Annotated in this window: 407 protein-coding genes, 2 tRNA genes, 4 pseudogenes and 1 riboswitch (2 of these 414 running past the window's edge); of the genes and pseudogenes, 231 read left to right on the top strand and 182 right to left on the bottom strand. The window is 65.4% G+C overall.

The window, feature by feature from the left end:
* The 3 genes in view from edd to zwf are tightly spaced (at most 4 nt apart) and all read right to left on the bottom strand, a layout consistent with a single transcriptional unit that may run on beyond the window.
* Window positions 1-1088 carry the 5' portion of a phosphogluconate dehydratase gene (gene edd / locus J2T07_RS07695; protein ID WP_306848714.1) on the bottom strand. The gene continues 724 nt to the left of window position 1, outside the view, so 1088 of the gene's 1812 nt are visible here — the first part of the coding sequence; the start codon lies at window positions 1086-1088; the stop codon falls past the left edge of the window.
* A 4-nt stretch (window positions 1089-1092) separates the two neighbouring features.
* Window positions 1093-1794 carry a 6-phosphogluconolactonase gene (gene pgl, locus J2T07_RS07690; RefSeq protein WP_306848713.1) on the bottom strand — a complete coding sequence of 234 codons (702 nt, stop codon included), beginning with the start codon at window positions 1792-1794 and terminating at the stop codon, window positions 1093-1095.
* Window positions 1791-3263, bottom strand: a complete 1473-nt coding sequence (zwf, locus tag J2T07_RS07685; RefSeq protein ID WP_306848711.1) for a glucose-6-phosphate dehydrogenase — start codon at window positions 3261-3263, stop codon at window positions 1791-1793. The genes pgl and zwf overlap by 4 nt, the downstream gene beginning before the upstream one ends.
* A gap of 238 nt (window positions 3264-3501) precedes the next feature.
* On the opposite strand from zwf, the gene J2T07_RS07680 reads away from it, so the two are divergent.
* The 3 genes from J2T07_RS07680 to nagA all read left to right on the top strand — a co-directional run bounded on the left by J2T07_RS07680 (window position 3502) and on the right by nagA (window position 6517).
* Window positions 3502-4254 (top strand): GntR family transcriptional regulator, encoded by a 753-nt coding sequence (locus J2T07_RS07680; protein WP_306848709.1) that lies wholly within the window; start codon window positions 3502-3504, stop codon window positions 4252-4254.
* 16 nt (window positions 4255-4270) lie between these two features.
* Window positions 4271-5305: an SIS domain-containing protein gene (locus J2T07_RS07675; RefSeq protein ID WP_306848707.1), complete on the top strand. Its 1035-nt coding sequence runs from the start codon at window positions 4271-4273 to the stop codon at window positions 5303-5305.
* 66 nt (window positions 5306-5371) lie between these two features.
* Window positions 5372-6517: an N-acetylglucosamine-6-phosphate deacetylase gene (gene nagA / locus J2T07_RS07670; protein ID WP_306848705.1), complete on the top strand. Its 1146-nt coding sequence runs from the start codon at window positions 5372-5374 to the stop codon at window positions 6515-6517.
* A gap of 156 nt (window positions 6518-6673) precedes the next feature.
* Here the strand turns inward: nagA and J2T07_RS07665 are convergent, their stop codons facing one another.
* Window positions 6674-9688, bottom strand: a complete 3015-nt coding sequence (locus J2T07_RS07665; protein WP_306848703.1) for a TonB-dependent receptor — start codon at window positions 9686-9688, stop codon at window positions 6674-6676.
* A gap of 243 nt (window positions 9689-9931) precedes the next feature.
* A riboswitch (cobalamin riboswitch) is annotated at window positions 9932-10174 on the top strand.
* Window positions 10175-10319: 145 nt separating this feature from the next.
* On the opposite strand from J2T07_RS07665, the gene J2T07_RS07660 reads away from it, so the two are divergent.
* Together J2T07_RS07660 and J2T07_RS07655 are read left to right on the top strand one after the other, a co-directional pair.
* A complete protein-coding gene (locus tag J2T07_RS07660) occupies window positions 10320-12206 on the top strand; it encodes a TonB-dependent receptor domain-containing protein (protein ID WP_306848700.1) in 1887 nt (628 codons plus the stop codon).
* A gap of 130 nt (window positions 12207-12336) precedes the next feature.
* Window positions 12337-15489, top strand: a complete 3153-nt coding sequence (locus J2T07_RS07655) for an efflux RND transporter permease subunit (RefSeq protein ID WP_306848699.1) — start codon at window positions 12337-12339, stop codon at window positions 15487-15489.
* 240 nt (window positions 15490-15729) lie between these two features.
* Here J2T07_RS07655 and J2T07_RS07650 read toward each other — a convergent pair whose 3' ends face one another.
* Window positions 15730-16290 carry a DUF2239 family protein gene (locus J2T07_RS07650; protein ID WP_306848697.1) on the bottom strand — a complete coding sequence of 187 codons (561 nt, stop codon included), beginning with the start codon at window positions 16288-16290 and terminating at the stop codon, window positions 15730-15732.
* Between the two features lie 76 nt (window positions 16291-16366).
* Entirely contained in the window at window positions 16367-17275 is a 909-nt protein-coding gene (locus J2T07_RS07645) for a LysR family transcriptional regulator (RefSeq protein WP_306848695.1), read from the bottom strand.
* A 107-nt stretch (window positions 17276-17382) separates the two neighbouring features.
* Between J2T07_RS07645 and J2T07_RS07640 the strand changes: the two genes are divergently transcribed.
* Window positions 17383-18159 carry an SDR family oxidoreductase gene (locus J2T07_RS07640; protein WP_306848693.1) on the top strand — a complete coding sequence of 259 codons (777 nt, stop codon included), beginning with the start codon at window positions 17383-17385 and terminating at the stop codon, window positions 18157-18159.
* A gap of 9 nt (window positions 18160-18168) precedes the next feature.
* Here the strand turns inward: J2T07_RS07640 and J2T07_RS07635 are convergent, their stop codons facing one another.
* Both J2T07_RS07635 and J2T07_RS07630 read right to left on the bottom strand, forming a co-directional pair.
* Window positions 18169-18945, bottom strand: coding sequence for a dioxygenase family protein (locus J2T07_RS07635; protein ID WP_306848691.1), 777 nt, complete (start codon window positions 18943-18945; stop codon window positions 18169-18171).
* Window positions 18946-19089: 144 nt separating this feature from the next.
* A complete protein-coding gene (locus J2T07_RS07630; protein WP_306848689.1) occupies window positions 19090-19482 on the bottom strand; it encodes a VOC family protein in 393 nt (130 codons plus the stop codon).
* A 249-nt stretch (window positions 19483-19731) separates the two neighbouring features.
* Here J2T07_RS07630 and J2T07_RS07625 point away from each other — a divergent pair, with 249 nt between their 5' ends.
* Entirely contained in the window at window positions 19732-20265 is a 534-nt protein-coding gene (locus J2T07_RS07625) for an acyloxyacyl hydrolase (protein WP_306848687.1), read from the top strand.
* A 68-nt stretch (window positions 20266-20333) separates the two neighbouring features.
* Here the strand turns inward: J2T07_RS07625 and J2T07_RS07620 are convergent, their stop codons facing one another.
* From J2T07_RS07620 to J2T07_RS07600, 5 genes are all read right to left on the bottom strand, one after another.
* Complete coding sequence (locus tag J2T07_RS07620; RefSeq protein ID WP_306848685.1) at window positions 20334-21860, bottom strand: DHA2 family efflux MFS transporter permease subunit; 1527 nt, start codon at window positions 21858-21860, stop codon at window positions 20334-20336.
* Between the two features lie 10 nt (window positions 21861-21870).
* Window positions 21871-23082, bottom strand: a complete 1212-nt coding sequence (locus J2T07_RS07615) for an efflux RND transporter periplasmic adaptor subunit (RefSeq protein WP_306848683.1) — start codon at window positions 23080-23082, stop codon at window positions 21871-21873.
* Window positions 23083-23106: 24 nt separating this feature from the next.
* Window positions 23107-24567, bottom strand: a complete 1461-nt coding sequence (locus J2T07_RS07610; RefSeq protein WP_306848680.1) for an efflux transporter outer membrane subunit — start codon at window positions 24565-24567, stop codon at window positions 23107-23109.
* A 21-nt stretch (window positions 24568-24588) separates the two neighbouring features.
* Window positions 24589-25047: a MarR family winged helix-turn-helix transcriptional regulator gene (locus J2T07_RS07605; RefSeq protein WP_306848678.1), complete on the bottom strand. Its 459-nt coding sequence runs from the start codon at window positions 25045-25047 to the stop codon at window positions 24589-24591.
* 76 nt (window positions 25048-25123) lie between these two features.
* Window positions 25124-25366: a hypothetical protein gene (locus tag J2T07_RS07600; RefSeq protein WP_306848677.1), complete on the bottom strand. Its 243-nt coding sequence runs from the start codon at window positions 25364-25366 to the stop codon at window positions 25124-25126.
* Window positions 25367-25509: 143 nt separating this feature from the next.
* On the opposite strand from J2T07_RS07600, the gene J2T07_RS07595 reads away from it, so the two are divergent.
* Window positions 25510-26301 (top strand): AraC family transcriptional regulator, encoded by a 792-nt coding sequence (locus tag J2T07_RS07595; RefSeq protein WP_306848675.1) that lies wholly within the window; start codon window positions 25510-25512, stop codon window positions 26299-26301.
* A 308-nt stretch (window positions 26302-26609) separates the two neighbouring features.
* Here J2T07_RS07595 and J2T07_RS07590 read toward each other — a convergent pair whose 3' ends face one another.
* From J2T07_RS07590 to J2T07_RS07575, 4 genes are all read right to left on the bottom strand, one after another.
* Entirely contained in the window at window positions 26610-26963 is a 354-nt protein-coding gene (locus J2T07_RS07590) for a hypothetical protein (RefSeq protein ID WP_306848673.1), read from the bottom strand.
* A gap of 151 nt (window positions 26964-27114) precedes the next feature.
* A complete protein-coding gene (locus tag J2T07_RS07585; protein WP_306848672.1) occupies window positions 27115-27813 on the bottom strand; it encodes a response regulator in 699 nt (232 codons plus the stop codon).
* Window positions 27810-30470 (bottom strand): sensor histidine kinase, encoded by a 2661-nt coding sequence (locus J2T07_RS07580; RefSeq protein ID WP_306848671.1) that lies wholly within the window; start codon window positions 30468-30470, stop codon window positions 27810-27812. Before J2T07_RS07580 ends, J2T07_RS07585 begins: the two co-directional genes overlap by 4 nt.
* 45 nt (window positions 30471-30515) lie before the next feature.
* Window positions 30516-32975 carry a S9 family peptidase gene (locus tag J2T07_RS07575; protein WP_306848669.1) on the bottom strand — a complete coding sequence of 820 codons (2460 nt, stop codon included), beginning with the start codon at window positions 32973-32975 and terminating at the stop codon, window positions 30516-30518.
* 419 nt (window positions 32976-33394) lie between these two features.
* Here J2T07_RS07575 and J2T07_RS07570 point away from each other — a divergent pair, with 419 nt between their 5' ends.
* From J2T07_RS07570 to hemC, 5 genes are all read left to right on the top strand, one after another.
* Window positions 33395-35497, top strand: coding sequence for a prolyl oligopeptidase family serine peptidase (locus J2T07_RS07570; protein ID WP_306848667.1), 2103 nt, complete (start codon window positions 33395-33397; stop codon window positions 35495-35497).
* A 4-nt stretch (window positions 35498-35501) separates the two neighbouring features.
* Window positions 35502-36170 (top strand): alpha/beta hydrolase, encoded by a 669-nt coding sequence (locus J2T07_RS07565; RefSeq protein WP_306848665.1) that lies wholly within the window; start codon window positions 35502-35504, stop codon window positions 36168-36170.
* Window positions 36171-36214: 44 nt separating this feature from the next.
* Window positions 36215-37282, top strand: a complete 1068-nt coding sequence (locus tag J2T07_RS07560; RefSeq protein ID WP_306848663.1) for a sensor histidine kinase — start codon at window positions 36215-36217, stop codon at window positions 37280-37282.
* The gene (locus J2T07_RS07555; RefSeq protein ID WP_306848661.1) at window positions 37260-37973 is read left to right on the top strand and encodes a LytR/AlgR family response regulator transcription factor; all 714 of its coding nucleotides are present in this window, start codon (window positions 37260-37262) and stop codon (window positions 37971-37973) included. Before J2T07_RS07560 ends, J2T07_RS07555 begins: the two co-directional genes overlap by 23 nt.
* 83 nt (window positions 37974-38056) lie before the next feature.
* Entirely contained in the window at window positions 38057-38977 is a 921-nt protein-coding gene (gene hemC / locus J2T07_RS07550) for a hydroxymethylbilane synthase (RefSeq protein ID WP_306848659.1), read from the top strand.
* A gap of 149 nt (window positions 38978-39126) precedes the next feature.
* Here the strand turns inward: hemC and J2T07_RS07545 are convergent, their stop codons facing one another.
* Together J2T07_RS07545 and J2T07_RS07540 are read right to left on the bottom strand one after the other, a co-directional pair.
* Window positions 39127-39984 (bottom strand): DUF481 domain-containing protein, encoded by an 858-nt coding sequence (locus tag J2T07_RS07545; RefSeq protein WP_306848658.1) that lies wholly within the window; start codon window positions 39982-39984, stop codon window positions 39127-39129.
* Between the two features lie 81 nt (window positions 39985-40065).
* Entirely contained in the window at window positions 40066-40992 is a 927-nt protein-coding gene (locus J2T07_RS07540) for a hypothetical protein (RefSeq protein ID WP_306848657.1), read from the bottom strand.
* Between the two features lie 219 nt (window positions 40993-41211).
* Between J2T07_RS07540 and J2T07_RS07535 the strand changes: the two genes are divergently transcribed.
* On the top strand, window positions 41212-42201 hold the full coding sequence (locus J2T07_RS07535) for a helix-turn-helix transcriptional regulator (protein ID WP_306848655.1): 990 nt from the start codon (window positions 41212-41214) through the stop codon (window positions 42199-42201).
* A 9-nt stretch (window positions 42202-42210) separates the two neighbouring features.
* Entirely contained in the window at window positions 42211-43152 is a 942-nt protein-coding gene (locus J2T07_RS07530; RefSeq protein WP_306848652.1) for a patatin-like phospholipase family protein, read from the top strand.
* 205 nt (window positions 43153-43357) lie between these two features.
* Here the strand turns inward: J2T07_RS07530 and J2T07_RS07525 are convergent, their stop codons facing one another.
* From J2T07_RS07525 to J2T07_RS07495, 7 genes are all read right to left on the bottom strand, one after another.
* Window positions 43358-44074, bottom strand: coding sequence for a glycosyltransferase (locus J2T07_RS07525; protein WP_306848650.1), 717 nt, complete (start codon window positions 44072-44074; stop codon window positions 43358-43360).
* Window positions 44075-44154: 80 nt separating this feature from the next.
* Window positions 44155-44889, bottom strand: coding sequence for a DUF3379 family protein (locus J2T07_RS07520; protein ID WP_306848648.1), 735 nt, complete (start codon window positions 44887-44889; stop codon window positions 44155-44157).
* Window positions 44886-45419 carry a sigma-70 family RNA polymerase sigma factor gene (locus J2T07_RS07515; RefSeq protein WP_306848647.1) on the bottom strand — a complete coding sequence of 178 codons (534 nt, stop codon included), beginning with the start codon at window positions 45417-45419 and terminating at the stop codon, window positions 44886-44888. Before J2T07_RS07515 ends, J2T07_RS07520 begins: the two co-directional genes overlap by 4 nt.
* A 23-nt stretch (window positions 45420-45442) precedes the next feature.
* Entirely contained in the window at window positions 45443-46315 is an 873-nt protein-coding gene (locus tag J2T07_RS07510) for a ParB/RepB/Spo0J family partition protein (protein ID WP_306848645.1), read from the bottom strand.
* A 9-nt stretch (window positions 46316-46324) separates the two neighbouring features.
* Complete coding sequence (locus J2T07_RS07505; protein ID WP_306848643.1) at window positions 46325-47173, bottom strand: ParA family protein; 849 nt, start codon at window positions 47171-47173, stop codon at window positions 46325-46327.
* Window positions 47174-47276: 103 nt separating this feature from the next.
* Window positions 47277-47906 carry a 16S rRNA (guanine(527)-N(7))-methyltransferase RsmG gene (gene rsmG / locus J2T07_RS07500; RefSeq protein WP_306848642.1) on the bottom strand — a complete coding sequence of 210 codons (630 nt, stop codon included), beginning with the start codon at window positions 47904-47906 and terminating at the stop codon, window positions 47277-47279.
* Window positions 47907-47974: 68 nt separating this feature from the next.
* Window positions 47975-48409: a hypothetical protein gene (locus tag J2T07_RS07495; RefSeq protein WP_306848640.1), complete on the bottom strand. Its 435-nt coding sequence runs from the start codon at window positions 48407-48409 to the stop codon at window positions 47975-47977.
* A gap of 249 nt (window positions 48410-48658) precedes the next feature.
* On the opposite strand from J2T07_RS07495, the gene J2T07_RS07490 reads away from it, so the two are divergent.
* The 11 genes and pseudogenes from J2T07_RS07490 to J2T07_RS07440 form a co-directional block, all read left to right on the top strand.
* Window positions 48659-48928, top strand: coding sequence for a hypothetical protein (locus J2T07_RS07490; protein WP_306848638.1), 270 nt, complete (start codon window positions 48659-48661; stop codon window positions 48926-48928).
* A complete protein-coding gene (locus J2T07_RS07485) occupies window positions 48928-49191 on the top strand; it encodes a hypothetical protein (protein WP_306848636.1) in 264 nt (87 codons plus the stop codon). Before J2T07_RS07490 ends, J2T07_RS07485 begins: the two co-directional genes overlap by 1 nt.
* 3 nt (window positions 49192-49194) lie before the next feature.
* Window positions 49195-50796: a PepSY-associated TM helix domain-containing protein gene (locus tag J2T07_RS07480; protein WP_306848634.1), complete on the top strand. Its 1602-nt coding sequence runs from the start codon at window positions 49195-49197 to the stop codon at window positions 50794-50796.
* Between the two features lie 326 nt (window positions 50797-51122).
* On the top strand, window positions 51123-52115 hold the full coding sequence (locus J2T07_RS07475) for a LacI family DNA-binding transcriptional regulator (protein ID WP_430539326.1): 993 nt from the start codon (window positions 51123-51125) through the stop codon (window positions 52113-52115).
* 187 nt (window positions 52116-52302) lie between these two features.
* Window positions 52303-55341, top strand: coding sequence for a TonB-dependent receptor (locus J2T07_RS07470; RefSeq protein WP_306848630.1), 3039 nt, complete (start codon window positions 52303-52305; stop codon window positions 55339-55341).
* A gap of 105 nt (window positions 55342-55446) precedes the next feature.
* Window positions 55447-56967 (top strand): tryptophan halogenase family protein, encoded by a 1521-nt coding sequence (locus J2T07_RS07465; protein WP_306848628.1) that lies wholly within the window; start codon window positions 55447-55449, stop codon window positions 56965-56967.
* Between the two features lie 114 nt (window positions 56968-57081).
* A complete protein-coding gene (locus J2T07_RS07460; protein WP_306848627.1) occupies window positions 57082-58569 on the top strand; it encodes a glucoamylase family protein in 1488 nt (495 codons plus the stop codon).
* Window positions 58563-59855 carry a sugar ABC transporter substrate-binding protein gene (locus J2T07_RS07455; RefSeq protein ID WP_306848626.1) on the top strand — a complete coding sequence of 431 codons (1293 nt, stop codon included), beginning with the start codon at window positions 58563-58565 and terminating at the stop codon, window positions 59853-59855. The genes J2T07_RS07460 and J2T07_RS07455 overlap by 7 nt, the downstream gene beginning before the upstream one ends.
* The gene (locus J2T07_RS07450; protein WP_306848625.1) at window positions 59852-60730 is read left to right on the top strand and encodes a carbohydrate ABC transporter permease; all 879 of its coding nucleotides are present in this window, start codon (window positions 59852-59854) and stop codon (window positions 60728-60730) included. Before J2T07_RS07455 ends, J2T07_RS07450 begins: the two co-directional genes overlap by 4 nt.
* Window positions 60727-61548 carry a carbohydrate ABC transporter permease gene (locus tag J2T07_RS07445; RefSeq protein ID WP_306848624.1) on the top strand — a complete coding sequence of 274 codons (822 nt, stop codon included), beginning with the start codon at window positions 60727-60729 and terminating at the stop codon, window positions 61546-61548. Before J2T07_RS07450 ends, J2T07_RS07445 begins: the two co-directional genes overlap by 4 nt.
* Before the next feature lie 101 nt (window positions 61549-61649).
* Window positions 61650-64595, top strand: a pseudogene (locus J2T07_RS07440) (hypothetical protein); the annotation flags it as partial.
* 175 nt (window positions 64596-64770) lie between these two features.
* On the opposite strand, the gene J2T07_RS07435 reads toward J2T07_RS07440, so the two are convergent.
* The 9 genes from J2T07_RS07435 to J2T07_RS07395 form a co-directional block, all read right to left on the bottom strand.
* Window positions 64771-65127 (bottom strand): hypothetical protein, encoded by a 357-nt coding sequence (locus J2T07_RS07435; RefSeq protein WP_306848622.1) that lies wholly within the window; start codon window positions 65125-65127, stop codon window positions 64771-64773.
* A gap of 93 nt (window positions 65128-65220) precedes the next feature.
* On the bottom strand, window positions 65221-65904 hold the full coding sequence (locus J2T07_RS07430; RefSeq protein ID WP_306848621.1) for an HAD family hydrolase: 684 nt from the start codon (window positions 65902-65904) through the stop codon (window positions 65221-65223).
* Between the two features lie 67 nt (window positions 65905-65971).
* Complete coding sequence (locus tag J2T07_RS07425; RefSeq protein WP_306848620.1) at window positions 65972-66802, bottom strand: pirin family protein; 831 nt, start codon at window positions 66800-66802, stop codon at window positions 65972-65974.
* A 91-nt stretch (window positions 66803-66893) separates the two neighbouring features.
* On the bottom strand, window positions 66894-67565 hold the full coding sequence (locus J2T07_RS07420) for a YecA family protein (RefSeq protein WP_306848619.1): 672 nt from the start codon (window positions 67563-67565) through the stop codon (window positions 66894-66896).
* Window positions 67562-68329 carry an exodeoxyribonuclease III gene (gene xth / locus J2T07_RS07415; RefSeq protein WP_306848618.1) on the bottom strand — a complete coding sequence of 256 codons (768 nt, stop codon included), beginning with the start codon at window positions 68327-68329 and terminating at the stop codon, window positions 67562-67564. The genes J2T07_RS07420 and xth overlap by 4 nt, the downstream gene beginning before the upstream one ends.
* Window positions 68330-68386: 57 nt before the next feature.
* Window positions 68387-70432 carry a M3 family metallopeptidase gene (locus J2T07_RS07410; RefSeq protein ID WP_306848617.1) on the bottom strand — a complete coding sequence of 682 codons (2046 nt, stop codon included), beginning with the start codon at window positions 70430-70432 and terminating at the stop codon, window positions 68387-68389.
* Window positions 70433-70525: 93 nt separating this feature from the next.
* Window positions 70526-71059 carry a gamma carbonic anhydrase family protein gene (locus J2T07_RS07405; protein WP_306848616.1) on the bottom strand — a complete coding sequence of 178 codons (534 nt, stop codon included), beginning with the start codon at window positions 71057-71059 and terminating at the stop codon, window positions 70526-70528.
* Between the two features lie 37 nt (window positions 71060-71096).
* The gene (locus J2T07_RS07400) at window positions 71097-71393 is read right to left on the bottom strand and encodes a hypothetical protein (protein ID WP_306848615.1); all 297 of its coding nucleotides are present in this window, start codon (window positions 71391-71393) and stop codon (window positions 71097-71099) included.
* Between the two features lie 64 nt (window positions 71394-71457).
* Window positions 71458-71991 (bottom strand): energy transducer TonB, encoded by a 534-nt coding sequence (locus J2T07_RS07395; protein WP_306848614.1) that lies wholly within the window; start codon window positions 71989-71991, stop codon window positions 71458-71460.
* Window positions 71992-72182: 191 nt separating this feature from the next.
* Here J2T07_RS07395 and J2T07_RS07390 point away from each other — a divergent pair, with 191 nt between their 5' ends.
* A complete protein-coding gene (locus tag J2T07_RS07390; protein ID WP_306848613.1) occupies window positions 72183-72641 on the top strand; it encodes a DUF4126 family protein in 459 nt (152 codons plus the stop codon).
* 4 nt (window positions 72642-72645) lie between these two features.
* On the opposite strand, the gene J2T07_RS07385 is transcribed toward J2T07_RS07390, so the two are convergent.
* Window positions 72646-74955 carry a TonB-dependent receptor gene (locus J2T07_RS07385; RefSeq protein WP_306848612.1) on the bottom strand — a complete coding sequence of 770 codons (2310 nt, stop codon included), beginning with the start codon at window positions 74953-74955 and terminating at the stop codon, window positions 72646-72648.
* A 285-nt stretch (window positions 74956-75240) separates the two neighbouring features.
* Between J2T07_RS07385 and J2T07_RS07380 the strand changes: the two genes are divergently transcribed.
* Complete coding sequence (locus tag J2T07_RS07380) at window positions 75241-75549, top strand: hypothetical protein (protein ID WP_306848611.1); 309 nt, start codon at window positions 75241-75243, stop codon at window positions 75547-75549.
* A 27-nt stretch (window positions 75550-75576) separates the two neighbouring features.
* On the opposite strand, the gene aroE is transcribed toward J2T07_RS07380, so the two are convergent.
* On the bottom strand, window positions 75577-76407 hold the full coding sequence (aroE, locus tag J2T07_RS07375) for a shikimate dehydrogenase (RefSeq protein WP_306848610.1): 831 nt from the start codon (window positions 76405-76407) through the stop codon (window positions 75577-75579).
* Window positions 76408-76543: 136 nt separating this feature from the next.
* Between aroE and J2T07_RS07370 the strand changes: the two genes are divergently transcribed.
* Entirely contained in the window at window positions 76544-76762 is a 219-nt protein-coding gene (locus tag J2T07_RS07370; protein WP_306848609.1) for a hypothetical protein, read from the top strand.
* Between the two features lie 9 nt (window positions 76763-76771).
* Here J2T07_RS07370 and J2T07_RS07365 read toward each other — a convergent pair whose 3' ends face one another.
* Window positions 76772-78256, bottom strand: coding sequence for a RimK family protein (locus tag J2T07_RS07365; protein WP_306848608.1), 1485 nt, complete (start codon window positions 78254-78256; stop codon window positions 76772-76774).
* 237 nt (window positions 78257-78493) lie between these two features.
* On the opposite strand from J2T07_RS07365, the gene J2T07_RS07360 reads away from it, so the two are divergent.
* The 14 genes from J2T07_RS07360 to rbsB all read left to right on the top strand — a co-directional run bounded on the left by J2T07_RS07360 (window position 78494) and on the right by rbsB (window position 89695).
* Window positions 78494-78964: a GNAT family N-acetyltransferase gene (locus J2T07_RS07360; RefSeq protein WP_306848607.1), complete on the top strand. Its 471-nt coding sequence runs from the start codon at window positions 78494-78496 to the stop codon at window positions 78962-78964.
* A gap of 44 nt (window positions 78965-79008) precedes the next feature.
* Window positions 79009-79224, top strand: coding sequence for an LPS translocon maturation chaperone LptM (gene lptM / locus J2T07_RS07355; protein WP_306848606.1), 216 nt, complete (start codon window positions 79009-79011; stop codon window positions 79222-79224).
* A 6-nt stretch (window positions 79225-79230) separates the two neighbouring features.
* Window positions 79231-80058 (top strand): diaminopimelate epimerase, encoded by an 828-nt coding sequence (gene dapF / locus J2T07_RS07350; RefSeq protein WP_306848605.1) that lies wholly within the window; start codon window positions 79231-79233, stop codon window positions 80056-80058.
* A 58-nt stretch (window positions 80059-80116) separates the two neighbouring features.
* On the top strand, window positions 80117-80803 hold the full coding sequence (locus J2T07_RS07345) for a DUF484 family protein (protein ID WP_306848604.1): 687 nt from the start codon (window positions 80117-80119) through the stop codon (window positions 80801-80803).
* Window positions 80800-81711: a tyrosine recombinase XerC gene (locus J2T07_RS07340; protein ID WP_306848603.1), complete on the top strand. Its 912-nt coding sequence runs from the start codon at window positions 80800-80802 to the stop codon at window positions 81709-81711. The genes J2T07_RS07345 and J2T07_RS07340 overlap by 4 nt, the downstream gene beginning before the upstream one ends.
* Window positions 81712-81801: 90 nt before the next feature.
* Window positions 81802-82335: an ATP-dependent protease subunit HslV gene (gene hslV / locus J2T07_RS07335; RefSeq protein ID WP_306848602.1), complete on the top strand. Its 534-nt coding sequence runs from the start codon at window positions 81802-81804 to the stop codon at window positions 82333-82335.
* A gap of 4 nt (window positions 82336-82339) precedes the next feature.
* Window positions 82340-83677, top strand: coding sequence for an ATP-dependent protease ATPase subunit HslU (gene hslU / locus J2T07_RS07330; RefSeq protein ID WP_306848601.1), 1338 nt, complete (start codon window positions 82340-82342; stop codon window positions 83675-83677).
* Between the two features lie 39 nt (window positions 83678-83716).
* Window positions 83717-84334, top strand: coding sequence for a hypothetical protein (locus J2T07_RS07325; RefSeq protein ID WP_306848600.1), 618 nt, complete (start codon window positions 83717-83719; stop codon window positions 84332-84334).
* 217 nt (window positions 84335-84551) lie between these two features.
* Window positions 84552-84905, top strand: a complete 354-nt coding sequence (locus tag J2T07_RS07320; protein WP_306848599.1) for a DUF971 domain-containing protein — start codon at window positions 84552-84554, stop codon at window positions 84903-84905.
* A gap of 115 nt (window positions 84906-85020) precedes the next feature.
* Window positions 85021-85917, top strand: a complete 897-nt coding sequence (rbsK, locus tag J2T07_RS07315) for a ribokinase (protein WP_306848598.1) — start codon at window positions 85021-85023, stop codon at window positions 85915-85917.
* On the top strand, window positions 85914-86312 hold the full coding sequence (rbsD, locus tag J2T07_RS07310; RefSeq protein WP_306848597.1) for a D-ribose pyranase: 399 nt from the start codon (window positions 85914-85916) through the stop codon (window positions 86310-86312). The genes rbsK and rbsD overlap by 4 nt, the downstream gene beginning before the upstream one ends.
* The gene (locus J2T07_RS07305) at window positions 86312-87793 is read left to right on the top strand and encodes a sugar ABC transporter ATP-binding protein (protein ID WP_306848596.1); all 1482 of its coding nucleotides are present in this window, start codon (window positions 86312-86314) and stop codon (window positions 87791-87793) included. The genes rbsD and J2T07_RS07305 overlap by 1 nt, the downstream gene beginning before the upstream one ends.
* 1 nt (window position 87794) lies before the next feature.
* Entirely contained in the window at window positions 87795-88739 is a 945-nt protein-coding gene (locus J2T07_RS07300; protein ID WP_306848595.1) for an ABC transporter permease subunit, read from the top strand.
* A gap of 20 nt (window positions 88740-88759) precedes the next feature.
* On the top strand, window positions 88760-89695 hold the full coding sequence (gene rbsB / locus J2T07_RS07295) for a ribose ABC transporter substrate-binding protein RbsB (RefSeq protein ID WP_306848594.1): 936 nt from the start codon (window positions 88760-88762) through the stop codon (window positions 89693-89695).
* A gap of 78 nt (window positions 89696-89773) precedes the next feature.
* Here rbsB and J2T07_RS07290 read toward each other — a convergent pair whose 3' ends face one another.
* The 4 genes from J2T07_RS07290 to J2T07_RS07275 all read right to left on the bottom strand — a co-directional run bounded on the left by J2T07_RS07290 (window position 89774) and on the right by J2T07_RS07275 (window position 94787).
* On the bottom strand, window positions 89774-90202 hold the full coding sequence (locus tag J2T07_RS07290) for a DUF4279 domain-containing protein (protein ID WP_306848593.1): 429 nt from the start codon (window positions 90200-90202) through the stop codon (window positions 89774-89776).
* Window positions 90183-91061, bottom strand: a complete 879-nt coding sequence (locus J2T07_RS07285) for an RHS repeat-associated core domain-containing protein (protein WP_306848592.1) — start codon at window positions 91059-91061, stop codon at window positions 90183-90185. The genes J2T07_RS07290 and J2T07_RS07285 overlap by 20 nt, the downstream gene beginning before the upstream one ends.
* Before the next feature lie 167 nt (window positions 91062-91228).
* Entirely contained in the window at window positions 91229-93781 is a 2553-nt protein-coding gene (locus J2T07_RS07280) for an FtsK/SpoIIIE family DNA translocase (protein WP_306848591.1), read from the bottom strand.
* Window positions 93782-93992: 211 nt separating this feature from the next.
* Window positions 93993-94787 (bottom strand): SDR family NAD(P)-dependent oxidoreductase, encoded by a 795-nt coding sequence (locus J2T07_RS07275; protein ID WP_306848589.1) that lies wholly within the window; start codon window positions 94785-94787, stop codon window positions 93993-93995.
* An 80-nt stretch (window positions 94788-94867) separates the two neighbouring features.
* Here J2T07_RS07275 and J2T07_RS07270 point away from each other — a divergent pair, with 80 nt between their 5' ends.
* Window positions 94868-95320 (top strand): winged helix-turn-helix transcriptional regulator, encoded by a 453-nt coding sequence (locus J2T07_RS07270; protein WP_306848587.1) that lies wholly within the window; start codon window positions 94868-94870, stop codon window positions 95318-95320.
* 74 nt (window positions 95321-95394) lie between these two features.
* Here the strand turns inward: J2T07_RS07270 and J2T07_RS07265 are convergent, their stop codons facing one another.
* Complete coding sequence (locus tag J2T07_RS07265; protein WP_306848585.1) at window positions 95395-96444, bottom strand: NAD(P)-dependent alcohol dehydrogenase; 1050 nt, start codon at window positions 96442-96444, stop codon at window positions 95395-95397.
* 110 nt (window positions 96445-96554) lie between these two features.
* Between J2T07_RS07265 and J2T07_RS07260 the strand changes: the two genes are divergently transcribed.
* Together J2T07_RS07260 and J2T07_RS07255 are read left to right on the top strand one after the other, a co-directional pair.
* A complete protein-coding gene (locus J2T07_RS07260) occupies window positions 96555-97481 on the top strand; it encodes a LysR family transcriptional regulator (RefSeq protein WP_306848583.1) in 927 nt (308 codons plus the stop codon).
* Between the two features lie 52 nt (window positions 97482-97533).
* Window positions 97534-98757 carry an MFS transporter gene (locus J2T07_RS07255; RefSeq protein ID WP_306848582.1) on the top strand — a complete coding sequence of 408 codons (1224 nt, stop codon included), beginning with the start codon at window positions 97534-97536 and terminating at the stop codon, window positions 98755-98757.
* Window positions 98758-98849: 92 nt separating this feature from the next.
* On the opposite strand, the gene mnmE is transcribed toward J2T07_RS07255, so the two are convergent.
* The 4 genes from mnmE to rpmH form a co-directional block, all read right to left on the bottom strand.
* Window positions 98850-100193: a tRNA uridine-5-carboxymethylaminomethyl(34) synthesis GTPase MnmE gene (gene mnmE, locus J2T07_RS07250; RefSeq protein WP_306848581.1), complete on the bottom strand. Its 1344-nt coding sequence runs from the start codon at window positions 100191-100193 to the stop codon at window positions 98850-98852.
* Window positions 100194-100245: 52 nt separating this feature from the next.
* Window positions 100246-101943: a membrane protein insertase YidC gene (gene yidC, locus J2T07_RS07245; RefSeq protein ID WP_306848580.1), complete on the bottom strand. Its 1698-nt coding sequence runs from the start codon at window positions 101941-101943 to the stop codon at window positions 100246-100248.
* A gap of 64 nt (window positions 101944-102007) precedes the next feature.
* Entirely contained in the window at window positions 102008-102388 is a 381-nt protein-coding gene (gene rnpA / locus J2T07_RS07240) for a ribonuclease P protein component (protein WP_306848579.1), read from the bottom strand.
* 14 nt (window positions 102389-102402) lie between these two features.
* Window positions 102403-102537 carry a 50S ribosomal protein L34 gene (gene rpmH, locus J2T07_RS07235; protein WP_008211413.1) on the bottom strand — a complete coding sequence of 45 codons (135 nt, stop codon included), beginning with the start codon at window positions 102535-102537 and terminating at the stop codon, window positions 102403-102405.
* Window positions 102538-102727: 190 nt separating this feature from the next.
* Between rpmH and dnaA the strand changes: the two genes are divergently transcribed.
* From dnaA to J2T07_RS07190, 9 genes are all read left to right on the top strand, one after another.
* Complete coding sequence (gene dnaA, locus J2T07_RS07230) at window positions 102728-104080, top strand: chromosomal replication initiator protein DnaA (RefSeq protein WP_306848565.1); 1353 nt, start codon at window positions 102728-102730, stop codon at window positions 104078-104080.
* A gap of 213 nt (window positions 104081-104293) precedes the next feature.
* Window positions 104294-105394, top strand: coding sequence for a DNA polymerase III subunit beta (gene dnaN, locus J2T07_RS07225; RefSeq protein WP_306848563.1), 1101 nt, complete (start codon window positions 104294-104296; stop codon window positions 105392-105394).
* An 88-nt stretch (window positions 105395-105482) separates the two neighbouring features.
* A complete protein-coding gene (recF, locus tag J2T07_RS07220) occupies window positions 105483-106565 on the top strand; it encodes a DNA replication/repair protein RecF (RefSeq protein WP_306848561.1) in 1083 nt (360 codons plus the stop codon).
* A gap of 70 nt (window positions 106566-106635) precedes the next feature.
* The gene (gyrB, locus tag J2T07_RS07215) at window positions 106636-109080 is read left to right on the top strand and encodes a DNA topoisomerase (ATP-hydrolyzing) subunit B (RefSeq protein ID WP_306848560.1); all 2445 of its coding nucleotides are present in this window, start codon (window positions 106636-106638) and stop codon (window positions 109078-109080) included.
* A 285-nt stretch (window positions 109081-109365) separates the two neighbouring features.
* Window positions 109366-110667, top strand: coding sequence for a tetratricopeptide repeat protein (locus J2T07_RS07210; RefSeq protein WP_306848558.1), 1302 nt, complete (start codon window positions 109366-109368; stop codon window positions 110665-110667).
* 198 nt (window positions 110668-110865) lie between these two features.
* The gene (locus J2T07_RS07205; protein WP_306848556.1) at window positions 110866-111528 is read left to right on the top strand and encodes an energy transducer TonB; all 663 of its coding nucleotides are present in this window, start codon (window positions 110866-110868) and stop codon (window positions 111526-111528) included.
* A 53-nt stretch (window positions 111529-111581) separates the two neighbouring features.
* Window positions 111582-112352, top strand: a complete 771-nt coding sequence (locus J2T07_RS07200; RefSeq protein WP_306848554.1) for a MotA/TolQ/ExbB proton channel family protein — start codon at window positions 111582-111584, stop codon at window positions 112350-112352.
* A gap of 11 nt (window positions 112353-112363) precedes the next feature.
* Window positions 112364-112777, top strand: a complete 414-nt coding sequence (locus tag J2T07_RS07195) for an ExbD/TolR family protein (RefSeq protein ID WP_090058085.1) — start codon at window positions 112364-112366, stop codon at window positions 112775-112777.
* Between the two features lie 6 nt (window positions 112778-112783).
* A complete protein-coding gene (locus J2T07_RS07190) occupies window positions 112784-113188 on the top strand; it encodes an ExbD/TolR family protein (RefSeq protein ID WP_306848550.1) in 405 nt (134 codons plus the stop codon).
* Window positions 113189-113373: 185 nt separating this feature from the next.
* On the opposite strand, the gene J2T07_RS07185 is transcribed toward J2T07_RS07190, so the two are convergent.
* Together J2T07_RS07185 and J2T07_RS07180 are read right to left on the bottom strand one after the other, a co-directional pair.
* Entirely contained in the window at window positions 113374-114117 is a 744-nt protein-coding gene (locus J2T07_RS07185; protein WP_306848548.1) for a pyridoxine 5'-phosphate synthase, read from the bottom strand.
* A gap of 138 nt (window positions 114118-114255) precedes the next feature.
* A complete protein-coding gene (locus J2T07_RS07180; protein WP_306848546.1) occupies window positions 114256-114885 on the bottom strand; it encodes a 4'-phosphopantetheinyl transferase family protein in 630 nt (209 codons plus the stop codon).
* Window positions 114886-115112: 227 nt separating this feature from the next.
* Here J2T07_RS07180 and J2T07_RS07175 point away from each other — a divergent pair, with 227 nt between their 5' ends.
* Window positions 115113-118598, top strand: a complete 3486-nt coding sequence (locus tag J2T07_RS07175; protein WP_306848544.1) for a hybrid sensor histidine kinase/response regulator — start codon at window positions 115113-115115, stop codon at window positions 118596-118598.
* Window position 118599: 1 nt separating this feature from the next.
* Here the strand turns inward: J2T07_RS07175 and J2T07_RS07170 are convergent, their stop codons facing one another.
* Together J2T07_RS07170 and acs are read right to left on the bottom strand one after the other, a co-directional pair.
* Window positions 118600-119268, bottom strand: a complete 669-nt coding sequence (locus J2T07_RS07170) for a response regulator transcription factor (RefSeq protein ID WP_306848543.1) — start codon at window positions 119266-119268, stop codon at window positions 118600-118602.
* A gap of 3 nt (window positions 119269-119271) precedes the next feature.
* Window positions 119272-121212: an acetate--CoA ligase gene (gene acs / locus J2T07_RS07165; RefSeq protein ID WP_306848542.1), complete on the bottom strand. Its 1941-nt coding sequence runs from the start codon at window positions 121210-121212 to the stop codon at window positions 119272-119274.
* A gap of 169 nt (window positions 121213-121381) precedes the next feature.
* On the opposite strand from acs, the gene J2T07_RS07160 reads away from it, so the two are divergent.
* The gene (locus tag J2T07_RS07160; protein ID WP_306848540.1) at window positions 121382-122854 is read left to right on the top strand and encodes a hypothetical protein; all 1473 of its coding nucleotides are present in this window, start codon (window positions 121382-121384) and stop codon (window positions 122852-122854) included.
* A 12-nt stretch (window positions 122855-122866) separates the two neighbouring features.
* Window positions 122867-124531, top strand: coding sequence for an MFS transporter (locus tag J2T07_RS07155; RefSeq protein ID WP_306848539.1), 1665 nt, complete (start codon window positions 122867-122869; stop codon window positions 124529-124531).
* A gap of 66 nt (window positions 124532-124597) precedes the next feature.
* Here J2T07_RS07155 and J2T07_RS07150 read toward each other — a convergent pair whose 3' ends face one another.
* Window positions 124598-125374, bottom strand: coding sequence for an alpha/beta fold hydrolase (locus J2T07_RS07150; protein WP_306848538.1), 777 nt, complete (start codon window positions 125372-125374; stop codon window positions 124598-124600).
* A 183-nt stretch (window positions 125375-125557) separates the two neighbouring features.
* On the opposite strand from J2T07_RS07150, the gene J2T07_RS07145 reads away from it, so the two are divergent.
* A complete protein-coding gene (locus J2T07_RS07145; RefSeq protein ID WP_306848537.1) occupies window positions 125558-126622 on the top strand; it encodes a PA0069 family radical SAM protein in 1065 nt (354 codons plus the stop codon).
* A 237-nt stretch (window positions 126623-126859) separates the two neighbouring features.
* On the top strand, window positions 126860-128743 hold the full coding sequence (locus tag J2T07_RS07140) for a M61 family metallopeptidase (protein WP_306848536.1): 1884 nt from the start codon (window positions 126860-126862) through the stop codon (window positions 128741-128743).
* A gap of 43 nt (window positions 128744-128786) precedes the next feature.
* Here J2T07_RS07140 and J2T07_RS07135 read toward each other — a convergent pair whose 3' ends face one another.
* From J2T07_RS07135 to J2T07_RS07125, 3 genes are all read right to left on the bottom strand, one after another.
* On the bottom strand, window positions 128787-129371 hold the full coding sequence (locus J2T07_RS07135; RefSeq protein WP_306848535.1) for a methyltransferase family protein: 585 nt from the start codon (window positions 129369-129371) through the stop codon (window positions 128787-128789).
* An 89-nt stretch (window positions 129372-129460) separates the two neighbouring features.
* Window positions 129461-130285, bottom strand: coding sequence for a hypothetical protein (locus J2T07_RS07130; RefSeq protein WP_306848534.1), 825 nt, complete (start codon window positions 130283-130285; stop codon window positions 129461-129463).
* Window positions 130286-130428: 143 nt separating this feature from the next.
* Entirely contained in the window at window positions 130429-131016 is a 588-nt protein-coding gene (locus tag J2T07_RS07125; RefSeq protein WP_306848533.1) for a nucleotidyltransferase family protein, read from the bottom strand.
* 193 nt (window positions 131017-131209) lie between these two features.
* On the opposite strand from J2T07_RS07125, the gene J2T07_RS07120 reads away from it, so the two are divergent.
* The 3 genes from J2T07_RS07120 to J2T07_RS07110 all read left to right on the top strand — a co-directional run bounded on the left by J2T07_RS07120 (window position 131210) and on the right by J2T07_RS07110 (window position 134602).
* Window positions 131210-132073 carry an alpha/beta fold hydrolase gene (locus J2T07_RS07120; RefSeq protein ID WP_306848532.1) on the top strand — a complete coding sequence of 288 codons (864 nt, stop codon included), beginning with the start codon at window positions 131210-131212 and terminating at the stop codon, window positions 132071-132073.
* The gene (locus J2T07_RS07115; RefSeq protein ID WP_306849509.1) at window positions 132073-133011 is read left to right on the top strand and encodes an MBL fold metallo-hydrolase; all 939 of its coding nucleotides are present in this window, start codon (window positions 132073-132075) and stop codon (window positions 133009-133011) included. The genes J2T07_RS07120 and J2T07_RS07115 overlap by 1 nt, the downstream gene beginning before the upstream one ends.
* A gap of 340 nt (window positions 133012-133351) precedes the next feature.
* Window positions 133352-134602 (top strand): polyketide synthase, encoded by a 1251-nt coding sequence (locus J2T07_RS07110; RefSeq protein ID WP_306848531.1) that lies wholly within the window; start codon window positions 133352-133354, stop codon window positions 134600-134602.
* A gap of 117 nt (window positions 134603-134719) precedes the next feature.
* On the opposite strand, the gene J2T07_RS07105 is transcribed toward J2T07_RS07110, so the two are convergent.
* Window positions 134720-135343: a response regulator transcription factor gene (locus tag J2T07_RS07105; protein ID WP_306848529.1), complete on the bottom strand. Its 624-nt coding sequence runs from the start codon at window positions 135341-135343 to the stop codon at window positions 134720-134722.
* A 127-nt stretch (window positions 135344-135470) separates the two neighbouring features.
* Window positions 135471-136709, bottom strand: a complete 1239-nt coding sequence (locus J2T07_RS07100) for a hypothetical protein (protein ID WP_306848528.1) — start codon at window positions 136707-136709, stop codon at window positions 135471-135473.
* A gap of 293 nt (window positions 136710-137002) precedes the next feature.
* Here J2T07_RS07100 and J2T07_RS07095 point away from each other — a divergent pair, with 293 nt between their 5' ends.
* The 7 genes from J2T07_RS07095 (at window position 137003) to paoC (ending at window position 148526) form a co-directional block, all read left to right on the top strand.
* Window positions 137003-137479, top strand: a complete 477-nt coding sequence (locus J2T07_RS07095; RefSeq protein ID WP_306848526.1) for a helix-turn-helix domain-containing protein — start codon at window positions 137003-137005, stop codon at window positions 137477-137479.
* Entirely contained in the window at window positions 137476-137613 is a 138-nt protein-coding gene (locus tag J2T07_RS07090; RefSeq protein WP_306848524.1) for a hypothetical protein, read from the top strand. The genes J2T07_RS07095 and J2T07_RS07090 overlap by 4 nt, the downstream gene beginning before the upstream one ends.
* A gap of 625 nt (window positions 137614-138238) precedes the next feature.
* Entirely contained in the window at window positions 138239-143392 is a 5154-nt protein-coding gene (locus J2T07_RS07085; RefSeq protein WP_306848522.1) for a YadA-like family protein, read from the top strand.
* 11 nt (window positions 143393-143403) lie between these two features.
* A complete protein-coding gene (locus J2T07_RS07080; RefSeq protein WP_306848520.1) occupies window positions 143404-144258 on the top strand; it encodes an OmpA family protein in 855 nt (284 codons plus the stop codon).
* Window positions 144259-144733: 475 nt separating this feature from the next.
* Window positions 144734-145375, top strand: a complete 642-nt coding sequence (gene paoA, locus J2T07_RS07075) for an aldehyde dehydrogenase iron-sulfur subunit PaoA (protein WP_306848518.1) — start codon at window positions 144734-144736, stop codon at window positions 145373-145375.
* Window positions 145372-146331, top strand: coding sequence for an FAD binding domain-containing protein (locus J2T07_RS07070; protein ID WP_306848515.1), 960 nt, complete (start codon window positions 145372-145374; stop codon window positions 146329-146331). The genes paoA and J2T07_RS07070 overlap by 4 nt, the downstream gene beginning before the upstream one ends.
* Window positions 146328-148526 (top strand): aldehyde oxidoreductase molybdenum-binding subunit PaoC, encoded by a 2199-nt coding sequence (gene paoC, locus J2T07_RS07065; protein WP_306848513.1) that lies wholly within the window; start codon window positions 146328-146330, stop codon window positions 148524-148526. Before J2T07_RS07070 ends, paoC begins: the two co-directional genes overlap by 4 nt.
* A 12-nt stretch (window positions 148527-148538) precedes the next feature.
* On the opposite strand, the gene J2T07_RS07060 is transcribed toward paoC, so the two are convergent.
* Complete coding sequence (locus tag J2T07_RS07060) at window positions 148539-150308, bottom strand: FAD-binding protein (protein WP_306848510.1); 1770 nt, start codon at window positions 150306-150308, stop codon at window positions 148539-148541.
* 177 nt (window positions 150309-150485) lie between these two features.
* Between J2T07_RS07060 and J2T07_RS07055 the strand changes: the two genes are divergently transcribed.
* Window positions 150486-151559 (top strand): NAD(P)H-dependent flavin oxidoreductase, encoded by a 1074-nt coding sequence (locus J2T07_RS07055; RefSeq protein ID WP_306848508.1) that lies wholly within the window; start codon window positions 150486-150488, stop codon window positions 151557-151559.
* A gap of 5 nt (window positions 151560-151564) precedes the next feature.
* On the opposite strand, the gene J2T07_RS07050 is transcribed toward J2T07_RS07055, so the two are convergent.
* Window positions 151565-152335: a glycosyltransferase family 2 protein gene (locus J2T07_RS07050; protein WP_306848506.1), complete on the bottom strand. Its 771-nt coding sequence runs from the start codon at window positions 152333-152335 to the stop codon at window positions 151565-151567.
* Window positions 152336-152413: 78 nt separating this feature from the next.
* Here J2T07_RS07050 and J2T07_RS07045 point away from each other — a divergent pair, with 78 nt between their 5' ends.
* From J2T07_RS07045 to J2T07_RS06990, 12 genes are all read left to right on the top strand, one after another.
* Window positions 152414-153445 (top strand): CDP-glycerol glycerophosphotransferase family protein, encoded by a 1032-nt coding sequence (locus J2T07_RS07045; protein ID WP_306849508.1) that lies wholly within the window; start codon window positions 152414-152416, stop codon window positions 153443-153445.
* A 256-nt stretch (window positions 153446-153701) separates the two neighbouring features.
* Complete coding sequence (locus J2T07_RS07040) at window positions 153702-154715, top strand: HlyD family secretion protein (RefSeq protein WP_306848504.1); 1014 nt, start codon at window positions 153702-153704, stop codon at window positions 154713-154715.
* Window positions 154712-156250 carry a DHA2 family efflux MFS transporter permease subunit gene (locus J2T07_RS07035; RefSeq protein WP_306848502.1) on the top strand — a complete coding sequence of 513 codons (1539 nt, stop codon included), beginning with the start codon at window positions 154712-154714 and terminating at the stop codon, window positions 156248-156250. The genes J2T07_RS07040 and J2T07_RS07035 overlap by 4 nt, the downstream gene beginning before the upstream one ends.
* A 28-nt stretch (window positions 156251-156278) precedes the next feature.
* Window positions 156279-156920: a TetR/AcrR family transcriptional regulator gene (locus J2T07_RS07030; RefSeq protein WP_306848500.1), complete on the top strand. Its 642-nt coding sequence runs from the start codon at window positions 156279-156281 to the stop codon at window positions 156918-156920.
* A complete protein-coding gene (locus J2T07_RS07025) occupies window positions 156904-157608 on the top strand; it encodes a M24 family metallopeptidase (RefSeq protein WP_306848499.1) in 705 nt (234 codons plus the stop codon). Before J2T07_RS07030 ends, J2T07_RS07025 begins: the two co-directional genes overlap by 17 nt.
* A gap of 105 nt (window positions 157609-157713) precedes the next feature.
* Complete coding sequence (locus J2T07_RS07020; RefSeq protein WP_306848497.1) at window positions 157714-159999, top strand: CocE/NonD family hydrolase; 2286 nt, start codon at window positions 157714-157716, stop codon at window positions 159997-159999.
* 119 nt (window positions 160000-160118) lie between these two features.
* A complete protein-coding gene (locus J2T07_RS07015) occupies window positions 160119-162218 on the top strand; it encodes a TonB-dependent siderophore receptor (protein WP_306848495.1) in 2100 nt (699 codons plus the stop codon).
* A gap of 70 nt (window positions 162219-162288) precedes the next feature.
* Window positions 162289-163281, top strand: coding sequence for a glycoside hydrolase family 43 protein (locus tag J2T07_RS07010; protein WP_306848493.1), 993 nt, complete (start codon window positions 162289-162291; stop codon window positions 163279-163281).
* A 246-nt stretch (window positions 163282-163527) separates the two neighbouring features.
* Window positions 163528-164022 carry a (2Fe-2S)-binding protein gene (locus J2T07_RS07005; protein WP_306848491.1) on the top strand — a complete coding sequence of 165 codons (495 nt, stop codon included), beginning with the start codon at window positions 163528-163530 and terminating at the stop codon, window positions 164020-164022.
* Window positions 164019-166289, top strand: coding sequence for a xanthine dehydrogenase family protein molybdopterin-binding subunit (locus J2T07_RS07000; protein ID WP_306848489.1), 2271 nt, complete (start codon window positions 164019-164021; stop codon window positions 166287-166289). Before J2T07_RS07005 ends, J2T07_RS07000 begins: the two co-directional genes overlap by 4 nt.
* Window positions 166286-167590, top strand: a complete 1305-nt coding sequence (locus J2T07_RS06995; protein ID WP_306848488.1) for a c-type cytochrome — start codon at window positions 166286-166288, stop codon at window positions 167588-167590. Before J2T07_RS07000 ends, J2T07_RS06995 begins: the two co-directional genes overlap by 4 nt.
* 97 nt (window positions 167591-167687) lie before the next feature.
* Window positions 167688-168272, top strand: coding sequence for a TetR/AcrR family transcriptional regulator (locus tag J2T07_RS06990; protein ID WP_306848487.1), 585 nt, complete (start codon window positions 167688-167690; stop codon window positions 168270-168272).
* Here J2T07_RS06990 and J2T07_RS06985 read toward each other — a convergent pair whose 3' ends face one another.
* Both J2T07_RS06985 and J2T07_RS06980 read right to left on the bottom strand, forming a co-directional pair.
* Entirely contained in the window at window positions 168273-169202 is a 930-nt protein-coding gene (locus J2T07_RS06985) for a patatin-like phospholipase family protein (protein WP_306848486.1), read from the bottom strand.
* A 104-nt stretch (window positions 169203-169306) separates the two neighbouring features.
* Window positions 169307-170332, bottom strand: a complete 1026-nt coding sequence (locus tag J2T07_RS06980; RefSeq protein WP_306848485.1) for a class 1 fructose-bisphosphatase — start codon at window positions 170330-170332, stop codon at window positions 169307-169309.
* 132 nt (window positions 170333-170464) lie between these two features.
* Here J2T07_RS06980 and J2T07_RS06975 point away from each other — a divergent pair, with 132 nt between their 5' ends.
* From J2T07_RS06975 to J2T07_RS06945, 7 genes are all read left to right on the top strand, one after another.
* Window positions 170465-170707, top strand: a complete 243-nt coding sequence (locus J2T07_RS06975; protein WP_306848484.1) for a hypothetical protein — start codon at window positions 170465-170467, stop codon at window positions 170705-170707.
* Window positions 170708-170726: 19 nt separating this feature from the next.
* Window positions 170727-171365 (top strand): glutathione S-transferase family protein, encoded by a 639-nt coding sequence (locus J2T07_RS06970; RefSeq protein ID WP_306848483.1) that lies wholly within the window; start codon window positions 170727-170729, stop codon window positions 171363-171365.
* 69 nt (window positions 171366-171434) lie between these two features.
* The gene (locus J2T07_RS06965) at window positions 171435-172139 is read left to right on the top strand and encodes a helix-turn-helix transcriptional regulator (protein WP_306848482.1); all 705 of its coding nucleotides are present in this window, start codon (window positions 171435-171437) and stop codon (window positions 172137-172139) included.
* 390 nt (window positions 172140-172529) lie between these two features.
* Window positions 172530-174260 carry a DUF885 domain-containing protein gene (locus tag J2T07_RS06960; RefSeq protein WP_306848481.1) on the top strand — a complete coding sequence of 577 codons (1731 nt, stop codon included), beginning with the start codon at window positions 172530-172532 and terminating at the stop codon, window positions 174258-174260.
* Between the two features lie 63 nt (window positions 174261-174323).
* On the top strand, window positions 174324-174725 hold the full coding sequence (locus J2T07_RS06955; RefSeq protein WP_306848480.1) for an MbcA/ParS/Xre antitoxin family protein: 402 nt from the start codon (window positions 174324-174326) through the stop codon (window positions 174723-174725).
* A complete protein-coding gene (locus J2T07_RS06950; protein WP_306848479.1) occupies window positions 174722-175423 on the top strand; it encodes an RES family NAD+ phosphorylase in 702 nt (233 codons plus the stop codon). Before J2T07_RS06955 ends, J2T07_RS06950 begins: the two co-directional genes overlap by 4 nt.
* 18 nt (window positions 175424-175441) lie before the next feature.
* Window positions 175442-176149 (top strand): SGNH/GDSL hydrolase family protein, encoded by a 708-nt coding sequence (locus tag J2T07_RS06945; protein WP_306848478.1) that lies wholly within the window; start codon window positions 175442-175444, stop codon window positions 176147-176149.
* A 165-nt stretch (window positions 176150-176314) separates the two neighbouring features.
* Here the strand turns inward: J2T07_RS06945 and J2T07_RS19130 are convergent, their stop codons facing one another.
* From J2T07_RS19130 to phhA, 3 genes are all read right to left on the bottom strand, one after another.
* A complete protein-coding gene (locus J2T07_RS19130; RefSeq protein ID WP_430539323.1) occupies window positions 176315-176542 on the bottom strand; it encodes a peptidase inhibitor family I36 protein in 228 nt (75 codons plus the stop codon).
* A 99-nt stretch (window positions 176543-176641) separates the two neighbouring features.
* Complete coding sequence (locus tag J2T07_RS06940) at window positions 176642-176890, bottom strand: hypothetical protein (protein ID WP_306848477.1); 249 nt, start codon at window positions 176888-176890, stop codon at window positions 176642-176644.
* Window positions 176891-176959: 69 nt separating this feature from the next.
* The gene (gene phhA / locus J2T07_RS06935) at window positions 176960-177847 is read right to left on the bottom strand and encodes a phenylalanine 4-monooxygenase (protein WP_306848476.1); all 888 of its coding nucleotides are present in this window, start codon (window positions 177845-177847) and stop codon (window positions 176960-176962) included.
* A 132-nt stretch (window positions 177848-177979) separates the two neighbouring features.
* Here phhA and J2T07_RS06930 point away from each other — a divergent pair, with 132 nt between their 5' ends.
* From J2T07_RS06930 to J2T07_RS06885, 10 genes are all read left to right on the top strand, one after another.
* Window positions 177980-178465: an Lrp/AsnC family transcriptional regulator gene (locus J2T07_RS06930; RefSeq protein ID WP_306849507.1), complete on the top strand. Its 486-nt coding sequence runs from the start codon at window positions 177980-177982 to the stop codon at window positions 178463-178465.
* An 83-nt stretch (window positions 178466-178548) separates the two neighbouring features.
* Window positions 178549-179349 carry a lysophospholipid acyltransferase family protein gene (locus tag J2T07_RS06925; RefSeq protein WP_306848475.1) on the top strand — a complete coding sequence of 267 codons (801 nt, stop codon included), beginning with the start codon at window positions 178549-178551 and terminating at the stop codon, window positions 179347-179349.
* Window positions 179346-180347, top strand: coding sequence for a YheT family hydrolase (locus tag J2T07_RS06920; protein WP_306848474.1), 1002 nt, complete (start codon window positions 179346-179348; stop codon window positions 180345-180347). Before J2T07_RS06925 ends, J2T07_RS06920 begins: the two co-directional genes overlap by 4 nt.
* 50 nt (window positions 180348-180397) lie before the next feature.
* Window positions 180398-181492 (top strand): PQQ-dependent sugar dehydrogenase, encoded by a 1095-nt coding sequence (locus tag J2T07_RS06915; protein ID WP_306848473.1) that lies wholly within the window; start codon window positions 180398-180400, stop codon window positions 181490-181492.
* A gap of 11 nt (window positions 181493-181503) precedes the next feature.
* Window positions 181504-182127, top strand: a complete 624-nt coding sequence (locus tag J2T07_RS06910; protein WP_306848472.1) for a YbhB/YbcL family Raf kinase inhibitor-like protein — start codon at window positions 181504-181506, stop codon at window positions 182125-182127.
* Between the two features lie 113 nt (window positions 182128-182240).
* Window positions 182241-182399, top strand: a complete 159-nt coding sequence (locus tag J2T07_RS06905; protein ID WP_306848471.1) for a DUF1328 domain-containing protein — start codon at window positions 182241-182243, stop codon at window positions 182397-182399.
* Between the two features lie 58 nt (window positions 182400-182457).
* The gene (locus J2T07_RS06900; RefSeq protein ID WP_306848470.1) at window positions 182458-182847 is read left to right on the top strand and encodes a DUF883 family protein; all 390 of its coding nucleotides are present in this window, start codon (window positions 182458-182460) and stop codon (window positions 182845-182847) included.
* 25 nt (window positions 182848-182872) lie between these two features.
* Window positions 182873-183355, top strand: a complete 483-nt coding sequence (locus J2T07_RS06895; RefSeq protein ID WP_306848469.1) for an ABC transporter ATP-binding protein — start codon at window positions 182873-182875, stop codon at window positions 183353-183355.
* The gene (locus tag J2T07_RS06890; protein WP_306848468.1) at window positions 183352-183669 is read left to right on the top strand and encodes a hypothetical protein; all 318 of its coding nucleotides are present in this window, start codon (window positions 183352-183354) and stop codon (window positions 183667-183669) included. The genes J2T07_RS06895 and J2T07_RS06890 overlap by 4 nt, the downstream gene beginning before the upstream one ends.
* 119 nt (window positions 183670-183788) lie before the next feature.
* Complete coding sequence (locus tag J2T07_RS06885) at window positions 183789-184829, top strand: AI-2E family transporter (protein ID WP_306848467.1); 1041 nt, start codon at window positions 183789-183791, stop codon at window positions 184827-184829.
* 9 nt (window positions 184830-184838) lie between these two features.
* Here the strand turns inward: J2T07_RS06885 and J2T07_RS06880 are convergent, their stop codons facing one another.
* The gene (locus J2T07_RS06880) at window positions 184839-185861 is read right to left on the bottom strand and encodes a LacI family DNA-binding transcriptional regulator (protein ID WP_306848466.1); all 1023 of its coding nucleotides are present in this window, start codon (window positions 185859-185861) and stop codon (window positions 184839-184841) included.
* A gap of 217 nt (window positions 185862-186078) precedes the next feature.
* Between J2T07_RS06880 and J2T07_RS06875 the strand changes: the two genes are divergently transcribed.
* From J2T07_RS06875 to J2T07_RS06850, 6 genes are read left to right on the top strand one after another with little or no spacing between them, the layout of a single operon-like run.
* Window positions 186079-187653: a sugar ABC transporter ATP-binding protein gene (locus J2T07_RS06875; protein WP_306848465.1), complete on the top strand. Its 1575-nt coding sequence runs from the start codon at window positions 186079-186081 to the stop codon at window positions 187651-187653.
* Entirely contained in the window at window positions 187650-188642 is a 993-nt protein-coding gene (locus tag J2T07_RS06870; protein WP_306848463.1) for an ABC transporter permease, read from the top strand. Before J2T07_RS06875 ends, J2T07_RS06870 begins: the two co-directional genes overlap by 4 nt.
* Window positions 188639-189715 carry an ABC transporter permease gene (locus J2T07_RS06865; protein WP_306848462.1) on the top strand — a complete coding sequence of 359 codons (1077 nt, stop codon included), beginning with the start codon at window positions 188639-188641 and terminating at the stop codon, window positions 189713-189715. Before J2T07_RS06870 ends, J2T07_RS06865 begins: the two co-directional genes overlap by 4 nt.
* Complete coding sequence (locus J2T07_RS06860; protein ID WP_306848461.1) at window positions 189712-190704, top strand: autoinducer 2 ABC transporter substrate-binding protein; 993 nt, start codon at window positions 189712-189714, stop codon at window positions 190702-190704. Before J2T07_RS06865 ends, J2T07_RS06860 begins: the two co-directional genes overlap by 4 nt.
* Window positions 190705-190729: 25 nt before the next feature.
* Entirely contained in the window at window positions 190730-191620 is an 891-nt protein-coding gene (locus J2T07_RS06855) for an NAD-dependent epimerase/dehydratase family protein (RefSeq protein WP_306848460.1), read from the top strand.
* Window positions 191621-191638: 18 nt separating this feature from the next.
* Window positions 191639-192322, top strand: a complete 684-nt coding sequence (locus tag J2T07_RS06850) for an aspartate/glutamate racemase family protein (protein WP_306848459.1) — start codon at window positions 191639-191641, stop codon at window positions 192320-192322.
* Between the two features lies 1 nt (window position 192323).
* On the opposite strand, the gene otnC is transcribed toward J2T07_RS06850, so the two are convergent.
* Entirely contained in the window at window positions 192324-192974 is a 651-nt protein-coding gene (otnC, locus tag J2T07_RS06845) for a 3-oxo-tetronate 4-phosphate decarboxylase (protein WP_306848458.1), read from the bottom strand.
* Between the two features lie 74 nt (window positions 192975-193048).
* Between otnC and ltnD the strand changes: the two genes are divergently transcribed.
* From ltnD to otnK, 3 genes are read left to right on the top strand one after another with little or no spacing between them, the layout of a single operon-like run.
* Window positions 193049-193975, top strand: a complete 927-nt coding sequence (ltnD, locus tag J2T07_RS06840; RefSeq protein ID WP_306848457.1) for an L-threonate dehydrogenase — start codon at window positions 193049-193051, stop codon at window positions 193973-193975.
* A gap of 10 nt (window positions 193976-193985) precedes the next feature.
* The gene (gene otnI / locus J2T07_RS06835) at window positions 193986-194774 is read left to right on the top strand and encodes a 2-oxo-tetronate isomerase (RefSeq protein WP_306848456.1); all 789 of its coding nucleotides are present in this window, start codon (window positions 193986-193988) and stop codon (window positions 194772-194774) included.
* On the top strand, window positions 194771-196039 hold the full coding sequence (gene otnK / locus J2T07_RS06830; RefSeq protein WP_306848455.1) for a 3-oxo-tetronate kinase: 1269 nt from the start codon (window positions 194771-194773) through the stop codon (window positions 196037-196039). Before otnI ends, otnK begins: the two co-directional genes overlap by 4 nt.
* Before the next feature lie 44 nt (window positions 196040-196083).
* Here the strand turns inward: otnK and J2T07_RS06825 are convergent, their stop codons facing one another.
* The 4 genes from J2T07_RS06825 to J2T07_RS06810 are packed head-to-tail and all read right to left on the bottom strand — an operon-like array spanning window position 196084 to window position 202696.
* The gene (locus J2T07_RS06825; RefSeq protein WP_306848454.1) at window positions 196084-196857 is read right to left on the bottom strand and encodes an SDR family NAD(P)-dependent oxidoreductase; all 774 of its coding nucleotides are present in this window, start codon (window positions 196855-196857) and stop codon (window positions 196084-196086) included.
* Window positions 196854-198287, bottom strand: coding sequence for an efflux transporter outer membrane subunit (locus tag J2T07_RS06820; RefSeq protein ID WP_306848453.1), 1434 nt, complete (start codon window positions 198285-198287; stop codon window positions 196854-196856). The genes J2T07_RS06825 and J2T07_RS06820 overlap by 4 nt, the downstream gene beginning before the upstream one ends.
* A gap of 1 nt (window position 198288) precedes the next feature.
* Window positions 198289-201480 carry an efflux RND transporter permease subunit gene (locus J2T07_RS06815; RefSeq protein WP_306848452.1) on the bottom strand — a complete coding sequence of 1064 codons (3192 nt, stop codon included), beginning with the start codon at window positions 201478-201480 and terminating at the stop codon, window positions 198289-198291.
* 7 nt (window positions 201481-201487) lie between these two features.
* Window positions 201488-202696, bottom strand: coding sequence for an efflux RND transporter periplasmic adaptor subunit (locus J2T07_RS06810; protein ID WP_306848451.1), 1209 nt, complete (start codon window positions 202694-202696; stop codon window positions 201488-201490).
* 191 nt (window positions 202697-202887) lie between these two features.
* Here J2T07_RS06810 and J2T07_RS06805 point away from each other — a divergent pair, with 191 nt between their 5' ends.
* Together J2T07_RS06805 and J2T07_RS06800 are read left to right on the top strand one after the other, a co-directional pair.
* Window positions 202888-203871 carry a LysR family transcriptional regulator gene (locus tag J2T07_RS06805; RefSeq protein WP_306848450.1) on the top strand — a complete coding sequence of 328 codons (984 nt, stop codon included), beginning with the start codon at window positions 202888-202890 and terminating at the stop codon, window positions 203869-203871.
* Between the two features lie 94 nt (window positions 203872-203965).
* Window positions 203966-205108 carry a serine hydrolase domain-containing protein gene (locus J2T07_RS06800; protein ID WP_306848449.1) on the top strand — a complete coding sequence of 381 codons (1143 nt, stop codon included), beginning with the start codon at window positions 203966-203968 and terminating at the stop codon, window positions 205106-205108.
* On the opposite strand, the gene J2T07_RS06795 is transcribed toward J2T07_RS06800, so the two are convergent.
* The 3 genes from J2T07_RS06795 to acpA all read right to left on the bottom strand — a co-directional run bounded on the left by J2T07_RS06795 (window position 205105) and on the right by acpA (window position 209381).
* Window positions 205105-206661 (bottom strand): winged helix-turn-helix domain-containing protein, encoded by a 1557-nt coding sequence (locus tag J2T07_RS06795; RefSeq protein ID WP_306848448.1) that lies wholly within the window; start codon window positions 206659-206661, stop codon window positions 205105-205107. The genes J2T07_RS06800 and J2T07_RS06795 overlap by 4 nt on opposite strands.
* Window positions 206662-206681: 20 nt before the next feature.
* Window positions 206682-207476: an undecaprenyl-diphosphate phosphatase gene (locus tag J2T07_RS06790; protein WP_306848447.1), complete on the bottom strand. Its 795-nt coding sequence runs from the start codon at window positions 207474-207476 to the stop codon at window positions 206682-206684.
* A gap of 222 nt (window positions 207477-207698) precedes the next feature.
* Window positions 207699-209381, bottom strand: a complete 1683-nt coding sequence (acpA, locus tag J2T07_RS06785) for an acid phosphatase (protein WP_306848446.1) — start codon at window positions 209379-209381, stop codon at window positions 207699-207701.
* Window positions 209382-209658: 277 nt separating this feature from the next.
* On the opposite strand from acpA, the gene glnA reads away from it, so the two are divergent.
* The 3 genes from glnA to J2T07_RS06770 all read left to right on the top strand — a co-directional run bounded on the left by glnA (window position 209659) and on the right by J2T07_RS06770 (window position 213297).
* Window positions 209659-211071 carry a type I glutamate--ammonia ligase gene (gene glnA, locus J2T07_RS06780; RefSeq protein ID WP_306848445.1) on the top strand — a complete coding sequence of 471 codons (1413 nt, stop codon included), beginning with the start codon at window positions 209659-209661 and terminating at the stop codon, window positions 211069-211071.
* Window positions 211072-211156: 85 nt separating this feature from the next.
* Window positions 211157-211942 carry a glutaminyl-peptide cyclotransferase gene (locus tag J2T07_RS06775; RefSeq protein ID WP_306848444.1) on the top strand — a complete coding sequence of 262 codons (786 nt, stop codon included), beginning with the start codon at window positions 211157-211159 and terminating at the stop codon, window positions 211940-211942.
* A gap of 167 nt (window positions 211943-212109) precedes the next feature.
* Window positions 212110-213297, top strand: coding sequence for an OprO/OprP family phosphate-selective porin (locus tag J2T07_RS06770; RefSeq protein WP_306848443.1), 1188 nt, complete (start codon window positions 212110-212112; stop codon window positions 213295-213297).
* 8 nt (window positions 213298-213305) lie between these two features.
* Here J2T07_RS06770 and J2T07_RS06765 read toward each other — a convergent pair whose 3' ends face one another.
* The 4 genes from J2T07_RS06765 to bglX form a co-directional block, all read right to left on the bottom strand.
* Entirely contained in the window at window positions 213306-214886 is a 1581-nt protein-coding gene (locus tag J2T07_RS06765; protein ID WP_306848442.1) for an alpha/beta fold hydrolase, read from the bottom strand.
* A gap of 212 nt (window positions 214887-215098) precedes the next feature.
* Entirely contained in the window at window positions 215099-215875 is a 777-nt protein-coding gene (locus tag J2T07_RS06760) for a 3-hydroxybutyrate dehydrogenase (protein ID WP_306848441.1), read from the bottom strand.
* 104 nt (window positions 215876-215979) lie between these two features.
* Window positions 215980-217677 carry an alpha/beta hydrolase gene (locus J2T07_RS06755; protein WP_306848440.1) on the bottom strand — a complete coding sequence of 566 codons (1698 nt, stop codon included), beginning with the start codon at window positions 217675-217677 and terminating at the stop codon, window positions 215980-215982.
* Between the two features lie 110 nt (window positions 217678-217787).
* Entirely contained in the window at window positions 217788-219965 is a 2178-nt protein-coding gene (bglX, locus tag J2T07_RS06750; protein WP_306848439.1) for a beta-glucosidase BglX, read from the bottom strand.
* 326 nt (window positions 219966-220291) lie between these two features.
* On the opposite strand from bglX, the gene J2T07_RS06745 reads away from it, so the two are divergent.
* The 6 genes from J2T07_RS06745 to lanKC all read left to right on the top strand — a co-directional run bounded on the left by J2T07_RS06745 (window position 220292) and on the right by lanKC (window position 229228).
* Window positions 220292-221056 carry an ABC transporter ATP-binding protein gene (locus J2T07_RS06745; RefSeq protein ID WP_306848438.1) on the top strand — a complete coding sequence of 255 codons (765 nt, stop codon included), beginning with the start codon at window positions 220292-220294 and terminating at the stop codon, window positions 221054-221056.
* Window positions 221053-223413: an ABC transporter permease gene (locus J2T07_RS06740; protein WP_306848437.1), complete on the top strand. Its 2361-nt coding sequence runs from the start codon at window positions 221053-221055 to the stop codon at window positions 223411-223413. The genes J2T07_RS06745 and J2T07_RS06740 overlap by 4 nt, the downstream gene beginning before the upstream one ends.
* An 11-nt stretch (window positions 223414-223424) precedes the next feature.
* Complete coding sequence (locus tag J2T07_RS06735) at window positions 223425-224798, top strand: sigma-54-dependent transcriptional regulator (RefSeq protein WP_306848436.1); 1374 nt, start codon at window positions 223425-223427, stop codon at window positions 224796-224798.
* A 202-nt stretch (window positions 224799-225000) separates the two neighbouring features.
* The gene (locus J2T07_RS06730) at window positions 225001-226164 is read left to right on the top strand and encodes a sensor histidine kinase (protein WP_306848435.1); all 1164 of its coding nucleotides are present in this window, start codon (window positions 225001-225003) and stop codon (window positions 226162-226164) included.
* A gap of 210 nt (window positions 226165-226374) precedes the next feature.
* Window positions 226375-226503, top strand: coding sequence for a hypothetical protein (locus tag J2T07_RS06725; protein WP_306848434.1), 129 nt, complete (start codon window positions 226375-226377; stop codon window positions 226501-226503).
* 40 nt (window positions 226504-226543) lie between these two features.
* On the top strand, window positions 226544-229228 hold the full coding sequence (gene lanKC, locus J2T07_RS06720; RefSeq protein WP_306848433.1) for a class III lanthionine synthetase LanKC: 2685 nt from the start codon (window positions 226544-226546) through the stop codon (window positions 229226-229228).
* 38 nt (window positions 229229-229266) lie between these two features.
* On the opposite strand, the gene J2T07_RS06715 is transcribed toward lanKC, so the two are convergent.
* The 5 genes from J2T07_RS06715 to J2T07_RS06695 form a co-directional block, all read right to left on the bottom strand.
* The gene (locus J2T07_RS06715) at window positions 229267-231564 is read right to left on the bottom strand and encodes a TonB-dependent receptor (RefSeq protein ID WP_306848432.1); all 2298 of its coding nucleotides are present in this window, start codon (window positions 231562-231564) and stop codon (window positions 229267-229269) included.
* A gap of 46 nt (window positions 231565-231610) precedes the next feature.
* Window positions 231611-231940, bottom strand: a complete 330-nt coding sequence (locus J2T07_RS06710; RefSeq protein WP_306848431.1) for a DUF2946 family protein — start codon at window positions 231938-231940, stop codon at window positions 231611-231613.
* A gap of 141 nt (window positions 231941-232081) precedes the next feature.
* Complete coding sequence (locus tag J2T07_RS06705; protein ID WP_306848430.1) at window positions 232082-233677, bottom strand: MFS transporter; 1596 nt, start codon at window positions 233675-233677, stop codon at window positions 232082-232084.
* A complete protein-coding gene (locus J2T07_RS06700; RefSeq protein ID WP_306848429.1) occupies window positions 233674-235101 on the bottom strand; it encodes an efflux transporter outer membrane subunit in 1428 nt (475 codons plus the stop codon). Before J2T07_RS06700 ends, J2T07_RS06705 begins: the two co-directional genes overlap by 4 nt.
* Window positions 235098-236087, bottom strand: a complete 990-nt coding sequence (locus tag J2T07_RS06695) for an HlyD family secretion protein (RefSeq protein WP_306848428.1) — start codon at window positions 236085-236087, stop codon at window positions 235098-235100. Before J2T07_RS06695 ends, J2T07_RS06700 begins: the two co-directional genes overlap by 4 nt.
* Before the next feature lie 156 nt (window positions 236088-236243).
* On the opposite strand from J2T07_RS06695, the gene modA reads away from it, so the two are divergent.
* Genes modA through J2T07_RS06680 form a run of 3 tightly spaced genes read left to right on the top strand, consistent with a single transcriptional unit; the run spans window position 236244 to window position 238333 of the window.
* Window positions 236244-236993, top strand: coding sequence for a molybdate ABC transporter substrate-binding protein (gene modA, locus J2T07_RS06690; protein WP_306848427.1), 750 nt, complete (start codon window positions 236244-236246; stop codon window positions 236991-236993).
* 6 nt (window positions 236994-236999) lie between these two features.
* Complete coding sequence (gene modB / locus J2T07_RS06685; RefSeq protein WP_306848426.1) at window positions 237000-237674, top strand: molybdate ABC transporter permease subunit; 675 nt, start codon at window positions 237000-237002, stop codon at window positions 237672-237674.
* A complete protein-coding gene (locus J2T07_RS06680; RefSeq protein WP_306848425.1) occupies window positions 237671-238333 on the top strand; it encodes an ATP-binding cassette domain-containing protein in 663 nt (220 codons plus the stop codon). The genes modB and J2T07_RS06680 overlap by 4 nt, the downstream gene beginning before the upstream one ends.
* Before the next feature lie 8 nt (window positions 238334-238341).
* Here J2T07_RS06680 and J2T07_RS06675 read toward each other — a convergent pair whose 3' ends face one another.
* Window positions 238342-239136, bottom strand: a complete 795-nt coding sequence (locus J2T07_RS06675) for a TOBE domain-containing protein (protein WP_306848424.1) — start codon at window positions 239134-239136, stop codon at window positions 238342-238344.
* A 107-nt stretch (window positions 239137-239243) separates the two neighbouring features.
* Between J2T07_RS06675 and J2T07_RS06670 the strand changes: the two genes are divergently transcribed.
* The 3 genes from J2T07_RS06670 (at window position 239244) to J2T07_RS06660 (ending at window position 241932) form a co-directional block, all read left to right on the top strand.
* A complete protein-coding gene (locus J2T07_RS06670) occupies window positions 239244-240188 on the top strand; it encodes a lysylphosphatidylglycerol synthase transmembrane domain-containing protein (RefSeq protein ID WP_306848423.1) in 945 nt (314 codons plus the stop codon).
* Window positions 240185-241378 (top strand): serine hydrolase domain-containing protein, encoded by a 1194-nt coding sequence (locus tag J2T07_RS06665; protein ID WP_306848422.1) that lies wholly within the window; start codon window positions 240185-240187, stop codon window positions 241376-241378. The genes J2T07_RS06670 and J2T07_RS06665 overlap by 4 nt, the downstream gene beginning before the upstream one ends.
* Before the next feature lie 77 nt (window positions 241379-241455).
* Window positions 241456-241932: a T6SS immunity protein Tdi1 domain-containing protein gene (locus tag J2T07_RS06660; RefSeq protein ID WP_306848421.1), complete on the top strand. Its 477-nt coding sequence runs from the start codon at window positions 241456-241458 to the stop codon at window positions 241930-241932.
* Between the two features lie 92 nt (window positions 241933-242024).
* Here the strand turns inward: J2T07_RS06660 and J2T07_RS06655 are convergent, their stop codons facing one another.
* From J2T07_RS06655 to J2T07_RS06635, 5 genes are all read right to left on the bottom strand, one after another.
* A complete protein-coding gene (locus J2T07_RS06655) occupies window positions 242025-243299 on the bottom strand; it encodes an RNA polymerase sigma factor (protein WP_306848420.1) in 1275 nt (424 codons plus the stop codon).
* A gap of 52 nt (window positions 243300-243351) precedes the next feature.
* Complete coding sequence (locus tag J2T07_RS06650) at window positions 243352-244122, bottom strand: YciI family protein (RefSeq protein WP_306848419.1); 771 nt, start codon at window positions 244120-244122, stop codon at window positions 243352-243354.
* 10 nt (window positions 244123-244132) lie between these two features.
* Window positions 244133-244585: a VOC family protein gene (locus J2T07_RS06645; protein ID WP_306848418.1), complete on the bottom strand. Its 453-nt coding sequence runs from the start codon at window positions 244583-244585 to the stop codon at window positions 244133-244135.
* Window positions 244586-244607: 22 nt separating this feature from the next.
* Window positions 244608-245033, bottom strand: coding sequence for a YciI family protein (locus tag J2T07_RS06640; protein ID WP_306848417.1), 426 nt, complete (start codon window positions 245031-245033; stop codon window positions 244608-244610).
* Window positions 245034-245129: 96 nt separating this feature from the next.
* On the bottom strand, window positions 245130-246161 hold the full coding sequence (locus tag J2T07_RS06635; protein ID WP_306848416.1) for a sensor histidine kinase: 1032 nt from the start codon (window positions 246159-246161) through the stop codon (window positions 245130-245132).
* Window positions 246162-246485: 324 nt separating this feature from the next.
* Between J2T07_RS06635 and J2T07_RS06630 the strand changes: the two genes are divergently transcribed.
* The 4 genes and pseudogenes from J2T07_RS06630 (at window position 246486) to J2T07_RS06615 (ending at window position 256615) form a co-directional block, all read left to right on the top strand.
* The gene (locus J2T07_RS06630) at window positions 246486-252464 is read left to right on the top strand and encodes an alpha-2-macroglobulin (RefSeq protein ID WP_306848415.1); all 5979 of its coding nucleotides are present in this window, start codon (window positions 246486-246488) and stop codon (window positions 252462-252464) included.
* Between the two features lie 47 nt (window positions 252465-252511).
* On the top strand, window positions 252512-254830 hold the full coding sequence (pbpC, locus tag J2T07_RS06625) for a penicillin-binding protein 1C (protein ID WP_306848414.1): 2319 nt from the start codon (window positions 252512-252514) through the stop codon (window positions 254828-254830).
* A gap of 336 nt (window positions 254831-255166) precedes the next feature.
* Window positions 255167-255592 (top strand): annotated as a pseudogene (locus J2T07_RS06620) (conjugal transfer protein TrbN); the annotation flags it as partial.
* Between the two features lie 108 nt (window positions 255593-255700).
* Complete coding sequence (locus J2T07_RS06615; RefSeq protein WP_306848412.1) at window positions 255701-256615, top strand: fimbrial protein; 915 nt, start codon at window positions 255701-255703, stop codon at window positions 256613-256615.
* Window positions 256616-256619: 4 nt separating this feature from the next.
* On the opposite strand, the gene J2T07_RS06610 is transcribed toward J2T07_RS06615, so the two are convergent.
* Window positions 256620-259757 (bottom strand): discoidin domain-containing protein, encoded by a 3138-nt coding sequence (locus J2T07_RS06610; RefSeq protein WP_430539322.1) that lies wholly within the window; start codon window positions 259755-259757, stop codon window positions 256620-256622.
* A 76-nt stretch (window positions 259758-259833) separates the two neighbouring features.
* On the opposite strand from J2T07_RS06610, the gene J2T07_RS06605 reads away from it, so the two are divergent.
* Both J2T07_RS06605 and J2T07_RS06600 read left to right on the top strand, forming a co-directional pair.
* Window positions 259834-260379: a DUF2058 domain-containing protein gene (locus tag J2T07_RS06605; protein ID WP_306848409.1), complete on the top strand. Its 546-nt coding sequence runs from the start codon at window positions 259834-259836 to the stop codon at window positions 260377-260379.
* A 13-nt stretch (window positions 260380-260392) separates the two neighbouring features.
* On the top strand, window positions 260393-261379 hold the full coding sequence (locus J2T07_RS06600) for an NAD-dependent epimerase/dehydratase family protein (RefSeq protein WP_306848408.1): 987 nt from the start codon (window positions 260393-260395) through the stop codon (window positions 261377-261379).
* Window positions 261380-261453: 74 nt separating this feature from the next.
* On the opposite strand, the gene J2T07_RS06595 is transcribed toward J2T07_RS06600, so the two are convergent.
* Window positions 261454-262509, bottom strand: coding sequence for a bifunctional transcriptional activator/DNA repair enzyme AdaA (locus J2T07_RS06595; protein ID WP_306848407.1), 1056 nt, complete (start codon window positions 262507-262509; stop codon window positions 261454-261456).
* 75 nt (window positions 262510-262584) lie between these two features.
* On the bottom strand, window positions 262585-263931 hold the full coding sequence (locus tag J2T07_RS06590) for an MFS transporter (RefSeq protein ID WP_306848406.1): 1347 nt from the start codon (window positions 263929-263931) through the stop codon (window positions 262585-262587).
* Between the two features lie 154 nt (window positions 263932-264085).
* Here J2T07_RS06590 and cyoA point away from each other — a divergent pair, with 154 nt between their 5' ends.
* The 6 genes from cyoA (at window position 264086) to J2T07_RS06560 (ending at window position 270162) form a co-directional block, all read left to right on the top strand.
* Entirely contained in the window at window positions 264086-265150 is a 1065-nt protein-coding gene (cyoA, locus tag J2T07_RS06585; RefSeq protein ID WP_306848405.1) for a ubiquinol oxidase subunit II, read from the top strand.
* Window positions 265151-265220: 70 nt separating this feature from the next.
* Window positions 265221-267194 (top strand): cytochrome o ubiquinol oxidase subunit I, encoded by a 1974-nt coding sequence (gene cyoB, locus J2T07_RS06580; protein ID WP_306849506.1) that lies wholly within the window; start codon window positions 265221-265223, stop codon window positions 267192-267194.
* Window positions 267195-267246: 52 nt separating this feature from the next.
* Window positions 267247-267822, top strand: coding sequence for a cytochrome o ubiquinol oxidase subunit III (gene cyoC / locus J2T07_RS06575; protein ID WP_306849505.1), 576 nt, complete (start codon window positions 267247-267249; stop codon window positions 267820-267822).
* On the top strand, window positions 267819-268214 hold the full coding sequence (gene cyoD, locus J2T07_RS06570) for a cytochrome o ubiquinol oxidase subunit IV (protein WP_306848404.1): 396 nt from the start codon (window positions 267819-267821) through the stop codon (window positions 268212-268214). The genes cyoC and cyoD overlap by 4 nt, the downstream gene beginning before the upstream one ends.
* Entirely contained in the window at window positions 268211-269011 is an 801-nt protein-coding gene (locus J2T07_RS06565) for an SURF1 family protein (RefSeq protein ID WP_306848402.1), read from the top strand. Before cyoD ends, J2T07_RS06565 begins: the two co-directional genes overlap by 4 nt.
* 221 nt (window positions 269012-269232) lie before the next feature.
* Window positions 269233-270162, top strand: a complete 930-nt coding sequence (locus tag J2T07_RS06560; RefSeq protein WP_306848400.1) for a DUF535 family protein — start codon at window positions 269233-269235, stop codon at window positions 270160-270162.
* 10 nt (window positions 270163-270172) lie between these two features.
* Here J2T07_RS06560 and J2T07_RS06555 read toward each other — a convergent pair whose 3' ends face one another.
* Genes J2T07_RS06555 through J2T07_RS06545 form a run of 3 tightly spaced genes read right to left on the bottom strand, consistent with a single transcriptional unit; the run spans window position 270173 to window position 274215 of the window.
* Window positions 270173-272629, bottom strand: a complete 2457-nt coding sequence (locus J2T07_RS06555; protein WP_306849504.1) for a TonB-dependent siderophore receptor — start codon at window positions 272627-272629, stop codon at window positions 270173-270175.
* A 30-nt stretch (window positions 272630-272659) separates the two neighbouring features.
* Window positions 272660-273676 (bottom strand): FecR family protein, encoded by a 1017-nt coding sequence (locus J2T07_RS06550; protein WP_306848397.1) that lies wholly within the window; start codon window positions 273674-273676, stop codon window positions 272660-272662.
* On the bottom strand, window positions 273673-274215 hold the full coding sequence (locus tag J2T07_RS06545) for an RNA polymerase sigma factor (RefSeq protein ID WP_306848396.1): 543 nt from the start codon (window positions 274213-274215) through the stop codon (window positions 273673-273675). The genes J2T07_RS06550 and J2T07_RS06545 overlap by 4 nt, the downstream gene beginning before the upstream one ends.
* 205 nt (window positions 274216-274420) lie before the next feature.
* On the opposite strand from J2T07_RS06545, the gene J2T07_RS06540 reads away from it, so the two are divergent.
* Window positions 274421-276130, top strand: coding sequence for an ArnT family glycosyltransferase (locus J2T07_RS06540; protein WP_306848394.1), 1710 nt, complete (start codon window positions 274421-274423; stop codon window positions 276128-276130).
* On the opposite strand, the gene J2T07_RS06535 is transcribed toward J2T07_RS06540, so the two are convergent.
* Window positions 276120-276743, bottom strand: coding sequence for a YrbL family protein (locus J2T07_RS06535; RefSeq protein ID WP_306848392.1), 624 nt, complete (start codon window positions 276741-276743; stop codon window positions 276120-276122). The two genes, J2T07_RS06540 and J2T07_RS06535, sit on opposite strands and share 11 nt — an antisense overlap.
* A gap of 129 nt (window positions 276744-276872) precedes the next feature.
* Between J2T07_RS06535 and J2T07_RS06530 the strand changes: the two genes are divergently transcribed.
* The 5 genes from J2T07_RS06530 (at window position 276873) to J2T07_RS06510 (ending at window position 284272) form a co-directional block, all read left to right on the top strand.
* Window positions 276873-278801 carry an LTA synthase family protein gene (locus tag J2T07_RS06530; protein ID WP_306848390.1) on the top strand — a complete coding sequence of 643 codons (1929 nt, stop codon included), beginning with the start codon at window positions 276873-276875 and terminating at the stop codon, window positions 278799-278801.
* A gap of 109 nt (window positions 278802-278910) precedes the next feature.
* On the top strand, window positions 278911-279318 hold the full coding sequence (locus J2T07_RS06525; protein ID WP_306848387.1) for a GntR family transcriptional regulator: 408 nt from the start codon (window positions 278911-278913) through the stop codon (window positions 279316-279318).
* 19 nt (window positions 279319-279337) lie between these two features.
* On the top strand, window positions 279338-280258 hold the full coding sequence (locus J2T07_RS06520) for an ABC transporter ATP-binding protein (RefSeq protein WP_306848386.1): 921 nt from the start codon (window positions 279338-279340) through the stop codon (window positions 280256-280258).
* A gap of 25 nt (window positions 280259-280283) precedes the next feature.
* Window positions 280284-282128: a hypothetical protein gene (locus tag J2T07_RS06515; protein ID WP_306848384.1), complete on the top strand. Its 1845-nt coding sequence runs from the start codon at window positions 280284-280286 to the stop codon at window positions 282126-282128.
* Between the two features lie 20 nt (window positions 282129-282148).
* Complete coding sequence (locus J2T07_RS06510) at window positions 282149-284272, top strand: prolyl oligopeptidase family serine peptidase (protein ID WP_306848382.1); 2124 nt, start codon at window positions 282149-282151, stop codon at window positions 284270-284272.
* Here the strand turns inward: J2T07_RS06510 and J2T07_RS06505 are convergent.
* The 7 genes from J2T07_RS06505 to J2T07_RS06475 form a co-directional block, all read right to left on the bottom strand.
* Window positions 284220-285833 carry an ATP-binding cassette domain-containing protein gene (locus J2T07_RS06505; RefSeq protein ID WP_306849503.1) on the bottom strand — a complete coding sequence of 538 codons (1614 nt, stop codon included), beginning with the start codon at window positions 285831-285833 and terminating at the stop codon, window positions 284220-284222. The two genes, J2T07_RS06510 and J2T07_RS06505, sit on opposite strands and share 53 nt — an antisense overlap.
* Window positions 285834-285954: 121 nt before the next feature.
* Window positions 285955-287760, bottom strand: a complete 1806-nt coding sequence (locus J2T07_RS06500; protein WP_306848380.1) for a response regulator — start codon at window positions 287758-287760, stop codon at window positions 285955-285957.
* 88 nt (window positions 287761-287848) lie between these two features.
* The gene (locus J2T07_RS06495) at window positions 287849-288721 is read right to left on the bottom strand and encodes a cobalamin-binding protein (protein ID WP_306848378.1); all 873 of its coding nucleotides are present in this window, start codon (window positions 288719-288721) and stop codon (window positions 287849-287851) included.
* Window positions 288718-289506: an ABC transporter ATP-binding protein gene (locus J2T07_RS06490; protein ID WP_306848376.1), complete on the bottom strand. Its 789-nt coding sequence runs from the start codon at window positions 289504-289506 to the stop codon at window positions 288718-288720. The genes J2T07_RS06495 and J2T07_RS06490 overlap by 4 nt, the downstream gene beginning before the upstream one ends.
* Window positions 289503-290528: a FecCD family ABC transporter permease gene (locus tag J2T07_RS06485; protein WP_306848374.1), complete on the bottom strand. Its 1026-nt coding sequence runs from the start codon at window positions 290526-290528 to the stop codon at window positions 289503-289505. The genes J2T07_RS06490 and J2T07_RS06485 overlap by 4 nt, the downstream gene beginning before the upstream one ends.
* Window positions 290521-291687, bottom strand: coding sequence for a Fic family protein (locus J2T07_RS06480; protein WP_306848372.1), 1167 nt, complete (start codon window positions 291685-291687; stop codon window positions 290521-290523). Before J2T07_RS06480 ends, J2T07_RS06485 begins: the two co-directional genes overlap by 8 nt.
* 83 nt (window positions 291688-291770) lie before the next feature.
* Window positions 291771-292313: a cysteine hydrolase family protein gene (locus tag J2T07_RS06475; RefSeq protein ID WP_306848371.1), complete on the bottom strand. Its 543-nt coding sequence runs from the start codon at window positions 292311-292313 to the stop codon at window positions 291771-291773.
* A 106-nt stretch (window positions 292314-292419) separates the two neighbouring features.
* Here J2T07_RS06475 and mgrA point away from each other — a divergent pair, with 106 nt between their 5' ends.
* Entirely contained in the window at window positions 292420-293451 is a 1032-nt protein-coding gene (gene mgrA / locus J2T07_RS06470; RefSeq protein WP_306848369.1) for an L-glyceraldehyde 3-phosphate reductase, read from the top strand.
* Window positions 293452-293722: 271 nt separating this feature from the next.
* Entirely contained in the window at window positions 293723-294970 is a 1248-nt protein-coding gene (locus tag J2T07_RS06465) for an MgtC/SapB family protein (protein ID WP_306848368.1), read from the top strand.
* On the opposite strand, the gene J2T07_RS06460 is transcribed toward J2T07_RS06465, so the two are convergent.
* Both J2T07_RS06460 and J2T07_RS06455 read right to left on the bottom strand, forming a co-directional pair.
* Window positions 294960-295604, bottom strand: coding sequence for a DUF2238 domain-containing protein (locus tag J2T07_RS06460; RefSeq protein WP_306848366.1), 645 nt, complete (start codon window positions 295602-295604; stop codon window positions 294960-294962). The genes J2T07_RS06465 and J2T07_RS06460 overlap by 11 nt on opposite strands.
* On the bottom strand, window positions 295601-295762 hold the full coding sequence (locus J2T07_RS06455) for a hypothetical protein (protein ID WP_306848364.1): 162 nt from the start codon (window positions 295760-295762) through the stop codon (window positions 295601-295603). The genes J2T07_RS06460 and J2T07_RS06455 overlap by 4 nt, the downstream gene beginning before the upstream one ends.
* A gap of 101 nt (window positions 295763-295863) precedes the next feature.
* On the opposite strand from J2T07_RS06455, the gene J2T07_RS06450 reads away from it, so the two are divergent.
* From J2T07_RS06450 to J2T07_RS06425, 6 genes are all read left to right on the top strand, one after another.
* On the top strand, window positions 295864-296562 hold the full coding sequence (locus J2T07_RS06450; RefSeq protein ID WP_430539320.1) for a DUF3348 domain-containing protein: 699 nt from the start codon (window positions 295864-295866) through the stop codon (window positions 296560-296562).
* Window positions 296563-296572: 10 nt separating this feature from the next.
* On the top strand, window positions 296573-298495 hold the full coding sequence (locus tag J2T07_RS06445) for a DUF802 domain-containing protein (RefSeq protein ID WP_306848362.1): 1923 nt from the start codon (window positions 296573-296575) through the stop codon (window positions 298493-298495).
* Window positions 298492-299142, top strand: coding sequence for an OmpA family protein (locus J2T07_RS06440; protein ID WP_306848360.1), 651 nt, complete (start codon window positions 298492-298494; stop codon window positions 299140-299142). The genes J2T07_RS06445 and J2T07_RS06440 overlap by 4 nt, the downstream gene beginning before the upstream one ends.
* Before the next feature lies 1 nt (window position 299143).
* Window positions 299144-299521, top strand: a complete 378-nt coding sequence (locus J2T07_RS06435) for a DUF2894 domain-containing protein (protein WP_306848358.1) — start codon at window positions 299144-299146, stop codon at window positions 299519-299521.
* A gap of 70 nt (window positions 299522-299591) precedes the next feature.
* The gene (locus J2T07_RS06430; RefSeq protein ID WP_306848356.1) at window positions 299592-300035 is read left to right on the top strand and encodes an SRPBCC family protein; all 444 of its coding nucleotides are present in this window, start codon (window positions 299592-299594) and stop codon (window positions 300033-300035) included.
* 17 nt (window positions 300036-300052) lie between these two features.
* Complete coding sequence (locus tag J2T07_RS06425; RefSeq protein ID WP_306848354.1) at window positions 300053-300706, top strand: glutathione S-transferase family protein; 654 nt, start codon at window positions 300053-300055, stop codon at window positions 300704-300706.
* A gap of 1 nt (window position 300707) precedes the next feature.
* On the opposite strand, the gene J2T07_RS06420 is transcribed toward J2T07_RS06425, so the two are convergent.
* On the bottom strand, window positions 300708-301199 hold the full coding sequence (locus J2T07_RS06420) for a MarR family winged helix-turn-helix transcriptional regulator (RefSeq protein WP_306848352.1): 492 nt from the start codon (window positions 301197-301199) through the stop codon (window positions 300708-300710).
* A 250-nt stretch (window positions 301200-301449) separates the two neighbouring features.
* On the opposite strand from J2T07_RS06420, the gene J2T07_RS06415 reads away from it, so the two are divergent.
* From J2T07_RS06415 to J2T07_RS06405, 3 genes are all read left to right on the top strand, one after another.
* Window positions 301450-302679, top strand: a complete 1230-nt coding sequence (locus J2T07_RS06415) for a serine hydrolase domain-containing protein (protein ID WP_306848350.1) — start codon at window positions 301450-301452, stop codon at window positions 302677-302679.
* A gap of 93 nt (window positions 302680-302772) precedes the next feature.
* Window positions 302773-304332 (top strand): glycoside hydrolase family 30 protein, encoded by a 1560-nt coding sequence (locus J2T07_RS06410; RefSeq protein ID WP_306848348.1) that lies wholly within the window; start codon window positions 302773-302775, stop codon window positions 304330-304332.
* Between the two features lie 156 nt (window positions 304333-304488).
* The gene (locus J2T07_RS06405; RefSeq protein ID WP_306848347.1) at window positions 304489-305520 is read left to right on the top strand and encodes a serine hydrolase domain-containing protein; all 1032 of its coding nucleotides are present in this window, start codon (window positions 304489-304491) and stop codon (window positions 305518-305520) included.
* Between the two features lie 245 nt (window positions 305521-305765).
* Here the strand turns inward: J2T07_RS06405 and J2T07_RS06400 are convergent, their stop codons facing one another.
* Entirely contained in the window at window positions 305766-306860 is a 1095-nt protein-coding gene (locus J2T07_RS06400) for a PQQ-dependent sugar dehydrogenase (RefSeq protein WP_306848345.1), read from the bottom strand.
* Between the two features lie 216 nt (window positions 306861-307076).
* Here J2T07_RS06400 and J2T07_RS06395 point away from each other — a divergent pair, with 216 nt between their 5' ends.
* The 3 genes from J2T07_RS06395 (at window position 307077) to J2T07_RS06385 (ending at window position 309639) form a co-directional block, all read left to right on the top strand.
* Window positions 307077-308222 (top strand): sensor histidine kinase, encoded by a 1146-nt coding sequence (locus J2T07_RS06395; protein WP_306848344.1) that lies wholly within the window; start codon window positions 307077-307079, stop codon window positions 308220-308222.
* Window positions 308219-309052 (top strand): LytR/AlgR family response regulator transcription factor, encoded by an 834-nt coding sequence (locus J2T07_RS06390; protein ID WP_306848341.1) that lies wholly within the window; start codon window positions 308219-308221, stop codon window positions 309050-309052. Before J2T07_RS06395 ends, J2T07_RS06390 begins: the two co-directional genes overlap by 4 nt.
* Before the next feature lie 110 nt (window positions 309053-309162).
* Entirely contained in the window at window positions 309163-309639 is a 477-nt protein-coding gene (locus tag J2T07_RS06385; protein WP_306848338.1) for a nuclear transport factor 2 family protein, read from the top strand.
* A gap of 189 nt (window positions 309640-309828) precedes the next feature.
* Here J2T07_RS06385 and J2T07_RS06380 read toward each other — a convergent pair whose 3' ends face one another.
* On the bottom strand, window positions 309829-310401 hold the full coding sequence (locus tag J2T07_RS06380; protein WP_306848337.1) for a TetR/AcrR family transcriptional regulator: 573 nt from the start codon (window positions 310399-310401) through the stop codon (window positions 309829-309831).
* Between the two features lie 75 nt (window positions 310402-310476).
* On the opposite strand from J2T07_RS06380, the gene J2T07_RS06375 reads away from it, so the two are divergent.
* Together J2T07_RS06375 and J2T07_RS06370 are read left to right on the top strand one after the other, a co-directional pair.
* Window positions 310477-311346, top strand: a complete 870-nt coding sequence (locus J2T07_RS06375) for an alpha/beta hydrolase family protein (protein WP_306848335.1) — start codon at window positions 310477-310479, stop codon at window positions 311344-311346.
* Complete coding sequence (locus J2T07_RS06370; RefSeq protein WP_306848333.1) at window positions 311343-311765, top strand: hypothetical protein; 423 nt, start codon at window positions 311343-311345, stop codon at window positions 311763-311765. Before J2T07_RS06375 ends, J2T07_RS06370 begins: the two co-directional genes overlap by 4 nt.
* Here the strand turns inward: J2T07_RS06370 and J2T07_RS06365 are convergent.
* Complete coding sequence (locus J2T07_RS06365) at window positions 311736-312611, bottom strand: AraC family transcriptional regulator (RefSeq protein ID WP_306848331.1); 876 nt, start codon at window positions 312609-312611, stop codon at window positions 311736-311738. The two genes, J2T07_RS06370 and J2T07_RS06365, sit on opposite strands and share 30 nt — an antisense overlap.
* Window positions 312612-312699: 88 nt before the next feature.
* Between J2T07_RS06365 and J2T07_RS19125 the strand changes: the two are divergent.
* The 4 genes and pseudogenes from J2T07_RS19125 to J2T07_RS06340 all read left to right on the top strand — a co-directional run bounded on the left by J2T07_RS19125 (window position 312700) and on the right by J2T07_RS06340 (window position 316114).
* A pseudogene (locus J2T07_RS19125) lies at window positions 312700-313714 on the top strand (aldo/keto reductase).
* A complete protein-coding gene (locus J2T07_RS06350; protein ID WP_306848325.1) occupies window positions 313671-314609 on the top strand; it encodes an aldo/keto reductase in 939 nt (312 codons plus the stop codon). The pseudogene J2T07_RS19125 and the gene J2T07_RS06350 overlap by 44 nt, the downstream one beginning before the upstream one ends.
* Window positions 314610-314666: 57 nt before the next feature.
* Window positions 314667-315392, top strand: a complete 726-nt coding sequence (locus tag J2T07_RS06345) for an NADP-dependent oxidoreductase (RefSeq protein WP_306848323.1) — start codon at window positions 314667-314669, stop codon at window positions 315390-315392.
* Between the two features lie 209 nt (window positions 315393-315601).
* The gene (locus J2T07_RS06340; RefSeq protein WP_306848320.1) at window positions 315602-316114 is read left to right on the top strand and encodes a MarR family winged helix-turn-helix transcriptional regulator; all 513 of its coding nucleotides are present in this window, start codon (window positions 315602-315604) and stop codon (window positions 316112-316114) included.
* A gap of 172 nt (window positions 316115-316286) precedes the next feature.
* Here the strand turns inward: J2T07_RS06340 and J2T07_RS06335 are convergent, their stop codons facing one another.
* Window positions 316287-316487 (bottom strand): hypothetical protein, encoded by a 201-nt coding sequence (locus J2T07_RS06335; RefSeq protein WP_306848318.1) that lies wholly within the window; start codon window positions 316485-316487, stop codon window positions 316287-316289.
* A gap of 46 nt (window positions 316488-316533) precedes the next feature.
* Here J2T07_RS06335 and J2T07_RS06330 point away from each other — a divergent pair, with 46 nt between their 5' ends.
* Both J2T07_RS06330 and J2T07_RS06325 read left to right on the top strand, forming a co-directional pair.
* Window positions 316534-316794 (top strand): nuclear transport factor 2 family protein, encoded by a 261-nt coding sequence (locus tag J2T07_RS06330; RefSeq protein ID WP_306848316.1) that lies wholly within the window; start codon window positions 316534-316536, stop codon window positions 316792-316794.
* Window positions 316791-316892, top strand: coding sequence for a nuclear transport factor 2 family protein (locus J2T07_RS06325; protein WP_306848314.1), 102 nt, complete (start codon window positions 316791-316793; stop codon window positions 316890-316892). The genes J2T07_RS06330 and J2T07_RS06325 overlap by 4 nt, the downstream gene beginning before the upstream one ends.
* Before the next feature lie 61 nt (window positions 316893-316953).
* Here the strand turns inward: J2T07_RS06325 and J2T07_RS19120 are convergent, their stop codons facing one another.
* The 6 genes from J2T07_RS19120 to J2T07_RS06300 form a co-directional block, all read right to left on the bottom strand.
* Window positions 316954-317109, bottom strand: coding sequence for a cytochrome P460 family protein (locus J2T07_RS19120; protein WP_430539340.1), 156 nt, complete (start codon window positions 317107-317109; stop codon window positions 316954-316956).
* A gap of 89 nt (window positions 317110-317198) precedes the next feature.
* The gene (locus J2T07_RS06320; protein WP_306848312.1) at window positions 317199-317432 is read right to left on the bottom strand and encodes an NAD(P)H-dependent oxidoreductase; all 234 of its coding nucleotides are present in this window, start codon (window positions 317430-317432) and stop codon (window positions 317199-317201) included.
* A 5-nt stretch (window positions 317433-317437) separates the two neighbouring features.
* On the bottom strand, window positions 317438-317983 hold the full coding sequence (locus J2T07_RS06315) for a carboxymuconolactone decarboxylase family protein (protein ID WP_306848310.1): 546 nt from the start codon (window positions 317981-317983) through the stop codon (window positions 317438-317440).
* A 37-nt stretch (window positions 317984-318020) separates the two neighbouring features.
* The gene (locus J2T07_RS06310; RefSeq protein ID WP_306848308.1) at window positions 318021-318638 is read right to left on the bottom strand and encodes a nitroreductase family protein; all 618 of its coding nucleotides are present in this window, start codon (window positions 318636-318638) and stop codon (window positions 318021-318023) included.
* Between the two features lie 156 nt (window positions 318639-318794).
* Window positions 318795-319712 carry an NADP-dependent oxidoreductase gene (locus J2T07_RS06305; RefSeq protein ID WP_306848306.1) on the bottom strand — a complete coding sequence of 306 codons (918 nt, stop codon included), beginning with the start codon at window positions 319710-319712 and terminating at the stop codon, window positions 318795-318797.
* Window positions 319713-319828: 116 nt separating this feature from the next.
* On the bottom strand, window positions 319829-320857 hold the full coding sequence (locus J2T07_RS06300; protein WP_306848304.1) for an AraC family transcriptional regulator: 1029 nt from the start codon (window positions 320855-320857) through the stop codon (window positions 319829-319831).
* Window positions 320858-321389: 532 nt separating this feature from the next.
* Here J2T07_RS06300 and J2T07_RS06295 point away from each other — a divergent pair.
* Window positions 321390-321815 (top strand): annotated as a pseudogene (locus J2T07_RS06295) (transposase); the annotation flags it as partial.
* 4 nt (window positions 321816-321819) lie between these two features.
* Here J2T07_RS06295 and J2T07_RS06290 read toward each other — a convergent pair.
* The 5 genes from J2T07_RS06290 to J2T07_RS06270 form a co-directional block, all read right to left on the bottom strand.
* Entirely contained in the window at window positions 321820-322494 is a 675-nt protein-coding gene (locus J2T07_RS06290; protein WP_009403894.1) for a class I SAM-dependent methyltransferase, read from the bottom strand.
* 17 nt (window positions 322495-322511) lie between these two features.
* On the bottom strand, window positions 322512-323414 hold the full coding sequence (locus tag J2T07_RS06285; protein ID WP_306848301.1) for an NAD(P)/FAD-dependent oxidoreductase: 903 nt from the start codon (window positions 323412-323414) through the stop codon (window positions 322512-322514).
* 2 nt (window positions 323415-323416) lie between these two features.
* A complete protein-coding gene (locus J2T07_RS06280) occupies window positions 323417-323860 on the bottom strand; it encodes an Rrf2 family transcriptional regulator (protein ID WP_306849501.1) in 444 nt (147 codons plus the stop codon).
* A 133-nt stretch (window positions 323861-323993) separates the two neighbouring features.
* Window positions 323994-324182, bottom strand: coding sequence for a hypothetical protein (locus tag J2T07_RS06275; RefSeq protein ID WP_306848299.1), 189 nt, complete (start codon window positions 324180-324182; stop codon window positions 323994-323996).
* Complete coding sequence (locus tag J2T07_RS06270; RefSeq protein WP_306848297.1) at window positions 324151-325068, bottom strand: hypothetical protein; 918 nt, start codon at window positions 325066-325068, stop codon at window positions 324151-324153. Before J2T07_RS06270 ends, J2T07_RS06275 begins: the two co-directional genes overlap by 32 nt.
* 196 nt (window positions 325069-325264) lie before the next feature.
* Between J2T07_RS06270 and J2T07_RS06265 the strand changes: the two genes are divergently transcribed.
* Complete coding sequence (locus J2T07_RS06265; protein WP_306848295.1) at window positions 325265-326779, top strand: acetyl-CoA hydrolase/transferase family protein; 1515 nt, start codon at window positions 325265-325267, stop codon at window positions 326777-326779.
* A 128-nt stretch (window positions 326780-326907) separates the two neighbouring features.
* Here J2T07_RS06265 and J2T07_RS06260 read toward each other — a convergent pair.
* The 6 genes from J2T07_RS06260 to dtd form a co-directional block, all read right to left on the bottom strand.
* A tRNA-Ile gene (locus tag J2T07_RS06260) sits at window positions 326908-326983 on the bottom strand.
* A 68-nt stretch (window positions 326984-327051) separates the two neighbouring features.
* Window positions 327052-327300: a hypothetical protein gene (locus tag J2T07_RS06255; RefSeq protein WP_306848293.1), complete on the bottom strand. Its 249-nt coding sequence runs from the start codon at window positions 327298-327300 to the stop codon at window positions 327052-327054.
* Window positions 327301-327331: 31 nt separating this feature from the next.
* Window positions 327332-327835, bottom strand: a complete 504-nt coding sequence (locus J2T07_RS06250) for a nucleotidyl transferase AbiEii/AbiGii toxin family protein (RefSeq protein WP_306848289.1) — start codon at window positions 327833-327835, stop codon at window positions 327332-327334.
* A 52-nt stretch (window positions 327836-327887) separates the two neighbouring features.
* Entirely contained in the window at window positions 327888-328922 is a 1035-nt protein-coding gene (locus J2T07_RS06245) for a type IV toxin-antitoxin system AbiEi family antitoxin (protein WP_306848287.1), read from the bottom strand.
* Window positions 328923-329072: 150 nt separating this feature from the next.
* On the bottom strand, window positions 329073-330935 hold the full coding sequence (rpoD, locus tag J2T07_RS06240) for an RNA polymerase sigma factor RpoD (RefSeq protein ID WP_306848285.1): 1863 nt from the start codon (window positions 330933-330935) through the stop codon (window positions 329073-329075).
* A 182-nt stretch (window positions 330936-331117) separates the two neighbouring features.
* A complete protein-coding gene (gene dtd / locus J2T07_RS06235) occupies window positions 331118-331558 on the bottom strand; it encodes a D-aminoacyl-tRNA deacylase (protein WP_306848283.1) in 441 nt (146 codons plus the stop codon).
* 76 nt (window positions 331559-331634) lie between these two features.
* Between dtd and J2T07_RS06230 the strand changes: the two genes are divergently transcribed.
* Window positions 331635-332540, top strand: a complete 906-nt coding sequence (locus J2T07_RS06230) for a lipid A biosynthesis acyltransferase (RefSeq protein WP_306848281.1) — start codon at window positions 331635-331637, stop codon at window positions 332538-332540.
* Here J2T07_RS06230 and J2T07_RS06225 read toward each other — a convergent pair.
* The 4 genes from J2T07_RS06225 to J2T07_RS06210 form a co-directional block, all read right to left on the bottom strand.
* A complete protein-coding gene (locus J2T07_RS06225) occupies window positions 332515-332838 on the bottom strand; it encodes a tetratricopeptide repeat protein (RefSeq protein WP_306848280.1) in 324 nt (107 codons plus the stop codon). The genes J2T07_RS06230 and J2T07_RS06225 overlap by 26 nt on opposite strands.
* Complete coding sequence (locus J2T07_RS06220) at window positions 332835-334778, bottom strand: ArnT family glycosyltransferase (protein WP_306849498.1); 1944 nt, start codon at window positions 334776-334778, stop codon at window positions 332835-332837. The genes J2T07_RS06225 and J2T07_RS06220 overlap by 4 nt, the downstream gene beginning before the upstream one ends.
* Before the next feature lie 113 nt (window positions 334779-334891).
* Window positions 334892-335890: a glycosyltransferase family 4 protein gene (locus J2T07_RS06215; RefSeq protein WP_306848277.1), complete on the bottom strand. Its 999-nt coding sequence runs from the start codon at window positions 335888-335890 to the stop codon at window positions 334892-334894.
* A gap of 3 nt (window positions 335891-335893) precedes the next feature.
* Window positions 335894-337150 (bottom strand): O-antigen ligase family protein, encoded by a 1257-nt coding sequence (locus J2T07_RS06210; protein ID WP_306848275.1) that lies wholly within the window; start codon window positions 337148-337150, stop codon window positions 335894-335896.
* A 144-nt stretch (window positions 337151-337294) separates the two neighbouring features.
* On the opposite strand from J2T07_RS06210, the gene J2T07_RS06205 reads away from it, so the two are divergent.
* Complete coding sequence (locus J2T07_RS06205) at window positions 337295-338431, top strand: glycosyltransferase (RefSeq protein ID WP_306848273.1); 1137 nt, start codon at window positions 337295-337297, stop codon at window positions 338429-338431.
* Here the strand turns inward: J2T07_RS06205 and rsmB are convergent.
* The 3 genes from rsmB to def are packed head-to-tail and all read right to left on the bottom strand — an operon-like array spanning window position 338392 to window position 341158.
* A complete protein-coding gene (rsmB, locus tag J2T07_RS06200) occupies window positions 338392-339711 on the bottom strand; it encodes a 16S rRNA (cytosine(967)-C(5))-methyltransferase RsmB (RefSeq protein WP_306848272.1) in 1320 nt (439 codons plus the stop codon). The two genes, J2T07_RS06205 and rsmB, sit on opposite strands and share 40 nt — an antisense overlap.
* A complete protein-coding gene (gene fmt / locus J2T07_RS06195) occupies window positions 339708-340652 on the bottom strand; it encodes a methionyl-tRNA formyltransferase (RefSeq protein WP_306848270.1) in 945 nt (314 codons plus the stop codon). Before fmt ends, rsmB begins: the two co-directional genes overlap by 4 nt.
* A gap of 2 nt (window positions 340653-340654) precedes the next feature.
* Complete coding sequence (gene def / locus J2T07_RS06190; protein WP_306849496.1) at window positions 340655-341158, bottom strand: peptide deformylase; 504 nt, start codon at window positions 341156-341158, stop codon at window positions 340655-340657.
* Window positions 341159-341361: 203 nt separating this feature from the next.
* Between def and J2T07_RS06185 the strand changes: the two genes are divergently transcribed.
* The 5 genes from J2T07_RS06185 to J2T07_RS06165 all read left to right on the top strand — a co-directional run bounded on the left by J2T07_RS06185 (window position 341362) and on the right by J2T07_RS06165 (window position 348356).
* On the top strand, window positions 341362-342516 hold the full coding sequence (locus J2T07_RS06185) for a LysM peptidoglycan-binding domain-containing protein (protein WP_306848268.1): 1155 nt from the start codon (window positions 341362-341364) through the stop codon (window positions 342514-342516).
* 109 nt (window positions 342517-342625) lie between these two features.
* The gene (gene dprA, locus J2T07_RS06180; RefSeq protein ID WP_306848266.1) at window positions 342626-343765 is read left to right on the top strand and encodes a DNA-processing protein DprA; all 1140 of its coding nucleotides are present in this window, start codon (window positions 342626-342628) and stop codon (window positions 343763-343765) included.
* Between the two features lie 99 nt (window positions 343766-343864).
* Window positions 343865-346405, top strand: a complete 2541-nt coding sequence (locus tag J2T07_RS06175; RefSeq protein ID WP_306848264.1) for a DNA topoisomerase I — start codon at window positions 343865-343867, stop codon at window positions 346403-346405.
* 1 nt (window position 346406) lies between these two features.
* Complete coding sequence (locus J2T07_RS06170; RefSeq protein ID WP_306848262.1) at window positions 346407-346976, top strand: L-threonylcarbamoyladenylate synthase; 570 nt, start codon at window positions 346407-346409, stop codon at window positions 346974-346976.
* Window positions 346977-346991: 15 nt separating this feature from the next.
* Complete coding sequence (locus J2T07_RS06165) at window positions 346992-348356, top strand: AMP-binding protein (RefSeq protein ID WP_306848260.1); 1365 nt, start codon at window positions 346992-346994, stop codon at window positions 348354-348356.
* Window positions 348357-348363: 7 nt separating this feature from the next.
* On the opposite strand, the gene blaOXA is transcribed toward J2T07_RS06165, so the two are convergent.
* Window positions 348364-349209 (bottom strand): class D beta-lactamase, encoded by an 846-nt coding sequence (blaOXA, locus tag J2T07_RS06160; RefSeq protein ID WP_306848258.1) that lies wholly within the window; start codon window positions 349207-349209, stop codon window positions 348364-348366.
* 135 nt (window positions 349210-349344) lie between these two features.
* On the opposite strand from blaOXA, the gene purD reads away from it, so the two are divergent.
* The gene (purD, locus tag J2T07_RS06155; RefSeq protein ID WP_306848256.1) at window positions 349345-350628 is read left to right on the top strand and encodes a phosphoribosylamine--glycine ligase; all 1284 of its coding nucleotides are present in this window, start codon (window positions 349345-349347) and stop codon (window positions 350626-350628) included.
* A 60-nt stretch (window positions 350629-350688) separates the two neighbouring features.
* Window positions 350689-352563, top strand: coding sequence for an MFS transporter (locus J2T07_RS06150; protein ID WP_306848254.1), 1875 nt, complete (start codon window positions 350689-350691; stop codon window positions 352561-352563).
* 13 nt (window positions 352564-352576) lie between these two features.
* Here J2T07_RS06150 and J2T07_RS06145 read toward each other — a convergent pair whose 3' ends face one another.
* From J2T07_RS06145 to J2T07_RS06110, 8 genes are all read right to left on the bottom strand, one after another.
* Window positions 352577-353443, bottom strand: coding sequence for a beta-lactamase induction protein (locus J2T07_RS06145; RefSeq protein WP_306848252.1), 867 nt, complete (start codon window positions 353441-353443; stop codon window positions 352577-352579).
* A gap of 52 nt (window positions 353444-353495) precedes the next feature.
* Window positions 353496-354482: an NAD(+) diphosphatase gene (gene nudC / locus J2T07_RS06140; RefSeq protein ID WP_306848251.1), complete on the bottom strand. Its 987-nt coding sequence runs from the start codon at window positions 354480-354482 to the stop codon at window positions 353496-353498.
* A gap of 13 nt (window positions 354483-354495) precedes the next feature.
* Window positions 354496-354861 (bottom strand): iron-sulfur cluster insertion protein ErpA, encoded by a 366-nt coding sequence (gene erpA, locus J2T07_RS06135; protein ID WP_306848249.1) that lies wholly within the window; start codon window positions 354859-354861, stop codon window positions 354496-354498.
* Window positions 354862-354910: 49 nt separating this feature from the next.
* Window positions 354911-355345, bottom strand: coding sequence for a bactofilin family protein (locus tag J2T07_RS06130; RefSeq protein ID WP_306848245.1), 435 nt, complete (start codon window positions 355343-355345; stop codon window positions 354911-354913).
* The gene (locus tag J2T07_RS06125) at window positions 355332-356075 is read right to left on the bottom strand and encodes a DUF6776 family protein (protein WP_306848243.1); all 744 of its coding nucleotides are present in this window, start codon (window positions 356073-356075) and stop codon (window positions 355332-355334) included. The genes J2T07_RS06130 and J2T07_RS06125 overlap by 14 nt, the downstream gene beginning before the upstream one ends.
* A 113-nt stretch (window positions 356076-356188) precedes the next feature.
* Window positions 356189-356668, bottom strand: coding sequence for a bacterioferritin (gene bfr / locus J2T07_RS06120; protein WP_306848241.1), 480 nt, complete (start codon window positions 356666-356668; stop codon window positions 356189-356191).
* 106 nt (window positions 356669-356774) lie between these two features.
* Window positions 356775-356987, bottom strand: a complete 213-nt coding sequence (locus tag J2T07_RS06115; protein WP_430539319.1) for a (2Fe-2S)-binding protein — start codon at window positions 356985-356987, stop codon at window positions 356775-356777.
* 67 nt (window positions 356988-357054) lie between these two features.
* Window positions 357055-357597 (bottom strand): RNA pyrophosphohydrolase, encoded by a 543-nt coding sequence (locus J2T07_RS06110; RefSeq protein ID WP_306848238.1) that lies wholly within the window; start codon window positions 357595-357597, stop codon window positions 357055-357057.
* Between the two features lie 170 nt (window positions 357598-357767).
* Between J2T07_RS06110 and J2T07_RS06105 the strand changes: the two genes are divergently transcribed.
* Window positions 357768-357844 (top strand) — tRNA-Met (locus J2T07_RS06105).
* 53 nt (window positions 357845-357897) lie between these two features.
* Here J2T07_RS06105 and J2T07_RS06100 read toward each other — a convergent pair.
* A complete protein-coding gene (locus J2T07_RS06100) occupies window positions 357898-358515 on the bottom strand; it encodes a LuxR C-terminal-related transcriptional regulator (protein ID WP_306848236.1) in 618 nt (205 codons plus the stop codon).
* A 211-nt stretch (window positions 358516-358726) separates the two neighbouring features.
* Between J2T07_RS06100 and queD the strand changes: the two genes are divergently transcribed.
* From queD to glmU, 12 genes are all read left to right on the top strand, one after another.
* Entirely contained in the window at window positions 358727-359080 is a 354-nt protein-coding gene (gene queD / locus J2T07_RS06095) for a 6-carboxytetrahydropterin synthase QueD (RefSeq protein WP_306848235.1), read from the top strand.
* A 388-nt stretch (window positions 359081-359468) separates the two neighbouring features.
* The gene (locus J2T07_RS06090; RefSeq protein WP_306848233.1) at window positions 359469-359834 is read left to right on the top strand and encodes an ATP synthase subunit I; all 366 of its coding nucleotides are present in this window, start codon (window positions 359469-359471) and stop codon (window positions 359832-359834) included.
* Window positions 359835-359837: 3 nt separating this feature from the next.
* Window positions 359838-360677: a F0F1 ATP synthase subunit A gene (atpB, locus tag J2T07_RS06085; protein ID WP_306848230.1), complete on the top strand. Its 840-nt coding sequence runs from the start codon at window positions 359838-359840 to the stop codon at window positions 360675-360677.
* Window positions 360678-360778: 101 nt separating this feature from the next.
* Entirely contained in the window at window positions 360779-361066 is a 288-nt protein-coding gene (gene atpE / locus J2T07_RS06080) for a F0F1 ATP synthase subunit C (protein ID WP_139978979.1), read from the top strand.
* Window positions 361067-361148: 82 nt separating this feature from the next.
* Complete coding sequence (locus J2T07_RS06075) at window positions 361149-361619, top strand: F0F1 ATP synthase subunit B (protein WP_306848226.1); 471 nt, start codon at window positions 361149-361151, stop codon at window positions 361617-361619.
* Window positions 361620-361621: 2 nt separating this feature from the next.
* Complete coding sequence (locus J2T07_RS06070) at window positions 361622-362155, top strand: F0F1 ATP synthase subunit delta (RefSeq protein WP_306848224.1); 534 nt, start codon at window positions 361622-361624, stop codon at window positions 362153-362155.
* A 57-nt stretch (window positions 362156-362212) separates the two neighbouring features.
* Window positions 362213-363763 carry a F0F1 ATP synthase subunit alpha gene (gene atpA, locus J2T07_RS06065; RefSeq protein WP_306848222.1) on the top strand — a complete coding sequence of 517 codons (1551 nt, stop codon included), beginning with the start codon at window positions 362213-362215 and terminating at the stop codon, window positions 363761-363763.
* A gap of 74 nt (window positions 363764-363837) precedes the next feature.
* Window positions 363838-364746 carry a F0F1 ATP synthase subunit gamma gene (gene atpG, locus J2T07_RS06060; protein WP_306848220.1) on the top strand — a complete coding sequence of 303 codons (909 nt, stop codon included), beginning with the start codon at window positions 363838-363840 and terminating at the stop codon, window positions 364744-364746.
* 71 nt (window positions 364747-364817) lie between these two features.
* A complete protein-coding gene (gene atpD / locus J2T07_RS06055) occupies window positions 364818-366230 on the top strand; it encodes a F0F1 ATP synthase subunit beta (RefSeq protein WP_306848218.1) in 1413 nt (470 codons plus the stop codon).
* 39 nt (window positions 366231-366269) lie between these two features.
* Window positions 366270-366695 carry a F0F1 ATP synthase subunit epsilon gene (locus J2T07_RS06050; protein ID WP_306848216.1) on the top strand — a complete coding sequence of 142 codons (426 nt, stop codon included), beginning with the start codon at window positions 366270-366272 and terminating at the stop codon, window positions 366693-366695.
* Window positions 366696-366871: 176 nt separating this feature from the next.
* A complete protein-coding gene (locus J2T07_RS06045; RefSeq protein ID WP_306848214.1) occupies window positions 366872-367948 on the top strand; it encodes a DUF748 domain-containing protein in 1077 nt (358 codons plus the stop codon).
* 67 nt (window positions 367949-368015) lie between these two features.
* A complete protein-coding gene (gene glmU / locus J2T07_RS06040) occupies window positions 368016-369395 on the top strand; it encodes a bifunctional UDP-N-acetylglucosamine diphosphorylase/glucosamine-1-phosphate N-acetyltransferase GlmU (RefSeq protein ID WP_306848212.1) in 1380 nt (459 codons plus the stop codon).
* A gap of 87 nt (window positions 369396-369482) precedes the next feature.
* Here glmU and J2T07_RS06035 read toward each other — a convergent pair whose 3' ends face one another.
* A complete protein-coding gene (locus J2T07_RS06035) occupies window positions 369483-370469 on the bottom strand; it encodes a pteridine-dependent deoxygenase (protein WP_430539318.1) in 987 nt (328 codons plus the stop codon).
* 181 nt (window positions 370470-370650) lie between these two features.
* Here J2T07_RS06035 and J2T07_RS06030 point away from each other — a divergent pair, with 181 nt between their 5' ends.
* The 6 genes from J2T07_RS06030 to J2T07_RS06005 all read left to right on the top strand — a co-directional run bounded on the left by J2T07_RS06030 (window position 370651) and on the right by J2T07_RS06005 (window position 375586).
* A complete protein-coding gene (locus J2T07_RS06030; RefSeq protein WP_306848208.1) occupies window positions 370651-370923 on the top strand; it encodes a phosphopantetheine-binding protein in 273 nt (90 codons plus the stop codon).
* Window positions 370924-371029: 106 nt separating this feature from the next.
* Entirely contained in the window at window positions 371030-371344 is a 315-nt protein-coding gene (locus J2T07_RS06025; protein WP_306848206.1) for a hydroxymyristoyl-ACP dehydratase, read from the top strand.
* Window positions 371341-372288, top strand: coding sequence for an acyltransferase (locus tag J2T07_RS06020; protein ID WP_306848204.1), 948 nt, complete (start codon window positions 371341-371343; stop codon window positions 372286-372288). The genes J2T07_RS06025 and J2T07_RS06020 overlap by 4 nt, the downstream gene beginning before the upstream one ends.
* Window positions 372212-372856 carry a LolA-related protein gene (locus J2T07_RS06015; protein ID WP_306848203.1) on the top strand — a complete coding sequence of 215 codons (645 nt, stop codon included), beginning with the start codon at window positions 372212-372214 and terminating at the stop codon, window positions 372854-372856. The genes J2T07_RS06020 and J2T07_RS06015 overlap by 77 nt, the downstream gene beginning before the upstream one ends.
* On the top strand, window positions 372838-375177 hold the full coding sequence (locus J2T07_RS06010; RefSeq protein ID WP_306848200.1) for an MMPL family transporter: 2340 nt from the start codon (window positions 372838-372840) through the stop codon (window positions 375175-375177). The genes J2T07_RS06015 and J2T07_RS06010 overlap by 19 nt, the downstream gene beginning before the upstream one ends.
* On the top strand, window positions 375152-375586 hold the full coding sequence (locus J2T07_RS06005) for a phosphotransferase (protein WP_306848198.1): 435 nt from the start codon (window positions 375152-375154) through the stop codon (window positions 375584-375586). The genes J2T07_RS06010 and J2T07_RS06005 overlap by 26 nt, the downstream gene beginning before the upstream one ends.
* Window positions 375587-375706: 120 nt before the next feature.
* Here the strand turns inward: J2T07_RS06005 and J2T07_RS06000 are convergent, their stop codons facing one another.
* Genes J2T07_RS06000 through J2T07_RS05985 form a run of 4 tightly spaced genes read right to left on the bottom strand, consistent with a single transcriptional unit; the run spans window position 375707 to window position 380098 of the window.
* Entirely contained in the window at window positions 375707-377302 is a 1596-nt protein-coding gene (locus tag J2T07_RS06000; protein ID WP_306848196.1) for an NAD(P)/FAD-dependent oxidoreductase, read from the bottom strand.
* Between the two features lie 29 nt (window positions 377303-377331).
* Complete coding sequence (locus J2T07_RS05995; protein ID WP_306848194.1) at window positions 377332-378102, bottom strand: glycosyltransferase family 2 protein; 771 nt, start codon at window positions 378100-378102, stop codon at window positions 377332-377334.
* Window positions 378099-378899, bottom strand: a complete 801-nt coding sequence (locus J2T07_RS05990) for a beta-ketoacyl synthase chain length factor (protein WP_306848192.1) — start codon at window positions 378897-378899, stop codon at window positions 378099-378101. Before J2T07_RS05990 ends, J2T07_RS05995 begins: the two co-directional genes overlap by 4 nt.
* On the bottom strand, window positions 378896-380098 hold the full coding sequence (locus J2T07_RS05985; protein WP_306848191.1) for a beta-ketoacyl-[acyl-carrier-protein] synthase family protein: 1203 nt from the start codon (window positions 380096-380098) through the stop codon (window positions 378896-378898). The genes J2T07_RS05990 and J2T07_RS05985 overlap by 4 nt, the downstream gene beginning before the upstream one ends.
* A 114-nt stretch (window positions 380099-380212) precedes the next feature.
* On the opposite strand from J2T07_RS05985, the gene J2T07_RS05980 reads away from it, so the two are divergent.
* Together J2T07_RS05980 and hemF are read left to right on the top strand one after the other, a co-directional pair.
* Complete coding sequence (locus tag J2T07_RS05980; RefSeq protein ID WP_306848188.1) at window positions 380213-380923, top strand: YdcF family protein; 711 nt, start codon at window positions 380213-380215, stop codon at window positions 380921-380923.
* A gap of 96 nt (window positions 380924-381019) precedes the next feature.
* Complete coding sequence (gene hemF / locus J2T07_RS05975; protein ID WP_306848187.1) at window positions 381020-381922, top strand: oxygen-dependent coproporphyrinogen oxidase; 903 nt, start codon at window positions 381020-381022, stop codon at window positions 381920-381922.
* A gap of 3 nt (window positions 381923-381925) precedes the next feature.
* On the opposite strand, the gene J2T07_RS05970 is transcribed toward hemF, so the two are convergent.
* The gene (locus tag J2T07_RS05970; protein WP_306848184.1) at window positions 381926-382576 is read right to left on the bottom strand and encodes a hypothetical protein; all 651 of its coding nucleotides are present in this window, start codon (window positions 382574-382576) and stop codon (window positions 381926-381928) included.
* A gap of 158 nt (window positions 382577-382734) precedes the next feature.
* On the opposite strand from J2T07_RS05970, the gene gpmA reads away from it, so the two are divergent.
* Both gpmA and J2T07_RS05960 read left to right on the top strand, forming a co-directional pair.
* Entirely contained in the window at window positions 382735-383469 is a 735-nt protein-coding gene (gene gpmA / locus J2T07_RS05965) for a 2,3-diphosphoglycerate-dependent phosphoglycerate mutase (RefSeq protein ID WP_306848183.1), read from the top strand.
* Window positions 383470-383594: 125 nt separating this feature from the next.
* Complete coding sequence (locus J2T07_RS05960; RefSeq protein WP_306848182.1) at window positions 383595-384125, top strand: DUF1453 domain-containing protein; 531 nt, start codon at window positions 383595-383597, stop codon at window positions 384123-384125.
* Window positions 384126-384147: 22 nt separating this feature from the next.
* On the opposite strand, the gene glnK is transcribed toward J2T07_RS05960, so the two are convergent.
* Window positions 384148-384486, bottom strand: a complete 339-nt coding sequence (glnK, locus tag J2T07_RS05955; RefSeq protein ID WP_306848181.1) for a P-II family nitrogen regulator — start codon at window positions 384484-384486, stop codon at window positions 384148-384150.
* A gap of 179 nt (window positions 384487-384665) precedes the next feature.
* On the opposite strand from glnK, the gene ubiK reads away from it, so the two are divergent.
* From ubiK to J2T07_RS05940, 3 genes are all read left to right on the top strand, one after another.
* Window positions 384666-384917, top strand: coding sequence for a ubiquinone biosynthesis accessory factor UbiK (gene ubiK, locus J2T07_RS05950; RefSeq protein ID WP_306849494.1), 252 nt, complete (start codon window positions 384666-384668; stop codon window positions 384915-384917).
* Between the two features lie 173 nt (window positions 384918-385090).
* On the top strand, window positions 385091-386590 hold the full coding sequence (locus tag J2T07_RS05945; protein ID WP_306848180.1) for a YifB family Mg chelatase-like AAA ATPase: 1500 nt from the start codon (window positions 385091-385093) through the stop codon (window positions 386588-386590).
* Between the two features lie 254 nt (window positions 386591-386844).
* A complete protein-coding gene (locus J2T07_RS05940) occupies window positions 386845-388338 on the top strand; it encodes an N-acetylmuramoyl-L-alanine amidase family protein (RefSeq protein ID WP_306848179.1) in 1494 nt (497 codons plus the stop codon).
* A gap of 231 nt (window positions 388339-388569) precedes the next feature.
* Here the strand turns inward: J2T07_RS05940 and aceA are convergent, their stop codons facing one another.
* Both aceA and aceB read right to left on the bottom strand, forming a co-directional pair.
* The gene (aceA, locus tag J2T07_RS05935) at window positions 388570-389859 is read right to left on the bottom strand and encodes an isocitrate lyase (RefSeq protein WP_306848178.1); all 1290 of its coding nucleotides are present in this window, start codon (window positions 389857-389859) and stop codon (window positions 388570-388572) included.
* Between the two features lie 25 nt (window positions 389860-389884).
* Window positions 389885-391483, bottom strand: a complete 1599-nt coding sequence (gene aceB / locus J2T07_RS05930; protein ID WP_306848175.1) for a malate synthase A — start codon at window positions 391481-391483, stop codon at window positions 389885-389887.
* Between the two features lie 250 nt (window positions 391484-391733).
* Here aceB and J2T07_RS05925 point away from each other — a divergent pair, with 250 nt between their 5' ends.
* A complete protein-coding gene (locus tag J2T07_RS05925; protein WP_306849492.1) occupies window positions 391734-392651 on the top strand; it encodes a LysR family transcriptional regulator in 918 nt (305 codons plus the stop codon).
* Window positions 392652-392663: 12 nt separating this feature from the next.
* On the opposite strand, the gene J2T07_RS05920 is transcribed toward J2T07_RS05925, so the two are convergent.
* The 8 genes from J2T07_RS05920 to J2T07_RS05885 form a co-directional block, all read right to left on the bottom strand.
* Window positions 392664-393122, bottom strand: coding sequence for a hypothetical protein (locus J2T07_RS05920; protein ID WP_306848173.1), 459 nt, complete (start codon window positions 393120-393122; stop codon window positions 392664-392666).
* Between the two features lie 643 nt (window positions 393123-393765).
* Window positions 393766-394353 carry a 1-acyl-sn-glycerol-3-phosphate acyltransferase gene (locus J2T07_RS05915; RefSeq protein WP_306848172.1) on the bottom strand — a complete coding sequence of 196 codons (588 nt, stop codon included), beginning with the start codon at window positions 394351-394353 and terminating at the stop codon, window positions 393766-393768.
* Window positions 394350-394784 carry an alternative ribosome rescue aminoacyl-tRNA hydrolase ArfB gene (gene arfB / locus J2T07_RS05910; protein ID WP_306849490.1) on the bottom strand — a complete coding sequence of 145 codons (435 nt, stop codon included), beginning with the start codon at window positions 394782-394784 and terminating at the stop codon, window positions 394350-394352. The genes J2T07_RS05915 and arfB overlap by 4 nt, the downstream gene beginning before the upstream one ends.
* Window positions 394760-395545: a pseudouridine synthase gene (locus J2T07_RS05905; RefSeq protein WP_306848170.1), complete on the bottom strand. Its 786-nt coding sequence runs from the start codon at window positions 395543-395545 to the stop codon at window positions 394760-394762. The genes arfB and J2T07_RS05905 overlap by 25 nt, the downstream gene beginning before the upstream one ends.
* 5 nt (window positions 395546-395550) lie before the next feature.
* On the bottom strand, window positions 395551-397200 hold the full coding sequence (gene ubiB / locus J2T07_RS05900) for a ubiquinone biosynthesis regulatory protein kinase UbiB (RefSeq protein WP_306848169.1): 1650 nt from the start codon (window positions 397198-397200) through the stop codon (window positions 395551-395553).
* Window positions 397197-397865, bottom strand: coding sequence for a ubiquinone biosynthesis accessory factor UbiJ (locus J2T07_RS05895; RefSeq protein ID WP_306848167.1), 669 nt, complete (start codon window positions 397863-397865; stop codon window positions 397197-397199). The genes ubiB and J2T07_RS05895 overlap by 4 nt, the downstream gene beginning before the upstream one ends.
* 41 nt (window positions 397866-397906) lie before the next feature.
* Entirely contained in the window at window positions 397907-398374 is a 468-nt protein-coding gene (locus J2T07_RS05890) for a tRNA (cytidine(34)-2'-O)-methyltransferase (RefSeq protein ID WP_306848165.1), read from the bottom strand.
* 7 nt (window positions 398375-398381) lie between these two features.
* Entirely contained in the window at window positions 398382-398576 is a 195-nt protein-coding gene (locus J2T07_RS05885) for a hypothetical protein (protein ID WP_306848163.1), read from the bottom strand.
* Window positions 398577-398962: 386 nt separating this feature from the next.
* Between J2T07_RS05885 and J2T07_RS05880 the strand changes: the two genes are divergently transcribed.
* Complete coding sequence (locus J2T07_RS05880; RefSeq protein WP_306848162.1) at window positions 398963-401872, top strand: M16 family metallopeptidase; 2910 nt, start codon at window positions 398963-398965, stop codon at window positions 401870-401872.
* Between the two features lie 81 nt (window positions 401873-401953).
* Window positions 401954-402358: a DUF4156 domain-containing protein gene (locus tag J2T07_RS05875; RefSeq protein ID WP_306848160.1), complete on the top strand. Its 405-nt coding sequence runs from the start codon at window positions 401954-401956 to the stop codon at window positions 402356-402358.
* Between the two features lie 26 nt (window positions 402359-402384).
* Here J2T07_RS05875 and J2T07_RS05870 read toward each other — a convergent pair whose 3' ends face one another.
* On the bottom strand, window positions 402385-403413 hold the full coding sequence (locus J2T07_RS05870; protein WP_306848157.1) for an alpha/beta fold hydrolase: 1029 nt from the start codon (window positions 403411-403413) through the stop codon (window positions 402385-402387).
* A 134-nt stretch (window positions 403414-403547) separates the two neighbouring features.
* On the opposite strand from J2T07_RS05870, the gene J2T07_RS19115 reads away from it, so the two are divergent.
* The 5 genes from J2T07_RS19115 (at window position 403548) to J2T07_RS05850 (ending at window position 408062) form a co-directional block, all read left to right on the top strand.
* Window positions 403548-403703: a YegP family protein gene (locus J2T07_RS19115; RefSeq protein ID WP_430539317.1), complete on the top strand. Its 156-nt coding sequence runs from the start codon at window positions 403548-403550 to the stop codon at window positions 403701-403703.
* Window positions 403704-404214: 511 nt separating this feature from the next.
* Entirely contained in the window at window positions 404215-404706 is a 492-nt protein-coding gene (locus tag J2T07_RS05865) for a MarR family winged helix-turn-helix transcriptional regulator (RefSeq protein ID WP_306848155.1), read from the top strand.
* 11 nt (window positions 404707-404717) lie between these two features.
* Window positions 404718-406844, top strand: a complete 2127-nt coding sequence (locus J2T07_RS05860; protein ID WP_306848153.1) for an FUSC family protein — start codon at window positions 404718-404720, stop codon at window positions 406842-406844.
* On the top strand, window positions 406834-407031 hold the full coding sequence (locus J2T07_RS05855) for a DUF1656 domain-containing protein (protein ID WP_306848151.1): 198 nt from the start codon (window positions 406834-406836) through the stop codon (window positions 407029-407031). Before J2T07_RS05860 ends, J2T07_RS05855 begins: the two co-directional genes overlap by 11 nt.
* Window positions 407032-407042: 11 nt before the next feature.
* Entirely contained in the window at window positions 407043-408062 is a 1020-nt protein-coding gene (locus J2T07_RS05850) for a biotin/lipoyl-binding protein (RefSeq protein WP_306848149.1), read from the top strand.
* A gap of 15 nt (window positions 408063-408077) precedes the next feature.
* Here the strand turns inward: J2T07_RS05850 and J2T07_RS05845 are convergent, their stop codons facing one another.
* Window positions 408078-408674: a GNAT family N-acetyltransferase gene (locus J2T07_RS05845; protein WP_306848147.1), complete on the bottom strand. Its 597-nt coding sequence runs from the start codon at window positions 408672-408674 to the stop codon at window positions 408078-408080.
* A gap of 7 nt (window positions 408675-408681) precedes the next feature.
* A complete protein-coding gene (locus tag J2T07_RS05840; RefSeq protein WP_306848145.1) occupies window positions 408682-408888 on the bottom strand; it encodes a YdcH family protein in 207 nt (68 codons plus the stop codon).
* A gap of 105 nt (window positions 408889-408993) precedes the next feature.
* On the opposite strand from J2T07_RS05840, the gene ttcA reads away from it, so the two are divergent.
* The 4 genes from ttcA (at window position 408994) to J2T07_RS05820 (ending at window position 412915) form a co-directional block, all read left to right on the top strand.
* Window positions 408994-409866, top strand: a complete 873-nt coding sequence (gene ttcA, locus J2T07_RS05835; protein ID WP_306848143.1) for a tRNA 2-thiocytidine(32) synthetase TtcA — start codon at window positions 408994-408996, stop codon at window positions 409864-409866.
* Between the two features lie 35 nt (window positions 409867-409901).
* Window positions 409902-411089 (top strand): amino acid aminotransferase, encoded by a 1188-nt coding sequence (locus tag J2T07_RS05830; RefSeq protein ID WP_306848141.1) that lies wholly within the window; start codon window positions 409902-409904, stop codon window positions 411087-411089.
* Between the two features lie 77 nt (window positions 411090-411166).
* The gene (locus tag J2T07_RS05825) at window positions 411167-412075 is read left to right on the top strand and encodes a recombination-associated protein RdgC (protein WP_306848138.1); all 909 of its coding nucleotides are present in this window, start codon (window positions 411167-411169) and stop codon (window positions 412073-412075) included.
* A gap of 72 nt (window positions 412076-412147) precedes the next feature.
* A complete protein-coding gene (locus J2T07_RS05820; RefSeq protein WP_306848137.1) occupies window positions 412148-412915 on the top strand; it encodes a M48 family metallopeptidase in 768 nt (255 codons plus the stop codon).
* Window positions 412916-413004: 89 nt separating this feature from the next.
* Here J2T07_RS05820 and J2T07_RS05815 read toward each other — a convergent pair whose 3' ends face one another.
* The 9 genes from J2T07_RS05815 to J2T07_RS05775 form a co-directional block, all read right to left on the bottom strand.
* A complete protein-coding gene (locus tag J2T07_RS05815) occupies window positions 413005-414003 on the bottom strand; it encodes an alpha/beta fold hydrolase (RefSeq protein ID WP_306848136.1) in 999 nt (332 codons plus the stop codon).
* Between the two features lie 97 nt (window positions 414004-414100).
* On the bottom strand, window positions 414101-415951 hold the full coding sequence (locus J2T07_RS05810) for a M1 family metallopeptidase (protein ID WP_306848134.1): 1851 nt from the start codon (window positions 415949-415951) through the stop codon (window positions 414101-414103).
* 84 nt (window positions 415952-416035) lie between these two features.
* Window positions 416036-416785, bottom strand: a complete 750-nt coding sequence (gene ubiE / locus J2T07_RS05805; protein WP_306849487.1) for a bifunctional demethylmenaquinone methyltransferase/2-methoxy-6-polyprenyl-1,4-benzoquinol methylase UbiE — start codon at window positions 416783-416785, stop codon at window positions 416036-416038.
* A 44-nt stretch (window positions 416786-416829) separates the two neighbouring features.
* Complete coding sequence (locus J2T07_RS05800; RefSeq protein WP_306848132.1) at window positions 416830-420087, bottom strand: DUF6543 domain-containing protein; 3258 nt, start codon at window positions 420085-420087, stop codon at window positions 416830-416832.
* Window positions 420088-420111: 24 nt separating this feature from the next.
* Window positions 420112-423762, bottom strand: a complete 3651-nt coding sequence (locus tag J2T07_RS05795) for a dermonecrotic toxin domain-containing protein (protein WP_306848130.1) — start codon at window positions 423760-423762, stop codon at window positions 420112-420114.
* A 243-nt stretch (window positions 423763-424005) separates the two neighbouring features.
* Window positions 424006-426618, bottom strand: coding sequence for a glycerol-3-phosphate 1-O-acyltransferase PlsB (plsB, locus tag J2T07_RS05790; RefSeq protein WP_306848128.1), 2613 nt, complete (start codon window positions 426616-426618; stop codon window positions 424006-424008).
* A gap of 17 nt (window positions 426619-426635) precedes the next feature.
* Window positions 426636-427607, bottom strand: coding sequence for a hypothetical protein (locus J2T07_RS05785; protein WP_306848126.1), 972 nt, complete (start codon window positions 427605-427607; stop codon window positions 426636-426638).
* Window positions 427608-427738: 131 nt separating this feature from the next.
* Window positions 427739-430999 carry a DUF6543 domain-containing protein gene (locus J2T07_RS05780; RefSeq protein WP_306848123.1) on the bottom strand — a complete coding sequence of 1087 codons (3261 nt, stop codon included), beginning with the start codon at window positions 430997-430999 and terminating at the stop codon, window positions 427739-427741.
* A gap of 299 nt (window positions 431000-431298) precedes the next feature.
* The gene (locus tag J2T07_RS05775; RefSeq protein WP_306848121.1) at window positions 431299-432207 is read right to left on the bottom strand and encodes a 5'-nucleotidase, lipoprotein e(P4) family; all 909 of its coding nucleotides are present in this window, start codon (window positions 432205-432207) and stop codon (window positions 431299-431301) included.
* A 143-nt stretch (window positions 432208-432350) separates the two neighbouring features.
* Between J2T07_RS05775 and J2T07_RS05770 the strand changes: the two genes are divergently transcribed.
* Window positions 432351-433370 carry an AI-2E family transporter gene (locus J2T07_RS05770; protein WP_306848119.1) on the top strand — a complete coding sequence of 340 codons (1020 nt, stop codon included), beginning with the start codon at window positions 432351-432353 and terminating at the stop codon, window positions 433368-433370.
* A gap of 51 nt (window positions 433371-433421) precedes the next feature.
* A complete protein-coding gene (locus J2T07_RS05765) occupies window positions 433422-434441 on the top strand; it encodes an AI-2E family transporter (protein WP_306848117.1) in 1020 nt (339 codons plus the stop codon).
* 13 nt (window positions 434442-434454) lie between these two features.
* Here the strand turns inward: J2T07_RS05765 and J2T07_RS05760 are convergent, their stop codons facing one another.
* Window positions 434455-436449: a UvrD-helicase domain-containing protein gene (locus J2T07_RS05760; RefSeq protein ID WP_306848115.1), complete on the bottom strand. Its 1995-nt coding sequence runs from the start codon at window positions 436447-436449 to the stop codon at window positions 434455-434457.
* Between the two features lie 118 nt (window positions 436450-436567).
* Between J2T07_RS05760 and J2T07_RS05755 the strand changes: the two genes are divergently transcribed.
* Together J2T07_RS05755 and J2T07_RS05750 are read left to right on the top strand one after the other, a co-directional pair.
* Complete coding sequence (locus J2T07_RS05755) at window positions 436568-437221, top strand: thymidine kinase (RefSeq protein WP_306848113.1); 654 nt, start codon at window positions 436568-436570, stop codon at window positions 437219-437221.
* A complete protein-coding gene (locus J2T07_RS05750) occupies window positions 437218-437991 on the top strand; it encodes a hypothetical protein (protein WP_306848111.1) in 774 nt (257 codons plus the stop codon). Before J2T07_RS05755 ends, J2T07_RS05750 begins: the two co-directional genes overlap by 4 nt.
* Window positions 437992-437997: 6 nt before the next feature.
* Here J2T07_RS05750 and J2T07_RS05745 read toward each other — a convergent pair whose 3' ends face one another.
* The 6 genes from J2T07_RS05745 to J2T07_RS05720 form a co-directional block, all read right to left on the bottom strand.
* The gene (locus tag J2T07_RS05745) at window positions 437998-438921 is read right to left on the bottom strand and encodes a hypothetical protein (RefSeq protein ID WP_306848108.1); all 924 of its coding nucleotides are present in this window, start codon (window positions 438919-438921) and stop codon (window positions 437998-438000) included.
* A 95-nt stretch (window positions 438922-439016) separates the two neighbouring features.
* Window positions 439017-439829: a bifunctional DNA-formamidopyrimidine glycosylase/DNA-(apurinic or apyrimidinic site) lyase gene (gene mutM / locus J2T07_RS05740; RefSeq protein ID WP_306848105.1), complete on the bottom strand. Its 813-nt coding sequence runs from the start codon at window positions 439827-439829 to the stop codon at window positions 439017-439019.
* 71 nt (window positions 439830-439900) lie between these two features.
* On the bottom strand, window positions 439901-440389 hold the full coding sequence (locus J2T07_RS05735; protein WP_306848103.1) for a hypothetical protein: 489 nt from the start codon (window positions 440387-440389) through the stop codon (window positions 439901-439903).
* Window position 440390: 1 nt separating this feature from the next.
* Entirely contained in the window at window positions 440391-441737 is a 1347-nt protein-coding gene (locus J2T07_RS05730; protein ID WP_306848101.1) for a GldG family protein, read from the bottom strand.
* Window positions 441737-442492, bottom strand: coding sequence for an ABC transporter permease (locus J2T07_RS05725; RefSeq protein ID WP_306848099.1), 756 nt, complete (start codon window positions 442490-442492; stop codon window positions 441737-441739). Before J2T07_RS05725 ends, J2T07_RS05730 begins: the two co-directional genes overlap by 1 nt.
* The gene (locus tag J2T07_RS05720; protein WP_306848098.1) at window positions 442489-443220 is read right to left on the bottom strand and encodes an ABC transporter ATP-binding protein; all 732 of its coding nucleotides are present in this window, start codon (window positions 443218-443220) and stop codon (window positions 442489-442491) included. Before J2T07_RS05720 ends, J2T07_RS05725 begins: the two co-directional genes overlap by 4 nt.
* Window positions 443221-443459: 239 nt before the next feature.
* Here J2T07_RS05720 and J2T07_RS05715 point away from each other — a divergent pair, with 239 nt between their 5' ends.
* Window positions 443460-444653 carry a DesA family fatty acid desaturase gene (locus J2T07_RS05715; RefSeq protein WP_306848097.1) on the top strand — a complete coding sequence of 398 codons (1194 nt, stop codon included), beginning with the start codon at window positions 443460-443462 and terminating at the stop codon, window positions 444651-444653.
* A gap of 402 nt (window positions 444654-445055) precedes the next feature.
* On the opposite strand, the gene rpmG is transcribed toward J2T07_RS05715, so the two are convergent.
* Window positions 445056-445220, bottom strand: coding sequence for a 50S ribosomal protein L33 (gene rpmG, locus J2T07_RS05710; RefSeq protein ID WP_036109728.1), 165 nt, complete (start codon window positions 445218-445220; stop codon window positions 445056-445058).
* Between the two features lie 12 nt (window positions 445221-445232).
* Complete coding sequence (gene rpmB / locus J2T07_RS05705; protein WP_089981369.1) at window positions 445233-445469, bottom strand: 50S ribosomal protein L28; 237 nt, start codon at window positions 445467-445469, stop codon at window positions 445233-445235.
* 301 nt (window positions 445470-445770) lie between these two features.
* Here rpmB and secB point away from each other — a divergent pair, with 301 nt between their 5' ends.
* The 4 genes from secB (at window position 445771) to J2T07_RS05685 (ending at window position 451730) form a co-directional block, all read left to right on the top strand.
* Entirely contained in the window at window positions 445771-446262 is a 492-nt protein-coding gene (secB, locus tag J2T07_RS05700; protein ID WP_306848085.1) for a protein-export chaperone SecB, read from the top strand.
* A gap of 3 nt (window positions 446263-446265) precedes the next feature.
* On the top strand, window positions 446266-447303 hold the full coding sequence (locus tag J2T07_RS05695) for an NAD(P)H-dependent glycerol-3-phosphate dehydrogenase (protein WP_306848083.1): 1038 nt from the start codon (window positions 446266-446268) through the stop codon (window positions 447301-447303).
* A 121-nt stretch (window positions 447304-447424) separates the two neighbouring features.
* Complete coding sequence (locus J2T07_RS05690; RefSeq protein WP_306848081.1) at window positions 447425-450433, top strand: DEAD/DEAH box helicase; 3009 nt, start codon at window positions 447425-447427, stop codon at window positions 450431-450433.
* Window positions 450434-450605: 172 nt separating this feature from the next.
* Complete coding sequence (locus J2T07_RS05685; protein ID WP_306848079.1) at window positions 450606-451730, top strand: hypothetical protein; 1125 nt, start codon at window positions 450606-450608, stop codon at window positions 451728-451730.
* Between the two features lie 60 nt (window positions 451731-451790).
* Here J2T07_RS05685 and glk read toward each other — a convergent pair whose 3' ends face one another.
* Complete coding sequence (gene glk / locus J2T07_RS05680; RefSeq protein ID WP_306848078.1) at window positions 451791-452831, bottom strand: glucokinase; 1041 nt, start codon at window positions 452829-452831, stop codon at window positions 451791-451793.
* A 224-nt stretch (window positions 452832-453055) separates the two neighbouring features.
* Here glk and J2T07_RS05675 point away from each other — a divergent pair, with 224 nt between their 5' ends.
* The 7 genes from J2T07_RS05675 to hemB all read left to right on the top strand — a co-directional run.
* Window positions 453056-454150, top strand: a complete 1095-nt coding sequence (locus J2T07_RS05675; protein WP_306848076.1) for an ABC transporter ATP-binding protein — start codon at window positions 453056-453058, stop codon at window positions 454148-454150.
* Window positions 454151-454287: 137 nt separating this feature from the next.
* Window positions 454288-456594 carry a TonB-dependent hemoglobin/transferrin/lactoferrin family receptor gene (locus J2T07_RS05670; protein ID WP_306848074.1) on the top strand — a complete coding sequence of 769 codons (2307 nt, stop codon included), beginning with the start codon at window positions 454288-454290 and terminating at the stop codon, window positions 456592-456594.
* 10 nt (window positions 456595-456604) lie between these two features.
* Window positions 456605-457678: a hemin-degrading factor gene (locus J2T07_RS05665; protein WP_306848072.1), complete on the top strand. Its 1074-nt coding sequence runs from the start codon at window positions 456605-456607 to the stop codon at window positions 457676-457678.
* Window positions 457675-458535, top strand: coding sequence for a heme/hemin ABC transporter substrate-binding protein (locus J2T07_RS05660; protein ID WP_306848070.1), 861 nt, complete (start codon window positions 457675-457677; stop codon window positions 458533-458535). The genes J2T07_RS05665 and J2T07_RS05660 overlap by 4 nt, the downstream gene beginning before the upstream one ends.
* Window positions 458532-459569: a FecCD family ABC transporter permease gene (locus tag J2T07_RS05655; RefSeq protein WP_306848068.1), complete on the top strand. Its 1038-nt coding sequence runs from the start codon at window positions 458532-458534 to the stop codon at window positions 459567-459569. The genes J2T07_RS05660 and J2T07_RS05655 overlap by 4 nt, the downstream gene beginning before the upstream one ends.
* A complete protein-coding gene (locus J2T07_RS05650; protein WP_306848066.1) occupies window positions 459566-460333 on the top strand; it encodes a heme ABC transporter ATP-binding protein in 768 nt (255 codons plus the stop codon). The genes J2T07_RS05655 and J2T07_RS05650 overlap by 4 nt, the downstream gene beginning before the upstream one ends.
* Window positions 460334-460425: 92 nt before the next feature.
* Window positions 460426-461373, top strand: the 5' portion of a protein-coding gene (hemB, locus tag J2T07_RS05645; protein ID WP_306848064.1) for a porphobilinogen synthase. 42 nt of this gene lie beyond the right edge of the window; the window shows 948 of its 990 coding nt (coding positions 1-948); its start codon is at window positions 460426-460428; its stop codon lies beyond the right edge, outside the window.

The raw sequence follows: 461373 nt of genomic DNA, 5'->3' as shown, positions 1-461373 counted from the left end.
AGCAGCTGGTCGATCAGGAAGCCCATGCCTCCGGCTTCATGGAAGTGGTTCACGTCGGCATAGCCGTTGGGGTACACGCGTGCCAGCAACGGCACCACGGCGGAGAGGGCATCGAAGTCGTCCCAGCGCAACTCCACGCCGGCCGCGCGCGCGATGGCGACGAGATGCAGCAGGTGGTTGGTGGAACCGCCCGTGGCGTGCAGGCCGACCACGCCGTTGACGATGGCGCGCTCGTCGACGATACGACCCAGGGGCAGGTAGTGCTCGCCCAGCGTATCGATGGCCAGCACGCGTTCCACGGTGGCCCGGGTGAGCGCATCGCGCAGCGGCGTGTCCGGTGCCTCGAAGCTCGCGCCAGGCAGGTGCAGGCCCATGATCTCCATCAACATCTGGTTGGAGTTGGCGGTCCCGTAGAAGGTGCACGTACCCGAGCCATGGTACGAGCGCGCTTCGGCTTCGAGCAGTTCGGCACGCGTGGCCTTGCCGGCGGCGAACGCCTGGCGCACCTTCGACTTCTCCTCGTTCGGGATGCCCGAGGGCATCGGACCCGAGGGCACGAAGGCACCGGCAAGGTGGCCGAAGCTCAGTGCACCGATCAGCATGCCCGGCACGATCTTGTCGCAGATGCCCAGGTACAACGCCCCCTCGTACATGTCGTGCGAAAGCGAAACCGCCGTGGCCATGGCGATGAGGTCGCGCGAGAACAGCGACAACTCCATGCCGGGACGGCCCTGGGTCACGCCGTCGCACATCGCCGGCACGCCACCCGCGACCTGCGCGGTGGCACCGAGCGAGCGGGCGGCCTGGCGGATGAGTTCCGGATAGCGCTCATACGGCTGATGCGCCGAAAGCATGTCGTTGTACGAGGTGACGATCGCGATGTTCGCCGCATGACCGTTGCGCAGCGCGTCCTTGTCGGTCTCCGCGCAGGCGGCGAAGCCGTGTGCGAGGTTGCCGCACGACAGGTGGTGGCGCTTGGCACCCTTGCCGCGCGCCCCGTCGATCTTGGCAAGGTAAGCCGCGCGCGAGGTGCGGCTACGCTCGACGATTCGCCGGGTCACCTCGGCGAGGGTGGGATGGATACTCATGGCGTTACGGTGCCCAGTAGACGTCGACCGGCACGCGATCCTGCTTCAGCACGGCGGCAATGGGAAAGTCCGCGCCGGCCAGGGCCTTGCCCAGCAGGTCCTTCTTGTCGTCGCCTTCGATGTGCAGGTACAGCGCGCGCGTATCGAGTACACGCGGCAGGCTGAGCGTGATGCGCGGCTCGCCCGCCCCCTCGGCGCGCATCGACAGCACGGGTTGCTTGCCGGCGAGATCGAGCGCCTCGGCGAGATGATCGCCGCCCGGGAAGAACGACGCGGTATGGCCATCCGGCCCCATGCCGAGCAATACGACGTCGAACGGAGAGCCAAGCGCGTCGACGCGCTTGCCGACATCGGCGAGCGCGGCGTCCACGTCGTCCTTGTGCGCGCGGTCGAACAGCGGCAGGAAGGAAGCGACACGCGCTTCGTGGGTGAGCAGCGTGCTGGAGACCATGCGCGCATTCGAGCGGTCGCTGTCGGTGTCGACCCAGCGCTCGTCGACCAGCGTGACGGTGACCCTGGACCAGTCGATCTCCTGCTCGGCAAGCACGGCGAACATCACCTTCGGCGTGCCGCCGCCCGAAACGGCGATCGTGGCCTTGCCGCGTGCCTTGATCGCAGCGTCGAGCTTCGCGGCGACCTCGCGGGCGAGCTTGTCGGCGAGGGTGAGACGGTCGGCGAATTCGTGTCGGTTCACTTTTGCGTTCATGCGGCGTCCTCGGCCCAGGTGCGGCCATCGCGTTCGATGAGCGCCACGGCGGCGCTCGGACCCCAGGTGCCCGCGGTATACGGCTTCGGCGTGTCGCCGCCGGCCTCCCACGCATCGAGGATGGGACCGGCCCAGTTCCATGCCGCCTCGACCTCGTCGCGGCGCATGAACAGGGTCGGATTGCCACGCACGACATCGAGGATGAGCCGTTCGTACGCGTCGGGCTGCTGCACGCCGAAGGCCGCCGCGAAGCTCATGTCGAGCGGCACGTGGCGCAGGCGCAGGCCACCCGGACCCGGGTGCTTGATGGTCAGCCACAGCTTCACGCCTTCGTCCGGCTGCAAGCGCAGCGTGAGGCGGTTGGGCAACAGCGGACCGCTGGTGGGATCGAAGATGGAGTGTGGCAATGCGCGGAACGTCACCACGATCTCCGATACCCGGCTGGGAAGGCGCTTGCCGGTGCGCAGGTAGAACGGCACGCCGGCCCAGCGCCAGTTACCGATCTCCGCCTTGAGGGCGACGAAGGTTTCGGTTTTCGACTGGTCGCTGCCGAGCTCGTCGAGATAGCCCGGGACGCCTTGACCTTCGGCCGCACCGGCGCGGTACTGGCCACGCACGGTGAGTTGTGCCGCGTTGCTGGCGTCGATCGGGCGCAGCGAACGCAGCACCTTCAGTTTCTCGTCGCGCACGGCGTCCGGCGCCAGCGACGACGGCGGCTCCATGGCAAGCATGCACAGGAGCTGCAGGATGTGGTTCTGGACCATGTCGCGCAGGGCGCCGGCACGGTCGTAATAACCGGCGCGATGGCCGACGCCTACCGTTTCGGCCACGGTGATCTGCACGTGGTCGATGTGCTGGGCGTTCCACAGCGGCTCGAACAGGGCGTTGCCGAAGCGCAACGCCAGCAGGTTCTGCACCGTTTCCTTGCCCAGGTAATGGTCGATGCGATACGTCTGCGACTCGCCGAAGACCCGCGCCACGGCGTCGTTGATCGCGTTGGCGCTGTCGAGGTCGCGGCCGATCGGCTTTTCCAGCACCACGCGCGAACGCTCGCCATTGAGCCCGAGTGAGCCCAGGCGCTGGCAGATGTCGGTGAAGATGTCCGGCGAGGTCGACAGGTAGAACACGCGGATGTGGCTGGGCTCGGCGGCCATCAGGGCGGCGAATTCATCCCAGCCGTCGGCCTTGCGCGCGTCGAGCGAGCGGTAGCCGATCATCTGGATGAAGGCGTCCAGCTGGGCGGGCACGATGTGCGAGACGCCCTTCTCGACCGCGGCGCGCACCTGCTCGCGGTACGCGGCATCATCAAGCCCTTCGCGGGCCACGCCGATGATGCGGCTCTTCGCCTGGATCTGCCCGTCCGCGAAGCGGTGGTACATGGCAGGCAACAACTTGCGGACGGCGAGATCGCCGGTGCCGCCGAAAATGACCAGATCGAACGGTTCGATCGGCAGGAGGGGAGCGCTCACGACAGTGGCCTCTTGAGGGATCGGATGGAATGCCTCCGGATCGTACCAGTGACATACCAGGACGTACCAGCCCCGTACCACTCGCCGCGACGTTTAGTCACCTTTCACCGCCTGATAACCGCTTGGAAACGTTTGCTAGCGCCATTTGGATCGTGCAAACGACCGTTTGAACGGTTGGCTGGTATGCCCCGGCTTGCGCGGTCTTGCCGCAGTGGTCGTGGATTGGTATCTTCGGCGGATGGAAAGTGCCCTCGTCGCCGAATACCAGCGCCTGCAACACGACCCGGCTACCCGGCAGCCGCTGGCGTACATGCGCCTGCGCCGGGCGATCCGCAACGTGATCGAGAACGGCGAGGTCCAGGTGGGCCATGCCTTGCCCAGCGAACGCGATCTCGCCAGGGCCCTCACCCTGTCGCGGGTCACCGTGCGCAAGGCCATCGGTGGGCTGGTCGAGGACGGCCTGCTCACCCAGCGACATGGCGCGGGCACTTTCGTCTCCGAGCGCATCGTGAAGCCACTGTCGCGGATGACCAGCTTCACCGAGGACCTGCGCGCCCGTGGCCTGAATCCCCGCTCCGAGTTTTTCGAGCGTGGCATCGGCGAGGTCACGCCGGAGGAAGCCATGGCGATGAACCTCTCGCCGGGCACGCTCGTGGTGCGCCTGCATCGCCTGCGCTACGCGGGCGACGAACCGCTGGCGATCGAGCGCAGCGCGGTGCCGCTGGACCTCCTGCCCGATCCGAACCTCGTGGAGGATTCGCTCTACGAAGCGCTCGACAAGCTCGGCAACCGCCCGCTGCGCGCGCTGCAACGCCTGCGCGCCGTGGTACTCGGACCCGCGCAGACCCGCCTGCTCCGCCTCGGTGCCGGCAGTGCCGGCCTCAACATCGAACGGCGCAGCTTCCTCGAAGATGGCCGCATCGTCGAATTCACCTGTTCCTGGTACCGCGGCGATATCTACGATTTCGTCGCGGAACTGCAAAGCGACTGAAGAGCCCAACCACGCCATGACGATCCAGCCGCAAGACACCCTGATGTTCCGCGAAGCGCACGAGACCGCCGAGGTCGTCGAGCGGCAACTGGCGCACAACGAAGAAGTGATCGGTGCGCTCGCCGGACGCCTGCGCGCGAACCCGCCGCGCATGGTGATCACCTGCGCGCGCGGCAGCTCCGATCACGCGGCGATGTATGCCAAGTACGTGTTCGAGACCCAACTCGGCGTCGTCACCGCGTCGGCCTCGCCGTCGGTGACGTCCATCTACCACGCCACGCAGCACCTCGACGGCGCGCTCTATGTCGCCGTATCCCAATCGGGCAAGAGCCCCGACCTGGTCCGCAACGCTGACGCGGCGAAGAAAGCCGGCGCCTATGTCGTGGCGCTGGTGAACGTGGTCGATTCGCCGCTCGCCGCCGTCGCCGACGTGGTCGTGCCCCTGCATGCGGGCCCGGAGAAGAGCGTCGCCGCGACGAAGAGCTACCTCGGCGCGTTGTTCGCCATCCTTCACATCGCCGCGCGCTGGAGCGGAAGCGCCGCCATCGGCGACGCGCTCACCGCGTTGCCCGCGCAGCTGCGCGAAGGTTGGGACGCGGACTGGTCGGCACTCACGGATGGCCTCGTCGACGCGCACAACCTCTTCGTGGTCGGCCGTGGCTTCGGCTTCGCCGGGGCCCTCGAAGCGGCGCTGAAGTTCAAGGAAACCTGCGGTCTGCATGCCGAGGCGTTCAGTTCGGCCGAGGTCAAGCACGGACCGATGGCGCTCGTGGGCCCGGACTTCCCGGTGCTGTTCTTCGCACAGAACGACGACACGCTGCCAGGCGTGCTCGACGTCGCCGCCGAATTCCGCAAGCGCGACGCCAAGGTCTGGATCGCCGCGCCAGGCGCGACGGGCGAGGGCGTGCTGCCGCTGGTGGCATCCGCGCCGATCAGCGCGCCGCTGCTCGCCGTACAGAGCTTCTATCGCGCCACCGCGGCGCTTTCCCTGAAGCGCGGTTTCAATCCCGATGTCCCGCCGCACCTGAACAAGGTGACGGAGACGGTCTGACGTCGAGAACACCCTTCGGGTGGAACACCGGCTCCCACGAAAAGTTTCAGATAAAGGAACACGCTAATGACCATCGCCCTCGTCAACGGTCGCGTACTCACCGATAACGGATTCCAGGGCGGCTTCGCCGTGCTGGTCGACGGCGGCACCATCACGGGATTGGCGTTGCCGTCGGATCCGCGTGTGCGCGCCGCGGAACGCCACGACCTCGGCGGCCGCACGCTGCTGCCCGGTTTCATCGATTGCCAGGTCAATGGTGGCGGCGGCGCGCTGTTCAACGACGCACCCACGGTGGAGACCATTCGCACGATCGGCGAAGCGCACGCGAAGTTCGGCACCACCGGTTTCCTGCCCACGCTGATCAGCGACGACGCCGAGGTGATGGCGAAGGCCATCGACGCCGTGAACGCGGCGGTGGAGCAGGGCGTGCCCGGCGTGCTCGGCATCCATCTCGAAGGACCGTTCATCGCACCCGAGCGCAAGGGCGTTCATGACGCCGCCAAGTTCCGCATCGCCGGTGCCGACGACATAGCGATGGTCGCGCGGCGCCATGGCGGCGTCACCCTGCTCACCCTCGCGCCGGAACGCGCGTCGGACGACGTGCTCGAACAACTGGTGTCGCACGGTGTGATCGTCGCCACCGGCCACACCGCCGCCGACTACGAGACCACGCGCGGAGCCCTTGCCAAGGGCGTGCGCGGCTTCACCCACCTGTTCAATGCGATGACGCCGTTCACCAGCCGCGAACCCGGCGTGGTCGGCGCCGCACTGGAGGATGCCGCCAGTTGGTGCGGCCTGATCGTCGACGGCCATCACGTGCACCCTGCGTCGCTGCGCGTAGCCATCGCCGCGAAGGCGCGCGAGAAGATGATGCTGGTGACCGACGCGATGCCGCCGGTCGGCTCCGACAACCCGAGCTTCGTGCTCAAGGGTGAAACCATCACCGTGCGCGACGGCGTCTGCCAGACGGCGGACGGCACGCTCGCGGGCTCCGCGCTGGACATGGCGACGGCGGTACGCAACACGGTCGGCATGGTCGGCGTCGCCTACGACGAAGCCGCGCGCATGGCGTCCACGTACCCAGCCGATTTCCTGGGCCTCGGCGCCAGCCACGGCCACATCGCCGCCGGCTACCGCGCCGACTTCGTGGTGATGGACGACAGCCACCATGTCGCGGAGACGTGGATCGGCGGCACGAAAGTCTTCGGCTGATACCTGTAACCGGGGCAAGCAACCATCGCCGCTGAAGCGGCTCCCACAACAACAGTCCCTACGACAAAAAAGGCCGGCGCTCCGCGCCGGCCAGTTCCAGGGAGATCTCGTCGCGCGCCCGGATACGTCGTCCGGGCGCGCTGCTGTTCCCGCTGCTTAGAGCGAGAAGTCGTAACGCACGCCCAGACGCAGGTAACGCGGGTTCTGGAAAGCAATCGGACGGCGATAGTCGTCGCTGACCACCGGCACGCCGTTCGCCACCGTACCCGTCTCGCCGACGTCGATCTGGCCCACCGGACGCTGGCTGCCGACGACATTGAACACCGTGGCGGTGAATGCCAACGGCTGCCTGTCACCGGCCCACAGCGGACGGTATTCGGCGTTCAGGTCGAGGTTCCAGGTGTAGGGCAGGCGGCCCTTCGAACCGCGCGGCGACGGCTGGAAGCCGCACTCGAAGTACGAGGCGCCGTACTGGATCGCATCGACCGGATCCACGCCGATGCAGTTCTTCGGACGGCCCGTGGCCACCGCGAGGTTGCCGCCGAGCAGCCATTCCTGCGAAGCCTGCCAGTAACCGTACGCCTTCAACTGGTGCGTACGATCGTTGGGCAGCGGACCATTCGCGTACTGCATGATCTCCGGCGCATCCCAGTCCTGGGTCACCGACGGATCGAGCTGGCCGATATCCGACTTCAGCTGGCCTTCCGAGTTGCCGTAGCTGCGCGAGAAGGTGTAATCGACGCGGCCGTACCAATCATCCGCGAAGTGATGCTCGAGGTAGAGATCGAGCGAGTAGTAGCTGCGTTTCAGGTCAGGGAATGCCACACCTTCGGGCGAGGTGAAGTCGTCCTTGCGAAGATTGAACGGAACGTAGTTGCCACCGCCGACGTCGACCAGGAATTCGTTCGACTTGCCCGGATTGAACAAGTAGCAGCCCGGCAACGATGCATTGCTGATGTCGATGTTGTTGCGCGCGGCATACGCTTCGAACGGACGCGAATCGCAGAAGTCGTCGATCGAGCTCTTCAGCTTGCGATACGTAGCCTTCGCGCCGAAGCTCCAGTTCTCGTTGATCGCCTTGTCGAAGCCCAGGATGTACTCGTCCTGGTAATACGCGTCGATACCCTTGGCGGCGACGGTCTTCGGATCGGGTGTGGTGCCGTCCTCGCCGTTGAGGTAAGCGCGGCTACCCAGCTGGGTGAGGCCGGTCGGCTCGCCGTTCGGACCCACGCCACCGTAGGTGTAGTACTCGCTGTAGTAGGTCGACGCGGAGGCTCCGCGAATCGCGACGTTCGACGGAATGGCCAAGTGGTAGCGACCGGCATTCGCGTAGATCTTGAACGTAGAGTCGCCAAAGACGTCCCAGGTGGCGCCCAGGCGAGGCGCGAGCTGGTGGCGTTGCTTGACGTAGGTGGTGCCGTCGCCATTCAAGTTCTTGAACTGCTCGTTGCGAAGGCCGACGTAGATCCTCCAGCGATCAGTGACCTGCCAGTTATCTTCGATGAACTGAGCTTCCTGTTCGGTCTTGACCGTGGCGCCCGTCTCGAAGAGACGCTTTTCAACGACGTACGTGGTGCCCGGCGGCGGAACGATATCCGGGCGACCGGTGACCCGGCCCGCATTGCGATAAACCCAGCGATAGCCACCCTCGTATATCTGGCCCGAGGTCGATTCCAGGGTCTGGTTGTCCAGACCCGCGCGCAGATCGTGGTCGCCCGCGTGGTATTCGACGTCGAGACGCCAGCCGTGGGTCTTGTCCTTCGCGCCTGCGTTCAGCACGGTGCCATTCACCAGGCCGCAACCAGTGATGGGGTTGGCGATGCCGCGCCGGTTATCGGTGATCCACGGACAATTGGCCGAGCCGGAGTATCCGATATCGCGCTCGTGATTGGTCGTGGTGTGACCGTACAGAGCATTAACCGTCAGGTCGTCCGTGATGTAGCCAGTGTATTTTCCGATGTAGACATCGCCGCCGGGGGCCGAACCCGCGCCCGCGTCGAAATTCTTGAGGTTGTCCGTGCCCAGATAGTTACCGCGGCTGCGCGTCGCATAGTTGTAGGCGTAGACGCTACGCTCGGTGTTGGTCTTGTCGCCGATGCCGGTCAATTCGAGCAGGTGGTTATCGGTGATATTCCAGTCGATCTTGCCCAACCACTTCGTCGCCTTCTGCGTCTGATTCGTGCGCTGTGGAGCGAGGATGCTGCTGGTCGTGGTCGTATTGGTACGAGTGAAATCGCCGGCACCGAAGAAGAACAGCTTGTCCTTGATCAACGGACCGCTGATATAGGCGGTGTATTGCGTGTCACTGCGTTCGTTGCCGCCACGGTTCTGGAACAACTGGCCGTTCGTGCGGTAGATGTTGCGCGGCGACTGGCGCGCACCGTTCGGCTGGATGTACATGCCGACGCCACCCTTCCAGGTGTTACCGCCACGCTTGGACACGATGTTGATCACGCCGCCCGTGGAGCGGCCGTATTCCGCGCCGTAGCCGCCGGTGAAGATCTGCTGCTGGTCGATCGCATCGTAAGGCAGGCTCGTGAAGCCGAGGCCGGTAAGCGCGTTCGTGACGGAGTAACCGTTGATGTAGTACTGGTTCTCCGAAGCCGACGAACCACCGAACGAGGCCACGTTACCGTAGCGGCTGTCGCCGGAGATGACGCCCGGCGCGAGCAGTGCGGCGGCGGTGACGTCACGAGCGAGCGGCAGCTTCTGCAGCTGTTCCGAAGTCAGCACCGTGCGCGAGTCCACCTGCGACACGTCGATCGCGGGAAGCACGTTGCCGGTGACCTGCACGCCTTCGAGATTCTGTGCCTCGGCGGTGGTGGTGGAAGCGCCCGCGAAGGACACGTCGACGCCGCCGCCCAGGTTCACCTGGACATTGTCGCGGGTCTCGACGGTCTGGCCGCCGCGCTCCACGGTGACCTTGTAGCGGCCGACCGGCAGCGAGCTGGCGCGGTAGCGGCCATCGGCGTCGACGCCGACGTCGCGGGTCAGGCCGGTATCCAGGTTCTGCAGGTGGATGACGGCGCCTTCAGGCTGCGCGACGCGGCCGAACACGACACCGGAAGCATTGGACTGGGCGAGCACGGCGCCGCTGGCGAAGCAGAGGGCGAGCGCGGTGCAAAGGGTCGATCGGCGCAGTGCGCCGGTACGCTTGGTGGAACGTTGCATGTCTTGTCTCCCCGATAAACAGCAAATAAGCCGGCCACAAGCGGTGGCCGAACTCGTTTCGACGCCGTCTCATGGGCCCCGGTACCCATCCCCCCCGGGATGCGGCCTGGCTGCTCATGCTCCCCGTGCGCAACTTCTTGCGCCCGACGGCTATCGGTTGCGGTTGTAATCGAATTATTTTGCGTTCGTCAAGTGCATGTTAAGAGTTTCGTTAAGTATCCGTGACAGCGGGGACCCCGACGGGTACCATCGACCGGTTCGGGTGTCCCGACCGGCCAAGGCTGGAGAGGATGAAACGGGAAGCCGGTGCGCCACGTCGTGGCAAGGCCGGCACTGCCCCCGCAACGGTAAGCGTCCATCCGGGTAGGTCGTCAGACCTTTCTCATGGAATCGGCTCACGCCACTGCGCAAGCGGGAAGGCACCGATTTCGCCACCCTGCGGTGGCTGGCGCGAGTCCGGAGACCGGCCCGATGAGCGTCCCGCCCCACGTGGCGGGCGTCCCTGTTTCGGTCGATTCGCGGAGGGCGGATCCGGGCAGCCACCGGGTTCCCGCCCGTTCGCCGTTCGTCGCACGTCCTCCTCGAGCGTCCTTCGCACATTGCCGCCCTGTCGGCAGAGGAAGACGGTTCCATGAAGAAGACCCTGCTCGCGACGGCCTTGCTGTCCTCCATCGCCGTGGCCCATGCCGCCGACGAGGGCGCGCCCGACCGGCTCGATCCGGTCGTGGTGACCGCCAATCGCGCCGCCACGCCACTGGACGAGGTACTCGCGCCGGTCACGCTGATCACCCGCGAGGACATCGAGCGCCTGCAGCCGGTGAGCGTGCAGGACCTGCTTGCCGGCCTGCCCGGCGTGACGATCGCCAATGCCGGTGGCATCGGCCAGCAGACCTCGTTGTTCATGCGCGGCACCAATTCGTCGCATACCCTGGTGTTGCTGGACGGCGTCCGCGTGGGCACCGTCGGCGCCGGCCTGCCGGCCTACGAGCAGCTTCCCGTGGAGCAGATCGATCACATCGAGATCGTCCGCGGTCCCCGCTCCGCCCTGTACGGGTCCGATGCCATCGGCGGCGTGATCCAGATCTTCACCCGCCACGGCCAGGCCGGCGAAGCGCCCACGCCGACGCTCTCGGTGACCGGCGGCAGCCATGGCTACGCAGCGGGCCAGGTGGGCGTGTCCGGCGGAAGCCAGCACGGCTGGTACAACGCCAGCCTGGGTGGGCAGTACACGGCCGGCATCAACGCCTGCCGCATCGGCACCGCGGCCGCCTTTGCCGGCTGCTTCACCGACGAACCCGACCACGATGCATCCCGTACCTATAACGGCTCGCTGTCGGGTGGCTATCGCTGGGACGACGGCACGGAGTTGACCGGCAGCTGGCTGCGCAGCAAGGGTGATATCGAATACGACGGCGATTTCCAGAACCTGACCCGGCGCTCGCAACAGGTCGCCGGGGCGAAGCTGGCGTTCGATGTCCTTGGGAACTGGCGCATGTCCCTCGGCCTGGGCCAGAACCAGGACCGTGCCGACAATTACCTCAACGGAGCCGACAAGACCCTCGACTTCGTCCATTACGGCGTGGACAAGGCCCGCGTCGGTTACCTCTATTCGAAGCGCAACCAGGCGTCGTGGCAGAACGACTTCGTCCTGGCCAAGGACCAGACGTTGAGCGCGGGCGTGGATTTCCAACAGGAAAAGCTGAAAAGCGATACGGATTACCTCAAGGACTCACGGAACAATACCGGCGTGTTCGCGCTCTACCAGGGTCTGTTCGGTCCGCACGAGATCCAGTTGTCGGCGCGCCACGACCACAACACCCAGTTCGGCAACCATACGACCGGCTCGGCGGCCTACGGTTTCCGCTTCGACAACGGCATGAAGATCACCGCGTCGTATGGCACGGCCTTCCATGCGCCCACGTTCAACGACGAGTTCTACCCTTACGGCGCGCCGGTGAACCTGAGCCCCGAGACCTCGCGCACGGCCGAGATCGGCCTCTCGGCGCGGCCGGGCGTGTGGAACTGGGCGGTCAACGCCTATCAGACCACGGTCGACGACCTGATCGGCTTCGATGCCAACTTCCTGCCGGTAAACGTGAGCAAGGCGCGCATCCGCGGGCTGGAAGGACAAGTCGGCGCCGACGTCGGCGGCTGGCACGTACGGGCCTATGCCACGCTTCAACAGCCGAAGAACCGGGATTCGGGCGCGCAGGAGGACAACCTGCTGGCGCGCCGTCCCGAGCGCACCGCGCGGGTGGACCTGGACAAGGACCTCGGCCGCTTCACCCTGGGCGGTTCGGTCTACGCGGCCGGCTACAGCTACGACGACGCGGCCAACACCCGCCGGCTTGGCGGCTACGCCACGGCCGACCTCCGCGCGACCTGGCACCTGGACACGGACTGGAGCGTGCAGGGCAGGGTCGCCAACGTCGCCGACAAGCGCTACGAGACGGCGGCGTTCTACAACCAGTTGGGGCGTACATATTATCTGACGTTCCGCTACGCACCCGGGCACTGACGCGCCGCCGCATGAACGGAGCACCCCTGCCTTCCGGCAGGGCCCCCACTAAAGGCACACGCGACGAAACAAGCGGAACGTCATAAAGTTCGCGGGCGCGGGGAGCCTTCCCGCGATCACAGGAAGTGTCGTGAACTTTTTTGCACCATTCATTCGCCGGCCGATCGGTACCTCGTTGCTTGCGGCGGGCCTGACCCTCGCCGGCGCGATCGCATACATGCTGCTGGGCGTCGCCGCGTTGCCTTCGATCGAGGTACCGGCGGTCTTTATCCAGGCGCAGATGCCCGGCGCCAACGCGCAGACGATGGCGTCGACGGTCATCGCGCCGCTGGAGCGCCACCTGGGGCAGATCCCGGGTGTCGACCAGATGTACTCCAACAGCACGGAGAACTCCGGCTTCGTCCGCGTCCGCTTCAACATGGACCGCTCGACCGACGCCGCCGCCCGCGACGTGCAGGCCGCGATCAACGCGGCGGCCGCCGACCTCCCCGCCGGCATGCCCTCGCCACCGCAGTACTTCAAGTTCGACACCGGCCAGATCCCGGTGCTGCTGGTCGCGATGACCTCGAAGACCATGCCGCCCGACAAGCTCTACGACGTGGTGGACACGCTGATCCGCCCCGCGGTGGCACAGATCGACGGCGTGTCGCGTGTACAGGTGTTCGGAGGGACACCCCATGCGGTGCGCATCGAGCTGGACACGAACGCCCTGGCGGCGAAGCAGCTGACCGCGAACGATGTCTCCAACGCCTTGCAGGCCGCCAACGTGAACTCGCCGCAGGGCGTGCTCTCCGACGGCGAGACGCAGATGACGGTGATCGCGAACGACGGGCTGCGCGACCCGAAGGACTTCGCCAATATCCTGATCGCCATGCGCAATGGGGTTCCGGTACGGCTCTCGGACATCGCCAATGTCCACAGCGGGCAGCAGGACCAGTTCCAGGCCGCGTGGTTCCAGGGCGAGCGCTCGGTCACCATGCAGATCAGCAAGCGCCCGGAGGCGAACTCCATCGCCACCGCGGAAGCCATCCGTGCGGCGTTGCCACGGTTCCAGGCGCTGCTGCCGGCGGATGCGAAGGTCACGCCGATCTTCGACCTGACCCAGACCACGCAGTCCGCACTGCACGAGGTCAAGGTCGCGCTGATGATCAGTATCGTCATGGTCATCCTGGTGATGCTGGTGTTCCTGCGCCGTCTGGGGCCGACGATGATCGCCACGCTCAGCGTGCCGCTGTCGCTGGCGGGTGCGTTCGTCGTGATGTGGACGTTGGGCTATACCCTGAACACGATGTCGCTGATGGCACTGGTGCTGTGCATCGGCTTCGTCGTCGATGACGCCATCGTGGTCATCGAGAACATCGTCCGGCACATGGAGAACGGTGCGAAACCCATGGCCGCGGCACTGGAAGGCGTGCGCGAGATCGGTTTCACGGTGATCTCCATCACGCTGTCGCTGGTGGCGGTGTTCGCGCCGCTGCTGTTCGGCAACAACATGATCACCAAGCTGCTCCGCGAGTTCTCGGTGACGCTTGCCGCCGCGGTGTTGATCTCGGCGGTGGTGTCGCTGACCCTCACGCCGGCCTTGTGCGCGCATTACCTCAAGCACGACGCGCCGGACCGCAAGCCGAGCCGCTGGGAACTGGCCCTGGAGCGTTTCGACCGGGGTTTCCTCGGGGTCTACCAGCGTGCGCTCGACTGGGCGATGCGCCATCGCCGCCTGATGCGCTGGCAGCCTTTGATCCTGCTCGCCGCGACGGTCGTGCTGGCCATCGCCGTGGTGAAGACGGCCGGCGGCAATTTCATGCCCGACGAGGACACCGGCATGCTGCAGGCACAGATCAGCGCCGACGCCAACATCTCGCCGGATGAGATGACGCGCCGCCTGAAACGCGTCAGCGAGCTCATGCAGAACGACAGCACGGTGGCCGACGTCACCACGATCCTCGGCGGCGACAACGGTGGCGCCGTGGGCAACCAGGGCCTGATGTTCGTCGACCTCAAGCCCAAGGGCAGCGGTCCCGGCCAGCGCAAGGAATCGATCAAGGAGATCATGGACAGGCTTGGCAAGGAGTACGAGAAGTTTTCCGATGTCCAGGTCTTCATGAACCCCGTGCAGTTCCTCGGCGGTGGTGGCGGCAACAGCAATCGCGGCCAGTACTCGTTCCAATTGATCAGCACCGGCGGCGAGGACCTGCAGCCCTGGGTGCTGAAGCTCGTGCGCCAGATGCGCAACATGAAGGAGTTCCGCGACGTCGGCAGCGACTTCGACATCGTCGGCAAGCAGCAGATGGTGAAGGTCGACCGCGACGCGGCCTCGCGCCTCCAGGTGGGCATGGGCATGATCGACTCGGCCCTGTTCAACGCCTTCGGCCAGCGCCAGGTCTCCATCATCTATTCGGACATCAACCAGTACTGGGTGGTGTTGACGGCCGCGGCCGCGCAGACACTCAGCCCGGATGCCTTGCTCAACACCTACGTGAAGAACAGCGTGGGCACGATGATCCCGTTGTCGGCCGTCGCAAAGATCGCGCCAGTCGCGGTGCCGAGCGCGGTGACCCACCAGAACCAGCTCGAATCGGCGGATATCACCTACAACCTCGCGCCGAAAATCACGGCGGACAAGGGCAACACCCTGGTCGAACAGGCGGTGCATGCGATCAACCTGCCCGAAGGTGTCCGCATGGACTTCACCGGCGCGAACCAGCGCCTGCGTGACGCGCAGTCGAACGGCATGGTGCTGCTGATCGGCGCCATTCTCGCCGTCTACATCGTGCTCGGCATCCTGTACGAGAGCCTGGGCCATCCGCTGACCATCATCTCGACCTTGCCGGCCGCGGGCGCCGGTGCCTTCCTCGCCATGCTGGTCACTCAGACCCAGCTCACCCTCATGGCGATCATCTCGGTGTTGCTGCTGATCGGCATCGTGAAGAAGAACGCGATCCTCATGGTGGACTTCGCCCTGGTCGCACAGCGCGAGCACGGCATGTCACCGGTGGAAGCCATCCGCCAGGCGGCGCTGGTGCGCTTCCGCCCGATCACCATGACCACGCTGGTGGCGATGGGCGCGGCCCTGCCGCTGGCGATCGGCTTCGGCGTGGGTTCGGAGATGCGCCGCCCACTGGGCATCGCCATCGTCGGCGGCCTGCTCGTGTCGCAGTTGCTCACCTTGCTCAGCACGCCCGCGATCTACCTGTGGAACCACGATCGCAAGGAGCGCAAATACCGTCGCAAGCTGAAGCGCCGGTACAAGCGCTGGTTGAAGATCCGCAAGGCTAGAGGCTAGATGACTGCTGGGAGCCGACCCTGTGGGAGCCGACTTCGTCGGCGATCCCGCGGCAGCGGGCCAGATTGACGCAAGCACCCATCGCCGCTGAAGCGGCTCCCACAACAGGGGAACTCGCCACTCTTCACGTTGAGCAGTCCGGGTCGAAGCAGACCTTGTGGGAGCCGACTTCGTCGGCGATCCCGCGGCAGCGGGCCAGGTTGACGCAAGCACCCATCGCCGACAGGGTCGGCTCCCACCTTATCCCTCGCCAATAGCGCGCGACGCCAGCATATGCACGTAGTCGCGCACGTCTTGGGGCCAATCATGGATGAGGGCTTCGAACCGCTCGGTCTCGTGACGATGGAAAGCCCGCGAGGCTTCTTCATACCCGGGCAGGTTGCCGGCGAGCGCCGACATCACCCGGTCCACCGCCTCGCGCGCCTGCCGCACGCGATCGGCTGGCGCTCCATCGCGGCTGGCCGTTTCGACGAGACGGCGCAAGGCGACGGATGCGCCGCCGGGTTGGTTGGCCAACCATTCCCAGTGCCGCGGAAGCAAGGTCACCTCGCGGGCCACGACGCCCAGCTTCGGCCGGCCCGGCCCACGCTTCGCCACCGGGTCGAACCCCGGTAACCGCGCGAGCACATCGTGGACGGTGCCACGGTAGTCGATATCGACGGGCCGGCCGGTGCTGTCGTCGTAGATGATCGGCGTGGCGCCGGGATCGCTGTCGAGCAGCATCTTGCAGCGCTCGGCCACCACGGCGAGCGAGCCAGCCGCGAGGTGTCGATGTTCGAGGAAAGCGGTGTAAGTGGACATGGTGCTGCCGTCGATCTCAAGTTGTCTACATATTACCCGGGTTAAATATAAGGTCAATACCTCCGGGTAAAAATCTCTACAGCCCCGCTGCCTGGGCCGGCAGTTCATCGGCGATCCAGTCCACGAAGGCCCGCAGCCGGGCGTTGTGCCTGCGCTCCGGCGGATAGACGAGATACACCGGCAAAGGAACGGGCTGATATTCCGGCAGCAGGCTAACCAGGCGTCCGCGAGCGACGTGTTCGTTCGTCGTGAACGCCAGGGTTTGCGCCAGCCCCAGGCCTGCCATCACCGCCGCCGTGCGGGCGTTGCTCTCGTTGACCTCGACGGCCGCCTTCACCTCGATCAGGGTCTCGCGCGCGTCCTCGCGAAACCTCAGCGGCTGGGTGCGGCCGCTGCGCGCGGAGAAATAGCCGATCACATCATGGCCCTCACGCAGGATGTCCACCGGAACGGCCGGCGTTCCACGGCGCGCAAGGTAACCGGGCGTGGCACACAACATCCAGGGCAATTCGGCGATTTGCCGGGTCACTAGGTTCGGATCGTCGGCGGTGCTGCGAATGGCGCAGTCGATGCCCTCGCCGATCAGGTCCACGGTCCGGTCGGTCACCCCCAGCTGCACGCGGATACCGGGATAACGCGCGCGGAATTCCGGGAGCCTGGGCAGGATGAGTGCTGCCGCCACCGAACCACCGGTATCCACCCGCAGATTGCCCACGGGGTTGCGGCGGCCACCGGCGAGCGTGGTTTCGAAGTCGTCCAGTTCGGCGAGCCATTGGCGGGTGCGTTCGTAGTAGGCGTCGCCTTCGGCGGTCACCGTCACCCGGCGCGTGGTGCGTTCAAGCAGACGGACGCCCAGTTCCGCCTCGAGCCCCTGGATCAACTTGGTCACCGTGGACTTGGGCATGCGCAATGCGTCGGCCGCGCGCCCAAAGCCCCCGGTCTCGACGAGGCGGCCGAATACCCGCATGGCAAGCAGACGATCCATGGTTGTTCACCCACATGAATAATGAAATCGTGGTTCGATTATTTATCCACGGAGGACGAATAACTAGATTGGACTCATCGGCCACGCGGTGGCCTCGGAGAACTCCCATGCATACCCTCGACACCAGCAACGTCCATACCTCGCGCCACGCCGGCAAGATCGTGCTCGTCACCGGCGGCAGTTCCGGCATCGGCCTGGCCACGGCGGAGCGTTTCGTACGCGAAGGCGCCACGGTCTACATCACCGGTCGCCGACAGGCCGAGCTCGACGCCGCCTCCGCGAAGCTCGGCGTCACCGCGATCCAGGGTGATATCGCCCGGGCCGCCGACCTCGACCGCATCTTCGACACGATCCGCCGTCAAAGCGGACGCCTGGACATCCTGTTTGCCAACGCGGGCGGTGGCGAGTTCGTGGCCCTCGGCCAAGTGACCGAAGCCCAGTTCGACAAATACTTCGGCATCAACGTGAAGGGCACGCTCTTCACCGTGCAGAAGGGGCTCGAACTGATGGGACCGGGATCGGCGATCGTCCTGAACGGATCCATGGTATCGATCAAGGGACCGGCGGCGTTCGGCGTCTATGCGGCCACGAAGGCCGCGCTGCGCTCGTTCGCGCGAACCTGGGCCAGTGACCTCAAGGGCCGCGACATCCGCGTCAACGTGGTGGCCCCGGGCGTCATCGTGACGCCCGGGTACAAGACGGAACTGGGCATGAGCGACGAGCAGATCGCCGAATACACGGCCTACGTGGAAGGCATCACGCCGCTGGGCCGGACCGGAACCCCCGACGAGGTGGCGAAGGCGGTGTCCTTCCTCGCTTCCGACGAGGCGAGCTACATCACCGGCGTGGAACTGTTCGTCGACGGTGGGCAGGCGCAGGTCTGAGGAACGTTCCTACGCGACGCCCCACGCGTAGGAATCCATCGCGAGCACGCCGTAGGTGATGCCGCCATCGATCGCCATCGGCGTGTCGCCACGGGCGGCGCCCACCGCCACCAGCAAGGGAAGGTAATGCTCTTCGGTCGGATGGGCGCGGATGGCGCTCGGGGCAAGGCGGCGATAGTCGACCAGGGCGTCGACGTGGCCCGACAGCACGGCCTCGCGGCTCCACGCCGCGAACGCCTTCGCATAGGCCGCCGATTCGCCCGCACGGCGAACCTCGTGCAGGTTATGGGTGAGACTGCCCGAGCCCACCACCGCGACGCCGCGATCCCGCAACGGCGCCAGCGCCTTGCCGAGTCGAAGGGCGCCGGCGGCATCGAGGTTGTGTGGCATCGAGACCTGGATCACCGGCGTGTCGGCGTCGGGTCGCAGGTAGCGCAAAGGCACCCACGTCCCATGGTCGTAGCCGCGCTCCGCGTCCACCATCGCGGCGAAACCGCTGTCGATAAGCATCGAAGCCGTCTCGGCGGCGAGAGCGGGCAAGCCCGGCGACGGATACGTGAGGCTGTACAGCGGCGGCGGAAAGCCGCCGAAGTCGTGGATCGTTTCCGGCCATGCTGCCCCGGTGACGCGAATGCCGCAGGTTTGCCAATGCGGCGAAACCACAACGATGGCCGTGGCGCTCGCCAACCGTCGACCGAGCTCGGTCAGTCGCGAACCCAGCAGGCCGGGTTCCAGGGCGAAGGTGGGAGCACCATGGGAAACGAAGATCGCGGGGGCGCGGAACATGGAAAGATCACCGGGGACGTGGCGCGATGCCACCTCGCCTCAATGTAGGCACTCCGAGCCACCGGATAAATCGTCCTGCGGCGAACACATTGGCGCCGGGAACGAACGACGGCAGCCGCCACTGAAGAAATTGCCAGGGGCGCCTTACAAGGATTGGTAGAACTGGAGCGAGTTCTGGCCGGGATCACCCACGTGGAACTCGCGGGTGCTCCAGGGCGTTGCCGCCGGTGACGACCAAGGGCCGCCCCGGCCCGTCGCTGCCTCGATACCGCCGCTCGCAAGGAACTCCCGATAGATCGCATCGACGTCACTCACAACGAACCGGTATGCAGGACGGTCCGCCGGGTAAGTCCATTGACTCGGGTCCCCCCATTGAAGGTGCAGTTCGACGTTGTCGCGGATAACGCCAGCATATTTTGGCTCGCCGGGTGAATCCTGGAACGACAGCCTGAAACCGAGAGCGCGGTAGAACCGCACCGACGCGGCCACGTCTTTGGCCATAAGCACCGGGTGGATGGCTTGCAGGATTGCTGTCATGGATGTGCCTCGATGGTCCAAGTGCCACGCAACGATTGAACAGGCTACCCCGTGGGCCCGGTTATACATCCGAATGGCTGGCGCCGATGGCCGATTGAACATCGTGCCTCCCCTTTGGAGGTGGTTCCGACCAAGCCCCCGGAAGCCGCGAATCAAATAATTGCACCTCCCCCCTTTATTCACGCCCACTGGACACTATTTACCGAACGATCCAGTTCACTAACGTCCCATTACAAGGCCTGTTTCCCCATGCGCTCGTCCCGCCTCGCACTCGGCGTCCTCGCCTCCATCTCCCTCGCCGCCGTGACCGTCCCCGCCGCCGCGCAGACCCACCTGGAAGTCCAGGGTGGCCGCAGCTACATGGACAGCCACGGCACCGATGCCTTCTTCGTCGAAGCCGTGTTCGATCCCCGAGCGATGGGGCAGAGCCGCTTCACCTGGTCGCCGGATGTATCGCTCGGCTATATCAGCGGCCGTCACGTCGGCGAGTACCGCGACGCACACCCGGGCGTGACGAACAATGTCTGGGTCGGCGCCGCCGGCGCGCGCTTCCACTACGGCAGCGCCGGTGACTGGTACCAGCCGTTTTTCTTCAGCTTCCAGCTGGCGGGCACGGCGGGCGGCCGCACCCAGGCGCTCTCCAGCGCTTACCAATTCGTCAGCACGCTGGGCTGGCAGTACAAGAACGTGAGCTTCCAGATCCGCCATATCTCCAACGGCAGCTTCAAGGAACCGAACCGTGGCGAGACGATGGCCCTGGTGGGTATCGGCTTCGATATCTGACCGCGTTTCTCACCAACAAAAAAGCCGGCGTTTCGCAACGCCGGCTTTTTTGTTCTTCGGGAACGGCCTCAGTGACCCGAGGCTGCCGGTCCCGCCTTCGCCGCGAAGGGTGGCTTGGCCAGCCATACCACGAAGATCAAGGCCACGAACACATAGCCGAGCAGGTGGAATACCTCGTTGAACGAGATCTGGTAACCCTGCTGGGTGATCATCTGGTTCATCGCCGCCGCCGCGTACTGCGGGTCCCCGTGACCGATCTGGGTGAGCGCCTGTTGCGCCGTGGGGTCGAACGGCGTGATGTGTTCGGCCAACCTTTCGTGATGGACGATCGCGCGGTGATCCCACAGGAAGGTGGTGAGCGATGCCGCGAAGCTGCCACCCAGCGTGCGCAGGAAGGTGGCGAGGCCGGAGCCCGCCGCGATCTCGCGCGGTTGCAGGTCGGACAGCAGGATGCTGAGCACCGGCATGAAGAACAGCGCCACGCCCAGGCCCTGGATCAGCTGCACCATCGCGACGCTGTAGAAGTCGATGTCCAGGAAAAAGTCGGCGCGCATGAAGCACGTCGCACCCATCACGATGAACGCGCCCGAGGCCAGGATGCGCAGGTCGAACTTGTGCGCATAGCGGCCCACGAAGGGCGTGAGTATCACCGGCAGGATACCCAGGGGAGCCGCGGCGAAACCCGCCCAGGTGGACGTATAGCCGACGTTGCGCTGCAACCATTGCGGCACGAGCAGGCCGATGGCGAAAAACGCCGCGTAAGCCAGCACGAGGCACAACGTGCCCATCGCGAAGTTACGGTGGCGGAACAGCTTCAGGTTGACGATCGGGTCCTTGTCGGTGAGTTCCCAGATAAGGAACACGATCAGGCCGATCGCCGCGACGATCGCCGTGATGACGATGAAGGTGGAGGAGAACCAGTCTTCGTCGTTGCCCTTGTCGAGCACGACCTGCAGCGCTCCCACGCCGATGATCAACGTGATGAGGCCCACATAGTCGACCTTGGGTTTCTCGGTGACTTCCGGGCGCCCCTTCATCTGGTTGGCCACGACGAAGCTGGCGAAGATGCCGATCGGTACGTTGATGAAGAAGATCCACGGCCAGGTGTAGTTGTCGGTGATCCAGCCGCCGAGGATCGGACCCGCGATGGGCGCGACGACGGTGACCATCGCCAGCAATGCCAGCGCCATGCCGCGTTTGGCCGGTGGATAGATCGAGATCAACAAGCTCTGCGTGATCGGATACATCGGGCCGGCCACCGCGCCCTGGATGGCGCGGAACAGGATGAGCATGCTCATGCTCTGCGCGATGCCGCACAGGAATGAAGCAAGCGAGAACAACAGCGTCGCCCAGACGAACAGCTTCGTTTCACCGAAACGCCGGGTGAGGAAGCCGGTCAGCGGCAAGGCGATCGCGTTGCTCACCGCGAACGAGGTGATGACCCAGGTGCTCTGGTTGGAGCTGACGCCCAGGTTGCCGGCGATGGTCGGCAGCGAGACGTTCGCGATCGTGGTGTCGAGCACCTGCATGAAGGTCGCGAGCGACAGCCCGACCGTGGACAGCGCCAGGTTCGGCGGTCGAAATTCGGTGCTCATGGCCGCTCCCTTACTTCGGGGCCTGCTGTTGCTCGCCTTCGCCGGCGGAGGCGTTCTCGTGGATCACGCGAGCGATGTCCTTGTCGGCATCGGCGAGCTGCTTGTCGTAGATCGGCGTGGAGAACTCCGGCGCGGTGGGCGCCTGCTTCGCCAGCAGCGGACCACTCTGGTCGTGCAGCGACACCGTGACCTTGGTAGACAGGCCGAGACGCAGCGGCTTTTCTTCCAGCTGCTTGGGATCGGTGAACACGACGCGGACCGGCACGCGCTGCACGATCTTGATCCAGTTGCCCGTGGCGTTCTGCGCCGGCAGGATCGAGAAAGCGCTGCCACTGCCGACGCCGAGGCTGCGAACCCTGGCCTTGTAGACGATGTCGCTGCCGTAGACGTCGGCGGTCACATCGACCGGCTGGCCGATGCGCATGTGGGTCAACTGGGTTTCCTTGAAGTTCGCGTCGATCCATACCTGGTGCAACGGCACCACGGCCATCAGCGCCGCACCCGGCTGCACGCGCTGGCCCACCTGCACGGTGCGCTTGGCGACATAGCCGTCGACGGGAGCGATCAGCGTGGAACGCACGTCGTCGAGGTACGCCGAGCGCAGCTTGGCGGCGGCGGCGCGCACGTCCGGATGCGAGGCGACGACGGTGTCGTCGACCAGGACCTTGCTGCTGCTGTACGCCTGCTTGGCCGAAGACAGGCTGTCCTCGGCGGAGGTCAGCGTATCCAGGGCGTGCGACAGTTCCTCGGCTGAGATCGCGCCAGACTTGGCGAGATCGCGGCGGCGGTTGTAGTCGGCACGGGCACGCGCCACGGCGGTCTGGCGCACGGCCACATCGGCCTGCGCCGAAGCCACGTTGTTGTACAGGCCGCGCACGCGGCGCACGGTATTGGCGAGGTTGGCGCGCGCGCTTTCCAGGGCCACTTCGGCGTCGCTCGGATCGAGCTTCACCAGCACGTCGCCCTGGTGCACCAGGTCGCCGTCGTCCGCACCGATCGAGGTGACGGTGCCGGCGATCTGCGGCGTGATCTGCACGACGTTGCCATTGACGTAGGCGTCGTCGGTGTCCTCGTACCAGCGCCCGTCCACGAAATACCAGACGGTCCAACCGATGGCGGCCAGGACGAGCACCAGGACAAGGAGCTTGAGGAAGAAGCCGCGACGGCTCTTCGGTGCCGGCGCCACGACGGCGCCGGCAGGGGCGGTGGTTTCTTGTGACATCGTTGGGTGCCTCGGGACGTGTTCTTAGTGATGGGCCGGCGTGGCGGCGGCGACAGGCTGGTCGTCCGCCTCGGGACGGAATCCGCCACCCAGCGCCTGGATCAGTTGGACGGAGGTGTCGACCTGCTGTGCGCGGAGCGCGGCCATGCGCTGCTGGGCCTGAAGCAGTTGCTGGCGCACGATGAGCGATTCCAGGTAGCTGCCGACACCGGCCTTGTAGCGCTGCTGTGAAAGGTCGTACGCCTGCTGGGCGGCATCCTCCGCGCGCTGCTGCGCGGCGATCTGCGTACCGAAGGAATCCAGCGCGGAGAGATCGTCGGCGACTTCATTCAGCGCGCCCACCAACGTCTTGTTGTACTGAGCCACGGCAAGGTCGTATTCCGCATCCTTCCCGGCAAGGTTCGCGCGAAGGCGGCCTCCATCGAAGATCGGCAGGCTGAAAGCCGGCAACACCTGCCAGAAGCGGGCACGCGACGCGAACAGGTTTTCCGAACCACCCGCCACCTGCGCGGCGAGGATGCCGAGGCTGACGTTGGGCAGGAATTCCGTCTTCGCCGCGGCGATGTCCTTCGAGGCCGCTTCCACTCGCCAGCGCGCGGCGACGAGGTCGGCGCGATGGCCGAGCAGGTCCGCCGGCAGGTTGGCCGGCACCGCGACGGCCGACGGCGTCAGCACCGCCGGTCGGCCGATGTCGAGCCCACGGTCCGGCCCCTTGCCTAGCAACACGCTCAGCGTGCTGCGGGCCGAATCGATGGCACGTTGGGCCACGGCCATTTCACGCTCGGCCGTGGCGACCTCGGTGTCGGACTGCTTGATCTGGATCTGGTTGTCGACGCCGGCGGCGACGCGCTGACGGGTGAGGTCGCGCGACGCGTGGCTGCGGTCGAGCTCGGCCTGCGCCACGTCCATCTGGGTGAAGGCATAACCGAGCTGCACGTAGGCACGCGCGACATTGGTCGAGATCTCGATGCGCGCGGCGCGGGCGTCGATCTCCGCCGCACGCTGCGAGCCGAGCGCGGCCTCCCACGCGGCGCGCTTGCCGCCCCACAGGTCGAGGTCCCAGTTGAAGTTGCCGTAGCCGTACTTCGTCCAGCTGAAATGGTTACCCAGCGGCGCGGGGAACAACGTGCCGGGAAGATGCGCGCCGGCGACACCGCCGCCGACGCTGAAGGTGGGATCGCGCGAGGCGTCGGCCGCGCCACTCTGCGCCTGGGCCTGACGCACACGCGCATCTGCCGAGGCGAGGTCGGGATTGTCTTTCAGGGCTTCCTCGATGAGCGCGCCGAGCTGGCTGTCGCCCAGACCGGTCCACCAGTCCGCCGCCGGCCAGTTCGCCGGGGAGACCTGCGCCTTGGCCAGGCTTCGGTCGGCGTGAAGGGTGGCCGGATCGGTCAGCTGGCCCTGCGGATCCAGGCCACGGCTGGTCACGCAGCCGGAAAGGATCAACGCGGCCCCGACGGCCGCCACGAGAGTGTGCAGACGCATGAGTTTTGCCTCGACAGTGAATCAGTCTTTTTCGCGGAGCGCGTTGAGCACGCGTCCCAGGTAATCGTGCAGGCGCTCGCGTTCTTCCGCGGAGAGGTCGCGCTGGGCGCGTTCTAGCGTCGCCACGTTGCTTTCGTACAAGTGCCGCCAGAGCGCCTCGCCCGCCTCGGTCAGCTCGATCCTCAACGCGCGCCGGTCTTGCTGGTGCGGTTGGCGGCGCAGGTAGCCCTTGGCTTCCAGCTGGTCGAGCTGACGTGTCATCGCGCCACCGTCCACGTCCACCGCGCGAGCCAGTTCGGTCGCGGACATCGGCCCGAACACCGCCAGGCGCTTGAGCACATGGAACTGGGTGAACTTCAGGTCCGCCCCTTGCGCGGCGAGGGCGGACTCGATCGCTCGCACGATCTCGCTCCGGACCATGCCGATCAGGGAGCCGAGGCTATCCCTGCCGTCGGGGGTGGGGCAGACGCTGTTGTTCATGGCCGCACATTCTATTGCCTAAAATATAGTTGTCAAGGCAAATATGCGTGCGGCAGATATTCCCATTCAAGGGCAGCTAGGCCTCATCCGCCAGCAAGGCGGCCAGGGCGGGGTCGCGTACGTCGAAAAGGTCGAATATCCCGAGGGCGCGCAGGGTCGGCAGTTGGGCCAGAAGGCGCGGCTCCAGCCGCCGGACCTGTTCTTCAGGGGTGCTTGGATCGAGCATGGCGTGGGCACAGGCCACGAAGGTCGCCAGGGCTTCGCCTGCCTCCTGGCCTTCGCCCAGTTCACTGTAGTCGCGGGTGACGAGACGGATCATGGGGACGATCTCCGGCGTCGATGGTCCCTGCGCGTGGCAGGAAACCGCCACGCCGGAACACTTAGTTGGGAGTGCAAATGTTAGCCATGGAAGCTATCGGCCTGATATCGTTATCTGGCCAATTTATGTCGAGAAATGGCCAAATGCTGGATGAAAACCTGCACGCCCTACTGGAAAGCGCCGATGGTCCGCCGCTCATCGCCTACGAGGCGCGCGGCGAAATTCCGCTTGAAGAAACCGACTGGCATAGCCACGTGCGAGGCCAGTTCTTCTATGTGGAACAGGGCTTCGTCATCACGCGGACCGAGCATGGCTCATGGCTGCTGCCACCGCACCGCGCTGGCTGGATGCCGCCGGGCGAGATGCATACGGTCAGCATCGCCGGTCCGAGCCACGCCTGGGGCGTGTTCATCGCGCCGTGCGCCACGGTGGGGCTTCCGGACCGGCCCTGCGTCGTGGGGGTGAACGACCTGTTCCGCGCGATCATCAAGCGTGCCGCCAGTTGGCCCAGGAATGCGGAAAGCGAGCCGGAGAGAGATCGGCTCTTCGCCGTCATGCTCGACGAGATGCGCCGCGCGCCGGTCGAGCAACTGCACCTGCCCATGCCGGTCGACCGGCGCCTGCGGCGCATCGCGATGGCGATGTTCGAACGCCCGGACGACACGCGCGGCATCGAGGAATGGGCCAGCTGGGCAGGTATGTCCGTGCGCACGCTCACACGCCTGTTCCGCCAGGAAACCCAGTGCAGCGTGGCGCAGTGGCGACAGCAGGCGCGGCTTACCCGTGCCCTCGAACGCCTGGCCCACGGCGAACCGGTATCGATCGTGGCCGACGCGCTCGGCTACGCCACGCCGAGCGCGTTCGTGGCGATGTTTCGCAAGGCCTTCGGCGATTCACCCGGACGCTACCTGGCGCGTCAGGCCATGGGTGCCTGACGGTCGCTGATCTTTTTCTAGTTTTTTGGCGCGTTGGGGGGCCTGGCTCGGCTTCGCCCTCGCGTTCGTTGTGTGCGTGGCGGGGGAGCTGCCGGGCGCCACCCTCGGCGCGACGGGCGCGACGGGGCGCAGCCATCGAACATGGCCGCGCAGCGGCATCCCCTCCCGAGCGACGGTGCAACCGGAGCGACGAGGGTGGCGGCCGACGGCTCTGCCCCACCCCAACGCGAGGGCGAAGCCGAGCCGTGCAGGAAACCGGCCCACCGCCGCGAGATCGCCGACAGGGTCGGCTCCCACCAGAGCCATCCTTAGTCGGACGATGGCTTGCACATCCACAACGCCTCGAACGTGTACGCGTCGCCGCTTTGCCGCTCGATCACGTCCACGGCGATACGTCCGTGCCGCCACGGACCGTGCTTGCCCGGCGGCGTCACGTCGTAGCAGGAGCGCTCCTTCTCGTAGTGGCCGTTCTTGTCATCGGTCATCGCCCGCTCTTCCTCGCGGCACTGTGCCAGCGCTTCGTCGTGCGTCGGCAGCGACCGCTCTCCAGCAACGTAGTGTTCGTCGGTGCAATCCACGTCGGTGGCTTGGGATGTGTAGATGATGCCGATGGCGACGGCGGTGGCGACGATCGATACGGCGATAGGTGGCAAACGGTGCACGCGATGCTCCATGCGGGAAGGAACGCGTGAGGCTGCGCGCCCGCGTCGGCGAAGAACATCGGACTAGTCTGAGAAATGGCCCGGAATGCCCGTGCTGTGATGGGGATCACGCGCCTGGCGACGGATATGAAGCTGGCGTGAGGACGAACGGTCAGCTTGCGGGAAAGCGATAGCCGACGCCCGGTTCCGTTTTCAGCCAGCGCGGTGCGGATGGATCGTCGCCCAGCTTCTGCCGCAGCTTACCCATCACGATGCGCAGGTAGTGGGTGTCGTGCGTATGCGTGGGGCCCCACACCTCGCGCAGGATCTGTTGCTGGCTGACCACGCGGCCAGGATGGCGCACGAGCAAGGACAGCACCGCGAACTCCTTGCGCGTGAGGGCCACCGCCTGCCCCTCGAGGATCGCTTCCCGGCGCGCGAGGTCGATCGACAACGTGCCGTCGTCGTAACGCACCGGCGCCTCCGACTGTCCCGCCTTCGCGCCTTGCCGAAGGAGCACCCGCAGGCGCGCCATCAATTCCTGGATGCCGAACGGCTTGGTCACGTAGTCGTTCGCGCCATTGTCCAGCGCCTTCACTTTCTCCGCTTCCGCATCGCGCACCGAGAGCATCAACACCGGCACCTGGCTCCACTGGCGCAACTCGCGCAACACATCGTGGCCCTCGCGGTCGGGCAGGCCGATGTCGAGGATGACCAGGTCGGGCGATTGCGTGACGGCCAGGCCCAGGCCTTCCTCGCCGGTGGCGGCCAGGAACACCTGGTAGCCCTCGGCGCGGAGGCCGATGTCGAGGAAACGGCGGATCTGTGCCTCGTCGTCGATCACCAGCACGCGGGGAGCGGTCGGATTCATGGGCGGTCGTCCGGCGGTGGTGGCAAGGGCAGCGAGATGCGAATGGTCGTGCCACCGCCCGGACTGGGCAAGGCCTCGACACCGCCACCATGCGCGCCAATCATGCCGCGGCAGATCGCGAGGCCCAACCCCGTGCCCTGTCCGCCGCGATCGCCACGCGACACCGAATAGAACATGTCGAAGATCCGCGCCCGCTCGTCCTCGGGAATGCCCGGGCCACGGTCGATCACGTCGACCAGGAGACGCCCGGCCTCGGTCCGGACGATCACGCGGACCGGCTCTTCCGCCGGTGAAAAACGCGCCGCGTTCTCGAGGATGTTGAACAAGGCCTGCTCGATAAGGGCGGGATGCACGTGCAGCAGGACCGTATCCTTCGGCAGGTGAACGTCCACGCGGACATCCGGGAACAGCTTGCGCATGCGACCCACGGCGGCGACCACGATCTCGCCGGCATCCACCCAATCGCGATTGAGCTTCAGCGTGCCGTGACCGAGGCGCGTCATGTCGAGCAGGTTCTGGATGTAGCGATCGAGGCGCTGGCCTTCACCCAGGATGGCTTGCAGCAACTCGAGGCGTTCGTTGTCCGGCAACTGCGTGTCGTAGCTCAGCAGCGTGCCGGCGGCACCGATCATCGAGGCGAGTGGCGAGCGCAGGTCGTGCGAGACCGACGAAAGCAGCGCGTTGCGCAGACGCTCGGTCTCTCCCTGCACGCGTGCGCTCTCCAGTTCCGTGGCGAGCCGCGCACGATCCAGTGCCTGCCCGACGTCCTGGACCATGGCCAGGGCCAGGCCGCGCCGGTCGGCGTCCGGTTCGCGCTGTCCGGAGGGGAAGCGTAGCGCGACGACTCCCGCACGGCGGCCGTCGGTACCCAGCGGCAGCACCCAGCATGCGGCACCGTTGAGCGTATCGGTGTAGCGTCCGGCCGGCTCGGCGTGGGTTTCGCTCCAATCGGCGGCGGCGAGATCCTGTGTCGAAAGCGCGAAGGTATCGGGTACCGACGCGGCGATCGCAAGGTCTCCCGATGCGTCCCGCGCCAGCACCGCCACGTCGATGTCGAGCGTGCGCGCGAGGACGCGCGCGGCGACCGCGCGCACGCCATCGGCATCGGCCGAGGTCGCCAGCTGTTGACCCAGGGCCACCAGCGCCCGGGCGCGCACCTGTGCCGCGCGCAGGGAAGTGACTTGTCCCGCCAGCCGCGTCGCGAGCCGGCTGCAGACCAGCGCGGCGACCAGGAACAACACCACGGCGAGCACGTCGTCCGCGTTGGCGATCACCAGCGTGTAGCGGGGCGGGGCGAAGAAGAAGTTGTAGCCAAGGAAGCAAAGCAGGGCCGTGAAAACCGCCACCGCCATGCGCGTGCGCACCGCGACGAAAAGCACGGCGGTAAGGAAGATCAACGACAGATTGGCGACCGACAGGAAGCGGTCCGCCACGAACGACAGCGCCATCGCCACCGTGGTGGCCGCCGTGGCGAAGGCGTACTCGCGACGCGAACCGTTCCCATCGGCGAAACGCAGGCGGCGGCGCGCCTTGGCGCGTTCCACCGGCGTGGCGACGATCGTGAGCTCCAGGTGCGCGCCCCGGCGAAGCAGCTGCTGGGTCAGCGAATAGCCAAGCCGCCGGGCGATCGGCCGTTCGCGCGTGCGGCCCACGATGATCTGGCCCACGCCCTCCCGGTCGGCCCAGGCCAGCAGTTCGTCGGCGACGGCGTGACCGCGCAGGATCACCGCTTCGCCGCCCAGGCGGCGCGCCACCCGCATCGCCGCATCCACGCGCTCGCGGCGTTCGCCGTCCACGCCACCGCGATCGACGAAGAGCACGCTCCAGGGCGCGCCGCGCCTTTCGGCGATGCGCCGCGTGATGCGCACCAGGTATTCGCTCTGCGCCGCCCCGTCGATCGCCACCATCACGCGGCGCCGCACCGGCATGGCGCCGCCGCGGGCGAGCATGTGTCCGCGCAGGTCGCTTTCCACATGGGCGGCCACGGTCTCCACCGCCAACTCGCGCAAGGCCGCGAGGTTGGTCGGCGAGAAGAAGGCGTCGAGCGCCACGGCCGCGGTCTCCGGCACGTAGACCTTGCCCTGTTGCAAGCGGCCGATGAGTTCGCGCGGTGGCAGGTCCACCAGCACGATGTCGCGCGCGCGATCGAGGAACGCATCTGGCACCGTCTCGCGCACGGCCACGCCGGTGATCCGGCGGACCTGGTCGTTGAGGCTTTCCAGGTGCTGCACGTTGAGCGCCGTGTAGACCTCGATGCCGGCATCGAGCAACTCGGCGATGTCCTGCCAGCGCCGCTCGTGGCGTCCTCCCGGCAGGTTGGTATGGGCCAGTTCGTCGACCAGGAGCACCGCCGGCTTGCGTGCGAGCGCCGCCTCCAGGTCGAACTCGCTGAACTCGCGTCCGGCGTAACGCACGATCCGCGGGGGCAGCACCTCGATGCCTTCGAGCAGGGCCGCCGTGTCGGCGCGGCCATGCGTCTCGACCAGCCCGGCCACCACGTCGATCCCTTGCCGGCGCAGGTCGCGCGCCGCGGACAGCATCGCGAAGGTCTTGCCCACGCCCGGCGCGGCGCCCAGGAAAACCTTCAGGCGCTGACCGTCGCTGTCCTTCATCTCGTTGAGGAGCGCGTCGGCGCGGATATCTCTGGCGTCGGCCATGGGTGTATGCCGTCTGGAAAGGAATACGTTAGCGCGTGTCGAGGCTCAGCGCGACGGGTTTTCCAATGAACCACGGAACAGCTCGTCGATGCGGCGGTACTCGTCGTACCACGAATCGGCGTGCACGAAGCCATGCCGCTCCATGGGATAGAGCGACATCCAGAAGTTCTTCTTGTGCAGTTCGATGAAGCGCTGGTACAGGCGGATCGAGTCGCTGGCCAACACGTTGTCGTCGATCAGGCCATGCTCGATCAATAGCGGATCGGCCAGGGCCTCGGCATACCGGATGGGCGAGCTGGCCGTGTACGCCTCGGGGTCCAGCTGCGGGTCGTTGAGGATGTTCGAGGTGTACTCGTGGTTATAGCTGGTCCAGTCGGTCACCGGCCGGAGCGCGGCGCCCGCGGCGAATTCTCCCGGCGCTCGCAGCAGGGCCATGAGGGTCATGAAGCCACCATAGCTGCCACCGTAGATACCTACCCGCTTCGGGTCCACGCCTTGCCGTTCCACCAGCCAAGCCTTGCCGTCGAGCAGGTCGTCCAGTTCGGGATGGCCCATCCGCCGATAGATCGCGGTGCGCCAGTCGCGGCCGTAGCCCTTGGAGGCGCGATAGTCCATGTCGAGCACCACGTAACCGCGCTGCACCAGCAGGTTGTGGAACATCTGCTCGCGGAAATAGGCTGGATAAGACAGATGTACGTTTTGCAGGTAACCCGCGCCATGGACGAAGATCACCGCCGGGCGGGATGCCGCCGCGGTCGCGTCGGCGGGGCCATAGAACTTCGCCCATATCGTTCCCGCGCCGTGCCGCGAGGGTACCTCGACGATCTTCGGCGCGATCCAGTCACGCGCTGCGTACGCCGGCTTCCGCGTATCGGTGAGCTCGCGTACCGCCGCGCCGTCCACACCGACCACGGCCAGCTGGGATGGCACGTAAGGCGCCGAGTGCAGCACAGCGAGACGGCTGCCATCCGGTGACACGCTGAAATCGTCCAGGCCCTGGAACCGGGTGATCCGGACGAGATCGCCACCCGTCGCCGGCACGCCGTAGATGTCGTAGCTATACGGCGCCACCTTGTTCGCGCGCACGTAGAAGCGCGTGCCGTCGGGGCTGAGCACGGGGTGATCCACTTCGAAACGGCCCGATGTCAGCGCCTTGGCCTTTCCGCCGAGGGGCTTGGTGTAGAGCTGCGCGTAGCCCGATTCCTCACTCAGGTACCATAGGGTGCGGCCATCGCGCAGCCAGCCGAAATCGTTGCCGTCCCAATTGATCCAGGCCTTGTCCGTGAGACGGTGTTGGGCGACGAGCGCATGGCGATCGAAATCCACCGTCGCTATCCAGCGGTCCTTGTTGTCGATGGCGCGCAATTGCACGGCCACTTCGCCGCCATCTTCGCTCCAGACCACGCCGGGGCTGTATTCGCCGTTGACGATGACAGGCCGCTTCTTCGGTGCGGCGAGCGCATCGGCACGGTCGCCCTTGCCATCCTTGCGCAGCGCGGCGATGGTCCTTGCGCGGATGTCCGCCAGGGGGTCGTCGCCGATACCGGGCAGCGTGGCCGTGTCGAGCTCGAACGTGGCGTGCGTCTTCAGGTCGAGCAGTCGCAGGGTTTGTGGCGCGGGATCGTTGCGACCGACATAGGCACGCGTCGCCTCGGTTTCCGCATAGCCCGAATCGGTCACGTAATGGGTGAGGTCGGCGATCTTTCCCGCGTCCGCATCCTTGGCCTGGGTCACCACCAGCATCCAGCGGCCGTCCGGCGACAACGAGGTGTCGGCGATGCTCACGTTCTTGCCGAGCCAGAAGGGCTTCGGTGCCCGGCCTGGATCGGCAGCGGCCAGCGCGTCGGCATCGGCCTTCATCGCCTCTTCATCGGCACGCAGGCCACGCAGCGTCTTGAACAGCGACTGCTGGTCGTCGGCCAGGTCGTCCGGCTTCTTCGCCTTCGGATCGTCCTTCTCTTGCAGGTCCGCCGCCTTCACCACCGGGCCGCCGGCCAAGGCATAGGCAAACCAGTCGTTATCGGCGCGGAAGGTCAGCAGGCGACCGTCGGCGGAGAAGCGTGGATCGCGTTCCTTGACCGCCGTGCGGGTCACTTGCACGGTGGCGCCTGTGGCGAGATCACGCAGGAAGATGTCGCCGTGACGGACGAACGCGGCGTGCCGGCGTCCGCGATCGAATACGGGGGTGCCACCGTCGGCGCTCGCGGCTGCCACCGGGTCCAGCTGTTCCGGCTTGCCGCCGTTCGCCGGCACGCGCCAGAGATCGCGCACCGGGCTGCCGTCGCGCTTGAGCGAGTAATAGACCTGGCTGCCGTCCACGCCCCAGTAGGCATCCTCCACCGGCGGCCCGATCCAGTCCGGATCGGCCATGATCGTTTCCATGTCCAACGGCATCGTAGCCGCGGGCGCAGTGGCGGCCTGCGCGGCGGCGGCGCCCTGTGTAGCGGCGATGGCCGGTGCGGCGGCAAGGACGGTAAGCAGGGCGGCGGCGAGTACACGCATCATGCGGGTTCCGGATCGGCAAATCGGTCGAGCATAACGCGGCCCCTCTTCCGGTGGGAGCCGACCCTGTCGGAGATGGGTGCTCGCCATGACCTGGCCCGCTGCCGCGGGATCGCCGACAAGGTCGGCTCCCACCAAGCAACGCGTCGAACCACCGTGCTCTTGTGGGAGCCGCTTCAGCGACGATGGGTGCTCGCCATGACCTGGCCCGCTGCCGCGGGATCGCCGACAAGGTCGGCTCCCACCAAGCAACGCGTCGAACCACCGTGCTCTTGTGGGAGCCGCTTCAGCGGCGATGGGTGCTTGCCATGACCTGGCCCGCTGACGCGGGATCGCCGACAAGGTCGGCTCCCACGAAGGTCGGCTCCCACCAGAGGTGGCGCGCTTTGCTACGCTCGGCGTTCCTCCCCCGGAGTTCACCCATGCGCGCCATCGTTCCACGCCTGCTTGCCGCCAGCCTTTTCGTCGCCTTCGCCGCGCACGCCGCCACGCCGCAACCGCCGTCCACACCGAAGCGCATGGTGTCGGAAACCCTCGCAGGCCAGCCAGTGAACGATCCGTACCGCTGGCTGGAGAATCCCGGTGCGCCGGACGTGACGAAGTGGATCGAGGCGCAGAACGCCTATACCGAGGCCGCGATCGGCGCCATGCCGCTGGGCAAGACGCTGAGCGCGCGCATACGCGAGTTGTCGATCACGTCCACGACGCGCTCGTCGCCGACGCTGGCGGGCGGCACCTTGTTCTACTTCGAGAACACCCCGCCGCAACCCCAGCCCGTACTCGTGGCGAAGGCCTGGCCCGATGGCGAGACACGCACGCTGGTGGATCTCAACAAGGGTGACGGAAACACGGCCATCACGGCCTACTGGCCGTCGCCGAGCGGCCGCTACCTCGCCTACGGAACGGCCGAAGGCGGGAGCGAACTCACCACCATCCATATCCTCGATACGAAGACAGGCAAGCCGCTCGGTGACGAACTGCCGTTCGCCGGTGGCGGCACCACGCCGCAGGCGCTGGCCTGGGATGCGGACGAAAAAGGCGTGATCTACGCGCGTTTCGACGCGCCGACCGCGAGCAAGCCATTGCGCGAGTTCGACGCCTACCTCGCCCATCACGTCATCGGCGAGCCCGTGGCGAAGGACCGTATCGTTTTCGGCAAGGGCTACTCGCACGTGGCCGAGTACATCCTCATGGAAGGCGAAGGCGGCAAGTCCACCGCGCTGCTCGCCAACGAAGGCGACGGTGGTCCCGCCGAGGTCTACCTGCGCGAAGGCGAAGGCCAGTTCAAGCGCGTTCTGGGGCACGACGCCGACGTACGCTCCGCCAGTTGGATCGGCGACCGCCTCTACGTCGTGACCTTTGCCGGCGCACCGCGCGGCAAGATCGTCGCGATAGGAGCCGATGGCAAGACCGTCGACGTGCTCGCCGAAGGCGAGGGCGCCATCCAGCATGTCACCCCGCTGGGTGATGGCTTCCTCGTCGTGCGCAGTGCCGGTCCCGACTGGTGGGCCGACCAGTACGACGCGAAAGCGGGCTTCGTGCGCCGCGTGCCGCTTCCGGCGACAGGCGTCGCCATCGGCGGCGTGGCGTCGGAAAAAGGCCAGGACAAGGCGTTGATCTCGTATGCGGGCTGGACCACGCCCACGCATTGGGCAGAGTACGACGGTGCCAGTGGTTCGCTGAAGACCATCTTCGAGGTGAAACCGGCCGCCGACTATTCGAAGGTTCGCGTCTCCCGCGTGGAAGGCACCTCGAAGGACGGCAGCAAGATTCCGGTCACCGTGATCGCGATGGACGGCATCACTCCGAATGGCAAGCGTCCCACCATCCTCTACAGCTATGGCGGCTTCGGGATTCCGGTCACCCCGGGGTTCGTCGGCCCGAACCTGGCGTGGCTGGAGCGTGGCGGCGTCCTGGCTTACGCCAACATCCGCGGCGGCAACGAGTTCGGCGAGGCCTGGCACGAGCAGGGCCAGAAGCTGCGCAAGCAGAACGTGTTCGACGACTTCTACGCGGCTTCACAGGCGCTGATCGATACGAAGTGGACCGACACGGGGCACCTGGGCATCCTCGGCGGCAGCAACGGTGGGCTGTTGATGGGCGCGGCACTCACCCAGCATCCGGAGCAATACCGCGCGGTCGTGGGTGCCGTGGGCATCTACGACGTGCCGCGGCATGAAACCGCTTTTGCGAACGGACCGTACAACGTCAGCGAGTACGGCTCGGTCGCGGATCCGGCGATCGCGAAGGCCATGCTGGCGTATTCGCCCCTTCACAACGTGAAGAAGGGCACGAAGTACCCGGCCGTGCTGTTGACCACGGGCGCGAACGATCCGCGCGTGGCGCCCTGGCAGTCGCGCAAGTTCGCCGCCGCCCTGCAGGACGCCAGCACGTCCGGCCAGCCGGTGCTGCTGCTCACGCGCATGAATGCCGGTCACGGCATCGGCGCCCCCTTCAGCCAGCGCGTGGGCAACCAGGCGCTGTCGATGACCTTCTTCGCGACCGAACTCGGATTGGGGGAATAAGCGCATGTCCCTGCCCACCGTCGAACGCGAAACCCGCCCTTCGCCGATCTGGTCGGTGATCTGGCTGCACGGCCTGGGCGCGGACGGCAACGACTTCGCGCCGATCGTGCCCGAGCTGGTCGACCCGGCATGGCCGGGAATACGCTTCGTGTTCCCGCACGCGCCGGTGCGGCCGGTGACGGTGAACAACGGCATGCCGATGCGCGCGTGGTACGACATCAAGGGTCTCGCGATCGCCGACAAACAGGACGTCGAAGGCATCCGCGCCTCGATCGCCGACGTGGAAGCCCTGATCGCACGCGAGGAGGAACGTGGCGTGCCCGCGTCTCGCGTCGTCCTGGCCGGCTTCTCCCAGGGAGGCGCGATGGCGCTTTCGGCCGGTCTCCGTCATCGCGAGTCGCTGGCCGGCATCCTGGTGCTGTCGGCCTACCTGCCACTGCACGAGACGATCGAGGCCGAACGCAGCGGTGCGAATCACGCCACGCCGATCTTCTGGGGGCATGGCAGCGCCGACCCGATCGTGCCCATGGCCCTGGGTGAACAATCGCGCCAGGCCCTGGAAACGCTCGGGCACCGCATCGACTGGCATAGCTATCCCATGGGCCATCAGGTCAGCCTGGCGGAAATCGCGGACGTTCGCGCCTGGCTCACCGAGCGTTTCGCCGACGCGTGATCGACTGCGCGCTGGCGCCGGGGAGCATCCGGCATACTCGCCGCATGCCAGCCGCCCCGCTCGACAGTCCCGCCCATCCGCGCCCGCCGTCGGCGCCGCTGCCCGATTTCTGCAGCCTGCCGGTACTGTTCGCACTGCTGGTGGTCGGTGCGCTCACCGTCACCCTGATGTGGCTCGCGCCGGGTAACGACGGTGACCTGCGCGACTATTGCATCGCCGTGCTGTTCACCAGCTGGTTGTCCATGTTGCTGACGGTGGCGCTGTGCAAGCTGCGCCCCTGGATGCAGCGGTTGCCCTGGCTGTGGCCTTACGCCGCCGTCTGGCTGCTCCTGGTGGTCACGGTGGGACTCAGCGCCACCCTGCTTGGCTGGATCGACCATAACCTCGGCGCGGGCCTCAGCCCGGTTTCGCGATTCCGCTTCGTGCGCGACAGCGTGCTTGCCACCGGCCTCCTCGGCGCGGGGCTGCTGCGCTATTTCTACGTCGTGGCGCAATGGCAGGCACGCGTGGCGGCGGAGGCGCAGGCGCAGGTGGCCGCCTTGCAGGCGCGCATCCGGCCGCATTTCCTGTTCAACAGCATGAACGCCGTGGCCGCGCTGATCCGGGTGGACCCCGACGCCGCCGAGCGCACCGTCGAAAACCTCGCCGAACTGTTCCGCGCCGCCTTGGGCAGCGACCCGTCGTCCGTGGGAACGCTGGGCGAGGAATGGGCGCTGGTGGATCGCTACCTGGAGATCGAGGCGTTGCGCCTGGGCGACCGGTTGCGTGTGGAGCGTGCCATCGACGTGCCGGACGACCTCCCGCTGCCGCGCCTGCTGTTGCAGCCGCTGGTGGAAAACGCGATCCGCCATGGGGTTCAGCCCAGCCGCGCGGGTGGCACGATCCGCCTCGGTGGCCGCCGCGTGCCGGGCGGCGTGGAGATCGTGGTCGACAATCCGCTATCCAACGCGCCGGCCACCCCGGGTAACGGGCATGGCTTGCGCAGCGTCCGTGAACGCGTGCGCTTCCACTTCGGCGAACGCGCCACGGTACGCGCCGAGACCGATGACAACCGTTTCGTCGTGACCCTGTTCCTGCCGGAGTCCGCGCATGCGCGTACTGATCGCCGATGACGAACCGCTGGCGCGGATGCGCCTGCGTACCTTGCTCGCCCGGCGGCAGGACGTCACCGTGGTGGGGGAGGTCGCCGATGGCGACGCCCTGCTGGAGGCTTGCGCCCAGTTGAAGCCCGACCTCGTCCTGCTCGACATCGAAATGCCCGGGCTGACGGGAACGCTCGCGGCGAAGCGGCTCGCCGGGTTATCGGCACCGCCCCAGGTGATCTTCTGTACCGCCTACGAGCAACACGCGCTCAGCGCCTTCGACCTCGGTGCGACGGACTACCTGTTGAAGCCGGTCCGCGCCGAGCGGCTGGACGAGGCGATGGAGCGCGCCATGGCGAGACGCCAGCCTGCCCACGCCGAACGGGGTACCTGGTTGCGTGCCAGGCATGGCGCGGACGAGGTGCGCGTGGCGCTCGACGAGGTGCTCTACCTGCTCGCGGACGAGAAGTACGTGGCCGTGCATCACCGTGGCGGCATGTGGCTGATCGACGAATCGCTGCGCCAGCTGGAGGCCGCGCACGGCGAGCGCCTGGTCCGCCTGCATCGCAATTGCCTCGTCCCGCGCGAGCGGCTGCTGGGACTGAAGACGCTCGCCGACGGACGCGTACTGGCCCGCCTGGCCGGCACCGAGGTCACCCCCGAGGTGAGCCGGCGCAACCTGCCGGCGATCCGCCAGCTGCTCCGCACACCTGGCGCCTGACGCCAGGACGTTCCACCGCGCTGCGCTCGAGGGTGGTTTGCGGGACAATCGTCACCTTTCACGATAGCCCCGTACGGACCGCCATGACCGCACCACTCCGCATCGCCACCCGCAAGAGTGCGCTGGCCCTCTGGCAAGCCGAGCACGTGGCCAGCCTGCTGCGCCAGGCGCATCCCGGGCTGGTCGTCGAGCTGGTACCGCTCTCCACGCGCGGCGACGAGATCCTCGACCGCTCGCTTGCCACGATCGGCGGCAAGGGCCTGTTCCTGAAGGAACTGGAGGTGGCGATGCTGGAGGATCGCGCGGATATCGCCGTGCACTCCCTGAAAGACGTTCCCGCCGAACTGGAGCCGGGCTTCGCCCTTTCCGCCGTCCTGCCGCGGGCCGATGCCGCCGACGCCTTCATCGCCAACGATTACGCGAACCTCGCCGAATTGCCCAACGGTGCCCGCGTCGGCACATCGTCGTTGCGTCGCCAAGCCCAGTTGCGCGCGCTGCGTCCCGACCTGCAATTGCTCGACCTGCGGGGCAACGTGAACACGCGGCTGGCCAAGCTCGACGACGGTCACTACGACGCGATCATCCTCGCGTGCGCGGGCGTGGAGCGGCTGGGCCTCGGCCAGCGCATCCGTACACGGCTGGCCAGCCCTGGCTGGCTGCCGGCACCGGGCCAGGGCGCGATCGCCGTGGAGTCCCGAGCGAACGACTGGCGCGTCAGTGAACTGCTGTCGGCGCTGGAAGACGAGGAAACCCGCATCGCCGTGAACGCGGAGCGGGCGATGAACGAAACGCTCGGCGGCAGTTGCGCGGTGGCCATCGGCGCGTGGTGCGTCGTCGCCGAGCATGGTCTCACCCTGCACGGCATGGTCGGCAACGCCGCCACGGGCGAGCTGTTGCACGCGCAGGCGGACAGCGCGGGCGACACGCCGGTGGCGCTGGGGCAGGAAGTGGCCGCGATGCTGCTGGAGCTGGGCGCCGAGGATTTCCTGAAGCCGCAGCGGTGAGGGGTTCCGGGTAAGAGCATCGCCGACAAGTCGGCTCCCACACGAGGCTCCCACCGGAGCCTGCCTCCGGCGGGAGCCGGCCCTGTTCGACGGTACCGATGCTCTGGTGGGAGCCGACGTGTCGGCGATGCTTTCCCGAAGCCGAACCGTCAGAAGTTGTAGACGAGGTTGGTCGTCATCAGCTTGTCGGTGCTGACCGTGCCCGGCTGCGTGTCGCTGTTGTAGCGGATCTGGTAGCCGACCTTGAGCGCCATCTTCTTCGTCATGCTGACCGAGACGCCGATATCGTTCTGGTAGTACTGGTTCTTCGAGCCCGCTTCCACCAGCAGCGTATCTTCCAGCGCCGTATTGTCGGTGAGGCGGTACTTGCCGTTGATCAGGCCGCGACCGACGACTTCGCTCTCGGCGCTCGGCGTGTAGCTCTCGGAGAGGGCGTTGCCCTCGGCATCGACAGCCGGCGTGCCGTCGGCGTTCAACACCGCGCGGGTCGACTTCGCCGGCTGGTAGCGCTTGAAACCGGGACCGATTTCGAACGAGAGCTCGGCGCGTTCGTTCTTCAGCGCGATGTAACCGTAACCGACCGAGATGATGCCTTGCCACAGGTTGGCGCCGAAATCGTCGTGCTCGTAGCGGGCGGCGGTCACCACGTAGCTGCGCGGATCGAACTTGTAGCCGACCGAGGCGCCCGTGTCGTAGCGGTTCGCGGTGGTGCTGAACTTGTCGATGGTGTTGCCGTCACCGTCGGTGACGGTGACCTCGCCCTTCGAGCGCAATCCGTTGAGGAAGAAGTTGTTCTTCCAGACCTCGTTTTCCTGGCTGAGGCCGAGCTTCGCATTGGCGTTCTCGGAGCGAGAGTTGCCACGGGACGAGGCGAAACCGAATTCGCCCGAACCCGTCCAGCCGCCATTCTGGGACGGGTCCTGGTTCGGATTGGCGTTGGCGTCCTGTGCCGATGCCGTGAACGGCAGCGCGGCGAGGACGAGCGTGGCGATAAGCAGTTTTTTCATCGTCTACCCGGATGTGGATTGGAAAGGGAGTTCTTCGGCCGTCTGGACGGCCAACGGCGCGCCCCCGCGCCATGATCTTGCCTAGCCTGTGACCAGCCGGGCGTATGCGCGGCCATAGAGCCGCTGTTCGAGACATTGACCGACAACGCAGCATAACGCGGCCAGACCGGCGGCCCACGCCTGCGTCGCACCGGTCGGATGGGCGATCAACAGCAAGCAAGGCAATCCGATCGCGAGTGCCGCGACACCGAAGCGACAGCCAAGCAGCGAAACCGCGCTACGCCCGCCCGTGATGCTCGCGGTCTTGCCGCATTCCTCGGCCAGCTGGCGCAACGCGCGCCAGCGCATACCCTCCACCAGGCCCAGGGCGAGCGCCACCCCGAGCAGGGCCAGTCGCCACGGATTGAGCGGGTCGATAGCCGTCTCAACCTGCAATGCGACGCAGAGCCAAAACCACAGGCCGCCGGCGAAGAGGGCGGAGATCGTCCGGCCGAGGGGAAGGGTATTGGCCATCGAGGCCACCGTGCCGCGCAGGCCACGCGAATCGCCGCGTGCCGTATAGACCAAGGTAGCCAGGCTGCAGAGCATGAGCACCGCGCCGGCCAGCCGGGTCGCCCAGAAATCGTTGCCACCGCGCGCCAGGCCGCCCAAGGCCAGCATCGGCAGGAAGGTCGCCATGGCGATCATGCCTTCCGGGGTCGGCATCATCCGCTTCACGGGATTCCAACCGTGCCATTCCGGCGCGAAGGGCAAGCGCAGGCAGGTCGCCACGAGGCCGACGCCCACCAGCACCAGCCCGATCGACAACGGGGCGAGCACGTCGCCGCGACCGTCCGGGTAGAGACCCAGGGCCAGGGCGGTGCCGAGAACCATCCACAGGCCATAGCCCGTGGCGCTGGCCGTCTGCACGACCACGATCGGTAGGGAGAACAGGCTGGAGAGCGCACCGTCGCCATCGGACCGCCCGTGGGCCAGCGCGATGGGGGATGCCTCGTTCGGTTCCGCCATGGTCGGGGGGAGGCCTTCGGCGAATCGCAAAGGCGCATTTTTGCGCCTATCGGTGCCGGGCGCAAACCCGGGACTCCCACAGGTACGGAAATCCTACGGCGCGCGCCGCAGTCATCCCTTGCGGAGCGCACCGCCCGCCGCCATGCTTGGCCTGCGTAGATACGGGCATCACGCCCGCGCGGACACACTTCCCGAAAGCTCCATCTGCCGGCGACACCCATGGACCGCTACGAGCGCATTCTCACCCTGCACCGGCTGCTTAAGTCGGCCCACTATCCGGTGCCCCTGTCGCGGCTGATGGACGAGCTGGAATGCTCGCGCGCCACGCTCTATCGCGATGTGGCCTTCCTGCGCGACGCGCTGGGCGCGCCCGTGCAGAGCGTCGCCGGCGAGCAGGCCTCGTTCCGCTACGAAGCGGGCGAGGGCGACAGCTTCGAACTGCCCGGCCTGTGGCTGACCAGCGACGAGTTGGCCGCCCTGATGGCCCTGAACGAACTGATCGGCCGCTCCGACCCGGGCGTGCTGGCCGGGGCGCTGGCGCCCTTCAAGGCACGCATCGAGCGGCTGCTCTCCGATCATGGCAGCGGCAAGGCCCTGCCCGTGGATCGCATCCGGGTGATCTCCTGGGGCGCACGCAAGATGGACCAACAGGTATTCCGCATGGTCGCCGGCGCCGTGCTCGAACGCCGCCAGCTGAGTTTCCGCTACCGTGCCCGCACCACGAATTCCGATACGAAACGCACCGTGTCGCCGCAACGGCTGACCCATTACCGAGACAACTGGTACCTCGATGTCTGGGACCACGACCGGGAGGCACTGCGCAGCTTCGCGGTGGACCGCATCGCCGAGCCGCAGGCGCTGGATGCGAAGGCGAAAGACGTGGAAGAGGCGGAACTCAACGACCTGCTCGCCTCCAGCTACGGCATTTTCGCCGGCAAGCCGAAAGCCTGGGCCACCATTCGTTTCTCCTCGCACGCCGCGCGCTGGGTGGCCGATGAGCACTGGCATTCCCAACAGAAGGGCGAGTGGTTGCCCGATGGCCGCTACGAATTGAAGGTGCCGTACTCGAACTCGCGCGAGCTGCTGATGGATGTGCTCAAGTACGGTCCGGATGCCGAGATCGTCTCGCCGTTGCCCTTGCGCGAGGAAATGAAGATCCTGCTGCAACTGGCCCTTTCCGGGTACCAGGGCAATGGCAATCGTCACTAAGCAGGTTTCATGAGCGACCTCGACATCGCCGATCCCGGCGCCCTGCCAGCCACCGCCGGCGAGCCGCCCAAACCCCGTGTCGCCCTGGCATTGGGTGCGGGCGCGGCCAAGGGTCTTGCCCACATCGGCGCCATCGAAGAACTCGAGGAACGCGGCTTCGACATCGTCGCCGTCGCCGGCACCTCGATGGGCGCCCTCATCGGCGGCATCTACGCCATGGGCAAGCTCGACATCTACCGCGACTGGGTCTCCACGCTGGCTCGCTTCGACGTCCTGCGCCTGGTGGACTGGAGCTTCTCCGGCGGTGGATTCATCAAGGGCGACCGGATCATGGCCGCCCTGCGCGAGTTGATCGGCGAGGTGAACATCGAGGAGTTGCCGATCACGTACACGGCGGTGGCCACCGACATCGACCGGGAACGCGAGGTATGGCTCACCCGTGGACCGTTGTTCGATGCGATCCGTGCCTCGATCGCGATTCCCACGCTGTTCCGCCCATATACGCACGAGGGCCGGCGCCTGGTCGACGGGGCCCTGCTCAACCCGCTGCCCGTGCTGCCCTTGATGCGCGAGCACGCCGATTACGTCATTGCCGTGAGCGTGGATGGCGCGGCCGAGATGCAGCAGCCACCCGAACGCGACGTGGCCGCCGTGGCCGACACGGGCTATACCGCACGTCTGGGCCGCTTGATCGGGCGCGTGCTGCCGCAAGGCGAAACCAAGGTCAGGGATCCAGGCGCGTTCGACCTGATGACGCAGTCCATGGACCTCATGCAGGCCAATCTTTCGCGGCTGCGCCTCGCCGCCTATCCGCCCGACCTGCTGATCGAGATCCCACGCAACGTATCCACCGTGTACGAGTTCTATCGCGCGCGGGAGTTGATCGAGCTGGGGCGCGAACGGACTGCTCGCGCGCTGGACCACTGGACACCGCGAACAACTTTCCGCTAGCCGGGCCCGGTGGCAGGCCGGAACCTGGTGGGAGCCGACCTTGTCGGCGATGGGTGCTTGCCTCAACCCTGGCCCGCTGCCGCGGGATCGCCGACAAGGTCGGCTCCCACCAGGTTCCGGCTCCCACCAGGTTCCGGCTTCTACCAGGTTTCGGCTTCTACGAGGTTCGGACTCTTACACGGTTCCAGCTCCCGCCCATTCGCGGTCAGACCTCTTCGGTGCGGGTGACCTTGGCGCGGCGCATCAGCCACGCCACGCCGCGCAGGTCGGCAAGGCCGACCCAGAGACGGTCGAGCATGCCGTACTTGGACGTGCCCGCGGTGCGCGGACGATGGCCCACCGGCACGCTCTGGCTGGCGAAGCCGGCGCGCTTGACCAGGGCCGGAAGGTAGCGGTGCATGTGGTCGAAGTAGGGCAGGCGCAGGAAGGTCTCGCGCTCGAACAGCTTCAGGCCGCAGCCGGTGTCGGGCGTGTCGTCCTGGAGCATGCGCGAACGCACCGCGTTGGCGACCTTCGACGAGATGCGCTTGTTGAAGCTGTCGCGCCGGGTGACGCGCCAGCCGGCGAACAGTTTCAGTTCCGGCTTGGCGCCCTCGCGAGCGGCCAGCAACTTGGGGATATCGGCCGGATCGTTCTGGCCGTCGCCGTCGAGCGTGGCTATCCACGGCGCGCGGGCGGCGCGCACGCCATTCCACACGGCGGTGCTCTGTCCGCTGCGGGTGAGGTGGCGGACGATCCGCAGTTCCGGGTACTGCGCGCGGGCGGCGGTGAGCACGGCCACGCTGTCGTCGGTGCTGTCGTCGTCGACGTAGATGATCTCGAAGTCGATCCGTCCGCGCAGGGCCGAAGCGATCTCGGCGAGAAGGGGCGGGATGTTGTCGCGCTCGTTGAAGACGGGCACGACCACGGCGAGGTCGGTCATCGCGGTTCCGGAGGCAGGAGGATTCGGGGCGGCATTATCGCCCAACCCACGCCGGATGGGGCCGCCGGCGTGGCAATCGTTCAGATCCGGCCCACGGCCTGGCCGACCGGGCCCTCGATGGCGGCTCGCCAGCCGCGCTCCACCGTATCCCGCGTCTTCCGGCTCGCGCCCTGCGCCATCACCACCAGGGTGCCGCCACTGAGCGCCACCTGGCGACCGTCCCAGCCATCGCGGTGGAACTCGGTGGTCTTGTCGACCATCTTGCCAGGCATGTACAGGGCGACCACCGGCTCGTCGTCCATCCGGGTGACCACATGCACCGCCGGATACGGACCGACCGTGCAGTCGTGCACGTAGGTGACGCCGGCCGGAGCGGGCCCCTTCAGCCGCGTGGCGCGCCCCACGAAACCGGCCTCGACCTGGGCATCGGTCATTGGCTGGGTAAGGCTCATGGCATCCATTTCCTCCGGCATGTGCGCCACGGCGAGGGCAGGCAGGGAGTTGAGGTCGGCATGGCGCCAGAGCATCCCGACGCCGGCGAAGGCGATCAGGACCGACGCGGCCATCGCCATCCAGGCGCGCCGCCGTCCCACCTGGCGGTGCCGTTCACCGGTGGCCTGGGCCAGCAGGATGCGATCGGCGAGGCCTTCGGGCACCGGCACGGCAAGGGCGGCCTCCAGATCGTCCTCGAAGCGCTGGGCACGCTGCCAGAACGCTGAGCAGCCGTCCTTGCAGCTGTCCCGGTGGGCGAGGATCTCGGGATCGCGCGAGCGTGGCTCGGCGCCGATCCGGCGGCGGAATTCGAGGCAGTTCATTTCCGGCTCCCCTCGGCCACGGCGCGTCCGCCGAGCAGATCCTTCAGGCGCTGGCGGGCCCGGAACAGCTGGGTCATCACCGCGCCGGGCTGCTGGCCCGTGCTCTGGGCGATCTCCTCGCAGCTCATCCCGCCGAGCACCTGCATGGCGAGCGGATCGCGGTATTTGTCCGGCAGCTTCAACATGGCCTCGCGCACCTGCGCGGCGTCACCGCTTCGTTCGGGGCTGGCGAAGGCGGCGTCTTCGGGCACGTTGTCGTCCAGTTCCACGGTGTCCAGGCGCTTGCGTTCGTAGAGGCGGGCGTGCTCGCGGCGCAGGATGGTGATCAGCCAGGGCTTCGCCAGTTCGGCGTCGCGAAGGCTGTCGAGGTTCTTCCACGCGCGCAGGAAGGTCTCCTGGACGAGGTCCTGGGCGACCGTCTCGGAGCGCGACAGCCAGAAGGCGTACCGGTAGAGGTCCGCCGACAGGGCGCGCACCATGGCTTCGTACTGGCGCTGCTTCGGATTCACACCCTCATGGACCGGCGCCATGCGCATTTCCTTACAGGCCGCGCTCAGCGGACCTTGGTGAGGATGCCATCCAGTTCGTCGAGGCTGTGGTAATGAATGACCAGCTTGCCCTTGCCGCCGCGGCCATGGGCGAGTTCGACGCGGGTGGCGAAGCGTTCGGCCAGTTCACGTTCGAGATTGGCGATGTTCGGATCGATGGCCGCCGACTTGGCCTTGCCCTTCGGCGCCAGCTGGGCCTTGCGTGCGGCCTCTTCGAGTTCGCGCACCGTCCAGCCGTTGCGCGCCGCTTCCAGCGCCAGCGGTTCGGCGATGGTGGCCGGCAAGGTGAGCAGGGCACGGGCATGGCCCATCTCCAGCTTGCTTTCGTCGAGCAGCTGCTTGATGGAGGCGGGCAGTTCGATCAGCCGGAGCAGGTTGGAGACCGCCGCGCGCGAGCGACCGACGGCATCGGCGGCCTGCTGGTGGGTGAGGTCGAATTCGTCGATCAGGCGCTGCAAGGCCTGGGCTTCCTCGAGCGGAGTGAGCTCCTGGCGCTGGATGTTCTCGATCAGCGCCATGGCCAGCACGGACTGCTCGGGCACGTCCTTCACCAGGGCGGGAATCTCGCTCATCGAGGCACGCTGGGCCGCGCGCCAACGGCGTTCGCCGGCGATCAGCTCGTAGCTGTTCTTGCCGATCGCGCGGACCACCACGGGCTGGATGAGGCCCTGGGCCTTGATCGAGGCGGCCAGCTCGTCGAGCGCCTCGTCGTTCCAGTGGCGTCGCGGCTGGTACTTGCCTGCCTGGATCTGGTGGATCGGCAACGAGCGCAGTTCGCCTTCCTGCTCGACGATCGAGGGGGCGGCGTCGGGACCCGCGCCGCCGCCGAGCAGGGCGTCGAGGCCACGGCCGAGTCCACGTTTCTTCGCTGCTGCCATGGGTGCTCCTTAAGGGGTCGTCGGGGTCGCGCCGCTGGCATCGGGCGCGGCTTCGTCGAGATCGTTCGTCAGTTCGCCGGCATCATGCGTGCTCATCGCACGCTCGCGGCGGATGATCTCGCCGGCGAGGCCGATATAGGCGATGGCGCCACGCGACCCGCGGTCGTAGAGGTGGATCGGCTGGCCGTGGCTGGGCGCCTCGGCCAGGCGCACGTTGCGCGGGATGATCGAGCGAAGCACCTTGTCGCCGAAGTGCTGGGTGAGTTGCGCCGACACCTCGTTGCCGAGGTTGTTGCGCACGTCGTACATGGTGCGCAGGAGGCCTTCGACTTCCAGCTTCGGATTGAGGCGCTGGCGCACGGCGGAGATCGTGTCGAGCAGGCTCGACAGCCCCTCCAGGGCGAAGTACTCGCACTGCACCGGAATCAGCACGCCGTCTGCCGCGGTCAGCGCATTCAGGGTGAGCAGGTGCAGCGAGGGAGGACAGTCGATCAGGATGGTGTGGTACTTGTCCGATATCTTCGCCAGCTGTTCTTTCAGGCGATGCTCGCGGGCCAGGCCGTCCATCAGCTTGAGTTCGGCGGCGGTGAGGTCGCCATTGCCCGGCAGCAAGTCGAAGCCCGCTTCGGTGCGTACCAGCACGTCGCCGATGGCGGCTTCGTCCAGCAGCACTTCGCAGCCGTTCGGCTTGGCCTCGTGCTTGTCCACGCCCGAGGCCATCGTGGCGTTGCCCTGCGGATCGAGGTCGACAAGCAGCACCTTGCGCTTCGCGGCGGCCAGGGCCGCGGCGAGGTTGACGGAGGTGGTGGTCTTGCCGACGCCGCCCTTCTGGTTGGCGACTGCGAGGATGCGGGCCATGGAGTACCGGTAGCTACCGTGCGCGGAAAGGGCGCTAGCGTAGCATCTTCGGTGGGGCGGGCCTTGGGGTTGGGAGGCGCTCCGGCGGCGATGAACGCTCCGATTACGTCCGGCGGATCACCACGAGGTGCCGCTCCCCCTCGACGCCCGGCACATGCAGCGCGTGGATCGCCTCCACGTGGAATCCCTCCGGTACCCCGTCCAGTTCTTCCTCTGGATGCTTGCCCTTCATCGCCAGCCAGACGCCCTCCGGCGCCAACAGGTGGCCACCCCAGCCGAGCATGTCGGCCAGCGAGGCGAAGGCGCGGGCCGTGATGCACTCGAACGTGCCTTCGACGTCCTCGACGCGGCTCTGCAGGGCCCTTGCGTTGACCAGCTTCAGCGAACGGATCGCCTCGCGCAGGAAGCGGACCTTCTTTCCGTTGGAGTCGACCATGAGCACCTCGCGCGCCGGTTCCGCGATGGCCAACGGAATGCCGGGCAGACCCGGTCCGGTGCCGAGGTCGGCCAAGGTGCGGCCGTGGACATAAGGAAGGATCGCCAGTGAATCGAGCAGGTGGCGGGCGATCATCTCGTCGGCGTTGCGCACCGCGGTGAGGTTATAGGCCGAGTTCCAGCGCTCCAGCAGTTCCCGATAATCGAGCAGGCGGTCGACCGCGCCATCGGGCAGGGTCGCACCCAGGGCGGCGATGCCGCGTTCGAGTTGGGCTTGCAAGGCTTCGCGCGCGGTCATGCGGCACCAGGGTGAGGCGAGGGGCGCAAGAGTATGGAAGCGCCGGCGCGATGGCGCCAGCGCGGGGGTCAGGCGGCGTCGAGTTCGACGCGGGTCACCAGCATGCCGCGAGCCCGGAGCGAGCCGTTCACGGCGTGCTTGAGCTGGGTGCCGACGGCGCGGCGGTCGGCCGGGCGGCCCGTGCCGCTGTCGCGCAGGGCGGCGACGACATTGCTGCGGATCAATTCCGGCGCCTCGTCGATCACTTCGTCGGCGACTTCCGGTTCGAGCACCTGCCAATAAACGGTACCGCCCTCGAAGCGAAGGACCTGGCCGCCGAGGTCGATCTTGTGGAACACGCGGTCGAACACGGGAAGCACGACGTGGGTGCCGGCGGTAAGCAGCGCGGGCGAGCGGCCGAAGCGGCGCACGCTGTAGACCTGGCCTTCGGGAATGCGACGAACCGACGCCGCCGCGAAAGCGAAGGCAATGAGGGTCGTGGCAATGAGGGCGGTGGTCAACATGGCTGCTATATCAATCGGTTAGCCGCTTTTCTTGTCTCATCGCACAGCGAGATGCCGCATCGCGATGATCGTCGGGGTGTTAATTCTAATTTAACAGAGGGGGTTAACGCTAGTTTTACCAATCCCCCCTATTCAGTTAACGGACGGGTTGGTCAAAACTTGAGCAGCGCGTGGTCACTGGCGCACGTTTGACCGGCCAAGGGTAAATGATAATAATTATCAATCAGTCCTTGTCGCCGGTCTCCGTCCATGAATTTCCTCGGCTGCGTGGCAGCTTTCGTCGCCATGGCCCTCGCCTACCTGGCCTCGCGGAACCAGCGGTTGTTGCCGCGGCCGCTCGGGCGCCCTGCCCGTCTCGGCGCCAGCGTGTTCGCCATCGCGGCGCTGGCCGCGTGGATTGCCGGGGAAACCTCTCTACCGGGCATTTTTTCGGCGCTGACGGCACTGATGCTGGGCGCCGTCGCCCTGCCCTACATCACATGGCTGTTTCGCCCGGCCACTGAACGGAAGCCACGCTGATGCTCGCCAAGACCTTCGCTGGCATCGTGCTCGGCTTGCCGCTGTCCATGGCCCTGGTCGCGGTGGCGATCTGGATCTGGCCGCATTCGAGCGAGTCGGTGGTCATCCCGATGATGGTGATCTTCTTCCCGCTGTGGATCGGGATCATGGCCGCGACCTTCCTCTTCCGCAGCGGCGTCCGCGCCTGGGCGTGGCTGGCCGTGGCCAACCTCGCCGCGTTCGCCACGCTGTTCCTCGCCAAGCACACGATGCCGGGGCTGTAACCGATGAAAGCCTCCACGCTGCGTACCTTCACCACGGTCCATACCTGGACCGGCCTGCTTGCCGGCTTCGCCCTGTTCATCGCGTTCTATGCCGGCGCGCTGACCATGTTCCACGAAGAGATCGACGCGTGGGCCGTGCCGAGGACCGAGATGGACCGCGCGGACACCATGGACCGCGCGCACGCCATGCTGGCCGATATCGTGGCGAAGCACCCGGCGGCTCGCGAGCAGATCGGCGTGACGTATCCCGCCGACCATCCCTCGCATGAAGTGGCCGCGTACTGGATGGAAAAGAACGGCGAGTGGCAAACCCAGTCGCTGGGCGAGACCGCGCCGCGCGATTCGGAAGACCACGAACACGGCCTCGCCGACTTCGTCTACGAACTGCATTACGACCTCGGCATTCCCGTCGTCGGCATCTATCTCATGGGCATCGTCAGCGTGATCTACGGACTGGCCTTGCTGACCGGACTGCTGATCCACCTGCCGAACCTCGTGCGCGAGCTGTTCGCGCTGCGTCCCGGGCACAACCTCAAGCGACTGTGGCAAGACGCGCATAACGTCATCGGCATCCTCAGCCTTCCCTTCCATATCATCTTCGCGATCACGGGCGCCTTGCTGTGCCTCACCCTCGTGATGCTGGTCGCGTTCAACACGGCCATCTTCGACGGCAAGCTGATGCCCGCCTTCGAGCGCATGACGAGCGCCTTGCCGGCCACGCAGGACAAGGGCGGCACGGCGGCGATGCTGTCGCCCGCCGAACTGGGCGCGCGCGCGAGGCAGGCAGCGCTCGCCGCCGGTGCCGCGAGCTTCGAACCGGATTACATGCGCTACGTGCACTACGGGCGGCAGGGCGCGGCGGCGGAAGTGCGCGGCACATCCACGAAGACGCTCGGCGAATACGGCATGGTCTCGCTCGATGCCACCGACGGACATGTGCTCGGCATGCAGCTGACCGGCGCTCGCGATACGAACCACGCCACGTACTCGGCGATCTTCGGCCTGCACTTCGGCAGCTTCGGTGGCCTTTCGCTGCGCTGGCTGTATTTCGTCCTCGGCCTCGCCGGCGCCTTCCTGTTCTATTCCGGCAACCTCCTGTACATCGAATCGCGACGCAAGCGGCGCCAGGCCGACCAGCCGTTGAAAGTACGCGCGATGGCCACCGCCACCGTCGGCGTCTGCATCGGTGCGTGCTTCGCGATCTCGACGACCTTCCTCGCGAACCTGTTGGGCCCGCTTTGGGGTGTCTCGCCAACGGCCATCGTCCAGCCCGTGTGCTTCACGGCCTTCTCCGCCGCGATCCTCTGGACCTTCTGGCGTCTTCCCGCCAGGGCGGCGGTGGAGTTGCTCTGGGCCACCGCCTTCGTCAGCGTGGCCGTCGGCGTGCTCGACGCGACGATCCATGGCGACCGCCTGCTCCGCACGCTAGGTGAAGGCCGCTTCGCGGTGCTGGGTGTCGACCTGGTCGCGATCGCGATGGGTGCGGGTTTCGCCTGGCTTGGCTTCGCCACGCGCCGTCGTGCCGTCGAAGGAGACCCGTGCAGCGTATGGTCGTCCCGGCGCGCGGGCAGCGAACAGCCCGCGCGCGAGCTGCGGGAAGCCTGAGCGAATTCGGCAATGCCATGTAACGCGCGTTACGTGGTTGCTGACGCGACAGCTATTTACTTCCGTGAACACTTTGTGTGCGTTCGCTGTTGCATCGCCACAATTTCTTGCGTACCACTCAAATCGCTGACCTGACGCGTATTTTTAACGCGTGTCGGTAAGTGGTATCCCATCTTCGCGCACATCCTACCGCGATGCAGCAAACGGTTGATTTCGCACGCTTTACAAGCTTGTGTGAAAACGTTTACGTTCCGCGCCGTCAGGCCCCGGGAGGGCTGGTCAAGGGCGATAACCAGGTGAGTGTGACGATCAAAGACGTCGCGAGAATGGCCAACGTATCGGTGGCTTCCGTCTCGCGCGCCCTCAACGGCCACGGCGGCGTGACGGCGGAAACCCAGAAGCGTATCCGCGAGGTCGCGGCCCGCCTCCGCTACGTCCCGCATAACGCGGCGCGCAGCCTCATCACCCGCCGCACGCAGACGATCGGCGCCCTGCTGCCCGACCTGCATGGCGCCTTCTTCTCCGAACTGATCCGCGGCATCGACCTCGCTGCCCGTGCGCGTGGCTTGTACATGCTGGTTTCCAGCTCGCATGGCGATGCCACGGAAGCGGCGATCGCCCTGCGCGCGATGCAGGGCCGGGTCGACGGCCTGCTGGTGATGTCACCCCACGCCGACGAGGCCTTCCTCGACGAGAACCTGCCGATCGTGCTGCCGACCGTGCTGATCAACAGCCACGTGCGCTCCGATCGCCATGCCTCGCTCGATGTCGACGATTTCGGCGGCGCCCGCGCGATGACCGAGCACCTGCTGAACCTCGGCCGCAAGCGCATCGTCTTCATCGCGGGTCCGCAGGTGAACCACGATGTGCAGGAACGCGCGCGCGGCTATCGCGAGGCATTGGCGAAGGCCGGTCTCGGCGAGCGCGCCGTGATCCTGCCGGGCGACTTCACCGAGGAGTCCGGCTATCACGCGGGCAAGCAGGCCTTGGCGATGGTGCCGCGCCCCGACGCGATCTTCGCCGCCAACGACATGATGGCGATCGGCTGCCTTTCCGCGCTTTCCGAGGCGAAGGTGCGCACGCCGGACGACATCGCCGTGGTCGGCTACGACGACATTCCCATGGCGCGCTACGTGACGCCACCGCTTACCACCGTCCGCATACGCATCGCCGAGTTGGGCGAAGCGGCGCTGGAACGCCTCGTCAAGATGATCGAGGCACCCGAGGACGCCGCGCCCGAACCGCGCGTCGTCGTCGGCACTGAACTGGTCGTGCGCGCCTCATGTGGCGGCGGCGACACGGTACGACGACGGGCCTGACGCCCCGTCGGAACGCACGGCTTGCCGGGCCGTGGATGGGACTCCCCAGGACGGCGTCAATCTCAGGACTTCGCTCGACGCGAGACACGGGGGCATAACGCTCCGAGAGTGGTTCAACCACCGCGATACGACAGCCATGTCGACTCCGTGGATCACACACATAGAAAACATTTGGGAGAGGGGAACAATGAAAGCCTCGATGCAGTTGAAGAAGAAGATCCTCGCCGGCGTGATCACCGCGACCGTCGCCGCCGCCGTGGTGTCGCCCCCGGCGTTCGCGCAGTCGGCCAACGCGACCCTTCGCGGCAAGGCTTCGCCTGGCGCGAACGTCACCGCGTTCAATCCGCAGACGGGCCTGACGCGCCACGCCAAGGCCGGCGCGGATGGCATGTACATCATCAATGGCCTGCCGCCGGCGACGTACAAGGTCGACGCGGGTCCGGGCACCGAACAGACGGTGACGGTGACCGTCGCGTCGACCGCGACGCTGAACCTCGCCGCCGCGGCTCCCGCCGCCGGCGATGTCACCGCCAACGCGGCGAATGCCGCATCGCTGGAAGGCGTGACGGTGAGCGCCACGACGCTGACCGAGGTGAGGACACCCGAAGTCGCGAAGACGATCTCGCTGCGCCAGATCCAGACCATCCCGCAGGTGTCGCGCAACTTCCTCGAATTCGCCGACACCGTGCCGGGCATGGTGTTCAGCGTCGACGCGCAGGGCCATACCTCGCTGCGCGGCGGTGCGCAGAACAACAGCTCGGTCAACGTCTTCATCGACGGCGTGGGCCAGAAGAGCTACGTGAAGGAAGGTGGCGTCGCCGGCCAGGTCAACAGCCAGGGCAACCCGTTCCCTCAGCTGGCCATCGGTGAGTACAAGGTCATCACCAGCAACTACAAGGCCGAGTACGACCAGGTCTCGTCGGCAGCGATCACGGCGGAGACGAAGTCGGGCACGAACGAATTCCATGGCGAGGTGTTCGATACCTATACCTCGGACAAGTACCGCAGCCGCACCCCCGCCGAAGAAAACGGCGACAAGGCGCGCTCGTTCGAGAAGGAATACGGCTTCGCGCTCGGCGGTCCGATCATCAAGGACAAGATGCACTTCTTCGTGACCTTCGAGCAGAAGAAGTTCGATACGCCGATCACCGTCACGCCGGGCTCCAATGTACCCGCGTCCGCCGTCGGCCTGCTTCCGGCGGCCGCCCAGGCCGCGCTGGGTCCGGCCAACCTGCCGTTCGACGAAAAGCTGTACTTCGGCAAGATCGACTGGGAACTGACCGATCGCGACCGCATCGAGATCAGCACCCAGGTCCGCCGCGAGACCCAGGCCGACAACATCGGTGCGGGCCAGTCGCGCGAGCAATCCATCACCACCGAGAACCACGACACCCGCGGCACCTTCCGCTGGCAGCACAGTGGCGACTGGTTCTTCAACGAGTTCAAGGCCTCGTACGAGAACTCATCGAACGATCCGCTGCCGCTGAACTACGGCAACGGCTATAACTACACCTGGCGCCCGAACAACGACGCGGCCATCATCGGCATCGGCTCGGCCTCGGCACTGGCCACCCAGATCAAGGGCCAGGAAGGTCCGATGATCTCGGACGACTTCACCTTCAACGACCTCACCTGGCACGGCGACCACGTCGTCAAGGTGGGTTACAAGTACAAGGAAGTCACGCTGCACGCGCAGGATGCGCAGAACACCAACCCGCAGTTCTTCTACAACGTCGATGAAAACGGCACGAACGAGCTGCCGTACCGGGCGCAGTTCTCCAATCCGGTGGCGGGTTTGAATTCGATCGCCGAGACCAACAGCAAGCAGTACGGTGCGTACATCCAGGACGACTGGTCGATCAACGACCACCTCATCCTGAACCTCGGCGTACGCTGGGACAAGGAAAAAACCCCGTCCTACCTCGACTACGTCACGCCGCAGAACGTGATCGACGGCTTCAACTCGCTCGATCCGAACGCCCAGGGCCAGTTCCCGGGCCAGACTTATGCGCAGACGCTGGCCAAGGGCGGTATTAACTACCAGGACTACATCAGCAACGGACACAACCGCCACGCGCAGAATCAATGGGCGCCGCGGCTGGGCTTCTCCTACGACCTGTTCGCCGACGAAGAGCACGTGATCCACGGCGGCGCGGGCCGCTCGTACGACCGCAATCTCTACGATTACCTGCAGCTGGAACAGACCAAGTCGGCCCTGCCGTACCAGGAGATCTTCTTCAACATCCCTGGCCGCAGCTGCAACGTCGGTCCGAACACGAACTGCGTGAACTGGGATCCCTCCTACCTCAATGGCCTCGAGAACCTGCAGGCGCTGGTCGCCGGCTCGAACAAGGGCCAGGAGGTCGACATGATGAACAACGACCTGAAGGCTCCGTATTCGGATCAGTTCAGCATCGGCATGTCGAACAAGCTCGGCGACTGGAACACGGATGCGACGATCACGCGCGTGCTCTCGTATGACGGCTTCGCCTTCACGCTGGGCAACCGCTACCCGGACGGCTCGTTCTTCCAGAACGGCAGCCAGCCCTGGAACAACGGCGTGCCCGGCTTCGGCTCGATGATCATCGGTAACAACGGCATCCGCACCCGCACGACCCAGGTACTGCTGTCGGCCGACAAGCCGTATACCCGCGAGTCGGGCTGGAGCGCCAACTTCGCGTACACCTATACGCGCGCCAAGCAGAACCGCGACATCAAGGAACACTATTCGTTCGACGAGGCCACGATCCAGGATTACCCGTTCGTCACCTCGAACGCGGCGTCGAAACATCGCTTCGTGGCGACCGGCTCGCTGGATGGTCCGTGGGGCTTCACCTTCTCGGCGAAGCTGACCCTGGCGACGCCGCTGCCCTGGAATGGCACGTATGGCTACGGCGGGGGATATCTCTTCCCGACAGGCGAGGCCAATCGTCCTGCCGCCTTTACGCCGCCGGGTTCGAAGTTCCTCGTTGGCGGCAAGATCTGGGGTTATCGCGACATCGACTTCCAGGCCACGAAAGACTTCGTGCTCAACGAAAACGACCAGACGAAGTTCTACATCCGCTTCGACATCCTGAACGTCTTCAACTGGAAGAACCTGGTCGACTACAACACGAATTTCGGAACCATCGGCGCTCCGACGGGCACTCCAGTCGTGTTCAACAAGAACGGCAACATCCAGTTCGTGCCGCGTACCGCCCGCTTCACGGCTGGCTTCAAGTTCTAAGCGTTCCAGCGGCGCATCCGGCACGCATGGCCGGGTGCGCCGTACTTGGCGCCCGCGCGTCTCCCCGCGGGCGCATTTCTTAGCCACTGCCGCAGCGGTCCAGCGATGAACAACGGCATCACCCATATCGTCGTCGTCGGTGGAGGCACCGCCGGCTGGATGGCGGCATCCGCACTGATACGCGTGCTCGGCCGGAAGGTGACCGTTCGGCTCGTCGAGTCCGACGAGATCGGAATCGTCGGTGTCGGTGAAGCCACCGTTCCGCACATCAAGCTCTTCAACAACCTGCTGGGATTGAACGAAGCCGACTTCGTCGCCCGCACGCAGGGCACGTTCAAGCTCGGCATCCAGTTCCGCGACTGGGGCAAACTGGGCGACTCCTATATCCACGGTTTCGGCGTGATGGGCCACGACATCGGCCTGACGCCATTCCATCAGTTCTGGCTCAAGGGCCGGCAGGCAGGCTGTGCCGCCGATCTGGGCGACTACTCCGTCAACACCGTTGCGGCCATCCGCGGCAAGTTCATGCCCGCGCCGGTCGACGTACCCGCAAACAATCCTCTCGGCGGCATCGCCTATGCGTATCACTTCGACGCGTCGCTCTATGCCCGCTACCTGCGCGAATATGCGGAAGCGCGTGGGGTCAGGCGCAGCGAAGGCAAGATCCAGGACGTCGAATTGCATCCGGAATCAGGCCATGTCGCCGCGGTGCTGCTCGCCAACGGCGAGCGTATCGAGGGCGACCTCTTCATCGACTGCTCCGGATTTCGCGGGTTGCTCATCGAAGGCGCATTGGCATCCGGTTACGAGGACTGGAGCCACTGGCTTCCATGCGATCGCGCGCTGGCCGTACCATGCGCGCGCGTGGAAGCGCCGACGCCGTATACGCGTTCCACCGCGCGCGAGGCGGGCTGGCAATGGCGCATCCCACTGCAGCATCGCACCGGCAACGGCTACGTGTATTCCAGCCGCCATATCGGCGATGACGAGGCCGCCGCGAAGCTCCTGGCGAACCTCGATGGCGAAGCCCTGGCGGACCCTCGTCCGCTACGCTTCGTCACCGGCATCCGAAAGAAAGCATGGAACCGGAACGTGGTCTCGCTCGGTCTCGCCAGCGGTTTCATGGAGCCGCTGGAATCGACCAGCATTCATATGATCCAGGCAGGTATTTCGAAGTTGCTTCAGCTCTTCCCGTCCGATGGCGTGATGGACCCTGTGCTGGTCGACCGCTACAACTCGCAGACTCGCTTCGAGGCGGAGCGCATCCGCGACTTCCTGATCCTGCATTACAAGGCCACCGCACGCGACGACTCACCTTTCTGGAACGATTGCAGGAACATGTCGATTCCGGCTTCGTTGCAGGAAAACATCGACCTGTTTCGCCACAGCGGCCGCTTCTTCCGTACCGCGGAGGAGATGTTCGCCGTGGTCAGCTGGATCCAGGTGATGATCGGCCAGGGCATCATGCCGAGGGGCTACGATCCGCTGGTCGATCAGATGCCCGATGAGGATATTCCGAGGTTTCTCGCCAGCATTCGCGACGTCGTCTCGAAGAACGTCGACCTGATGCCCACCCACCAGCAGTTCATCGACCGCGAATGCCGCGCACCACAGGTGGTGTCATGACATGCGCGATTGCCAGGGGACCAGCCGGTACGTATGGTTCTCGTTCGACCAAGGCCCTTCGGGGCCTTTCTCCGGCCCTCTGGCGTAAACGTTTACACAGCTAGGATCCGCGTCATGCAAGCCAAAACGACAAAGCGTCTCTCGTTCTTCCTCGCCCTCGGTGTCCTCCTCGCCTTCGCCTCGCCGCTGGCCATGGCGGAAAAGGAGACGCCCAAGCCGACTCACGCCCACGCGGTGGCGATCAAGGACGTCCATCCCGTACCACCGATGGTCGCGGATCTGGAGAAGCGAACCTTCCAGTGGTTCTGGGACAGCGCCAACCCGTCGAACGGCCTCATTCCCGACCACTACCCGACCAACTCCTTCGCCTCGATCGCCTCGGTGGGCTTCGGCCTTACCGCATACGGCGTCGGCGTGGAGCGCGGCTACATCACGCGCGAACAGGCGGTCGACCGCACGCTGGCCACCTTGCGCTTCTTCCACGACGCGCCGCAGAACGATTCCGAAGACGATGCCACCGGCTATCACGGTTTCTTCTATCACTTCCTCAACATGGAAACCGGCAAGCGCCACGATCGCTGGGTGGAGGTGTCCACCGTCGACACGACGTTGTTGCTTGGTGGCGTGCTGTTCGCGCAGAGCTACTACGACCGCGACGATGCGAAGGAAAAGGAAATCCGCGGCCTCGCCGACGACATCTACCGACGCGTGGAGTGGACCTGGGCGCAGAACCACAAGCCGCTGATCAGCATGGGCTGGACGCCGGGCGGCAAGCAGATCCCGCACGACTGGGCCGGTTACAACGAGGGCATGCTCGTCTACATCATGGCGCTCGGCTCACCCACCCATCCGGTGGGCGATGACGCCTGGACCGCCTGGACGAAGACCTACGACAAGACCTGGGGCGCATTCCACGGCCAAACCTTCCTCAACTTCGCACCGCTGTTCGGGCACCAGTACAGCCACACCTGGGTGGACTTCCGCGGCATCCGCGACGCCTGGAGCCGCGCACACAACATCGACTACTTCGAGAACAGCCGCCGTGCCACGTATTCGCAGCAGGCCTACGCCGTAGCCAATCCTGGCGGCTGGACCGGCTACGGCAAGAACGTATGGGGTCTCACCGCCAGCAACGGTCCGGGTGGCTTGATCGTGAAGCAGGGTGACAAGGAGCGCACCTTCGCCGGCTATACCGCTCGCGGCGCCGGTCTCGACTACATTTCCGACGACGGCACGATCGTGCCGACGGCCGCGGGCGGCTCCATCGCCTTCGCGCCGGAGATCGTGATCCCCGCGCTGGAGGAAATGAAGAAGAAATATGGCCAGTACATCTATACGAAGTACGGTTTCGTCGACGCCTTCAACCTCAGCTTCCATACGCAGACCGACTTGCGCACGGGCAGGCTGATACCGGGCTTCGGATGGGCGGATACGGTGCACCTGGGCATCGACCAGGGACCGATCGTGCTGATGATCGAAAACTACCGTAGCGAGTTCGTCTGGAACGTGATGAAGAAGAACCCGTACATCCGCAAGGGCCTCGAGCGCGCCGGCTTCACCGGCGGCTGGCTCGATGCCGATACGGAAGCCAACCTATGGTGAAGCGCGCGGCGCGCGTCCTGTGCGTAACCCTGGCGCTGGCCCTTGCCGGTGCCGGGATCGCCGGCTGCGCGAAACAGGAGCAGGGCACGCGGACCTTGCAGTTCTGGACGATCGGCCGCGAGGGCGAGGCGGTGGCGAAGCTACTGCCCGAATTCGAGGCCGAACATCCGGGCCTGCATGTCGAAATACAGCAGCTGCCGCTCACGGCTGCGCACCAGAAGCTGCTTACCGCGTACGCGGGCGACTCGACTCCGGACATCACGCAACTCGGCAACACATGGATTCCGGAGATGGTGGCGCTCGGGGCGCTCGAGCCACTCGATGCGCGTGTCGCCAGTTCGAAGATCATCGCCCGCGACGATTACTTTCCCGCGATCTGGTCGACCAATGTCATCGACGGCACGCTCTATGGCGTGCCCTGGTACGTCGATACCCGCCTGCTTTTCTACCGCAAGGACCTGCTCGCCAAGGTGGGTTACGACCACCCGCCACGCGACTGGACCGAATGGCAAGCGATGATGGCACGGCTGGCCCGACCGCAAGGCAAGGCCTATGGCGTGCTGTTGCCCACCAATGAGTTCGAGCAACTGCTTGCGCTGGCCTTGCAGCAGGACGATCCGCTGCTACGCGACGATGGACGCTATGGCAATTTCCGCAGCGCGGGATTCAAGAAGGCGCTGGCCTTCTATGTCTCGATGTTCAAGGACCAGCAGGCGCCGATGATGACCAACGTCGGCATCGGCAATCCCTGGGCCGCGTTTGGCCAGGGCTTCTATGCGTTCTATCTTTCCGGTCCCTGGAACATCGGCGAGTTCCGCAAGCGCTTGCCGCCCGAGCAACAGGGCGACTGGGGCACCGTGGCGCTGCCTGGTCCGAACGGGCCGGGCGCGTCGAACGCGGGCGGCTCCAGCCTGGTGATCTATCGGGCGTCGAAGCACAAGGACGACGCGTGGGCGCTCATCGAATTCCTCTCCCGTCCGGCGATCCAGGCACGGTTCTACGAAATCCTTGGCGACATGCCACCTCGCCGGTCCTCGTGGCAGGCCCCCGCCCTGAAGGACGACGACAAGGCCACGGCGTTCCGTGACCAGCTGGAACGCGTGAAGCCCACGCCGCCCGTCGCCGAGTGGGAGCGTATCGTCACCGAAATGCAGTTGGTCGCGGCACAGGCTGCGCACGGCGATCTCACGATCGACCAGGCCGCCGAGGAAATCGACCGGCGCGCCGACCGTCTCCTGGAAAAGCGCCGCTGGATGCTGGACCACGGCCACAAGGCAACACCATGAACACCACCCGCGCCGCCTGGCTCTTCGTCACTCCCGCGCTGATCATCCTCGGGCTGTTCTTCCTGCTGCCGGTCGTCGCGGCATTGTTCCTATCCGTCACCGATTACGACCTCTACGCACTGGCGGACATCCGCAACCTGCGTTTCGTCGCCCTGCAGAACTACTGGTCGCTGCTGCAGCGTCCGCTGTTCTGGTCGGCCTTGGGCCATACCGTGTATTTCGTGGTGGTAGGCGTGCCGTTGTCGCTGATCGCCTCGCTGGGCGCGGCGATGCTTCTGAACTCGCCCCTGGCCCGTTTCAAGCCGTTCTTCCGTACCGCCTTGTTCGCACCGGTGGTCACCACGGTGGTGGCCGTCGCGGTGATCTGGCGTTACCTGTTCAACACGAAGTATGGACTCATCAACTACGTGCTCGACTCGATCGGCATGCCGACCGTGGATTGGCTCGGCGACCCGCATTGGGCGATGCCCACGATCATCCTCTTCGCGGTGTGGAAGAACTTCGGCTACAACATGATCATCTTCATGGCTGGATTGCAGGCGATCCCCGGGGACTTGTACGAAGCCGCGCGCATCGACGGCGCCTCGGCCATCGCGCAGTTCCGCCACATCACGCTGCCGATGCTGAAGCCCACGATGGTGATGGTCAGCATCCTCACCGTCTCGGGCTACTTCCAGTTGTTCGCCGAGCCCTATGTGATGACCGAAGGCGGCCCGCTGCAAAGCACGACCTCGGTGCTGTACCTGATGTACGAGGAAGGCTTCAAGTGGTGGAACCTCGGTTCGGCTTCGGCCGTGGCCTTCATCCTCTTCGTGATCATGTTCGCGGTCACCGCTGCGATGCTTCGCCTGTCGAAGCGAGGGGAAGCGGCATGAGCCCGCGCATGGCGAAAGCCCTCATCAATGGCTTGTTGATCGGTGGCGCCGCGATCGCCATCGCGCCGTTGCTCTATATGGTCTCGGTGTCGTTCATGCCGCAGGGACAGGCCAGCTCGCTGCCTCCGCCCGTGCTGCCCACGCACGCCACGCTGGACAACTACCGGCAGCTCTTCCTCAACGCCGGCATGGGCCGATACCTGTTCAACAGCCTGCTGATCTCCACGGCCATCACCGTGATCTCGCTGGCTTTCAACCTGATGGCCGGCTACGCCTTCGCCAAGCTGGAGTTCAAGGGGCGCCAGCGCCTCTTCCAGGTCTTGCTCGGCGCATTGGTGATTCCGGCGCAGGTGGCGATGCTGCCGTTGTTCCTGCTGCTGAAGTACATGGGCCTGGTGAATACCTACGGCGCGGTGATCGTGCCCGCGCTGGCCACGATCTTCGGTATCTTCCTCGTCCGCCAGTATGCCAGCGGCATTCCGGACGACCTGATGGAAGCCGCGCGCATCGACGGAGCAGGTGAGTTCCGCATCTTCGCCACGATCGTGATGCCGCTGCTCAAGCCGATCATGGTGACGCTCGCCATCTTCACCTTCCTCGCCGCGTGGAACGATTTCATGTGGCCGTTGATCGCGCTGACCGGGCAGGAGCATTACACCCTTCCCATCGCACTGGCGTCGTTGTCGCGCGAGCATGTGCAGGACAGCGAGTTGATGATGGCAGGATCGGTCGTGACCATCCTGCCCGTGCTGGTCCTGTTCCTCGCCTTGCAGCGTTACTACTTGGAAGGCCTGCTTCTGGGCAGCGTCAAGGGTTGAGCATGAAGCAGAACCATACGGAAGGAACCGCGCTTGTGGGGGCCCCACCTGGGAGAGCTTCACTTGTGGGAACCTCACTGGTGGGAGCCGCTTCAGCGCCGATGGGTGCTCGCCTCACACTGGCCCGCTGCCGCGGGATCGCCGCTGAAGCGGCTCCCACCAGAGTGGCGGCGGCTTCGAAGGGGCTGCGTGGGACATTGTTCGCGCTACTCATCGCGGGCGCCTCCGTTGCTGCTTCCGCGACAGCGGCGACGCCCCCGGCGGCTCCGGCGGCTCCGGCATCTTCAGCCCCCAAGGCGCTCGACAACTTCGATACGACCAGCGGCTGGGAGGCGACACACACCGACGACGTCTCCGCCACGCTTCGCGGCGTTCCCGGAAAGACCGGGCAGGCGATCTGCCTCGATTACGATTTCAACGGCGTTTCCGGCGCGGCGTCCATCCGTAAGACCTTGCCGATCGATTTTCCCGACGGTTTCGCGCTGAGCTTCGATGTGCGCGGAAACATGCCGCCGAGCACCTTGCAGCTCAAGCTGATCGATGACAGCGGCGACAACGTGTGGTGGTTCCAGAAACCGTCCTTCGTCCCGAGCGATGCCTGGCAGACGATCGAGGCCACGAGCCGCCAGGTGGAATTCGCCTGGGGTCCGGTCAAAGACCGCACGCTGCGGCACACGCGCGACGTGGAGTTCATGATCTACGCCGAGGCCCAGGCCAACGCCAACGCCAACGCCAACGCCAACAAGTCTCCAGCCGGCGGCATCCCTGTGGGAGCCGCTTCAGCGGCGATCCCGCGGCAGCGGGCCAGCCTGGAGCAAGCACCCATCGCCGCTGAAGCGGCTCCCACAACGGGTCCCCTGGCACCTGGCGCCAACAAGGGTGAGGTGTGCTTCGATAACCTTCGTCTTGTCGCGCGTAAGCCCGAAGCCGTACCCGTCCCGCCACCCACGCCCAATGCCATCTTCGAATCGCGCGCGAAGCAAGTGCGTCGCGGCCTCTATCCGCGCGGCTTCTCCGGCGAGCAGTCGTACTGGACCATCGTCGGCGTCGACGGTGGCAGCCGAGACTCGGCGCTGATCTCCGAAGACGGCGCCGTCGAAGTCGTGCGCGGCGGTTTCTCCATCGAGCCATTCCTGATCGATGGCCGCAAGCTCATCACCTGGGCCGATGTGACGACGAGCCAGTCGCTGCGCGATGGCTACCTTCCCATGCCTTCCGTTCACTGGCAGGCTGGCGACCTCGCGCTGACGACCACCGCCTTCGCACAGGGCCCGGCGGGTGCGTCACAGCTGGTGGTGGACTACCGGGTGGAGAACAGCGGCGGCAAGGCCCGCGATGTCACGTTGGCCCTGGCCGCGCGGCCTTTCCAGGTGAATCCGCCCACCCAGTTCCTCAACGCCCCCGGTGGCATCAGCCGTATCGACGATCTCGCCTGGGATGGCAAGGCGCTTACCGTCAATGGCAGGCGCAAGGTGATCCCCTTGCGGGCGGCAACCGATTTTGTCGCCAGCACCAACCAGCCGACGACCCTGAGCGAACGCCTGGATGCCGGCGAACGGCCTTCGATGAAGACGCTGCATGATGATGGCGGCTTTGCCCAGGGTGCGCTGCTCTATAACCTGCACGTGCCCGCGCACGGCCACATGGATCTCGGCATCGTCGTTCCGGTAAAGCCAGATGACGTTGTCGCTGTGCCGGACGATGCCGAGCGTTGGCTCACCAGTCATGCCGATGCGGTCGCGGCTTCATGGCGCGACAAGTTGGATCGTGTCACGGTCACCGTGCCTGGCGTGGCACGACCGATCGTCGACACGATGAAGAGCGGCATCGCGCAGATTCTGATGTCTCGCGACGGTCCGGCCTTGCAGCCGGGGACCCGGTCCTATTCGCGCACGTGGGTCCGCGACGGCGCGATGATGCTGGAGGGCTTGCTGCGTACGGGCCATGAAGACGTGGCCTCCGAGTTCATCCGCTGGTACGCGCCACATCAGTTCTCCAACGGCAAGGTGCCGTGTTGCGTCGACGCTCGCGGTTCCGATCCCGTTCCCGAGAACGATAGCCACGGTGAACTGATCTTCAGCGTGGCGGAGCTATGGCGCTATACGCACGATCGCGCGACGGTGGAGGCACTGTATCCGCATGTACGCAAGGCCGTCGCCTATATGGACGGGCTGCGCGCGAGCGAACGCATGCCGTCACGGCTGAATGGACCGGATCGGGCTCTTTACGGACTGATGCCCGCATCGATCAGCCATGAGGGCTATTCGACCAAGCCGATGCATTCGTACTGGGACGATTTCTGGGCGTTGAAGGGTTACGACGACGCCATTGAACTCGCGCAGGCACTTCGCCAGCCGGATGACGCGAAGCGTTTCGTCGCGTCGCGCGACCAGTTCCGCGACGACTTGCATGCGTCCATAGCCGCGGCGGTGAAAGCGAAGGGCATCGACTTCATTCCCGGTTCGGCCGAGCTGGGCGATTTCGACGCGACCTCGACCACCATCGCACTGTCGCCGGGAGGCGAGCAGTCGAGGCTGCCGAAGGTCTTGCTCGAGAACACCTTCGAGACCTACTGGCGCGGCTTCGTCGCGCGCCGCGATGGAAAGACCGCGTGGAAAGACTACACGCCGTACGAACTGCGCACGATCGCCAGCTTCATCCGGCTCGGCTGGCGTGACCGGCTCGATGAGCTCGTCACCTTCTTCTTCGCCGACCGCCGTCCTGCCGCCTGGAACCAGTGGGCCGAAGTGGTCGGCCGCGATCCGCGTGAACCGCGTTTCGTAGGTGACATGCCGCATGCGTGGATCGCCTCGGACTACGTGCGCTCGGCACTGGACATGTTCGCCTACGACCGCGAGTCCGATGGTGCGCTGGTGATCGCCGCCGGCGTGCAGCCCGGATGGCTGGATGGTGAGGGCATGGCGATTCGCGACCTGCGCACGCCTTACGGGCGGTTCGGCTACACGCTGAAGGCGAAGGGCGGGGAAGCGGTGCTTGAGATCACGCAGCCGGTGGACGTGCCGGGAGGGGTCGTTCTTTCGCTACCGTCGGGTGAGGTGAAGGTTCCGGCCGGGGCGAAGCGTTTGCGGGCCAGGCTTTAGGCTGGCCCGCTGCCGCGGGATCGCCGACAAGGTCGGCCCCCACCGGGCAGCGCGGACAGTCCGGTGGCAAGATCGCTCGATGGCGGGCCTCCCGGTGGGAGCTGACCCTGTCGGCGATGCTCTAGTGCGTCGCGACGCGGGTACGCAGCAGCGCATCCACCGCCTGCTGCCACTCGGCCGAACCCGGCGATGCCTGGGGGGCTTCCTGCCCAAGCTTCGTATTCACCGCCCGGTTCCACTCGTCGGAACCCGGCGTGGGCCCATGTCCGTCGTCACTGACCGCCAAGGTCTTGTCGACCCAGGCCAGCCATTCGGGCGAGCCGAGCGCCGGGTTCGCCGGCGCCGTCTTGCCCGGTGCGGGCGACGCGGCTGTCACCGCCGCCGTGGGCGACGCCTCGGGGGCAGGGGGTTCGGAATGGGAGCACGCCGCGATGATGAACGCGGCCGTGAGCGGTACGACGGTGAGCAGAAAGCGCATGTGCAGTGAAATCCTCGCGATGCGTATGGGTGCGATCCTACGAACCCTTTCCCGTCCGGCGCCTAAACGCCTCGGGGAACTTGTTGAATCCGTTCAGCTTCGCGCTGCGACTTCATCGATATGCCGGAGCAGATCGGCCGGGTCCTCGAACACACGGTAGGCACCCGCCCGTTCGAGTTCATTCTCGCCGTAACCTCCGGAAAGCAGGCCGATTCCCAGTGCCCTGGCCCGCTGGGCGGCGAGCATATCCCAGATCGCATCGCCAATGACCATGGCATCGCGGATGTCGGTCCCCAACCGCTCGGCGGCGGTGACGAAGAGATCCGGGTCGGGCTTCGCATGGCGGACCTGGTCGCGGGTCACCACCGGTACCTTGTCCGGATCGACGCCGAGGGCCGCGATATTGTGCGCCGCCGTTTCCATGCGCCCGCTGGTGGCGATGGCCCAAGGAATCTTCGCGTCCGTGAGCCATTTCAGCAGTTCGACCGCGCCGGGCAGTGGCTTCACCGCACCGGCCTCGGCCAACCTGCCGTAGGCGGCGGCATGGTTGCGGCGCAGGCGATCGATCCTGTCGGGGGTGATCTCGGTCTGCGTCTCGCGCAGCAGGATGTCGGTGAACAAACCACCGCTCATCCCGATCTTGCGGTGGATCCGCCACACGGAGAGATCGATCCCCTCCATGTCGAGCGATTCCTTCCACGCAAGGACATGCTGGTAGACGCTATCGACGAGGGTGCCGTCGAGATCGAAGAGGAAGGCATGCTTTTGTCTGGACATGCCCGGCAGAGTACGGCGGTAAGGGCGAACCTTACAACCGCCGCCCCCCGACGACGAGGTTCTCGCGTCAGAACTTGCCCGCGCGGAAGTCGGCGATCGCCTCGTGGATCTGCGCCGGCGTGTTCATGACGAACGGGCCGTAACGCGCCACCGGCTCGGCGAGCGGACGGCCCGCGACGAACAGGACCCGAGCGTGTCCTTCCGCGGCGAAGCTGACCTTGTCGCCGTTCGAAAGCACGGCCAACTCGCTGCGCGCCAACGTCTCGCCGGCCACGGTCGCCGCCGTGCCGTCGAAGACGTAGGCGAACGCGCTGTGGCCTTCCGGCACGTCGAGTTCCAGGCGGGACCCCGCATCGAGTGCGATGTCGAGATAGATCGGATCGGTACTGATGCCGGAGACCGGACCTTTCCCACCGGCGATATCGCCCGCGACAACACGTACGGTCACGCCTTCGGCGGGCCGCACGACCGGGATCTCGGTGGGGGCGATGTCCTGGTAACGCGGCGCCACCATCTTGTCGGCGGCGGGCAGGTTCACCCACAGCTGGAAGCCCCACATCAGGCCTTCTTCCTGTTGCGGCATTTCAGAATGCAGGATGCCGCGCCCGGCCGTCATCCACTGGACGCTGCCGGGGCCGAGATCGCCACGGTTGCCGTGGTTGTCGCCGTGCCGCATGCGGCCGGCGAGCATGTAGGTCACCGTTTCGAAGCCGCGATGGGGATGCTCGGGGAAACCTTCGATGTAGTCGCCGGGCTGGTCCGAACGGAATTCGTCGAGCAGCAGGAACGGGTCCAGCATGTCGAGGGCAGGCTGGCCGATGACGCGCTTGAGCTTCACGCCCGCGCCGTCGGCGGTATCCATGCCGCGGACGCGGCGGGTGATGTGGCGATGGGTCATGGCGGGCTCCTTGGTTGTTGCCAAGATGCCGGTTGTGGCACACGCCGCCAAGGCGCGTGGCGTGAACGATGCGTTTCGCGAAGCGGGAGTGTCAGTGTACCCAGTGGCCCGATCGCTGCCTTGGCGGACCGTCCTCGCCTTCCACCCGTGGGCGGGTGAGGGCCTGGAGCTCGGCCTCCGTCGGTGGGCTTTCGCGCCAGTAGTCGCCCACGGCGTTGAGCACCTCGGGCAGCTGGCCCAGGCATTCGTCGTATTCGTCGTCGGTAAGCTTCTCGAACTCGGCGTCGGCCTGGAGTACGCCTTCGTCCACCGCCAGCGCCATGATGGGGCCGAGCAGTTGCATCAAGGTGGGGTCCTCCGCGAGCCGCGTTTCCCACAGCTGGGCGCGCATGTCGATGCCGCGGCTGAAACCTTCGCACCAACCGGCCGCAGAAAGCAGCGGCCCTTCCTCGGTGTCGATCTCGCCGAGGATAGGCTCGTAGGCATCCACGTCGAGTTCCGCGCTGATCGAGTCGTTGAGCTTGGCAAGCAACTCCAGCACCCGGTTGCCTTCGTTTTCGTTCTCGAACGCGTCGTGCAGGACCTCGTGCAGCCACTCCTCGGGTTTCACCTCGAGTGGACCGATCGCCACGGCCGAGAGCAAGCCATGCACGCCATCGAGCATGAGATCGCCGTCGCTACCATGCGCGCGCAGGTAGGTATCGAGTTCTTCGAGCTCCCGATCGTCGAGGGAGCTTGGCCATTCGGACTTCGGTGTATTCAAAGTTTCAACTCCAACGCGACGGGCGCGTGGTCGGACGGTTGCTCCCACTTGCGCGGCGCCTTGTCGATCATCGACGAGGTTGCGACGGATTTGAGCGCATCGCTGATCAAGATGAGGTCGATCCGCAGTCCCATGTTGCGGCGGAACGCGGCCTGGCGATAGTCCCACCAGCTGAAGATGCCTGCATCTTCGGTGAAAAGCCGGAAACTGTCATGAAGACCCACGTCGAGCAGGGCCTGCAAGGCGGCGCGCTCGGGCGGAGAACAGAAGATGTCCTCGCCCCAGGCGACCGGGTCGTAGACGTCACGGTCGTCACGGCAGATATTGAAGTCGCCGAGCACCACGAGTTTCGGATGCCGGGCGATCTCGGCTTCGAGGAAGTCGCGCACGCGCGCCAGCCAGTGAAGCTTATAGGTGTACTTTTCGTCGCCCAGCGCCTTGCCATTGACGACGTAGAGGTTCACCACGCGTACCTCGCCCACCGTCGCCGCGATGATGCGCCGCTGGGGGTCGTCGAGGCCGGCGATGTCGGTCACGACATCGCCGATGTCGTCCTTGGCGAGGATGGCGACGCCGTTATAGGTCTTCTGCCCGGAAAACACGGCGCGATAACCCATGGCCGCGACTTCGTCGGCGGGAAACTTGTCGTCGGTGACCTTGGTTTCCTGCAACGCGACGATGTCGGGCTGCACCTCGGCCAGCCATTGCTGGAGGTGGGGCAGACGGACCTTGAGGGAGTTGACGTTCCATGACGCGATCTTCATGGCGCCATTGTAAAGGAAAGCCGCGCGGCGCCTGGGCGCCGCGCGGGCACGTACGGCTCAGGCCAGGCCGTAGCTTTTCAGCAACGCGTCCGGGCGGGGCTCGCGGCCACGGAACGCCTTGAAGGAATCCAGCGCCGGCCGCGTGGCGCCCACCGCCAGCACTTCCCTGCGGAAACGCTCGCCCGTGGCGCGGTCGAGCACGCCGGTCTCCTCGAAGGCCTCGAAGGCGTCCGCGGAAAGCACCTCCGCCCAGAGGTAGCTGTAGTAACCGGCCGAATATCCCCCGGCGAAGATATGCGTGAAGGCATGCGGGAAGCGCTGCCAGGCCGGCGGATGGAGCACGGCGACCTCGCGGCGGACCTCTTCCAGCACGTCGAGCGGACGGGCGCCCAGGGACGGGTCGTACTCCAGGTGCAGGCGGAAGTCGAACAGGGCGAACTCCAACTGGCGGACGAGGAACAGGCCCGCGTGGAAGTGCCGGGCATCGAGCATGCGCTGGTAGAGGTCGTCCGGGAGCGGCTCCCCCGTTTCATAGTGCCTGGCGAACGAATGCAAGGCCTCCCGGTCCCAGGCGAAGTTCTCCATGAACTGGCTGGGCAGTTCCACGGCATCCCATTCCACGCCATCGATGCCGCCGACGGATGGGATATCCACCTCGGTCAGCATGTGATGCAGGCCGTGGCCGAATTCGTGGAACAAGGTCAGCACGTCGTCGTGCGTGAGCAGGGCCGGCGCGCCGTCGGTGGGCGGCGGGAAATTGCAGGTGAGGAAGGCGATGGGCAACTGGAGGTGCCCGCCGTCACGGAAACGCGAGGCGCACACGTCCATCCATGCTCCGCCGCGCTTGCCCGAGCGCGCGTACAGGTCGAGGTAGGCGCCGGCGAATACCGTGCCGTCGGCATTCTTCAGGTCGTAATACTTCACGTCCTTGTGCCAGGTATCCACATCGTCACGGGGAGTGAAGCGGACGCCGTAGAGCCGCTCGACCACCATGAAAAGACCGTCGATGGCGGCGGAGGCGGGGAAATACGGCTTGATCTGTTCCTCGTCGATCGCATAGCGCTGCTGGCGCAAGCGTTCGGCGGCGAAGGCGACATCCCACGGCTCCAGGTTGTCGATCTTCAACTCCTCGGTGGCGAAGCGGCGCAGTTCGTCCAGTTCCTTGCGCGCCACCGGCTTCGCACGGGCCGTGAGGTCGCGCAGGAACGACAGGACGGTGGCGGGCGAGGTCGCCATCTTGGTGGCCAGCGACTCCTCGGCCGCATTGGCGAAGCCCAGCAGTTGGGCAGCCTCGTGGCGCAACGCGACGATCTTCTCGATGCGCGCCGAATTGTCGAACTTGCCTTTGTCCGGACCCTGGTCGGAGGCGCGGGTCTGGTAGGCGTAATAGACCGCTTCGCGCAGGTCGCGGTTTTCCGCGTAGGTGAGCACGGCCTGCACGCTCGGCTGCTTGAGCGTCACCAGGAAGCCGTCGAGATTTTCCTCGCGCGCATATTCACGGAGGACGGCACGGCCCGACGCGGGAATGCCGGCCAGGTCGCGCTCGTCGGTGATGTGCTTGTGCCAGGCTTCGCTGGCGTCCAGCACCGCGTTGGAGAACTCGGTCGTAAGCTTGGACAGCTCGACGCCGATTTCACGGAAACGGCTGCGCGCCGGCTCTTCGAGCGCCACGCCGGACAGGCGGAAATCGCGCAACGCATGCTCGACCGCGGCGCGGCCGGCGACGGGAAGGGCGGCGAAGTCGGGGCGATCGGCCACCGCTTGCACGGCGGCATAGAGATCGCGGTTCTGGCCCACCTCGATCCCGTGATCCGTGAGCTTCTCCTCGGCGTCGCCATGAACCTTGCGCAGCGCCTCGGAATCGGCCACCGAATGCAGGTGGCTCACCGGCGCCCAGGCCCGTGCCATCGTCTGGTCCAGGCGTTCCTGGGCGAGGATCACGTGCTCGAAATCACGGATGCCGTCGGGCGCCGCGATCCGCTCGATGGCGGCGCGCTGCTCGGCGATCAAGGTGTCGATGGCCGGTTCGACATGCTCCGGCCGGATCGCCGAGAAAGCCGGCAAGCCGTTCGGGTCGAGAAGAGGGTTGGTGCTGGTGTCCATCGGGTCTCCTTTCAGGCACCCAGCGTGGTGCCGTGGCCGGCCCAAATCAAGCGGCAGCGCGGCGCGGCGGCCCTGGGCGGGCCACCTACGGGCTCAAGCGAGGTAATCGTCCTTGAGACGGACGTAGTTGGCCGCCGAGTAGTACAACTGTTCGACCTGGGAATCGCTGAGCACGCGCACCCTTCTTGCCGGATTTCCCAGCCACAGCTCACGTTCGCCCACCACCTTGCCCGGGGGAATCAGCGCGCCGGCACCCACGAATCCGTTCTTCTTCACCACCGCGCCGTCCAGCACGGTGGCATGCATGCCGATCAGGCAGCCGTCCTCGATGGTGCAGGCGTGGATGACCGCGCCGTGGCCGATGGTGACGTCGGCGCCGATGATCGTGGGAAACCCGCCCGGAGTGTAGGGACCGTCATGGGTCACGTGGATGATGGCGCCATCCTGCAGGTTGCTGCGCGCACCGATGCGGATGTGGTGCACGTCGCCACGGGCGACCGCTCCCGGCCAGATCGAGACATCGTCGGCCAGTTCGACGTCACCGATGATGGTGGCGGCAGGATCGACGTAGACGCGTGCGCCCAGTCGGGGAAGGATGCCCTTGAAGGGCCGGATGGAAGCGGACATGGCGGGATTGTAGCCGCTCGCGCCATGCCCGCCGGGGTCACATGAACGAGCCGCCCACGATGCGGCCTTCCGCATCGAGCTTGGGAAAATAACGGCTGTTGTTCTGGCGCATTTCCCGCGTCGTCATCATGTCCGGCGTCACCAGGATGACGTCGGGATAGGCCGCACGGAACTGCTCCGGCGTAGGCCGGGTGGCGATGAAGGCATCGAATGCCTTCATGTCGGTGACGAACCCGGCGACGGGCTTCGGCTGGGCTGCCGGCGCGGTCTGGCAGGCGGTCACGGCGGCGGCGCCGAGGACGGCCAGGAAGAAAAGGGTGGTAAAGCGATTCATGAGGGCTCCTTGCCTTGCGGAGCCGGGATTATCGCCCCGGCCGCCGCCACGTACCATGAACCGGTTAACCGTTACGCCTGCGCATCGCCTCGGCCCGGGCCTCGTCTTCCGCGGTGACCACCTGCTGCTGGGCGTCGAGCTTCGCGCCAAGGATGATCAACGTGTAATTGGTGGGGTCGTAATCGCGGAGCAGGGCGATCTCGCGCCGGGCCTCCTCGAGTTGGCGACGATTGATCTGCCGCTCGATCTCCTGCGAGGCGAACGGCAACGTCTCGCGTAACGCATCCTGCGCGGTGGCGTTGCTCGGCTGGAGCTGGATGACGCTGAGGTAATACTCATACGCATTGTTGCCCTGCGGTGCCACGAGGCGGCCTTCGCGGGTCGCGTCACGGGCAAGCCCGAGGAGGATATCGACCTCGGTCACGCTGGCGTCGCCCGAACCGGACGATGCCATGGAAGCGCTATCGGTCGATGAGGCGGATTCGGCATGACGGGCGCGCAACGTGGCGAATGCGGCAGCCGTGGCGAGGGCGACGATAACGGCGCCAATGACGATGACCGCGCGGCGGGGAAGCGCGACCGGGATGAACTTGGACATGGGGAAGATCCGGGGAACGACCCGCAACCAGGCCGTCCCCCTGTCGGACGACCCCAACGGGCGCGTCATCTTCCCGCCCGATTGTTGCAAACGCGTGGCGCCATGTCCGTCCCGCCACGGTGGCACTGCACTATCCAGGCGTCCCCGGTTGGGTTTGAATGCAGCCACCCTCCGGGAAAGGAAAGCACGCCATGATCCTGTTTCTCGCCTTGCTCATCGGTATCGTCGCCGGCTATCGCGCCATGCTCGCCCCTGCGGCCGTTGCCTTCGCTGCCCGCTTCGGCGATCTGCATCTGACCGGCACACCGCTCGCGTTCATGGGCTATGCCTGGACGCCATGGATATTCGGCATCGCGGCCCTCGGTGAACTGGTCGCCGACAAGCTGCCCACCACCCCCAGCCGCAAGATTCCCTTGCAGTTCGGCACCCGGGTCATCACGGGCGCGCTGAGCGGCGCTTGTGTCGGTGCCACCGACGAGAACCTCGTCGGTGGCCTGATCGCAGGCATCATCGGTGCGGTACTTGGTACCTACGGCGGTTCGGCGGCCCGCGCGTGGATGGCCGCCAAATTCCACAAGGATCTCCCCGGCGCGATCATCGAGGACATCGTGACAATCGTGCTGGCCCTCGTCGTGGTCTTCCTCGTCTGATCACTCAGAACTGGGCGTTGAGGTTCACGAAGTACTGGCGCGGCGCGCCCGCCATCAGGGTCTGGTTGTAGCCCTGCGGGTCGGATGCGACGTAACCGTTGGTACCGGTCGAGGCGAAGTAGTGCTTGTCGAACAGGTTGGTGACGTTCAATCCGATGCTGAGGCCCTTGAACGCCGATACCGCACCGAAGTCGTAGGCGATACCCGCATCCGCCACCCAATAGGAGGGCACCGACGAATCGTTGGTATAGGTGATGTAGCGGCGACCGGTGTACTTGCCTTCCAGGTTGGCGCGCCAGCCTGCCATTTCGTAGCTCAGCGAGGTGGAGAACATCGTCTTCGGCACGCCGACGACGTACTTGTCGGCGGTGGGCACCGTGCCGGCGTTCTGGTAATCGTCCTGGTATTGCGACTTGTTGTAGGACAGCGAGTTGAGCCAGGTGAATCCGCGAACCGGCTTCCAGATGAAGGCCACGTCCGCGCCGCGGCTCTTCACGTCGCCCACGTTGTTCAACGACGAGGCGCAGGTGACGACGGCCGGGCAGGGCGTGGTCACCAGCAGGCGGTTTTCGAAGCGCGTGTAGAACAGGCCGAGCGAGGCCTCGAAGGTTTCGCCGTGCGCGCGGTAGCCGACCTGCCAGGTCTGCGATTCCTCGGGCTTCAGGCGGCTCTTCGCCGCATCGAAAGCCGACTGCGAGGTGCTGAACGGCGTGATGCCGAAGGCGGACAGGTTCTTCGCATAGGAACCGTAGATGTCCTGGTTCTCGTCCAGGCGGTAATCGACGCCTGCCTGCGGCAGGAAGCCCTTGCTCGCCTTCATTTCACCCTGGGCGAACGACGTCGTCGGAACCAGGGACGTCGCATCCGTGGTCACGCGCAACGACTTCGCGCCGAAGTTCACGGTAAGCCGGTCGTCGAGCAAGTGGATGGTGTCTTCCGCGTAGGCCATGCGCGTCTTGGTTTCGTAGTGCTGCAGGAACGCGCGAAGGAACGGCTGCTGGTCGTTATAGAAGGTGTAGAGGGCGGTGTACTGGCCGTCCAGCGTGAAGAAGTTGCGTTCCTGGTTCGTGTTGGCGTTCTCGCCCCACACGCCCAGTTCGATGTCGTGGTTGGCCAGGCTGAACTTCAGGGCGGACGTGAGGCCGTAGCGGTCCAGGCCGTAATCGGTGGTGCGCATGGAAAGCGGCACCGTGGGCGACGAAGCCTGGTAAGGCGTGGCCCACTGGCCTTCGCCGCGATCGGCGTGGTAATAGCCCGTGGCGTCGAGGGTGGCACCGCCAAGGTTGAATGAACCCGACAGGCCCGCCAGGCCATCGCGGCGAATGCCGCCACCCGCGTAATATGTCGCGTCGCCCTTTCCGTAGTCGGCCGGCAACGCGTTGAGCAGCGCGGGATATTGGCCCTTGCCATTGAGCGCGTTGGCGATTCCGACGGCGGTGTTCCAGTCTGGTTGCAGGTAATCCCAGTCCCAGCCCAGCGCGCGCTGGCTGGTCAGGGACAGGTCCATGTAGTCGTATTCCTTGCGCTTGCTGCCGTCCGCGAACAGGCTGATGCGGTTGCCGTCCCCCCACTGGTACACGGCCTTGAGGTTGGCCTGATTCGACTTCTGGTCACCGAAGCCTTTCCATTTATCCGTGTCGGCATGCGCGAACGACACGTACATGGAGAAGCCGCCATGGTCGCCGCTGTCCGCGCGCACATACGTGCGGCTGGTCGAGTCGGAGCCCATGACCTGGTTGAAACGCACGCCCGGCTTCGCGTCCGGATCGGCGGAGAAGAACTGCACGGTGCCGCCGAGATTGGTGTTGGAGGCGGTGCCAAGCGCACCGGCGCCCTGCGCCAGCTCGACCGTGGCGAGGTTTTCCGACGTGATGGCGCGGGTGACCTGGAGGCCATCGGTCACGCCATAGCCCATCGTGCCCAGCGGAATGCCGTCGAGGGTGAAGCCCAGGCGGGATTGGTCGAAACCGTGCAGGGTGATCTGCGTGGACCACTCATACGCACCCCACGGATCGGCCGATTGGAATTGCACGCCCGGGAGCTTGTCCAACGCCTTCAGGGCGCTGCTGCCGGGAGTTTGCTGGCGCACGATCTCTTCGACGCCGATGCTCTGGATCTGCCGCGTTTCACCCGGCGCGATCACCGAAATGGCGTCCAGTTGTTTCGGAGTGTCACGAGCGTCCGTCGCGGCGGCGGGGGCCGGAGCGGCCTTGTCGTCGTCACCTGCGGTGGCGTGCGCGAACCCGGCGTGCAGTGACAAGGCGAGCGCGGTGGCGAGGGCGGTACGACGAAAGGAAACACGAACACGCGTCATCGGGGACGATCCATCGGAGGCAAGAACCCGCGAGACTGTTCTCCGCGCATGTAACCCTGCTTACTCCGAGATGACGGATGTTTGACCATCGCCCGAAGCGTGACCGGGTTGGCAACCGTTACGACTGAAACATTTGGACGTCCATCTTTCGATAGGTACAGTCGGATTTCCCGGGTCGGAGCCCGTCCCGACGTGATCGATATCCATGGGAGCCCGCCAGCTGCTGGCGCGCTGACACAAGCCGGTCATCCGGCCGGCGCAGGCTCCACCCACAAGGAGGATCCGATGCGTTACCGAAGCCGTTTCCTTTGGCCCGCGCTGGCGCTGCTCGCAGGTTGCGCTTCCACGACCGCGCCGGTCGCCGTGACGCCACCGGCCGCGCCCATCTCGGTTTCGTGCACGGAGGATGCCTTGAGCGAACAGCCGTGCGTCGCCATGGCGCGGCAGAAATGCAACGCACCGACGGTGGACACCATCCAATTGATCCTGGCGGCACCGGTGGCTGTGTCGGATGGCACCCGTACGAAACAGCGCTACGACTACCGCGCCACGTATAACTGCCCGGTCAGCGTGACGAGCGCGGATGCTCCTTGAGGGGCCTGCAAGACAGGCAGCCCCCTGTCAGAAGCGCTGCCGCAACGCGTTGTAGACCGGATCGGTGTCGGGACGCGTGCCGTGCCAGCGCTCGAAGGCATCGGCCGCCTGCTCCACCAGCATGCCGAGGCCGTCGCGGAAGTAACGGGCACCCGCGGCGGTGGCCCAGCCCTTGAAGCTGGCCGCCGCGGCGCCGTAGCAAAGGTCGTAGCAGGTGGAATGGTCCTGCAGGATCGACATCGGCAGGTCGAACGAGCCGCCGGTGACGCCGATCGAGGTGGCGTTGACGACGAGGTCGAAGCATTCGCCATCCAACCCATCCCAATAACGCGTATGGCAGCGCGCGGGATCGCCGATCGCATCGGCGAGCTGGTCGGCACGCTCCGGCGTGCGATTGACGATGGTCAGCGTCTGTACGCCGGCGTCCAACAAGGCCCAGGCCACGGCCTTGGCCGCGCCGCCGGCACCCAGCAGGAGGGCGTCGTGGCCACGCAGGTCGAGCGAGTGACGCTCGGTGATGTCACGGACGAAGCCGCTGCCGTCCGTGTTGTGCGCATGCAGCTTGCCGCCCACGAGGGGCGTGAGGGTGTTGGCGGCGCCGACGCGGGCGGCCGCCTCGCTGTGCTCGCTGGCCAGAGCGAACGCCGCTTCCTTGTGCGGAAGGGTCACGTTGGCGCCTAGCCCACCGTCGGCGAAGAAACGGCGTACGGCGGCGGCGAAGTCGCCAGGGGCGGCATCGATGGTCTCGTAGCTCAGGTGGATACCGAGTTGCGCGGCAAAGGACCCGTGGATCTCCGGGGACAGCGAATGCGCGATCGGATGACCGAACACGGCGTAACGGTGCGCTTCAGCGCTCATGGATTCTCCTGGCACAGCGCCGGAACACCCTGCCCGGCGGAAGGATTCTAACAACGTGTCGTCCCCCGGTCGCGGTCCGTGAGACGGCGGCGGCCCAGGCTCCCTCCATCGCCACCCCAACGCCTGGAGTACGCCCATGCACGACACGCTCTCGCCGCGCCGCCTGCGCGCCCTCATCGCCCTGGGCTGGCTGGCCGCGGGTGCCCTTCTGCTACTGCTGACACCCCTTTCGGGGCATAGCGAGACGCTGGGCTGGACTCCCGCCTTCTGGTTGCTGCTGGCTCCGGCAAGCGTTCTGGTGGCGATGAAGCCAAGCCTGCCGATGGCCCTGCTGATGGCGCTGTTTCGTCGCTGATGCCCAGGATCAGGCCTGGATGCCCAGGCGCTTGAGTTCGAGGCGGCGCAGAAACTCCTGCATGATCCGCAGGTAGAGGTCCTCGCCGAGGTACGCATCCTCGACCCCCGCGTCGATCGATGGATTGTCGTTGACCTCGATCACCACCGGGCGCTCGCCGACCTGCTTGAGGTCCACCCCGTAGAGGCCGTCACCGATGGTCTGGGTGGCCTTGAGCGCGAGCTTCACGACCTCGGCGGGCGCATCGCGCACGGGCACGGTGCGGAAGCCGCCGGATTTCGCGGTGCCCTTGGCACCGTGGTTGTAGATCTGCCAGTGACCGCGCGACATGAAGTACTGGCATGCATATAACGGCTCGTGGTTGAGCACGCCGATGCGCCAGTCGAACTCCGTGTAGAGGTATTCCTGCGCGATCAGCAACGCGCTGTGCGAGAACAGTTCGCCGGCGGCCTTCTCCAGTGCCTCGCGGGTTTCCACCTTCACCACGCCGCGCGAGAACGAGCCGTCGGGAATCTTCAGCACGATGGGCAGGCCCAGCCGTTCGTGCAGGTCGCGCAGGCGCTTGGGATCGTCGCGGTAGAGGATCTCCGTGATCGGGGTGGCCAACTTGCGCGAGACCATCATGTCGTTCAGGAAGATCTTGTTGGTGCAACGAAGGATCGACGTGGGATCGTCCATCACCACCATGCCTTCCTTCTCCGCGCGATGGGCGAAGCGGTAGGTATGGTTGTCGCTGGCCGTGGTTTCACGGATGAAGAGACCGTCGTATTCGGCGAGCCGCTGGTAATCGTTCTTGCCGATCGGGTCGACTTCCATGCCCAGGTGCTTGCCGGCCTCGACGAACTGCTTCAGCGCCTTCTTGTTCGAAGGCGGCATCTGCTCGTTCGGATCGACCAGCATGGCGATGTCGTAACGGAAGCGGCGGCGGGCACGCGGCTTGCGCCATAGCTTGCGCGAGAACTTTTCCAGCGCCAGCGCGAAGGAATCTTCCTGGGCGTCGTCCAGCGTGTGCAGGCCCACCGCCTTGATCGCGGAGACCTGCCAGACCCGGTCACGCTCGAACTCGATGCGCATCAGCGGGCAAGGGAACATATCGAACACCTGCCTCGCAAGATCCTGCAGGTCCCCGTAGGACGTCTCGCCAAAGTAGACGAGCACGCCGAAATCGGTGGTATCGCGCCCGCCAGCCGGCAGGAACTTGGCCAGCTTCTGGTTGAGGTCGTCGATGTCCAGGCCGTAAAGCGAGCGGCGGCGAAGGTCGTTCACGGTACGCACGGACGGTATGACCTTATGCCCGCGTGCCTCGGCCAGCAGCGAAACGTAATATCCGGTTCCCAGGTACTTGTAGTTGCGACACAGGTTGATGACCTGGGTGCGCTCGTCGTCGCCCCCCACCGGCTGACGGAGGTAATCCATGGCGGTGACGACATCGGCGGACGGGTAATACGAGCCCCAGTCCGAGGCTTTCTCCACGACGATGACGAGCCGGCTCATGAGACCTCGACAGACGGCAACTCCGTTCACTCGACCCCGCCCGGGGCCGATCGTTCGCCGGTGCCGCAGTGTGTGCCTGCGATGGTGCGACACACAAGCGGGGCCGCCGGCGAATGCCCGGACGGATTCATGAAAAAGTCATTGATCCGTGCCGACCCGAGGTCTACAGTGCCGCGCTTGCTTCGCCCCGCTCGGCCCGCGAGCCGTCCTCCACCCGCGCCGGAGTCCCCAAAGCGCATGCAGCCCCCCCCGGTCACCGCCTCGGTACGCGTACGTCGCGCCGAAGTGAGCGATCTCGACGACCTGGTCGCGCTCGAGGAATCGAGCTTCGTGCAGGACCGCCTGAGTCGTGCCCAGTATCGCAAGCACCTCGACAGCGAAAGCGCATTGGTGCTCGTCGCCAGTGCCAACCATCGCCGCTTCCTCGGCACGGCCGTGGTGTTCTTCCGCAAGGGCACGACCGTCGCACGGCTGTATTCCATCGCGACCACGCCACACGCCCAGGGCAAGGGCGTGGGCTCCGCGTTGATCCATGCATCGGAAAACGCGGCGCGCGGACGCGGTTGCCGGTCTCTTCGCCTGGAGGTGCGCAAGGACAACGCCGTGGCCATCCGTCTCTACGAACGGCTGGGCTACGTGCGGATCGGCGAATACGCGAACTACTACGCCGACGGCACGGGCGCCTTCCGCTTCGAAAAGCTGCTTTGAGCGCCCCCGAGGCTATACTGGCTTCCGTTTCCGGGGAATCGCCCATGCGCCGACTCATCTTGCCGCTTGCCCTCGCCTCCACCGTCGCCGCGCTATCCGGCTGCGGCCAGAAGGGGCCGCTGTTCCTGCCGCCGCCGCCCGCCGCTTCGGCCACCGCCAAGCCGCAGACGGGAACGCATCCGGCCGCCAGCTCGACGTCGCTCGCGCCGCCACCGGCCAGCAGCACGCGCGCGCCGTTCAATTCGGTCATTCACCAGTAACCCGCGATGCCTTCCCGATTCACCAAGATGCATGGAATCGGCAACGACTTCGTGATCGTCGACTGGCGTGAAGACGCGCCGCGCACGCCCAACGCGGCCCGCGTGGCCGCATTGGCCGACCGGCACACGGGCATCGGCTTCGACCAGCTGATCAGCATCGAGCCGGCGCGCGATCCTTCCTGCGCCTACTACTACGGCATCTGGAACGCCGATGGCTCGCCCTCCGGACAGTGCGGCAACGGCGTCCGCTGCGTGGCCGCGTGGCTGTACCGCGATGGCGCCATCGAGCGCGACAGTGACGTTCGCCTGGAGAGTCCTTCCGGCCCGGTCACGGTACGTGTGCTCGATGCGGGCAAGGTGGTGGTCGACATGGGCGAGCCGGATTTCGCCCCATCCGCCATTCCGCTCGACCGGCCCGCGCATGCCACGTATACGCTTGTGGTCGATGGCGATGACGTGAGCTTCGGCGCGGTTTCCATGGGTAACCCGCACGCGGTGGTGTTCGTGGACGATGTGAACGACCCGCGCGTGGACGCGCTCGGGCCGTCGCTCACCAGCCACCCGGCCTTTCCGCAAGGTGCGAACGTGGGTTTCGCCCAGCGCCTGGGCCCGGACCGCATCCGCCTGCGCGTGCACGAACGGGGCAGTGGCTGGACCCGCGCCTGCGGTACGGGTGCCTGCGCGGCCGCCGCCGTGGCGCAATCCCTGGGCCTGGCCGCGCCCATCGTCGATGTGGAGCTGCCCGGCGGCACACTGACCATCGAGTGGCATGGCCCGGGCCACACCTTGTGGATGACCGGCCCTGCCGCCTTCGTCTTCGAAGGCGAAGTGTGACGTTCGCACGCGAACGGGGCACACTGCGACACATGCAGCACTTCGAGGAAGAAACGACATGACCGACACCGCGATCGACGGCGATATCAAGCCAGCCACCGTGGCGTCCTACCTGCGACGGCATCCGGACTTCCTCGTCGGCTATCCCGAACTCGCCAACGAACTGGTGCTGCCCAGCGCGAACGGTCCCGCTGCTTCGCTCGCCGTGCACCAGCTACGCGGCCTGCGCGAGAAGAATGCGGAACTGGAGACACGCCTCAAGGAACTGACGGCGGTCGCCGCCGACAACGAAAAACTGATGCGCCGCGTGCACGGCCTGATGCTGGCCCTGCTCGGAGCGAGCGATATCGAGGACACCGTAAGGCACGTGGTGCGCCGCCTGACCGAGGATTTCCAGTCCGAGCGGGTGCGCCTGGTCTTCTTCGGCGACCTCGCCGGGCTCCCCGATGAGCCCTGGCTGCTGCGCGAGCCGCACGGTGCATCGGGGCTGCCCGAGTTCGCCTCGTTCCTGGAACATGGCGATCCCGTCGCCGGTCGCCTGGCGCCCGACAAGCTGCACCGCCTGTTCGGCGATACCGCGCCGGACGTCCGTTCCGCCGCGCTGATGCGGATCGGCAAGGATGCGCTGCTCGCCATCGGAAGCGCCGATCCCGACCGGTTCCACCCCGGCATGGGCACGCTGTTCCTGGACATGATCTCGACCACCGTCGGCTCGGCCATCGAACGAGCGCGGAAGGCGGCGTGAACCCGCGCGAGGCCGTCGAGGCCTTCCTGCGCCATTTCGCCGCCGAGCGGGCACCCTCGGCGCATACCCTGGCGGCCTACCGGCGCGACCTGGGCAAGTTGCTGGAATTCATGGAAGCCGAAGGCCTGGACAGCTTCGACCACCTGGGCCCGGACCGCATGCGCTCGATGATCGCGCGCCTGCATCGACCCATGCGCGGCAAGGACGGCCGCGAGCCGAGGGGCCTGGAGCCGAACAGCATCCAGCGGCTGCTCTCCGCCTCCCGCAGTCTGTTCCGCTACCTCAGCCGGGAAGGCAAGCTCGACCACGATCCCGCCGCCGGCGTGCGCGGGCCGAAGGTGCGCCGCAAGCTGCCCCAGGTGCTCGATGCCGATGAGGCGAAGGAACTGGTCGAAACCAACCTCGGCGGAACACTGGCGCCACGCGATACGGCGATGATGGAACTGTTCTATTCCAGCGGCCTGCGCCTGTCGGAGCTTTGCGGCCTGCATTGGGGCGACCTCGACCTCGACGACGGCCAGGTGCGCGTGCTTGGCAAGGGCAACAAGACGCGCATCCTGCCCGTGGGGCGCTATGCGATAGCCGCGCTCAGGGCCCTGGCCGCCCTCGGCGGGGACGGGCCCGAACAGCCGGTGTTCAAGGGACGGGCCGGGGCGCCCATCGGCGCCCGCGCGGTGCAACTTCGCCTGGCCAAGCTGTCCAGCGGACAAGCCAAGCGGGTTCACCCGCACATGCTGCGGCACACCTTCGCCAGCCACATGCTGGAATCCTCGGGCGACCTTCGCTCGGTCCAGGAACTCCTCGGCCACGCCGACATCGCCACCACCCAGATCTATACCCACCTGGATTTCCAGCACCTGGCGAAGGTGTACGACGCAGCCCATCCGCGGGCGAAGCGAAAGGGCTGAAAGCCCTGGTGTCCGGCGACTCCCGCCAGCCCGTACTTGCGACACCCGCGGCCGGCCCCCACCTCAGGCGTCTCCCCCAAGGAACGCACTATGGAACCGATGCATGCCACGACCATCGTCTGCGTCCGCCGCGACGGCAAGGTCGTCATCGGCAGTGACGGACAGGTCACCCTCGGCAATACCGTCATGAAGGCCAATGCGCGCAAGGTGCGCCGTCTCGGCAAGGGCGACGTCCTGGCCGGATTTGCCGGTGCCACCGCCGACGCCTTCACCCTGTTCGAACTGTTCGAGGAGAAGCTGGTCAAGCACGGCGGCAACCTCACCCGTTCGGCGGTGGAGATGGCCAAGGAGTGGCGCACCGATCGCCGCCTGGGCCGCCTCGAAGCCATGTTGGCCGTCGCCGACAAGGAATCCTCGCTGCTGATCTCCGGAAACGGCGACGTGCTCGAACCGGAACACGGCCTTATCGCCATCGGCTCGGGCGGCCCCTACGCCCAGTCCGCCGCCTTGGCCCTGATGGAGAATACCGAGCTGGATGCGCGCATGATCGTGGAAAAAGCGCTCAAGATCGCCGGTGATATCTGTATCTATACCAACCACAACTATTCGATCGAAGAGCTCTGACCCGATGTCCGAATTGACTCCCCGCGAGATCGTCAACGAACTGGACCGCTATATCGTCGGCCAGCATGACGCCAAGCGCGCCGTGGCCATCGCGCTGCGCAACCGCTGGCGCCGCATGCAGCTCGAGCCAGGCATGCGCGACGAGGTCACGCCGAAGAACATCCTCATGATCGGCCCGACCGGCGTCGGCAAGACCGAGATCGCCCGTCGCCTCGCCACGCTCGCCAACGCGCCCTTCGTGAAGGTCGAAGCGACGAAGTTCACCGAAGTGGGCTATGTCGGCAAGGATGTGGAGTCGATCATCCGCGATCTGGCGGACGTCTCGTACAAGCTGGTGCGCGACCGTGCCAAGGGCCGGGTGCGTAGCCAGGCCGAGGACGCCGCCGAGGACCGCCTGCTCGATGCCCTGCTGCCGCGGCGCCAGTCCAGCGGTTGGGACGACACGGGCAGCAATGTCACCGCGATCGACAGCGACACCCGGCAGAAGCTGCGCAAGCAGCTGCGCGAAGGTGCCCTCGATGATCGCGAGATCGAGCTGGATTTCTCCATGAACGTCGGCGTGGAAATCATGACGCCTCCGGGCATGGAGGAAATGAGCCAGCAGCTGGGCAAGATGTTCCAGAACCTCGGCGGGCAAAAGTCGCAGAAGCGCAAGATGAGCATCCGCCAGGCACGTCCGCTCCTGGTCGAGGAAGAGGCCGGCAAGCTGCTCAACGACGAGGAACTGCGCAGCCAGGCGGTGGACAGCGCCGAGCAGAACGGCATCGTCTTCATCGACGAGATCGACAAGGTCGCCCAGCGCTCGGAGTGGGGCGGCGCTGGTGTCAGCCGCGAAGGCGTGCAGCGCGACCTGCTGCCACTGGTCGAGGGCTCCACTGTCTCGACCAAGTACGGCTCGATCAAGACCGACCACATCCTGTTCATTGCCTCTGGCGCGTTCTCGCTGGCCAAGCCTTCGGATCTGATCCCGGAATTGCAGGGCCGCCTGCCCATTCGGGTGGAACTGAATGCGCTCTCGGTCGACGACTTCAAGCGAATCCTGCGTGAGCCGAACAACGCCCTGACCAAGCAATATGTTGCGCTGCTCAAGACCGAGGGCGTGACCCTCGACTTCACCGAATCGGGCATCGACCGCTTGGCCGACGTGGCCTTCCAGGTCAACGAGCGGACGGAAAACATCGGCGCGCGCCGCCTGCACACGGTGATGGAACGGCTGCTGGAGCGGATCTCCTTCGAAGCTGCCGATAAATCCGGCGAAAAATATGTGATCGACGCCGATTATGTCGATAAAAACCTGGCTTCCCTGGTCCAGGACGAGGATTTGAGCCGTTACATCCTCTGAACATCGGGGGCTTCCCCCTCTGCTAAACTATTGACGTATATGGGCAAGGTTATTCATCTCAAAACAAACGGCCAGCGAGCGAACCTGCGCGAAGCGCAGGACAACCAGCAGCTGGTGCGTCTCTGGCGCGACGAACTCGAACACGGCAGCTTCTGCGGCTATGTGGGCGGTGTCGGCCGCGAGTTCTTCCTGCTCTGGGTCGTCGGCGATGGCGTCAGCTATGACGGCATGTACATCATGCGGCACCGCGACATCTCCGAATTCGAGGCACCGGACAAGCACGCCGGCTTCCTCGAGAAGGCGCTGGCGATGAAGGGCATCCGTCCGACGCCGCCAGCGGACTTCCCCCTCGACGACATCGCCCAGGTCGTAAAGGCCGCGGCGGCACACGCGCCGGTCATCGGCGTGCACGTCGATAGCGAGGACGAGTCCGAGGTCTGCTATATCGGCCGCGTGGTCAGCGTCGAAGACGAAGGCTTCAACATGCAGGAGATCACGCCCGACGCGGAGTGGCTGCGTGAGCCTTCGTTCTTCTCGTGGGACGAGGTTTCCACGGTGAGCATGGAAGACGCCTACGCGACCGCTCTGCTTGCCGTGGCCGGCGACCCGCCGCCGCTGGAGCAGGGCACGGGCGACGGCTTCGGCCGGGCGCCCTGAGCGTATTGCAGCGGTGAATCGTCCCATCGCCCGCAGGTGTGCAAGCCACCGCCGGCGTAGGTGTGGGAGCCGCTTCCGCGGCGAAAGGGTGCTCGCGATCATGTCCGGCGCCCCCTCGTAGACAGGCATCGCCGACAAGTCGGCTCCCACAATGAGCCGGCTCTCCCACAAGAAGCCTTAAGCTCGGCTCCCCGCTCCATTCCAAGGCCACCGGCCCATGCCCCACCCCCGCCCCCTCGACATCGTCCTGCACTCGGCCTCGCGCATCCTCGAGGTGGCTTTCGACAACGGCGAACGCTTCCGTCTTCCCTGTGAATACCTCCGGGTGAACTCGCCCAGTGCCGAGGTGCAAGGCCATGGGCCGGGCCAGAAGGTCCTTGTCTCGGGCAAACGCAATGTGGGCATCACCGCGCTCGAACCCACCGGCCACTACGGCGTACTGATCCGCTTCGACGACGGCCACGCCAGCGGCATCTTCGGCTGGGACACGCTCTACGACCTCGGCCGGGCCTACGACACGGCATGGCCCGCCTACCTCGCCGAACTCGACGCCAAGGGCCTGTCCCGGTAAGGGAAAGCATGCGCATGAAAGCAACATGCGCGTGCAAGGCGTATATTTGCGCGCCATCCCGCATCCACCAGCGAACACCGGACGTTCCGCGATCCCTACTCCGGAGCAAACCAGCATGACGCGAATCGTCGTCGTCGGCAGTATCAACATGGACCTGGTCACACTCGCGCCGCGTTTTCCCGACCCGGGCGAGACGCTCACCGGCGACCGGTTCCTTACGATTCCCGGTGGCAAGGGCGCGAACCAGGCGGTAGCCGCCGCACGGCTCGGTGCCTCGGTATCGATGGTCGGCTGCGTCGGCGACGATGCCTTCGGCAAGCAGCTCTATGACGGACTCGCCGCCGAGGGCATCGATGTCGGCCACGTCGCCCGTATCGATGGCATCGGCAGCGGCACCGCATCGATCACCGTCGCTGGTGGCGAGAACAATATCGTGGTGGTGCCCGCCGCGAACGGGCGGGTCACCACCGCGCAGGTCGAGGCCGCGCGCGAACTCATCCGCGGTGCCGATGCCGTCCTGGTCCAGCTCGAAATCCCGCTCGACGCGGTCGAGGCCACCTTGCGCATCGCACGGGAAGAAGGTGCACCGGTCATCCTCAATCCCGCCCCTGCGCAGCGCCTGCCGGTCGAATGGCTGTCGCACGTGCGCTTCCTCACGCCGAACCAGCACGAACTCGCCACGGTGCTCGGTGCGGAAGGTGAATCCGATTTCCGCGAACTCATGCGTCGCGCCCCCTGTCCCGTCGTGCTGACCCGCGGCGAGGACGGCGCGTGGTTCCGCGACAAGGACGACGAGCCCAGGCATCAGCCGGGTTTCAAGGTCGACGCCGTGGATAGCACGGGCGCCGGTGACACCTTCAATGCCGCTCTAGCGGTGTACCTCGCCGAGGGACTCGACACGGCCGTGCGCAAGGCGTGCGCCGCCGCCGCGATCGCGGTCTCCCGTCTGGGCGCGCAGGACGGTATGCCGCGCGCCGACGAACTCGCGGCGTTCCTGGAGACACATCGATGAGACGTAGCGGCCTGCTGCACGCCGAACTCAACCGCGTCATTGCCGCGATGGGCCATACCGACACGCTGGTGATCGCCGATGTGGGACTGCCGGTCCCCCATGGCGTGCCCTGCATCGACCTGGCGGTACTGCCCGGCACCCCATCCTTCGCGGCGGTATTCGAAGCGGTATACGCCGAACTGGCCGTGGAAAGCGTTACCGTCGCTCGCGAGATCCATGCGAAGAATCCCGCGCTCGTCGCGCTCACCCTGCGCCTCGCCAATGACGGGCTGACCGTCGACGAGGTGTCCCATGACGAACTCAAGCAGCTGGCCGCGCGCGCCGTCGCCGTGATCCGCACGGGCGAGACCTCGCCCTACGCGAACGTGATCCTGCACGCCGGCGTCACTTTCTGATGAACGCGCCCCTGGTCCGGATGCAAGACATCCACAAGGCCTTCGGCCCGGTGAAGGTGCTCGAAGGCGTGGCTTTCGAGTTGCTGCCGGGCGAAGTGCACGCCCTGATGGGCGAGAATGGCGCGGGCAAGTCCACCTTGATGAAGATCCTCACCGGGATCTACGCGCCGGACTCCGGCACCATCGAGGTGGACGGCAAGCCGGCGTCGATCACCACGCCCGCGGACGCCGAGAAGTACGGCATCGCCATCATCCATCAGGAGCTCAACCTGATTCCCGCGCTCAGCATCGCGGACAACCTCTTTCTCGGCCGCGAGATTCAGCGCTTCGGCCTGCTGGATCATCGCGCGATGACGAAGCGCGCGATGGAGTGGCTGGCCCGCGTCGGCATGGAACGTCTCGACCCCGGCACCTTGATCGAACGCCTTTCGGTCGGCCAGCAACAGATGGTCGAGATCGCGCGCGCGCTCGGCCAGAACGCACGCGTGCTGATCATGGACGAACCGACGGCGGCACTCACCGAACACGAGACCAACACGCTGTTCAAGCTCATCCGCGACCTGCGCGCGCAGGGCACGGGCATCGTCTACGTGTCGCACCGCATGGAAGAGATCTTCGCCCTGTGCGATCGCATCTCGGTGCTTCGCGACGGTCACTTCGTCGGTACGCGCCCAGTCCCCGGCCTGGCCTTCGACGAGGTGGTGAAGATGATGGTCGGGCGCACGCTCGACGCCCGTTTTCCCACGCGTACGCCGAACATCCGCGAGGTTCGCCTGAAGGTCGAACACGTGACCGGCGGCATGGTGAAGGACGTGAGCTTCGACCTGCATTCGGGCGAAGTGCTCGGCGTGGCCGGCCTGCTCGGCGCGGGGCGCACCGAACTGGCGCGCCTGTTGTTCGGCCTCGACAAGCTCAGTGAAGGCACGGTCACCCTCGACGGTAAGGTGGTGACGCCGAAGTCGCCGAACGAGGCGATCCACTCCGGCTTCGGTTTCGTCACCGAGGATCGCAAGGCGCAGGGCCTGGTGCTCGACATGAGCTTGCGCGAGAACGTCAGCCTGCCACGCGTGCCGGCGCGTGCGGGCCTCGTCGACCGCCCGGGCGAGAAGAAGCAGACGCGCGGCCTGATCGACGCACTGAAGATCCGCACGCGCGACATGGAACTCGACGTGCGCGCCCTGTCCGGCGGCAACCAGCAAAAGGTCGTCCTGGCCAAGTGGCTGGCGTTGAAGCCGCGCGTGCTCATCCTCGACGAGCCTACTCGCGGCGTCGACGTCGGCGGCAAGGCCGAGATCTACCACATCATCAATCAACTCGCGGAGCAGGGCGTGGCCATCCTCATGATTTCCTCGGAACTGCCGGAGGTGCTCGCCATGAGCGACCGCATCCTGGTCATGCACGAGGGCCGGGCGACGGCCCTGCTCGAAGCCCACGGCGTCACCCAGGAAGCCGTGATGACCGCCGCGACCGGAGGCAAGTGACATGACGCTGCAACTCAACTGGAGTCGGGCAGGTACGCTTCTCCAGCGCCTGGGCTCGGTGATCGGGCTGGCCCTGCTCTTCATCGTGCTTTCGATCATGAGTCCGGACTTCCTCACCACGGGTAACCTGCTCACGGTGTTGCGCCAGGTCTCCATCAATGCACTGATCGCCTTCGGCATGACCTTCGTGATCCTTGCCGGCGGCATCGACCTGTCCGTCGGCGCCATCCTCGCGCTCACGGGTGCGGTGACGGCCGGCCTCATGGCCGCAGGCCACGGGCTGGTGCTGTCGGCAGGCGCGGGCTTGCTGCTCGGCCTCGTGCTCGGCATGGTCAACGGCGCGCTGGTTTCCTGGGGCAAGGTCGCCCCGTTCATCGCGACCCTTGGCACGATGACGCTGCTGCGCGGCGTCACGCTCTCGTATACGCAAGGCAGCCCGATTCCGGTGACCAACTCCGGCTTCGCGCTGCTCGGTGGTGGCTACGTGGCCAACCTGATCCCGCTGCCGGTGATCTGGATGTTCGTCGCGTTCGTCCTTTGCGGTTTCCTGCTGCGCGGCACGGTGTTCGGCCGGCACGTGGTCGCCATCGGCGGCAACGAGGAAGCGGCCCGGTTGTCGGGCGTGCGCCTGTCACCGATGAAGCTGGCAATCTACGGTCTCTCGGGCCTGCTATCGGCCTTCGCCGGCATCGTGCTCACCTCGCGCCTGTATTCCGCGCAGGCCACCGCCGGTGCCGGCTACGAGCTGGACGCCATCGCCGCCGTGGTCCTCGGCGGCACCAGCCTCTCCGGCGGCCGTGGCTGGCTCTTCGGCACCCTGGTCGGCGCGCTGCTGATCGGCTTCCTGAACAACGGTCTCAACCTGCTCGGCGTAAGCTCCTTCTACCAGCAGGTGGTGAAGGGCATCGTCATCCTGATCGCCGTCCTGCTCGACAGGCGGCAATAACAACAACGAGGGAACACACCATGCGCAAACTGACATTCCTCGCCGCGGCCGCGGCAACGCTTCTCGCGGCTTGCTCGCAACAAGGCCCGGGCGAATCCGCGCCGGCAGCCGCCGCGACCGCCGGCGGCGCCGCGCCCTCGGGCACCCCCGTGGTCGGCCTCGCGCTGTCCACGCAGAACAACCCGTTCTTCGTCGAACTCAAGGACGGCGCCCAGAAGGCCGCCAAGGACGCCGGCGTGCAGCTCGTCGTGGTCGATGCGCAAGACGATCCCGCGCGCCAGATCTCCAGCGTGGAAGACCTGATCCAGAAGCGCGTATCGGTGATCCTGCTCAATCCCACCGATTCGTCGGCCCTGGCCGGCGCGGTGCAGTCCGCGCAGCGTGCGAACATCCCCGTGGTCACGCTCGACCGCGGCGTCGATGGCGCCGAAGTCGCTTCGCACATCGCCTCCGACAACGTCGCCGGCGGCAAGATGGCCGCCGATTACCTGGCCAAGGCGCTGGGCGGCAAGGGCAACATCATCGAGTTGCAGGGCGTGGCCGGTACCTCGGCGGCACGCGAGCGCGGCAAGGGCTTCGACGACGAAATCGCCACCACCGGCATGAAGGTCGTCGCACAGCAGCCCGCCAACTTCGACCGTGCGCAGGGCCTCTCGGTGAGCGAGAACCTGCTCCAGGCCAACAGCGACGTGCAGGCGATCTTCGCCCAGAACGACGAAATGGCCCTGGGCGCGGTGCAGGCCCTCGCCGGCAAGAACAAGAAGGTGCTGGTCGTCGGCTTCGACGGCACGCCGGATGGCAAGGCCGCCGTGCAAAGTGGTGAGATGGCCGCCACCGTCGCCCAGCAGCCGGAAGAAATCGGCAAGCTCGGCGTCGAGACGGCGAAGAAACTCATCGACAAGCAGCCGGTCGAGAAGTCGATCGCCGTGCCGCTGAAGCTCCTCACCAAGGAATAAGCGCGTTGACTGAAAGGCCGGGCCACCTCGAGGTGGCCCGGCCTTTTTCATGCGTCCCAGCCGGGTGGGAGGGAAGACTCAAGGTTCCACGTTGCATACCGAGAAGCGCACGGGCAACCCGAAACGATTCAGCGCGTGCAGAGCATCAGTCGTCAACTGCCACTCTATCGATGCGCCAAGGTTGCCGGCTTCGACTGTGCTGGCCATGAAGATGTCGATGAACACGTCATCGGCGCCTTGAATTTTCACTGGGTCCACTTTCGGCTTAAGCATCGCTAGCAACTCAAGAAGGATGGCGCTCACGTCCAACGATTGCCGCTTCAACGACAACTTCCACGTATTGGTGGCATACACCGGCCTATCCCTGCCTCGGATCTTGGGTTCGCCTTTTCGGTAGATGTTGGTCGGTGGGACGCCCAGCAAAACTGAAACTTGATCCACCTCGAGATCGGCGCCCTTTACGTACAGCGTAGCTTGCAGCAAGGAGTTACTCTCCCAGGTTTCCATGCACTTCTCCCTCTGGATCGTAGACGTCCCCTGTTTCGGGGTTGACGCCCCAGTCAGCTTTCCCACCGCTATGAGCGTTGTCGTCTCCTTTGATGTCATGGAAACGTCTACGTCCTTCGTTCTTTCCAACCCCATTGCGCCTCCCCCATTCCTCCGCTCCCTTGTCGGCAGGCCAAACACCGGGGGGACGACTATAGACAATGTTAGGTTGGGAAGTACCGCAGCTTATCGAGCCATAGCAGCTTTGATGATCGAACACTAATTCGTTGAAGCGGTTTGAGTCGACAAAGAAGAGACCGGCCACCGCTGCCTGAGCAACGATCAGAGGGACAGGTACCAACGTGACACGTGGTGAGGTACGAACGGGCAACGTTGTTGGCGTTACGGGAATTACTGGTAGCGTGACCGCATCTCCAGGAGATGGAGAGGGCGTGCTCGGAGACGGCGTCTGAGGACACGGGGCCTGATCGGAACCACCCGCAGTCGAACAATCGTCCATACCAGTAGGATCGATATTCACCATGGGGCTGTTTGACGCGTACGCGTATCGGTTGATTCCGAACACGTCGCCAGGAGTTGGCTTGATGGGATCGGTACTGAGAAAGCGACCTATCTCCAGATCGTCATACCGTGCCTGCATGTATGAAAATGTAGATTCTCTCTCCTCGATGTGACCGGCATACCCTGGTTGATTACCCGGTGCATCAGCAGCTGCCGGGCTTCCGTATGGGCGGTAATCGAACCGAGCAGTAACATTTCCGCTTGCATCCGTCGTTGCCACGACGTTGCCTTGTGGATCAGTCAAATAATAGGTGACTGTTTTTGTAGGAGCACTTTCAGCAAGCAGTGGCGTAAGCAATAGTGCTCCTAAAACCAGGAATACCCATAGATTTAGCTTTCGAGCACGCGCTACCCCCGCCGATGTCGACGAACACTGATTCATCCCTGTTCCCCCTGCGTCGCCTCGTTCGCGACTGTTCAATGCCACCTTAATTTTCTATCTGTGTCAAGGAAGGGTAATTGCAGCTAGTCCTGCGGCCCCGGCGCAATGACCTCGCGCTGGCCGTTGATGCCCATCGACGAAACCAGACCTGCGGCCTCCATCGCCTCGACAAGGCGCGCCGCGCGGTTATAGCCGATGCGGAACTGGCGTTGCACGAAGGAGATCGACGCGCGGCGCGAGCGGAGCACGAACGCCGCCGCTTCGTCATAAAGGGGGTCCAGCTCGGCGTCGATCCCGTCTTCGCCCGGTTCGCCGTCGATGGCTTCGCTGGCGGGACCGGCGAGGATGTCGTCCTTGTAGTCGGGCTCGCCGAACTGCTTCAGCCACGCCACGATGCGATGCACTTCCTCGTCGGCGACGAAGGCGCCGTGGATGCGTTGCGGATAGCCCGTGCCAGGCGGCAGGAACAGCATGTCGCCCTGGCCGAGCAGGCTTTCCGCGCCCATCTGATCGAGGATGGTGCGCGAGTCGATCTTCGACGACACCTGGAAAGCGACGCGCGTGGGGATGTTGGCCTTGATCAAGCCGGTGATGACATCGACGGACGGGCGCTGCGTGGCGAGGATGAGGTGGATGCCCGCGGCGCGTGCCTTCTGCGCCAGCCGCGCGATCAGTTCCTCGATCTTCTTTCCGGCGACCATCATCAGATCGGCCAGCTCGTCGATCACCACCACGATCATCGGCAACGTGTCGAGGTGCTCGGGCACTTCCGGATGCGCGGGGAAGGGGTTGAACAATGGCCTGCCGGCGGCCCGCGCCTCGCGGACCTTCTGGTTGTAACCAGCGAGGTTGCGCACGCGCAGGTCCGACATCACCTTGTAGCGGTTTTCCATTTCCGCCACGCACCAGTTCAATGCGTTGGCGGCGAGCTTCATATCGGTCACCACCGGCGCGAGCAGGTGCGGGATGCCTTCGTAGACCGAAAGCTCCAGCATCTTCGGATCGATCATGATCATGCGCACGTCGTCGGGCGTGGCCTTGTAGAGCATCGACAGGATCATCGCGTTCACCGCGACCGACTTGCCCGAGCCCGTCGTTCCCGCGACCAGCATGTGTGGTGCCTTGGCCAGGTCGGCCACCACGGGCTCGCCGGTGATGCCCTTGCCCATGGCCAGCGTCAGCAACGAATCGGAATCGCGGTATTCGGCCGAGTCGAGGATCTCCGACAAGGCGATCATCTGCCGCTGCTCGTTCGGCAACTCCAGACCCATGCACGTCTTGCCGGGGATGGTCTCCACCACGCGGATCGACGTGCGTCCGAGACCGCGGGCAAGATCCTTCATCAAGGCGACGATCTGGTTGCCGCGCACGCCAACGGCAGGCTCGACCTCGTAACGCGTGATCACCGGACCGGCGGAAGCACCGACCACCTGCACCGGCACCTTGAACTCGCGCAGGCGCTGCTCGATCAGTTCGCCGGTATCGACGAGCTCCTGTTCGGAGACCGCGGTGGTGGCGTTGGCCGGCGCGGCGGCAAGCAGGGAGAGCGGCGGCACCGTGACACCACTCGTGTCCGTCGCTCGCAAAGGACGAACCGGCGCAAGCGCGACGACAGGCGTCGACTCCACAGGCATTTCGTCGTTAGCCGCGATGGCGAATCGCGACACGGGAGCGACCGGAACAGGCGCAACAGACGGCACGGCGGCTGGAGTTACGGCCGGGGTGACCGATGGTGCGACTACTGGAGACACTGCCGGTGTAACCGATGGCGCAATGGCTGGAGTCACTGCTGCGCTGACTGACGGCGCGCTATAGGACACATCGTCTGAGCGCTTATGCGAAACCACCTCGGCAACATGCTCGACCGGCGTCGCGATGCCCCGCCCGGTGGGAGCCGACCCTGTCGGCGATTCAAACCTCGCCTCACGCTCCACGGCGCGCGCCACCACGTCCGATCCGCCCACCGCAGCCGCCGCCATCTTCGGCGCCAGCCAGGGCTCACGAATCACCGTGTCCGGCCGCTCCCGATGCCGCGGCGGCACCGGCGTGGCCACGGAGGGCCGCCCGGCCGGAACAGGTTCGCGGCGCGATGTTTCCACGCTAGGGGTGTGCGCTGCCGGTGCCGGACGTGAAGCGACCGCCTTCGTTTTCCTCCGAACGGACGCACGGTCCGGCCGACGCACCGCGGGAACGGAGCGCCTCCCCGTCGCGCGCGTCGCGGAGCGCGCGAACAAGCGCCGCATGCCACCGAGAACGAGCACGCCCAGCGGTTCGACCAGCGCGTTGCCACGCACGAGGAAAGCGGACCAGGGGACGCCCAGATACCACGGCAAGGCGACCACGACGGCGGCGACGCAGAGCAACGCCGCAAAGCCCGGGAAGCCCGAGACGGCCCCTGCCAGCCAATGGCACAGCGCGCCTCCCGCGGAGGGGTCGTCCGTGTAGTGCGACAGGACGATTCCTTCGAGCGTGGCGCTCGAAAGCAGCACGAGAAGGAAGCCCGCCCAGAAGCGAATCGCACCGGGGCCGACGGTCGGCGGGCGTCGCCGCCGAACCATCGCGACGCCGAGACGCCAGAGCAGGGGAAGCAGCCAAAGGGTGGACAGCCCGAAGGCACCGAACACGAAGGAGAGCATGCCTAACCGCGAGAACCTAGCAAGTTCTACAGTTTAGCGCGCATTCGTGCGACGCCCAAACGGAAGTGGTGGTAAGCCACTGTTCGTGTTGGAGAGCATCGCCGACAAGGTCGGCTCCCACCGAGCAGGCGACCGCGACCTGGTGGGAGCCGATTCATCGGCGATTCGGGGCAGCCTGGGGGGAGCCGACCCTGTCGGCGATTTCGCTACATCACACGCGATAGCGCGGTGCCACTTCCTTGCGCGAGAGGTTCGGCCCCATTGCCAACCGCGCCGCCTCGAACGCCTTGTACTGCGCTTCATCCTGCAGCGGAGGAATCGTCACCACCTCGCCACGGTCGTATCCGACCAGCGCCGCATCGACCAGGTCCGCCGTCTCCATCACCATGCCCGGAAGGAGCGCATCCACGTCCTTGCCCGACTTTTCCCAGATCTCCGAACGCGTGGCGCCCGGCAACACCGCCTGCGCGCGCACCTTCGTGCCTTGCACCTTCGCCGCCAGGCTCTGGGTGATGTTGACCAGATGGGCCTTCGAACCGCTGTAGATGCCGTCGAACATTTCGGGGACGAAAGCCAACACCGAAGCGATGTTGATGATGCCGCCCTTGTCGCGTGCCACGAAGGCCTTCGCGGCCGCCGCGGTCAACAAGGTGGGGGCGAGAATGTTCACGGTGATCAGCTTCTCGATCGGTTCGCTGCCGTTCTCGAGCAGGCTGCCGTCGAGCGACACACCCGCGTTGTTGACCAGCAGGGTGATCGACGCGTCCTCGGCGAGACGGCGCTCCACGGCCGAGATGTCCTTGCGATCGGTCAGGTCGGCGCGCAACACCTCGACCTTGCGGCCCGTGCGGGCGCCGATCTTCCGGGCCACCGCCTCCAGTCGATCCACGCGGCGGGCGGCCAGGATCAGGTCGTAGCCGCGATCGGCCAGACGCTCGGCGTAAACCTCGCCGATACCCGAAGAAGCGCCTGTGACCAGGGCCGTACCTTTGTTTTCAGTGCTCATGACGATGACTCCGCAGGGGTTACTTGCAAAGTGATAGTAACTAGGTTTCCCTACGATAGTGACTTCACTATCATAATGCAATGGACATCGACAAACTTTCTTCAGGTACCTGCGCGATCTCCCGGAGCCTCGCCCTGGTGGGCGACGCATGGAGTGCGCTGATCCTCCGCGACGCCAGCCGCGGCATGACGCAGTTCGACCAGTTCCGGACGAGCCTGGGCATCGCGCCGAACATCCTGTCCCGCCGATTGAAGTCCCTGACCGAGGCGGGCGTCTTGGAAAAGCGCCGCTACAGCGAACGCCCACCGCGCGACGAATACGTGCTGACCCAGGCGGGCCAGGATTTCATCCCGATCCTCGCGGCCATGGGCGAGTGGGGTCGCCGGTACAACGGCGACGGCAAACTCAGCCACCTCGTCAACGAGGAGACTGGCTGCCCGGTGCGGGCGGTCGTGGTGGACGAGTCGACGGGCAAGCCGCTCAGCGGCTTGTCGATGCGCCTGGAAATGCCCGAGGGATGGCACCCGGCCTAACGCGGGACCTGAACGCCTGCACGGTCGGCCGGGGCCGCCCGTAGGAGCTGCCCCGGCTACGAACGGCTCCCGCCTCAGCCAGGCATGGTCGCCATGTCGATCACGAAGCGATAGCGCACGTCGTTCTTGGTCAGGCGCACGAAGGTCTCGTTGATCGAGGCCATATCGACCAGCTCGATGTCGGAAACGATGCCGTGTTCAGCGCAGAAATCCATCATTTCCTGGGTTTCCGCCATGCCGCCGATGGCGGAGCCGGCGATCGTGCGGCGCGGGAGCATCAACGCGCCACCGATCATGCCGTCGATGGGCGTCAGCACACCGACCAGCACCATCGTGCCGTCGAGCTTGAGCAGGTTGATATACGGATTCAGGTCGTGCGACACCGGCACCGTGTTGAGCAGGAAATCGAAGCTGGCGGCGGCCGCCTTCATCGCTTCCGCATCCGTGGACAGAAGCACGGCATCGGCACCGAGACGCTTCGCGTCGGCTCCCTTGGATGCCGAGGTGGTGATCATCGTGACGTGCGCGCCCATCGCCTTGGCGAACTTCACGCCCATGTGGCCGAGGCCACCCAGGCCGACGACGCCCACCTTCTGTCCCGGGCCGACGTTCCAGTGACGCAGCGGCGAATAGGTGGTGATGCCGGCGCAGAGCAGCGGCGCGACCGCCTTCAGGTCGAGCTTCTCGGACACCTTCACCACGAAACGCTCCTCGACCACGACGTCGGTGGAGTAGCCGCCATAGGTCGGCGTGCTGCGGTCTTGTTCCGTACCGTTGTAGGTGAAGCTCGTGTGGTTCAGGCAGTACTGCTCGAGGTCGCGCTTGCACGACTCGCATTCACGGCACGAGTCGACCATGCAACCGACGCCGGCGTAGTCGCCGACCTTGAACTTCTTCACCGCCGAACCGACGGCCTTCACACGCCCGACGATCTCGTGGCCGGGGACCATGGGATAGATGGAGTTGCCCCAGTCGTTGTGGGCCTGGTGCAGGTCGGAATGGCAGATGCCGCTGTAGAGGATCTCGATGTGGACGTCGTGGGGACCGACGTCGCGGCGCGGAACCGTGAAGGGAACGAGGGGCGCCTTGGCCTGGGGGGCGGCGAATCCGCGGACTTCAAACATGGGAGTCATCCTCTTCTGGAGTGGTTCGGTAGCCGGTAACGGTAATGGTTCAACAATCGTTCTCGCCAGCGGGGATTACGGCACGAATCGTTGAGTTATCCTTCACAATCATGCGACCCGATAACCTTTCCCATCTCGCGGCCTTCGCCGCGGTCGCCCGCCACGCCAGCTTCCGCAAGGCAGGGGCGGAACTCACCTTGTCCACGTCGGCGATCAGTTACGCGATCCGCGGGCTCGAAGAGCGGCTGGGCGTGACCTTGTTTCACCGGACCACACGCAGTGTCTCGCTGACCGAGGCGGGGCAGCGCCTGCTCGAACGGTTGCAGCCGGCGCTCACCGACGTGAACGAAGCGCTGGAGGAAATGAACAACTTCCGCGCGACGCCCGCCGGCACCTTGCGCATCAACATGCCGCGGGTGACGGCCCAATTGTTGTTGCCGGAGCTCCTGCCCCGGTTCCTCGCCACCTATCCGGATATCCACTTCGAGGCGGTGGACAACGACAGCCTGGTCGATATCGTCGCGCTCGGATTCGATGCGGGCATCCGCTTTCTCGAAGCGGTGCCCGAAGACATGATCGCGGTGCCGATCGGAGGCGAGCAGCGTGGCGCGTGCGTGGCCTCACCGGAATACTTCGCCACGCACGGCATGCCGAAGCATCCCAACGACCTCTTCCAACACGACTGCATCCGCTTTCGCTTTCCCAGCGGGCGTCTCTACAAGTGGGAATTCGAACAGGGCGCGACGAAGCTCGACCTGGATGTGCGCGGTCGTGTCACCTTCGGCGACTTCCGTCTTTCCGTCGAAGCCGCCCTTACCGGCATCGGCGTGACCCTGGTGCTGGAAGACCAGGTGGCGGACCTCGTTCGCGAGGGGAAACTTGTCCGCGTGCTGGAGGACTGGTGCCCTCCGTACCCGGGCTTCATGCTGTATTACCCGCGCCAGCGGCGGGTGACCTCGGCCTTGCGGGCCTTCGTGGAATTCGTCCGCGACGCCCGCTGGACGGTGGCGACCGCCCGGGCACCGGGCGTATCCTAGACGGCATGCTGCGTCGCACCAAGGCGATGCGCCCCTTATCTCCGGGCCTTCCATGACCTCCACCGCTCCCGCGATCGCTCCGGGCACGCCGCCCGTCCGCGCCCCCCATGTCGGCCTGGTGATCCTTGCCCTGGCCGTGGGCGGCTTCGCCATCGGCACCACCGAGTTCGCCTCGATGAGCATGCTGCCGTTGTTCGCGCAGGGGCTCGGCATCGATGCGCCCACCGCCGGCCACGTCATCAGTGCCTACGCGCTGGGCGTGGTGGTCGGAGCGCCGATCATGACGGTGCTGGGTGCGCGCGTGCCGCGCCGCCGCCTGCTGCTGCTTCTGATGGCCATGTTCACGGTCTTCAACGGCCTCACGGGGCTATCGCCGAACTATCACTGGATGCTGGTGTTCCGTTTCCTCGCCGGACTGCCGCACGGCGCGTACTTCGGCGTGGCGGCCCTGGTCGCCTCCTCCCTGGTGCCTGCGAACCGGCGGACCCGCGCCGTGGGCCAGATGTTCCTCGGCCTCACGTTCGCGACGGTGGTGGGCGTGCCGCTGGCCAGCTGGCTCGGCCAGGCCGTGGGGTGGCGCTGGGCGTTCGCGCTCGTCGCCGTGCTCGGCATCGCAACCATGACGGCCGTGGCGGTATTCGCACCGGAAGTCGCGGCGGACAAGGACGCCAGCCCGCTACGGGAACTCGGCGCACTGAAACGTCCGCAGGTGTGGCTCACCCTGGCCATCGGCGCCATCGGCTTCGGCGGCATGTTCGCCGTCTACACGTACCTGGCCGATATCCTCATTTCCGTCACGCACATGCCGTTGCACACCGTTCCCTGGGTCATCGGCATCTTCGGTGTCGGCCTGACCGTCGGCAACATGGTGGTGCCCGTGTTCGCCGACCGCGCGCTGATGCGCACCGCGGGCGGATTACTCGTGTGGAGCATGGTGATGCTGGCGCTGTTTCCGCTGGCTGCCGGCAATGTCTGGACACTCGGGCTCGACGTCTTCCTCATCGGCATCGGCGGCGCACTCGGCACCGTATTGCAGACACGGCTGATGGATGTCGCGGGCGACGCGCAGGGACTGGCGGCTTCGTTGAATCACTCGGCATTCAATACGGCGAACGCGCTGGGGCCATTCCTCGGCGGACTTGCGATCGCGCACGGGTACGGGTGGACGTCGCCGGGATGGGTCGGCAGCCTGCTGGCCATCGCTGGGCTGGCGATCTGGTCGGTGTCCGTCACCAACGAGCGCCGCGCCATCGCCGCCGCGCCAGAGCCCTGCTGACGCCCCATCGGGCTGCACGCTCAGATGGGGCTACATGCGCGGCGCGGCGGCACGCTCGGTGGGAGCGGACCCTGTCCGCGATTCATCCCGCCTCACTTACCAATACAAAACGAACTGAAGATCGCCCCAAGCAGATCGTCGGACGAATACGTGCCGGTAATCTCGCCGAGCGCCTGCTGTGCATGACGCAGTTCTTCAGCAGCGAGTTCACCCGCGTGGCTGTCATGCAAGACGCCAGCCGTACGATCCAGATAATCGCGCACCGACTCCAGCGCCACGACGTGACGACGACGTGCGCTGAAAGCGCCCTCACCAGCACCGGCTGTCGCCAGGTCGCGCAACATCGCGCGCAGCTGATTCAGGCCTTCGCCCGTGCGTGCGGACAGCCAGAGGGTTTCGTACCCGCCCCGGTGTTCGCGATGGGCCGTCGACGCCGACAGGTCGATCTTGTTGATGACGACGACGCGGGTCGCGTGGCTTGGCGTGCCGGCGAAGAATGCGAGATCCTCGTTCGCATGCTCATCGTCGGTGACGAGCAGCGCGACATCGCAGCGTTCGAGTTGTGCGCGAGCGCGACGGATGCCCTCGCGTTCGACGACGTCGTCGGACTCGCGAAGGCCCGCTGTATCCGCGAGCTCGAAGGTGGCGCCGTCGATGCTCACCGACTCTCGCAAGACGTCGCGGGTCGTACCGGGGATATCGGTGACGATGGCGCGCTCCTGTCCTGCGAGCGCGTTCAACAGGCTGGACTTACCCGCGTTCGGGCGTCCCACGATGGCTACCACGATACCGTCGTTGAGGCGCACGCCACGGCGGGTTTCGACCAGCAAGGCGTCGAGATTCGCACGCAGGCCCGCCAGGTTTCGACCGATCACCGGATCGGCGAGGAAATCGATTTCCTCTTCGGGAAAATCGATGGCCGCCTCGATATGCACACGTAGCGCTATCAGTTCGCCGAGCAATTCGTCCACGCGCGCGGAGAACACGCCTTCCATGGAGCGCAACGCGGCGCGCGCGCCCGCTTCGGACGTGGCGGCGACGACATCGGCCACCGCTTCCGCCTGGACGAGGTCGAGCTTGCCGTTGAGGAAGGCGCGCTCGGTGAACTCACCGGGTCGCGCAAGGCGCGCGCCGAGGGCTATCGTCCGGCGAAGCAGGGCGTCGAGCAGCACGGCGCTTCCGTGGCCTTGCAACTCGAGCACGTGTTCGCCGGTGTACGAAGCCGGGCCGGGGAAATAGAGCAGGATGCCGCGATCGATCAGTTCACCGTCGCCATCGCGGAACGCGGCGAAATGGGCGTGACGCGGTACCGGCTCGCGTCCAAGCATGGCGCGGGCGATCGCCGGCGCACGTGGGCCCGAAATACGAACGGCGCCGACACCGGCCGCGCCGGCACCCGTGGCGATGGCTGCGATGGTGTCTTCGCCGTGGTTCATGGCTTACCTGTCGATAGCGAAGCGGCGCGTCTTTCGACGCGCCGCCCGGTGATCATGCCGTCTTGGCCTTGATGTCGGCCCTGTCGACACTCCGGTTGATCCACCACTGCTGGAGCAGGCTGGTGGCGCCGTTCACGGTCCAGTAAAGCACCAGACCCGAGGGGAAGAAGGCGAAGAAGACGCCGAAAATCAACGGCATCACCTTCATCATCTTGGCCTGGGTCGGGTCCATGCCGGCGGTCGGCATCATGCGCTGGGTGAGCAGGGTGACCAGGAAATAGAGCACCGGCAGCACGTAGAACGGATCGGGCGCCGAGAGATCGTGGATCCAGCCAAAGAACGGCGCGTGGCGCAGTTCGATGGACTCGGACAACACGCGGAGCAGGCCGATGAAGATCGGGAAGGTGATCAGGATGGGCAGGCAACCCGCCATCGGATTGACCTTCTCCTTCTTGTACAGCTCCATCATGGCCTGCTGCATCTTCATGCGATCGTCGCCGTAGCGCTCCTTGAGCGCGGCGACGCGGGGCTGCAACTTGCGCATGCGCGCACCCGAGCGGAACTGCGCATCGGTCAGCTTGTAGAGCGCCGCCTTGATCAGCAGCACGAGCAGGATGATCGCCACGCCCCAGTTGCCGCTGATCGCGTGCAACTGCGACAACAACCAGTGCAGCGGCTGGGCGATGATCGTCAGCCAGCCATAGTTACTGGTCAGCTCCAGGCCCGGGGCGATGACATCGAGCGTGCCTTGCAGCTTCGGACCGATGTACAAGCGCGCGACACTGTCCACGGCCTGGCCCGGCGCCACCTGGATGGTGGGACCGAACGCGCGCACGAGATAACGCGGCGTCGCCGAGTTGGGGTCGACGATGGTGCTGCTGTAGTTCACCGACTGGTCGGCCGGCGGAATCCAGGCGACGAAGAAGTAATGCTGCAGCATGCTGATCCAACCGCCGGTGATCTGGCGGTTGAGCGGCTTCTTGGTGAAATCGAGGAAGGGCAGCGATTCGAACTTGCTTTCAGGGCTGTACCACGCGGCGCCGAAGAAACTGTGCTGGGCCGGATCGGTATAGGCCTTGAACCAGTTCACCTTCTCGGCGGGAACGCGCTGCAGCTGGTGATAGGCATTGCCTGTCCATGCCGTGCTCGTTCCGTTCTCCACGCGCTGGTCGAGATCGACCACGTAGTCGGTGCGCTTCAAGGTATAACGCTTGACCACCTTGAGGCCCGACGGATCGGTCCAGGTAAGGTCGACGCTCACCGACTTCTCGCCGTCGGCCAATGCGGCCTGGGTCTTCTCCGCATGGAACAACGCGCGATGATCGGGCGCGGCGCCCGTGTTGCTGACCAGACCATCCTGGGCGGCGAAGAAATGCGCTGCCTCGTCGTCGAGCAGGCGTGCCGGCGGCGGGTTGGGATTCTTCTTGGTGACCGGCTCGTTCGGATAGGCCAGCAGTTCCGAACGGACGATGCTGCCGCCACGGGTGTCGATGGTCAGGCGGAGCACATCGTTCGACAACGTGACCAGTTCTGCCTTGCCTTCCTCGGCGGGCGCGGCGGCGTCGCCCGGCACCTTGGCCGGAGCGGCGGCGCCGGGAATGCTGCTGTCCGTGTTCGGTTTGCCGGCATCGGTCTGGGCCGCCGGGGTCGGAGCGGCCGGTTGGGGACCGTAGTCCTTCTCCCATTCTGTCCACAGCAGGTACGCCACGAACATGAGCGCGAAGAAGAGGAGCGTGCGCGTTTGATTCATTGCAGGGCCAGATCCGAATGGCGCCACGGCCGGATGGCCGGGAAAGGCGGGAAGGACGGGAAGGTCAACGCGCGATTGTGCCGTCGGCACCCTCGCGCTTCAACGGCCGGATACGGCGAAACAGGGCATCGAGCTCGGCCAGGAGCACCGCGCCGGTCTCGTCGACCGCGCTGTCGCGGGCCATGACCAGAATATCGACAGGCGGCAGGGCGGGGCGCGCATGGCGAAATGCCTCACGCGCCAGGCGCTTGATCCGGTTGCGGTCGACGGCGCGCTTGGAACAGCGCTTGGATATGGCCAGGCCGAGCCGGGCGGTGTCGAGCTCGTTATTTCCGAAGCGCAAAAGAAAACAGCGGCCGCCGAGGCGACCGCTGACTGTTCGCAACGCTGCGAAGTCGGCGGCGCGGCGAAGCCGCGCATCGCGCGGCAAGGCTGCGGCACGCACGACAGGCGAGCCGCTTACGGGATCAGGCGCTTGCGACCCTTCGCGCGGCGCGCGTTGAGGATCTTGCGGCCGTCGGCCGTGGCCATACGAGCGCGGAAGCCGTGGGTGCGGGCGCGCTTGAGCTTGCTGGGCTGGAAAGTACGCTTCATGGCGCTGACATCCGGGTGAAGATTGAATATGGCCGGAAAGTATGGCTGAGATTCGCGAGGACTGTCAACCGTTTGGGCACGGCGGCAGGGTGAAGCCCACAGCCAGGTGGACTCCGGCGAGGGGCCGGACGCTGGTAGACTTCGTCGTCCACCCCGCGCGCATGCGCCCCTTCTGTGGCAAGAATACCCGATGAGTGATCTCTGGAGACGCTGTCTCGAGCGTCTTGAAGGCGAATTGAGCGCCGAGGATGTCCATACCTGGCTGATGCCCCTGCAGCCGCGGGAGGATCCGACCGGCCTGTTCCTGTACGCGCCCAACCCCTATTCGCTGGATACGGTGCGCGAGCAATACCTGGTGAAAATCCAGTCGATCGTGGAACACCTGACGGGCCGCGCCCTGCCCGTGCGCCTGGAAGTCGGTTCGTCCGGCGGCCGCCCGGCGCCCATGCGCCCGGCGTCGGCCACGCACGCTTCCACGCCGGCATCGCCACGCGCACCGGAAGCGGCGCCGGAGCCGCCGCACGTACATAACCTCGATCCGCACTACACGTTCGAGACCTTCGTGGAAGGCAAATCGAACCAGCTGGGCAAGGCCGCGGCGATGCAGGTGGCGATGAACCCGGGCCGCGCCTATAACCCGCTGCTGCTGTACGGCGGCACGGGCCTGGGCAAGACGCACCTTATGCACGCGGCCGGCAACCTGCTGATGCAGAACAACCCGGGAGCCAAGGTGCTGTACCTGCGCTCGGAGCAGTTCGTCAGCGGCATGGTGAAGGCGCTGCAACAAAAGAACATGGACGACTTCAAGCGCCGCTTCCGCTCGGTGGACGCGCTGCTGATCGACGACATCCAGTTCTTCGCCGGCAAGGACACCACGCAGGAAGAGTTCTTCCATACCTTCAACGCGTTGTTCGAGGCGAAGCAGCAGATCATCCTCACCTGCGACCGCTATCCGAAGGAACTCGACAAGCTGGAGCCACGGTTGAAGTCGCGCCTTGGCTGGGGCTTGTCGGTGGCGATCGAGCCGCCGGATTTCGAGACGCGCGCGGCCATCCTGCTCTCCAAGGCGGCGGACAAGGGCATGGAAGTGTCCGAGGACGTGGCGATGCTGCTCGCCCGGCGCATCCGTTCGAACGTGCGCGACCTCGAGGGCGCGCTGAACACGCTTGCCGCCCGCGCCAACTTCTACCGCAAGCCGATCACCACCGACTTCGCCGAGGAAACCCTGCGCGACCTGCTGAACACGCACGCGCAAGCGGTCACCGTGCCGAACATCCAGAAGACGGTGGCGGATTACTACCAGGTGCGCCTCTCCGACCTGCTCTCCAAACGGCGTGTACGCTCCCTGGCGCGCCCCCGGCAAGTAGCCATGGCGCTATCCAAGGAATTGACCGAGCACAGCCTGCCGGAGATCGGGGAAGCCTTTGGCGGCCGCGACCATACGACGGTGCTGCACGCTTGCCGCACGATTCGCGGTTTCTGCGAGAAAGACGTGCGCATGCGCCAGGATTGGGAGCAGCTCATCCGTATATTGACGGGCTGAGAACCTGTGGATAATAGGTGGATGGATGGAGGACGGTTTTGAGGCCCGAAGTTATCCACAAGGCACCCACACGAAACCGCGTGTTCAGGCCAGTCGATATTTTTGAACAAGTCTTTGAAGAAGAAATACTTTTCAGACTTTTCAAGATATCCACCGGCCCTACAACTACCACTAATAAAATCTTAAAAACTTAAAAGCAGGAGTAGGGGACGCATGCAATTCAGCATCCAGAGGGAAGTACTGCTCAAACCCCTGCAGCAGGTGGTGGGCGTGGTGGAACGCCGCCAGACGCTGCCCGTGCTGGCCAACCTTCTGGTGCGCGCCTCCGGTAGCGAGGTGTCCTTCACCGGCACCGACCTCGAAGTGGAGATGATCGCCACCACCGCCGCCGACGGCGTGCAGGAAGGCGAGATCACGATTCCAGCGCGAAAGCTGTTCGACATCGTTCGTGCGTTGCCTGATGGCGCGAAAATCGACATCAAGTTGAACGGTGAGCGCATCGCGCTCAACGCTGGCCGCAGCCGTTTCACGTTGGCCACGCTGCCGTCGAGCGAGTTTCCGACCATCGACGAAATTGAACTGGTCGAACGGGTCACCCTGCCGGAAGAGGTCCTGCGAGACCTGATGGATCGAACCGCGTTCGCCATGGCCAATCAGGACGTGCGCTATTACTTGAACGGCATGTTGCTGGACCTTCAGGAACACACGCTGCGCTGCGTGGCCACCGATGGTCACCGTCTGGCGTTGAAGGAAACCAAGCTTGAAAGCTCGGTGTCCGCCCGCCGCCAGATCATCATCCCGCGCAAGGGCGTAAACGAGCTCATCGGCCTTTTCGAGGCCGGCGAGGGTTCGGTCGAGCTCGAGTTTGGTCGCAATCACCTGCGTGTTCGGCGCGGCGGAGTCGTTTTCACCTCGAAACTGATCGACGGCCGCTTCCCTGACTACGAGGCCGTGATTCCGCTCGGTGCCGACAAGACAGCGACGATCGAGCGTGATGTGCTGCGCAGCGCATTGCAGCGCGCGGCGATTCTTTCCAACGAAAAATACCGTGGCGTGAAGCTCGAACTCAGCCCCGGCCGTATCAGGATCGTGGCGCACAATCCCGAGCAGGAAGAAGCCCAGGAAGAAGTCGAAGCGGAGACCGTCGTCGACGATCTTGCCGTCGGCTTCAACGTGGGTTACCTGCTGGATGCCCTCGGGGCGCTTCGAGGTGACAAGGTGCGCATCAACCTGCGCGATGCCCAGTCGAGCTGCCTCCTGCAGGAAGAGGGCAACGAGGAAGCTCGCCATGTGGTGATGCCGCTTCGCCTCTGACCCGCAGGCACGTTAAAGTTCGGCCCACGACGCCGGGGATGTCTTCGACACCCCGGCGTCGTTCGTTTTAGATGGAAAAAGGCTGGGAATGAAGTTCGAGTCGTTGCGGATAGCCGGATTGCGTTGCCTGGAATCGGTGTCGTTGACCCCGGCGCCAGGGATCAACGTGTTCGTGGGCCCGAACGGCGCCGGGAAAACCAGCGTGCTGGAGGCTGCTTACCTGTTATCGCATGGCCGCTCGTTTCGAGCAGGTTCCCGCGACGTCTTGTTGAAGCGAGGTTCCAACGCTCTTTCGGTCTTTGCCGAGGTGCGGTCGGAGGACGGCCGTACCCGCCGACTGGGTCTGGGTCGTGAGGGAGGGCGTTGGCAGGCACGTGTCGACGGAGATTCGGCGGCATCGCTTGGTGCGCTGGTCCAGGAATGCGCGGTGGTGTGTTTCGAGCCGGGATCGCATGACCTGATTGCCGGGGCCTCTGACGAGCGTCGCCGATTCCTCGACTGGGGCTTGTTCCACGTGGAACATGCTTTTGTGAACCATTGGCGCCGGTATCAGCGAGCACTGAAACAGAGGAATGCGCTGCTTCGGGCCGGCGGCCCGCTCGACGGAGGGCTGCTGGAGCCGTGGGAAGCGGAGCTGGCCGTTGCGGGAGAGGGCATAACGGCGTTCCGGCGGGGCTATCTGGAGCGGTTGATCCCCCATATCCGGGAATTCACCATGAACGTTCTCCCGGAACTCGGTGACTTCTCCATCCGCTATCGGCCTGGCTGGGATGAAGCGGCCGACCTGGGAACCACATTGGCCGAGCGACGAGTGCGCGACCTGGGGCGTGGTCACACGACCGTCGGGCCCCACCGAGCGGACTTTTCCATCGCGTTTGAACATGCCCCGTTGCGCGAACATCTTTCCCGTGGGCAGGAGAAACTTTGCGCCCTGGCATGCCTGCTCGGGCAGGCCTCCCTTCACGCCGAAATTCGCGGGGAATGGCCTGTCGTCTGCCTCGATGACCTTGCATCGGAGCTCGACCGTACCCATCAAGAATGGGTCGTCGCGCAGCTTCTGGGCCGCGACGCGCAGGTCTTTATCACGGGTACCGAGATCCCGTCCGCCCTTGCCGACCAGTCCGTCACGATGTTCCACGTGGAACAGGGTGTCGTCACGGCTTTGCTATAATCAATCGACTGTCCCGACGCTTTTCCGCGCCGCATCGGGACCGCTCTCTGGCGCCATCACCAGGCATCGCATGAACGAACCTCTCGATCCGACGAATTCGAACGCCTACGACTCCGGCAGCATCAAGGTCCTGAAGGGCCTGGACGCGGTCCGCAAGCGTCCAGGCATGTACATCGGCGACACCGACGACGGTACGGGTCTGCACCACATGGTGTTCGAAGTCGTCGATAACGCCATCGACGAAGCCCTTGCCGGCTATTGCGACTACGTCACCGTCACCATCCACCAGGATGGATCGGTCAGCGTGGCCGATAACGGACGCGGCATCCCGGTCGATACCCATCCGGAAGAGGGCAGGTCCACCGCCGAAGTGGTCATGACCGTGCTCCATGCGGGCGGTAAGTTCGATGCGAACTCCTACAAGGTCTCCGGTGGCCTCCATGGCGTCGGTGTCTCCGTGGTCAACGCCCTCAGTTCCCGGCTCTGGCTCACCATCTGGCGCGAAGGCAAGGAACATCGCCAGGAATACGCCCACGGCGAGCCAGTAGCCCCCATCGCCATTACCGGCGACACCAGCCGCCGCGGCACCATGGTGCGCTTCCTGCCCAGCCCGGCCACGTTTACCAACAACATCGAATTCCATTACGACATCCTGGCGAAACGCCTGCGTGAGCTGGCCTTCCTCAACTCGGGCGTCACGATCGAACTGGTCGACGAGCGCAACGAGCGCAAGGACATCTTCGCGTACGAAGGCGGCATCAAGTCCTTCGTGCAGCACCTGGCGCAGCTCAAGACCGCGTTGCACCCGACCGTTATCAGCTTCAGCTCGCAAACCGACGGCATCACCGTCGAACTGGCGATGCAGTGGACGGATGCGTACCAGGAAACGATGTTCTGCTTCACCAACAACATCCCACAGCGTGACGGCGGTACCCATCTCACGGGCTTCCGCGCTGCGCTGACCCGGACCCTGCAGAACTACATCGAGAAGGAAGGCCTGGCGAAGAACGCCAAGGTCGGCTTGTCTGGCGACGACATGCGCGAAGGCATGATCGCCGTCCTTTCGGTGAAGGTGCCGGATCCGAAGTTCTCGTCGCAAACCAAGGACAAGCTGGTCTCCAGCGAGGTGAAGACGGCGGTAGAGCAGGTCATCAACGAGAAACTCGCCGAGTTCCTCCTCGAGCATCCGGCCGAAAGCCGCAATATCGCCTCCAAGGCGGTGGACGCCGCGCGTGCACGCGAAGCGGCCCGCAAAGCCCGCGAGATGACCCGCCGCAAGGGCGCGCTCGACATCGCGGGCCTGCCGGGCAAGCTCGCCGATTGCCAGGAAAAGGACCCGGCGTTGTCCGAACTGTTCCTGGTCGAGGGTGATTCCGCAGGTGGCTCGGCCAAGCAAGGCCGTAATCGTCGTACGCAAGCCGTGCTGCCGTTGAAGGGCAAGATCCTCAACGTGGAAAAGGCCCGTTTCGACAAGATGATCTCGTCCGCCGAAGTCGGCACCTTGATCACCGCGCTGGGCACGGGTATCGGCAAGGACGAATACAACCCGGACAAGCTGCGCTACCACCGCATCATCATCATGACCGATGCGGACGTGGACGGCTCGCACATCCGTACGCTGCTGCTCACGTTCTTCTACCGCCAGATGCCCGAGTTGATCGAGCGTGGGCACGTCTACATCGGCCTGCCGCCGCTGTACAAGGTGAAGCAGGGCAAGCAGGAGATGTACATCAAGGACGACACCGTCCTGAACGAGTACCTGATCGCCAGCGCCGTGGACAACGCGTCGCTGACGCCGGAAGAGGGCGCTCCTGGCATCGATGGCGTGACCCTCGAGAAGCTGTTGCGCGACTACCAGGCTTCGCTCGACCAGATCGCACGCCTCAGCCATCGCTTCGACACCGTGACCCTCACGGCGATGATCGAGCATGTACCCATGAATGAGGGTCTGTGGTCCGATCCGGCGAGCATGCAGGCATGGCTCGATGGTATCGCCCAGCGACTCAGTGCCAGCGGCCTGGGCAAGCCGACCTATGTCCTGCGTTTCCGCCCGGCCCTGAACGAGCAGCAAGGTGCGGCCATCGAGGTCGAGCGCATGCAGCATGGCCTCAGCCATACGTGGATCATGCCGCAGAGCTTCTTCGGCGGTACCGAGTTCCGCGCGATCCAGTCCATCTCGCAGCAGTTGGCCGAACTCGGCCTGCAACCCGGAGCGGTGGTTCGTCGTGGCAATGCCTCGCGTGGCGTGCTCAGCTTCTCCGAGGTGCGCAACTGGTTGCTCGACGAAGCCAAGAAGGGCCGCACGATCCAGCGCTTCAAGGGCCTGGGTGAAATGAATCCGGAGCAGCTGTGGGAGACCACGGTGAATCCGGAGACGCGCCGCATGCTCCAGGTCGGTATCGAAGATGCCGTCGCGGCCGATCAGATGTTCTCGATGCTGATGGGCGAGGCGGTGGAACCCCGCCGCGATTTCATCGAGGCGAACGCGCTCAAGGTCGCCAACCTGGACATCTGAGGACGCTCTACCACGCCAGTGGAAGGGACAGGAACGCCCGGTCGGCAGCGACCGGGCGTTTTTTTGTGTTCCGTCACATTTCCGCGCAACGGGGATGAAAATGCCGTTTTCAAGGCAACCTTTTACCTATAAATCGGTAAGTCCCAACATTCTCCTAACAAGTGATTGTTTTATTTGGAATTTTTTCTTGCACTGCGACTTGTTCTTAGGAATCGAATCGGGTTAACCTCTGTAGTCCCCCGGAGCACGTCACTGTGCGACGACTCCTTCAACAGAGGTCAGTCAATGAAACAGGGTTCCTTCATCAAGATGGCGCTCGCTACCGCGATCGCACTTTCCCTTGTCAGTGGCGCCGCGGTTGCCCGCGATACCGCTTCCAAGGAAAAGAAAGAAGCGCTGTATCCGAATGCCACCCGCACGGAGCCCAAGCTCGACCTCAAGAGCGAGAAAGACCAGAAGGCCATCAACGAGGGCCTGGACGCCGCCAACAATGGCGAGAAGGACAAGGCGCTGCAGATCCTGCAGCCGCTGGCCGACGGTTCGGGCACGAGCAGCAAGTACGCGCAGGCGCTCGCGCTGCAGGGCATTGCGAACCTCAAGTACAACGATGGTGACGTGAAGGGTGCGATCACCACGCTGAAGCAGGCGCTCGATATCGGCGTCATGCCGAACGACACCTACTTCCAGCTCAAGTACATGTACGTGCAGTTCCTCGTCGCCGACGAGCAGTACGCCCCCGCGCTGCAGGCACTGCAGGAATGGCGTACCGAGGGCAAGAAGGAAACCGCCGACTCATACGGCCTCGAGGGCAACATCGATTACCGCCTCGAGAAGTACCCGGAAGCGATCGCCGCGATCACCAAGGCCAAGTCCATGCCGGACGCCAAGCCGCAGGGTTCGTGGGACCAGATCCTCGCCGCCAGCTATGCCGAGACCGGCCAGGGTGACAAGGCCGCCGATCTCGCCGCCGCCGAACTGGCGAAGAACCCGAACGACCCCACCGCGCTGAACAATGCCGCTTCGGCATTGATCCAGGCGCAGAAATACCCGGAAGCGATCTCGCTGATGGAGAAGGGTCGTGCCGCCGGTGCGTTCAAGGACGAGAAGCAGTACGTGAACCTCGCCAAGGTCTACCTGATCGACGGCCAGGACCACACCGACCGCCAGGAAGCCAACGCCGCGAAGGCTGGCCAGGTGCTCGAGGACGGTCTCGCCAAGGGCGTCGTGAAGCCGAGCGCCGAGGTCTACAAGCTCCAGGGCGACGCCGCGATCACCGGCGGCAACATGAAGGCCGCGCTGGCCGCCTATCAGAAGGCTGCGCCGCTCGCGAAGGATGGCGAGGTGACGCTGAGCGTCGCGCGCCTCCAGCTACAGGAAAACAAGTACGGCGAGGCCAAGAAGGCCGCGACGGACGCCATCAGCAAGGGTGTGCAACATAAGGGTCAAGCCTACATGGTGCTCGCGGAAGCCGAGCGTGGTCTGAAGAACAAGCCGGGTGCCATCGCCGCCATGAAACAGGCAGCGCAGGACCCGGAAACGTCTGCCAAGGCCAACGCCTGGTTGAAAACCGCAGGTACCGGCAAGTAAGCGTTTGTAAAGACCCGGAAGGGGGGCTTGTGCACCGCCATAAACCCTCCCTTCAGGTGCTATACAAACGCCATATGCTGGTGTAACTTGCGTATCTTTCCGCTTGCAGAAACCTGCGTTTTCGGCAATGTCAACACGCCGAGCGCCGGAAGAGCAGTGCGGGCTCACTTCCGCTTGATTAGCTCTTGATAGTGACTGATGGCCTCAAGTAACGAATCAACCGGCCAAGCGCCGTTCAGTTGGGGGCGCACAAGTGCGTTGGCAGTAGCCATTGCACTGCACTCGTTTGCCTTCCTGCTGCTGGTCGCGCCCATGGCGCCGCCGAAGTCGCAGGAAAAGCAGAAAGAGAAGGTGGTACAGGTCGATTTCATCGAACCGCCGCCGCCGCCCCCGCCTCCTCCGCCGCCGCCGCCGGAACCCCCCAAGCAGCCGCCGCCGAAAATCATCCAACAGGTGAAGCCGCCGCCGACACCGCCGCCGCCGGCCCCACCGCCGCCGGCTGTCGAAGAGGCGAGCACGAATGCTGTTCCGGCACCGCCGCCGGCGCCTCCCGCGCCGCCTGCACCGCCGGCCGACATCGCACCTAGCGAGAATCTGTCGTACCGTCAGCGTAATCCGCCAAAGTATCCGCCGCAGGCGGTTCGCCAGCGGCATGAAGGTACGGTGGTACTTCTGGTCCTCGTGGGTGTCGACGGTGCGCCGAAAGACATCCAGATCGATCAGTCCAGCGGTTTCCGCGAACTGGACAAGGCAGCGCAGGATGCGGCAAGGAACTGGCGATTCAACCCGGGCAAGCGAGGCGGTCAGGCCGTCGAAGGCTATGCACGTGTCCCCGTTACGTTCAACCTAAACCAGCTGTAAGTTCTCCTTCACTTACTGCTCCGTTAATGTTTGATTTCCCCAAGGGTAGCGTTATGTTGCAAGACACCTCCGCTCAGCCTGCTAATCCAGGTCAAAACTCCAACGCCGACGCCCTCAAGCAGATGGGCTTCGATCACCTGATCCACAATTTCGACTTCCTCGGTTGGATTGTGTTCGTGGTGCTGGTCGCGATGTCCGTGCTCTCGTGGTACTTCATCGTCGCCAACTTCATCCGTAACAGCATGGTGCGCGCGCGCGCCGACAAGGTCATCCAGGGTTTCTGGAACACCCCGTCGACGCAGGAAGCCATTCGCATGCTCGAAGAGCAGCCGAAGGGCGAACCGTTCTCGAAGATCGCTCTCGACGCCGCTTCGGCCGTCGCTCACCACCAGGCCGCTGCCGGTGGTCGCCTCGCCGAGACGCTGTCGCGTTCGGAATTCATCGACCGCGCCCTGCGCCAGGCCGTGGCTCGCGAGAGCCTGCGTCTGGAAGGCGGCCTGACCCTGCTCGCCACGGTCGGTTCGTCGGCTCCGTTCATCGGTCTTCTCGGTACGGTGTGGGGTATCTACCACGCGCTGATCGGTATCGCCGCTTCGGGCTCCGCGTCGATGGACAAGGTCGCCGGCCCCGTCGGTGAGGCGCTGATCATGACCGCGTTCGGTCTGTTCACCGCTATCCCGGCCGTGCTTGCGTACAACTTCTTCATGCGCTCGAACCGCCTGACGTACGCCCAGTTCGACGAATTCGCGCATGACCTGCACGACTTCTTCGCCACCGGCGCCCGCGTCGAAGGCAACGCGCCGGTCGCACCTGCCAAGAAGTGAGGAACTGACCCATGGCTATGAGCAGCGGGGGCAACAGTGGCGGTCCGATGTCGGAAATCAACGTCACGCCGCTCGTCGACGTGATGCTGGTTCTGCTGATCATCTTCATGATCACGGCACCTCTGATGTCCCATAAGGTCCAGATCGATCTGCCGAAGGCTAATCCGAACGTTAAGGATGACACCCCGGTCGAACCGATGGATCTCGCGGTCAAGCCGGACGGTACGTACTTCCTCAATGACGGTGAAGTCAGCGAGGCTGAACTGAAGGCCCAGTTCGCGGTTGCGGCGGCGAAGTCGCCGCAGCCGGAACTCCAGATCCGTGCGGACCGCACCACCGAATACAGGGTGGTAAAGAAGATCCTTGGCGACGCCAAGGATGCCGGCATGGTCCACGTCGGCTTCATGTCGACTGGCAAGGAGTAACGCACCATGGCATTCAGTTCAGGCAACTCCGGTGGCCCGATGTCGGACATCAACGTCACGCCGCTCGTCGACGTGATGCTGGTGCTCCTGATCATCTTCATGATCACGGCTCCGATGCTGTCGCATAAGATCAAGATCGATCTGCCGCAGCCGAACCCGAACATCGTCAACCCAGAGAATCCGCCGGATCCCGTCCGGCTGCAGATTCGCCAGGATGGCTCGCTGTACTGGAACGACACACCGGTCGACGAGCTGGGCCTCAAGGCTCAGATCGCGGTGATCGCCCAACAGTCGAACCAGCCGGAACTGCAGATCGACGCGGATGACGCGGTCCAGTACGAGGTCGTGGCACGCGTGCTTTCCGACGCGAAGGGCCAGGGCCTGACCAAGATCGGTTTCGTCAACAACTGATCGCAACGGTCGTCCGGTAACACCGAAAACCCCGCCTTCCGGCGGGGTTTTTTTTGGGGCAGGCCTGGCCTGCCGGGATGCTTTGGTGGGAGCCGTCCCTTCCAGCAATCGGCTCCCACCAGGGCTACTGGCTCTCACCAGGGCGGTCGGTTATCCACCTGGCTTGTCAGCGCCTGCCGTTGCGATCAGGAAAGGATGTCGAGGTACGCGCGGACGGTGTTCGCCAGGCCCTGGTACAACGCCTCGCTAATCAACGCGTGGCCGATCGACACTTCCGCCAGTCCGGGAATGGCCGACTTGAACGTTCCGAGATTCGCCTGGTTGAGATCGTGCCCCGCGTTCACCGCCAGTCCTGCCTGTTGCGCGCGCGTGGCGGTATCCACGAACGACGCGAGCTCCGCGCGTGCATCGCCTTTCGCGAAAGCGGCAGCGTAAGGGCCTGTGTAAAGCTCGATACGCTGGATTCCGATGGCTTTCGCCTGTGCGAAACCCTCGCCTCCCGCGTCGACGAACACGCTGACCCGGCAACCGAGTTCGCGAAACGCCGCGACGACAGGCTTGAGCAGCTCGATGTCCTGGGTGAGGTCGAAACCGTGGTCGGAGGTGATCTGACCGTCACTGTCAGGTACCAGGGTGACCTGGGTCGGCCTCACTTCGCGGGCGAGTTCGATCAGGCCGGGATAGGCACCACGCGGACCGGCGAAGGGGTTGCCCTCGATGTTGTACTCGACGCGGCCACGGAGCAGTCCAGCCAATGTGCGTACATCGTCGGGCGTGACATGGCGCATGTCGGGGCGTGGGTGCACGGTGAGACCGCCGCAACCCGCATCGATGCAGGTGTTGGCTGCGGTGGCGATATCCGGCTCATCGCCACCGCGCGAATTGCGCAGCACGGCGATCTTGTTGAGGTTGACGCTGAGTAGGGTCATGACGGTCCATAAAAAAACGCACGCCGCCATTGCAACGTGCGTAATGACTGTCATCCCAGCATAACTCGCGCCACGTCCGTGTGGCGCACTCCACGGTCACACACACGTAGAATCAGACACGGCCCGCGGGGAAAAGGTTCAAAGCGGAAATGTGAAGACGCGGACATTCCGTTCATGACCGCGCCAGGCCACGGCGGATACCAGGCCATCGCCCAGGAGGAGTGGCTGAACCCGCCATCCTGGCGCCGGCCCCACGTCGCCTTCGAAGTGACCTGGAGTGGCCACACCGCCGGGCAGACTGAACGACACACGATGAAGGCCGTAGGAAAGCCCACCCCCATGCGCTTTCAGCACGGCTTCCTTGGCCGTCCATAAGGTGAGGAAGCCACCCAGCCGTTCCGCTTCCGGCAAGGCCACGAGCATGGCCGTCTCATCCGGTGCAAAGAATCGCTTCGAAAGTTCGAGGGCGCGGGCTCTCGGACGCACGGTCTCCACGTCGACACCGACTTCGAATCCCGCCTGCCCGCGTCCTACCGCGAGCAGGGCGACGTCACCACTGTGCGACCAGTTGAAACCCAACGTGTCGAAGGGCGGCGGGAAGCAGGGCTTTCCGCGTTCGCCGCGCTGGATGGGTGGCGCGCCCGGGCCCGCATAGGCGGCGAGCAGGCTGGCGAACGCCACTTCGCCGGCGCCACCGGACCAGCGGGTGCGCCAGATGTGGATTTCGTCGTGATCCAGAGCCGGGACGGGGAGTGGGGCTTCGCTCATTCGGTTGATCGTGCTTTGATTGGAGGGTTGGGGCAAGTGGGTTGGTGATTGGATGGCTTCGGGGGCCGTTCAAGAGCATCGCCGACAAGTCGGCTCCCACCCGGTTGCCGCCGCCTGGCGGGAGCCGACCCTGTCGGCGATGCTCTGTCGGCAGCACGAGGAACGGATCTGCAACACGCAGCCATCAGGCTCTAGAATGAGTCCGTGTCATACGGGGAGCGCCATTCGTGATTGCAGGCTGGCTATTGCTGCTGGTGTCGCTGCTCTATGTGGGCCTTCTCTTCGCGATCGCCTATGTCGGAGATCGCCGCCCCCTGTATCCACGCCAGCCCAAGCTGCGTCCCGTCGTCTACAGCCTGGCGTTGGCGGTGTACTGCTCATCGTGGACGTTCTATGGCGCGGTGGGTACCGCCGCGCGCTCCGGCTTGTCCTACCTTCCGATCTACCTCGGACCCCTGCTCCTCTTCGTCCTGGGCTTCGGCCTGCTCGAACGGTTGGTGCTCGTGGCCCGCGAGCGCAACATCACCTCGATCGCCGACTTCATCGCCGCACGTTTCGGCAAGTCGCACGGTCTCGCCGCGCTCGTCGCGATCATCGCCGTGATCGCGATCATTCCGTACATCGCGTTGCAGTTCAAAGCCGTGGCGATGTCATTCTCGGTGCTGGGTTCGGGCAGTACCGCATGGTGGTTCGGGGATACCGCGCTGTGGTGTGCCGCCCTGCTCGCCGTGTTCGCCATCCTGTTCGGTACCCGCAACATCGACGCCACCGAACATCACCACGGCATGATGCTGGCCGTGGCGGTGGAATCGCTGGTGAAGCTGCTGGCTTTCGTCGCCATCGGCGTCTACGCCTACCTGCACGGACCAGGCATCGTCGAGACCATGCGCGCGCCGATGCTCCAGGTGGAGAAAGGCAGCATGCCACCGGGCTTCGTCGCGCAAACCCTGCTCGCCTTCTGCGCGATGTTCTGCCTGCCCAGGCAATTCCAGATCGGCGTCGTCGAGTGCGAAGACCCGCGCGACCTGCGTCGTGCACGCTGGTTCTTTCCGCTCTACATGATCCTGATCTCGGTGGCCGTGCTGCCGATAGTCAGCGCCGGTCTCCACTTGCCGCAGGTAACGCAGGGCCACGTGGATGCCTGGGTGCTGAACCTGCCGATCGCACTCGGCGACAACGGCATGGCCCTGCTCGCGTTCGTCGGAGGGTTCTCGGCCGCCACCGGCATGGTCATCGTGGCCGCCGTCGCGCTGGCGACCATGATCAGCAACGACCTTGTGATGCCGGCGTTGCTGCGCGTGAAGCGCCTCGACCTCGAGCGGCGCGGCGACCTGTCGAATATCGTGTTGCTTGTTCGCCGTATCGCCATCGTGGCGCTCGCGGGACTCGCCTACATGTACTACCGCGTGATCGCGGACGCCGAGAACCTCGCCGCGACAGGCCTGCTGTCGTTCGCGGCCGTGGCGCAGTTCGCACCGGCCATCGTATCTGCGCTGTACTGGCGTGGTGCGAGCCGTGTCGGCGTGTATGTCGGCTTGTTGGCGGGTTTCATCGTCTGGGCGTACACCTTGCTGCTTCCCGCGATGACGCGCGCGGGATGGTTGCACCCCGCATGGATGGACGACGGCCCCTTCGGTATCGGCTGGCTGAAGCCGACCGAGCTGTTCCACCTGTCGGGATGGGAGTCCGTCACGCACGGAACGTTCTGGTCGTTGTTGTTCAATGTCGGCTGTCTCATCTTCATCTCGTTGCGCTTCCGCCCGAGCGTGGCCGAGCGCCTCCACGCGGCGCTCTTCGTCGATCCGTTCGTGCGCAGTGCGACGGGCGCTGGCGACTGGCGTGGCCGCGTGACCGTGCGCGACCTGGGCACGATAGCCGGCCGCATCGTCGGCGATCGGGTGACCGTGCGCGCATTCAACGAATATGGACAGCGTCATGGGGTGACGCTCTCCCCCACCGATTCCGCCGATCGTCCGCTCATCCAGTTCACCGAACGCCTCCTCGCCAGTGCCGTCGGCGCGGCCAGTGCGCGGCGCATCCTCATGGGTGCGTTGTCGGGCACGGGCCTGGATATCGCCGAAGCGATGGCCTTGATGGACGAGGCTTCGCAGGAGTTGCGCTTCAATCGTGAGTTGTTGTCGACGACGCTGGAGAATGTCTCGCAAGGGATCAGCGTGGTGGACGGCGAGATGCGACTCGTCGCGTGGAACCGTCGTTACCTGGAACTTTTCGATTATCCCGAGGGCATGGTCTACGTCGGCCTGCCGGTCGCCGACCTGATCCGCTGGAACGCCGAACACGGCGAGTGCGGTCCCGGTGAGGTGGACGAGCACGTGGCCAAGCGTATCCGCTACATGCGTGCCGGCTCGCCCCACGTGTTCCAGCGCGTACGACCGGACGGTACCGTGATCGAAATGCGCGGACGTGCCTTGCCCGGTGGCGGCTTCGTCACGACCTTCACCGATGTCACGGCATACAAGTCGGTCGAGCAGGCGTTGATCGATGCGAACGAAACGCTCGAGCAGCGCGTGGACGTGCGTACGGCGGAATTGTCCGAGGCCTTGACCGCGACGGCGATCGCGCGTCGCGAGGCGGAAGCGGCCAACGCGTCGAAAACACGCTTCCTTGCCGCCGCCAGCCACGACCTTCTCCAACCCCTGAATGCCGCGCGGCTTTTCACGTCGGCGCTTCGACAACACCCGGGACTCGACAGCGAAGCGGCCCAACTCGCGGAGCGTATCGATGCCTCGTTCCGCGCCGCGGAAGACTTGCTCGATGCCTTGCTCGATGTGTCGCGACTCGATGCCGGTAGCTACCGTCCCGAAATCGCGCCCTTCGCGCTAGCCGACCTGTTCGACTCGTTGCGGCAACAGTTCGCCGTTGTCGCCGAGCAACGTGGACTGACCCTGCACGTCGTGCCGACATCGCTGTCGGTACGCAGCGATGCGCAGCTATTGCGTCGCATCGTGGCCAACTTCCTTTCCAACGCGTTGCGTTACACGCGCGCCGGCGGCGTCGTGTTGGGTGTTCGTCGTAATGGCGAGCAAGCACGCATCGAAGTCTGGGACAGCGGTCCGGGCATCGCCGACGAGCAGCAAGCGCGGATCTTCGGCGAGTTCCAGCGGCTGGAACGCCCCTCGCCCTGGGGTGAAAAAGGCCTCGGCCTGGGACTTTCGATCTGCGACCGTCTCGCTGGCATCCTCGGTCATGCGCTGAGCCTTCGTTCGCGCGTAGGTCGCGGGAGTTGCTTCAGCATCTCGGTGCCGCGCACCGAAGCGGTGTCGCGTAAGCGTGCTCCCGCCGTCGTGCGTCCCGGTGGTGGCGAGCAGTTGCCGCTTACCGTGCTCTGCCTCGACAACGACGAGACCATCCTCGAGGGCATGCGTGCGCTGCTCGGCCGCTGGGGTGTCGATTGTCGCCTCGCGGTGGATGTGGACACGGCGTTGGAGATTCTTTCCACGACGCACGTCGACCTGATCCTCGCCGACTATCATCTTGGCGAGGGGATGGATGGACTGGAGGCGCTGCACCTGCTTGGCACGAAGATCACGCCGATGCCACCGGCGGCGATGGTCACGGCGGATGGCAGCACGGAACTGAAGCAACGCGCACGTACGCTGGGCTATCCCCTGTTGCACAAGCCGGTGCGTCCCGCCGCGCTTCGCGCCTTGCTGGTCGCGCTGGCAAAACGCACCGGCACGCACGCCGCCTGAGTCAACCTTCCTGGGAAACGCCCGGGAAGGTTTCCTTCTCCACATCGAGATGGCTCGCCGCCAGCGCGACCTGGGTACGATTCGAGACGCCGAGCTTGCGCATGATCGCCGTCATGTGCGCCTTCACCGTCGCTTCGGAAACACCCAGGTCGTAAGCGATCTGCTTGTTGAGCAGACCCTCCGCGATCATCGTGAGCACACGGAACTGCTGAGGCGTGAGCGATGCCACGCGCGCGGCCACGTCGGCTTCGTCCGCCTTGAGTTCGACGCTGCCACCGACCAATTGGTGCGGAAGCCATACATCGCCGTCGAGGACGGCGCGCACCGCCTCGACGATCTGTTCCACCGCCGCCGATTTCGGAATGTACGCGGATGCGCCGTGCGCAAGCGCACGCCGGGCGATCTGCCCTTCCTCGTGGCCGGACACGACGATCGTCGGCAAGCCGGGGTACTGCCCGCGGATATGCGCGAGCGCCGAGTAACCCCGGGCTCCCGGCATGTGCAGGTCCATCAACAGCAGGTCCGCGTCGGGCAGGGATTCGATCAGGGCGAACAGCGCCGGCACGCTGTCGGCGGTGTGCACGGTGGCGTCCGGCAGCGCCGCCAGCACCGCACGCTGCAAGGCGTCGCGGAACAGCGGATGGTCGTCTGCGATAAGGACATCGGACATGGGCTATTTGATCAACCGTTCTTCCACGAGGTTCTTCACCACGCCCGGGTCCGCCAGCGTGGACACATCGCCCAGTTGATCGGGCTGGTTTTCCGCGATCTTGCGCAAGATGCGGCGCATGATCTTGCCCGATCGTGTCTTCGGCAGGCCGGGTGCCCATTGCAGGTGATCGGGTGCGGCGATGGGTCCGATCTCCTTGCGCACGCCGGCGATCAGTTCCCGGACCAACTCGTCGCTACCCATTTCCCCGGCGACGAGGGTGACGAAGGCATAGATGCCCTGGCCCTTGATGTCGTGCGGACAACCGACCACGGCGGCTTCGGCCACTTTCGGATGCGCCACGAGCGCGCTTTCCACTTCGGCGGTGCCGATGCGATGGCCGGACACATTGATCACGTCGTCCACGCGGCCGGTGATCCAGTAGTAGCCATCCTCGTCGCGGCGCGCGCCGTCGCCGGTGAAGTAATTGCCCGGATAGGTCTTGAAGTAGGTGTCGATGAAGCGCTGGTGATCGCCGTAGACGGTGCGCATCTGCCCTGGCCACGAGTCCGTGATCACCAGGTTGCCGCTGCACGCGCCCTCCTGCCGCCGGCCCTCGGCATCGACGATGGCCGGCACGATGCCGAAGAACGGCAGCGTCGCCGAACCCGGCTTCAGGTCGGTCGCGCCCGGGAGCGGCGTGATGAGGAAGCCGCCGGTCTCCGTCTGCCACCACGTGTCGACGATCGGGCAACGCTCCTCGCCTACCACGCGGTAATACCAGTTCCACGCCTCGGGGTTGATCGGCTCGCCCACCGTGCCGAGCAGGCGCAGGCTCTTGCGCGAGGTTTTCTTCACAGGTGCGTCGCCCTCGCGCATCAGTGCGCGGATGGCGGTGGGCGCGGTGTAGAAGAGCGTGACCTTGTGCTTGTCGACCACCTGCCAGAAGCGGCTGAAGTCCGGGTAGTTCGGTACGCCGTCGAACATCACCACCGTGGCGGCATTGGCAAGCGGGCCGTAGACGACATAACTGTGACCGGTGATCCAGCCCACGTCGGCCGTGCACCAGTAGACGTCGTCCTCGCGCAGGTCGAAGGTCAACTCGTGCGTGAGGCTGGTATAGACGAGGTAGCCGCCGCTGGTGTGCAGCACGCCCTTGGGCTGGCCGGTGGACCCGGAGGTGTAAAGGGTGAAGAGTGGATCTTCCGCGTTCATCGGCTCATAGGCGCAATCGGCGGACTGCCCTTCCATCAGCGTGTGGTACCAGCGGTCGCGCGGCGACTGCAGGTTGATGGCGCCGCCGGTGCGGCGCACCACGATCACGGTTTCCACGCTGTTGGTGCGCGGCCGGGTCAACGATTCGTCCACGTTGGCCTTGAGCGGAATCTTCTTGCCGCCGCGGCAACCCTCGTCGGCCGTGACGATCAATTTGGCGCCGGAATCGGCGATGCGGCTGGCCAGGGAATCGGGCGAGAAGCCGCCGAACACCACGGAATGCACCGCGCCGATGCGCGCGCACGCGAGCATCGCCACGGCCGCCTCGGGGATCATCGGAAGGTAGATCACCACGCGGTCGCCCTTGGTCACGCCCAGGTTCTTCAACGTGTTGGCGAACTTGCATACCTCGGCGTGCAATTCCCGATAGGTGATGCTGCGCGACTCGCCCGGATCGTCGCCTTCGAAAATGATGGCCGTCTTGTCGCCATGCCGGTCGAGATGGCGGTCGAGGCAGTTGGCCGAGACGTTGAGCTGGCCATCCTCGTACCAGCGGATATGCAGGTTGTTCGGGTCGAACGACACGTCCTTGATCTTCGTCGGGGGCACGATCCAGTCCAGCCGTTCGCTCATTTCCTTCCAGAAGCCCTCGGGGTCCTGGATGGACTGCGCGTACATGCGCTCGTAGTCGCCCTTGCGGACGCGCGCCTGGGCGGCGAAGGCGGGATCGACCGGATGGATGTCGGACATGCTTGCTCCTGGAGACGAGGGTACGTGGGGCTATGTCCGAAGTTTAGCCTCGCGGCGCAACATAAAGCTGCGATGCCGCTACGACTTTGGTCGAGGTTCGACCTTTGGCGAATGGCACCCCACCCGGGTGTGTCACATGCTCGGCTCGCCAATGGTTGGGGAGACCATGATGAAGACGATCCGTTCCGGTGGCCGCAAGGCCGTCGCCCTGAGTGTGGCCTGTGCCCTCATGCTGCCCATGGCGGCGGTGCCGGACATGGCCCATGCCCAGTCCAAGTCGAAGAAGGCGTCGAGCCGCGAAGCGGAACTCGAGTCCAGGGTGAACCAGCTCGAGCAGCAGCTCGCCGAGCTCAAAGCCATGATCCAGGAACAAAAGGCCGCCACCACGCAGGCCACGGCCACGGCGCAGGCGGCGCAGACCCAGGCACAACAGACCGACGACAAGGTCGCCAAGGTGGAGAAGACCGTGGCCGCGGTACCGGCCAAGCCAACCTTCACCTCGGCACCCGGGGTGTCCGTGGCGCTGCATGGGTTCATCAACGCCAACGCGTTCACCCAGAGCAAAGGCTACACGTTCGGCAACGGCGCCAATGCCGAGTACCCGATCCCCGGCCAGGGCGGCCGCGTGAACGATTCGCTCAGCGGCGTGGACATACGCAATACGCGCTTCTGGCTCGATTTCACCGGCGCCAAGTTCACCGAGAACTGGGGCGGCGGTGGCCGCATCGAGATGGACTTCTTCGGCGGCTTCAACGGTACCGGCCCCTACAGCCAGCAGCAGCCGACACCACGCCTGCGTCAGGCATACATGGATATCACCAACGCGAACACGGGCACCACCTTCCGCGTGGGCCAGATGTGGGACCTCATGTTCCCGCTCGACTATGTTCCGCAGTCGCTCTCGCATATCGCCTTCCCGCTGGGCTACGGCACCGGCGTCATCGGTTGGCGTTATCCGGGCGTGATCTGGATGCAGGACCTCAATCATGGCTCCACGGGCACCAAGTGGCGCTTCGACCTCGCCGTGCTCGAAGGCAGTTGGAACGGCCCCGGCCTGACCACGAACTACCTCACGGCGGGCAACGCCGGCTTCAAGCCGCAGGTCGAGGCGCGAATCACGGCGAAGGGCAGCAACTGGCAGGCCTTCGCCGCCGGCCACTACAGCAAGATGGACCTGCACGGCGTGGACGGCACCGTGGTCACGCCGATCAAGAGCAACATCAAGAGCACGGCGTTCGAAGTGGGCGGCATGTGGATGCCGGGCAACTTCATCGTGAAGAGCGCTCTCTATACGGGTAACGCCATCGGCCAGATCTTCGGCGACCTGTCGCAGTTCGGCGATATCAAGGACAAGGGCGGTTACCTCCAGGTGGGTTACAAGTTCACGCCGAACTGGAGCGTCTACGGCTTCGCCTCGGCCAGCAAGCCCGACGAAGGCGACGTGCTGCGCTGGCGCGCACCGAATACGGCCGGGTTGCTGAAGAACCGCCAGCAGGCGCTCAGCCTGCAATACACCGCCGGCTCCTACGACCTCAGCGTGGAATGGATCCATTCCAATCTCGATTCGACCACGACCAATGGCCTCGGCCGGCAGAAGACGTCGGCGAACGAGTTCACCCTCAACGGCAACTACCGGTTCTGATTGGAGACCGATATGGCGACTACCGCAGGCGGCCTTCGAGCCGACGGCACGATCGGAACCAGCCACAGGCGCGTGATCTTCGCGTCCAGCCTGGGCACGGTTTTCGAGTGGTATGACTTCTACCTCTATGGATCGCTCGCCGCGATCATCGGTAAGCAGTTCTTCACCGGCCTGAACGAGACCAGCCAGTTCATCTTCGCGCTGCTCGCCTTCGCTGCCGGTTTCGCGGTGCGCCCGTTCGGCGCGATCGTGTTCGGTCGCGTCGGCGACCTCATCGGACGCAAGTACACGTTCCTGATCACCATCGTCATCATGGGTACCTCGACCTTCCTGGTCGGCGTGCTACCCGGGTATTCGACGATGGGTGTGCTCGCGCCCGTCCTGCTCATCCTGTTGCGCTTGCTGCAAGGCCTGGCACTGGGCGGCGAATACGGTGGTGCCGCCACCTATGTCGCGGAGCATGCGCCACAGGGCAAGCGTGGCCTGTACACCAGCTTCATCCAGATCACGGCCACCTTCGGTCTGTTCCTGTCGCTGCTGGTGATCCTGGGTACGCGTCTTGGGCTGGGCACCGAGCAGTTCGAAGCCTGGGGCTGGCGCATCCCGTTCCTGATCTCGGCGGTGCTGGTCGGCGTGTCGGTGTACATCCGGTTGCAGCTGCAAGAGTCGCCGGTGTTCAAGCAGATGAAGGCGGAGGGCAAGCAATCGAAGGCCCCGCTCACGGAAGCCTTCGGCCAGTGGAAGAACCTGAAACTGGTGATCTTCGCCCTGCTAGGCGCCACGGCCGGCCAGGCGGTGGTCTGGTACACGGGCCAGTTCTATTCGCTGTATTTCCTGACCCAGAGCCTGAAGATCGACGGCACCACGGCGAACCTGTTGATCGCCGCCGCGCTGCTCATCGGCACGCCGTTCTTCGTTTTCTTCGGTTGGCTGTCCGACAAGATCGGCCGCAAGACCATCGTGCTGGCCGGTTGCCTGATCGCGGCGCTGACGATGTTCCCGATCTTCAAGGGCCTTACCCACTTCGGCAATCCCGCCGTGGAAGCCGCCGCGGCCTCGGCACCGGTGGTGGTCACCGCCGACCCGAACGCATGCACGTTCCAGTTCGATCCCGTCGGCAAGAAGACCTTCACCAGCTCGTGCGACGTCGCCAAGAGCGTGCTGGCCAAGAAGGGCATCCCGTATAGCAATGCGGATGCGCCGGCGGGCACGCTGGCCACGGTGAAGGTCGGCGACCAGGTGATCGAGTCGTTCGAAGGGACGGGCCTGGACAAGGCCGCATTCACCGCGCAGAGCAAGGACTTCACCGCGAAAGTGACGGCGCAGGTCAAGGCGGCCGGCTATCCGGAAAAGGCCGATCCGGCGCAGTCGAACTACCCGATGCTGGTGTTGCTGCTGGCGATCCTCGTGCTCTACGTGACGATGGTCTACGGCCCGATCGCCGCATGGCTGGTGGAGATGTTCCCGACGCGCATCCGCTACACCTCGATGAGCCTGCCGTATCACATCGGCAACGGTTGGTTCGGCGGTTTCGTACCGACCATCGGCTTCATGCTGGTGGCCTGGAAGGGAGATATCTACTACGGGCTCTGGTACCCGGTGGCCGTGGCGTTGATGACCTTCATCGTCGGGTTGTTTTTCGTCCGCGAAACAAAGGATGTTCCGCTGGAGCATTGAGCCGGCGTTGCATCGTGGGTGATGGAAGCCGGCGGCCGCGAGGCCGCCGGCTTCTCTTTACAAGGGTCAGTCGCCCTTGGCAGCCTTCTCGATCAGGCTGGCGACATCCTTCGGATGCGAAATCATCACGACGTGCGAAGCGCCCTTCACCACGACGGTCTTCTTCGATTTCGCGCGCTCGGCCATGAAAGCCATCGAAGCGGGCGGGATGTTCTTGTCCGAATCGCCATAGATGTGCCACGACGGGATGTGCTTCCACGCCGCGGCGGTCTCCGCCTCGTTCAAGGCCGACGCGGTGATCGGACGCTGTTCCGCGGCCATCACGGTCACCTTCTTCAGCGGAACGTCACCAGCGAACTGCGCCGGGAACTTGTCCTGCTGCACGTACAGATCCTTGTCACCATTGGACAGGTCGACCGGCGGCGCGAGGGCGGGACCGAGCGTGCTGCCGGGGAACTTGCCCGAGAGGCCGGCGGCGCTTTCACCCACTTCCGGCGAGAAGGCGGCAACGTAGACCAGGGCCTTCACGTTGTCCTGTCCCTCGGCTGCCTCGGTGATCACCGAGCCACCGTAGGAGTGGCCGACCAGCACGACAGGCGTCTTGATGCCCTTCACGACATCGGCGATATACGCGGCGTCGGACTTGACGCTACGCAGCGGATTCGCCGCGGCGACCACGGTGTAGCCGTCCTTGTGCAGTTGTTCGACGACGCCGTTCCAGCTGGAGGCGTCGGCGAACGCGCCGTGCACCAGGACGACGGTGGGCTTGTCGGCGGCGAAGGCCGCCGGGCTGGCGGCCAGGGCAGCCAGCGTGGCGATACGGAGTAGCGAGCGGTGCAGCATGGGCAAATCTCCTTTTGGGGACGGGGCATCTCGGCGCGTCGGCCGATGATGGGCGTTGATTGGAGCACCCGCCTGCGACCGGTTTCTTGTCGCATTCAAGCTCGGCCCGGGCCTTGTCGTTGCTGTATCGCGCATTCTGAGACGAGAGAGTCGTACATTTGTACAATGTCAGACCCAATCCCCATGATTCGCCAGCACAAGGGCCGCGGCGCCGCCTCGAACCCGGAAGGGCGCTTCGAATCCACGCGCTTCCAGGCGGAGGACGACGGCTGGCATCGCGAAGAGGACGAGCATCGGCCGGCCACCGAAGTGCGCGAGGAACTGGCGCGCAGCGTCATCACGCGGAACGATTCCCCGGACGTCGGTTTCGACCAGGCGACCAATCCCTACCGTGGCTGCGAGCATGGCTGCATCTATTGCTATGCGCGCCCCTCGCACGCCTACCTCAACCTTTCGCCCGGCCTCGACTTCGAGACCAAGCTGTTCGCCAAGACCAACCTGGAGGAGATCCTCCGCGCGGAATTGTCCAAGCGCGGTTACGTGTGCAAGCCGATCAACATCGGCAGCAACACCGATCCCTACCAGCCGATCGAGAAGCGCTGGCGCCTGACACGTGCGGCGCTGGCGCTACTGAACGAGTGCAACCATCCCTGCACCATCGTCACGAAGAACGCGTTGATCGAGCGCGACCTCGACATCCTCGTGCCGATGGCGCAGCGCAAGCTGGTGCAGGTGTTCCTCTCGATCAATTCGCTGGACAACAAGCTGGCGTCGAAGCTGGAACCGCGTGCGAGTGCGCCGCATCGGCGGATGAAAGCGGTAGAGACGCTGGCGAACGCGGGTGTTCCCGTAGGTGTGCTGGTCGCGCCGATCATCCCGGCGCTCAACGAGCGTGACCTGGAGGCGATCGTCGAACAGGCCGGTGCGGCTGGGGCGAATTCGATCGGGTATACGTGCGTGCGCTTGCCGCATGAGCTCAAGCAGCTGTTCCGGGAGTGGTTGGAGTTGCATTACCCGGATCGCGCGGCGCACATCATCAGCCTGATTCAGCAGATGAATGGCGGGAAGGATTACGATGCGAACTTCGCGACGCGCATGCGCGGGCAGGGGGTGTTCGCGGACATTATTCGCAAGCGGGTGCAGGTGGCGATGCGGAAGGCGGGGTTGGATCGGGCTTGGGATACGGTGTTGGATACGTCGGGGTTTGTGGCGCCACGCATTGTATCGCCGCAGGGTGAGCTCTTCTGACGACGTGGCGCGCCGTGGGAGCCTTTTATACCGTCCGCGATGGGATACGCGTCACCCATGCCCAAGGACGATATATCGGCCATGAAATTCCACTCAGCCGGTTTATGATGGGAAGCCGACGCGTCGTTCGTATGCGTCCCTCACCACTCACGCGAGTCCTTCATGTACCCAGTCACTCTTGCTGGTTCTCTGGCTATCACGCGTCGTAAGTTTTTGCGCCCTGTCGTAGCCCTGACGATGGCGCTCGCAGCGGGCACAGCCGGTGCACAACAGACGGTTTCCGATCAAGTTCCACCACCGCAGGACTCGCCCTACGTCGGAACGGTGGCGATCCACGTCGACGCCAACGATACCGTGCAGGGCATCTTCCGCGTCCACGAAACCATTCCGGTGAAAGCGGGTGCGTTGACCCTGCTATACCCGCAGTGGATCCCCGGCGACCACTCTCCGACCGGCCCGATCGCGATGCTCGCCGGCCTCAAGCTCAGCGCCAATGGCAAGCCACTAGCGTGGAAGCGAGACGAATACAACGTCTACGCGTTCCACCTCGACGTGCCCGCCGGCGTCTCCACGGTCGATGCGGAATTCCAGTACCTGTCGGAGCGTGAGGATAGCGCGGACTTCGAGATCACCGACCGCATGATGGCCATGGAATGGAGCAAGGTGGCGCTATACCCCGCGGGCTACTATTCGCGCGACATCACCTTCGCGCCCAGCCTGACATTGCCGCACGGCTGGCAGCTCGGTACCGCACTGGAAACGGCCTCGAAGTCGGGCGACACCACGACCTTCAAGCCGGTGACATTGGAGAACCTGGTCGATTCCCCGGTCTATGCGGGCCAGTACTTCAAGCGGGTCGCTCTCAACCCGGGCGACAAGGCCCCGGTGTACCTGGACATCGTCGCCGACGAGCCGAAATACCTCGAGATGACGCCTGAGCAGGTCGCGGTGCATCGCGCGTTGGTCACGCAGGCGGTGAAGCTCTTCGGATCGCATCATTACGATCACTACGATTTCCTGTTCTCTCTATCGGATCAACTGGCTGGCAACGGTACGGAACACCATCAGTCCAGCGAAGACGGTCTGGGTGCCGACTACTTCACCGCCTGGAAAGAGGCAGCGTCGGAACGCGACCTGTTGGCTCACGAATACACGCATTCGTGGAACGGCAAGTTCCGTCGCCCGGCTGACTTGTGGACGCCCAACTTCAACGTGCCGATGGGCGATTCGCTTCTGTGGGTGTACGAAGGACAGACCCAGTACTGGGGGTTCGTACTGACCGCGCGCGCCGGTATGTGGACGCCACAGGAGTTTCGCGACGGGCTGGCCCTGGTTGCGGCCAACTACGAGCGCAACCGCGAAGGTTTCCAGTGGCGCACCCTCGAAGACACCACCAACGATCCGACCATCGCCAGGCGCTCGGCCCTGCCATACCGCAGCTGGCAGATGAGTGAGGATTACTACAGCGGGGGCCAGCTGATGTGGCTGGCCGTCGACGCCAAGCTTCGCAACCTGACACACGACAAGCAGTCGCTCGACGATTTCGCGCGCGCGTTCTTCGGTGTCGACAACGGTAGCTACGTACCCAAGACCTACACGTTCGACGACGTGTTGGCAGCCCTGAACGGTGTCGCCAAGTACGACTGGGCGAGCTTCCTGAATGCGCATGTCAACGCACTCGATCCGCCGCTGCAGGATGGCCTCGCGGCCACGGGCTGGAAGCTGGTCTACGACGACAAAGAGAGCGAGTACGAGAAGCAGGCGGACAGCCGCCCCCAATCCTCCCGCCATCTACTCAACTTTACGTGGTCGATCGGCCTGACCATGACCGACAGCGGCAAGGTGAACGATGTGCGCTGGGATGGTCCGGCGTTCAAGGCTGGCGTCAGCACCGGCGCCACCGTGGTCGCCGTCGATGGCAACACTTATTCGAAGGATGCCCTGACCAGCGCGATCGCCGCCGCCAAAGACAGCAAGACACCCATTGCACTGACGGTGAAGTGCCAGGGCCGCTTCCGCACGATTCCGGTGGACTATCACGGCGGTCTGCAATACCCGCATCTGGTGCGCATTGAAGGTACTCCCGATTACCTGAGCGAGATCATCGCCGCGCGCAAGTAACGTTGGGTGATACCTTCAAAAGGGAGTGCGGACGGACGGGGTTTTAGAGAATCCCGGGAATCAACGCCTTCGTACGCCTCTTGTATGCGGCGTACGTCTCACCGAATGTCTCCCCAAGCATCCGCTCCTCCATCCGTAGCTTCCGCCAGAACGACGCGAAAAGTATCAAGATGGCGACTATCCCACGGACGTCGCCCTCCTTTGCCGCGGTTCCGATGAACGCGATCAGGATACCGGTGTAGATGGGGTGGCGAATGTATCGATACGGACCAGCCTCCACAAGTTCGTGGCCGCGCTTTATCTGGACGACGCTGCTCCAGTTGCGTCCCAGTAGTACGCGCGACCAAATGGCCAGGCCCACCCCCACGACGACGATGACCAGCGAAACAGCGAACACGGGCACCGTATGCGGCACGATGCCCTCGCGCAACCAGGTGTGACCGAACCAGTCGCCCGGCCCGAGTAAGCCGAACGCCACCACCAGTGGTATCCAATAGAGCAGCACTCGGATATGCCATGGCTCGCCGCGCGCGGCACTCTTGTTACCCCTCGAACTCCATATCCACCAGGCCAACAAGACCCACCAAGCGGCGCTGATACCTTGTTTCAGCCAATCTTCCGTCGACACGGTTCGTTCTCCTTGTTCTCAGGTCATCTTAGGGGCAGACAGGTGGCACCGGCCCCTGCCGAAAGACCTCGTCATGATTGGCTCGGCCGCTATTTATACGTCGTGCCATCGAAGTGAAGTGTCGTTATCGTCTTCGTCGGTTTGATCGCCGGGCATTTCGAAGGATCTTCGTCGAAGTCGTACTCCCCCGTCACCGTGGTGACGAGTTGTAGATCGGCCAAGCCATGGCTACTGGTTTTGGCGATATTGACGACGGTTTTCTTTTGCGCGGCGGTCGAAGTGCAAGCGGCTGGGGTTTCCGCACCCATCTCATAGCCTGCCTGCCAGGAATGGGTTTCGATGGTGGCGACGTTGTCGAGCCGATGACCGTGTTGCACGTATAGCTTGAGATTCGTGGAACTATTATTCGCACAAGTGCAGTGAGTTTCATTATTCACACTCACTCCAAAAGCACGCAGACCGGGGGCCAGCATGTATCGCGCTGTATCGATGGTGATGCCTTCGAGGCGAGCGCCGCCGTCTTCGATAGCCGTGTCTTCGTGCGCATGCGCCATGACCGTGTGCCGGTCCGGTTCAAGGACAACGACGTCGAGATCGCGCATGAATTTGGAATCGTCGTTAGATTTCTGGCCGCTCTTCTCCTCGCCCGCGAGATAGGTCAGAGCAACGATGATGCGGCTATCGCGACCCGGGTCGTAGCGGCACGCATTGAACATACTGTCGCCCCATAAGGCGTCATCGCCTGCGAATCCTATGGCTTTGGCGGTTTCCGCGAACATCCCGATCTCACAGGCGTAAGGGTCGTCCGCATCGCCGGCTCGGGCTGCGGTGGCACGGCCAAAAGGCGCTAGGCCAACGAGCAGCACTATTGCCAACGTCCAATGGAAGCCAAGAGCCTGGGTTCGCACGTTCAAAGCGAGTTCCCCTGTTGTCGTTATCAATTGTAACCATCGGCATTTTCCAGCGATGTCATTAGAAGGCATCGGAGCAGGCACGTGCAGGCCCGAGTCATGGCGAACTCCTGACATGCGGATCACGCCGAAGGCCGTATGTCCCGCTAGCCGTCGATGAGCCCCGCACGAACCGCATCCGCCACGTCTTCCGGAGTATCCAGGGCGCGAGCCAGGGCATCGCGGCGAATCGCCGCCGGATGGCCGCCGGTCCACAGGCGGCGGAAGGCGGCATCGCCCCGGAGCGTACGGGCTTGGGCCAGCGTCTGTGGACGAAGCAACGCCGGCGGACCCAGGGCATCTCCGTACGCCGATACCACGTCACAACTGCCGTCATAGGCGACCAGCAACTTGTCGAGGTGCTCCTGGGTGAGGCAAGGCTGGTCAGCCACGACGACCAGCAAGGGGTAAGGCCGGCCGGCCAGCGCCGCGGCCGTGCGACGCAGGGATGAAGCCACGCCTTCTTCCCATGTAGGGTCGAACAGGATGGCGGTACCCGTCACCAGGGGAGCCAGCTGTTCGGCATGCGCGCCCAACACCACCATCAGATGGGTAGGGCCGGTGGCCCTGGCCATGCGGACGGCACGCTGGAGCAAGGTCTCACCGGCAACCGTCAGAAGCTGCTTTGGCGTGTCCAGCCGGCCGTTGCCCCCGGCAGCCAGGATGACCGCGTCATGTGCCTCGCATCCACGCATGGTATTCCGAAAAAGGCAACGAGCCAGACCCTAACGCTAGCATGTCGGGACCGGCTCACGAAGCACCGGTACACGTGAGGTCCCTGCAAGAACACGCTTGCACGAAGCCACCGGCGCCATCCCAAACGTTCTATCCTCCAATACACCCGCCAGATACCCTCCGCCTTCCCACGGCAAGCGGCTGTCCCCGGCAATGAAACACCACACCGTCAAGGCGAACGGCATCCGGCAACACTACATCGAAGCAGGCGAAGGGGCGCCGGTGGTCCTTCTGCATGGCTTTCCCGAAACGAACTACGCGTGGCGACATCAAATCCCGGTGCTCGCCCAGCACTACCGGGTGATCGCGCCCGACCTGCGCGGCTATGGCAAGACCGATAAACCCGCGACCGGATACGACAAACGCAACATGGCGCGCGACCTCGCCGCCTTGCTCGACCACCTCGGCATGGAGCGCATCTCGCTGGTCGGCCACGATCGGGGCGCACGCGTCGCGACACGCTTCACCAAGGACCATCCGCAGCGCGTGGATCGTCTCGTCGTGATGGACAACGTGCCCACGCGCATCGTCGCCCAGTCCATGAACGCCAAGGTGGCCAAGGCGTACTGGTTCTTCCTGTTCCACCAGGTGCCGGACTTGCCCGAGGCGCTGATCGCGGGTCGTGAGGATCTCTGGTTGCGCCACTTCTTCACCGACTGGTGTTACGACCCCCAGACCATACGAGGCGCGGACTTCGACGCTTACGTCGAGGCGTACCGAGCACCCGGTGCGGTGCGCGGGGCGATGGCCGACTATCGCGCCGCACCGGAGGACGTGCTCCAGGACGAGCAGGATGCGGACGTGCTGATCGGGTGCCCGACGATGTCGCTGTGGGGCGCCGACTTCGAGGCGGTCGGCGGCACCTTCGACATGGCGGCGGTGTGGAAGGGCATGGCGCATGACCTGCGTGCGGAGCCGATCGCCCAGTGCGGGCACCTGCCACAGGAAGAACAGCCGGACATCGTCAACGGCCTCCTGCTCGACTTCCTGCAGGGCTGGACGGGAGCCAAGGCGTGATGCGCGCGTGGTGGTTGCTGGCGTTCGCCGTCATCGTTTCCGTCGCCTCGGCAACCGATGTACGGGTGGGTCCGCAAGGTCCCGGCTTCTATCGCATGCGCATGGGCGGGGATGAAATCACTGCGCTGCTGGATGGCACGCATCCCTTTCCGGCGGATGAATTGCTGACGCACATCGAACGGAGCAAGATCGACAGCCTGCTTCACGCGGATTACCTCGCCTCGCCGGTGCAGGGTTCGATCAACGCCTTCCTCGTCAAGACGCCGGACAGGTTGGTGCTCATCGACACGGGCGCCGGTCCGCTCTACGCGGGCGACGGCGGCTTCCTTCCCGCCGCCCTCGCCGCCGCGGGATACCGGCCCGAAGACGTGACGGATATCCTGCTGACACACCTGCATCGCGACCATGTCGGCGGACTCATCCGTAATGGCACGATGTTCTTCCCGAACGCCATCGTGCACGTGAACAAGGCCGACTCCGATTTCTGGTTGGACCCCGCCAACGAGCCGAAGGTGCCCAAGATCCTCCTGCCGATGTTCGCCGGCGCGATGGATTCGCTCGGACCCTATCTGAAGGCAGGACATGTCGTGACCTTCAGCGGCGAGACCGACATCCTGCCGGGCATTCGTTCCCTACCGGCTCCCGGTCATACACCTGGCCACACGTGGTACCTGGTCAGCAGCGGCGACGAGCACCTGCTTGCCTGGGGGGACACCGTGCACGTCGCGACGGTCCAGCTGGCGGAGCCTGGCGTCTCCATCCGCTACGACTACGATGAAGCCGCAGCGGCCACGTCGCGCAAGCGGGCGCTGGATGAAGCCACGGCCAAGGGCTACTGGGTCGCCGCGGCGCACGTATCGTTCCCAGGGCTGGGCCACCTCAAGCGCGCTGGCGACGGCTACCAGTGGGTGCCTGTGAACTACGATCGCACCCCCTGACCTGGCGGAGGCATCACCGGCATAGGTGGTTGGCACGACCACGCGGGCCAGCGGATCGTTCGTTGGAAACTCATTTGTCCGTACGGTCTACCGCCGGGTGGCGCCCAGCCGAATTGCCTTAGCGAAGACCTACGACCTGTGGCGTATTCCAACAATGAGATCGTGTTGCATAGTGTGTAAGACGCATACCGGATGATCGGCTGCATATGGAATCACCCATTCAAGGAATGAATGTATGGACACGACAAAATGGCCGATTTTCTGAGTGACCAGTACTGGAGTTCTTCCGATCGCTGAAGACGGTACTTCATGCAGCGACGCCGTACAGGGAGGTACCGTCATGATCGCGATCGCAGGGATGAGTTGTCACTTTCCGGGTGCGGAGGGTCTTGACGCCTACTGGCGCCTCATCAGTGCCAATCGTTCCGCCATCGGCGACCCGCCAGCTTACCGTCGTGAGTTCATCCGTCAGGCAGAGGTGCTTCAGATTCCCGTGCGAGGCGGATATATCGAGCATGAAGGCCGCTTCGACCCACGCCTTTTCCACATTCCAGAGCGTGAGGCGGCCAGGATGGACCCGCAGCAAAAGCTGGTCCTCATACATGCGTGCAGAGCGCTGGAAGATGCGGGACTGACCTTCGACGAAATCGGAGGTAGCCGAACCGGGGTATTCGTAGGAGCGATGACTAACGACCTGGCGTATCTGAAATGGGGCGACGTCGCACAAACGCTACCGGAGGACATCACCGGCAACGGCTTATGCCTGATTGCCAATCGCCTCTCCTATGAACTCGATCTTCGTGGACCCAGTATGACCATCGACACGGCATGTTCGTCGTCGTTGGTGGCGATGCACCACGCAGTCAGGTCGCTGCGTGAATTCGAGTGTGACTTCGCCTTGGTCGCGGGCGTCAACGTCATCCTGTCCACCTTGTTGCAAAAGTTCTATCGAGATGCAGGAGTTGGTGCGTCGGATGGTGGATGCCGTTCTTACAGCCGCGATGCCAATGGAATGGGTCGCTCCGAGGGCGTAGGGGTGCTGCTTCTCCAGCGGGAGCAGGATCTGCCGGTGCGGTGCCGAAAAAGCTATGCCGCCGTGAATGCCACGGGGGTCAATCACGGAGGGCAGTCAAACAGGTTTACCGCTCCCAGCGTACAGGCGCAGGTGGAACTTCTTCGGCAGACCTACGCGAGCGCTGGAATCCAGCCCCATGAGATCGCCTATGTGGAGGGTCACGGGACGGGCATCCAGCAAGGCGACCTCATGGAAATAAGGGCACTACAACAAGTGTTCAGTGGTCGCGACCCGCCATGTTGGCTCGGATCGATAAAAAGCCTTATCGGCCATGCGGAAGCCGCATCGGGCATTGCTGGCGTGATCAAGATAGCTCTCATGATCCATTACGCGCACATTCCGCCGAGCGCGTACGCCGACTCACCCGCACCTCTCCTCGACGCATGTTCTCCGGTGCAGCTCATGAAGGCCATGAGGTCGCTGAATCCCCGGCGCAGGCATTTCATGGGAGTCAGCGCGTTCGGTCTTGGTGGTACCAACGCCCATGCGCTTTTAACGTCTCATCGATTCGGATAAGGACTTCTCCGTTGATACCGGGGCCGGTCATATATCCAATCTCGAATGCCCACACTTCGTCACACGCGCCCTCGTCGACTTCATCGATCAATGGTGATGGCCGAAAGTACGCCAAGACTAGCGAAGGAAACCTCGTGCGAGCGCGATGGCCAGTGCGTGCGCGCGGTTGCTGGCGTGCAGCTTGCCCATCGCGTTGGACAGGTATTCCTTCACCGTTTCCGTGGACAGCCCCAGCCGCTGCGCAATCTGTTTGTTCGACAGGCCGGCGCCAACGCCCCGAAGCACGGCGATCTCCCGGTCGGTCAGGCATTCATCCCCGCTGTGTTCCGCCAGCTGTTGCGCCACTTCCGGCGATACGCGCAGATCACCCTCATGGACGGACCGGACGGTCGAGACGAGGTCGTCGGCCAGTGAAGTCTTCAGGAGATAGCCCTGGGCACCCGCGTCAAGCGCGCGACGCGCGGAGGCATCGCCGGCATAGGTGGTCAACACGACCACGCGGGCCAGCGGATCGATCCTGCGCATCGCTGCGATGACCTGGTCGCCCGACAGGTCGGGCAACATCAGGTCCACCAGGGCCACGTCCGGGCGCAGCGTCCGGAACGCATCGATCGCCGATTTTCCCGTGTCCGCTTCACCGGCTACGACCATGCCCGGATCGGCAGACAACATCGCCACCACACCCGCACGGAAGAGCGGATGGTCGTCGACAACGAGGATGCGGAGGGGGCGTGCGGTCATGGGAGCCGTCGAATCGGTACGGGCGCGAGCTTACCCTAAGCGACCCTGGTGACCTATCGGCTGCCCGATCGGACGGTGGCGCGCCTGCGCTCGAGGCCATGGTTCCGCTGATCCAGGGTCTGCCGGCTCAGAAGGCGAACGAGATCATCACGCGATCGAACGAGAAGGGCCGATTGCCGGGATTGAGGTTGTTCGCACCGCCGCTGGAGCGTTCCCACCGGTTGCGCAACTGCAAGCCTCGCCATCGCCCGTCGAGCCGATAGATGACATCGACATACACATCGTGGCTGTCACCGCGGTACAGCGTGCGATATCGTGTGTAGGCGGTCACGATTTGCAGGCGGCCGGCGAGGAATGCCTGCTTCGCCTTCAACTTCCACGCATCACCGGGACCCTGTTCCACCAGACCGCGCAACATGGACGTCGTATAGAGCGGGTCGGTGGCATAGGTCGCGGTATAGGGGGAGATGAGGGCGCCGCCACCGATCGTTCCCGACGCCTGTCGCATCACCCGGTTCCATGCAAGATCCACGGTCGTATCGCGTATGCGCATGCCCATGTCCACACCGGGGATCTCGCTGCGTACCCGTGTACCGGCAACGCCGATGACCCGGATCCTCGTATCGACGAGGGTGTTCCCGCTACCGCTCCATTCCTCGACAAGTTGTCCGGCGAGGAACGGTGTCCACTCGCCACGGGATTGGAATGTCCAGGTGCCTTCCAGGTACGTCATGCGAGCAAAGCGAAGGAAGTCGTAGAACCACGCCTCGCCCTTGAACGGGCCGGAGGTGTATGCGACGCCGGCTGACCACGTACCCCCGAACGCGCGGGCGTCCGCAGGCAGCGCACCGTTGCCGCCGTAAATGGGGTCGCCGTCGTAGTTCGTCGGGTAGTAAAGATTGTCGGGGTGGAAGCGATCGGAGGTACGGCTCTTCCAGTCGTAGCTTCGGATCAGCCGGACTACCCATCCCTCCGCGGGCCGGGCCTCGAGTGCCATGGCGCGATACGAAGCCGGCAGCACGCGCGAATCGCTTATCCCCAACCAGGGCGTATCGATGTACTGGTCGCCGATGCGTACCGTCCATGCATCGTTCCGGAACTGCACATAGGCCTGGCTGACGGCGGTCAATGCATTTTCGCGGCCCATCAAGGTCGCGTCGAGCCGGCGCGTCGCCGACGGCCGGGTGCCGAGCGCATTCGCGGTGACCAGGGATGCACCGGCCGAGAACCCCCCACCGAACTCGCGGCTTTGCGCATTGAGCAGCCATGCCGTCGCGAAGGCCGATGCATCCGGCGTGTGCGGATCGCTGTACGCGCGGCGATAGTCGTAGACACGGAGGCTGCCGTCGACGTGGCCTTCGGCCAAGGCATCAGTAGCGGTCGAGATGGGTACGTGGCACGCGAGCAGGACGAGGCCCAAAGACGCAGGGCGGCGCCATGCCCGGGCTCTGCCGGGTTCCTGGGCGGACATGGAAAGGGCATGACGATAGTTGCACCCAGCATGGATGCTTTCACGGACATGCGGATTGGAGATACCTGCCAGGGAATCCCCCCATACAGGGGGTCACGCATATGCCACGGGCGGATAGCATCCAAGCCAAGATGCAACACGAAACAGTCGCGCCGCGTACCTCCCCAAGCCACGCGCGGACGCGCGTGGTGCGGCAGCTCCTGAACCAGGCGCTCCGCCAGCTGGCCGACTTCGACCGCGCGGACCGCGCCGCCTGCGCGCACTACATTGCCCTGGCGTTGCGCATACACCGGGAATCGACGGAAGGGCATGGCGAACGGCGCCAGGGGAGTGGCTTGGCGGCCTGGCAAGTCCAGGTGGTGGAGGAACTCGCCCTCACGCGACTCGATACGCCGCTCGCGATCACCAAACTGGCTGCCGCATGCAATCTGTCACGAGGCTACTTCAGCCGAGCGTTCAAGGCGACCTTTGGCGAGAGCCCGCATCGTTGGCGTCATGGTAAACGCCTGGAACAGGCGTGCCACCGGCTTGCCCATTCCAACGAAGCCATCGCCGATATCGCGATAGCCTTCGGCTTCAACGACCAGGCCCACTTCACGCGTGCCTTCAAGAGCGCCTTGGGGATGACGCCAAACGTCTACCGGAGGCGTGGCAAATCATCATGATTCGAACGCAGATTCTCCATGCCACCCTGGCGCTGGCGATCGTGCCGGCCACCTTCGCTTCGATATGGGACTTCGCGGTCGGTCCCCAATACGACACCACTCATGTGTATGTTGCCGCCGGCAAGAAAGGCTGACGCCCCTGGGGCAAGTGGCTTTGTACTTCTTGCCCCCTTCCATCGCCCTGCCGGTCCGGTGCTTCCTCGCGAGTCGAAGCAACGGCCGTGCCACCTTCGTCATAAAAATCGACATCAAGAAAACGTGATGTTTTTGTGAGATAGATTTCACGATTTAGATCGTGCATATCTTTCCTGTAGGAGTATTTGAGCTATAAAAAACCACGGGTCACATTCCGGTATCCATGCCGGCTGAACCATGGAAGAAAGCTGCAGGGGGAGTGGCGCACGCGATGGATAATTCGTACCCATCCAGATGGACTAGCGAGCGGAATTTCCGGACAGGCGGCTGCCTGGGCCGAAACCATTCCAGCAGTCCTCGAGCCGGGAATCCCGGCTTTTCCCACATCGGGGCCCGACATCCCCCGCCCCTGGCACGCTGCCGATTACGACCAAGCCTGACTTGAGACTTCTCGTCGTTCGACGGGACGCATGACGTCCGCGCGTGATCGTGCGCGGACGTAAATAAAAAGAAAAACAAGCCCACTACCCGGACGCGTTCCCGCGTTCGCGGCCCTTTGCGCGCCTGCGTTTCACGTTTCCAACCACGCTCCCCCGTGCATCAGCCCATGCAAAAGGAAATCGTATGAACAAGATACATAGCAAAGTCTGGAACCGCGCACTGAACCAGCTCGTGGTCGCGTCCGAGATAGCCACCTGCCACTGCGGTGGCAGCTCGGGACAAGGAAGCCGCCGAACGTCGGCGCGTGGTGTGGTTCCCATGGCCTTGACCCTGTTGATGGCGGCGGGATGGATAGGATGGAGTGGGTCGGCCGAGGCACAGGCGGTCGATTGCACTGGAGCACCCTATAACGCCTATAACAGCACCGCATCGTGCATGGGCTATGCGTCTGCCGCCAGCGGGATCGGGGCCACGGCCGTTGGGTCGCTGGCAAGAGCCAACGTATTGGGCGCGTTGGCGCTCGGCTATAGCTCGACTTCCAATGCCCAGAACGGAATAGCCATTGGCTTCGGAGCCTATTCCAATGCCATCAATTCCGTTTACATCGGCGCGCGTACCGCAAGCGGCACGGGTGCGCTTGCCGCGGGTGCCATCGGCGTCGGCACCGACGTTACCGCTTCCGGCGGAAATTCCATCGCCATCGGTACGCACTCCGAGTCGACCGCCGGCCAAGGTGTCGCCTTGGGTATCAACTCGAGCGCCACGGCAACCGCCGCGACGGCAATAGGCCCGGTGGTCACTGTCGCTGCAGTGGGCGCCGTCGGCATGGGAAACAACGCATCGGTCGACGTAAACTCCTCCTACAGCATCGCTATCGGTGGCCTGGCGAAGGTGGTGGGCGCGCAGAACGCCGTCGCCCTCGGTACGTCCGCCTCGGCAAACAATGGACAAGCCACTGCCCTGGGTGCCTACGCGGTAGCCACGGGGGACGGAGCGACCGCGGCAGGACTTGCCTCGCAAAGTCTTTTCTCCCACGCGACCGCCATCGGTTGGCAGGCCTACTCGACCGCGCTCAATGCGATCTACCTGGGATCCCGCAGCACCGGGACCGGCGCATCGGCCGAGTCGGCCATCGCCATCGGTACGGATGTGAATTCGTCGGGCACCTATTCCATCGGCATGGGCTTGCAGGCGAACGCGAGCCAGGCGGACGCCATCGCCATCGGCAGGCAGGCGAAGGCCACCGGTATCAATTCCATGTACCTGGGCGCCCTTCCCAGCGGCATCGCCGGTAGCGGCGCCACGGCGAACAACGCGATCGCCGTAGGTATCGACGTCACCGCCAGCGGCGTGGGGGCCGTCGGCATAGGTAACTTCACGCTGGCCTCGGGTACGAACAGCACCGCCCTGGGCAGCAGTTCGGCGACGGCGACGAACGCGGTGGCGCTGGGTCGCGTGAGCACTGCCTCGGGCAACAACAGCGTGGCGGTCGGCACGTCATCGCAGGCACTGGCGGCATCCACCATCGCCATCGGCGACACGAACACCGTCGCCGCCGGTGCCGGCGCGGGTTCGTTCGCCGCGGGTCACAATTCGCAGGTGCTCGGCGGTCTCGGCGCCGTCGCCTTGGGTGAAGCGCAGACCGCCAACGGTAACGGTGCGGTCGCCATCGGCGATCCGAACTCCGCCATCGGCAATGGTGCCGTGACCGTCGGTTCGAACAACACCGCGAACGGCGATGGCGCGGTGGCGGCGGGTAACGGCAACAACGCCCAAGGTGTTGGCTCCGTGGCCCTGGGCAACACCAGCAGCGCACTCGGTGCCGGCTCGGTGGCTTTCGGCAACACGGCCACGGCGAACAACGCGAACGACGTCGCGCTGGGCTCGGGGTCGACCACCGACACGGCGGTGGGCACGACGGGCGCCACCATCAACGGTACCGTCTATGCCTTCGCGGGCACGACGCCGGGAAGCACGGTGAGCGTCGGTGCCACGGGTGCGGAGCGCACCATCACCAATGTGGCGGCGGGCCGCATCGACGGCGGCAGCACCGATGCCATCAATGGATCGCAGCTGTTCGCGACCAACCAGGCGGTCGGAACGTTGGGCACGAGTGTCACCAACCTCGGCGACACGGTGACGAACCTGGGGAACACCATCGCCACGACGATCGGTGGCGGTACGACCTACGACCCGAGCACGGGCAATATCACCACCAGCGTCTCCTACGGCGGCAATACCTACAGCTCGCTGCAGCAGATCTTCAACCAGATCGGTGGTGATGTGACCGCGGGCGCCGTGCATTACTACAGCGTCAACGATAACGGCACGCCGGGAGCGAACTATGCCAACGACGGCGCCAGCGGCCTCAACGCCCTGGCGGCGGGTATCGGCGCCACGGCCACCGCCGATAACGCAACCGCCTTGGGCCAGGGCACCGGCGTGTCCGTGCTCGGCGGCGTGGCGCTGGGTTCCGGCGCGGTATCCGATCGCGCGATCGCTCCCGCCTCCGGTTCGATCCTGGTCGGCACCAACGTCATCCCTTACAACACGACCGACCGTAACCTGCTCGGCTCGGTATCCGTGGGTAACGCCACCGATTTCCGCCAGATCACCAACGTGGCGGACGGCACGGAGGATCAGGACGCGGTGACCTTGCGCCAGTTGAAGGGCGCCATGAGCTCATTCTCGGTGACGCCGATCAAGTACTTCCACGCCAATTCCACCGCCACCGACTCGGCGGCCATCGGTGCGGAGTCCGTCGCGATCGGCCCGCAGACCACGGTGAACGGTGACAACGGCATCGGCATGGGCAACGGCGCGATCGTGCAGCAGACCGCACCGGGCGGTACCGCGATCGGCCAGAACGCGACGGTGAACCTCGCCGATGGCGTGGCGCTGGGCACCAATGCGGTGTCGAACGGTATCCAGGCGTTGGCCCTGGGCGCGGGTTCGCAGGCGGCGTTCGCCGGCAGCGTGGCACTGGGTTCGGGTTCGTCGACGGATGCGGCGGTGGGTACCGCCAATGCGGTGATCAACGGCACCACCTACGCCTTCGCAGGCACGACACCGGGTTCGACGGTGAGCGTGGGCGCGGTCGGCGCGGAGCGGACCATCACCAACGTGGCGGCGGGCCGTGTCGACGGTGGCAGCACCGATGCCATCAATGGGTCGCAGCTGTTCGCGGCCAACCAGGCGATCGGCACGGTGGGTACCAGCGTCACCAACCTCGGCAACACGGTAACGAACCTGGGGGACACCATCGCCACGACGATCGGCGGCGGCACCACCTACGATCCGGCCACCGGCACGATCAACACCAGCATCACGTACGGTGGCAACACGTACAGCTCGCTGCAGCAGATCTTCAACCAGATCGATACTGGCGGCATCAAGTACTTCCACGCCAACTCCAACCTGGCCGATTCCCTGCCGAATGGATTGAACAGCGTGGCGATCGGGCCGGTATCGACCGCGAACACGGAAAACGCCGTATCGATCGGCAACGGTGCCACCGCCGGTGCCAACGTGGGTGACGTGGCCTTGGGCGCGGGTAGCACCACGGGAACGGTGGTCCAGACCGCCAGTGGAACCATCGCTGGCAACACCTATGCCTACGCCGGTACCACGCCCGGCAGCACGGTGAGCGTCGGCGCCGTGGGTGCGGAGCGCACCGTCACCAACGTCGCGGCAGGACAGGTGAACGGCAACAGCACGGATGCGATCAACGGTTCGCAGCTGTTCGCCACGAACCAGGCACTGGAAACGTTGAACGACACGGTGGCCGCCAACGCCATCCACTACTACAGCGTCAATGACAACGGCACGCAGGGCGGTAACTACGCCAACGACGGCGCAACCGGCATCAATGCACTGGCGGCGGGTGTCGGGGCGACGGCAACCGCGGACAACGCGACAGCCCTGGGCCAGGGCACCGGTGTCTCCGTGCTGGGCGGTGTCGCGCTGGGGTCGGGCGCCGTGTCGAATCGCGCGATCGCTCCCACATCCGGCTCGATTCTCGTCGGCACCAATGTGATTCCGTACAACACCACGGATCGCACCCTGCTTGGCGCGGTATCGGTGGGTAACGCCACGGACTTCCGCCAGATCACCAACCTGGCGGACGGTACGCAAGACCAGGACGCGGTGTCGTTGCGTCAGCTGAAGGGCGCCATGAGCTCGTTCTCGGTGACGCCGATCAAGTACTTCCATGCCAATTCGACCGCTTCCGATTCGTTGGCGGCAGGTGCCGAGTCGGTGGCGATCGGTCCGCAGACCACGGTGAACGGCAACAACGGCATCGGCATGGGCAACGGCGCGATCGTGCAGCAGACGGCGCCGGGCGGCACGGCGATCGGCCAGAACGCGACGGTGAACCTTGCCGACGGCGTGGCGCTGGGCACCAATGCGGTATCGAACGGCATCCAGGCGTTGGCCCTGGGCGCGGGGTCGCAGGCGGCGTTCGCCGGTAGCGTGGCCCTGGGTTCGGGTTCGTCGACGGATGCGGCGGTGGGTACGGCGAGCACCACGCTCAACGGCACCACCTATGCTTTCGCGGGCACGACGCCGGGCTCGACGGTGAGCGTGGGTGCGTTGGGCGCCGAGCGCACGATCACCAACCTGGCGGCCGGCCGGATCAGTGGCAGCAGCACGGACGCGATCAACGGCTCGCAGCTGTACGCGACCAACCAGACGCTGGAGTTGCTCGGCTCGCAGATCATCAACCTGTCCAACGCCGTCAACAACTTCCCGGCCGGAGGCGGTGGCAGCACCACCAACAATACCTACCAGAACAGCGGCGACAACAACACGGCCTCGACCGCCACGGGCGACAACAGCACGGCGATCGGCGCGGGCTCCTCCGCCACGGGCGACAACAGCGTCGCCATCGGTGCGGGCTCGGTGGCCAATCAATCCAACACCGTTTCCGTGGGTTCGGTAGGCAACGAGCGCACCGTCACCAACGTGGCTGCCGGTGTGAACAGCACCGACGCGGTGAACGTGGGCCAGTTGGACCAGGCGATCGAGAGCGCGAAGAACTGGACCAAGAGCTACGTCGACCAGCGCTTCCAGAGCGTGGACCAGGAACTCAATCGCATCGGCAACCGCGCCAACGCGGGCATCGCCTCGGCGATGGCCATGGCCAGCCTGCCGCAGGCCTACCAGCCGAACCAGAACGCGGCGGCGGTGGCGGTCGGCAGTTTCCACGGCGAGACCGGCATCGCCGTCGGCATGTCGACGATCACGGAAAGCGGACGCTACATCATGAAGCTCAATGCCACGACGAACTCGCGCGGCGATGCCGGCGCGGGCATCGGCGCGGGCGTGGTGTGGTGAGGAGCGAACCCATGAATGCTATCGAAGGAATCAAGAACATGCGCGCATCGTTGAAAGGCATCTCCGTGGTCTCGCTTGCACTGGCACTGGCGGCCTGTGGAAACATCAGCCACGACGTGGCGAAGGACGGCCGTTCGGCAGGCGAAGTGGTGTGGCCCGCGGTGGGCGAGGTCACGCCCATGCACAAGGGAGGCACGTTTCCCAACCTGTCGAACTTGCGGCTGATGAGATCCGGGCTCAATAAGCAGCAGGTGTCCGACTTGATCGGATACCCGCACTTCAGCGAAGGCATCTGGGGCGTGAGGGAATGGAACTACGTGTTCAACTTCCGCAAGCCCGGCAGCGACGAAGTGACCGTGTGCCAGTACAAGGTGTTGTTCGACGACGACAAGCTGGCTCGCAGCTTCTACTGGAAACCCGAGGCGTGTGCCGACTTGCTGAAGGACGCGGCGCCCGCTCCCGTACCGGTAGCCCCCGCGCCGGTCGCGGCACGCAAGCCTCGCGTACTGTCCGCCGATGCACTCTTCGCGTTCGACAGCGCCGAGTTGGCGCCAGCCGGCAAGGGCAGCCTGGACGAGATGGCCAGGGCGTTGCGTGACCAGGGCGACACGCTGCGATCCGTGCGCATCGTCGGCTATACCGATCGTCTCGGTAGCGACGCCTACAACCGCACCTTGTCGCAACGCCGTGCGGAGGCGGTGAAGGGTTACCTGGTGGCACAGGGCATCCCCGCCGATCGCGTGACCGCGGAGGGCCTGGGCGAGGCCGATCCGGTGAAGGGTTGCGAGGAGGCAGCCCACGGACAGTTGATCGCATGCCTGGCACCGAATCGCCGGGTGGAGGTTTGGGTGACTGGCGTCGAGTAGGAACAGGCGGCCGATAGGGTTGGCCCCGTGGCCGGGAACCCCGGTCACGGGGCCAATGGATGACCGCCTCGTGACTCTCGAGACGTTCTTCGTGAGTCAGGTTCGCGCCGCGGACGGCCAGGCGGATTTCACCACGGTCTGGGAACAAACCGACGGCAGGCGGCGTATGCGCCGTGTGCAGGCGCAATGTACCGACCAGCGCGTTGCAACAATGACGCTGGCTCGACATCGAACGCTTGGCCCGAGGGAGACCAGGGCATGTTGATAAGCCGCCACGATCCCCCCGGGTGGCGTGCCTATACCGTTGGACCAGGTTCGCCGCGGGGGTGCGTATCTCGGCAACCTCATTCATGAATTATCGATATGAGATCTTGCGGATTCGAGATCTACAAACCCAGCCGCGAATGGCCTACCCTCGGCTGGCTAGCCCCGGCCGCCTGTCCAGGCATACCCCAACAGCGCTGAGGACCGACCCATGGATCCGTCGAACGACTGGAAATTCACGCGCCGCGAAGTCCTGAAAATGGGAGCGGTCTCGGCGACCGCCCTAGCCGTGCCAGGACTCGTCGCCGCCACCGCCGCAAAGGACGGCATACGCTCGCCCGTCACCGCCAAGGTCGCCCTGGAGGTCAACGGCAGGGCGCAGGAACTGGATCTCGACACCCGGACGACCCTGCTCGACGCGTTGCGCGAGCACATGCACCTCACCGGTACGAAGAAGGGTTGCGACCATGGTCAGTGCGGCGCCTGTACCGTTATCGTCGACGGCCGCCGCATCAATAGTTGCCTCACCCTGGCGGTGATGCATGAGGGTGCGAAGGTCACCACCATCGAGGGCCTGGGCACGCCCGCGCGCCTTCATCCGATGCAGGCCGCCTTCATCAAGCACGATGGGTACCAGTGCGGCTATTGCACGCCAGGGCAGATCTGCTCGGCCGTGGCGGTCCTCGACGAGATCCGCGACGACATTCCCAGTCACGTCACGGGCGACCTGACGGCGAAGGCCCGGATAAACCCCATCGAATTGCGTGAGCGGATGAGCGGCAACATCTGCCGCTGCGGTGCGTACTCCAATATCCAGGAAGCGATCGCCGAAGTGGCGGGGGTGAAGGCATGAAGCCGTTTACCTACGAGCGTGCCACTACCCCGGCCGCCGCCGCGTCCGCGGCGGCGCGTGTTCCCGGAGCGAAGTTCATCGCGGGCGGAACGAACCTCCTCGACCTGATGAAGATCGGCGTCGAGGAGCCGGCGCACCTGATCGACGTCAATGGCCTGGACCTCGACACCATCGAGCCGACCGACGAGGGCGGCCTGCGACTCGGTGCCATGGTCCGCAACACCGACCTGGCGGCCGACGCGAGGATCAGGCGTGACTATCCCTTGCTCTCTCGCGCCTTGCTCGCCGGCGCCTCCGGCCAGTTGCGCAACAAGGCCACCACCGGCGGCAACCTGCTCCAGCGCACGCGCTGCCCCTACTTCTACGACACCAATCAGGCCTGCAACAAGCGCTTGCCCGGCAGCGGCTGCGCGGCGATCGGCGGCTTCAGCCGGCAGCACGCGATCGTGGGGGCGAGCAAGTCGTGCATCGCCGTACATCCCAGCGACATGGCCGTGGCCATGCGTGCGCTCGATGCCACGGTGGAAACCGTGCGTCCGGATGGCAGCACGCGCCGCATCCCCATCGCGGATTTCCACACGTTGCCCGGCAACACGCCACACATCGAAAACGTCCTGGCGCCGGGCGAGCTGATCACCGCCGTCACCTTGCCCAGGCCCGTCGGTGGCACGCAGCTCTATCACAAGGTTCGCGACCGCGCGTCCTATGCGTTCGCCCTGGTATCGGTCGCCATGATCGTGCAGCCCGATGGCAGTGGCCGCGTGGCGCTCGGCGGCGTGGCGCACAAGCCATGGCGGGTGGAGGCGGCTGAAACCGAATTCCCGAAGGGGGCCAAGGCGGTCGCGACGCGGCTGCTCGCCGGTGCGCAACCCACCGAAGGCAACGCATTCAAAGTCACGCTGGTCGAGCGGACCATCGCGGCGAGCCTCGCCGAAGCGAAGGAGGCGAAGGCATGAAATTCGACACTCCCGCCACCACCAATCCGATCGATCGCCTGAAGGTCGTCGGCCAGCCGGTCGACCGCATCGACGGACCGTTCAAGACCACGGGCACCGCGCATTACGCGTACGAACAGCACGAAGCCGTTCCCCATCACGCCTATGGCTATGTCGTTGGCTCGTCCATCGCCAAGGGCCGCATCGTCTCGATCGACCTCACCCGTGCGCAACGCGCGCCCGGCGTGCTGGCGATCGTCACCGCGAAGACGGCGGGCAAGCTGGACAAGGGCAAGTTCAATACGGCGCGCTTGCTCGGCGGCCCGGAGATCGAGCACTACCACCAGGCCGTCGCGGTGGTGGTCGCGGAAACCTTCGAGCAGGCCCGCGCCGCGGCACAGCTGGTGCGCGTGGATTACGCGCGCAGCCCCGGCAAGTTCGATCTCGCCGCGGCGAAGGATTCAGCTAGAAAGCCGGACAGGGGTAAGTCGGATACCGCCGTGGGCGATTTCGCCGCGGGCTTCGCGGCCTCGGCGGTGAAACTCGACGCCATGTACACCACGCCGGACCACTCGCACGCGATGATGGAACCGCATGCCTCCATCGCGGCGTGGGAAGGCGACAAGCTCACCTTGTGGACCGCGAACCAGATGATCGACTGGGGGCGTGGCGACGTCGCAATCACGCTGGGCATTCCGAAGGAGAACGTACGGCTCATCTCGCCGTATATCGGCGGCGGCTTCGGCGGCAAGCTCTTCGTCCGTTCCGACGCGCTGCTGGCCGCGCTCGGTGCACGGGCCGCCAAGCGTCCCGTGGCGGTGGCCTTGCCGCGCCCCTTCATGATCAACAACACGACGCACCGCCCCGCGACGATCCAGCGAATCCGCATCGGTGCCTCGAAAGACGGGAAGATCCAGGCCATCGGCCACGAGAGCTGGTCGGGCGACCTTCCCGGCGGTGACCCGGAAACCGCCGTGCAACAGACGCGCCTGCTCTATGCCGGTGCCAACCGCATGACGGCCACCCGCCTCGCCGTGCTCGATCTCCCCGAAGGCAACGCCATGCGCGCGCCTGGCGAGGCATCCGGCTTGATGGCGCTGGAGATCGCGATCGACGAGATGGCCGAGAAGCTCGGCATGGACCCGGTCGAGTTCCGCATCCTCAACGACACCCAGGTCGATCCGGAAAAGCCCGACCGTCCGTTCTCGCAACGCCGGCTGGTCGAATGCCTGCGCACCGGGGCGAAACGCTTCGGCTGGGAACATCGTGCCACGCGACCGGCGACAAGACGCGACGGGCGTTGGCTCGTCGGCATGGGCATGGCGGCCGCGTTCCGCAACAACCTCGTGATGAAATCCGGCGCCCGCGTCCGCCTCGATCGCAACGGACGTGTCACGGTGGAAACCGACATGACCGACATCGGCACCGGCAGCTACACGATCATCGCGCAGACCGCCGCGGAAATGATGGGCCTGCCGCTGGATCGCATCGATGTGCGCCTTGGCGATTCGACGTTTCCCGTCTCGTCCGGTTCGGGCGGGCAGTGGGGCGGCAACAGCTCGACGGCGGGTGTCTACGCCGCGTGCGTGAAGTTGCGCGAAGCCATCGCCCAGAAGCTGGGGCTGGACCCGAATGCCGCCAATTTCGAGGACGGCAAGGTGGCCGTGGGTCAGCGCAGCGTGCCGATCACGCAGGCCGCGGCGGCCGGCGACGTGGTGGCCGAGGACAGCATGGAATATGGAGACCTCGGCAAGCGCTACCAGCAATCGACATTCGGCGCGCACTTCGTCGAAGCGCGCGTCGACGCGGCCACGGGGGAGATCCGCGTCGACCGCATGCTCGCGGTCTGCGCCGCCGGGCGCATCCTCAATCCCAAATCGGCACGCAGCCAGGTGATCGGGGCGATGACGATGGGTGTCGGCGCGGCGCTGATGGAAGAACTCGTGGTGGACCGGCGTCTGGGCTTCTTCGTCAACCACGACCTTGCCGGATACGAAGTCCCCGTACATGCCGACATCCCGCACCAGGACGTGGTCTTCCTCGACGAGACCGATCCCATGTCCTCGCCCATGAAGGCCAAGGGCGTCGGCGAGCTGGGCATATGCGGCGTCGCGGCGGCCGTGGCCAACGCCGTGTACAACGCGACCGGCGTACGCGTGCGCGACTATCCGGTGACCCTGGACAAGTTCATCGACACGTTGCCGCCCGTGGCCTGACCCGGGCGGGCATCAGGCGTCGGTGCCCTCGCTGCCGACGCCGTGGTGCACGAGGAATAGGCGGTCGGGATCGTAACGACGCTTCGCCTTGGCGAGGCGCGCGTAGTTGCCGCCCCAGAAGGCGCGTTGCCAGTCCTGCTGGAAATAGTCGCTTTCCGAAACATACGCGCCGGCGCCGGGAACCGTCTTCAAGAGACGCGCGTATGCCGCCTTGACCCTGGCCGCGCCGTCTTTCGCCCGTGCTTCATCCACGTGCGCGCCCGGCAGTCCTTCATAAGCGGGATCGCCGCTGTTGCCGATGATCGCGAGGGCGAAGGCGTCGAGCACGGCGGGATTCGTCGCCGTGTCACGGCTTGCGGCGATGGCTTCCGGCGGAGCGCCGAAAAGCCCTTTATTGAAGTGCAGGCCCACGTCCATCCGGCTCGCGGCTTCGCATATCGCCGCGGCCAACGCCTCGCGTTCGCCATCGCCAAGGAAGCGCGAGGGCATCCATGCCGACGCAAAGCCATGGATGTACCAACCCACCTGCCCCTGATCGCCTTTCCAGAGGATGTGGTCACGCGGCGCGCCCTCGCGCGCGTCGGCGACGACCACGTCAGGTGCATGCTCGCGGAAGAAGTCCGCGTCCCAGTAATGGCGCGCCGGCATGGCGAGCACCTGGAGCGGTTTGCGGAAGGAGTACGCCGGACGCTGCTTCACCCAGTCGATGAAGGGTGCCCAGACGGCTTCGGCGGCCGCGTGGTCCAGGCCCTGGAAAACCATCGACACGGACATCCTGCGTTCGTCGCGGAAACCGATCTGCTCGCCCCAGTGCGGGTTGCACAAGGCATCGCGATAGAAGCGCAAGGTCTCCGACGCCAGCGCACGATAGGCTTCCTCGGAATCGGCCTGGATTTCGCCGAACACCGCGCCGACGGTGTCCGGCAAGTCGTGGGTGCGCAAGGTCAACCGCGTGACGACGCCGGCACAACCGCCGCCGCCGCCCTTGAGGGCCCAGAAGAGTTCCGGATCGCGGTAGGCATTAACCACGCGGATCTCGCCGTCCGCGGTGACCACCTCGGCTTCCAGCAGGTTCGACGCGGCGGTACCGAAACGCTTGGAGAAGCTGCCGAACCCTCCGCCGGTGACGAGGCCGGCGACGCCTACGGTGGTGCAGCCACCGCCCTGGACATAGCGGCCGCCCCGGGTGGTCACCTCGCTGTAGGCATCGATCCACATGGCGCCGGCGCCCACGTCGACCGCAGGCACGGGGTGTGTACCCGGCGCCGCACCGCGAGGGACGAAGGCATCGAGCATCTCCACATGGTTCATCTTCCGTGTCCAGACCAGCAGCGAGTCGGCGGCGCAGGAGGTTCCCTGGTAACTGTGGCCACCGCCTTTCACGATCAGGCGCACGCCATGCTTGTGGGCGAATTTCACGGCGGCGGCGATGTCCTTCGCACTCTCGGCGGTAAGGGCATAAGCGCTCGGCCGTGACATCCAGGCTCCGAAGTAGCCGCTTGTCTGGGTCAGTGCCACCTGGTCGCCGATGTAGAAGGGGTTCGTCAGCTGGGCGATCGCTTCGGCGCGGGTGGCCGCATCGCCGAGGAAGGGAGAACGGGGCACCGACAAACGCCCGCCCACTTCACGGCTCAATGCCTGCCATTGCGCCGGGGTGGGCCAGCTCGCCGAACCGGGGCGCACGCGGGTGGCTGCGCGCGTCGCGGTGAAGGCGTTCAGCTTCAGCGCGTAGGGAAGCAGCGGCATGAACAAGGCGGTCTTGAGCAGGGCGCGTCGATCCATGGAAGGAGCCTCGTGAAGGACGCGCGTGCGTCCGTTGGGATGGACGGAGCTTTGCACCGTGCTGAGCGCGTGTCGCTCGCGAAGTGAGGAAAACAGCGGGTTCAGGGACGAAAGGCGGGCCTGCGGTGATGAACGGCGAGCTATAATCACGTCGTACCGTCGCTCGCGAGCTTCCCCGTGCCTGCCTGGACCGACCGCCGTATCCTCGACCTCCTGTCGATCGACCAGCCCCTCCTGCTGGCACCGATGGCGGGGTCCGGCCTGTCCGCGCTGGCCATCGCCGTGGCGCGGGCCGGTGGGCTCGGCGCCATCCCGTGCTCCTCGATCAGCGTGGAGAAGGCGACCGCGGAGGTCGAGGCGTACCGCGCCGCGGTTTTCGCGCCGATCAACCTCAACTTCTTCGCGCATCGGCCCATCACGCCGGATGCCGAGGCCATGGCACGATGGCTGGCGCGACTCGCGCCGTACTTCGACGAGTTCGGGATCGATGCGAGCGACCTGCCTTCCGCTGGCGGCCGCGCCCCGTTCGACGATGCCATGTGCGCCATGGTCGAGGCGTTGCGTCCGGAAGTGGTGAGCTTCCATTTCGGCCTGCCGGAGGAACGCCTGTTGGCGCGCGTGAAGGCCATCGGTTCGGTGGTGTTTTCCTCGGCGACCACGGTGGCCGAGGGCCGCTGGCTGGAACAGCGCGGCTGCGACGCGGTCATCGCGCAGGGTTATGAGGCGGGCGGCCATCGCGGCAACTTCCTCACCGACGATATGTCGGCACAGCCGGGCACCATGGCCCTCGTGCCACAACTGGTCGACGCCTTGACCATTCCCGTGATCGCGGCCGGTGGCATCGCCGACGGACGCGGCATGGCCGCGGCACTGTGCCTGGGGGCATCGGCCGTGCAGGTAGGTAGCGCCTTCTTGCTTTCGGACGAGTCGACCAGCGTGGATGTGCATCGCCAGGCGCTCCGTTCGGCACGCGACGACAACACGGCGATCACCAATGTGCTCACTGGCCGGCCCGCGCGCGGCGTGATCAACCGGATCATGCGCGAGATAGGTCCATTGTCCGGCGATGCCTTGCCGTTTCCCCTGGCCGGCGGCCCGCTGGCACCGCTACGCAAGATCGCCGAAGCGTGCGGCAACGGCGATTTCCAGCCGCTATGGGCGGGGCAATCCGCAGCCATGGCCCGAGAGGTCTCGGCGACCGCGATCGCGGCGGACATGGTCGAAAGCGCGGCGCAGCTGCTCCGTCTCTGAGCGGCTCAGGCCTTCTGGCCGTGTTGCAGCAACCACAGCTTCACGTACTTTCGCCGCACGTATTCCACGCGCAGCAGGGCATAGACGATGCCGCGCCAACCGTCGAGGAAACCGGCGCGCAACACATAGCCACGAAAGAATCGCCACATCGGGCTCACCACGATCTGGGCGAGCGTGGCACGCTTGCCCGCGGCGAATTCCTCGGTGGCCATCATGTGCGCATAGCGTTCCTGCTTGGCCATCAGCTCCGAAAGCGAGCGATACGGGTAATGGTCGAGGAAGCCAGGCAACATCCGTACCTCGCCGTCGACGCTCACGGACTCGTGGATCTCTCGCGGGCCGCGCCAGCCGCCCTGGCGGCGATCGAACAGGCGCAAGACCTTGTCGGCCCCCGCGTTGCCGTGGCGCATGAAACGGCCGAAGAAATCGTTGCGGCGATAGAAGCGAAAGCCGGCGGCGCCGCTGAATCCTTCGTCGCACGCCTTCTCGATCGCGGCCCGCAGATCCGCACCGACGCGTTCGTCCGCATCGAGGCATAGCACCCAGTCGTTCACGGCCTGCGCCACGGCGAAGGCCTTCTGGCTGCGGAAACCATCGAATGGCCGTGAGATCACCCGTGCCCCTGCACTTCGCGCGATGGCGACAGTGTCGTCGGTGGAACCGCCATCGACCACGACCAGGTCGTCGCAGAACGGTGCAGCCGACGCCAGGCAATCTCCGATGCGATCGGCCTCGTTCTGGGTGATCACGCAAAGGGAAATGGGCCGTCGGGTCATCGGGGTGCGGGGTTGGGTATCGAGCCGTCATAATGCCACGTCGTCCAGCGTGGAGTGCCGGCCTTGAGCACGTGCCTGATGTTCGCCACCGAAACCTATGCCTTGCCGATCCTGCGTCCGCTGGCCGCGGCCGCGCGCGCGCGGGGCAAGGAGGTCGGCTGGGTGGTGCCGGCGGCGGTGGCGGAAGAGCTCGAAGCCAGCGAACGCCGCGTGCGCAGCCTGCGCGAGGCGAGGGCGCTGCATCCGGAGGCGGTGTACTGCGCGGCCAACTGGGTCTCGCCCGCCTTGCCCGGCATCAAGGTGCAGGTGTTCCACGGCTTCAATGCGCAGAAGCGTGAGCCCGACCGCGGCCACTTCGCCATTCGCGGCTTCTTCGACCTCTATGTCACGCAGGGCCCGTCCACCACGCTTCCCTTCGAGGCGCTCGCGCGGGAACACGGTTACTTCGCGGTACGCGAAACGGGTTGGCCGAAGCTGGACCCCCTTTTCGGGCCGGCGTCCGCAACGGCGCTCGACATGCCTGCGGACGGCCGCCCCGTCGTCATGTATGCATCCACCTTCAGTCACCGCCTGAGCAGTGCACCCGCGATGGTCGAACCGCTGCGTGCCATGATCGCGCGTGGCGACCGGCAGTGGTTGCTCACGTTGCATCCGAAGTGTCCGGAGGAACTGTTCGCTGCCTATCGCGGCTTGGAAGCGCCCAACGCGCGTTTCTTCACCTCGGAACGGCTCGTCGACATGGAGCGTGCGGCCGACGTGCTCGTTTGCGATACATCGTCGGTGGTGCATGAGTTCACGGTCATGGGCAAACCGGTGGTCACGATCGCCAACCGCGTGCCGCAGCCGTTCATGCTCGACGTGCCGACGCCGGACGCTGTGGACACCGCGATCGACCGTGCCCTTTCGCATCCCCCCGAACTGATGGCCGCCATTCGCGCGCACGGCGACGACATCCATCCGTACCGCGACGGCCATTCCAGCGAACGCGTGCTCGATGCCGTGGATGCGTTCCTGCGCGGTGACTTCGGCCCTTTGCGACGGAAACCGCTCAACCTGGTGCGGCGCTTCAAGGCGCTGCGGGATATCGGGCAGCTGCTCGACCTGCGCTGACCACCCGCCAGGCCATCAGCCAAGCCGCTAGCCAAGCTACCAGGCCCTTGTGGGAGCCGACCCTGTCGGCGATCCCGCGTCAGCGGGCCAGCCCGTAGTCGGCTCCCAAGATCTCCAGATCCACGACCAGCCGCGGCTCACCCCTTGAAATTATCCCCGTCATCCATAAAAGTATGCCTGTAATTCAACTTCCCACTGGTGCCCCGTGGCCGCCGTCGCCGACTCCGCCGTTCCCGTTCCGGAACGAAAGAAATCCTTGAAATTCATCGCCATGGGTGCCGCCATGGTGGGCATCGCCCTCTACGGCGTGCACTGGTGGAGCGGCGGACGCTTCGTCGAGGCCACGGACGATGCCTACGTCGGTGGCGATATCACCGTGATCGGGCCAAAGGTCCCGGGATATGTCCAGGTCATCGCGGTCACGGACAACCAGGTCGTGCACAAGGGCGACCTGCTGGTGAAGGTCGACGATCGCGACTATCGCGCCGCGCTCGAAAAAGCCGAGGCGGCGGTGGCCGCGCAGGAAGCCGCGCTGCGCAACCTCGACGCGGTGTTCGCGTTGCAGCATAGCCACATCGCCGAAGCGCACGCGGGATTGAGCGCCGCCCAAGCCGAAGCGACGCGGTCGAAACTCGACGATGAACGCTATCGCCTCCTGGTCGGTCGTTCGGCCGTGTCGGTGGAAAGCGCACAACGCGCAACGGCGACCTTCCAGACAGCTCATGCGGCGACGGCGAGCGCTTCGGCGGCCGTGCAAGCCGCACAGCGGCAACTCGACGTGATCGACACGCAGAAGCGGCAGGTGGAAGCGGCGCTGGCCCAGGCGCGCGCCGAGGCCGATATCGCCCGCTTGAACCTTTCGTACACCGAATTGCGCGCACCGGTGGACGGCGTGATCGGCAATCGCCGCGCCCGCGTCGGCAGCTACGCGGCCACGGGTAGCCAGCTGCTGGTGGTGGTGCCGTCGCATGGCTTATGGGTGGACGCCAACTTCAAGGAAGACCAGCTCGCGCGGATGCACGTGGGCCAGGAAGTCGAGGTGCGCGCGGACGTGTTGCCAGGCAAGGGCTTCAAGGGACATGTCAGCAGTCTCGCGCCCGCCACCGGTGCCCAGTTCAGCGTGCTGCCGCCGGAAAACGCGACCGGCAACTTCACCAAGATCGTGCAGCGCGTGCCGGTGCGGGTGACCCTCGATGGCAGCGATGGCGACCTCGGCGTGCTTCGTCCCGGTTTGTCGGTCACCGCGCGCATCGACACGAAGGCGCCATGAGTCCGGTCGCGCACCTCACGCCGGGGCAGAAGATCTTCGCCTTCGCGTCGATGTGCCTGGGCATGTTCATCGCCTTGCTGGATATCCAGATCGTCTCGGCCTCGTTGCGTGACATCGGCGGTGGCCTGTCCGCCGGAGCGGACGATACCGCCTGGGTGCAGACCAGCTATCTGATCGCGGAAATCGTCGTGATTCCCTTATCGGGGTGGTTGAGCCGGGTGTTCTCCACGCGCTGGTTGTTCGCCGCGTCGGCTGCGGGCTTCACGCTGACCAGCCTGCTCTGCGGCATGGCGTGGAATATCCAGAGCATGATCTGGTTCCGCGCCGCGCAGGGCTTTCTCGGCGGCTCGATGATCCCGCTGGTCTTCACGACCGCCTTCGTTTTCTTCCAGGGCAAGCAACGCGTCATCGCCGCGGCGACCATCGGCGCGATCGCCTCGCTGGCACCCACGCTCGGCCCGACGCTGGGTGGATGGATCACGGACAACTATTCGTGGCACTGGCTGTTCTTCATCAACCTGCTGCCGGGCGCCTTCGTCACGATCGCCGTTCCCCTCCTGGTGAAGATCGACGAGGCCGATCTGTCCCTGTTGAAAGCCGGCGACTGGATCGGCATCGCTCTGATCGCGATCTTCCTCGGTTGCCTGGAATACACGCTGGAAGAAGGTCCGCGCTGGAACTGGCTGGAAGACGACACCATCCGCGCCACCGCATGGGCCAGCCTCGTGGCGGGCGTGTTGTTCGTCTGGCGTGGACTGACGGCGGCACATCCCATCGTGGACCTGCGCGCGTTGCGCGATCGCAACTTCGCCCTCGGATGCTTCTTCTCCTTCGTGACGGGCATCGGCTTGTTCGGCACGATCTACCTGACGCCGCTGTTCCTGGGGCGCGTGGAAGGATACAGCGCGTTGCAGATCGGCAAGGCCGTACTCTCGACGGGCGTCTTCCAGATCATGGCGATTCCCGTGTACGCGATGCTGGCCAACCGCGTGGATCTGCGCTGGCTGCTGATGGTGGGGTTGGCGCTGTTCACGCTGTCGATGTTCGAGTTCACGCCGATCACGCATGATTGGAGCGCCACAGAACTGATGCTGCCGCAGGCCTTCCGTGGCCTGGGCCAGCAGTTCGCCGTGGCGCCCACGGTAACGCTCACGCTGGGTGGCCTGCCGCCCGCTCGACTGAAACAGGCATCCGGCCTGTTCAACCTGATGCGGAACCTGGGCGGGGCGATGGGCATCGCCGCCTGCGCGACCATCCTCAACGATCGCACCAACCTGCATTTCCACCGGCTCGCCGAGCGCCTGACGCCGGCCAACGAGCCGATGAACCGTCTGTTCGAAGGCGTGCAGCCCGACACGGAGGCATATACCGCCGCACTGCGCTCGCTATGGCAGCTGACGTTCCGGGAAGCGCAGACACTGACTTATAGCGACGCCTTCTTTTCCATCATGGTGTGCTTTGCGATAGCCACCGTCATGGTGCCCTTGATGCGCAAGGTGCAGGCACCCCAGGCGCCTTCCGCCGATGCGCACTGATCCTTCCTCCGCAGCAGGGCACTGACCCATGCGTTACGAAAAAGGCCACAAGGAGCGAACGCGCCAGCGCATCGTCGACACCGCGTCACGACGATTCCGCGAACACGGTATCGAAGCCGAGGGAATGAAATCCCTGCTGTCCGCCGCCGGCCTCACCAACGGCGCGTTCTACAACCATTTCGATTCGAAGGAAGACCTGGCGCGCGAAGCCATCACGGCGGCGATGAACGAGCGCCTGGGCAGGCTGCGTCACTGGATCGGTTCGGACGAAGGCCTGGCGGGCATGATCCGCAGCTATTTCTCCCCGCGCCATCGCGATCATCCCGGCACGGGTTGCCCCGTCGCCATCCTTTCCGCCGAAGTGGCAAGACACTCCGATATCGTGCGCACTGCCTATACGGACGGCGTAACCGAATTCATCGAACTGATGGCTACGCAGTGGCCGGGTCTGCCGCACGACGAGGCACTGTCTCGGGCAACCGCCCTCTACGGCCTCATGGCGGGGACGATGCAAGTCGCCCGCGCTACCAACGACGAGAACCTATCCGCCCGTGTCCTCGACGGCGGTATGCACGCGGCGTTGGCTTTGGCGGACGTAGCACCTGTCGCCGCCGAAGCGGCTCTCACAAGGGCCATCCGCCGTACCCAAACGGATGCAAAGCACCGATAATGACGACCAGCCCAACCTGGCCGTGCTCATGGCGACTTCCTCCGCCGAAAACGTCGGCGCCACCTTCTCACGCGAGCGTATGTTCGCCGCCCGCGAACGCTCCTGGACGGCTCTGCGCGACATTGCCGCGCGCATCGTCCCCGGCATGAACGAAGCCGATGCCGCCACGCTGGCAAGGGAGCGTCTCGATGCCGCCGGCATGCAGCGCATCTGGCATCCCAGCATCGTCCGCTTCGGCGCGAACACGTTGAGGACCTTCCGGCAGCCTTCCGTGCCGGATACGGTGCTCCGGGACAACGACATCTTTTTCATCGACCTCGGCCCTGTCTTCGATGGGCACGAAGGCGACGTGGGCGACACCTTCGTCGTCGGCGACGATGCCGATATGCGCACCTGCGCTGATGCGGCCCGCGAGCTCTTCGCCCGGACGGCGGCGAGGTGGCGCCAAGGCGTCACCGGCACGGCGTTGTATGCGTATGCGGAAGACGAGGCCGCGGCCATGGGCTGGCGCCTCCATCACGAGACCAAGGGCCATCGCGTAGGCGACTATCCCCATGCGGTACACAAGGCGGGTTCGCTTGGCCAGTTCGATGCCACGCCCGCGCCGGGCCTGTGGATTCTCGAGATACAGATCGCCCATCCCACCCTGCCCATCGGCGCCTTCTTCGAAGACCTTCTGATAGCCTGACTGTTGCCGTGTGCTACCCAAGCGCACCGGCAAGACATGCCCGACGGCACTGTCCGGCGCAGGTGGATGTGGGCAACCTCGCGGCAACCTCATGGATGTCCGATCATGCCGAAGCACACCGTACGCTGCTGGATCGCCGCCCTTGCCCTCGTGCTCGCCGTGGCCCCGGCGCTGGCGGGAACGGCGATGTTGCCGTGGAAAGGCGGCTCGAAGGGCGACGCCGGGATACGCGATCTGGCGGCCGAGGCGATCGGCGCCTACACGGAGCCGGATCGCGCGACGTATCTCGACAACCTGGCGGCCTTGCAACTGGTCGCGCGCCGTTACGACGATGCCGCGCGGAGCCTCGGTGAACTCGTCGTCCTGCGCAAGGCGGGCGCCCAGCCACTCGATGCGGTAGGTACCCTCCGTTGGCAGGTCTATGCGCGTGCGCGTCAACTCGAGGCCGGAGGAAGCCTACCGTTCGGCGAAGCGTATGCACGCGCGTTCCGCGAAGTGTTCGCCACGCTCGACGACGTGATGGCTTCCCAGGTCATCGCCAGCTTCGGCTCGGATGTGGAGCCATACGGCCCGCAACCCGCGCAACTGCACGCGGATTACCTGGAGCTGCTCGCGCAGCGGAAGGGAAGTGAAGTCGCGGTAGACGACGCGGTAGCCCTGGTCAGGGCGTACCAGGTCGCCGAAGCCTATACGGCGTTCCGCCCGTTTACCGAGAAGCTGATCGACGAGGACGACCGCCGCCGCTACGACGTGCGGGAACCCATGCTTGTGCCGACCCCCGACGGCGCATCGGTCACCGTGCTCGTCATGCTGCCCAGGCACCGCGCCGCGCCGCTGCCCACCTTGCTCGGCTTCACCATCTACGCCAATCCGTGGTGGTCCTCGACCGAACTGCGCCTCACCGCCGCGCATGGCTATGCGGCCGTGGTGGGCTATTCGCGTGGCAAGGGACTGTCGCCGGGGCCGGCCGTTCCGTACGAACACGATGGCGTGGACGCCGACGCCGCGATCGAATGGATCGCGAAGCAGCCATGGAGCGACGGCCGCGTCGGCATGTATGGAGGAAGCTACAACGGCTTCACCCAATGGGCCGCCGCGAAACACCGGCCGAAGGCGCTGCGCGCGCTGATGCCATCGGTCACGGTGGCGCCGGGTATCGATGTGCCGATGGAAGGCAACGTGTCGTTGACCTTCGTCTACCCATGGGCACCGTACGTGGCCGAAGGCAAAGGCCTGGACGAGAAGCACTACGGCGACCATGCGCACTGGAACGACCTCTACCGGCGCTGGTACGAAAGCGGCAAGAGCTACCGCGCGCTCGATGAACTGGAAGGCAAGCCGAATCCCGTCTTCCAGCGCTGGCTGGACCATCCCTCCTATGACGCGTACTGGCGGGAGATGATCCCGCAAGGCCGCGAATTCGCCGCCATCGATATTCCCGTGCTCACCACCACGGGCTACTTCGACGGCGGGCAGATAGGCGCCCTGCATTACGTGCGCGAACACCAGCGGTACAACCCGCGGGCGGAACATTACCTGCTGATCGGTCCCTGGGACCACGTGGGCGCGCAACGCAAGGCACGGCCGGTGGTCGACGGCTATGCCATCGACCCGGTGGCGAAGATCGACATCAGTCGCGTGCTTCGCTACCAGTGGTTCGACTATGTTTTCCGCGGTGGGGCGAAGCCGGCCCTGCTGAAGGACCGGATCAACTACGAAGTGATGGGTGCGAACGCGTGGAAACACGCGTCCGGCGTCGACAGGATGGCGCCGGGAAGGCGGCGGCTCTTTCTCGTCACGGAGGATGGAGCGGCCAGGCTCCGCGACCGTCCTTCCACGCGCGCTTCGCTCCTTGCCGTGGACCTCGGCAAGCGGGACGACCTTCCCGCGACGGATGCGCCGTCGGCCGCGCTGGATGATCGCAATGCTCTCGTCTTCACCAGCGAACCGTTGTCCGCCGGTACCGAGTTGAGCGGCTTGTTTTCGGGCAAGCTCGACGTGGTGACGAACAAGCGCGACTTCGACCTGCGCATCACGCTGTACGAGAAGAAGGCTAGCGGCGAGTACTTCCAGTTGTCATGGTACCTGGCACGCGCCAGTTACATGATGGACCGCTCGCGGCGGCACCTTCTGGTCCCGGACAAACGCGCGACGCTCGCGTTCACCAATGGGCGTACCACCAGCCGCTTGTTCGAACCCGGCAGCCGATTGGTCGCGGTGGTGTCCGTGGTCAAGGAACCCGGCGCGTCGATCAACATGGGAAGCGGCAAGGAGGTCGGTATCGAAAGCGTCGCCGACGCGGGTGAGCCGCTGCGGATCGAGTGGATGGGCAGCAGTTATCTTGACCTTCCCATGGGCCCGGCAGCGCCCTCGGCCCACGTAAGTAAATAAGATTCACTCGCAATATTGCACGGTCATGGACTTTTAAGTCATCATTGGAATGAGATTCATTCGCAATAATGACGGGGTGTGAACGGCGATGCCTTCATGCGCCAGACCAGGGAAAGTCCATGATCCTACGCAGAAAAACCTTGTCTCCGCTGCTTGCCGGGGTGCTGATGTCGTTCGCCGCGCATGCCCAGGATGCGGAATCCGTGTCGGGGGACAAGGCCGTGCAGCTAGCCCCTGTCGACGTCCGCGGGCAGCGATTGGACGAGGGCTACGCCCGCACCGACGCCTCCGCCGCGACCAAGACCGACACGCCCCTCATCGAGACGCCGCAGGCGATCTCGGTGATCTCCAACACGCAGATGATCGACCAGGGCGTGCTGACCGTGCAGGATGCCCTGCGTTACTCGGCTGGCGTCCGCGCGGACGCCTATGGCGTGGATAGCCGCGGTGATGACGCCTTCCTGCGTGGTACATCGTTCACCCAGTACCTGGACGGGCTGCGCCAGTACTTCGGCTACTCCTACGCGCGCACCGAGCCGTACTTCCTCGATCGCCTCGAGATCGTTCGCGGCCCGTCGTCGGTGCTATATGGGCAGGGAACCACGGGCGGCCTGATCGCGCTCTCGTCCAAGCTGCCCCAATTCACGGCATCCCATGAAGTGGAAGCGCAGTTGGGCAACAACGCGCGCAAGCAGGTGGCATTCGATTTCACCGGCCCCCTCGATGCCGCAGGCCATTGGGCATACCGCTTGATCGGTGTCTATCGCGACGCGGACTCGCAGATCGACCACGTGCCGGACGACCGCCGCGCGATCTCGCCCTCGATCACCTGGATGCCCGACGCGGATACCCGCTGGACGCTGCTGGCCAACCTGCAGTTCGATCACAATGGCACCTCGCTGAACTTCCTGCCGCATGCGGGCACCTTGCTGCCCAACCCGAATGGTCGAATCGATACACGACGCTTCGTCAGCGAACCCGGCTTCGATCGATACGACACGCAGCAGCGGTCGTTCACGTCACTGTTCGAACACCGTTTCAACGACACCTGGAAGTTCGTGCAGAACATGCGCTATTCGCACGACAACGTCGATTACCGCAGCCTCTATCCAGACGTGTATTCGAATCCGTCGTACCCGTTCCTCGACGACGCCCAGCGCACGGTCGCGCGTTACAGTTATGTCAGTATCGATCGGCACAAGCGGTTCGTCACCGACACGCATGCCGAGGCGGATTTCGACCTCGCGTCGATGCACCACCGTGTCCTGGTCGGACTGGACGTCGGCTACTCGCATACAGACAGTCGCAAGGGCAATGGTTTCGATGGCGTTCCCTTCGACCTCTACGCGCCCGTCTACGGCAACGGCTTCGTCGCGCCGGACATCTTCCCGGTGGCTTCGACCCGCACACGCCAGACCGGCGTCTATGTGCAGGACCAGGTCAACTGGGGCGAGCACTGGATCGCCACGCTCGGCCTGCGCCACGACCGCGCGACCCTGACCACCGGCGACAGCCGTTCGGTCGATAACGCCACGACGTCGCGCTTCGGCGTCATGTACCGCTTCGACAACGGGCTGGTGCCATACGTGAGCTATACCGAGTCGTTCCAGCCACTGGACAGCCTCGACTTCTACAACCGCCCCTACGAGCCCTTGCGCGGCAAGCAGTACGAGGCGGGCGTGAAGTACCAACCGGTCGGCTCGTCCACCCTGGTCACGGCGACATACTACGATCTGCGCGAGGAAAACCGCCTCGCGCCCGATCCGGCCAATCCTCTCAATCAGGTCCAGGCGGGCAGGGCGAAGACCCGGGGCGTGGAACTCGAGGCCTCCACGCGCATCGGTCGGCATGTCGACCTGATCGGCACCTACACCTGGACCAAGGCGCGTCCCGACGACGGCACGATCGTCGCCGGCCTGCCGAAGAACCAGGCTTCGGTGTGGGGCGTGTACCATGTCAACGACGTGGATAGTGACGGCTTCAGCATCGGTGTCGGCGCGCGCTATATCGGAACGAACTACGACGAGACGGGAAGGCTGAAGGTCCCCGAGAAGACGCTATTCGATGCCATGGTGGCCTACACGCAAGGCCCGTGGCGTTTCTCGGTCAACGCCGCCAACGTCACCGATCAGGTCTACAACGCCACGTGCCTGGCTCGCGGCGACTGCTTCTACGGCCCACGCCGCAGCATCGTCGGCACCGCACGTTATAAATTCTGACCGCCATTCGCATTCAGCCGTCCAAACCCGTTACGATCGGAGATTCCACACGAACGACGGGATGATCGGGATGGAAGTTCGGAAGGTTTGGCAGTGCGTGCTGCTGGCTGTATCGATGTCGACCGCCGCGGTCGCCGCGCCACCTCCGGGACATGCGGGCAATCCCGTCTTCCCCGGTTGGTACGCCGATCCCGAGGCTGCCATCTTCGGCGATAGCTACTGGATCTATCCAACGACCTCGCGCGAGTACGCCGCCCAGACCGGTTTCGACGCATTCTCGTCGCCGGACCTGGTGCACTGGACGAAACACACCCACGTGCTCGACATCAAGGACATTCCTTGGGCGAGGAAGGCGCTGTGGGCACCATCGGTGGTCGAGAAGGATGGCAAGTATTACTTCTTCTTTTCCGCCAACGACATCCAGAACGACCACGAACTCGGCGGCATCGGTGTGGCGGTGGCGGACAAGCCGGACGGCCCGTTCCACGACCTGCTCGGCAAGCCGCTCGTCGGCGCGTTCCACAACGGCGCGCAACCGATCGACCAATTCGTGTTCCGCGATGACGACGGCACCTGGTACATGATTTACGGCGGCTGGAAGCACGCCAACATCGTGAAGCTGAAAGCCGACTTCACCGCCGTGGAACCGATGGCCGACGGCACGTTGTTCAAGGAGATCACGCCCGCGCCGGAGTATGTGGAAGGGCCGATGATGTTCAAGCGTGGCGGCAAGTATTACTTCATGTGGTCGGAGGGTGGTTGGGGTGGCCCGGATTATTCCGTCGCCTATGCCATCGGTGACTCGCCGATGGGGCCGTTCAAGCGGCTTGGCAAGATCCTCCAGCAAGACCCGAAGATCGCCACCGGTGCCGGCCACCATTCGGTGTTCCATGTGCCGAAGGACGACAGCTGGTACATCGTCTACCACCGGCGGCCGCTGGGGCATACGAAGGCCAACGACCGCGAGACGGCGATCGATCGCATGTATTTCGACAAGGACGGACGCATCCTGCCGGTGAAGATCACCAACGAGGGTGTCGAGGCAAATCCGTTGCGCCAATAAGGGGTGGCCCCGCCCTGGTGGGAGCCGACCTTGTCGGTGATCCCGCGGCAGCGGGCGGGGTCGAGGCAAGCACCCATCGCCGACAAGGCCGGCTCCCGCCGAGGCACCGCATCCGCCCCGCGCGGCCGTTTTCTTCAAATGCGCCGATTCCAGCAAAACGCCCGGATGGGTTTTCGTCGTAAGCTGCGTGTTGTCATGCATCCCGCCAGCGGAGCCGTTTGCTCCGCCTAGCCCCAAGGAGCCGTCATGGTCACGTTGCGCGTCAATGGTGAGGATCGTCAGGCGGACGTGCCGCCGGACATGCCCCTGTTATGGGTCCTGCGCGACGTGGTCGGCCTGACCGGCACGAAGTTCGGTTGCGGCATCGCGCAGTGCGGCGCCTGCACGGTGCACCTGGACGGCCAGCCCGTGCGTTCCTGCCAGTTGCCGGTATCGGCCGTGGGGGACAGGGCGATCACGACCATCGAAGGTATCGGTGCCACGCCCGAAGGCACCAAGGTCCAGCAGGCGTGGCTGGCCGTCGACGTCGTCCAGTGCGGTTACTGCCAGTCAGGCCAGATCATGGCCGCGGCGGCCTTGCTGGCGCGTACGCCCAACCCGACCGATCGCGATATCGACGCCGCCATGTCGGGCAATATCTGCCGGTGTGGAACCTACGTGCGCATCCGCGAAGCGATCAAGCAGGCCGCGACGGGCCAACCCAACGGCTTGCAGGTGATCGTCGATGGAGGTGCGGCATGAGCGCGCACGATCACACCGGCACCGTCGATGAAGGGCGCCGCCAGGCGCTCCGCCTCGCTGGCGGCGGCCTCGCCGTCGCCTTCCTGTGGAGCGCGGGCATGGGGCCCGCCGTGGCGCAGATGAACCCGCGTCGTCAGCCTGGCGACGAAGCCGCCGCGGCGGCCGACGGCAACCCGCCATTCGCTCCCAATGCCTTCATACGCATCGATGCCGACGGCGGCGTGCGCCTGGTCATGCCCTCGGCGGAAATGGGTCAGTCGATCTATACCGGTATCGCGATGATGCTGGCCGAGGAACTCGGCGTAGGCCTGGACCAGATCAAGGTGGAGCACTCCCCACCCAGCGATGCGCTCTATGGCCAACCGCTGCTCGGCGGCGGGCAGATCACCGGTGGTTCCACCAGCACGCGCGGCCAGTGGCAGGCCCTTCGTGAGGCTGGCGCGGTGGCGCGCGAGATGCTCGTCGCGGCCGCGGCCGCGCAATGGCATGTCGATCCGGAGAGTTGTTCGGTTGCCCGCGGTGTCGTCACCCATGTTCCTTCCGGACGCACGCTGGGTTTCGGCGCCGTGGCCGAAGCAGCGGGACGCTTGCCCCAGCCGGCCAGCGTCAAGCTGAAGGAACGCAAGGATTTCACGCTGATCGGCAAGCCCTTGCGCCGTATCGACTCGCCGGACAAGGTCAACGGTGGCACGCAGTTCGGCATCGACGTGAAGGTGCCGGGCATGAAGTTCGCGGCGGTGAGGACCAGCCCCGAACTCGCCGGTACGCTCGGCGCCGTGGACGACAGCAAGGCCCGTACCATCCCCGGCGTCATCGAGGTCATCAAGCTCGACGATGCGGTGGCGGTGGTCGGCGAGCACTACTGGGCCGCGCAGCAGGGCTTGCAGGCCCTGGACATCGAATGGAAACCCGGCGTCAACGCGAAGCTCGATACCCAGACCCTCGTTGCGGCGTTGCAGGAGACCTCACGCAACGGCAAGGCGCTGGTCGGGCGCAAGCCGAAAGGTGAAGCGCCCGCGGGCGGCAAGCGTGTGGAGGCGGCCTTCGTCTCGCCCATGCTCGCCCATGCGCCGATGGAACCGTTGAACGCCACCGTGCATGTCACCCCCGGCCGCTGTGAAGTGTGGACCGGCACCCAGGTGCCCACGCGCGTGGTGAAGGAAGCCGCGCGCATCTGCGGTATTCCCGAGCAGGCCGTCGTGCTGCATAACCAGTACCTCGGCGGTGGCTTCGGCCGCCGCCTGGAAACCGACCAGGTCGAGCAGGCGGTCGCTTTCGCCAGGCAGGTGTCCTACCCGCTGAAGGTCATCTGGAGCCGCGAGGAAGATATTCGCCACGATCGCGTGCGTCCGCTGTACTACGACCGCATTTCCGCCACGCTCGGCGACGACGGCAAGCCCACGTCATGGCAACACCGTATCACCAGCGGCACGGTGCTGGGCCGTTGGTTGCCTGCCGCGATGGGCAAGGACGGCATGGACAGCGACGCGATCGAATCCGCCGCCGATCTTCCCTACGATATGGACAACGTACTGGTCGAGTGGGCTTATCACGTGATGCCTCCCGGCCTGGTCGTGGGTTGGTGGCGTGGCGTCGGCCCCACGCATAACCTCTTCATCGTCGAGAGTTTCATCGACGAGTTGGCGCATACCGCGGGGAAGGATCCGCTCGAATACCGCCGGTCGCTGATGAAGCCCGGCTCGCGTGCCCTGGGCGTCCTGAACCTCGCCGCCGAGAAGATCGGCTGGGGTGGACAGCCCCTGCCCGCGCGCGTCGGGCGCGGAATCGCGGTGGGCTCGCCCTTCGGCAGCCACGTCTGCGCGATCGTGGAAGCGGAAGTGACCCCGCAAGGCCAGGTGCGGCTGCGCCGCGCGGTGGTGGCGGTGGATAACGGCATCACCATCAACCCGAGTTCGGTTCAGGCACAGATGCAGGGCGGCCTGCTGTTCGGATTGAGCGCGGCGCTCTACAACGGCATCACCCTGAAGAACGGTGCCATCGAGCAGAGCAACTTCCACGATTACCGCAACCTCCGTATCAACGAGGTGCCGCAGATCGACGTGTACTCGGTGGAAAACGACGAGGCGCCGGGCGGCATCGGTGAAGTGGGCACGGCGATCGCCGCGCCGGCCCTGGCCAATGCGATCTTCGCCGCGACCGGCATTCGCCTGCGCGAGCTGCCTGTGTCGCGCACCCAGCTGGCCGAGTCGCCGGATGCCTTGAAGAAGGTGGCCGGTATCCTCACGGGCAAGGAGGACGTGGCATGAAACGTTTCCTCATCGTCGTCCTGCTATTGATCGTTATCGGCGTCGGCGCCTACTTCGTGCTCAATCGAACGGATCATGACGATGGCACGGCACCGGTGATCGCCGGCGCGCCAGCCAACGCCGATCCCGTGGCGCGCGGCGAATACCTTGCCCGCGCCGCCGACTGCGTCGCGTGCCATACCGTGCCCGAGACCGGAAAGCCCTTTGCTGGCGGCGTCGCCTTCAAGTTGCCGTTCGGTACGATCTACTCGTCCAACATCACCGCCGATGAGGAAACGGGCATCGGGCGGTGGAGCGACGACGAGTTCGTACGCGCGGTGCGCGAAGGCGTGCGCAAGGATGGCAAGCACCTTTATCCGGCCTTCCCATACACCTCGTATACCCAGTTGAGCCGAGCCGATGTGCTGGCGATCAAGGCCTACCTCTTCACCTTGCCCAAGGTGCGCCAGCCGGAGACGCCGAACGATCTCGGCTTCCCGTTCAACCAGCGTTGGGCGATGGGTTTCTGGAACGCGGCGTTCTTCCGCAGCCAGCGCTTCGAGCCCGATGCCTCGCGTTCGCCGGAATGGAATTCCGGCGCCTATCTGGCCGGTGCGTTGGGCCATTGCGCCGAATGCCATACGCCACGCAACATCGGCTACGGCCTGAAGCACGGCCAGGAACTCGCCGGCCAGGAATTGCAGGGTTGGCGTGCCTACAACATCACCTCCGATCCGGTGCACGGGGTCGGCAAGTGGAGCGACGAGGCCCTCGTCCAGTACCTGCGCACGGGATACGCCCAAGGCCATGCCTCGGCCAATGGCCCGATGGGCGAGGCCGTGGCGCATAGCCTGCAGTTCCTGAAGCCGGAGGACACCGCGGCCCTTGTCGCATGGTTGCGTACGGTGCCGGCACGCGAAGGCAAGGATCCGATTGTGGTCGATCCGGCACCCAAGGCCGTGGTCGCCTCAAGCGCCATGGCGCCGGGTGGTGACGATCCGAGCGCGAACGTGGATGGACAGCGCCTTTTCGAAGGTGCTTGCGCCAGCTGTCACCAGTGGAACGGAGCGGGCCAGCAAACCCCCAACGCGGGGTTGGCCGGTACGCGTGGCGTCAACGATCCAGGCGGCGCGAATGTCACCCAGGCGATCCTGCAGGGGGTGAAGATGCGCATCGGCCAGACCGATATCTACATGCCCGCCTTCGGCCATGCCTATAGCGATCCCGAAGTGGCAGCTCTGGCCAACTACGTCATCCATCACTTTGGCGGCAAGGAAGGCACGGTAACGGCAGAGGACGTGGCGAAACGCCGTCAGCTGTAAACTCCCTGGCGAAACGGACCATGACGCTCGACATTTCAACGCGCAAGGATTCGCTACAATAGCTCCGGGCAGGGAGAATCCCTGGGGAGCGAGCAGCATGCGTTACGAGAAAGGCCATAAGGAACAGACCCGCCAGAAGATCGTCGAGGCGGCGTCGCAGCGTTTTCGCGCCGACGGCATCGACGCCGTCGGGGTGGTCAGCCTGATGGGTGATGTCGGCCTTACCCAGGGCGGCTTCTACAACCACTTCGGGTCGAAGGAAGACCTCGTCCGCGAAAGCGTGGCGATGGCTGCGGCCAGCGCCGTCGAACGGTTGGGCGCCCGCGTGGCGGCATCGCGTGGCGAAAGCTACCGCGCGCTGGTCAACAGCTATCTGTCGGTGGAACACCGCGACGCGCCCGAAGCCGGCTGCGTCGCCGCCGCCTTGTCGACGGAGATGGCACGGCGTCCGGTCGAAACGCGAGCGGCCTTCACCGACGGCTATACCGACATGGTCGAACTCATCGTCTCGACACTTCCCGACGGCATTCGTGGCAAGCGTCGCCGCACCCTGGCCATGGCGGTGTTCGCCTCTCTGGTCGGCTCGCTGTCGCTGTCCCGCGCGGTGGCCGATCCGGCCCTCTCCGACGAAATCCTCTCGCTGGGCCGTCAATCCGCCCTGGCGCTGGTGGACGCCGGCTGATCAGTGCGTCGCCGCCGCGACCGGCGGCTTGCCCATGGCGGCCGCCTTCTCGGCGATCTTCGCCCTGATCGCCGGGATGGCCGCCAACGCGGCACGTTCGCCTTCGAGGATCGCGACGTTCTTCTGGTCGAAGTCGGTCGGGCCGATCTGGCCCACCTTCGGCCGGATCACGATGTCGGCCCGGGCGAGTTCCTGCTCGGCCAGCTTGCGCCCCATGATCGTGATCGACTGGCCGACGATACCGACCATGCTGTCGGGATTGCTGCCATCGGGGCGCGCCGAGATATCCACGGCGATGACGATGTCGGCGCCAAGCTGGCGTGCGGCGTCCACGGGAACCGGGCTGACCACGCCGCCGTCGACGAAGTGCTTGCCGTTGATATCCACCGGCTCGAACACGCCGGGGATGCTGCTCGATGCACGCACGGCCTGGCCGGCATTGCCACGGATGAAGACGGCGCGCGAGCCGTTCTCCAGTTCCGTGGCCACGGCGGCGAACGGTATGTGCAGTTTCTCGATAGGCGTCTGCTTGAGCAATTCGTTCACATAGTCCTGCAGCTTCTGGCCCTGGACGAGGCCGCCCGAGAAAAAGCGCACGTCGCGGATCTTGCCCTCGTCGAGCGCGAAAGCCTGCTCCTGTAGCTGGAAACCATCCATGCCGCTCGCATAGAGCGCACCGACCACGCTGCCCGCGCTGGTGCCGGAGACAGCGTCGGGATGGATGCCGCTCGCTTCCAGCATCTTGATGACGCCGATATGCGCAAAGCCCTTCGCCGCGCCGCCACCCAGGGCAAGCCCGATGCGCGGTTTCGCCGCCAGCACGGGGAGGGCGGTGTCGGGCCGGGTGTCCGGCTTGCCGCCGCCGAAACAGCCGGTGAGCACGGCGGCGAAAACCAGCGGGAGCCAATGGCGGGCGCGGCGGAAGGACATGGAAGGGACCGGGAGGATGGCTGGCGGATCATCGGGCATGCGCGCGGCGGCGGCATGACCGGTTCATGGCGGAAGCCGGGCGGCGCGGCCGCCCGGCGGGAACGTCAACCGCGGGTCTGGTCGGCCTCGAGGTGGTAGCGGGTCGCCACCTCGATCTCGTTACGCGATCCGAGGAAGACCGGAACACGCTGGTGCAGGGCGCTGGGCTGGATATCCATGATGCGTTCACGACCGGTGGTGGCGGCGCCGCCGGCCTGCTCCACGATGAAGGCCATCGGGTTGGCCTCGTACATCAGACGCAGCTTGCCGGTGCCGCCCTTGGCCGTGATCTTGGCATCGAGCGGATAGATGAAGACGCCACCACGGGTGATGATGCGGTGTACGTCCGCCACCATCGAGGCGACCCAGCGCATGTTGAAGTCGCGTCCGCGCGGGCCGGCGGCACCGGCCAGCAGCTCGCCGATGTAGCGCTGCATCGGGGCTTCCCAATGGCGCTGGTTCGACATGTTCACGGCGAACTCGCCCGTCTCCGGGGGAATGGTGATGCCTCGGCGGGTGAGCACGAAGCTGCCGTGCTCGCGGTCGAGGGTGAACTCGTGCACTCCGTGGCCGAAGGTCAGCACCAGCAGGGTGCTAGGGCCATAGACCACGTAGCCCGCCGCCACCTGCTCGGTGCCGGGTTGGAGGAAATCCTCCACCTTCGGCTCGGTGACGCCATCCGGGCAGCGCAGGACGGAGAAGATGGTGCCCACCGAGACGTTGACGTCGATATTGGACGAGCCATCGAGCGGGTCGAACAGGAGCAGGTGGTTGCCCTTGGGGTAGGCGTCCGGAATCGGCTGCGGATCTTCCATTTCCTCCGAGGCGCATGCGGCCAGGTGGCCGCCCCAGGCGTTGGCCTCGAGCAGGATCTCGTTGGAGATCACGTCGAGCTTCTTCTGTGCCTCGCCCTGTACGTTGTCCGAGCCGGCGTTGCCCAGCACCCCGCCCAGCGCACCCTTGCCGGTGGCGACGGAGATGCGCTTGCAGGCGCGGGCCACCACCTCGATGAGCAAGCTGAGCTGGGCGTTGATATGGCCCGCACGCTTCTCTTCGATCAGGAACTGGATCAGGGAAATGGGTTTCGTCATCGGAAGGAGCCCTGGCGCGAAAACCCGCATTGTCCGGGTGGCGGGTGAATGGCGCCAGAGGGACTGCTGACAGCACGTTGTCAGCAGCTCCCGCGCAGACTCTCTTTCACACCAACGGGAAGGGGTAGTCGCATGAATCGGTTCCTCGAACGGCTCGCCGACCTTTACGCGCCACTGGGGCGCCGCGGCATGCTGATGGACGGCCAGTACCGCTTCGCCTCCGACAGCGACAACGACACCGGCGCCGCCCGTGGGAACCGCCTCGGCGGCCGTTCCGCGACGGCGGACCAGGCCCGGCCGGGGCAGGCGGCCGCCGGCGTCGCGTCGCCCAACCGCTCGCTCGTCCTCCGCATCGCCCATCCATTTCATCGCTGACAGACAAGGGAATCACCGCATGAACGCCAACAGGATCAAGTTTCACCACGCGCCGAACAGCCGCTCGGGCAGCACGCTGATGTTGCTGGAGGAACTGGGAGCGCAGTACGACATGCACGTGATGGACCTCACCCAGGGCGAGCAGCGCCGGCCGGAGTACCTGAAGGTCAATCCCATGGGCAAGGTTCCGGCCATCGAGCACCTGGACGGCCTGGTCACCGAGCGGCCGGCGATCTTCACCTACCTCGCCGACCTCTACCCGGAAGCGGACCTGGCGCCGGGGCTGCGCGATCCCCTGCGCGGTCCGTACCTCCGCTGGCTGGCGTTCTACGGTTCGTGTTTCGAGCCGGCGGTGATGGACCGCTTCATGAAGCACGAGCCCGCGCCTGTCTCGACCTGTCCCTATGGCGACTTCGACACGGTGATGGACACCATCGAGGCACAGCTCACGCCGGGGCCCTGGCTGTTCGGTGAGCGCTTCACCGCGGCGGACATCCTCTGGGCCAGTGCGCTGGACTGGACGATGAAGTTCGGTATCGTGCCGCGCCGCGATGCCTTCGAGCACTACGTGGCGAGGCTGATGGTGCGACCGGCCATTGTCCGCGCCGTGACGCAGGACGCGGCGCTGGCCCGCGCCCAGACCCTGGCCGCCGCCTGAGCCGGCGGATATGCGCGGCCGTGACCATCGCCGCTTCCCGCGCCGCGCGCGGGAGGCGATGATTCGGGCATGCGCCGCGCCGACCGTCTCTTCCTCATCATCAACGCCCTGCGCGGGCGGCGCACCGCGCTGCCCGCGCGACAACTGGCCAGTACCCTCGAGGTCTCGCTGCGCACGGTCTACCGCGATGTCGCCGACCTCCAGCTCTCCGGTGTACCCATCGAAGGCGAGGCTGGCGTGGGCTACATCCTGCGCAAGGGCTCGGACATCCCGCCGCTGATGTTCTCCGCCGACGAACTCGAGGCACTGGTCGCCGGAACCCGCTTCGTCCGGGCATTCGCCGGTGAACGGCTGGCGCGGGAGGCGCAGGCCGCCCTGATCAAGATCGAGGCGGTGTTGCCGCCCGACCTGCGCGAGAAGTCCGCACAGTCGAAGATCTTCGCGCCCATCTGGCGCGACCCCTTTCAGAACCACGTCGCGGCGATGCTGGACCGCCTGCACGCGGCCGTGCTGGCGCACCGGGTGCTCTGTCTCGACTACCGCGATGCCGAAGGGCGCGGCACCACGCGCGAAGTGGAGCCGTTGTGCCTGTCCTTCTGGGGTGGCGCGTGGACCCTCGGTACCTGGTGCCGTCACCGCCAGGCATTTCGCAATTTCCGTCCCGACCGTATCGCCGACTGCCGCGACGCAGGCGAGACCTTCGCCGATCTTCCCGGCCGTAACCTCGAAGCCTACCTCGACACCATGCGCGGGCATTACGCGGGACTCGAGTAAAGGTTCTCCGCGGAGGTTCCGGACGGCGCTTCGGCTCGGCTTCGCCCTCGCGTTCGTTGTGTGCGTGGCGGGGGAGCTGCCGGGCGCCACCCTCGGCGCGACGGTAGTCGCCGTCCCTTGGGAAGGGATGCCGCTGCGCGGCCGTGTCCGATGGCTGCGCCCCGGCGGGCTCGGACGGTCGGGCGGGGGTTTCCGATTCGCCCTCCTGGCTCAGCGGAAACGATCGGCCGTCCTGGCCGATCCCCTACGGGCCGTGTCCGCCCGTCCTCGGCTCCTAATGTCGCGCCGAGGGTGGCGGCCGATGGCTCTGCCCGGCACATCCCAACGCAAAGCCGAGCATGAATAAAGCCGTGCGATGATCGGGGTTTTCCCCGCACCCACGGAGCCCGCATGTCCCCCTGGATCCGAGCCATCGCCTTCGCCGGACTGTTCGCCGGCACCGCCCATGCCGCTCCGCCGGCCGACGACGCGTTCAAGGCCATCTACACCAAGGAATGGACGTGGCGTAACGGCCAGGCGGGCATCCTCACCTCGGGCGAGGCGCAGCCGGGCGACGGACGGCTCGACACGGTGGATGCCGCGAGCCAGGCCAAGCGGCTCGCCTACTGGAACGACGTGCTGGCGCAACTCGACCGTATCGACCCGGCGTCGTTGAGCGGCACCGTTCGCGTCGACTACGCCATCTACCGCGAACAGATCGGTAACCTCGCCGCCGCGCAGCGTTTCGCGCAGTGGCAGATGCCATTCAACAGCGACTCCGCGTTCTGGTCCGATATCTCCTATGTGCTGCACGGAGACGACCTGCGCACGCGCGACGACTATCGCCACTACGTCGAGCGCCTGCGTCAGATTCCCGCGTATATGGACCAGGAAATCGCGAACATGCGCCTGGGCCTGGCGCGGGGCTTCACCGTGCCGCGCGAAGTCCTCGGTGGCCGCGATGTCTCGATCGCCGCGGTGGCGGAACTGAAGAGTCCCGAGGACAGCGCGCTGTACAAGCCTTTCAAGGCGATGCCGAAGAACCTCCCGGCGGCCGATGCCGAGGCCTTGCGCAAGGACGCGCGCAAGGCGATCGCCGAGGGCGTGATCCCGGCCTATGGGCGACTGTTGACCTTCTTCCGCAACGAGTACGTGCCCGGGGCGCGGCCGACGTTGGCCGCCGAGTCATTGCCCGATGGCAAGGCCTACTATCGCCAGCAGATCCACGAATACACCACGCTCGACCTGTCACCCGACGAGATCCACGCGATCGGCCTGCGTGAAGTCGCCCGTATCCATGCGGACATGCTGGAGACGATGAAGGAGACCGGTTTCAAGGGGGACTTCCCGGCCTTCCTCACCTTCCTGCGCACCGACCCGCGGTTCTATGCGAAGACGCCGGACGAACTGCTGATGCGTACGGCGTGGGTCGCCAAGCAGGTCGATGCGAAGCTGGGCAAGTACTTCGGCTTGCTGCCAAGACAGCGCTTCGCGATCGAACCGGTGCCCGCCGACATCGCGCCTTATTACACCTCCGGCCGCGGGGGCGCGGACGTCTATCTGGTGAACACCTACGACCTGCCGTCGCGACCGCTGTTCAACATGCCCGCGCTGACGCTGCACGAATCCATGCCCGGCCATGCCCTGCAGCTGGCGCTTTCGGCGGAGCAGCAGGGTTTGCCGCCGTTCCGCCGCGACGGCTACATATCCGCCTACGGCGAAGGCTGGGCGTTGTATTCGGAGTACCTGGGTGAGGAGATGGGCATCTACCACACGCCCTATGAGCACTTCGGCTATCTGACCTACCAGATGTGGCGTGCTTGCCGCCTGGTCGTGGACACCGGTATCCACCACCTGGGCTGGACGCGCCAGCAGGCGATCGACTACCTCACGCAGAACACGGCCCTGAGCGACCGCGAGATCGCCAACGAGGTGGACCGGTATATCAGCTGGCCGGGGCAGGCGCTGTCGTACGAGCTGGGCTACCTGAAGATCCGTGAGTTGCGCGAGCGCGCCGAGAAGCAGCTGGGTGAGAAATTCGACCTGCGCGCGTTCCACGACACCGTGCTGGCGCTGGGTTCCGTGCCGTTGCCGGTACTCGAACAGCACGTCGACGCCTGGATCGCCTCGAGGAAGTCGTAGGCGCACCTCCAATTACTCCATAAGTGGAGTAAACTGCATCCTAACTACATAGGTAAAGCCACGATGCAGCCAGCCATCCACGCCGAACCGATCCACGCCGGGGACCTTGGCGGTCCCGCCCTGCGCGCCTTCTTCGCCCTCGCGGAGCGTTGGAAATTGCGTGCCGCCGAGCAGCGCACCCTGCTCGGCGAGCCACCGGAATCCACCTATTTCAAATGGAAGAAGCAGCAGGACGGCGCGCTCTCGCGCGACGTGATCGAGCGGATCAGCTACCTGCTCGGCATCTGGAAAGACCTGCAGATTCTCTTCCCCGATCCGGCCCAGGCGGACGCCTGGATACGCAAGCCGAACGACGCGCCGCTCTTCGGCGGCCATTCGGCCCTGGAGCGGATGCTCTCGGGCAACGTCGCCGACCTCTACGTCGTCCGCCAATACCTGGACGCCCAACGCGGCTGGAACGGATGAGCCCGGCGCCACCGCTCCGCCGGATCCGCTGGAGCCAGGCCTACCGGATCGTGCCCAGCCGGTTCCCACCCGTGGGTTTATTCGATCGCATCGCCGAGCCGAAGGACATCGACGCGGTCATGGCCATCGAATCGCTGACCAATCCGCGCCTGCGCGAGGAAATGGGCGCACTCCGGCTCACCCCGCCCGAGCGCCGCGTCTCCGGTCCCGGCACCTCGCCCATCATGGCCGCTTTCACCCATATCCCGCCGGAAGGCAGCCGTTTCAGCGATGGCCACTGGGGCGTGTTCTACGCCGCGCACAGCGTGCCGACGGCGATCGAGGAAACCGTCTTCCATCGCGAGGCCTTTCTCGCCGCCACGCACGAGCCGCCCACCGACGTGCAGGTGCGCTGCTACAAGACCTCCATCTCCGGGCGCTTCCACGACATCCGCGGTGGTTGGGCGGCCGAGCACGATCCCGATTCCTACGCGGCCAGTGCGAAGCTCGCACGGACGCTGCGCGGGCAGGGCTCCAATGGCATCGTCTACGACAGCGCGCGGCATGCCGGTGGTGAATGCGTGGCGGTGTTCTATCCCGACCTCGTCGCTCCCTGTGTGCAGGCCGAACACTTCATCTACCGCTGGAACGGGAGCCGGATCGAAGCGGTGCTCAAGGTGACGCCCGTCGAGCGACAGGGTTTACCCCGGCGTCCGTAAGGGGTTACGGTGCGCGGGATGAAACGCCTGACGATCCTCCTCACCCTGCTTGCCCTTTCCTTCGCCGCCCATGCCAAGGGGCCGGACCACAGCCAGTGGGAACACGACATCCAGGCTTTCGAGGCCGCGGACCGGAGCAGTCCCCCGCCGGCCAACGCCGTGTTGTTCGTCGGCAGTTCCTCGATCCGCTTGTGGGCGAGCCTCGCGGCCGACTTTCCGGAGTACCGCCTCATCAACCGGGGTTTCGGCGGCTCCGATCTCGACGATGCCACTGCCTTCGCCGACCGCATCGTCAAGCCGTACCACCCGGTGGCCATCGTGATCTACGCGGGGGACAACGACCTGCAGAATGGCGACACGCCCGAACAGGTCCGCGATGATTTCGCCGCCTTCGTGACCAGGGTGCGCCAGGACCAGCCAGAGGTACCGATCGCTTTCATCTCGATCAAGCCCAGCGTGGCCCGCATGAACCTGCTGTCCAATATCGAAAGGGCCAACGCACTGATCAGTGACTGGTCGATGGCGCAGAAGGGCGTCGCCTTCCTCGACGTGGCGCCGGCGATGCTGGATGCGAACGGACAGCCGAAGCAGGAACTGTTCGTCGGCGATGGCCTGCACATGAATCCGAAAGGTTATGCGCTGTGGGTCGCGCAAGTACGTCCGTGGTTGGCGGAGCACGCTACGGCGGCCGAAGTTAAACGGGACCCAAACGCAGCCATGAAGTGATACGGGAACTTCACGGCGCCGCCCTTATCTAAGTATTCGATCGCCGAGAGGCGACCTGTTGGCAACAGGCGCGATTGATTCGCTCGTTGTCCCGGGTCCCGCTATTTCCCCTGATAGCCTGGACCCGACGCGACCCCGGCAGCTCCTCCCCTGGCTGCCGGGGTTTTATTTTGTCTGATTTTTGACTTTCCCCGATAGAAGCCGCTCTCTTGTGGGAGCAGCCCTTGTGTGGGAGCGGTTCTTGTGGGAGCCGACCTTGTCGGCGATGGGTGCTTGCCTCAACCTGGCCCGCTGCCGCGGGATCGCCGACAAGGTCGGCTCCCACCAAGAAAAGGTTCCACCGGAGAAAAGGTTCCACCAAAGACAAAGGCTGCCATCAACGCACGATCCCACCAAAGAAAAAGGCGGGCCAGCCTTTCGGCCAACCCGCCCTCATCGCCCTTGTGGGAGCCGACTTCGTCGGCGATGCCCAGGCGACCTCATAGGTTGTCGTCAGACGTGATGTATCCGCGTCGCATAGGGACGAATCGACGTGTCGAACGCCCGCCAGACGCCGTCATTACCTTCGATGTTCAGCACGATGTCCGATGCCGCGTTGGCGGCCTCGATACGGCGCGCCTCCTGCAAGGCGCATTCGAGCGCGTCATCGCGTGAGCAGAATTCCCCGTACTCGAACTCGTTCTTCTGCAGCAACCAAAGACCGGGACCGACGGACTCGAACGGAATGTCGAAGACGACCACGATGGACCCACCCTGTTCAATGGAGTTGGGCCCATCGTAGAGGCCCGTTCGTTAGGCCACCGTTGAGTTTCAGTTGTCTGCGCCGGAAACGAAGCCTTCGCGCGTACCGCGCTGATACACCTTGTCCGTCGCCAGCACGTCGCCAGCCGCTACCGGCGTCCCGCCGGCGAGCCTGGCGTAGATTGGAGTGAAGTCCGGCCGGGTCGCGTCGAACAACTGCTCGAAGTCGTCGATCACGAAGTAGGTCTGCTGGTAGGTATCGATCTTGTACCGGGTATTCATGACGCGCTCCAGGTCGAACCCGATCCGGTTCGGCGCCGGCGAATCGATCGAATAGATGGACTCGCCCTTTGAGCTGACGATGCCCGCGCCGTAGATGCGCAGCCCCGCGTCGGTCCGGATCAGGCCGAACTCCACCGTGTACCAGTAGAGGCGCGTGAGGTTCATCAGCGCGTCCGGGCCGATCGCATGGGCCTTCATGCCACCCTTGCCGTAGGCCTGCATGTAATCGGCGAATACCGGATTGAGCAGAAGCGGCACGTGGCCGAACAGGTCGTGGAAAAGGTCCGGCTCCGCGAGGTAATCGAGCTGGTCCGGCTTGCGGATCCACCAGCTCACGGGAAAACGGCGGTTGGCGAGATGGTCGAAGAAGACCTCATCCGGCAACAGCCCCTCCACCCCGACCACTTCCCAGCCGGTGGCCTTGCCGAGCACCTTGTTCAGGTCGTCGAAGCGGGGAATGCCGCCGTCGCCCAAGCCAAAGCGGTCGACGCCGTCAAGGAACTCCTGGCAGGCGTAGGCCGGCAACAGCTCTCGCTGGCGGCGGTACAGGGTGTCCCATACCTCGTGGTCGACCTTCGAGTAACTCGCCCACGGCTGCTCCACGGTGCCGGTCGCATAGACGGGCACGTATCCGCGGTCGGTCTGCTGGTGTTCGACACGACGGGGGGTGTCCATGGCGGGCCTCCTTTGGGCTGTGGGTGGTTGTGAAGCAAGAGCATAGCGATGAAGTGACGCAATAGGCTTGCCTTGTTGCGCAAAGAAGAGGTGTTTGTGCAATGATTAGTCGAAATTAAGGTATGAGACAGAATAATCGTGCAGCTCAGTCTTGACCGTACAGACCTGCGGATCCTCGCCACGCTGCAAGCGAACGGCAGGATCAGCAACGCCGAACTCGCCGCCGAGGTGAACCTTTCCCCGTCGGCCTGCCTGCGTCGCGTGCAGAAGCTGGAGGCCGACGGCGTCATTGCCGGCTATGGTGCCCGCCTGGAGCCTCGCTCCCTGGGCCTCGGCCTGCAGGCCTTCGTGCGCGTGCAGCTGAGCCGACATGAGTCCGCGGCCATCGACTCCTTCACCGATCGGGTGGCCGAATGGGAGGAGGTCGTGTCCTGCTACGCGTTGACCGGCGACATGGATTACCTGCTTCAGGTCTACGTGGCCGATCTGGACGGATTTTCCCGGTTCCTGCTCGATCGCCTGTTGAACGCGGCGGGGGTGGCGGACGTCAATACCAGCTTTGTCCTGCGCACCGTGAAGGCTTCCACGGCTCTTCCCCTGGGGAATGTCCGCACTTAGCACGGCGCAAGCCCACGTGTCATAAGAATAAAGACAACTTCCCCTAGCGGCAGCGACCGCCCATCGTTAATCTTGTGTGCTCGATGGAAGCCGCCTCCGCCAACCCGACCCCACGCGACCGACTGCGTCCGCTGCGCTATGTGTGGCGAGTGCCGTTGTTGGTGCTCCACGTCCTGTTTGGCGTCGTCATCTGTGCGCTGATCCTGAGTTGGGCGGGCGGGGTGATGAAGAACGGGCGTGAGCCACTGGCCCACCGAACCATCCGCATGTGGTCGACCCTGCTGTTGCGCGTGTTCGGGTTCCGTAGCCGCCGCTTCGGCCAGCCTTTGCCGGACCCGGTGCTGTTCGTGGCCAACCACACGTCGTGGCTGGACATCGAGTTGCTTCATTCGCAGCGCGCCGCCTGTTTCGTCGCCAAGGCCGAGATCGCCAGCTGGCCGCTGGTCGGCTGGATGGCCGCGCGCGGCGGTACCATCTTCCACCGCCGGGGCAATAACCACTCGCTGGCCTCGGTCATGGCCTCGATGGTGGAGCGCCTGCGCGAAGGGCGTTCCGTGGCGGTGTTCCCCGAGGGTGGGACGGGCCACAACGGCGTGCTGCGCGTGTTTCATGCGCGCATCTTCCAGGCCGCCCTCGATGCCGGGGTGCCGGTGCAGCCGGTGGCCCTGCGTTTCGCCCGTCACGGCAAGCGGCTGATCGATGCCGGGTTCCGAGAAGGCGAAAGCTTCATGGGTAATTTCCTGCGCTTGCTGGGCGAGCCGCCGCTCGACGTGGAAGTGCATTTCCTCGAGCCGGTTCCGGTCTCGGCCGACGGACGCCGCCGCATGGCGGAGGCCTCGCGCGAACGCATCGCGCAGGCCCTGGATACCGACACCCCGGCATGAGCCTGCCGCGGGGTTCCGACTTCCTGCCGCCGTTGCCGCTGCGCAGCGGGCACATCCAGACCATGCTTTCCTCCAGCGGCATCCGCCGCCGCCTGCTGCCGAAACGGGCCCACCAGGTGCAGGAGAACGCGCAAGAGGTGCTGATCGATGTCGGCCGCGGCGATCGATTGAGCGGCCGTTTCACCGCCCAGCGCACGGGCCGTGAGTCGCGTGGCCTGGCCATCCTGTTCCATGGCTGGGAGGGCAGCGTCGACTCCACGTACGTATTGCAGACGGGCAGCCGCTTGCTGGAGGAAGGCTGGGATGTGTTCCGCCTGAATTTCCGCGACCACGGCGACAGCCACGGTCTCAATGAAGCCCTCTTCCACTCCTGCCGTATCGACGAGGTGGTGACCGCCCTCGGCGAGATCGCCAGGATGTTCCCGGCGAAGGCCGTGGGCGTGGCCGGATTTTCCCTGGGCGGCAACTTCGCGCTGCGCGCCGGCATGCTGGCGCCCAAGCAGGGCGTCTCGCTGGACTACGTGCTGGCCGTCTGTCCGATCATCGACCCCAGCGAAGGCCTGTTCTCCCTGGAGAGCGAGGCGCCCTGGTTCTACCAGGCCTATTTCATGCGCAAGTGGCGCCGCTCGCTGCAACTCAAGCAGCAGGCGTTCCCGCACGCGACGTACTTCGAACTCGAGGAACTGCGCCAGAACATGCGCGACCTCACCCGCTCGCTGGTGCTGCGGCACACCGATTTCGGTTCGCTCGAGGCCTACCTCGACGGTTATTCCGTGGCTGGCGACCGGCTGATGGACCTGCATCTGCCGGCAACCATTCTCACCTCCCGCGACGATCCCGTGATCCCGGTCGGCGCGTTCGATCAGTTGCGCGTGCCACCGAACATCGAGCTGGATATCGCGACTTATGGTGGCCATTGCGGCTTCATCCGCGATTTCAGCATGACCAGTTTCACCGACGACTACATCGCAGCCCGTTTCGACGCCATCACCCGTTGAACCTTCCACGCCTGGACAGGGACAGACGGGCCTCAACTGGGAGTCCGTTCATGCGTAGCGCCTTCGTCCTCGGCCTGGTCCTTCTCGCCGCCCCGGCCTTTGCCGCCACTCCTCCCCTGGAATCGTTGAAGTTACCTCCCGGTTTCCAGATCGCGGTCTGGACCGACCAGGTGCCGGACGCCCGCGAGATGGCTCTTGGGGCGAAGAACACGGTGTTCGTGGGATCGCGCGACGCGGGCAAGGTATTCGCCGTGACCTACGCCGCCGATGGCAAGGCGGACAAGGTACGCACCGTCGCCAGTGGCCTGCAGCTTCCGGTGGGGGTGGCCTTTCATGGCGGCGATCTCTACGTGTCCGCGATCAGCCGGATCTACGTGATCCGCGACATCGAGAACCACCTCGATGCGCCACCGAAGCCCGAACTGGTCACCGACAAGCTGCATACCGAGACGGCCCACGGCTGGAAATTCATCGCCTTCGGTCCGGACAACAAGCTCTACGTGCCGGTCGGCGCACCATGCAACATCTGCGATCGCGGCGACGAAGGCTTCGCCCAGCTGTTGCGCATGAATCCCGATGGCAGCGGTGTCGAGACGGTGGCGCGGGGCATCCGTAACACGGTGGGCTTCGACTGGCGCCCCACGGACAAGTCGTTGTGGTTCACCGACAACGGCCGCGACATGCTCGGCGACGACATGCCCAGCGACGAACTCAACCATCTGACCAAGCCCGGTGAACACTTCGGTTATCCCTACTGTCACCAGGGCGATACGCTCGATCCGGAATTCGGCAAGGGCAGGAACTGCAAGGACTTCACGCCGCCTGTGCTCAAGCTGGGCGCCCATGTGGCGGCGCTCGGCATGCGCTTCTACAACGGAACGCAATTTCCCGCCGCCTACCATGGCGCCGTCATCGTCGCCGAGCACGGCTCGTGGAACCGCACGGCGAAATCCGGTTACCGGGTAATGACCGTGCGCTTGAACGGCAACAAGGTAGTCAGCTACGAGCCGCTCGTCGAAGGTTTCCTCGTCGACGAAAAGGTGTCCGGCCGTCCTGCCGACGTACAACCGCTCCCCGATGGCAGCCTGCTGATCAGCGACGACGACAACGGCGCCATCTATCGCGTGACCTATAAGAAGCAATAAAGGAGTCCCCCATGCGTCTCAACAGCGACAGCATCCAGAACGGCAAGCCCATTCCCTCGAACTTCGCCTTCATGGAGGCCGGCGACCCGATCAAGCCAGCCGGCAACGTCACGCCGCACCTGGCCTGGACCGAGGTTCCCGCCGGCGCGCGATCCTTCGCCATCGCCGTCATCGACACCGACGTGCCCTCCAAGCCGGACGATGTGAACGTCGAGGGCCGCGAAGTACGCCGCGACCTGCCACGCGTGGAATTCGTGCACTGGCTGATGGCCAACATTCCCCTGGAATGCCGCGAGTTGGGCGAAGGTGCCTGCGGCGAAGGCATCGTGCCCCGTGGAAAGAAGGACCCGGTGGGCCCGCCCGGCTCGGTGCAGGGCCTCAACGACTACACGGGCTGGTTCAAGGGCGACCGCGACATGGAGGGCCACTACCACGGCTACGACGGCCCCTGCCCGCCGTGGAACGACACCATCCCCCACCATTACCACTTCCACGTCTATGCTCTGGACGTCGAGAGCGTGCCGCTGGAAACCGGCTTTTCACTGGCCGAGTTTCGTGACGTGATCGAAGGGCACGTCGTGGACCAGGCGACGATCACCGGAACCTATTCGCTGAACCCGAAGGTCAAGGCGTGAGGGCGAGGTGAAGGGCACTGGCTGAATGCCTATTGAGCGAGGCCGGCGGGCTTCACGCGGCATGCGCGGCGCGCGGGACTAAATGGTCTCGCGCTACCCACGGAGAAACCACCATGCTGCACTACGCCCTCGTCTTCCTCGTCATCGCGATCATCGCTGCCGTATTCGGCTTCGGCGGCATCGCGGGCACGGCGGCCGGCATCGCGAAGATCCTCTTCGTGATCTTCCTGATCCTGGCGATCATCTCCTTCTTCCGTGGCCGTAACGTATAGACCACGGCGTCACCCTTTTTGCCGTACCTTGTCCAATCCCAGCCCCGGAGACCGTCAAATGAACAATCCTGCCGACCCCGTCGCCAACGCCGCGACCGCCGCCGCGAACACCGTTTCGGCCGCCGAGCGCATCGATGCACGCGCCGAGCGAGTGAAGCAGGCCACCTCCGAGGTCGTGGACCGGACCAAGGAAGTGGTCGACCGCGCCGCCGACAAGGTGGAGAACACCTTGCATCACGCCACCGACAAGGCCGCCCATGGCGCCACGCGCGCGGCCGAAAAGGCCGAGGAAGCCAAGCTGCGCGGCAAGGAAGCCTATGGCGAGGCCGTGGAGACCGCGAACGACTGGCTGGACACGGCCCGCGACTATGTCCGCGAGAAACCCGTGCAGTCCATCGCGCTGGCCCTGGCCGCGGGTTGGCTGGCCGGCCGTATCCTGCGCAACTGATCCTTTCCTTCCAGGGGCGCGACACATGCTGGAAGACGGCCCCTCGGGGCGAGACGATGCTGACGGAACGGCGCCGGCGGATGCGGCAGCCGGTCCCAAGCTGACCATGCCTGCCTGGGTCGCGGATGTCCGCCGCCTGGGTGCCGGGCTGAAGAAGCTCTTCGCCGCGCAGCTGAAGCTGCTGGGCGCTGAGATCGGCCTGGCCAGGAGCGGCATCGTCATGATGCTCTTCATGGGGCTGGCCGCCATCGTCTTCGCGGTGGCGTTGGGATTCACCCTGCTGGCGCTGGCCGGCTGGGGGCTGGCCCAATGGTTCGGTTCGTGGGCGTGGGCATTGACCGTGCTGGCGGCGTTGCAGGCCGTGCTGCTGGTCGGTGCGATCCTCGTCTTCCGCCGCGGCATGCACTGGCTTACGCTCCCCGCCACGCGCGCCGAACTTTCCACGCTGGCACGGGACGCCGCGAAGCAAGGCAAGGCGGAAAGCGAGCAGGCGGGAGAGCAGGCATGAGCATTTTCAGCAGCATGGCGAAAGTCACCGCCGCCCGGGCCCGGGTCGCGGCGGCGCGGCGGGATACCGTCGAACCGGCCGCCGCCTTGATAGCGCGTGGCTACGAACACCCCCTCACGGTGCTTGGCATGGCCGCCGGCTCCGGATTCCTGCTCAGCAAGGTCAAGCTCAACCCGCTCGCGGTGCCCGGCGTCACAGGCCTGGTGGCGACGGGTAGCGCCGACCTCATCGGCAAGATCGTTTCCATCGCCGCCGGAAGTTTCCTCGGCAAGATGGCCGGCGATGTCGCGGACGCGGCCGAAGAGGCACCGTGAGCGACGTTCCCAGTCCACTGCCCACGCCGGTCCCTTCGACGGCGGCACCGGGTGCCGCCGTTTCCACGATCGCCGTGCCCCCACGCCGGACGCCCGCAAGCGGGCGGAGCAGCCGGCGGATGTCGCGCAACCTCCGCGCGATCCGCATTTCGCTGACCGGCCTCGTCCTGCTGGCGGCGATCTACACGGTGGCCATCGGCAAGTCGTTGCTGGTACCGCTCGTGCTCGCGGGGTTCATCGGCCTCGCGCTCAACCCCATCGTCGCCGCCGCCGCGCACCTGCGCATACCGCGCTGGTTGTCCGCGGTGACGGTGATGGTGCTGCTCGGCTTCGGTCTCGTATCGGCCGTGACGACGCTTTCGGAGCCCGCGCTCAACTGGTTCCACGAGGCGCCGACGGCGATGCGTGCCTTCGCACCGAAGATCAAGCCGATGACCCAGCAGATCGAGGCCGCCAGCCGGGCGACGCAGAACCTGGTCGGCGGGACGATGGCGCGCAACGTGCCGCAGAGTCCCAACAACTTCGCCTTCACGGCATGGGACATCCTCGCGGGCGCGCCGAAGGTACTGGCGAGCGTGTTGACGGTCGCCTTGCTTGTGTTCTTCTTCCTCGTCTACGGTGACGAGATCCTTCGGCGCGCCGTCGAGATATCGCCCACCTTCGCTTATAAGCGACACACGGTAAGCATCGTACGTAGCATCCAGGTGGAGGTGTCGAGCTACCTCCTGCTCACGGCGGCGATCAATGTCACGCTCGGCCTCGTCACCGCGGGCATGCTTTACCTCTACGGCGTACCCGATCCGCTGTTATGGGGCACCGTGGCCACGATCGCCAACTTCATTCCGTACGTCGGCGCCATCACCACCACGACCGTGCTCGCCATCGTCGGCGCGTTGCACTTCCAGGAGCTTGGCCCCGCCTTGCTCCCAGCCGCCACGTTCGCGGGCATCACGGCGGTCGAAGGCAACATGATCACGCCCATGTTGCAGGGGCGCCGCTCGCGGCTGAGTCCAGTGGCGATCCTGCTCTGGTTGCTGGTGTGGGGCTGGCTCTGGGGCGTGCCCGGCGCACTGCTGGCCGTGCCGATGCTCACCTGCGTGAAGTTGATCACCGCCAAGCTGCGTGGTTGGCAGTGGTTCGCGCATATCATTTCGCGCTGAACGCCATTTTCAGGTACTGCCGCGCACCTGCAACTGGAACGAAACGTCCACACGCCGTTTCGCCGGCGTGTGCCCGGCGAAACGGTCGAGAAGTTGTCGGGCAGCGACGCGGCCTATTTCCAGTCGTGGAGACATGATCGTGGTGAGGCCGGGCTGGACGAGATCGGCCAGGCCCAGGCCGTTGAATCCCGCGATGGCCACCCGCTTCGGAACGGCAACGCCTTCGCGTTGCGCGCGCAGGATGGCGCCCACGGCGAGATCGTCATTGGCGAAGAAGATCGCATCCACCTTCGGCGTCGCTTCCAGGACGTCCATCAATGCGTCGCCGCCGAGCGCCCAGTTCGATGGGCCGTCGTATGAGATGGGCTCTCGCCGATGCAAACCATGCCGTGCCAGGATCCGGTCCATGCCCTTGTAGCGCTGCGCGGCACGATAATCCGCCTGGATGCGGCAGCCAATGAAAACGATCTCGCGGTAACCCTGCGTGACGAGATGTGTCGCCATCGTCTCGCCGGCCTTGTAATGGGAAAGGCCGACATTCATGTCGATGGCCTGTGTTCCGTACTCCATCATTTCCACCACGGGCTTGCCCCAGCGCTTGAGCAGGTTGCGTGTGCGGTCGAGATGACGCATGCCAGCGATGATCATGCCCGGTGGGGACCAGCCGAGGAAGGTGGACACCGCCCCGTACTCGCGATCGAGGTCGTATTCGGTGTTGCCGAGCATCAGTTGATATCCGGCTGCCTGCGCGACGTCCTGGATACCCGCAATCACTTCGACGAACACGGAGTTCGACAGCGAAGGCACGATCACAGGGATCACGTTCGAACCTGCGGAGGCCAAGGCGCCCGCAACAAGATTCTGCACATACCCGAGGGATTCCACCGAAGCGCCAATACGTGCGCGCAGGGTTTCCGATACGGTGGCGGGCTTGTTCAATGCACGCGACACGGTCATGGGAGAGACGCCCGCGTGTTCGGCGACGTCCTTCAGCGTGACGGTCCGCTCGGTGGGCATTTTCGTGGGACTCATGTGTGACCGGCTCCTTCGGTGATCGCGCTACCACCCTGATCGAACCGGGATGATTGCGCAACGCAGCGCCGCTGACCAGCCCGGTCGAGCACGTATACTTGTGCATCGCACAATAAGTTGTTGGCGCTCAAGGCATAAAAATGATTGCGCTATCATTTCTGGCGGCCTATAGTCCGGACGCATTGTGGTTCCGCGCTCCTCATGTCCCGGAGGTTTCGTGATCCAGTTGTCCAACGCTTCGCACGCACACGCCCCGGCGATAGACAAACCCGCGGCGCGGGCCGTGCTTGCCGCGCATGGCATCGTCAAGCGTTTCGGCCCGGTGGAGGTACTTGGTGGCGTGGACCTGCAACTGAAGCCCGGTCGCATCCTCACCCTCATGGGCGAGAACGGCGCAGGCAAATCGACGATGTTCCGCATCCTCGCAGGGCAGCTCCAGCCGAGCGCGGGAACACTGAGTCTCAACGGGGGACCGCTGCACCTGGCTTCCCCGCACGCAGCCCATGCGCATGGGATCCATCTCGTGCCACAGGAACCGATGCTGCTACCCGAACTCACCGTGGCGGAAACCATGTTCTTGGGGCGCCTGCCCATGGCCGGCACCTGGTTGCGGCATGTCGACTGGAAGGACGTACGCCGTCGTTCGCGCACGGTATTGGACATGCTCGAATTGGACATCGACATCGATACATGCGCAAAGACGTTGAGCATCGCGCAGTTGCAGCTGATCGAGTGCGCGAAAGCCCTGCTGCATGACTGCAGGATCATTCTGTTCGACGAACCCACCTCGCCCCTGACCGCGTACGAAGTCGATACCCTGTTCAAGATCATGCGTCGGCTGGCCACCGACGGTTGCACGTTGAGTTTCATCAGCCACCGCACCGAAGAAGTCATGTCGATCAGCGACGACATCGTCGTACTGCGGGATGGGCGGCCGGTAGACTGCGTGGAGCGCGGCGATTTCGATCGCACGCGCCTGCTGTCGAAGATGGTGGGCCGCACGATACGTGACATTCCCCGTCGCGAGAAAAGTCACGCCACCGACGACGCCGTGCTCGAAGTCGAGAATCTCGCCAGTGAGCCGGTCTTCCGCCGCATCGGGTTCACCCTGCGCCGGGGCGAGATCCTTGGACTGGCCGGGCTGGTTGGCGCCGGCCGCACCGAAATCGCCGAGACCATCTTCGGTGTCCGCCGCCCCACCAGTGGCGCGGTGCGTCTGGCCGGTGAGGACATCACGGCCAAGCCCTGTCACGGACTCATCCGCAAGGGACTGGTCTACGTCCCGGAGGACCGTGCGCGACATGGTGCGGTCCTGTCGATGAGCATCGCGCAGAACATCACCTCGGGGCTGCTCGAGCGCGTGCGCCAGTCCGCGGGCCTGTTGAGCGACGACGACGAGACCCGCCTCGGGGCCGACGCCGTACGCGAATTCCGGGTGCGTTGCGCGGGGCTGGATCAGCCACTGCGAGAGCTCTCCGGCGGCAATCAGCAGAAGGTCGTCTTCAGCAAGTGGATAGCCACCGGTCCCAAGGTCGCCATCCTCGACGAACCGACACGGGGCGTGGATGTCGGATCGAAGGAGGAAATCTATGAGCTGATCGAGGCGATGGCCCGCGATGGCATGGCCGTCCTCGTGATTTCGTCGGAAACCGAGGAACTGGTTCGCCTGTGCGACCGCGTGCTGTCCATCTACGAAGGCGAGCTGGTCGCGGAACTGTGCGGGACGCAGATCACCCCCGAAGGTGTCAGCGCTTCATATCTCGGCAAGCCAAGGGATGAGGCGACGCTGTGAACACAGCCACGATATCCACCTACAAACGCATGGCCTCGCCACGCTTCGCAATGACGCGCGAGGCGACCCTGGTCGTGGCGACCGTTGGCCTGACGCTGGCGGTCGGAATACTCAACCACGACTTCCTTGGCGCCCAGAACCTGCGTTTCATGTTGCTCAATTCCGTGGTTCTTTCACTGGTCGCGCTGGGTCAGACGCTCGTTATCTCGATGCGCGGCATCGATCTTTCGGTGGCCCCGGTGCTCGGCCTTTCAGCCATGGTCTGCGGCCTGCTGGCGCAGACGCATGGTCTGTCGTTGTCGCTTGCCTTGCCCCTGGCTGTCGGCATGGGGATGGTGCTCGGTTCGGTGAACGGCGTGCTCGTGGCGGCACTGGATATTCCGCCGATCGTCGTGACGCTGGGTACGTACAGCCTGTATAGCGGCCTGACCTTCCTATACTCGGACGGCACGCAAGTCGACGCCGTGCCGGCAGCCTGGGCTGCCTTCGGCAACGGCAACCTCCTCGGTGCCATACCCCTGCCGACGCCAGCGATCGTGCTCATGGTCGTCCTTGCCCTGTGTTGGTACATGCTTCGGCACACCGCATTCGGCCGTGCGATCCTGGCAGTCGGTAACAACGCGACCGCCGCCTATGCCGCGGGTCTGCCGGTGGCCTGGGTACGCGTGCGTGTCTATGCCCTCGCAGGCATGCTGGCCGCCTTCTCCGGGCTCATGTTCCTCTGCTACACAGGGTCGGCCACGGTAACCGCCGGCACGGGCGACCACATCGAGTTGCAGTCGATCGCGGTCTCGTTGATCGGTGGCACGGCGATCGCCGGGGGGCGTGGCAACCTGATTGGCACCGTGCTCGGCAGCCTGTTCCTCTCCGTGGTGCTCACGGCGCTGGTTTTCCTCCATGTTCCGCCAATCTGGTATTCCGCGGGCGAGGGCTTGATGATCCTCGCCGCCGTGCAGGGTGCGTTCCGTCGCCGGGGTGCGCAGGCATGAGCGCCTATCCAGCCGACACGCACGCCACCAAGCCCAACATCGTGACACCCACGCGGCGTCGCCGCCTGCTGCCGATGGGCGGCTGGGAGTCGTCGCTGGCCGCGCTACTCGTCGCCGTGCTGGTCGGCTTCGGGGTTGGTGTGCCCGGATTCTTCAACGATGTATCGGGCCTGCTCGGCATGACCGGCAATTTCCTCCCGTTCGGCCTGGTCGCGCTCGGCCTGTCCCTGGTGATCTTCACCGGCGGCATCGACCTGTCGGTCGGTGCGACCGCGAGCCTCGCCGCGGTGGTCGCCGCGCAGCTGTGGGCAACTTACGGGTTGGATATCTGGATCGCTTCGCTTATCGGGCTCGTGTTGGGTGGCATGCTGGGAGCCATCAACGTCGCGATCATCGTAAAGCTGCGCATCGAACCGCTGATCGCGACCCTGGCCAGCAGCTTCATCTACGGCAGTGCGGCCGTGGCCGTCGCGGGTGATTCGCCACCCTCCGGCTTTCCGGACGCCTTCAATGCGCTGGGCGCCGGGGCACTTCCCATCGGCAGCCTCCAGGTTCCATACCAATTGCTGCTCTTCGTCCCGCTGGCGGTGGTCTTCTGGTTGCTTCTTTCACGCAGCGCGTTCGGCCGCAAGCTCGTCACCGTGGGATACAACGCGGAAGCCGCGCGTTACTCCGGCATCCGCGTTCCCCGCGTGCTGGCGGGTGCCTATGTGATCAGCGGCACCATGGCCGCGCTGGCCGGGTTGGTCCTTTCCGCCTATTACAGCGCGGCACGGCCGGACATGGGCGACGTACTGCTGTTGACGACGATCGCGATGGTCGTGCTCGGCGGCGTCAGCATCTTCGGTGGTGAAGGCAGTATGGGGGGCGTGATCGTAGCCGTGCTGCTATTGGGCTTCATGCGCCAGGGCCTGCTGATCGCCGGCTTGTCCGACATGGTCACGTCCATGCTGACCGGCGCGATCCTGATCGCCTCGATCGCTGTCCGCAACCTGTTCAGCACACGCGGCGGCGGCTTAGGCGCACGCCTGCGCGCACTCGTCCGTCGTACCCGTTACAGGAGGGAGCAATGATCCGTAAACGTCACATGCTTGCGTTGGCCACCATCGTCCTGACCATGGCCACATCCGTCCCGGCCCAGACCGTCGATACATCCAAGCGCATCAAGGTAGCCATGGTGCCGAAGCTGGTCGGCCTCTCGGTGTTCAAGGCGAACCAGCAGGGCGCGGAGGCCGCGTCGAAGACACTGAACATCGACTTTCTCTATACCGGGCCGGTGACGGCATCCGCGCAGGGGCAGGTCGACGTCTTCAACAGTCTCATCGCCCGCAAGTTCGATGTGATCACCACGACGTCGAACAATCCCACCCAGCTCGCTCCGGCCCTGCGTCGGGCGATGAAGCAGGGCATCAAGGTGATCTCCTACGACAGCGACGTGGCGACCGATGCACGAGACTTCTTTATCCAGAACACCGAGTATCCCGCCTTCGGCAAGGCGCTCGTCGACTCGGTGGCGAAGTACATCGCACCGGACGCCGAGGTGGCGATACTCTCCTCGACGAAGGACGCGACCATCCAGAACGAATGGATCAAGTCGTTGACCGCATATATGAAGGCGGCCTACCCGAAGATGAAAATAGTCACTACGGAGTACGGGCAGTCGAACCCATCGTTGTCGCTGACCGCGGGGTTGAACATTCTCCAGGCCCACCCGAACGTGGCGGCGATCATCGCGCCGGATGGTGCTTCCGAAGTTGGCGCCGCGGCGGCGGTGGAGAAACTGGGTAAGACCGGCAAGGTGTTCGTGACCGGGTGCAGCAACCCAGACGCCATCCGCCAGTACGTCAAGAGCGGCGTCATCAAGGCAAGTCCGCTCTGGGACGAGGTGAAAGAAGGCCAGCTGGTCATGCACGTGGCCCGGCTAGCGGCCAACAACGCTTTGAAACCGAACGACACGTTCAGCGTGCCTGGCCTCGGTAACTACACCGTGAAGGACAAAGTCATCATCTTCAGCGAGCCCTTGGTCTTCACCGCTGACAACATCGACCAGTACAAGTTCTGACCCCCATCCGTCTTGAGGAGTACCCATGAAGCGCGTGATTTTTACCGGCGGGAGCGGAAAGGCCGGCCGGCATGTCGTGCAGTACCTGGTCGACCAGGGCTACCGCGTGCTCAATCTCGATACGAAGCCGCTCGACAATCCCGCCGTGCGCACCCTGATCACCGACATCACCGATTCAGGCCAGGTGTTCAACGCGTTGTCGAGCTACACCGGGCTACATGAATTCGATCCGGACCTCTCCCCTGAGCCGATCGACGCCGTGGTCCATTTCGCTGCGATCCCGCGCATCATGATCGTGCCGGACAACGAGGTTTACCGCGTCAATGTCATGGGCACGTACAACATCATCGAGGCGGCCGCGAAGCTGGGCATCCGCAAGGTGATCATCGCGTCCAGCGAAACCACCTACGGTCTTGTGTTCAACCATACCCCACGTGACCCCGAGTACTTCCCGCTCGACGAGGACTACCCGGTGGATCCGCGCGACAGTTATGCCACGTCGAAGATATGCAACGAGAAGACGGCGCAGGCGTTCGCCGGACGCACCGGCATGGACATCTACGCCATCCGCATCGGCAATGTCATCGAGCCTCACGAGTACGCGAATTTCCCGGGATTCTTCTCGAAGCCGGATTTCCGAAAGCGCATCGCGTGGAGCTATATCGATGCCCGTGACCTGGGCCAGATCGTCGACCTGGGCATCAAGAAGGACGGCCTGGGCTTCCAGATCTTCAATGCGGCGAACAACGATGTCTCATCGGACTTGCCGACGGCCGAGTTGCTGCGCCGCTACTACCCGAACGTACCGGTGAGGGGCCAGATGGAGGAATTCGAGACCCTGCTCTCCAACAAGAAGACGCGCGATGTGCTCGGCTTCCGCGAAGTCCATAACTGGCGCAAATACGTGAAGGCCTGACTGGCCGGAGGATTCGTCATGTCCGCACAAACCACGCTCGTGATCGTCCACACCGGACCGGTCACCGTGCAACCCCTGAGCGCGCTCGCGCCGGAACTCATTCCCGGAGTGCGCGTGGTCAACCTCGTCGACGATAGCTTGCTCAAGGACACCATGGCAGCCGGTCACGTCACGCCCGAAGTGACCCGTCGACTTGCACAGTACATGATGATCGGCCAGGACATGGGGGCGACCATGATCCTCAATGCCTGTTCTTCCGTGGGGGAGGCCGCGGATGCGGTTCGCCCCTTGCTCGCCGTGCCCCTTGTGAAGATCGACGTCGCCATGGCCGAACGTGCCGTGGCCACCGGCCGGCGTATCGGGGTGGCCGCGACGGTACAGACGACACTCGATCCCACGGTTCGCCTGATCGAACGCGTCGCCCGGGACAGTGGTAAACAGATAGAGGTAAGGCGTGCGCTATGCGAGGGCGCGTTCGATGCCTTGCTTGCGGGGCGCACCGAAGAGCACGACGCCATCGTCGAGCGGGCATTGATCGGGTTGGCGAAGGATGTCGACCTTATCGTGCTCGCGCAGGTATCGATGGGCCGCATAGCCGACAAGCCGGGCGGATCGATCGGCGTGCCGGTGCTGACAAGTCCGCGCCTTGGCATGGAGCGCGTCGCGGAGACCTTGCGTGGACATTTGGAACGCGCTGCCTGACTCAGCCGTGGTGGTGATCGTTGCCGAAGACATGGCTAAGTTCCTCCACCTGTGCGGGCGACAACGTGCGGGGATGAAGACCGCGCAGCAAGAGGAAGAGCCGCGCGGTCTCTTCCAGTTCCTCGATGGCGTTGACCGCCGCGGTGAGCGAGGTGCCTGCAACCACCGGACCGTGGTTGGCCAGCAGCACGGATGCATAACGTCCCGCGAGTCCGCGAATGGCATCCGCCACCATGGGGTCGCCGGGACGGTGGTAAGGCACCAGTGCGGTATCGCCGACGCGCATCACGTAGTAAGGCGTCAACGGTGGAAGCACGGATGCCGGATCGACATCCGGAAGCATGGACAAGGCGACGGAGTGTGTGGAATGCAGGTGCACCACCGCTCTGGACCCGCTGCGGGATTCGTAAAGAGCGCGGTGCAACGGTGCTTCCTTGGTGGGCTTGTCGCCATCGATGAAGCGGCCCTGTGCGTCGAATCGCGACAGGCGGGCTGGATCGAGGAAACCGAGCGACGCATCGGTCGGCGTCATCAACAAGCCACCGTCGTCGAGGACCACGCTGATATTTCCGGACGATCCGTGGGTAAGTCCCCGTTCGAACATCGAACGGGCGAGCAGGCAGACCTGTTCCCTGAGGCGGGACTCGCTCATGGTTCGGCTCACATGATTCCGTTGGCGACACGGATATGGTAGCGCAATCAGAAGAGCGGCAGGGAGAGAGAGGAATGCATTCGAACGAGGTGGCGAGCACGGGATGGGACAGAGTGGGAGTGGCCGTCGCGGGACTTGGTTCCATGGGCCTGGGCATGGCTGCTTCGCTCCTGCGCGCAGGAGCGGACGTGACGGGATACGACCCGGATCCGAACAAACGCGAAGATTTCGCCGCCTTGGGCGGAAAGGTGGCGGTTTCGTCCGTCGAGGCATCGCGCGGTGCGACGCTCGTGGTGAGCGTGGTGGTCGACGCGGGCCAGACCGAGGCGCTCCTTTTCGGCGATGAAGGCATAGCCACGGTCATGGCGGAAGACGGGGTATTCATTTCATGCGCGACCATGGCGCCCGATCGCGCGCGCCGTATGGCGGCTCGCCTGGAAGCGACAGGTCGCCATTACCTGGACGCACCGGTGAGCGGCGGCGCGCGGCGCGCCGCCGATGGAAGCCTCACGATTCTCGCCTCGGGAACCGAGCAGGCTTTCGCTCGCGCGGCGCCTGCGCTCGACGCGATGTCGGCGACGCTTCATCGCCTGGGCGAGGCGCCTGGCGAGGCGGCAGCCTTCAAGATGGTCAACCAACTCCTCGCCGGCGTGCATATCGCCGCGGCATCGGAGGCGATCGCCTTCGCCGCGCGCGAAGGGCTCGACCTGCATCGGGTCTACGAAGTCATCACCGCCTCGGCAGGCAACTCCTGGATGTTCGAGAACCGTGTGCCGCACATCCTCGATGGCGATTACCGGCCGCTCAGTGCCGTCGACATCTTCGTTAAAGATCTCGGCATCGTTCTGGACATGGGCCGGGCCAGCAGTTTCCCGGCGCCGCTCGCCAGCGCGGCCCTGCAACTTTTCATCATGACCTCGGCGGCCGGCATGGGGCGCGACGACGATAGCTCCGTGGCGCGCCTGTACGCGCGTATCGCCGGCCTCGACCTGTCCCTTTAGAGGAAACCGTATGCCCCGCTTCGCCGCCAACCTGACGATGATGTTCAACGAGCACGCCTTCCTCGACCGCTTCGATGCGGCCGCGACGGCTGGATTCGATCAGGTCGAGTTCCTCTTTCCCTATGACCATCCGGCCGGACTGGTGGCCGAACGTATACGGCGAGCCGGGTTGTCGGTCGTGCTGATGAATCTGCCTGCGGGCCGATGGGAGGCCGGTGAACGTGGAATCGCCGCCTTGCCGTCGCGCGCCGACGAGGTGCGCGATGCCTTCGAACGCGCGACACCTTACATTCGCGCGCTCAATGTGCCGCGCGTGCACCTCATGGCGGGCATCGCGCCGAACGATGACGAGCACGAGCGCGCATATCGTGATGCCGTGACATGGTGCGCTGGGCGAGCCGCGGAACTGGGTGTTGACATCATGCTCGAGCCGGTGAACCGCAGGGACATGCCGGGGTATTTCATGAGCGACGTGGACGCCGCCGTCCACTTGATCGAAGAGCTCGGCTTGCCGAACGTACGGCTGCAACTGGATATCTATCATGCGCAGATCATCCACGGCGATGTGACGACACGGATCCGCCGGTTGATCGAATACCTCGGCCATGTGCAGATCGCCAGTGTTCCGTCGCGACACGAACCGGACGGGGAAGAACTGAATTATCCCTTCCTCTTCGATGAGCTGGATCGCCTGGGGTATGAAGGCTGCATCGGCTGCGAATACCGTCCGCGAGGACGCACGGAAGAGGGTCTCGGCTGGCTTGCGGCCTACGGTCACCGCGCGAAGGTGACATCATGAGCCTGAGCATGGGCGCGATAGCCGATGACTATACGGGTGCGTCGGACCTGGCAAGCACCCTCTCGAGCAACGGCTTGCGGGTGATCCAGACCATCGGCGTTCCGGCGGACGATATGGAACTGCCCGATGTCGACGCGGTGGTCGTGGCGCTGAAAAGCCGGTCCATCGCGGCGGCGGAGGCAGTACGCCAATCGCTTGACGCCGAGCGATGGCTACGTGCGCGCGGCGCCTCCCACGTGTTGTTCAAGGTGTGCTCGACGTTCGATTCGACGGCAAGAGGAAATATCGGACCGGTGACCGACGCGCTGGCGGAACGCACGGGCGCGATGCCACTGGTTTGTCCCGCCTTCCCGCGAAACCGGCGGACGGTCTATCAAGGCCATCTCTTCGTCGGCGGCGACCGATTGGACGAGAGCCCGCTCAAGGATCATCCGGTGACACCCATGCGCGACTCCAGCCTCGTCAGGCTCATGGCCACCCAGAGCCGAAGGCCCGTCGCGCTATTGCCACTGGCCGTCGTCCGGGATGGCGATGATGCGGTCCGGGCCGAGCTGGTCCGGCTGCGCGTGCAGGGTGTCGGCAGCGTGATAGCCGACGCGGTATTCGACACCGACCTGGAAGTGCTGGGCCGCGTCGCCCTCGACGACACGCTGTCGACGGGAGCATCCGGCCTGGGCCTCGGGCTCGCGCGCGCCCTGGCGAGGGCTCGCGCCGTCGACAGCGATGTATTGTCGATGGCGGGCTCCCCCGACCTGCGCGGGTCGCTCGTGCTGGCTGGAAGCTGTTCGGCCGTCACCCTGGAGCAGCTCGATATCGCCGAACGTGACCTGCCGGTACTGAGGCTCGACAGCGAAGCACTGCTCTCCGGTCACGGCGACATCGCCGACGCCACCGCCTGGGCACGGCGGCGGCTTGCCGAAGGTCCGGCAGTCATCGCCACCAGCGCTCCACCGGATCGAGTCCTTGAGCTTCAGGCACGACATGGCGCGAAGCGTGTATCGGAAGTGCTTGAAGATGCGTTGGCGGACATCGCCTTGCGACTTGCCACCGAAGGCCTATCGCGCCTGATCGTCGCGGGAGGCGAAACGTCCGGCGCGGTGGTCGACAGGCTGGGGATTGAAGCCTTTCTCATCGGACATGAGTTGGCACCAGGGGTACCCGTGCTGTTTGCTCTGGGACGACGTCACGCGGATCTGCGTCTGGTGCTGAAGTCGGGAAATTTCGGTGGCCCTGACTTCTTCGTGGACGCCCTGCGGGCCGAATAAAGGGATTCATCGGTTGCCGATCCGGCGACCGGGCAGCTACGGCGTCACCAGCCGATCTTCACCCGGTCGCGAAAAAATTCGCCCGTGGCCGCTTCCCGTTCCGGTAACAAGGCCGCCCATACGATGCCTTCGGCGCTTTCAGCGGCGGGCCGGCCACCGCTGCCGCCGAGCGCGGTGGCGGTCCAACCCGGACAGACGGCATTGACGAGAATGCCGCTGCCGGCGAGTTCGCGCGCCGTGACCTGCGTATACGCATTGAGCGCCGCCTTCGAGATGCGGTACGCCGGGGCCTTGTCGCTGCACATGTTGTGCACGGCGCATTCGCTCGACACGTTGACGATCCTGCCGTAGCCATGCCGGCGCATCAGCGGCAGCGCGGCCGCGGTAAGGCACCATGCACCCAGCAGATTCACTTCCAGCGCGCCACGGATGGTATCCAGTTCGGGCGCCGAGATCTTAGCGTCGTAATCGAAGTATCCACCGGCGTTGTTGACCAGGATGTCGAGCCGGCCGAAGCGGGCGTCGATATGCGCGATAGCCTGTTCGATGTCGCCCTGGCGGGTGACATCGAGCTTGATCGCATAGGCATCGCCGCCGAGTTCACGGATGGCGCGGGAGGCTTTCTCGCCCTTGCCGGGTTCTCGCATACCCATGAATACCGTGACCCCGAGCGAGGCGAGCTGGCGCGATACCTCCAGTCCGATGCCGCGATTGGCGCCACTCACCAGCGCGACACGCTGGGTGAGTGGCGGCTCGACGGCCATCGCGCTGCAGCGCTTCGCCTGCAGGGGCAGGCGATGAACCTTGGCGGCACTCATGGCACCTTCGCAACCTCGCTGCACGCGTTGTCGCCACACGCCTGCCAACCGCCACCGAGCGCCTTGTACAACTGCACCGCGCGGGTATTGATGGCGGCCTCGGCCTCGGCCAGCTGGTCTTCCGCCGAAAGCTGGGTACGTTCGGCGTCGAGCAGTTCGAGATAATCGGTGCGGCCGGCGTCGTAACGGATCTTCGCGAGGTCAGCCGCGCGGCGGCTCTCCGTCGCCTGCACCACCAGCTTCTCGACACGCTCACGCTGCTGGTTGAAGCCGACCAGCGAATTGTCGACGTCCTCGAGCGCCGCCAGAACGGTGCGCTCGTAATTGGCGCGGGCTTCGTCGGCCCGTGCCTCCGCCCCCTTCACGCCCGAACGCACGCGCTGCACGTTCAGGCCCGACCACGAGATGCTTGGGGCGAGCGACCAGGCGCGCGAGTCGGCGCCACCGAAATCGTTGCTGCGGCCGGCGAGGAAGCCGATGAATCCGCCCAGCGTGATGTGCGGGAAGTAGTCGGCCTTGGCCACGCCGATACGGGCGTTCGCGGCAGCGAGCTCGCGCTCGGCGATGCGGATGTCCGGACGCCGTTGCAACACCTCGTCGGCACCGCCGATGGCGAGGCTGACGTCGATGGGCTTGAAGGTCGCCGGCGAGAGGTCGACATCGAGTTCGCCCGGGCGCGCACCGAGCAGCACCGCGATGCGGAACTGGTCGGCGCTGGCCTGGGTCTGGAGCACGGGCAACTGCGCTTCCACCGAGGCAAGCCGCGCCTTCGCGCTGGCGAGGTCCTGTTCGGCCCCGGTGCCCAGCTCGACGCGCGCGGCGATCACCTTCAGCGAATCCTGCTGGTTGGCGATGTCCCGCCTGGCCACGTCGATACGCAGCTGCGTGCCGCGCAGGTCGAAGTAGTTGCGCGCCACTTCGGCGAACAACGTGACCTGCGCATCCTGCAGCGACGCCTCGCCGGCGGCGGCGTCGGCGCGCGCGGCCTCGACCGACCGGCGGATACCGCCGAACAGGTCGAGTTCCCACGATGCATCGAATCCGGCCTGGTAGGCGGTGACGGTCTGGCGCTGGTCGCTGAAGCCCGGCTGCTGCTCGCGGCTACGCTGGTACGACACGCCGGTTTCGATGTCGGGGATCTGCTGCGATTTCGCCGAGCCGAGCGCGGCACGCGCCTGGTTGAGGCGTGCCACCGCGATCTTCAGGTCCGGCGAGCCCTGCGCCGCGCGGACGATCAACGCGTCGAGGGTCGGGTCGCCGAACTGCTTCCACCAACGTGCCTGCACATCGCCGTTGTTCTGGTGCGTCGCATCGACGCCCTGCAAGGTCACCGGCGCTTCCTTGGGTGCGTGGTAGTCGGGGCCCACGCTCGCGCAACCGGCGAGGACGAGGGCCGCGAACAACGCGGTACTGCGAAGAACGATTTTCATATCAGGACTCCCGGGCCGCATGGGCGAGGAGACGGCGCTCGCGGCGCGCCTGGCGGCGGGCCTCCGAACGCTCGTTCCACGCGCGGATCAGCACGTAGAAGAGCGGGGTGAAGATCAGGCCGAAGAAGGTCACGCCGAGCATGCCGGAGAACACCGCCACGCCCATCGCGTGGCGCATCTCCGCACCCGCGCCGTGCGAGGTCACCAGCGGCACCACGCCCATGATGAAAGCGAACGAGGTCATCAGGATCGGGCGCAGTCGCAGGCGGGCGGCCTCGAGTACCGCATCGATGCGGTTCATGCCGCCGATCTCCGCTTCGCGGGCGAACTCCACGATCAGGATCGCGTTCTTGCAGGCGAGACCCACGAGAACGATCAGGCCGATCTGGGTGAAGATGTTGTTGTCGCCACCGGTGACGATGACGCCGGTAATGGCGGAGAGCAGCACCATCGGCACGATCAGGATGACCGCGAGCGGCAGGCTCAGGCTTTCGTACAGCGACGCCAGCACCAGGAACACGAGCAACACGGACAGCGGGAACACCAGTACCGCGGTATTGCCGGCGAGGATCTGCTGGTAGGTCAGTTCGGTCCACTCGTAGCTCATGCCGTTGGGCAGGCTCGAGGTGACCAGCTTCTCCATGGCTTCCTGTGCTTGGCCCGTGCTGTACCCCGGCGCCGCGCCGCCGTTGATCTCGGCCGTGGGATAACCGTTGTAGTGCTGCACGCGGTCCGGGCCGTTGGTCTGGCGCATGGTGAGGAAGGACCCGAGGGGCACGAGGTCGCCGGCGGCGTTGCGGGTCTTGAGACCGACCACATCGGACGGCTCGTGACGGAAGGACGGTTCCGCCGACACGTTCACCTGGTAGGTGCGGCCGAAGCGGTTGAAGTCGTTCACGTAGAGCGAGCCGAGATATGCCTGCAGCGTCTGGAACACGTCGCCCAGGTCGATGCCTTCCGACTTGGCCTTCTCGCGATCCACGTCGGCGTCGAACTGCGGCACGCTCACCTGGAAACTGGTGAACAGGTGCGCGAGTTCCGGCGTCTTCTGACTGGCCGCGATGATGCCCTGGGTCTGCTTGTAGAGTTCCTCGAAACCCATGTCGCCACGGTCTTCGATCTGCATGCGGAAACCGCCGATCGTGCCGAGACCGTTGACCGGCGGTGGCGGGAAGATCGCCATGTACGCACCCTGGATCGACGCGAACTGGGCGTTGAGGCGAGCGGCGATCGCATCCGCCGAGAGGTCGGCCGAGCGGCGTTCCTCGAACGGCTTCAGCGCGACGAAGACGATGCCCGAGTTGGTGCTGTTGGTGAAACCGTTGATCGACAGTCCGGGGAACTGGATGGCGTTGGCGGTACCCGGATCCTTCAGGGCGATATCGCCCATCTGGCGGATCACCGCTTCGGTGCGGTCGAGCGAAGCGGCATCGGGCAGCTGCGCGAAGGCGACGAGATACTGCTTGTCCTGCGGCGGCACGAAACCTGTCGGCGTCCTCATGAAACCGAAGACACCCAGGGCGACGAGGCCGGCGTAGATGAACAGCACCACGGCGGAGAAGCGCAGGATCTTCTGCACGCCACCGACATAGCCATGCGACGCGCGTTCGAACGTGCGGTTGAACGGGCGGAACAGCCAGCCGAGGCTGCGATCCATCCAGACGGTGAGCTTGTCCTTCGGCTCATCGCGGCCCTTGAGCAACAGCGCGGCGAGCGCGGGGCTGAGGGTCAGCGAGTTGAACGCGGAGATCACCGTCGAAATGGCGATGGTCAGGGCGAACTGACGATAGAACTGGCCGGTCAGACCGCTGATGAAGGCAGCCGGGACGAACACCGCGCACAGCACGAGTGCCGTCGCGACGATCGGGCCGGTCACCTCGGTCATGGCCTGGCGCGTGGCCATCTTCGGATCGAGCCCATGCTCGATATGGCGTTCCACGTTCTCCACGACCACGATCGCATCGTCGACGACGATACCGATGGCAAGCACCAGTCCGAACAAGGACAGCGCGTTGAGGGAGAACCCGACCAGGTACATCACCGCGAATGTACCGATGAGTGAAACCGGTACGGCCACGAGCGGGATGATGGACGCACGCCACGTCTGCAGGAACAGGATCACCACGAGCACGACGAGGATGATCGCCTCGAACAGCGTGTGCACGACGGCTTCGATGGAGCCGCGCACGAACACCGTGGGATCGTAGACGATGGTGTAGTCGACGCCTTGCGGGAAGTCCTTCTTCAGCAAGGCCATCTCCGCCCTGACCTCGTCCGAAATGGCGATGGCGTTCGAGCCTGGACGCTGGAAGATCGGGATCGCCACCGCTTCACGGTTGTTCAGAAGGCTGCGTAGGGCATAGTTGTTCGAGCCCAGTTCGACGCGGGCGACGTCGCGCAGGTGCGTGACGGAACCGCTCGGGTCGCTGCGCACGATGATATTGAGGAAGTCGTCCTCGGTGACGAGGCGGCCACGCGTATTGATGTTGACCTGGAAAGCATTCGTATTCGGACCGGGCGGCGCGTTCAGCGCACCGGCGGCGACCTCGATGTTCTGCTCGCGCACCGCCTTGATCACGTCACCCGTGGTCAGGTTGCGGATTGCCAGCTTCTCCGGGTTCATCCAGATGCGCATGCTGTACTCGCCCGCGCCGAACAGCTGGACGTCGCCCACGCCGTCGAGACGGGCGAGCTGGTCCTTGATGCGCGTGCGGGCGTAGTTCGACAGGTACAGCATGTCGTACCGGTTATCCGGCGAGGTGAGATGCACGACCATGGTCAGGTCGGGCGAACTCTTGGTCGTCGTCACACCGAGGCGTTGCACTTCTTCCGGCAGCCGCGGCAGGGCCTGGGCGACGCGGTTCTGCGTCTGCACCTGCGCGTTGTCGAGGTCGGTGCCCAGGGCGAACGTGACCGTGAGGGTCATCGAGCCGTCGCTGGTCGCCTGCGAGGAGGTGTAGAGCATGCCTTCCACGCCGTTGATCTGTTCTTCGAGCGGCGTGGCGACGGTTTCGGCGATGACTTTCGGGTTCGCACCCGGATAGGTCGCCTTCACCACGACGGTCGGCGGGACGACCTCCGGGTATTCACTGATCGGCAGCTTGAACACGGCGATACCGCCCGCGATCAGGAACAGCACCGACAGCACGCCCGCGAGGATCGGGCGTTCTACGAAGTATTGAGCGATTTTCATTGCGGAATCAGTCCTGGTTCTGCGCCACGCTGTCGATGCCGGCCGGACGCGCCGCCGCGACGCCGCGCGCGGTGTCCGGTACGAGCGAGGCCATCGTCACGCGCTTGGCATTCACTTCCACGCCCGGGCGCACGCGCTGCAGGCCGTTCACGACGACCACGTCGTCCGCGTTGAGGCCGGAATCGACCACGCGCAGGCCATCCACCAGCGCCCCCGTCGCGACGCGGCGGTACTCGACCTTCTTGTCCTTGCCCACGACATAGACGAACTTGTTGCCGAGGTCGGTGCCCACGGCCTTGTCGTCGATCAGCGCGCGTGGCTGCATGTTGCCGCTTCGCAGCTGCACGCGTGCGAAGAGACCCGCGGTGTAGGCGCCGTCGGCGTTCGGGAACACGGCGCGCAAGCGGATCGTGCCGGCCCCGGCACGCACCTGGTTGTCGACGAAGTCGATCTTGCCGACGTGCGGATAGGCCTGCTCGTCGGCGAGGCCCATTTCCACTTCCGGGGCGCGTCCGTTCTGCCGGCGCAGGCGGTCCAGCTTCAGGAAGGTTTGCTCGTCGACATCGAAGTAGACGTACATCGGGTCGACCGTCACCACGCTGGTCAGCGTGTCGCTGGGGGTCACCAGGTTGCCCGGGGTGATCTGGGCGTTGCTCACCTTGCCGTCGACAGGAGCACGCACCTCGGTGAACGACAGGTTGAGGCGGGCGTTATCGAGTGCGGCCTGCACCGAAGCCACCTGGGCCTTGGCGCTGGCGGCAGCGGTATCGAGGCGGTCGGCTTCCTCGCGCGACACCGCATGCTGTTCCACCAGCTTGGTGCCGCGGGCGGCGTTGGCGTCGGCGTTCTTGCTTTCGGCCCTGGCCTGGGCGAGGTTGGCGGCGAGGCGGTCCACCTCGGCGCGGTACGGGCGCGGGTCGATGGTGAAGAGCAGGTCGCCCTTCTTCACCGTCGCGCCTTCGCGGAAGTGGATCGAATCGACATAGCCGCTGACGCGCGGCTTGATCTGGATCGTGTCCACCGCCTGGATCCGGCCGGTGAAGGCGTTGGTGTCCGACACAGGGCGCAGGAGCACCTGGGCGACGGTCACTTCGGGAGCCGGCGGCGCCGCGGCGGGCTCGGCGGCATGGCTTGGCGTGCCGCCGGAGCTCAGCCAGATCGCCGAGGCGACGGCGACCGCCAGGGCGGTCGAACCGAACAGGATTTTCTTCTTCATGACGGGTCCTGGAGTGTCGAGGGGGATGCAAGATCTTTCGTCGGCCGCGCAGCGTGCGACCTCAACGTTGGTTGAGGTCAAGTCGGTCCGTCGCAGGTGGCGAAATCTAGGTCTTGCTCGTCAAGCGAAAAATGGGTCTACAATCATCCCGCCTGTGACGCTCAGTCATGAATGCATTTCCGGAGTCGACGATGGAAGACTTTTCCGCGATCAGCGTTTTCGTCCGCGTGGTGGAGGCAAAGAGCTTTTCCGCCGCCGCGCAACACTTGCAGATGACCCCGTCGGGGGTCAGCCGGGCCATCTCGCGCCTTGAGGAAAGCCTGGGTGCGCGACTGTTCTTCAGATCGACACGTTCGCTGAGATTGAGCGACGATGGCGCCGCGTTCTATTCACGTTGCAAGGAAATCCTTGCCGACCTCACCGAGGCCACGGAGGCTCTCGGATACGCCAAGACCAAGCCGGCGGGCAAGTTGCGCGTGGCGGCGTCTTCGGCCGTGGGACGGGCGGCACTGATCCCCAACCTCGCCGAATTCGAGCACAAATTCCCCGATATCCGCCTCGAACTGACGATGTGCGACTTCCCGTTCGACCTGAACGAGGAAGGCTTCGATTGCGCCATCCGGATGGGCGAACTGGCCGATTCGAGCCTGATCGCGCGCAAGATCGGTCATTTCAGCAACGTCCTCTGCGCGGCCCCGTCCTATCTGGCAAGGCACGGCATGCCAAGCTCGATCGATGACCTGAAGAACCACCGCTCGGTGAATTTCGTCCACCCGAGCACCGGCAAGCCTTACCAATGGCAGTTCGATTCACCGAGCGGCCGTGTGTCGGTGGATGTCGACGCGCACATGCTGATCAACGACGGCGAGTCGGTGATCCAGGCGGCCATCGCCGGCCTGGGCATCATCCAGGCACCGCATTGCCTGGCCGCGAGTGCCCTGGAGAAGGGCCTGCTGGAGATCATCATGACCGATACCATTTCCACGGGCTCCAACTTGTGGATCGTCTATCCGCAGAAACGTCACCTGTCGGCCAGGGTCCAGGCTTTCATCGAGTGGACCAGCGAGCTGTTCCAACGCACCAGTGAGCCGAAGTGCAAGCTCGTGCAACAGCAGCAGGCGGAACTGGCCCGCATGCGCAAGTCCCAGCCATTGGAAATCGCGGCGGTCGCCTAGGCGGCGCCCCCCGCTTCACAAATCTTCATACGCACTTCAGGCGCTTCACCCAGCCGCGCGCTTCACTCCGGGCTCCACCAAGGGAGCCCAGACCATGCGCCGCATCTCCATCCGTCCGTCCCTCTCCAGCACGCGCCGCACGATCGCGGCGCTGATGCTCGCCATCGCCCTTCCCACCAGCGCAGGCCAATACCAAGCGCCTAAGCAGGCCGACGACGGCTGGCCCTCGGCCGACGCCGGCGCGCTCGGCTGGAAGACCGCCACCCTCGCCACCGTCGAGGACAAGATCGCCGACGGGACGTACAAGAAGATCACCAGCGTGGTCGTCGCCGACCACGGCCGCCTGGTCTACGAGCACTACTTCAACGGCGGTTCCGCCGACCTGCTCAACGATGTCCGTTCGGCGACCAAAAGCCTGACCGCGATGTTGGTGGGAGCGGCCATCCAGCGCGGCGCGATCCGCGATGTGACGGCGCCGGTGTACGCGTTCTTTCCCGATATCCACCTAGAACATCCGGACCCCCGCCGCGAGGCGATCACACTCGAAGATCTGCTGACGATGAGTTCGATCTGGGAGTGCGACGACGACAATTCGTTCTCCACGGGCAACGAAGAGCGCATGTACGTCTCCGAGCGCTGGCTGGATTTCGCGCTCAACCTGCCGGTCCGCGGCTATGCGCCGTGGGTTAGTCGGCCCAAGGACTCGCCCTATGGTCGTACGTTCTCCTATTGCACGGCGGGTGCGTTCGTCGCCGGAGCCGTGGTCGAACGGGCGACGAAGCAGCCGCTGGCTTCGTTCGCGCATGAGGTGTTGGAGGCACCGTTGGGCATTTCGCAGGTGAAATGGAACGTGTCGAGCGAGGGTATCGGCATGGGCGGCGGCGGAACGCGCTACCGTTCGCGTGACCTGGCAAAGCTCGGCCAGCTTGCCGCGGACGCGGGCCGCTGGCAGGGGAAGGCCGTGCTGCCGGCTGCCTGGGTTGGCAAGATGCTGACGCCACATGCCCAGGCGCGAGACGACGCGGACTACGGTTACCTCTGGTGGCAGTTCCGTTTTCCGATCGGCGGGGTGGAGACGAAGGTGTGGGCGATGGGTGGCAACGGCGGCAACTATGTCTTCGTGCTGCCCGAGCGTGGCCTGGTCACGGTCATCACCAGCCAGGCCTACAACCAGGGCTACGCACACGCTCAATCGCAGGCGATTTTCCGTGACATCGTGCTGAAAGCGTTGCCTTAGCGGTGATCCGCGCCGAGGTCGGCCGGACGCCAGGGCGCCTGGAGCACCCGATCCCGGTCGGCGGCGACGCGGCGCGCGATGGTATCGAGCACCGCTTCGAAGCCCGGGGCGCCTGCCAGCGGCGAGAACAGCGGCGACGCGCGCAGATAACCGGCATCGCGCCAGCCCTTGTCCACGGCATCGGAGAGGGCGGCGACCGCGCCTCTCCGATCGCCCGTGGCTTGCAACAGCAGGGCCAGTTCGAGCCGGCTCGCCGGCCAGGGGTCACCCGCCAGCGATGCACGGGTGGCCGCGATGCGCTGCGTCAGCCACGCCGGGTCGACCGGCGCCACGCCATGCAGCACCGCCAGCGTGGTGGGCAAGGAGGCATCGGGCCGCAGCGCCCTGGCTTCGGCGAACGCGTTGGCGGCGGCCGTGCGATCGCCACGGTGCAGGGCCAGTTCGCCGTCCAGCTGGGCTAGCTCGGCGCGCGCGGTGCCGCGTGTGCGTGCCTGGGCCAGCGCGCCGCGTGCTTCTTCGAAACGGCCATGGGCGAACAGGAAGGCGGGCCAGCCGATGTTGCCGAAGACGTTGTCCGGCGCGAGGTCGAAGAGACGCCGATAGCGGGTCTCCGCGGCGCTGTCGAAACCCAGCAACTCGTATTCGCGGGCGAGTTGCACCTCACGGAAGCGCACGCGGGAAGGGTCGCCGCGCATGTCCAGGTTCGCGTGCAAGGCATCGGCCAGGCGGCCTTGTTCCTGATAGAGGTAGGCGGCGGAGGCGCGGCTCGGATCGTCGGTGGGATCGAGGCGCACCGCACGCTCGTAGCCGGCGATGGCACCGGGAATATCGCCGAGGCAATCCCGGGCGTAACCGAGTGCGGACCACGCGGTGGCGCTGTCGGGCCGCACGGCGACCGCGCGCGTGGCGAGCCGCAGCGCATCGCGCGCCTCCGCCGGTCCGGCGTTATAGAGGCAGCTGCGCGCGGAGCGCGCACGGCTGGCGCCCGAAAGTGCCTCGACGTCGTCCGGCGCCTCGCGCAAGGCGCGGTCATACAGTGCGAGTGCGCGCTCGTTGTTGTCGCGCTGGCCCATGGCGGCATACCAGCGTGCGCGATCCAGCACCTCCTGTTGCGCGCCCACAACAGGTTTCTGTTCGCGGGCGAGGAAGCCCACGCCGACCGACGTCGCGGCGAGGATGCCGACGGCGGCGACGGCTGGCCACAGCGTGCGCCGGCGGGGTGCGGTCTCCGTAAGCGGCTCCGGCGGCGCGCCGAGTTGGTAGCCACGACTGCGCACGGTGCGGATGTAGCGTGGCTGGCGCGCGTCGTCACCCAGGGCCTGCCGAAGCAGGCGCACCCGCTGGGTCACCGTTTCCTCGTTCACCACCGCCGGTGCCCACACCTCGGACATCAGTTCGTCGAAACCGACGACGCGGTCGCCGTGCTCGACCAGGCAGGCGAGCAACTGGAAGCTCAGCCCGGCGACGTCCAGCGGCGTGCCATCGCGCTCGATCCGCTGGCGTGCGAGGTCGATCGTGAGGTCGAGCAAGCGGTAGCGGGTCACCGTGTCCATGTGGGCGGCTGTCGCGGGTCTCAGCCGCCGGCCGGCAGGAGCAGCAACAGCGCGATGCCCAGCGCGATGCGATAAATCGCGAACGCCGTGAACCGATGCGAACGGATGTAGCCGAGCAACCACTTCACCGCCACGAAGGCGACGATGGTGGACACCACGAAAGCCACACCCAGACCGGTCCAGTCCTCTCCGGCGGCACCGCCATGCTGGAAGGTCTTCAACAGTTCGTAGCCGGTCGCCGCGTACATCGTGGGGATGCCGACGAGGAACGCGAACTCCGTTGCCGCGGCGCGGTTGTTCGTGCCGGCGAGCATGGCGATGAAGATCGTGGCCGCGGAGCGTGACGTTCCGGGGAAGATCCCCGCGACGATCTGGGCCAGGCCGACGAGGATCGCCACCTTCCAGGTGATGAAGGCGCGCTCGGGACGCTGCGCGGCGAGCTTTTCGGCGGCCATCATCCAGATACCGCCGATGATGAGCGCCCAGGCGATGGGTGTCACGGTCTCCGGCAGCTTGAAGCCGAGCTTGGCCACGACGAGACCGAGCGCGGCGGTGATAAGGAAGGCGACCAGCAGTTTCAGCACGTAGTCGCGCGTCTCCGGCCTGCGCCAGTTCATGGCGAGACTCCACAGCGTGCGCCAGTAGATGAAGGTGACCGCGAGGATCGCGCCGGCCTGGATCGCCACGTTGAACAGGTCCGACCGCGCTCCGAGCCAACGCTCGGCGATGAGAAGGTGACCGGTGCTTGAGATGGGCAGGAATTCGGTGATCCCCTCGACGATGCCGAGGAGGATGGCGCTGATCAGGTCGTTCACGTCGGGGACTTTCCGATGGGGGACGGCCCCATAGCTTAGCCGCAGGGCACCCCGCGTCGTCACGCGTTGCCCATGCGGGGCGCCGATATGTGCGGTGACGCATGGCGGGAGGTCTCGCGGACCGTCCGGCCGCAAGAATTTCCGGTGCCGACCTCTCTGGGGTAAGCAAAAGGACGCCGTGGCCGCGGCCGTCGGGCAAGCCCGCGCCGCCGAAGTGGGTGGCTATTGCTTGAGGCTGAAGTCGAGCGTCTCGGTCAGGTCGCCTGGTGCGGGTCCGCCAGCGGCGATCATCGCGTCGTCTCGCATCTTCAGGCCAGGCAAGGTTTCCAGCTTGAACCTGCGGGTGATGAAGCGCGCGATGGAGCCCGTGTCGTAGATCGTGTGTTCCACGTGTCCGCGCTTCGCGTAGGGCGATATCACGAGCGCGGGAATGCGCGTGCCCGGGCCCCAGCGATCGCCCTTGGGTGGCGCGACGTGGTCCCACCAGCCACCGTTCTCGTCGAAGGTGACGATGACCAGCATGTTCTTCCACTGCGCGCTCTTGCGCAGATGGTGGAGCACATTGGCGATGTGACGATCGCCGGCTTCCACGTCGGAGTAACCCGCGTGCATGTTGAGGTTGCCTTGCGGCTTGTAGAACGTCACCGGCGGTAGCTTGCCCGCGTCCACGTCGGCGAGGAAACGGTTGGTCGCGGATGTCTCGCCCAAGCCGCCGTCACGCAGGTGCCGCTTGCGCGCCTCGCTGCCTGGAGCGAGGGAAACGAAGTAATTCAACGGCTGGTGGTGGGCCTGGAAGTTCGGCGTCTGCGGGAAGGCGCCGTCCGTGCCGTCGCCCTTGCCGTCGAGCGCGGCCTGGAAGCCGCCGGCGTACCAGGCCCAGTCGATCTCCTTGTCGGACAGGAGGTCACCGATATGCTTGTGCGTTTGCGGCGGCAGCGTGTTCGCGCTGGTGGCATCGGTGAGCAGCGGGTTCTTTCGATCCACGTTGAAGCCGGGCGAATAGGGCGGGCCCAGGGTGTTCACGGCCCAGAAATCCGGCGTCAGCGAATTGTGGTGGGCGAACTTCGGCTTGCCCTGCATGGCACTGGCCGGGGAGTCCTCCGCCATCTTCAGGCGGTGATCCTTCGGATCGCCGCTTTCGGTCACCGCGATGTTGAACTGCGCCGGGCTCTTGTCCGCGTCGGGATAGAAGGGCGGCTGCGCGGCCACGAGGTATTGGTGGTTGAGGAAGGAGCCGCCGAAAGCACCCATGAAGAAGTTGTCGCAGAGAGTGAACTGCTCGGCGAGGCGCCAGAGGCGCAGGTGCACCGGCGTACTGGCGTAGTAGCCCATCGTGAGGGCGCCGTTGTCGCCCCAGGCCACGAAACCGTCGTTCTTGCCGCCGTTGATCTGTAGCTGGTTGTTGTAGAAGGCATGCACGAGGTCGCGCGTGACGAGGCCGTGCGGCAGCGGCGCGCCGTCGCCCGTGTGCAGCGCCCAGGGTGCGTTCGGCAGGCCGGTGATGTCCTTCTCGACGATCTTATAGCTCTTGTGATCGACGACTTGCTCGTGGGGCACCATGCCGCCCCAGATCGGGGGGAGCGTCTTGAAGACGGTGCCGTCGCGATCGCGCTGGATGTAGCGTTCCGGCGGCACCGCGTTCAGCGGCTGCTGCAAGCCCGGGAAGTCGCCGAACAGGTTGTTGAAACTGCGGTTCTCCGCATAGATCACCACGACATTCTGGATGTGCTTGTCGAGAAGCGCATCCAGGTCCTTTCCGCCGGGCGGCTGTGCCGTGGGCGTCTTGCCGTCGGCGACGGCCTCCTGCAGTCCGCCCAGCGCAAGCAGCGCGCCCGTGGTGGCCATGCCCCCGAGCAGGCGGCGTCGCCCGGTATCGGGGGTGTCGTCATCGTGTTTGTTCGTCATGCCATTATCCGAAATGAAGATGCGCCGCCTACCCTTGGGGTGGGAAGCGGCCTAGCCGCGACGCAGGGTAAACGATGTCGGCGGATTCCCGCGAAACGCTGATAGGTGGCCAGAACGGTGCAGTCGGATAACTGATGCACCAGTTTGGTGCATTTGCACGCGAAGCCCGCACCCGTTCTATGATGCCGAGGCTTGCCCCAGGCCGGTCCGTCGATGGCGGAGACGCTGGCATAGCGATTGCTAAATGCACTCCGCCCCATACCCATTCGAGGTTTGTATGTCCGCCGCTTCCAAAGTGCTGAACCTGATCCAGGACGAGGAAATCGAGTTCGTCGACCTGCGCTTCGCCGATATCCTCGGCAAGCACCACCATGTCACGTTCCCTGCCCATGCCATCGACGAGGGTACCTTCGAGGACGGCAAGATGTTCGACGGTTCGTCGATCGCCGGCTGGAAGGGCATCAACGAGTCGGACATGGTCCTCATGCCGGACCCGGAAACGGCGCACCTCGATCCGTTCAGCGCGCACAAGCAGCTGATCATGCATTGCGACGTGCTCGAGCCGAGCACCATGCAGGCCTACGGCCGCGATCCGCGTTCCATCGCCAAGCGCGCCGAAGCCTTCCTGAAGTCCACCGGCATCGCCGACACGGCGTTTTTCGGCCCTGAGCCCGAGTTCTTCATCTTCGACTCGGTGCGCTGGCAGAACGACATGGGCCGCGTGTTCTACGAGATCGGCTCGGAAGAAGCCGCCTGGTCCTCGCGCTACAAGTACGACGGCACCAATACCGGCCATCGCCCGGGCGTGAAGGGTGGCTATTTCCCGGTCAGCCCCGTGGACAGCCTGGGCGACCTGCGCGCCGACATGTGCAAGGTGCTGGAGTCGCTGGGCCAGGTGGTCGAAGTGCACCACCATGAAGTGGCCAACGCCGGCCAGTGCGAGATCGGTACCCGCTTCAACACCCTGGTGAAGAAGGCCGACGAACTGATGACGATGAAATACGTCATCAAGAACGTCGCCCACCAGGCCGGCAAGACCGTCACTTTCATGCCGAAGCCGATCGTCGGCGACAACGGTTCGGGCATGCACGTGCACCAGTCGCTGTCGAAGAACGGCGAGAACTTGTTCGCCGGCGATCTCTACGGTGGCCTCTCGCAGACGGCGCTGTGGTACATCGGCGGCATCTTCAAGCACGCCAAGGCGATCAACGCCTTCGCCAACTCCACGACGAACAGCTACAAGCGCCTGGTCCCGGGCTTCGAAGCGCCGGTGATGCTGGCTTACTCGGCACGCAACCGTTCGGCTTCCTGCCGTATTCCGTACGTGTCCAGCCCGAAGGGCCGCCGTATCGAGATCCGTTTCCCGGATCCGATGCAGTCGGGCTACCTGACCTTCACCGTGCTGATGATGGCCGGCCTCGACGGTATCCTGAACAAGATCGACCCGGGTGCGCCGGCCGACAAGGATCTCTACGATCTGCCGCCGGAAGAAGAGAAGAATATCCCCCAGGTCTGCGCCAGCCTCGACGAGGCGCTCGTCGCCCTCGACAAGGATCGTGAGTTCCTGAAGGCCGGTGGCGTGTTCACCGATGATTTCATCGACGGCTATATCGCGTTGAAGATGCAGGAAGTGACCCGCTACCGTGCGAGCACTCACCCGCTCGAGTTCCAGATGTACTACGCGATCTGATCTTGCGATCGATGTCGCGGTGATCAAAGGGGCGCTTCGGCGCCCCTTTCTTTATGATGCGGCGTCCGCCGTGGAAGCCCTTTACTTGAACAAGATCGCCGCACTCACCTTCGTCGCGCTAGTCGCAGGTTCCTTCGCTGCGCACGTCTCGGCCGGAACCATCCCCGTGTATGGCTACAAGGTGGTGCATGTCTACCCGCACGACCCGCAAGCCTTTACCGAAGGATTGTTCTATGAAGACGGCTATCTTTACGAAAGCACCGGTGAGCGCGGCATGTCCACCGTACGCAAGGTGAAGCTGGCCACGGGTGAGGTGGTGCAGCGGCTGGACACACCGCCGGGCTATTTCGGCGAAGGCATCGTCTCCACGGGCACGAAGCTGGTACAGCTGACCTGGCAGGAAGGCATCGCCTTCGTCTACGACAAGGCGAGCTTCCGGTTGCTCGGCGCCTTCCGCTATCCCGGAGAGGGCTGGGCATTCACCCGCGACGCGACCCACGTCTACATGAGCGACGGTACGCCGACCATTCGCATCCTCGATCCGGCCAACTTCGATCGCACCGGATCCATCGATGTGACCGCGGATGGTGTTCCCCTGCAAAACATCAATGAACTGGAATGGGTGAAGGGCGAGCTCTACGCCAATGTCTGGCAGACGGACCGCATCGCCCGCATCGACCCCGGGACGGGCCACGTCGTCGGCTGGATCGACCTGAAAGGCTTGATGGACAAGGTCCGGTTGGCCGACCTCAGTGATGACGTGCTTAACGGCATCGCCTACGACGCCGGGCATGATCGCCTGTTCGTGACAGGCAAGCGTTGGCCCTCCTTGTTCGAGATCCGGCTTATCCGCCAGCCTCATCTTCCGTAGAGCCCGCGCGACACATTCATCCACGAATGTGAAGACGCGCTTTTCAAGCCCTGGTGCCCCCCTGCCGATGATGTATGAGCGGCGTTGAGTCGATTCTCATGTCCGCTGTATAGTCAGGTTTATATCGCTGGTCGGCGCCGCCGGCCTGCCTTGGAAGGGGTACCCGCTTGAAGAAGTTCATCCTCGGCGCCGTGGCGTTGATCGACCCCGTGCTTGCGGAGGCGGCCGATGCCGTGCGCAACGATTACGATGGGCGTACCAACTGGCCGACCCATTACGTATTCGCCGATGGCACCGACATGGGCTTGTCGGTGAAGTACCAATACGACCTTGACCGCTTCTCGCACGACGAAGGCACCTACGAGGACGCGCAGACCAACCGCCGCAAGGAATTCGGTTTCTTCGTCCGCAAGAAGGGCGTGTACGACGCCACGGCGGTATTCGATTTCCAGACGAAGACCTGGCTAGACGTGTTCTTTCGCTTGCAGAGCAAGGCCCTTATGGGTAGCGACGCCGGTGCCCTGCGCATCGGTTTCATGAAGACACCCGTCGGTTTCGAAGGCAACACCAGCACGGGCAGTACGTCCTTCATGGAGACCTCGCTTCCCATGCAGGCCATTTACGCGAATCGCCGCCTGGGCATCGATTGGGCGCTTACCCGCAAGGCCTATCTCGTGCAGATGGGTTACTACAACGGTGGCAACCTGCAGGGTGACCTGGACGGCCACATGGTGGCCGGCCGCGCAGCGTGGACGCCGCTGAACGCATCGGGAAACGTCCTGCATATCGGTGGTTCGTTGTCGCGTGAAACACCGTATGGAACGAACGACGGCCGTGGCCGCTATACGCCGCCGGGCGTACGCTTGCGCGCCTTGCCAGAGGCGGGGCTTGCCACGCGGCGCCTGATCGACTCAGGTGCACTAAGCATGGCCGGGCACGTGGACCGCCGCGGACTCGAGGCGCTTTGGATCGGTGGGCCATGGTCGGTGCAGAGCGAATACCTGGATGCCAGGGTAAAGCTGGAGAACAAGCCGGCCTATAAGGCGCACGGCTGGTACGCCTTCGGCAGTTGGGTGGCCACGGGCGAGTCGCGCTCGTACAGCGCGGGCAATGTTTCCGACGTGGTGCCAAAGGGTCGTTGGGGTGCGCTGGAATTCGTACTCCGTTACAGCACGCTCGACCTGGATGATGGCCCTACGCTGGGCGGCACCGAACACGACTGGACCTTTGGTGCGAACTGGTACCTAACGAAGTACCTCAAGTTGCAAGGTAACTATGTCCGTGCGATCAGCGATCGACGCGATGTACGCGTCGATCCCCGGATAGTCGAGTTGCGTGCCCAGGTCATGTTCTGACCAATGCATCAGGGCGCAGGCGAAGCGACGGGCAACCTGCAATTGGTCAGCTTGTTGGCTGGAAGGACGCCGTCCGCGAGGAACTGGCCGGCCACGGCCGACACGCAGGGACGGTCCGTGCGCGTGATCACGCCATGCGCACGCAGGCCACGTGCCACGACCATGTTGGCGCTTGAATGTGCGTTGAGCATCATCGCGGCGTTGCGCAACGGTGCCTCCGCGTCGAATTCGGCATGTACCATGAGGAACCGCGGCACGCCGTAGAGCGTGGGTGCCGCGGTGATCTTTTCGAAAGCGCTCTGCCATTCGCTGCAGACCATGCCTTGAAAGGTCTCGTTACCGACCCCGGCTGGCCATGCTTCTCCCAGTTCGAGCGTGCGATCGCGCCAGTATCGGCGACGCGTGCCCCACGAACCGTCGTTGCAGCGCGCCGCGAAGGCACTGGCCACGACCTCGGGCGGAATGCCGTTGGCCCGGGGCCCGAAACCATAAGGGTCGCCATTCGCTTCGGCATCGAGACGATCGAGCAAGCGTTCCGCCGCGGCACGGATGGCGCCGTCGTCCTTGGCATCGATCGCGAATCGTGTCGTTGCAAGGGTGCCGCGAAGCACGTCTGTCGAAAGCGTGGCATCACGCTCCAGCAGGCGTCCCATCGTGAGCGCGGCCGACAGTTCGTGCCCGTCGTCCACGTTGCGCATCCAAACGGCATATGCCGAGGCCGGAAGCATGCCGAGACGTCGATGGATGTCGCTGGCATCGGAGCCCCAGCCATAACGATCAGGGGCGTCGACCAGGGCCGAGACCGCCTGGCGGATCGTCCGCCCGCGTTCGGCGACGCGTGCTTCCATCGCTTCGGAGATGGAGCCGTCCGCATCCCACGTGCTATCGAGCAGCAGGCGGCCGACGTTCTGTGGGTGGCGTTCGGCGTAGTACGTCGCCACCCAGCCGCCGTAACCGGTGCCGAGGATGTGCAGCCTGGACTGGCCAAGTGCGTTGCGCAGCATGTCGATGTCCTCCACGCGCGGCGACATGCCGATATGCGAATGCATCGGGTCGTTCTGGCATGCCGTGCCCACGGCCCGGGCGAGGTTTTCGGCGATCGCGAAGTTGGCATGGGTCGTGTCGGCACCCAGCGAAGCGTGGCGGGGCAGCCGTGAGGTCGCCGACAGGCAGTCGTGTCCGCTTGCGTCGTCCATAAGACGTGGCGCGAGGCCGACCAGGTCGAGGCGATTCGCGACGTTGCGCCAGTTCTCGTCGCCTTCCAGCCATCCCGATGCCATCGCCGCCACGGATTGGTCGAGGGGACCCGAGAATTCGTCCTGCTCCAGGAGCAAGGTGCCGTCGTGGCGTGCGCCACGTTCAGCGGCGGCTCTCACGCGCACCACAGCCAGGTTCAGCGTGCCCGCTGCGGGGTTGGCGTAGTCGCGCGGCACGGCAAGGCGCGAGCATTCCATGCGCGCGGTGATGTTGGCCGCCGCCGCAGGCACGCTGTCGCAGGATGTCCATGTGAGCGGAATGGCGGACTCCGCCGTGGCAGGGAGGGAGGTGGCGAGGGCTGCGGCGAGCAGGCCGAGGGAAGCGGATTTCATCGACGTTCCTATCGAGCGGGGCGGTCGACAAAGTTAGTGGCTGGTGCCGAGGCACGGTAGCGGGCTACCGCCGGTACTGGGGTCGGTGAAAGGCGGGGAATCGAGCTAGGGTTATGCCGTCGGCGCCTTCGGTGGGAGCTGTCTTGCCGACGGATCTTTCCTTCTGCGCGCGGACCTGGATCATCCCGCCGGAACCGTCGGCGAGGGGTCCGTCAGTGCATATGCCAGCCATGCGTCACGACGAGCGATTGTCCGGTCAGAGCCTTCGAGCCGAAACCCGCGAGGAACAGCGCGGCGTCGGCGATGTCTTCCAGGGTGGTGAACTCGCCATCGACGGTATCGCGCAGCATCACGTCGCGGACGACCTCCTCCTCGGAGATGCCCAATTCGCGCGCCTGCTCCGGAATCTGCTTTTCGACCAGCGGCGTGCGCACGAAACCCGGGCACAGCACGTTGGACCGGATGCCATCGGCAGCGCCCTCCTTGGCGATCACGCGGGCCAGGCCGAGCAAACCGTGCTTTGCCGCGACGTATGGCGCCTTGAATTTCGACGCGACATGCGAATGCGCCGATCCCATCAGGATCACCGATCCACCACGGCCGGAGGCCACCATCTGGCGCATGGCGGCACGGCTGGTGAGGAACGCGCCGTCCATGTGGATGGCCAGCATGCGCTTCCAGTCGGCGAGGGAAAGGTCGACCAGTGGCGAGATGATCTGCACGCCGGCGTTGCTTACCAGGATATCGACCGACCCGAGCTCACGTTCCACGCGGGCGAAGCCATCGTCGACCTGTGCTTCGTCGGTTACGTCCATGGCGATGCCGATGGCGCGTCCGCCCATATCGGCGGCCACCTGCTTCGCCTTGTCGTGAGCGATGTCGGCAACGGCGACCGATGCCCCAGCCGTTGCGTAAGCTGCGGCGATCGCGCGGCCTATGCCGCTGGCGGCGCCCGTGACAAGGGCGACCTTGCCGGTCAGGTCGTTCATGTGTGCATTTCCGTGACTGAGGTTGTCCGGATTATGCGCGCCGCGGATAGGTGGGCGCATCGTACCAAGGTACGTGGTGGCTCGATGACGTTGCGCCGTTACCGTCAAATGTACCGATAGAGACGTCGTAGTTCTTCGCGAACGTCGCTTTCCGTGGGTGCATCGCTCACCTCGCGGACTTCTCGCCTCACGGGCGGCGTGACGTAATCGCAGCTCGACAGGTGTGAGGCCGGCCGTTCGCCGGTGAGGAGGAAACGACCGGCGGCACGTTCGACGCATGGCGTCGCCGATTGGCCGAACAACCCGTGCACTTCGGCGTCGCGCGCCAGGACGATGTATGCATTGGGCGATGCATCGAATGCTTTCATGGCACCCGTAAGCGGCGTTACCGGATCGAATTCGGATTGAATCATCAGCAACGGTGGTGCCTTCGCCAGTTCCGTCAGCATGGGTCTCCATCGGGGCGCCGAAGGCCAGTGCGCGCAGATCAGGCCCATGATGACCGATCCGCCCCCGGCGGCCGGGTAGTTCGCTCCTATCCGGTTGGCCAGCGCGCGCCACGTCTTGAGATCGTTCCGCCATGGCGTGTCGCCGCAAACCACGGCGATGTATACGGAATGGTCGACCAGGCCGTCCAGCGTCGGATCGACCACCTGGTCCAGCCGGGAGGCCAGCCCCGCCGCCGCCTCCTTGATCGCATCGTTCGCGCCGGTATCCGGACTGAAGACGTGATTTCGTAAGCGCGCCATAAGACGATCGCTGGATATCTCCATATCGGCCCTTATCCAGTCCGCGAGGGTCAGCGCCGCAGCCAGTTGGTGGGGCGTGTTTATCGCCAGCGGCCACGCCCAGAGCGCCCGATATGGCATGTCGCGAAAGCGGGACATCGCCACCCGTGGATCGCTGCCGATGCCATACACACCGGGTCGGGCGAGAGCCGGCCGCAAGGCATTTCGTGCGAACAGCGCCTGGCGTTCCGCGGGAAAATCAGTGACCTGCTGCTCGAACGTCCCGGCGTAGTTCATGACGGAATCCAGCACGATGCGTCCGCTGTACTGCGGGTACATCGACGCGTAGAAGGCACCGACCCAGGAGCCATAAGAAGTACCGACGAAGTGCATCACGGGCTCGTTCAGGGCGCGTCTGGCATGTTCCATGTCGACGACATGTTGCAGCGTGCCCACCTGCGGATGCAGGGGATGCTCGCCGCAAGTACCCGCATAAGCCCTGGCGGTTCGCACGAAGCCGACCCAGTTCCAGTCAGCCAGGGAGACCGCCGGGTCATAGCCCGCGAGAAATTCCGGGTAAGGTCCACATGCAAAGCGGGTTCCACCACGCAATCCTCGTGGAATCACCGCGACGAGATCGAAGCGGTCGGCCAGGCGCCGCTTGTCGCCATCCAATGAATGGTCGATGGAGCGTGAGGCCCACAGGTAGGCGGTAGGTGGAAGGAAATCCAGGGGGTTGGCACCAGGGCCGCCGAAATTGAAGAAAATGGCGCCTTCGCGTTGCTCGGACTGTCCCGCCTTGAACCGAACGAGGCCGACGGTGAATCGGACCTTCCCGGTGACATCGTCATCGGGGGTCGCCAGCATGCTGCCGCATTCCAGCCTTGCCCCCAAGACGTCGATCCAGCGCTCGCTTACCAGGTCCGGCGTGCAGGGTCGCCAGGTGATCGGTGCCACGCTGGGTTGCACGGGAGGCACCTGGGCGATGCCGATCGCGGGCGCGAGCGCCGTGCACAGGATTACGCACACACGGTATGCGACTGTGCGGCGCGAGATTCGATGTCGTTCCTTCATCGTACGCTCCTTCATGGGAAGCGTACGCTATGACAGGACCGATGGCCTGGGGAGCGGGCGAGGAGGATAGCTGTGTAGTCTTCCCGCCCCTTGAGCGAGGAGCGATGCCGTCAACGGCTCAGTAACACGAACGTCGTGGGTATGCCCGTTGCCGACGAACCCGTGAGCCATACCTGGAAGTCGCCCGGCTCCGCTTCGAACGTGGTGCCGTCGCGATGGGTAAAGGCGAGATCCTTGCGAGTCAATTCAAAGGATACTTTCTCCGATGCACCGGGAGCGAGCATGATCTTGCGGAAGGCCTTCAGCTCGCGCACGGGCCGGACCCGGCTGGCCACGCGGTCGTGGATATAGAGTTGCACCACCTCTTCGCCGGCGACCTTCCCGGTGTTGGTCACGGTGGCCGATACGACGATGGTTTCGTCCCAGCGCACCGTCGACTTCACCTGGGGAACGCCGTACTCGAAGCTCGTGTAGCTGAGCCCGTGTCCGAAGGGGTACAGCGCGTCGAACGTGACTTCGCGATAGCGCGACTTGAACGCCGGTGGCTGGTCGGACAGCTCCGGACGTCCCGTGCGAAGGTGGTTGTAGAAATAGGGCTGCTGTCCGGCATCCTGCGGGAAGCTCACGGGCAGGCGCCCCGAAGGGTTGTAGTCGCCGAAGACCACATCGGCGATCGCGGGACCGGTCTGGCTGCCGAGGAACCAGGTGACGAGGATCGCATTGGCCTCGCGCACGGCGCCCGCTAGCGCCAGTGCCCGGCCGTTTTTCAGAAGCACCACGACCGGCGTGCCCGTCGCGGCCACGGCTTCGGCCAGCGCCTGTTGTGCGGGGGGGACCACGATCTGCGTGCGCGATTGCGCTTCGCCGGAATAATTCTGCGGCTCACCGATGGCGAGCAGCACCACGTCCGCCTGTTTCGCGGCGGCCACGGCGGCCTCGATGCCGCCCTCGATGGGATCTTCGATGCCGCAGCCGACGACGACGTCGAGCAAGCCCGCGTCCGCCAGGGCGTCACGCAGTCCGGTCTGGATGTCGACGTGGCGCCGCTTGTCGCCGAACAAGGTCCAGCACCCTTCGAGGTTGTCGACGTCGGTCGCGAACGGGCCGATCAGCGCGATTTTCTGTCCGGTCTTGCGCAGCGGCAGTACGCCGTCGTTCTTGAGCATGACAATGGAACGACGCGATGCATCGCGTGCGAGTGCCGCGTGATCGGCATTCAGTGAGGTGTCTGCCTCGGCGGCGGGATCGAGCGAACGATATGGGTTGTCGAGCAGGCCGATGGCATGTTTCACCGAGAGCACGCGACGCACGCCTTCGTCGAGCACCTCCATCGGCACGTCGCCCTTCTCGACGAGGTCGGCCAGGTGTGTCGCATAGAAGCCGCTCTGCATGCTCATGTCGACGCCGGCAAGGAACGCCAGGCGCGCCGCGTCGCGCTCGTCGTCGGCGAAGCCGTGGGCGATCAATTCCATATCGGCGGTGTAGTCGGAGACCACGAGGCCTTCGAAGCCCCATTCGCCGCGCAGGATGTCCGTCATCAGTTCGCGGTTGGCCGATGCCGGTACGCCGTTGATGTCGTTGAACGCGCTCATGAAGGTGAGTGCGCCTGCGTCCATGGCCGCCTTGAAGGGTGGCAGGTGCACATCGCGGAGTGTCTGCGGCGCGATGTCGACGGCGTTGTATTCCATGCCGCCGGCGACGGCGCCGTAGGCGGCGAAATGCTTCGGCGTGGCGAGGAGGGCATCGTCGGCCGTCAGGTCCGGGCCCTGGAAGCCACGTACACGCGCCGCGGCGAATGCGGATCCCAGCACCACGTCTTCACCGGCACCTTCGGCCACGCGGCCCCATCGCTGGTCACGCGCAATGTCCACCGCTGGAGCGAACGTCCAGTGGACGCCCGCCGCGGTGGCCTCCACGGCGGTGGCGCGCGCTGTGCGCTCGGCGAGGTCCGGCTCGAAACTGGCCGCTTCACCGAGGGGGATCGGAAAGACGGTACGCATGCCGTGGATCACATCCGCTCCGAACAGCAGCGGAATCCCGAGGCGGCTTTCCTCCACGGCGACGCGTTGCGCCTCGCGGCCTTCCGCGGCACCCACCCCGTTGAACAACGCGCCGACCCTTCCGGCACGGACCTGCTCAAGCACCTCGGCGGCACCGCGGGCATTGGTCTCCGGGTTGATATCGGGTGCGAAGGGGCGCACGGCATCGGCGAACACGCCCAGCTGGCCGACCTTCTCTTCGAGGGTCATGCGGGCGATAAGGTCTTCGATGCGGGGGTTACGGTTCATGGGCAAGGCCTTGGGGGACGGAGCGACGGCGAACGGAGGCACGTCAGGCGGGCAAGGATACTGGCATCCGGCGACGAAGTGGGCACGTAAATGATGTTACATGTAAACGATTACGTCGTTGGGGCGCAATGCATTTACATATGTGAAGGGTGTCAGTGCGCCGATCGGGGCGGCAAAGGGGGGTACCTCGTCCGGGACGTTGGCGAGCGCTATCGCTACGTCTTTCCGGCAGCGTTGGCGTTCTCTTGACACAGGAAGGTCTAGCGCCCGGGACAACGCTGTGGACTGCAGTTAGGCTGGGTGAACCGCCGCACCGGAGTTTCGCGATGCAAGCGCACACGCGGCCATCGATCATCGAGATGCATGGCATCGGCAAGGTCTTCCAGGCTGGATCGATGGAGTGTCAGGTGCTGACCGACATCCACCTGACTGTGCGACAGGGGGAATTCGTGTCGATCGCCGGTCCGTCGGGATGCGGAAAGACAACCCTGTTGTCGCTGATGGGCCTCCTGGACGTGCCCAGTCATGGCGAACTGCGTTTTCGCGGCGAATCGGTTCACGCCATGGGGCGCGCGGAGAGGGCCCGCCTGCGCAACCGGCATATCGGTTTCGTCTTCCAGGCGTTCAACCTGATCGACGACCTGAGCGTGGCGGAAAACGTCGCGTTGCCCCTGAGTTTCCGGAAGGACGTGATGGCACGCGATCGTGCCCGGCGGGTCGTCGAAGCATTGGGCAGCGTAGGCATGGCGCATCGCATGCGTCACTACCCGGCCCAGCTATCGGGAGGACAACAGCAGCGGGTGGCGGTGGCACGGGCATTGGTGGGCGACCCATCGATCCTGCTTGCGGACGAACCGACCGGTAACCTCGACCTGCACAATGGCGAAACCGTGATGGCCTTGCTCAACCGCCTGCACGTGGACGGCCGGACGATCTGCATGGTGACGCACGACGACCGTTTCAACGCGATGGCCGATCGCACCGTTCGCCTTCTCGATGGCAGGGTCGTCGACGAGAGTACGTTCCGGCAGTTGCAGAGCGAGGCGGATTCGGGTCTGGCCGCACGGCGGCACAGCGCATCGTTTCCATGAGCCGGATCACGGACATCGTGCGCTTCTGGCGGGCCTCGCCGCGCCAGCCAGGTTCCCTTTTACTGGCGTCGGCGACACTCGCCATCGGAGTGGCCGCCCTGGCCGGCGCGTTCACGCTGATGGAAGCCGTATTGCTCCGTCCACCACCCTGGCCCAACCATGCCAATGTCGCCGTCTACGGCGGCCGTACGGCCGACGATCCCATGCGTGCAGCCTCACCGAGCCTCTACGACATGGTGGGAAGCCCCGAGTCAGTGCGCTCGCGCGGTGCCGCCCGCATGCCGGAGGCGATGAACGTCGTTTATGGACGTCATCGGGGCCTGCTGCGGACGCAACGCGTCGATGTGGGCTTCCTGCCGACGCTCGGCATCGTTCCCGCACTCGGCGAACGTGTGCCGTCCCGTATGGGAGGTGCGGAAGTGATGGTGTCGAATGCGCTGTGGCACCGTTGGTTCGACGCCGACGCGATGGCGGTCGGGCGGGTACTGCTGGTCGATGGCCAACCGATGCGTATAAGCGGCGTCCTGCCGGCGGACTATCGGTTCTTCGCTGATGTCGACCTGATCCTGCCCCTGGTCCTTCCCTCCAACACCACCGATCGCGTGGAGAACATGACGGCGGTGGCCCTCCTTGCGCCGGGAAGCATCACGGCATTTTCCGAGAGCGTCATGGACACCGTCGGACGTAACGCTGCCAGGTTGCATCTGGAGCCGGCGGATACGCGGTGGTACGGCGCGACACCCCTGGACACGCTGACGGCTCCAGGCGCCAGGGCGACCATCTGGTTATGTGTCGGGTGTGCCTTGCTCGTGCTCATCGTGGCTGCGATGAACGTCTCCAACCTCATGCTGACCCGCGCACTGGATCGCACGCAGGAAACCTCCTTGTTGTTCGCACTGGGAGCCACGGGGTGGCGGCCGTGGATTCCGGCACTGTCAGCGGCGGTGGTCACCGCACTGCTCGCGGCGGTGATAGGCATGCCTGTGGGTGCCCTCCTGGTGATGGCGTTCCGCCCCCTCGTGCCGGATAGCTGGCTGGCCTCCGCCGGACCGTTGGCGCCCGGGAGCGGCGTGCTGGTGGCGGTTCTTGTCAGCGTCCTGCTTGCCGCCCTGCTGGCAACGGGCAGCGCGGTGGCCCACCAGCATTTCGCCACGACCGGCTATCCGGCCCCGGCTTTCGCGCCGCGGCGTGTGTATTCGGCGATGGCCCTGGTGCAGACCGCGCTGGCCACCTTGCTGCTCTGCGTCTCGACCGCGGCGGCATTGCGCTGGTGGCGCCTCGACCAGCTTCCACTGGGTTTCGACCACGCAAATGCCCTGGTGATGGAAGTCCGCGCGCCACCCGCATGGTATGCGGGGCGCGAGGCCACCGAACGGCTCGCAACGAGCCTGCGAGCGAAGGCCCTGCGATTGCCGGGCGTCGAAACCATGGGGTGGTCCACCCAGCTCCCCGTCGGTGACGGCTTCGTGATGCCATTCCTTCGTCCTGGCGGAGCCGTGGTGCGGCTGCAGTACGCGGTGGTGACGCCTGGCGCGCTCGAGTCGCTCGGATTGGAAAAGACCCGTGGCCGATGGTTGGAGGACGGCGACCGAGGCGATTCGGAGCGTGTCGTGGTGGTGAACCAGGCTTACCTCGAACAGGTCGATGGATACGGTGTGGGCGGTATGGTGCGCCCAGCATCGGGTCGCCATGCCGCGCGGATCGTCGGCGTCGTCGCCAATACGCCACTCGCGGGTGTTTCGGCAGAGGCCGAACCGGCGGTGTTCGTTCCGCTCGCGCAAATCGATCACCTGTCGTTCGCCACCGTTCGTCAGTGGACATCGATGTACGCCGTGCTGCGCGGGCCAAGCGTTGGCCCCGCGACCGGAGACGCCTTCGCACGTATCGTCCAGGACATGGCGCCGTCCCTCGCGCCCGCCAATGCGCGAGCGCTCGACCAGGTGGCGCAGATGGCATACGCGGAGCCACGCCGCGATGCCGTGCTTCTCTCCAGCTTCGCAGGGTTCGCCCTGGCGCTTGCCTGCGTAGGCCACTATTCGGTGCAGGCAGTCGAGGTGATATCGCGTCGCCGCATGTTCGCCTTGCGCGGCGCGTTGGGTGCAACACCCGCGGCTCTCATGGCGCAAGTATTGCGGCGGGCCCTGGTATGGGCATTACCCGGTGTCGCCGCGGGATTGCTGGCCGCACTTGCCGCGCATCGATGGTTGTTCGTGACGGACACCGCCCTGGGCATGAGCGATCCATGGGTATTCGCCACCGTGGTGCCAATGATGACCGTGGCCACGATCGCCGCCGTGCTGTTGCCCGCATGGCGGGCGGCCGCGGTGGAACCTTGGCGCGTCCTGCGCAGTGACTGAAAGGGCCAGACATGTACCGAGATAACGGAGTCCAGGTGCCGGTGCTCGTCGTCGACGATCATGCCGACGTTCGCTTGGCGATGCGTATGCTGTTGCGCTCGGAAGGCATTCCGTCCGTGGAGGTCGACTCCCCAGGCGCGGCGCTCGATGCCGTGTCGCGGCGCGAATTCGCTTGTGTGATCGTCGACCTGAATTACTCCGCCGATACCACGTCGGGGCGCGAGGGGCTCGAACTCGTGCTGCGTATCCGCGAGGAGGCACCGGAACTGCCATTGGTGGCCATGACGGCCTGGGGAAGCATCGACGTGGCGGTGCAGGCCATGCGCCTGGGCGCCGCCGACTTCATCGAAAAGCCCTGGAACAACGCTCGGCTGATCCACACCTTGCGCGGTCAGATCGCCTTGCGCGAGATCCGCGAAGAGAACAGGCGGTTGCGCACGGAAACCGCCTTGGCCCGTCAATCCGGGGACATGCTGCGCGTCTGTGAATCGTCCGCCATGCGGCACGTGGTCGAGCTGATCGAGCGGATCGCCGTCGGTGACGCGAACGTGCTCATCCTGGGTGAAAATGGCACGGGCAAATCCTTGTTCGCCCGTCAAATCCACGCGCTGTCGAAACGCGCGGAGTATCCGGCGATCCGCGTCGACATGGGCAGTCTTCCCGAAGCGCGCTTCGCCGACGAGATGTTCGGCGAAGACAAGCCGGTGCCGCGGTCCGGCCGCTTCGAACTGGCCCATGGGGGAAGCCTGATCATGGAGGAAGTCACCAACATCCATCCTCTGCAACAGGCGAAGCTGCTGCGCGTTCTCGAGGAGGGCGAACTGGAGCGTGGCGGAACGATGCGTACGCGGCGAGTCGATGTGCGCATCATCTCCACGACCAACGCCGATCTCGATGTCGCCATCCGCAACGACCGCTTCCGCCGGGACCTGCTCTACCGGCTCAACGCCATGCAGGTGCGCCTGCCCCCCTTGCGCGAACGCCATGAAGATATCGTGCCACTCGCACGTCACTTCATGTTGCGGGACTGCCAGCGCCGCGGACGAGGCGCCATGACATTCTCGCCTTCCGCAGAACGCGTGTTGCGGGGCTACGACTGGCCAGGCAACGTGCGTGAACTCGAGCACGCGGTCGAACGCGCCGCCCTTCTCGCCAATCACGACACCATCGATGCGGAAGGTCTCGCGCTACGCCGTCCCAGCGACACGCCGCTGGCGCTCGACGGCCTGACCTTGCCCGAGGCCGAGGAACTCCTGGTCAGGAACGCCCTGGAGCGCAGCGAGCATAACCTGCAACGTGCGGCCGATGCGCTTGGCATCTCGCGCCAGGCACTCTATCGCCGACTCGGCAAGCAGCGAACGAAGGGTGCGGAGTTGGCCGGATGAACCGTGGCCGCCATCATGTCCTCCGGTACTAGCGAGGATGACTTCCACCTGGCATCCCGACAGGATGCGTCACGGGGTCATGACGTGGGCGGGTGTCGTCCTCCTGCCGATGACCGTGTCGGGTGGCGCCATGGCGGTTTGCGATGGATTGCCATGGACGATCCGCGCGAGTGCCTTTTCCGCCGGACTGGCGCTCACGCTCGTGCTGGGCTGGTTTGCCGGGCATCGTGCACTGGGAACATTGGCTTCTGTATCCGACCTCCTCGGTGCGCTGCGCGAAGGCGATTTCGGCATGCGTGGCCGGGTACGTCCAGGATACGACCCCCTGCAAGACCTGATCGCCGATGTAAACCTTCTCTCCGACGAGCTTCGCGAGGGGCGGCGGAAACGGACGGAGACCTCGCGCTTCCTCGGCAAGACGCTCATCGCACTGGGCGACCCGGTCTTCGTCGTCGACGACGAAGACATTTTGCGGCTCATCAATCCTTCCGCCCGCAAGCTGATCGGTGCCGAGAGGAGTGCGGTCATAGGCCGGGACCTTAAGCCGCTCGGGCTCGCCGAAGTCCTGGCCGCGCCCGACAACGCCGTTTTCAACTGGCGTTTTCATGGAGGGAGCGGACGTTGGTCGATCCGACGCGCCACATGGCACAGCGATGGACGAGAGCACAGACTGGTCATGCTGCGCGACCTTAGCCTTGCGCTGGGAGAAGAGGAGAGGCGGGCCTGGCAGCGCCTGATCCGCGTGTTGAGCCACGAGTTGAACAATTCGCTCACGCCGATAGGCTCGCTCGCCGGCAGCCTCTCGACCCTGCTCGCGGCGCGCGGTGTCGACGAGACGCGCGAGGAGTTGCAACTCGGACTGGAAGTCATCGAGCGCCGCGCCGCTTCGTTGGCCCGGTTCCTGTCCGGCTACGGCAAGCTGGCGCGGCTACCGCCGCTGCAACTCCGCGCCTTCCGTCTCGACCGTGTGCTTGCCCGGCTGGCAGTGCTCGATCAGCGCCTGCCCGTCGCGGTCGGCGGCACGGAGGCCGTGACGATATGCGGCGATGAAGACCAGTTGACGCAGGCCTTCATCAATCTCCTGCGCAACGCCGTCGAGGCGGCACTTCCCGTGTCTGGCTCCGTACGGGTGGACTGGCGCATGGAAGGCCGGCATGTCCGGGTGGTCATAGAGGATCGCGGTATCGGATTACCTTCCAGCGACGCGCTATTCGTTCCCTACTTCACCACCAAACCCGAAGGATCGGGCATTGGCCTCAGCCTCACCCGGATGATCGTGGAAGCGCACGGCGGCACGGTGGACCTTTCACCCATGACCGATGCGCCGGGGGCCGTCGCGACGGTTCGTCTCCCCCTTGGGGACTGAGGATCGCGATGTCCGGAAACGGACGCCGTCGTCCATTTCCGGACATCGCGGCGCCCGCTTTCGATCGACTGCCCGAGAAACATGCGTCGCTCGGAGCGATACCACCATGCATGGGCATTTTCGTCGTTGCCAGCTGCTGGCTGCGATATCTAGATTCGCCTTGCATCCGCGCGTCGCGGAGGCGAACTCATAGCCCACGGGAGGGAAGGCATGGACCGGATATTGGATCTTCAGCGATTGACGGCGGAGATGGACTCGGTGGACGTGACGGGCACCAACTACAGCAGCTGCAGCCATCGTGCCTGCTCGATCGCCAACTCGGATGGATTCGAGGACTGACCGGTTCACGACGACAACCCTTCACAGGAAGCACCGAAGCATGGAGCGACGTACGGAATTGCTGCACTACACGGCGATCGACCGCGAGTTCTTCGAGCCCTATGGACGGCATATCGTCGATTCGGCCGACTTCGTCGAGCTGGTTCGCAAGGTCGTGCCCGAACAGTGGCAGATGCGGCGCGCCGGCATATGGATGCATTGCGCCCCGCCGGATCTCACGTTACCGGCGCAAGGCTGGAAGATTCACGTCTCGTCCGTCGTCTCGACGGCACGCATCGTCCTTTCGATCGCGGCGGCGACGCTGGCCGCCGCCGGCGTCGCGTTCAAGTTCGCCGCCGATGCTCGAATACTGTCCGCGGTGAATGGGAAACGCTGGCCGCGTGGTGGATCAGGCAAGTTCATTACCGTTTATCCGCGTGACGCCGCCGATTTTCGCGGCATCATCGACGATCTCCATGTCGCGCTTTCGGGGTACGCCGGGCCCTATATCCTGAGCGACCGACGGTATCGCGATTCGCGTGTCCTTTACTACCGCTATGGCGGAATCGCCGGTGAGTACCGCGTCGCGGCGGACAGCCGGTCTGAATGGTTGCTGCGGCGGCCGGACGGGCTGACGGAACCGGACGAGCGCAAGCCGCACTTCCACCTTCCGGACTGGTTGCGCGACCCGTTTCCGCGCGACGAGGTGGCCGGGCCGGGCGGCGCACCGCTCCTGGGTGGAGGCCGCTACCGCATCAGGCGATCGCTGTCGTTTTCCGCCGCCGGTGGCATCTACCTGGCCGACGATCTCGATGAAGGCCGTCCGGTGATCGTGAAGGAAGCGCGTCCCTTCATCGGGGGTGGCGACACCGCGACGGTGATGTTGCGCAAGGAATACCGGTTGTTGCGTCGGCTGGCATCCCTGCGCATCGCACCGGCACCCGTTGCGTATTTCCAAGACTGGGAACATAGCTACCTGGTCGAAGAATACGTCGAGGGCGATACGCTGCGCAGCTGGCTGGCACGCAGGTATCCCTGGTTGAAGACGCGGGCGACCCGCGCCGACGTCGCTGGCTTTCTGGACGAGGTGGTGGGGGTGTTCACCAGCATCGCGCGGAACCTCGAGTGCCTGCATGCGGCAGGAATTTCGATGGGCGACTTGTCGTTTCACAACTGCATCGTCACCGCCGACGGAGGCACTCGCCTGATCGACCTGGAATCGGCGGTCGAGGAAGGCCTGGATCATCCGGTGGACGTACGTACGCCTGGATTCGCATCGCCCCTGTCCAGGCGCGAGATGCCCGTCGACGCCCGTGCGGAAGACGTCTATGCCTTCGGTGCGAACCTCGCCGCGGCGGTCATGCCCATGAATGCCATGCTTCCGCTGGACCGGGGCACCGCGCTTCGCTTCGCACACCGCATGTCGGCGGACATGGGTTATCCGGAGGCTTTCGTCCGGGTCCTCGAGCAGTTGCTCGCCGTCGACACCCACCGGCCGCCGCCACCTGTCGCAGCCATGGCATCGCTGCGTGCGTCCCTCGCCGACTTGCCGCATGACACCGCGCCCGTGCCCTACCTCGCGTCGTCCACGGAAGCAGCTACGGACGCTGCCGATGCATTGTTCGACTATATCGACGAGCGGGCGCGCGGCGCGCGTGCGGACCGCTATGTGCCTGCCGGACCCGAGGTATTCGAGACGCATCCCTGGGGGGTGGCTCATGGCGCCGCGGGCGTGCTCCACGCCTATCTACGCGGCGGCAGGACGCCGCCCGCGGGGCTGCTCGCCTACATGCTGGAGGGCTGCCAGCGGCCGGACCACCGGGGTGACAGCCTCATGTACGGCGATGCGGGTATTGCCTGGGTGTTGTTCGATGCGCGTGCGCATGCCGAGGCCGCGTCGCTGCTGCGGGCGCGGTCGGCTGGCGACGGCATTCGTGAGCGCCATGGTCTGTACGATGGAATGGCCGGATGGGGCTTTGCACGGATCAAGGCATGGCACGAGACAGCCGAGGCGGGCTTTCTCGCCGACGCGTGTGTCGCCGGCGAGATGCTCCTGCGTGACGCGCGTATCGACAATGGCATGCTGCACTGGCCACGCGGACAGGTACGACCCGTAGGTCTTGCGCACGGTGCCGCCGGCATCGCGCTGTTCCTGCTCCACTTGCATGTGGCCACCGGTGACGAACGTTTTCTTCGCGGCGCGCGCGATGGACTCGCCTTCGACCTCGCCCAGCGCGGTATCAATCCCGATGGTGCCGCGAGCTGGCCCAGGGACGTGGGGGGAACGACGCTGTTTCCCTACCTGCGTAACGGTACGGCCGGCATTCTCGCCGTCGTCGCACGCTTTTTCGCATGCACGGGTGACATTCGCTACCGCGAGATCGTGCTCGATGCGGAAGGCGACCTGCTGCGGAGGTATGCCGTGTCGCCGGGCACCTATGACGGCCTGGCCGGTATCGGCGAAACGCTGCTGGATCTTGCGGTCCTGCTTCCCGAGCGTGCATCGATCTACAAGGAAGCGGCACATGGCATCGCGCGAGGCATCGAGCCGTTCCTGGTGCGCCGCCCCGGTGGCCTCGCCGTACCCGGTGCGGAGCTGCTTCGCCTCAGTTGCGACCTGGCAACGGGGAACGCCGGCGTGGGAGCGTTCTTCGACCGTCTCTGGCGTGGTGGTCCGGCGTCCTTCATGCTCGACGAGCACATGCCTGCAGCCGCGTGGGATCGCGCGGTGCAGGCGGCGGCCTGACCGATGCGCGGCGGCGCCCTAACGCCGCCGCGCATCGGTCAGAGGTGGAAGGTCGCTTCCATCAGGCAGGTTCGTGACGGGTAGGGGTAGTACACGTAGTAACGTCGATCGGTGAGATTGTCGATACCGATGCCGAGCGAGACACGAGGACTTACCTTCCAGTCCACCTTCGCATCGAAGACGAGGAAGTCGCTGGCCCCGCCGAAGGTATCCGGGTTCACGTCGCTGTGGTCGAGCGTGTTGTACTGGCGTCCCGAATAGCGTCCGGCCAGGACCAGCGACAGTCGTTCCGTGGCACGCCACGTGGCGACCACGTTCGCTCTCCAGCGCGGTATGCGGTAGAACTGCTTTCCTTCCGACGCGGGATTGCGCGTGTTCCGCAGGGTCGTCGCCTGCGTATACGCCGCATTGGCGGTCAGGTCGAACCCGTGCCAGAAGACATCCTGGCCGTCGTAGCTGGCTTCCGCGCCGCGCGTGCGCACCCGATCCACGTTCTGCACGCTGGTGACGTTGGGAAACACGGTGGTGTCGGTCTGGCTGAACAATGTGTCCCGGGTGTCGCTGCGGTAGAGGGTGAAACGGGTGAGGCTGTTCGCCCGGTACCACTCGACCGACAGTTCACGCGACAGGTCGTTCTCCGGCCTCAGGTGAGGGTCGTTGTTGACCAGCGAAATGCCGTTGAAGGTGCCCTGGAACAATTCGTTGACCGTGGGAAAGCGGTACGCGCGTGCGCCGGAGAGTCGCACCACCATCGAGTCGGTCGCGCTCCAGGCCAGCGAGGCCTTCGGTGAGGTATGCGATTCATCACGCTCCGGATAGCCGATCGAGGTGGTGCCTGTCGCGCGTGAACCGCCGAAGGCCCGCCATTGCTCATACCGTGCGCCGACCGTCAGGCGCCAGCGTTCATCGAGTTGCCATGCGTCCTGCAGGTATGCCGCCTGGGTCTGCGTGCTGCCACCATTGGCGGCGGTACGTGGGCCACGGGCTCCATTGCGCCACCCGGCGAGCGTGTAACTGGCATTGTCGAGCCGGTAACCGTCGAAGTGATAGCCGAAGCTCACGGTATGTGTGTTCGGCGAGAGGGTATCGGGCGTATGACTTGCGCGCAGGTCGAACGTGCGCCAGCGGCTGCCGTCGCCCGCGGTCAGCAGGCCGGCCCCGTTTTCGGTCACGCCGGCAGCCACGCGGTCGCGATTGCGGCCCATGTCGAACATCGACGCGTCGGACTCGATGTTCCATCCGCTCGTTCGGTGCGTGCCTAGCGACATGCCGTAGAGGGTGTTCCGGCTCTGTCGTGTGCTGGGTGCGAAAAAATTCGTGGGGATCGTGTACTGACGGCCATCGATCGTGACCGGGCCCGCCCACACCGGCTTGCCTTCGCCGTCACGCAGGAATGTTTCCGTGCGATGCGACAGGTCTTGCTTCCAGTAGCCCGCGGTGAACGCACCGGTGAGGTCGGGCGTGAAATCGTAGGTCAACCGGATGTGCGCTTCGTCCTGGCGGGTGGCTTCCTGCCCTTCGCTGTTGATGCCCAGCACCTCGCGTGGCAAGCCGTTGGCGCCGGTGTCGGCGACGGCACCCGTGACGGGGTTCGACGTGCCACGCCGGGTGGATCGATTCTGCGTCGCATAGACCAGCGGCTGCCCGTTCGATTGCAGGTGCGCCACGCCGATGAGGAAGGCGAAGCGTCCGGAGCGGTCGCCGATCGTGACGCTCTGCCGGCTGCCGCCGTAGTCGCGGTCCACGCCATAGCTGTCGACATGCTGGGTGAAGGCCTGCACGTGGCCGGAGATCTCCAGTTTTTCGGGCATGCGCGTGGTCATGAGCACGGTCGCGCCGATGGCGTTCCCCGGATATAGCGCCGAATACGCGCCGTAGATCACCTCGACGCGCGCGAGGTTTTCCGGGAACGCCATGGACCAGCGAGGTGGGTTCGCCCAGTTGTTGCCCAACAGGTTGGAAAGCAGCAGCCCGTCGAGGTAGACCAGGCCACGCGCGCTTTGCTGGTTGCTGGTTCCGCGGACGGAAAAGGTCGCGTTCTCGTCGCCGATGAAGCGTTTGCGGATACCGAACGAGGGCAGGTACTTCAGCGCGTCTTCGCTATTGACGATATTGAGCCGGTCGAGCTGCGCGGCGCTGACGGTTTCGACGGCCGAAGGCATGTCGGGATCGATATCGCTGGCATGGCTCGCGGCGGAGACACGTACTTCGCGCAGCGTCGTGGCACGTTGCGGGTCGTCGTCGCCACCCGTGGCATGGGCGGCAAGGGAGGAAGCGCCAATGGCGCAGGCGATGGCACGCGCGAGCGCGCGTCCATGGTCGGGAAGCAGAGGCATGGGAGCAGGGTCCGTGGTCGTGGGCGTACGTCGGGATCGGGAACGATCAGGCGTGCGCGGTGGACGGTGGACCCCGTGGCGATGCATGGGCAGTGAGCGGTGCCGGTCCGGCGTGAACCACCGGGGGCATCGGCGGAGTGGGAGCGGCCGGTACGCGTACATGGCCGATGAAGAACGACCCGGCGAGTGCGGGTTGCTGGGCGAACAAAGTGCAGTAGCCGCAGGCCGCATCGGTATCGCGGGTTTCGTGGCCGCTGTCGTGATGGTTGCCGGGGCTGCTTTCGCACCACGCGCCAAGATCGGGGAAGACGAAGGCTTCCGCCGTCCGCGATACCGTCGGGGCAAGCGCGGTGAGCCAGACGGCGACAAGCGCCATCCATGCCAACCAGCCGCTTCTTATCCGACCTCGACGCACCGGAGCGCCCCTGTGCTGCAAACCCTGGACGTGGGTCCAGGGATCATCGCATGGCCCGTGGTGAAGGCGATGCGACATGGTGTCGCTCCCCCGCGTGCCGGCTCAGGGCGGTGGCAGGGGCGGTACCGCGGGCGGCGTGGCAAGTACGGGAGACTCGCGAAGGAACAACACCAGGGCCACGCCCAGCACGCCCACGCAGGAAGCGAGGAGGAAACCGTCGAGGATGGACAGCGTATAGGCCTGAGCACGCACCGCGGTGGAGAGCAGGGCGGCGCCACGGGCCTCCGCCTCTCCCGCCCCCTGGCTCGCCGCACCCACCGCGCGCGCGTACGCGGCGATGCGCTCGGTGGTGACCGGGTCGCCGGCGATGATGTGCTGGCCGATGAGGTTCGAGTGCCATTGTTCGGCCTTGCGCGTGAACATGATCAGCACGGAGGTGCCGAGTTCGCCGCCGAACAACCGCGCCGTCTGGATGATCGCGCCGAAGGTGATGCCGTCGGCCGGTCCCACATGGTGGCCGAAGAAATAGATCACCGCGGTGAGTTCCAGTGTTTCGCCCACCGCCTGCAGGAGCAGCGCCACGCTGAAGTTTCCCTCCGCCCATTGCGACGTGATGCCGGTTGCCAGCAGGAATCCCGTGGTGGCGATGGCAAAACCGGTGCCGATGGCGAAGCGCGCATCGATGCGATTGAGCAGCCAGGCCACCGTGGGTGCGATGATCAACTGTGGCAGTGCGACCCAGAGCAGTGCGCTGCCCACCTCCAGGGGCCGCAGGCCGCGTACCTGGATGAGGTAGTTGGCGACCAGCGTATTGCTCGAGGTCACCAGGAAACGCGTGGCCAGCACCAGCACGATGAGCAGGAACACGTTGCGGCGGACCAGCAAGCCAAAGTCCACGCTCGGCGTGTCGAGGGTCGACTCGTGGAGCAGGAAGAGGCCCAGGAGGATGACGCCCAGCGCAAGCAGCGTGACGACCAGCGGCGAAGAGAACCAGTCCAGCCGGTCGCCCTGGTCGAGTCCGATGAAGATGAGGGTGAAGCCGGAAGCGCCGATGAGCATGCCGCGGAAATCGCCGCCGCGGAGATAGTCGCGATCGATCGGAAGCCGGCGCAGGCCGAACCAGTACAGTGCGAACAAGGGAAAGGCCACCACCGTGTTCTGCCAGAAGATCCAGTCCCAGGTCACGTGCTCGACGTACCAGCCTTCGAGCGAAGAGGCGACATTGAGGCCGAGGATGATGTTCATCGCGTAGGCGGCCAGACCCCAGGGCCAAAGATTGCGAGGCAGGTTCAGCAGGATGAACGATGCGGTAAGGGGGATGAAGGTACCCGAGCCGAGGCCGGCGAAGATCTGCAGCACGATCATGGTGCGCAGGTCGGGCGAGTAGGGGATCAGGAACTCGGCCACGCCGTAGACCACGCACCCCACCAGCAGGACACGCCGTGGCGTGAACGCGCGGCCGAGGAAGATCGCCAACGGTCCGATCATCATCTGCGACGCCGAGAACGCCGTGGGAATCCATGCCCCCTCGTCGAAACCCGCACCGATCGCACCGCGAAGATCGGCCAGGCCAATGGACGTGAGGCGTGAGGTGAGCGTCGTCGCCACCGCGCCGACGAGCACGGCCACGATGCCCAGCCAGGGCAGGTTCGCGGGAGGTGCGGGAACCGCGGTGGCGGTACCGGCGACCGCGTTCACGGCGAGCCTGCCGCGGTCGCCACGGGTTGCCTCGGCACGCTGTCGCCTTCCTGCCAGCCACCGCCCAACGCCTTGATCAGCGACACGGCGGCGAGGAGGCGCTGCTGGTCGTTCTGGATGGCGGCGCGCTGGCTGGCCAGCGCCTGGCGCTCGGAATCCACCACCTCGAAGTAGCCGGCAAGGCCACGGTCGTAGCGCGAACGGGATACCTTCGCCGCGGCGGTGGCGGCATCCACCGTGGCATCGAGCGCGGTGCCACGTTCGCGCAACCAGTGCGTATCGCCGAGCGCATCCTGCACCTCGCGGAAGGCCACGATCCCGCTTTGCCGCCAGTTCGCGAACGCGCCGCGATAGGCCGCTTCCGCGGCCTGCAAGCGAGAGCGGTTGCGGCCGCCTTCGAAGATCGGCAGATGCACGCCCGGTCCGATCGACCATGCGCGGCTGTCGGCGGCGGTGAGGTCACCCAGGCCATTGCTGGCGACGCCGCCCGAGGCGGTGAGTCTTACCTGCGGAAAGAAGGCGGCCCGCGCCACACCTATCCGCGCGCTCGCGGCCGCAAGCGACCGTTCGTTGCCGGCGACGTCAGGCCGACGTTCGAGCAATGATGAAGGCAGCCCGGCCGGTACCTCGGGTATGTTCGGGGCCCAGGGCCGGGGTGCGACCGAGAAGTCCGGCGCGTTACGTGCCTCGAGCACGGCCAGTGCGTGTTCGAGGTTGTCCCGCCGGCGCCGGGCGTCGGCGAGATCGGCACGGGTCTGGGCCAGGTCGGCGCGTGCACGGAGCACGTCGAGGTCACCGACCACGCCGGCATGTGCACGGCGTTCCGCGAGACGCAGGGCATCCTCGCGCAGGGTTACGGTGCGTGCGAGTACGTCGATGTCGCGGTCCGTGCTGCGCAGGGACAGGTAGGTCGATGCGGAAGTGGCCGCGAGGCTCAAGCGTAGCGCCGCGACCGCATCCGCGCCGCTTTCCACATCCGCGCCCGCGGCTTCCACGCCGCGCCGCACACGGCCCCATAGATCCACTTCGTACGCGACGTCGACCGGCACCCGCCAGAGCGTGGTTTCCAGTTCGGGCAGCCGGTTGGACACATTGCCCGAGGTACGTGCACGTGCGAAGGCGGGATCGAATGCGACATCGGGGAATTCGTCCGCGCGAGCCACGCCCAGCAGGGCGCGGCTCTGGTCGTAACGGGCTAGCGCCACGGCCAGGTCCTGGTTCGCGTTGAGCGTCGCTTCGATATGCTGGCCAAGCTCGTCGTCGCCGAAGAGGTTCCACCACGCATCAGGCAATGCCTCCGCCTGCGCGGGAGCATCACGCCAGTGGGCTGGCGCGGATGTCTCCGGGCGCCGGTAGTCGGGCCCGGCTACGCAGCCACCAAGGCCAAGGACGAAAACCGCCAGCGCGAGCGGCCGTGCGTTCATCGCGCCTGTTCTCCCTCGCGGATCTTGACGATGGTCGACAGTCCCGGCGCCAGCCGCTCGCGATAGCGGCCGAGGTCGCCGGCGGAGAACAGGATCTTCACCGGCACGCGCTGGACCACCTTGGTGAAGTTACCGGTGGCGTTGTCGGGCGGGAGCAAGGCGAATTGTGAACCGGAGGCCGGCGAGAGGCTGTCCACGTGGCCGATGAAGGTCACGCCGGGGATCGCGTCGACCGTCATGCTCGCTTCCGTGCCGCGCTGCATGCCGTGCAGCTGGGTCTCCTTGTAGTTGGCGACCACCCATACCTCGTCCGAGACGATCGAAAGCAGGGTCTGGCCCGCGTTGACCCGCGCGCCCACCTCGACGGTCCGGCGCCCCACGTAGCCGCTCACCGGAGCGATCACCCGGGTGTATCCGTAGGCCAGCAAGGCGTCGTGCAGAGAGGCTTCACCGGTGGCCACCTGCGCCTTGGCCGATTCGCGGGCGGCGAGCGCGGCCACCTTGCGCGCGGCGGCACTGGCACGATTGGCTTCGGCCGAGTCGGCGGCGGCCTTTGCCGCGTCGTACTCCTGTTGCGAGACGCCGCGTGGCGTCTCGTTCACCAGTTCAGCCGCGCGCCGGAGATCCAGAGCGGTCTTTCGTGCGCTCGCCTCGGCGGCGACGATGGACGCATCGGCCTCGACGATCTGCGCCTCCGCGCTGGCCAGCTGGCCCGTCGCCCGGTCGATCTCCGCCCGCGCCTGTTCCACGCGCACGTCGAAATCGCGCGTATCCAGTTCCAGCAAGATGTCCCCGGCCCTCACGTGCTGGTTGTCATTCACCCGCAGCGTCTGCACGGTGCCGGTGACGCGCGGAGCCACGGGATGGATACGTCCCGTCACGTAGGCGTCCGTGGTCGTTTCGGTGCGGTCCAGCCAGAAGAACAGGAGCACCGCCAGCGTGCCAAGCACCAGCAGTCCCCCGATGATGCGCAACGCCTGTTTCATGCAGTCCCTTCCACCCTCGATACGGCGCCCAAACTGCCACCGGCGGCGGTGGGTTTGCTTGGCGATTCGTGCGCGGGCGGCGAGGTCCGGATTCTCATTGACCGGCCGCTATGTAGGTTCCTATATTGCGATCGTCCCCATCCCGGAACCTTCTTCATGCGCCTTCGGTCGTTGGTCGCGCTGGTCCTCCTCGCCGTTCCGGTCGCCGCCGCGACGGCCGCCGACCTCGTGGTGTCGGCCGCCTCCAGCCTTACCGACGCCTTCCAGGCGGTCGGCAAGGCCTACGAGGCGGCGCATCCGGGAACCCGCGTGGTTCTCAATTTCGCCGCGTCGGATGTGCTTTTGCGCCAGATCTCCAGTGGCGCCCCGGCCGACGTGTTCGCCTCGGCCGACCAGGCCGCCATGGACAAGGCCGTGACGGCGGGAGCCATCGACCCTGCCACGCGGCAGGACTTCGCCAGCAACCGGCTTGTCCTGGTCGTGCCGAAGGATGGCCGCGTCCATGTGACGGGGCCCACCGACCTGAGGGACACGAAGGTGACACGTGTCGCCTACGGCGACCCGGCGTCCGTGCCCGTGGGCCGGTACACGAAGGCTGCGCTGGAGCGGCAAGGGCTCTGGGATGTGGTGTCGGCGAAAGGCGTGCTGGCGCAGAACGTGCGGCAAGGCCTGGATTACGTCGCTCGTGGAGAAGTGGATGCCGGCTTCGTATTCGCCACCGACGCGGCGATCATGAAGGACAAGGTGGATGTGGCCGCCGTCGTGCCCACACCCACGCCGATCACCTATCCGATCGCTGTCGTCGCCGGTTCGAAGCAGGCGCGTGAGGCAGGGCGGTTCGAGGCCTTCGTACAGTCGGCCGACGGACGGGCGATCCTCGCCGGTTTCGGTTTCCGGGCGCCCTGAGTTCCCGTGGGCACCGTCTGGCTCCCGCTCGCGCTTTCCCTCAAGGTCGCGTTGTGGGCAACGGCGATCAACCTCGTGCTGGGCGTGGCCGTCGCCTTCGGCCTGTCGCGCTGGCGCTCGCATGCACGCGAACTGGTCGACTCCATCCTGACCTTGCCACTGGTGCTGCCTCCGACGGTGCTGGGTTACTACCTCCTCGTGTTGCTCGGCCGTCGCGGTGTGTTCGGTGAGTGGCTCGATCGCCTGGGTATCCAACTGGTCTTCACCTGGCAGGGGGCGGTGATCGCCTCGACCCTGGTCGCCTTTCCACTCGTGCAGAAAGCGGCCCGCGCCGCTTTCGAGGCGGTCGATCCGCAGCTCGAGGACGCGGCGCGGGTGCTGGGCCTGCGTGAGGCAGCCGTGTTCTTTCGCGTATCCCTGCCGCTCGCCGCGCGTGGCATCACCGCGGGCGCGTTGCTCGCTTTCGCCCGGGCGCTAGGCGAGTTCGGAGCGACGCTGATGATCGCAGGCAACCTCCCTGGACGGACGCAGACCTTGTCGGTCGCGATCTACGCCGCCGTGCAGGCCGGCGACGATCGCACCGCGGGGATCATGGTGACGGTCACCTCGGTGACCTGTGTCGCCGCCTTGTTGCTGGCTGGCTGGCTGGCGCCCGCCCACCTGCGGCGGGCGCGTCCATGAGTGTCGACATCGCCATCCGCAAGACGCTGCGGGCCGACGACCGGCACTTCGAGCTGGACGTGGCATTCGCATCGGCGCATCGGCGCATCGTCATCTTCGGCCCCTCCGGTGCGGGCAAGAGCCTGACGCTGCGTGCGATGGCCGGCTTGCTCACGCCGGACGAGGGACACGTCCGCGTCGACGGTCGCACGCTGCTGGATACCAGGATGGGCGTGGACCTGCCGCCGCGGGATCGGGGGGTGGCGTATGTGTTCCAGGACTACGCGCTGTTCCCGCACCTCACGGTGGCGCAGAACATCGGCTTCGGGCTCGCGCGTGGCTGGCTCAATCCCCGCCGCCGCTTCCACGACGATCGGGTACGCCGCTGGCTCGACATCTTCGAACTGGCCGCCGTGGCTGACAGCTATCCAGTGCGGATCTCCGGCGGCCAGCGCCAGCGTGTGGCACTGGCGCGTGCGTTGGCGGCGGAGCCGCGTCTCGTCCTGCTCGACGAGCCCTTCGCCGCGCTGGACCCCGCCCTGCGCGGACGCATGCGCGGCGAACTGATGGCATTGCAGGCGCGCCTCGACCCGCCGTTACTGGTGATCACCCATGATCCGGCCGATGTCGAAGCGCTGGACGGCCATACGATCGAGGTGCGCGACGGCCGGGTCGTATAGCCGTTGCTTCAGTCGGTCACGCCGACGATCACCGATGAGGCATCGAAGATGGCGACGATGGCCGAGCCCTCGGCGAGCCCCAGCGCGCTCGCGCTTTCCATGGTGATGATAGCCGTGACGGTGCCCCCACCATCGAGTTCGACGGATACTTCGGCATTCACCGCGCCCGGCGTCGTTCGCAGCACCGTACCCGGCAGTTGGTTCGACGCCGATACGCGCAGGTGTTCGTCCGGCAAACCGAGCATGACCCAGCTGGCCTTGACCAGGGCGACTACCGCGCGCCCCGGCGCCAGCGCCAGGCTGGCCGTGCTCTCCTTCGTCACCGTGGCGACGAGCGGCGCGCCGCTCGGCAAGGCGATGTCCACCGTGTCGTTGACCGCGCCCGCGGTGACGGCGCGAACGACGCCGGCCAGTTGGTTACGTGCGCTGGTCCGCATGGTGAATCGCCTCAACAGGTGGATGTCATCGGTGGCTTCGTCGCCGAGTGCCGCGAGACGCTCCACGAAACGCCGGTGCTCCGCATCGATGCCACGGAACGCGGCGATCAGGCGCTCGGCGCGTGGCGTGAGGCGGGCGCCGCCACCGCCACGGCCCCCGGTGGCGCGCAGGACAAGTGTTTCGCCAGCCAGGTTGTTCATGGCTTCCACCGCATCCCATGCGCCCTTGTAGCTCATCCCCACCGCCTTGGCGGCGGCGGTGATGGAGCCGGTGGCGCCAATCTGCGCGAGCAGTTCGACACGATCGGCGCCGCCCCATCGGCGGGCGCCGTCGGACAGCCAGAGCGAACCTTCGTAGTGAAGCATGGTGTTCCCGGAAAAAACCTCTGGGCGCAAGTCTAGCCCCGCCGGGGCCTCATCGTGGGATGATGCCCGCCGTTCGTGGGCGAGCGCCCGATGGCAAGAGTGGAGCAGTGACGGATAACGACACGAAGCGGTCCCTGAAGACGATCGCGGCCTGGCTGGCGAAGCACCTGCTGATGGTGGCGATCCTCGGTGTCGCCGTTTTCCTGCTGCATCGGTACATCGCACGCATGGCCTGGCATGACGTGCGCGACGCCGTCGACAGGATCCCTCGCTGGCATGTCGCCGGTTCGATCGCCGCCGCCTTGCTCAGCTGGGCCTGCCTCACCGCCTACGACGTCTTCGCCGTGGAAACCGTCGTGCCGGGCAAGGTGTCGATGCGCATGAAGATATTCGCAGGCGCGACCACGCACGCGATCTGCAATGCACTCGGTTTCCACGCCATCACCGGTACCGCGCTGCGCTATCGCATCTTGTCGACACGCGGAGTGAGTGCGGCCGACGTGGCGCGGGTCGTCGGGTTGGTCGGTTTCGCCGTGGCCATGGGTTTTGCCGCCGTGACCGCCATCGCCCTGATGCTGGAGCCGTCGATAGCGCACGGCTGGGGCCGATGGCTGGGCGCGGCGCTCGTGAGCCTCTTCGTCCTGTTGCTACGCTGGCTGGCCGGCAAGCACGACGAACTGCGGGTCTGGAAGTTCAGCACGCCCGTGCCGTCGGCCCGGTCGGCCGGGGCACAAATCGTCATCGGCGTACTCGAGATGATCGGTGCCATCGCCGCCATGTACTTGCTGCTTCCCGCCGAGATCGCGGGCAGCTTCCTCGACTTCGCACCGATCTATGTCGGCGCGATCATCGCCGGCATCGTCAGCAATACACCGGGCGGGATCGGGGCGTTCGAAGCGTTGACGCTGGCGGCCTTTCCACAGGAGCAGCGTGCCCAGGTCCTGGCGGCCTTGCTTGCCTACCGCGTGATCTACGGGCTGGGGCCGCTGGCGATCGCGTCGCTCGCACTGGGCGCCTTCGAGCTCCGCCGCCGCGCGAGGAAAGCCTCGTGAACCACCGTTCCCGCAAGTGGTGGGAGCCGACCCTGCCGGCAATGGGCCTGGGGTTGCTGCTTGCCCTGTTGTTCCTTGTGGGATGCGCGGCGCCGCATGCGCGCCGTACCGACGTGCTGTTCTGGGACCAGGCGCAGCGCGAAGCGGCGTTCCGCGCGATGGAGACGCATTACGCGAGCAACGTCGTACCGCGCGGCAGCGCGCATCCATTACCCGCCGGCGCGCCGCTGTCGCCGCGTTTCGACGACGGCTCGACGCTCGAGAGCTACATGGCGGCTCACCACGTGGCGGGTGTCATGGTCGTCGAGGATGGCCGGGTACGTCTCGAACGCTACGGCCTCGGCGCCGGTCCGGCCACCCGCTGGACATCGTTCTCCGTGGCCAAGTCGTTCACCTCCACCCTGGTCGGTGCGGCCTTGCGCGACGGCGCGATACACAGCCTCGATGACAAGGTGACGCGGTATATCCCCGAGCTGTCCGCGGGTGCCTACCGCGACGTGACGGTCCGGCAATTGCTTTCCATGACCTCGGGCGTGCGCTGGAACGAGGATTATGCCGATCCGAAGTCGGACGTGGCGATGATGTACGAAGGGTTGCGTCAGCCTGGCGTCCCCTTGCTGGTCTCGTACATGGCACGGTTGCCGCGGGAGTTCGCGCCCGGCGAACGCTGGGTCTACAAGACAGGGGAGACCGACCTGATCGGCATCCTCGTCACGCGGGCGACCGGCAAGACACTGGCGGCGTACCTCTCCGAGAAAATCTGGAAGCCTTATGGCATGGCCGCGGATGCGCTTTGGCTGAAGGACGATGTGGACGGTACGGAGGCCGGCGGCTCCGGCGTGTCCGCCACCCTGGGCGATTACGCGCGGCTGGGGCAGTTCCTGCTCGACGGTGGCATCGCCGGTGGCAAGCCGGTGCTCGCGGATGGCTGGCTCGACGACGCCACGCGCACGCATGCGGACATCGGCACGCCGGGCCGCGGCTACGGCTACCAGTGGTGGACGTACGACGACGGCAGCTTCGAAGGCATCGGCATCTTCGGCCAGTTGCTGCACGTGGACCCGAAGCGGCGCCTCGTCATCGTGCAGTTGGCCGCGTGGCCCGTGGCGACGGACGAGGCACAGGCCAAGGCGCGGGCCGCCTTCGTGCGCGCGGTGAACCGCGCCTTCGACAATGCGCCGGGCCATTAGGTTCTGTCGAGCAGGCGGCGAGGCACCGCGCGCGGAGAAAGCCTAAAATGGCGACCCCGATCGAAAAAGGCGCCCCCATGGCCCTCTCCTGGAACGACCTCATCTGCACGCCGGACAAGGAGGCCATCGACGCGCTCGCCGAATCCTGGCGCTGGCGCATCGGCGACGCCTTCACGCCGTTGCTGTTCACGGCGCTGGGCGACATGTTCTACGAAGCGGACGAAGGCGGCATCTTCTGGCTCAACACCGGTACCGCCGAAATCGAGCGCGTCGCGGAGAGCGTGCCGGGATTCAACAACCTGCTGCGCGAGGAGATCGCCGAAGACTGGTTGTTGCCGCCGCTGGTCGAAGCACTGATCGAAGCGGGAAAAATCCGCGCGGATGGCGAGTGCTACACCTATGTCACCTTGCCGGTTTTCGCCGAGGGCGAGTACACGGTCGAGAACCTGAACCCCGTGCCGGCCAGGGAGCACTTCGAACTGACCGGCTCGGTACTGCAGCAGTTGCAGGACGTGCCCGACGGCACCAACGTCAAGATCGATATCACGCACTGAGTGCGGATCAGGCGAAGTAGTCGTCGTCGCGCGGCGGCAATTCGCTCGGCGGCCTCCTGTATGTACGCTCTGCGCGGCGGGTGTCGTCGGGCTCAATCCGGCGTCGCGGCCGTGCAGGCCCTGGCCCGCGATTCGAGCAAGGTGCGTTCGCGTTCGTTCCGAGTCATGCGCGCCGCGCGGAGGAACGCTTCGCGGGCGTCGTCCATGCGGCCGAGGCGGAACAGGAGGTCGCCGTGCACGCTGGGTAGCAGGTGGTAGTCGCGTAGCGCTGGTTCGCCGATGAGCGCCTCGACGATGGGCAAGGCCGCGTCCGGTCCCTCGGACATCGACACGGCCACCGCGCGATTGAGTTCGACGACAGGCGAGGGCACGACCTCGACAAGTTCGGCGTACAACGCGGCGATGCGTGGCCAATCGGTATCGTCGGCACGCGTGGCGCGTGCATGGCAGGCCGCGATGGCGGCTTGCAACGCGTAGGGGCCATGCGCCCCGCCCAGGCGCTCGGCGCGTTCCAGTGCGGTGAGGCCGCGCCCGATCAGCAGGCGGTCCCAGCGACGGCGGTCCTGGTCGAGCAACAGGATCGGCTGTCCATCCGGGCCCGTACGCGCGCCCGCGCGGGATGCCTGGATTTCCATGAGCGCCACCAGCCCGTGGACTTCCGCTTCGCCGGGCATCAGTTCGGCAAGGACACGACCCAGGCGCTGCGCTTCATCGCAGAGCGCCGGACGCATCCAGTCACCGCCCGCCGTGGCCGCGTACCCTTCGTTGAAGATGAGGTAAAGGACGCGGAGCACGGAGGCGAGTCGTTCTTTCAACGCATCGCCGCGAGGTACCTCGTAGGCCACGGTTTCGTCGGCCAGGCTGCGTTTGGCCCGCACGATGCGTTGGGCGACCGTGGCCTCGGGAACCAGGAAGGCGCGTGCGATCTCGTCGGTGGTCAATCCGCCCAACAAGCGTAGTGTCAATGCCACGCGGGCCTCGATCGACAGCGCCGGGTGGCAGGCGGTGAAGATCAATCGCAGCATGTCGTCGCCGATGTCGTCGTCGAGCGCATCGATCAGGCGGTCATCGTCCGATTCGAGCAAGCCCTCCATGTCCTTGCCAAGGGCTTCGAGCTTACGACCGGCCATGCGCTCGCGCCGGATACGATCCACCGCGCGGTGCTTCGCCGTTTGCGTCAGCCATGCGCCGGGATTGCGCGGTACGCCATCGCGGGGCCACTGCTCCAGTGCGGAGACGAGCGCATCCTGCGCCAGCTCCTCGGCCAGGTCGAGGTCGCGCACCATGCGCGCGATCGTCGCGATGAGACGAGGCGATTCGATCTTCCAGATCGCATCGATGGCGCGATGGGTGTCGTGTTTCGTCATGGCCACGCATGACAGCATCCGCCGCCATGCGTGGCAAGCCGCGTTGCGGCAATCAGGACGCCACGGGCATCAGTTCTTCCATGCGGTAGAGCTCGCGGATTTCCAGCCGGGCGTCCTCGCCGTCGGGGAATGGATAGGTTTCCGTCCAGGCGATGACTTCGTCGAGACCGTCGACGCGAAGTACCCAAAAGCCGGCGACCATCTCCTTGATCTCGGCGAAGGGACCGTCGAACACCGTGGGCTTACCCTTGCTGAAGCCCACCCGCTTGGCGTGACGGCTGGACGACAGCCCATGTCCCGCGATGAGGAATCCGGCCTCGTGCCCGGCGCGGTTGGCCTCGACCATGCGGTCGAGAATCTCGGGGCCGGGGTTCCAGTCGGTTTCGCTGCGCTCGTTCGCCTTCAACATCACGACGTAGCGGGACTTGGGGGAATCGGCTTCGCTGGGATCGCCGAAACCGCCCAGGCCCCCAGGGCAGCCGATCGGCCGGATATCCACCACGGCATCACCGTGTGCATCCTCCGCCGGCCAGCCTTTCACCCAGTCGATGGCTTCGTCCATCGATTCGGCCTCGATGATGCTGATGCCGGCGACCAATTCCTTCGTTTCAACGAAAGGGCCGTCCTGTATCACGGCCTTCCTGTCAGGCCCGAAGGTGACCCGCACTCCTTCGCGGCTGGGTTTCAGGCCTTCGCCGGCGAGAAAACGGCCGTCGGCCGCTAGCGTGTCCACGTGGTCGCCCATCGCCTCGATGAGTTCGCGCGTGGGACGTACGCCGGCTTCACTATCGATGTCCGCCTTGCGGATTATCAGGAATCGCATGGTTGGCTCCTCACGGGCTGGGCTTGTCGCCGGCGTTGATCATCCAGGGCACCCCGAACTGATCCTTGAACATGGCGAAACCGTTGGCCCAGAAAGTCTCGCCATACGGCATCTGCACGTCACCGTTCTTCGAGAGCGCTTCGAATACCTTGCGGCCTTCCTCCACGTCGGTGAAGCCCAGCGTGATGGTGACGCCCTGGATGCCGTTCTTGGAATCGTCGGGGTTGTCCGATCCCATGATCATCTGGTCGCCGACGGCAAGGTTCACGTGCATGACCTTCTCGCCCATGGCCGCGAGCGCCTCCGGCGACATGCCGCCGCAGCCGTCGCTGCCAGATCCTTCCTGTGGCGGCATGTCCTTGAAACGATGCAATTCGCCGATCTTGCCGCCAAGCGCCTTCTCATAGAATCGGAAAGCCGCTTCGCAGGTGCCGTTGAAAAAGAGGTAAGGCTGGATCTTCATGACGAACTCCGTCTGTCGTGGGTCAATGGTGTGAGGCAAGTTCGGCGCGCAGGCGTTCTTCCTGGGCACGCGCTTCCGGAGTGAACTCGGCGCCGAAATCCTCCGCCTCGAAGATGCGGCGGATCTCGATCTCGGATTCGCCCTCGAATGGGTTGGGCGCGCGCTTCACCCACTCGATGGCTTCGTCGAGCGAACGCACCTGGATGAGCCAGAAGCCGGCGATGAGTTCGCGGGCTTCCGCGAAGGGACCGTCGATGACGTCGCGGCGATTTCCGGAAAAGCGCACCCGGGCACCCTTGCTACTGGGGTGGAGGCCTTCCGCCGCCAGCATGACGCCGGCCCGGACCAGTTCCTCGTTGTAGTTGCCCATGGCCGTGAGCATCTCCTCGCTCGGCATCTGGCCGGCTTCGGAGGCCTCGTTCGCTCTTACGATCACCATGAAACGCATCGCCGTTCTCCTTGCTGGTCACCGGAAAGGACTCCCGGTGTTCATGGAGACGTCGATTGTCGCCCGAGCTTATCGACAAGGGCGACCGACATTTATTCAACCCGGGGCATTTTTCTTGGGCTGAGGGGACCAGGGCAGTCCCGCGGCGGCTTCGAAGACGGCGCGAACGCCGTCCTGCTCGAAGCGGATGGCGGCCTGGCCGCGCGACTGGCCGGACAGCACCCGTTCGATGAAGCGCGTGCCGAATCCGCGTCTCATGGGGGCGGCGACGGCCGGACCGCCGCGCTCCTTCCATTCCAGGCGAGCCTTGCCTGGTTCCGGCGTCTCCACGTACGTCCAGGCGATCGCCACCGTGCCTGACGGCGTGGACAGCGCACCGTACTTGGCGGCGTTGGTCAGCAGTTCGTGGATGGCCATGGCCATCGCCACGGCGGCTTCCGGATCGAGCACGAGAGGCGGGCCCGCGAACGTGATCCGGGCCTTTCCTGGGTCGTGCGGGGCGACGGCGGATTGGATCACCCCGTGCAGGGTAAGGTCGTTGCGCGAGGGGTCCAGGAGCAGGTCGTGCGCGCGTGCCAGCGCGCGCAGGCGGCTGCCAAAGGCGCTCATCGAGACGTCCAGCGGACGGTCGTCGGTGAAACTCTGCATCGCCATGGCCTGGACCACCGCGAGGACGTTCTTCATGCGGTGGTTCAGGTCGTTGATCACGATGCGCTGGGCGCGCTCGGCGTCGCGATGGTTGGACACGTCCACGCAGCTGCCCCAATAGCCGGCGAACGTACCTCCGCGATGGAAAGGCGCGCCGTTGTCGAGCAGCCAGCGGTATTGGCCGTCGTGTCGGCGCAGGCGATACTCCATCGAAAATGGCTTGCGCGCGTCGAACGCATCCACATAGGTGTCGAGACAGCGTTCCAGGTCGTCCGGATGCACGCCCGTGGCCCAACCATCGCCCAATTCCGCCGCCATGTCGCGGCCGGTGTATTCAAGCCAGGGTTTGTTGAACCAGTCGCACAGCTTGTCCGGCCCCGATCGCCAGATCATCACGGGTGCGAAGTCAGCCAACTCACGAAATTCGTGATCTCCCGTGGCGATCGCCCTCTCGATCGGACCCGTCGCGTCGTCGTTCATATGTTCACGTTGTCAGCGAATGTGGCGACCATAGCTCAATGTTCGCGTCCGTTACATGCCGTTACCCGGCATGCGTGAGCCGGATCACGGCGTATCGGATCGGTAAGCATTTTCAGAATCGTTCTATTGCAACACGCCCGCAAAAGCCCCGATCGTGTCCCGCGCTATGCCAGAATTCCGTCGCGGCCGCGACACGGTTCGCGCGCAGCATGACATCGGGGATACGAAGCGAACGCCGGTCACCGCGGATGCGGGGGACGGGCCTTGCCGTATTCGCGGCACGGCGGCGACTGCGCCTTCATCTTAATGGGATCGGAAGGACATATGGATCTGCTTCGCTTCATTGCCTTGTTGCCCGTGCGCTTCATGCGCGGCCTGTTCTGGTTGCTTGGCCGGTTGTTCAGGCCCATTTTCGGCAATATGGCCTGGTCGGCACCCGGCTGGATGCCGGCGACTGCCCGGGCGGCCCGCAGCCATCCGTTGAAGTTCACCGGCAGTATCGCCGGAACCCTGCTGCTGGTCGCCGGCGGATGGTTCGGTTGGCAGTGGTGGCAGAACAGGCCCAGGCCCGCGGAACCGGACCGGGTGAGCTTCAAGGCGCCGGCGCCGGCGATCAGCGATTACGAACACGTCCCCGTGACGATCCATCCCCTTACCGTGACCTTCTCCGGCTCGGCGGCCCGGCTGGAATCGCTGGGCAAGCCGGTTACCGACGGCATCGCCATGGACCCCAGGTTGCCCGGCCAGTGGGCGTGGGAAAACGACCGCGTGCTGCGCTTCGTGCCGGCGGGCGACTGGCCGGTGGGCCGCAGGATCGAGGTGAGTTTCGACAAGGCGAAGGTGTTCGCGCCGCAGGTATTGCTGGCCGACGACCATTTCAGCTTCAACACCGCACCCTTCACCGCGAAGGTCGTCAACGGTGAGTTCTACCAGGATCCACAAGACCCGACGAAGAAAAAGACGATCGTCCAGTTCGGCTTCAATTATCCCGTGGATGCGACGCAGTTCGAGAAGCGCCTTTCGCTGGACCTGCGAAATGGCGAGGAGAAGCGCGGGACCACCCTGAAGTTCAGCGTCACCTACGATGAGCGCCGTCTTAATGCCTTCGTCCACTCGCAACCGCTGCAGCTGCCCCGGGACGACGGTGCCGTGGGTGTCAAGCTCGACGATGGCGTGCGCAGCAGTCGTGGCGGCGACGGCACGGAAGAGGCGCTGGCGACGTCGGTGCGCGTGCCGGGCCAGTACAGCCTGAAGCTCGACGAGGTCTCGGCCACGCTGGTGGACAACGAGCGGTTCGAGCCGGAACAAGTGGTGGTGATGCATTTCGGCGGCCCCGTGAGCGACAACGAACTGGCCAAGCACCTGCACGTATGGGCCGTGCCGGAAGGTGACGACAAGCACTATGCGGTGTCGCAAGTGGGTGATGCCGACCTGCGATCCTTCGCCCAGCTGAAAGCGGAGGTAGTGCCCACCGAGAACGACTGGTCGGAAACGCAGAGCTTCCGCTACCACGCCCAGCCAGGCCAGCGTATCTACGTGCGCGTGGACAAGGGCATGACCTCGTTCGGCGGCTACGTGATGCCCAAGGCGCGGGCCGACATGCTTACCGTTCCAGAGTACCCGCGCCTGCTTCGCTTCATGGCGGATGGATCGCTGCTTTCGCTCAGCGGCGATCGTCGCGTCTCGGTGGTGTCGCGCAACATTCCGGGCATGCGCGTGGAGGTCGGCCGCGTGCTGCCGGACCAGCTGCAGCACCTCGTGTCGCTCAACTCGGGCAGCTATGCAAAGCCGGAGATGTATGGTTTCACTCCGGACCACATCGTGGACCGCTTCGTCAAGAAAGTCTCCTTCCCGGACGAAGGCCCCGGCAAGGCGCACTACGAAGGTTTCGACCTGGGCCAATACCTGGCCGCCGGCAAGCGCGGCATTTTCCTGGTCAAGCTCTCTGGCTACGACGCCAAGGCGGAGCAGGAAGCACGCGAACGTCGCGAAAAGGCCGCGCGCGAGGCGGCGGCCCGCGAAGCGGGAGGGGATGCGGATAGCGCGGTGGCCGATGCCGCTCGCGAGGACGATAGCGATACCGCTCCCTACGATTGGCCGAAGGACGAGCGCCTCGTCGTCATCACCGATCTCGGCGTCATCGCCAAGAAATCGCTCGACGGTAGCCAGGATATCTTCGTGCAATCCATCCACAGCGGCTCCCCGGTGGGCGGCGCCTCCGTGGCGGTCATCGCGAAGAACGGCAGCACGCTGTTCACCCAGAGCACCGGTGCGGATGGCCGCGCGCACTTCGCCAATCTCAAGGGTTTCACGCAAGAGAAGGCCCCGGCCATGTACGTGGTACGCCAGGGGGACGACCTGTCTTTCCTGCCGGTGACGTCGTACGACCGCACCCTGGACTTCTCCCGCTTCGACATCGGCGGTGAGCCGAATGCACACAGCCAGGGCCAGCTGTCGGGATACCTGTTCTCCGATCGCGGTATCTACCGGCCGGGCGACCTCTTCCATGTGGGAATGATCGTGCGTGCCAACAGCTGGACGCGAAGCGTCGCAGGCATGCCGCTGATCGCCGAGGTGGTGGACCCACGCGGTACCACGGTGCGCCAGCAAACGATCGCCATGGATGCCGCGGGTTTCGCCGAGCTCGACCACACCACCGCCGAATCCTCGCCGACGGGCAATTGGACGGTGAACCTGTATATCGCCAAGGACGGTAAGCCGTACTCTCAGATCGGCAGTACCACTGTCCAGGTGAAGGAATTCCAGCCGGACCGGATGAAGGTCTCGGCGGCGCTCTCCACGGCGGTGACCGAAGGTTGGGTCAAACCCGCGCAGTTGAAGGCCTTGGTCGATGTGAGGAACCTGTTCGGTACGCCCGCCGCGGACCGCCGCGTCGAGGGCTCGCTCACCCTCCGCCCGGCGTTCCCCTCGTTCCCGAGCTACAAGGATTACCACTTCTACGACATACGCCGGGCGAAGGAAGGCTTCGAGGAGAAGCTGGCCGACGTGAAGACCGACGACAAGGGCCACGCGGAGTTTTCGCTGGACCTGTCCAAGTACGCCGACGCCACCTATCAACTGTACTTCCTCGCCAAGGCCCATGAAGCGGAAGGCGGGCGCAGCGTCGCCGCGGCTACACAGGGCATGGTGTCCTCGAACGACTGGCTCGTCGGATACAAGTCCGTCGACAATCTCGACTATGTGAGCCGCGATGCGAAGCGAAGCGTCAACCTCGTGGCGATCGACCCGAACGCGAAGCGCATGGATCTGCCAGGGCTGAAGCAGGCGATCGTGGAAACACGTTACGTCTCCGTGCTCACGAAGCAGGATTCCGGTGTCTTCAAGTACGAATCGAAGGCGCGCGAGTCGACGTTGTCGGAAGTGCCGCTGGTTATTCCGGCCGCTGGGATCGACCTGGCGCTTCCGACGGACAAGCCGGGTAATTTCGCCCTGGTGGTGAAGGATGCCAACGGCAAGGAAGTCAATCGCGTGGCATGGTCGGTCGCCGGCGAGGGCAACGTTTCCCGGTCGTTGGAACGCAACGCGGAACTGCAGCTCACGTTGTCCAAGAACGATTATGCGCCGGGCGAGGCGGTGGACATCGCCATCCGCGCGCCCTATGCCGGTAGCGGCCTCATCACCATCGAACGCGACAAGGTCTACGCACACGCCTGGTTCCACGCCGATACCACGAGCACGGTGCAGCACATCGCCGTGCCCGCGGACTTCGAAGGCAACGGCTATATCAACGTGCAATACGTGCGTGATCCATCTTCGGACGAGATATTCATGAGTCCGCTGTCGTTCGGCGTGGTGCCGTTCTCGGTGAACATGGACGCGCGCCGCAACGGAATCGCCGTGGAAGCCCCGGCCCTGGTGAAGCCCGGCGATACCGTAACCTTCCACGTCACCTCGCCCAACACGACGCGCGCCGTGGTCTTCGCCGTGGACGAAGGCATTCTGCAAGTGGCGCGTTACAAGCTTGGCGACCCGCTGCAGTACTTCTTTCGCAAGCGCATGCTCGAGGTGTCCACTTCGCAGATCCTCGATCTCATCATTCCCGATTTCCAGAAGCTGATGGCGATGGCCGCACCAGGCGGCGATGCCGACGGCGCGATGGGTCGCCAACTGAATCCGTTCCGGCGCAAACGCGACAAGCCGGTGGCGTACTGGTCGGGCATCGTCGATATCGATGGATCGCGCGACCTGACCTACAAGGTACCCGACTACTTCAACGGCAAGCTGCGCGTCATGGCGATCAGCGTGTCGCCGGACCGCATCGGCACGTTCGAAAGCGCCACCACCGTCCGTGGTGACTTCGTCCTTTCACCGAACGTACCCACCACGCTTGCCCCGGGCGACGAGGCGGAAGTCAGCGTTGGCGTGGCGAACAACCTGACTGGCCTGGGAGGAAAGGAAGTGCCCGTCGCGGTGGGACTCAAACTGGGACCCCAGTTGCAGATCGTGGGTGACGCGACGAAAACGTTGAATCTTGGCGAGATGCGCGAAGGCGTGGCGGTTTTCCGCGTGCGCGCGACGGACAAGCTGGGCTCGGGCAACCTTGGCTTCACGGCGGCCTATAACGGCAAGTCCGCGAAGCAGGGCGTCGACCTGTCGGTGCGTCCGGCGTCGCCCATGCGCACGGATCTCGCCTTCGGACATGTCGATGCGCACTCGCGTAGCGATGTGACCGGCCTGCGCGACATGCACGACGAGTACGCCAAGCGCGACGCGGCCTTCTCCACCGTGCCGGTCGTGCTGGCTCGCGGGCTCGCCGCGTATCTCGTGGACTTCTCGCACTACTGCACCGAGCAGGTGATCAGCGCGGCGATGCCGGCCCTGATCCTCGGGCAGCACCCCGAATTTGGCGATGTGAGGCCAGCCCGGATGTCCGGCGACGCACCGCCCCCGTCGGACCCGGTCGCCGCCTTGTTCGATACCTTGCGCGCGAGGCAGAACGGGCAAGGTGGCTTCGGCCTGTGGACGGCGACGCCGGACACGCACACCTTCGCCACCGACTACGCCGTGCATTACCTCGTGGAAGCGAGCGATCGCGGCGTGACCGTGCCGCATGACATGTTGGCTTCGGCCGACGAGGCTCTCCGCCAGATCGCCGCCGCCGACAGCGGCGACTCGCTGGTGGAGATGCGTCAGAGGGCTTACGCCATCTACCTGCTGACACGGCAGGGCAATGTCACCACGAACGATCTCGCTTCCCTGCAGCGCCGCCTGCAGGAAGTCCATCCGAACGAGTGGAAGAACGATCTTTCCGCCGCGTGGCTGGCGGCCTCTTACAAGCTGCTCCACCAGGATCGCCTCGCCAGCGACCTGATTGCCGGTCCACGCAAGATCCTGGTGCGCAAGCCCGCGGACGAGCCTTACGTATACGGCGACTATTACGATGCGCCCATTCGCGATGCCACGGTGCTCTACCTGCTGTCGAAGCACTTTCCCGACCTGGCGAAAGCGCTGCCGCCGGAGACCGTCGGGAACCTGGTAAGACCGCTCGGTAACGGCCACTACAACACCTTGTCCTCCGCGATGATCATCCTTGCGCTGGATGCGTGGGCGAAGGAAGCGGGCGATCTTTCCAGGCTTTCGATCGGTGCGGTGGCGGCGAACGGTACGGTCGCGCCGATCGGTGCGCCGAAGGGTTCGATCCTGGATGGGCACTGGCCCAGCGGCACGCAGCGTCTCCGGCTGGTCAACGACGCGGACTCCACCGGCTGGTACGGTGTGGCGCAGACCGGCTTCGACCGCAAGCCGGCCAGCGATACGCGCAAGGATGGCCTGGAGATCACCCGCACTTACACGGACACCAAGGGCAAGTCGGTGGACAGCGTGAGTACCGGCGACGAGATCGACGTGCATCTGCGCATCCGCGCGACGAAGGACGAAGGTGTCGACAACGTCGCGATCGTCGACCTGCTGCCCGGCGGATTCGAGCCCGTGCTCGACACGGTGGCAGCGCCGGAAGCGCCGGAAGCGGAATCGGCTTCTTCCGACGAGACGGCGTCGGAGGGGGAAGAGGGCGCGGAGGGAGACAACGGGACGCCGGCGTGGCGCTCGCCGATCGGCAACCCGGAGTCCACCTGGAAACCCGAGTACGCCGATGTCCGCGAAGATCGGGTGGTCGTCTACGGCTACGCCAGCCGCGACGTGCAGGAGTTCGTCTACCGGATCAAGGCGACCAACGCAGGCAAGTTCATCATTCCCCCGGCTCTGGTCGAATCGCTTTACGACCGCGGTGTGCAGGCACGCGCCCCCGGTGGCGGCGCGATGACGGTGGAGCGGAAGCCATAAAGGTTGGGGCCTTCCGCTTCCATCGCATCGAGTGGCACAACGCCCTCGTGGCGTTGCTGCTGCTCCTGGCTGTGCCGCTCGGACTGCGCCTGTGGCCACACGAGGATCTGCGCACGTGGTTTCCCTCGTCCACGGCCGTGTACGACGCGAATGACCGACTGCTGAGGCTGACACTGGCGAGCGACCAGCGGTACCGCTTATGGGTGCCGCTCAAGGATATTTCCCCGGCGCTCGTCGACGCCGTCCTCCTGCACGAGGATCGCTGGTTCCGCTGGCATCCCGGTGTCAGTGCCTGGGGTCTCATGCGTGGCGCGTGGATGACCTACGTACGGCGTGGCAATGCGCAGGGCGGGTCCACGATCACGATGCAGCTCGCCAGGTTGATGTGGCGCCTGGACACGCGCAGCCCGGGTGGAAAACTGGTGCAGGCAATCCGCGCCGTGCAGCTGGAGCTGCTGTATTCCAAGCACGATATCCTCGAGGCATACCTTAACGCCGCGCCATACGGCCGTAACGTCGAAGGCGTCGGAGCGGCCAGCCTCGCCTACTTCGGCAAGGCGCCCGCGCGGCTGAGCCTGCCTGAGGCGCTCACCCTCGCCGTTATCCCGCAGGAGCCGTCGCGAGGCCTTCCGGGCCACGTCGACGGCAGCGCCGTGATCGGCAAGGACCTCAAGCAATCGCGCGACCGCCTGTTCTCGCGCTGGATCGCGAGGCACCCCGACGACGCGAGCGCGCGGCCATTGTTCGACCTTCCGCTCCGCCTGCGTCCGCTGTCGCAGCTGCCATTCGAGGCACCGCACTTCGTGGAGCAGGTGCTTGCCGAGCGCCGCCTGGACGGCGACAGCGACATGCGTGTTGCGACGACGCTCGACCTCGGTCTCCAGCACAGCCTGGAGCGTCAGGTGCGCCAATACGTCGAACGCAGTGGCGATCGCGGTATCCGAAACGCGGCCGCGATCCTGGTCGATACGCGCGATATGGGCATCAAGGCCATGGTCGGGTCCGCCGACTATTTCGATGCTTCGATCCAGGGACAAGTCAACGGCACGCTGGCGAAACGCTCTCCCGGCTCCACGCTGAAACCCTTCATCTATGCGCTGGGCTTCGACCAGGGTGTGCTCCATCCGGAGACCGTGCTGCGCGATGTGCCGTCTGCATTCGGCCCGTATACACCGGAGAACTTCGATGGCCATTTCCTGGGGCCGGTAACGGCGACCCAGGCACTGGTCAGAAGTCGTAACATTCCGGCGGTGCAGGTGGCGGCCAAGCTCTCCAGCCCCAATCTTTATCAATTCCTCCGGGACGCCGGCATCTCGCGCATGGCCAGCGAGCAGCACTATGGCCTGGCGCTCGTGCTGGGTGGCGGCGAAGTGACGATGCAGGAGCTTTCCGCGCTCTACGCGATGCTGGCCAACCGCGGAGAACTGCGACCGTTACGCTTGCTCGCCGCACAACCGAAGAGCGGTGGCACGCGCCTTCTCAGCGAGGAGGCGAGCTTCATGGTCATGGACATGCTCAGGCAGAACCCGCGTCCCGACGACGCGGTGGCCGCGCAACCCTCGCGCCTTCCGGTCTACTGGAAAACCGGCACCTCGTGGAGTTTTCGCGACGCGTGGACCGCGGGTAGCTTCGGTCCCTACGTGCTGGTCGTATGGATCGGCAACTTCGATGGCGCGGGAAACCCGGCTTTCGTCGGGGTGGACGCCGCCGCGCCGTTGTTCTTCCGCATCGCCGATGCGCTGCGCGCTGAACGTCCTGGCCTGGCTGAACCGATCCGGCGCAATCCGCCGAATCTTCGCCGCATACCCATTTGTCTCGCCAGTGGCGACTTGCCGAACGCATGGTGCCCCCAGGTTGGAAGCACGTGGTACATCCCCGGAAAATCGCCGATCAAGGTGAGCAACGTGCATCGCCCGGTGGTGGTCGACAGCGCGACAGGCAAGCCGGCGTGTCCTCCTTACGACCCTGGGCGGACGCGTACGGAAGTCTATGAATACTGGCCCTCCGATCTCGCCCGTGTCTTCGCCCAGGCGGGCATGCCCCGAAGGGCCCCGCCGTCGCTGCCGGATTGCCAGGGCGGCGGCCAATCCGTGGGTGATCCACCGAAGATCACTTCACCGTTGAAGGGCAGCACGTACCAGATACGCGTATCGCGCCTGGGCACCGAAAGCATCGCCTTCTCGGCCACGACCGATGCCGCCTCGCGCACGCTTTACTGGTTCGTGGACGATGCCTATCTGGGCAGCGTTCCGAGCGGCCAGGCCTTGATGTGGGTACCGGAACGTTCCGGACGTTTCCTCGTGCGCGTGGTGGACGACCGGGGCCGAACGGACTCGCGCGAGATGGGAATCGGGGCGCTGGAGTAGCGCGGTCTGGAACTGGAACCGGTCCCCCAAGCCATGCACGAAATCGGCTAATGGAAGCGAACACCTTGGTTGCAGACCCCTGGTAGCACGGTGCGTGCTTTCTTGTCTTGAGAAAGCGAGTCGCGTGACGAAAGCGTGAGCTGCGTCGAAGGTAGAAAACAAACTCAAAATTTTGAGGAAACTTCCATATGGATTGCCGGCGCATTCCTACACACTTTCGTTAGCGCTCGCGTTTGTCGAGCACGGCTGCGTGATGCGCGGGGACGACCCCGTGTCTCCCCAGGCCGACGGCTCCGAAAAGAGTCGTTGCTCAAAAAAATCATGAAATGAAAGGTTGTCCCAGTCGAACGCCAGGAAATGGTCGCTTGTTCCCTCGGGGCCGCGCTCGCCTACGACGTTCCCGCCAACGTGCTGCTCGCAGTCGCGGAGAAGGAGGCCGGCAAGCCCGGCCAGTGGGTACGCAATGACAACGGAACCTTCGACGTGGGCGCGCTGCAGTTCAATACGGCCTATCTCCGAGATCTCGATCGCTACGGCATCACCGCGGCGGACGTCGCCGCGCCCGGATGCTACTCCTTCATGCTCGCCGCGTGGCGAATACGCGGGCACTTGACGCACGATAGCGGCGATGTGTGGACGCGTGCATCGAACTACCACTCGCGCACACCCCGCTTCAATGTGCGCTACCGCGCGGATCTGATCCGCCGCGCGGTCCGATGGACCACGTGGCTGGACAGTCACTTCCCCACCCACGACGCCGTCGTGGATATCACTCCTTACGGAACGAGGTAAGCAATGAAGCATACAAGCAGGCGGCTACGTCGAAACCTTTTGCTCGCGGGGGTTATCGGCGCATCCTGTCAGTCCGGCATGGCATGGGCCAAGGGAGGCTGCTACCACTCCGCCGACGGTTATTACCAGATCGGCCAGACGGCGCAGATCACCGTCACCAACGACATGCTGCCCGGAACCGTCGTCCGTAACGAGAAGGCACACGGCGATGGCAACGTGTTGGCGACATGCACGGAAGGCGAGGCGACTTTCGAAGGGGCCTATAGCATGGTCACGATCAATGGTCTGGTACCGTTGACAGTCGGTGGAAAGGACTCCGGGTTCGGTGTCGAGCTCTACATCGATGAACTTCAGGAAGGCACCAGCTTTTCATTTCCGCACAAGTATCAACGCACGTTCAAACTGGGTGATCCCGTGCGTAGCAACCACGCCGACATCGGGTACCGCATCGTCCGCATGACGGGTCCGGTGGAATTCGGTGCCTTCGACAGGTTGACCATCGGCCAGCAATGGACTTATCAGCCCAACGGCGCTCCGACGAAACCGTTCCGCCACATGAAGATCTACGACCTCACGCTTATTCGGCCGGCGTGCAGTATCGTCGTGGAGGATCTCAACCAGACCGTGGTACTCGGCCCCTTCAATACGGGCAACTTCGCGACGCCCGATCGGGCGACGCGATGGGAGGCCTTTCATCTCAGGGTGGAGCAGTGCCAGGAGCCGGTGGGTCTCGTCGCGAAATTCACCTTCGGCGATCCCAGCGATGGGGTCGTCGGCCAGCCGGACCTGTTCACGCTCGATGGCCCCGAGAACGTCGGGCTGGAACTTGCCGATGAGAATGAAAAAAATATCTCCCCGGGTGCGGAGACCCGGTTCAATGCGTTAGGCACCGGCGGGATATACACCTTCAATGCACGCCTGCGCGAGATCCGCCCCACCGTTCGGGGTGGAAGCTTCAGCCGTAGCGTCAGGGTTCTCGTCGAATTCATGTAACCCTTCAGTACTCCGCCATGAGAGTGCGGAAGGGCTTGGCGAGCCTCACGCCGTCGGCATCCCATTCCTTCACCGTCTTGCCATCGACGGTAACCTTCACGGGCTTCACCCGCCCGGGCCAGAACACTCGCACCGGCGTTCCGGCGCGAACGCCCGGGTCCAGTGTCACCGTGAAGGTTTTGCCGTCGCGGCGCGCGGTCATGCTCAACGATCCATAAGCGACGGGCAGCCGTGTTACCGAGAGGCCGTTTCCCGTCACCCAGGATGCGGGAACTCCCGGCAGAAGGTACAAACCATCGTCGGCTTCGCGCATCAGCATGCCGAAGATGGTGCGCGCATACTCGGAGCCGATCCAGGTATGCGGCATGTCGCCGAGGTAACCGGGATGACGCAGGCGCGAATGCACCACTTCGGCCCACATGTTCCATTCGGGCGGGCGGCGATCGCGAACGACGTCGGCGAGCAGTTCGGCGGCGTCGTCCGGCCGGTCGAGATACACGTAGGTCAGCACGTTGCGTAACTCGTACGGCGTGTATGCGAACAACTCGCCTGGTGTTTCGCGTTTGCGCACGTCGGCAAGGTAACGGTCGAAGGTCCTCACCAGCGCTTCGTGCGGCAAGACGTCGATCTGTCCCGCCGGATCGAGCCCGATCGACACGCTGGTGGGGTCGCCGTCACCCAGATCGGCGGCGGCGGGGATGGTATCGGAACCTTTCCAGGCCATCGTCGTCTCGATCGACTTGCGCAGCGATTCGCGCAGGGCCGCGTACTGCTCGCGCGCGTAGGCCGCCAGTTCCCTGTCGCCCCATTGCTCGGCCAGCCACGCGCCGTCATGCCAGCCCTTCAATGCCCAGTAGTCGTCCCAGTAGCTGTGCGTGGGGCTGGAGTAACCTTCGTGGCTGATCGATGGGGCGATGATCCCGTGGAAGCGTTCGGGCGCGGGCAGGTTCAACAGGTAGCCGGGCACCATCGTACGTTCACGCAGTTCCTGCATGAAACGCATGGCGGCACGGACCTTGGGCAGGTAGTCCTTCACGCTGGCGGGACCGCCACCGAAGCGGGCCACGTCGGCGACAAGATTGATGAATTCCCCTTGGCTGTCGTATTCGATGTCCGAACCGAAACCGCGGTTCACGCTGCCGTCGGCGTTGAGGATCGGCGAGACCAGGCCGTTCTCATGCACGGCATGTGCCGCATACCAGTCGAGATAGTCGCGAGCCGTCTTGGTCTCGCCCATGCGCAACAGGATCGACGCGGTCGCGGCGCCGTCGCGGATGAACGAGCGGTTGTAGTTGCGCGGTCCCGCCTGCATGGCGTGGCCGGTCTGGTTCACCAGCATGTATGCCGCCTGCGAACGCAGGATATCCACGAGCGATTCGTCCGGCAGCGAAATGCCCACGCTGCCGAGGCGTTTCTGCCACTCATCGGATACCTTGGCCGCCAGCGCGTCGTATCCGGCGGCGGTGAAGACGGAGCGATCGATCGCTGGTGGTTCGGGGAGGTGGCCGCTGGCATCGACCGGTGCGTTGCCGAGTGGGAACGCGAGGACGATATCGCGCGTCTCGCCGACGCCCAGGTGTACGCGGTAGCCGAGCAGGCCAGCGGCGAGGCCGTCCGGATCGTGGGCTTCCCGCGCGGCGGGCGCGGAACCCGCCGCCGCGTTCGCCGTGATTTCCGTCTCGCCATGCGCGCCGAATGGAGCGGCTCCGGCCTGGTCCACTGGCGTGAGCGAGGCCAATAGCGTCCGGCCTTCCACGCGCACGTTCGTGTTTGCGCCGGTGCCGGTGATCGCGATGTCGTGAATCGGCGATGCGCCACCATTTTGCCAGGGTGGATTGACTTGGATCGGACGTACGACCAGGGACAGCGTGCCGTCGACGACGGTGGCGCCGTCATTGTGCAAGCGGTGGCGCAGGAGGACGACGGGCTGTCCGTCGCCTTGCACCGCTACAGCCTCGCTGGTGATGGAGAGCCCCGGTTGCACGGTCCAGCTCACCGATGGCATGGGCTTCCAGCCGTCGCGCAACGCATGCGTCCGCTCGGCCCCGTCGGAGACGGCGGTGCGGCCCGATGCGTCGCGCCAGATGGCCTGGACCTGTGGGCCGCCCTTGAACGGTTCGATATTGCCGTACTCGTCGAAGATCGACTTCTGCAGCCCTGCCGGCACGCCAACGGCCGTCCAGTACACCTGCTGCATGTGCAGCGAGGAAGGGAACAGCGCGGCGTCGGTGCGTGAAGCGGCTACCTGGTAGCGCTTCATCGGCGTCATGGCGCGGAGAGGGCCGAGGAAGCGCAGGCGCTTGACCCGAGGCGTGACGCCATCCTTCGCGCCCACGATGAGACGCAACGCGCCGATGTCCCGCGCCTCGCGCGCGGCGAGGTAGGAGCTGTCACCGAGGCTGCCGGGGTCGCTGTCGAGGGTGGACCAGGTGCCCCTGGCGTCGCGTGCCTGGAGCGTGGCCCCGTCACGCGGTCCATCCCAGATGACCTCGAGGCCTGCGATATCCAGCGGACGGGACAGGGTGATGTCGAGTTGCCGGGTGCCGCCCGGACCCTTGCCGACGATCCCCCGTGCGTGGCCATCGGACCAGAGCGAGGCGCCGTCATTCTCGCCATCGAGGCCGGTGATACGGGCCGCATCGGCGGCCGCGAACGGCTCGAACTCGAACACGGACACGCCCCAGTCCGCCGTGCGAGCCGGCGCGGCGAGGCGTACGAAACGCGCCTCGGTGGCGGGAAATACGAGGTACTCCGTCCCGCCGGGCGAGTCGGTCACGGTGTAGACGGGATGGAAATCCTTGCCATCCATGGAGGTCTGGATCGAGTACGCGGCGGCGAAACCGCTGTCCCAATGAATCCGTACGCCGCCCACCTTCGCCACCTTGCCAAGGTCCACCTGGAACCACTGGCCCGGGCTGAAGGCGCCACCCCAGCGGGTGGTCTCATCGGTGTCGATCGCGTGTTCGGGCGCCAACGCGGGCACCTGTTGGGAAGAGCTGCTCGCCTTCCATTCCGAGCGTGGCGGCAACCGGTCTGCCGCGAACGCAGGGGTGGCGAGGAGTGCGGCCAGGGCCAGGCTCAGGCGCAGGGAGCGCGGGAAAAGGGGGGCGTGCATTCGGTCTACCTCCGGGGAGGCCACCAAGCCTAGGCACGTAACGCGATGTAACCAACCCTTCGGCGCTAGAATCGATGTCCCCGCGGGAAAAGAAACGTTCGCCATGCGCAATCCACTGCAGGAACAACTTCTCAAGGCCGGCCTGGTCAAGAAAGACAAGGCCGCCAAGATCGTGCGCGACCAGGCCAAACAGCGGCAGGGCAAGGCGCCGCCAGCCCCGGCCGAAGATTCCATCGACGCACGCAAATTGCAGGCGGAGCGTGCCGAACGCGACCGGGCGCTGGCTGCCGAGCGCAATGCCGAGGCCCGTGCGAAAGAAATCCGCGCCCAGGTGCGCCAGATCATCGAGACGACCAAGGTGAAGCGCGAGGGCGACAGCGCCTATCGTTTTCCGGATGGCGACAAGATCGCCAGCATCTTCGTCAACGACGCGCTCCGCGCGCAATTGGCATCCGGCGCGCTTGCCATCGCGCGTGCCGGCGAGGGCTATGAGTTGATTCCGCGCTTGCCCGCCGACAAGATCCACGCCCGTGCGCCCGATATGATCGTGCTCGACCACGGTCGCAAGGAGGGTGCCGCGGCGCCGTCGGAAGAAGATGTGGACGACTACTACAAGCAGTTCGTCGTCCCTGACGATCTTATCTGGTGAGGATGCGAAGGCGATGACCGTTCTCGTCACGGGTAGTGCCGGTCATCTCGGGGAGGCGCTCGTGCGGCGCCTGCGCGCGGACGGCCGGGCGGTGCGTGGACTCGATATCAAGCCTTCGTCGTACACGGATATCGTCGGATCGATCGCCGACGAGACCTTCGTGAACGATGCGATGTCCGGTATCACCCGGGTCGTCCACGCCGCGACGTTGCACAAGCCGCATGTGGCGACCCATACCAAGCGACAGTTCGTCGATACCAATGTCGGCGGTACGGTGGCGCTACTCGAGGCCGCGGTCGCGCATGGGGTGCGCTCGTTTGTGTTCACCAGCACGACGAGCGCATTCGGCGCGGCGTTGTCGCCCGCAGCGGACGAACCGGCGGCGTGGATCGACGAGGATGTCGTGCCCGTGCCGAAGAACATCTACGGCGTGACCAAGATCGCAGCCGAAGGCATGTGCGAACTGGTGGCGCGCAAGGAGCGCTTGCCGGTGCTCGTCCTGCGGACCTCGCGCTTCTTCCCCGAGGACGACGACAACGCAAGCGTGCGCTCGGCGTACGGCACGCTGAACATGCAGGCCAACGAACTGCTGTATCGGCGAGCCGATATCGAGGACATCGTCGAGGCGCATCTGCTTGCGCTCGACCGGGCGCCGTCGCTGGGTTTCGGCCGTTACATCGTCTCGGCGCCGACACCTTTTTCGCGGGGCGACGTCGCCGCTTTACGCCAGGATGCAGCCGCGGTGGTGCGAGGGTTGTTCCCGGAGGTGGATGCGCTTTATGCGGCGCGGGGGTGGAGATTCTTGCCGTCGCTGGACCGCGTCTATGACAGTACCCGCGCCCGTCGCGACCTTGGCTGGACACCGAAGCGCGATTTCGCCTTCGTGCTGGAATGCCTGCGGCACGGCGAGGATTTTCGTAGCGAGCTGGCGCGCGCTATCGGCGTGAAGGGGTACCACGACGAGGTGTTCGCGGAGGGGCCGTATCCGGTGCTGGGCTGAGGCAAGCTCCCTTCGCGGACAGGGTCCGCTCCCACCCGAGCATGAGCCCTGGTGAGAGCGGACCCTGTCCGCGATCAACGTACCGCGGCCTTCCTCTCGTGCCGCAACAGCCAGTCTTTCCGCCACAACCCTCCGCCATACCCGGTCAGCGACCCATCCGCCCCGATCACCCGGTGGCATGGGATGACGATGGCGATCTGGTTGGCCCCGTTGGCCCGGGCGACGGCCCGAACCGCCGTATGCCGTCCCGCGGCTGCCGCGATGTCCGAATAGCTGCGCGTCGTCCCCGGCGGAATGGCGATCAATTCGTCCCACACCGCCTTGGTGAACACCGAACCGTGCAGGGCGAGCGGCGTCTCGAAGGCCAGCCGGGTTCCGGCGAAATAATCGCGTAGCTCAGCCTCGATCCGGTCGATGACCGGCGTGCGGCCGAACGCGATCGTGGAGCGGCTTGCCTCGCGCAGCCGTTTCAACTCCGTGGGCAAGGCCGTCCGGTCGAAGAACTCGAGCAGGTGCAAGGCATGTGCATCGGCCACCGCCAGCATGCGGCCGATAGGCGTTTCGATCCAGTCGGCCTTGAGCAGTTCGCGCCCGCGTAGTTCGGCCGGGCTGTCGCCGATCAACTTGACGATGGCTTCGCGAAAGCCGCTGCCGGAGTCGTAGCCGGCCGATTGCTGGGCATCGATGACGCTCGCGCCCGCCGCGAGGCGGTCCATGCCGCGGCCTGCCCGGCGCAGGCGGGCCATGTCCAGGAAGGTAAGGCCGAGATGACGCTTGAACGCCCGGCGTACGGTGGAAGGATCGTAGCCGAGACCGATGAGGTCGTCCTCGGACCAGATCCGCTCCGGCTCGTCTTCCAGTCGCCGAAGCAGGGTCGACACCACGGGTTCGCGCTGGCCCACCGGGTCGAGGGGACGGCAGCGAAGGCAAGGCCGGAAGCCGGCTTCGAAGCAGCCGGCGACGGAGTCGAAGAAGCGGGTGTTCTCGAGCTTCGGCTTCCGCGCCGGGCAGGTGAGCCGGCAGAAGACACCCGTGCTGGTCACGCCGACGAAGACGTGGCCGTCATAGGCGGGATCACGCTCTAGCAGGGCCCGGTAGAGGGTGTCGTGGTCGGGGAGGTCGAAGAGCATGAGGCATAGGGTACGCCGTGCCGTACGGGCACGGCGCCGGAGATCGGGCGGCTATTTCGAGGAGGATCCGCTCCCTCAAGCCTTGTTGCGGTCCGTCTCGAATGCCTTGTTGATGCGCAACGCCAGCAGCGTGCAGGCCACGCCCGATAGCAGGTAGGCGCTTACGGCGACGAGGCCGAAGCGGGCGGACAGGCCCAGCGCCACCAGAGGGGCGAAGGCCGCGCCGATCAGCCAGGCGAAGTCGGAGGTCAGGGCCGCGCCCGTGTAACGGAACCGCTTGGCGAAGTTGGCGGTGACGGTGCCGGCCGCCTGGCCATAGGAAAGGCCGAGCAGGGCGAAACCGATGATCAGGAAGGCGTCCTGGGCGATCTTGCCGCCACCGAGCAGCCAGGGCGAGGCGATGGCGAACAAGCCGATCAGCACGGCCATCGTGCCAAGCGTGTTGCGGCGGCCGACCTTGTCGGCGATGACGCCCGAGGCCACGGTGGCCAGGATCGCCACGAAGGCACCGACGATCTGCACGACCAGGACGTCGTTGATGTCCTGCGAGCGGCTGAGGGAGATCCACGACAGCGGGAAGATCGTCACGATATGGAACAGGGCGTAGCTGGCCAGGGCCGCGAAGGCGCCGATGAACAGGTTGTAGCCCTGTGCCTGGATCATCTCGATGATGCCGATGGGCTCCAGCTCGCGCTCTTCCAGAAGCTGGGTGTATTCCTCGGTGACGACCAGGCGAAGACGGGCGAACAGCGCCACGACATTGATCGCGAACGCCACGAAGAAGGGATAGCGCCAGCCCCAGCCGAGGAAGTCTTCCCGGGACAACTGGGTATTGAGGAAGAGGAACAGCGAGGCGGCGATCAGGAAGCCGGTCGGGGCGCCCAGCTGGCCGAGCATGGCGTACCAGCCGCGGCGGTTCTTCGGCGAGTTCAGCGAAAGCAGGGAGGGCAGGCCATCCCAGGAACCGCCGAGCGCAATGCCCTGCAAGAAGCGCAGCACCGACAGAATCACAATGACCGTGTAGCCATTGGATGTGTTCGCCGGCAGGAAGGCGATGCAAACCGTGGAGGTGCCCAGCAGGAACAGGGCGGCGGTAAGCTTGGTTCCCCGGCTCCAGTTGCGCTGGATCGCCATGAACAACGTGGTGCCTATGGGGCGCGCGATGAAGGCGAACGAGAAGATCGTGAAGGCCAGGAGGATCCCGTCCAGCTGGCTCAGGAACGGAAAGAACACCGACGGGAACACGAGGACGGACGCGATGCCGTACGTGAAGAAGTCGAAGTATTCCGAAGCCCGTCCGATGACCACGCCCACGGCGATCTCGCCGGGGGCCACGGCGGCGTGGCTGGTCTGGTGCTGGCGGCGGACGTCGTTCTCGGCGCCTTCCGCGGCATTGTGATGGGCGTGTGAAATGCTCGACATCGTATTCGGCCCGCTCGGGGAGGTGGATGGCAGGATAGCCAAGGATCGCACTACTCGGCTTGCAGGGCCATGGGACAAAGTGTCCTATGGCCTGCGCAGGCGTATCGGCGTATTTTTTCGTGTCCCCACGGTTGCCTCCATCATGCGAATGTCCATGAAGATGTTGCGCGGATTGCTGATCCCCGCCCTCGCCTTGCTCTTGTCGGGCTGCGATGCCGTGCTGCTGTCCCCCTCCGGCGACATCGCCCGGCAGCAGCGCGACCTGATCATCATTTCCGTGGTGCTGATGCTGATCATCATCGTCCCGGTGATCGCGATGACCTTGATCTTCGCCTGGAAGTACCGGGCGTCGAACGAGGCGGCCCGTGCCGAATACTCCCCCGATTGGAACCACTCCACGGTACTGGAACTGCTGATCTGGGCGGCACCCCTGTTGATCATCATCGCCCTGGGCGCCGTGACCTGGACCAGTACCCACAAGCTGGACCCGTACCGTCCCCTGGAGCAGGTCTCCCAGGGCCGCGCCCTGGCCCCCGGCACGAAGCCCCTGGTGGTCGAGGTCGTGGCGCTGGACTGGAAGTGGCTGTTCCTCTATCCGGAACAGGGCATCGCCACGGTGAACGAGATGGCCGCCCCGGTGGATCGCCCCATCGAGTTCCACATCACCGCCTCGACCGTCATGAACGCGTTCTTCGTGCCCTCGCTGGCCGGCATGATCTACGCGATGCCGGGCATGGAGACAAAGCTCCATGCGATCATGAACAAAACCGGCGATTTCGAAGGCATTTCAGCCAATTACAGTGGCGCCGGCTTCTCCGACATGCGTTTCCGCTTCCATAGCCTGTCCGACGCCGATTTCGACGCCTGGGTGGCGAAGGCCAAGGCGAGCGCGGACCAGCTCGGCCGCGAGGACTACCTCAAGCTCGAACAGCCGAGCGAGAAGGAACCGGTCCATTACTACGGCACGGTCACCCCCGGCCTCTACAACGCCATCCTCAACCGCTGCGTCGAATCCAACCGCATGTGCATGAACGACATGGCGGCGCTCGATGCGCGTGGTGGCCAGGGCGTGGTCGGTGCCTACAACGTGACCTCGCTCGATGCCGCGACCCGCGCGCGAGTGGGCCTGGCCGACGCCCGTCAACGCTATGTCGGCGCCCTGTGCGTCGGCAACGGCACCGCCGGCCAGCCGATGACACCTGCCGGACGTCCGCTCTAAGAGCGGCGGCCTCCTCAGAATTCAAGCCTTGCCGAGTCCGGTAATGAACATGCCCGATCTAGCCAAACTGATCTTCGGACGCCTCACCCTCGAGGCGATCCCATACCACGAGCCGATCCTCGTCGGTACCTTCATCATGGTCGCCATCGGCGGCATCGCGCTGCTTGCCCTGATCACCCGGGCGAAGCTGTGGGGCTATCTGTGGAGCGAGTGGTTCACCAGCATCGATCACAAGAAGATCGGCATCATGTACATGGTGTTCGGCATCGTGATGCTGCTGCGTGGCTTCGCCGACGCGCTGATGATGCGCGCCCAGCAAGCCGTCGCCTTCAACGGCAATCCCGGCTTCCTTCCTCCGCACCACTACGACCAGATCTTCACCGCCCACGGCGTGATCATGATCTTCTTCGTGGCGATGCCGCTGGTCACCGGCCTGATGAACTACGTCGTGCCGCTGCAGATCGGCGCGCGCGACGTGGCCTTCCCGTTTCTCAATAACTTCAGCTTCTGGATGACGGTCGCCGGCGGCTTGCTGGTGATGGCCTCGTTGTTCGTGGGCGAGTTCGCCCGCACCGGCTGGCTCGCCTATCCCCCGCTGTCGGGGCTGGCTCAGAGTCCGGATGTCGGGGTCGATTACTACATATGGTCGCTACAGGTGGCCGGCGTGGGAACGACCCTCTCCGGCATCAACCTGATCGCCACCATCGTGAAGATGCGCGCGCCGGGCATGTCCATGATGAAGATGCCGATCTTCACCTGGACCTCGCTGTGCACGAACGTGCTGATCGTGGCGGCCTTCCCGGTGCTTACGGCGGTGCTGGTGCTGCTCTCGCTCGACCGCTACGCGGGCACCAACTTCTTCACGAACGACTTCGGCGGCAACGCCATGATGTACGTGAACCTGATCTGGATCTGGGGCCACCCCGAGGTCTATATCCTGGTGCTTCCGGTCTTCGGCGTATTCTCCGAGGTCGTCTCCACCTTCAGCCGCAAGCGCCTCTTCGGTTATGCATCGATGGTGTACGCCACGGTGGTCATCACCGTGCTGTCGTACCTGGTGTGGCTGCACCACTTCTTCACCATGGGCTCGGGCGCGAGTGTCAACTCGTTCTTCGGCATCACCACGATGATCATCTCGATCCCCACGGGCGCGAAGATCTTCAACTGGCTGTTCACCATGTACCGTGGCCGCATCCACTTCGAGGTGCCGATGCTGTGGACGGTGGGATTCATGATCACCTTCGTGATCGGTGGCATGACCGGCGTGATGCTGGCGGTGCCGCCGGCCGACTTCCTGCTGCACAACAGCCTGTTCCTGATCGCGCATTTCCATAACGTGATCATCGGCGGCGTGATCTTCGGCCTGTTCGCCGGTATCAACTACTGGTTCCCGAAGGCCTTCGGTTACAAGCTGGACCCGTTCTGGGGTAAGTGCTCGTTCTGGTTCTGGCTGGTGGGTTTCTACCTGGCCTTCATGCCGCTCTACGTGCTCGGTTTCATGGGCGTCACGCGCCGCATGAACCACTTCGAGGACCCGTCGCTCGCCATCTGGTTCCGCATCGCCGCCTTCGGCGCGGTGCTGATCGCGCTCGGCATCGGCTCGTTCCTGGTCCAGCTGTGGGTCAGCTACAAGCGTCGCGACGAGTTGCGCGATGTCACCGGCGATCCGTGGCATGGCCGTACCCTGGAATGGTCGACGTCCTCGCCGCCGCCGGAATACAACTTCGCGTTCACCCCCATCATTCACGAATCGGATGCGTGGTGGGACATGAAGGAGCGTAACGCCGGTCGCCGCACCGATGGCTACCTGCCGATCCATATGCCGAAGAACACCAGCGCCGGCATCATCATCGCTGGCTTCGCCTTCGTGCTTGGTTTCGCCATGATCTGGCACATGTTCCTGATCGCCGGTATCGCCTTCGTGGCGCTGCTGGTGACCGCGATCGGCCATACCTTCAACTACAAGCGCGACTACCACATCCCCGCCGATGTCGTGGCCCGGACCGAGGCCGCCCGCACGGAAGAGCTTGCCGCCCATGTCTGATATGAACGCCACGCCCTCCGCCGCCGTCGCGGACCAGGACCTCCAGTTCTGGATGAAGGAAGACCACCACCCGGCCAACGGCACGCTGCTCGGGTTCTGGATCTACCTGATGAGCGACTGCCTCATCTTCGCCTGCCTGTTCGCCACCTATGGCGTGCTTGGCCGCAGCTACGCGGGCGGTCCTTCCGGGGCCGACCTCTTCGAACTGCCGCTGGTCGCGATCAACACGACGATGCTGCTGCTGTCTTCGATCACCTACGGCTTCGCCGTGCTGGAGATGCAGAAGAACCGCAAGGGCACGATGATGGCCTGGCTGGTCGTCACCGGGCTGTTCGGCGCCACCTTCCTCGGCATCGAGCTCTACGAGTTCGCGAACCTGATCCACGAAGGCGCGGGTCCGCAGCGCAGCGCATTCCTGTCGTCGTTCTTCACCCTGGTCGGTACCCACGGCCTGCACGTGACATTCGGCATCATCTGGCTCATCACCTTGTTGTTCCAGGTGGGCCGTTTCGGGCTCACACCGGCCAACAAGCGCCGCATCATGTGCCTGTCGATGTTCTGGCATTTCCTCGACGTGGTCTGGATCGGCGTCTTCACCTTCGTTTACCTGATGGGAGTGCTGCCGTGAGCGCGCACATCGAATCGCACGATCACCACGACCATGACGACGGTCACAGCCACAGCACCTTGAAGGGCTACATGACGGGGTTCTTCCTCGCCGTGGTGCTGACGGCCATCCCGTTCTGGCTGGTGATGGGCAAGGTCATCCCGAACTCGCAGACGCTGGCGGTGGTGATCCTCACCTTCGCCGCGATCCAGATCGTGGTTCACATGATCTACTTCCTGCACATGAACACGAAGTCGGAAGGCGGCTGGAACATGCTGGCGCTGATCTTCACACTGGTGCTGGTGGTGATCACGCTTTCCGGTTCGATCTGGGTCATGTTCCACCTCAACTCGAACATGATGCCGGGCATGTCCCATGACATGACCGAGCAGCAGGTGAAGAACCTTCCTTGAGCACGGAAGGCGCCGACGACACCACGACGCCGCGCCGACCGCGCGGCGTCTTCGTTCTGGGCCTGCTGGCCCTGCTGGGTGCGCTGTTGTTCGCGGGGTTCGTCGCGCTGGGCGTCTGGCAGGTACAGCGCCGGGCGTGGAAACACGACCTGGTCGCCCGCGTGGATGCGCGGGTGCACGCGCAACCGGTGGATGCGCCTGGCCGCGGCCAATGGCCGGTGGTGAGCGCGGCCAACGATGAATACCGTCGGGTGAAGCTCATCGGCCGCTTCCTGCAGGACAAGAGCGTGCGCGTCCGCGCGAGCACCGAACTCGGCATGGGCTCGTGGCTGCTGACGCCAATGCGCTTGCGCAGCGGCGACGTGGTGATCGTGAACCGTGGTTTCGTTTCACCCACCTGGTGCGGGGGCAAGGCCACTTGCACCCCGGGGCCGTCGGGGGAAATCTCGGTCACCGGTCTGCTTCGCGTCAGTGAACCGAAAGGCGCGTTCCTGCAGCCGAACCGGCCGGCGGAGGATCGCTGGTTCTCGCGTGACGTGGCCGCTATCGCCACGGCGAAAGGTCTCGGCGACGTGGCGCCCTATTTCGTCGATGCCGATGCGGCATCATCGCCGGGGCGCGGCGAAGGCAACGACGGTCCGGTCGGCGGACTCACGGTTATCGCTTTTCCCGACAACCACCTGATGTACGCCATCACCTGGTTCACCATGGCACTGCTGACCCTGCTGGCAGCATGGATCGTCTGGAAAGACGAACGACGCAAACGGAAGGACGAACGGCGCGAGCCCCGCGCCTGACCCCTCCCGGTGGGGACCAGTCAAATCCTGGTGGGAGCCGACCTTGCCGGCGATCCCGCGGCAGCGGGCCAGGTTGCGGCAAGCACCCGTCGCCGACAGGGTCGGCTCCTACCAGGGCCTGAGGTCGGTTCCCACCAAAGCCTGAAGTTGTCTCCCACCAGACATAAGCCATTTCCTCAGCCTGGCATTTCAATTTCCGGGCCGCCGCACGTCTTGTAGGTATGCAGCCCCGCTACCCCCACAGCGCGCCCTTCGACGACCTGCCGCTAGGCTGGACGTCGCCCCGCCAGGATCGCGGCCCCCTGGGCCTGGTGTTCGACCATGCGCGACGGCGCGCGATCTTGCGACGTTCCCGGCCGATGCCGGAGCGTCGGCTCGCCTACCTCTTGCGCACGCTCACGGCATTTCGCCGCCAGGCCCAGTGGCTTCGGTTGGTCGGGTCATCGCGCGCCATGCGGGCCGCCGCCGAGTTCAACCCGCGGGTGTACGAGCGCTGGCAGTCGCACTACATCTCGCGGTCTTTCGATCTCGACGCCCGCGCGCGGCTCATCGAAGCCCACTATCGCTTCGTGGCGCGCGAGTTCCCCGAGCGCTTGAGCAACCGCCTGCTCAAGGGCCATGACGTACGCCTTGCCACGCTGCCGCTCGGCGATGGCGAAGTGGCCTATCTGCATGCGCGCGCCCCGGAAAGCGAGTGCACCGGTGAGCTCGGGCTGTACCTGCTGAACGGCGACAAGGAGGTGATCTCGTCCTGCGCGATGACCTTCGGCGGTGCGGAGGGGCTGCTCGTCGGCGCCATGCGTGGCTCATGGGCCTATCTGGGCCGTGGCGCGATCGCCCGGTTCAGCCGGGCCAGCGGTGGGCTGCGCCCGCGTGACCTGCTGTTGGCGGTGGTGCGTGCACTGGCCACGTATTACGGCGTGGAGCGAGTACGCGGCGTGTCTTGCGCGGCGCATCCGCTGGACCGCCGTGCGGGCGTGACGGCCGCTTCGTACGACAGGTTCTGGCGCCGGCACGGCGGCGTGCCGGGTGCCGATGGCTGCTACGACATCCCCCGCCTCGACAGGTCCAGCGGACGTACCGAGCGCGACACCTTCCGCCGCGAGGCATGCGAGGTCGCGCTGAAGGCGTTCGCTAAATCGGTTGGCTGAATCCGGACGGTTAGAAGTCGTAGGTGCCGGTGAGCAGCACCACACGCCCCTGTCGTATCGGTACGAAGGTTTCGTCGAAGTTCACGGCATATAGCGTGCGCGCAAAGAGGTTCTTCACGCCGAGCGTGAGCCGCCAGTGCTCGCCGTAGCGCGACACGTTGGTTTCCACGCTGGCCTGCCCGGGGATGCCGAAATATCGCCCGTCCGAACTCGTGCGGCCGAGGCTGCGGCTGCGGGCGAGAATGCCGGCCGCCACGCCCCACGGCTTCACCGCCCCCTCGCCGAAGCGGTAACTCGCCCATACGGCCGCCTGGTGCTTTGGCGCCCCGGTCGGCCGGGTGTCGTCGTGGTTGCTGATGTGTGCTTCGGTGAGGCTGGCGAGCACGTCGAGCCCGGGCGCGACCTGTCCCGCGAACTCCAGTTCCAGGCCGCGGTTGGTCTGGCCCGGCCCTGGCGTCGCGAAGAAAGGAGGTTCGGGCGAGACGAGGTCGATGCTGTGGTCGACGTGGATGCGGTAGAGCGCCGCCGTCAGGCGTGCGCGTTGGTCGAACAGGTCGAACTTCGCACCGAGTTCAATCTGGCGCGAGGTGGCGACCGGTAGCGGTTGGCCGTCCTTGCCGAGCAGGGGATCGGGCTGGAAGCCGGTCGAGGAATCGGCATAGAGGGCAACGGTGGGCGAGAGCTTGTAGACCACGCCCAGCTTCGGGATCCAGCGCGATTTATGCACCCTGCGGGGCGAGCCGTCCTGCCAGCGGGTCTCCAGTTCGTACTGGGTACGGCGCAGCGCCACCAGCACGTTCCACTGCTCGCCGATGGCCATCTGGTCCTGGAGGTACAGACCCGCGTTGGTCTGCCACGAGCCACCGAGCGCTTGCACCGTGGTGCTGACCGGCGCCACCAGCGCGTTGAACTTCGCGGAAAAATCGCTGCTGCTGCGCAAGTTGTAGGCAAGCGGGCGGGTGACGATCACGGCGTCGCTGCTCGATGTGTCCGCCGTGACGCCTTCCTCGGTACTGCCGCTGCCGTTGTCGCCGGCATGTGTCCGTGCCAGGTCCAGCCCCATCAGCAAGGTGTGCGTGACGTCGCCATGCCGAAACGTTGTGCTGAGGTCGTTCTGCCAGGTCCAGTAGGTTCCCGAATAGCGGAAGCTGCGATCCACGGCGTCCAGCGCCCCGGCGAATCCGCTGGCGAGATAGGACTGGCTGCGGCCATCGCTGCGCTGGCGCACGTACTGGCCCTGGCTGTGAAAGGTCCAGTCGTCGCCGAATTCATGGTCCAGTTCGAATACCGCCCGGCTCGTGCGGTAAGTCGATTCGTCGGCGGAATCGCCGGACAACGACCGGTAAGGCCGTGCGGTGGACAGGTCGGGGCCCAGCAACACGGTGTGGTCGGGCCCGGGGACGCGATTGTCGACGAATTCCAGGCCGCCCATCACCCGCGTCTGTTCGCCCTGCCACGCCAGTGACGGAGCCAGGTACGCACCGCGGCCGCCGCCAAAGCCCTGCGGCGTCTTCTCGCCGCGCTGCCCCGCCGCGACCAGCCGATAGGTGACGCTGCCGTCGTTCGAGGCGGTCCCTGCGAGGTCGAGGCCGAGCCGTGCGCCGTCGTATTCGCCCAGCGAATAGGTCAGCGTGCGCACGGGCTGGGCCTGCGGCCGCTTCATCACGACGTTGATCGATCCGCCGAAATTGTTGTTCTGCGAGGCATCGCCAAGGATGGCCTCGGGGCCACGGAGCACTTCCACACGCTCGATGCCGATCAGCGGGGGAAGATCCTCGGTGCGGGCGATACCGTTGGGCATGCCGTCGGTCAAGCCGTGGCCGGCGTCGAAGCCGCGGATCAGGAAGAGCGGCGAGCCACCATAACCATCCACGTACTGCACTCCCGCCACGTAGCGGGCGACGTCGCCGATATCCACGGCCTGCTGCGATTCGATCACGTCCCTGGTCACCACGGTGACCGACTGGGGTACATCGGTGAGCCTCGCCTCGCTGCGCGTGACGGTGCGCGTGGTGTCGGCCTTGAAGCCCGTGTCGGAAACCAGCCCTTGCACGTCCACGGTGGCCAGCGGCACGACGGTGCCGGGATCGAACGCGACGTCGGGGTCCACCGGGGCGGGGGTCGCGTTGTCGGGCTTCTGCCGCTGCCGGACCACGACGGTGCGCGTGTCGTACGACTCGCGTTGCAGGTCGGTGCCCTCGAGCAGTTCGTCCAGCGCGGCATCCGGAGTCAGTACGCCCTGGGCGCCACCCGAACGCCAGTTGGCGATCGAGCCGGACGCGGTGAGGACCTGCACGTTCGCTTGTTTGCCCCAGGCCAGCAATGCCGTGGCCAGCGGTTGCGGCGCGATGGCGAATGGCATGGGGCCGGAAGGGCCGTCGGCAGGTGCTTCGGCCGCCCCGGCCGCATGCGCCGCGAGAGCCAGCGCGAGCGCGCCGGTGAGTGCGCGCCGGCGCCCGCGAAGCATGTACTGCAAGACTTGCGGCCCTTGTGGTCTTCAGCGCGGCGGGATGCTCCGCGCCATCGTGGTCTGGCGAGCGAGTTCCAGCCGGTCGGGGTAGGTGTCGACACGGACCGGGAAGACTCGCGGCAAGGCGGATACCCAGCTGTCGATGGTATCCACCTCGACCGTACCGGTAAACGTCAGCTTGCCGAGGGCAGGATCGGCGAGCCGGATCGGCCGCGCGCTGTAACGGTTCACGTTTTCGATCACCGAGGACAAGGGCTCGTTGACGAACTCCAGGCGATGCCCGCGCCAGGCGGTGGCGCTCGCGGGGTCGATGTCGAGGATCCGCATCGCCTGCGTCTCAGGATCGAAAGAGACCTCGCGTCCCGCTCCCAGTTCGATGGTGCCGGCGTCGCCCTGGGTGGCCATGGGCGAAACCCGCACGCGGCCTTCGGTGACGGCGACAGTCACCCGGTCGCCGGTGCGGCGTACGTTGAAGGCGGTGCCCAGGTCGAGGATCTGCAGCGGCCCTGCGTGGACGACGAACGGCCGCTCGGCATGCGCGACGCGGAAGAAAGCCTCGCCTGCTTCCAGGTCGACGGCGCGCTCGTCGCGTCCATAGCGTGCGGTGACCGAGCTGGCCCCGCCCAGTTCGATGCTGGAGCCGTCGGGAAGGTCGATGTCGCGGTGGCCCGCCCGCTCGCTGACGTATTGCCGCGGCGCTTCGCCCTGTCCATGCCGCAAGGCGAGGAACGCACCCGCTCCGACCACGGTGAGCAGCACGCTGGCCGCCAGGGCCAGAGCGGCGCGCGGGTACATGCGCCGTGCCCGCCGGGGCGGGGCGAAACGGTTGGCGAAGTCCTGGCGGCTCGCCGCATCCATGGCGCCGGCGGCCTCGGCCAGGGCGGACGCCCGGTCGAAGGCTTCCGCATGGCGTGGGTCGGCCTCCAGCCATTCGCTCCACTGGAGCAGGGCAGGATCGGGCAGCCCGGGATCGCGCAGACGCGCCCACCAGTCGGCGGCGGTGTGCTCGATCTGCCGATCGGGGGTATAGGCGGTCGTGGTCATCGGAAGTTCTCCGCGCGGTCGCGGCGTTCACGGCAATGCGCCAGGGCATTGCCGACGTGATAGCGCACCATGCGCTCACTGAGATTCATCTCACGCGCGATCGTGGCGAAATCCCGCCCCTCGATCACATGCATGACGAAGGCGCGGCTGGTCTTGGGGGGCAATTCGTCGAGTGCCTGGCGCAGGTCGCGCCATTGCTCGTGGGCCGAGGCGTGTTGCTCGGGGATCGGCGTGGCGTGCCAGTTGTCGCCGTCGGGGTCCGCGGGTGCCGAGGCTCGCACGTTACGCATGCGCAGGCGGTCCACGGCGAGGTTGGAGGCAGCCCGGAACAGGAAGGCGCGTGGCGAGTCGATCACGGTCGCGCCGTCCAGCGAGAGCAGCTTGAGGTAGACCTCCTGGGCCACTTCCTGGGCATCCGCGAGCGAGTTGAGCCGGGCCCGCAGGAAACCCACGAGTGCCGCGTTGTGCTCGCGGAACAGGGCCACCACCTGGGTGGCGCGCGTGCCGCCGGGCGGCGTACCCGCCTCGGATGAATCCATGGTTTGCCTGACCGCGTTCATGGCTGGAGATAAGCGCTATATGGTCGCACGGTGGGAAATCGACGCCCGTACGGGCAGGGACGAACGCCGATTTCCGCACCGGCGAACCCTTTAGACGTTCCAGCTCCGGAAAATTGAAATGGATCCCCTAAGCGAACGATAAGGGTGGCAGGGTGCCCCTTCGGCTACGATGCGCGGGACCGCCTTGCCAGACGTATCCATGCTATCCACCGACGAACGATCCCTTCGCCGCGAGTTCGGCTGGTTCATGCTGATCGCCCTGGCCGTACTGGCGGCGGGCATCGGTTTGCGCGACCCGTGGCCGCCGGACGAGCCGCGTTTCGCCCTCGTCGCCCGACAGATGCTCGAATCCAGCCAATGGCTGTTCCCGCATCGGGGCATGGAGCTGTATTCCGACAAGCCGCCCATGCTGATGTGGACGGAAGCATTCTGGATGTGGCTCACCGGCGGCTGGCGCGGCGCCTTCCTGTTGACCTCGCTGTTCTCCGGTCTCGGTACACTCGCCCTGGTCTGGCACCTCGGCAGGCGCCTCTGGAACGCGCACGTGGGCCTGGTGGCGGCCGCGCTCGTGCTGGCGACGATGCAGTTCGTCGACGTCGTCAAGCACGCGCAGATCGATCCGCTCAACCTGTTCTGGATCACCCTGGGCAACACGGGGATCCTGCTGCACTGCCTGCGCGGTCCGAACTGGCGCATGTACTGGCTGGGCTGTTTCGCCGCCGGGCTGGGCGTGATCACGAAAGGCGTGGGCGTCATCGCACTGCTGATGCTGATTCCCTACGCCGTGATGCGCGCGCGGCAATGGCCGGGGGTGACCGTGACCCGCGGCGACGGCTGGCGCTGGGCGGGCGGCGCGCTGGCGTTCCTGCTCGCCATCGCTCTGTGGCTGGTGCCGATGCTCGCGACCGCCTACGGGCTGCGCACGCCGGAGTACCTGGCCTATGTGCATGACATCCTGTTCCGGCAGACCGCCGAGCGCTACGCCAATTCCTGGCAGCACGAGGAAAAGCCCTGGTTCTTCCTGCTGGTGATCCTGCGCCAGTGGATTCCCACCTGGCTGCTGGTTCCCTTCCTCGTGCCGCGCTGGCGCGACGCGTTGCGCCTGCGCGAGCCGCGGGTGTGGATGCCCCTGCTGTGGTTCGTGCTGGTGCTGGTGTTCTTCTCTATTCCGCGCGGCAAGCGCGAGATCTACATCCTGCCCGCGCTGCCGATGCTGGCCCTGGCGATGGCGCCTTATGTCGTGGACCTGCTGAAGACCCGCTGGCTGCCCAAGGTCGCGTTCTGGATCACGCTTGGTTGCGCCGCGGTGTTCGGCGGAGCCGGACTGTGGGCGCTGACGAAGACGCCGAAGGTTGCGCAACGGATCGCCGAAGGCTACGAATTGCCGGGCCACGGCCACGACCTCTGGGTCTGCGTGATCGCGGTGGGCGTGGGCTTCCTGGTGTCGGCGCTGGTTTTCAGGCCACGGCGTGGTGTCGCCGCCCTGCTTGGCGGCATGGCGCTGGCATGGATCATCTGGCCGTTGGGCACGTATCCGCTGCTCGACGCCAACCAGTCCACGCGCCAGCTGATGGAAGAGGCGGACGCCGCGATCGGCACCGACGGACAACTGGGCCTCGTGGCGTGGCGCGAGGAGCTTCTCTACCAGGCCCGGCGGCCCGTGGCGGAATTCGGTTTCGCACGCGATTCGGCGGCACAGCTGCACGATGCGCGCGCCTGGCAGGTGGCCGATCCGGCGCATCGCTGGTTGCTCATCAACGAGGAAGCGTTCGACGACTGCATCGTCGCCGACAAGGTCGTGCCACTGGGCGTGGCGAACCGCTCGCGCTTCGCGCTGCTGCCCGCGGCGGCGTCGAAGCCCGGTTGCGTGCCGTCGCCAGCGGTTACGAAGTAAACGGCGCCTCGGCCTTCGTCCGCCGAAGCATGCGCTCGTACTTCTTCTTCGTCCGCGAGGCGTTGTGCGCGCGGTTCATGGAGCAGTGCGGGATGATGTTCTTCTCGCCGAAGCCGTCGATCATGACCAGGCGCGGACCACCGCGGGAATCCTCGCCGTAGACCACGTTCCATGCGTGCAGATCGGCGGCGATGGTGTTGTGCGAGAGCAGGCGCGCGTAGAACTCTTCCAGCTCCGCCTGGGTCTTCGCCGTGAAGCCGTCCGCCTTCACCCAGTCGTGCAGCGTCGGTGCCAGCCGGCCGTCGGGCGTGCGCACCTTTTCCACGATCTGGCCGAGCCCGATGTCGGTCATTTCCAGGCCGACCACACGGGCGATGGGCTGGGTGGCGTAGCCGCCCACGTAGATCCCGGTGACGTACTCGCGGAACTCGCGCACGAAATCCTTGTACGGCCCGCTTCGCGCCATGCGGCGATACCACGGGGCCTTGTTCCAGCGTTCCTCGATGGAGCCGCTGGCGATCACCTTGATCAGCAGGTCCGCCTCGCCGGGGTGCTGGTACACCTCGCGGACATGCCCGGTGGCGATCGGCTGGGCCTCGGCCAGTCTGAACATCGTCGATCCTCGCGCGGTGGCCGAAAGGCCGCCGTAAGTTGCTGATGGGACGCACAGTGTAAAGTCTTGGGGCTGTAACATGCGTTCTCCACGCGTGGCCACCCGCCGCGCCCCACCCGGATCTTCCACGTGCGCAAGCTCACCTGGCGTTTCATCGTTGCCGCCCTCGTCTTCCTGACGCTCTCACGCGTGGGGCTGTCCTTGTGGCAGTGGACCCGCGTCCACGATGCTGGCGGACTCTGGCCGGTGCTGTTCGGTGGCTGGCGTATCGACTTCTCGCTGGTCGCCATGATCGTGGCGTGGCCGGCGCTGCTCTCGCCCTGGCTCGGTCACCGCGCGTGGCCCACGCGCATCGCCGCATGGTGGCTGCGCTTCTGGTGGCTGGCCTTCGTGTTGCTGGAAGTCTCCACGCCGCAGTTTATCGTCGAATACGACACGCGCCCGAACCGTCTCTACTTCGAGTACCTGACCAGCCCCAACGAAGTGGCGGCCATGCTCTGGCATGGCTACAAGCTATCGGTGGCCGCGGGCCTCGTGGCCTTCGCGCTGATCGGCTGGCTGGGCTTCCGCCTGCTGCCCACGCGCCGGCCGGACCGTGTGCCGATGCGCGGCTGGTTGCGCCCCGTGGCTACGGTACTGGCCTTCGTGGTGCTCTTCCTCGCCGGCCGCGGCACGTTGCAGCATCGTCCGTTGAATGCCTCGCAAGTAGCCTTCACCAACGATGCGATGGTCAACACCCTGCCGTTGAACTCGCTCTACAACGTGTTGAACGCGGCCATCGCGCTGGGTAATGAACGCTCGGCGTCGGCGGTGTACGGCAAGATGCCCGAAGACGAGATGCAGTCGATCGTGCGCCGGGACGCCGGGCTCGACGGACCGCCGCTCGATCCGCAGTACCCCAGCCTGCATCGTCAGCAAGCGACGCGGCAGGGCGAGAAGCCGTTCAACCTCGTCATCATCCTCGAGGAAAGCCTCGGCGCGCAGTTCGTCGGCAGCCTCGGTGGCGCGGGCTACACACCGGAACTCGACAAGCTCGCGAACGACGGCTGGTGGCTCACCCGTACCTATGCCACCGGTACGCGCAGCGCACGGGGCCTGGAGGCCGTGACTACCGGTTTCCTGCCCACGCCTGCCGAAGCCGTGTTGAAACTGCCGCGCAGCCAGCGGGATTTCTTCACCCTCGGCGCGCTGCTGGATACCTTCGGTTACCACACGCGGTTCCTGTACGGCGGGGAGGCGCACTTCGACAACATGCGCTCGTTCTTCTTCGGCAACGGCTTCAATGAAGTCGTGGACCGCGCCACCTTCGAGACCAAGCCGACCTTCGTCGGTTCGTGGGGCGCGTCCGACGAGGACATGTTCAACGAGTTGCATCACCGGCTCCTCGACGATGGCGACAAACCCACCCTCACGGTGGCCTTCTCGGTGTCCAACCACACGCCCTGGGAATACCCTGCCGGCCGCATCCAGCCCGAAGGCGATCCGGCGAGCAATGCCAACGCGGTGCGTTACGCTGACTGGTCCATCGGCCGTTTCTTCGAGCGGGCGAAGCAGTCACCGTACTGGAACCACACCGTGTTCCTGATCGTGGCCGACCACGACGCGCGCGTGTTCGGCGCGAGCCTCGTGCCCGTGCGCCACTTCCACATTCCCGCGTTGATCCTCGGCGCGGGTGTGCCGGTGAAGAAGGACGACCACATCGTGAGCCAGATGGACCTGGCTCCCACCCTTCTCTCGCTTATCGGCATCAGCAGCGAACACCCGATGCTCGGCGCCGATCTCACCCAGCGTTATCCGGACCGCGCCATCATGCAGTACGGCGACAACTACGGTTACCTGAAGAACGACCGCCTGATCGTGCTGCGCCCTAACCAGCCGCCCACGCAGTACCGCTATACCTTGAATGGCGAGTACAGCCCCGACGGTGAGAAGCTCGAGCCGCAGCCGGTCGATCCGCAGCTCGAGAAGACCGCGTTGGCGCATGCCTTGTGGCCAAGCTGGGCCTACGGCAAGCAACGCTACCGGTTGCCGGAAAAGGCTGGCGCGGCGAAGCCGTAGAACGATCCGCCCCGGGAGGCCATTCTCCCCGGGGCGGGACCATGGACCTATTGACGGGCCACGGACGTTCCTGCTGTACTATTTGCACTAGTACAGATGGTTCACTGCGATGGCGCGTACCCAAGCGTTACCTATCCAGATCGCCACCGGCGATCCCCGCCCCATCGGCAAGCAGATCGTCGACGCCGTGCGCATGCGCATCGCTACCGGTGAACTCGAGCCGGGGGCACAACTCCCCAGCGTGCGCGGTCTCGCGCAGCAGCTGACGATCAACCCGAACACCGTCGCCAAGGCCTATGCCGAGTTGACCGCGGAAGGCTGGCTCGAATCACGCCAGGGTCTGGGCCTGTACGTCGCGCCACCGCGCCAGCGGCTCAGTGCCGCGGAGCGCGACCGGCGCATGGACGAGGCGATACAGGCCTTCGTCCATGAAGTGGCCGCCCTGGATTACCCGCCGGACCGCGCCATCGCCCGCCTGGACAAGGCGTTGGGCGTGCTGGCGAAGAAGTCCGCCTGACGCTCGCCCGAGGAACCCCATGAACGAGACACGGCACGCCGGGTATGTGATCGAGACACGTGGCCTGACCAAGCGATATGGGAAGAAGATCGCCATCGATCACCTCGACCTCGCGATCGAAAGTGGCAGCATCCACGCCATCGTCGGCGCGAATGGCGCGGGCAAGTCCACACTGTTCCGCGTCCTCCTGGGCTTCCTTCCCGCGACCTCGGGGGAGGCGCGCATCCTCGGGCGCGACAGCCGCCGGCTCACGCCATCCGATCGCGAACGAATCGGATTCGTCAACGAGGAACACACCTTGCAGGGCTGGATGACCGTCGCTGCGGTCACCGCGATGCAACGGCGCCAATATCCACGCTGGAGCCAGCCTGCGTTCGACGAGGTGATCGGTCACTACAACGTGCAGGTAGGGCAGAAGGTGAGCCAGCTGTCGCGCGGGGAACGCGCGGGCTTCAACCTGGCGCTCAGTCTGGCGCAGCGTCCCGAACTGCTCGTGCTCGACGAGCCGACGCTCGGACTGGATGTCGTCGCCAAGCGCGCCTTCCTCGAAACCTTGCTCCACTCCAACGCCGTGGAGGGCTGCACGGTCATCTACTGCTCCCACCAGATGGAAGAAGTGGAGCGTGTCGCCGACAACCTGATCATCATGGAGCGCGGCGCATTGCGAAACGTCTCGCCGCCGGACGACTTCCGCTCGCGGGTATCGCATTGGATTGCGGACATCCCGTTTCGCGGGCCGGATCCGCGAACCATTCCGGGCCTGCTCGACGCGCAACGCATCGACGGCATCCATCATTACCTGGTGCTCGACCAAGGCGAGGAGTTCGCGGAGTTCCTCCATGCCTGCGGCGCCCGCGACGTGCACCGCCTGCCGGTGAGCCTCGACCGCGCCGTCAACAGCTTCCTGTCCAAACAGCACGCGGCGCCCGTGGCCGCTTGAGCCGCCACCGCCAAGGGGATTCCTCATGCGCGACATCTTCAAGGCCGAATGGCTGCGGTACCGCCTCTGGATACTGGCCTATGCCGTTGGCCACCTGCTGGTGCTGGCGTTCTTCAACCGGCTGGTGGACCTCGGCCAGCAACCGATCAATGTCCGTCGCCTGTTCGGGGCGGTCTATGCGATCACGGGCATCCTGCTGGGGTTGCACCAGATGGGTACCTGGCGCCGCCCGAACCAGTGGATCAACCTCTTGCACCGGCCCGTGGCACCACGCCGCATCGCCGCCGGCCTGATCGGCGCGGGCGCGGTTGCGCTGCTGGCAGGGGTGGTGCTTCCACTCGCCGCGATCGTGGCCTGGCAGGCATGGGGTACGCCACGCATCGTCGAGCTGCGCCAGGCGATCCTGCCCGCGGCAGCGCTTCTCATCGCACTGTGCGGTTATTTCGCCGGCGCGTATGGCTTGCTGGCGGACCGCCGTTATTCGGCTGCCGGACTGGTCCTGCTCGCATGGATCGCCGTGGCGGACGCATCGGGTCCGGCGGCGTTGGCGGTGCAGGCGCTGGCATGCCTCTGGCTCCTCGCGATGGTGCTAATCGCGTTCCGGCCTGATCTCGGCGAGGCGCCACGCTCCGCCATGGCTACGGTGGTTACCGCCGTGCCCGTGCAGATGGCCGTCTATATGCTTTTGCTGCTCGCAGGCTTCGTCGGTGAACTCTTGTGGATCATGCAAGGCACCCACCCGAACAACATGAGCACGCCGCCACGGGGCGGCCATGTCGAGGCCGAGCGCATGTCGGGGCGCGAGCGCATGATCGCCGGACTCGCAGGGGCTACATCGACCGACGCGGCACTATGGCGCGAACAGGTCGTGCTGTCCGACGTACACGAGCTGGATCGTCAGGTCCGGAGCATCGGGACACGCGGTGAACTGAACAATACGATGCCCATCGAATTCGACGATCCGGAAACGCGTTCGCACTGGACCTTCAGCCACGGGCGCATGCGCTTCGAGGGCACGGGCCTCGCTGACGGACGACCCGCGGGCGAGTTGGGCATCGGTGGAGGTAACGTGGCCTTCGACGCCGTCGCCTCGCCGGCCGGCGTGCTTCCGGGCATCGCCAAGGGCGACGCGACGATCATCGCGGGCAACACGCTCTATCAATACCTTTCCGCCGCACGGCGCGTCGTTCCGCGAGTAAGCGTGCCGCATGGCGAATGGCTGCTCGGGACGACGCCTATCGGTGGCAGCCTGGCGGTGCTGAGCGACCGGTCCGTCTACGTGGTCGACGGACGACACCTTCTGGATGGCGAGACGCCGCCAGTACCGCGGTATCGCGTTCCCATACCCGGTGAGCCGGGTGACCTGTATACGACGGAACTGGTCGAGCTGGTCGACGGCTACCTGGTCTCGTTCACGTTTACCCAGCGCGCGCATACGATGCTCGGTGCACCTCCGTACCAGACTGTTCTCTGGGTGGATGATGCGGGGCGGGTCACTCCCGTCGCCACCCATGCCCTCCACCAGGATTTCCCAACCTTCTATCGCTACACGGCTTGGTGGGCATCGCCCGTCATGTACAGGGTGCGCGAGATGGCCGCCGGGCTGTTCGCGCCGGTTGATCCGCTGGGCACGACCGCCATACCGCCTATCCCTGGGTCCGTGCGCGCACTGGCCGCCGTGTTGGCCTTGCTCTCGTTGTGCATCGGTGGCTGGGTCGCCTGGCGCCGTGCATCCTCTCTCCCGGCGCGCGCTGCTTGGACACTGGGTTGCGGAATCGTGGGGATTCCCGCGCTGGTCGGCCTCTTGCTCATTGTCCCGCGCCGCGAAGGCATCGTGGACGACACGGTCCACGCCGTCCCGGCTACCTGATCGCTCGCAAGGAGAAGATGATGACTACGTTCCGGGTATGGCTCGGGGCGCTCGGCGCGCTCGTCCTCGCGATACCGGCCTTCGCGACGGACGAAGCGTTCGAGCTGGCATTACGGGCCGAGCGGGAGAGGCCGTGGGCTGCCCGGTTCGAACGCGATGCGTTCCTGGTCCGCCCGGCGATAGCCGACGTGACCATGTCGCCGGACGGCAAGCGATTCGCATTCATCCGCGGAGTCGACGACAGGCGTGGGCTGTGGCTGGCGGCGATCGATGGAACCGAAAGACAGGTACTCGCCTCCACCGACGCGACCGGCATCGCATGGACACGCGACGGCCGCTGGCTGCTGGTCGTTTCCGCGCGACGCCTGTTCGCTGTCGCCGCCGCGGGCCAGGGTGGTTCGCGCCTGCTGGCCGAACTGGGTGGCGCGGAGGAGCGTGCCTTCATGGACGCCGATCCGGCGCGGGACGCCGCGGCGATCGTACGCGAACGTTCGCTTGAGGCGGCCGGTTCGACGAGGTCGTGGCGGCTCGTGCGCATCGACAACGAAGGGCGCCGCGAACTGCTGGCGGAGACGCCGGACCGTATCGGTGGCTATGCGCTCGATGGAAACGGGCGGCTCGCCTTTCTCCAGGTCATGCACGATGACAGGATGGTGACGTGGCGGCTCGATGCGGACGGCGCCAGGCACGAGGCGCTGCATTGCGAAGAAATGCATCGCTGTGGTCTGTGGCCACGTCTCGACGGCGAAGGAAGGCCATGGTTCGCCAGTGACATCGGTGGCAGTCTGCGCCGTCTGCAGCGGCTGGAACGCGACGGAACGCTCAGCGACATGCTTGCCGATCCACGGGGTGAGGCCGACCTGGCCGATCTGGTGGCCGACCCGTCGTCGGGGCTGCCGATGCTCGGGGTGTTCCGTGGAACCGTGGCCATCAATCGGGGCATCGACCGCACGACGCAAGCGCACATCGATGCCATCGAACGGCACTATCGTGGGCGCGCCGTGACGCTTCAGCCCGGACGGTCGCATTGGCTCGTGGTGGAGCGGGGAGGCGCCCTGCAAGGGGCCCGTTATCACCTCTACGACCCCGTGGGCGGGCACTTCAGCGACATCCTGGACGACATGCCGCGCCGCGCGCGCGACGGCGGCATGGCCCAATGGCTTCCGGAGCCCGCCATGGCACGGCAGCTGCCGTTCTCCTGGACCGCCTCCGACGGAATGCGCCTGCACGGTTTCGTGCGTGTGCCGCCGGGCCTCGATCCCGCGGGTGTCCCGCTTGTGGCCATGATCCACGGCGGCCCCTGGGGCCAGGTCGCCCCGGAGGAATTCGGCACGGGTTATGCGCAGTTCCTGGTGAACCGGGGTTACGCGGTGTTCGAGCCGAACTTCCGAGGGTCCACCGGTTTCGGTCGCGACTACATGCTCGCGGCCAAAGGCGACTTCGGCAACGGCCGCGTCCAGCAAGACATCGTCGAGGGCACGCAGGCCTTGCTCGCCGCAGGCGTGGGCGACGAAAGCCGTGTCGGCATCGTCGGTGCCTCCTTCGGTGGTTACTCGACGCTGCTCGGGCTGACCTGGCAGTCCGAACTGTTCCACGTCGGCGTGGCGTTGGTGCCGCCGGCCGATTTCGCATGGGATCTCACATGGATCACGCGCACGCGCGAAGCGCAGGTGTTGTCGGCGGTGCTTCCGTTCGAGCGATGGATGTCGTTGGTTGCGCTCGACCTGGGCGACCGTGAGCGCATGGGCAGCCTGCACATGCAATCGCCTCTCGCGAATGCGGCACGCATGAACCGCCCGTTGACGATACTCGCCGGTGGCGACGACCAGCGCGTGGCCCTGCGCGGAGTGCTCGGCTACGTGGCGCGGCTGACCTTGCTCGGCAAGGACGTGACGCTGCTGGTGGACCCGGTGGCGGGACACCAGAACGAACGCGCCGTGGCCCGCGAAGCGGGCATGTATCTCATGGCCGAGGCGCTGCGCGGGCCGTTCGATGGGGTAGCGGAAACACCTCCCGATCCCACCCTGCGGGAATACCTTATGGATAACCTGCGCGTGACGGGTGGCCATGTGGCATCCGCTGCGCATGGCATCACCACGGCGTCATCCGCCACCCCGCCGGCGTTGGCGAAAGACGGTCGGTGAGCCGAAGGCGATCAAGGAAGATTTCGTCATGCGACACCACCACGAGCGAGCCTTCGTACTGTTGGAGCATCGTCTCCAGTGCCTCGAGCGAGGCAAGGTCGAGGTGGTTGCCGGGTTCGTCGAGAAGCAGCAGTTGCGGTGGCGGGTCGGCGACCAGTGCCAGCGCGAGGGCGGCCTTGAGGCGCTCTCCCCCGCTCAGTTGGGCGGCAGGCACCGCTACCTTGTCCGCATCGAGTCCGAGCAGGGCGAGCCGCAGGCGTAGGGCATCCTCGGCCGCCGCGGGATTCGCTTCCCGCATGTGGTCGATCACGGGACGGCACGCGTCCAGCGTCGAAAGCCGCTGGTCCAGCCAGGCCACGGGAACGGGAACGTCGACATGCCCGCCCCGCGGCGCGACTCGTCCGGCGAGCACCTGCAGCAGGGTGGACTTGCCGCTGCCGTTGGAACCCACGACGCCGACGCGTTGCCCGCCCATGAGGACCAGGTCGGCGGTACCTGCCGCACCACGCACGAAAGGCAGCTCCACGCGCTCCAGCAGAGCCACCCTGCGTCGTGCCACGTGCGTGGCGTTCGGGGCCAGCACGGAGAGCGGCGCCTCGCTTTCCACTTGCCGCGCCGCTTCCGCGACCCTTTGGGAAAGCGTGTCGCGCGTGATTTCTTGTTGCCGCTTCAGTTTTCCGGCCGAGCCTTCGCTCCGGCTCTTCCGCCCACCGAGCAAGATGGGCGCCTGGTTGGCCCGGCTGGCATCACGTTGCCCGCGGGCCTGTCGCTGCGCCTGCCTTTCCTGCTGCTCGCGCAGCGCTTGCTCGCCACGCTTACGTTCTGTCTTGCGCGCATCGAGTGCGCGTTCGGCAGCCTGCCGTTCCTCGCGACGTACCTGCTCGTAAAAGGCGTAGTCGCCTCCGTAGCTACGCAAGCCCCGGGATGACAGTTCGACGATGCGCTCCATCGGGCCGAGCAGTTGCCGGTCGTGGCTGACGACGAGGAGACCACCCTGCCATCCTCGTAACCACTGCATCAGCGCCAGGCGGCCTTCATGGTCGAGATGGTTGCTCGGCTCATCCAGGATCAGGTAATCCGCAGCGTGCAGGCGTGCGCCGAGCAAGGCCACGCGCATGGCTTCGCCGCCGCTCAGGGCGTGGGTCGGGCCTCGCGCGTCCACATGGGCGAGGCCTTCCGCATCGAGCGCGTCGCGAAGCTGTTCGCGCACGGTCCATCGATCGCCCACCGCGTCGAAGTCGCACTGGTCGGTGCTACCCGCCTCGATCCGTTCCAGCGCAGCGATCATGTCGCCGGCACCGGCGAGCGTGGCGACCGATTCGTCGGGATCATCGGCTACGCGCTGTGCGAGGTAATGGACGGAAGCGGCGCGGACACATCGCCCGCGCACCGGCTCCTGCCGTCCGGCAAGGATGCGCGCGAGCACGCTTTTGCCCACGCCATTGCCGCCGACCAGGCCTGTGTGGCGGTCGTCGAACGATTCGGAGAGGTCGGAGAAAAGTGTCCTGCCATCGGGTAGGACGCAAGTGACGCCATCGAGCGTCAGGTAGGTCATCGTCATGTGCGATCTCGTCATGCCATCCGCTTCCCGCCTTGGGGAAGATCGAAACTCGCCCTGGGAGGGCAATGGCATTACTTGCGCATGGGACCGATACCTGGATAAAGCGGGGGAGGTGGGGATCTTACATCGATGACGATTCGCTTGCAGGGGTGACGATGCGTGAGACGACCTCCGCCAACGAGGCCTGGGAATACGGTTTGGCCAGGCGTGGCAGGTCCAGTTGTGGGCCTGTGGGCAAGTCCGCGTAACCGGTGGCCATCACCACGGGCAGCCCGGGATAGCGTTCGCGCAGTTGCACGGCCAGTTGCATGCCCGTCATGTGCGGCATCGCGTGGTCGGTGATGACCAGGTCCACGCACTGGTTCTCGAGCAGGCTGAGCGCTTCCTCTCCCGAACGGGCGGGAATCGCCGCATAGCCCAGGTCTTCGAGCATTTCCACGGTGGTGGCACGCACGAGTTCGTCGTCGTCCACGGTCAGGATACTCAAGGTGCGTGACGATGCGCAGCGACCGGTTGCGGGGCCGGAGGACGCTGATGCCACCGGCACCTCCGGCAACGAGGGCGCGGCGGGTAACCAGATCTCGGCCGTGGTGCCTTCGTCGACGCGGCTATGCAGGAGCAGTGCACCGCCGAGTTGCTCGGCGAGCCCGTGCACCATCGACAAACCCAGTCCCGTGCCCTTGCCGACGCCCTTGGTGGTGAAGAAGGGCTCGATGGCGCGCTCGAGCGTGTCCTCGTCCATGCCCGAACCGGCGTCGGATAGTGCCAGGCGGACGTAATGACCTGGTGCGACAGGTCCGCTGCCATCTCCTACCCAGGTCTCGTCCGTGGCGATGACGATGGTGCCCGCGCCATCCATGGCGTCTCGCGCGTTCACGGCGAGATTGAGCAAGGCCGACTCGAGTTGATTCGGGTCGGCCTCCACCGCGGGAAGTCGCGGGGCGAAGTGGGTCTCCACGGTCACGGTGCCGCCGAGCGATCGCTGCATGAGTTCCTTCATGCCTTCGACCAGCGCGCGGAGGTCGACCCGTTCCTTCTGCAATTCCTGGCGCCGGGCGAAGGCGAGCATGCGCCGGGTAAGCGTGCTTCCCCGTTCGGTACCTGCGCGCGCGTTGTCGAGCAGGCGCAGCAGCAACGGTTCCTGTGGCATGCGTTCCCGGAGCAGTTCGAGGCTGCCTTGCACCGCCATGAGCAGGTTGTTGAAGTCGTGCGCGATGCCACCGGTGAGGTTGCCCAGCGCCTCCATTTTCTGCACCTGGGCCAACGCCTGTTCGGCTTTCGCGCGCGCAGCGCGGGTGCGCTCCAGGTCGGCCGTGCGCTCTGCGACCTTAGCCTCCAGTTCCTCGCGGAAACGGCGTTCGCTTTCACGGGCCTCGGTCTCGGCCCGTATGCGCTGGGCTTCGTTTTCGCGGACGCGTTCCTCGGCCAGGACGCGTTCGGTGGTCTCGGCGACGATCGCGATCACGCCGCCGGGCTTGCCGCTTTCATCCAGTACGGGGGAATAATCCAGGTTCATCCATACCGGCTCGGGCTTGCCGTGCCGGACCAGGGTCAACTCCTGGTCCCTGTAGGCGAGCGTGCCTCCGGCCAATCCCACGCGCATGACGTTATCGTTGAAATCGGCCACTTCCGCCCAGCCCTCGCGTACTTCCGAGCCGAGCAGCGCCGGATGCCGGTTACCGGCAAAAACGGAATAGGCATCGTTGTAGATCATGATGCCTTTCTCGCCCCAGAGCAGCACGATGGGCACCGGCGACAGCAGGAGCATGCCGGTCACGGTGCGCAGGCTCTGCGGCCAGGTTTCCAGCGGACCGAGCCCCGTCCGCGTCCAGTCGAACGCACGTATCAGCGCGCCGGCTTCGCCTCCCTGGTCGAGCCAGGAGAGATCGGTGGGGCCGCCGGTTGGGGCTGGGAAAGCGGGGGTCATCGGCTCCGTTCCGGTGGGGGGACGTGTCGAGGTCGATTTTAACGAAGGGGAATGTGACGGCCGCCGCAAGATCGCTGAACGGTTCCGCTCAGCGCCCCGCCCTCGTGCGCGCGTCGTCCAGGGCACGGCAGAGGGTAGCCACGCCGGGCAGGATGGAGGGGGACGGCAGGGCCAGGGTCGGCGCGTCGATCGCGAAGACGTTGTCGTGCTTCACCGCGCCGAGAAACGACGACGCCTTCCAGGCGTTCAACGATTCTCCCTCTCCACCACCGCTCAGGATGACGTCGGGATTGCGTGCCAGTACCGCTTCGCGGCCGACGGTGGGGGCGGCCTGGTCGAGGTCGGCGAAGATGTTGTCGCCACCACAAAGGACGAGGGCGTCGTCGATGATCTGTGCGCGGCCGACGGTCATCAATGGCCGGTCCCATATCTGGAAGAACACCTTCAAGTGCTTCTTGCCCGCGAAGGTGGTGCGCAGCCGATCGAGTTCCGCTTCGAAGGCGCGGGCATTCCGATTGGCGATATCGTCGGTACCGGCCAGCCTGCCAAGCTGGCGCGTGGTCGATGCCACCTGGGCGAGCCGTGTCGTTTCCGAATAGAACACGGGAATGCCCAGGCGGGTCAGCTTTTCCACCTGTGCCGCGGAATTGCCGCTCTTCCATACCACGACGATGTCGGGCTTCAGGCCAACGATGCGCTCGAGGTCGATCATGGTCGCATCGCCCACCACCGGCACCTTCTTCGCCTCGTCCGGATGGTCGCTGAATCGCGAGGTGCCGACGACATAGGCACCCGCACCGGCCGCGAAGAGTGCGTCGGTGATGTTCGGTGCGAGGCTGACGATGCGATGCGCGGGACGCGGCAACGTGACGGTACGGCCGGCGTCGTCGACGACGGTGACCGGCGTCGCAACGGCGGTGGCGGCGAAGAACAGCCCACACAAGGCGATGAGTCGCGTCATCGAGGCGATCCGTTGAGGCGTTCGGCGCGGAAGAACAGTTCGTCGCCGAGCGTAACGCCGTGGATGGGATGGTGGAAGGCGGCACTGAGGTGTTCACTGGTGACGACATCGTCCTTGAGGCCGGCCAGGGCGGCGCCCTTGCCATCCAGCAGCACGGCGTGGGTCGCATGCTGGAAGGCGAGGTTGATGTCGTGGACCGTATAGATCACCGACTTGCCATGTTCGGAGGCGGCACGCATCAGTTCGTGCAAGGTCTTCATCTGGTGATGCAGGTCGAGCGAGGACAGCGGTTCGTCGAGCAGCATGATGTCGACGTCCTGGGTGAACAACGTGGCGATGTTCACCCGTTGGCGTTCGCCGCCGGACAGCGTGGTGATGTCGCGCTCCGCCAGCGCCTCCAGTTCGAAGGTGCGTAATGCGCTCTCCGCGTGGCGGGTGTCCTCGTCGCCCCAGGCCCAGAAGGGCAGGCTGGGATGGCGGGCCGACATCACGGCTTCCATGACCGTGAGACTGAAGGCATCCACGATCGTTTGCGGGAGGAAGCCACGCCGGCGTGCGATCTCGATCGGGCGATACGAGGCGACGTCACGGCCTCCGAGCGCCACCCGGCCACCATCTGGCGCACGCAGGCCCGCCAGCGTGCGCAGCAGGGTGGACTTTCCCGCTCCGTTGGGACCGAGCACGCACCAAACCTGCCCCGGCGCGATACGCATGTCCAGCTTGCCGACGAGCGAGCGTCCCCGCATCGACACGGCCAGCGATTCGGCGACCAGCTCGATGCTCACCGCCGCCGCACCAGCAGGAACATGAAAGTAGGCACGCCGATGATCGCCATCACCGCGCCGACGGGCAACTGGATGGGATCGGCGACGATGCGTGAGATCGTATCGGCCACCACGACCACGATGCCGCCGCAGATCGCGCAGGCCGGCAGCAGCACACGCTGGTCGTTGCCGACGATCCGGCGCAGCGCATGCGGTACCACCAAGCCGACGAAACCCACGGTTCCCGCCGTGGTCACCGCCACGGCCGTGGCCAGCGACGCGATGGCGAAGATCGCCGACTTCACGGCGTTCGGCCGGACGCCCAGGGCGCTGGCCGATTCTTCCCCACGCATCAGCAGATTGAGCTGGCGTCCCAGGGGGGCGATCAGGAGCACGCAAGCGAGCAGCGTCACGGCCGGCAGCAGCCAGTTGGCCACGCCGCTGAGGTCGCCCATCATCCAGAACAGCATGCCGCGCAGGTTCTTGTCCGGCGCCAATACCAGCATCATGCTGACGATCGCGCCCAGGCCGGAGGCCAGCATCACGCCGATCAGGATCAGGTCGGTGGAGTCTTCGCGTTGCGCGGCGCGTGCGCGGGCAAGCAGGTCGCGATGGGCGAGCACGAACACCGCGATGCACGCGAGAAGGGCCCCCGAGGCCGCACCCAGGGCGGTCGCCAACGCACCGGCCCCTGCCAGCATGGCGCCGAGCGCGCCCACGGCGGCGCCACCGGAAAGGCCGAGCGTGTATGGGTCAGCCAACGGGTTGCGCACGAGGATCTGCATGAGGCATCCCGAGACGGCCAGCAGTCCGCCGACACCGTAGGCGGCCACCGCGCGCGGAAGACGAAGCTCCCAGACGATGGCGTGCATCGGCGTATCCGATGGCGACACCAGCGCCTGCCATGATGCGGCGATGGTGGAATCGCCGCCGCCGATGAGCACCGAACCCAGTAGCACCGCGAGCCCGCAGGTGAGCAGCGCCAGCCAGAGCCGGAGGGCGGAGAGGAAGGTCGTCATGCGGGGCGCCGTGGACTCACGCATCGGGCCGCTCCGTATCCGCGATGCCCGTGCTGGGCCATGCGATGCGGTAACGCGTGCTGCGGCCTCCGCCAGGCAGGCGCACGATCATTCCCTTGTCGAGCAGGTCGCCCAGGTGACGCGTCGCGGTGGCCTTGGAGACCTTCGCGACGGCCTGGTACTGCGAGGCGCTGATGCCTTGCGGGAATCCACGGTCCCCTCCGTCGAGCAGGCGATTGAGCACTTTCACCTGTTCCGCCGAAAGCTCGTGTGTACGGTGCTCACGCCAGAAGCGGCTCTTGCCCATCACGCGGTCGATATGGGCCAGTGCCAGTTCGAGGCTTCGCAGCAACGTCCGCAGGAACCATTCGAGCCACGACGTGATGTCCAGGCCGGCGCGCTGGCTTGCTTCCAGCACGTCGTAATAGCCCCCGCGATCGTCGAGGATGCTGGTGGCCATCGTGTAGAAGCGGATGGCCTGGTGTTCCGCTTGCGCAAGCGCCAGGTCCGTGAGTGCTCGGGTCATCCGCCCGTTGCCGTCGTCGAAGGGGTGCAGCGTCACGAACCAGAGGTGGGCGATGCCGGCGCGAAGCAGGGGATCGAGCGCGGAGTTCTCGCGACTGGCCGAAAACCAGTCAAGGAAGGCATCGACCTGATTTTCCAGCCCGGATCGGGGCGGCGCCTGGAAATGGACACGAGGCTTGTCCATTCGGCCGGAAACCACTTGCATGGGTTCCTCACCGCGCAAGGCCCCGATGCGGATACGCAGGGGCAGGATGTTTCCACCCTTGGGAAAAAGATAGGTATGCCAGTGCAGCAGGCGGGGGAGATCGAGCGGGTCGCGGTAGTTCCTCGTGGCGTCCAGCGTGAGTTCGGCCAAGCCCTCGCTGCGCGCACTCCGCCGGCCGGAAACCTCATCATCAAGGCCGAGGCGGCGCGCCAGCGACGAACGCACCGATCCGACGTCGAGATCCTCCCCCTCGATGGCGGATGAGGCCACGACGTTCTGTAGCAAGGCGTCGAGTTCGGTGCCTGCTTCCAGATCCGCGTCCACTGCGCCGGCGGCGCCCAGCAAGCGGCCCTGGGCGAGCTGGCAGGCGCGCAGGAGGGGCGCGACAGCCTCTTCTTGCCAGCGAAAAGCCGGCCAGTCCGAGCGCTGCCAAATCCAGCTTGGGTCGTTCATACCGCTGCCGTGAGCCGATAAACCGAGCCATTCGGCTCATTTCGTGAGCCGAATATACGCTCTATTCGGCTCACGACCAAGGCTCACGCGACAGGGAAACGTATCTCCGCAGCCGCTTTGACCCTCGCGCGGGGGCCGAAGCTGCTGATATTGCTGAGCGTACGGTTGTGGTGGGCAATGATCTGGGCGGCGGTGAGCACCCCGTTGTCTAGGGTCGAGTGCGCGTCCCCTGCAAGCGTGACGGGAAAGCCCAGGGCCAAGGCGCGCCGCACGGTCGTGTCGATGCAGAAATCCGTCTGCAGCCCGCAGACGACGAGGTCGGTCACTTCCAGCCGTTCCAGTATCTCGCTCAGTTCCGTCTTGTGGAACGCGTCCGGCGTGGTCTTGCGCACTCGGATATCGCCATCGGCGGCCGCGAGCCCCTGCGCCAATTGCCAGCCGTCGCTGCCGAATACCAGTGAGCCTTCGTCTTCTTCGTGCTGGATGAAAATCACGCTGGCGCCGCCGATCTTCGCGTTGGCGATCAGCATGTTGACGCGCTTGAGCATGTCCTTGATGTCGAACGCCTCTTCCTCGCCGGAACAGAGCGCTTGCTGCATGTCGATGACGAGCAGGGCCGTGGTCATGTGTGCGCTTCATCCGCCTTTCGAAGATGCCGCACAGTCTGCACCTATATCCGCTTCAGCGGAACGGCGCGTAACATTCAGGACTTCATTTGATGGAGCATCGTCCGTGTCCTACCAAGCCGCATCGAATCGTTACGACAACCTCATGCCTTATCGCCGTTGCGGGCGGAGCGGTATCGACCTTCCCGCCATCTCGCTGGGCCTGTGGCAGAACTTCGGTGGAGCCGACGTCTTCGAGACCGGCCGCGCCATCCTTCGTCGCGCCTTCGATCGTGGCGTGACCCATTTCGACCTCGCGAACAACTACGGCCCGCCTTACGGATCGGCGGAAGAGAATTTCGGACGGGTGATGGCGAGCGACTTCGCACCCTACCGCGACGAACTGATCATCTCGACCAAGGCCGGTTGGGACATGTGGCCGGGCCCCTACGGCGGCATCGGTGGCAGCCGGAAGTACCTCATCGCCAGTCTCGACCAGTCGCTCAAGCGCATGGGCCTGGACTATGTCGATATCTTCTATTCGCATCGTGTCGATCCCACCACGCCCCTGGAAGAGACGATGGGTGCGCTGGCGCACCTGCATCGCCAAGGCAAGGCGCTGTATGTGGGCATCTCCAGTTACTCGCCCGAACTCACGCGCAAGGCGGCCGCCATCCTGGCCGAGGAGCGCGTGCCGTTGTTCATCCACCAGCCCAACTATTCGATGTTCAACCGATGGATCGAGGGTGGCCTGCTCGACACGCTGGATGAACTCGGCACTGGATGCATCGCCTTTTCTCCCCTGGCCCAGGGTCTGCTGACGTCGAAATACCTGAAAGGCATTCCCGCCGATGCGCGCGTCACCCGTGAAGGATCGCTCGGCAAGGAACAGCTCAGCGAAGCGAACCTCGAACGCATCCGCGCGCTCAACGCCATCGCCGAACGCCGTGGACAGACGCTGGCCCAGATGGCGATCGCCTGGTCGTTGCGCGACCCGCGCGTGACGTCCTCGCTGATCGGCGCGCGCACGGTGGAGCAGCTCGACAACTCGCTCGACGCCGTGAAGAGCCTCGATTTCACTGCCGCGGAACTGGCCCAGATCGACGCCTACGCGACCGATGGGGGAACGGACCTCTGGCGGGAGTCGGCGAAGCTCTAGGCCGCCGTGGAATCGCGTTCCTGGCATTCCATGGCGTGCGGATTGGCGTAGTCTTCTCTACACCGCACGCCGTGCGACCGCGATCTCAACCAAGGAGGCGATATGAGCAAGGGTATGGATTCGAAGAAAAGCGACAAGAAGAAGCCGGCCAAGACGATGAAGGAAAAGAAGGCCGCCAAGGACGAGAAGAAGCGGAACCTCAAGTAGCGGCCCGACACCGGGTCGCCGTGGAGGGAGGAATGATGAGCCCTGTCGCAAAGGAGCCGGCCGCATGATGTCCATGGACATCGGTGCGGCCATTTACGGCATGGGCGCCGCGCTGATCGTCGGCTTGCTGGTGGGCCTGGAGCGCGAGCGCGCCAAGGGTGACGGGCCGGAGCGTGAGCCCGCGGGTATCCGCACGTTCGCGTTGCTCGGCCTTTGCGGAGCCGTCGCCACCCTTCTCGGCGCGGTGGTCACCGCCGTGGCTGGACTCGCGATCGGCACGATGATGCTTGCCTCCTACCGCCGCACCCGTGACCGCGACCCGGGCCTGACCACCGAGATCGCCATGCTGGCGACCTTCCTGCTCGGTGCCCTGGCGATGTCGTCGCCGCCGTTGGCGTGCGGCGTTGGCGCCGCCGTGGCGATCATCCTCGCCAGCAAGCGGCGTCTTCACCACATCAGCAGGCACCTGATCAGTGGGCAGGATCTGCACGATCTCCTGCTGCTGGCGGGAGCGACATTCATCGTGCTCCCCCTGCTGCCGGACCGTACGCTCGACCCCTGGCATGCGCTCAACCCGTATCGCCTGTGGCTCCTGGTGATCGCGGTGATGGCGGTTTCGGCCGTGGGTTACGTCATGTTGCGGGCGCTTGGCTCGCGCTCGGCGGTCGCGTTTGCCGGGCTGGCGGGCGGTTTCGTGTCGAGCACGGCCACGATCGTTGCCATGGGCGATCGGGCACGCGCTACTCCAGAGGTGGTCGCGGCGGCATCGAGCGGGGGAGTGGCGTCGAACGTCGCCACGTTCGCGCAGCTGGCGGTGGTCGTCGGCATGCTCTCTCCGCCTCTGCTTGCCCATCTGGCCCTGCCGTTGGCGGTGGCGGGAGGCGTTGCCATCGGCATGGCGCTCCTGCTCGGCTTTCACTCCAGTGCTTCACCTTCCGACACCGCGGCCTTCGCGGGCAAGCGTCCATTCGAACCACGGTCCGCCATTCGTTTCATGCTCATGTTTGCCGGCATCATCCTGTTGGCGGCCATCATTCGGGATTATCTGGGAAGTACCTCGATACCCTGGGTGCTGGCGATGTCGGGTATCGCCGATGTCCATGCGGCGGCGGCGTCGGCCGCGCAAATGGTTTCGTCCGGCAAGGCCACGATCGAGACGGGCGAGCAGGGCGTACTGGCGGCGCTGGTGGCGAATACCCTGCTCAAATGCGTGCTTGCGGTGTTCCGTGGAGGTCGTGAGTATGCGCTGCGCCTGGTGCCGTGCGTGCTCGCCGCCACGGCGGTCTTCGCGATCGTGCTTGCTATCGATTGATCGGCACACCGGCTTCGACGGGGAGTCGTCGTGTCAAGCCGAGGAACAGCATGGACACGATGCTGCCCAGCGACGCCAGAAGCATGTCCTGCTGCGCATCCCAGGGATCGCCTTGCGTTCCCAGGTATTCCTGGCCCAGGTCACCCCCGAATGCGGTAGCCGCGGCCCACTCCACCAGCTCGTAGATCAGCGCGTGGGACATGATGAAGGTCACGGGAAGGATCCAACGCCATATGCCGCGCGGCGGTGCCCGCTGTGCAAGGAGGTCGGCGGCTGCGGGAGTAATCAGCAGTCCGTACGAAAAATGTACAAGGCGGTCGAAGTCGTTCCGCGTCAGGCCGAGCAGGCTGTTCAACGTCACGCCGAAGGCGTCGGCAAACCACTGGTCGTAAGGGACGTTCGAGTAGGTGTAGTGCGCCCCGGTCTCGTGCAGGATCAGGAACACGAAGAGCGACACATAACTGGCGTTGGATAAACGCAGCCGGCGGTAGCCGAAGACAAACAGCGGCAGCGCCACCGCGACGACGGCATTTTCAAGCAGCCAGTCCGCCCAGACAGCCGGTGCGATGGCTGAAATCACGATGACGACGATCGAGCCGATAAGCAGGGTGACCGGCAGGCGTTGTCGATTCACGGGACCGCCGCGATGGACGGTGTGCCGTCCTCGACATTTTTCCGTTGGCCACCCAGGAACACGAGCCAGCCGGCGACACCCGCTGTCAGCGAGCCGAGCAGGATGCCGAGCTTCACTTCCAGTCGTCGGAGGGGCGACCAGATCGGCTTCCTCGTCATGCGGCATCCATGGTGTCGTGGCGTCGGGGGGCGGAGTGAACCGGCGAGCCACCTACGATATCCGACGCACGCTGTGAAACAAAAGGGTAAAATCAGCCTCTTTGACCAGTAGAACCGTGCAATCTTCCCAACGGACGATGGTCCGGGGACCGACGTTCATCCGCCTGCTTGCCCGGCTCACGGACGTTGAGACCCCGCCCTCCAGCCAATCGCTGTCGGACCGCTTGAGCCAATGGCTCGAATGGACCCACGCCATCGCGCTCTCCACGGCCCTCGACGGCGCGCCATCGGCGCCGGCGGAGAATGTGCCGGTTTTGGGCGGGGCGCAGGAGGAGTGCACTCGCGCCCGGGCATCCCTGGTGAACGCCATCACGGGAGCGCGCGAACTGGTTCTTTCCGGCGATCGCGAGGTGGGGCGGGGCGTTGGCGTGGACGAGACGACCGACTACACGCTGTTCCGCCAGCGATACCTCGCCCTGCAAAGGTCGATGCAGGCCACGACAGGCAAGCTGCGGGGCCGCCTTCGGGACATGCTCGCGGTGGAATCGCCCGCGCTGGCCCGGTTGGCGGAGGTCGACGCGGTGATGGAACTCGCATTGAGCCCGCGCGAGCAGACGTTGCTGGGTGCCGTGCCCGCCGTGCTCGGGGGGCACTTCGATCGCCTTCGCCATCGGGAGCAGGCGGGATCGGGCGCATGGATGGACGTATTTCGAAAGGACATGCGGAGCGTCCTGCTCGCCGAACTGGATGTTCGTTTTCAACCGGTCGACGGCCTGCTTGCAGCGCTGCGCGCCAGCTAATTGGGTAGTCATGTTCAGAAATCCTCTTTACTTCGCCGTGTTCCTCGTCGGCCTCGCCGCCATCGGCTGGATCGGCATCGGCTACGTCGGCTCGAATCCGCTGGGTGCGGCGGTCGCAGGGCTGATCGGTGCCTGTTACCTCGTCGGCGCGGTCGAATTGCACCGCTATCGCCAGGCCTCGCGGTCGCTGCGGCTGGCGGTGGCCGACCTGTCCGCGCCGCCGCCGAGCCTGGCGGCCTGGCTCGACTCCTTGGACACCAGCCTGCGAAACCCGGTGCGCCTGCGCATCGAGGGTGCGCGCGCGGCCATGCCCCCACCGGCATTGACGCCTTACCTGGTTGGCTTGCTCGTCTTGCTGGGCATGCTGGGCACGCTGCTGGGCATGATGGCGACGCTGAGGGGAACCGGCATCGCGCTGGAAAGCGCGACGGACCTGCAGGCGATCCGTGGCTCGCTCGCGGCGCCCGTGAAGGGACTTGGCTTCGCTTTCGGCACGTCGATCGCGGGCGTGGCCGGTTCCGCGATGCTCGGGCTGCTCTCGGCCTTGTGCAGGCGCGAGCGGCTCGAGGCGGTACAGCTGCTGGATGTGAAGATCGCCACGACCCTGCGCATCCATTCACAAGCGCACCAGCGTGAGGAAGCCTTCAGGCTCCTGCAACGGCAAGCCGAGTCGATGCCCGCCCTGGTCGACCGCCTGCAAGCGATGATGGCGGCTATCGAAAAGAACAGCCTCGCCGCCGGTGACCGCCAACTCGCGAACCAGGAGGCATTCCATGCCTCGACCGATGCGATGTACACGCGCCTCGCGTCGTCGGTCGAGGCGTCGCTGAAGGACAGCGTCGCCGAAAGCGCGCGCGCGGCGGGTGAGACGCTCCAGCCGGTCATCGACGCCACCATGGCCGGACTCGCGCGCGAAGCGGCGTCGTTGCACGACACCGTGACGAAGGCCGTACAGCGGCACCTCGACGGTCTCACGGCAGGCTTCCAGGCATCCACCGCGACGGTCGCCGGCCTCTGGAACGATGCCCTGGCGGAGCAACGCCGTACGAACGAAGCCCTGGCGAACGATCTGCGCGGCTCGCTGGAAGCGTTCACCCATACCTTCGAAGCGCGTTCGACGGGCGTCGTGGAATCCATCTCCGCGCGTTTCGAAGCCACTTCGATCGATACGGCGGCCGTGTTCGAGCGACACGCCGCGTCGTTGGTGGATGCCGTCCGTCAGTCGCATACCGACCTGCAGGATGCACTGGCATCGCGTGACGAAGAACGGCTCACGTTGTGGGCCGACACGCTTGCCCGCACCGCCGGTGACATCACGGCACAGACCAGGGCGGACGCCAGCGCCACCATCGCCGAGATCTCACGCCTCGTCGAAGCCGCCTCCGAGGCACCCAAGGTTGCCGCCGAAGTGGTTGCCGAACTGCGGCAGAAACTTTCCGACAGCATGGTTCGCGACACGGCGATGCTGGAGGAGCGGAGCCGCTTGCTGGCGACGCTGGAAACCTTGCTCGATGCCGTGAACCACGCCTCGACCGAGCAACGTGCCGCCGTGGACGCGCTGGTGGCGACATCGGCCGATTTGCTGGAGCGTGTGGGTACGCGATTCACCGACCAGATCGAGGCCGAGACCGGCAAGCTGGCGTCGGTCGCCGCACAGGTCACCGGCAGTGCCGTCGAGGTGGCGAGCCTGGGCGAAGCGTTTGGCGCGGGTGTCCAGTCGTTCGGCCAGTCGAACGACGCCTTGATGGAGCGACTGGACCGGATCGCCACCGCACTGGACAACTCGCTCGTGCGCAGCGACGAACAACTGGCGTATTACGTGGCGCAAGCGAGGGAAGTCGTCGATCTCAGCGTACTGTCGCAAAAGCAGATACTGGATGACATGCAGCGTCTCGCCGCGCAGCGCGTGTCCGCCATGGATGAAACGGCATGAGCGACGACGTCGAGTTCGAGTCGGAATCCGCGGCGCCCATCTGGGCCGCGTTCGGCGACCTGATGTCGGTGTTGTTGGGTGCCTTCGTGCTGATCCTGGTGGGCGTGATCGGCATGCAGCTGCAACTGTCGAATCGATTGGACGAAGAGGTCAGGCGGCGGCAGGCCGAAGCGCAGCGCCGCATGACGCTCGAACAGGCGCTGGCGGTGCCGCTCGCCGCGGGACGCGTCACGCTGGTCGACGGACGCATCGGTATTCGCGGTAGCGTGCTCTTCGCGCTGAATTCGGACCAGCTCCAGCCTGAAGGGCGCGAACTCCTGAAGAGCCTCGCGGCTCCGCTCACCCAGTACCTGGCGTCTCGAAACGAAGTGTTGATGGTCAGTGGCTTCACTGACGACCAGCCGGTGCGCGATAGCAACCGCCATTTCGCCGATAACTGGGAACTGTCCGCGCAGCGTGCGCTTACGGTGACGCGTGCGCTGATCGCCGAGGGCGTCCCGGCGCCGTCCGTGTTCGCCGCCGCGTTCGGTGCCGAACAGCCCGTCAGCCCCAACGCCACCGACGAGGGTCGCGCGAAAAACCGGCGCGTGGAGATAGCACCGATTCCGAAGCCGTCGACGGCTACCGTGGCGTCCCATGGACCGTAGCGTGTCGCGTGCTCGCGGTCCGCTGGGGCAACTGGTGGACGAGTTCGCCGGCGACGCGGCATCCCGCGCCTATCCCGAGCTTCCCGCACTCGATGATTTCCGGAAGATTTGGTCGAGCCTGCGTGCCGAGAGTCAACTGAGGCAGACGCTGGAGTACGTGCCCCGGAACGCCGGGCCGCTCAACTCGAACGCCCTGGTGCACCGGTCGATCGAACTCATGCGTGAATTATCACCGGGATACCTGAGACACTTCCTTTCCTATGTCGATGACCTGGCGTGGATGGAGCGGGTGACAGCCGCAGGCCCCTCGGCGGAAAAGGCCGCACCCCAGGCGGCGAGCATCGGGAAGCGGGCCAAGGGCAAACGCGTCCGTCGATAGTCCATGTCGATTTGGGATATTCCCGTTCGTCGTAGGCAATGAGGACTCCACCTCGCCACGAGAATTTCCCATGACCGGCACCGTTCGCCTGCATCGCGTATTCACCGCTCCGGCCGAGCGCATCTACCGCGCCTTCCTCGACGCCGCCGCCACGTCCAAATGGCTGCCGCCCGATGGCTTCACCTGCACCGTGCACGAGCTGGACGCGCGGGTTGGCGGTAAGTATCGGATGACCTTCACGAATTTCTCCACCGGCAACGGCCACGGCTTCGGTGGCACCTACCTGGAACTGGTGCCGAACGAACGTATCGTCCACGACGACCGTTTCGACGACCCCAACCTGCCCGGTAGCATGGTCACGACGATCAGCCTGCGCGCCGTGTCCTGTGGGACGGACGTGCAGATTGTCCAGGAGGGGATTCCCGCCATGATTCCGGTCGAGCAGTGTTATCTCGGCTGGCAGGAGTCGCTGACCTTGCTCGAGCGGCTGGTCGAAGTGGCGATCCCGGACTGACCCAAAGGACATTCACCATGAGCATTGTCATTACCGCGTTCGAACGCTCCCCCGACGGCGGTCTGGGCCTGGCACGCGACACGCGCGTTCGCTGGGCACTCGAGGAAGTGGGCCGACCGTACGGGGTTCGTCTCGTGTCCTTCGGTGCGATGAAGGAGCCCGCGCATCTGGGCCTCCATCCGTTCGGCCAGATTCCCACCTATGAGGAAGGCGACCTCGTGCTGTTCGAAAGCGGCGCGATCATCTTTCACCTCGCCGACCGGCACACAGGCTTGTTGCCGGACGATGCCAATGCCCGGGCTCGCGCCATCACCTGGATGTTCGCCGCGCTCAATACCGTGGAGCCGCCAATCCTGGAACTGGTGACCGCCAGGTTCGTGGAGGGCGACAAGCCCTGGACCCAGGAGCGCATGCCCCTGATCGCGGATCGCATCCGCGGGCGGCTGGACCGGCTCGCCACCCACCTGGGCGCCGCCGAATGGCTCGATGGTGAGTCCAGCGCAGGCGACCTGATGATGGTATCGGTGCTGCTCAGGCTGAGGCCTTCGGGGATTCTCGCCGAGTTTCCCAGCCTTGCCGCCTATGTCGCCCGCGGCGAGGCGCGTCCGGCGTACCAGCGGGCGTTCGCCGCCCAGTTGGCGATCAACGCCGCGCCGGCGCCCGCACCCTGAGCTAGGAGTTCGTCTCTTCGTTGCCCAGCCGCTGCATGATCCGGTCGAACAGCGATCGCCTCGCCAGCGCCTCGTCCAGGCGATCGAGCGCGGCGATCGCGTCATCGGCTTCCGCGTTCACCTCCAGCGCGGCGGCCTCCATGGCTCGCCATAACGGTTGCAGCCGGCGAATCAGCCGCGTGCCCGCGCCGGTCAGCGCCAGGTAGCGCCGCCTCGCGTCGGCGTCGTCGTCTTGCGATGCGATCAGGCCGTTCTTCTCGAGCGACTGCCGCGCCTGGCTTACCGAGACGTGGGTGATGCGCAAGGCGGCGGCGAGTTCGCTGACGGTCATCGGGCCATTGATCGCGAGTTGGTTGAGCGTGCCGAACCAGCGCTGTTCGAAGCGCGTTCCGGCCGTGGCGTAGGCGCGGGTCGCGTCACGGTCGATCGTTTCGGACAGTCGGCGCAGCCGGGCACCGAGCGCCTTGCCGCCCATGCGTGAGGTGTAGTCCATCGCTTGTGTTTCCCAAATCATGTGGCCAGAATGGTAGGCGCCTACATAAATTCTTGCAATGGGCCCATGGCGGCTTTCGGGGAGCGATATGGCACTGACTCGGCGCGATTTCCTTGGAACGGCATTGATGCTGGGTTGTTCTCCGAGGTTGTTATGGGCGGCCGACGCGATAGCGGACGATGGGCAGCGATGGCTGACGCGCTGGCTCGCCGCTTTCAACGATGCGCGCGCGTCCACGTACATCGATTTCGTGCATGACCACGTGCCGTCGCTCGTGCCGTACCTGGACGACGATCTCGGCCTCCGCGAGGCCTCTGGTGGCTTCACCCTGCTCGGCAGCGAGCCGACAGGGCCCGCGGAAATCACCGCCAAGCTGCGTGACCGTCGCTGGGACCGGTTCTCGCGCGTCGTGCTGACCATCGGCAAGGATCGTATCGATGACCTGTCCTTCCAGGGGGCGCAACCACCTGCGGACTTCCGGGTGCGGCGGCTGGGAGAGCGCGATGCCATCGACAGTCTTCGACTCAAGCTCCGCACCGAGGCCGCCGACGGGCGGTTCTCTGGCACGGTTCTCGTCGCGAAAGGCAGAACAATCTTGTTTCGCGAAGCCTACGGTGATCGCGCGATTTCACCTTTGCGTGCGGTTACGCCGAAAACCCGGTTCTGCGTCGGGTCGATGGGCAAGATGTTCCTCGCCGTCTGCGTACTGCAATTGATCCAGCAAGGCCGGATGCGCCTGACCGACACGATCGCGTCGCTGCTGCCGGCTTATCCCAACACAGCCCTGGCGCGGCAGGTGACGGTGCAGCACCTCCTTACGCACAGTGGCGGCACCGGCGACTTCTTCGGCCCCGAGTACGATGCCCATCAGGCCGAGCTGCGGACGCCGTCCGACTTCATGCGCCAATTCGGAAAAAGGGACCCGGCGTTTCCGCCGGGATCGCGCTGGGGATACAGCAACTTCGGATACATCCTGTTGGGAGCTATCGTCGAGCAGGTGACAGGGGCGGCCTGGGATGCCTACATGGATACCCATGTGTTCCGTATCGCCGGCATGACCTCGACCTCGCCGCATGCATCGAGGGAGGGCACCGCCCAACCGTTCACCGGCTCGGCTCAGACAGGCCTCAAGCCACTGCCTTTCTATGTCGGCCTGCCTGCTGGTGGCGGTTATTCAACGATCGACGATCTGCACCGCTTCGGCGTGGCCTTGCGCGGCATGCGCCTGCTCGATGCAGGCCATCTAGGCTTGCTAACGCGCGCCCACATCCCGGCCGGAAGCGCGCAGTGGTCGCTCGGGTTACGCGTGGCCGTCCGCAACGGGGCGACCTACTATGGTCATGGTGGCAGCGCGCCTGGGGTGAACGGTGATTTCGCCATCTATCCCGGCTCCGGCTACCAGACGGTCGTGCTATCCAACCGCGGGCATCCGCATGCCGCCAACGTCGCGGACTATATCGGCGCGCGGCTGCCGTCGTGATCGAGGACGCTCCAGGCCTCATCGAACCCAAGTAATATGGCTCCATGTTGACCCATGTGAACTGCAACGCCGACCATGGGATTTGCCGACGCCATGGATGAGCGACAGCCGGATTCGAACCGCGCGGACATCATCCTCGTCGCGTTGATCCCCCTGCTCGCCGTGGCCGCCTTGTATGCGCAGCACTTCGTGGAGCCCATGGTGGCGATCCAGGCTGCTCCGTCTGTGCGGCCGGTCATGCCGGCGGTCGAAGTCTGGCTGAGCACGGCCGATCATCGCCTGAAGCTGGCGCCGCAGCCCGACATCGATACGAGGTCTCACGATGCCTCGCCCGCCGACATCGTCATCGACGTCAATACCAGGTATCAGACCATGACGGGCTTTGGCGCGGCCATGACCGACTCGTCGGCGTGGCTTCTCCAGAACACCTTGAACGCCCTGCAACGCCGCGCACTGTTGCGCGAGCTATATGGCCCTCCGCCGAACCTCAATCTGAACATGATGCGCCTGATCGTCGGCGCCTCCGATTTCTCGTTGAAGCTGTATACGCTGGACGATATTCCCTTCGGGCAGACCGATCCGCAATTGCAGCACTTCAATGTCGCGCCCAATCTCCAGGACGTGATACCGGTGGTGCGCGAGGTCCTCTCGATCCATCCGGAAATGCTCATCGTCGCTTCGCCATGGAGCGCGCCCGCGTGGATGAAGACCAACGGCAACCTGATCGGCGGGGAACTGCTCGAGCAATACGAAAGCACGTACGCCGACTACCTCGTCAAATACCTCGATACCTATCGCGGCCATGGCATTCCCATATTCGCCTTGACCTTGCAGAACGAACCTGCCTACTCGCCCATCAGCTACCCGGGCATGGTCATGAGTGCGGAGACGCGTGCGCGGATCGTCGCCAGGTACCTCGGGCCGAAGCTGGCAGGGCGAAAGCCGAGAACGGCCATCCTGGACTGGGACCATAACTGGAGCCACCCGGAGCAGCCGTTGAGCGTATTGGCCAACGCTGAAGCCGCGCGCTACATCGACGGCGTGGCCTGGCATTGCTACGAAGGCAGCCAGCATGAGCAGGGCCGCGTGCATCGCCAGCACCCCGACAAGGATGCCTATATCACGGAATGTTCGGGTGGCGACTGGCCGTTGAACATGAATGGCGAACTGCTTTGGTTCACCCGGAACCTGCTGGTCACGGGAACCCGCCAATGGGCCCGTGGCGTCATCTATTGGAACCTGGCGCTGGACGAGAATCATGGCCCGCACTTCGGCGGCTGCCAGGCTTGCAAAGGCGTGATCACGATCGACTCGCAGACCGGGGCGGTGACGCGGAACGACGAGTACTACGCCCTGGCGCACTTCAGCAGGTTCGTCCTGCCGGGCGCGGCGCGAGTGAAATCCAACGACACCGATGCCGACAAGGGCATCGCCAACGTGGCCTTCCAGAACGAGTTCGACGGATCGATGGTCCTGGTGATGGTAAACATCAAGAAGGCTGCGCGCCCCGTTTCGGTGGCCGATGGCCGGTTCCGGTTCGAGTACACGATGCCGCCAGAGAGCGTTGCGACTTTTGTGTGGAATCCGGACTTGCCGGCGGCCCTGGTACGACGTGCCCTGCGATGGTTGGGCCATGGGGGCTCCTCCACGTAGAAGACGTCGGCACGTTTAAACCTTGCCGGAGCGTGTGGCATCCAACCCCTGGTCGCTCAGGCCGGGGAGATGTCGATGAACGTTCTTTCAAGATCGCGGAAGCGAGCGCATCCACGCGCCCCATGGCGGACCGCACTATGGCTGATGGCCTTGTCGATGACGTTTCCGGCATGGGCCGACTGTGGTGACTGTGCCGCTATCGTCCGACGTTTCGTCGCCGAGGAAGGCTTCAATGGCGTGGTACTGGTAGGCCGGGGTTCGCACGTCGACTACTCCGCCGGCTTCGGGGTGGCGGACGCAGCCACGGATCGTGCGCTGACGGCCGACACGCCGTTCGAGTCCGGCTCGATATCGAAGTGGATCGCCGCGATCGTGGTCATGCGATTGGTCCAGCAGGGTCAGCTCGCGTTGGACGAGCCGATCTCCACCTATCTCCCTGACTATCGACGCGATAATGGCGACAAGCTGACACTGCGCAACTTGATGACCCATGCGAGCGGCCTTCCCAACGACATGGATGACGCCATCAAGCGCGACCCGGCCACGCGGACGTTGTCGATCGACCAGGCGGAGGCCGTGCGCCGCTTCGCGAGCGGCGACTTGCGTTTCGAGCCCGGAACGGAATGGGACTACTCGCATTCCAACTGGCTGCTGGTCAAGGCGATCGTCGAGCGGACCACGGGCCGGGACTACGCCTCCCTGGTCGACGGTTACATCGTCCGACCGCTTGCCATGCGCCATAGTGGAACCTTCAGTGGACCCTCGTTGGCGGTGCCCGGCATGGCCCACGGTTACCGGAAACTGACTCCCCAGGCGGAGCCGCTCGACAAGCCTTCGCCGAACTTCATGATGCTCGCCGGTGGATTCTACGCCAGCGCAAACGATCTCTTCACCCTGGCCAACGGCCTCTTCTCAGGCAAGGTGTTATCGCCCGAGTCCATGCGCATCCTGATGACCGTCGAACGCCCTGCCCAGCACTACGCCTTGGGCGGACGTACCAAGACGCTATCCTTTGGCGGCAAGGAGCATCCGGTCGCATGGGAGTACGGGTCCAACGGTGGGTTTCGGATGCTCGTATGGCGCACCATCGACGATGGCCATACCGTTATCTTGATGAATAACACCAGTTTCGACCACATGAAGATCGGAGGGCTGGCCACGGCGCTCATGGAAGCGAGCTATCGTTAGATCGGCTGGCAGCCATGCTAAAAAGAACGTCACACGCCCAACGTCCTGGTCATGGCGTTGCAGAAAGAGGGCGTTCTCGTGTCGACGCGAATCTATTCCGTGCTGCCAGACGGACGTGACCTCGTCGAGACCGTGGTTTATCCAGGAACCAACCGTACGCCCGTCATGCGTGCCAACCACTTCACGCGCGTTCGCTAGACCATACACCCGTAATGACGCGGGTCCGACGAACGATCGGCGTCAGGTCACAGTCGCTCCAGCCGCAGCAGGCGCCCGTCGGATTCGTCGGTGAGCAGGTAGACGGTACCGTCCGGTGCCTGCTTCACGTTGCGCAGGCGCACACCGGTGAGCAGTACTTCCTCGCCGACCACGCGATCACCCTGCAGGTCCAGCCGGAGCAAGCTTCCTGTGCTCAGACCCGCCAGAAGCAAGTCACCGCGCCATTCCGGAAACTGCTTGCCGCTGTAAACGGCCAGTCCGGCGGGTGCGATCGTGCGGTCCGTCCAGGTCCATGCCGGCGCGGTATAGACCGCGCCCGGCAGCGTCCGTGGCACATAGCCGGCATCGCGGTGGCGGCCCGCTGTATGTACGGGCCACCCATAGTTCGCATGGGGCCGCAGCAGGTTGATCTCGTCGCCCCGCGTCGCCCCGTGCTCGGACATCCAGATGCGCCCGTCGCCCGCCTGTGCCAATCCCTGCGCGGAGCGGATGCCCAGCGCATACATCCCCGGCACCGCACCCTTGCCGAAATCGGGATTGCCGCGCGCCGGTTTGCCATCCAGGTTGAAGCGGTAGATCTTGCCGCGTCGATCCGTGGGGTCCTGCGACACGGGTAGCGGAGGGTTGCTGCTTTCGCGGAAATGGCGCTCGCCCACGGTCATGTAAAGGTGACGCTGGCGATCGATCAGTAGTCCACCGCCGTAGTGGAAGCGCTCCGACGAGCGTGGCGTGGCATCGAAGAGCGAGCGTACGTCGACAAGGCGATCGTCGAGCAAGCGCGCGGTGGACAGACGGGTGGTCGTGCCATCCGCACCGCGCGATGTATAAGTGAAATAGATGCGGTGGTTGCGGGTGAAGTCCGGGTGCAGCACCACGTCGAACAGTCCGACATTGTCACCGCGGCCCTGGGCTGCGTTTTCCAGATCGTCGGGCAGGCCGGCGATAGGATGTTTCGTACCGTCCGGGGTGATCCGAACCAGAACACCTTCCTTCTCGCTGACCAGGAAATCTCCGTGGGGCAGGAACGCCATCGACCAGGGGCGCCGGAGGCCCGTGGCAACCGGAACCGTCTCCACCCGGGCCGTCGCCATGTTCGCGGCCAGTATCAGTTCGAGCAGCATCGACGACTCCTTTGGTATGGTGCTTCGCGGCCCTGGCGGACGCGCGTCGGGTGGAAGGAGGGGACAGGTATATGTCGTCCATGAGGCTAGCGGTTGCAGAAGCACCCGGTAGGGCGTTTGCGCCGAAGCGTTCCGCGCGCGCGCCGAGCCGAGTCGCAACCGCCACCCGGCGGAGGTGTCCCGTCTATGCTGTCGACAGGTCGCATCCCTTACGCCATGACTCCTGATTCCGTCGTTCCGAACGATCGTCCGCCGGACCCTGCAGCGGGTACGGTGCCATCGGCACGATCGGCGAATGCGTTGTTCTGGTGGCTCCACGCGGGCGGCTGGGGCGGTGTGTTCCTGGTCAACTATTTCTCCGCTCTCGCCAATGGGAAGCCGGCGGAGTACTGGACGGTGTTGCTCGCCGTGGCTATCGCAGGCTTCCTCGGTACGCTTGGCCTGCGCTATCTGTTGCGTGCGTGCGGTGACCGGCCGCCGGCGCGGGTGGCATGGCTGATGATCGTGCCGGCGGTGCTGATCGCCGCGGCGATGGGGCTCACCTACAAGCTGGTGACCGACCTGGAATGGTGCCGCCAATGCCTGCCCTTCACCCGCTTCGGCTATTTCACTTACGTGATCGGCCAGCTGTACGTGGTGGTGGGCTGGGCCAGTCTCTACCTGGTGATGACCACGTGGCGCAAACTGCGCATGCAGACCGAAGCGGCGCTGGCGGCGACCGCGATGGCCCACCAGGCGCAGCTGAAGATGCTGCGCTATCAGTTGAACCCGCACTTCCTGTTCAACACCCTCAATGCGATCTCGACGCTCGTGCTCGATCGCGACAACGCCACCGCGAACCGGATGGTGCAGGGGTTGAGCGCCTTCCTTCGTCATTCGCTCGATGCCGACCCGATGCAGCGGGTGACCCTGAAGCAGGAACTGGATGCGATCGGCCTCTACCTGGACATCGAAAAGACTCGTTTCGCCGAGCGTCTTCGGGTGGACGTCGAGGTCGAGCCCTCCTGCTGGCCGGCGCTGCTGCCGAGCCTTCTGCTGCAACCGCTGGTGGAGAACGCCATCAAGTATTCGGTGGCCCGGCGAGTGGAGGGCGGCATGATCGGCGTGCGCGCGGTTCGCGAGGGCGACCACTTGAAACTCTCCGTCGTCGACGATGGCCCGGGATGGCCGGGATTGGACCTGGTTGGCGTGCCGACCGACAGTGCGTCACGCGGCACCCGGGTCGGCCTTGCCAATACCCGTGACCGGCTGCGCGTGCTGTATGGGGCGCGGCAGAGCTTCGAGGTGCGTAATCGCGGCGAGGGCGGCTTCGCGGTGACGATGACGCTGCCGTTCGACATCGCGGACGCGTCACGGCAATGACCGCGTCCAGGGCCACGCGGGACAGGATGATCCGGACGCTGCTCGTCGACGACGAGCCTCTGGCGCGGCGTGGACTGGAACTGCGTCTGGCTGGCGAGCGCGACATCGTTATCGTTGGCCAGGTTGGTGACGGCGCGGCGGCGGTGCATGCGGTGTCGGAACATGCCCCCGACCTGCTGTTCCTGGACGTGCAGATGCCCGGGCTCGATGGCTTCGCGACCCTTCGCGCCATTCCCGCGCAACGCATGCCGCTGGTGGTGTTCGTTACTGCCTACGACCACTACGCGCTCCAGGCGTTCGAAGCGAGCGCGGTGGATTACCTGCTTAAGCCGGTGGACGATAGCCGCCTGCATCAGGCCCTTTTTCGCGTGCGCGAAACACTGGATCGACGTGAAGCCAGCGATCATCGCGCCAAGCTGCTCGGCCTGATCGGTACACTCAGTGGCCGCCCGGCGCTGACCCTGGACGAGGCGCTGGATACCGCGGGTGCGCGGGAACCGCGCGATCCGGAAGCGCCGTTGGCCATCCGCGACGGAGCACGCACGTTGCGCCTTCCGCGCGCCGGCATCCGTTGGGTCGATGCGGCGGGCGATTACCTCTGCATCCACACCGACCGCGACACCCACGTGCTGCGTACCCCCCTGGGACAATTGGAAGAACGCCTGGGGCCGAATCGTTTTCCGCGCATCCATCGTTCGACGCTGGTCAATGCGGCGCGCGTCGTCGCGCTGCGGCCACATCTCAATGGCGAGTATTTCCTGACCCTGGACTGTGGGCAGGAACTCAAGCTGTCACGCAGCTATCGTGATCGGCTCGCATTGTTCAAATGAGATGATGCGCTGAAAGCCATTGCGCCGAAGCGTGCGAAATCCGCGGTGAAAGCGATTGTCCGAAGGGTCATCGCCAGACATCCTGCGTCGACTTCCCACGGAGACGCGCCATGAACCAGCAACGGATTCGCCGTCTGCTCGCAGCCGCCCTCATCACCCTCACCGCGGGCGCGCAGGCCGTGCCTGCCGATACGCCGGCGATCCGCCAGACGGCGCAGCAGGACCCTGCCGCGCAGGAAGGCATGAGACAGGCTATCCAGTACTACTTCAGTGGACAGGCCACCGGCGAGGCATCGCACATGCGCCAGGCCTTCCTGCCGAGCGCGCGGATCGAGAGTGTGCGCGACGGCAAGTTCACGTCGCTGTCCCTTGACGAGTTCTGCGCGTTCTTCAAGGGCAAGGCCGCGGACAATGAGGCCTCGCGCGTGCGGACCATCGATTTCATGGATGCTTCGGGCAATGCGGGAACCGCCCGGATTACGCTGGATTATGGCGCCGTCGTGATCACCGATTACTTCTTGCTGCTGAAGATCGGCGACGAGTGGAAGATCGCGAACAAGGTTTCGTACTTTGGCCGGAGAGGGTAGGCCGGGTGGGATGACGACTGTCTTGTTCGTTGAACCAAGAAGTGGCCGGTACGGCCCAACCCGTTTTCAGCTACGGGGTGGGTCGATGCTGCAGGTCCTTGTGCCGAGACTCGTACTTGCCATGAGTATCGAAGCACTGGTTCTGGCGAGGTAAGCCAGAGCAGGATTCTCGTTGCCAGGCTGCACCAGCTAGAGTCCCGCGGCCCATTCAATCCGCTCAGCAACCTTATCGAACGGCGCAATGCTCCGTTGTGCACGACACAGCACGATGGCCCCCTCCACGCTTGCGACGATGAGCGTGGCGAGTTTGGCTGCGGACTCGGGTTCGTGGCCTTCGTTTGTCAGCGCGTTCGCAAGCAGCCCTTCCCAGTCGGCGAAAACGGCGGCGGCCGCGGCCAAGGCCTCCTCCGCGACGGCGTCGATCGGCTCCTCTACGGCCACGGCCATGACGGGGCAACCGAGGCGGAAGTCCGAACGCAGGAGAACGTCGCGCCACATCGACAGAAATCCTGCGAGGCCCGCCTTGGCGCCGGCCTGCAGATGGTGCTCCAGGCGCGCGCGCACTTGCGCTCCGGCGAACTTCACCGCCTCGACCACGACCTGCTGCTTGCCACCGGGAAAGTGATGGTAGGTCGAACCGAGCGGCGCGTCGGCGCGCTTGGCCATTTCGCGGATGCTGGTGGCATTGAGGCCGTGCCGCGCCAGCATCTCGGCGGTGGCCGCGACCACGCGTTGGCGGGCGTCGTTATGTCGGGGGCTCATGGGATGACCCTTGTTAAGACAGTCGTCATAGTTTAGCCTGTCTTTTCTATAACAACTGTCATAGAAAGTGCGCCCATGGACACCGCGGCCCTCCCCGAACACCTCACCGCCGCCGACGGCTATGTTCTCGGCGCCACGCGCTATCCGGCTCAGGCCCCTTTGCGTGGAAAGCTGATCGTCGCGGGGGCGACGGCGGTTCCGCAGGGCTTCTATCAGAGGTTCGCGAGCTTCGCCAGCGCGCGTGGCTTCGATACCCTGACCTTCGATTACAGAGGCATCGGGGGCTCGCGGCCGCCATCGCTCAAGGGATTCCGGATGGACCTGCTGGATTGGGGGCGGCTCGACCTGGCCGCAGCCATCGACAGCATGGCGCAAGGGCCGGAGCCGCTGTATGTCGTCGGCCATTCCTACGGAGGGCATGCCTTCGGGCTGCTACCCAATCATCGCAAGGTGACGGGTTTCTATGTCTTCGGCACCGGGGCGGGATGGCACGGCTACATGCCGTTGGGCGAACGGTTGCGCGTGCTCGCCATGTGGAACCTGGTGTTGCCGGTCCTGACATGGTGGAAGGGCTATTGCCCCTGGGAGATGTTGCGCCTGGGAGAGGACCTGCCGGCGGATGCGTATCGCCAGTGGCGCTACTGGTGCCGGTTCCCGCGCTACTTCTTCGACGACCCGGCCATGCAGGGCATCGAGCGGAGCTATGCGGAGGTACGTACGCCGATGGTGGCCGCCAATGCGCTGGACGATCTGTGGGCCTTGCCGTCATCGCGGGACGCATTCGTCCAGGCCTACTGCAACGCGCCATTGCGGCGCGAAGACCTCGATCCCGCGGAGGTTGGCGGAAAAGTGGGCCATATGGGCTACTTCCGTCCGTTGGCCGAGCCGTACTGGCAGGGCGTGCTGGACTGGTTCGCAAGCCTCTCGCCAAAGGCGGCGCCATGAACATGGAGCGATGGCTGCGTCGCTTGAAATGGGTCCTGCTCGCCACGGTCGCGGGGAGCGTGCTCCATTACGCCGATAACCTGATGTTCTTCGAGCAGTACCCGGAGCCAGTCTGGATCAATCGCACGATGATCGACGCGTTCTGGTTCGTGATGACGCCGCTGGCCTGGCTGGGTTATCGCTGGATCAAGGCCGGCTCGCGCATCGCGGGCACGATCGCATTGATGAGCTACGCCGGCTGCAACCTCATCACCTTGGGACATTATCGCTATGCGCCCATGTGCAGCGTCGGCCTGCGCATTCATGCGTTCATCTGGCTGGAAGCGATTCTGGCCTGCATGCTTGCGATATGGGTGGTGCTTCCCTATCTGAAGAGGGCCGAGACGAGGTCAGACGCTACGCAGGCTCGTACGCGCTAGGTCGTGGCTTGGTGAAGCTCCAAACATTCGTTTGTATTCGCGGCTGAACTGCGAAGTGCTTCCATATCCGACGGCGTAGGCAATGCTCGCCGTATCGCGCATTGCTGCCGTGATGCGACCACGCGCCTCATGCAGGCGTATGGTCTTCTGATATTGCAGGGGCGACATCCCAAGCACCTGCTTAAAGCGGCGATGAAAAACAGTAATGCTCATGCTCGCCTTATGGGCGAGCTGCTCGATGCTGACGTGTTCTGCGTAATTGGCCCGGATCCATGCCGCCGTGCCGCGAACCTGCCGAACTTGAGGGTCCGCCGTAGCGACTTCGGCAAGAACGTGCCCTCGCGGTCCACGCAATAGGCGGAACAGGATCTCGCGTTCGATGCCGGACGCAAGGAATGGGATTTCCTCCGGCCGTTCCAGCAGTTCGCATAATCGCCGCCAAGCGTCGAGCAGTAGCGGATCCGACTCCGTAATAGCGAAATTGCCGGGATGGCGATGCATGGCCGGAATACCCATTTCCATGGCCAGATCGGCCACCGCAAGGGGATCCAGCCTGAGCACCAAGGCCATGTAATAACCGCGCTGTGCATCAATCTGGAACTGGACATTGACGGGTAAGTCTGCCGCTGACAAAAGCAGCTGGCCTTCGCCGTAGTCCACGATATCCCTGCCTGAAAAGATCCGCTTGGATCCAGCCAATACCAGGCAAATCATGGGCTCATACAGCATGGGCAGCGATTTCGGCGCACTTAGCAGCCGCCCAATTCGTAGGCCCGGGATGGCGGTCTCAAATGATCTAGAGGCATGGCGCTCGCCAAGACGGCGCAACCGATCAAGAGGATTCATGGGCTGATCGTACTTTTGGCGCAGCGGCGATTCAACGGATTAGGCAGGATTAGGCAAGACTTCGGCAGGTTCGAGCGCCCCTCATGGAATGCGGCAACTTACGCTTTCCGCTTACCTCCACGAAAGGCAGCGGAGCGCCGTGAAACAGCGACAGTTGGGCATCGACGGCCCGCTCGTATCCTGCATGGGGTACGGGGCCATGGGCATATCCATTGGCTATGGTGCCGGTAATGAGCAGCAGGGCAACGATACGATCCGTCGAGCCTACGACGAAGGCGTCACCTTCTTCGACACCGCCGAATCCTACGGGTGGGGAGACAACGAACGCACGGTTGGCCGTGCCACCAAGCGCTTTCGCGACCAGGTCACCGTTGCAACGAAATTTGGCTGCACGCCGAGCTCTGGCGTGGACAGTCGTCCCGAGCACATCTGCAAAGTCGTCGATAACAGCCTGCGTTTCCTGGATGTAGGGGTAATCGATCTGCTCTACCAGCACCGGGTCGACCCTCAGGTTCCGGTCGAGGAGGTGGCAGGGGCGGTCAAAGACATGATCGGCGAAGGTAAGGTCAAGTGCTTCGGATTGAGCGAAGCGGGGCCTTTGTCGATACGCAGAGCGCATGCTGTTCAACCGGTCACGGCACTGCAGACCGAGTATTCGCTTTTCGAGCGGGAACTCGAATCGCATTTTTTCGACACTGTGCGAACTGGGTATCGGTTTCGTGGCCTACTCACCCTTGGGGCGCGGATATCTCACGGGTGTCGTCAAGCTGCCGGCCGAACAGGAGGCCGCCGACATGCGTCGCTTCGATGAGCGGTGGCAACCCGGTAACTTCGAACGCAACCGCCATGCGGTGCGGCAGCTGGAAGCCCTTGCCGCATCCAACGGCGTAACCGTGTCGCAACTCGCACTGGCCTGGGTGCTTGCCAAAGGCGATGACATCGTGCCTATCCCTGGGACCCGTCACCAAACTCGGCTATTGGAAAACTTAGGTGCGGCCTCTTTTGAGCTCGATGGGCAAGACGTTGCACAGATCGAGGCCATCCTGCCGAGTGGTGGCTTTGGCGCTCGATACGCAGAGAAGCAGCTTCCTCAATGGATTTGATCCTGGCGAACCGGAGCCGAAAGAAATGAGTTGGACCGTGGAAAGAGCAAGCCAGATTCTTATCGGCGGTGAGCTGTCTGTCCACCGCCTGGGCTTCGGGGCAATGCGCTTATCGACGAATGGTTTTCGTGGCCCACCTCGTAACCCGGCAATAGGGCACTCTGTGTTGCGCAGAGCGATCAGGCTCGGCATCAATCTGATCGATACCGCGGATTTCTATCAAAGCATCGATGGTTCCGTACGCGCCAACACGCTGATACGCGAGGCTCTGTACCCCTATCCATCCTCGTTGGTCATCGCGACCAAAGTAGGGCCTGTTTTTCAAGCCGACGGCAGCCATCGGCCAGGCACCGAGGCGGATATGCGCCGCCTGGTCGAAGATAATCTTCGGAGCCTGGGGGTTGAGCGCCTCGATCTCGTCTATCTGCGTATAGGTCACATGGTGCCGCCGGCCGGTGAGTCGCTAGCCAAGCGCTTCGAAGCGCTTGCTCTTTTGCGTGAGGAAGGTCTCGTAGGACACCTCGGGCTTAGCAACGTCACGACGGCCCACCTCGCGGAAGCGCTATCCATCGCCCCAGTCGCCGCCGTGCAGAACCGTTTCAATATCGCCAAACGCGATGATATCGCGATGGTGAAAGTCTGCGAAAAAAACGGTATCGCGTTCTGTCCGTTCTCCCCGATAGGAGGCGGCGCAACCAATATCGACGCCGATAGCCTCGCCGGTATTGCCCGCAGGCATAGTGCAACGCCTCTGCAAATCGCACTTGCATGGCTGCTGTCTTGTTCGCCGATCACAGTAGCCATTCCTGGCGCGGGTTCCATCGCTCACCTGGAAGAAAACTTCGTTGCCGGTTCCATCCTCCTTTCGCGGGAGGACTTCGCGAAGCTTGCCTGAATCAGGCCGTCCATGAGCATTCCGATACCTTCTCCAGCCATCTGATACGAGAGTTCCATGAAGAGACTGCAGTACCATCGCTACGGGGGGGCCGAAGTAATGTCCTTGGAAGAATGCACCGTGCCGATGCTCGCACCTGGCAAAGTGCGGGTTCGCGTCAAATCCGCGGCGATCAACCCGATCGACTGGAAACTGCGGCAAGGCGCCATGAAGTGGGTAACGGGTAGAAAGTTCCCGCGAGGCATGGGATCCGACTTCGCAGGCATAGTGGAAAAAATAGGGGTTGGCGTCACGGGCTTTTACGTGGGTGACGAAGTGTTCGGCACTCTGGATATCAAGAGCCAGGGAGCTTTCGCAGAATTCGTCGATGCAGACCCTCGCTTGCTGGTCCACAAGCCGAAGCGACTCTCGTTCAGCCAGGCGGCGTGTATTCCGGTGCCGGCCACGACCGCTTGGGCGGCCATCGTGGACACGGCCCACGCGCGTTCGGGTCTTCGGATATTCGTCCATGGATGTAGCGGCGCTGTAGGTAACTTCGCGATCCAACTGGCGATCGCAGGTGGCGCGAGCGTGGCCGGATCCTGTGGGGCGGTCGCGCTCTCCAGCGGCACGCCGGCGGGCGTGGAGGCCTTGTACGCCTATGGAGACAAGGCGCTCTTCGCGGCACTTGGTAAGTACGACGTTGTCTTTGACACGCTGGGCACCCTATCCATTGCGGAGGGTCTAGCGCTATTGAAGCCGAAGGGTCGCCTGATCGACATCAATCCCACGCCGGAAGGGTAGTACGTGGCCTCTGGTCGAGGCGTTACAAACTGCTTTTTTCCACCATGGGTTACAAGCGTCTGCCAGACATTGCGAAAGCTGCCGCGGAAGATGTCCTTAGACCGACCATTGCCCTGAAGGTGCCTTTCAAAGACGCGATCTCTGTCATCAAGAACATCGAGGCCGGAAAGCGAGAGCCAGGCCGAGTGGTGCTTCGGATGTAGCAGGGCATGAAGACTGTGCCAAAGGGAAGGCTCGCCGGTTCACTGCCGATGAATACCGGTATGAAAGAGCGCCAGAACGTCGGGGCGAAAGATACGATCGGCGAACCAAACCGCATGGGTGATATGGATGCCCGAAATTTGGCGGACGCGATTGAGATGATTCGGGCTTTGAGTCATCTACATCGATCCCTCGACGACGCCAAGGTAGCTCTTGAGGCAATGGTGCGGGCCGCGGGTCGGCCGATCGACTTAGCACTGAGCCACTGGGCCATTTTGACTCACTTACTGGTCCCGCAGGTTTGTCGACAAATCGATCTGAAAGCGCAAACCAACCTCGCGTCGCCCCATCTATCTAGGCTGATTGAAAGTCTTGTGGTACGCGGTTTCATCAGTCGGTACCAGCATCCCAAGGATAGACGCCAATATCTTCTCGCGCTGACGCCGGAAGGGAGGGGGGTATGCATGCGCATGCTTCTGTCGATCACGGGGACTATTGATCGAGGCTGGCTTTGCCAGTAGCAGAGGCGGATCATTTTCGAATTCATCACAGCCGCCAGAAACAACCAGCCTTCCTGGGTGCGGATGTAGGTGATGTCCGTGACCCAGACTTTTTCGGGGGGCGGTCGCCAACTCCCGATCCAGCACGCTGGCCACCACGCCAACGGGGCCACCCGAGTCGTGCTGGTCGTATTCATCGAGCAGCAACTGGATGGTGAGCGGGAAGCTGACGCTGGATCGCCGTGAAGCCAACGATCATCGCGCCAAGCTGCTCGGCCTGATCGGTACACTCAGTGGCCGCCCGGCGCTGACCCAGGACGAGGCGCTGGATACCACGGGTGCGCAGGAACCGCGCGATCCGGAAGCGCCGTTGGCCATCCGCGACGGAGAGCACGCACGTTGCGCCTTCCGTGCGCCGGCATCCGTTGTGTCGATAAGGCATGAGACAGGCCATCCGGCACTACTTCAGTGGACAGGCCACCGGCGAGGCATCGCACATGCGCCAGGCCTTCCTGCCGAGCGCGCGGATCGAGAGCGTGCGCGACGGCAAGTTCACGTCGCTGTCCCTTGACGAGTTCTGCGCGTTCTTCAAGGGCAAGGCCGCGGACAATGAGGCCTCGCGCGTGCGGACCATCGATTTCATGGAGGCTTCGGGCAATGCGGGAACCGCCCGGATCACGCTGGATCATGGCGCCGTGTGATCACCGATTACTTCTTGCTGCTGAAGATCGGCGACGAGTGGAAGATCGCGAACAAGGTCTCGTACTTTGGCCGTAAGGAAGCCGGCCGCGCGGGATGACATGCACGCTTGTGCATTCAGCCGCGGTCCGTGTGCTCCAGCAAGGCGAATGCGACGTACTTTACTTCTTCAGGACGGGATAGCCCTGGACATAGATCCAGTCGGTACCCTTGGCCGGAACATGGCAGCCTTGACAGTCGCTGTGATAGTCAGTGGACGTCGTCTTCTTCGAATCACCCACATCGAACCAGGACCATCCCCAGCCATCTCCCCACAGCTTGTTCCCTGGGTGCCGACGACCCGTCCCAGCCGCTATCCAAGGCCCTCCGATCCATCAGGCGAAAGCGAGGCAGGCCCCGACCTCGGTCACAGGCACGAAGCCTCGGCGAAGCGTTTGAAATCGATCGTCGCGAGCGTGGCAGGCGATGACAAGGCTGTCGCGTAGTCCGGCCAAGGATGGGGGACGGGATGCATGGCGAGGTCCCGCCGGCTGATGACCGCACCGGGTGACACATCCAGAAGCCTCTCGACGATGGCGGCCGAGAGCTTGCGACTCTGCGATCCGGGGCGCGGGCTGCAATCGATATGGAGGATGTTCATGCGGGTCAGATCGACCCTGCCGGCGGAACGGCTGGAAAATCCTTCTCGTGATCGAACACGTTGTTGAAGAAGTTGGTCAGGGAATACATTGCCACCAGCGCGACGATCTCCATGATGTTCGCGTCCGTATAGCCGGCGGCGCGGACGGTCGCCAGGTCGGCGTCACCGATCTGTCCACGAGTCTCGATGACCCTGCGTGCGAACTGCACCGCGGCATCGCGCCTCGGGTCGGTGGCATGGCCCTTACGCGCCAGGATGATGTCATCGGGCGACAGTTTCGCCAGGTTCTCGGCAGTGAAGCTATGGACCGCCAGGCAGTAGTTGCAAGCGTTTACTTCGGAGACAGCGAGGCCGATGCTGTCGCGGGTTTTCACGTCGAGCGCCTTGCTCAGTGAACCAAGCAAGGCGGCCCACGCATTGAACGCGAGCGGGCTCTGCGCGAAGGCGGCCATCATGTTGGGCGTGAACCCGACGTTCTTCGTGAACGCGTCGAGCGTCGCTTTCGACTCCGCTGGCACTTCTTCCGGATTCAGCGCGATAGTTCTTGGCATCGTACTTTCCTCAATTTCTTGTCGTTGTAATGGTTGATCAGACGAGGTCGAGTACTTCGGCAACCGGACGGCGCGGCTTCTGTGCCCAGTTTCCCTGGCGCTCGGCGCCGATCGACAGCAGCATCACCGGCACCTCGTCCTTGGTTAGTCCGAACTCGCGATGCACGGCCACGTCATCGAAGCCGATCATCGGCGTCGATCCGAGACCGAGCGACCGGGCGGCGTAGATCATCGCCGCTGCCCCGAACGTGGCCGTGCGCACCGCCTCGTCGCGTTGGCGCTGCGGAAACGCCATGTACAGGTCACGGGCCGGAATTTCCCACTCGGGCACCATCGTCGGCGGCATGACGCCGGATGCGACCAGCGGCGCGAGGCGCTCTGGAATGACACTCGAATCGGCCAGTTGGCCGCAGACGATGAAGGTGACGGCGGCATCGGTGATGGCCGGCTGGCTCCAGGCGATGGGGCTCAGCCGTGCCTTGGCCTCGGGCGAGCGTACGGCGATGAAGCGCCAGTTCTGCAAATGGAAGGATGTCGGGGCGGTGGTTCCGATTCGCACGAGATCGCGAATTTCGTCGTCGCTCAAGATCGCCTCGGGGTCGTAATACTTGGCGGCGCTGCGGCTCAGGATCGTTTCGATGACAGGGTTGCTCATGATGCATCCAGTGGGTCAGAAATGAGGGGCACTACAGGGGAGACTTCTTTTCGTCGGCGGCCGACCGGCGCACAGGCGCCCGTTGCCGGCCGCCGGTCGCGGCCAGTGCTTCGATGAAGACAAGAGGGGAGGAGGACTACCGGAGCTCGGGAATCGTCAAGGGCGGACGCGAACGACCGATTTCCCTTTGCGCCGTTCCTTCGAATTGATCGTGCCGATAGCTTCCTCGATGGATGAGACTTTGCCCACGTTCGGTCGCAACCTTCCGTCACGTACGCGCTCGACGATCTCGCTCAATTGGGCACGATCGGCTTCGACGACGAAGTCGATCACCCGGATGCCGTCGGGTACCACGTCATACGGCCCGACCGCGGAGACGAGCGTTCCTCCGGCCCGAACGAGGCGAGCGGAACGCATTCCGATGTCACCGCCGATCACGTCGAGCACGAGGTCCACCTTGCCGACGTCTTCCAGGGCGTCACCGTCGAGATCGACGAACTCGTTCGCGCCGAAGTCGAGGGTGGCCTGGCGGTCGGCGGCGCGCCCCGTGCCGATCACGTAAGCGCCGGCTTCACGTGCGAGTTGTGCCGCGATCGAACCCACCGCGCCGGCTGCGCCATGGGCGATCACCCGCTGTCCGGCCTGCAGGCGGCCGTGTACGAACAGCCCTTGCCACGCGGTCAGGCCGGAGATGGGAAGACTCGCGGCGACCGTGAAATCGACTTCGTCCGGCAACGGCGCGAGGTTGCGCGCCTCGATGGCCACGTATTCCGCAAGGGAACCGTCGCGATACCAGTCTGCAAGGCCGAGCACTCGCTGTCCGACCGTCCAACCGGTCGTGCCGTAGCCGAGCGCGGTGACGATGCCGGACAGTTCGTGTCCCGGGATGGACGGCGTGCGATCACGACCGGTCCGGTCGGTCCAGGTGGACGGCCATTCAAGCTCGGTGTTGACGTAGCCCGCGGCGTGGACCTGGACGACCACGTCGTTTATCGACGCCTGCGGCTCGGGCCGTTCCGCCCGTTTCATCCCGGCGGTTCCCGCGCCCTGGTCTGTCACCACGATAGCTTTCATGGAAATGTCTCCGTCATTCGGGGGTGTCGGCCTGGAACGAGTTTCCGTCGAATGGCCGTGCAGAAAATCCGGCCGTGGAATCCAGCGGTCCGCGACCTGTCGCGATCCTCCGGTCGTCAGCCGCGCGAGGATCCACTGGCCGTAGGCCTGCATGCCGTGACGTGATCGGGCATGGCACCCGTTGGCGCACCTTTCGGCTTCGCCGAAGCGGCGCGGTACTCGGAGGGGTCCATTCCGAACGCTTTGCGGAATGCACGTGCAAAGCTGCTGCGACTTTCGTACCCGGTATTGCGAACGACTTGTTCGATAGGCACCTGTCCCGTCTGCAGCTGCTCGGCCGCCTGGCGCATTCTCAGGTCGCGCAATACGTTCATCGGCGGTTGGCCGACGATCTCGGTGAACCGCGCCATGAAGGCCGACCGGCCCAGATATGCGCTCTGTGCCAGCGAATTGACCGTATGGGGCGCGCCCGGGTTGCTCGCCATTTCCGCGAAGGCGCGGGCGATCTGTGGATCCCTGAGGAGCGAAAAACGCTCCACCCATGTGTTGTTCGAGTACAGAGATCGACGAAGAATGTGCACGATGACCAGCTTGAGGAGGGCGGAGCTCATGGCGCCGGAACCGACTTCCTGGGTGACGAGCTCGGCGATCGCATTCTTGAGCGTCGTGTCCAACCGGTCGGCTTCAGAAAACTGTTCGACGATGGGCGTCGTCAGGGTGCTGAACAGATCCACGGCCGAGCCGTAGCACGCGTCGAAGAACCCGCAGATGAGGATGACTTCCGGATCACCATCGCCAGCGACGATGTAATTGACCGAGTCCTTCGACACGGCGACCAGCAAGCCGTCCACCGTACGCCGATTTTGCAGCCCTCGGTGGAAACCGTCGGCTTCGATACGGAAGGGTGCATTGGAGGGCACGATGACCAGGGTGTGCGGCTTCAGTTCGACCGGCGCGCATCCTTTGATGACCAGCTTGCCGCTGCCCTGGATGTTGTAGTGGATGCCCGGGGCATCGACCCCGCCCATTTCCAGACAAAAGCCCTCGCTGACCAGGCATTCGGTCAGCGCGACGAAACTCACCTCGAGACTCCCAAGGAGTCGATTGAGGTCTTGTGGCGAAATTCGTACGGCGGGTCCTGTCACCACTGCGTCACCCAAAAAAGATCGAGAACCATTTGGAGGGCAGGCGGCCGGAACCTGTCTGTGGCCCCAAGAGGGCGGAACAGCCGGATTTTCGGCACTGGCACCCTGATGATCGGCCCGTCGCGGCCGTGTGTCCACGAATTCTAGAGTCTCACCCTTGCCCTGGACTAATGGACTCGCCGGGTGGACGCGTTGCACGACACGAGGCGCGTGCTCGGTTTTCGCAAGCCTCCTTCATGGCTCGCATGTGGGCGGCCTTACCGATCGCCATGTGAGGCAGTTCGCCTGGCTGTATCAACCGGGTCTCGATGTCCGAGCCGCGCGCGACCGTGACATGGAGAGGGCACCGCCTGGCCACGTCGACCAGGGCGTCGAGCTGGCGGGTGGTCAACGATCCGGCCATCTGGATTTCCATGAGAAAGCGATCCCTTTGTATCTTCCATTCCACGTGATCGGAGTGCCGTTCACGCCCGGTGCCGTTTGGCACCGGTGATTGGCCGCAGCATGTAGCTCGTTATCCCTCGGTCTGACGAAGCTCTTGCAGAGCGTCAAAGGCGTTGGGCCGGCGACTACGGCTGCGCTGATTTCCGAGCTTCCAGAATTGGGGCAGCTCAAGGCCAAGCAGATATCCTCCCTGGTGGGCGTAGCGCCAATGAACCGGGAATCGGGCCAGTCACGCGGCAAGCGCATGATTTGCGGTGGTCGGGCAACAGTGCGCAGCGCTCTCTACATGGCGGCAATCGTGGCTATGCGGCACAACCCTGTGATCCGAACCTGCCATGAGCGGCTGGTAGCGGCAGGCAAGCCCAAAAAGGTCACCATCGTGGCTTGCATGCGCAAGCTACTGATCATTCTGAATGCCATGGTAAGAACCGGCAGGCCATGGAAAGAAAAGGCGGCAACTGCCCAGAACGATGCGGAGGCTGACATCGTGCCACCACGCGGCCAGTTGGCCTGATCCCTCATGGTCTGCGGGCGACCCAGCCCTTGAAGGTGAATGCGCAATAGAAAAGTTCGATATCAGTGAATCCGGCCTCGCGAAGCAGATCGGCATCCTGCTGGGGTGAAAGTACGGGTAGCCGCTCCTTGATCGCTGCGATGCTGCCTTCGGCCTGTGCCATAGGCACGCCGGAAGCAGCCGCGAACGCTGCATTGCGCGCGAGCCATCTGTCCCTGACGGGATCCTCGCTGGGAAAGCTGTGATGCGCAACGACAAGGGGGCACCCGGGCTTGAGCCGCAAGTGGATTTCCTTCAAGGTTCCGAGGCGTTCGGCCGGCGGCAGAAAGTGAAGCGTCAGAAGACAGGTCGCGCCATCGAAAGGCCCGATCGGCGCACTGTCGATATAGCCTTCGTGCAGGCGCACGAGAGGCGTCATAGGCCCGAGGGTCGTGCGGGCCAGGTCGAGCATCTCGGCAGAGGGGTCCACGCCGTCGAAGTGCCAGGCGGACTGCATCTCGGCGAAGGCCTTCAGCTCGAGTCCGCCGCCGGCGCCGAGCACCAGGATGCGTGCGTCGGCAGGCGCACGTTCGGCCAGCAGCACACCCGCCATCCTGTGCAAGTCCCGAAGGCCGGGCACTATCCTCGCGGTCCTCTCTGCATAGCTCGATACGGCCGCCGGGTCGGAAAACGGGGTCATCGGCTGCCGCCTTCCGTTTACACGAGGGCGATGGTCTCGGGCCAAAGCAACGAACGGTGGACCTGGGCGCCTGCCATGGCGCCGCTGCCCACGGCCAGCGACACCGAATGAGGCGCCCGCGCCACATCGCCGCAGGCAAATATCCCAGTGACTGAAGTCTTGTTCTCGGAATCGGTGCGCACCTGAACTCCCATGGGCGTCTCTTCCAGTACGCAGCCTATCGCTTCGGCCAGAGAACTGGAGGGAGAGGTGCGCGTCGCGGTGAACAGACCCGCAAAGCGCAGCAACCGCCCGTCGGCCGTCACCACATCTGCCGTTCCTTCGATCCTGCCAATGGGCGCTTCCTCGATCGTCACGGCCCGTCGTTCCAGGGTGGACCTGGCTTCCTGACTCAGTTCCACAGCGCCGTTGACCAGCAAGGTCACATCGCCCCAATCAGTCAGCAGTTCAGCCTGGTGGATGGACATCGGGCCGGTGGCGACGACGCCAATGCGGCCCTGGCCGAGCTCGTAGCCATGGCAGTACGGGCAATGGAAGACCGCCTTGCCCCAGCGCTCGGCGAGGCCCTCGACGGCAGGTAGCTGGTCGGCCACGCCGGTGGCCACCAGGATGCGGCGGCCTTGGTGCGATAGGCCATCGGACGTCGTGACAGTGAATTCGTCCACCTGCCCTGTAACGGCTTCGGCCCGGCCCTCAAGCCAGGAGAGCGTCGGATAGGCTTCGAGCTGGCGGCGCGCGTTCGCCGCGATCTCGCCGGGAGGAACGCCATCCTGGCCGAGAAACCCGTGCGAATGGCTGGCGAAGCGGTTGCGCTGCTCGCCCGCATCGATCACCAGCACAGACCGGCGCGCACGCACCAGTTGCAGGGTGGCGGCCATTCCCGCATAGCTCCCGCCGATGACGATGACGTCGTGGCGCATGTTCAACTCCTTTTGCGTCGTGCTGCCGCATGCCGTCGCGAAAAGTCCGCGGCCAGATCGGCGAGGGTAATTTCCGAGAACCGTTTCAGGAGCAGCGCCTCTGCCTCGGCAAACGTGCCTTGGAGCGCGGCATTCACCGATTGCTCGACCAGGCACTCCGGTATCTCGTTGCGGTTGCCGACGGCAAACACGACCGGCTCACCCAACGCCTCGTGCAACTGGCGCAGGGTGACCGAGCCCAAGTCGGCATGGATGCGCCATCCGCCCGCATGGCCGCGATCGGACGTGACGATGCCCGCTTCGCGCAGATACCCCATGGTGCGCCGGACGACGACGGGGTTGGTGCCCAGGCATTGGGCCAAGGTCTCGGAGGTGACCGGTCCATCCTGCTCGGCCATGTGCAGCAGTGCATGCAGGACGGAAGACAGGCGGCTGTCGCGTTTCATGTAACTAACGATGTTCTGTTTGAGATCGAATGTCAAGACAGAACGTGAACATCGGCTCCTGTCGAGCCTTCCTCGCCATTCCGGGTCCAGCAATCGTGTCCAATAATCCGAAGATGGACATGAGACAGTGACGTCAGCCCGCGCTTTCGACACCACCCATAACTAGAGGTTGCGACATGGCCGGCGCCTGGGGGTGCGCGGCGCCCTGCGTCTGCGTGCTGGTGTCCAGATAAGGCATGGCGTTGTGGTTCGCACCGAGAGAGATGCCGTTCCGCGCCATGATGTTCGGATCAAGGTGCAGCGACTTGAGATCGAGCGCCATGGGTGCCTGCCCGTTCCCGTAATGGCGCTCGTATTGCACGGCCACGCCCGCCGCCCAGGCCCGTAGTAGTTCGCGTACGCGCGGCGCTGACCGTTGCGTTCCATCCGGAGATCTCCGCACCGGCCTCGTCACGGCGGCTCGCGGCGATCACATCGCCCACGGGCTTCGTGTAGTCGTGGGGCGTCGTCTTTGATTGCGCCACGGCCTGCAAGTCATGGGTGAACTGCGTATTGACCTTCGCGATGCCGGCCGCGTTGAACCCGTGTTGCAATTCGTGACCAAGTACAAACGTTGCCTCTGACGCGTCGTACTTGCCGCCCGCCGGTGTCGAAAGACTGGTGAGCGGCAGGCGCATGTCGTGCGCACTGGCGTTGTACTCGCCACCGGCGTGCGGGTTGTTCAAAGCGACGATGCGCTGCAGGTGGCCCGCATCGACGGTACGGTTGACCTCATCAACCAGCGCCGGCGAGGCATTGATCGTATCGGTCAGGTTCTTCAGCTGGTTGGGGGTGACACCAGGTTCTTTCCCGAATGCCTGGAGGACCGCCTCGGCTTTCGCATTCAGTGGCATGGTCGACCTCTCTAGCGCACAAGGACCATGTGCACGCAGGCCGCCGCGGTATCCGCGCCCTCGGCGACCAGGGAGGTAGACCTCTACATGCTGGCCAGGACGGTCGAAGGCATCGTAGGTCCAGCGGCCGTGCTCACCGTGTGCGCTCCGGCGTTTGAAGCCCATGCGCTCCAGTTCCTTCGTGAAGTGACCGAAGTCGGGTGTGCAGATCGGCGTCGCGGCCGGACGGTCTTCACCGACCGGGGAAAAGATGGCGAGGGCCAACCGCGCGGGGTGACCGAGCAAACCGGGGTGGCGCAAGCGTTGCCGGGGCATCGCGACTCCTTCCATGGCCGCCAGGTCGCGGCCCGCCCTAGGCTAGCAAGAGGCCCGCCGCGATTCCGGCAAGGTGTCTCGGTTCGTTCAGCCCCGGTCACGCCCTGCGCCACGTTGCCATACCACCATTGTCGGATGGGTCCTGACGCGGAGCCGGTGGGAAAATGGCCGATCCTCCGCAGCACCGGCTCTACCCATGTCTTCCGATCGCATCCGCTCATCCCTCCTGCGCGACCGCGTGGTCAGCGCGGAGGCTGCCGCCGCCTTCATCCAGCCCGGCGAGACCGTGGCCATGAGCGGATTCACGGGTTCCGGTTACCCGAAGTCCGTGCCGCTGGCGCTGGCCCGCCGCATCGAGGATGCGCACGTGGCCGGCCAGGACTTCCGCATCCGCCTCATGACCGGCGCCTCCACCGCGCCAGAGCTCGACGGCGCCCTGGCCAAGGCCGACGGCATCGCACTGCGCATGCCGTTCCAGACCGATCCGGATGCCCGCCAGCGAATCAACGCGGGCACGCTCGATTACATCGACATCCACCTGAGTCACGTGGCACAGCACGTGTGGTTCGGCTTCTACGGCGATATCGATACCGCCGTGGTCGAGGTGGCTGGCATTCGTGAGGATGGATCGCTGATTCCGTCCACGTCCATCGGCAACAACAAGACGTGGCTGGACCTCGCGAAGAAGGTGATCATCGAGGTCAACGACTGGCAGCCGGAAGGCATCGATGGCATGCATGACGTGTACTACGGCACCGCCTTGCCCCCGCACCGCAAGCCGATCCCGCTGCTACAGGTGGATGACCGCATCGGCGAGACGTCATTGCGCGTGGATCACGACAAGGTTGTGGCCGTCGTGCGTACGCACGGCCCCGACCGCAACAGTCCCTTCGCGCCGGCGGATGAGACGAGCAAGCGCATCGCCGCGTACCTGATCGAGTTCCTGCAGCATGAGGTGAAGAAGGGTCGCTTGCCGGCGAACCTGCTGCCGTTGCAGTCGGGGGTGGGCAATATTCCTAATGCCGTGCTGGCGGGACTCTCCGAGAGCGGCTTCCGTGACATGGCCGCTTTCACCGAAGTCATCCAGGACGGCATGCTCGACATGCTGCGCGACGGCGTGTTGCGCGTGGCCTCGTGCACGGGCTTCGCGTTGAGCCCGGCCGCGAATGAAGAGTTCAAGCGGAATATCGATTTCTATCGCGAGCGGATCATCATGCGCACGCAGGAGATATCGAATCATCCGGAACTGGTGCGCCGGCTTGGCTGCATCGCGATGAACGGGATGATCGAGGCCGATCTGTACGGCAACGTGAACTCCACGCATGTGATGGGCAGCAAGATCATGAATGGCATCGGCGGCTCCGGCGACTTCGCTCGCAACAGTTTCCTGTCGATCTTCCTGAGCCCGAGCACGGCGAAGAACGGCAGCATCTCGGCGCTGGTACCGATGGTGAGCCATGTCGACCACACGGAGCACGATGTGTCGATCATCGTGACCGAGCACGGCCTGGCCGACCTGCGCGGCCTGCCGCCGCGGCATCGTGCCCGGCAGATCCTGGATCACTGCGTGGATCCATCGTATCGGGCGCAGCTCGCGGATTATTTCGAGCGAGCTTCGCGGGCGAGCTTCGGCAAGCACACGCCGCACCTGCTGCCGGAGGCGCTGTCGTGGCACCAGCGGTGGCTGGATACAGGGTCGATGCGCGCCTGACGGCGCGCAGGTTTGCCCCGAATAGGCAAGTTTGAACACGGATCGCCCCGTGCCATCACCGCAAAGATGATTCCTTCATGGCCTCGACCGAATCGCTAGCGATGAGCGATCTAGAAGGGCGGCGTCTTTGGTGGGCCCACCAGGACTCGAACCTGGAACCAAAGGATTATGAGTCCTCTGCTCTAACCATTGAGCTATAGGCCCTTGCAGCGCAAGGAGTGTAGCGGATGGCGCCCGGCAGGTGGAGAGGTTGCCATCCCAGCCACGTCGACTCACCCGCGCAACTCACCCGCGAGGTCATCAAACAACTCGCGGAACAGATCCAGCGGGCTATCCAGATCCGGGCGTTCGGCGTAGGCATCGAGCGCGAGCAGTCCGACGTTCGCGGGTGTTAGTATGTTTTGTACGGCGAGCAGCGTTCCGGCGCTGCAAAGCTGTTTCACATCGCGCCCGAGCAACCTGGCCGAACCCCGCCGGTAATCATGCCCCACGTCGTCCAGCAGCGCTGGGTCGTCGTACAATCGCTCGATGTTCCCCAGTTCTGCGTAATGGCTAAGTAAAGGTGTAGAGGTCGCTGGCGTCCTTGCGTGTTGCAGCGTGGCGGTCGTTCCAGGCGAACAGTTTGAGTAAAGCCAGTCCGGGCGTGTCCAGTACGTCGATAACGGTACCGCCTACATCAACTTGGGACGCCGCCCTGGCTGCGTCCGGATACCCCTCGACGTTCATTTCGACCTCTGGATCGTTCGGCCATCTGAACTTCGGTCCGCCCACGCCCGGGCCGAACGGCACGATGTCCACGGGAATGGAGTGTGTGGTCGTGTCGGCCTTGTAATAGAGGCGATGGGCGACGTCGCGCGGCATGATAAACCGTGGGTCTTCGAGCAGGCGTTGGACGATAGAATCGAACGCATTCCAACCGTGGATGGCGACGGCGAAGTCCACGTCTGCGGTGGCTCGTCGTAGCGGAATGTCATACACATGGCCGAGCACGATGTCCCTCGCGCTGGCGCCAACCACCATCACTCTCACGCCGACGTCGGCGGCAGCCTGAGTCATTGTGCGAATGATCGCTCGGCTGTCGGGGTCCAGTGGGGCACTGGCCCTTAGTTTAAGCACCGACATAGTCTTTCCATATCAGCGACGCCGCCTCTGCTGCGCGTGAGTCCTTCATGGTGAGGAGGTCTGCGTAGATGAGGAGCGGATTCACGATGCCTTGTGTATGCGCGTATGTATCGTCGAAATGCCAGAAACGCTCGACAAACTCTATCGCGCCTGTGGGATCTGCCCGTAAGCGGTATTTACGGAGAAGTGGGTTGATCGCATCGCCAGCGACGCCTTCCGACAGGTAGATCGTCTGTGTGATGGGCCGTAGAAAGCCGTTCAACCTATGGGCGGCGACTTCGCCGCCCCAAAGCGCGCCGGATCCTAGATCCGCGTCCTTCCACCAGTCCGGTGCCAGCGCGCTGAAGCGACGCTGGCCCAGTCGTGGGCGGAGTTTGTGGGGGAAGTTAGTCACCCATTCGCTCTGGAGACGATCGAGTGCCAGGAAGTGCCTGCGTTTATCGCCGTCCCGCGCCGACACGAGGCCGCGTTGCTCGAGGTCGGCGAATATCGGCGGTATGGCTCCCAGGGACACTCCCGCCGCCATGGCCAGTTCACGATAAGGCGCAGAGAGCAACGGGCGATGGCAGAGCAAGGCGTAGACCACGCGCAGGGATGCGTAACTGGTTCCGCCCCTATAAGGAGAGGGGGCGTTGGTCCGGGTAGGGCGGTTCCCCCGCACCAGCACCCACCGTGGGCCTTCTCTGAGCAAGCAGTTGCCGGCGGTGTCCATGAAGTCCAGGTCGATTTCCCGGCAGTGGTCGATTTGCCCGCTCGTGAGGTGATGGGTCACGAGAAGTGGGCGCGATCGATCGTCGTACGTCGCAAGATGCTGTTTTATAAGTACTAATTGCGCATTACCAATGATGCGGGCCTTGCATTCGGCAACGAATGAAAGAATGCCATCGGGAAATCCGACGGTTACGATCCCGTCCGGGCGATAGCCGCCCGATCCGTCTGGCGCTGGAAGAATGTGGATAGGCAGGCCCGTGGTTGCTTCGACGGCCTGGGCAGCATCCCGAATTAGCGTAAGGTCGCTCATGCCGGACCCCTGTTCAATAATTTCATATGTTCATTTTTATAAAACATATAAAACAATTGAACAAGGGTCCGGAGGCCAACGATTAGTTGGGAGCCAAAAGAAAATGCCCGCTTGCGCGGGCACTTCGTCCTACCTGGTCACGTCACCCGATCAGTCGATATCGAGGAACGAGCGCAGCGTTTCCGAACGGCTCGGGTGGCGCAGCTTGCGCAGGGCCTTGGCTTCGATCTGGCGGATACGCTCGCGGGTGACGTCGAACTGCTTGCCGACTTCTTCCAGCGTGTGATCCGTGTTCATGTCGATGCCGAAGCGCATGCGCAGCACCTTCGCTTCCCGCGGGGTGAGGCCGGCGAGCACGTCGCGCACGGTTTCCATGAGACCCGTTTCGGTCGCCGACTCGACGGGCGAGCTGGCGTTGGTGTCTTCGATGAAGTCGCCAAGATGCGAATCTTCGTCGTCGCCGATCGGGGTTTCCATGGAGATCGGTTCCTTCGCGATCTTCAGGACCTTGCGGATCTTGTCTTCCGGCATCTCCATTTCCTTCGCCAGCTCTTCCGGCGTCGGCTCGCGGCCGAACTGCTGGAGCATCTGGCGGGAGATGCGGTTCAACTTGTTGATCGTTTCGATCATGTGCACCGGGATACGAATGGTGCGGGCCTGATCGGCGATCGAGCGGGTGATGGCCTGGCGGATCCACCACGTCGCATAGGTCGAGAACTTGTAGCCGCGACGGTATTCGAACTTGTCCACCGCCTTCATCAGGCCGATGTTGCCTTCCTGGATGAGGTCGAGGAACTGCAGGCCGCGGTTGGTGTACTTCTTGGCGATCGAGATCACCAGGCGCAGGTTCGCCTCGACCATTTCCTTCTTGGCGCGGCGGGCCTTGGCCTCGCCGACGGACATCGCGCGGTTGATTTCCTTGATGTCGGTCAGCGGCAGGTACAGGGTGCGCTCGATCTGGGCGAGCTTCTCCTGCTCCGCGTCGATGGCCTCGCGGTAGTTCTTGATGTTCGGCGACCACTTCTGGCGCTTGCGCGACAGTTCGGCGGCCCACTCGAGGTTGCCTTCGTTCGACGGGAAGCTCTTCAGGAACTCGGCGCGCGGCATCTTCACCTGCTTGACGAAGATGTCCATGAGCACGCGCTCGTGGTGACGGATGTCGTTCACCACTTCGCGCAGCTTGCGCACGAAGCTGTCGATCAGCGCCGACGGGAGCTTCAGGTTGAGGAAGGCCTCCGACATCTGCTCGCGGATCTTCGCGACCTTCTTGTCGTTGATCTCCGCCTTCGGCGCGGCCTTCTGGAACTTGGCGTGCAGCGAACGCAGTTCTTCCATGCGGCGCTTGACCTCTTCCGGGTCGGGACCGGTCGGGCCGGCTTCCTCTTCCTCGGCGGGGGCGCCCTCGACTTCCTCGTCGTCGGTCTCGGCATCGGCGTCGACCACCACGGCGGCGTCGGCTTCGGCCTGGGCGGCGTCGGCGGCTTCTTCCAGGTCGGCGAAGCCGGCGAGGATCTCGCTCAGGCGGCGCTTGCCTTCCACGTGCTGGTCGTATTCCTCGAGCAGCAGCTGGATGGTGAGCGGGAAGCTGGCCAGCGCGGTCTGGACCTGGCTGAGGCCTTCTTCGATACGCTTGGCGATGGCGATCTCGCCTTCGCGGGTCAGCAGCTCGACCGTGCCCATTTCGCGCATGTACATGCGGACGGGGTCGGTGGTGCGGCCCACCTCGGCGTCCACGGCGGACAGCAGCGCCACGGCTTCTTCGGCCGCGGATTCGTCGTCGGTGCTGGCACCGGGGGCGGCGCCGTCGGAAATCGTGTCGGTGTCCGGCGCGGAATCGTGGACTTCGATGCCGACGCCCTTGAGCACCGCCATGATGTCTTCGATCTGCTCCGGATCGACGATGTCGTCGGGCAGGTGGTCGTTGATTTCCGCGTAGGTCAGGTAGCCCTGCTCCAATCCCTTGGAGATGAGCTGTTTGATTTCAGACTGTTGCTCGTGAGCTTTATTAGTCATGCCGACCGCCGCGGGTTACAGGAACCGATCAGTATAGTCATCTGATGATTTTTTGACCAGTTTTCAAGTGGATCGGCCTCACCGACACCACGCAAAAATCGCGCCAGAAGGCCTTCGAGGGCCGGAGCGTTCACGTGGCGGTGAGGAAGGATGGGGGGGCTCGGCCCCTCGGATAGGACGCCTCAGCGCACCTCCAGACGGAAGGTGACCGGGCCATCGTTGATCAGATGAACCTTCATATGGGCACCGAAGCGACCGGTTTCCACCCCCGGCTGGGCGATGCTTGCCAGGGCGACCAGGCGGTCGAACCAGCGCCGGCCTTCTTCGGGAGGTGCCGCCGTGGTGAAGCTGGGGCGCATGCCCTTGCGGGTGTCGGCGGCAAGGGTGAACTGGCTGACCAGAAGCAGGCCGCCCCCCGTTTCGGCGAGGCACAGGTTCATCTTGCCCTGGGCGTCGGAGAACACCCGGTAGCCGCGCAGGCGCTCCAGCATCCGCACGCACTGGGCTTCGCCATCGCCCGGTTCCACGGCCACGAGCGCGAGCAGGCCGGCACCGATGGCGCCCACCGTTTCCCCGTCGACCTCGACGCGTGCGGACTCGACCCGCTGGATCACTGCAATCATGGATAGGCTTAGCGGCGGATGGGCGCCAAGCTTAATGGCGAACGAGGCCGTTTGCAGGCGGGTTACACTTCGCGGAATGCGCCCGGACATCTATCTCCTTTATCTCCTGCTCAGGCTGGTGAGCCTGTTCCCGCTGCGTACGGTCCATGCCATGGGTGCCTGGATCGGCCGGCGCTCGCTACGCGCCCATTCGCGCAGCGCCCGCTACAGCGCGGTGAACCTGCGCCTGACCCGCCCGGAGTTGTCCGAGGCGGAACGTGCCGACCTGCTGCGCCGGACCATGGAGGAATCGGGCAAGTCGGTGACCGAGGTGGCGGCGATCTGGGGCGGCGGCGCCGAGAAATCGCTGGGCATGGTTCGCGAAGTGGTCGGTGGCGAGTTGTTCGCCGAGGCGCTCGCGTCGGGCAAGGGTGTCATCGTGGCCGCTCCACACCTCGGGTGCTGGGAGCTGCTGAACTACTGGCTATGCAGCAAGACGCCGATGGCCATCCTCTATCGCCCGCCACGCATCAAGGCGATCGAGGCGCTGCTGCGCAAGGTGCGCGGCAAGCTCGCGCCCGAGCAGGTGAGGGCGGAAGGCGCCGGGGTGCGTACCTTGTTCAAGCGCCTGGGCGCCGGTGGCACCGTCGGCATCCTGCCGGACCAGAAGCCGCGCGAAGGGGAGGGCGAGTTCGCGCCGTTCTTCGGCGTCGATGCGCTCACCATGGTGTTGCTGCCGCGGCTCGCGGCACGCACGGGAGCGACGGTGCTATTCAGCTTCGCCGAGCGCCTGCCCGATGGCGAGGGTTTCCGCATCCACGTGTTGCCCGCACCGGAAGGCATCGACAGCACGGACCTGAAGATCGCCTGCACGGCGCTGAACCGGGGCGTGGAACGTTGCGTGGAGCGTGCCTTCCCGCAGTACCAGTGGCACTACAAGCGCTATACCGCGCACGACCGCCCCGACCCCTACAAGCTCAACGCGGCCGCGAAAGCCGGTTGAGGAAGACGGTCATTTCCTTCGCCGCCTGGATGTCCCCGCGCCGGGTGGCGGTGTCGATGCCGGTGCTCCACGCGGCGGCGGCGCCTTCTTCGTCGTCCACCGCCAACAAGGCCTTGCCCAGTAGCTTCCAGGCCGCGGAATAGGCTGGATCGAATGCCAGCGCCTCGCGGAACGACTGCGCGGCGTCGACGTACCGGCCGTCGCCCAGCAGTGCGTTACCGATCGAAAAACGCAACAAGGCCCCGTCGCGGACGCCGCCGATCTGGGCGCGCAGCCGTTCGACGAGGGGATCGGTCACCGGAGTGCCGTCCGCGTGCGCCAGTAATCCTGCGGATAGAGCAGGGTCGGTTGCCGCGGCTCGGCCGGAAGCCGCCCGTTCTGCAAGGCGTTGAGCGTCGGCGCGTCCCAGATCATCAGCCATCCCGTGCGCGAAGGCTGGATCAGGCGCGCATAACGGAAGGCATTCGCGGGCGGATGCTTGGCGTAGGAGATCACCAGGCCATCCGGATGGCGGCGGGCGAAGTCGTCCAGGGTATCGCCGTCGTGCACCACGTCGTCGTCGTCCTCGTCCACCTGCGCGGGCATGCCCGGCGCGACCTTCAACCGCGCGATCGGATGCATCAGCCGGCCGGCGAAGTGGTACTGGCCGTTGTACGAGACACCGAGGTTGCCGATCGGCCGTCCGGCGGCATCCGCCTGGCCGAGGAAAAGCGAGGCGGGGGTGAGGTCGTAGCGGTACCACAGGCCCAGGGTGAAGAGCGCGTTGAGCGCCACCGTGCCGATGAGGCCGGCGAAGGCCAGCCGGCGCATCTCGCCCCGGCCGCGAAGCAGCAGCAGTGCGCCCAGCACGATGAAGATCACGCCGAAGAAGCGCGCATACGGCGCCATGCCCACGAGCCAGATGTTGTCCGGGAAACGCGACGGCACCACCGACGGCATGGCGAACAACACGATGGCGAGCAGGAAGGCGCCCAGCGAAAGCGGCCACGTGCCCAAGGCATAGTGCGAAGCCAATCCCTTGTGGCGTTCGCGCAGGTCGGCGACCGACGCGGCGACCAGCATGGTGGCGCCCGCCAGCTCGGGCAGCACGTAATAGAGCTGCTTGCCGGTGATCAGCGAGAAAGTGAGCAGGGTGGGCAGCAGCCAGGCCACGAGGAAGCGCAGGCCCGGTTCGAGCGGTTGCCGTGCAAGCGCGACGAACAGCGGCAGCAACACGAGCACCGCCAGGGTCTTCTCGACCCAGCCGGGGAAGTGCCCGCCGGCGGCCGAGGCCAGCAGGAGTAACAGGGACACACCCGCGCAGACCAGGGCGGCGGCGGTGCCCGCACGCCAGGGCCGGCGGAACAGCGCGGTGGGTACGGCGACGATGCCGCGCAACCAGCCGCTGAGCGGGAACAGGAGCACCGGCAGGAAAAGGAAGTAGTACCAGGCCGGCCGGGCATGGTTCTGCAGGTCCTGCGCCTTCGCGTCGACGACGCGCCCCGCGGTCTGGGTGAAGAACAGGCGCTGGCGATAGGCCTCGCCCCCGGATTCACCGGCGGGAATCGCCCATGCGAGCAGGATCGCGAAGCCGAGCAGGAGGCCGAGGACGCCGAAGCCGTACCAGCGGGCCTTGTTCTGTCGGGCCCAATCGTTCCATAGCGGCCCGAGCAGGAACGGGAACAGCACGTGCACCACCATCACCGGTCCCTTGGTGAGGAGACCGGCACCGATCATCAGGCCGAACAACCACCATCGCGGTTGCGCCCGTGTGGCGGTAGGCGTGAGACAGAGGAGCGCGGCGAGCACCCAGACCACGAGGAGCACCTCGTACATGATCTGCAGGCCGAACAGGAACGCGTACGCCAGCGCCATCAACAACCACGGCGTGGCCTTGGCCACCCACGGCCGGGTGGGGAACAGGCGCCCCGCTAGGACGGATGCGAGCACCAGCTGCACGCCGCCGAAGATCACCTCGAGGATGCGTGGCCACACGTCGCCGACGCCGAATACGGCCCAGCCGGCGTGGATCATCCAGAACAGCAGGGGCGCCTTTTCGCTGTACGGGTCGCCGTTGATGTGTGGCACCAGCCAATGGCCGTGCGCCCACATCTCCCAGGCGACGGCGAGCGTTCGCGTGGAGAACATCGGCATCGGGCCGTGCGCGAAGATGGCGAGCAACGCCATCGCGGCCCATAGCGGTAGCCACGGCCAGAGGGCACGGAGATGTTCCGATCGGGTATAGGCGCTGTTGGACAAGGGCGTCGTCACCGTTAAGGGATCATGAATTCTAAACGCACCATGACGGAAATGGCTGACTTTAGTCCTACCGCTCCCTCCGTCTGTGCGGCGTGGACAGCGCCGGGCGCCGGCTACCCGAGCAGGTGGGCGAGCGCGCCACGCAACCTTCCGGCGAACCCGTTCTGGTTGTTTTCGTACCAGCGCCGCGCGTTTTCCCCGAGGCGGTGCAGCTCCTGGTTGGACATGCCGGCGGCACGCTCGACGCATGCCGCCAGGGCGGCCTCGTCGAATCGCCACAGCGCGGACGCGTTGAGCGTGCCGTTTTCGTGCGCCGTGACGAGCAGGCCCCGGTCTTCGCCCACGAGCTCGTTCATCGGCGGCGCGTCCGTGGCGAGGACGACGGCGCCACAACTCATCGCCTCGACGATGTAGTGACCCCAGCCTTCGGCTTCCGAGAGGCACAGGTGGAAGGCGTGCGCGTTCTGCAGTCGCCGGATGTCCTCGATGTCATCGACATAGGTGACGCGGTGATCCAGGTTCGCGGCCGTGTCGACTTGCTCACCGCGCGCGGTGGAAGGCGATTGCAGCACATGCAACGTGGGCCACTCCGGGTGGCGGCGCCAGACATCCAGCAGCCGTTCCGTCCCTTTCATCCGGCTGGCGCCGGCGAGGTGGAGGAAGTCGCGGCTCCGTTCGATGCCTCCACGGCGGCAATCGATGCTCTGGAACCCGATGACGTGCACCGGTAGGCCCTGCGCGGCGAAGGTGTCGCGCGCGATGGTGGTCTTGCACAGGATCGCGTCGAAGCGATACAGCTGGCGCCGGTCGCGGCGCGAAAGCCATTCCGGATTCGGCACGAGCGCGTTGCGCCGGGCGAGCGGCAGATACGCCGCATGCACGTGTTCGAGCGTGATACCCAGGTCGTAGCGGCGCGGGCCCCGGCGGGCCAGCCAGCGCGCATGCATACGCAGCCGCTGCCACCAGGCGCGCCAGGGCAGGCCGCGGCTACGGCGCGGCACCGAGGTGATCGACACCTCGTGCCCCAGCGCGAGCAGCGCATCCTCCAGCAAGCGGATGTCGTGGCTGAGGCCACGGCCGTTGTTCCAGGCGATCAGATGGATGGAAGCCACGCGTCAGCGCACCGCGGCCGGTCGTTCGACCGCATTCAGCAGGCGGCCTATGTAGACGGCGAGGCCCAGCGTGAGGAAGAAATAGAGCGAATGCGGCATCGGGCGGTAGAACACGTTGTCCGTCAGCGCGCAGAGGGTGTACATGCACACGGTGCTGAGGCCCGCGATGGCCGGCATGGCGATGGCGTTGTCCGGATGCAGCGCGTATCGCAGGAAGAACACCAGGGCGGCGCCGAACAGCAGGACGAGCACGGCCAGTCCCGGCAGGCCACCGGTCACCGCCCATTCGAGATATTCGCTGTGCGGGTGGTCGTAGCGTTCCACGGTGGCGTTGACCTTGCCCTCGGCGATGCGCGCCCGCGCATAGTCGCCGAACTGGTTCAGCCCCACGCCCGCCAGCGGGTGGTCGTCCAGCGCCATGGTCGCGGTGCGCCACATCTCCAGGCGTTCGCGAACGGCGCCGCTGGCATCCTGCTCGCTATACGTGGACATTTCCTCCGTCACCGCGGCGAAGCGGGTCAGCACCTCGCCGTGCATGGTCGCCGCCGCGCCCGCGGCGGCGGCGATGCCGACCACGAGGAATACAAGGCCGTCGCGCCAGCGGCCGGTCCGTCGGGACTGGATCAGCACCACGATGGCGAACACCGGCAGGAAGGCGAGGAGTGGCCCGCGGCTCTGCGTCAGCAGGGCGCCGTAGATGCCCAGGGCGGCGCAGACGATATGCAGCACGCGCTCGCCCCGGCCGAGTTCGCTGCGCAGGGCCTGCACCACGGCGATCAGCGCCAGCACGAGCATGAACATGCCGAATTCGATGGCACCCCACAGCCCGTTGTTGATCCCGTAGACGCGGTCGATGCCCTCGATGTAGTGCTGCTCCAGGCAGACGATCCCTAGCACGCCGGCGGAAACGCCGAAGCCGATGCGCAGCACGATCGGCCGCAGCGGACTGGCGAAGCTGACGGCGATGACCAGGAAGGCCAGGATATGCGAGGTGACGTCGAACTCACGCCAGTCGATGCCGTGGATGGCGACATTCACCAGCCAGAACGCGAAGGCCAGTGCCGCCGGGCCCAGCACCCAGCGTGCACGACGGACGGCTGCGCGTGCCTCGGGATCGCGGATGAGCATCCAGGCGCCGAGGAGGAACAGGATGGCGGCGGGAATGGCCTTCGCCTTGATCGGAAGCGCGAACGACAGCGGCATCATCGCGATCAGCAGCGAGACGATCCATATGCGCCACGGGTTGGTTTTTTCGAGCACTCGACACCTGGCTTGGATCGGGACGGCATGGCGGCTACGCCGCATGGCGACCCAGATGGTACTTTACCGGATGGCCGATGCCGCTCCGAGACGATCCTCGCGGGCCGGCCAGAATTCAGCTTCGGCAAGGACCGACCCAGGGCGATGAAGCTCCTTTTCACGAACTTCCACGACGGCGACGGCGGCGGTCACACCACTTACATCATCGGCCTGGCGCAAGGGCTTGCGGGCCGCCATGAGGTGCATGTCGCCGCGCCGCCCGGCAGCCGCCTCAACCGCGAAGCGCGCGCGATCGCCGGTGTGCGCGTACTCGACCAGCCGTTCCCGAACGGACTCGGCCGTCTTCCGGCACGTCGTCGTGCGCGGCGGCAGCTTGCCGATTACCTGCGGAGCGAGCGGTTCGACCTCGTCCATGTGAATGGCTCGGCGGACCATCGGCTGGTCATGTCGGCCGCGCGTGGCATGCGGCCTCGTCCCCCCATCGTCCTGACCAAGCACAACTCGAAACCCATGACCGGCCCCGGACATGCCTGGCGCTCGCGCTTCGGCACCGACCAGGTCATCGCCGTGTGCGACTTCGTGCGGCGCCAGTTGCTGGCCTCTCCTTACAAGCGTTGCCGCGTGGCCACGGTCTTCAATGGCGTGGACATCGACCGGTTCACGCCGCGCGAACCGGAACCGGAGCAGCGTGCGGCGTGGCTGGCGCCGGACACCGGGACCGGCCCCCTGTTGATCGGCAGCAATGCCGGTACCGCGCGCTACAAGGGCTGGATGGATCTGGTCGAAGCGATGGCCTCGCTGGCGCCGGACGAGCGCGCGCGCCTGCGGGTGGTTCTCGCCGGCGGGATGCCCGGCGCGGAGGACCTCGCCCGGATCGAGGCGCTGGGTGTCGCGCCGCAGGTCCATTTCACGGGCCGGTTGGCCGATGTGCGCCCGATGGTGGCCGCGCTGGATGCGGGCTTCGTCTTGTCCTGGGACGTCGAGACGATCTCGTTCGCCTGCCGTGAAATGATGGCGATGGGCAAGCCGGTACTGGTCAGCGACTACGCGGGTCTTCCCGAGAACATCCGCCAGGGCGAAGACGGCTGGGTCGTGCGGGCACGCGACCGGGCGGCCATCGCCGACGCCTTGCGTGCCTTGCTGGCCGCGCGCGCATCGCTTCCCGCGATGGGCGCCGCCGCACGCGCCCATGCGCAGGCCGAGTTCGGGATGGATCGCTTCGTGGATGCCACGGAAGCCGTCTATGCGGCGTTGATGGCGGACTTTTCCAACAGGGCGTAGTACATGCCGTCGAGGTCACCGTCGCCCGGCAGTATCTGCCAGCCCACGGTGGCGGCTTGCCCCACGGGCAAGGTGAATGGCACGGCGACGGCATCGTCGCGGCCGGCCAGGAAGGCCGCGACCACGCCTTCGTTCTCCCGCCGCAAGAGCGAGCACGTGACGTAGAGCAGGCGCCCGCCGGGCGCCAGGACGTTCCAGCAAGCAGCGAGGATGCGTTCCTGCTGCGGAACCAATGCGTCGATGTCGCCCGCCCGCCGATGCAGGCGTACGTCGGGCCGGCGGCGGATCACGCCCGTGGCCGAGCACGGCGCATCGATCATCACGCGGTCGAAGAGACGTCCGTCCCACCAGCTCGTGGTGTCGCCCGCGTCGCCGACGATGACCTCGGCCTCGAGGCCCAGCCGCTCCAGGTTCTGCCGGATACGTGGCACACGGTGTGCCTCGGATTCCACCGCGACCAACGACACCGTCGCCCGCTCCAGCACATGGCAGGCCTTGCCGCCTGGCGCAGCGCACGCGTCGAGTACGCGTTGGCCGTCGGCGAGGCCGAGCAGGTCGGCGGGAACCTGTGCGGCGCCGTCCTGCACGGCGAAATGGCCCTGGGCGAAACCGGGCAGGCGGGTGATGTCGGTGCTGTGCGGCAGGATCAGTCCGTCGTCCAGCCAGGGATGGAGATCGACCTCCTGGCCGACGGCACGCAAGGCTTCCGCCACTTCGGCGCGTGCCACGCGGCGGCGGTTCGCGCGCAACATCAGCGGTGGTTCCATGTTCGCGGCGGCGAGGACGCCGTCGACCTGCGCCGGCCAGTCGCTTGCGATCGCTTGCGCCAGCCACGCGGGGTGCGCATGGCGCGTGGCTGGCACGGCATCGAGTTCGGCCAGCAAGGTTTCGCGTTCACGCTGCCACCGGCGAAGCACCGCGTTGACCAGTCCGGCGAGTCTTGGCCGGCGCAATTCGCGAACCGCCTCGACCGTGGCGGCCACGGCGGCGTAGCCAGGCAACTCCAGAATTTCAAGTTGCACCAGCCCGGCGACCAGCAGTGCATGCACGACGGGTTCGCTGCGCCGGATCGGCTTGTCGAGCAGGCGATCGAGCGCCGCGTCGAAGCGAGGCCACCAGCGGGCTCCCTCGTTGAGCAGCGCGGTGAGCAGGGCGCGGTCGCGTGAATCCGGCAGTCGGGGCAGGGCGCGGTCGGCGACCTCGCGCAGCGAGTGCCCGGAAAGGGCGATGTCGGCCAGGGCTTCGGCCGCCAGGGCGCGTACCGAGATGGCGCGGGTCACGAGGCGGCCCGCTTCAGCTCCGGCCGGGCGTTGAGGTAATCCGCCGCGCCGATCCGGCGCCCGCCCGCCCGTTGCACGGCGGTGAGTCGCAGGGTGCCTTCCGCGCAAGCCACGTCGATGCCTGCCCGGGAAGCCGCGATCACCTCTCCGGCGGGCACGCCGGGAACCCCCTCGATGGCGCGGGCGGACCAGACGCGCAGGCGCTCACCCGCGACATCCGCTTCGGCGACTGGCCAGGGATCGAAGGCGCGAACCTTCCGCTCCAGTTCGGTTGCCGGCAGGGAAAAATCGAGGCGGGCTTCGGCCTTGTCGAGCTTGTGCGCGTAGACCACGCCTTCCTCGGGCTGGGCCCGAGGGGTCAGGGTTTCGCCAGCGAGCGTCCTGCGCAGGCCTTCGGAGAGTGCGTCCGCTCCCAGGGCGGAAAGCCGGTCGTGCAGGCTGCCGCCGGTGTCGTCCACGCCGATCGGCGTGCGCCGCTCGACCAGTACGGGGCCGGTGTCGAGGCCTGCCTCCATCTGCATGAGGTCGACACCCGACTCGCTGTCGCCGGCGAGGATGGCGCGCTGGATCGGCGCGGCGCCGCGCCAGCGCGGCAGCAGCGAAGCGTGGACGTTCCAGCAGCCCAGCCGTGGAATGGCCAATACCTTGCGCGGCAGGATCAGGCCATACGCGACGACGACCATGAGGTCGGGAGCGTATGCCGCAAGCCGCTCGCGGTCGGCTTCGGCCTTGAACGATTCAGGCTGCTCGACCGGAATGCCGGCGGCGAGCGCGGCATCCTTCACCGGGCTGGCGGCCAACTTGCGGCCGCGGCCGGCGGGCCGGTCGGGCTGGGTGTAGACGGCGACGACGTCCGCGCCCGAGGCGCGGCAGGCCTCGAGGCAGGGCACGGCGAACTCGGGCGTTCCGGCGAACACCACCCGCAGGGAACGGCCGGCCACGGTCAGGCGCTTGCCTTGCGCTGTTTTTCCATCCGCTTGAGCAGCATTCCGCGTTTCAGCGGCGACAGGTAGTCGACGAAGACCTTGCCGGCGAGGTGGTCCATCTCGTGCTGGATGCACACGGCCAGGGGGCCTTCCACCTCGATCAGGATCTCCTTGCCGTCGACATCCTGGGCGCGGACCTTCACGCGCAGGGCGCGGGTCACGTCCGCGTAGATGCCCGGGAACGACAGACAGCCCTCCTGGTAGACCTGCTGGCCGTCCTTTTCCAGGATCTCGGGGTTGATCAGCGCCAGGGGCGCGTTGCGGTCGTCGCTCATGTCGGCGACGAGCACGCGCTTGTGCACGTTGACCTGGGTGGCGGCGAGGCCGACGCCATTGGCGGCGTACATGGTTTCGTACATGTCGGCGACGAATTGCTTGAGCTCGGCGTCGAAGACGGTGACCGGGGCGGCGACGGTGCGCAGGCGCGGGTCGGGGAATTCCAGGATGGCGAGGGTGGACACGGTGTCACCTTGAACGTTCACGGGCCGCTGCGGCGCCTGTGCCCGGATTTGCGGGCAAATCGGCGAAATCCAAGCAACGGCGTCTGTAGGATGGCCCGGTATTCTACGCCCGCGCCGGGGACCGGGCGAGCAGGCTTACGTATTGTGCCCGTTAACGATTCAGTTACACTCGCGACAGCACCGGGGAAGGGGGAAAACCCGCCATGATCAAGAAGTTCGCCATGCTGCTTGGCGGCATGTTTTTTACTGTGGCCGTCTATGCGGCGGCGGCCCAGATTCGTCCCGATCACCCCGACACCTACACGGTGCGCCGGGGCGACACCCTTTGGGACATCTCCGCCCGCTTCCTCAGCAAGCCCTGGCTATGGCCTGAAATCTGGCAGGCGAATCCGCAGGTGCGCAATCCGCACCTTATCTATCCGGGCGACGTGCTCAACCTGTCGATGACCGGAGGCGGCCCGCGCATCGGCCTGCAGCCGCGCGTGCGCACCGATGGCGACGCCATCCCGGCGATTCCGCTCAGCGAGTTGCGCATGTTCCTGAAGGAGCTGCGGGTGATGGACGCCGATGAAGTCGAGCGTTCGCCGTACCTGGTCGGCTTCGAAGAGAACCACCTGCGCGCGACGCCGGGCAACAAGATCTACGCCCGCGACCTCGATGCCGCCCAGCCCGGCCAGCGCTGGGCCATCGTCCGCCCGACCAACCGTTTCCGCGACCATGGCGGTTCGGACGGTAACGTCGACATGATTGGCAACCCCTCGCACGGCTCGTTCGTGGCCGACGAACTCGACAGCGACGTCTCCATGGCACCGAGCCCGTGGCGCGAGGATTCGCGCCACGACACGCATACGGGCAAGGGCGACGATCGCGGGGTCGAGGTATCGGTGATCGGCACGGCCGAGGTCATCGCGACCAATGGCGACGTCTCCAGCCTGGTTCTCGTCGACTCCACCCTCGAGGTGCGCAAGGGCGACCGCCTGATGCCGGTCGAGGACAAGCCATACGATCCGTATTTCTATCCGCACGCGCCGAAATCGATGCCGGCCGATCCTCGTGTGATCGGTTTCACCGACGCCCTGAGCGGCGTGGGCAGCCGCCAGGTCATATCCATCTCGGCGGGATCCGCGGATGGCATCGACAATGGCACGACCTTCACGGTGATGAGCCAGGGCGAGAAGATCCCCGACGAGGTCAGCGGTAACTACAACCGCCGCGACACCTCGCGCAAGGTGCAATTGCCCGACGAATTCGGTGGCCACATCATGGTGTTCCGCACCTTCGACCACGTCAGCTACGCGCTGGTGATGGACGCGCTGCGTCCGCTGAGGAAGGGCGACCGCCTCGTCCTGCCGGAATGACGCAGAAAGGTGGGGGCCGCGAACCGGCTCCCACCGCTGCGCCCACGCCTCACCTGAATTGGTGGCCTGTTCCGACAGGCACTTCATGCGTGCCCTCTAAACTGCGCGGATGACCGACTCCGACGACCTCCGCGACTGGTTGATCCTGCTGCGCACCCCCGGCCTGGGGGCCCGGCGCATTCGTGAGGGCCTCGTCGCCCGCGGCGATGCGGCCTCCCTGCTCCGCTGGCTGACGCGTCACGCCGAGGCCCTCGACGGCGAGGGCCGGGCCTGGATCGAGCAGCCGGACGAAGCGGTGCTCGCCCATGACCTCGCCTGGCTCGCCGGCGACGACCAGCGCCTGCTTCGGTGCACGGAGGAGGATTTCCCGCCGCAGCTCGAGGCCATTCCCGATCCACCGGCCGCTCTTTTCGTCAAGGGCGACGCGTCGCTGCTCCTGCGCCCGCAGGTAGCGATCGTCGGCGCCCGGCGGGCCCAGGCCCCCGGTCTGGCGAATGCGCGGCGCTTCGCCGCCGAACTCTCGGCTGGCGGGCTGCTGGTCACCAGCGGCATGGCCGACGGGGTCGATGGCGCGGCGCATGAAGCCGCATTGGACGCGGGCCAGCCCACCGTGGCGGTGATCGGCACCGGACCGGACAGGGTCTACCCCCGAAAACACCATGCCCTGGCCCGGCGCATCGCCGCCCATGGCGCGATCGTGAGTGAATATCCGCCGGGGACGGCCGCGTTGGTGCATCACTTCCCCCAGCGCAACCGCATCATCGCCGGCTTGAGCCTGGGAGTGGTGGTGATCGAAGCGGGGCGCCGCTCGGGTTCGCTCATCACCGCCCGGCAGGCCGGCGAACAGGGGCGGGATGTCTTCGCGCTGCCCGGATCGATCCACAACCCCTTGGCCGAGGGCTGTCATGCCCTCATCGGGGAGGGCGCCCGCCTGGTCCAGAAGCCCGATGAAGTCCTGGCCACGCTGGCACCCGCGGCCCTCGAACTGGGCGCGGAATTACGCGCCCGGCTGGAACGGGGGGAGGGGCCGACCGGGGTCGGCCGGCGCAAGACCGGCCCGTTCGATTGGCGTCAGGATGAGGAATATCGCCGCCTGCTCGACGTCATGGGGTACGATCCCGCCTCCCTCGACGCCTTGGTGGACGCGACGGGCATCGCTCCCGGAGCGCTGTCGTCGATGCTGCTGATACTGGAACTCGAAGGCGAAATCGCGGCGCTGTCGGGCAACCGCTACCAGCGCATGGTCTGATCGCCGACGCTTGACAGCCGTCACGGCGATATGTTTCCAACTAAATATATACATACGCTGGGGTCAACTCGCCCCCGCGATCCTCGGAATCGGTAACGCATGGCAAAGAACCTTCTCATCGTCGAATCGCCGGCCAAGGCCAAGACGATCAACAAGTACCTGGGAGCCGACTTCCAGGTGCTGGCGTCGTATGGCCACGTCCGCGACCTTCGGCCGAAGGAGGGCGCCGTCGACCCCGAACACGGCTTCGCCATGGCCTACGAGGTGATCGACCGCAACGAGAAGCATGTCGACGCCATCGCCAAGGCGGCACGGGCGGCCACCAGCATCTATCTCGCGACCGACTTGGATCGCGAAGGCGAGGCCATCTCCTGGCATATCAGCGAAATCCTCCGCGAGCGCGGCCTGCTGGAGGGCAAGGACGTCCAGCGCGTGGTGTTCAGTGAGATCACGCCGAAGGCCATCAAGGAGGCCGTGGCCAACCCGCGCAAGCTTTCGCACGACCTGGTCGATGCCCAGCAGGCCCGCCGGGCGTTGGATTACCTCGTCGGCTTCAACCTCTCGCCCGTGCTCTGGCGCAAGGTGCAACGCGGCCTGTCCGCCGGTCGCGTGCAATCGCCGGCACTGCGCATGATCGTCGAGCGTGAACTCGAGATCGAAGCCTTCAAGGCGCGTGAGTACTGGACCATCCAGGCCAACCTGACCCATCCGGACGGCGCGTTCGACGCCCGCCTGGTCCGCCTGGACGGGAAGAAATTCGAGCAGTTCGACCTCACCAACGAGGCCGATGCCATGGCGGCGCGCGCCGCGCTGGAGAAAGCCGCCGCGGGCCGCTTCACCGTTGGCGAGGTCACCAGCAAGGAGCGCAAGCGCCGTCCGGCGCCGCCCTTCACCACGTCCACCTTGCAACAGGAGGCCGCGCGCAAGCTGGGCTTCTCCACCAGCCGCACCATGCGTATCGCCCAGGGCCTCTACGAGGGCGTGGGCTTGGGCAGCGAGGGCAATGTCGGTCTCATCACGTACATGCGTACCGACTCGGTGGCGCTCTCGGAAGACGCCGTGGCCGAATTGCGCGACCTGATTGGGCGCGAATACGGCAAGGGAGCGTTGCCAGACGCCGTCCAGGTCTACAAGTCCAAGTCGAAGAACGCCCAGGAAGCGCATGAAGCCGTGCGCCCGACCTCGGCCATGCGCACGCCCCGCAGCGTCGCCTCGTTCCTCAACGACGACCAGCGCAAGCTCTACGAATTGATCTGGAAGCGCACGGTCGCCTGCCAGATGGTTCATGCCACGCTGAACACGGTTTCCGTGGAATTTCCTGTCGGTGATTCGGCTTTCCGCGCCAGTGGCACCACCGTGATCGATCCCGGCTTCCTCGCCGTGTACGAGGAGGGCCGCGACCAGAAGAACGACGACGAAGACGAGCAGCGCCGCCTGCCCCGCCTCAAGCAGGGCGACGTGGTGCCTGTCTCGCAGATCGTGGCCGACCAGCATTTCACCGAGCCGCCGCCCCGCTTTTCCGAGGCCAGCCTGGTCAAGACGCTGGAGGAGTACGGCATCGGTCGCCCCTCGACCTACGCCAGCATCATCCAGGTGCTGCTCAGCCGCGAATACGTCCTGCTCGAAAGCCGGCGCTTCAAGCCCACCGACGTGGGCCGCGCGGTCAGCCAGTTCCTCTCGGGGCACTTCGCCCAGTATGTCGATTACGATTTCACCGCCCGCCTCGAAGACGAGCTGGATGCCGTGAGCCGTGGCGAGGAGGCCTGGGTGCCCTTGCTCGAACGCTTCTGGCTGCCGTTCAAGACCCTGGTGGACGACAAGACGGAGTCGGTCGACCGTAACGAGGCCACGGGCGCCCGCGAGCTTGGCAACGATCCGAAAACGGGCAAGCCGGTGTCGGTGCGCCTGGGGCGCTATGGCGCCTACGCCCAGATCGGCAGCAAGGACGACGAAGCCAAGCCCACCTACGCCAGCCTGCGGCCCGGGCAGAGCATGCACACCATCACGCTTGAAGAGGCGATGGAGCTGTTCAAGTTGCCGCGCACCCTGGGCAAGTCCGAAGCCGGCGAGGACGTCACCGTCGGCATCGGCCGCTTCGGTCCGTTCGTGAAGCAGGGCGATACGTATGCTTCGCTCAAGCCCGAGGACGACCCGTACGTCATCGAGTTGCCGCGCGCGCTGCAGCTGGTGCAGGAGAAGCTGGAAGCCATCGCGAACCGGACGATCCTCGACTTCGGCAACGGCGTGCAGGTGCTCAACGGCCGCTACGGCCCTTACATCACCGACGGCGAGAAAAACGCGCGCATTCCCAAGGATCGCGATCCGAAAACGCTCACCGAGACGGAATGCGCGGAATGGCTGGCCGCTGCCCCGGTGAAGAAGCCCCGTGGCGGTCGCGCGGCCAAGAAGACCGCGGCGAAGAAGACTGCCACCAAGAAAGCCGCCACGAAGAAAGCGGCCACCAAGGACGCGACAGCCGTGAAAAAGACGGCCGCGAAGAAGTCGCCCACGAAGAAAACCGCGAGCAAGAAGACGACGGCGAAGAAGGCAGCCACAAAGAAGACGGCGACCAAGGCCGCCACGAAGAAAGCCGTCGTGAAAAAGACAACGAACAAGGCGACCGCGCCCATCGCCGACTGACATGCGTCGTTTCACGCTGACCGACATCGAACAGGCCGCCTCGCTCCTGCGCGAAGGCGGCGTGCTCGCTTATCCCACCGAGGCCGTCTTCGGCCTCGGTTGCGATCCTCACGACCGCACCGCCTTCGAACGACTTTTCGCGCTGAAGGGCCGGCCCTACTCGCAAGGCGTGCTTCTCATCGCCGCCGATTTCCTGCAGGTGGCGCCGTATATCGACCTGACGAAGATTTCCGCGAAGGTGCTGGAACAGGTGCTTGCCTCCTGGCCCGGCCCGAACACGTGGATATTCCCCCGCAGCGCCCACGTCCCCGAGTGGGTCGCCGGCACCCATGCCGGCATCGCACTACGGATCACGGCCCACGCGCCCGCTGCCGCTCTGTGCAAGGCCTTCGGCGGCGCCGTGGTGTCGACCAGCGCGAACCCCCACGGCGAGCCGCCGGCACGTGACCTGCCAACATTGGAGCGTTACTTTGGTGCCCGGCTCGACGGCGTGCTGGACGCTGAACTCGGCGGCCTCGACCGCCCGACGGTCATCCGTGACGCCCTGAGCGGCGCTATCATCCGCGCCTGATAGGGGGAGAAGCCGTTGTCGTCGAACGTATTTGAGATTGCCGGACGGGCTCCCGGCCCACGGCTGCCCTTGCTGGTGGGCTCGTTGTCACGGCCGGTCGCGTGGCGCGCCGGACTGCCCGTCAGCGCCGCGGTGTTCCTCGGCCACGTACGCCAGGTGGCCTCGCTCCTGCCGGACGCCGGCGGTGCGGTGAACCTGTGTGAAGACCGCTATGCCTTCCTGGTCGCCTTCGCGGCGCTGGTCGTGCGCGGCCAGACCAATCTTCTTCCGCCATCGCGCGCGCCGCATGCGGTCGACGAAGTGATGGCCGGGCACCCCGGCTCGTATGCGATCGGCGAACTCGACCTGTCGCCCGCCCCGGCCGGATACGTACGCATGCCGGCGCTCGATGACGGCATGCCCGAGGAAGTGGAGGTACCGATGATCGCCGCCGACGCGGTGGTCGCCATCGGCTACACCTCCGGTTCCACCGGCAAGCCCAAGCCCAACGCGAAGACGTGGGGCAGCTTCGTGGCCAGCAATGCCGGGAACGCGAGCATGCTCGGGAAGAGTATCGGCAAGGCGTTCGATCTCGTCGCCACCGTGCCGCCGCAGCACATGTACGGCATGGAGATGTCGGTGCTCATGCCCCTGCTTTCCGAGGTGAGCGTGCACGCCGGGCGGCCGTTCTTCCCGGCCGATGTGGCGGCGGCGCTGGCGACGATGCCTGAGCCGCGCGTCCTCGTGACCACGCCCGTACACCTACGCGCTCTGGTGGAATCGGGCGTGGCCCTGCCGCCGCTGGCGGCGTTCGTTTCGGCGACGGCACCCATGCCGGTCGAACTGGCGACGACGGCGGAGGATCGCTTCGACGCGCCGTTGTATGAAGTGTTCGGCTCCACGGAGACCTGTGTCTTCGCCAGCCGCCGTACGTCGACGGACGAGGAGTGGACACTCTATCCGGGTGTCACGTTGCATCCGCAGCCCGATGGCACGCTGGTCGATGCCCCGCAACTGGCGGAAGCGATCGCGCTGGCGGACATCGTTACCTTGCACGGCGAGGGCCGCCTTTTCCGCTTGCGCGGCCGTAACAGCGACCTGCTGGAGATCGCCGGCAAGCGCGCCTCGCTGGGCGACTTGAACCGGCGCCTCCTTGCCATCGACGGCGTGCGCGATGGCGTGCTCTTCCAGCTTGACGAGGCCGACTCGTCGGGCGTGCGCCGCATCGCCGGTCTCGTCGTCGCGCCGGCAATGACCGAGCAGGCGGTGATGACGGCCTTGCGTAACGCCATGGACCCGGTCTTCCTGCCGCGTCCCTTGCGCCTGGTCGATGCGCTGCCGCGCAACGAAACCGGAAAGCTGCCGCGCGGCCCATTGCTGGCGATCCTGTTCGCGCGCTGAAGCGCGGTCAGCGGGAGCCGAACGCGCCCATCGTCTCCAGTATCTGGCGCGCGATCGCCACCCGGTTGCCGCCGTCCTCGGGCTTGGCGATATCGATGTTCAGCGCGAAGAACCAGCGCTTGCCGCCGTGCTCGACCCAGCCGACATACCAGCCGATATCGTCCGCCTTGGCCGGATCGGCGTTGTTCTGGGCCCCGTGCGTTGCCCAGCCCGTCTTGGCATGCAGCACATAGTCCGTGCCGGCTTCGTAGATCGTGATGCGTCGCGCGATCTCCTGCGCGCGTGCCGAGAAGGGCAGCGTGCCATCGGCCAGCCGCCGCAGGAAAGCGACCTGTTGCTCGGCGGAGATACGCAATGCGCCGTCCAGCCAGAACCTGTCGATACCTCCACCGATATCGCGGTTGCCGTACCCCGCCTTGTCGACCCACGACTGCATCCGTTGCTGCCCTGCCCGGCGCGCCACTTCCTGGTACAGCCATACCGTGGAATAGCGCATGCCACTGGCGAGGCTGTTGGCGCGATTCCATTCGACCATCGGCTTGCCGCCCATGCTGCGGACCTTGCCATCCCAGGCGATCGGGTCGAACTCGTCGGCGACCGCGCCGGTATCGATGGCCACCATCGCGTTGAATATCTTGAACGTGGAGGCTGGGATGTAGGGCTTGCGAGCGCGTGCCGCGTCGAAAACGTGCGTCGTTCCCGAGCCCTCCTCGTACACCAGGAGGGTTCCATGCACGTGGGCATCGGCGAAGACTTTGCCCCACTCCGGATGTTCCTGCCATCCGGCGGCGTGGGACGAGGTGGCTAGCACGAGGGCGAACAGTGCGGTGAGCAGGTAGGGCAGGCGAACCATGCGGGCGATCTCCTTGGACTGGGGCGTCGAGCTTCCATCCGCCAGGGGCAAGGCGCGGGGCCCTGGTGTGGCGTTTCGCGGGCAGTGCCCGAGGACGCCGGGTAGAATAGAGGGTTCAACGTCTGGAGATACCCCATGAAAGTCCTCGTCATCGGCGGCGGCGGGCGCGAGCACGCGCTGGCCTGGAAGCTTGGCCAATCCGCGCGCGTGGACGAAGTGATCGTGGCTCCCGGCAACGCGGGCACGGCGCGTGAGCCGGGCATGCGTAACGAAGCCGTGGCGGTGACCGATATCGAGGGCCTCGTGGCGTTGGCGAAGCGCGAAGCGGTCGGCTTGACCGTGGTCGGTCCGGAAGTTCCGCTGGTCGCCGGCGTGGTCGATCGCTTCGCCCGCGAAGGGCTGCGCTGTTTTGGACCCAGCGCGGCCGCGGCGCAACTCGAGGGCAGCAAGGCGTTCGCGAAGGATTTCCTGGCTCGCCACGCCATTCCCACCGCGCACTATGCCGTGTTCACCGAACTGGCTCCCGCGCTGGCGCATGTGCGCGAGAAGGGTGCGCCGATCGTCGTCAAGGCCGACGGCCTCGCGGCGGGCAAGGGCGTGGTGGTGGCGATGACCCTCGACGAAGCCGAGGCCGCGCTGCACGACATGCTTGGCCAGCAAGCCTTTGGCGATGCCTCGTCACGTGTGGTGATCGAAGAATTCCTCGACGGGGAAGAAGCCAGTTTCATCGTGATCGCGGACGGCAAGCACGCGTTGCCGATGGCCACGAGCCAGGACCACAAGCGCCGCGACGACGGCGACAAGGGTCCTAACACCGGCGGCATGGGTGCCTACTCCCCCGCACCCGTCGTCACCGACGAGGTATCCGCGCGCGTGATGCGCGAGATCATCGGGCCAACGCTCGCCGGCATGGCGACGGACGGCGTGCCTTTCACCGGGTTCTTGTACGCAGGGCTGATGATCGACAAGGCGGGCGCGCCGAAGGTCATCGAATACAACGTCCGCTTCGGTGATCCGGAAACCCAGCCGATCATGTTGCGGCTTACCTCGGACCTGGTCGACCTGGTCGAGGCGGCGCTCGACGGAGAGATCGCCCGGGCCACGGCGACGTGGGACCGTCGTCCTTCGCTCGGCGTGGTGCTAGCCGCGGAAGGCTACCCCGGCAAGGTCCGGGCAGGCGACGTCATCGAAGGTGCCGCCGCCGATTTCGGTGCGGACGTGAAGGTGTTCCACGCGGGGACGGCGGAAGGTGCGGACGGCATGCCGGTCACCGCGGGAGGCCGGGTGCTGACCGTGTGCGCCCTGGGCGACGACCTGGGCCAGGCGCGCGAGCGCGCTTACGCCGCGTTGGGCTCGATCCATTTTCGCGGCGCCTTCTGTCGCCATGACATTGCCCATCGCGCATTGGCGCGCGGTTGAATCGAAGGCCGCCGTAACGCTCGGCTACACTGGCGTCCATCTTTCCGCAGGGACCACGGCATGTCGCAGTTCTCCCTACTCGCCAAGCGCCGTTTCGCGCCGTTCTTCTGGACCCAGGCACTCGGCGCCTTCAATGACAACGCGTTCCGCAATGCGATGGTCATGCTGGTGGCGTTCCAGATGGCCTTGCCGGATGCCCAGGTATCGCTCTACACGAACCTTGCGCCCGCGCTGTTCATCCTGCCGTACTTCCTGTTTTCAGCGACGGCGGGACAACTCGCCGAGAAGTTCGAGAAGACCCGCATCATCCGCTTCGTGAAGCTGTTCGAGATCGCCGCCATGGGAATCGCGGCGATCGGGTTCTTCACCCACCATGTGTCGTTGCTGCTTGTCGTGCTGTTCCTGATGGGCATGCATTCCACCGTGTTCGGGCCGATCAAGTACTCGATCCTGCCGCAGGCGCTGGAGCGCAGCGAACTCGTCGGCGGCAACGCCCTGGTGGAGACCGGCACCCAGCTGGCGATGCTGACGGGCATGATCCTCGGCAATTCGCTGATGCTGATCGCCGGCTACGGCACGCTCGCCGCGTCGCTCACCACGATAGCCATCGCATGCGCGGGTTATATCGTAAGCCGCTCCATCCCGACCGCACCGGCGACCGCCCCCGACCTGCGCTTCAACTGGAATCCGTTCAGCGAAACCTGGCATGTGCTGAAGATCACCCACGAAGACCGTGCGGTGTTCAATGCCGTATTGGGTATCTCGTGGTTCTGGTTCTTCGGCACGGTGATGATCGCGCAGTTGCCGAACTACACGCGGCACACGCTCGGCGGCGACGGTTCGGTGAATACGCTCGTGTTGACCTTGTTCTCGCTGGGCACGGGTATCGGTTCGCTGTTGTGCGAGAGGCTTTCGGCCAGGCGTGTGGAGATCGGCCTCGTGCCGATGGGTGCATTCGGCCTTACCGTGTTCGCGGTGGACCTGTTCTTCGCGCGGCCGCTGGTCGCGCCGGGTGCCGGCCTGGGCTGGCTCGCCTTCGCCGGTACGCCGGGCGCATGGCGGGTGATGCTCGACCTGACGATGATCGGCGCTTTCGCCGGGTTCTACGTGGTGCCGTTGTTCGCCTTCGTGCAGAGCCGCGCACCCCGCCATCGTTTGTCGCGCGTCATCGCGGGCAACAATATCGTCAACGCCTTGCTGATCTGTGTGGCGTCCGGCTTCGGCATCGGCATGACTGCCCTCGGGCTGGACGTTCCCACCATCTTCCTGATCACGGGCATCGTGAACGTCGCGGTGGCGGTCTACATCTTCACCCTCGTGCCCGAGTTCATGATGCGCTTCATCACCTGGGTGCTGGTGCGTACGCTCTATCGGGTTCGCGTGGATGGCCTGAAGAATGTGCCCGATGAAGGTGCGGCGCTGGTCGTGTGCAACCATGTGAGCTTCATGGATCCACTGATCCTCATGGCGAACGTGCGCCGGCCGATGCGCTTCGTCATGTATTACAAGATATACAACCTGCCCGTCCTCCATTTCGTCTTCCGCACGGCGAAGGCGATTCCCATCGCCGGGCGCAGCGAAGATCCTGCCTTGATGGAACGCGCGTTCGAGCGGGTGGACGAGGCCTTGGCGAATGGCGAAGTGGTCTGCATCTTTCCCGAGGGAGGCATCACTCGCGACGGCACGATCCAGAACTTCCGCCCGGGCGTCGATCGCATCCTCGCGCGCCGGCCGGTGCCGGTGGTGCCGCTGGCGTTGCGTGGCATGTGGGGCAGCATCTTCAGTCGCCGCGATAGCGCGCTGCGCCGGGCACGCATCCCTCGCCGCTTCTGGTCGAGGATCGAACTGGTGGGCGGTACGCCGCTACCCGCGGCCGATGCCAATGCGGCCGTGCTGGAAGCGCGTGTCACCGAGCTGCGCGGCGACAAGGCCTGACGAATCGCCGGCGTCAGGCGAACCAGGCGGCCAGGACGATCACCGCGACCACGGCCAGCCAGACGATCAATACGCGACGGATGACGCGCCGGGCGTCCTCCAGTTCCGCGATCGGATCGCTCACGTCCTGCACGTAGCCATCACCCGCTTCCACGTCCGCATCGACGCCGGCGCGCGCGACGGCACCGAGGAAATCGGGTTCGAGACGGGAGCGTGGGCTGCCGGAGGTGTGGTGCCACTGCTTCCAGGCGCCCATCACGGCGTCGAAATCCGACACCAGTGCCATGGCGAAGACCATCAGGTGGGCCGGGATCCAATCGAGCGCGTCGGCGACACGGCGCGCGACGTTGCGTGTGGCGTCATCCAGGGCGAGAGCCGCCTCGCGGCCGAGAATCTGTGCAAGGCGATAACCGAGAGCGCCGGTGGGGCCGAGCAGGAAGAACCAGAACAACACGCCGAAACGCCGGCGCAGCGCACCATAGAACGCGGCTTCGACCATGACGGGGGCGAACCATGTCAGCGGCGCGTCGTCGTGGCGCAGGGCGGCGATGGCTTCGTCGCGGCGCAGGGCATCCGGCGCGCGCAGGATCGCATCGATGTCGGCCTCGATCTCACGGGGGCCGAGGGCGTAGACGAGCACGATCACCGCGAATGCGAGCCAGCCCAGGTCGAAGAAGGGCAAGGAGCGCAGGATGCCCGCGAGAATGGCGCATGCGACGACAGGTACCAGCAGCACCACGGCGACGCGTCCCGGTCCGGACGTGTCGCCCAGCCGGTTCACCCAATGGCGGAACCAGCGATCGTCGCGCCAGCGGGCCAGCTGCGGGACGCTCCAGGCGACGACGAGGGCGATGAGGACGGCGAGGAGACGTAGAGCCATGGTGTCGGGGAATCCGCGAGTCGTTGCCCCGATTGTAGGCGAAGCATCGCCGTCAGCGGCGAGGCGCGTAGGCTACCAGTTCATCCAGGTGCACGCCGCGCAGGCCCAGCCAGTGTTCGATCAGACGGTACGACACCGAGAGCGGCGGCGGAACGCCGAGCGAGCCCGAGGTCATGCCCTGGACGATATCGTCGACGGTGAACCAGCGGGCATCCTCGAGTTCATCGTCGCGCAGGCGGATCTCGCGTGCTCTCGCGGTCGCGGTGAAACCCACCATCAGCGAAGCAGGCAGCGGCCACGGTTGCGACGAGTGATAGGTGGCGTGCAGCACTTCCACGCCGGATTCCTCGCGCACCTCCCGTTTCACCGCGTCTTCCAGCGATTCGCCCGGTTCAATGAAGCCGGCCAGCGTGGAATAACGGCCGGGCGGCCAGCCGCGCTGGCGGCCGAGCAGGCAGGCGTCCCCGTCTTCCACGATGACGATGATCGCGGCGTCGGTACGTGGGAAATGCATGTGCGGGCCGTCGGGGTTCGTGCATTGCACGCGATGGCCCGAAGCCACGACCAGGGTCGGCGAGCCGCATTGGCTACAGAACCGGGTTTGTCGCTGCCAATGGGTGATGCCCTTCGCGTAAGCGAAAAGACCGGCTTCGAAAGCAGGGAGGGTCAACCCCGCCTCGCGCAAGGACATGCGACGCGCGCCGGTCAGGGAAGCAAACAGTTCGGCGTGAGCTTCGTCGACGACGAGCGTGAACCAGGCGCTGTCGTTCGCCAGGCCGAGCAGGGTGGATGGCAGGTCGCCGAAGCGCTCGGAGCGCATCGCCGGTGTCATCCAATGCGGCATATCCGCCTCTGCCTGGACGAAGGCCAGGCCTTCGCTGTCGAGTACGAGGAAGCGCGTATCCGGCGAGCGCTCCGTTTCCTCGACCCACAGGCGGTCGTCACGCCGCTCGGCCATGCGGTCCATGTCGATGCCGGCGAAGACATTCTCGCGGGCGCGGCTGGCGACCGCCTTGTCCCGTTCCTGCTCGACGCTCACGCCCACCGACCGGTCATGCGCTGAACGAGGAACCGCAACCGCAGGTGGTCTTCGCGTTGGGATTGCGAATGACGAATTGCGAACCACTGAACGATTCGGCGTAGTCGATTTCCGCGCCGGTGAGGTATTGCAGCGAGAGCGGATCGACCACCAGTGTCACGCCTTCGCGGGACACGGCCAGGTCGTCCTCGGCCTGTTCCTCGTCGAACGTGAAACCATACTGGAAGCCCGAACAGCCGCCGCCGCTGATGTACACGCGCAGCTTGAGGCCGGGGTTGCCTTCTTCTTCGATCAGCTCGTGCACCTTGCGGGCGGCGGCTTCGGTGAAGACGAGCGGCGTGCCCCCGGACCGATAGTCCGGTGCCGAACTCGGAGCCATGGGAAATGGGTTATTCATGCCGCTCATAATGGCGCCGTTCCGTGTCAGGTCAAGCCTCGCTGAGGACCGGGGCGGCCTCGATCGCCGCCTGGGCCAACTGGCGAACCGTCTGCGGGGCCCGGTGCACCATCTTGCCGTTGACCTGCGCGCCGGCCGCCATCTCCAGTACCTGGTAGCGCACGTCGCCCTCCACCCGGGCCAGGGGAGCCAGTTCCAGGCGCTCCGCGGCGTCGATGTCGCCGGTGACGCCGCCATTGATCACGGCCTGGGGTACCTCGATATGCCCGATGACGCGGCCCGTCTCACTGATCGTGAGCACGCCATCCCCGGAAGGATCGGCATGAATCGAGCCTTCAACCGTTCCGTCCAGGTGCAACGCACCACTGAACAGTACGTCGCCCCGAAGGGTGACGCCGCGGGCGATAAGGCTTGTGGCGGCCGCGCCCACCGCGGGAGCCTGGTTCTTCCGGTTATTGCCGAACATCGTTGGCCTCGTCGTTGCGCAGGGCATCGGTCCACGCCACCGTGCCGGTGACGGGCTGGTCGCCGGTGATGTCGGCGACCAGCCGCAGGCGGGTGGGTTTAAAGCCCGCCGGCAAGGTGAAGCTGCCCTGGATCTGCTGGAAATACTTGAAGGAGAAGGGGAGTCCCGTCGTCTGCGCACCCTGGCCCAGCGCCGCGCCATCGAGGGTCGTGACCTTGTCGTCCTGAATGCCCTCGACGGCTAGTTTCAGCGAGCCTTTCACCAGTTCCCCCCGGCGGGCATTCTGGGTAAGCGTGACCATCAGGTTCCAGGCGTTCTTCGTACCTTTCACCGGCATGGTGCGGACACCCTGTATCTTCAGTCCGTCGCGCTGGCCCCCGCCGCCGACCAGCCGCGAATAAAAGGCGAGGTCGGTGCGCAGGCCACTGATCTCTTCGTCGCGCTCGGCCAGATTGCGCTTGAGTTCTTTCGCTGCGATGTCCGTCACCTGCGCGGAGCGTTGCAGGTTGGCCACTTGCTGGCGGAGATCCTCGTTGTCGGCGGCCATCCGGCGAATGCCGCCGCGGTCGGAAACCACGGCCGGCCCCCGCGCCGCGAGGAACCACGCACCCATGGCCACCAGGACCAGGCTGAGCGCCCAGGCACCGGTCAGGACGAGACGCTTTCGGCGCTCGCTGGCCGCGTCGTCGAGCGAGCGCACGACGAAACGCGGCGGTGGGCGTGAAGCCATGGACGATTCCGTGGAGAAGACGTGAAGACGCCGATGGTATATCCCCCGTCTTCCCCCATGGTCAAGGAACCGCTCCCCATAACGGAGAAGGCCGCCTCGCGGCGGCCTTCGTTTCAGTCGTGGAGCGACCCGACCTTGCTGAGCATGTACCGCTCGGGGCCGATGTCGGAGATCAGGCTGAACTGGGTTTCCAGCCAGTCGATGTGCTCCTCCTCCTGGCCCAGGATGAACTTGAAGAGATCGCGACTGACGAAATCGTGGATGCCTTCGCAGTAGGCGATCGCCTCGCGCAAGTCCTTCGTGGCGAGCATTTCCAGATCGAGATCGCCTTGCAGTGCCTCGACCACGTTCTCGCCGATGCGTAGCTTGCCCAGGTGCTGGAGGTTCGGCAGGCCGTCGAGGAAGAGGATCCGCTCGATCAGCTTGTCCGCGTGCTTCATCTCCTCGATCGATTCCTCGTACTCGTGCTTGGCCAGTTCGTTGTAGCCCCAGTCCTTGAACATCCTGTAATGCAGGAAGTACTGGTTGATCGCGGCCAGCTCGTTGTAGAGGACCTTGTTGAGGTATTCGATGACCTTCGCGTCGCCCTTCATTGAGGGATCTCCCTGAATATGCAGGGCACGACTATACGTTGCCCCGTGCGGACGTGACGTAACGAGAATGAAGCTGGTTTGCGTCCGCGACTGGACGCGCGACGGGTCAGGCCGGAGAGGGCAGGAAAGTCAACGCGGAACGCGTTTCCGCGACGGCCTCGCGCAGGCACTGGCGAGCTTCCGACTCGCAGGCCCCGCAACAGTCCGAGCAACCCGTACGGGCCTGGAGTTCGGCAAAGGACTCCACCCCCTCGGCCGCGGCGCGGCGAATGGCGTGGTCGGTGACGGCGTTGCACATGCAGATGTACATGGCGCGCATTCGAACGCGAATGCGAACGATTGTCAACTACGCAAATGTGAAGAAACCGCTCGGGGCTGGCTGCCGTTCATTCTCCGCCGCGGGCCAGCCGCTCCGCTTCGGCTTGCTGGGGGCAGGTGCCCACGGTCACGGAGCACACGGTCTCCACGGTGGGGGCGAACTGGCGCAACGCCCGTTCATAGACCTGTCGCTTGAAATTCACCACGTGGTTTGCCGGATACCAGAAGTCGACCCAGCGCCACAGGTCGAACTCGGGTTTCTCGCAGGCATCCAGGCGGAACGCTTCTTCGCCGCACTTCAGGCGGAGCAGGAACCACACCTGCTTCTGGCCGATACACGTGGGCCGCTGGTGATGGCGCACGAAGCGGCTCGGCAGCCGGTAGCGCAGCCAGCCGCGGGTTTCCGCCAGCACTTCCACGTGCTGAGCGAGCAGCCCGGTTTCCTCTTCCAGCTCGCGGTACATGGCTTCCAGCGGCGTCTCGTCGCTACGCATGCCGCCTTGGGGGAACTGCCAGCCGTCACGATTGACGCGGCGCGCCCAGAACAGGCGACCGTCTCCGTTCAGGAGCACGATCCCCACGTTCGGTCGATAGCCATCAGCGTCGATCATCCGCCCTCCGCGAACCAGTTCGGCGCTTCCGGCGGCAGGCCGGATGCGCTCGATGCGCCCGATTCAACCACAGCGCGAGAAGCAGGGGCAAGGCGCTACTTGAACGGGAGGCTCGCGCCGATTAAACTGCCCGGCCTTCGCGGGTCCGCCCGTGAACGACCAGGTTCCATGGCTAGGTAGCTCAGCTGGTCAGAGCGCGGCACTCATAATGCTGAGGTCGGCGGTTCGAGCCCGCCTCTAGCCACCAATGCAAAAGGCCGCGTCCATGGGCGCGGCCTTTTTCTTTCCCCGGCGGTCGGATCAGGATGTCTCGCGTTCCACCAGCGGAAGCTCCTCGCTGCGCGGTGGCGTGTCCAGGACGGCCCGTGCCAACTCGACCACGTTGTGAACGCGCAGCTTGGCCATCAGGTTCGCCCGGTGTAGTTCGACGGTCTTCGGGCTGATGTTCAACTCGCTGGCGATGACCTTGTTGAGCTTGCCGCCCATGATCCCGTCCAGGACCTGGGACTCGCGGCGGGTCAGCGAGACGTCGGGACGGAGGCTGGCGAAGACGTTCGCCGCCGGCTCCTCACTACCGGGTTCATCGTCCGGAAGGGGCATCAGGAAGATCGCGTGAAAGGCCGCGGGCGGCACGTCGAGCAATTGCCGGGTGAGTCGATAGCGGCGGGGAGGCGCATGCCGGTCGCGAAAGATGAACTCGTCCGCGTGTTCGGTGCGATGAAGGTGCTCCTCCAGCCATGCCGGTCCGGCCCGTCCCCTCGCGGTCATGCCGAATTCGCGCTGGAAGGCCGCATTGACCATCACGGCGCGACCGCCCTCGTGGCGCCAGACGACGCAGGGCCAGGGCAAGGCGGCGAATACTTCCTCGGCCAGCCCGCAGGTGTGCGAGCCGTCGAGCGAATCACTAGCAAGGCACATCGATGCCTCCTGAATGTACGCGTGGGAAGCCGGCGAAGCCCCCTCGCTTCGCCCGTTGTAGTTACCACTGCAACCGTTTCACGATGAAAAGTCCATGAATCGTGGACGCGGATATGCCGAACTGCGACATCCGTCGTGAATACCACCCCCACCGGGGTGCTGGCCCGCCCTCCGCTACAATGCGGGGTCACCCGCGAAAGACGCCGTCCCCATGCGCATATTCAAGACGTTCAACATCGAAGCGGCCCACCGCTTGCCGAATGTGCCCCAAGGGCACAAGTGCTCGCGCCTGCACGGCCATTCATTCCGCATCGAACTGCACGTCGAGGGCCCGACAGATCCGGTGCTGGGATGGGTGATGGACTTCGGCGACCTCAAGGCGCGTTTCCAGCCACTCTACGATCGCCTCGACCATCACTACCTCAACGACATCGAGGGTCTCGAAAATCCGACCAGCGAAAACCTGGCGCGCTGGATCTTCGAACGCCTGCGGGCGGACGTGCCGGGGCTGGCGAAGGTCGTGGTGCACGAAACCTGTACCTCCGGCGCCGAATACTCCGTCTGAGCAAGGCCTTCGAGGCGAAACCTGTCGACGCAACAATTCGCGGTTGCCGCGCTGTCGGGGGCGGGTCTACACTCCGGCACTCCCCGTTCCCCGACGGTTGCCGCGATGTCCCATGTAAACGGTTACGCCGAACTTGCCCGATGCGTCGGGGATATCGCGTCGGCTGCATGGATGACTACGTCGCCCGGCGCATTGGCAGGCCGCCCCGCCCGGGCCTGACCGACCGCGTCTCCTCGCCAACGACGCGACGGATGGTCGCGCCGGCGGGTGGTTATGGCCTTTCGTCGCTTGTCCCGTCGTTTACGGCACTGGTATACTTTTCCAGATTAAACCGTGGCCCGTTGAACCATCTGGTGCCGCCTTAGAGCGAAACCACGGGAGCCTCGCGTTGCTCAACAGTCTTGCAGCCGGTCGTCACCTCGCCATGCGCATCGTCATCGCGCAGCTGGTGGTGGCCGTCATAGCGGGACTCGCTTTTTCCCTGCAGGGGCGTCCAGCCGCGCTGGCCGCCTTCGGGGGTGCCCTGGTCGTCGCCATCGCTACCGCGCTGCTTGCCGCGCGAGCGTTCAGCGCGCTGGGTGGAGCGGGGGCGACGTTCATGAGGTTCCTCGTGGGAATGATCCTTCGCTGGATCGTCCTCATAGGTGGACTGGCGCTCATCCTGGTTCAGTGGAAGCTGCCACCCTTGCCCGCGTTGGTGGGACTGGTGGCCGGCTACGCGGTCAACGTATTTGCATTCAGATTCAAGGGTTGAGGCATGGCGAGCGAACCGCAAGGCGGTCTGACCGAATACATCCAGCACCATCTGAACCACATGACGGTGAATTTCAGCGCCGATCATTTCTGGTTCTGGAACCTCCGTGCGGACTCGATCATTATTTCGTTCGTCCTCGGCGCCGCGTTCTGCCTGTGGTTCTGGCTGTTCGCGCGCAAGGCCACTTCCGGCGTGCCGTCGAAGGGCCAGGCCCTGGTCGAGCTGGCGATCGAGTTCGTCGACACGCAGGTGAAGGACACCTTCCATGGTGACCGCCGCACGGTGACGCCGCTGGCGCTGTCGATCTTCATGTGGGTCTTCCTCATGAACGCGATGGACCTGCTGCCGGTCGACCTCGCCGGCTGGCTGGTGCACACCTTCGCCGGTGACGAAGTCGCCCACCACACCTATTTCCGCATGGTGCCCACCGCGGACATCAACACCACCGTGGGCCTGTCGGTCGCCGTGCTGTTCATCGTCATCGGTCACGGCATCAAGGCCAAGGGCGGCTTCGGCTTCGGCAAGGAGCTGCTCACGGCGCCGTTCCATGCGAACAACCCGATCGCCAAGCTCGTGCTGGTGATCCCGAACTTCCTTCTCAACGTCGTCGAAACCCTGTCCAAGCCGGTGTCGCTCGCCATGCGACTGTTCGGCAACATGTACGGCGGCGAACTGGTGTTCATGCTGATTGCCGGTCTGATGGTGAGCTGGATCAGCTTCGTGCCTGGCGTCGTGTTCAACACGGCGTGGGCGATCTTCCACATCCTGATCATCGCCTTGCAGGCGTTCATCTTCATGATGCTGACGATCGTCTACATCGCCACAGCACGGGAACACCACTGACTCACCGCACCGACGTCAGAACCTCGGTTTTCAATTAGAACCTCGGTTTCCAACCATTTCATTTCCACCCTTTCGCTATTCGTTTATCCCAGGAGAACACCATGGAACTCGCCTCGCTTCTCGCCCACGTCCAGGGCATGACCGCCATCGCCATCGGCGTGATCATCGGTCTCGGCGCGCTCGGCGCCTGTCTCGGTATCGCCATCATGGGCTCGAAGTTCCTCGAGTCGGCTGCTCGCCAGCCGGAGCTGGTTCCGCTGCTCCAGGGCCGCATGTTCCTGCTCGCCGGCCTGATCGACGCGGCGTTCATCATCGGCCTGGCCGTGGCGCTGCTCTTCGCGTTCTCGAACCCGCTGGTCGGTGTCGTGCGCGCCGCCGTCGGCGGCTAAGCAGCCGTTCGTCTTGTCGCCGTGACCCCCTGGGGTCACGGCGATCGTCAGTACCCAAGCGTTCGGAGTCTTCGGAGAGATCATGGAAATCAACATGACCTTCCTGGGCCAGATGATCTCTTTTGCGATCCTGGTCTGGTTCACCACCAAGTTCATCTGGCCCCAGCTCAACGGTGCCATCGAAGAGCGCCAGAAAAAGGTGGCCGAGGGTCTGGCCGCCGCCGAGCGCGCGCGCGCCGAGCTCAAGGACGCCGACGCCAAGGTCGCCGTCGAGATCAAGCAGGCCCGCCTGCAAGCCACCGAGATCATCGACAAGGCCCAGCAGCAGGGCAACCAGATCCTCGAGAAGGCCCGTGCCGAAGCCACCAACGAGATCAACCGTCTGAAGGCCCAGGCCCAGGACGAGATCGCGTCGATGGCCCAGCGTGCGCGTGAGCAGTTGCGCGAGCAGGTCGGTGCCCTCGCCGTCCGCGGCGCCGAGAAGATCGTCCAGCGCGAAATCGACCCGGCGGCCCATAAGGCCCTGCTCGACCAGCTCGCTGCCGAGATCTGACCATGGCCCAGGCGCTCACCCTCGCCCGTCCCTATGCACGCGCCGCTTTCGAAGTGGCGCATGCGTCGGGTTCGCTCGCCGACTGGCTGGCGGCGCTGAACTTCGCGGCCGCCGTCGCGGTGGATCCGCGTATCGCCGGTCTCGGTAACGATCCTCGCGTGCTGCCGACCCAACGGGTCGCGCTGCACCTGCCTCCCGGCATGGGCGCCGATGCGCCGTTCGCCCGGTTCCTCACGGAACTGGCGGAGAACGGCCGCATGGTGCTGTTGCCGGAAATCGCCGCGCTTTACGACGACTACAAGCACGAGTCGGAGTCGACCCTGAAGGTCAAGGTCACGAGCGCACTGGATCTCGACACGGCGCAGGCCGAACAGCTGCGCGCCTCGCTGAAGCGTCGCTTCAAGCGCGAGATCGAACTGGATACGCACGTCGATCCGGCGTTGCTCGGCGGTGTCGTCATCGACACGGGCGAGCAGGTCATCGACGGTTCGGCGCGCGGCCGCCTGCAACGGCTGGCCAGCGTGCTGACGCACTGATACGAGCTTCTCATACCACCGGGTGCCGTGAGAGCGGCGCGACCCAAGGAACCGACCATGTCCAGCACCACTCTGAATCCGTCCGAGATCAGCGAGCTGATCAAGACCCGCATCGAGCAGTTCAAGCTCGGCGCCGAGGCACGTAACGAAGGCACGATCATCAGCGTGTCCGACGGCATCGTGCGCATCCACGGCCTGGCCGACGTGATGCAGGGCGAAATGATCGAACTGCCGAACAACACGTTCGCCCTGGCGTTGAACCTCGAGCGCGACTCGGTCGGCGCCGTGGTGTTGGGTGAATACCAGCACCTGCGCGAAGGCGACGCCGCCAAGACCACCGGCCGCATCCTCGAGGTACCGGTCGGCCCGGGCCTGCTCGGCCGCGTCGTCGACGCGCTGGGCAATCCCATCGACGGGAAGGGCCCGATCGACGCCGTGGGCACCAGCCCGGTCGAGAAGGTCGCGCCGGGCGTCATCTGGCGCCAGTCGGTCGACCAGCCGATGCAGACGGGCTACAAGTCCATCGACTCGATGATCCCGATCGGCCGCGGCCAGCGCGAGCTGATCATCGGCGACCGCCAGACGGGCAAGACCGCCGTCGCGATCGACGCGATCATCAACCAGAAGCATTCCGGCATTAAGTGCATCTACGTCGCCATCGGCCAGAAGCGCAGCTCGATCGCCAACGTGGTGCGCAAGCTCGAAGAGAACGGTGCGCTCGCCAACACGATCGTCGTCGTCGCTTCGGCTTCCGAGGCCGCCGCCCTCCAGTACGTCGCACCGTACTCCGGCTGCGCCATGGGCGAGTACTTCCGCGATCGCGGCGAAGACGCGCTGATCGTCTACGACGACCTGTCCAAGCAGGCCGTGGCCTACCGCCAGATCTCGCTGCTGCTGAAGCGTCCGCCGGGCCGCGAAGCCTATCCGGGTGACGTCTTCTATCTCCACTCGCGCCTGCTCGAGCGCGCCTCGCGCGTCAGCGCCGAGTACGTCGAGAAGATGACCAACGGCGAAGTGAAGGGCAAGACGGGTTCGCTCACCGCGCTGCCGATCATCGAGACCCAGGCCGGCGACGTGTCGGCGTTCGTTCCGACCAACGTGATCTCGATCACCGACGGCCAGATCTTCCTCGAAACCGACCTGTTCAACGCCGGCATCCGTCCGCCCGTGAACGCCGGTATCTCGGTGTCGCGCGTCGGTGGCGCCGCCCAGACCAAGATCATCAAGAAGCTGTCCGGCGGCGTGAAGCTGGCGCTCGCCCAGTACCGAGAGCTGGCCGCGTTCGCGCAGTTCGCCTCGGACCTGGATGCCGCCACGCGCGCGCAGCTCGACCGCGGCCAGCGCGTCACCGAGCTGATGAAGCAGCCGCAGTACTCGCCGCTTTCGATCGCCGAACTCGGCGTGTCGGTCTACGCGGCCGAGAAGGGCTACCTCGACGACCTCCCGGTCAACAAGGTGCTGCCCTTCGAGAAGGGCCTGCATGCTTTCATGCGCCAGAATCACGGCGACCTGATGGCGAAGATCGACCAGACCGGCGATTGGGACAAGGACATCGAGGCGACCTTCAAGGCCGCCGCCGACGAGTTCAAGAAGACCGGTAGCTGGTAAGAGCGAAACGCGCGGGGCGCAGGCTGAAAGGCCGGCCCCGCGAGCTGGCGACACCTTTCAAAGACGAGTAAGCCATGGCTAGCGGCCGCGAAATCAAAACCAAGATCAAAAGCACGCAGAACATGCGCAAGGTGACCGGCGCGCTGCAGATGGTCTCGGCGTCGAAGATCCGCAAAGCGCAGGACCTGATGAAGGCCTCGCGCCCGTACGCGCGTCTGATGCGCAAGGTCATCGCGCATGTCGCGCAGGCCAGCACCGATTTCACCCATCCGTTCCTCACCGAGCGCGAGAACGTCGCGCGGGTGGGCTTCATCGTGGTGTCGACCGACCGCGGCCTCGCTGGCGGCCTCAATTCCAACCTGTTCCGCCGCACGCTGACCTCGATCCGCGAGTGGCAGGGCAAGGGCGCGGAAGTCGACGTCGTCGCCATCGGCCAGAAAGCCGTGCAGTTCTTCCGTCGCATCAAGGGCGTGAACCTGATCGGCTCGGCCACGCATCTTGGTGAAAAGCCCAAGCTCGAGGACCTGATCGGCGTGATCAAGGTCGTCCTCGATGCGTATTCGGACAACAAGCTCGACCGCGTTTTCCTGGTCTACAACGACTTCGTGAACACCATCGTGCAGAAGCCGAGCATCGACGCCCTGCTGCCGCTGTCGCTGGTGGCCACGGAACTCGAGAACGCGGAAGGCAAGACGTCCGAGGGCGTGAAGGTCGAGCAGACGCACGACTGGGACTACATCTACGAACCGGACGCACGCACGGTGCTGGAGCACCTGATGACGCGCTACATCGAGTCCGTGGTGTACCAGGCGGCGCTGGAGAACCTCGCCAGCGAACACGCCGCGCGCATGGTCGCCATGAAGGCCGCCTCCGACAACGCCAGCAAGGTCATCGGCGAACTGACGCTGGTCTACAACAAGGCGCGCCAGGCGGCGATCACCCAGGAAATCTCGGAAATCGTCGGCGGCGCCGCCGCGGTCTAACCGAACAAGCCCATGGCGACGCGAAAGCGGCGCCGCTACAGAACCTAAAGAAGATTCATCCGGAGCATTCCATGAGCCAGGGTAAAGTTGTTCAGATCATCGGCGCGGTCGTCGACGTCGAATTCGCGCGCGACCAGGTACCGCAGATCTATGACGCACTGAAGATCGACGGCACGGAGATCACCCTCGAAGTGCAGCAGCAGCTTGGCGATGGCATCGTGCGCACCATCGCGCTCGGTTCCACCGACGGCTTGCGCCGTAACCTGATCGCCCGCAATACCGGCGAAGGCATCAAGGTGCCGGTCGGCAAGGCCACGCTCGGCCGCATCATGGATGTCCTGGGCAACCCGATCGACGAAGCCGGTCCGATCGGCGAGCAGGAAAAGTGGGTCATCCACCGCGAAGCCCCGTCGTACGACGAGCAGGCGGCTGCCAGCGAACTGCTGGAAACCGGCATCAAGGTCATCGACCTGATGTGCCCGTTCGCCAAGGGCGGCAAGGTCGGCCTGTTCGGCGGCGCCGGCGTGGGCAAGACCGTCAACATGATGGAGCTCATCAACAACATCGCGAAGGCGCATTCGGGTCTGTCCGTGTTCGCCGGCGTGGGTGAGCGTACTCGTGAAGGTAACGACTTCTATCACGAGATGAAGGACTCCAACGTTCTCGACAAGGTCGCGATGGTGTACGGCCAGATGAACGAGCCGCCGGGCAACCGCCTGCGCGTCGCCCTGACCGGCCTGACGATGGCCGAGTACTTCCGCGACGAGAAGGACGAGACCGGCAAGGGCAAGGACGTCCTGCTCTTCGTCGACAACATCTACCGTTACACGCTGGCCGGTACCGAGGTGTCCGCGCTGCTCGGCCGCATGCCGTCGGCCGTGGGTTACCAGCCGACGCTGGCCGAGGAAATGGGCGTCCTGCAGGAGCGCATCACCTCGACCAAGACCGGTTCGATCACGTCGATCCAGGCCGTCTACGTTCCCGCGGACGACCTGACCGATCCGTCGCCGGCGACCACCTTCGCGCACCTGGACGCGACCGTGACGCTGAGCCGTAACATCGCCTCGCTGGGTATCTACCCGGCGGTGGATCCGCTCGATTCCTCCAGCCGTCAGCTGGACCCGGCCGTTATCGGCCAGGAGCACTACGACACCGCGCGCCGCGTGCAGATGACGTTGCAGCGTTACAAGGAGCTGAAGGACATCATCGCCATCCTCGGCATGGACGAGCTGTCGCAGGAAGACAAGGAAGCCGTGTCGCGCGCCCGCAAGATCGAGCGCTTCTTCTCGCAGCCGTTCCACGTCGCCGAAGTGTTCACCGGCTCGCCGGGCAAGTACGTGGCGCTGAAGGAAACCATCCGCGGCTTCAAGATGATCCTCGACGGCGAGTTGGACTACCTGCCGGAACAGGCCTTCTACATGGTCGGCGGTATCGACGAAGCCATCAAGAAGGGCGAGGAGATGGGTGCGAAGAAGGCTGCATAAGCCCTCTTTTCCCATCCTCGACCAACGGAAGACCAGCCCATGACCCATACCATCCGCGTCGACATCGTCAGCGCCGAAGCCGAGATCTACTCCGGCGAAGCCACGCTCGTGGTCGCCACCGGTGAGCTTGGCGAGCTGGGCATCGCGCCGCGTCACGCCCCGCTGATCACCCGCCTGAAGCCCGGGCACGTGGACGTGGTGGCCGCCAACGGCGAACGCCAGCAGTTCTACGTCTCCGGCGGCATCCTCGAGGTGCAGCCACAGGTCGTGACCATCCTCGCCGACACGGCGGCCCGCGCGGCCGATCTCGACGAGGCGGCCGCCCTGAAGGCAAAGGAAGAGGCGGAGGCCGCACTGGCCAATCGCGGTCCGCAAATGGACGTCGCCGAAGCCCAGGCCAAGCTTGCAGAGGCCCTGGCCCAGCTCCAGGCGCTCGAACGCATGCGCAAGACGCTCAAGCACTGACCGGCAAACACCGATCGAAAAGAAGCCCCTCCCCGGAGGGGCTTTTTTTTGGGTAGTGGAAGTCGATTTGGTGCGAGCCGGCCAGAGCCCGCGGTCATCCACCAGGCCCGACGGTCTTCATCCGAAAATGACTACGGCGGCGCAACACTCGACCGCCACGTCACCACAACCGCATCATGCGCATCCACTACCGTCGCAGCTTCTGGATCATCGGTGTAGTCGCCGTCCTGCTCATCGTGGCGCGGCTCGCCTTGCCGTACGTGGTGCTCGGCTATCTCAACGGCCGCCTGTCCCGCATGGGCGCGTACTCGGGGCATATCTCCGACATCGACATCCATCTGTGGCGTGGCGCCTACTCCATCGACAGGCTGACGGTCACCAAGGTGGATGGCAAGGTGCCGGTACCGCTGTTCGATACGGCGCGTGCGGATATCTCACTCAGTTGGGAGGCCATCGCCAAAGGCCGTATTCGCGGAAAGATCGATTTCCACGAACCCGTGGTGAACTTCGTCGACGGTCGTGGCGAGGGCGATACCCAGACGGGCAAGGGCGTGGACTGGCGGGCGCAGCTGCGTGCCCTGGTGCCGACACAGCTGGATGAGGTGAACGTGTTCAATGGCACGATCACCTTCCGCAACTTCGTTTCGAGTCCGAAAGTGGACCTGAAGATGACCGACGTCAACGGTACGGCGACGAACCTCACCAACGTGCAACGCGAGGGCGGATCGCGCGTGGCGCACCTGCATGCCACGGCGAAGGTGCTGGGAGATGCTCCGCTGGAGACCCGGGCGGAGTTCGATCCGCTGGAGCGGCTAGGCGATTTCCGCTACGAGTTGAGCATCCGCGATATCAAGCTGGTGAAGGCCAACGACCTTGCCCGTGCGTACTCCGGACTCGATTTCGCGGGTGGCGAGGGTGACTTCTTCATGGAGTTGCAGGCCAGGGGCCGTCGGCTGAGCGGTTACGCCAAGCCCTTGTTCCACGACCTGCGGATATTCAGCTGGAAGCAGGATGTCGAGCAGGACAAGAAGAACCCGCTCAAGCTCGCCTATGAAGCGGTGGCCGAAGGCGTCACCACGATCTTCAAGAACCAGTCCAGGGACCAGTTCGCAACCCGTGTTCCCATCTCCGGCACCATCGACGACAAGAACGTTTCCGCCGCCGAGGCGATCCTCGGCATCCTGCGGAATGCCTTCATCGAGGCGTACAAGCCGAACCTCGAGCACCTGACCGAGCGGCCGAAAGACGACTAGCCGACTTGGCAGGGCGCCGTAAACGCGCGAAAGTGCGGCCCTCCCTTACCGGCAGGCAAGCGTGCCCATGACCGTCAAGCCACTCCATGTCCTGATCCTCGCCGCGGGCGAGGGCAAGCGGATGAAGTCCGCGACCGCCAAGGTGCTGATGCCGCTCGCAGGGCGACCCCTGCTGGCTCACGTGCTCGACGCCGCCCGTACGTTGGACCCCGCGGGCATACACGTGGTGTACGGCCATCACGGGCAGCACGTGCGCGATGCCTTCGCGGCCGATACGTCGCTGGCGTGGATCGAACAGCGCGAACGCCTGGGAACGGGCCACGCCGTGCGCACCGCGCTGGAAGCCATGCAGGCGGCAGGCAAGCTCGAGGGCCGCGTACTCGTCCTCTATGGCGACGTACCGCTCATTCGCGCCGAAACACTGGCTGCGCTCGTGGCCGCCGACGACGGCCTGGCCATGCTGGCGACCCGTCTCGCCGATCCACGGGGCTATGGGCGCGTGGTGCTCGATGCCGCCGGCAAGGTGCGTCACATCGTCGAGGAAAAGGATGCGAGCGCGGCGCAGCGCGCCATCGACCTGGTGAATACGGGCATCGTTGCCGCCGATGCGGCGCGCCTGCTCGCATGGACGCAGCGCCTTGGCAATGGCAACGCGCAGGGCGAGTACTACCTTACCGACATCTTCGAAATGGCCGCGGCGGAAAACGCGCCTGCCGCGTGCGTGGACTGCGACGCGGTCGAGGCTTCGGGTGCCAACGATCCCTGGCAGTTGGCCGGCCTGGAAGCCCTCTACCGCGAGCGGAGCGCACGCGCGCTGGCCCTGGAGGGAGTGCGCCTGGTGGACCCATCACGCCTGGACGTGCGCGGCAAGGTAAGCGTCGGCCGCGACGTCGAAGTGGATGTCAACGTCGTCTTCGAAGGCGACGTGGAGCTGGGCGACGACGTGCGCATCGGGCCATTCACGCGCGTACGCAATGCGAAGCTCGCCGCCGGCACCGTCGTCCTCGCCCATTGCGACCTCGATGGCGTGGTAACGCACGGGCCGTGCACGATCGGTCCCTTCGCGCGCCTGCGCCCCGGGACCGATCTCGCCGCGGGCGTGCACATCGGGAACTTCGTCGAGACGAAGAACGCGCGGATCGCCGAGGGTTCCAAGGCGAACCACCTGAGTTATCTCGGCGATACCGTCATCGGCAGCAAGGTGAATATCGGCGCCGGTACCATCACCTGCAACTACGATGGCGTGAACAAGAGCCGCACCACGATCGAGGACAATGTCTTCGTCGGCTCGAACAGCGCCCTGGTGGCGCCCGTGACGTTGCACGCGGGATCGACCATCGGCGCGGGTTCGGTCATCACCAAGGACACTCCGCCGGACGCGCTGACCTTGTCGCGTGCACGCCAGAGCACGATCGATGGCTGGCACCGCCCGACGAAGAAGGCCTAGGGCATCGCCGACAGGGTCGGCTCCCACCAGAGCATTCCGGACCTTCCGAGAAGCCGGGCTTGGTGGGAGCCGACCCTGTCGGCGATATCAGCCGCGATAGCGCCAGCCGTCGATTTCCACCAGCAACTCCGCACGGCAGACGTCGCCGTGCACGAGCAACAGCGGGGCACCCGGCAGGTGTTTCGCGGCGAAGATGCGCACGGTCTCCTCGTCCTCGGGGCGTCGCACATACACCTTCAGCGGCGCCGATGGCCCGAATCCGTGCGGCATGCCACTGGTGTCCAGCAGCGTCTCCAGGTTGCGCAGCGTCTCCGCGAGTTGCGCGTCGATGTCGCCGGCATGCGCCGAGGCGTGGCCGACCACCGCGGCCGTGCCCGAGATGGCCAGCACGTCGTTCGCCGGCAGTAGCGTGGCCCGCGCGAAGCTCGGCGGCGTACGGCCGTACTGGCGCGGATAACGCCATGCGCTCACCTGACGGGGATTTTCCACGCGGGTGCCCGGCCGGTCCGTCGCGAGTAGGTAGACCTGCAACAGCGCTGCGTCGGCGTGATGCCCGATCGCCGTGGCGGCAGGGTAGCCATGGGCGAAGATCTCGCCCATGCCGCCGATCCTCCCGGTGCAAAAGTGTTTGTAGCGTTCGTCGTCGCCGTTGCCAGCGTTGATCGCCCCGAGGTAATTCCATATGCGCTGGACGTGCCGTTCATCGGCCGTCGCCACGAAGCGCGACAGCAAACCATAGGCATACCGTGCCGCGCCTTCGGGGCCGCCGTGTTCGTCCTCGCGGCACTCCACCGCGGCAAACAGCCAGCCACCCCCACGCGACCAGCGCAGGTCGCCCTGGCGGCCTCGGCTCACCTCGCCGTCCACCTCCCATACCTCGGCCGGGGCGTCGCCCAGGGGTTCCAGCGCCACGCGCAGCCAGCGCGGGTCGTCGTGGACCGGGGCCGCGGCGCCGAAGCCGAAGGCGGCCAGCGTGGAGGGCGACAGGGCCCCCGCCGGGGGCCGGTAACCCACCCGTGGCGAGGGACGGGCCGAGAGCGGATTCCGCTCACGCATTTCACTTCCTGGGAGCATCGGGTCTTCCGTCCTGCGCGTTCGGAGCATGATATCGCCCCGGCGCCGGCGGAGAGCGTGAACGCGCATCGGATTCATCAGTCTGAATACCGTCCTCAGCGGCGCCAAAGACCCCTGTGTTAAACTTCGCGGCCGCTGCCATCCGGGGGGAGGCAGGAACATCCAGGACCTGGAAACACCAATGGCAACGCAGACCGCAGCACAGCACGAACTCGCCGAACTCATCGTCACCAGCCTCAACCTCGAATCGGTGCAGCCCGCCGACATCGATCCCGAGGCGCCCTTGTTCGGCGGCGAGCTGGGCCTGGACTCCATCGACGCCCTGGAAATCGCCCTGGCAGTCTCCAAGCGCTATGGATTCCAGCTGAAATCCGACAATCCGGACAACCGGACGATCTTCACGAGCCTGCGCACGCTGTCCGACCATATCGAGCAGCACCGCGCCGCGGCCTGACAGCCGTTCAGGTCGCACTTGCCCGGGGCGTGCTTTGCTTCGCCCTGGACGGCCGAGCGAGAGCCGCTATCGCCGGTATGGCCCCGATCGTGCTCCGGAGATACCGATGACCGATCCGACCGACATCGCACCCTGTGTGCGCCCGCTGCGTTTCGACGCGGCACACCCCAGCTTCGCCGGCCACTTCCCGGGCCGGCCGATCGTCGCCGGCGTGCTGCTGCTCGAGGCCGTGGCCACCGCGTTGCGTGAATGGCGCGGACTTGCCGTGCGCCAGGTGATCGACGCCAAGTTCCTTGCGCCGCTCCTGCCCGGCGAGGATGCCGAGATCGAACTCGTCGCGGTCGACGCCGCCCGTTTCCGTTTCACGATCCGCCGGGCGGCGGAGATCCTGGCGCGAGGCACGTTCGAGGGCATGGCATGAGCCACTGGAAGCAACGCGAAGGTGGCGGCTTGTTCGCCATCTGGCTGATTCGCACGATCGCGCTGAAGCTCGGCCGGCGGGTGGCCCGCATGCTGCTCTATCCGATCGCCCTGTACTTCTTCCTGCGCCGTGCCGATGAACGCGCCGCCTCGCGCGCGTACCTGTCGCGCGTGCTGGGACGTCCCATCACCGGCTACGACGTCTTCCGCCATATCCACATGTTCGCCGCGACCCTGCTGGATCGCATGTTCTTCCTCGCCCGCGGCGAACGCGATTTCGCCGTCGACGTGGAAGGCCTGGCCGAACTGGACCGTTGCATCGACGGCGGCCGCGGCGTGTTGCTGATCGGTTCGCACCAAGGCAGCTTCGAAGCCCTGCGCGCGTTGGGCGCCCGCCGGCCGGACGTGCCGCTGCGCGTGGTGCTCGACAAGCAGAAGACCCCGGCGCTCACCACCGTGCTGGAGGCGCTCGCGCCGGACGTGGGTGCGGCGGTGATCGACGCCTCTCGCGGTGGCGCGTCAGTCGCATTGGCGATGGCCGAGGGCGCCGCGCAGGGTGGCATGGTCGCCCTGCTCGCCGACCGTGGCCACCAGGGCGAGTCCACCTGTCGCGTTCCCTTCCTGGGCACGCCTGCGCCGTTCCCCGCCGGACCATGGCTGCTCGCATCCGCGCTGAAAATTCCCGTGGTCCTGTGCATGGGTATCTATGTCGGTGGCAATCAATATCGCCTGATCTTCGAGGCATTCTCGGACGGTATCGACATTCCGCGGGCTCAACGCGTGGCCGCCCTGGAACGTGTCGTGGCCCGCTACGCGGCGCGCGTGGAGCACTATGCACGCCTGTATCCCTTCAACTGGTTCAATTTCTATGACTTCTGGCAAGAAACTGGCCCTGCTGACGAGCCTGCTGCTACCGCTCACATGCCTCGCCACTCCGACGCCTGATACGGACGCCGCGAAGGCGCTGGTCGCGAGCCTCCACCGGCCCGCACCCGCACGCACCTCTTTCGCCGAGGCGCGATTCATGCGTGTGCTCGACAAACCCCTGGTGGTATCGGGCGAACTGGCCTGGCTCGGCGGCGATCGCCTGGAGCGTCGCGTCGACACGCCGATGAGGGAGACTTCCACGATCGCCGACGGCGAGGTCACGCAGGAACGCGAGGGCAAGAAGCCGCGAAGCTTCTCGCTGAACCGCGCGCCGCAGCTGAAGGTATTGCTCGACAGCTTCGTCGCGTTGCTCGCTGGCGATCCCTCGCGGCTGGGCGAGTCCTTCGAGATCGCCTTGGGCCGCGATGCCGACCGCTGGCAATTGACGCTCACGCCGCGCGATCCTCGGATCGCGAAGCAGATCGCCAGCATCCATGTGTACGGCAGCGGCAACGTGCCGCGTTGCATGCGCATGGACGAGAGCGATGGCGATACCTCGATCGACCTGCTCGGCGAGCTGGCCACGGCGATGCCTGCCGAACCGACCCGCGAAGGACTCATCGCGCAGTGCGGCGGCGCGATGTGAGGGGCGCGCGCCTTGGCATCCTCATCGCCTGGCTCGCCGCGCTCGCGGCCCTGGGCGCGGTCGTCGCCACGCAACTGAAGGTGGGCACGGACCTGCGCAGCTTCATGCCGGCGCCGACGACGCCGGACCAGAAGCTGCTCATGGACCAGGTTGGTGAAGGTCCCGGCTCGCGCCTGCTTCTCGTTGCGATCGATGGCGGCGACGATGTCACCAAGGCCACGTTGAGCCGGGGCCTCGCCGCCACCCTGCGCAAGGATCCCGCCTTCACGCAGGTGGTCAACGGCGACTTCGATCTCGGCATGCTCGACACCCGCCTGATGCCTTACCGGTTCCTGCTGTCTCCGACACTCGACACGCAGGTGCTGGACGAGAACTATCTCGCCGACCAGCTGCAACAGCGCCTGGAGGACCTGAGTTCGCCCGCGGCCACGCTGCTCAAGGGCTTGTTGCCACGCGATCCCACCCTGGAAACCCTCAAGCTCGCCGAGCGCTGGACCCCGACACGCTCGCCCGAGGTACGCGAAGGCGTCTGGTTTTCCTCCCGCGACGAGGCGCTGTTGCTGGCGCAGACGCGCGGTGCGGGCTTCGATCCCGGCGCCCAGGACGAGGCGATCGGACGCCTGCGTGCTGCCTTCGCGGCACTGCCGGGCAGCGCCGGTTCGCATCTGACGATCAGTGGCCCGGGGTACTTCACGGTGGTGGTCAATGCGCAGACGCGCGACCAGGCCGACTGGATCGGCCGCATTTCCACCATCGGCTTCATCGTGTTGATGCTCGCCGCCTACCGCAGCGTGAGCAGCCTCCTACTCGGCGCGTTGCCCGTGGCGACGGGCGCGCTCGCCGGCATCGCCGTGATGACCTTGTGCTTCGCCGAGGTGCACGGGATTACGCTGGCTTTCGGTTTCACCCTGCTCGGCGTGGCGCAGGAATACCCCATCCGCCTGCTCAGCCACCGCCGCGCGGGCGAGTCGGCCGTGGCGAGCGTGAAAGGCCTGTGGCCCCTCCTGCTGACCGCGATCGCGTCTGCGTGCATCGCATACCTCGCGTTCTACGCTTCCGGCGTCGGCGGCCTGAAACAACTCGCCGTGTTCACCATCACGGGCCTGCTCGCCGCCGGGTTCACCACCCGTTATGCGCTGCCCTACCTCTTGCCCGAGCGCGCACGTGACGTGGCCGATACGCCGGGGCTGGCGCGCTTCCGTGGATGGCTCGACGGCTTGCCGCGCCCGCGATGGCTGCCGATTCCCGTGGCGGCCGCCGCGGTGGCGATGCTTGCGTTCGCCCCTGGCCCGTTCTGGCAGAACGACCTTTCGGCGCTGACACCCCTGCCGCGCGACCTGCTGATGACCGACGCGCGCCTGCGCGGCGAACTGGGCGCGCCCGATGTGCGCTACCTGCTGGTCGTGCAGGCCCCGACGGCCGATGGCGTGCTCGCGGCGTCGGCGAAGCTCGAGGCGCGATTGCGTGAACAGGTGGCGGCGAAGACGCTCGATGGATTCGAATTGCCATCGATCTACTTGCCCGACCTGGCGACGCAGCGTGCGCGCCAGGCGAAGTTGCCGGACCGGGCGACGCTCGACGCGGCGCTGGATGGCGCGCTCGATGGCATGCCGTTCCGCAAGGATCTCTTCGCGCCGTTCGTTGACGACGTGCAGGCGGCGCGTAGCGCGCCCTTGCTCACGCCGGACATGTTCGCCCGCGCACCCCTCGGACAGCGGCTCGCGGCGATGCTGGTGCCGCGCGGCGACCATTGGGTAGGTCTGTCCGCGCTGAGCGGCGTGCACGACGCGGCGGCTATTGCCGCGACCGTGGTGTCGGCGGGCGCGGACGCGCGCCTGCTCGATCTCAAGGACGCGTCCGAATCGCTGGTGGCGGAATACCGCACGCGGATCCTGCACGCGCTGCTCGCGGCGACGCTGCTGTTGCTCGTGACCATCACGCTGGCCCTGCGCAGCGTGCGCCGTGCGTGGCACGTGCTGGCGCCCATGACGCTGGCGACCTTCCTGGTGCTGGCCGTGGAACGCATGGCGGGCATCCCGATATCGCTGTTCCATCTCGTCGCCCTGATCCTCGCCGCCGGCCTTGGCCTGCACTACGCGCTGTTCTTCGAACGCGACACGGGCGATCCCGCCGAGCAGCGCCGCACCCTGCATGCAACCGTGGTGTGCGTGATCTCCGCGTTGCTCGTGTTCGGCATGCTCGCGTGGTCGTCGATCCCCGTGTTGCGCGCCATCGGCCTCACGGTGTCGCTCGGCGTCGCCTTCCATTTTTGTCTCTCCATCCTGATGGCACCACATGCTCGCCAAGACCGACTTCATTGACCTGGTACCTCATGCGGGCGACATGTGCCTGCTCGACGGCGTGCTGGCGTGGGATGCATCGTCGATCCACGCGATCAGCACGAGCCACGTGTCGATGTCGCATCCGTTACGTGGCGGGGACGGGCTGCATGCCGTCCACCTGGCCGAATACGGCGCACAGGCGATGGCCGTTCATGGCGCGCTGCTGGCCCGCGAACAAGGCGCGACGGAAGCCAGGCCGGGGATGCTGGTGAGTTTGCGTGGGGTGAAGCTGGCGGTGCGGCGCGTCGACATGCTGGCGGGCGTGATCGACGTGCATGCCCAATGCCTGATGGCCGACGAGGGAGGCGCGCAGTACATCTTCCGCATCGAACACGAGGGGCACGAGATCGCCTCTGGCCGCGCCGCGGTCATTCATCCAGCGGGATGACGGTCGGCCCGGAGGGGCTGCTTGAAAGGGGACTGATGAGGAGCCTGACCGCTACCCTCCGGGCCGACCAGCAGAGTCTGCGGGGCGGCGGTCTCACGGATCGCGACAGTGGACAGTGCCTCAGGCGACGCGGGCGAAGAGCTCCATGGGCGTCTCTTGCCCCGCGAGCAGGTGTTCGTTGCCTTCCCTGAGCGACGGGTGATCCACCGCGGCCCGTTCGACGATGCTCGCCGCCAGGGAGCGCATCATGCGAACGTTCTCGCGCAAGCGGTAGGCGAGGGCTTCGTCGTCGAGGGTGTCGTGCAACGTCGCGTTCATCGTGGCGAACCAGGTAAGGTCGCGCTGGTCCATCATGACCTTGCGGTTGCGGCCTTCCGACACGGCGTGCCAGCGCTGGAAGAACGTCTGCATCTCGGTGTTGAGGTCCGCCGATGCCATCAGCTCGGGCCCCATGCGGGTGATGAACTCCGCGTCGCCCAGACGTTCCTGGAATACGATCTGGCAAAGCACGCCCCAGTAATAGGCGTAGTCCCAGATGACCTTGATCGGTAGCACTTCCGGATCGCCGAACAGGTTGTACTGCCCCCGGTACATCCGCAGCGTGCCTTCGTAGAACGAGAAGAACAGCCGCTCGTAGTGGCGCGCGTGCGCATTGAGCATTTCCCCATCGCGGTCCAGGCCGACGAGCAGCGTGATGTACGTATTGGCTATCGCGATGAAATCGCTGCCCGGTGAGTAGAACGGATCGAGGAAAGCCCCGGCCTCGCCCGTCAGGCCCCAGCGATCGGGCGAGAACATCCTCGCGCACCCGTAGGAAAAATGCCGGAAGAAGGCGAAGTCGAGCAGCTTGTCGCGCCGGCTGGCCACGTGCCGGGCGACGATGGGCTGGTGCGCCTGGAGCCACGCCAGGGCGAGGTCGAAGGTCTTCATCGTTTCCAGTGGATGCATCGACGCGTCTGCCACGATGCCGACCGAATGGGCGCCCGACGACAAGGGAATCAGCCACACCCAGTAGCCGGGTCCGCACAAGTGATTCGTCGAGCGCCAGCGTTCCGGCGGCTCACAGCGTCCCTTCCATGCGGCGTCATCGCACCAGGCGTCGATCTCGAGCCTGTCGTCGATGCGGAACCACACGGCGTTGGCGTGATGGCCATTGTCGCGGGTGAGATCGAGTTTACGGCGCATCAGCCCGGCCCGGCCCGACGCATCGAGCAACCAGCGCGCCTGCAAGTCACCGCTGCCGGTGGCCGTCTCGAAACGAACGGTATGCGGCAGGGTGCCAGCGCCGATGTCGAAGCCCCTTACCGTGACCCCTTCGCGGAAGTCGATGCCACGGCGGCAAACCTCATCCCCAAGGAAGTTCTCCAGGATGCCGCGGTCGATCTGGTAACTGGGCGTCGGCAGCACGGCGCTCACGCCCAGCTCGGTCACGTCGGCTAGATCGTCCCGCCCTTCGGAAAAGAAGAAGCGGAAGCCGAACTTGCGGATATGCGCATCGTCGAGATGCGCGCGCAGTCCCAGCGTGTGCGCGAAGTAGTGCGCGGCGATCTCGACGGTGGATTCGCCCACCTTGTGTGCCGCCTCGGGTAGCGGACGAGCCTGCCGCTCGAGCACGACGATGTCCATGTCGGGATAGGCGCCCTTCAATTGCAGGGCCAGGGTGAGCCCTGCAAGGCCCCCTCCAAGGATGACGGCGTCGTGTGGCTTGCGATCCATCGTTTCGACCTCGTGCGTGGGTGCCCGAATCAGTATGCCGTGTGTCCTGCTTCTCGTTCCTGGATGATCGTCGGCTTCGCACGCGAGCGGCGATAGCTGGCGACGGCGTTTCCGTAGTGGATGATCCGGCCGATCGTATAGAGCGTGATCCGGCTCACGTCGCGCACCGGGCTGAAGTGGCTCAGCCGGAATTCACCCTGGTAGCGTGAAGCGATAGGCACCGAGACCACGCCGATGCCGCGTTCACGGCAGGCGGTAATAAGGACGGCGGCCTCGAAGACGAAGTGTTCCGCCGGCAGGTCGACGAGGTCCAGCGTCGCCTTCGGATACAGTCGCTGCCCGCTCTGTGTATCCGCGATCGCTCGTCCGCAGGCCCAGGAAATGCCCCAGTCCGCCACGGCATTGGCACGACGCCGCCCCGGCGGCTGTTGTTCGCGTTGCAGCAGGCGCGCTCCGATAACGATGCTTCCGGGATAGCGTCGGCTCGCGGCGAGCATGGCGGGGATGTCGGAGGCGTGATGCTGGCCGTCGCCATCCATGGTGACCACGGCATCGTAGCCATGGCGAAGGGCTTCACGAAAACCGGTACGCAGGGCCTCGCCCTTGCCGCGCCGCGTCTCGTGGCGGAGCAGGGTCACTGGCATCGCGCCGACGATCTCGGGCGTGCGGTCGTCCGAGCCGTCGTCGACGACGATCACGGGAAGCCCCAGCTCGAGCGCGTCGCCGACGACCTTGCCGATGGCGCGCTCCTCGTTGAGGCACGGAATCAGGATGCAGTAGCGCGGTTCGGCGGGGCTCACGCGGCAACCTCCACGTCGATATGGAGATCGAGCCCATGTGCGGCCGGCAAACGCAAGGCGGTGGGCCGGGCCAGCGCGAGGGCGCGCATGAGGGGTATGGAGCGTGCCGATGGATTGCTCGCCGCGACGCCATCCAGCCATGGGTCGCCCATGGCCTCGCTACCGCTGTTGCCAGGCTCGGGCGTGATGTCGAGCCGTATCGCGGCACCGTCCGCCCGTGGCGACAGCACGAGTGCCGCCGCGAACGGCCCGGTGGTACTGGTCATGTCGCCGAGGGGACCGGTGCCCGCGATATCGTAGCTGGCCAGCAACACGTCCCGGTCGTCGGCCACGGCCAGCGTGGCCGCCTCCAGCAAGCCGGCGCCGAAGACGTCTTCGCCACCCGATATCGCGCTGGAGCTGGCGTGGCAGTGCGTGGCGATGGTCCAGTAACCAGCAGGCGCGTTGTGCACGGAATTGTGGAACCGTGTGGGCGAAAGTTCCGTGGGCGCACGGGCCAGCGTGTCACACATGTAATCGGTGATGACCTGGTCGCCGTGGGCGGAAGCGAATACGCAGGGCAGGGTTGCCGCATCGAGGCCGCTCATGTGTACCGCCTGCCCGGCCACGGCCACGGCCAGCAACACGCTTTCCGGTGCACGGCGACGCTCGTTGGGTGGCAGGGCGTCAGCCATCGGCCGCTCGGTGGCGGTAGGGGTCGCGCCACCGGTGACGATGTCGCGGAACGCGTGCCAGTCCGCGGCGCCCGGCGCCCAGAGGCCGAAGCCCTTCACCCAGACCGATAGCGCGGCGCTCATGCGGCGTGCCCTGCATGGGCGAAGGCGAGGCAGGCGTTGTTGCCGCCGAAACCGAAGGAATTGCTCAGTGCGATGCGTATGTCCCTCGTCTCGGGTTGCCACGCCATCTGCGGTCCGCATAGCGGGTCCGGCTCGTTCGCACCGAGGTTGCCCGGGACACGTCCGTCGCGCATGGCGAGCAAGGTAAGCACCGTCTCGAGGATGCCGGCGGCGCCCAGCGTGTGGCCGGTGAAGCCCTTGGTGGAACTGGCCCGCGTGTGGGTGGGGAATGTGCGCGCGATGAGCGCGGCCTCGACTTCGTCGTTCTTCTGGCTCGCGGTGCCGTGCAGGTTGATGTAGTCGACATCGCCCGGCGCGATGCCTGCGCGCGCCAACGCGTCGCGCAGCGCCAGTTCGGCGCCGAGACCTTCCGGATGCGGCGTGGACATGTGATGTGCGTCGCTGGCTTCGCCATAGCCGATCAAAAGCGGCGCATCGTTCGGTTCCGTCACCCGTTCCAGGATGGCGAAACCGGCGGCTTCGCCGATCGAGATGCCGTTGCGTCGCGCATCGAACGGCCGACAGGGATCGGGCGATACCAGTTCGAGCGAGTTGAAGCCGAACAGCACGCTATCGCATAGGCTGTCCGTACCGCCGACGATGGCGGCATCGACGAGGCCCAACCGGATCATCCGTTCCGCGTTGGCGAATACCTTCGCGCTCGACGAGCAGGCGGTGGCGACGGTGAGGCACGGTCCCTCCAGCTCGAACGCGGCGGCGACGAAGCCGGCAAGCGAATGGGGCGTATGCAGCACCGGGCGGTGCAGGTCGGCGGGCATGCGTCCATGGTCGAGACGCCGGTAGCCTTCCTCGGTGGCACCGATGCTTGCGGTGGAGGTGCCCAGCAAAACCGCGACGCGGCCGCTACCGTAGCGCTCGCGCGTGGCGTGCACGGCGTCGGTGAAACCGTCCTGGCGGAGGGCCAGCCAGGCCAGCCGGTTGTTGCGGCAATCCCAGTCGGACAGTCCGGCGGGAAGCGGCTCTTCCTCCACGCCGGCAACGCGGCCTATCCAGCAGTCGAGCGGGGCGACACTGAAGTTGTTGGGCGACAGGCCGCCGCGTGAGGCGGCGAGGGCATCGGCGTGGGCCCGGAGGCCGCAGCCGAGGGCGGAGGTGGCGGTGTACGCGCGGATGGCGAGCGGAGGCATGGGATGGGGCATGCGGCGAGCCTATCCTTTTTGATCGATAGCGTCGCGTGAACGTGGACAGGCGTTCAGGCGATTGCACGCTGCGCCCGGAATACGCAGACTGCGCATCTCTCCGGGATCGTCCCCATGTCCGGTATCCAAGCACCCAAAATCCTGCGCCGCGGTGTCTGGCGGTACCTGAGCGACCGCGACATCCTCATCGCGGCGCTGGTGACCGCGGTCGCTTTCGTGGGCAGCCTCGGCCTGCTGTACGCCGCGCACCTGGCGCGCGTCTGCTGGCTGGCTGGCCGCAGCCCCGCACGGGTGGCGGAGCGCAGGACCATGCTCGTCTTCGGCCGCCGCCTCGTCGACGACCGCGTGGAAACCGATTTCATCGAACGCCTCGCCCGGGTGCGGCAACACGCGTTGGACGGGCAGGCTGAACGCGTGCTCCTGCTTGGCGGTTTCAGCGGTGGAACGATGAGCGAGGCGGACGCCGGCGAACGCTGGTTGTTGGCCGAGGGGTGGCCGCCGACCGTGCCGATGCTGCTGGAACAGGTCTCCATCGATTCCCTGGAGAACCTGCGCCACGCGCGGGTGTTGTTGCGAGAGAGCGACGATAGTCCTCTGCCGCGGGTCTGGCTGGTCACGAGCCGCTATCACCTCGCCCGTTGCCTGTATCTCGCCCGCCGCCTGGGCTTCGATGCCGCCCCCCTCGCGGCGGAAGAACGCTTGCCGCTGACCCGGCGCTATGTCGCGAGGATCCTGATGGAGGCGGGCTACCTCATGTGGATCGATACCGGCATGCGCTGGGCCGCCTTGACCGGTAACCGGCGGATGGCTGGACGCATCGCCTGATGCGTCGGCTCCACGCGGCGGCGTGCCGCAGCTGGCGCGTCGCCGCGTCTTGCTAAGCTCCGCTACATTCCCCACTCGTAAGAGGCCACGCCTTCCATGTCCGGACAAGCCGACCTTGCCGAATCGTTCCTGCGCGGCCTGCAGGACCGCATCTGTGCCGCCATCGAGGCGGCGGACGGGACGGCTCGCTTCGAGGAGGATGCGTGGACACGCCCCGCCGGCGGCGGTGGGCGCACGCGCGTCCTTCGCGACGGCGGGGTCTTCGAACAGGCGGGCGTCAATTTTTCGCGGGTGTCCGGATCGCCGCTGCCTCCCAGCGCCACGGCGCACCGGCCGGACCTCGTCGGCGGCAGCTTCATCGCCACCGGCGTGTCGCTGGTCTTGCACCCGCGCAACCCGTATATCCCCACCACCCACGCGAACGTACGCTATTTCGAAGCCTCCAAGGAAGGCGCCGAGCCCGTCTGGTGGTTCGGCGGCGGATTCGACCTCACGCCGTTCTACCCGTTCGACGAGGACGTGCGCCATTGGCATGGCGTGGCGAAAAGCCTCTGTGAGCCCTATGGCGACGACGTGTACGCACGCTACAAGCGCTGGTGCGACGAGTACTTCTATCTGAAACACCGGGGCGAGACGCGCGGTGTCGGTGGGCTGTTCTACGACGATCTCAACGAGGGCGGTTTCGAACGCTGCATGGACTTCACCCGCGACGTCGGCGAAGGCTTCCTCGATGCCTACCTGCCCATCGTGGAGCGCCGCCGCGGCATGCCCTGGGGCGAGCGCGAACGCGAGTTCCAACTGTATCGCCGCGGTCGCTATGTGGAATTCAATCTCGTCTACGATCGCGGCACGCTGTTCGGCCTCCAATCCGGTGGACGCACCGAGTCGATCCTGATGAGCCTGCCGCCGCGCGTGCGCTTCGAGTACGCCTACACGCCGGAAACCGGTACCCCTGAAGCGCGGCTGCAGGAATACCTGAAGCCGCGCGACTGGGTCTGACGATTACGGCGCGCTGCCCGAGAACTTCTTCGCCGTGGCGCCTTCGATCTTGCCGACCGTCGCGGAATCGCTGACGTAGAGGTCGACCTCGCGTTCGAAGGTGAGCGAACCCTGCACGACGGCATGCGGGCCGATCACGATCTTCGGCTTGCGGTCGTTGTTGTTGAACCAGCTCATCGAAGGCTTCTTCACGAGGAGGCCGCCTTCGACCTTGGAGCCTTCGCCTATCGTGACATCGGCGTTGACCGTCTCGATGCCGCCACCCACGTGCGCCTGGTCCAGCGAGATCTCGCCGTTGACGTTCGACAGGTGGCCCTTGATGTCGGCACCGCGATCGAGCCGCACCTTGCCATTCACGGTCTCCACTTCATCGGTGACCTTGGCCTGCTCATGCAGCGTGACGGCGCCGTTGACCGTCTTCAGGACGGTGGCCGTGGCGGACTCGCCGAGTTCGACGGCGCCATTGACGGTGCTGGCCTTCTGTACGATCGCGCGGTCGCCGATGCGGACCGAGCCGTTGACCGAATGGACGTCCCCGGCGTGCTGGCCTGCCTCGACCGTGGCGCTGCCGTTGACCTTGCTGATGTCGTCGTCGGCCAGGGCCGCGCCGGAAACGGAAAGTGCGATGAGCAGTGAAAGCAGGGTGCGGCGCATGTGTGGTACTCCACGGGTGGACTGGACCCCTAGGATGCACCTGAACCGGGGAAGGTTTAGCGTGACTGACGGCACGGGGCAAGGAGGGCACGCCGTGAAGTTGACGGGTCCCCGTGCAGGTTCCACCATCGGATTTTTCCTTTCCCACGTTGGATGCCATGTATAAGCTCGTCATGATCCGCCACGGCCAATCGGCCTGGAACCTCGAGAACCGCTTCAGCGGCTGGGCCGACGTCGACCTCAGCGAACAAGGCGTCGCCGAGGCCCGCGAGGCCGGGCGCCTGCTCAAGGAAGCCGGATTCACCTTCGACCTGGCCCACACCTCCTACCTCAAGCGCGCCGTGCGCACGCTCTGGCACGTGCAGGACGAGATGGACCTGATGTGGATCCCGGTGGTCACCGACTGGCGGCTCAACGAACGCCATTACGGCGCCCTGACCGGCCTCAACAAGGCCGAGACCGCCGCCAAGTACGGCAACGAGCAGGTGCACATCTGGCGCCGCAGCTATGACACCCCGCCGCCGCCGCTGGAGCCGGGCGCGAAGTCCTTCGCCGACGACGGCCGCTACGAGGGCATCGATGTGCCGTTGACGGAATGTCTGAAGGACACGGTGGCCCGCGTGCTGCCTTATTGGGACGAGGTGCTGGCGCCGGCGATCCGGGCGGGCAACAACGTGCTGATGGCGGCGCACGGCAACTCCATGCGCGCGCTGGTGAAATACTTCGACGGAATATCCGACGACGACATCGCCGAACTGAACATTCCCAACGGGATTCCGCTGGTCTACGAATTCGACGCCGACCTCAAGCCCGTGAATCACTACTACCTGGGCGACCAGGCGGAGATCGAGGCCAAGATGGCCGCCGTGGCGAACCAGGGCAAGGCCAGGTAAGGCGTCGACCGGGCCAGTGACGGACGAGGGTGACATCCGTCACCCTCGATGGGTCACAACCGCCCCTCGAACCGTGACGGCGGCCCGATAACCTAGCCTCACACCGACCAACCGAGGCCCACGCCATGCTGGCTCCGTCCGCCATCCCCTTGATCGTCGCCCCCCTGATGGCCTTCGCCGTCTACCGCCGCGTCCGTGGCAGCTTCGGCAGGCAGCCGATCCGCACGAGGCGGATGACCGTCCGGGTCGTCATGTTCGCCGTCATCGTGGGCCTGATGATGCTTTCCGGCCTGCAGGATATCCGGCTCGCCGAGGGCGCATTGGGTGGGGTGGCGATCGGCACCTGCCTGGCGCTCCTGGTGGGTCTGCGCCTGACCCGCTTCGAGCAGGGCACCGACGGTACCGACTTCTACATACCCAACCCCTGGGTCGGCGGCGCGTTATCGGCCCTGCTGCTCGGGCGGCTGGCCTGGCGTTTCCTGGTTCTCGCCCCCGCGTTCGCCAGCGGAACCGGCGCGGCCGTACAGGGGCCGTCCCCCGGAAACAGCCCGCTGACGATGCTGGTGGTGGGCCTGACCGTGGGTTACTACCTGGCCTATTACGCCGGTGTGCTGATCCATCACCGTCGCTACAAGCGGCAGTGGCAAGCGGCCTGACGCCGCCTGCGGGCGCCCTCGGTCAGAGGGCGTCGTTGTCCAGTTCGCCAGTGCGGATGCGTACCACCTGATCCAACTGGCTGACGAAGATCTTGCCGTCGCCGATCTTGCCCGTCCGCGCGGCCTGCTGAATCGCTTCGACCACGCGCTCGATCTGGTCGTCGGCCACGGCGACTTCCAGCTTGATCTTGGGCAGGAAGTCGACCACGTACTCCGCGCCCCGGTAAAGCTCGGTATGGCCCTTCTGCCGGCCAAAACCCTTCACTTCCGTCACCGTCACGCCCTGGACGCCCACATCGGCGAGGGCCTCGCGGACGTCGTCCAGCTTGAACGGCTTGATGATGGCGACCACCAGCTTCATGTATCACTCCTCGGGGCGCGGCCGGCCGCCGGCGCGCGAAAGGCCATTGTGCCATCCGGGTTCCGGATCGTCTCCATACGGTGGCTTGTAGGAAAAACCCTACACGACCTGTAGGCGTACGCCTATAGCGCCTACAATTCCATCACTTAGAATTCATCCACGACATCGAGGTGCGCAAGATGGATGTGCAGGGTATCGATCAACTCGCACAGCGGTTGGCATCGTTGGTTCCGCCAGGGTTGGCGCAAGCGCGTGAGGACATGCAGGCCAACTTCAAAGACATTCTGGCGCAGGGACTTCGCCGCCTCGATCTCGTAACCCGCGAAGAATTCGACGTTCAGAGCCAGGTTCTGGCTCGTACGCGTGAAAGGCTGGAAGCCTTGGAACAACGGCTTGCCGAGCTCGAGGCAAGCACGCAGCACGGCCAATAGGACGGCCACAGGTCCCGGGACCGCCCCCGATCCGTCACCCTCACCCCGAGAGCGGTCGGGGGCGGTTATTTTCCCAGCGAACGCAAGGGAGTGCGTATGCGAACCGGATCCCGTCAGGATCATGAGCGGTCGCGCTCCCATGCGATTCGTTACCGGTTACGATATCCGTCGTCATGAGCCTCGCCGTCACCCTTTCGCGCGCGCAGGAAGGTGTCACGGCGCCGCAAGTGGTCGTCGAAGTCCACCTCTCCGGCGGTTTGCCATCCACCTCGATCGTCGGCTTGCCCGAAGCGGCGGTCCGTGAAGCGCGCGACCGCGTGCGCGTGGCGATCCAGAACACAGCCTTTGAATACCCGAACCGTCGCATCACGGTGAATCTCGCGCCAGCGGAGTTGCCCAAGGACGGCGGCCGGTTCGACCTCGCGATCGCCCTCGGCATCCTTGCCGCCGGGTCCCAGGTGCCACGCGAACGTCTCGACGATTGTGAATTCCTGGGCGAGCTTGCCCTTTCCGGCGAACTTCGTGCCGTCCCGGGCATCCTCCCGGCCCTGATCCGCGCCCGCCGCTGCGGCCGCCGCATCGTCGTGCCGCGTGCGAACGCGGCCGAGGCCGCGCTCATCGGGGAGGGAGACGTCCTCCTCGCCGACAGCCTCGCCGAGGTCTGCGCCTGGCTGAGCGGCCACGCCGACCTCACCGCGCCCGCGGCTGCCGACTTCCACGACATGCCGACCTGCGGCCCTGACATGCGCGATGTGCGCGGCCAGTACCAGGCGCGACGTGCCCTGGAGATCGCGGCCGCCGGCCGTCATCACCTGTTGCTGATCGGCCCACCGGGTACGGGCAAGACCATGCTCGCGGAACGCCTGCCCGGCATCCTTCCTCCGATGACGGAATCCGAGGCGCTGGAAAGCTGCGCCGTCCGGTCGTTGTCCGGCGAGGAGATCGATCCCGGTTGCTGGCGCCGGCGCCCGTTCCGCTCGCCGCACCATACGGCATCGGGCGTGGCATTGGTGGGGGGCGGTTCGTCGCCGCGTCCCGGCGAGATATCCCTCGCGCACAACGGCGTGCTGTTCCTCGACGAGCTTCCCGAATTCAGTCGGCATGTCCTCGAGGTTCTGCGAGAGCCCTTGGAGTCGGGGCAGATCGTCATTTCACGCGCGGCGCGCCAGTCGACCTTCCCTGCCGAATTCCAGCTCGTCGCGGCCATGAACCCCTGTCCCTGCGGTTACGCGGGCGATGCCCTGCACGAATGCCGTTGCACGCCGGACCAGGTGCAGCGTTACCGCGGCCGCATCTCCGGTCCGTTGCTGGATCGCATCGATCTTTGCGTCGAAGTGCCGCGCGTCGCCATCGCCGAACTTTCCTCCGCCCCCGGTCCCCATGACGACGATAGCGCCACTGTGCGGCAGCGTGTGATCAAGGCGCGCGAGAAGGCGCTGATGCGTGCCGGCCAATCCAATGCCGAACTGAGCGTGGTCAACCTCGAGCGCGATTGCGCACTGCCTTCGGCGGAGCGCGAGTGGCTGGAAAGTGCGCTGGACAGACTCGGCGCCTCCGCACGTGCGTATCACCGCATCTTGCGAGTGGCGCGGACGATCGCGGATATCGAGGGTGGCAGTGGCTGCGTGGAGCAGGCGCATCTGGCGGAAGCGTTGCACTACCGGCGGTTCTGAGACGTTCGTCAGTCGGTGACGCGCGTGCATGCGTCACGGGGACGGCTTACGTTTGAATGCCCGATCCTTTACCGGGCATCGTGGGCGAGATCCGCTATGGGACCTTCATCGAAGAGACGAGAGTGATCGGGCAGTGAATGCCGGCGTACGGCGTTCTGCGTCTCGTTCCCAGGAGGACTTCGATGGATATGTCGTCGCGATGGACTGTAGGCCGAATCGCATGGGCAATGACTATGGCTCTTACGATGGGGTCAATGGCTGCTCACGCGGAAGGCGCACTGGAACATGTGCCAGTGGCTGCAACCGCCTCCGCTCCCGCCGCCGCGCCACCGGAGGAACGCTTCGAACTGGAGCCGATCCTCACCGCTATCGTGCAAGGTCACGTTGCCGCAGAGGAACGGTTGCCAGGGCAACAACCGATCGTCGTACCGCATGTCTGGTACAGCGATACGGGTGATGTGCTGAATGTCGAACTAGGAAAGGCCTATCTGCCTACCGATTACACGATAACGTTCGAAGAACGGGTCAGCGACATCGGTGACTTATTGATCTCGTATACGGAGCAGCGCACGCCAATTTACAGGGTGGATGTGTGGTTCGAGGGCAAAGACATATTCTTCTATTTTCCGGAAGAACGGGGGCCGGAAGATAAAATAGTACCTAAGCAGCCGCAAGAGGCTAAACATCTGCCTAAACGAGACCTCGGGAACGGACGAGTATTGGTCTCAGCCGGACACGGAATTTACTACAACTCACGCTACAAAGATTGGAGGGCCCAACGAGATCCCGTAAATCGCGTTGTCGAGGATTTTTGGACACCTTCCTTCGCGCGGCGCTTGGCGAAATTCCTTCAAGAGCGAAGTGATGCAGAGGTGATCCGGGCAAGGTCTTCAGACGCGACTCGGCATGCAGACAGCAAGATGCCCTGGTACTACATGGCGGCGCGTTATCATATTCAGGCGATGCTTCCAGAGGTTCCTTCCATATGGAACAGCCCGGGAAAAAGTGCACTTGGTATGGAGGAGCGAGACCAAGACATTAGGAGCCGCCCACTTTTCGCCAATCATCTCGGTGTCGATGCGGCCATACATTTGCACACCAACGCGGATGCTCGCCCGGAAATTCGTGGTGTTCGAGTTTTTCATCACATGAAGAGTCCCGAAAGCAAGCGCCTAGCAGACCTTGCGTTGTGCTACATGAAAGAAAGTCTGAGCTCTAATGATTTCTACTCGACTTTTCCAGTTGCACGGCAAGCAAATCCAAAGGATCACGGTGAGAACCGGCTGGCTACGATGCCTAGTATCATCGCGAAGCTTGGCTTTCATACGAATAAGGACGATGCCGACGCTATCCAGAATGAGACCTTTCAAACTCTTACGATGCGAGGACTTGAGAAGGCTTACCGGCTGTTTAGACAAGGCAACGGGTGCGCGCCCTTCGACGCAACTTACTCGGATGTGACAGTGATGTCCGACTCGACCGCCGCGGCATCAATCACGTTCGCTGGGTTCCCCAGTTTCCCGGTGAGGTTGGAATCCGTTGTTGCGGAATGTCCTTCCGGGGTCATGTGCTGGCCCATTGCTGGTTATTTCAAAGACCCGACCGCACCTCTGACGATGTCGCACAGCTGCCTGGCGAAAGAGCCCTTCACCATGAAATGGAATGTGCGTTTCATCGACGCGGATGGCATTTCTGCCCGAACTACCGCCGTCATGCACTGCAAACCGAAGGCCAAGACTCCCTCGTAGGAGTTAATACTTATTTCATGTACTGACGGGTTGACAAATGGTGGGGTCGGGCGGAGAATTCTGTACCAGGCGGTTCTCTTAATGGGCTGCCCGCCCCGTCCCGGTGTTGGATACCCCTCCCTCCCCCCGCTCCAACACCGGGACCCGGCCTTTCTTCTCGCGGCATTCCCCTCGTTGCCCGGATCGGCCCGCCTCCTTGGCGCTGGCCGATTTTTACTTTTGGCGTTGCTGTCAGGCCGCTGAGGCGGGGTGGAACTGTTCTTCCTCGGTGGAGCCACTGAGTGCCGAGAGCGAACTCAGGGAGCCCGAGATCACCTGGTTCACCGTGTCGAAGTAACCCGTGCCGACCTCGCGCTGGTGCTTGGCGGCCGTGTAGCCGTCCTTCTCCGCCGCGAACTCCGCTTCCTGCAATTCGACGTAGGCGGCCATCTGGCGATCGCGGTAGCCGCGTGCCAGCTGGAACATCGAATAGTTGAGCGCATGGAAACCGGCAAGGGTGATGAACTGGAAGGCGTAGCCCATCTCGCCCAGCTGATTCTGGAAAGTGGCGATGGTCTTCTCGTCCAGGTTCTTCTTCCAGTTGAAGCTCGGCGAACAGTTGTAGGCGAGCTTCTTGCCCGGGAACTTCGCATGGATGGCATCGGCGAAGCGGCGCGCCTGGTCCATGTCCGGCGTGGCGGTCTCGCACCAGATCAGGTCCGCGTACGGTGCATAGGCAAGCCCGCGGCTGATCGCCTGCTCGATGCCCTGCCGGCTCTCATGGAAGCCTTCGACCGTGCGCTTGCCGGTGAGGAAGGGCTTGTCGTAATCGTCGACGTCCGAAGTGACCAGGCCTGCGCCCATCGCATCGGTGCGCGCGACGATCAGCGTGGGCACACCGGCCACGTCGGCAGCCAGGCGGGCGGCGACGAGTTTCTGCACGGCTTCCTGCGTCGGCACCAGCACCTTGCCGCCCATGTGGCCGCACTTCTTCGCGCTGGCGAGCTGGTCCTCGAAATGCACGCCGGCGGCGCCGGCCTCGATCATGTGGGCCATCAACTCGTACGCGTTCAACACACCGCCGAAGCCCGCTTCCGCATCCGCGACGATCGGCACGAGCCAGTCGATGTTGTCCTTGCCCTCGGCATGGTGGATCTGGTCGGCGCGCAACAAGGTCTTGTTGATCTTGCGCACGACATTGGGCACGGAGTCGACCGGATAGAGTGATTGGTCGGGATACATCGTGCCCGCCGTGTTCGCGTCGGCGGCCACCTGCCAGCCGGACAGGTAGATGGCCTGCAATCCAGCCTTCACCTGCTGCATCGCCTGGTTGCCCGTCAGCGCACCGAGCGCGTTGACGTAGGGTTTGTCGTTGATGGAGCGCCACAGGCGCTCCGCGCCGCGCCGGGCAAGCGTGTACTCGACCTGGACCGTGCCGCGCAGGCGGATCACGTCCTCGGCGGTGTAGGGGCGCTCGACGTTGCTCCAGCGTTCGTTGTTCTTCCAATCGAGCGTGATCTGTTCGGCGGTATGCGTCTTCATCGTAGGGCTCCGTGGAAAGAAGGCTTCAGGCCAGGTGTTCGTAGGCGGGCAGGGTGAGGAAATCGCGTAGTTCGTCGGCATGGGTGAGCTCGGCGATCAGCGCGGCGGCTTCTTCGGCGCGCCCGGCGCCGGGCTGCGTGCTTTCGCGCAGGCGATGGCAATGCGTTGCCAGGGCGTGGTCGAACAGGGCCATGTCGATGCTTGCGTGGTCGCTGAATTCCAGCGGGCCGTGATGCAGCCATTGCCACAGCTGCGCGCGGGCTATCTCGGCGGTGGCCGCGTCTTCCATCAGGTTATGGATCGGCACGCAGCCAAGACCCTCCAGCCAGGCGGCGGTGTAGCGCAGGCAGACCTCGACGTTGTTGTCGAAACCTTGCCGCGTGATCGTGCCGATGGCGGGTGCGATCAACGCGTCGCGGGTCACCTCGACATCCTCTCGCAGCACATGCAACTGGTTCGGCGTCGGCATGTGCTCATCGAAAATCGACTGCGCGATGGGAACCAGGGCGGGGTGCGCGACCCATGTGCCGTCGTGGCCGGCGGTGACTTCGCGCAGCTTGTCCGCGCGCACCTTGGCCATCGCCGCCTCGTTCGCCATGTCGTCGCCACGGATCGGTATCTGCGCGGCCATGCCGCCCATCGCGAAGGCGCCACGGCGGTGACAGGTGCGGATCAGCAACTCCGAATACGCCTTGAGGAAGGGCACGGTCATCACGACCTGCCCACGCTCGGGGAGCAGGCGGTCGGCGTGGTTACGGAACGTCTTGAGGTAGGAAAAGATGTAGTCCCACCGACCGCAGTTGAGGCCGACGACGCGATCGCGCAACGCATGCAGGATCTCGTCCATCTGGAACACGGCAGGCAACGTCTCGATGAGTACCGTGGCCTTCATCGTTCCATACGGAAGGCCAAGCTCACTTTCGGCGTGTGTCATCACGTCATTCCATAGCGCGGCTTCTTCCATGCCCTGCAGCTTCGGCAGGTAGAAGTAGGGACCGCGGTCCCGCTCGTGCAGCGTATTCGCGTTATGGAACGCGAACAGGCCGAAATCCACCAGCGCGCCGGCGACCACATCGCCGTCGACTTCCGCGTGACGCTCCGGCAGGTGCCAACCGCGCGGACGCACCACCAGCACGGCGGGATCCTTGCCGACGCGATACACCTTGCCTTCGGCGTTGGTGAACTCGATGCTCCCATCCACCGCATCGCGAAGGTTGCGCTGACCGTCCATCTGGTTGGCCCAGGTGGGCGCGCTCGAATCCTCGAAGTCCGCCATGAACACCCTGGCGCCGGAGTTCAGCGCGTTGATGATCATCTTGCGTTCGACCGGGCCGGTGATTTCCACGCGGCGATCGCGGAGTGCAGGGGGAATGGGGGCGACCGACCAGTCGTCTTTCCGAATGGAAGCGGTATCCGCGCGGAAGTCAGGCAGCTCGCCCGCGTCGTATCGCTGTTGCCGGGTCACGCGTTCCGCCAGCAGGGCGAGGCGACGGCCATCGAAGCGGCGGTGGAGTCCGGCCACGAAGGCGACGGCGGCGGGCGTCAGGATGTCGCTGTAGGCGCCGCTCTCGTCGCCGAAGCGGATGCCGACCTGCGGGTCGATCGCGATCTTGGGGACTGCCATGGGAATGAGCCTCTGGACGTGGGACTGGTATCCACGCTAGGCCCGGGGCTATGCTTTTGACAAATCATATGTTTCAAAGACTAACTTTAACATTGTCAATATATATAGTAACAATCTGATTAGACTGGAGTTATCGGTGGCGAAGAAGCTGAACCTCACCCATGAAAAGGCGACGAAGCGTTCTGGCAAGACACGAGCTACCGATGCGGGAAGCGACGCGGCTGCCCGCTTCTACTACAAGGGCAATCGCCTGAAGCAGCTACGAGCCTTCGTCTACATCACCCGCCTGGGCACCCTCACGCGTGCAGCGGAAGCACTGTTCCTGTCTCAGCCATCGGTGAGCCTGCAGTTGAAGGCGCTTGAGCGGGAATTGGGAGCTCCGCTCCTGGAGCGGACCCGCCGTCGCGTCACCCTTACCGATGCCGGAGAGGCGCTCTACGAGATGGCCCGCCCACTCGTGGAAGGGCTCGAGAATCTGGACCGCGAGTTCCACACGAAGACTCGCAGTTCCCAGGGAGGGAGGCTCACCGTGGCGGCGGGCTCGTCCACCATCCAATACCTGCTCCCTGAGCTGGTGAAGGCCTATCGCGAGCGCTACCCATCGGTGCACCTGCAACTGGCCAACGTCACGGGCAAGGATGGGCTCGCTTTGCTGCGCGCCGACGAAGCGGATATCGCCATCGGCTCGATGCTCGATGTGCCGAACGACATCGCGTGGGCACCGGTCTATCACTACGACCCGATGCTGATCATGCCGCCGGATCATCCGCTCGCCTCGCTCGACGACATCCGGCTGGAGGACCTGTCGCCGTACGGGCTGATCCTTCCACCCCAGCGGCTGACCACGTTTCGCCTGGTCGACATGGTGTTCCAGCAACGGCACGTGCCGTACACGGTGGCGATCGAAGTGGGTGGCTGGGACGTGATCAAGCAGTACGTGGCGATGGGGCTGGGCATATCCATCGTCACCGGCATCTGCATCACGGAAGCCGACCGTGAGCGCCTGGCCGTGCGCAACCTGCGCCAGTTCTTTCCCCAGCGCAGCTACGGCGTCGTCATGCGCAAGGGCAAGTTCCTCAGCCCGGAAGCGCGTGCGTTCATCGACCTGATCCGTCCCGGCTTGCTGACGCATCGCGATTACGACGAGTCGGGGCATTCGGAACGATGAGATGCCAGATGGTCACGCGTGCACATCGATACGTGGATGCTTACGAAGATAGGCGATGACCTCGGTTAGGCCGCGAGCCGCGGCGCCGGCCTCCGCATACCAACGTCCCGATTCAGCGGAAGGATATCTTCCTGTAATGGCTCCGGAGCGCTTAAGACCTTCCTGCATAGCGTCTATCAGGTTGAACGGAAGGTCATCTGAAAGCTTGTCTGCTCGTGGCCGCCTTGCAAGCAGGAATTCACTGGCGGTGTCCTCGGAAATCTTCCCTTCGTCAAACAACCGCGTCGCGACGCGCGCCAGTTGGCTGGGCCTGACCTTCGTCAGGTCTAGGTTTCTCAGCATGCTTCGAAGGTCACCGGACATTCCTTCCGTTGTCCTCGTGGCGTCTTTCTTGCCTCGCGGCCCGCTACCCAGATCCCGGAGTGTCGGTGCTGGTGGCAGCTTCGCGGGTGCCAACGGTTCGGTCGTCATGCAGTTACCTCGACGGTCAAGCCGTGAGGATGTCCAGGCTGCAGAGGGCGTGGTATCGGCCACTTCCATGAACACCTGTGGTCTTTACCTGAGAAGCCCCGTCGTACTGCTTCGTCGCTCCCTTTTCAGAAAGTCGTGTCGGATATAGGTGTCACCAATGTCAGGCGAGCAAGGGAGAGGCTCATCGGTGCTTAAAGTGTCTCATGCGCATTCGGCGCCCATCTGGAGCTATACGATGACCTCGTTCCGAAGACTGACGACCTTGTTTGCCATAACACTCCTTCCGTTCGTCGCAGTGGGTGCTACGGCTGCTGACGCGCGGGCTGCTACGGGTACGGGAAGGCATTGCCCTTTCAATCTTCCACAGAAGAACTCAGTCGGGACTCTCGTCAACGGACAAAGTGGAATCGTCGTTCAGTGGTCGCTGACATGCACAGGTCCCCTGGCAGCGGCCACAAACGGCGGTACGCTGGTTCTGCAGGTCGCAAACGGATCAGGATGGGATACCGTGCGGCGAGGCGCATCGATAAGTATGCCTGCGCTTGGTCCCGGCTCTTACCGGTTGGTGATCCAGAACATCGGCCAGGCGAGGATCAGCTACAACGTCAGCTACCGGTACGGGTTTGGTTGATCTTCATTTTGCCTAAACGCCGCGGTGCTTGCCGCGGTACCCGGCGAACATGGCGCGAATGGAGGCGAGATCGCCCTCGATGTCCGCACTGGCATTCACCAGCGGGCCCACCGTGAACGTCTTCGTCGGGTAATCGATGAAGACGGTCTGGATGGGAACACCAGCGGCACGGGCGATGCGCAGGAAGCCGGACTTCCACTGCTTCACCGCCTTGCGCGTGCCTTCCGGTGCGATGCCAAGCCACATCTTGTCGTGCGTGGCGAACCGCTCGACCATCTGGTCCACGACGTTCGTCGCCGCGGAGCGGTCGATGGGGATCATGCCGAGGCGGCGTACGATGGGGCCGAAGGGGCCATTGAGCACCTCGCGCTTGATCATCACGCCCAGGTCGAGGCCGATCGCCGACTTCATCAGCAGGCCCCACACCCCATCCCAATACGACGAATGGGGTGCGCCGATGAGCACCACCTTGGGCACGTCGGGCAGTTCGCCGACGAGGCGCCACCCACTCACGCCGATCGCCCAGCGGCAGAAGCGTTTCCACCACGAATCGGGCAATGAGGGAACCTGGGGCGGCAATCGCTCGGGAACCCCGGTCACTCGTGGCTCCAGTCGCGCGAACGCGTGCGCTTCACCTGGCCACGCTGGGTCTTGCCGGTGAGACGCCGTTCCTTGGAGGCACGCGTCGGCTTCGTCGCGACGCGCTTCTTCGCCACGACCGTGGCCTCGCGCAGGATGTCCGCGAGGCGGTCGCGGGCATCGTCACGGTTACGTGCCTGGTCGCGGAAGCGCCGTGCCTGGATGACGAGGACGCCGGCATCCGTCATGCGACGGTCGCGGCGCGCCAACAAGCGGGCGCGCACCTCCTCGGGGAGCGAGGGCGAGCCAGCCACGTCGAAGCGCAGTTCCACCGCGCTTTCGGTGCGATTGACATGCTGCCCGCCGGGTCCGTCGGCACGCGTGAAGCGCTCGATCAACTCGGCGTCGGGAATGGCGATGGAGGGGGTCACGATGAGCATGGCGGAACGGATTCTAGCAGCGGCACGACGCTTGGCATGCTGCGGCGCGATGCATATACGGTGTCGCGCCAGTTCGTGAAGGCTTTCGTCCATGCGAAGCGTTCGAGCAACTTGAGCCAGGTATCGTCCAGGCTGGCTTGCAGCGTCAGTTGCCTGCCGTCCACGGGATGCACGAACGACAAGGCGGCGGCATGCAGGAGCAACCGGTGCGAGGCGAAGTGTTGCTTGAAAAGGCGATTGTGGTCGCCTCGACCATGTTGGCTATCGCCGACGATCGGATGATGGATGTGGGCGAAATGCTTGCGGATCTGCCGGAACCGGCCCGTACGCGGCTCCGCCGCCGCGAGTGCATAGCGTTGCTTTTCGTAGCGCCCCAGCGGAATGTCGACCTCGATCGTGGCAAGGCGGCGATAGTCGGTGCTGGCATCACGCCGCGGTCCGGTATCGCGCGAACCGGGCAGGGGATAGTCCACCGTCCCTTCCTCCGGCTCCGGCCATCCACGTACCACGGCGAGGTAGCGCTTGCGCACGCTGCGGCCCATGAACTGCTCGCCAAGCTGGCCCGCTACCTCAGGAGAGCGGGCGACCAGGAGCACGCCGGAGGTGGCACGGTCGAGGCGATGCGCCAGGTGAAGGCGTCCCTCCACCTGCTCGCGCAGAAGATCGATGAGGAAGGCGTCGTCCGGACCCACGAACTTCGAGCGGTGCACGGCCAGGTTCGCGGGTTTGTTGACGGCGACGATGTCGTCGTCCTGATAGAGGATCTCGAGCACGGTGGTCAGGAGGTACGACGCGGCCAGCCGGCGGCGAAGGAGGCCAGCCCCGCCAGTCCGGCGACCACGGCGGGCCACATGCCGCGTGGCGCGAGCGTCCCGACCAGGGCGGCGAAAACCAGGAGCGCGGCGCCGAGCAGGCTACAGGCCACGAGCCGGCGCATCCGTCGCGCATCGTCGCGAACCATGGCCAGGGCCAGGGGATCGGCCACCTGTTGGCGCTGGCCGCTGGCCACCTGGCGCAAGGCGTCCCGCACCAGTTCCGGTATGCGCGGCGCACTGTGGATCCATTCCGGCAGGCGCCGCCGCACATCGCGCAGCGTGGCGCGCATGCTGTAACGCTCGCGCAGAATGCGCCGCAAGACCGGATGCGCCACCGCCCAGATGTCGATTTCCGGATCGAGCATGCGCCCCACGCCCTCGATGTTGAGCAGGGTCTTCTGCAACAGGATCAGTTGCGGCTGCAGCGTGAGTTCGAAACGTCGCGCGGTCTGGAACAGCTTCACGACCAGTTCCGCGATGGAGATCTGCGCGAGCGGCCGGGTGAAGTACGGTTCGCACACCGTGCGCACCGCCGCTTCGAGTTCATCGATGCGGACGGTGGCGGGCATCCATCCCGCCGCCACGTGCAACTGTGCGATGCGCGCGTAATCCCGTTCGAACAGCGCGATGAAGTTCTCCGCGAGCCAATACTGGTCCGCTTCCGGCAAGGAGCCCATGATGCCGAAGTCGAGCGCGATGAAGCGTGGCTCGTCCACGCGCGACGTATCGACCCAGATGTTGCCGGGGTGCGCGTCGGCGTGGAAGAAGTTGTCGCGGAAGACCTGTTCGTAGAACAGGCGGACGCCCTTGGCGGCGAGACGCTTGCGATCGAGGCCGGCCTTGTCGATCGCGGCGACGTCGTCCGCGCTCACGCCGTGCACGCGCTCCAGGGTGAGTACGCGTTCGGTGCTGTAGTCCCAGTGCACCTCGGGCACGTAGAGGTCGACACCACTGGCGAAGTTGCGCCGCAGCAGGCTGGCACTCGCGCCTTCACGCTGGAGGTCGAGCTCGTTCGAGAGCATCTTCTCCACTTCGGCGACGACTTCGAGCGGACGGATCTTGTCCGCGTTCGGATGCCAGCGCTGGGCCAGCCCACCGAGTGCATGCAGCAGGTCGACGTCGCGGGCGATGCGCTTGTCGATGCCGGGACGCAACACCTTCACCACGACCTCGCGACCATCGTTCAAGGTGGCGGCGTGCACCTGGGCGATCGAGGCGGAAGCCAGCGCGACCTCGTCGAACGAGGCATACAGCACGGTGACCGGCGCCTTGAGTTCGCGCTCCACGATGGCTCGCGCTTCGGCGCCGGGGAAGGGCGGCACCTGGTCCTGCAACAGCGCGAGTTCGTCGGCGACATCGGACGGCACGAGATCGCGGCGCGTCGACAGCACCTGGCCGGCCTTCACGAAGATCGGGCCGAGCTCGGTGAGCGCGAGCCGCAGGCGCGCTCCGCGGGGCAGGCCACGCACGTCGGCGGACGGTTTCGGGAAAAGCGGCCGGACGAGCTTCAGGGGACGGAAGAGATGGGCTCCGTCGACGAGTTCGTCGAGCTGGTACTTCAGAAGGACCGCGGCGACGCGCAGCAGGCGGGGAACGAGCCGCAGCGACGTCATGCGCCGCGTCCCTTCAAGGCGCGCTCCAGGCGCGCAAGGCGCGCTTCCGCGCGCTCGGCACGTTCGCGCACGGCATCCACGCCATCGAGGAAGACGTCCATCTCGGCGGGCGCCACCGCCACGCGTCCTTCGTCGCGCAACCAGTCCGCGGCGTCCTCCGTGAGATGCGCGGCCGACTCGCGGGCATGGCCGAGCGCCTCGCGCAGGGCCTTCGCCAATGGCACGCCGATCACGTCGCCGAAGGTTTTCGCGAATGCCTCCTCGACATCGGGCGCATATTGCCGCGCCAGGCGTTCGAGTCGGCGGGCCAGTTCGGCGTCACCCGCGATGTCCACCTTGCCGGGTGCCACGCTGTCGTCGTCGCGGCGCAAGGCCATGGCCAGCAAGCTGCCCGGCGACGCGGTGACCCGGAGGCTACCGCCGTCTTCCGGCGGGCCGACCCGGAGGCTGCCCTTCTCGACGGAGATACGCAGGGCCAGCTCCGGTCCACTGAGGTACACCTGGACACTGCGGCCATCCAGAACGTCGAGGCGCGCCCGGGTGTCCGGGTCGAGGTCCACGGCGCGGTTGAGCGCGGACTCCATGGCCCGTCCGGCGAGGACGCGCAGCGGGCGGGGCAGGAAACGGTTGGGGCCGGCGTCGGCCGCGGGGCGATCGGAGGTCATGCGCCGGATTGTAGCTTGCCCGTACCGGCCGTTCGTCAGGGCTACGGTGTCGCGCCTTCGAAACCGGCCTGGCGCCAGGCTTCGAAGACCGCCACGGCGACCGCGTTGGAAAGGTTGAGGCTGCGGTTCCCCGGGCGCATCGGCAGGCGTATGCGTTGGGTTTCAGGGATGTCATCGATCACTTCGTCGGGCAGGCCCGCCGTCTCGCACCCGAAAAGGAGGGCATCGTCCTGGGCGAAGGCCACATCGGTGTGCAGGCGGCGGCCGCGTGTCGAGAAAGCAAAGACGCGGGGATGGCCGATGGCGGCGAGACAGGCCTCGAGGTCGTCGTGCACGGCCACTCGGGCGAACTCGTGGTAGTCCAGGCCGGCGCGGCGCAATCGGGTGTCGTCCAGCTCGAAGCCAAGCGGTCGCACCAAGTGCAAGGCCGCGCCGGTATTGGCGCACAGGCGAATCACGTTGCCCGTATTGGGAGGTATCTCGGGTCGGAACAGGATGACATGGGGCATGCCCCCATTATGAGGCCGCGCGTGGGCAAACGATGCCATCGGGCGGCAGCGCGCAAGCGGTCGCCGTCGTGCTGACGGCCGTGCCGACGCCGGCGAGCTGGATGGGATTGCCGGAGTAGGTCAGCATGTTGCCGAGGATCAGGCCACAGACGAGCAGCGAGGCGACCAGCAGGCTGCGCAGCATCAGGAGTTCGTGTTTCATGGTGTATATGCCTTGATTCATGGTTATCGAAGGGATCAGAACATCTGTGCGAGGGTGAGGCCGCAGATCAGCATCGAGGTGACGAGCAGGCTGCGGAGCATCAGCATTTCGTACTTCATGGCGTTCTCCTCATCTGGCGTCGGGTCGAAAGCCACCCGGCTTGGCAGGACTAGTAACGCAAACGCCGTGCCAGCCTTTAAGAGCGTGCAATCAGCTGATTCGCATGAGGTTTGTCAGGTGGGCCCGCGATACTTTCCTGTCCGCGGACACTGACCACCCGTAAGCGGACACCGTCCGCACCCTGTCCGAGTGCCGATTGCGCCGGAAGGACGGCGCGGGCTAGCCTCACGGGGATCGAGGCCACGAAGGCCCCTGAGGAGCCGTACATGAAGCGTCCCTTCGCCCTGCTTGCCGCAGGGCTGATTTCCCTGGTCGGTGCCGCCACTGCGGCCCCCGCGTCGTCCGACGCGATTCCCGACATCGCCTACACGCGTTTCCAGTTGTCCAACGGTCTCACCGTGGTCGTCCACGAGGACCACAAGGCCCCGGTCGTCGCGGTCAGCATCTGGTACCACGTGGGCTCCGCGGACGAGCCCACGGGCAAGACCGGGTTCGCCCACCTGTTCGAGCACCTGATGTTCTCCGGATCGGAGAACCGCAAGGGCACCTACTTCCAGCCTTTCGAACGGGCGGGCGCCACCGACATGAACGGCACCACGTGGTTCGATCGCACGAACTACTTCGAGACCGTGCCCACCACGGCGCTCGACATGGCGCTGTGGATGGAATCGGATCGCATGGGGCACCTGCTCGGCGCGATCGGCCAGAAGGAACTGGATACCCAGCGTGGCGTCGTGCAGAACGAGAAGCGTCAGGACGAAAACCGTCCGTATGGCCGCGTGGACGAGAACGTCCTGGTCAACACCTATCCAGCGAACCATCCCTATCATCACGACACGATCGGCTCGATGGCGGATCTCGACGCCGCCTCGCTGGCCGACGTGAAGAAGTGGTTTCACGATTACTACGGCGCGGCGAACACCACGCTCGTGCTCGCTGGCGACATCACCGTCGCCCAGGCGAAAGCGAAAGCCGAGGAATACTTCGGGGATATCCCGGCGGGGCCGCCGGTGCCGCGCCAGCAGCCGTGGATCACCCCGCTGACGACGTCCACGCGCGGCGTCCAGCATGACCAGGTCGCACAGACGCGCATCGTGCGTACGTGGATCGTGCCGCAGCTGGGCAGCGACGATGCCATCCAGCTCGATCTCGCAACGACCGCGCTCGGCGGCGGCAAGACCTCTCGTCTCTACCAACGCCTCGTCTACCAGGACAAGCTCGCCGATGACGTCAGCCTGGGTATCGCGCCGTTCGCGCTCGCCAGCCAGGTGCAGCTCACGGTCGACGTGAAGAACGGCGTCGATCCGGCGAAGGTCGAGGCCGCGGTGGCCGACGTGTGGAAGGAGTTCCTCGCGCACGGCCCCACCGCCGACGAACTCGTCCGCGCCAAGGTCGCCAACCGGGCCAGCTTCGTCCGTGGCCTGGAAAAGGTCGGCGGCTCGAGCGGCAAGGCGGTGATCCTGGCCGAGGGCCAGGTGTACCGTGACGATCCGGAAGCCTACAAGAAGGACCTCGCGCGGGCGCAGGCGGCCACCGTGGCCTCCGTGCTTTCCGCTACGAAGACATGGCTGACCAAGGGCGACTACACGCTCACCGTCCTCCCCGCCGCGCCGGGTTTCGATCCTGCCGCGGAAGACAAGGCGGTATCGGCGCTCGGTCCCGCGCAGGGGCGCCCCGCAGCGGTCACACCGCCCGCCAAGCCGTATGCCGTGGCGAAATCCGCGGTGGATCGGTCCAAGGGCGTACCGCCGGTCACGAGCTTCCCCGACCTGGTCTTTCCTCAGCTGCAGCGCGGCAAGCTCAAGAACGGCATCGAAGTGGTGCTGGCCGAGCGCCACACGGTACCGGTCACGCAGGTGCAGTTGCTGTTCGATGCCGGCTACGCCGCCGACCAGGGCCGCAAGCTCGGCACGGCCAGCTTCACGTCGGCGCTGATCGAGGAAAGCACCAAGACGCTGGACTCGGTCGAAGTCGCCCGTCGCAAGGAGCGCCTCGGAGCCTTCGTCAGTTCCAGTTGCTCGCTGGATACCTGCGGGGTGGGCCTCAATGCCCTCAACTCGGAGTTGAAGCCGTCACTGGACCTGTTTGCCGACATCGTCCGCCACCCGGCGTTCAAGTCGGACGATATCGAGCGTGTCCGTGGCCAGTGGTTGGCCGGCATCGCCCAGGAAAAGACCGAACCGACCGGACTGGCGTTGCGCACGCTTCCGCCGCTGCTCTACGGCAAGGGCCATGCCTATGGCATTCCCTTCACCGGCAGCGGGACCGAGAAGGCCATCGCTTCGTTGACGGCGGACGACCTCGCCGCTTTCCAGCGTGATTACCTGCGCCCGGACAACGTCCGCATCCTGGTGGCGGGCGACACGACGCTGGCGCAGATCCTGCCCCAGCTCGATGCCGTCTTCGGTGACTGGACGCCACCGGCATCCGCGGTGCCGAAGAAGAACATCGGCCAGGTCGCGGCGCAGGCGAAGCCGCGAGTGTTCCTGATCAATCGCACCGACGCGCCACAGTCGCTCATCCTCGCCGGGCTGCTCGCCCCCTCCACGAAGGCGAAGAACGCCATCGACCTCGGCATCGCCAACGGAGCGTTCGGCGGTACCTTCACGTCGCGGCTCAACATGAACCTGCGCGAGGAGAAGCGTTGGGCCTATGGCGCCGGCAGCATGCTTTCCGATGCGCAGGGTCAGCGTCCGATGCTGTTCTACGCACCGGTGCAAACCGACAAGACCGCCGACTCGGCTGCGGAGATCCTCAAGGAAGCGAAGGCGGTGATCGGGCCGAAGCCGTTGACCGACGACGAGATCGCGAAGATCCGCGCCCAACGTGTCCGCGCCCTTCCAGGTAGCTTCGAGACGACGGGCGCCGTGCTCGGCGCCATGACCGGCATCGTCGTCTACGACCGGCCCGACGACTACGTGCAGACGTTGAAATCGCGCATCGAAGGCGTCGACCGCAAAGCCGCGGAGGACGCGCTCGCGGCCGTCATACGGCCCGATGCGTTGACCTGGGTCATCGTCGGCGACCTGCGCAAGATCGAGGCACCCGTGCGTGCGTTGAACCTTGGCGAGGTGCACGTGGTCGATGCCGATGGCAATCCGGTCAAGGCAAGCCACGCCGGCGCTTCGACGGGCAAGGCCCACGGTGCCCCGGCCGCATCGCCGGAAAGTAAGTAAAGCGTCGGCGAGGACGTGAGCGAATCGCGTTCTCGCCGACATCCGTTAGCATATGCCTCGATTGTTTCCCTGGAGTTCCCCATGCGCAAAGCCTTCGTCCTTCTCGTTCCGCTCGCCCTCTCGGCCTGCACCTGGGGCATCAAGCTCGACGACGGCGCGCGTAACGTGCGTACCGCCTGGAACGGCGATGTCGGCAGCTGCAAGGAGCAGGGCAAGGTCACGGTGTCGGTCATGAACCGGGTCGGCCCCGTCGATCGTAGCGATCTGAAGGTCCGCGACGAACTCGAGGTGCTGGCCCGTAACGAGGCGGCGAAAATGGGTGCCGACACGATCAAGCCGCTCGCCGAACCCAACGAGGGATCCCAGCCGTGGGGCGCCTATAGCTGCGGTAACCGCGCCGTGGAGCCTGTGCGTGGCAATACCCCCCCGCCGCCGCAGAACACGGCCCCGCAGGGTGGCTTCGAAACCGTTCCGCTGAAGAACTGATCCGGCGGCGCCACGCGCGCCGCTCCTTATTCCTCGACGGTCGGCTCGTTCTGCGAATACGCCACCTTCCCCTGGCGGAGTGCTTCGACGAGCGACGTGACTTCCCGCACGACCAGCTCCGGTCGATCCACGTGGATGTAATGGTCGCTGCCTTTCGCGATGACCCGACGGGAAAGCGGTGACAGCTGTTTGCTCTCCTCCTGCATCTGGTCCCACACCAGCGAGTTTGCCTTCGCGACGTCCGCCGGCCAGTTCGGCGGCATGGATGCCGGGTCCCTCGAAAGGATCAAGACGGGCAGGCCGGGGAAGGGGCCCACATGACGCGTCTCTTCGCCGGACTGTCGCACGGCGTCGAGTTCGGCTTCCAGCGCGTCGAACTGCGCCGGATCGCAGTTGTTCGCCTGAATGATCTGGCCGTAAGCCCCGAAGCCGGGGGGCACGCTGGAGCAATCCCCGTGCAGGCGATACCAGCCGACTGTCATCAGAAACTTCTGCCAGGGCATCCGGGCTCGTTGGCCGTCCTGGATGGCGACCAGGGACTTCGGTACGCGGTCATCCTGGAGGGGCGTGGCGCCGTCGATGAAAACCAGGGCGGCCAGGTCGCTCGTGTACTGCCTTGCATAGCTGCGCAGGTACAGGCCCGATATCGAATGGCCGATGAGCACGAACGGCTTGTCGATACCGGCAGCACCGACCAGATCGTGCAGTTGCGCGGCGAGCGTGTCCGCATCATGCGGCCCCGGCGTCATCTGGCTCAGGCCAAAGCCGCTGCGGTCGAATGAACAGACCCGCGTGACTTTCGCCAGCGCGGGCTGGACCTTCAGCCACGTAGTGAAATCGTCGCCCAGGCCTGTGCTCAAGACGATCGCGGGAGACCCGGTCCCGAGACAGTGGACGTGCGCGTCGTAGCCGCCGACTTTGTAGATCTCGCCAGGAGCGTGCGCGGCGGCCCGTTGCCTGCTCAGCGCGAGCCGGTTGTAGGTCGCACCTGCGGCAAGGAGCAGGATGGTCAGCGACAGAATGCTAAAGGCCGTCATGACGAGGGCTTTGCGCATACGATTCCCCTGTAGATGACGCCTCACGCTATGCCCTGATCGTTGGTCTGGTCAGTGCGGGAAGTCACGAGGATCGTCGGTGGTGGGAGTCGCCCAAGGTTAATGCGCCCCTAGACAATAGGTACGACCGCGAGATGGACAGAGGGGGACGTCCTTACTTCGTGCTGAAAGCTGCGAATGGTGAGATTGTTGGCACGAGTGAAAGCTACTCGTCTTCTCAGGCCATGGAACACGGGATCGCCGTAGTCAAGACGATCGCTCCGAATGCGCCTGTTGTAGACGAAAGCTAGGTTTCTCCGGGCACTTCTTGATCCCGCCGAGAATAGGTTTTGGATATGGACCCCGTGGCGACTCACTGCGGGTTCCTTTTGCGCTCGCCGTCGCGGCTGATAGCGTCGATAGATCGCAAGGTATCTGGAGCGAGCTGCGCCGATGCGGTCCAGGGGATTGATGATGCAAGCGCAAGGATGTAGCCGGCGGCGGTGGTTCCAATGCGCATATCGTTGTTCCGAATGAGGATGTGGGCGGCGCGGGGAACTCGTTCCTTATGGTGGTGTGTTGTTCGACCAACACATCTGTGCCGAAAGGCACGCCTCTCAAGCATTGGACCGATTTCTAGAGCGTGCATGCAAATTCCCGAAGTTGATGCACGCCCCGTTGAAACGAGCGGCCGACGTGCGCGGGCCGACGCCCTCGTAGGATCGTCGCGCGGTCGGATCTTCCGACGGGCAACAATTACCGCTATTGAATATACATAACTGAACTATATACTTATGAGGTAACCATCGCGGGTACCTCACCATGCACCGTTTCGCCCCCACCGAAGCTCGCCTTGATATCACCCGGGCAAAATACCCGGAGTTCCCGCGTGGGCCGGCCGCGCTCATGCGCCTGGTCAAGCATCTCTTCAAGGACATCACCGACGAGGCGAACGCGGTGATGCGTCCCTATGGGCTCAACCATCCCGAGTACAACATCCTGATGATGTTGTACGGCTCGCCGGAGAACAGCCTGCATCCGTCGCAACTGGCGGATGCGGCGGGCGAGAAATCCGCGAACGTCACGCGGCTCACCACCCAGCTTTGTGAAAAGGGGTACATCGCCCGCTCGGGAAGCGACGAGGATCGCCGCAAGGTGACGTTGACGCTCACCCCGCAGGGTGTCGCCCTCATCGAAAGCTTCCTCCCCGATATCGTCACGCTGCTTCACCGGCAGACGCGCAACCTCACCGCAGGCGAACAGGGGCAGCTCGAAGGTCTGCTCAAGAAGATGCTCGCCGGGTTCGGGGACTGACCGAGCGCGTCATGTCCGCTTCCGACCTCTCAACCAGCGGTCCTGTCACGCGACACGTCGTCGCCGAGACACTGCGCGAAGAAGCCTCGGTATGGCTGTTCGTGGTCAAGACCCTGATCGCGTTCTTCCTGACCGGCTGGATCGCCATGCGACTGGACTTGCCCGCGCCGTCCACGGCGATGCTGACCACGATCATCGTCGCCAACCGGCAAGCCGGCATGGTGCTGGCGAAAAGTTTCTACCGTGCCCTCGGTACCCTGGCAGGCGCCACGGCGGCGGTCGGCATCGTCGCCGCGTTCCCGCAACAGCGCGACCTGTTTCTCCTTGCCCTATCCCTGTGGATCGGCATCTGTGCCGGTGGTGCCACGCTGTACCGCAACTTCAAGTCATATGCCTTCGTCCTAGGGGGTTACACCGCCGCCATCGTCGCTATCCCGGTTATCGAGAACCCCCCGGGTGTGTTCGACTCGGCCACGGCGCGCATCAGCGAGGTGTTGCTCGGCCTTCTGGTCAGCGGGGTCGTCAGCGACGTCATATTCCCGAGCCGCATGCGTGACGTACTGCGTCGTACGGCGCGCGACCAGTTCGCCCATTTCGTGGCCTTCGTCCGCGATAGCACGGGTGGCGCCATTCCACGCGAATCGATGGAGAAGGCGCACCTGCGCTTCGTGTGCGCGGCGGTCTCGCTGGAAGACCTGCGCAGTTCCGTCATCTTCGAAGATGCCGAAGCACGCGCACGCAGCCATCACCTGCGTCTTTTCAATCAACGCTTCATGGCTGCGTCGACCAGTTTCCAGTCGCTGCATCACCTCATCAATCGCTTGAAGCGGGCACATCGTGACGCCACGGCGAGCCTGTTGATTCGTCTGTACGCTCCCCTCGGCGCCGCGTTGGACGCGCCCATCGAAGCCGGTGCGGCGGCCCGCGTGCTCTTGCCACGGCTGGCGGCCGCGCGCGAAACGATGCGAGATAACACCGGGCCATTGCGAGACACCCTCGGCGATACGCAGGACCTGCGTGACTTCGACACGGGTGCCGCGCTGCTTCTGCGCTTCGTCGATGAATTGCACGATTACGTGGACGCGGCGGCCACTTTGCAGGCCCCGCGCGTCATCGCCGCGTCGGCCGAGCGCGTGCGCTTCGATCGCGGTAACGATTTTCTCGGTGCAGGTATCGCCACCGTTCGTACGACGCTCACCATGCTCGTGCTCGGTGCATTCTGGATCGGGAGCGCGTGGCCCATGGGCTCGAGCGCGATGCTGCTCGCGACGGTCTTCGCCGGACTCTTCGCCACCACGCCGAACCCCACGAGGGTCACCTGGCTGGTGATGCTCGGTTACCTCTCGGGCATGGTCGCAGGTTTCGTCTGTGAGTTCTTCGTGCTGACGCAGCTGGATGGATACGGTTTGCTCGTGGTCGGCGTCGCGCCTTTCCTCGCCGTGGGCCTGGTCATGATGATGACCCAGCGGTTCGCATCGTATGGACTTGGCTGGGCCATGGGCTTCGCCTACATCCTCGCCCTGAAGAACGTGCAGACCTACGATCCCTCGCATTTCATCAACGATGCGATCGCCCAGGTCGTCGGGCTTGGTGCGGCGGCCGTGTCGTTCGTGGTGATTCCCCCGGCGATCGGTAGCGCGTGGTTGCGCCGTCGCCAGTTGGCCCGGCTTCGCGGACAGGTGGCGCTTGCCGCGGAGGCGCCGCTGCCGGGCCTTCGCCACCGTTTCGAGAGCGTCAACCACGACCTGGTGAGCCAGGTGGTCGCGCAGACCGAGCCGGGCAGCGCCGACTCGCGCGCGCTGATCGCCTGGGCCCTGGCGGTACATGAAACTGGTCGCGCACTGATCGAACTTCGCCATGACATGGCCCGTCGTGAACTGCCGGCCACGTTGCGTCCCTACCTTGAAGACGCGCTGGGCACGTTGTCTCGCTTCTACGAGAAACCCGATGCGCGAGGCTACCTGCTGGCGCGCGACGCCGTCGCCACGGCGATCGCCAGCGTCGGGGAGCACGACGGCGTCGCACACCTGCTCGAACACCTTCATCTCGTGCGCATGGCATTGCTCGACGGCGAATCCATCCTCGCCGCGTACATGCCCGATGCGCCTCTCGGCAAGGAAATCGCCCATGCCTCGTGAGATCGCCCTCGGCGACGCCCTCGTGCCGGGGTTGCTCGTCTTCTTCGTCCTGGCGTTGCTCCTGTTGTGGATGCTCGACGGGCTGGCCGGCCGCTTCGGCTTGTACCGTCTGGTCTGGCACCCGCCGTTGTTCCGCCTCGCTGTCTTCGTCTGTGTCTTCGGCGCCCTGGCGCTGTTCCTGTACTGAGTGATCCCGCCATGAAATTCGCCAGTCTCATCCGTTTCGCCGTGACCGCCGTGGTCGTCGTCTTCGCGGCCTTCGTCGGTCATGCGCTGTGGAAGCACTACATGTACTCGCCGTGGACGCGTGACGGGCGTGTGCGTGCGGAGATCGTCAGGATCGCGCCCGACGTGGCGGGTCTCGTGACCGACGTGCGCGTCATCGACAACCAGACGGTGAAGAAGGGCGACCTGCTCTTCGTCGTCGACAAGGCGCGATACCAGAACGCGGTCGCGCAGGCGCAGGCCAACCTCGATGCCGCCGAGGCCTCCGCACGCGCCGCGGGCGCGAACATCAACGCCGCCACGGCCGGTGCCCAGCAGAGCAGGTCGAATTACGAGATGTACGAAGCGCAGTCGGAGCGCCGGCAAAAGCTGATCAACAACGTCATCTCCGCCGAGGACAAGGCCAATGCCATGGCCGCCGCGAATGCTGCGCGCGCCGGCTGGCAGCAGGCGCAGGCGAGCACGAAGCAGGCCAGCGCCGCGCAACAGCAGGCGCTGGCCGCCGTGGCCCAGGCCCAGGTGGAACTCGCTTCCGCGCAACTCAACCTCGACCGGACCGAGGTACGCGCGCCGGTGGACGGGTACGTCACCAACCTCGATGTCCGCGTTGGAGACTACGCCAGCGCCGGTGCGGCACGGCTCGCCCTGATCGACAGCAGCTCGTACTGGATCTACGGGTACTTCGAGGAAACGAAGCTGCCCGGCTTGCATGTCGGCGACCCTGTCGACATCCGCCTCATGAGCGGTGGGGTCAACCTGAAGGGTACGGTGGAGAGTGTTGCGCGGGGCATCACCGATGCCGACAACCCGACCGGCAGCGATCTGCTTGCGGATGTGAACCCCACGTTCAACTGGGTTCGCCTGGCCCAGCGCGTGCCGGTGCGCGTGAAGATCGATACCGCACACCTGCCGCCCGGAACGGTGCTGGCGGCCGGCATGACGGCCACGCTCGTGGTGCGACCGTCAGGTGGCGAGGCGGTGGCGTCTCGTTGAGGTACGCCGCTAGTCTCAGGGACCGGCTGGAGCGAGGCGCTTCAGGCGCAAATCCAGCCATTTGTCCACGTCGGGCCACTCGGTGGCGAGGATGCTGTAGCAGACCGTGTCGCGCAGGGAACCGTCGGGGCGCCGCTTGTGGGCGCGGAGGATGCCCTCGCGCCGGGCGCCCAGCTTCTCGATGGCGCGCTGGGAGTCCTGGTTGTAGGCGTCGGTATGGAACTCCACCGCGACCACCCCCTCGTTCTGGAAGGCGTTCGCCAGCAGCAGGTGCTTGCACGCGGTATTGACATGGCTGCGCTGCCAGCGCCGCGCATACCAGGTGTAGCCGATGGCCACGCGGAACGGATCGGGCACGATGTCGTAATACCGCGTGGAGCCGACGATCTCCCCGCTGCCGTTCTCTCGAACGACCCATGGCGACATCCGCCCCTCGTCCTGGCCGCGCAGTGCCGATTCCACGTAGTCGGTCATGCGGCCCGGGGCGGGTACGGAGGTGAACCAGAGGTCCCATAGGTTGCCGTCGGCGGCGGCTCGCTCGAGCGGGCCGATGTGCGCGAGGGCCAGCGGTTCCAGGGTGACGTAGGCGTTTTCCAGGCGGGCGGGGATCATGGATGGCTCAGGCGTCGAGGTCGGGGATCAGCCGGCTTTCGATCCGGGCGATGGTGTCTTTCAGCAGCAACTTGCGCTTTTTCAGGCGGGTAAGCTGAAGCTCGTCGCGGGTGATCGCCGCCGCCAGGTGCTCGATGGCGGTGTCGAGGTCGCGGTGCTCCACCTTGAGCTCGGCGAGGCGCTGGTTGAGTTCTGCTGGGTCCTGAACCTGCATGGCATTGGGCCGGACGGCGAGGGAAGAACCGATTGTAACTCCGGGCGAGCGGGCCCGCAGCGGCTACAATAGGGGACCCGTCCCGCCCGAAGCACTCGCCGCACCATGTCCGCCTCCCCCGAAGCCACGCGCAAGCAGACCTACGAAACAGGCAAGCTGGCCAAGCGCCTGCGTCGCCAGGTCGGCCAGGCGATCGCCGATTTCGGCATGATCGAGGACGGGGACAAGGTGATGGTGTGCCTTTCCGGCGGCAAGGATTCCTACACCTTGCTGGACATGCTGCTGTCCCTGCAGGCCAAGGCGCCGGTCCGCTTCGAACTCATCGCGGTCAACCTCGATCAGAAGCAGCCCGACTTCCCCGAGCATGTGCTGCCGGAATACCTCAAGGCGCGGGGCGTTCCCTTCCACATCATCGAACAAGATACCTACAGCGTCGTGACCCGGGTCATCCCCCAGGGCAAGACGATGTGCAGCCTTTGCTCACGCATGCGCCGCGGCGCGCTGTATCAGTGGGCGGCCGACAACGGCATCACGCGGATCGCGCTCGGCCACCACCGCGACGACATCCTCGGCACGTTCTTCCTGAACATGTTCTACCAGGGCAGCCTGAAGGCGATGCCGCCGAAGCTGCTGTCGGACGATGGGCGCCACGTGGTGATCCGCCCGCTCGCGTATTGCCGCGAGGACGACATCGCAGCCTATGCCGAGGCGCGGGCATTCCCGATCATTCCCTGCAACCTGTGTGGTTCGCAGGAAAACATGCAGCGCAAAGTGGTGAAGCGCATGCTGGCCGACTGGGAGAAAGCCCATCCCGGTCGGAGCGAAACCATCTTTCGCGCGATGGGCAACATCGCCCCGTCGCAATTGACCGATCGAAACCTGTTCGACTTCGCCGCCCTCGGCTCACGCGCCGACGCTCCACGCGCCGACACGCGCGCTTGGCTCGCAGGTGGCGACGCCGCCGACGACAACGACTGATCATCTCCCTTCACACGCTTCAAGGCCCGCCGATCATGACCCTGTTCTCTTCCGTCGAACTCGCGCCGCGCGATCCGATCCTCGGCCTCAACGAAGCCTTCGGTGCCGATACCCGTACCGACAAGGTCAATCTCGGCGTGGGCGTGTACTACGACGAACACGGCCACGTGCCGCTGCTGCGCGCCGTGCGCGAGGCCGAGAGGGCGCGGCTGGAAGCCCAGTTGCCACGCGGCTACCTGCCGATCGACGGCATCGCGTTGTACGACAGCGCCGTGCAGAAGCTGCTTTTCGGCGAGACCTCGCCCTTGCTGGCCGACCGGCGCGTGGTCACCGCACAGGCGCTCGGCGGCACGGGCGCATTGAAGGTCGGCGCCGACTTCCTGAAGCGGCTGAACCCGTCCGTCCCGGTGGCGATCAGCAATCCGAGCTGGGAAAACCACCGTGCCTTGTTCGAAGGCGCGGGCTTCCAGGTCGTGGAATATCCCTATTACGACGCCGCGACGCATGGGGTGGACGTCGAAGCCATGCTCGGCGGGCTGGCGACGTTGCCCACCGGCGCCATCGTCGTGCTGCACGCCTGTTGCCACAATCCCACGGGTGTCGACCTCGGCTCCGACGACTGGAAGCGCGTGATCTCGACGGTAAAGGAGCGAGGCCTCGTGCCTTTCCTCGACATCGCCTACCAGGGCTTCGGTGACGGCATCGCGGCGGATGCCGAGGCGGTGCGCCTGTTCGCCGAGACGGACATCGCGTTTTTTGTCGCCAGCTCGTTCTCCAAGTCGTTCTCCCTGTACGGCGAGCGTGTCGGAGCGCTGTCGATCGTCACGGCGTCGCATGACGAAGCGGTGCGTGTGCAGTCGCAGTTGAAGCGGGTGATCCGTACCAACTACTCCAATCCGCCGACGCACGGTGCCGCGGTGGTGTCCGCCGTGCTCAATCACGACGACCTCCGCGCGACGTGGGAAGCCGAGCTTGGCCACATGCGTGAGCGCATCCGCACCATGCGCAGCGGCCTGACCGAGCGCCTGGCCAAGGTCGGCGACTTCGGGTTCATCGAGCGCCAGCGTGGCATGTTCTCGTATTCGGGGCTGTCGGCGGGGCAGGTCGAGCGCCTGCGCGTGGAATTCGGCATCTATGCCGTGAGCACGGGCCGCATCTGTGTCGCCGCGCTCAACCAGGGCAATATCGACCGCGTGGCCGAAGCCATCGCCCGCGTCGTCTGACCCCCTGACAAAACCCTTTCGCCGGTGGGCGCACAGCGCCCGCCGTGGCCATCCCTTCGCATGAGATCCATCGATACATGTTTTTTCGCAACCTGACATTGTTCCGCTTTTCCGAATCCGTCGCGGCCGACCTGGAGCGCCTCGACGAAGCGCTTCCCGAGCACCGGCTGCGTCCCGTCGGCCCCTTGGAAATGGCCACCCGCGGCTTCGTCTCGCCGCTGGGCCGCAACGAAGAAGGCATGACCCATAGCGTCGGCCGCAACACGATGGTCACGGTCGGTAGCGAAGATAAACTCCTGCCGTCCTCGGTCGTGAACGACGAACTGGCCAACCGCGTGCAGAAGATCGCCGAGGAGGAAGGGCGCAAGGTCGGGGGCCGCGAGCGCAAGAAGATCAAGGACGACGTCATGAACGAGCTGCTTCCGCGCGCGTTCGTGCGCAGTTCGCGCATGAAGGCCTATGCGGACAAGAAGAACGGGTGGCTGGTCCTGGACACGTCCAGCCGGAAGTCGGCTGAAAACACACTCAGCCAGGTCCGTGAGGCGCTGGGCAGCTTTCCGGCGGTGCCGCTGGCGCCCGAGGAGTCGCCTCGGATCCTCATGACCCACTGGGTCGCCTCGGGGGAACTGCCGGCCGGACTGGCCCTGGGTGACGAGTGTGAGTTGCGTGATCCCGCCACGGCGTCGGGCGCCATCGCCCGGTGCCGCCGCCAGGATCTCGACACGGATGAGATTCGCGAACACCTGCGGACCGGAAAACAGGTCTTCCAGTTGGGACTGGTGTTCGATGACCGCATCTCCTTTGTACTTGGCGAGGACCTGATCCTGCGTAAAATCAAGTTCACCGACGTCGTCCTGGACGAGCAGGCGGACAGCCCTGAATCGGCCGCGGCGGAAATGGACGCGAATTTCTCCCTTATGGCGCTCGAGTACGAGCGCCTGCTGGGCAAGCTGGAAGAATGGTTCAAGTTGCCGCGTCCGGATTGATCGGGCGTCGGCGTCGCAGGTAATGATATGGCTTGGTGGAATGTTCGTCGGGATCGACACGAGACTCGCGACATGGCATCGGACGAAGGCGACTGGCTGGAACTGGCAACCCCCACGGGTGGCACCATCCGTGTGCTCAAGGCGGCGCACCCGCGCGCCCGCCGTTTGCGCCTGACGGTTACCCCCAAGGGCGCACGGCTCACCTATCCCAACGGCACGCATACGGCGCAGATGACGGCCTTCCTACGCCATCACGCCGATTGGCTGGAGCAGAAGCTCGGCGAATTCAATCTCGATGCCCAGCCCTTGCCGCCACTACGCGTAGGCGTACCCACTACGTTTCCCTTCCGTGGCGAGGAGATCACCCTCGATTGGTCGGAAGGGTCCTACCCCCGGGTGGAGCACGAGCCGGGCCTGTTGACCCTGGCCCTCCCCCGGCCGCACACGCGGGCGCTGCTCGTCGCTCGCGGCCTGTTGGCTACCTACTTCGAAGCGCAGATCCGCCGCGACGTCTCGCGCTGGCTGCCTGCCTACATTCCGCAGATCAACGCAGCGCCCACGGCCTTGCGCATCCGTCCGCTGAAGAGCCTGTGGGGCAGCCTGGACACACGGGACAGGATCAACCTGGACCTGGCCCTGGCGCTCGCGCCCCCCGCCGCATTGCGCTATGTGCTCGTGCATGAGCTTTGCCACCTCAAGGTGCGCAATCACTCACCGAAGTTCTGGCATTGGGTGGAGAGCGTGTTCCCCGACCACGGGGAACAGCGTGCCTGGCTGCGCGCGAACGGCAGCGGGCTGAAGATGCAGTTGGACAGGCTCATCGCGGACGTGGCCGATTAGGCTCTCGCGAGTCCGTATCGCCGACAGGGTCGGCTCCCACCATGAAGGCGGCTCCCGACCAAGCGGTCTCGGCTCCCGGCCAAGCCGGGTCAGTGGGCGAGCGCGAATCCCGTGATGATGCGCGCGGTTTCTTCCGGCTTCTCGAGCATCGGCATGTGGTTGCAGCCGTTCAGTATGGTGGCGCCGATGGACGGCGAGCTCTTGAGTCCGCCGCGCAGCGTATCCAGTGCCGACACATCGATGATCTTGTCCTCGCGGCACCAGAGGCCCAGGACGGGCATCGATAGTTTGCCGATGACGGGATCGAGCGCGAACGCCTGCGCCGGTTGCTTCAGCTGGTTGAACGTGCGCTCGATGAACGCGTGGTCCTTCTGGTTGCGCGCGACCAGTGCGTCTTCCAGGCGGCCGGGGATATGTGGCGGTGTGAGGAAGATTCGCGCCAGCAGCGCTTCCAGCCCGGCGCGGTCGCCGTAGAGGAACGGATTCGTTCCCGCCTTCACTTCGCGGGTGAAGTCATTGTCCTTGAAGGTCAGTCCTACCGAACTCATCAGAACCAGGCTCGCGACACGCTCCGGATGCTGCTCCGCATAGACCCCGGCGATCGCGCCGCCCATTGACTGTCCGACCAGGAGGAAATGCTGCGCGCCGACGGCCGCCGCGAAAGCCTCCAGGCGCGCGGCCTGCGCGGGAATGCCGTAGTCGCCGCCTTCGTTGCGCGACGATTCGCCCCAGCCGGGCAGGTCGGGAATGACGACGTGGAAATGGTCGGTCAGGCCCTTGGCCATTTCCAGCCAGGTTTCCTTGTTCGCGGCGAAACCGTGCAGGAGAACGATCGTGGGGCCGTCACCGCCTTCGTAGTACGACCAGGTGGTATCGCCGGCGACGATGGTTTTCTTCTCGACGTGCGATGCCATGGCCAGGCGTGCCGCGTCGGCCTTGAGCAGCAACGAAGGGGCGAACAGGTAGACGAGCCCTGCGCCGATGCCGAGCACCAGCGCCACCACGACGAGGAACTTCAGCCGACGCAGCAGCAGGCGCTGCCAAAGGGGACGGCTATCGGTGGGTGCAGGGATCGGGGTCTTGGCCATGGAGTAGGGAGCCTGGAACGGAGGACGCCCCGCAAGATGCGGGGCGTCGCGGAAGGATGCAAGGCTTGCGGCCGAAGGGAGGCCGCAAGTTCGTGCGTTATTTCTTCTTCGACGTGCCGGCGAGGATGCGCTCCACCGCCCGCTGGGTCATCGGATGGTAGCCGCTCTTCGCCTTGGCGTACGTCTGCTTGGCGAAGGCGAGGCCCTCCGGGGTGCGGGCGAAGGCGCGATAGACCGGCGTGGTGAGGTACAGCCGGCCGATCCGGGTCATGTGTTCGGCGGCGGCCGTCCACACGTCCTTGTCGCCAGCGGCGATGGCATGCGCATACCAGCGCATCCCGATCTCGGCGTTCGGTGTGCCGGTGAGATGCCACGCGGCGTCGATTGCCTTGATCCGGGCCAGCGGCGTGACGTCAGGCAAGCGATCGAGGAAGTACATCCATTCCTGGGTGTTCCAGCTCTTCGCATCGAGCTTGGCGGCGTCGAGCGTGCCGGCGAGGAAGGCTTCACGCTGTTTGTCGATGCTGTCGAAGCGCGGCGACGATGGCAGTGGCGCGTCCTTCGGAATGCCCGGTTGCCAGATCCAGGCGCGGGCTTCGGCTTCGCTCATCTTGCCCGGATATTTGTCCAGCAGGTTGGTCTTGAGATAGGCGAACATCGTATCCGTATCGATGCTCTGGAAGGCGAAGTGGGCGAAGTAGCCTTTCAGGTAGGCGTCGAAGATGTCGCGGCCGAAGCGCTGTTCCAGGGTGCGCAGAAACCACGAGCCCTTGTCGTACGCAACCGAGGACAAGGCATCGTCCGCGTCCGTGCCGCGCGGGTCGGGCGTGAGCTTCTGCGCGTTCGGGGGCATGTGGCCGATGGTCTTCTGCAGTTCGCGTGCGGACAGCAGTGCCTCCTCGTCGGCAAGGGCCTTGCCGTAGACGGCTTCGGTGATCCGCCCCTGCACGTAGGTGGTGAACCCTTCATTCAACCAGCCGTCGCGCCAGGCGGCATTGGTGACGAGGTTCCCCGACCAGGAATGCGCCAGTTCGTGCGACACCAGCGAGACGAGGCTCTTGTCGCCGACCAGCACGGTCGGCGTGGCGAAGGTCATGTTCGGGTTTTCCATGCCGCCGAACGGGAACGAGGGCGGAAGCACGAGGATGTCGTAGCGACCCCATGCATAGGGGCCATAGAGCTTCTCGGTGGTCTCGATCAGCTTCTCGGTGTCTTCGAATTCGTGTGCGGCCTTGTCGACCACGCCCGGCTCCGCATAGACGGCGCTGCGCGGGCCCGTCTCCTTCACCGCTATGTCGCCGGCGGCGATCGCGAGCAGGTACGAGGGGATGGGGTGGGGCTGGTCGAATGAGAAGTCGCCGTCGAGCGGATGCTTTGCGTCGTTGATCGCGCTCATTACCACCCGGACATCCTTCGGCGCGCTGATATGGGCGTCGTAGGTGATGCGGATCGCAGGCGAATCCTGCAGCGGTACCCATGAGCGCGCATGGATCGATTCCGACTGCGAGAACATGAAGGGCTGCTTCTTGCTGGCCGTCTGTTCCGGCGTGAGCCATTGCAGGCCCGATGCTTCCGGCACCGTCGCATAGGCGATGCGTACGCTCGCGGGATGAGCCGGGGCCTCGACAGTGAGCTTCGAGCCCAGCTCCTTGTCGCGCGGGGCGAGGACGAACTTCAGCGGCGTGGCCTTGCCCGAGGCGTCCAGGGCTTCGACCCGGGCGATCTTCAGGTCGCGCGTATCGAGCACGAGGTCCTTCGCCTTGGCGTCTTTCCAGTCGAGCTTCAGCGTGGCATTGCCGGCAAGTGCGCGCTTGTCGAAGTCCAGCTTGAGGTCGAGGTCCAGATGGGTGACAAGCACCGCGTCCGGCTGGGCATAGGAATGCGGATCGGAGGCGAGGGCCACGGCGGGAAACGCCATGGTGAGGGCGACGACGGGAAGCAGGCGCATGGGGCATTCCGATGGAAGGAAGCGGGCAGTATGCCACCGCCTGCCCTGGTCCCGACCACCACGTGCGGCGACCCCTCCGCTGTATTACAGCTTGTAGGCGCGGTGGATGGCGACGATGCCACTACTGAGGTTGCGCACTTCCACGTGCCCGAAACCGGCATGGAGCATCATGCCCTTGAGGGTTTCCTGGTCGGGGTGTTTGCGGATGGACTCGGCGAGGTACTGGTAACTGTCCGCATCGTTCGCGAACAGCCGGCCAAGGCGCGGCAGGATCTTGAAGGAATGGACGTCGTAGAGCTTCGACAGCACCGGGCTTCGCACCTTGGAAAACTCCAGCACGAGGGCGCGTCCACCGGGCTTGAGGATGCGGCGCATGTCCGCGAGTGCCTTGTCCTTGTCGGTGACGTTGCGCAGGCCGAAGGCTATCGTGACGGCATCGAAGCTGTTGTCGGGAAACGGCAACATCTCGGCGTTCATCTGCGCCCAACGCAAGCCGGCCACGAGGCCTCGATCGGTAAGCCGGTCACGCCCCACGCCGAGCATGGCGGCGTTGATATCGCCGACCACCACTTCACCCTCGTCACCTACCACGGGCTTGAGCAGGGCGGCGATGTCACCGGTACCACCGGCCAGATCCAGCACGCGGTCGCCGCGGCGCACGCCGCTCACGGCGACGAAATGCCGTTTCCACAAGCGATGGATGCCGAACGACATGAGGTCGTTCATGAGGTCGTAGTTGCGCGCCACCGACGTGAACACCTGGCCGACAAGCTTTTGCTTGTCGGCCAGGGGTACGTCGCGGAAGCCGAAGTGGGTGGTTTTCTCGTTTTCCATGCCGTGCATGGTACTCCCGTTCACCCTGCTCCGGCAGGCACCTGTCAGCGCGCTTCGTCAGGCAATTTCGAGATCACTTCGTGCTGATGCCTATGAAACTGGACACGGTTTCCTTCCGGTGCACGCATGACATAGCGTCCCGCCGGCCCCTGTTCCCGGAGCAACAGGCTGGCCTGCGGGTTCCTGCTTCTTTCGCTCACCGTGAGCATGGTTCGCGGGTGAATACGCACGGCGAACATGTCTCCTCGCGCCGCCCGGATTCCACTGGCCGCACGTATCTCCTCGATCGGCGCGGTAGGGGGGACGGTAGAGAGACGAAGCCCGCTCATTCGCCGATCGACGAGTTCGGTGCGGATGCTGGCCCAGTTGGGACTGAATCCGTGGTTTCCCGATGCCTTGAGGCGCTCGAGCGAACTGTTCTTGAAGGGCTTGCTGCCGTAATACCAAAGCTCCTCGGGGACTTCGGCCAGCGTCGGGAGGCGATAGCCTGCCGGCATCGAAGGCGGCGTGGGCACACGCGGGACCACCATGTCGTGGGCGACGCCTGGTCCTGGATAAGCCGGCTGTGTTTCTGCCAATGCGCGGTTGCGCTCGTATGCGCGGGCGGTCGCTTCGTTCCAGCGCAGTCGCTGCGCTGCGCTTACATTGGTGGCCGGAGTGTTTTCGGTCAGTTCGCGTCGCATTTGCGTGCGGACGAGGTCGCGCTCGAAGGGGTCGGGAAAAGCACGTTCGAACTCGTCGAGGTACTCGTTGTAGATCTCGGCCTGGGCGCCCGGGGCGCCGCGTCCGGTGCCGCCACGGGGTCCGAGTTGGTGGAAGGCCCAGGAGCCGTCGCCGGTGCGGCGGATGGCGGGTCCGCGGAAGGCGGGGTTGCCGCCGGGTCGGCTCAGCCGCCAGGTGCCGATGTGCGGGTCGTAGCGGACGCCATAGAGGTGTCCGCGGTGCTCGATGTAGGAGCGGCCCTGGAGGGTGAAGATGCCCTGGGCGTTGGGCGGTGCGGATGTGTGCACGCCCTTGGCGAGGTAGCCGGCCTCGAAGACGACGGCGGGCTGGACGGCGGGGCGGGCTTCGACGAGGCGCCCGGCGAAGCGGACGCGGGCGCCGAGGATGGCGCGGGCCAGGGGGGCGGAGCCGAGGGCGTGGACGGGGGCGGCGGCGGCGAGGGAGGCGTTGTAGAAGTCGGCGAAGTCGACGACGGCGTGGGCGTGGTCGCCGGCCTTGACGTTGTCGTAGAAGCGCCAGGCGGCCTGGGCGGCGCGGGCGGGCGCGGTGAGCACGCCCTGGAGCACGTCGTGGAGGATGCGCTGGGAGAGGGACGAGCCGAGGCGGTCGACCAGCCAGGCCCAGTGGGCCTGCTCGGCGCTGCGGGTGAGGGTGAGCACGTTGCGCAGGCCGAGCTGGATGTCGGTCTGGTAGGCGGCGTGGAGGAAGTCGCCCTCGATGTCGCGTTCCTCGAAGCGGACGTCGGTGCGGGTGTAGTCGGAGGTGTCGCTGGTGCCCAGGACCCACTGGGCGAGGTGGTCGCCGGCGAAGGCGCGGGCGCTGCCGTTGGGGAGCACGCGGGCCTCGTCGGCGGGCAGGCGGTCGAGCAGGTACTCGCGGAAGGCGGGGTGGTAGAGGAGGCGGCGCCCGGCCTCGGCGCGGTCGTCGAACTCGCGGAAGGTGATGCCATCGGGGGCATCGGGGGTGTACATCACGATGCTGGGCACGCTGGCGGGGTTGCGCACGCCGAAGACGAGGAGGTCGCGCACGGGGGTGCCGCGATAGGTGACCTGGCGGACGACGACCTCGTGGCCTTCGACGCGGGCCCGGTGGGCGGGATCGGGGGCGTCGAGGGCGGCCTGGACCCAGCGGTAGCCGCGCTCGGCGTGGTCGGTGCGAAAGCTGCGGGGGGCGTCGTGGAGGTAGTAGGAGAGGCGGGCCTCGGCGGCGAGCAGGCCCATGTGGGCGCGCTGCAGGCTGGCGGCGTGTTCGCGCCGGATGGGCGCCTCGGGTCCGGTGCGGAAGGTGGTCTGGACCAGGGCGGGGTAGCGGGTGGCCAGGTCGAGGTCGCGGACGAGCTGGCGGATGGCGGCATCGTCCAGGGCGGGCAGGGGCGTGCCATCGCCGGCCTGGGCGCTGAGGCGGACCGGCTCGAAGGCGGCGAGGTTCTGGTAGGCGAGGTCGAGCAGGCGGATGTGGGCGGGGGCAGGGCCCTGGAAGAGGGCTTGGAGCGATTCCAGGCGGGCGGCGGGGTCGGTGCCGCGATCGATCTGGACCTGGATGTCGGCCGGGTCGTGGGTGATCCCCCGGGCGCGCAGCCGCTCGCCCAGGGCGGTGGTGGCGTAGTCGGTGAGCGAGGGCGGGGTGGCGAGCCCGGCCTGGGCCTCGCGGGTGGTGATCGCCGCGAGGGTGGAGCGATAGGCGTCCTCGGCCTCGCGCCAGTGCTGGGCCACGGCGGCGGGCACGCGGGCCAGGCGCTGGGTGTTGAAGGCCTCCATGAGGGAGCCGTGGCGGACGGCGAGCAGGGCGGTCACGTCGACGGCGCGGTCCAGGCGCAAGGCATCGAACACGGTATCGGTGAGGACGGCGTCGCGGGTCTGGCCGTCGCGGGCCAGGGCGAACTCGAAGCCGGCCTGCTCGAGCTTGTCGCGCTGGACGTCGATCAGGCGCTGGACGAGCGTATCGAAGGGCGGGCCGGCGAGGGGGCGGGAGGTGACGAAGGGGTCCGGGCCGAGGTGGGCCAGGTGCTGCCGGGCGATGCCGGGCAGGTCGGGCTGGTCGGCGAGGCCGCGCCGTGCGCGCCGCTCCAGGGCGGCGAGGGCATCGGCGAGGCGGGGGAAGGCCTCCCAGCCGAGCTGGGTGGAGAAGAGCAGGACGCGCTCGGGGGTGCGCAGGTCCTGGATGAGGAGGACGCCGGCGTAGGGGGTGGTGCCGAACATCGGCTCGCGCACGGAGAGGTGGGCGGGCAGGGGGCCGGAGGCCCGGAGGTCGCGGGCCAGGGCGAGGGCATCGCCATCGAGGGTGCCGTCGTGGTGGCCCAGGAGGGCCAGGTCGAGGGCGGCGGAGGCGAGGTGGGCGGCGAGCGTGTCGCGGCGGGAGGCGCCCGCGGAGCCCTCGGCGGGGGCCTGCCAGAAGGACTCGACGGCGGCGCGGTAGGGGCCGATGGCGGCGTTATCGAAGGTCTCGGGCAGGGCGGGCATGGCGGCGGTCTGGGTGGCCAGCCAGGCTTGCAGGCCGACGAGGCGATCGAAGGCGTCGGTGGCCGCGGCGTACGGACTCTGGGTGAGGGCAGGCGGGGCCTGCGGTGGCATCGTATCCATGATGATTTTCCTGGTGGGGGTGGTTCAGTGACGGACGGGGCCGAGGGGCGTCGCACGCTCACCCCGCCGACCGACATTGATGATGTGTGTCGAGGGGATGTGGATGGGTGCGTGGCTGTGCAACGTGTATTGGTATTCGCCGCTGGGAAGGACGCGTCGGCGCATCTCGAATCCGGGACCCGTCCACGGTGGATTGGCGCCGGGGCCCGCCCATACCCGCCAGGGTTCGTGAAGGCTCGCCGTATCGATCTGCATCCAATAGCCGAGCGGATCGCGCTGCAAGGATCGATGGACCGGCGACATGCCGAGCACTTCGGATAGCTGTCTTACAGGTGATTCCGGCGGAAGGACCGACACGGGATATGAGCGCGGCCCGCGGACCCAGGCCGCGCCGTCGGCCAACGTGACGCCTTCGACGTTCACTCCCGGCAGGAATTCCGCCGTGAATCGGCGCTCCCTGAAATACCAGACACGCTGCGGCCATTCGTGGAACGGCACGACCTCGGTGGCCGGAAGAGGCTCGGTGACCGTGCTGCTCGCTGCATCGACCGACGGTCGCTGCGGCGAGCGTGGCGTGTTCCTCGCTGCGTTGAGTGCGTCGTCCCAGCGCCCTTGCTGGCTTGGGGTGAGTGTGGGCGTAGGGGGCGCTGGATCGCCGGTCGACGAAGATATGGAAGGGGACTGGATGTCGGCACCCTGCGCAATCCCTGGCGGGGAGGAATGTGAGGGTGACGGAGGCGGCGAGGGGACCAGGCGGCCATCGTCATGCGCCCATCCGCGAAGGTTCAGCACTTCGACACGCTCGCTGGCGAGCGGGAATCGGGCGTCCAGTTCGTGCAGGAACACGCGTCGCTGATGGACGCTGAGCGCGGCGATGTCCGGATGAAGGTTCGAGTCGATGATCAGCGCGCTGCGTGGGCGGACAGCGAACTTCAGGTGTGTCCCGTCTTCCCTGACCAGGGGAGACGCACTCGGATTGTCGGTCAGTACAGCCGTGATTTCGGCGCGCAACGGCTCCATCACCGGCGGCAAGTCCAGGGCCGGTAGCGCCTCCGGAACCGGGGCGACAGGCGGTACGGCTTCGACGGCGGGAGCTGCCGGCGGGGGAGCATCACCAGCGACGGACATGCGGTTGAACCGCTGACGAAGCCTTCGCATGCCGCCGCGCGGGCCAACATCGTGCGCGAATGCCCATCGACCGTCGATTCGTTCGATCAACGGTCCGGTGAAGTTGGTGTCGAGAGACCCCTGGGGCCGGCCAAGACGCCACCGACCGTAGGCGTCGTGGTAGCTGACAAGGAAATACTTACCGTCTTGCTCGATGTACGACTGCCCACGCACGCGAAAGATGCCGTTCTCGTCCGGTCTGCCCGTCGTGCGCAGATGACGCGCGACATATCGGTCGTCGAAGCGCACTCGCGGCGGCGGCAGCCGCACCCCTGTATTTGCCAAGCCATGAGGAGCGGTGCGGGAGCGCACGATGGCTCCGGCGATGTGCCGTCCTCCGACGAAGGGGGGCACCACCAGATTGAGCGCATTGACGTAGCCTTCGGTGAACGCGACGAAGGCCTGGCCCGTGTCGCCTGATTTCACGTGGTCGTAGAAGCGCCACGAGGCCTGTGTCATCCGCGCGAGACTGGCCGGAACCTCGGCCAGCGTAGCCGCGATGAATCTTCCCGGCGCGTCGACGTTGAAACGCCCCTGCAGGTATCCGAGCAGCGCGTCGCCATCCGCGTGGGTCGTGGAGCGAGAGAGGAAGCGCGTATCGCGCCGATACTTCTCGACCGTGGCGTCATACGCAGCGGAGAGAAAATCGCCATGTACCTGGCGCTCGCCGAACGGTTCGGCGGTCAATGTATATGGGGTATCCCTACTGGGGCCGAGCACCCAGTGGGCGCGATGATCGCCGGCGAACTCGCGTCTCGCTCCGTTGGATGAAACGGTGGCGAATTCAGCCGGCAGGCGATCGAGCAGGTATTCGCGGAAGGCGGGGTGGTAAAGGAGGTGTTTCGCGGCGTCCTGCCGGCTAGCGAATTCGCGGAAAGTGAGACCATCCGGCGCGTCGGGCGTGTACATGACGATCCGGGGCGCGCTGTCTGGCGCACGCGACCCGAAGATGAGGATGCCATCAAGCGGAACCTGCCGGTACATGAGTTGAAAGACGGTAATCTCGTGTCTGCCCACGCGGACGGGACCGCCTGGAGCGTCGAGCGCGGCCTCGATCCAGCGAAATCCTCGTTCCTCCCGATCGTCGATGAATGAACGCGGCTCTCCGGACAGGTAGTACGACAGCCGTGCTTCGGTTGCATCCAGGCGCATCCGCGCAGCCTGCACGGTCATGGTCAGTTTCCGGGCCAGGGCACCGACGGCTCCCTGGCGCAGGCGTTGTTCGATGTGGGTCTGGTAGCGGTTTGCGATATCGAGGTCGCGAACCATGTCGCGGATGGCACCCTGGCCCAGGCGGTCGCGCAGCGAGGTGCCTTGCGCATCCATCGCATGCAGTGTCTCGAGCGAGAAACGGCCGATGTTCTGACAAGCCAGGTCGACGAGCGAAACACGCCGCGCGTTCGTCGATCCGGGCAAGGGGTCGAGTGCCGAGAGCGGCTCTGGAAGTACCTTCATCCGGGCGACTTCGACCGTGATCGCCTCCGGCGATTCGTCGATGCCCAACGATGCCAGTTTCGCCGCGAGCTCGCGCGAAGCGAAGGCATGCAAGGTCAACGGCTGCCGCATGCCTGTGACGGCGCGGAGCATCGATGCCATCGCCAGCGCATCGTTGTATGCATCACGCGCTTCGTACCACGCGGTGCGAACGTTGTACGGGACGTCGGCCAGGCGAAGCGCGACAGCCGCTTCGATCAGGCGGGCTTCGCGCAGGCTTTCGATGGCGTCGATATCCAGCATCGCCGAAGGGGAGAGTTCATGTCGGATACGATCGCCGAGTTCAGTTGTCGCCCCGGGGTCGTCGCCATCGATGCGATGGTCGTCAACCGCAAGTGCGATGCGTCCGAGCTGCACCTCCACCAAACGTTTTGCCAGAGTGGGGAAAACGGCGGCGGTGATCTCGCGCGAACCGACGGCGCCTTGCGTCTTCGCTTCCGCGAAGGCATCGTTCTCCATGCCGGCGCCGTCGACGGCGTCGATCGACTCCAGCAATCGGCGCCGGGTGGATTCCAGGAGGCGTTCGTGGGAATCGAATGCCTCCCATCCGCCGTGCGTGGTGAACAGAAGGGCGAGGTGCGGCGTACGGTCGTCGACGACGATCAGCGATCCTGCATGTGGAACGTCGCCCAACATCAGTTCGCGCGCGTGAATGCCAGCGGGAAGAGGCGTGTCGTTCGCCATGGCGACGCGTGTCGCGAGCGACACCGCATCTTCACCGAGGGTGCCATCGAGGCCGCGTAACGTAGCCTCTTCCTTCATCGTGTTGGCGAGATGCCTGCCCAGGAGGGTGCTGCGGATTTCCCCGCCGGCCGCTTCTGGGGACATCCAGAACCCGGGCAGTGCATCGAGTAATCGTTGCGCGCCCTGGGCATGGGTTTCATCCAGCGTGGGTTGCGTCTCGTACATGCGCAGGAAGGCATCGCGCGTGGTGGCGAGGCGGCGCAATGCTTCGACGGCGGCCTCGCTTTCGAGTTGTACGACCGCATGCGGAGTTGTCGGTGGGACATCCATATCACTCTCCATGGTGTATGACCGGGCCGGACGCACGCGGCGTCCTTCCCGGGCGGGAGTGCAAGCTTAAGGTCGGGACGACAATGGTCCTGTCCGACGGCGGTCGCCGCGGCATGTAGGTGCGGCGGGGCAGCTTTCGTCAGTGGATTGCGAGGGCCTTGAAAAGGCACCTTCCTGCAAGGGATCCCCGGTTTCGCGGGGACCACCGAAGGTTCCGTTGTTCTTCAGGAACTCAGGTGCCGGTCACTGATGCCTGTCGTGACGCATGTGTTCGTTGGCGACATGGCGATCATGCAGGGACTCGCCCGCCGAGCCATCGTCGGGGTCGATCGGCGGACGCGCGTCCAGGTCGCGATCGTTCTCGCCGCCCGGTGTGATCTTCAGGATGGAATGGCGCACTTCCCGTGCAAGGATCACGCGAGCATCGCGCACCATGTCTTCCAGGGCGTCGCTGAAGTCGAGCTTGCCGGCGTCGTCGGTCCACACGACCTTCGCCTCGCGAAGTTTCTGGATGAAGCCGCGGAACAGCGCCTTGTCGAAGAATTCCGGTGCCGAAAGTTCGTTGAGCATGCCCAGGCGTTGCGCCGTGAGCGTGCAGGCGGTTTCCAGCTCGCCGGCACTCATGGTGTGCGGTCCATTCTTCACCAGGGCCGCAATGGCGATGTAATACCGTTCGAAGGCCTGCAGCATGCTGCGTGCGATGACGCGCAACTGGTAGGCGCCGTCGTCCTGGCCGGGTCCACGCTCGAGCACGCGTCCTTCCGCGCTGGACTCGAGGATGCCGCGGCGAACGAAGAACTCGATGGTGTCCTGTACTTGCGCGGCGAAGCCTTCCTTGTCCCACGGGAGGAACAACTCGCCCTGGATGAAGGGATAGATGATCTGGCCGAGACGCAGTACCGAGGAACGCGACATGCGCCGGTTGTTGAGGAAGCAGGCGGCCACCCAAGCGGCGGCGGCGTTGAGATGCAGCACATTGTTGCGGAAGTAGGAGAGCAGTACCGCCTGCTCTCCCTCGGTGACGAGTACGTCGCCGAGGGGATGGCGTATGCGGCGGACCCAGCCCATCTGTTCGCCGTAGGCGATCACGCCCTGCGGGTTCATTGGCGTGATGGTCACCCGATCCGAATAAGGCAGTTCCTGGAACAGCGCCTTGGTCAGTTCGATCTGGGCCAGCAGGTCGTTCTCGGCCATCGCATGCTTGGGTGTCGCCAGGAGGGCGAGCGCAAGCAGGTTGATAGGGTTCACGTCGGCCGCGCGGTTGATGTTCACCTGGATGCGTTCGGCCAGGTCGTCGACGACGCCATTCAGCCATTCGGGCTTCGCATCCGGATCGGCCGTGGTCTCGCGCCAGTTCGGCGCGGTATCGTCGAGCAGCGGGGTGAGCAGGATGGGCTCGCCGAAGTTCAGTGTGACGTGACCGTAGCGTTGGCGAAGCACCTTCAACCCACGAATGAGGCCGAGTAGCGATTCCTTCTCCTTGGGCTTGCCTGACAGTTCGCCGACGTACGACTTGCCTTCCATCAGTTTCTCGTAGCCGATGTACACCGGCTGGAACATGACGGGGCGGCGCGGCGCGCGGAGGAAGGCGCGCAGGGTCATCACCAGCATGCCGGCACGCGGTGCGAGCAAGCGCCCGGTGCGCGAGCGCCCGCCTTCGATGAAGTACTCCAGGGGTACCCCGCGGTCCACCAGCTGGGCGAGGTATTCGTTGAACACCACGGAATACAGCGCGTTGCCCTTGAAGCTGCGACGCAGGAAGAACGCGCCGCCACGACGAAGGATCGAACCCACCACGGGCAGGTTGAGATTCACCCCCGCGGCGATATGCGGCGGTACCACGCCGGAATGATGCAGTTGGTAGGACAGCAGCAGGTAGTCGGTGTGGCTTCGGTGACAAGGCACGTACACCACTTCGTGGCCCGGCGCGGCCGCGCGGGCTTTGTCGAAGTGATGCATCGCGATGCCGTCGTAAAGCTTGTTCCAGAAGTTGGACAGTAAGAACGAGGTCGAACGCACCACAGGGTGCGAATAGTCGGCGGAGATCTCAAGGGCGAAGTCGCGCGCCCGGCGCTGGGCTTTCGCCAGGGAGATGTTTTCCTTGCTCGCTGTGGCGGCGATGGCGTCACGCACGGGCTCGGTATTGAGCACGGCATCGACCACGGTGCGACGGTGCGAGAGATCGGGACCGATCACCGCTGCACGGATGCGGCGAAAATGCGTGCGCAGCACCCGGGCGATCTTTCGCGTGAGGCGTTCCTGTGTGAGCTCTCCCGATTCACCGAGCACGGTGCGCAGTGACACCGGTGCGGAGAAATGCACCACGGTGTCGCGCCCATTGAGCAACAAGGCGAGCATACGGCGGAAGCGGCCGACAACCAGCCAGTTCTCGGCGAACAGCACACTGAACCAGCCCGATTCGCGGTTCGGCGCGCGGCCGACGTAGATCGATACCGGGACTACCTGGATGTCGCGCGTCGGATCGTCCTCGATCGCCCGGATCAACTGGCCGATCGGTTCCTTGGGCCCGCGCGAGTCGGTGCGGCCGAACAGCCAGCCGTGACGGCGACTCAGCGAGAAAACCGAGCGGCGGCGTCTGCCCGGAAGGTCGAGCAACTGCATGGGGCTGGGCAGCCCCGCCTCGCGGCAGGCGCGTTCCAGGATCAGGGCGTCGGAGGTGCCGTCCCGTTCGATCGCATAGCAAACGGCCGCCCCGCTGTTCAGCAGGGTAGCGGGCTCGGCGGGTTCACGCTTGATCCGCACCCAGGGCTCGAGAAGACGCCCCAGCAGTTTGAACCACCAGGGCGAACGGGCGACATGGACGTGCGGATCCGCACTCATCGGAATTTCGGACATCGTCGGATTGTACGACCTCAGTGGCCCTTGGCGTCCGCCACGGGTGCGCCGGGGTCGCGCGGCGGCGCCGCCGTGGCGGACGGTGCGGGCGCGCTTGCCGGCGGGGCGGGCTGAACCAGCCGGGCATGCTGGTCGCGGACACGCTGGAGCAGGTCGCTGTCATACCAGCGGCCGTCGAGCAGGACCAGGGTGGCGTCGGTCTGGATCGGCTTGTCCAGCACCGTATAGGTGATCTTGACGTGGGCCGAGCCGCCGCTGTTTTCGATCGTGTCGATGCTCACGGATGCGAAACTCTTGTCGATCGAAAGTCCGTACACGTCGAGAAGGCGCTTGAATCCCAGCCATGCGGTGGACCACGTGGCCATCGACTCCTCGAAGCTCATCGCGTGCAGGGCGTCCGGCGTGGAAAGTTTCGCCTTGCGGGCCGTGTCCACGAGGATGGAAATCGCCTGCTTCGCCTTCGTCTGGTCGCCCCAGGCCACGGTCTGGGTCCAGGGTGCGATCACGTTCACCACGTCGCGCAGTTGCCGCTTCTGCGATAGCGGAAGGTCCTTCGCCTGATCGATCGCGGTCAACGACATCGACTGGCCCATACCGGCGAGCAAGGGCATCTGGTCTTTGTAATCGCGGTCGAAGCGCACGAGGGTCGGGCGCAGGTCGGCGAAGAGCTTCTTCTCCGCATCCGCCTCGGTGAGGCGCTTCACGCCCGTTTCGAACTTCGCGCGGTCTTCCGGCGTGATCGGCTCCTGCGTGGCGTTGCGTTTCGGCCAGTCGGCGCGGAGCGCGGCAAACTCGGCCGGCGGCAGCGCATGCTGCCAGAACAGGTCGAACTTACCGTCGCGGAGCAGCGCCAGGGATTCCCGGGCGGCGGCCTCGGGGGACTCGCCGCCGGGTGTACCCGGAGCTTCCTTCTGCCTGTTGCAGGCAGTAAGCAGGGCGAGTAGCAGCAGAAGGATCGGGACGGTCGGGCGGTGGCGGCGGATGATCAAGGGTCGGCGGCGCTATCGACGGGGAGGTGGAGGATACACGGCGGCGCGGTAGCGCGTTATCTGTGGGTCGCGGATACGAAAACCCCGGGAGGCACGAGGCCCCCGCGGGGTGTCCGTAACGGCGTACCGGGTTAATTCCGCCCAGGAGCCGGCGCACCTGGAGCGTAAGGGGCCTCGGGCGGCAGGGTCCCGATGATGGTGTGTCGTGGCCGCATGAGTGAGATCGTGCTTCTCCTGTATCCATCGTCACCGATGAAGTACACGTTCGGATGGCTTCCGGTTCGACGCATCACGCTGAGATTGGGGTAGTTGAATTGTGGCCTCATGTCCCGCGCGTCGATCCGGACGGCGAACGTGTTCGAGCGTACGAGATCGGGTGCCCCCGCGGCGTTCCGGATTTCGGCGATCGGCGCCGTGGGTGGCACCGTGGTGACGCGGATGCCGTTGGTGTTTCCGGCGAGGCGGATGCTCGGGAAGTAGGCGGAGCCATCGGGCGAGTACACGCGCACACCATGGTCCCTCATCGGCTTCGCGCCGTAATACCAAAGCTCCGCCGGGACGTCCGCTCCCGATATCCGCTGGAAGCCGTTGGGCGCCGATGGAGGCGCCAGGTCCATCGGATACCCGGGGGGTGGCCATGCGGCGGGTTGCTGTGCGCGGTTCGCAACCCGGACGTCGGCGCGACGAACCACCTCGTTCCAGCGCGCGCGCTGAGCGGCTGTGATGGCGGCGGCGGGGCCTCCGGGAGTCAGTTCGGCCTGCATCTGGGAGTGGACCAGATCGCGCTCGAAGGCGTCGGGGAAGGCCAACTCGATTTCCTGGCTGTATTCCTCGTACAGGTTGCCCTGCTGCACATGGGCGCCCGGGGCGCCGCGTCCGGTGCCGCCACGGGGTCCGAGTTGGTGGAAGGCCCAGGAGCCGTCGCCGGTGCGGCGGATGGCGGGTCCGCGGAAGGCGGGGTTGCCGCCGGGTCGGCTCAGCCGCCAGGTGCCGATGTGCGGGTCGTAGCGGACGCCATAGAGGTGTCCGCGGTGCTCGATGTAGGAGCGGCCCTGGAGGGTGAAGATGCCCTGGGCGTTGGGCGGTGCGGATGTGTGCACGCCCTTGGCGAGGTAGCCGGCCTCGAAGACGACGGCGGGCTGGACGGCGGGGCGGGCTTCGACGAGGCGCCCGGCGAAGCGGACGCGGGCGCCGAGGATGGCGCGGGCCAGGGGGGCGGAGCCGAGGGCGTGGACGGGGGCGGCGGCGGCGAGGGAGGCGTTGTAGAAGTCGGCGAAGTCGACGACGGCGTGGGCGTGGTCGCCGGCCTTGACGTTGTCGTAGAAGCGCCAGGCGGCCTGGGCGGCGCGGGCGGGCGCGGTGAGCACGCCCTGGAGCACGTCGTGGAGGATGCGCTGGGAGAGGGACGAGCCGAGGCGGTCGACCAGCCAGGCCCAGTGGGCCTGCCCGGCGCTGCGGGTGAGGGTGAGCACGTTGCGCAGGCCGAGCTGGATGTCGGTCTGGTAGGCGGCGTGGAGGAAGTCGCCCTCGATGTCGCGTTCCTCGAAGCGGACGTCGGTGCGGGTGTAGTCGGAGGTGTCGCTGGTGCCCAGGACCCACTGGGCGAGGTGGTCGCCGGCGAAGGCGCGGGCGCTGCCGTTGGGGAGCACGCGGGCCTCGTCGGCGGGCAGGCGGTCGAGCAGGTACTCGCGGAAGGCGGGGTGGTAGAGGAGGCGGCGCCCGGCCTCGGCGCGGTCGTCGAACTCGCGGAAGGTGATGCCATCGGGGGCATCGGGGGTGTACATCACGATGCTGGGCACGCTGGCGGGGTTGCGCACGCCGAAGACGAGGAGGTCGCGCACGGGGGTGCCGCGATAGGTGACCTGGCGGACGACGACCTCGTGGCCTTCGACGCGGGCCCGGTGGGCGGGATCGGGGGCGTCGAGGGCGGCCTGGACCCAGCGGTAGCCGCGCTCGGCGTGGTCGGTGCGAAAGCTGCGGGGGGCGTCGTGGAGGTAGTAGGAGAGGCGGGCCTCGGCGGCGAGCAGGCCCATGTGGGCGCGCTGCAGGCTGGCGGCGTGTTCGCGCCGGATGGGCGCCTCGGGTCCGGTGCGGAAGGTGGTCTGGACCAGGGCGGGGTAGCGGGTGGCCAGGTCGAGGTCGCGGACGAGCTGGCGGATGGCGGCATCGTCCAGGGCGGGCAGGGGCGTGCCATCGCCGGCCTGGGCGCTGAGGCGGACCGGCTCGAAGGCGGCGAGGTTCTGGTAGGCGAGGTCGAGCAGGCGGATGTGGGCGGGGGCAGGGCCCTGGAAGAGGGCTTGGAGCGATTCCAGGCGGGCGGCGGGGTCGGTGCCGCGATCGATCTGGACCTGGATGTCGGCCGGGTCGTGGGTGATCCCCCGGGCGCGCAGCCGCTCGCCCAGGGCGGTGGTGGCGTAGTCGGTGAGCGAGGGCGGGGTGGCGAGCCCGGCCTGGGCCTCGCGGGTGGTGATCGCCGCGAGGGTGGAGCGATAGGCGTCCTCGGCCTCGCGCCAGTGCTGGGCCACGGCGGCGGGCACGCGGGCCAGGCGCTGGGTGTTGAAGGCCTCCATGAGGGAGCCGTGGCGGACGGCGAGCAGGGCGGTCACGTCGACGGCGCGGTCCAGGCGCAAGGCATCGAACACGGTATCGGTGAGGACGGCGTCGCGGGTCTGGCCGTCGCGGGCCAGGGCGAACTCGAAGCCGGCCTGCTCGAGCTTGTCGCGCTGGACGTCGATCAGGCGCTGGACGAGCGTATCGAAGGGCGGGCCGGCGAGGGGGCGGGAGGTGACGAAGGGGTCCGGGCCGAGGTGGGCCAGGTGCTGCCGGGCGATGCCGGGCAGGTCGGGCTGGTCGGCGAGGCCGCGCCGTGCGCGCCGCTCCAGGGCGGCGAGGGCATCGGCGAGGCGGGGGAAGGCCTCCCAGCCGAGCTGGGTGGAGAAGAGCAGGACGCGCTCGGGGGTGCGCAGGTCCTGGATGAGGAGGACGCCGGCGTAGGGGGTGGTGCCGAACATCGGCTCGCGCACGGAGAGGTGGGCGGGCAGGGGGCCGGAGGCCCGGAGGTCGCGGGCCAGGGCGAGGGCATCGCCATCGAGGGTGCCGTCGTGGTGGCCCAGGAGGGCCAGGTCGAGGGCGGCGGAGGCGAGGTGGGCGGCGAGCGTGTCGCGGCGGGAGGCGCCCGCGGAGCCCTCGGCGGGGGCCTGCCAGAAGGACTCGACGGCGGCGCGGTAGGGGCCGATGGCGGCGTTATCGAAGGTCTCGGGCAGGGCGGGCATGGCGGCGGTCTGGGTGGCCAGCCAGGCTTGCAGGCCGACGAGGCGATCGAAGGCGTCGGTGGCCGCGGCGTACGGACTCTGGGTGAGGGCAGGCGGGGCCTGCGGTGGCATCGTATCCATGCTGCGTCCTTTGCGTGGGAAATCCAGCGCAGCAGTGTAGGAACGATCCGCAGGAGGGTCCGTCGGCGCGGAACGCGCGAAGACTGGGTGCAATGCAAGCGAGGCCTGTCAGGCCGATCGTTCGCGCATAAGAAAAAACCCCGGAGACGCGACGCCTCACGGGGTTATCCAGCCCGAAGCCGGAAAGGGAAATGGCCTTGCCTGCTTTGCTTTGGGCACCGCAGGTTTCGGCGAGAGAGATGATAGTTGGCCGACATTGCTAAAGCAATATGTCAGGTCATCGCATCTAACTTATTGATTTATTTGATGCGAAGCGAGTCCATTTTCTTCTGGCGCCGCTCGTTGCGGGGCAGGTTGTAGTCGTTGTCGAAGAGAGCCGATTCCCAGGCGCCGTAGGTCGGATTCGGCAGCACGAACCAGCGCTCGCCGATCCAGGCGGTATAGGGAGCCATGGCCTTCGCGCGGCCGTCGGCGGTGTTGCCCGGCACGTTGGCGAAGTCTCCGATCTGGTCGCCGAACTGCATCAGCACCCGATAGTCCCTGGCCACGAGCTGGCGTCTGCAACCCTTTTCGCTACCGACCTGTTCGCAGCCCTCGACGAAGGTGCCCAGGCCGAGGAAGGATTGTTTGCCAGCCACGGGGAAACCCGCGGACCGCAGGTTGGCGAGCGTGGCGTCGTCGAGATCCTTCGCGCGATTGGAAATGTAGATCACCGCGATACCATGGTCCGCCGCGAACTTCGTGAACTCGAGGGCCCCCGGCAGTGGCCGGGCGATCGCCTCGTTGCACCAGGCGGCCCACTCGGCCTCGTTGAACTCGCCGCCCGAACGGATCAGGCGTGCCTGGTAAGGCGAGTTGTCGAGCACGGTTTCGTCGATGTCCAGCACCACGGCCGGTTTCCGCCCTTTCAGCGAAGGATGGACGGCGCGATCATCCTTCGGCAGCGCATCCCAGTTGGGGTCGTTCTTCGCCTTGAGAAGTTTCTCCCGCGCGTCGCGGAAGGTTTGCAGGTAGATGAAGTCGTGCTCGCTGGCGTTCTGCGACCACGCCACCGCGTTCAGGTTGTCATCGGCGGACGGCCCCGGGGCGGGAGCGTCGGCGGGCGCCACGGCAGTGGCGGTGGGAACCGGTGCCGCGGCCTGCGGTGCATGGGCGCAGCCGGCGAGGGCAAGGACAGCCGCGAGCGCGGCCGGGACGAACTTCATCATGGGAACCCCTGGCAAACAGGCATCGCGCCCGTGGGGCGGCGATTGTCGGGGCAGTTTACGACAGCATGACGACGGCGGCACGCCTCTGGCGCGACCACCCCGCGTCCTGACAGACTGCGCCCTCATCCACGACGAGACCGCTCATGGAAGCCGCCCCTTCGCGGACGCACGCCGTGCGCATCGCCAGCTACATTGCCGCCGGACTCGGCCTTTTCCTCGTCCTCTACCTGCGCCTGCTGCCTGCCTTGCTCGCGGGCCTGCTGGTCTACGAGGTCGTGGTGTCCACGGCGCCCCTCATGGGGCGGAAGCTCTCGGGCGACCGTGCGCGCGTATTGGCCGTCGCCCTCGTCGGCGTGATCGTCGTCGGCTTGCTCACCTTGCTCATCCTCGGTGGCATCAGTTTCTTCCGCAACGAGATCGGCAATCCGGAAGACCTCTGGCAGAACAAGCTCATGCCCGTGGTGGAGCGCGCTCGCCAGCAATTGCCGCAGGCCGTGGTCGAGCGCCTGCCGGACAGCGTGGATGCCCTTCGCATCACCGCGATGGACTGGATGCGTTCGCATGCCGTGACCCTGCAACTGGCCGGGAAGGAGGCCGCGCGTGTCCTCGTCCACATCATCATCGGCCTGGTGCTCGGCGCGATCATCGCACTGAGCCGCGCCCGGCCCACCCACCAGATAGGTCCTTTCGCGGCGGAACTCAGCCTGCGCAGCGCCCGGCTCGCCGACGCCTTCCACAACATCGTCTTTGCCCAGATCAAGATCTCGCTGTTCAACACGCTGTTCACGGCGATCTATCTGCTCTGCGTATTGCCGTTGTTCGGCGTGCACCTGCCGTTGACCAAGACACTGATCGTGATCACCTTCGTGGTCGGATTGCTACCGGTCATCGGCAACCTCTTGTCGAACACGGCGATCACCATCGTCGGTCTGTCGGTATCGCTGTATGTGGGATTGGGGGCGCTGGCCTTCCTCGTGGTCATCCACAAGTTCGAATACTTCCTCAACGCGCGCATCGTCGGCGGCCAGATCCGTGCGCGGGCGTGGGAGTTGCTGGTAGCCATGCTGCTGTTCGAAGCCGCCTTCGGGCTCCCCGGCGTGGTGGCCGCGCCGATCTTCTACGCGTACCTGAAGGCCGAACTGGAAGCGGAGCGCTTGATCTAGCGTTCATCCCCCGGCTGCTGGAATCGCGCCACCTTCGAGGAGTTGCAATATATGGCGGGTATCCCGCACGGTCCCCGCAGCATCCGGATCGCCACCTACCTGCTGACGGCCCTGGCGCTGTGGGGCATCCTGATGCTCCACCTGATCTCCGCCCTGCTCGCCGGATTGCTGGTGTATGAGGTGGTCGAGGCGCTTACGCCGCTGATCCGGCGCATCATTCCCGGCGAGCGCGCGCGGCTGATAGCGGTCGGGGTGGTCACCGTGGTCGTGGTTGGCGCGATCATCCTCATGGTCGTCGCGGCCTTGTCGTTCTACCGCAGCGACATCGGCGATCCCCAGGAGCTGTGGGACAGCAAGTTGCTGCCCCTGCTCAGCAAGGCGCACGAACAGTTACCGCCATGGCTTACCTCGCGGCTTCCCGATAGCTTCGTCGACTTCCGCGAGCAGGGCATGGCCTGGATGCATGAGCATTCGGGCGACCTGCGCCTGGCAGGCACCACGACCGCACGCGTGTTCGCGCACATCCTGATCGGACTCGTTCTCGGAGCGATCGTCGCGGTGACGCATGGGGCGGGCGGACGGCCTGCAAAGCCGTTGTCGTTCGAGTTGGCGACGCGCGCCATGCGGCTGGCCCATGCGTTTCACAACATCATCTTCGCCCAGCTCAAGATCTCCGCCATCAATACCACGCTGGCTGCGATCTTCCTTCTCATCGCACTTCCGTCCTTCGGCGTGCACGTGCCACTGGCGAAGACGATGGTGCTCGTCACCTTCGTGACGGGCCTGCTGCCGGTCGTGGGCAATCTCATTTCGAACACGATGGTGACCATCGCGGCGCTGTCCGTCTCGCTATGGGTGGGCGTGGCCGCGCTGGGCTTCCTGATCGTGGTGCACAAGCTGGAGTATTTCCTCAACGCGCGTATCGTCGGCGGCCAGATCCGGGCGCGTACGTGGGAGTTGCTCGTGGCGATGCTGGTGTTCGAGGCGGCTTTCGGCCTGGCGGGACTCGTGGCCGCGCCGATCTACTACGCTTACATGAAGAGCGAGCTCGAAGCCGAAAAGCTCATCTGAGCCGAGGCCGACGTCAGGCGCCGCCGGCCAGCATCGCCCTGATCCTCGCCATGTGCGTCTCGGCGGTTTCCTTCTTCACCTCGGCATCGGCATCGGGGTCCTTGCCATCCCAGTGCAGGTCGTCCTGCGGAAGTTCCTCGAGGAAGCGGCTGGGATCGTTGTTGAGGATCTCTCCATACTTGCGTGACCGCGCCGCGAACGACAAGGTCAGCATTTCCTTGGCCCGCGTGATGCCTACGTACATCAGGCGCCGTTCCTCATCGAGGCGGCCCTCGTCGATCGCGCCTTCATGCGGCAGCGTGCCGTCCTCGCAACCGACGATGAAGACGAAGCGGAATTCCAGCCCCTTGGCCGAATGCAGGGTCATCATGCGTAGCGCATTGCCCGGATCGTCACGATCGGCATGGCTGAGCAGCGCCAGCTGGGCGGCGATATCGCCGGTCCGGCCGCCGTCCTTGCCCATCGCGCGGAACCAGTCCACCAACTCGCGCAGGTTGCCGAGACGGCGTTCGCGGAGCGCTTCGTCGGGTGTGGACGCGGCGATCTGCGCGCCGTAGCCGGTTTTCTCGATGACGATGTTGACGAGTTCGGCGGCGCTCTCGTGCACGGCGTGGCTGCGCAGTTCGTCCATCAGCCGGGCAAATCCGGCCAGTGCCGACGCAGGACGCGGCGATATGTTCTTCAGCGCGGCGTCGCTCCGCGCCGCGTCGAGCAGTGAGGCGTTTCTCGCCTGGGCCATCTGGCCGAGCTTCTCCAGCGACGTGGCCCCGATCTCGCGCTTCGGTACGTTCACCACGCGGAGGAAGGCCGCGTCGTCGGTGGGATTGGTGAGCAGGCGAAGGTAACAAAGGATGTCCTTCACCTCCGCGCGGTCGAGGAACGAGAGCGCGCCGCTCAGGTGGTACGGCACGCGTGCCAGGCGCAAGGCCTTCTCGATGGCACGGGCCTGGAAATTGCCGCGATACAGGATGCAGAAATCATCCCAGCGGATGCCCTTTTCCTTGTACTTTTCATGCAGGTTCGCCGCAATGGCGGCGATGCGCTCGGCTTCGTGCTCGTTGTCCTTGCACTCGATGACGCGGATGGGTGGACCCTCGACGTGGTCGCTCCACAGCTTTTTCTCGTGCACGTGCGGGTTGTTCGCGATCAACTTATTCGCCGCGCGCAGGATGCGCTTCGCGCAGCGGTAGTTCTGTTCCAGCTTGATGACACGCAGTTGCGGGAAATCGCGGCCGAGCTGGTCGATGTTTTCCGGGTTGGCGCCGCGCCATGCGTAGATGCTCTGGTCGTCGTCGCCGACACAGGTGAATCGCGCCTTCGGGCCGGAGAGCGCCTTGAGCAGGCGGTATTGCGCGTCGTTGGTGTCCTGGTATTCGTCCACCAGCAGGTAGCGCAACCGTTCCTGCCAGATGGCGCGCGCATCGGCATCGCTTTCGAGGATGCGCAGGGGCAGGCGGATCAGGTCGTCGAAGTCCACCGCGTTGAAGGCGGCCAGGCGCTGCTGGTAGAGGTCGTAGATCGTCGCGGCCTCGATCTCGCGCGGGCTTCGCGCCGAAGCCATGGCTTCCTCGGGCGTGAGCCCGGCATTCTTTGCGCGGCCAACGAGGTTGCGGATGCCCTGGATGACCTCCGGCTTCACCCCCTTGGGCGACAGTTCCTTGATCATGTTGGAACTGTCGTCGGCGTCGAGCACGGAGAAGCCGCGCCGCAATCGCGCGCGCTCGTGCTCGATCTGCAGGAACTTCAAGCCCAGCGCGTGGAAGGTGCAGACGGTAAGTGCTTTCGCGGCATCGTCGGAAATGAGCCTGCCGACGCGCTCGCGCATCTCCTTCGCCGCCTTGTTGGTGAAGGTGATGGCGGCGATCTTTTCCGCGGCCAGGTGCCGGCGCGAGATGAGATGGGAGATTTTTTCCGTGATGACGCGGGTCTTGCCGGAGCCGGCGCCGGCCAGCACGAGGAGGGGACCGTCGCAGTATTCGACGGCCGCGTGTTGTTGCGGGTTGAGCATCGGGATCGGCCGTAGGACAGGCGGACGAGGCCACGGATGTTAGCAGGTGGGGAGGCGGGCCGTATGCCGGCCGGCGGCCTTGGCGGTACCATGCCCGGTCACGCACCGGACCGACCGCATGGCCAAGCTCTACTTCTATTACTCGGCGATGAACGCCGGCAAGACCACGACCCTGCTGCAAAGCGCGCACAACTACCACGAGCGCGGCATGCGCACGCTCATTCTCACGCCGGCGCTGGATCATCGCTATGGCGAAGGCATCGTGGCCTCGCGTATCGGCTTGCAGGCCCGGGCGATGCGTTTCGGCGGCGAGGACGATATCTTCGGCCTCGTGGAGCGGGATATCGAGCGCCGCGGCCCCCTGCACTGCGTGTTGGTGGATGAAGCCCAGTTCATGAGCAAGGCTCAGGTCTGGCAGCTTTCCGACGTGGTCGACCACCTGGGCATTCCGGTGCTCGCCTACGGGCTGCGCACGGACTTTCGTGGCGAGCTTTTCGAAGGCAGCAAGTATCTTCTGGCCTGGGCCGACAACCTGGAGGAGATCAAGACGATCTGCCATTCGGGCAAGAAGGCCACCATGGTGGTGCGGGTGGACGAGCACGGCCGTGCGGTGACCCAGGGTCCGCAGGTTGAGATCGGTGGCAACGATCGCTATGTCTCCGTGAGCCGCGCCGAATTCAAGAGCATTACCGGCGGTGACGGCCGTATCGAGTTGCAGCAATCGGTGCTGCCGCTCGGAGAAAACGATCCCGACGAAGGAAGCCACGCGTGACCGAGACGACGCCCCAAGCCGCCGAATGGCCGCGCCCCTATTGGAAGCCGAGTGACGAGCAGGCGGTCTTGCTGTTCTTCGTGTTCGGTGCCTTCGCCGAGGACCTGGCCATTCCCGCCGCCCGCTACGGCAGCCCGGGGTTGCCGGAAGGCGTGGAGTTGCAGCGCTTCCAGAATTCGGTCCTCGCGCGCTGGGAAGGCTATCCCCTGTCCGGTGCGCTCGGCGAACTCTTGCGCGAAGACAATCCGGAAGCCTTCCAGGCGGCCAAGGCCGCTCCGCATGTCGTGGCCATCCGTGGCCGCTTCGCCGATCGCGAGCGCCTGGACTACCTGCGCGACACGCTCGGCGTGGTTGCCGCGCTGACCGACATCGGTGGCAAGGCGGTCGTCGATCCCCAGATCCTCACGTTGTTCGACGCCGCAGGCTGGCGGGAGCACTACCTGGTACAGGGCGGCGCGCCCCCTCGCCACCACGTGTTGATCCTGTGCAGCCCCGAAGAATCCAAGGGGCGTTCCTGGATTCGCACACGCGGCATGCGCAAGTTCGGTCGTCCGGACATCAGTCTCGCCAACGTACCCGATCGCGAGATCGATCGTGCCGGCGCGTTGGCCGAGCGTTTCGTGGAGTTAGGGGCCTTGGGTGCGCATTTCGATCCCGCGCAGACGATCGATGTCGACGGCGTGCCGGGGGGATTGGCGGTGACCTTGTCCGGCAATGAAGAAGACCCCGCTTTCAACAACTCCCATGCGGACATGCGCTGGCCGGACTGATCCGGTTCACGGCAGTTCGTCCGGCGCCGACCGCGTGAGCCAGTTCACGAAGCGCGCGGTATCGCCGTGCTGGTGGAAATCCACGGCGACGAAGTTCGGTTTGCGTCGTGCGGAGGGGCGGCAATGATCGAGATACCGGCTCTGGAGCCGGTCGAAATCGTTGTCGCTGCGGGCATGGCTTTCGAACGGCGCTCCATGGAACTGGTTCATCGTGAACAATGGCCGCCAGCCGGGTTTGCCCGGGATCTCCCTGCGCGATAGGGGCGTGTCCCAGCGACTGTGACAGCTGTTGTCGTGGGTCAGGGGCGTCGCGCCGAGGCTCCAGTAGTTTTCCACCGTGAAGTCCTCGCTCGGCATGATGTGGATCGCACCCGCGCGGGTCATCAGGGTCCCACTGTTGTCGCGTTTGAGGCTGAAGATGAGCACGCGCTGCCCGCTCTCGACGATGTCCTCGGGCGTGGGCCATTCCGGTGTCGGCCATGCATGGGGATCGAAGGTCTTTCCCATCAGGCCCGGAGACTTCCCGAGTTCGATGACCAGATCCTTCGCATCGGTGAAATCGTCCAGGTGCAGGCTGACGATCGCGTCGGGGTCGCTTTCCAGGAACGGCAAGAGCACCTCGTTGACTAGGTCGGCGAGGGGTTGCGCCTGGCCTGCGCATACGTTGTGGCAGAGCCGTACGCGTCCCTGGCTGGAATGCAGGTCGAGCATCAGTCCGCGCACGCCTCCGGCCAGTTGCTGGCCCACCGTCTCGGTCTGGTTGGGGAACAGGCCATTGCTGGTGAAGGCGTTGTGGCTGGTCACCCAGCTGTAGTGGTCGAACGGCCGGTTCGTGTCCACTGGCGTGTCGGCGAGGGCCGTGCCGGCCAGTAAGCCGAGGGCGAGGAGCGCGCCGCGTCGGATCGTCGGTTTCGGGCGGGGGCTGTTCATGCGGAGCTTCCATGGCAGGGGGCGTGTGATGGAAGTCTAGGAAGTCACGCCCTTGCGGCGCCGTAGGCCCAAGCCGTCATTTCACGTCGTCCCTGCTACTTCTGGCAGCTCGGGCAATAAAACGAAGCGCGTTGGCCGAGGGTCACGACACGGATGGCCGTTCCACATACCTTGCACGGTTCGTCCGCCCGCCCGTACGCGAAGAGTTCCTGGAAAAAATAACCGGGCGCACCGTCTGGCGCGAGGAAATCGCGCAGTGTCGTACCGCCTCGGTCGATGGCATGGGCGAGGATGCGCTTCACCTCCACCGCCAGCTTTCGATAACGCTCGCGCGATATCTTCCCTGCGGCGCGGCGCGGGTCGATGCCGGCGGCGAACAAGGCTTCACTCGCGTAGATGTTACCGACGCCGACGACGACGGCATTGTCCATCAGGAAGGTCTTCACCGCGGCGGAGCGGCCTCGGGACACCCGCCACAGCAGGTCGCCATCGAACGCGTCGGTGAGCGGTTCAGGCCCGATACCCTCGAGCAACTCGTGCGTTTCGCCCGGCATCTGCCAAAGCAACGCGCCGAAGCGGCGGGGATCGGTAAAGCGCAGTACCTGCCCGGAGTCGAACGCGATGTCGACGTGGTCATGCTTGCCGATCGGCGTATTGGCGGGGAGTACGCGCAGCATGCCCGACATGCCCAGGTGCAACAGCGCGGTACCCGCTTCGGTTCGCAAGAGCAGGTATTTCGCCCGCCGCTCCACGCTGTCGATCAACTGTCCCGGCAGCAGTGTCGAAACTTCCGGAGGGATGGGCCAGCGAAGATCCGGGCGGCGAAGTACCACACCCGTGACACGGCGGCCCTCGATATGGGGGGCGATACCGCGACGCGTGGTTTCTACTTCGGGCAGTTCGGGCATGCGTGAAAGATGGGGTGTGCCGCCGCGCCTGGCAAGCGCCGTCGGGAGGCAGGAACGCGCCGGCCGCGTACCTACCGGGCGGTCGAGGTGGTCGTCGGAAGCGAAGCCGTCCGCGGCGCACGCGGCAGCGCCTGGGCAGGCACGAACGCAACCCGTCCGGCCACGCGCGCATAGCGCTGCTTGCCCAATGCCGTCATCTCCCCGAACTCGATGCGCGTACCGTCCAGGACCAGGGTGGCCAGGGGCGGCGCCAGGCCGATCTTCGCCGCTTCGAAGCCGCTCGCCGGTGTCCATGCCGACACCGGGGTCGCCGCCAGCGCGGCCAGCTCCTGTGCCCGTCCTTCGTCGACCGGACCCGCCGGACTGGTCCAGTGTCCGTCACGCCGGTCGAACCGTTGCGCCGGCAGTCCCTTCAGCTCGACCTCGATGCTTTGCACGGCGTCCGGGTCGAGCGCGGTAAGCGTGTACTCGCGCGTCTGGGCGTCGTCGGCATGCCACTGCCACGCCACGGCGGCGACGAGGAGTGCGAGAAGGGCGAGGCCTGCCAGTCTGGCGTTCACCTCAGCGTTTCCGTCGTCGCCATGCGATGCCCAGACCGAGGCCCAGGAGCACGAGTGGCAGCACGACCAGGAAACCCAGCGTGACCGCATTGAGGCCTTCCTGGGAGAGCGCGATCACGCGATCCGGCGCCCCGCGGGCGGGCAGGTCCACGAGCACGTCGTCGCCCAGCAGCCAGTCGACGATGCGCTCGCCCAGGGCGCGGTTGCCGCCATTGCCGACATAGGTATTGGAGAGGAAGTCGCCATCGCCGACGATCACGGCCCGTTGTTCGCTCTTGGCCGGGCTGGGCGAGAGGCGATTCAGGGCGAAGCCAAAATCGAGCGGTCCCTTCAGTTCGCCCGCCTCGGGATGGAAGGCGACGGTGGAAGGCTTGTCGTTGTCGATGCCGCCGAATGCCGTCCAGCTTCGCTCACCCGAACGCAGGAAGGGTACGACGGCCCAATCGTGATCGGATACCTGCGCGAGCGCGGACACCTGGGGGAACAGCGTGGTGTCGCGGAACGCCCGGGTGATGGCGTGGAAGGGATAATCGCCGACCACGACGATGCGGGGATCGTTGACGTTGAGCGTGCCTCCCTGACCATCAACCAGCACTCCGGGCAGTACGCGCACACCCAGCACGTCGGCGATGGCGCCGGTGCCGAGATCGTCGTTGCCGGGCTCCACCATCCACAGCAGGTTGCCGCCGCCGCGGACGTAATCGACGAGCGCGCCGACGGTGGCTGCCGGAAGAGGGGCGGTGGGGCTGGCAAGCACCACCAGGTCGGTATGCTCGGGCACGCCCTGCGTCTGGCTGAAGTTGAGCGGCACGGCGCGGATGCCGCGCCGTTCGACCTGGCTCATGAAGACGCCGAGGTCGGCGTTGGCGTGTCCGTCCGCCTGACGTTCGCCGTCACCCGTCACGAAGGCGACGATCCGCTGGCCGCCGCGGGCGAGGCGCTCCAGGGCGTTCGACAGGTTGCGTTCGTTGATCGGGCTTTCGACGCGCTCCTCGCGGTCCTGATAACGAACCAGCAGCGCGCCGTCGCCGGCGATACCCAACTGGCGTGAGGCGGCGGGATCGACGTCGGGGTCGACGAAGGACAGCGTGAGATCCTTCTTCTCGCGTGTGTAGCGTTCCAGCACGGCGGCGATCTGTTCGCGCAACGGGCCCGTAGGCGAGATGTAGCCGACGACCTCGACCGGGCCGCGCAGCGTGTCCAGTACCGCGACGCTCTCGGGGGCGAGGCTGGCGCGCGCGCCTCGCGTCCAGTCGAAGGTCCATACGTGACGCGAGCTGAGGAAGCCGATGCAGCCGGTGGCCACGAAGAGGCCAAGCAACACGAGCCAACGGTCCAGGCGGCGCATCACTGGCGCTCCCTGTCGGAAGCCAGGCGACGGATGGCGAGGCTCAGGGACAGGGCGATCGCCAGCGCGAACCAGACCAGGTCACTGGATGTGACCAGGCCGCGCAGGAGGTTCTGCAGATGCGTCGCCATGGTCAGCCATTCAAGGAAGCCGCCGCTCACGCCGGCGGCCTGCGCGCCGCGGTCGATCGTCCAGAGCGCCAGCGTCACGATGAGAGCCATCGCCGCGGCGATGGCGGGGAAGGTGGTCGCCGTCGAGCAGGCGATGCCGATCGCGGCAAGCGTGGCCAGCAAGAGGGCGGTGCCAAGGGTGGCCGAGGCGAGCTTGCCCCAGTCCGCCGTGGAGCCGAAGCCGACGACCAGTGGCATCGCCAGGGTGACCAGCAGCCACAGGGCCAGCCACACGAGCACGGCCAGGTACTTGCCGAGCACGATGCGCCACGGCGGCAAGCCCGTGGAGGCGAGGAGGGCCAGCATGCCGGCACGGCGCTCGCCGGCGATCAGGGTCATGGTCATCAACGGGACAACGAGGAAGGCGAGTTTGGCCAGCTCGGCGAGCAGCGGGATCGCTACGAGGTCGGTGAAGCCCGGGGCGTCCGCCACGGCGGCGAGCTTCACCTGGGCGCCGAGGAACTGGCCCAGGCCGAGCACGAAGGTCCAGGCCAGCCATGCGATGGTCAAGGCTGCCAGCGCCCAGGCCAACGGGCGGACGGCGAGACGCCTCAGTTCGAGACGGGCGACGGCGGCGACGGTCATGCGGAGGTTCCCGTGGCGATGCCGAAAAAGGCGGCTTCCAGCGAGGTGCCGCCTTGTTCTCCCCGCAATGGTGCGTCCTGGCGCAGGCGTCCTTCATGAAGGATGGCCACCCGGTCACAGACGGCGACGACCTCCGCGAGGACATGCGTCGAAAGGATGACGGCCGAACCGGCCGCGGCGCGCTCGCGGATCAACTTGCGCAGTTCCCCGGCCTGGATGGGGTCCAGGGCGTTGGCCGGCTCGTCGAGGATGATGAGGGCGGGGTCGTGCACCAGGGCGCACGCCAGACCAAGGCGCTGGCGCTGGCCCTGGGACAGAACGCCGGCAAGGCGCTGGCGCAGGTCGCCCAGTTGCAGCCGGGCGATGATCGACTGCGCCGCTCGCCGAGCCGCTTGCCGCGCGGCCCCGCGCAACCGGGCAAACGCGACGAGGTGCTCCTCCACGGAGAGCTCGGGCCACAAGGGCGCGCTCTCCGGAAGCCAGCCGACGAGCTGGCGGGCAAGGGCGGGATGGGCGATGAAATCCTGGCCGTCGAGTTCGATCCGCCCATGGTCGGGCCGAAGCGCACCGGAAAGCATCGAAAGCGTCGTGGACTTTCCTGCGCCATTCACGCCGAGCAGGCCCAGTACTTCACCGCGGTTCAGGGAAAACGACACGTCCGTCACCGCTTCCCGGCCGGAACGGCGTCGCGAAACCCCATCGACATTCAGCAAATGACTCGTGCTCATGCGACTACGTCGGCGATCGTCGCGCTATGTGTCGCATCTTGCGCCCAACGTACGGGGCGGCCCGGGTCTGTCTGAACGGTTGGACGGGAAGTCATCGGGCGATTGTGCGCAATGGGCTCGCGATCCCACAACAACTCCTTTCACAATTTGCCGCTTTCCGTGCTGGTGGGTATGGATGTTGCTGGTTAGACTGGAGTTGTACGTACGTCTCCTTTCACTTCCCGCGCGGTACCGACTCGATGCTCGACACCCTGCTCGATTTCCTGGCCAATGGACTCACCCGCGCAAGCTGGGGCGAGATGCTGGTCTATCTGCTCGTGGTCACCCAGCTCACCATCTTCACCGTGACGCTGTATTACCACCGCAGCGCGACCCACCGTGGCGTGGACTTCCATTGGATCCTCAACGGCTTCTTCCGTTTCTGGGGTTGGCTGACCACCGGCATGGTGGTGAAGGAGTGGGTGGCCATCCACCGCAAGCACCACGCCAAGGTGGAAACCGAGGAAGACCCGCATAGCCCGCAGATCGCTGGCATCAAGAAGGTTTTCCTGGACGGCGTGGCGCTCTATCGCGAGGCCAGCTACAACAAGGCCGACATGGAGAAGTACGGCCGCGGTACGCCGGACGACTGGTTCGAGCGCACGCTGTTCGGCCGTCACCCCTACTGGGGTCCCACCCTCATGGCGGTGATCGACATCTCGCTGTTCGGCGTGATCGGCATGGCCATCTGGGCGGTGCAGATGATCTGGATTCCCTTCTGGGCCGCCGGTTTCGTCAACGGTATCGGCCACTGGTGGGGTTATCGCAATTTCGAAAGCTCCGACAAGGCGACGAACATCTCGCCGTGGGGCTTCTGGATCGGTGGCGAAGAATTGCACAACAACCACCATGCCTTCCCCAGCTCGGCGAAGTTCGCCCTGCGCAAGTGGGAGTTCGACATCGGCTGGGCGGCGATCTGCAGCCTGCGTTTCCTGGGCCTGGCCAAGGTGCTGCGCGTCGCGCCCACCCTGAACATCCGCCCGAACGTGCACCTGCCGGACGCCGAGACGCTGAAGGGTGTGTTGACCCTGCGTTTCCAGGCCACCACCGACTATTACCGTAACGTGATCCTGCCCACGATGCGCGAGGAAATGGCCCAGGCCGGGGACAGCATCAAGTCCGTGCCGCGTCGCCTGCGCCGCGCGCTGGCCGACGGTGGCCGCTGGCTCGACAACGACGCCCGCGAGCGCCTGCAGGCCGCCCTGGCCAACCGTCCGGCACTGCGTACCGTGTGCGAGTTCCGCGCCCGGCTCGTGGCCCTGATGGAAGAGCGCGGTGCCGACAAGTCGCTCAAGGCCTTGCAGCAGTGGATCGTGGAAGCCGAGCAGAGCGGCATCCGCTCGCTGCAGCAGTTCGCGCAACGGCTCAAGGGGTATTCGGCGGTGGGCGCGTAAGCCCTCCCGCATAGTCTGAGTCACTGAAAACCCCGCCTCACGGCGGGGTTTTTTTTGATCCTCACAATTTCGAGGATCGTCCGATGTTGCGGCTCGGCTTCGCCCTCGCGTTCGTTGTGTGCGTGGCGCCCGGCAGCTCTCTCGACACGGGGGTGGGTTGGTGAGGAAGAGCAAAGCCTGCAACGTGTCGCATGCCGCTCTCTGCGGCGCTTGCCGCACCCGGGTGGGAGCGGACCGTGTCCGCGAACCCTCGACCTCGCCGCTGACGAAGGAGGTCGTTGCGGTGATCGGGCGAGGCTTGTCCCGCACACCCCAATCGCGAGGGCGAAGCCGAGCCACAAAAAACCCGCCGTGAGGCGGGTTCTTCGAAATCAAGAAACGTCGCGCGTTGAACGCGGTGCGTTACTTGATCTTGCCTTCCTTGTATTCCACGTGCTTCCGGACGACGGGGTCGTACTTCATGAAGACCATCTTTTCCGGCGTATTCTTCTTGTTCTTGGTGGTCGTGTAGAAATGACCGGTGCCCGCGGTGGAAATCAGGCGGTGCTTATCGCGCTTGCTTGCCATGGTTCGATCTCCTTAGATCTTTTCGCCGCGGGAACGGAGGTCGGCCAGCACGGCCTCGATGCCGTTCTTGTCGATGGTGCGCAGCGCGTGGTTGGAAACGCGGAGCTTCACCCAGCGGTTCTCGCTGGCGACCCAGAAGCGGCGCTCGTGCAGGTTCGGCAACCAGCGGCGACGGGTCTTGTTGTTAGCGTGCGAGACGTTGTTGCCGGTCTGCACACCCTTGTTGGTGACTTGGCATCTACGGGCCATGGTGGCCTCCTCTAGATTCGTTGGACCATCCTTTGGCCAGGACGGCGACGGCCCAGCCGCGACCCGTGAAACGGGTCGCCACGCGATGGCTGGCGGGTGGAGCGCTTCCGCCGATGGGGCCCGCATCGCATGACGGGCCTGCCCGACGTATCGGGTCGGCATAGGGAAGCCGGGCATTCTCTCAGAATCCCACGTGCGGGTGCAAGCCGGACTGTGCGGCGCGCCGGGTTGTGTGAAACAATCGCCGCTTTCGTGCCTCGGCACGTAGCCAGCCCACACGACCCCTTTCGAGGACCACGCAATGGCAGAAATCACCGCCAACGGCCAGGCCGGCCAGCCGCAGCTCGTGCTGCAGAAGATCTATGTGAAGGACGCCTCCTTCGAAGCCCCGAACGCCCCCCAGGTGTTCCAGGAAATGGGCGAGACCGAGGCCCAGCCCCAGGTCCAGCTCAACCTGGGCCACAAGGCCGTCGACCTCGGCAACGATCTCTTCGAAGTCGTGCTCAGCCTCACCCTCACCTGCAACCTGGGCGAGCGCACGGCTTACCTGGCCGAAGTGCACCAGGCCGGCATCTTCGGTATCGGCGGCTTCACCAATGACGACCGCGACGGCATCCTGGGCTCGTACTGCCCGAACCTGCTGTTCCCCTATGCGCGCCAGATGGTGTCTTCCATGATCCAGGAAGGTGGCTTCCCGCCGTTCCTGCTCCAGCCGATCAATTTCGATGCCCTCTACGCCGAACAGCAGCGCCAGCAGCTCGAAGGCGCCGGGGCCCATCCGCTCAACAGCTGAGCGATGAGCCCCACTTCCCGACCCACCGTCGCCGTTCTCGGCGCCGGGTCATGGGGAACCGCGCTGGCCGCGCTCCTGGCCCGTAACGACGTCCCCACGAGATTGTGGGGACGCGATGCGGAAGCCTTGGCGGCCATGGCGTCGGCAAGGCGAAACCTGCGTTACCTGCCCGATCTCGACCTGCCGCCGGAGCTCGTATACGAGGCCGATCTGGCCACGGTGCTGCGCGGTGCCGACATCGTCCTGCTCGTCGTGCCCAGCCATGCGTTCGCCGCGTTGCTCGACCAGATCGTGCCCCTGCTCGATCCTGGCGCGAAGGTTTCGTGGGCCACCAAGGGGTTCGAAACCGGCACGGGTCGTTTCCTGCACGAACTGGTCGACGAGAAACTGCCGGGGCGGCCCGCGGCGGTGGTCACCGGTCCCTCGTTCGCCCGCGAGGTGACCGCCGGCCTGCCCAGCGCCGTGACGGTGCATGCCACGGACGAAGCCTTCGGCAAGGAACTGGCCGTGCTCCTGCACGCACCCAACTTCCGCGCCTATACCGGCAACGACATCCTCGGTGCCGAACTCGGTGGCGCGATGAAGAACGTCCTCGCTGTCGCCACCGGTGTCGCCGATGGCATGGAGCTCGGGCTCAATGCGCGGGCTGGCCTCATCACCCGTGGCATGAACGAGATGCTGCGCCTCGGCGTGGCGCTGGGGGCTCGCGCGGAAACGCTGATGGGCCTCGCTGGTCTTGGCGACCTGGTGCTCACGTGCACCGGCGATCTGTCGCGTAACCGGCGCCTGGGCCTCGCTCTGGGCAAGGGCATCCCGCTCGACGAGGCCGTACGCCAGATCGGGCAGGTGGTCGAAAGCGTCGTCACCGCCGACGAAGTGGCGCGGCTGGCGGGGTTTCACGGACTGGACCTGCCGATTTCGGCCGCCGTGCGCGCCGTACTGCATGGCGAGGTCACGCCAGCCGAAGGCCTGCGCACGCTCATGGGACGCGAGCAGAAAGCGGAGTATCCGGTCGACCTGTTCCCGCACCGCCGCGGCTGACAGCCGCGGCGTCTCCCGGCTCGCTGAACCGGGGCGGTCCACGGGGTAAAAAATCCTACGGGTTCCTCCTCCCGCCTTTGCTAAGCTTCCTGTTTTGGTCGCGCGGGCGGGAACGCTACGGATGCATCAGCCGGACGACAAGCGCAGGCGGGACGACACGGCGGGATCGCTTCCGCAGGCATGGCGGCGCGCACTCGACGAGGCCGTCATCGATGCACCCGCCGATCGCATGGTGCTTGGCTTCTTCCTCGAAGGCGTCAACGACGACCACGAGCCAGCGGCTCATCTGGATGTCGCGCCCGTCCTTCTCACGGTAAGTGCGGACGGCCGTTACTCGCGGCCCTTGCCGCTGGACAGCCGCCATCTGTCCGACACGTCATTGACAGTGAACGAGAAGCGCCTCGCCGCGACCCTGCTGGGCTTGCCGCAAACCTTGCGCAAGAGCCGTAGCTACGCCCGGTTCACCGGCGCGCTCGGCGACCAGCTGCTGGCCGAGGTGCTCGACACCGCGCCCTGCTTTTTTGGCGGCGTGGCCGGATTGCAGCTGTCACGGGGCAAGCCCCAGGCGCTGCGCTGGCGCTGGAACCTGGAAAAGGACGGTAGCCAGAAGCTGCTTCCCGATGTTCCCTCCAGCCAACGCCTGTTCCGCGTGGGCTCGCTCTGGTTCCTCGATGCGGAGCATGCCGAGGTGGGGCTGCTCGAGAGTGAACCCGCGGAAACCTCATGGCTCGACCTGCCGCCCTTGCCGCCGGAACACACCGCGGCGTTTAGAGCGGAGATGGAATCGACGCGCATGGGCCCGCGCGTGCCCGAGCCGCAGATCTTCGGCGAAATGCGACGCGCGGAGGTCTCGCCGCGTCCCGTGCTGGTCTTGCACGCCCTGACGCGCCATGCGCGACTGGCGGCCGGTACGCCGCCGCTGGCCTACGGGCGGCTCGCCTTCGACTATGCGGGCGAGCGCCTGCCGGGGCGAGGTGGCGAACCGCTGGTCCGGCGCGTGCGCAACGGCACCCTGCTGGAAATCAGCCGTCGTCGTGCGGAGGAACTGGCCTCCATGGAAAACCTCGAGAACGCCGGCCTCAATCCAGCGGTGGATACCGAGGGATTGCCCTGGGACATGGCCGATACCTTGCCGGAAGACGCCTGGCTCTTCCCGGGCAAGGGTTACGCGGGTGCGCTGGAAGTGAATACGCCCGCCCGCTGGCTGGCATTGCGGCCCAAGCTCGAGGCCGACGGCTTCGTCCTCGAGTACGCCCCGAGCTTCCCGTTCGAAGTGCTCGAAGGACCCGTGCGCTGGTATGGCCAGGCGCACGAGGACGACGCCGACCGTGCCTTCGACCTCGAGATCGGCATCGAGATCGAAGGCAAGCGAGTGAACCTGTTGCCTGCCGTGGCGCAAGCCCTGGCCGAGCATCAGCTCAGTCTGAGTCCATCGCCGGGTGAAGCCGAGGATTCGGTCTGGTATGCGCCGGTGGACGAGCGTCGTCGCGTGCCGGTTCGCCTGAAAGAACTGCGTGGCTTGCTTGCCCCGCTTGCCGAATATCTCGAGAAGCCTCGCCAGCAACTGCACTTGCCGCGCGTGCAGGCGGGTCGTCTTGAAGAACTGGCGCAAGCGCTACCCAGTGGTGGCTCGTTCGAGGCACCCGAACGTCTGCGTGGCTTCACCAAGCGCCTGCGCGAAGCGGCCGAACGCGCCAGCGACGTCGTGCCAGCCAGCCTGCGCGCCGAGCTTCGGCCTTACCAGCGCGACGGCCTGCGCTGGATGAATGCGCTTGCCGAAGCCGGTACCGGGGGGGTGCTCGCCGACGACATGGGCTTGGGCAAGACCCTGCAACTCATCACCCACCTGCTGGCGCTCAAGGAAAGCGGTGGGCTCACTTCGCCCGCCCTGGTGGTGGTGCCGACCAGCCTCGTTCCCAACTGGATATCCGAGGTCGCGCGTTTCGCGCCGGAACTCACGCTCCTGGCCCTGCATGGTCCACAACGCGCCGAGACCTTCACGCGCATCGCCGAGCATGACGTGATCCTCACCACGTATGCGCTGCTGCCACGCGACGTCGAGACGCTGAAGAAGCAGGCGTTCTCGCTCGTCGTGCTCGACGAGGCCCAGCAGGTGAAGAATCCACGCACGCAGGCACGTCGCGCGCTGCTGACACTGAAGGTGCCCCGTTGTCTGTGCCTCACCGGCACGCCGCTGGAAAACCACCTGGGTGAGTTATGGTCTCAGGTCGACCTTGCCGTGCCGGGGCTGTTGGGCGACGAAGGCGCCTTCCGTCGGCACTATCGCCTGCCGATCGAGAAGCATCAGGACATCGAATGCCAGGAGCGGCTCAACCGCCGCATCGCGCCGTTCATCCTGCGCCGGACGAAGGCGCAAGTCGCATCCGAATTGCCGGCGAAGACAGAGATCACGCGCCGCGTGGTGATGGAGCCGAAGCAGCGCGATCTCTACGAGAGCCTGCGCCTCTCCCTGGCGGAAGAACTGCGCGAGGTGATCGCGCAACGCGGCATCGCGCATAGCGGCATCGTCGTGCTCGATGCCCTGCTCAAGTTGCGCCAGGTATGTTGCGATCCGCGATTGGTGAAACTGGAAGCCGCGCGCGGCGTGCGCGACTCGGCGAAGTTCGAACTCCTGATGGACATGCTTCCGGCGCTGCTCGCGGAAGGCCGCCGCGTGCTGCTATTCAGTCAGTTCACCGAGATGCTCAAGTTGATCGCCGGCGAACTCGATCGCCGCCGGATCAGCTACGTCACGCTCACCGGCGAAACGCGCGACCGCGCCGAACCCGTGCAGCGTTTCCAGAACGGTGAAGTACCCCTGTTCCTGCTTTCGCTGAAGGCGGGCGGTGTCGGCCTCAACCTGACCAGCGCCGACACGGTCATCCATTACGACCCGTGGTGGAATCCCGCGGCCGAGGCGCAGGCGAGCGATCGCGCGCACCGCATCGGCCAGGACAAGCCCGTGTTCGTGTACCGGTTGATCACGGCCGGTACAGTGGAAGAGCGCATCGAAGAATTGAAAGCGCGCAAGGCCGAACTGGCCGATGCCGTGCTCGAGGGCGGCGGCAGTCGCGAACGCCTCAGCTTCGACGAAAACGACCTGGACGCACTGCTGGCGCCGTCAGCCTGATTCATTAGCGTGAACTGGGTCACGTTTCAGTCAACTGGGCTGGATTCTCAAACATTACGGTTGCGCAGCTGAAAAGATAGCTGCGCACGCGTCGATTTCTGCCGTGCAAATGCATGTCGCGCGAAATACCGCGACGCTTCCGTTTGTCTTGGTTATGGAGACTGATTTGCGAATGAATCGCGGTAAAGCGAATACCTTCCTGGGTGTTCTTCTTCTGGGGCTTTCTTCCGCCGCTGGGGCCCAGGTGAAAATCGGGGAAACCTGCACGAGTGAATTTCCAGTACCGCCAGCGCTTGTTGAAACAGGGCTGGGAACCAGTGTTGATGATCTGGCCCATAGTGCCTATGCACTTCAATGGCGACTGGCACAGGTGAAAAGGGAAGGCTGGATTATTTCGTATGGAAGCTCGTCGGCGACCGATAAAATTCGAAAGACCATCACCATCGTCGATGGGCAATCGCAGCCCTACAGCACGTCCCATCTCTCGCATGAAGTTGGTCACGCGACCAGTTATTTCGGCGAAGACCTCTCGTCTCGCGAAGCCTATATCCGAACCCGTTGCATCGATGAAGGATTCGCTCTTGGAAGGAACATCGTCGCACGGCAGGGAATAAAGCAATGCGCCGGCGTAGATGTCGGAGTCGTGTCCGCGGATGTGCCTTATTTCACCCAATGGTACGAGTCCATGGCGGCCCGTCCGCCAGTCGTCTATGGAGACTTCGGATACGCGTTCTGCGAGAAAAATGTCGAGTCAGTGTCGGGGAAGAACTATCTGGACTACTACGGCGACTGGTACGACTCGCACGTTATGGCGCCGTCGGTGTCGACGCAGCAGGTCCATGCCGATTCATTCTTCGAACGGGTTGCCGCGCTTGCCAACCAGGCGGGCGGGACCGTCGACGATCTACGTAATGCATGGCCCGGCGGTGAGCGTTCTATATTCATCGATCGAAGCCCCGGCGGCTATCATTCGGGTTCTGCACCGTTCGTCGATGGCATAGACATCATAAAGTCCGAATTGCGGCTGAAGTACGCCGATAAGTCGCGGGTGGTCCTGGCTACGATGGACATCGTCGGACAATGCATCAGTCTGGACATGGTGCGGGCCCGCTACCCTGCGGCCATCATGACCGACTCGCCGACAACCGCGATGCCTGACGACGAAGGCGCGTGGTCGGCATTCGGGCCATGGGGAGAGATCGGTTTCGGTTTCGCCTATGCGAATCCGAAATGCGTGTCGAGCGTGACGTTCAAGCCAGATGCGTTTCCCCCGCCTTGGGCCGGGTCCATGCTCTGATAGACGTCCATAAAAAAGCCGGGCCCGATGTATCGGGCCCGGCGTCTGAAACTAGCACGCTCAACGACGCAGCGGCGTGCCGCCAGCCTCGACGATAGCCAGCGCGGTGCCGCCGATGAGGCCCGGTTCCGGGTTCATGATCGCCTGGGTGGGTACGGTTTCCATGGTGTCGCGGAAACGGCCCTTGGCCTCGAAGCGCTCGCGGAAGTTGCCCTTCTGGATCCACGGCAGGAGGATAGGAGTCATGCCGCCGGTGAGGTACACACCGTCCCATGCGCCCAGCGTGAGCACGAGGTCGCCGGCGACGCTACCGAAGATGCCCGCGAAGGTCTCCACGGCACGACCGCACATCACGCAGCTTTCGTCCGTGGCGCGGCGGGTGATTTCTTCCGGCGTGATGGTTTCATCCGGCTTCTGGCCGGAGATCTCGCAGATGGCGGTGTAGAGGTTCACGAGGCCGGCGCCGCTGATCAGGCGTTCGTTGGAGACGCGGCCATAGCGCAGGTTGAGTACCTTCAGGATCTCGATGTCCTCCGCGCTGTGCGCGGCGAAGCCGGCGTGGCCGCCTTCGGTCTGCAGCACGCTCACCTTGTCGCCACGGATCAGCAGGCCGCCGACACCCAGGCCGGTGCCCGGTCCGACGACGACGAAGGTTTGTTCTTCCTTGCTGCCGATCTTCGGGATGGCCGACTTGCCTACCTGGACCAGGTCGCGGTGGCCGCTGGCGTCTTCCTTGTCGGTCATCAGCATCACCGCCATCGACTGGGCGGCGAAATCGTTCACCAGGTGGACCCATTCCAGGTCCAGTTCCTTGGTGAGGTTTTTCGCTGAAATGGCCCAGGGATTGTTGGTGACCTTCACCGTCTCGCCGTTATCGATACGGCCGGCGGCGGCGATGATGGCGCGTTGCGCCTCATGGCCGGTTTCCTTGAAGTACTGCTTGGCCGCATCGCCCAGGGAAGCGTAGTCCTTTACGTGGTAACGCCGGATGCTTTCCTGGATAAGTGGTTGATCTTCATCCGGATGCGCGATGCCGAAGCGCACGTTGGTGCCGCCGAGGTCGGCGAGCAGGGTCGGCGCCGGGGCGCTAACGTTGGCCATGTTGTAAAACCTGTCGTGTCACGGAAGCACGCAAGGGTGCCTCGCGCGGGGGCTGGCGTCTAGTGAGGGGATATCCTGCGGCTCTTCACGAGGCCCGGGGATTCCGACACGCGACGGTGAAAACCGACACTTTGATGTAAACGATTACGTCGGCAGAATACCGCATTGTCCGGATCCATGTCAGGCATCGCCCGACAGGCCGGAACCCAACGGGAGAGTGAGTGATGGCAGCGGTTCGCCTCGACAAGGTGCGCAAGGTATATCCGAACGGGCACGTGGCCCTGAAGGAGGCGAGCTTCGACATCGCCGACGGCGAGCTGCTGGTACTCGTCGGGCCCTCCGGCTGCGGCAAGACGACCCTGCTGCGGATGATCGCCGGCCTGGAATCGATCTCCGGAGGAACCATGACGATCGGCGACCGCGTGGTGAACGACGTCCCGCCGAAGGATCGCGATATCGCGATGGTCTTCCAGAACTATGCGCTGTATCCGCATATGACGGTGCGCGAGAACCTCGGCTTCGGCCTGCGCCTGAGGGGTTCGCCGAAGGAGGAGATCGACCGGCGCGTGGCCGACGCGTCCAGCATGCTCGGGCTCGACGAACGCCTGGAACATCGTCCCGCGGCCCTCTCCGGAGGCCAGAGGCAGCGAGTGGCGCTGGGCCGGGCGCTGGTTCGCGATCCCGCTGTGTTCCTGCTCGACGAGCCGCTGTCGAACCTCGACGCCAAGCTGCGCCTGTCTACGCGCGTCGAGATCGCGCGTATCCACCGGCGCCTCGGCGCGACGATGGTCTACGTCACCCATGACCAGATCGAGGCGATGACGCTCGGCCAGCGCATCGTCGTGCTGAATGGCGGCGTGATCCAACAGCTCGACACGCCGATGAACCTCTACAACAAGCCGGCGAACCTGTTCGTGGCCGGTTTTCTCGGCAGTCCCGCCATGAATCTCTTCCACGGCACGCTGCGTCGCGCCGATGGCCTGCGCCTGGAAATGAAGGAGGGCTCGTTCGCGCTGGGCGCCGATTCGCCGCTGCTGGCCGCGCACCTCGACAAGCCGGTGATCGTGGGCGTACGGCCCGAAGACCTGTTGACGGTGGCGGATCACCCGGGAATCGCGGAACGCTTGCATGCGCACGTGGATGTCGTCGAGCCGGTCGGCAACGAGGTGTTCCTCAACATGCGCCATGGCGATGACGAACTCGTCGCACGCGTACCGCCGCACACGGCGATTCAGCCGGGCAACGACGTGGCCCTGGGATTCCAGGCCGAGCGGCTGCACTTCTTTGATCCGGAGAGCACGGCGCGTATCGACGTGTGAGTGCCGTCGCGGACTATTGTGAATAAGAACCATTCTTATTAAGATGCGCTGACCGGCCGCCAGCCGGAGGCACACGACCTCCTTCGCAAGCTCCCGATTTGTGCCGCCAGGCACGACATCTGCGAAGGAAACATCACGTGCTGCGAAAGAATGCCCTCGCCGCGCCGATTGGCGCGGTACTCCTTTGCGCCGCCGGCGTTCATGCCGCGGACGCTCCCGCGCGCGACGGTGTCGACGACCTGCCGCGCATCACCGTCACGGCGATCGGCTCGGCATTTCGTTTCGACGTGCCAGCGACGGTGTCGGTGATCGACCGGCAAAAGATGGACCGTCACCTCGTCGTCGACATACGCGACCTGGTGAAGTACGAGCCGGGCGTATCGGCCGTGGGTACCGCGGGACGTTGGGGGCTGGATAGCTTCAACATCCGTGGCCTCGACGGGAATCGCGTCGCCATCCTCACCGACGGCGTGGCCGCCTCGAGTTCATTCGGTTTCTCCACGACGGGCATGCGCGCCGGTCGCAGCTTCGTGGACCCGGACACGCTGAAAAGCGTGGAGATCGTCCGGGGCCCCGCCTCGGCGCTCGATCCTTCCGATGCATTGGGCGGCACGGTGCGCTACGTCACCAAGGATCCCGCCGATTACCTGCGCAACGGCAGGGATGTCTACGTGTCGGTGAAGGAGCGCTATGGCAGCGCCGATCGCTCACTCGGTACCTCCCTGACCCTCGCGGGCGGCACGCCCACGAACGGCATCGTATTCGTGGCCAATCACCGCGAAGCCCACGCACCGGACAACAAGGGAGACGTCGATAGCGCCGATTACCTGCGCACACGTCCCGATCCGCTTACCCAGGACACGACCAGCGTATTGGCGAAGTACGTTCATGTCGCGTCATCGGGGCGGGAAGATCGAGTGACCGCCGACCTGTACCGCAACGACGTGGATACCAACGTCCTGAGTGCACTCGGCCAGGCCGGTACCACGCGGCTGTCGAGTGACATCGCGCAAGACCGCGCCACGCGGACGCGCCTGTCGGTCGGACAGCGCTACGCGAACATCGACCTGGGAATCGCCGACCGCCTGGAATGGGATGCCTGGTGGCAGAAGTCCGAGACCGAATCGAGCACGCGCACGCTGGCCAATGTCCCGTCGCGAGGCGCCACCTATGACCGCCTCTACCTGAGCGATCTGGACGAGCGCCTCTTCGGCGGCAAACTGACCCTGTACAAGACGGTGGACGACAGCGTCCAGCAGCGCATCGCCTACGGCGTCGAAGCGTCGCGTACCACGCCGACAGGCCAGCTCGGTGGCGAAGGTCGCGACGTGCGCACGGGCATCGTCTCCAGTAGCGCGCCGTACATGCCCGAGAGCTATCCGCTGCGTTTCTTCCCGCGCAACGACACCGACCGCTACGCTGTCTTCGCCCAGGACGAGATCGTCTTGCTCGATGGCCGCTTGCGTATCGTTCCCGGCGTGCGTTGGGATCGCTACGCGTTCAAACCGGATCGCGACGACCCGTATTTCGACGGCTCGTTCGTGCAGAGCGGCCTGGGCGAGGTGCGTGGTAGCCGGTTCTCGCCGAAGTTCGGCGTGACCTATGCGATGAACGATGCCGTCGAGGTCTACGCGCAGTACGCACAGGGATTTCGCCCGCCGCTGTACAACGAACTGGCGGTGGCGTGGGGGACGCCGCGGCTGTACGGCATCGTGCCCAATCCATCGCTCAAGCCGGAAACGAGCAAGGGCGTCGAGATCGGCGTGCGCGGCAACGGGGAGCTTGGATACTTCAGCGCCAGCGCCTACTACAACCGGTACCGCGATTTCATCTTCGGTGGCTATACCCTCGATCGTGGCCAGTGGCCGCAATGGGCGCTCAACCAGAATCTGCTCATCGTGATGCAGGCGGTGAACTTCCCCAAGGCGACGATCAAGGGCGTCGAGGCCTCCGCCGGGCTGACCCTGGGTGCCTTGAGCGATGCGCTGCAAGGCTGGCGCATCGAAGGCAACCTGGCCGCGGCCAAGGGCGACAAGCAAGTCTACGGTGCCTCGGGGTGGTCGCCACTCAACAGCGTGGATCCGCTAACCGCGGTGCTTGGCATCTCGTACGATGCCAGAAGCTGGGGCGTCGAACTCATCGGCAAGGGCGTGCGGCGCAAGTCGCGCCTCGACAGCTCCACCGCTTTCCAGGCACCGGGCTACGCCACGCTGGACCTGTATGCGCACTGGAAGCCGACCAAGGCCCTGGAGTTCAGCGCCGGATTCACCAACCTCACCGATCGCAAGTACTGGGACTGGGGCTCGCTGCATGGCGGGGTGCTGGCCAACGTGGGCAGTACCGATGGCGGCGGCGTGGACGATGCGCAGGTGCGCAATGCGCAGATCGATCGGCTGACCATGCCCGGCCGCGCCGTCGCGGCATCCGCCCGCTACACCTTCTGAGGATACGCCCATGCAAGATATCGAGACCGCCGCGTCCCCACACCCGGACATACCCACGCTGATTGTCGACTGGCACCGCCTGCGCCAGGCAGAACCGGGGTTACGCGCACGCGATGCCGCACGCCGGCTCGGTGTGAGCGAAGGCGAGCTCATCGCCGGCCGCGTCGGCGAAGGCGTCACGCGCCTGGAAGGCGACTGGCCACGGCTGATCCGTGAATTACCCGCACTCGGGCGGGTCATGGCGTTGACTCGCAACGAGTATTGCGTGCACGAAAAGAAAGGGCGTTACGACCATATCGACATCGGTGGCACGATGGGTATCGTGCTCGACGAAGACATCGATCTTCGGCTGTTCCTCCGGCATTGGCGATATGGATTCGCCGTTCGCGATTCGTCGCATGGGCGCGAACGGGAAAGCCTGCAGTTCTTCGACGGTGATGGGCAGGCGGTGCACAAGGTGTACCTGACGGAGCAGAGCGACCGGCCCGCATGGCGGTCGCTCGTCCATCGTCACACCGCCGCCGTGCAGTCACCGTTGATCGATTGCGTGGCGGTGGATGATCCGTTGCCCACCATGTTGCCCGATCGCGCGGTGGACGTGGATTCGCTACGCGATCACTGGCGCGCGTTGCGTGATCCGCACGATTTCTTCGCCATGTTGAAGAAGCACGAGGTGACGCGGACGCAGGCCTTGCGCCTGGTCGGCGATACGTTCGCCACCCGGACCGACGAGGCCGCGGTACGCCGTCTATTGGAAGCCGCCGCCATGGGTGGAGAACCGCTGATGATCTTCGTCGGTTCCCCCGGAGTGGTCCAGATCCACACCGGGCCGGTGCACAGCGTGAAGATGGCGGGGCCGTGGCTCAACGTGCTGGACGACGGCTTCAACCTGCATCTTCGCAGCGACGCGATCGCGGAAACGTGGATCGTACGCAAGCCGGTACCCGAGGGCTTCGTCACGTCGTTGGAAGTGTACGCGGCCGATGGGACGCAGATCGTGCAGGTGTTCGGCAAGCGCAAGCCGGGCCTGTCCGAGCGCGACGACTGGCGGGCGTTGCTGGCGAAGGCCGGGGCGCGCGCATGAGGGCGCGAAACCTGTGGGGCCTGGGGCACGTGTTGGCGTTGGTGTCGGCGCTGTCGGTGTCGTCAGGCGTCATGGCCGCGTCGCGCATCGTTTCGCTCGGTGGCGACGTCACCGAGACGATCTACGCGATCCACGCACAGGACCAGCTTGCCGGGGTGGACTCGACCAGCACATGGCCCGCGGCGGCTACCAGGCTGCCTAACGTAGGCTACGTTCGCCAATTGAGCGCGGAAGGTGTACTGGCGCTGCGGCCGGGCCTCGTGCTGGCGACCCACGACGCGGGGCCGGCATCGGTGATGTCGCAACTTCGCGACGCCGGCGTGCGTATCGAGGTTTTACCCATGGCTCGGACGGCACGCGACATCGGCGAAAAGATCCGCCGCATTGGACAGCTCACGGCGCACGAGAGGGAAGCCTCCGCGCTCGCCGCCCGGGTGGACGCGGGCTTCGCCACGCTCGCTCGCGCCGTGGCGGCGATGCCTGCGCATCCGCGCGCGGTCTTCCTGATGTCGACGGGGCAGGGCAGCCCGATGGCGGCGGGACGAGGGACCGCGGCCGATAGAGCGATCGCGCTGGCAGGCGGCACGAACGTGGCGGACGGCATCGAGGGCTACAAGGCGGTTTCGCCGGAAGCGCTGGTCGCGATGAAGCCCGACGCCATCGTCCTGATGAGGGAGCGCGAGGATGCGGTAGGTGGCATCGCCGGGGTGCTCGCGCTACCCGGGGTGGCGGACACTCCGGCGGGACGGGCCAGACGCATCTATTTCGTCGAAGGACAAGCCCTGCTCGGCTTCGGGCCTCGTACACCGGACGCCGCGCTGGACTTGCAGGCGCGCTGGGCTTCGCCGGCGCCATGAACGCCGCGAGTCTCGTGTTGCCGCGTATCCGCACGCGCCGTGCTGTTGCGATGATCACGCTGTGTTGCCTGCTTTTCACGGTGGCGGTATGGAGCCTCGCTCGTGGCGCCATCGCGATTCCGGCGGGCGACGTCGGTGGAGCGCTGGCGCGAGGGATGGCGGGCGTCGCGGCCGAGGGCGACGACAACGTCGTGCTCATGTTGAGGCTGCCACGCGTGTTGCTCGGCGTGTTGGTCGGCGCGGCCCTGTCCAGTGGCGGGGCGACGATGCAGGGTCTGTTCCGCAATCCATTGGCCGATCCGGGCCTGATCGGTGTCTCCGCGGGAGCCGCGCTGGGCGCGGTGGGGGCGATTGTCCTGGGCGGCCAGTCGGGCTCGCCGCTGGTCGCGGGATGCGCCTTTGCCGGTGGCCTGGCGGCGACATCGCTGGTGTACCTGCTCGGTCGCCGGCGGCCGGGGGTCGCGAACCTGCTCCTGGCCGGCGTCGCCGTCAATGCGATTGCGATGGCCGGCGTGGGCTTGCTGACCTACCTGGCCAACGAGAACCAGTTGCGCGACCTGACGTTCTGGTCGCTGGGCAGCCTCGGTGGCGCCACATGGACGAGGCTTGCCACGGTGGCGCCGTGGGTCGTGTTGCCCTTGCTGTGCCTTCCGCGGGCCGCGCGGGCGCTCAATGCCCTCCTGTTGGGCGAGGGTGAAGCCGCTTTGCTGGGTTTTCGCCCCGAGCGCCTGCAGCTGTCGCTGGTGGGCCTGGTTGCCTTGGGCGTGGGGGCCGCGGTCGCGTTCACCGGCGTGATCGGTTTCGTCGGCCTGCTGGTGCCACACGTCCTGCGCATGGGTTTCGGTCCGGATCACCGTTTCCTGTTGCCGGCTTCCGCGCTGGGCGGCGCGATCCTGCTGGTGGCGGCGGATGCGCTGGCACGCACGGTCGTGGCACCGGGCGAGCTTCCCATCGGTGTACTCACGGCCCTGGTGGGCGGGCCGTTCTTCCTGTGGTTGCTGCTGAGCCATAGGGTGGGCGAGGGCCTCCCATGAGCCGCGGTTGTCTGGCCGCCTGCGCCATCGGTGTCGCACGCGGCGGCAAACCGGTTCTTCGCGATGTGTCGCTGACCGCCTGTCCAGGCCGCCTGCTCATGCTGGTTGGCCCCAATGGTGCCGGCAAGAGCACCCTGCTGGCCGCATTGTCGGGGCGGATCGTTCCCGACGCCGGCCGGGTGACGCTCGACGGGCGCCCTGTGTCCACCTGGCTGCCACGCGAGCTCGCGCGTCGCCGTGCCATGCTCTCCCAGCGGGTCGTTCTGGAGTTCGGTTTTACGGTGGAGGAGGTCGTGGCGCTCGGCCGAAGCCCGCATTCGCCCGATGCCGTGCGCGACGCCCACATCGTCGACGCCGCCTTGCGCGCGGCGCATGTGGCGAACCTCCGCGGCCGGCGCTACACCGGCCTCTCGGGTGGGGAGCAGCAGCGCGTGCAACTGGCGCGTGTGCTCGCCCAGGTATGGGGTGCCGCGAATGACGGCGCGTGGCTGCTGCTCGATGAGCCCGAGGCCGGTCTGGACATGGCCCACCAGCATTTCATCCTGCGCCGCGCGCGGGATCTCGCCGCGGAAGGCTTTGGCGTGGTCGCCGTATTGCACGACCTGAACCTCGCGGCGCGCTATGCGGACGAGGTGGCCGTGCTGGCGGACGGGAGGGTGCTGCGGCAGGGGACGCCGGAGGATGCGCTCGATGTCGACCTGCTTTCCGAGGTGTATGGCATCCCTTTGCGGCGCCATGGCGGCCTGCGGATCGACGCCGCATAAGCCTTGTCCCCGCCAACCTGCGACGCTTTGCCCCCCGGTGGCGGGGCGTCAGGGAGTAAAATGAGCGGATCGCCAACGTATGGGCACCTCCCATGACCTTCCCCGCTGTCCGCATGCGGCGCATGCGCCGCGACGCTTTCTCACGTGCCCTGATGCGCGAGAACGTGCTCACCGTGTCCGACCTGATCATGGTCGCCTTCGTCGTCGACGGCGAAGGCATCCGCCAGCCCGTGCCGTCGATGCCCGGCGTGGATCGCCTTTCGATCGATGAACTGGTGAAGCTCGCCGCGGAATGCGTCGCCCTTGGCATTCCCGCGCTTGCCCTGTTTCCCTCCGTGGACGGGTCGGTGAAGACGGAAGACGCGCGCGAGGCATGGAATCCGGAGGGACTGTTCCAGCGTGCGACGCGTGAGTTGAAGAAGCGCTTCCCCGAGCTGGGCCTGATCGGCGATGTCGCGCTCGATCCCTACACCACGCACGGTCAGGATGGCCTGATCGACGGGAATGGCTATGTGATGAACGAGCCGACGGTCGAGGCGCTCATCAAGATGTCGCTGGCCCAGGCCGAAGCAGGCATGGATTTCGTCGCGCCCTCCGACATGATGGACGGCCGTATCGGCGCCATCCGCGAAGCGCTGGAAGACGCCGGGTACATCCATACGCGCATCCTCGCCTATTCGGCGAAGTACGCGTCCAGCTTCTACGGCCCGTTCCGCGATGCCGTGGGCTCCGCGGCCAACCTCGGCAAGGGCGACAAGCACACCTACCAGATGGACGTCGGCAACAGCGACGAAGCCTTGCGTGAAGTGGAGCTCGACCTCGCCGAAGGCGCCGATGCCGTCATGGTGAAGCCAGGCCTGCCTTATCTGGACATCGTTCGCCGGGTGAAGGACACCTTCGGCGCGCCGACCTTCGTCTATCAGGTCAGTGGCGAGTACGCGATGATCAAGGCGGCCGCGCAGAACGGCTGGCTGGACGAGAAAGCCGTGGTCATGGAGTCGCTGCTGGCGATGAAGCGCGCCGGTGCGGATGCCATCCTC

Source organism: Luteibacter jiangsuensis (genome assembly GCF_030812295.1).
Taxonomy (GTDB): domain Bacteria; phylum Pseudomonadota; class Gammaproteobacteria; order Xanthomonadales; family Rhodanobacteraceae; genus Luteibacter; species Luteibacter jiangsuensis_A.
The sequence above is the reverse complement of the archived record's forward strand: the minus strand, read 5'-3'. Positions and strand labels throughout refer to the sequence as shown.

Coding starts and splice junctions, on each gene's coding strand:
- otnK (WP_306848455.1), top strand. CDS start 194,771: ATGAGCCTGAGCATGGGCGCGATAGCCGATGACTATACGGGTGCGTCG.
- J2T07_RS05880 (WP_306848162.1), top strand. CDS start 398,963: ATGAAGCGTCCCTTCGCCCTGCTTGCCGCAGGGCTGATTTCCCTGGTC.
- J2T07_RS05655 (WP_306848068.1), top strand. CDS start 458,532: ATGAACGCCGCGAGTCTCGTGTTGCCGCGTATCCGCACGCGCCGTGCT.
- J2T07_RS07540 (WP_306848657.1), bottom strand. CDS start 40,992: ATGGCGGAACCGAACGAGGCATCCCCCATCGCGCTGGCCCACGGGCGG.
- J2T07_RS07425 (WP_306848620.1), bottom strand. CDS start 66,802: ATGACCCATCGCCACATCACCCGCCGCGTCCGCGGCATGGATACCGCC.
- J2T07_RS07480 (WP_306848634.1), top strand. CDS start 49,195: ATGAAAGCCTCCACGCTGCGTACCTTCACCACGGTCCATACCTGGACC.
- J2T07_RS06990 (WP_306848487.1), top strand. CDS start 167,688: ATGCGTTACGAGAAAGGCCATAAGGAACAGACCCGCCAGAAGATCGTC.
- J2T07_RS05715 (WP_306848097.1), top strand. CDS start 443,460: ATGCTCGACACCCTGCTCGATTTCCTGGCCAATGGACTCACCCGCGCA.
- J2T07_RS06175 (WP_306848264.1), top strand. CDS start 343,865: ATGGCAAAGAACCTTCTCATCGTCGAATCGCCGGCCAAGGCCAAGACG.
- yidC (WP_306848580.1), bottom strand. CDS start 101,943: ATGAATCAAACGCGCACGCTCCTCTTCTTCGCGCTCATGTTCGTGGCG.
- J2T07_RS07300 (WP_306848595.1), top strand. CDS start 87,795: ATGACGCTGCAACTCAACTGGAGTCGGGCAGGTACGCTTCTCCAGCGC.
- J2T07_RS06000 (WP_306848196.1), bottom strand. CDS start 377,302: ATGGATCGCAAGCCACACGACGCCGTCATCCTTGGAGGGGGCCTTGCA.
- J2T07_RS06815 (WP_306848452.1), bottom strand. CDS start 201,480: ATGAAAATCGCTCAATACTTCGTAGAACGCCCGATCCTCGCGGGCGTG.
- J2T07_RS07400 (WP_306848615.1), bottom strand. CDS start 71,393: ATGAATCGCTTTACCACCCTTTTCTTCCTGGCCGTCCTCGGCGCCGCC.
- J2T07_RS06715 (WP_306848432.1), bottom strand. CDS start 231,564: ATGCCTCTGCTTCCCGACCATGGACGCGCGCTCGCGCGTGCCATCGCC.
- ltnD (WP_306848457.1), top strand. CDS start 193,049: ATGCATTCGAACGAGGTGGCGAGCACGGGATGGGACAGAGTGGGAGTG.
- J2T07_RS06250 (WP_306848289.1), bottom strand. CDS start 327,835: ATGACTCAGGCTGCCGCCGACGTCGGCGTGAGAGTGATGGTGGTTGGC.
- J2T07_RS05850 (WP_306848149.1), top strand. CDS start 407,043: ATGAAATTCGCCAGTCTCATCCGTTTCGCCGTGACCGCCGTGGTCGTC.
- J2T07_RS07575 (WP_306848669.1), bottom strand. CDS start 32,975: ATGATGCGTGTACTCGCCGCCGCCCTGCTTACCGTCCTTGCCGCCGCA.
- J2T07_RS06740 (WP_306848437.1), top strand. CDS start 221,053: ATGAGCCGGATCACGGACATCGTGCGCTTCTGGCGGGCCTCGCCGCGC.
- J2T07_RS06710 (WP_306848431.1), bottom strand. CDS start 231,940: ATGGCGCTTGTCGCCGTCTGGCTCACCGCGCTTGCCCCGACGGTATCG.
- atpD (WP_306848218.1), top strand. CDS start 364,818: ATGAGCCAGGGTAAAGTTGTTCAGATCATCGGCGCGGTCGTCGACGTC.
- J2T07_RS06310 (WP_306848308.1), bottom strand. CDS start 318,638: ATGAGCAACCCTGTCATCGAAACGATCCTGAGCCGCAGCGCCGCCAAG.
- plsB (WP_306848128.1), bottom strand. CDS start 426,618: ATGTCCGAAATTCCGATGAGTGCGGATCCGCACGTCCATGTCGCCCGT.
- J2T07_RS07145 (WP_306848537.1), top strand. CDS start 125,558: ATGATTCGCCAGCACAAGGGCCGCGGCGCCGCCTCGAACCCGGAAGGG.
- J2T07_RS05890 (WP_306848165.1), bottom strand. CDS start 398,374: ATGCCCCATGTCATCCTGTTCCGACCCGAGATACCTCCCAATACGGGC.
- J2T07_RS07645 (WP_306848695.1), bottom strand. CDS start 17,275: ATGGATCGTCTGCTTGCCATGCGGGTATTCGGCCGCCTCGTCGAGACC.
- J2T07_RS06880 (WP_306848466.1), bottom strand. CDS start 185,861: ATGAGTCCCACGAAAATGCCCACCGAGCGGACCGTCACGCTGAAGGAC.
- J2T07_RS06975 (WP_306848484.1), top strand. CDS start 170,465: ATGAATCGGTTCCTCGAACGGCTCGCCGACCTTTACGCGCCACTGGGG.
- J2T07_RS07150 (WP_306848538.1), bottom strand. CDS start 125,374: ATGCTGCACCGCTCGCTACTCCGTATCGCCACGCTGGCTGCCCTGGCC.
- J2T07_RS05690 (WP_306848081.1), top strand. CDS start 447,425: ATGCATCAGCCGGACGACAAGCGCAGGCGGGACGACACGGCGGGATCG.
- J2T07_RS06560 (WP_306848400.1), top strand. CDS start 269,233: ATGCAGCCCCGCTACCCCCACAGCGCGCCCTTCGACGACCTGCCGCTA.
- J2T07_RS05815 (WP_306848136.1), bottom strand. CDS start 414,003: ATGGCCAAGACCCCGATCCCTGCACCCACCGATAGCCGTCCCCTTTGG.
- J2T07_RS05985 (WP_306848191.1), bottom strand. CDS start 380,098: ATGCCCCATCCCATGCCTCCGCTCGCCATCCGCGCGTACACCGCCACC.
- J2T07_RS06535 (WP_306848392.1), bottom strand. CDS start 276,743: ATGTTCAGACTGGCCGAGGCCCAGCCGATCGCCACCGGGCATGTCCGC.
- J2T07_RS06605 (WP_306848409.1), top strand. CDS start 259,834: ATGCGCAATCCACTGCAGGAACAACTTCTCAAGGCCGGCCTGGTCAAG.
- J2T07_RS07385 (WP_306848612.1), bottom strand. CDS start 74,955: ATGACGCGTGTTCGTGTTTCCTTTCGTCGTACCGCCCTCGCCACCGCG.
- J2T07_RS07530 (WP_306848652.1), top strand. CDS start 42,211: ATGAGCGACCTCGACATCGCCGATCCCGGCGCCCTGCCAGCCACCGCC.
- J2T07_RS06915 (WP_306848473.1), top strand. CDS start 180,398: ATGCGTAGCGCCTTCGTCCTCGGCCTGGTCCTTCTCGCCGCCCCGGCC.
- J2T07_RS06550 (WP_306848397.1), bottom strand. CDS start 273,676: ATGACCACGACCGCCTATACCCCCGATCGGCAGATCGAGCACACCGCC.
- J2T07_RS07305 (WP_306848596.1), top strand. CDS start 86,312: ATGAACGCGCCCCTGGTCCGGATGCAAGACATCCACAAGGCCTTCGGC.
- J2T07_RS06595 (WP_306848407.1), bottom strand. CDS start 262,509: ATGCTCTTCGACCTCCCCGACCACGACACCCTCTACCGGGCCCTGCTA.
- J2T07_RS06985 (WP_306848486.1), bottom strand. CDS start 169,202: ATGTCCTTCCGCCGCGCCCGCCATTGGCTCCCGCTGGTTTTCGCCGCC.
- J2T07_RS06555 (WP_306849504.1), bottom strand. CDS start 272,629: ATGCTTCGCGGGCGCCGGCGCGCACTCACCGGCGCGCTCGCGCTGGCT.
- J2T07_RS05720 (WP_306848098.1), bottom strand. CDS start 443,220: ATGAGCACGAGTCATTTGCTGAATGTCGATGGGGTTTCGCGACGCCGT.
- J2T07_RS06980 (WP_306848485.1), bottom strand. CDS start 170,332: ATGACGAAACCCATTTCCCTGATCCAGTTCCTGATCGAAGAGAAGCGT.
- J2T07_RS05970 (WP_306848184.1), bottom strand. CDS start 382,576: ATGCGCCGCACCCTGCTTTCACTGCTCATCGCACTTTCCGTTTCCGGC.
- J2T07_RS07675 (WP_306848707.1), top strand. CDS start 4,271: ATGACGATCCAGCCGCAAGACACCCTGATGTTCCGCGAAGCGCACGAG.
- cyoC (WP_306849505.1), top strand. CDS start 267,247: ATGAAGGAAGACCACCACCCGGCCAACGGCACGCTGCTCGGGTTCTGG.
- J2T07_RS05730 (WP_306848101.1), bottom strand. CDS start 441,737: ATGCGCCGCCTGGACCGTTGGCTCGTGTTGCTTGGCCTCTTCGTGGCC.
- J2T07_RS06895 (WP_306848469.1), top strand. CDS start 182,873: ATGCTGGAAGACGGCCCCTCGGGGCGAGACGATGCTGACGGAACGGCG.
- J2T07_RS06280 (WP_306849501.1), bottom strand. CDS start 323,860: ATGAAACGCGACAGCCGCCTGTCTTCCGTCCTGCATGCACTGCTGCAC.
- J2T07_RS06145 (WP_306848252.1), bottom strand. CDS start 353,443: ATGGCTCTACGTCTCCTCGCCGTCCTCATCGCCCTCGTCGTCGCCTGG.
- J2T07_RS07640 (WP_306848693.1), top strand. CDS start 17,383: ATGCATACCCTCGACACCAGCAACGTCCATACCTCGCGCCACGCCGGC.
- J2T07_RS07395 (WP_306848614.1), bottom strand. CDS start 71,991: ATGTCCAAGTTCATCCCGGTCGCGCTTCCCCGCCGCGCGGTCATCGTC.
- J2T07_RS06965 (WP_306848482.1), top strand. CDS start 171,435: ATGCGCCGCGCCGACCGTCTCTTCCTCATCATCAACGCCCTGCGCGGG.
- dnaA (WP_306848565.1), top strand. CDS start 102,728: ATGAGTGATCTCTGGAGACGCTGTCTCGAGCGTCTTGAAGGCGAATTG.
- J2T07_RS06405 (WP_306848347.1), top strand. CDS start 304,489: ATGACGTTTCCGGCATGGGCCGACTGTGGTGACTGTGCCGCTATCGTC.
- glmU (WP_306848212.1), top strand. CDS start 368,016: ATGACCGTCAAGCCACTCCATGTCCTGATCCTCGCCGCGGGCGAGGGC.
- J2T07_RS06005 (WP_306848198.1), top strand. CDS start 375,152: ATGCTCGCCAAGACCGACTTCATTGACCTGGTACCTCATGCGGGCGAC.
- J2T07_RS06525 (WP_306848387.1), top strand. CDS start 278,911: ATGGCGCGTACCCAAGCGTTACCTATCCAGATCGCCACCGGCGATCCC.
- J2T07_RS06020 (WP_306848204.1), top strand. CDS start 371,341: ATGAGCCACTGGAAGCAACGCGAAGGTGGCGGCTTGTTCGCCATCTGG.
- rpmH (WP_008211413.1), bottom strand. CDS start 102,537: ATGAAGCGTACTTTCCAGCCCAGCAAGCTCAAGCGCGCCCGCACCCAC.
- J2T07_RS06630 (WP_306848415.1), top strand. CDS start 246,486: ATGGATCTGCTTCGCTTCATTGCCTTGTTGCCCGTGCGCTTCATGCGC.
- J2T07_RS06970 (WP_306848483.1), top strand. CDS start 170,727: ATGAACGCCAACAGGATCAAGTTTCACCACGCGCCGAACAGCCGCTCG.
- J2T07_RS06495 (WP_306848378.1), bottom strand. CDS start 288,721: ATGACGCGACTCATCGCCTTGTGTGGGCTGTTCTTCGCCGCCACCGCC.
- J2T07_RS07260 (WP_306848583.1), top strand. CDS start 96,555: ATGCGACCCGATAACCTTTCCCATCTCGCGGCCTTCGCCGCGGTCGCC.
- J2T07_RS06380 (WP_306848337.1), bottom strand. CDS start 310,401: ATGAGCCCCCGACATAACGACGCCCGCCAACGCGTGGTCGCGGCCACC.
- J2T07_RS07505 (WP_306848643.1), bottom strand. CDS start 47,173: ATGGCCCGCATCCTCGCAGTCGCCAACCAGAAGGGCGGCGTCGGCAAG.
- J2T07_RS06700 (WP_306848429.1), bottom strand. CDS start 235,101: ATGAACGCACGGCCGCTCGCGCTGGCGGTTTTCGTCCTTGGCCTTGGT.
- J2T07_RS06695 (WP_306848428.1), bottom strand. CDS start 236,087: ATGAAACAGGCGTTGCGCATCATCGGGGGACTGCTGGTGCTTGGCACG.
- glk (WP_306848078.1), bottom strand. CDS start 452,831: ATGGCCAACGTTAGCGCCCCGGCGCCGACCCTGCTCGCCGACCTCGGC.
- J2T07_RS07465 (WP_306848628.1), top strand. CDS start 55,447: ATGAACAACGGCATCACCCATATCGTCGTCGTCGGTGGAGGCACCGCC.
- ttcA (WP_306848143.1), top strand. CDS start 408,994: ATGTCCGCCTCCCCCGAAGCCACGCGCAAGCAGACCTACGAAACAGGC.
- pgl (WP_306848713.1), bottom strand. CDS start 1,794: ATGAACGCAAAAGTGAACCGACACGAATTCGCCGACCGTCTCACCCTC.
- J2T07_RS07485 (WP_306848636.1), top strand. CDS start 48,928: ATGCTCGCCAAGACCTTCGCTGGCATCGTGCTCGGCTTGCCGCTGTCC.
- J2T07_RS07620 (WP_306848685.1), bottom strand. CDS start 21,860: ATGAGCACCGAATTTCGACCGCCGAACCTGGCGCTGTCCACGGTCGGG.
- J2T07_RS06015 (WP_306848203.1), top strand. CDS start 372,212: ATGACTTCTGGCAAGAAACTGGCCCTGCTGACGAGCCTGCTGCTACCG.
- J2T07_RS07455 (WP_306848626.1), top strand. CDS start 58,563: ATGGTGAAGCGCGCGGCGCGCGTCCTGTGCGTAACCCTGGCGCTGGCC.
- J2T07_RS05760 (WP_306848115.1), bottom strand. CDS start 436,449: ATGCTCAACCCGCAACAACACGCGGCCGTCGAATACTGCGACGGTCCC.
- J2T07_RS05840 (WP_306848145.1), bottom strand. CDS start 408,888: ATGCAGGTTCAGGACCCAGCAGAACTCAACCAGCGCCTCGCCGAGCTC.
- J2T07_RS05745 (WP_306848108.1), bottom strand. CDS start 438,921: ATGAACAGCCCCCGCCCGAAACCGACGATCCGACGCGGCGCGCTCCTC.
- lptM (WP_306848606.1), top strand. CDS start 79,009: ATGCGCCGACTCATCTTGCCGCTTGCCCTCGCCTCCACCGTCGCCGCG.
- J2T07_RS05665 (WP_306848072.1), top strand. CDS start 456,605: ATGCAAGATATCGAGACCGCCGCGTCCCCACACCCGGACATACCCACG.
- J2T07_RS05650 (WP_306848066.1), top strand. CDS start 459,566: ATGAGCCGCGGTTGTCTGGCCGCCTGCGCCATCGGTGTCGCACGCGGC.
- xth (WP_306848618.1), bottom strand. CDS start 68,329: ATGAAGATCGCGTCATGGAACGTCAACTCCCTCAAGGTCCGTCTGCCC.
- J2T07_RS06285 (WP_306848301.1), bottom strand. CDS start 323,414: ATGCGCCACGACGTCATCGTCATCGGCGGGAGCTATGCGGGAATGGCC.
- J2T07_RS06150 (WP_306848254.1), top strand. CDS start 350,689: ATGTCGCAGTTCTCCCTACTCGCCAAGCGCCGTTTCGCGCCGTTCTTC.
- dprA (WP_306848266.1), top strand. CDS start 342,626: ATGACCGACTCCGACGACCTCCGCGACTGGTTGATCCTGCTGCGCACC.
- J2T07_RS06805 (WP_306848450.1), top strand. CDS start 202,888: ATGGAAGACTTTTCCGCGATCAGCGTTTTCGTCCGCGTGGTGGAGGCA.
- J2T07_RS06485 (WP_306848374.1), bottom strand. CDS start 290,528: ATGCGTGAGTCCACGGCGCCCCGCATGACGACCTTCCTCTCCGCCCTC.
- J2T07_RS07210 (WP_306848558.1), top strand. CDS start 109,366: ATGAAACAGGGTTCCTTCATCAAGATGGCGCTCGCTACCGCGATCGCA.
- J2T07_RS06340 (WP_306848320.1), top strand. CDS start 315,602: ATGAAGACTGTGCCAAAGGGAAGGCTCGCCGGTTCACTGCCGATGAAT.
- J2T07_RS07435 (WP_306848622.1), bottom strand. CDS start 65,127: ATGCGCTTTCTGCTCACCGTCGTACCGCTCACGGCCGCGTTCATCATC.
- mnmE (WP_306848581.1), bottom strand. CDS start 100,193: ATGAACCACGGCGAAGACACCATCGCAGCCATCGCCACGGGTGCCGGC.
- J2T07_RS07120 (WP_306848532.1), top strand. CDS start 131,210: ATGAAACACCACACCGTCAAGGCGAACGGCATCCGGCAACACTACATC.
- J2T07_RS06375 (WP_306848335.1), top strand. CDS start 310,477: ATGGACACCGCGGCCCTCCCCGAACACCTCACCGCCGCCGACGGCTAT.
- rbsB (WP_306848594.1), top strand. CDS start 88,760: ATGCGCAAACTGACATTCCTCGCCGCGGCCGCGGCAACGCTTCTCGCG.
- J2T07_RS07050 (WP_306848506.1), bottom strand. CDS start 152,335: ATGACCCGACGGCCCATTTCCCTTTGCGTGATCACCCAGAACGAGGCC.
- dtd (WP_306848283.1), bottom strand. CDS start 331,558: ATGATTGCAGTGATCCAGCGGGTCGAGTCCGCACGCGTCGAGGTCGAC.
- J2T07_RS06735 (WP_306848436.1), top strand. CDS start 223,425: ATGTACCGAGATAACGGAGTCCAGGTGCCGGTGCTCGTCGTCGACGAT.
- J2T07_RS05825 (WP_306848138.1), top strand. CDS start 411,167: ATGTTTTTTCGCAACCTGACATTGTTCCGCTTTTCCGAATCCGTCGCG.
- J2T07_RS07585 (WP_306848672.1), bottom strand. CDS start 27,813: ATGAATCCGACCGCTCCCCGCGTGCTGGTGATCGACGACGAGGCACAG.
- J2T07_RS06885 (WP_306848467.1), top strand. CDS start 183,789: ATGTCGCGCAACCTCCGCGCGATCCGCATTTCGCTGACCGGCCTCGTC.
- J2T07_RS06390 (WP_306848341.1), top strand. CDS start 308,219: ATGACCGCGTCCAGGGCCACGCGGGACAGGATGATCCGGACGCTGCTC.
- J2T07_RS07515 (WP_306848647.1), bottom strand. CDS start 45,419: ATGGCGCCGGTCCATGAGGGTGTGAATCCGAAGCAGCGCCAGTACGAA.
- rpoD (WP_306848285.1), bottom strand. CDS start 330,935: ATGACTAATAAAGCTCACGAGCAACAGTCTGAAATCAAACAGCTCATC.
- J2T07_RS06725 (WP_306848434.1), top strand. CDS start 226,375: ATGGACCGGATATTGGATCTTCAGCGATTGACGGCGGAGATGGACTCG.
- dnaN (WP_306848563.1), top strand. CDS start 104,294: ATGCAATTCAGCATCCAGAGGGAAGTACTGCTCAAACCCCTGCAGCAG.
- J2T07_RS06430 (WP_306848356.1), top strand. CDS start 299,592: ATGACCGGCACCGTTCGCCTGCATCGCGTATTCACCGCTCCGGCCGAG.
- J2T07_RS06600 (WP_306848408.1), top strand. CDS start 260,393: ATGACCGTTCTCGTCACGGGTAGTGCCGGTCATCTCGGGGAGGCGCTC.
- J2T07_RS07410 (WP_306848617.1), bottom strand. CDS start 70,432: ATGGACACCAGCACCAACCCTCTTCTCGACCCGAACGGCTTGCCGGCT.
- J2T07_RS07190 (WP_306848550.1), top strand. CDS start 112,784: ATGGCATTCAGTTCAGGCAACTCCGGTGGCCCGATGTCGGACATCAAC.
- J2T07_RS07445 (WP_306848624.1), top strand. CDS start 60,727: ATGAGCCCGCGCATGGCGAAAGCCCTCATCAATGGCTTGTTGATCGGT.
- J2T07_RS07275 (WP_306848589.1), bottom strand. CDS start 94,787: ATGAGCACTGAAAACAAAGGTACGGCCCTGGTCACAGGCGCTTCTTCG.
- J2T07_RS06660 (WP_306848421.1), top strand. CDS start 241,456: ATGGCCCTCTCCTGGAACGACCTCATCTGCACGCCGGACAAGGAGGCC.
- J2T07_RS07630 (WP_306848689.1), bottom strand. CDS start 19,482: ATGACAGCAATCCTGCAAGCCATCCACCCGGTGCTTATGGCCAAAGAC.
- J2T07_RS06455 (WP_306848364.1), bottom strand. CDS start 295,762: ATGACGAGGAAGCCGATCTGGTCGCCCCTCCGACGACTGGAAGTGAAG.
- gpmA (WP_306848183.1), top strand. CDS start 382,735: ATGTATAAGCTCGTCATGATCCGCCACGGCCAATCGGCCTGGAACCTC.
- J2T07_RS07365 (WP_306848608.1), bottom strand. CDS start 78,256: ATGAGCCGGCTCGTCATCGTCGTGGAGAAAGCCTCGGACTGGGGCTCG.
- J2T07_RS07155 (WP_306848539.1), top strand. CDS start 122,867: ATGGCGACTACCGCAGGCGGCCTTCGAGCCGACGGCACGATCGGAACC.
- J2T07_RS07615 (WP_306848683.1), bottom strand. CDS start 23,082: ATGTCACAAGAAACCACCGCCCCTGCCGGCGCCGTCGTGGCGCCGGCA.
- dapF (WP_306848605.1), top strand. CDS start 79,231: ATGCCTTCCCGATTCACCAAGATGCATGGAATCGGCAACGACTTCGTG.
- J2T07_RS06075 (WP_306848226.1), top strand. CDS start 361,149: ATGGAAATCAACATGACCTTCCTGGGCCAGATGATCTCTTTTGCGATC.
- aceB (WP_306848175.1), bottom strand. CDS start 391,483: ATGGCAGTCCCCAAGATCGCGATCGACCCGCAGGTCGGCATCCGCTTC.
- J2T07_RS06615 (WP_306848412.1), top strand. CDS start 255,701: ATGGCATGGGCCAAGGGAGGCTGCTACCACTCCGCCGACGGTTATTAC.
- J2T07_RS05830 (WP_306848141.1), top strand. CDS start 409,902: ATGACCCTGTTCTCTTCCGTCGAACTCGCGCCGCGCGATCCGATCCTC.
- J2T07_RS06305 (WP_306848306.1), bottom strand. CDS start 319,712: ATGAAAGCTATCGTGGTGACAGACCAGGGCGCGGGAACCGCCGGGATG.
- J2T07_RS07025 (WP_306848499.1), top strand. CDS start 156,904: ATGCAAAGCACCGATAATGACGACCAGCCCAACCTGGCCGTGCTCATG.
- J2T07_RS07430 (WP_306848621.1), bottom strand. CDS start 65,904: ATGTCCAGACAAAAGCATGCCTTCCTCTTCGATCTCGACGGCACCCTC.
- purD (WP_306848256.1), top strand. CDS start 349,345: ATGAAAGTCCTCGTCATCGGCGGCGGCGGGCGCGAGCACGCGCTGGCC.
- J2T07_RS07325 (WP_306848600.1), top strand. CDS start 83,717: ATGGGCAAGGTTATTCATCTCAAAACAAACGGCCAGCGAGCGAACCTG.
- J2T07_RS06680 (WP_306848425.1), top strand. CDS start 237,671: ATGAGTGTCGACATCGCCATCCGCAAGACGCTGCGGGCCGACGACCGG.
- J2T07_RS07140 (WP_306848536.1), top strand. CDS start 126,860: ATGGCGCTCGCAGCGGGCACAGCCGGTGCACAACAGACGGTTTCCGAT.
- J2T07_RS06125 (WP_306848243.1), bottom strand. CDS start 356,075: ATGGCTTCACGCCCACCGCCGCGTTTCGTCGTGCGCTCGCTCGACGAC.
- J2T07_RS06820 (WP_306848453.1), bottom strand. CDS start 198,287: ATGAAAATCGTTCTTCGCAGTACCGCGTTGTTCGCGGCCCTCGTCCTC.
- J2T07_RS06395 (WP_306848344.1), top strand. CDS start 307,077: ATGACTCCTGATTCCGTCGTTCCGAACGATCGTCCGCCGGACCCTGCA.
- J2T07_RS07290 (WP_306848593.1), bottom strand. CDS start 90,202: ATGGAAACCTGGGAGAGTAACTCCTTGCTGCAAGCTACGCTGTACGTA.
- rbsK (WP_306848598.1), top strand. CDS start 85,021: ATGACGCGAATCGTCGTCGTCGGCAGTATCAACATGGACCTGGTCACA.
- J2T07_RS06425 (WP_306848354.1), top strand. CDS start 300,053: ATGAGCATTGTCATTACCGCGTTCGAACGCTCCCCCGACGGCGGTCTG.
- atpG (WP_306848220.1), top strand. CDS start 363,838: ATGGCTAGCGGCCGCGAAATCAAAACCAAGATCAAAAGCACGCAGAAC.
- J2T07_RS06025 (WP_306848206.1), top strand. CDS start 371,030: ATGACCGATCCGACCGACATCGCACCCTGTGTGCGCCCGCTGCGTTTC.
- J2T07_RS05755 (WP_306848113.1), top strand. CDS start 436,568: ATGGCCAAGCTCTACTTCTATTACTCGGCGATGAACGCCGGCAAGACC.
- J2T07_RS05920 (WP_306848173.1), bottom strand. CDS start 393,122: ATGACGACCGAACCGTTGGCACCCGCGAAGCTGCCACCAGCACCGACA.
- phhA (WP_306848476.1), bottom strand. CDS start 177,847: ATGGACACCCCCCGTCGTGTCGAACACCAGCAGACCGACCGCGGATAC.
- J2T07_RS06825 (WP_306848454.1), bottom strand. CDS start 196,857: ATGAGTGCCGCCAAGGTTCATCGCCTGCCCCTGCAGGCGAAGCGCTGC.
- J2T07_RS05855 (WP_306848151.1), top strand. CDS start 406,834: ATGCCTCGTGAGATCGCCCTCGGCGACGCCCTCGTGCCGGGGTTGCTC.
- J2T07_RS06760 (WP_306848441.1), bottom strand. CDS start 215,875: ATGAACGACCTGACCGGCAAGGTCGCCCTTGTCACGGGCGCCGCCAGC.
- rsmG (WP_306848642.1), bottom strand. CDS start 47,906: ATGACCGCGCGCGAAGCCTTGCAAGCCCAACTCGAACGCGGCATCGCC.
- J2T07_RS07525 (WP_306848650.1), bottom strand. CDS start 44,074: ATGACCGACCTCGCCGTGGTCGTGCCCGTCTTCAACGAGCGCGACAAC.
- J2T07_RS06755 (WP_306848440.1), bottom strand. CDS start 217,677: ATGAAGGAACGACATCGAATCTCGCGCCGCACAGTCGCATACCGTGTG.
- J2T07_RS07680 (WP_306848709.1), top strand. CDS start 3,502: ATGGAAAGTGCCCTCGTCGCCGAATACCAGCGCCTGCAACACGACCCG.
- J2T07_RS05765 (WP_306848117.1), top strand. CDS start 433,422: ATGGCGGGTATCCCGCACGGTCCCCGCAGCATCCGGATCGCCACCTAC.
- J2T07_RS05820 (WP_306848137.1), top strand. CDS start 412,148: ATGGCATCGGACGAAGGCGACTGGCTGGAACTGGCAACCCCCACGGGT.
- J2T07_RS06115 (WP_430539319.1), bottom strand. CDS start 356,987: ATGCGCGCCATGTACATCTGCATGTGCAACGCCGTCACCGACCACGCC.
- J2T07_RS06420 (WP_306848352.1), bottom strand. CDS start 301,199: ATGGACTACACCTCACGCATGGGCGGCAAGGCGCTCGGTGCCCGGCTG.
- ubiK (WP_306849494.1), top strand. CDS start 384,666: ATGGATGTGCAGGGTATCGATCAACTCGCACAGCGGTTGGCATCGTTG.
- J2T07_RS05845 (WP_306848147.1), bottom strand. CDS start 408,674: ATGATCCCCGCCCGCCTGGAAAACGCCTACGTCACCCTGGAACCGCTG.
- J2T07_RS07180 (WP_306848546.1), bottom strand. CDS start 114,885: ATGAGCGAAGCCCCACTCCCCGTCCCGGCTCTGGATCACGACGAAATC.
- J2T07_RS07370 (WP_306848609.1), top strand. CDS start 76,544: ATGCACGACACGCTCTCGCCGCGCCGCCTGCGCGCCCTCATCGCCCTG.
- J2T07_RS06590 (WP_306848406.1), bottom strand. CDS start 263,931: ATGTCGAGCATTTCACACGCCCATCACAATGCCGCGGAAGGCGCCGAG.
- J2T07_RS07020 (WP_306848497.1), top strand. CDS start 157,714: ATGCCGAAGCACACCGTACGCTGCTGGATCGCCGCCCTTGCCCTCGTG.
- J2T07_RS05980 (WP_306848188.1), top strand. CDS start 380,213: ATGTCCGGTATCCAAGCACCCAAAATCCTGCGCCGCGGTGTCTGGCGG.
- J2T07_RS05960 (WP_306848182.1), top strand. CDS start 383,595: ATGCTGGCTCCGTCCGCCATCCCCTTGATCGTCGCCCCCCTGATGGCC.
- J2T07_RS07450 (WP_306848625.1), top strand. CDS start 59,852: ATGAACACCACCCGCGCCGCCTGGCTCTTCGTCACTCCCGCGCTGATC.
- J2T07_RS07610 (WP_306848680.1), bottom strand. CDS start 24,567: ATGCGTCTGCACACTCTCGTGGCGGCCGTCGGGGCCGCGTTGATCCTT.
- J2T07_RS07045 (WP_306849508.1), top strand. CDS start 152,414: ATGTTCGCCACCGAAACCTATGCCTTGCCGATCCTGCGTCCGCTGGCC.
- J2T07_RS06445 (WP_306848362.1), top strand. CDS start 296,573: ATGTTCAGAAATCCTCTTTACTTCGCCGTGTTCCTCGTCGGCCTCGCC.
- J2T07_RS06905 (WP_306848471.1), top strand. CDS start 182,241: ATGCTGCACTACGCCCTCGTCTTCCTCGTCATCGCGATCATCGCTGCC.
- paoC (WP_306848513.1), top strand. CDS start 146,328: ATGAAATTCGACACTCCCGCCACCACCAATCCGATCGATCGCCTGAAG.
- J2T07_RS07560 (WP_306848663.1), top strand. CDS start 36,215: ATGCCAGCCGCCCCGCTCGACAGTCCCGCCCATCCGCGCCCGCCGTCG.
- J2T07_RS07595 (WP_306848675.1), top strand. CDS start 25,510: ATGCTGGATGAAAACCTGCACGCCCTACTGGAAAGCGCCGATGGTCCG.
- J2T07_RS07080 (WP_306848520.1), top strand. CDS start 143,404: ATGAATGCTATCGAAGGAATCAAGAACATGCGCGCATCGTTGAAAGGC.
- J2T07_RS07005 (WP_306848491.1), top strand. CDS start 163,528: ATGGTCACGTTGCGCGTCAATGGTGAGGATCGTCAGGCGGACGTGCCG.
- hemC (WP_306848659.1), top strand. CDS start 38,057: ATGACCGCACCACTCCGCATCGCCACCCGCAAGAGTGCGCTGGCCCTC.
- J2T07_RS06865 (WP_306848462.1), top strand. CDS start 188,639: ATGAGCGCCTATCCAGCCGACACGCACGCCACCAAGCCCAACATCGTG.
- J2T07_RS05685 (WP_306848079.1), top strand. CDS start 450,606: ATGAATCGCGGTAAAGCGAATACCTTCCTGGGTGTTCTTCTTCTGGGG.
- J2T07_RS06860 (WP_306848461.1), top strand. CDS start 189,712: ATGATCCGTAAACGTCACATGCTTGCGTTGGCCACCATCGTCCTGACC.
- J2T07_RS06515 (WP_306848384.1), top strand. CDS start 280,284: ATGCGCGACATCTTCAAGGCCGAATGGCTGCGGTACCGCCTCTGGATA.
- J2T07_RS07200 (WP_306848554.1), top strand. CDS start 111,582: ATGTTGCAAGACACCTCCGCTCAGCCTGCTAATCCAGGTCAAAACTCC.
- J2T07_RS07565 (WP_306848665.1), top strand. CDS start 35,502: ATGTCCCTGCCCACCGTCGAACGCGAAACCCGCCCTTCGCCGATCTGG.
- aceA (WP_306848178.1), bottom strand. CDS start 389,859: ATGAAGACGCATACCGCCGAACAGATCACGCTCGATTGGAAGAACAAC.
- J2T07_RS06320 (WP_306848312.1), bottom strand. CDS start 317,432: ATGAACATCCTCCATATCGATTGCAGCCCGCGCCCCGGATCGCAGAGT.
- rbsD (WP_306848597.1), top strand. CDS start 85,914: ATGAGACGTAGCGGCCTGCTGCACGCCGAACTCAACCGCGTCATTGCC.
- J2T07_RS06400 (WP_306848345.1), bottom strand. CDS start 306,860: ATGCTGCTCGAACTGATACTGGCCGCGAACATGGCGACGGCCCGGGTG.
- J2T07_RS05870 (WP_306848157.1), bottom strand. CDS start 403,413: ATGCGCAAAGCCCTCGTCATGACGGCCTTTAGCATTCTGTCGCTGACC.
- blaOXA (WP_306848258.1), bottom strand. CDS start 349,209: ATGGTTCGCCTGCCCTACCTGCTCACCGCACTGTTCGCCCTCGTGCTA.
- J2T07_RS07280 (WP_306848591.1), bottom strand. CDS start 93,781: ATGCTCTCCTTCGTGTTCGGTGCCTTCGGGCTGTCCACCCTTTGGCTG.
- J2T07_RS07510 (WP_306848645.1), bottom strand. CDS start 46,315: ATGGCAGCAGCGAAGAAACGTGGACTCGGCCGTGGCCTCGACGCCCTG.
- J2T07_RS06035 (WP_430539318.1), bottom strand. CDS start 370,469: ATGCTCCCAGGAAGTGAAATGCGTGAGCGGAATCCGCTCTCGGCCCGT.
- J2T07_RS06270 (WP_306848297.1), bottom strand. CDS start 325,068: ATGCCCCGGCAACGCTTGCGCCACCCCGGTTTGCTCGGTCACCCCGCG.
- J2T07_RS07320 (WP_306848599.1), top strand. CDS start 84,552: ATGCCCCACCCCCGCCCCCTCGACATCGTCCTGCACTCGGCCTCGCGC.
- J2T07_RS07255 (WP_306848582.1), top strand. CDS start 97,534: ATGACCTCCACCGCTCCCGCGATCGCTCCGGGCACGCCGCCCGTCCGC.
- J2T07_RS06505 (WP_306849503.1), bottom strand. CDS start 285,833: ATGACGATGACCTACCTGACGCTCGATGGCGTCACTTGCGTCCTACCC.
- J2T07_RS06900 (WP_306848470.1), top strand. CDS start 182,458: ATGAACAATCCTGCCGACCCCGTCGCCAACGCCGCGACCGCCGCCGCG.
- J2T07_RS06745 (WP_306848438.1), top strand. CDS start 220,292: ATGCAAGCGCACACGCGGCCATCGATCATCGAGATGCATGGCATCGGC.
- J2T07_RS06890 (WP_306848468.1), top strand. CDS start 183,352: ATGAGCATTTTCAGCAGCATGGCGAAAGTCACCGCCGCCCGGGCCCGG.
- glnA (WP_306848445.1), top strand. CDS start 209,659: ATGTCCGCCGCTTCCAAAGTGCTGAACCTGATCCAGGACGAGGAAATC.
- J2T07_RS05990 (WP_306848192.1), bottom strand. CDS start 378,899: ATGAGCGCCGCGCTATCGGTCTGGGTGAAGGGCTTCGGCCTCTGGGCG.
- modA (WP_306848427.1), top strand. CDS start 236,244: ATGCGCCTTCGGTCGTTGGTCGCGCTGGTCCTCCTCGCCGTTCCGGTC.
- ubiE (WP_306849487.1), bottom strand. CDS start 416,785: ATGGAAAACGAGAAAACCACCCACTTCGGCTTCCGCGACGTACCCCTG.
- J2T07_RS06855 (WP_306848460.1), top strand. CDS start 190,730: ATGAAGCGCGTGATTTTTACCGGCGGGAGCGGAAAGGCCGGCCGGCAT.
- cyoA (WP_306848405.1), top strand. CDS start 264,086: ATGAAGATGTTGCGCGGATTGCTGATCCCCGCCCTCGCCTTGCTCTTG.
- J2T07_RS05660 (WP_306848070.1), top strand. CDS start 457,675: ATGAGGGCGCGAAACCTGTGGGGCCTGGGGCACGTGTTGGCGTTGGTG.
- J2T07_RS07660 (WP_306848700.1), top strand. CDS start 10,320: ATGAAGAAGACCCTGCTCGCGACGGCCTTGCTGTCCTCCATCGCCGTG.
- J2T07_RS06955 (WP_306848480.1), top strand. CDS start 174,324: ATGCAGCCAGCCATCCACGCCGAACCGATCCACGCCGGGGACCTTGGC.
- J2T07_RS07390 (WP_306848613.1), top strand. CDS start 72,183: ATGATCCTGTTTCTCGCCTTGCTCATCGGTATCGTCGCCGGCTATCGC.
- J2T07_RS05775 (WP_306848121.1), bottom strand. CDS start 432,207: ATGATGAAGTTCGTCCCGGCCGCGCTCGCGGCTGTCCTTGCCCTCGCC.
- aroE (WP_306848610.1), bottom strand. CDS start 76,407: ATGAGCGCTGAAGCGCACCGTTACGCCGTGTTCGGTCATCCGATCGCG.
- J2T07_RS06475 (WP_306848371.1), bottom strand. CDS start 292,313: ATGACCACGGCCCTGCTCGTCATCGACATGCAGCAAGCGCTCTGTTCC.
- J2T07_RS06110 (WP_306848238.1), bottom strand. CDS start 357,597: ATGATCGACGCTGATGGCTATCGACCGAACGTGGGGATCGTGCTCCTG.
- recF (WP_306848561.1), top strand. CDS start 105,483: ATGAAGTTCGAGTCGTTGCGGATAGCCGGATTGCGTTGCCTGGAATCG.
- J2T07_RS06385 (WP_306848338.1), top strand. CDS start 309,163: ATGAACCAGCAACGGATTCGCCGTCTGCTCGCAGCCGCCCTCATCACC.
- J2T07_RS07600 (WP_306848677.1), bottom strand. CDS start 25,366: ATGATCCGTCTCGTCACCCGCGACTACAGTGAACTGGGCGAAGGCCAG.
- secB (WP_306848085.1), top strand. CDS start 445,771: ATGGCAGAAATCACCGCCAACGGCCAGGCCGGCCAGCCGCAGCTCGTG.
- J2T07_RS05800 (WP_306848132.1), bottom strand. CDS start 420,087: ATGGATACGATGCCACCGCAGGCCCCGCCTGCCCTCACCCAGAGTCCG.
- J2T07_RS06635 (WP_306848416.1), bottom strand. CDS start 246,161: ATGAACGACGACGCGACGGGTCCGATCGAGAGGGCGATCGCCACGGGA.
- J2T07_RS05810 (WP_306848134.1), bottom strand. CDS start 415,951: ATGCGCCTGCTTCCCGTCGTCGCCCTCACCATGGCGTTTCCCGCCGTG.
- J2T07_RS07495 (WP_306848640.1), bottom strand. CDS start 48,409: ATGTTGACCACCGCCCTCATTGCCACGACCCTCATTGCCTTCGCTTTC.
- J2T07_RS07010 (WP_306848493.1), top strand. CDS start 162,289: ATGGAAGTTCGGAAGGTTTGGCAGTGCGTGCTGCTGGCTGTATCGATG.
- J2T07_RS05725 (WP_306848099.1), bottom strand. CDS start 442,492: ATGACCGTCGCCGCCGTCGCCCGTCTCGAACTGAGGCGTCTCGCCGTC.
- atpB (WP_306848230.1), top strand. CDS start 359,838: ATGGCGAGCGAACCGCAAGGCGGTCTGACCGAATACATCCAGCACCAT.
- ubiB (WP_306848169.1), bottom strand. CDS start 397,200: ATGACGTCGCTGCGGCTCGTTCCCCGCCTGCTGCGCGTCGCCGCGGTC.
- J2T07_RS07115 (WP_306849509.1), top strand. CDS start 132,073: ATGCGCGCGTGGTGGTTGCTGGCGTTCGCCGTCATCGTTTCCGTCGCC.
- J2T07_RS05865 (WP_306848155.1), top strand. CDS start 404,215: ATGCACCGTTTCGCCCCCACCGAAGCTCGCCTTGATATCACCCGGGCA.
- J2T07_RS06070 (WP_306848224.1), top strand. CDS start 361,622: ATGGCCCAGGCGCTCACCCTCGCCCGTCCCTATGCACGCGCCGCTTTC.
- J2T07_RS07520 (WP_306848648.1), bottom strand. CDS start 44,889: ATGAACTGCCTCGAATTCCGCCGCCGGATCGGCGCCGAGCCACGCTCG.
- hemF (WP_306848187.1), top strand. CDS start 381,020: ATGTCCGGACAAGCCGACCTTGCCGAATCGTTCCTGCGCGGCCTGCAG.
- J2T07_RS06100 (WP_306848236.1), bottom strand. CDS start 358,515: ATGTGCCTTGCTAGTGATTCGCTCGACGGCTCGCACACCTGCGGGCTG.
- J2T07_RS07185 (WP_306848548.1), bottom strand. CDS start 114,117: ATGACCCTACTCAGCGTCAACCTCAACAAGATCGCCGTGCTGCGCAAT.
- J2T07_RS06465 (WP_306848368.1), top strand. CDS start 293,723: ATGATGTCCATGGACATCGGTGCGGCCATTTACGGCATGGGCGCCGCG.
- J2T07_RS06910 (WP_306848472.1), top strand. CDS start 181,504: ATGCGTCTCAACAGCGACAGCATCCAGAACGGCAAGCCCATTCCCTCG.
- J2T07_RS07625 (WP_306848687.1), top strand. CDS start 19,732: ATGCGCTCGTCCCGCCTCGCACTCGGCGTCCTCGCCTCCATCTCCCTC.
- J2T07_RS06130 (WP_306848245.1), bottom strand. CDS start 355,345: ATGTTCGGCAATAACCGGAAGAACCAGGCTCCCGCGGTGGGCGCGGCC.
- J2T07_RS05860 (WP_306848153.1), top strand. CDS start 404,718: ATGTCCGCTTCCGACCTCTCAACCAGCGGTCCTGTCACGCGACACGTC.
- J2T07_RS07380 (WP_306848611.1), top strand. CDS start 75,241: ATGCGTTACCGAAGCCGTTTCCTTTGGCCCGCGCTGGCGCTGCTCGCA.
- J2T07_RS07360 (WP_306848607.1), top strand. CDS start 78,494: ATGCAGCCCCCCCCGGTCACCGCCTCGGTACGCGTACGTCGCGCCGAA.
- otnI (WP_306848456.1), top strand. CDS start 193,986: ATGCCCCGCTTCGCCGCCAACCTGACGATGATGTTCAACGAGCACGCC.
- hslV (WP_306848602.1), top strand. CDS start 81,802: ATGGAACCGATGCATGCCACGACCATCGTCTGCGTCCGCCGCGACGGC.
- J2T07_RS07015 (WP_306848495.1), top strand. CDS start 160,119: ATGATCCTACGCAGAAAAACCTTGTCTCCGCTGCTTGCCGGGGTGCTG.
- acs (WP_306848542.1), bottom strand. CDS start 121,212: ATGTCCGACATCCATCCGGTCGATCCCGCCTTCGCCGCCCAGGCGCGC.
- J2T07_RS07265 (WP_306848585.1), bottom strand. CDS start 96,444: ATGTTTGAAGTCCGCGGATTCGCCGCCCCCCAGGCCAAGGCGCCCCTC.
- J2T07_RS07405 (WP_306848616.1), bottom strand. CDS start 71,059: ATGTCCGCTTCCATCCGGCCCTTCAAGGGCATCCTTCCCCGACTGGGC.
- atpE (WP_139978979.1), top strand. CDS start 360,779: ATGGAACTCGCCTCGCTTCTCGCCCACGTCCAGGGCATGACCGCCATC.
- J2T07_RS06655 (WP_306848420.1), bottom strand. CDS start 243,299: ATGACGAAACACGACACCCATCGCGCCATCGATGCGATCTGGAAGATC.
- lanKC (WP_306848433.1), top strand. CDS start 226,544: ATGGAGCGACGTACGGAATTGCTGCACTACACGGCGATCGACCGCGAG.
- J2T07_RS06920 (WP_306848474.1), top strand. CDS start 179,346: ATGAGCCTGCCGCGGGGTTCCGACTTCCTGCCGCCGTTGCCGCTGCGC.
- J2T07_RS05875 (WP_306848160.1), top strand. CDS start 401,954: ATGCGCAAAGCCTTCGTCCTTCTCGTTCCGCTCGCCCTCTCGGCCTGC.
- rpmB (WP_089981369.1), bottom strand. CDS start 445,469: ATGGCCCGTAGATGCCAAGTCACCAACAAGGGTGTGCAGACCGGCAAC.
- J2T07_RS06640 (WP_306848417.1), bottom strand. CDS start 245,033: ATGCGTTTCATGGTGATCGTAAGAGCGAACGAGGCCTCCGAAGCCGGC.
- J2T07_RS07110 (WP_306848531.1), top strand. CDS start 133,352: ATGATCGCGATCGCAGGGATGAGTTGTCACTTTCCGGGTGCGGAGGGT.
- J2T07_RS06945 (WP_306848478.1), top strand. CDS start 175,442: ATGAAACGCCTGACGATCCTCCTCACCCTGCTTGCCCTTTCCTTCGCC.
- gyrB (WP_306848560.1), top strand. CDS start 106,636: ATGAACGAACCTCTCGATCCGACGAATTCGAACGCCTACGACTCCGGC.
- hslU (WP_306848601.1), top strand. CDS start 82,340: ATGTCCGAATTGACTCCCCGCGAGATCGTCAACGAACTGGACCGCTAT.
- mutM (WP_306848105.1), bottom strand. CDS start 439,829: ATGCCCGAACTGCCCGAAGTAGAAACCACGCGTCGCGGTATCGCCCCC.
- J2T07_RS06290 (WP_009403894.1), bottom strand. CDS start 322,494: ATGACCCCGTTTTCCGACCCGGCGGCCGTATCGAGCTATGCAGAGAGG.
- J2T07_RS07205 (WP_306848556.1), top strand. CDS start 110,866: ATGGCCTCAAGTAACGAATCAACCGGCCAAGCGCCGTTCAGTTGGGGG.
- J2T07_RS06330 (WP_306848316.1), top strand. CDS start 316,534: ATGAGACAGGCCATCCGGCACTACTTCAGTGGACAGGCCACCGGCGAG.
- J2T07_RS07665 (WP_306848703.1), bottom strand. CDS start 9,688: ATGCAACGTTCCACCAAGCGTACCGGCGCACTGCGCCGATCGACCCTT.
- J2T07_RS07345 (WP_306848604.1), top strand. CDS start 80,117: ATGACCGACACCGCGATCGACGGCGATATCAAGCCAGCCACCGTGGCG.
- J2T07_RS05940 (WP_306848179.1), top strand. CDS start 386,845: ATGGCTGCTCACGCGGAAGGCGCACTGGAACATGTGCCAGTGGCTGCA.
- J2T07_RS06410 (WP_306848348.1), top strand. CDS start 302,773: ATGGATGAGCGACAGCCGGATTCGAACCGCGCGGACATCATCCTCGTC.
- J2T07_RS05695 (WP_306848083.1), top strand. CDS start 446,266: ATGAGCCCCACTTCCCGACCCACCGTCGCCGTTCTCGGCGCCGGGTCA.
- J2T07_RS07270 (WP_306848587.1), top strand. CDS start 94,868: ATGGACATCGACAAACTTTCTTCAGGTACCTGCGCGATCTCCCGGAGC.
- J2T07_RS06265 (WP_306848295.1), top strand. CDS start 325,265: ATGTCTTCCGATCGCATCCGCTCATCCCTCCTGCGCGACCGCGTGGTC.
- J2T07_RS07650 (WP_306848697.1), bottom strand. CDS start 16,290: ATGTCCACTTACACCGCTTTCCTCGAACATCGACACCTCGCGGCTGGC.
- J2T07_RS06030 (WP_306848208.1), top strand. CDS start 370,651: ATGGCAACGCAGACCGCAGCACAGCACGAACTCGCCGAACTCATCGTC.
- J2T07_RS06480 (WP_306848372.1), bottom strand. CDS start 291,687: ATGAACGACCCAAGCTGGATTTGGCAGCGCTCGGACTGGCCGGCTTTT.
- J2T07_RS06520 (WP_306848386.1), top strand. CDS start 279,338: ATGAACGAGACACGGCACGCCGGGTATGTGATCGAGACACGTGGCCTG.
- paoA (WP_306848518.1), top strand. CDS start 144,734: ATGGATCCGTCGAACGACTGGAAATTCACGCGCCGCGAAGTCCTGAAA.
- J2T07_RS07635 (WP_306848691.1), bottom strand. CDS start 18,945: ATGTTCCGCGCCCCCGCGATCTTCGTTTCCCATGGTGCTCCCACCTTC.
- otnC (WP_306848458.1), bottom strand. CDS start 192,974: ATGAGCGAGTCCCGCCTCAGGGAACAGGTCTGCCTGCTCGCCCGTTCG.
- acpA (WP_306848446.1), bottom strand. CDS start 209,381: ATGACGAACAAACACGATGACGACACCCCCGATACCGGGCGACGCCGC.
- J2T07_RS07475 (WP_430539326.1), top strand. CDS start 51,123: ATGGCCAACGTATCGGTGGCTTCCGTCTCGCGCGCCCTCAACGGCCAC.
- J2T07_RS06230 (WP_306848281.1), top strand. CDS start 331,635: ATGCGCCCGGACATCTATCTCCTTTATCTCCTGCTCAGGCTGGTGAGC.
- J2T07_RS07000 (WP_306848489.1), top strand. CDS start 164,019: ATGAGCGCGCACGATCACACCGGCACCGTCGATGAAGGGCGCCGCCAG.
- J2T07_RS07170 (WP_306848543.1), bottom strand. CDS start 119,268: ATGTCCGATGTCCTTATCGCAGACGACCATCCGCTGTTCCGCGACGCC.
- J2T07_RS05895 (WP_306848167.1), bottom strand. CDS start 397,865: ATGACCTCCGATCGCCCCGCGGCCGACGCCGGCCCCAACCGTTTCCTG.
- J2T07_RS06675 (WP_306848424.1), bottom strand. CDS start 239,136: ATGCTTCACTACGAAGGTTCGCTCTGGCTGTCCGACGGCGCCCGCCGA.
- J2T07_RS05770 (WP_306848119.1), top strand. CDS start 432,351: ATGGAAGCCGCCCCTTCGCGGACGCACGCCGTGCGCATCGCCAGCTAC.
- J2T07_RS07555 (WP_306848661.1), top strand. CDS start 37,260: ATGCGCGTACTGATCGCCGATGACGAACCGCTGGCGCGGATGCGCCTG.
- J2T07_RS07605 (WP_306848678.1), bottom strand. CDS start 25,047: ATGAACAACAGCGTCTGCCCCACCCCCGACGGCAGGGATAGCCTCGGC.
- J2T07_RS07460 (WP_306848627.1), top strand. CDS start 57,082: ATGCAAGCCAAAACGACAAAGCGTCTCTCGTTCTTCCTCGCCCTCGGT.
- J2T07_RS06170 (WP_306848262.1), top strand. CDS start 346,407: ATGCGTCGTTTCACGCTGACCGACATCGAACAGGCCGCCTCGCTCCTG.
- J2T07_RS06960 (WP_306848481.1), top strand. CDS start 172,530: ATGTCCCCCTGGATCCGAGCCATCGCCTTCGCCGGACTGTTCGCCGGC.
- J2T07_RS07490 (WP_306848638.1), top strand. CDS start 48,659: ATGAATTTCCTCGGCTGCGTGGCAGCTTTCGTCGCCATGGCCCTCGCC.
- bfr (WP_306848241.1), bottom strand. CDS start 356,668: ATGAAGGGCGACGCGAAGGTCATCGAATACCTCAACAAGGTCCTCTAC.
- erpA (WP_306848249.1), bottom strand. CDS start 354,861: ATGGCTCCGAGTTCGGCACCGGACTATCGGTCCGGGGGCACGCCGCTC.
- J2T07_RS06795 (WP_306848448.1), bottom strand. CDS start 206,661: ATGGACACGGTGACCCGCTACCGCTTGCTCGACCTCACGATCGACCTC.
- queD (WP_306848235.1), top strand. CDS start 358,727: ATGCGCATATTCAAGACGTTCAACATCGAAGCGGCCCACCGCTTGCCG.
- nagA (WP_306848705.1), top strand. CDS start 5,372: ATGACCATCGCCCTCGTCAACGGTCGCGTACTCACCGATAACGGATTC.
- J2T07_RS05885 (WP_306848163.1), bottom strand. CDS start 398,576: ATGAAACACGAACTCCTGATGCTGCGCAGCCTGCTGGTCGCCTCGCTG.
- J2T07_RS06510 (WP_306848382.1), top strand. CDS start 282,149: ATGACTACGTTCCGGGTATGGCTCGGGGCGCTCGGCGCGCTCGTCCTC.
- J2T07_RS06650 (WP_306848419.1), bottom strand. CDS start 244,122: ATGCGATTCCTGATAATCCGCAAGGCGGACATCGATAGTGAAGCCGGC.
- J2T07_RS06365 (WP_306848331.1), bottom strand. CDS start 312,611: ATGAATCCTCTTGATCGGTTGCGCCGTCTTGGCGAGCGCCATGCCTCT.
- rpmG (WP_036109728.1), bottom strand. CDS start 445,220: ATGGCAAGCAAGCGCGATAAGCACCGCCTGATTTCCACCGCGGGCACC.
- J2T07_RS06950 (WP_306848479.1), top strand. CDS start 174,722: ATGAGCCCGGCGCCACCGCTCCGCCGGATCCGCTGGAGCCAGGCCTAC.
- J2T07_RS19115 (WP_430539317.1), top strand. CDS start 403,548: ATGGACAGAGGGGGACGTCCTTACTTCGTGCTGAAAGCTGCGAATGGT.
- J2T07_RS07580 (WP_306848671.1), bottom strand. CDS start 30,470: ATGGCCGACGCCAGAGATATCCGCGCCGACGCGCTCCTCAACGAGATG.
- J2T07_RS07070 (WP_306848515.1), top strand. CDS start 145,372: ATGAAGCCGTTTACCTACGAGCGTGCCACTACCCCGGCCGCCGCCGCG.
- J2T07_RS07545 (WP_306848658.1), bottom strand. CDS start 39,984: ATGAAAAAACTGCTTATCGCCACGCTCGTCCTCGCCGCGCTGCCGTTC.
- J2T07_RS07035 (WP_306848502.1), top strand. CDS start 154,712: ATGAGTCCGGTCGCGCACCTCACGCCGGGGCAGAAGATCTTCGCCTTC.
- J2T07_RS06050 (WP_306848216.1), top strand. CDS start 366,270: ATGACCCATACCATCCGCGTCGACATCGTCAGCGCCGAAGCCGAGATC.
- J2T07_RS06245 (WP_306848287.1), bottom strand. CDS start 328,922: ATGAGCGACCTTACGCTAATTCGGGATGCTGCCCAGGCCGTCGAAGCA.
- J2T07_RS07060 (WP_306848510.1), bottom strand. CDS start 150,308: ATGGATCGACGCGCCCTGCTCAAGACCGCCTTGTTCATGCCGCTGCTT.
- J2T07_RS05795 (WP_306848130.1), bottom strand. CDS start 423,762: ATGGATGTCCCACCGACAACTCCGCATGCGGTCGTACAACTCGAAAGC.
- J2T07_RS06810 (WP_306848451.1), bottom strand. CDS start 202,696: ATGAAGAAGAAAATCCTGTTCGGTTCGACCGCCCTGGCGGTCGCCGTC.
- J2T07_RS07105 (WP_306848529.1), bottom strand. CDS start 135,343: ATGACCGCACGCCCCCTCCGCATCCTCGTTGTCGACGACCATCCGCTC.
- bglX (WP_306848439.1), bottom strand. CDS start 219,965: ATGAACCGTAACCCCCGCATCGAAGACCTTATCGCCCGCATGACCCTC.
- J2T07_RS06800 (WP_306848449.1), top strand. CDS start 203,966: ATGCGCCGCATCTCCATCCGTCCGTCCCTCTCCAGCACGCGCCGCACG.
- atpA (WP_306848222.1), top strand. CDS start 362,213: ATGTCCAGCACCACTCTGAATCCGTCCGAGATCAGCGAGCTGATCAAG.
- J2T07_RS07195 (WP_090058085.1), top strand. CDS start 112,364: ATGGCTATGAGCAGCGGGGGCAACAGTGGCGGTCCGATGTCGGAAATC.
- glnK (WP_306848181.1), bottom strand. CDS start 384,486: ATGAAGCTGGTGGTCGCCATCATCAAGCCGTTCAAGCTGGACGACGTC.
- J2T07_RS06205 (WP_306848273.1), top strand. CDS start 337,295: ATGAAGCTCCTTTTCACGAACTTCCACGACGGCGACGGCGGCGGTCAC.
- J2T07_RS06370 (WP_306848333.1), top strand. CDS start 311,343: ATGAACATGGAGCGATGGCTGCGTCGCTTGAAATGGGTCCTGCTCGCC.
- J2T07_RS05945 (WP_306848180.1), top strand. CDS start 385,091: ATGAGCCTCGCCGTCACCCTTTCGCGCGCGCAGGAAGGTGTCACGGCG.
- J2T07_RS06440 (WP_306848360.1), top strand. CDS start 298,492: ATGAGCGACGACGTCGAGTTCGAGTCGGAATCCGCGGCGCCCATCTGG.
- J2T07_RS06275 (WP_306848299.1), bottom strand. CDS start 324,182: ATGGCGCTCGATCTCAAGTCGCTGCACCTTGATCCGAACATCATGGCG.
- J2T07_RS06500 (WP_306848380.1), bottom strand. CDS start 287,760: ATGACCCCCGCTTTCCCAGCCCCAACCGGCGGCCCCACCGATCTCTCC.
- J2T07_RS07570 (WP_306848667.1), top strand. CDS start 33,395: ATGCGCGCCATCGTTCCACGCCTGCTTGCCGCCAGCCTTTTCGTCGCC.
- J2T07_RS06345 (WP_306848323.1), top strand. CDS start 314,667: ATGAAGAGACTGCAGTACCATCGCTACGGGGGGGCCGAAGTAATGTCC.
- J2T07_RS07085 (WP_306848522.1), top strand. CDS start 138,239: ATGAACAAGATACATAGCAAAGTCTGGAACCGCGCACTGAACCAGCTC.
- J2T07_RS06045 (WP_306848214.1), top strand. CDS start 366,872: ATGCGCATCCACTACCGTCGCAGCTTCTGGATCATCGGTGTAGTCGCC.
- J2T07_RS07470 (WP_306848630.1), top strand. CDS start 52,303: ATGAAAGCCTCGATGCAGTTGAAGAAGAAGATCCTCGCCGGCGTGATC.
- J2T07_RS06645 (WP_306848418.1), bottom strand. CDS start 244,585: ATGAAGATCCAGCCTTACCTCTTTTTCAACGGCACCTGCGAAGCGGCT.
- J2T07_RS06925 (WP_306848475.1), top strand. CDS start 178,549: ATGGAAGCCGCCTCCGCCAACCCGACCCCACGCGACCGACTGCGTCCG.
- J2T07_RS07090 (WP_306848524.1), top strand. CDS start 137,476: ATGATTCGAACGCAGATTCTCCATGCCACCCTGGCGCTGGCGATCGTG.
- J2T07_RS05675 (WP_306848076.1), top strand. CDS start 453,056: ATGGCAGCGGTTCGCCTCGACAAGGTGCGCAAGGTATATCCGAACGGG.
- J2T07_RS07535 (WP_306848655.1), top strand. CDS start 41,212: ATGGACCGCTACGAGCGCATTCTCACCCTGCACCGGCTGCTTAAGTCG.
- J2T07_RS06995 (WP_306848488.1), top strand. CDS start 166,286: ATGAAACGTTTCCTCATCGTCGTCCTGCTATTGATCGTTATCGGCGTC.
- J2T07_RS07030 (WP_306848500.1), top strand. CDS start 156,279: ATGCGTTACGAAAAAGGCCACAAGGAGCGAACGCGCCAGCGCATCGTC.
- J2T07_RS07125 (WP_306848533.1), bottom strand. CDS start 131,016: ATGCGTGGATGCGAGGCACATGACGCGGTCATCCTGGCTGCCGGGGGC.
- J2T07_RS06315 (WP_306848310.1), bottom strand. CDS start 317,983: ATGCCAAGAACTATCGCGCTGAATCCGGAAGAAGTGCCAGCGGAGTCG.
- J2T07_RS06850 (WP_306848459.1), top strand. CDS start 191,639: ATGTCCGCACAAACCACGCTCGTGATCGTCCACACCGGACCGGTCACC.
- J2T07_RS06185 (WP_306848268.1), top strand. CDS start 341,362: ATGATCAAGAAGTTCGCCATGCTGCTTGGCGGCATGTTTTTTACTGTG.
- J2T07_RS07160 (WP_306848540.1), top strand. CDS start 121,382: ATGAAGACGATCCGTTCCGGTGGCCGCAAGGCCGTCGCCCTGAGTGTG.
- J2T07_RS05780 (WP_306848123.1), bottom strand. CDS start 430,999: ATGGATACGATGCCACCGCAGGCCCCGCCTGCCCTCACCCAGAGTCCG.
- J2T07_RS06765 (WP_306848442.1), bottom strand. CDS start 214,886: ATGAAATCCGCTTCCCTCGGCCTGCTCGCCGCAGCCCTCGCCACCTCC.
- J2T07_RS06545 (WP_306848396.1), bottom strand. CDS start 274,215: ATGGATTCATCCGAGGCGGGTACGCCGCCCGGCGGCACGCGCGCCACC.